The 452486-nt window shown below is 68.2% G+C and carries 423 protein-coding genes, 9 tRNA genes and 6 pseudogenes (2 of these 438 running past the window's edge); 188 read left to right on the plus strand and 250 right to left on the minus strand.

Going from position 1 to position 452486, the window contains the following annotated elements:
- From R0232_RS25305 to R0232_RS25330, 6 genes are all read right to left on the minus strand, one after another.
- On the minus strand, positions 1-1202 hold the beginning of the coding sequence (locus R0232_RS25305) for an SDR family NAD(P)-dependent oxidoreductase (protein ID WP_431509841.1). It extends 5875 nt beyond the left edge of the window; the window shows 1202 of its 7077 coding nt (coding positions 1-1202); it begins with the start codon at positions 1200-1202; its stop codon lies beyond the left edge, outside the window.
- Positions 1202-6484: an amino acid adenylation domain-containing protein gene (locus R0232_RS25310; protein ID WP_431509842.1), complete on the minus strand. Its 5283-nt coding sequence runs from the start codon at positions 6482-6484 to the stop codon at positions 1202-1204. The genes R0232_RS25305 and R0232_RS25310 overlap by 1 nt, the downstream gene beginning before the upstream one ends.
- Positions 6485-6538: 54 nt before the next feature.
- Positions 6539-7279, minus strand: a complete 741-nt coding sequence (locus tag R0232_RS25315; RefSeq protein WP_431509843.1) for a thioesterase II family protein — start codon at positions 7277-7279, stop codon at positions 6539-6541.
- Positions 7280-7283: 4 nt separating this feature from the next.
- Complete coding sequence (locus R0232_RS25320; RefSeq protein ID WP_431509844.1) at positions 7284-7523, minus strand: MbtH family protein; 240 nt, start codon at positions 7521-7523, stop codon at positions 7284-7286.
- Positions 7524-7711: 188 nt separating this feature from the next.
- Positions 7712-7945: a FecR/PupR family sigma factor regulator gene (locus tag R0232_RS25325; RefSeq protein WP_093340198.1), complete on the minus strand. Its 234-nt coding sequence runs from the start codon at positions 7943-7945 to the stop codon at positions 7712-7714.
- Positions 7946-7979: 34 nt separating this feature from the next.
- Positions 7980-8504, minus strand: coding sequence for a sigma-70 family RNA polymerase sigma factor (locus tag R0232_RS25330; RefSeq protein WP_093340199.1), 525 nt, complete (start codon positions 8502-8504; stop codon positions 7980-7982).
- A gap of 218 nt (positions 8505-8722) precedes the next feature.
- Between R0232_RS25330 and R0232_RS25335 the strand changes: the two genes are divergently transcribed.
- Complete coding sequence (locus tag R0232_RS25335; RefSeq protein ID WP_431509845.1) at positions 8723-9559, plus strand: plasmid replication/partition related protein; 837 nt, start codon at positions 8723-8725, stop codon at positions 9557-9559.
- Between the two features lie 21 nt (positions 9560-9580).
- Here the strand turns inward: R0232_RS25335 and R0232_RS25340 are convergent, their stop codons facing one another.
- Both R0232_RS25340 and R0232_RS25345 read right to left on the minus strand, forming a co-directional pair.
- Positions 9581-10165, minus strand: coding sequence for a BPSL1445 family SYLF domain-containing lipoprotein (locus tag R0232_RS25340; RefSeq protein WP_208507959.1), 585 nt, complete (start codon positions 10163-10165; stop codon positions 9581-9583).
- A 115-nt stretch (positions 10166-10280) separates the two neighbouring features.
- Positions 10281-11042 carry an SDR family oxidoreductase gene (locus R0232_RS25345; protein ID WP_431509846.1) on the minus strand — a complete coding sequence of 254 codons (762 nt, stop codon included), beginning with the start codon at positions 11040-11042 and terminating at the stop codon, positions 10281-10283.
- A 99-nt stretch (positions 11043-11141) separates the two neighbouring features.
- On the opposite strand from R0232_RS25345, the gene R0232_RS25350 reads away from it, so the two are divergent.
- The gene (locus tag R0232_RS25350; protein ID WP_431509847.1) at positions 11142-12038 is read left to right on the plus strand and encodes an AraC family transcriptional regulator; all 897 of its coding nucleotides are present in this window, start codon (positions 11142-11144) and stop codon (positions 12036-12038) included.
- A gap of 1029 nt (positions 12039-13067) precedes the next feature.
- Here R0232_RS25350 and R0232_RS25355 read toward each other — a convergent pair.
- A complete protein-coding gene (locus R0232_RS25355; RefSeq protein ID WP_431509848.1) occupies positions 13068-13799 on the minus strand; it encodes a hypothetical protein in 732 nt (243 codons plus the stop codon).
- A 173-nt stretch (positions 13800-13972) separates the two neighbouring features.
- Here R0232_RS25355 and R0232_RS25360 point away from each other — a divergent pair, with 173 nt between their 5' ends.
- On the plus strand, positions 13973-14734 hold the full coding sequence (locus tag R0232_RS25360; protein ID WP_431509849.1) for a hypothetical protein: 762 nt from the start codon (positions 13973-13975) through the stop codon (positions 14732-14734).
- Entirely contained in the window at positions 14727-14936 is a 210-nt protein-coding gene (locus R0232_RS25365; protein WP_431509850.1) for a hypothetical protein, read from the plus strand. Before R0232_RS25360 ends, R0232_RS25365 begins: the two co-directional genes overlap by 8 nt.
- Before the next feature lie 919 nt (positions 14937-15855).
- Here R0232_RS25365 and R0232_RS25370 read toward each other — a convergent pair.
- The 4 genes from R0232_RS25370 to R0232_RS25385 are packed head-to-tail and all read right to left on the minus strand — an operon-like array spanning position 15856 to position 18065.
- On the minus strand, positions 15856-16272 hold the full coding sequence (locus R0232_RS25370) for a 3TM-type holin (RefSeq protein WP_431509851.1): 417 nt from the start codon (positions 16270-16272) through the stop codon (positions 15856-15858).
- Between the two features lies 1 nt (position 16273).
- Positions 16274-16789 carry a hypothetical protein gene (locus R0232_RS25375; RefSeq protein ID WP_431509852.1) on the minus strand — a complete coding sequence of 172 codons (516 nt, stop codon included), beginning with the start codon at positions 16787-16789 and terminating at the stop codon, positions 16274-16276.
- Positions 16786-17106 carry a hypothetical protein gene (locus R0232_RS25380; RefSeq protein WP_431509853.1) on the minus strand — a complete coding sequence of 107 codons (321 nt, stop codon included), beginning with the start codon at positions 17104-17106 and terminating at the stop codon, positions 16786-16788. Before R0232_RS25380 ends, R0232_RS25375 begins: the two co-directional genes overlap by 4 nt.
- A complete protein-coding gene (locus R0232_RS25385) occupies positions 17103-18065 on the minus strand; it encodes a tail fiber domain-containing protein (protein ID WP_431509854.1) in 963 nt (320 codons plus the stop codon). Before R0232_RS25385 ends, R0232_RS25380 begins: the two co-directional genes overlap by 4 nt.
- 98 nt (positions 18066-18163) lie before the next feature.
- On the opposite strand from R0232_RS25385, the gene R0232_RS25390 reads away from it, so the two are divergent.
- Entirely contained in the window at positions 18164-18286 is a 123-nt protein-coding gene (locus R0232_RS25390) for a hypothetical protein (RefSeq protein WP_431509855.1), read from the plus strand.
- Here the strand turns inward: R0232_RS25390 and R0232_RS25395 are convergent.
- The 18 genes from R0232_RS25395 to R0232_RS25480 all read right to left on the minus strand — a co-directional run bounded on the left by R0232_RS25395 (position 18269) and on the right by R0232_RS25480 (position 34804).
- Positions 18269-20221 (minus strand): hypothetical protein, encoded by a 1953-nt coding sequence (locus tag R0232_RS25395; protein WP_431509856.1) that lies wholly within the window; start codon positions 20219-20221, stop codon positions 18269-18271. The genes R0232_RS25390 and R0232_RS25395 overlap by 18 nt on opposite strands.
- 1 nt (position 20222) lies before the next feature.
- The gene (locus R0232_RS25400; RefSeq protein ID WP_431509857.1) at positions 20223-21908 is read right to left on the minus strand and encodes a hypothetical protein; all 1686 of its coding nucleotides are present in this window, start codon (positions 21906-21908) and stop codon (positions 20223-20225) included.
- 9 nt (positions 21909-21917) lie between these two features.
- Complete coding sequence (locus tag R0232_RS25405; RefSeq protein ID WP_431509858.1) at positions 21918-22424, minus strand: hypothetical protein; 507 nt, start codon at positions 22422-22424, stop codon at positions 21918-21920.
- Between the two features lies 1 nt (position 22425).
- Complete coding sequence (locus tag R0232_RS25410; protein ID WP_431509859.1) at positions 22426-22914, minus strand: hypothetical protein; 489 nt, start codon at positions 22912-22914, stop codon at positions 22426-22428.
- Complete coding sequence (locus R0232_RS25415; RefSeq protein ID WP_431509860.1) at positions 22911-23630, minus strand: hypothetical protein; 720 nt, start codon at positions 23628-23630, stop codon at positions 22911-22913. Before R0232_RS25415 ends, R0232_RS25410 begins: the two co-directional genes overlap by 4 nt.
- Positions 23631-23645: 15 nt before the next feature.
- Positions 23646-23840, minus strand: coding sequence for a hypothetical protein (locus R0232_RS25420; protein WP_431509861.1), 195 nt, complete (start codon positions 23838-23840; stop codon positions 23646-23648).
- A complete protein-coding gene (locus R0232_RS25425) occupies positions 23837-25285 on the minus strand; it encodes a hypothetical protein (protein WP_431509862.1) in 1449 nt (482 codons plus the stop codon). Before R0232_RS25425 ends, R0232_RS25420 begins: the two co-directional genes overlap by 4 nt.
- Positions 25282-25905, minus strand: a complete 624-nt coding sequence (locus tag R0232_RS25430) for a phage adaptor protein (RefSeq protein WP_431509863.1) — start codon at positions 25903-25905, stop codon at positions 25282-25284. Before R0232_RS25430 ends, R0232_RS25425 begins: the two co-directional genes overlap by 4 nt.
- 9 nt (positions 25906-25914) lie before the next feature.
- Positions 25915-27309 (minus strand): hypothetical protein, encoded by a 1395-nt coding sequence (locus R0232_RS25435; protein WP_431509864.1) that lies wholly within the window; start codon positions 27307-27309, stop codon positions 25915-25917.
- Entirely contained in the window at positions 27309-27572 is a 264-nt protein-coding gene (locus R0232_RS25440; RefSeq protein WP_431509865.1) for a hypothetical protein, read from the minus strand. Before R0232_RS25440 ends, R0232_RS25435 begins: the two co-directional genes overlap by 1 nt.
- A gap of 109 nt (positions 27573-27681) precedes the next feature.
- On the minus strand, positions 27682-28608 hold the full coding sequence (locus R0232_RS25445; RefSeq protein WP_431509866.1) for a DUF5309 domain-containing protein: 927 nt from the start codon (positions 28606-28608) through the stop codon (positions 27682-27684).
- Between the two features lie 11 nt (positions 28609-28619).
- On the minus strand, positions 28620-29612 hold the full coding sequence (locus tag R0232_RS25450) for a hypothetical protein (protein ID WP_431509867.1): 993 nt from the start codon (positions 29610-29612) through the stop codon (positions 28620-28622).
- Positions 29613-29707: 95 nt separating this feature from the next.
- Entirely contained in the window at positions 29708-29956 is a 249-nt protein-coding gene (locus R0232_RS25455; RefSeq protein ID WP_431509868.1) for a hypothetical protein, read from the minus strand.
- Positions 29944-30504, minus strand: a complete 561-nt coding sequence (locus R0232_RS25460) for a hypothetical protein (protein WP_431509869.1) — start codon at positions 30502-30504, stop codon at positions 29944-29946. The genes R0232_RS25455 and R0232_RS25460 overlap by 13 nt, the downstream gene beginning before the upstream one ends.
- The gene (locus R0232_RS25465) at positions 30501-32864 is read right to left on the minus strand and encodes a portal protein (RefSeq protein ID WP_431509870.1); all 2364 of its coding nucleotides are present in this window, start codon (positions 32862-32864) and stop codon (positions 30501-30503) included. The genes R0232_RS25460 and R0232_RS25465 overlap by 4 nt, the downstream gene beginning before the upstream one ends.
- Before the next feature lie 28 nt (positions 32865-32892).
- The gene (locus R0232_RS25470; protein ID WP_208507933.1) at positions 32893-33042 is read right to left on the minus strand and encodes a hypothetical protein; all 150 of its coding nucleotides are present in this window, start codon (positions 33040-33042) and stop codon (positions 32893-32895) included.
- A gap of 11 nt (positions 33043-33053) precedes the next feature.
- A complete protein-coding gene (locus R0232_RS25475; RefSeq protein WP_208507932.1) occupies positions 33054-34358 on the minus strand; it encodes a phage terminase large subunit in 1305 nt (434 codons plus the stop codon).
- Positions 34355-34804, minus strand: coding sequence for a terminase (locus R0232_RS25480; protein ID WP_431509871.1), 450 nt, complete (start codon positions 34802-34804; stop codon positions 34355-34357). The genes R0232_RS25475 and R0232_RS25480 overlap by 4 nt, the downstream gene beginning before the upstream one ends.
- A gap of 180 nt (positions 34805-34984) precedes the next feature.
- On the opposite strand from R0232_RS25480, the gene R0232_RS25485 reads away from it, so the two are divergent.
- Positions 34985-35227, plus strand: coding sequence for a hypothetical protein (locus tag R0232_RS25485; protein ID WP_431509872.1), 243 nt, complete (start codon positions 34985-34987; stop codon positions 35225-35227).
- Between the two features lie 1009 nt (positions 35228-36236).
- Here R0232_RS25485 and R0232_RS25490 read toward each other — a convergent pair.
- The 7 genes from R0232_RS25490 to R0232_RS25520 all read right to left on the minus strand — a co-directional run bounded on the left by R0232_RS25490 (position 36237) and on the right by R0232_RS25520 (position 41133).
- On the minus strand, positions 36237-36794 hold the full coding sequence (locus R0232_RS25490; protein ID WP_431509873.1) for a hypothetical protein: 558 nt from the start codon (positions 36792-36794) through the stop codon (positions 36237-36239).
- Complete coding sequence (locus R0232_RS25495; RefSeq protein WP_431509874.1) at positions 36791-37048, minus strand: hypothetical protein; 258 nt, start codon at positions 37046-37048, stop codon at positions 36791-36793. The genes R0232_RS25490 and R0232_RS25495 overlap by 4 nt, the downstream gene beginning before the upstream one ends.
- Positions 37049-37087: 39 nt before the next feature.
- Complete coding sequence (locus R0232_RS25500) at positions 37088-37327, minus strand: hypothetical protein (protein WP_431509875.1); 240 nt, start codon at positions 37325-37327, stop codon at positions 37088-37090.
- Positions 37328-37354: 27 nt separating this feature from the next.
- A complete protein-coding gene (locus tag R0232_RS25505; protein ID WP_431509876.1) occupies positions 37355-39190 on the minus strand; it encodes a toprim domain-containing protein in 1836 nt (611 codons plus the stop codon).
- On the minus strand, positions 39187-39597 hold the full coding sequence (locus R0232_RS25510; protein ID WP_431509877.1) for a hypothetical protein: 411 nt from the start codon (positions 39595-39597) through the stop codon (positions 39187-39189). Before R0232_RS25510 ends, R0232_RS25505 begins: the two co-directional genes overlap by 4 nt.
- A gap of 724 nt (positions 39598-40321) precedes the next feature.
- Positions 40322-40582, minus strand: a complete 261-nt coding sequence (locus R0232_RS25515) for a hypothetical protein (RefSeq protein WP_431509878.1) — start codon at positions 40580-40582, stop codon at positions 40322-40324.
- A 299-nt stretch (positions 40583-40881) separates the two neighbouring features.
- Positions 40882-41133, minus strand: coding sequence for a hypothetical protein (locus R0232_RS25520; protein WP_431509879.1), 252 nt, complete (start codon positions 41131-41133; stop codon positions 40882-40884).
- Positions 41134-41211: 78 nt separating this feature from the next.
- Between R0232_RS25520 and R0232_RS25525 the strand changes: the two genes are divergently transcribed.
- On the plus strand, positions 41212-41589 hold the full coding sequence (locus tag R0232_RS25525; RefSeq protein ID WP_431509880.1) for a helix-turn-helix domain-containing protein: 378 nt from the start codon (positions 41212-41214) through the stop codon (positions 41587-41589).
- 101 nt (positions 41590-41690) lie between these two features.
- On the plus strand, positions 41691-42095 hold the full coding sequence (locus tag R0232_RS25530; RefSeq protein WP_431509881.1) for a helix-turn-helix domain-containing protein: 405 nt from the start codon (positions 41691-41693) through the stop codon (positions 42093-42095).
- A 16-nt stretch (positions 42096-42111) separates the two neighbouring features.
- Here R0232_RS25530 and R0232_RS25535 read toward each other — a convergent pair whose 3' ends face one another.
- Positions 42112-42465, minus strand: a complete 354-nt coding sequence (locus tag R0232_RS25535; RefSeq protein WP_431509882.1) for a hypothetical protein — start codon at positions 42463-42465, stop codon at positions 42112-42114.
- A gap of 44 nt (positions 42466-42509) precedes the next feature.
- Complete coding sequence (locus tag R0232_RS25540) at positions 42510-43289, minus strand: hypothetical protein (protein ID WP_431509883.1); 780 nt, start codon at positions 43287-43289, stop codon at positions 42510-42512.
- A gap of 182 nt (positions 43290-43471) precedes the next feature.
- Here R0232_RS25540 and R0232_RS25545 point away from each other — a divergent pair, with 182 nt between their 5' ends.
- From R0232_RS25545 to R0232_RS25560, 4 genes are all read left to right on the plus strand, one after another.
- Positions 43472-45181, plus strand: coding sequence for an AAA family ATPase (locus R0232_RS25545; protein ID WP_431509884.1), 1710 nt, complete (start codon positions 43472-43474; stop codon positions 45179-45181).
- A gap of 41 nt (positions 45182-45222) precedes the next feature.
- A complete protein-coding gene (locus R0232_RS25550) occupies positions 45223-46098 on the plus strand; it encodes a DNA adenine methylase (RefSeq protein ID WP_431509885.1) in 876 nt (291 codons plus the stop codon).
- Between the two features lie 159 nt (positions 46099-46257).
- A complete protein-coding gene (locus tag R0232_RS25555; RefSeq protein ID WP_431509886.1) occupies positions 46258-46545 on the plus strand; it encodes a hypothetical protein in 288 nt (95 codons plus the stop codon).
- Between the two features lie 231 nt (positions 46546-46776).
- On the plus strand, positions 46777-47334 hold the full coding sequence (locus R0232_RS25560; RefSeq protein WP_431509887.1) for a hypothetical protein: 558 nt from the start codon (positions 46777-46779) through the stop codon (positions 47332-47334).
- Between the two features lie 127 nt (positions 47335-47461).
- Here R0232_RS25560 and R0232_RS25565 read toward each other — a convergent pair whose 3' ends face one another.
- A complete protein-coding gene (locus R0232_RS25565) occupies positions 47462-47968 on the minus strand; it encodes an Arc family DNA-binding protein (RefSeq protein WP_431509888.1) in 507 nt (168 codons plus the stop codon).
- 116 nt (positions 47969-48084) lie between these two features.
- On the opposite strand from R0232_RS25565, the gene R0232_RS25570 reads away from it, so the two are divergent.
- The 7 genes from R0232_RS25570 (at position 48085) to R0232_RS25600 (ending at position 51768) form a co-directional block, all read left to right on the plus strand.
- Positions 48085-48234: an Arc family DNA-binding protein gene (locus R0232_RS25570; protein ID WP_431509889.1), complete on the plus strand. Its 150-nt coding sequence runs from the start codon at positions 48085-48087 to the stop codon at positions 48232-48234.
- A gap of 119 nt (positions 48235-48353) precedes the next feature.
- Positions 48354-49124 carry a hypothetical protein gene (locus tag R0232_RS25575; protein WP_431509890.1) on the plus strand — a complete coding sequence of 257 codons (771 nt, stop codon included), beginning with the start codon at positions 48354-48356 and terminating at the stop codon, positions 49122-49124.
- Positions 49121-49465, plus strand: a complete 345-nt coding sequence (locus R0232_RS25580; protein ID WP_431509891.1) for a hypothetical protein — start codon at positions 49121-49123, stop codon at positions 49463-49465. The genes R0232_RS25575 and R0232_RS25580 overlap by 4 nt, the downstream gene beginning before the upstream one ends.
- Entirely contained in the window at positions 49462-50244 is a 783-nt protein-coding gene (locus R0232_RS25585) for a hypothetical protein (protein ID WP_431509892.1), read from the plus strand. Before R0232_RS25580 ends, R0232_RS25585 begins: the two co-directional genes overlap by 4 nt.
- The gene (locus tag R0232_RS25590) at positions 50241-50447 is read left to right on the plus strand and encodes a hypothetical protein (RefSeq protein WP_431509893.1); all 207 of its coding nucleotides are present in this window, start codon (positions 50241-50243) and stop codon (positions 50445-50447) included. Before R0232_RS25585 ends, R0232_RS25590 begins: the two co-directional genes overlap by 4 nt.
- On the plus strand, positions 50444-50674 hold the full coding sequence (locus R0232_RS25595) for a DUF4224 domain-containing protein (protein WP_431509894.1): 231 nt from the start codon (positions 50444-50446) through the stop codon (positions 50672-50674). Before R0232_RS25590 ends, R0232_RS25595 begins: the two co-directional genes overlap by 4 nt.
- The gene (locus R0232_RS25600) at positions 50671-51768 is read left to right on the plus strand and encodes a hypothetical protein (protein ID WP_431509895.1); all 1098 of its coding nucleotides are present in this window, start codon (positions 50671-50673) and stop codon (positions 51766-51768) included. The genes R0232_RS25595 and R0232_RS25600 overlap by 4 nt, the downstream gene beginning before the upstream one ends.
- A 348-nt stretch (positions 51769-52116) precedes the next feature.
- Here the strand turns inward: R0232_RS25600 and R0232_RS25605 are convergent.
- The 9 genes from R0232_RS25605 to folC all read right to left on the minus strand — a co-directional run bounded on the left by R0232_RS25605 (position 52117) and on the right by folC (position 59521).
- Positions 52117-52193: transfer RNA gene (locus R0232_RS25605), tRNA-Asp, on the minus strand.
- Between the two features lie 69 nt (positions 52194-52262).
- A tRNA-Glu gene (locus tag R0232_RS25610) sits at positions 52263-52338 on the minus strand.
- Between the two features lie 55 nt (positions 52339-52393).
- Positions 52394-52469 (minus strand) — tRNA-Ala (locus tag R0232_RS25615).
- A gap of 72 nt (positions 52470-52541) precedes the next feature.
- Positions 52542-53933 carry a glutamate--tRNA ligase gene (gltX, locus tag R0232_RS25620; protein WP_431509896.1) on the minus strand — a complete coding sequence of 464 codons (1392 nt, stop codon included), beginning with the start codon at positions 53931-53933 and terminating at the stop codon, positions 52542-52544.
- Positions 53934-53944: 11 nt separating this feature from the next.
- Positions 53945-55162, minus strand: coding sequence for an O-succinylhomoserine sulfhydrylase (locus R0232_RS25625; RefSeq protein ID WP_431509897.1), 1218 nt, complete (start codon positions 55160-55162; stop codon positions 53945-53947).
- A gap of 44 nt (positions 55163-55206) precedes the next feature.
- Positions 55207-56706 (minus strand): amidophosphoribosyltransferase, encoded by a 1500-nt coding sequence (gene purF / locus R0232_RS25630; RefSeq protein ID WP_208507909.1) that lies wholly within the window; start codon positions 56704-56706, stop codon positions 55207-55209.
- 12 nt (positions 56707-56718) lie between these two features.
- A complete protein-coding gene (locus R0232_RS25635; protein WP_431509898.1) occupies positions 56719-57204 on the minus strand; it encodes a CvpA family protein in 486 nt (161 codons plus the stop codon).
- A gap of 22 nt (positions 57205-57226) precedes the next feature.
- Positions 57227-58129: an SPOR domain-containing protein gene (locus tag R0232_RS25640; RefSeq protein ID WP_208507908.1), complete on the minus strand. Its 903-nt coding sequence runs from the start codon at positions 58127-58129 to the stop codon at positions 57227-57229.
- Between the two features lie 93 nt (positions 58130-58222).
- On the minus strand, positions 58223-59521 hold the full coding sequence (folC, locus tag R0232_RS25645) for a bifunctional tetrahydrofolate synthase/dihydrofolate synthase (protein WP_431512928.1): 1299 nt from the start codon (positions 59519-59521) through the stop codon (positions 58223-58225).
- Between the two features lie 380 nt (positions 59522-59901).
- On the opposite strand from folC, the gene R0232_RS25650 reads away from it, so the two are divergent.
- Complete coding sequence (locus tag R0232_RS25650; RefSeq protein WP_431509899.1) at positions 59902-60924, plus strand: hypothetical protein; 1023 nt, start codon at positions 59902-59904, stop codon at positions 60922-60924.
- A gap of 129 nt (positions 60925-61053) precedes the next feature.
- Here the strand turns inward: R0232_RS25650 and R0232_RS25655 are convergent, their stop codons facing one another.
- The 5 genes and pseudogenes from R0232_RS25655 to R0232_RS25675 all read right to left on the minus strand — a co-directional run bounded on the left by R0232_RS25655 (position 61054) and on the right by R0232_RS25675 (position 65135).
- Entirely contained in the window at positions 61054-61680 is a 627-nt protein-coding gene (locus tag R0232_RS25655) for a hypothetical protein (RefSeq protein WP_431509900.1), read from the minus strand.
- Between the two features lie 7 nt (positions 61681-61687).
- Entirely contained in the window at positions 61688-62434 is a 747-nt protein-coding gene (locus R0232_RS25660; protein WP_431509901.1) for a superoxide dismutase, read from the minus strand.
- A gap of 48 nt (positions 62435-62482) precedes the next feature.
- A pseudogene (locus tag R0232_RS25665) lies at positions 62483-62919 on the minus strand (chromate resistance protein ChrB domain-containing protein).
- Positions 62920-62946: 27 nt separating this feature from the next.
- A complete protein-coding gene (locus R0232_RS25670) occupies positions 62947-64134 on the minus strand; it encodes a chromate transporter (RefSeq protein WP_431509902.1) in 1188 nt (395 codons plus the stop codon).
- 14 nt (positions 64135-64148) lie between these two features.
- Positions 64149-65135, minus strand: coding sequence for a chromate resistance protein ChrB domain-containing protein (locus R0232_RS25675; protein WP_431509903.1), 987 nt, complete (start codon positions 65133-65135; stop codon positions 64149-64151).
- Positions 65136-65241: 106 nt separating this feature from the next.
- Between R0232_RS25675 and R0232_RS25680 the strand changes: the two genes are divergently transcribed.
- The 4 genes from R0232_RS25680 (at position 65242) to R0232_RS25695 (ending at position 70172) form a co-directional block, all read left to right on the plus strand.
- Positions 65242-67068: an ABC transporter ATP-binding protein gene (locus tag R0232_RS25680; protein ID WP_431509904.1), complete on the plus strand. Its 1827-nt coding sequence runs from the start codon at positions 65242-65244 to the stop codon at positions 67066-67068.
- 56 nt (positions 67069-67124) lie between these two features.
- The gene (locus R0232_RS25685; protein ID WP_431509905.1) at positions 67125-68867 is read left to right on the plus strand and encodes an ABC transporter ATP-binding protein; all 1743 of its coding nucleotides are present in this window, start codon (positions 67125-67127) and stop codon (positions 68865-68867) included.
- 15 nt (positions 68868-68882) lie between these two features.
- Positions 68883-69812 (plus strand): phosphotransferase family protein, encoded by a 930-nt coding sequence (locus R0232_RS25690; RefSeq protein ID WP_431509906.1) that lies wholly within the window; start codon positions 68883-68885, stop codon positions 69810-69812.
- A 195-nt stretch (positions 69813-70007) separates the two neighbouring features.
- Positions 70008-70172 carry a hypothetical protein gene (locus tag R0232_RS25695; RefSeq protein ID WP_431509907.1) on the plus strand — a complete coding sequence of 55 codons (165 nt, stop codon included), beginning with the start codon at positions 70008-70010 and terminating at the stop codon, positions 70170-70172.
- Between the two features lie 99 nt (positions 70173-70271).
- Here the strand turns inward: R0232_RS25695 and R0232_RS25700 are convergent, their stop codons facing one another.
- From R0232_RS25700 to R0232_RS25775, 16 genes are all read right to left on the minus strand, one after another.
- On the minus strand, positions 70272-71234 hold the full coding sequence (locus R0232_RS25700) for an alpha/beta fold hydrolase (RefSeq protein ID WP_431512929.1): 963 nt from the start codon (positions 71232-71234) through the stop codon (positions 70272-70274).
- A gap of 283 nt (positions 71235-71517) precedes the next feature.
- A complete protein-coding gene (locus tag R0232_RS25705) occupies positions 71518-72840 on the minus strand; it encodes an MFS transporter (protein WP_431509908.1) in 1323 nt (440 codons plus the stop codon).
- Between the two features lie 51 nt (positions 72841-72891).
- Positions 72892-73260, minus strand: a complete 369-nt coding sequence (locus R0232_RS25710) for a hypothetical protein (RefSeq protein ID WP_431509909.1) — start codon at positions 73258-73260, stop codon at positions 72892-72894.
- Between the two features lie 58 nt (positions 73261-73318).
- Positions 73319-73669, minus strand: coding sequence for a DUF6488 family protein (locus R0232_RS25715; protein ID WP_431509910.1), 351 nt, complete (start codon positions 73667-73669; stop codon positions 73319-73321).
- A 24-nt stretch (positions 73670-73693) separates the two neighbouring features.
- The gene (locus R0232_RS25720; protein WP_431509911.1) at positions 73694-74470 is read right to left on the minus strand and encodes a HupE/UreJ family protein; all 777 of its coding nucleotides are present in this window, start codon (positions 74468-74470) and stop codon (positions 73694-73696) included.
- 78 nt (positions 74471-74548) lie between these two features.
- A complete protein-coding gene (locus tag R0232_RS25725) occupies positions 74549-75787 on the minus strand; it encodes a TolC family protein (protein WP_431509912.1) in 1239 nt (412 codons plus the stop codon).
- A complete protein-coding gene (locus R0232_RS25730; RefSeq protein WP_431509913.1) occupies positions 75784-76086 on the minus strand; it encodes a DUF3240 family protein in 303 nt (100 codons plus the stop codon). The genes R0232_RS25725 and R0232_RS25730 overlap by 4 nt, the downstream gene beginning before the upstream one ends.
- Positions 76079-79183 carry an efflux RND transporter permease subunit gene (locus tag R0232_RS25735; RefSeq protein WP_431509914.1) on the minus strand — a complete coding sequence of 1035 codons (3105 nt, stop codon included), beginning with the start codon at positions 79181-79183 and terminating at the stop codon, positions 76079-76081. The genes R0232_RS25730 and R0232_RS25735 overlap by 8 nt, the downstream gene beginning before the upstream one ends.
- A 1-nt stretch (position 79184) precedes the next feature.
- On the minus strand, positions 79185-80312 hold the full coding sequence (locus R0232_RS25740) for an efflux RND transporter periplasmic adaptor subunit (RefSeq protein WP_431509915.1): 1128 nt from the start codon (positions 80310-80312) through the stop codon (positions 79185-79187).
- A gap of 80 nt (positions 80313-80392) precedes the next feature.
- Positions 80393-80881, minus strand: a complete 489-nt coding sequence (locus R0232_RS25745; protein ID WP_431509916.1) for a hypothetical protein — start codon at positions 80879-80881, stop codon at positions 80393-80395.
- The gene (locus tag R0232_RS25750) at positions 80878-81153 is read right to left on the minus strand and encodes a metal-sensing transcriptional repressor (protein WP_431509917.1); all 276 of its coding nucleotides are present in this window, start codon (positions 81151-81153) and stop codon (positions 80878-80880) included. The genes R0232_RS25745 and R0232_RS25750 overlap by 4 nt, the downstream gene beginning before the upstream one ends.
- A gap of 138 nt (positions 81154-81291) precedes the next feature.
- On the minus strand, positions 81292-81417 hold the full coding sequence (locus tag R0232_RS25755) for a YHYH domain-containing protein (RefSeq protein ID WP_159273336.1): 126 nt from the start codon (positions 81415-81417) through the stop codon (positions 81292-81294).
- Positions 81418-81594: 177 nt separating this feature from the next.
- Positions 81595-83325: a UvrD-helicase domain-containing protein gene (locus tag R0232_RS25760; RefSeq protein ID WP_431509918.1), complete on the minus strand. Its 1731-nt coding sequence runs from the start codon at positions 83323-83325 to the stop codon at positions 81595-81597.
- Positions 83322-85223 (minus strand): ATP-dependent nuclease, encoded by a 1902-nt coding sequence (locus R0232_RS25765; protein ID WP_431509919.1) that lies wholly within the window; start codon positions 85221-85223, stop codon positions 83322-83324. The genes R0232_RS25760 and R0232_RS25765 overlap by 4 nt, the downstream gene beginning before the upstream one ends.
- A 168-nt stretch (positions 85224-85391) precedes the next feature.
- Complete coding sequence (locus R0232_RS25770; RefSeq protein WP_431509920.1) at positions 85392-86294, minus strand: OST-HTH/LOTUS domain-containing protein; 903 nt, start codon at positions 86292-86294, stop codon at positions 85392-85394.
- 23 nt (positions 86295-86317) lie between these two features.
- Positions 86318-87055, minus strand: coding sequence for a hypothetical protein (locus R0232_RS25775; RefSeq protein WP_431509921.1), 738 nt, complete (start codon positions 87053-87055; stop codon positions 86318-86320).
- Between the two features lie 549 nt (positions 87056-87604).
- On the opposite strand from R0232_RS25775, the gene R0232_RS25780 reads away from it, so the two are divergent.
- The gene (locus tag R0232_RS25780; protein ID WP_431509922.1) at positions 87605-88357 is read left to right on the plus strand and encodes a hypothetical protein; all 753 of its coding nucleotides are present in this window, start codon (positions 87605-87607) and stop codon (positions 88355-88357) included.
- A gap of 383 nt (positions 88358-88740) precedes the next feature.
- On the opposite strand, the gene R0232_RS25785 is transcribed toward R0232_RS25780, so the two are convergent.
- The 3 genes from R0232_RS25785 to R0232_RS25795 all read right to left on the minus strand — a co-directional run bounded on the left by R0232_RS25785 (position 88741) and on the right by R0232_RS25795 (position 92316).
- Entirely contained in the window at positions 88741-89430 is a 690-nt protein-coding gene (locus R0232_RS25785) for a hypothetical protein (RefSeq protein ID WP_431509923.1), read from the minus strand.
- 92 nt (positions 89431-89522) lie between these two features.
- The gene (locus R0232_RS25790; protein WP_431509924.1) at positions 89523-91682 is read right to left on the minus strand and encodes a KAP family P-loop NTPase fold protein; all 2160 of its coding nucleotides are present in this window, start codon (positions 91680-91682) and stop codon (positions 89523-89525) included.
- 196 nt (positions 91683-91878) lie between these two features.
- Positions 91879-92316 (minus strand): helix-turn-helix domain-containing protein, encoded by a 438-nt coding sequence (locus R0232_RS25795; RefSeq protein WP_431509925.1) that lies wholly within the window; start codon positions 92314-92316, stop codon positions 91879-91881.
- Between the two features lie 485 nt (positions 92317-92801).
- Here R0232_RS25795 and R0232_RS25800 point away from each other — a divergent pair, with 485 nt between their 5' ends.
- Both R0232_RS25800 and R0232_RS25805 read left to right on the plus strand, forming a co-directional pair.
- Positions 92802-96776, plus strand: coding sequence for a reverse transcriptase domain-containing protein (locus tag R0232_RS25800; protein WP_431509926.1), 3975 nt, complete (start codon positions 92802-92804; stop codon positions 96774-96776).
- Positions 96777-96821: 45 nt separating this feature from the next.
- Positions 96822-96950 (plus strand): annotated as a pseudogene (locus R0232_RS25805) (IS66 family transposase); the annotation flags it as partial.
- Between the two features lie 10 nt (positions 96951-96960).
- Here the strand turns inward: R0232_RS25805 and R0232_RS25810 are convergent.
- From R0232_RS25810 to R0232_RS25845, 8 genes are read right to left on the minus strand one after another with little or no spacing between them, the layout of a single operon-like run.
- Entirely contained in the window at positions 96961-97815 is an 855-nt protein-coding gene (locus R0232_RS25810; protein ID WP_431509927.1) for a metallophosphoesterase, read from the minus strand.
- Positions 97812-98264, minus strand: coding sequence for an HAD domain-containing protein (locus tag R0232_RS25815; protein ID WP_431509928.1), 453 nt, complete (start codon positions 98262-98264; stop codon positions 97812-97814). The genes R0232_RS25810 and R0232_RS25815 overlap by 4 nt, the downstream gene beginning before the upstream one ends.
- A gap of 31 nt (positions 98265-98295) precedes the next feature.
- The gene (locus R0232_RS25820; RefSeq protein WP_431509929.1) at positions 98296-99231 is read right to left on the minus strand and encodes a metallophosphoesterase; all 936 of its coding nucleotides are present in this window, start codon (positions 99229-99231) and stop codon (positions 98296-98298) included.
- 19 nt (positions 99232-99250) lie between these two features.
- A complete protein-coding gene (locus tag R0232_RS25825; protein ID WP_431509930.1) occupies positions 99251-99742 on the minus strand; it encodes an HAD domain-containing protein in 492 nt (163 codons plus the stop codon).
- Positions 99743-99783: 41 nt separating this feature from the next.
- Positions 99784-99999 carry an antitoxin Xre/MbcA/ParS toxin-binding domain-containing protein gene (locus R0232_RS25830; protein ID WP_431509931.1) on the minus strand — a complete coding sequence of 72 codons (216 nt, stop codon included), beginning with the start codon at positions 99997-99999 and terminating at the stop codon, positions 99784-99786.
- Positions 99996-100829, minus strand: a complete 834-nt coding sequence (locus R0232_RS25835; RefSeq protein WP_431509932.1) for a metallophosphoesterase — start codon at positions 100827-100829, stop codon at positions 99996-99998. Before R0232_RS25835 ends, R0232_RS25830 begins: the two co-directional genes overlap by 4 nt.
- A 30-nt stretch (positions 100830-100859) precedes the next feature.
- Positions 100860-101300 (minus strand): hypothetical protein, encoded by a 441-nt coding sequence (locus tag R0232_RS25840; protein ID WP_431509933.1) that lies wholly within the window; start codon positions 101298-101300, stop codon positions 100860-100862.
- Positions 101301-101302: 2 nt separating this feature from the next.
- Positions 101303-101683 carry a hypothetical protein gene (locus R0232_RS25845; protein WP_431509934.1) on the minus strand — a complete coding sequence of 127 codons (381 nt, stop codon included), beginning with the start codon at positions 101681-101683 and terminating at the stop codon, positions 101303-101305.
- Positions 101684-101836: 153 nt separating this feature from the next.
- Between R0232_RS25845 and R0232_RS25850 the strand changes: the two genes are divergently transcribed.
- Together R0232_RS25850 and R0232_RS25855 are read left to right on the plus strand one after the other, a co-directional pair.
- Positions 101837-102091 carry a helix-turn-helix domain-containing protein gene (locus tag R0232_RS25850; RefSeq protein ID WP_431509935.1) on the plus strand — a complete coding sequence of 85 codons (255 nt, stop codon included), beginning with the start codon at positions 101837-101839 and terminating at the stop codon, positions 102089-102091.
- 149 nt (positions 102092-102240) lie between these two features.
- A pseudogene (locus tag R0232_RS25855) lies at positions 102241-102366 on the plus strand (IS3 family transposase); the annotation flags it as partial.
- A gap of 133 nt (positions 102367-102499) precedes the next feature.
- Here the strand turns inward: R0232_RS25855 and R0232_RS25860 are convergent.
- The 4 genes from R0232_RS25860 to R0232_RS25875 are packed head-to-tail and all read right to left on the minus strand — an operon-like array spanning position 102500 to position 108529.
- Complete coding sequence (locus R0232_RS25860) at positions 102500-103057, minus strand: hypothetical protein (RefSeq protein ID WP_431512959.1); 558 nt, start codon at positions 103055-103057, stop codon at positions 102500-102502.
- Positions 103041-105503: a hypothetical protein gene (locus tag R0232_RS25865; RefSeq protein WP_431509936.1), complete on the minus strand. Its 2463-nt coding sequence runs from the start codon at positions 105501-105503 to the stop codon at positions 103041-103043. Before R0232_RS25865 ends, R0232_RS25860 begins: the two co-directional genes overlap by 17 nt.
- Complete coding sequence (locus R0232_RS25870) at positions 105500-107098, minus strand: hypothetical protein (RefSeq protein ID WP_431509937.1); 1599 nt, start codon at positions 107096-107098, stop codon at positions 105500-105502. The genes R0232_RS25865 and R0232_RS25870 overlap by 4 nt, the downstream gene beginning before the upstream one ends.
- Before the next feature lie 3 nt (positions 107099-107101).
- The gene (locus tag R0232_RS25875) at positions 107102-108529 is read right to left on the minus strand and encodes a hypothetical protein (protein WP_431509938.1); all 1428 of its coding nucleotides are present in this window, start codon (positions 108527-108529) and stop codon (positions 107102-107104) included.
- Between the two features lie 16 nt (positions 108530-108545).
- Between R0232_RS25875 and R0232_RS25880 the strand changes: the two genes are divergently transcribed.
- The 4 genes from R0232_RS25880 (at position 108546) to argG (ending at position 111528) form a co-directional block, all read left to right on the plus strand.
- Positions 108546-108926 carry an arsenate reductase gene (locus R0232_RS25880; protein WP_431509939.1) on the plus strand — a complete coding sequence of 127 codons (381 nt, stop codon included), beginning with the start codon at positions 108546-108548 and terminating at the stop codon, positions 108924-108926.
- Between the two features lie 134 nt (positions 108927-109060).
- On the plus strand, positions 109061-109708 hold the full coding sequence (locus R0232_RS25885; protein ID WP_431509940.1) for a hypothetical protein: 648 nt from the start codon (positions 109061-109063) through the stop codon (positions 109706-109708).
- A gap of 129 nt (positions 109709-109837) precedes the next feature.
- Positions 109838-110161 (plus strand): pyrimidine/purine nucleoside phosphorylase, encoded by a 324-nt coding sequence (locus tag R0232_RS25890; RefSeq protein WP_093340218.1) that lies wholly within the window; start codon positions 109838-109840, stop codon positions 110159-110161.
- A 20-nt stretch (positions 110162-110181) separates the two neighbouring features.
- A complete protein-coding gene (gene argG, locus R0232_RS25895) occupies positions 110182-111528 on the plus strand; it encodes an argininosuccinate synthase (protein WP_093340219.1) in 1347 nt (448 codons plus the stop codon).
- A gap of 74 nt (positions 111529-111602) precedes the next feature.
- Here the strand turns inward: argG and R0232_RS25900 are convergent, their stop codons facing one another.
- The gene (locus R0232_RS25900; RefSeq protein WP_431509941.1) at positions 111603-112436 is read right to left on the minus strand and encodes a glycine-rich domain-containing protein; all 834 of its coding nucleotides are present in this window, start codon (positions 112434-112436) and stop codon (positions 111603-111605) included.
- Positions 112437-112461: 25 nt separating this feature from the next.
- Positions 112462-113520, minus strand: a complete 1059-nt coding sequence (gene murB / locus R0232_RS25905; protein ID WP_208507904.1) for a UDP-N-acetylmuramate dehydrogenase — start codon at positions 113518-113520, stop codon at positions 112462-112464.
- Positions 113521-113565: 45 nt separating this feature from the next.
- Here murB and R0232_RS25910 point away from each other — a divergent pair, with 45 nt between their 5' ends.
- Both R0232_RS25910 and R0232_RS25915 read left to right on the plus strand, forming a co-directional pair.
- The gene (locus tag R0232_RS25910) at positions 113566-114051 is read left to right on the plus strand and encodes a YajQ family cyclic di-GMP-binding protein (protein ID WP_093340224.1); all 486 of its coding nucleotides are present in this window, start codon (positions 113566-113568) and stop codon (positions 114049-114051) included.
- 10 nt (positions 114052-114061) lie between these two features.
- Positions 114062-114712, plus strand: a complete 651-nt coding sequence (locus R0232_RS25915) for a retropepsin-like aspartic protease family protein (protein WP_208507903.1) — start codon at positions 114062-114064, stop codon at positions 114710-114712.
- Positions 114713-114725: 13 nt separating this feature from the next.
- Here R0232_RS25915 and R0232_RS25920 read toward each other — a convergent pair whose 3' ends face one another.
- The 3 genes from R0232_RS25920 to R0232_RS25930 form a co-directional block, all read right to left on the minus strand.
- Positions 114726-115079 carry a RidA family protein gene (locus R0232_RS25920; RefSeq protein ID WP_093340227.1) on the minus strand — a complete coding sequence of 118 codons (354 nt, stop codon included), beginning with the start codon at positions 115077-115079 and terminating at the stop codon, positions 114726-114728.
- Positions 115080-115088: 9 nt separating this feature from the next.
- A complete protein-coding gene (gene plsY / locus R0232_RS25925) occupies positions 115089-115727 on the minus strand; it encodes a glycerol-3-phosphate 1-O-acyltransferase PlsY (RefSeq protein ID WP_093340229.1) in 639 nt (212 codons plus the stop codon).
- A 103-nt stretch (positions 115728-115830) separates the two neighbouring features.
- Positions 115831-116325, minus strand: coding sequence for an aminoacyl-tRNA deacylase (locus R0232_RS25930; RefSeq protein ID WP_398500789.1), 495 nt, complete (start codon positions 116323-116325; stop codon positions 115831-115833).
- A 99-nt stretch (positions 116326-116424) separates the two neighbouring features.
- Between R0232_RS25930 and R0232_RS25935 the strand changes: the two genes are divergently transcribed.
- The 3 genes from R0232_RS25935 to R0232_RS25945 are packed head-to-tail and all read left to right on the plus strand — an operon-like array spanning position 116425 to position 117767.
- A complete protein-coding gene (locus R0232_RS25935) occupies positions 116425-116979 on the plus strand; it encodes a DUF2975 domain-containing protein (protein WP_431509942.1) in 555 nt (184 codons plus the stop codon).
- Between the two features lie 3 nt (positions 116980-116982).
- Complete coding sequence (locus R0232_RS25940) at positions 116983-117198, plus strand: helix-turn-helix domain-containing protein (RefSeq protein ID WP_431509943.1); 216 nt, start codon at positions 116983-116985, stop codon at positions 117196-117198.
- Entirely contained in the window at positions 117174-117767 is a 594-nt protein-coding gene (locus R0232_RS25945; RefSeq protein WP_431509944.1) for a hypothetical protein, read from the plus strand. The genes R0232_RS25940 and R0232_RS25945 overlap by 25 nt, the downstream gene beginning before the upstream one ends.
- Before the next feature lie 9 nt (positions 117768-117776).
- On the opposite strand, the gene R0232_RS25950 is transcribed toward R0232_RS25945, so the two are convergent.
- Entirely contained in the window at positions 117777-118838 is a 1062-nt protein-coding gene (locus R0232_RS25950) for an aldo/keto reductase (protein WP_431509945.1), read from the minus strand.
- Between the two features lie 126 nt (positions 118839-118964).
- Here R0232_RS25950 and R0232_RS25955 point away from each other — a divergent pair, with 126 nt between their 5' ends.
- A complete protein-coding gene (locus R0232_RS25955; protein ID WP_431509946.1) occupies positions 118965-119894 on the plus strand; it encodes an alpha/beta fold hydrolase in 930 nt (309 codons plus the stop codon).
- A 76-nt stretch (positions 119895-119970) separates the two neighbouring features.
- Here the strand turns inward: R0232_RS25955 and R0232_RS25960 are convergent, their stop codons facing one another.
- On the minus strand, positions 119971-120672 hold the full coding sequence (locus R0232_RS25960) for an aspartate/glutamate racemase family protein (protein ID WP_431509947.1): 702 nt from the start codon (positions 120670-120672) through the stop codon (positions 119971-119973).
- 108 nt (positions 120673-120780) lie between these two features.
- On the opposite strand from R0232_RS25960, the gene R0232_RS25965 reads away from it, so the two are divergent.
- Together R0232_RS25965 and R0232_RS25970 are read left to right on the plus strand one after the other, a co-directional pair.
- Positions 120781-121599, plus strand: a complete 819-nt coding sequence (locus R0232_RS25965; protein ID WP_431509948.1) for a MetQ/NlpA family ABC transporter substrate-binding protein — start codon at positions 120781-120783, stop codon at positions 121597-121599.
- 7 nt (positions 121600-121606) lie between these two features.
- Positions 121607-122965 carry an LLM class flavin-dependent oxidoreductase gene (locus tag R0232_RS25970; RefSeq protein ID WP_431509949.1) on the plus strand — a complete coding sequence of 453 codons (1359 nt, stop codon included), beginning with the start codon at positions 121607-121609 and terminating at the stop codon, positions 122963-122965.
- A gap of 44 nt (positions 122966-123009) precedes the next feature.
- Here the strand turns inward: R0232_RS25970 and R0232_RS25975 are convergent, their stop codons facing one another.
- From R0232_RS25975 to R0232_RS25990, 4 genes are read right to left on the minus strand one after another with little or no spacing between them, the layout of a single operon-like run.
- The gene (locus R0232_RS25975; RefSeq protein ID WP_057594907.1) at positions 123010-123381 is read right to left on the minus strand and encodes a hypothetical protein; all 372 of its coding nucleotides are present in this window, start codon (positions 123379-123381) and stop codon (positions 123010-123012) included.
- A gap of 30 nt (positions 123382-123411) precedes the next feature.
- Complete coding sequence (locus R0232_RS25980) at positions 123412-124236, minus strand: MetQ/NlpA family ABC transporter substrate-binding protein (RefSeq protein ID WP_431509950.1); 825 nt, start codon at positions 124234-124236, stop codon at positions 123412-123414.
- A gap of 53 nt (positions 124237-124289) precedes the next feature.
- Positions 124290-124952 (minus strand): methionine ABC transporter permease, encoded by a 663-nt coding sequence (locus R0232_RS25985; protein ID WP_093340247.1) that lies wholly within the window; start codon positions 124950-124952, stop codon positions 124290-124292.
- On the minus strand, positions 124945-125838 hold the full coding sequence (locus tag R0232_RS25990; RefSeq protein ID WP_093340249.1) for a methionine ABC transporter ATP-binding protein: 894 nt from the start codon (positions 125836-125838) through the stop codon (positions 124945-124947). Before R0232_RS25990 ends, R0232_RS25985 begins: the two co-directional genes overlap by 8 nt.
- 285 nt (positions 125839-126123) lie before the next feature.
- Between R0232_RS25990 and R0232_RS25995 the strand changes: the two genes are divergently transcribed.
- The 7 genes from R0232_RS25995 to R0232_RS26025 all read left to right on the plus strand — a co-directional run bounded on the left by R0232_RS25995 (position 126124) and on the right by R0232_RS26025 (position 133631).
- A complete protein-coding gene (locus R0232_RS25995) occupies positions 126124-126945 on the plus strand; it encodes a MetQ/NlpA family ABC transporter substrate-binding protein (protein WP_208508280.1) in 822 nt (273 codons plus the stop codon).
- A gap of 127 nt (positions 126946-127072) precedes the next feature.
- A complete protein-coding gene (locus tag R0232_RS26000; RefSeq protein ID WP_431509951.1) occupies positions 127073-127831 on the plus strand; it encodes an SIMPL domain-containing protein in 759 nt (252 codons plus the stop codon).
- Positions 127832-127931: 100 nt separating this feature from the next.
- Positions 127932-129036, plus strand: a protein-coding gene (gene prfB, locus R0232_RS26005; RefSeq protein ID WP_143129059.1) for a peptide chain release factor 2 whose coding sequence is annotated in 2 segments (ribosomal slippage) — positions 127932-128012 and positions 128014-129036 — 1104 coding nt in all. Because the reading frame shifts where the segments join, the coding sequence is not laid out codon by codon here.
- A 49-nt stretch (positions 129037-129085) separates the two neighbouring features.
- Positions 129086-129772, plus strand: a complete 687-nt coding sequence (locus R0232_RS26010; RefSeq protein WP_093340252.1) for an HAD family hydrolase — start codon at positions 129086-129088, stop codon at positions 129770-129772.
- On the plus strand, positions 129756-132473 hold the full coding sequence (gene pepN, locus R0232_RS26015; protein ID WP_296777733.1) for an aminopeptidase N: 2718 nt from the start codon (positions 129756-129758) through the stop codon (positions 132471-132473). The genes R0232_RS26010 and pepN overlap by 17 nt, the downstream gene beginning before the upstream one ends.
- A 43-nt stretch (positions 132474-132516) precedes the next feature.
- Complete coding sequence (locus tag R0232_RS26020; protein WP_093340257.1) at positions 132517-133530, plus strand: class 1 fructose-bisphosphatase; 1014 nt, start codon at positions 132517-132519, stop codon at positions 133528-133530.
- Between the two features lie 25 nt (positions 133531-133555).
- A tRNA-Thr gene (locus R0232_RS26025) sits at positions 133556-133631 on the plus strand.
- A 473-nt stretch (positions 133632-134104) separates the two neighbouring features.
- Here R0232_RS26025 and R0232_RS26030 read toward each other — a convergent pair.
- The 5 genes from R0232_RS26030 to R0232_RS26050 all read right to left on the minus strand — a co-directional run bounded on the left by R0232_RS26030 (position 134105) and on the right by R0232_RS26050 (position 140407).
- The gene (locus R0232_RS26030) at positions 134105-134596 is read right to left on the minus strand and encodes a hypothetical protein (protein ID WP_398497958.1); all 492 of its coding nucleotides are present in this window, start codon (positions 134594-134596) and stop codon (positions 134105-134107) included.
- Positions 134597-134600: 4 nt separating this feature from the next.
- Positions 134601-139241, minus strand: coding sequence for an RHS repeat-associated core domain-containing protein (locus tag R0232_RS26035; RefSeq protein ID WP_431509952.1), 4641 nt, complete (start codon positions 139239-139241; stop codon positions 134601-134603).
- 215 nt (positions 139242-139456) lie between these two features.
- Positions 139457-139618, minus strand: a complete 162-nt coding sequence (locus R0232_RS26040) for a hypothetical protein (RefSeq protein ID WP_398497956.1) — start codon at positions 139616-139618, stop codon at positions 139457-139459.
- Entirely contained in the window at positions 139605-139925 is a 321-nt protein-coding gene (locus tag R0232_RS26045; protein ID WP_398497955.1) for a hypothetical protein, read from the minus strand. Before R0232_RS26045 ends, R0232_RS26040 begins: the two co-directional genes overlap by 14 nt.
- Positions 139922-140407, minus strand: coding sequence for a hypothetical protein (locus tag R0232_RS26050; protein ID WP_398497954.1), 486 nt, complete (start codon positions 140405-140407; stop codon positions 139922-139924). The genes R0232_RS26045 and R0232_RS26050 overlap by 4 nt, the downstream gene beginning before the upstream one ends.
- 224 nt (positions 140408-140631) lie before the next feature.
- Here R0232_RS26050 and R0232_RS26055 point away from each other — a divergent pair, with 224 nt between their 5' ends.
- From R0232_RS26055 to R0232_RS26070, 4 genes are all read left to right on the plus strand, one after another.
- Positions 140632-141222: a hypothetical protein gene (locus R0232_RS26055; RefSeq protein WP_431509953.1), complete on the plus strand. Its 591-nt coding sequence runs from the start codon at positions 140632-140634 to the stop codon at positions 141220-141222.
- A 5-nt stretch (positions 141223-141227) separates the two neighbouring features.
- Positions 141228-141668, plus strand: coding sequence for a DNA/RNA helicase domain-containing protein (locus tag R0232_RS26060; protein WP_431509954.1), 441 nt, complete (start codon positions 141228-141230; stop codon positions 141666-141668).
- Positions 141656-141781, plus strand: a complete 126-nt coding sequence (locus R0232_RS26065) for a DNA/RNA helicase domain-containing protein (protein WP_431509955.1) — start codon at positions 141656-141658, stop codon at positions 141779-141781. Before R0232_RS26060 ends, R0232_RS26065 begins: the two co-directional genes overlap by 13 nt.
- 119 nt (positions 141782-141900) lie before the next feature.
- Entirely contained in the window at positions 141901-142233 is a 333-nt protein-coding gene (locus R0232_RS26070) for a hypothetical protein (protein ID WP_431509956.1), read from the plus strand.
- Here the strand turns inward: R0232_RS26070 and R0232_RS26075 are convergent.
- The 9 genes from R0232_RS26075 to R0232_RS26115 form a co-directional block, all read right to left on the minus strand.
- The gene (locus tag R0232_RS26075; RefSeq protein ID WP_431509957.1) at positions 142211-142498 is read right to left on the minus strand and encodes a hypothetical protein; all 288 of its coding nucleotides are present in this window, start codon (positions 142496-142498) and stop codon (positions 142211-142213) included. The genes R0232_RS26070 and R0232_RS26075 overlap by 23 nt on opposite strands.
- Before the next feature lie 228 nt (positions 142499-142726).
- Positions 142727-143095, minus strand: coding sequence for a hypothetical protein (locus R0232_RS26080; protein ID WP_431509958.1), 369 nt, complete (start codon positions 143093-143095; stop codon positions 142727-142729).
- Positions 143096-143123: 28 nt separating this feature from the next.
- On the minus strand, positions 143124-143618 hold the full coding sequence (locus R0232_RS26085) for a hypothetical protein (RefSeq protein WP_431509959.1): 495 nt from the start codon (positions 143616-143618) through the stop codon (positions 143124-143126).
- A gap of 26 nt (positions 143619-143644) precedes the next feature.
- Positions 143645-148183, minus strand: coding sequence for an RHS repeat-associated core domain-containing protein (locus R0232_RS26090; RefSeq protein WP_431509960.1), 4539 nt, complete (start codon positions 148181-148183; stop codon positions 143645-143647).
- Positions 148184-148217: 34 nt separating this feature from the next.
- Complete coding sequence (locus R0232_RS26095; RefSeq protein ID WP_398497947.1) at positions 148218-148652, minus strand: DcrB-related protein; 435 nt, start codon at positions 148650-148652, stop codon at positions 148218-148220.
- 37 nt (positions 148653-148689) lie between these two features.
- On the minus strand, positions 148690-149127 hold the full coding sequence (locus R0232_RS26100; protein ID WP_431509961.1) for a hypothetical protein: 438 nt from the start codon (positions 149125-149127) through the stop codon (positions 148690-148692).
- 42 nt (positions 149128-149169) lie between these two features.
- On the minus strand, positions 149170-152325 hold the full coding sequence (locus R0232_RS26105; protein WP_431509962.1) for a type VI secretion system Vgr family protein: 3156 nt from the start codon (positions 152323-152325) through the stop codon (positions 149170-149172).
- Positions 152326-152416: 91 nt separating this feature from the next.
- Positions 152417-152899: an Hcp family type VI secretion system effector gene (locus R0232_RS26110; protein WP_057597029.1), complete on the minus strand. Its 483-nt coding sequence runs from the start codon at positions 152897-152899 to the stop codon at positions 152417-152419.
- Between the two features lie 208 nt (positions 152900-153107).
- Complete coding sequence (locus tag R0232_RS26115; RefSeq protein WP_431509963.1) at positions 153108-153824, minus strand: SIR2 family NAD-dependent protein deacylase; 717 nt, start codon at positions 153822-153824, stop codon at positions 153108-153110.
- A 165-nt stretch (positions 153825-153989) separates the two neighbouring features.
- Between R0232_RS26115 and R0232_RS26120 the strand changes: the two genes are divergently transcribed.
- Positions 153990-154832 carry a hypothetical protein gene (locus tag R0232_RS26120; protein WP_431509964.1) on the plus strand — a complete coding sequence of 281 codons (843 nt, stop codon included), beginning with the start codon at positions 153990-153992 and terminating at the stop codon, positions 154830-154832.
- 7 nt (positions 154833-154839) lie between these two features.
- Here R0232_RS26120 and R0232_RS26125 read toward each other — a convergent pair whose 3' ends face one another.
- Positions 154840-155553 carry an autoinducer binding domain-containing protein gene (locus R0232_RS26125; protein WP_431509965.1) on the minus strand — a complete coding sequence of 238 codons (714 nt, stop codon included), beginning with the start codon at positions 155551-155553 and terminating at the stop codon, positions 154840-154842.
- Between the two features lie 504 nt (positions 155554-156057).
- Between R0232_RS26125 and R0232_RS26130 the strand changes: the two genes are divergently transcribed.
- The 4 genes and pseudogenes from R0232_RS26130 to R0232_RS26145 all read left to right on the plus strand — a co-directional run.
- Positions 156058-156747 carry an acyl-homoserine-lactone synthase gene (locus R0232_RS26130; protein WP_431509966.1) on the plus strand — a complete coding sequence of 230 codons (690 nt, stop codon included), beginning with the start codon at positions 156058-156060 and terminating at the stop codon, positions 156745-156747.
- Positions 156744-156827: pseudogene (locus R0232_RS26135) on the plus strand (ESPR domain-containing protein); the annotation flags it as partial. The gene R0232_RS26130 and the pseudogene R0232_RS26135, both read left to right, overlap by 4 nt.
- A 231-nt stretch (positions 156828-157058) precedes the next feature.
- A pseudogene (locus tag R0232_RS26140) lies at positions 157059-161468 on the plus strand (ESPR-type extended signal peptide-containing protein); the annotation flags it as partial.
- 189 nt (positions 161469-161657) lie between these two features.
- Positions 161658-162143 (plus strand): annotated as a pseudogene (locus R0232_RS26145) (YadA-like family protein); the annotation flags it as partial.
- Positions 162144-162161: 18 nt separating this feature from the next.
- Here R0232_RS26145 and R0232_RS26150 read toward each other — a convergent pair.
- The 5 genes from R0232_RS26150 to R0232_RS26170 form a co-directional block, all read right to left on the minus strand.
- Positions 162162-162238: transfer RNA gene (locus tag R0232_RS26150), tRNA-Asn, on the minus strand.
- Positions 162239-162247: 9 nt separating this feature from the next.
- Positions 162248-162324 (minus strand) — tRNA-Arg (locus R0232_RS26155).
- A 7-nt stretch (positions 162325-162331) separates the two neighbouring features.
- Positions 162332-162407, minus strand: a tRNA-Glu gene (locus R0232_RS26160).
- 16 nt (positions 162408-162423) lie between these two features.
- Positions 162424-162499, minus strand: a tRNA-Trp gene (locus R0232_RS26165).
- A 365-nt stretch (positions 162500-162864) separates the two neighbouring features.
- Positions 162865-162941, minus strand: a tRNA-Leu gene (locus R0232_RS26170).
- A gap of 493 nt (positions 162942-163434) precedes the next feature.
- Here R0232_RS26170 and R0232_RS26175 point away from each other — a divergent pair.
- The 5 genes from R0232_RS26175 to R0232_RS26195 all read left to right on the plus strand — a co-directional run bounded on the left by R0232_RS26175 (position 163435) and on the right by R0232_RS26195 (position 167903).
- Entirely contained in the window at positions 163435-164391 is a 957-nt protein-coding gene (locus R0232_RS26175; RefSeq protein ID WP_431509967.1) for a phosphate acetyltransferase, read from the plus strand.
- 9 nt (positions 164392-164400) lie between these two features.
- Positions 164401-164856 (plus strand): GNAT family N-acetyltransferase, encoded by a 456-nt coding sequence (locus tag R0232_RS26180; RefSeq protein WP_431509968.1) that lies wholly within the window; start codon positions 164401-164403, stop codon positions 164854-164856.
- A gap of 26 nt (positions 164857-164882) precedes the next feature.
- Positions 164883-165242 carry a hypothetical protein gene (locus R0232_RS26185; protein ID WP_431509969.1) on the plus strand — a complete coding sequence of 120 codons (360 nt, stop codon included), beginning with the start codon at positions 164883-164885 and terminating at the stop codon, positions 165240-165242.
- A gap of 37 nt (positions 165243-165279) precedes the next feature.
- A complete protein-coding gene (locus R0232_RS26190) occupies positions 165280-166209 on the plus strand; it encodes an SMP-30/gluconolactonase/LRE family protein (RefSeq protein WP_431509970.1) in 930 nt (309 codons plus the stop codon).
- Positions 166210-166406: 197 nt separating this feature from the next.
- Positions 166407-167903, plus strand: a complete 1497-nt coding sequence (locus tag R0232_RS26195; RefSeq protein ID WP_431509971.1) for a carboxylesterase/lipase family protein — start codon at positions 166407-166409, stop codon at positions 167901-167903.
- Positions 167904-167971: 68 nt separating this feature from the next.
- On the opposite strand, the gene R0232_RS26200 is transcribed toward R0232_RS26195, so the two are convergent.
- The 4 genes from R0232_RS26200 to R0232_RS26215 all read right to left on the minus strand — a co-directional run bounded on the left by R0232_RS26200 (position 167972) and on the right by R0232_RS26215 (position 173580).
- Positions 167972-168727, minus strand: coding sequence for a helix-turn-helix domain-containing protein (locus tag R0232_RS26200; protein WP_431509972.1), 756 nt, complete (start codon positions 168725-168727; stop codon positions 167972-167974).
- Between the two features lie 106 nt (positions 168728-168833).
- On the minus strand, positions 168834-169766 hold the full coding sequence (locus tag R0232_RS26205; protein ID WP_431509973.1) for a dimethyl sulfoxide reductase anchor subunit family protein: 933 nt from the start codon (positions 169764-169766) through the stop codon (positions 168834-168836).
- A 5-nt stretch (positions 169767-169771) separates the two neighbouring features.
- Entirely contained in the window at positions 169772-170491 is a 720-nt protein-coding gene (locus R0232_RS26210; RefSeq protein ID WP_431509974.1) for a 4Fe-4S dicluster domain-containing protein, read from the minus strand.
- Positions 170492-170640: 149 nt separating this feature from the next.
- Entirely contained in the window at positions 170641-173580 is a 2940-nt protein-coding gene (locus R0232_RS26215; RefSeq protein WP_431509975.1) for a molybdopterin-dependent oxidoreductase, read from the minus strand.
- Between the two features lie 81 nt (positions 173581-173661).
- Here R0232_RS26215 and R0232_RS26220 point away from each other — a divergent pair, with 81 nt between their 5' ends.
- The gene (locus tag R0232_RS26220) at positions 173662-174603 is read left to right on the plus strand and encodes a LysR family transcriptional regulator (protein WP_093340290.1); all 942 of its coding nucleotides are present in this window, start codon (positions 173662-173664) and stop codon (positions 174601-174603) included.
- Here the strand turns inward: R0232_RS26220 and R0232_RS26225 are convergent.
- Positions 174600-175790 carry an acetate/propionate family kinase gene (locus R0232_RS26225; protein ID WP_431509976.1) on the minus strand — a complete coding sequence of 397 codons (1191 nt, stop codon included), beginning with the start codon at positions 175788-175790 and terminating at the stop codon, positions 174600-174602. The two genes, R0232_RS26220 and R0232_RS26225, sit on opposite strands and share 4 nt — an antisense overlap.
- A 16-nt stretch (positions 175791-175806) precedes the next feature.
- Positions 175807-177618: a sulfoacetaldehyde acetyltransferase gene (gene xsc, locus R0232_RS26230; RefSeq protein WP_057597042.1), complete on the minus strand. Its 1812-nt coding sequence runs from the start codon at positions 177616-177618 to the stop codon at positions 175807-175809.
- A 184-nt stretch (positions 177619-177802) separates the two neighbouring features.
- Between xsc and R0232_RS26235 the strand changes: the two genes are divergently transcribed.
- The 8 genes from R0232_RS26235 to R0232_RS26270 all read left to right on the plus strand — a co-directional run bounded on the left by R0232_RS26235 (position 177803) and on the right by R0232_RS26270 (position 187092).
- A complete protein-coding gene (locus tag R0232_RS26235) occupies positions 177803-178624 on the plus strand; it encodes an IclR family transcriptional regulator (protein ID WP_431509977.1) in 822 nt (273 codons plus the stop codon).
- A gap of 22 nt (positions 178625-178646) precedes the next feature.
- The gene (locus R0232_RS26240; RefSeq protein WP_431509978.1) at positions 178647-179621 is read left to right on the plus strand and encodes an AAA family ATPase; all 975 of its coding nucleotides are present in this window, start codon (positions 178647-178649) and stop codon (positions 179619-179621) included.
- A gap of 12 nt (positions 179622-179633) precedes the next feature.
- Positions 179634-181361, plus strand: coding sequence for a cobaltochelatase CobT-related protein (locus R0232_RS26245; RefSeq protein ID WP_431509979.1), 1728 nt, complete (start codon positions 179634-179636; stop codon positions 181359-181361).
- 140 nt (positions 181362-181501) lie between these two features.
- Positions 181502-182293: an IclR family transcriptional regulator gene (locus R0232_RS26250; protein WP_431509980.1), complete on the plus strand. Its 792-nt coding sequence runs from the start codon at positions 181502-181504 to the stop codon at positions 182291-182293.
- Complete coding sequence (locus R0232_RS26255) at positions 182290-183282, plus strand: tripartite tricarboxylate transporter substrate binding protein (protein WP_431509981.1); 993 nt, start codon at positions 182290-182292, stop codon at positions 183280-183282. Before R0232_RS26250 ends, R0232_RS26255 begins: the two co-directional genes overlap by 4 nt.
- A gap of 50 nt (positions 183283-183332) precedes the next feature.
- Positions 183333-184781: an acylating sulfoacetaldehyde dehydrogenase gene (gene sauS / locus R0232_RS26260; protein WP_431509982.1), complete on the plus strand. Its 1449-nt coding sequence runs from the start codon at positions 183333-183335 to the stop codon at positions 184779-184781.
- 2 nt (positions 184782-184783) lie between these two features.
- Complete coding sequence (locus R0232_RS26265) at positions 184784-186301, plus strand: AMP-binding protein (protein WP_431509983.1); 1518 nt, start codon at positions 184784-184786, stop codon at positions 186299-186301.
- Positions 186298-187092: a sulfite exporter TauE/SafE family protein gene (locus R0232_RS26270; protein WP_431509984.1), complete on the plus strand. Its 795-nt coding sequence runs from the start codon at positions 186298-186300 to the stop codon at positions 187090-187092. The genes R0232_RS26265 and R0232_RS26270 overlap by 4 nt, the downstream gene beginning before the upstream one ends.
- On the opposite strand, the gene R0232_RS26275 is transcribed toward R0232_RS26270, so the two are convergent.
- Together R0232_RS26275 and R0232_RS26280 are read right to left on the minus strand one after the other, a co-directional pair.
- The gene (locus tag R0232_RS26275) at positions 187055-188293 is read right to left on the minus strand and encodes a DUF2252 domain-containing protein (protein ID WP_431509985.1); all 1239 of its coding nucleotides are present in this window, start codon (positions 188291-188293) and stop codon (positions 187055-187057) included. The two genes, R0232_RS26270 and R0232_RS26275, sit on opposite strands and share 38 nt — an antisense overlap.
- Before the next feature lie 72 nt (positions 188294-188365).
- Positions 188366-189622, minus strand: coding sequence for an acyl-CoA dehydrogenase family protein (locus R0232_RS26280; RefSeq protein WP_431509986.1), 1257 nt, complete (start codon positions 189620-189622; stop codon positions 188366-188368).
- 174 nt (positions 189623-189796) lie between these two features.
- Between R0232_RS26280 and R0232_RS26285 the strand changes: the two genes are divergently transcribed.
- On the plus strand, positions 189797-190798 hold the full coding sequence (locus tag R0232_RS26285; protein ID WP_431509987.1) for a helix-turn-helix domain-containing protein: 1002 nt from the start codon (positions 189797-189799) through the stop codon (positions 190796-190798).
- On the opposite strand, the gene R0232_RS26290 is transcribed toward R0232_RS26285, so the two are convergent.
- From R0232_RS26290 to R0232_RS26320, 7 genes are all read right to left on the minus strand, one after another.
- Positions 190785-191174 carry a VOC family protein gene (locus R0232_RS26290; protein ID WP_093340311.1) on the minus strand — a complete coding sequence of 130 codons (390 nt, stop codon included), beginning with the start codon at positions 191172-191174 and terminating at the stop codon, positions 190785-190787. The two genes, R0232_RS26285 and R0232_RS26290, sit on opposite strands and share 14 nt — an antisense overlap.
- 21 nt (positions 191175-191195) lie before the next feature.
- On the minus strand, positions 191196-191786 hold the full coding sequence (locus tag R0232_RS26295; RefSeq protein ID WP_431509988.1) for an NADPH-dependent FMN reductase: 591 nt from the start codon (positions 191784-191786) through the stop codon (positions 191196-191198).
- Between the two features lie 85 nt (positions 191787-191871).
- A complete protein-coding gene (locus R0232_RS26300; RefSeq protein ID WP_431509989.1) occupies positions 191872-192966 on the minus strand; it encodes a helix-turn-helix transcriptional regulator in 1095 nt (364 codons plus the stop codon).
- 140 nt (positions 192967-193106) lie between these two features.
- Positions 193107-193505, minus strand: a complete 399-nt coding sequence (locus R0232_RS26305; protein WP_431509990.1) for a hypothetical protein — start codon at positions 193503-193505, stop codon at positions 193107-193109.
- Between the two features lie 11 nt (positions 193506-193516).
- A complete protein-coding gene (locus tag R0232_RS26310) occupies positions 193517-195181 on the minus strand; it encodes a hypothetical protein (protein ID WP_431509991.1) in 1665 nt (554 codons plus the stop codon).
- 115 nt (positions 195182-195296) lie between these two features.
- Positions 195297-196460 carry a helix-turn-helix transcriptional regulator gene (locus R0232_RS26315; RefSeq protein WP_431509992.1) on the minus strand — a complete coding sequence of 388 codons (1164 nt, stop codon included), beginning with the start codon at positions 196458-196460 and terminating at the stop codon, positions 195297-195299.
- Positions 196451-197614 (minus strand): helix-turn-helix transcriptional regulator, encoded by a 1164-nt coding sequence (locus R0232_RS26320; RefSeq protein WP_431509993.1) that lies wholly within the window; start codon positions 197612-197614, stop codon positions 196451-196453. Before R0232_RS26320 ends, R0232_RS26315 begins: the two co-directional genes overlap by 10 nt.
- 118 nt (positions 197615-197732) lie before the next feature.
- On the opposite strand from R0232_RS26320, the gene R0232_RS26325 reads away from it, so the two are divergent.
- Positions 197733-198749 carry a DUF2272 domain-containing protein gene (locus tag R0232_RS26325; RefSeq protein ID WP_431509994.1) on the plus strand — a complete coding sequence of 339 codons (1017 nt, stop codon included), beginning with the start codon at positions 197733-197735 and terminating at the stop codon, positions 198747-198749.
- A gap of 10 nt (positions 198750-198759) precedes the next feature.
- Here R0232_RS26325 and R0232_RS26330 read toward each other — a convergent pair whose 3' ends face one another.
- Positions 198760-199248, minus strand: a complete 489-nt coding sequence (locus R0232_RS26330) for a DUF4124 domain-containing protein (RefSeq protein ID WP_431509995.1) — start codon at positions 199246-199248, stop codon at positions 198760-198762.
- A 94-nt stretch (positions 199249-199342) separates the two neighbouring features.
- Complete coding sequence (locus tag R0232_RS26335; protein WP_431509996.1) at positions 199343-200155, minus strand: IclR family transcriptional regulator; 813 nt, start codon at positions 200153-200155, stop codon at positions 199343-199345.
- 95 nt (positions 200156-200250) lie between these two features.
- On the opposite strand from R0232_RS26335, the gene R0232_RS26340 reads away from it, so the two are divergent.
- From R0232_RS26340 to R0232_RS26350, 3 genes are all read left to right on the plus strand, one after another.
- On the plus strand, positions 200251-201900 hold the full coding sequence (locus R0232_RS26340) for a GMC family oxidoreductase (protein ID WP_431509997.1): 1650 nt from the start codon (positions 200251-200253) through the stop codon (positions 201898-201900).
- A gap of 76 nt (positions 201901-201976) precedes the next feature.
- Positions 201977-203296, plus strand: coding sequence for an MFS transporter (locus R0232_RS26345; protein ID WP_296775644.1), 1320 nt, complete (start codon positions 201977-201979; stop codon positions 203294-203296).
- A gap of 90 nt (positions 203297-203386) precedes the next feature.
- Positions 203387-204505 (plus strand): class II histone deacetylase, encoded by a 1119-nt coding sequence (locus tag R0232_RS26350; protein WP_431509998.1) that lies wholly within the window; start codon positions 203387-203389, stop codon positions 204503-204505.
- A gap of 37 nt (positions 204506-204542) precedes the next feature.
- Here R0232_RS26350 and R0232_RS26355 read toward each other — a convergent pair whose 3' ends face one another.
- Positions 204543-205223, minus strand: a complete 681-nt coding sequence (locus R0232_RS26355) for a DJ-1/PfpI family protein (RefSeq protein WP_431509999.1) — start codon at positions 205221-205223, stop codon at positions 204543-204545.
- Positions 205220-205573 (minus strand): DUF6616 family protein, encoded by a 354-nt coding sequence (locus R0232_RS26360; RefSeq protein ID WP_143129066.1) that lies wholly within the window; start codon positions 205571-205573, stop codon positions 205220-205222. Before R0232_RS26360 ends, R0232_RS26355 begins: the two co-directional genes overlap by 4 nt.
- 163 nt (positions 205574-205736) lie before the next feature.
- On the opposite strand from R0232_RS26360, the gene R0232_RS26365 reads away from it, so the two are divergent.
- A complete protein-coding gene (locus R0232_RS26365; RefSeq protein WP_431510000.1) occupies positions 205737-206717 on the plus strand; it encodes a helix-turn-helix domain-containing protein in 981 nt (326 codons plus the stop codon).
- Here the strand turns inward: R0232_RS26365 and R0232_RS26370 are convergent.
- Both R0232_RS26370 and R0232_RS26375 read right to left on the minus strand, forming a co-directional pair.
- Positions 206696-207598 (minus strand): transporter substrate-binding domain-containing protein, encoded by a 903-nt coding sequence (locus tag R0232_RS26370; RefSeq protein ID WP_431510001.1) that lies wholly within the window; start codon positions 207596-207598, stop codon positions 206696-206698. The genes R0232_RS26365 and R0232_RS26370 overlap by 22 nt on opposite strands.
- 16 nt (positions 207599-207614) lie before the next feature.
- The gene (locus R0232_RS26375) at positions 207615-208949 is read right to left on the minus strand and encodes an aspartate aminotransferase family protein (protein WP_093340332.1); all 1335 of its coding nucleotides are present in this window, start codon (positions 208947-208949) and stop codon (positions 207615-207617) included.
- A gap of 175 nt (positions 208950-209124) precedes the next feature.
- Here R0232_RS26375 and R0232_RS26380 point away from each other — a divergent pair, with 175 nt between their 5' ends.
- Positions 209125-210024 (plus strand): LysR family transcriptional regulator, encoded by a 900-nt coding sequence (locus tag R0232_RS26380; protein WP_431510002.1) that lies wholly within the window; start codon positions 209125-209127, stop codon positions 210022-210024.
- On the opposite strand, the gene R0232_RS26385 is transcribed toward R0232_RS26380, so the two are convergent.
- Positions 210021-210920, minus strand: coding sequence for a LysR family transcriptional regulator (locus tag R0232_RS26385; protein WP_431510003.1), 900 nt, complete (start codon positions 210918-210920; stop codon positions 210021-210023). The genes R0232_RS26380 and R0232_RS26385 overlap by 4 nt on opposite strands.
- A 124-nt stretch (positions 210921-211044) precedes the next feature.
- On the opposite strand from R0232_RS26385, the gene R0232_RS26390 reads away from it, so the two are divergent.
- Entirely contained in the window at positions 211045-212391 is a 1347-nt protein-coding gene (locus R0232_RS26390) for an amidohydrolase (RefSeq protein ID WP_431510004.1), read from the plus strand.
- Here R0232_RS26390 and R0232_RS26395 read toward each other — a convergent pair.
- The 3 genes from R0232_RS26395 to R0232_RS26405 are packed head-to-tail and all read right to left on the minus strand — an operon-like array spanning position 212372 to position 214891.
- The gene (locus R0232_RS26395; protein WP_431510005.1) at positions 212372-213034 is read right to left on the minus strand and encodes a DUF6134 family protein; all 663 of its coding nucleotides are present in this window, start codon (positions 213032-213034) and stop codon (positions 212372-212374) included. The genes R0232_RS26390 and R0232_RS26395 overlap by 20 nt on opposite strands.
- Entirely contained in the window at positions 213031-213837 is an 807-nt protein-coding gene (locus R0232_RS26400) for a DUF1295 domain-containing protein (RefSeq protein WP_431510006.1), read from the minus strand. Before R0232_RS26400 ends, R0232_RS26395 begins: the two co-directional genes overlap by 4 nt.
- Before the next feature lie 10 nt (positions 213838-213847).
- Entirely contained in the window at positions 213848-214891 is a 1044-nt protein-coding gene (locus tag R0232_RS26405) for an SAM-dependent methyltransferase (RefSeq protein ID WP_431510007.1), read from the minus strand.
- Positions 214892-215073: 182 nt separating this feature from the next.
- On the opposite strand from R0232_RS26405, the gene R0232_RS26410 reads away from it, so the two are divergent.
- Positions 215074-216099 carry a LysR family transcriptional regulator gene (locus tag R0232_RS26410; RefSeq protein WP_431510008.1) on the plus strand — a complete coding sequence of 342 codons (1026 nt, stop codon included), beginning with the start codon at positions 215074-215076 and terminating at the stop codon, positions 216097-216099.
- Here R0232_RS26410 and R0232_RS26415 read toward each other — a convergent pair.
- The 7 genes from R0232_RS26415 to R0232_RS26445 all read right to left on the minus strand — a co-directional run bounded on the left by R0232_RS26415 (position 216017) and on the right by R0232_RS26445 (position 224037).
- On the minus strand, positions 216017-216898 hold the full coding sequence (locus R0232_RS26415) for an ABC transporter permease subunit (RefSeq protein ID WP_431510009.1): 882 nt from the start codon (positions 216896-216898) through the stop codon (positions 216017-216019). The two genes, R0232_RS26410 and R0232_RS26415, sit on opposite strands and share 83 nt — an antisense overlap.
- The gene (locus tag R0232_RS26420) at positions 216891-217679 is read right to left on the minus strand and encodes a taurine ABC transporter ATP-binding protein (protein ID WP_057595008.1); all 789 of its coding nucleotides are present in this window, start codon (positions 217677-217679) and stop codon (positions 216891-216893) included. The genes R0232_RS26415 and R0232_RS26420 overlap by 8 nt, the downstream gene beginning before the upstream one ends.
- 26 nt (positions 217680-217705) lie before the next feature.
- On the minus strand, positions 217706-218722 hold the full coding sequence (tauA, locus tag R0232_RS26425; RefSeq protein ID WP_093340345.1) for a taurine ABC transporter substrate-binding protein: 1017 nt from the start codon (positions 218720-218722) through the stop codon (positions 217706-217708).
- A gap of 827 nt (positions 218723-219549) precedes the next feature.
- Complete coding sequence (locus R0232_RS26430) at positions 219550-221199, minus strand: rhodanese-related sulfurtransferase (protein ID WP_431510010.1); 1650 nt, start codon at positions 221197-221199, stop codon at positions 219550-219552.
- Positions 221196-221828: a cysteine dioxygenase gene (locus R0232_RS26435; RefSeq protein ID WP_431510011.1), complete on the minus strand. Its 633-nt coding sequence runs from the start codon at positions 221826-221828 to the stop codon at positions 221196-221198. The genes R0232_RS26430 and R0232_RS26435 overlap by 4 nt, the downstream gene beginning before the upstream one ends.
- On the minus strand, positions 221825-222805 hold the full coding sequence (locus R0232_RS26440; protein ID WP_431510012.1) for an ABC transporter substrate-binding protein: 981 nt from the start codon (positions 222803-222805) through the stop codon (positions 221825-221827). Before R0232_RS26440 ends, R0232_RS26435 begins: the two co-directional genes overlap by 4 nt.
- Positions 222802-224037 carry an acyl-CoA dehydrogenase family protein gene (locus R0232_RS26445; protein ID WP_431510013.1) on the minus strand — a complete coding sequence of 412 codons (1236 nt, stop codon included), beginning with the start codon at positions 224035-224037 and terminating at the stop codon, positions 222802-222804. The genes R0232_RS26440 and R0232_RS26445 overlap by 4 nt, the downstream gene beginning before the upstream one ends.
- Before the next feature lie 133 nt (positions 224038-224170).
- On the opposite strand from R0232_RS26445, the gene R0232_RS26450 reads away from it, so the two are divergent.
- Genes R0232_RS26450 through R0232_RS26470 form a run of 5 tightly spaced genes read left to right on the plus strand, consistent with a single transcriptional unit; the run spans position 224171 to position 229221 of the window.
- A complete protein-coding gene (locus tag R0232_RS26450) occupies positions 224171-225184 on the plus strand; it encodes an ABC transporter substrate-binding protein (protein WP_431510014.1) in 1014 nt (337 codons plus the stop codon).
- Between the two features lie 47 nt (positions 225185-225231).
- A complete protein-coding gene (locus R0232_RS26455; RefSeq protein WP_296783329.1) occupies positions 225232-226356 on the plus strand; it encodes an LLM class flavin-dependent oxidoreductase in 1125 nt (374 codons plus the stop codon).
- 25 nt (positions 226357-226381) lie between these two features.
- Complete coding sequence (locus R0232_RS26460) at positions 226382-227203, plus strand: class II aldolase/adducin family protein (RefSeq protein ID WP_093340357.1); 822 nt, start codon at positions 226382-226384, stop codon at positions 227201-227203.
- Positions 227204-227228: 25 nt separating this feature from the next.
- Complete coding sequence (locus R0232_RS26465; RefSeq protein WP_431510015.1) at positions 227229-228230, plus strand: ABC transporter substrate-binding protein; 1002 nt, start codon at positions 227229-227231, stop codon at positions 228228-228230.
- Between the two features lie 13 nt (positions 228231-228243).
- Positions 228244-229221, plus strand: coding sequence for an ABC transporter substrate-binding protein (locus R0232_RS26470; RefSeq protein ID WP_431510016.1), 978 nt, complete (start codon positions 228244-228246; stop codon positions 229219-229221).
- Positions 229222-229231: 10 nt separating this feature from the next.
- On the opposite strand, the gene R0232_RS26475 is transcribed toward R0232_RS26470, so the two are convergent.
- The gene (locus tag R0232_RS26475) at positions 229232-230959 is read right to left on the minus strand and encodes a carboxylesterase/lipase family protein (protein WP_431510017.1); all 1728 of its coding nucleotides are present in this window, start codon (positions 230957-230959) and stop codon (positions 229232-229234) included.
- Positions 230960-231096: 137 nt separating this feature from the next.
- Positions 231097-232590 (minus strand): PLP-dependent aminotransferase family protein, encoded by a 1494-nt coding sequence (locus R0232_RS26480; RefSeq protein ID WP_431510018.1) that lies wholly within the window; start codon positions 232588-232590, stop codon positions 231097-231099.
- A gap of 103 nt (positions 232591-232693) precedes the next feature.
- Here R0232_RS26480 and R0232_RS26485 point away from each other — a divergent pair, with 103 nt between their 5' ends.
- The gene (locus R0232_RS26485; RefSeq protein WP_431510019.1) at positions 232694-233431 is read left to right on the plus strand and encodes a GNAT family N-acetyltransferase; all 738 of its coding nucleotides are present in this window, start codon (positions 232694-232696) and stop codon (positions 233429-233431) included.
- A 6-nt stretch (positions 233432-233437) separates the two neighbouring features.
- On the opposite strand, the gene R0232_RS26490 is transcribed toward R0232_RS26485, so the two are convergent.
- Entirely contained in the window at positions 233438-234355 is a 918-nt protein-coding gene (locus R0232_RS26490) for a LysR substrate-binding domain-containing protein (RefSeq protein ID WP_431510020.1), read from the minus strand.
- Positions 234356-234496: 141 nt separating this feature from the next.
- On the opposite strand from R0232_RS26490, the gene R0232_RS26495 reads away from it, so the two are divergent.
- Positions 234497-236059 (plus strand): M20/M25/M40 family metallo-hydrolase, encoded by a 1563-nt coding sequence (locus R0232_RS26495; protein ID WP_431510021.1) that lies wholly within the window; start codon positions 234497-234499, stop codon positions 236057-236059.
- Between the two features lie 15 nt (positions 236060-236074).
- On the opposite strand, the gene R0232_RS26500 is transcribed toward R0232_RS26495, so the two are convergent.
- Positions 236075-236938: a symmetrical bis(5'-nucleosyl)-tetraphosphatase gene (locus R0232_RS26500; protein ID WP_431510022.1), complete on the minus strand. Its 864-nt coding sequence runs from the start codon at positions 236936-236938 to the stop codon at positions 236075-236077.
- Between the two features lie 23 nt (positions 236939-236961).
- Here R0232_RS26500 and R0232_RS26505 point away from each other — a divergent pair, with 23 nt between their 5' ends.
- The 11 genes from R0232_RS26505 (at position 236962) to R0232_RS26555 (ending at position 247127) form a co-directional block, all read left to right on the plus strand.
- Positions 236962-238278 carry a hemolysin family protein gene (locus R0232_RS26505; protein ID WP_431510023.1) on the plus strand — a complete coding sequence of 439 codons (1317 nt, stop codon included), beginning with the start codon at positions 236962-236964 and terminating at the stop codon, positions 238276-238278.
- An 18-nt stretch (positions 238279-238296) separates the two neighbouring features.
- A complete protein-coding gene (locus tag R0232_RS26510) occupies positions 238297-239280 on the plus strand; it encodes a protein kinase family protein (protein WP_431510024.1) in 984 nt (327 codons plus the stop codon).
- A gap of 39 nt (positions 239281-239319) precedes the next feature.
- Complete coding sequence (locus R0232_RS26515) at positions 239320-240297, plus strand: VWA domain-containing protein (protein ID WP_296783291.1); 978 nt, start codon at positions 239320-239322, stop codon at positions 240295-240297.
- Between the two features lie 16 nt (positions 240298-240313).
- Positions 240314-241639: an adenylosuccinate synthetase gene (locus tag R0232_RS26520; RefSeq protein WP_431510025.1), complete on the plus strand. Its 1326-nt coding sequence runs from the start codon at positions 240314-240316 to the stop codon at positions 241637-241639.
- Complete coding sequence (locus R0232_RS26525; protein ID WP_431510026.1) at positions 241636-242283, plus strand: class I SAM-dependent methyltransferase; 648 nt, start codon at positions 241636-241638, stop codon at positions 242281-242283. The genes R0232_RS26520 and R0232_RS26525 overlap by 4 nt, the downstream gene beginning before the upstream one ends.
- A gap of 123 nt (positions 242284-242406) precedes the next feature.
- Positions 242407-243408, plus strand: a complete 1002-nt coding sequence (dctP, locus tag R0232_RS26530) for a TRAP transporter substrate-binding protein DctP (protein WP_208510985.1) — start codon at positions 242407-242409, stop codon at positions 243406-243408.
- 127 nt (positions 243409-243535) lie between these two features.
- The gene (locus R0232_RS26535; RefSeq protein ID WP_209544237.1) at positions 243536-244276 is read left to right on the plus strand and encodes a TerC family protein; all 741 of its coding nucleotides are present in this window, start codon (positions 243536-243538) and stop codon (positions 244274-244276) included.
- 76 nt (positions 244277-244352) lie between these two features.
- On the plus strand, positions 244353-244913 hold the full coding sequence (locus R0232_RS26540; RefSeq protein WP_431510027.1) for a carbonate dehydratase: 561 nt from the start codon (positions 244353-244355) through the stop codon (positions 244911-244913).
- A gap of 161 nt (positions 244914-245074) precedes the next feature.
- Positions 245075-245491, plus strand: coding sequence for a sel1 repeat family protein (locus R0232_RS26545; protein WP_431510028.1), 417 nt, complete (start codon positions 245075-245077; stop codon positions 245489-245491).
- A complete protein-coding gene (locus R0232_RS26550) occupies positions 245475-245681 on the plus strand; it encodes a hypothetical protein (RefSeq protein WP_057591944.1) in 207 nt (68 codons plus the stop codon). The genes R0232_RS26545 and R0232_RS26550 overlap by 17 nt, the downstream gene beginning before the upstream one ends.
- A gap of 57 nt (positions 245682-245738) precedes the next feature.
- Positions 245739-247127: a hypothetical protein gene (locus R0232_RS26555; protein WP_431510029.1), complete on the plus strand. Its 1389-nt coding sequence runs from the start codon at positions 245739-245741 to the stop codon at positions 247125-247127.
- A gap of 4 nt (positions 247128-247131) precedes the next feature.
- Here R0232_RS26555 and R0232_RS26560 read toward each other — a convergent pair whose 3' ends face one another.
- From R0232_RS26560 to R0232_RS26605, 10 genes are all read right to left on the minus strand, one after another.
- A complete protein-coding gene (locus R0232_RS26560; protein ID WP_296783273.1) occupies positions 247132-247593 on the minus strand; it encodes a GNAT family N-acetyltransferase in 462 nt (153 codons plus the stop codon).
- Between the two features lie 70 nt (positions 247594-247663).
- The gene (locus R0232_RS26565; RefSeq protein WP_431510030.1) at positions 247664-248644 is read right to left on the minus strand and encodes a CobW family GTP-binding protein; all 981 of its coding nucleotides are present in this window, start codon (positions 248642-248644) and stop codon (positions 247664-247666) included.
- Positions 248641-250302, minus strand: a complete 1662-nt coding sequence (locus tag R0232_RS26570) for an amidohydrolase (protein ID WP_431510031.1) — start codon at positions 250300-250302, stop codon at positions 248641-248643. The genes R0232_RS26565 and R0232_RS26570 overlap by 4 nt, the downstream gene beginning before the upstream one ends.
- Before the next feature lie 49 nt (positions 250303-250351).
- Positions 250352-251386: an ABC transporter ATP-binding protein gene (locus tag R0232_RS26575; protein ID WP_296783267.1), complete on the minus strand. Its 1035-nt coding sequence runs from the start codon at positions 251384-251386 to the stop codon at positions 250352-250354.
- A complete protein-coding gene (locus R0232_RS26580; protein ID WP_431510032.1) occupies positions 251383-252414 on the minus strand; it encodes an ABC transporter ATP-binding protein in 1032 nt (343 codons plus the stop codon). Before R0232_RS26580 ends, R0232_RS26575 begins: the two co-directional genes overlap by 4 nt.
- 1 nt (position 252415) lies before the next feature.
- Complete coding sequence (locus tag R0232_RS26585) at positions 252416-253336, minus strand: ABC transporter permease (RefSeq protein WP_431510033.1); 921 nt, start codon at positions 253334-253336, stop codon at positions 252416-252418.
- Positions 253337-253365: 29 nt separating this feature from the next.
- Entirely contained in the window at positions 253366-254340 is a 975-nt protein-coding gene (locus R0232_RS26590) for an ABC transporter permease (protein WP_431510034.1), read from the minus strand.
- A 12-nt stretch (positions 254341-254352) separates the two neighbouring features.
- Positions 254353-255954: an ABC transporter substrate-binding protein gene (locus R0232_RS26595; protein ID WP_431510035.1), complete on the minus strand. Its 1602-nt coding sequence runs from the start codon at positions 255952-255954 to the stop codon at positions 254353-254355.
- Between the two features lie 211 nt (positions 255955-256165).
- Positions 256166-257617: an NAD(P)/FAD-dependent oxidoreductase gene (locus tag R0232_RS26600; protein ID WP_431510036.1), complete on the minus strand. Its 1452-nt coding sequence runs from the start codon at positions 257615-257617 to the stop codon at positions 256166-256168.
- 28 nt (positions 257618-257645) lie between these two features.
- Positions 257646-258047: a nuclear transport factor 2 family protein gene (locus R0232_RS26605; protein ID WP_057591954.1), complete on the minus strand. Its 402-nt coding sequence runs from the start codon at positions 258045-258047 to the stop codon at positions 257646-257648.
- Positions 258048-258196: 149 nt separating this feature from the next.
- Here R0232_RS26605 and R0232_RS26610 point away from each other — a divergent pair, with 149 nt between their 5' ends.
- A complete protein-coding gene (locus R0232_RS26610) occupies positions 258197-259735 on the plus strand; it encodes a PLP-dependent aminotransferase family protein (protein WP_296783256.1) in 1539 nt (512 codons plus the stop codon).
- A 72-nt stretch (positions 259736-259807) separates the two neighbouring features.
- Here the strand turns inward: R0232_RS26610 and R0232_RS26615 are convergent, their stop codons facing one another.
- From R0232_RS26615 to R0232_RS26645, 7 genes are all read right to left on the minus strand, one after another.
- A complete protein-coding gene (locus R0232_RS26615) occupies positions 259808-261271 on the minus strand; it encodes a DEAD/DEAH box helicase (protein ID WP_093340402.1) in 1464 nt (487 codons plus the stop codon).
- 153 nt (positions 261272-261424) lie between these two features.
- Positions 261425-262312 (minus strand): KPN_02809 family neutral zinc metallopeptidase, encoded by an 888-nt coding sequence (gene ypfJ / locus R0232_RS26620; protein WP_093340404.1) that lies wholly within the window; start codon positions 262310-262312, stop codon positions 261425-261427.
- 135 nt (positions 262313-262447) lie between these two features.
- Positions 262448-263014, minus strand: coding sequence for a dCTP deaminase (gene dcd, locus R0232_RS26625; RefSeq protein WP_057591958.1), 567 nt, complete (start codon positions 263012-263014; stop codon positions 262448-262450).
- Between the two features lie 72 nt (positions 263015-263086).
- On the minus strand, positions 263087-264373 hold the full coding sequence (gene guaD / locus R0232_RS26630) for a guanine deaminase (RefSeq protein WP_431510037.1): 1287 nt from the start codon (positions 264371-264373) through the stop codon (positions 263087-263089).
- Between the two features lie 165 nt (positions 264374-264538).
- Positions 264539-265075: an Rrf2 family transcriptional regulator gene (locus tag R0232_RS26635; RefSeq protein ID WP_208509684.1), complete on the minus strand. Its 537-nt coding sequence runs from the start codon at positions 265073-265075 to the stop codon at positions 264539-264541.
- 264 nt (positions 265076-265339) lie between these two features.
- The gene (locus R0232_RS26640) at positions 265340-266449 is read right to left on the minus strand and encodes a BMP family ABC transporter substrate-binding protein (protein ID WP_431510038.1); all 1110 of its coding nucleotides are present in this window, start codon (positions 266447-266449) and stop codon (positions 265340-265342) included.
- Positions 266450-266523: 74 nt separating this feature from the next.
- Positions 266524-266916 (minus strand): carboxymuconolactone decarboxylase family protein, encoded by a 393-nt coding sequence (locus R0232_RS26645; RefSeq protein WP_057591963.1) that lies wholly within the window; start codon positions 266914-266916, stop codon positions 266524-266526.
- Positions 266917-267063: 147 nt separating this feature from the next.
- Between R0232_RS26645 and R0232_RS26650 the strand changes: the two genes are divergently transcribed.
- Entirely contained in the window at positions 267064-268290 is a 1227-nt protein-coding gene (locus R0232_RS26650; RefSeq protein ID WP_431510039.1) for an MFS transporter, read from the plus strand.
- A gap of 150 nt (positions 268291-268440) precedes the next feature.
- On the opposite strand, the gene R0232_RS26655 is transcribed toward R0232_RS26650, so the two are convergent.
- The 3 genes from R0232_RS26655 to R0232_RS26665 all read right to left on the minus strand — a co-directional run bounded on the left by R0232_RS26655 (position 268441) and on the right by R0232_RS26665 (position 273003).
- Positions 268441-270987 (minus strand): penicillin acylase family protein, encoded by a 2547-nt coding sequence (locus R0232_RS26655; protein ID WP_431510040.1) that lies wholly within the window; start codon positions 270985-270987, stop codon positions 268441-268443.
- 130 nt (positions 270988-271117) lie between these two features.
- A complete protein-coding gene (locus tag R0232_RS26660) occupies positions 271118-271933 on the minus strand; it encodes a helix-turn-helix domain-containing protein (protein ID WP_093340412.1) in 816 nt (271 codons plus the stop codon).
- A 119-nt stretch (positions 271934-272052) separates the two neighbouring features.
- On the minus strand, positions 272053-273003 hold the full coding sequence (locus R0232_RS26665; protein WP_431510041.1) for a LysR substrate-binding domain-containing protein: 951 nt from the start codon (positions 273001-273003) through the stop codon (positions 272053-272055).
- Between the two features lie 83 nt (positions 273004-273086).
- Between R0232_RS26665 and R0232_RS26670 the strand changes: the two genes are divergently transcribed.
- On the plus strand, positions 273087-274406 hold the full coding sequence (locus R0232_RS26670; protein ID WP_431510042.1) for an MFS transporter: 1320 nt from the start codon (positions 273087-273089) through the stop codon (positions 274404-274406).
- Here the strand turns inward: R0232_RS26670 and R0232_RS26675 are convergent.
- A complete protein-coding gene (locus R0232_RS26675) occupies positions 274361-275431 on the minus strand; it encodes an adenosine deaminase (protein WP_431510043.1) in 1071 nt (356 codons plus the stop codon). The two genes, R0232_RS26670 and R0232_RS26675, sit on opposite strands and share 46 nt — an antisense overlap.
- A 95-nt stretch (positions 275432-275526) precedes the next feature.
- Complete coding sequence (locus R0232_RS26680) at positions 275527-276351, minus strand: IclR family transcriptional regulator (RefSeq protein WP_093340419.1); 825 nt, start codon at positions 276349-276351, stop codon at positions 275527-275529.
- Positions 276352-276523: 172 nt separating this feature from the next.
- On the opposite strand from R0232_RS26680, the gene R0232_RS26685 reads away from it, so the two are divergent.
- From R0232_RS26685 to R0232_RS26710, 6 genes are all read left to right on the plus strand, one after another.
- Positions 276524-277303, plus strand: a complete 780-nt coding sequence (locus tag R0232_RS26685) for an ABC transporter substrate-binding protein (protein WP_203202304.1) — start codon at positions 276524-276526, stop codon at positions 277301-277303.
- 14 nt (positions 277304-277317) lie between these two features.
- Complete coding sequence (ehuD, locus tag R0232_RS26690; protein ID WP_057591978.1) at positions 277318-277986, plus strand: ectoine/hydroxyectoine ABC transporter permease subunit EhuD; 669 nt, start codon at positions 277318-277320, stop codon at positions 277984-277986.
- On the plus strand, positions 277983-278729 hold the full coding sequence (locus R0232_RS26695) for an amino acid ABC transporter ATP-binding protein (RefSeq protein ID WP_093340422.1): 747 nt from the start codon (positions 277983-277985) through the stop codon (positions 278727-278729). Before ehuD ends, R0232_RS26695 begins: the two co-directional genes overlap by 4 nt.
- Positions 278726-280012, plus strand: coding sequence for an NAD(P)/FAD-dependent oxidoreductase (locus R0232_RS26700; RefSeq protein WP_431510044.1), 1287 nt, complete (start codon positions 278726-278728; stop codon positions 280010-280012). The genes R0232_RS26695 and R0232_RS26700 overlap by 4 nt, the downstream gene beginning before the upstream one ends.
- 30 nt (positions 280013-280042) lie before the next feature.
- On the plus strand, positions 280043-280381 hold the full coding sequence (locus R0232_RS26705) for a hypothetical protein (protein WP_431510045.1): 339 nt from the start codon (positions 280043-280045) through the stop codon (positions 280379-280381).
- Between the two features lie 65 nt (positions 280382-280446).
- Positions 280447-280851, plus strand: coding sequence for a nuclear transport factor 2 family protein (locus tag R0232_RS26710; RefSeq protein WP_093340427.1), 405 nt, complete (start codon positions 280447-280449; stop codon positions 280849-280851).
- Positions 280852-280855: 4 nt separating this feature from the next.
- On the opposite strand, the gene R0232_RS26715 is transcribed toward R0232_RS26710, so the two are convergent.
- From R0232_RS26715 to R0232_RS26805, 19 genes are all read right to left on the minus strand, one after another.
- Positions 280856-281773 (minus strand): protein NO VEIN domain-containing protein, encoded by a 918-nt coding sequence (locus R0232_RS26715; protein ID WP_431510046.1) that lies wholly within the window; start codon positions 281771-281773, stop codon positions 280856-280858.
- An 88-nt stretch (positions 281774-281861) separates the two neighbouring features.
- Complete coding sequence (locus R0232_RS26720; protein WP_431510047.1) at positions 281862-283052, minus strand: glycoside hydrolase 100 family protein; 1191 nt, start codon at positions 283050-283052, stop codon at positions 281862-281864.
- Positions 283053-283089: 37 nt separating this feature from the next.
- On the minus strand, positions 283090-283611 hold the full coding sequence (locus R0232_RS26725; RefSeq protein WP_431510048.1) for an SMI1/KNR4 family protein: 522 nt from the start codon (positions 283609-283611) through the stop codon (positions 283090-283092).
- Between the two features lie 47 nt (positions 283612-283658).
- The gene (locus R0232_RS26730) at positions 283659-284411 is read right to left on the minus strand and encodes a hypothetical protein (RefSeq protein ID WP_431510049.1); all 753 of its coding nucleotides are present in this window, start codon (positions 284409-284411) and stop codon (positions 283659-283661) included.
- Between the two features lie 114 nt (positions 284412-284525).
- Entirely contained in the window at positions 284526-285269 is a 744-nt protein-coding gene (locus R0232_RS26735; RefSeq protein WP_431510050.1) for a 2-phosphosulfolactate phosphatase, read from the minus strand.
- Positions 285260-285652, minus strand: a complete 393-nt coding sequence (locus tag R0232_RS26740; protein WP_431510051.1) for a hypothetical protein — start codon at positions 285650-285652, stop codon at positions 285260-285262. Before R0232_RS26740 ends, R0232_RS26735 begins: the two co-directional genes overlap by 10 nt.
- Positions 285653-285727: 75 nt before the next feature.
- Positions 285728-286900: a BMP family ABC transporter substrate-binding protein gene (locus R0232_RS26745; RefSeq protein ID WP_057591996.1), complete on the minus strand. Its 1173-nt coding sequence runs from the start codon at positions 286898-286900 to the stop codon at positions 285728-285730.
- A gap of 50 nt (positions 286901-286950) precedes the next feature.
- Positions 286951-287871, minus strand: a complete 921-nt coding sequence (locus tag R0232_RS26750) for an ABC transporter permease (RefSeq protein ID WP_093340438.1) — start codon at positions 287869-287871, stop codon at positions 286951-286953.
- Positions 287872-288202: 331 nt separating this feature from the next.
- Positions 288203-289348, minus strand: a complete 1146-nt coding sequence (locus tag R0232_RS26755; RefSeq protein ID WP_057591999.1) for an ABC transporter permease — start codon at positions 289346-289348, stop codon at positions 288203-288205.
- Positions 289341-290882 carry an ABC transporter ATP-binding protein gene (locus R0232_RS26760; RefSeq protein ID WP_431510052.1) on the minus strand — a complete coding sequence of 514 codons (1542 nt, stop codon included), beginning with the start codon at positions 290880-290882 and terminating at the stop codon, positions 289341-289343. The genes R0232_RS26755 and R0232_RS26760 overlap by 8 nt, the downstream gene beginning before the upstream one ends.
- Before the next feature lie 148 nt (positions 290883-291030).
- A complete protein-coding gene (locus R0232_RS26765; RefSeq protein ID WP_093340442.1) occupies positions 291031-292332 on the minus strand; it encodes an NCS2 family permease in 1302 nt (433 codons plus the stop codon).
- Between the two features lie 141 nt (positions 292333-292473).
- A complete protein-coding gene (locus R0232_RS26770) occupies positions 292474-293451 on the minus strand; it encodes a LysR family transcriptional regulator (protein ID WP_057592004.1) in 978 nt (325 codons plus the stop codon).
- Between the two features lie 193 nt (positions 293452-293644).
- Complete coding sequence (gene xdhB, locus R0232_RS26775; protein ID WP_431510053.1) at positions 293645-296095, minus strand: xanthine dehydrogenase molybdopterin binding subunit; 2451 nt, start codon at positions 296093-296095, stop codon at positions 293645-293647.
- 4 nt (positions 296096-296099) lie between these two features.
- On the minus strand, positions 296100-297752 hold the full coding sequence (gene xdhA, locus R0232_RS26780) for a xanthine dehydrogenase small subunit (protein ID WP_431510054.1): 1653 nt from the start codon (positions 297750-297752) through the stop codon (positions 296100-296102).
- A gap of 201 nt (positions 297753-297953) precedes the next feature.
- Entirely contained in the window at positions 297954-299252 is a 1299-nt protein-coding gene (locus R0232_RS26785; RefSeq protein ID WP_431510055.1) for a four-carbon acid sugar kinase family protein, read from the minus strand.
- On the minus strand, positions 299249-300538 hold the full coding sequence (locus R0232_RS26790; protein ID WP_431510056.1) for a ribulose-bisphosphate carboxylase large subunit family protein: 1290 nt from the start codon (positions 300536-300538) through the stop codon (positions 299249-299251). The genes R0232_RS26785 and R0232_RS26790 overlap by 4 nt, the downstream gene beginning before the upstream one ends.
- A 5-nt stretch (positions 300539-300543) precedes the next feature.
- Positions 300544-301083: a VOC family protein gene (locus R0232_RS26795; protein WP_057592011.1), complete on the minus strand. Its 540-nt coding sequence runs from the start codon at positions 301081-301083 to the stop codon at positions 300544-300546.
- A 31-nt stretch (positions 301084-301114) separates the two neighbouring features.
- Positions 301115-303016 carry a TRAP transporter large permease subunit gene (locus tag R0232_RS26800; RefSeq protein WP_431510057.1) on the minus strand — a complete coding sequence of 634 codons (1902 nt, stop codon included), beginning with the start codon at positions 303014-303016 and terminating at the stop codon, positions 301115-301117.
- 9 nt (positions 303017-303025) lie between these two features.
- On the minus strand, positions 303026-304063 hold the full coding sequence (locus R0232_RS26805; RefSeq protein WP_431510058.1) for a TRAP transporter substrate-binding protein: 1038 nt from the start codon (positions 304061-304063) through the stop codon (positions 303026-303028).
- A 112-nt stretch (positions 304064-304175) separates the two neighbouring features.
- Between R0232_RS26805 and R0232_RS26810 the strand changes: the two genes are divergently transcribed.
- Both R0232_RS26810 and R0232_RS26815 read left to right on the plus strand, forming a co-directional pair.
- Positions 304176-305249, plus strand: a complete 1074-nt coding sequence (locus tag R0232_RS26810; protein WP_296725196.1) for a LacI family DNA-binding transcriptional regulator — start codon at positions 304176-304178, stop codon at positions 305247-305249.
- Between the two features lie 38 nt (positions 305250-305287).
- Positions 305288-305725, plus strand: coding sequence for a hypothetical protein (locus R0232_RS26815; protein ID WP_431510059.1), 438 nt, complete (start codon positions 305288-305290; stop codon positions 305723-305725).
- A gap of 13 nt (positions 305726-305738) precedes the next feature.
- Here the strand turns inward: R0232_RS26815 and R0232_RS26820 are convergent, their stop codons facing one another.
- Complete coding sequence (locus R0232_RS26820) at positions 305739-306668, minus strand: LysR family transcriptional regulator (protein ID WP_093340459.1); 930 nt, start codon at positions 306666-306668, stop codon at positions 305739-305741.
- 114 nt (positions 306669-306782) lie between these two features.
- Between R0232_RS26820 and R0232_RS26825 the strand changes: the two genes are divergently transcribed.
- The 10 genes from R0232_RS26825 (at position 306783) to R0232_RS26870 (ending at position 319004) form a co-directional block, all read left to right on the plus strand.
- A complete protein-coding gene (locus R0232_RS26825; protein WP_172705586.1) occupies positions 306783-308000 on the plus strand; it encodes a PQQ-dependent sugar dehydrogenase in 1218 nt (405 codons plus the stop codon).
- A gap of 10 nt (positions 308001-308010) precedes the next feature.
- Positions 308011-308676 (plus strand): c-type cytochrome, encoded by a 666-nt coding sequence (locus R0232_RS26830; protein ID WP_431510060.1) that lies wholly within the window; start codon positions 308011-308013, stop codon positions 308674-308676.
- 105 nt (positions 308677-308781) lie between these two features.
- Positions 308782-310950, plus strand: coding sequence for a thiamine pyrophosphate-dependent enzyme (locus tag R0232_RS26835; protein ID WP_431510061.1), 2169 nt, complete (start codon positions 308782-308784; stop codon positions 310948-310950).
- A gap of 13 nt (positions 310951-310963) precedes the next feature.
- Entirely contained in the window at positions 310964-312607 is a 1644-nt protein-coding gene (locus R0232_RS26840; RefSeq protein ID WP_431510062.1) for an indolepyruvate oxidoreductase subunit beta family protein, read from the plus strand.
- Positions 312608-312645: 38 nt separating this feature from the next.
- The gene (locus R0232_RS26845; protein WP_431510063.1) at positions 312646-313638 is read left to right on the plus strand and encodes a Bug family tripartite tricarboxylate transporter substrate binding protein; all 993 of its coding nucleotides are present in this window, start codon (positions 312646-312648) and stop codon (positions 313636-313638) included.
- An 88-nt stretch (positions 313639-313726) separates the two neighbouring features.
- Positions 313727-314764, plus strand: coding sequence for a TRAP transporter substrate-binding protein (locus R0232_RS26850; protein ID WP_431510064.1), 1038 nt, complete (start codon positions 313727-313729; stop codon positions 314762-314764).
- 5 nt (positions 314765-314769) lie between these two features.
- Positions 314770-315294 carry a TRAP transporter small permease gene (locus tag R0232_RS26855; RefSeq protein WP_431510065.1) on the plus strand — a complete coding sequence of 175 codons (525 nt, stop codon included), beginning with the start codon at positions 314770-314772 and terminating at the stop codon, positions 315292-315294.
- The gene (locus tag R0232_RS26860) at positions 315291-316592 is read left to right on the plus strand and encodes a TRAP transporter large permease (protein WP_057592022.1); all 1302 of its coding nucleotides are present in this window, start codon (positions 315291-315293) and stop codon (positions 316590-316592) included. The genes R0232_RS26855 and R0232_RS26860 overlap by 4 nt, the downstream gene beginning before the upstream one ends.
- A 23-nt stretch (positions 316593-316615) precedes the next feature.
- Positions 316616-317032, plus strand: coding sequence for an acyl-CoA thioesterase (locus R0232_RS26865; RefSeq protein WP_203202331.1), 417 nt, complete (start codon positions 316616-316618; stop codon positions 317030-317032).
- Between the two features lie 112 nt (positions 317033-317144).
- Positions 317145-319004 (plus strand): alkaline phosphatase D family protein, encoded by a 1860-nt coding sequence (locus R0232_RS26870; protein WP_431510066.1) that lies wholly within the window; start codon positions 317145-317147, stop codon positions 319002-319004.
- A gap of 154 nt (positions 319005-319158) precedes the next feature.
- On the opposite strand, the gene R0232_RS26875 is transcribed toward R0232_RS26870, so the two are convergent.
- The gene (locus R0232_RS26875) at positions 319159-319629 is read right to left on the minus strand and encodes a low molecular weight protein-tyrosine-phosphatase (RefSeq protein ID WP_431510067.1); all 471 of its coding nucleotides are present in this window, start codon (positions 319627-319629) and stop codon (positions 319159-319161) included.
- Between the two features lie 437 nt (positions 319630-320066).
- On the opposite strand from R0232_RS26875, the gene R0232_RS26880 reads away from it, so the two are divergent.
- The 6 genes from R0232_RS26880 to R0232_RS26905 all read left to right on the plus strand — a co-directional run bounded on the left by R0232_RS26880 (position 320067) and on the right by R0232_RS26905 (position 325685).
- Positions 320067-320285, plus strand: a complete 219-nt coding sequence (locus R0232_RS26880; RefSeq protein WP_208512677.1) for a hypothetical protein — start codon at positions 320067-320069, stop codon at positions 320283-320285.
- 84 nt (positions 320286-320369) lie between these two features.
- On the plus strand, positions 320370-320498 hold the full coding sequence (locus R0232_RS26885; protein WP_431510068.1) for a hypothetical protein: 129 nt from the start codon (positions 320370-320372) through the stop codon (positions 320496-320498).
- A gap of 57 nt (positions 320499-320555) precedes the next feature.
- Positions 320556-321332 carry a hypothetical protein gene (locus R0232_RS26890; protein ID WP_431510069.1) on the plus strand — a complete coding sequence of 259 codons (777 nt, stop codon included), beginning with the start codon at positions 320556-320558 and terminating at the stop codon, positions 321330-321332.
- Between the two features lie 90 nt (positions 321333-321422).
- Positions 321423-324155, plus strand: a complete 2733-nt coding sequence (gene mgtA, locus R0232_RS26895) for a magnesium-translocating P-type ATPase (RefSeq protein WP_208512675.1) — start codon at positions 321423-321425, stop codon at positions 324153-324155.
- Between the two features lie 90 nt (positions 324156-324245).
- Positions 324246-324962 carry an MgtC/SapB family protein gene (locus tag R0232_RS26900; protein ID WP_093340486.1) on the plus strand — a complete coding sequence of 239 codons (717 nt, stop codon included), beginning with the start codon at positions 324246-324248 and terminating at the stop codon, positions 324960-324962.
- 72 nt (positions 324963-325034) lie between these two features.
- Positions 325035-325685, plus strand: a complete 651-nt coding sequence (locus R0232_RS26905; RefSeq protein ID WP_431510070.1) for an NIF family HAD-type phosphatase — start codon at positions 325035-325037, stop codon at positions 325683-325685.
- Positions 325686-325845: 160 nt separating this feature from the next.
- On the opposite strand, the gene R0232_RS26910 is transcribed toward R0232_RS26905, so the two are convergent.
- The 4 genes from R0232_RS26910 to xdhC form a co-directional block, all read right to left on the minus strand.
- Positions 325846-327291, minus strand: coding sequence for an NAD-dependent succinate-semialdehyde dehydrogenase (locus R0232_RS26910; protein WP_057596537.1), 1446 nt, complete (start codon positions 327289-327291; stop codon positions 325846-325848).
- Between the two features lie 190 nt (positions 327292-327481).
- On the minus strand, positions 327482-328837 hold the full coding sequence (locus R0232_RS26915) for a glycerate kinase type-2 family protein (protein WP_431510071.1): 1356 nt from the start codon (positions 328835-328837) through the stop codon (positions 327482-327484).
- 64 nt (positions 328838-328901) lie between these two features.
- Positions 328902-330110, minus strand: a complete 1209-nt coding sequence (locus tag R0232_RS26920; RefSeq protein ID WP_431510072.1) for a urate hydroxylase PuuD — start codon at positions 330108-330110, stop codon at positions 328902-328904.
- A gap of 238 nt (positions 330111-330348) precedes the next feature.
- On the minus strand, positions 330349-331155 hold the full coding sequence (gene xdhC, locus R0232_RS26925; protein WP_431510073.1) for a xanthine dehydrogenase accessory protein XdhC: 807 nt from the start codon (positions 331153-331155) through the stop codon (positions 330349-330351).
- 53 nt (positions 331156-331208) lie between these two features.
- On the opposite strand from xdhC, the gene R0232_RS26930 reads away from it, so the two are divergent.
- Positions 331209-331706, plus strand: coding sequence for a hypothetical protein (locus R0232_RS26930; protein ID WP_431510074.1), 498 nt, complete (start codon positions 331209-331211; stop codon positions 331704-331706).
- Positions 331707-331843: 137 nt separating this feature from the next.
- Here R0232_RS26930 and uraH read toward each other — a convergent pair whose 3' ends face one another.
- The gene (gene uraH, locus R0232_RS26935) at positions 331844-332194 is read right to left on the minus strand and encodes a hydroxyisourate hydrolase (RefSeq protein ID WP_093340498.1); all 351 of its coding nucleotides are present in this window, start codon (positions 332192-332194) and stop codon (positions 331844-331846) included.
- Between the two features lie 84 nt (positions 332195-332278).
- Between uraH and R0232_RS26940 the strand changes: the two genes are divergently transcribed.
- From R0232_RS26940 to R0232_RS26955, 4 genes are read left to right on the plus strand one after another with little or no spacing between them, the layout of a single operon-like run.
- Entirely contained in the window at positions 332279-332953 is a 675-nt protein-coding gene (locus R0232_RS26940) for a GntR family transcriptional regulator (RefSeq protein WP_057596531.1), read from the plus strand.
- A gap of 11 nt (positions 332954-332964) precedes the next feature.
- Complete coding sequence (puuE, locus tag R0232_RS26945) at positions 332965-333924, plus strand: allantoinase PuuE (protein WP_208512669.1); 960 nt, start codon at positions 332965-332967, stop codon at positions 333922-333924.
- Positions 333925-333947: 23 nt separating this feature from the next.
- Positions 333948-335729, plus strand: a complete 1782-nt coding sequence (gene uraD, locus R0232_RS26950; RefSeq protein WP_431510075.1) for a 2-oxo-4-hydroxy-4-carboxy-5-ureidoimidazoline decarboxylase — start codon at positions 333948-333950, stop codon at positions 335727-335729.
- A gap of 5 nt (positions 335730-335734) precedes the next feature.
- On the plus strand, positions 335735-336970 hold the full coding sequence (locus R0232_RS26955; protein WP_057596528.1) for a M20 family metallopeptidase: 1236 nt from the start codon (positions 335735-335737) through the stop codon (positions 336968-336970).
- A 3-nt stretch (positions 336971-336973) separates the two neighbouring features.
- Here R0232_RS26955 and R0232_RS26960 read toward each other — a convergent pair whose 3' ends face one another.
- The 4 genes from R0232_RS26960 to R0232_RS26975 form a co-directional block, all read right to left on the minus strand.
- Positions 336974-337777, minus strand: coding sequence for an AraC family transcriptional regulator (locus tag R0232_RS26960; protein WP_431510076.1), 804 nt, complete (start codon positions 337775-337777; stop codon positions 336974-336976).
- 58 nt (positions 337778-337835) lie between these two features.
- Positions 337836-338612, minus strand: a complete 777-nt coding sequence (locus R0232_RS26965; protein ID WP_431510077.1) for an acetoacetate decarboxylase family protein — start codon at positions 338610-338612, stop codon at positions 337836-337838.
- Positions 338613-338709: 97 nt separating this feature from the next.
- On the minus strand, positions 338710-339960 hold the full coding sequence (locus R0232_RS26970) for an aminotransferase class V-fold PLP-dependent enzyme (RefSeq protein WP_296792309.1): 1251 nt from the start codon (positions 339958-339960) through the stop codon (positions 338710-338712).
- A gap of 77 nt (positions 339961-340037) precedes the next feature.
- Positions 340038-340940 (minus strand): amino acid ABC transporter substrate-binding protein, encoded by a 903-nt coding sequence (locus R0232_RS26975; protein ID WP_431510078.1) that lies wholly within the window; start codon positions 340938-340940, stop codon positions 340038-340040.
- Between the two features lie 156 nt (positions 340941-341096).
- On the opposite strand from R0232_RS26975, the gene R0232_RS26980 reads away from it, so the two are divergent.
- The 8 genes from R0232_RS26980 (at position 341097) to R0232_RS27015 (ending at position 350535) form a co-directional block, all read left to right on the plus strand.
- Positions 341097-342017 carry a LysR family transcriptional regulator gene (locus R0232_RS26980; RefSeq protein WP_431512930.1) on the plus strand — a complete coding sequence of 307 codons (921 nt, stop codon included), beginning with the start codon at positions 341097-341099 and terminating at the stop codon, positions 342015-342017.
- Positions 342018-342206: 189 nt separating this feature from the next.
- Positions 342207-343892: an S-layer protein gene (locus R0232_RS26985; protein ID WP_431510079.1), complete on the plus strand. Its 1686-nt coding sequence runs from the start codon at positions 342207-342209 to the stop codon at positions 343890-343892.
- A 255-nt stretch (positions 343893-344147) separates the two neighbouring features.
- Positions 344148-345641, plus strand: a complete 1494-nt coding sequence (locus R0232_RS26990; RefSeq protein WP_431510080.1) for an NCS1 family nucleobase:cation symporter-1 — start codon at positions 344148-344150, stop codon at positions 345639-345641.
- A gap of 28 nt (positions 345642-345669) precedes the next feature.
- Complete coding sequence (locus R0232_RS26995) at positions 345670-346410, plus strand: aspartate/glutamate racemase family protein (RefSeq protein ID WP_057591522.1); 741 nt, start codon at positions 345670-345672, stop codon at positions 346408-346410.
- A 46-nt stretch (positions 346411-346456) separates the two neighbouring features.
- On the plus strand, positions 346457-347224 hold the full coding sequence (locus R0232_RS27000; RefSeq protein ID WP_057591523.1) for a GntR family transcriptional regulator: 768 nt from the start codon (positions 346457-346459) through the stop codon (positions 347222-347224).
- Positions 347225-347235: 11 nt separating this feature from the next.
- Entirely contained in the window at positions 347236-347778 is a 543-nt protein-coding gene (locus R0232_RS27005) for a helix-turn-helix domain-containing protein (protein WP_431510081.1), read from the plus strand.
- A gap of 103 nt (positions 347779-347881) precedes the next feature.
- A complete protein-coding gene (locus R0232_RS27010; RefSeq protein ID WP_431510082.1) occupies positions 347882-348874 on the plus strand; it encodes an NAD-dependent epimerase/dehydratase family protein in 993 nt (330 codons plus the stop codon).
- Between the two features lie 173 nt (positions 348875-349047).
- A complete protein-coding gene (locus tag R0232_RS27015) occupies positions 349048-350535 on the plus strand; it encodes a nucleobase:cation symporter-2 family protein (protein WP_431510083.1) in 1488 nt (495 codons plus the stop codon).
- Between the two features lie 68 nt (positions 350536-350603).
- Here the strand turns inward: R0232_RS27015 and R0232_RS27020 are convergent, their stop codons facing one another.
- The 5 genes from R0232_RS27020 to R0232_RS27040 are packed head-to-tail and all read right to left on the minus strand — an operon-like array spanning position 350604 to position 357010.
- Positions 350604-351392, minus strand: coding sequence for an ABC transporter permease (locus tag R0232_RS27020; protein WP_203202354.1), 789 nt, complete (start codon positions 351390-351392; stop codon positions 350604-350606).
- A 2-nt stretch (positions 351393-351394) separates the two neighbouring features.
- Positions 351395-352162, minus strand: a complete 768-nt coding sequence (locus R0232_RS27025; RefSeq protein WP_261210784.1) for an ABC transporter ATP-binding protein — start codon at positions 352160-352162, stop codon at positions 351395-351397.
- 25 nt (positions 352163-352187) lie between these two features.
- Positions 352188-353189: an ABC transporter substrate-binding protein gene (locus R0232_RS27030; RefSeq protein ID WP_431510084.1), complete on the minus strand. Its 1002-nt coding sequence runs from the start codon at positions 353187-353189 to the stop codon at positions 352188-352190.
- Between the two features lie 60 nt (positions 353190-353249).
- The gene (locus tag R0232_RS27035; RefSeq protein WP_431510085.1) at positions 353250-354974 is read right to left on the minus strand and encodes a hydantoinase B/oxoprolinase family protein; all 1725 of its coding nucleotides are present in this window, start codon (positions 354972-354974) and stop codon (positions 353250-353252) included.
- Positions 354971-357010 (minus strand): hydantoinase/oxoprolinase family protein, encoded by a 2040-nt coding sequence (locus R0232_RS27040; protein ID WP_256222380.1) that lies wholly within the window; start codon positions 357008-357010, stop codon positions 354971-354973. Before R0232_RS27040 ends, R0232_RS27035 begins: the two co-directional genes overlap by 4 nt.
- 270 nt (positions 357011-357280) lie before the next feature.
- On the opposite strand from R0232_RS27040, the gene R0232_RS27045 reads away from it, so the two are divergent.
- The gene (locus tag R0232_RS27045; RefSeq protein WP_093340533.1) at positions 357281-357943 is read left to right on the plus strand and encodes a TetR/AcrR family transcriptional regulator; all 663 of its coding nucleotides are present in this window, start codon (positions 357281-357283) and stop codon (positions 357941-357943) included.
- A gap of 7 nt (positions 357944-357950) precedes the next feature.
- Here the strand turns inward: R0232_RS27045 and R0232_RS27050 are convergent, their stop codons facing one another.
- The 10 genes from R0232_RS27050 to R0232_RS27095 form a co-directional block, all read right to left on the minus strand.
- On the minus strand, positions 357951-358820 hold the full coding sequence (locus R0232_RS27050; RefSeq protein WP_431510086.1) for an aldo/keto reductase: 870 nt from the start codon (positions 358818-358820) through the stop codon (positions 357951-357953).
- 37 nt (positions 358821-358857) lie between these two features.
- Positions 358858-360228: a sigma-54-dependent transcriptional regulator gene (locus R0232_RS27055; RefSeq protein ID WP_431510087.1), complete on the minus strand. Its 1371-nt coding sequence runs from the start codon at positions 360226-360228 to the stop codon at positions 358858-358860.
- Complete coding sequence (locus R0232_RS27060) at positions 360225-362000, minus strand: sensor histidine kinase (RefSeq protein ID WP_431510088.1); 1776 nt, start codon at positions 361998-362000, stop codon at positions 360225-360227. The genes R0232_RS27055 and R0232_RS27060 overlap by 4 nt, the downstream gene beginning before the upstream one ends.
- 139 nt (positions 362001-362139) lie before the next feature.
- Entirely contained in the window at positions 362140-363489 is a 1350-nt protein-coding gene (locus R0232_RS27065) for a dicarboxylate/amino acid:cation symporter (RefSeq protein ID WP_057591534.1), read from the minus strand.
- Between the two features lie 390 nt (positions 363490-363879).
- Entirely contained in the window at positions 363880-364839 is a 960-nt protein-coding gene (locus R0232_RS27070) for an NAD(P)H-dependent flavin oxidoreductase (protein WP_431510089.1), read from the minus strand.
- Positions 364836-365846, minus strand: a complete 1011-nt coding sequence (locus tag R0232_RS27075) for an NAD(P)H-dependent flavin oxidoreductase (RefSeq protein WP_431510090.1) — start codon at positions 365844-365846, stop codon at positions 364836-364838. Before R0232_RS27075 ends, R0232_RS27070 begins: the two co-directional genes overlap by 4 nt.
- 6 nt (positions 365847-365852) lie before the next feature.
- Complete coding sequence (locus R0232_RS27080) at positions 365853-366959, minus strand: CaiB/BaiF CoA transferase family protein (RefSeq protein WP_431510091.1); 1107 nt, start codon at positions 366957-366959, stop codon at positions 365853-365855.
- On the minus strand, positions 366956-369091 hold the full coding sequence (locus tag R0232_RS27085) for an acetate--CoA ligase family protein (protein WP_431510092.1): 2136 nt from the start codon (positions 369089-369091) through the stop codon (positions 366956-366958). Before R0232_RS27085 ends, R0232_RS27080 begins: the two co-directional genes overlap by 4 nt.
- 13 nt (positions 369092-369104) lie before the next feature.
- A complete protein-coding gene (locus R0232_RS27090) occupies positions 369105-370256 on the minus strand; it encodes an acyl-CoA dehydrogenase family protein (protein WP_431510093.1) in 1152 nt (383 codons plus the stop codon).
- 60 nt (positions 370257-370316) lie between these two features.
- On the minus strand, positions 370317-371081 hold the full coding sequence (locus tag R0232_RS27095; protein WP_093340550.1) for an IclR family transcriptional regulator: 765 nt from the start codon (positions 371079-371081) through the stop codon (positions 370317-370319).
- A 196-nt stretch (positions 371082-371277) separates the two neighbouring features.
- On the opposite strand from R0232_RS27095, the gene R0232_RS27100 reads away from it, so the two are divergent.
- The 6 genes from R0232_RS27100 (at position 371278) to R0232_RS27125 (ending at position 376879) form a co-directional block, all read left to right on the plus strand.
- A complete protein-coding gene (locus R0232_RS27100; protein ID WP_431510094.1) occupies positions 371278-372264 on the plus strand; it encodes a Bug family tripartite tricarboxylate transporter substrate binding protein in 987 nt (328 codons plus the stop codon).
- A gap of 38 nt (positions 372265-372302) precedes the next feature.
- Complete coding sequence (locus tag R0232_RS27105) at positions 372303-372737, plus strand: zinc ribbon domain-containing protein (protein ID WP_431510095.1); 435 nt, start codon at positions 372303-372305, stop codon at positions 372735-372737.
- On the plus strand, positions 372734-373897 hold the full coding sequence (locus R0232_RS27110; protein WP_431510096.1) for a thiolase family protein: 1164 nt from the start codon (positions 372734-372736) through the stop codon (positions 373895-373897). The genes R0232_RS27105 and R0232_RS27110 overlap by 4 nt, the downstream gene beginning before the upstream one ends.
- Positions 373898-373926: 29 nt before the next feature.
- Entirely contained in the window at positions 373927-374733 is an 807-nt protein-coding gene (locus R0232_RS27115; RefSeq protein ID WP_208509228.1) for an enoyl-CoA hydratase/isomerase family protein, read from the plus strand.
- A gap of 51 nt (positions 374734-374784) precedes the next feature.
- The gene (locus R0232_RS27120) at positions 374785-375600 is read left to right on the plus strand and encodes an SDR family NAD(P)-dependent oxidoreductase (RefSeq protein WP_431510097.1); all 816 of its coding nucleotides are present in this window, start codon (positions 374785-374787) and stop codon (positions 375598-375600) included.
- 91 nt (positions 375601-375691) lie between these two features.
- On the plus strand, positions 375692-376879 hold the full coding sequence (locus R0232_RS27125) for a GGDEF domain-containing protein (RefSeq protein ID WP_431510098.1): 1188 nt from the start codon (positions 375692-375694) through the stop codon (positions 376877-376879).
- Here the strand turns inward: R0232_RS27125 and R0232_RS27130 are convergent.
- The 10 genes from R0232_RS27130 to R0232_RS27175 form a co-directional block, all read right to left on the minus strand.
- The gene (locus R0232_RS27130) at positions 376866-379610 is read right to left on the minus strand and encodes an ATP-binding protein (RefSeq protein ID WP_431510099.1); all 2745 of its coding nucleotides are present in this window, start codon (positions 379608-379610) and stop codon (positions 376866-376868) included. The two genes, R0232_RS27125 and R0232_RS27130, sit on opposite strands and share 14 nt — an antisense overlap.
- A 37-nt stretch (positions 379611-379647) precedes the next feature.
- Positions 379648-380229, minus strand: coding sequence for a LuxR C-terminal-related transcriptional regulator (locus R0232_RS27135; RefSeq protein WP_431510100.1), 582 nt, complete (start codon positions 380227-380229; stop codon positions 379648-379650).
- Positions 380230-380258: 29 nt separating this feature from the next.
- Entirely contained in the window at positions 380259-380924 is a 666-nt protein-coding gene (locus R0232_RS27140; protein ID WP_431510101.1) for a LuxR C-terminal-related transcriptional regulator, read from the minus strand.
- A gap of 70 nt (positions 380925-380994) precedes the next feature.
- Positions 380995-381507 carry an Ohr family peroxiredoxin gene (locus tag R0232_RS27145; protein ID WP_431510102.1) on the minus strand — a complete coding sequence of 171 codons (513 nt, stop codon included), beginning with the start codon at positions 381505-381507 and terminating at the stop codon, positions 380995-380997.
- A gap of 154 nt (positions 381508-381661) precedes the next feature.
- Positions 381662-382417 carry an SDR family oxidoreductase gene (locus R0232_RS27150; protein WP_431510103.1) on the minus strand — a complete coding sequence of 252 codons (756 nt, stop codon included), beginning with the start codon at positions 382415-382417 and terminating at the stop codon, positions 381662-381664.
- A 29-nt stretch (positions 382418-382446) separates the two neighbouring features.
- Positions 382447-382926, minus strand: coding sequence for a carboxymuconolactone decarboxylase family protein (locus R0232_RS27155; RefSeq protein WP_208511077.1), 480 nt, complete (start codon positions 382924-382926; stop codon positions 382447-382449).
- Positions 382927-383156: 230 nt separating this feature from the next.
- Entirely contained in the window at positions 383157-383963 is an 807-nt protein-coding gene (locus R0232_RS27160; RefSeq protein ID WP_431510104.1) for an alpha/beta fold hydrolase, read from the minus strand.
- The gene (locus tag R0232_RS27165; protein ID WP_431510105.1) at positions 383960-384313 is read right to left on the minus strand and encodes a hypothetical protein; all 354 of its coding nucleotides are present in this window, start codon (positions 384311-384313) and stop codon (positions 383960-383962) included. Before R0232_RS27165 ends, R0232_RS27160 begins: the two co-directional genes overlap by 4 nt.
- A gap of 487 nt (positions 384314-384800) precedes the next feature.
- Entirely contained in the window at positions 384801-385403 is a 603-nt protein-coding gene (gene wrbA, locus R0232_RS27170; RefSeq protein ID WP_431510106.1) for an NAD(P)H:quinone oxidoreductase, read from the minus strand.
- A gap of 138 nt (positions 385404-385541) precedes the next feature.
- Positions 385542-386327: a sensor histidine kinase gene (locus tag R0232_RS27175; RefSeq protein WP_431510107.1), complete on the minus strand. Its 786-nt coding sequence runs from the start codon at positions 386325-386327 to the stop codon at positions 385542-385544.
- Between the two features lie 461 nt (positions 386328-386788).
- Here R0232_RS27175 and R0232_RS27180 point away from each other — a divergent pair, with 461 nt between their 5' ends.
- From R0232_RS27180 to R0232_RS27200, 5 genes are all read left to right on the plus strand, one after another.
- Positions 386789-389638, plus strand: a complete 2850-nt coding sequence (locus R0232_RS27180; protein WP_431510108.1) for an ATP-binding protein — start codon at positions 386789-386791, stop codon at positions 389636-389638.
- A 194-nt stretch (positions 389639-389832) separates the two neighbouring features.
- Positions 389833-390711 carry an RNA polymerase sigma-70 factor gene (locus R0232_RS27185; protein ID WP_408908375.1) on the plus strand — a complete coding sequence of 293 codons (879 nt, stop codon included), beginning with the start codon at positions 389833-389835 and terminating at the stop codon, positions 390709-390711.
- 200 nt (positions 390712-390911) lie between these two features.
- Positions 390912-391916: a LysR substrate-binding domain-containing protein gene (locus R0232_RS27190; protein ID WP_431510109.1), complete on the plus strand. Its 1005-nt coding sequence runs from the start codon at positions 390912-390914 to the stop codon at positions 391914-391916.
- Between the two features lie 302 nt (positions 391917-392218).
- Entirely contained in the window at positions 392219-393046 is an 828-nt protein-coding gene (locus tag R0232_RS27195) for an alpha/beta fold hydrolase (protein WP_431512931.1), read from the plus strand.
- A gap of 34 nt (positions 393047-393080) precedes the next feature.
- Positions 393081-393944, plus strand: coding sequence for a hypothetical protein (locus R0232_RS27200; protein WP_431510110.1), 864 nt, complete (start codon positions 393081-393083; stop codon positions 393942-393944).
- A gap of 64 nt (positions 393945-394008) precedes the next feature.
- On the opposite strand, the gene R0232_RS27205 is transcribed toward R0232_RS27200, so the two are convergent.
- Positions 394009-394470 (minus strand): carboxymuconolactone decarboxylase family protein, encoded by a 462-nt coding sequence (locus R0232_RS27205; RefSeq protein WP_431510111.1) that lies wholly within the window; start codon positions 394468-394470, stop codon positions 394009-394011.
- Positions 394471-394682: 212 nt separating this feature from the next.
- On the opposite strand from R0232_RS27205, the gene R0232_RS27210 reads away from it, so the two are divergent.
- From R0232_RS27210 to R0232_RS27260, 11 genes are all read left to right on the plus strand, one after another.
- Positions 394683-395306, plus strand: coding sequence for a glutathione S-transferase family protein (locus R0232_RS27210; RefSeq protein WP_431510112.1), 624 nt, complete (start codon positions 394683-394685; stop codon positions 395304-395306).
- Between the two features lie 173 nt (positions 395307-395479).
- On the plus strand, positions 395480-396529 hold the full coding sequence (locus tag R0232_RS27215) for a glutathione S-transferase family protein (protein WP_431510113.1): 1050 nt from the start codon (positions 395480-395482) through the stop codon (positions 396527-396529).
- Between the two features lie 143 nt (positions 396530-396672).
- Entirely contained in the window at positions 396673-398088 is a 1416-nt protein-coding gene (locus tag R0232_RS27220; RefSeq protein ID WP_431510114.1) for an amidase, read from the plus strand.
- Entirely contained in the window at positions 398085-398963 is an 879-nt protein-coding gene (locus R0232_RS27225) for a tryptophan 2,3-dioxygenase (protein ID WP_208511090.1), read from the plus strand. Before R0232_RS27220 ends, R0232_RS27225 begins: the two co-directional genes overlap by 4 nt.
- A gap of 61 nt (positions 398964-399024) precedes the next feature.
- Entirely contained in the window at positions 399025-399741 is a 717-nt protein-coding gene (locus R0232_RS27230; RefSeq protein ID WP_208511091.1) for a nitroreductase, read from the plus strand.
- A 46-nt stretch (positions 399742-399787) separates the two neighbouring features.
- Positions 399788-400738: a ring-cleaving dioxygenase gene (locus R0232_RS27235; RefSeq protein WP_208511092.1), complete on the plus strand. Its 951-nt coding sequence runs from the start codon at positions 399788-399790 to the stop codon at positions 400736-400738.
- A gap of 41 nt (positions 400739-400779) precedes the next feature.
- Positions 400780-401409 (plus strand): NAD(P)H:quinone oxidoreductase, encoded by a 630-nt coding sequence (gene wrbA, locus R0232_RS27240; RefSeq protein WP_208511093.1) that lies wholly within the window; start codon positions 400780-400782, stop codon positions 401407-401409.
- Positions 401410-401502: 93 nt separating this feature from the next.
- Positions 401503-402426, plus strand: coding sequence for a LysR substrate-binding domain-containing protein (locus tag R0232_RS27245; protein WP_431510115.1), 924 nt, complete (start codon positions 401503-401505; stop codon positions 402424-402426).
- Positions 402427-402539: 113 nt separating this feature from the next.
- Positions 402540-403652, plus strand: a complete 1113-nt coding sequence (locus tag R0232_RS27250) for an iron-containing alcohol dehydrogenase (RefSeq protein WP_208511095.1) — start codon at positions 402540-402542, stop codon at positions 403650-403652.
- Between the two features lie 140 nt (positions 403653-403792).
- Complete coding sequence (locus tag R0232_RS27255) at positions 403793-404389, plus strand: acyloxyacyl hydrolase (RefSeq protein WP_431510116.1); 597 nt, start codon at positions 403793-403795, stop codon at positions 404387-404389.
- Positions 404390-404538: 149 nt separating this feature from the next.
- Complete coding sequence (locus R0232_RS27260) at positions 404539-404955, plus strand: cupin domain-containing protein (protein ID WP_431510117.1); 417 nt, start codon at positions 404539-404541, stop codon at positions 404953-404955.
- On the opposite strand, the gene R0232_RS27265 is transcribed toward R0232_RS27260, so the two are convergent.
- Positions 404939-405745 (minus strand): AraC family transcriptional regulator, encoded by an 807-nt coding sequence (locus R0232_RS27265; protein ID WP_208511098.1) that lies wholly within the window; start codon positions 405743-405745, stop codon positions 404939-404941. The two genes, R0232_RS27260 and R0232_RS27265, sit on opposite strands and share 17 nt — an antisense overlap.
- A 105-nt stretch (positions 405746-405850) precedes the next feature.
- Between R0232_RS27265 and R0232_RS27270 the strand changes: the two genes are divergently transcribed.
- From R0232_RS27270 to R0232_RS27280, 3 genes are all read left to right on the plus strand, one after another.
- Positions 405851-407056: an MFS transporter gene (locus R0232_RS27270; protein ID WP_431510118.1), complete on the plus strand. Its 1206-nt coding sequence runs from the start codon at positions 405851-405853 to the stop codon at positions 407054-407056.
- Positions 407057-407235: 179 nt separating this feature from the next.
- Entirely contained in the window at positions 407236-408162 is a 927-nt protein-coding gene (locus R0232_RS27275) for a Ku protein (RefSeq protein ID WP_431510119.1), read from the plus strand.
- A gap of 64 nt (positions 408163-408226) precedes the next feature.
- Positions 408227-408886, plus strand: coding sequence for a hypothetical protein (locus R0232_RS27280; RefSeq protein WP_208511101.1), 660 nt, complete (start codon positions 408227-408229; stop codon positions 408884-408886).
- Positions 408887-408898: 12 nt separating this feature from the next.
- On the opposite strand, the gene R0232_RS27285 is transcribed toward R0232_RS27280, so the two are convergent.
- Complete coding sequence (locus R0232_RS27285; protein ID WP_208511102.1) at positions 408899-409297, minus strand: hypothetical protein; 399 nt, start codon at positions 409295-409297, stop codon at positions 408899-408901.
- 132 nt (positions 409298-409429) lie between these two features.
- On the opposite strand from R0232_RS27285, the gene R0232_RS27290 reads away from it, so the two are divergent.
- The 8 genes from R0232_RS27290 to R0232_RS27325 all read left to right on the plus strand — a co-directional run bounded on the left by R0232_RS27290 (position 409430) and on the right by R0232_RS27325 (position 420357).
- Entirely contained in the window at positions 409430-410056 is a 627-nt protein-coding gene (locus R0232_RS27290; protein WP_208511103.1) for a response regulator transcription factor, read from the plus strand.
- An 18-nt stretch (positions 410057-410074) separates the two neighbouring features.
- Positions 410075-411874, plus strand: coding sequence for an ATP-binding protein (locus R0232_RS27295; protein WP_431510120.1), 1800 nt, complete (start codon positions 410075-410077; stop codon positions 411872-411874).
- 169 nt (positions 411875-412043) lie between these two features.
- Entirely contained in the window at positions 412044-414752 is a 2709-nt protein-coding gene (locus R0232_RS27300; RefSeq protein WP_431510121.1) for a CehA/McbA family metallohydrolase, read from the plus strand.
- 182 nt (positions 414753-414934) lie between these two features.
- Positions 414935-416263: a C4-dicarboxylate transporter DctA gene (locus tag R0232_RS27305; protein WP_398497403.1), complete on the plus strand. Its 1329-nt coding sequence runs from the start codon at positions 414935-414937 to the stop codon at positions 416261-416263.
- Positions 416264-416290: 27 nt separating this feature from the next.
- A complete protein-coding gene (locus tag R0232_RS27310; protein ID WP_093340571.1) occupies positions 416291-416998 on the plus strand; it encodes a GntR family transcriptional regulator in 708 nt (235 codons plus the stop codon).
- A gap of 101 nt (positions 416999-417099) precedes the next feature.
- Positions 417100-418239 carry an AI-2E family transporter gene (locus R0232_RS27315; RefSeq protein WP_431510122.1) on the plus strand — a complete coding sequence of 380 codons (1140 nt, stop codon included), beginning with the start codon at positions 417100-417102 and terminating at the stop codon, positions 418237-418239.
- Positions 418240-418379: 140 nt separating this feature from the next.
- Positions 418380-418841, plus strand: coding sequence for a DUF2141 domain-containing protein (locus R0232_RS27320; protein ID WP_296799442.1), 462 nt, complete (start codon positions 418380-418382; stop codon positions 418839-418841).
- Between the two features lie 10 nt (positions 418842-418851).
- Positions 418852-420357: a carotenoid oxygenase family protein gene (locus R0232_RS27325; protein ID WP_431510123.1), complete on the plus strand. Its 1506-nt coding sequence runs from the start codon at positions 418852-418854 to the stop codon at positions 420355-420357.
- A 114-nt stretch (positions 420358-420471) separates the two neighbouring features.
- Here R0232_RS27325 and R0232_RS27330 read toward each other — a convergent pair whose 3' ends face one another.
- A complete protein-coding gene (locus R0232_RS27330) occupies positions 420472-421374 on the minus strand; it encodes a LysR substrate-binding domain-containing protein (protein WP_431510124.1) in 903 nt (300 codons plus the stop codon).
- Between the two features lie 130 nt (positions 421375-421504).
- Here R0232_RS27330 and gcl point away from each other — a divergent pair, with 130 nt between their 5' ends.
- The 3 genes from gcl to R0232_RS27345 are packed head-to-tail and all read left to right on the plus strand — an operon-like array spanning position 421505 to position 425066.
- Positions 421505-423298 (plus strand): glyoxylate carboligase, encoded by a 1794-nt coding sequence (gene gcl, locus R0232_RS27335; protein ID WP_057591558.1) that lies wholly within the window; start codon positions 421505-421507, stop codon positions 423296-423298.
- Between the two features lie 38 nt (positions 423299-423336).
- A complete protein-coding gene (hyi, locus tag R0232_RS27340; protein WP_431510125.1) occupies positions 423337-424122 on the plus strand; it encodes a hydroxypyruvate isomerase in 786 nt (261 codons plus the stop codon).
- Positions 424123-424157: 35 nt separating this feature from the next.
- Positions 424158-425066 (plus strand): 2-hydroxy-3-oxopropionate reductase, encoded by a 909-nt coding sequence (locus R0232_RS27345; protein ID WP_203202392.1) that lies wholly within the window; start codon positions 424158-424160, stop codon positions 425064-425066.
- Positions 425067-425075: 9 nt separating this feature from the next.
- Here R0232_RS27345 and R0232_RS27350 read toward each other — a convergent pair whose 3' ends face one another.
- Positions 425076-426416: an NAD(P)/FAD-dependent oxidoreductase gene (locus R0232_RS27350; RefSeq protein WP_431510126.1), complete on the minus strand. Its 1341-nt coding sequence runs from the start codon at positions 426414-426416 to the stop codon at positions 425076-425078.
- Positions 426417-426671: 255 nt separating this feature from the next.
- Between R0232_RS27350 and R0232_RS27355 the strand changes: the two genes are divergently transcribed.
- A complete protein-coding gene (locus R0232_RS27355; protein ID WP_093340591.1) occupies positions 426672-428972 on the plus strand; it encodes an NADP-dependent malic enzyme in 2301 nt (766 codons plus the stop codon).
- 24 nt (positions 428973-428996) lie between these two features.
- Here the strand turns inward: R0232_RS27355 and R0232_RS27360 are convergent, their stop codons facing one another.
- A complete protein-coding gene (locus R0232_RS27360) occupies positions 428997-430061 on the minus strand; it encodes a DUF917 family protein (protein WP_431510127.1) in 1065 nt (354 codons plus the stop codon).
- Between the two features lie 43 nt (positions 430062-430104).
- A complete protein-coding gene (locus R0232_RS27365) occupies positions 430105-431721 on the minus strand; it encodes an OPT/YSL family transporter (protein ID WP_431510128.1) in 1617 nt (538 codons plus the stop codon).
- Between the two features lie 151 nt (positions 431722-431872).
- On the opposite strand from R0232_RS27365, the gene R0232_RS27370 reads away from it, so the two are divergent.
- The 4 genes from R0232_RS27370 to R0232_RS27385 all read left to right on the plus strand — a co-directional run bounded on the left by R0232_RS27370 (position 431873) and on the right by R0232_RS27385 (position 435454).
- Positions 431873-432646, plus strand: a complete 774-nt coding sequence (locus R0232_RS27370; protein ID WP_093340596.1) for an IclR family transcriptional regulator — start codon at positions 431873-431875, stop codon at positions 432644-432646.
- Positions 432647-432789: 143 nt separating this feature from the next.
- Positions 432790-433824: an ABC transporter substrate-binding protein gene (locus R0232_RS27375; protein ID WP_431510129.1), complete on the plus strand. Its 1035-nt coding sequence runs from the start codon at positions 432790-432792 to the stop codon at positions 433822-433824.
- Entirely contained in the window at positions 433824-434675 is an 852-nt protein-coding gene (locus R0232_RS27380; RefSeq protein ID WP_431510130.1) for an ABC transporter ATP-binding protein, read from the plus strand. Before R0232_RS27375 ends, R0232_RS27380 begins: the two co-directional genes overlap by 1 nt.
- 8 nt (positions 434676-434683) lie before the next feature.
- The gene (locus tag R0232_RS27385) at positions 434684-435454 is read left to right on the plus strand and encodes an ABC transporter permease (protein ID WP_057591565.1); all 771 of its coding nucleotides are present in this window, start codon (positions 434684-434686) and stop codon (positions 435452-435454) included.
- Positions 435455-435460: 6 nt separating this feature from the next.
- On the opposite strand, the gene R0232_RS27390 is transcribed toward R0232_RS27385, so the two are convergent.
- Positions 435461-435961 (minus strand): DUF2938 domain-containing protein, encoded by a 501-nt coding sequence (locus tag R0232_RS27390; protein WP_431510131.1) that lies wholly within the window; start codon positions 435959-435961, stop codon positions 435461-435463.
- Positions 435954-436823, minus strand: coding sequence for a class I SAM-dependent methyltransferase (locus tag R0232_RS27395; protein ID WP_431510132.1), 870 nt, complete (start codon positions 436821-436823; stop codon positions 435954-435956). Before R0232_RS27395 ends, R0232_RS27390 begins: the two co-directional genes overlap by 8 nt.
- Positions 436824-436900: 77 nt before the next feature.
- Here R0232_RS27395 and R0232_RS27400 point away from each other — a divergent pair, with 77 nt between their 5' ends.
- The gene (locus R0232_RS27400) at positions 436901-437371 is read left to right on the plus strand and encodes a helix-turn-helix domain-containing protein (RefSeq protein WP_208510974.1); all 471 of its coding nucleotides are present in this window, start codon (positions 436901-436903) and stop codon (positions 437369-437371) included.
- Here the strand turns inward: R0232_RS27400 and R0232_RS27405 are convergent.
- A complete protein-coding gene (locus tag R0232_RS27405) occupies positions 437335-437571 on the minus strand; it encodes an oxidoreductase-like domain-containing protein (RefSeq protein ID WP_431510133.1) in 237 nt (78 codons plus the stop codon). The two genes, R0232_RS27400 and R0232_RS27405, sit on opposite strands and share 37 nt — an antisense overlap.
- Positions 437572-437656: 85 nt before the next feature.
- On the opposite strand from R0232_RS27405, the gene R0232_RS27410 reads away from it, so the two are divergent.
- Positions 437657-438778: an acyltransferase family protein gene (locus tag R0232_RS27410; protein ID WP_431510134.1), complete on the plus strand. Its 1122-nt coding sequence runs from the start codon at positions 437657-437659 to the stop codon at positions 438776-438778.
- Here the strand turns inward: R0232_RS27410 and R0232_RS27415 are convergent, their stop codons facing one another.
- Positions 438779-440125 (minus strand): sensor histidine kinase, encoded by a 1347-nt coding sequence (locus R0232_RS27415; RefSeq protein ID WP_431510135.1) that lies wholly within the window; start codon positions 440123-440125, stop codon positions 438779-438781.
- Positions 440122-440805 (minus strand): response regulator, encoded by a 684-nt coding sequence (locus tag R0232_RS27420; RefSeq protein WP_093340609.1) that lies wholly within the window; start codon positions 440803-440805, stop codon positions 440122-440124. Before R0232_RS27420 ends, R0232_RS27415 begins: the two co-directional genes overlap by 4 nt.
- Positions 440806-441169: 364 nt before the next feature.
- On the opposite strand from R0232_RS27420, the gene R0232_RS27425 reads away from it, so the two are divergent.
- Positions 441170-441853, plus strand: coding sequence for a phosphatase PAP2 family protein (locus R0232_RS27425; RefSeq protein WP_431510136.1), 684 nt, complete (start codon positions 441170-441172; stop codon positions 441851-441853).
- An 18-nt stretch (positions 441854-441871) separates the two neighbouring features.
- On the opposite strand, the gene lpxO is transcribed toward R0232_RS27425, so the two are convergent.
- The 3 genes from lpxO to R0232_RS27440 form a co-directional block, all read right to left on the minus strand.
- The gene (gene lpxO, locus R0232_RS27430; RefSeq protein WP_093340613.1) at positions 441872-442768 is read right to left on the minus strand and encodes a lipid A hydroxylase LpxO; all 897 of its coding nucleotides are present in this window, start codon (positions 442766-442768) and stop codon (positions 441872-441874) included.
- 107 nt (positions 442769-442875) lie between these two features.
- On the minus strand, positions 442876-444312 hold the full coding sequence (locus tag R0232_RS27435) for an ATP-binding protein (protein ID WP_431510137.1): 1437 nt from the start codon (positions 444310-444312) through the stop codon (positions 442876-442878).
- A complete protein-coding gene (locus tag R0232_RS27440) occupies positions 444309-444998 on the minus strand; it encodes a response regulator (protein ID WP_057591573.1) in 690 nt (229 codons plus the stop codon). The genes R0232_RS27435 and R0232_RS27440 overlap by 4 nt, the downstream gene beginning before the upstream one ends.
- A gap of 132 nt (positions 444999-445130) precedes the next feature.
- Between R0232_RS27440 and R0232_RS27445 the strand changes: the two genes are divergently transcribed.
- Entirely contained in the window at positions 445131-446258 is a 1128-nt protein-coding gene (locus tag R0232_RS27445; RefSeq protein WP_431510138.1) for an alpha/beta fold hydrolase, read from the plus strand.
- Between the two features lie 16 nt (positions 446259-446274).
- Here the strand turns inward: R0232_RS27445 and R0232_RS27450 are convergent, their stop codons facing one another.
- Positions 446275-447156 carry an NAD(P)-dependent oxidoreductase gene (locus R0232_RS27450; RefSeq protein ID WP_431510139.1) on the minus strand — a complete coding sequence of 294 codons (882 nt, stop codon included), beginning with the start codon at positions 447154-447156 and terminating at the stop codon, positions 446275-446277.
- 114 nt (positions 447157-447270) lie between these two features.
- Between R0232_RS27450 and R0232_RS27455 the strand changes: the two genes are divergently transcribed.
- The 3 genes from R0232_RS27455 to R0232_RS27465 are packed head-to-tail and all read left to right on the plus strand — an operon-like array spanning position 447271 to position 448839.
- Entirely contained in the window at positions 447271-447630 is a 360-nt protein-coding gene (locus tag R0232_RS27455) for a winged helix-turn-helix transcriptional regulator (RefSeq protein ID WP_296784523.1), read from the plus strand.
- A gap of 10 nt (positions 447631-447640) precedes the next feature.
- Positions 447641-448024 (plus strand): hypothetical protein, encoded by a 384-nt coding sequence (locus tag R0232_RS27460; protein WP_431510140.1) that lies wholly within the window; start codon positions 447641-447643, stop codon positions 448022-448024.
- A complete protein-coding gene (locus tag R0232_RS27465; protein ID WP_431510141.1) occupies positions 447976-448839 on the plus strand; it encodes a serine hydrolase domain-containing protein in 864 nt (287 codons plus the stop codon). Before R0232_RS27460 ends, R0232_RS27465 begins: the two co-directional genes overlap by 49 nt.
- A gap of 12 nt (positions 448840-448851) precedes the next feature.
- Here the strand turns inward: R0232_RS27465 and R0232_RS27470 are convergent, their stop codons facing one another.
- Genes R0232_RS27470 through R0232_RS27480 form a run of 3 tightly spaced genes read right to left on the minus strand, consistent with a single transcriptional unit; the run spans position 448852 to position 450254 of the window.
- Complete coding sequence (locus tag R0232_RS27470) at positions 448852-449253, minus strand: OsmC family protein (RefSeq protein WP_431510142.1); 402 nt, start codon at positions 449251-449253, stop codon at positions 448852-448854.
- Positions 449250-449762: an N-acetyltransferase family protein gene (locus R0232_RS27475; protein WP_431510143.1), complete on the minus strand. Its 513-nt coding sequence runs from the start codon at positions 449760-449762 to the stop codon at positions 449250-449252. The genes R0232_RS27470 and R0232_RS27475 overlap by 4 nt, the downstream gene beginning before the upstream one ends.
- A gap of 24 nt (positions 449763-449786) precedes the next feature.
- Complete coding sequence (locus tag R0232_RS27480; protein ID WP_203202414.1) at positions 449787-450254, minus strand: winged helix-turn-helix transcriptional regulator; 468 nt, start codon at positions 450252-450254, stop codon at positions 449787-449789.
- A gap of 129 nt (positions 450255-450383) precedes the next feature.
- On the opposite strand from R0232_RS27480, the gene R0232_RS27485 reads away from it, so the two are divergent.
- Positions 450384-451685 carry a D-amino acid dehydrogenase gene (locus R0232_RS27485; RefSeq protein WP_431510144.1) on the plus strand — a complete coding sequence of 434 codons (1302 nt, stop codon included), beginning with the start codon at positions 450384-450386 and terminating at the stop codon, positions 451683-451685.
- A gap of 1 nt (position 451686) precedes the next feature.
- Here R0232_RS27485 and R0232_RS27490 read toward each other — a convergent pair whose 3' ends face one another.
- Positions 451687-452486: the 3' portion of a Rieske 2Fe-2S domain-containing protein gene (locus R0232_RS27490; protein ID WP_431510145.1), read on the minus strand. It continues 280 nt past the right edge of the window; only the last 800 of its 1080 coding nucleotides appear in the window; its start codon lies beyond the right edge, outside the window — the gene reads right to left on this strand; the stop codon is at positions 451687-451689.

Here is a 452486-nt window from a genome sequence, read left to right on the forward strand (position 1 = left end):
TCGATCTGCGGATTGGGCTGCTCGAAATGCAGGCTCGGCGGCAGCGTCGCATGCCGCAGCGCGAGCGCCGCCTTGATCAAACCGGCCACGCCGGCGGCCGCGTCGAGGTGGCCGATGTTGGTCTTGACCGAGCCGATCGCGCAACTTTGCGGCGTGGTCGCGCCGCCGCTCGCGAAGGCCTGCGTCAGCGCGGCCATCTCGATCGGGTCGCCGAGCGTGGTGCCGGTGCCGTGCGCCTCGACGTAGCCGATGCTGGCCGCGGGAACGTCCGCCACCATCTGCGCCGCGCGGATCGCGCTGGCCTGGCCCTGCACGCTGGGCGCGGTGAAGCCGATCTTGTCCGCCCCATCGTTGTTGGCGGCCGTGCCCTTGATGACGGCATGGATGGTGTCGCCGTCGCGCAGTGCCTCGGCCAGCCGCTTGAGCACGACGATGCCCGCGCCGCTGCCGATGACCGTGCCCGCGGCCTTCGCATCGAAGGCGCGGCAGTGGCCGTCGGGCGAGAGGATGGCGCCGTTCTGGAAGCGGTAGCCGCCCTCCTGCAGCAGGTTGAGCCAGACACCGCCGGCCAGCGCCATGTCGCAGTCGTGGCTCAGCAGCGCCTGGCAGGCCATGTGCACCGCCACCAGCGAGGTCGAGCATTCGGTCTGCACGCTGACGGCCGGGCCGCGCAGGTCGAGCTTGTAGGCCACGCGCGTGCACAGCGATCCCGCGGAGTTGCCGCTCATCAGGCCCAGCATGTCGGCGATGCCGGTGCCCGCGTCGACGCCGAAGGCCGGCAGCAGGTGCCGCATCAGGTAGAGGTTGGGACCGTCGCCGGCATAGACGCCGACCGAGGCACCGCCCCTGCCGGCCTGCCAGCCGGCGTGCTCGAGCGCCTCCCAGGCGCATTCGAGGAAGATGCGCTGCTGCGGATCGAGGTGCTCGGCCTCGCGCGGCGAGTAGCCGAAGAAGCCGGCATCGAATTGGTCGAAGCCTTCGAACAGCACGCCGGCCTTCACGTAGTCGGGGTCGGCCAGGGTGCGCTCGGGCACGCCGCGCGCGCGCAGTTCCTCGTCGCTGAAGACGGTGACCGACTCGACGCCATCGCGGATGTTGCGCCAGAAGGCGTCCACGTCCGGCGCGCCCGGAAAGCGACCGGCCATGCCGACGATGGCGATCTCGAGGCCCGTGAGTTCGGGCGGCGACACGGAGTCTTGCATCAGAAGCTTCTTTCGGTGGGACGGCGGCGTTGCAGCAGGGCCGTGCGCTGGCGCTGCGCGCGCGCCTGTTCGCTGTCGTCGCTGCCGCCGGCATCGGATGGGGTCGTGCCGCCGCCCTGTTCGATGCGGCGCGCGAGCGCGCCGACGGTCGGGTACTTGAAGAGGTCGACCACCTTCAGGCCCGGGTTCAGCCGGTCTTCCATCAGCCGGTGCATGCGGATCACCAGCAGCGAATTGCCGCCGAGATCGAAGAAGTTGTCGTTCATGCCGACCTTCTCGACCTTGAGCAGCGCGGCCCAGATCGAGGCCAGGGTCTGGGCCACGTCGCCCTGCGGCGCCTCGTAGCCCTGCGAGGCAGCGGCGACGGTCGGGGCGGGCAGCGCGCGGCGGTCGACCTTGCCGCCGCCGGTGAGCGGGAAGCTGTCGAGCGCCACGATGGCGGGCGGCACCATGTAGTCGGGCAGCGCGCGGCCCAGGTGTTCGCGCAGCGCGGCGGCATCGATGCGCGCGGACGGTGCAGGCGAGACGTAGGCGGCCAGCGACGGGCCGGCCGCGCCGTCGTGCACGAGCACCAGCGCCTCGCGCACCGCCGGGTGCTCGCGCAGCCGCGCCTCGATCTCGCCGAGCTCGATGCGGAAGCCGCGGATCTTCACCTGGTGGTCGAGCCGGCCGAGGTATTCGAGCTGGCCATCGAGCCCCCAGCGCACCAGGTCGCCGGTGCGGTAGAGCCGGCCGCCCTCGGCATCGAAGGGATCGGCGACGAAGCGTTCGGCCGTGAGCGCTGCGCGGCCGAGGTAGCCGCGCGCGAGCCCCGCGCCGCCGAGGTACAGCTCGCCGGCCACGCCCTGGGGAACGGGCTGCAGGTCGGCATCGAGCACATGGGCCGTGCGATGGCCCACGGGACGGCCGATGGGTGCGTAGCCCTGCACGGGATCGTGCGCCGTGCCGCTCCATGCGGTGGGCGTGATGACGGCTTCGGTCGGGCCGTAGGCATTGACGATGCGCGCGGGACGCAGCACGCGGCGGATCAACGCCAGGTCCTCGCCGGTCCAGGCCTCGCCGCCGAACAGCGCGAGGCGCACGGCATGCGCGAACGGCGGCTGGCCCTGCATCAGCTGGCGCGCATAGGCCGGCGGCAGGTCCACCACGCTGACGCGGTGGCGCTGCAGCAGGGCGTCGAGTTCGCTCGCGAGCGAGCACCACTGCGGCTGCACCACGAGGGCCGCGCCCGACACCAGCGGCAGCAGGCATTGCTCGAGCGCCGCGTCGACGTGCGGCAATGCGAACTGCAGCGAGCGGTCCTCGGCGCGCATGTCGCAGGTCCGCGCCATCGCCTGCAGGTGCATCGAGAGGGCGGCGTGCGGCACGGCCACGCCCTTGGGAACGCCGGTGGTGCCGGAGGTGTAGACGAGGTAGGCGAGATGGCCGTCGTGCAGGTCGATGGCGGGGTCGGTGGCGGCTTCGGCCTGGAGCTGCACGGGGTCGAGTGGGACCCTGGCGATGCCCGGCGGCAAGGTCGACGCCTGCGCGCCGTCAGCGAGCAGCACGCTGGCACCGCTGTCCTCGAGCAGTTGCGCGATCCGCTGCGCGGGATGCGATGGATCGAGCGGCAGATAGGTGCCGCCGGCCTTCAGCACGCCGAGCAGGCCCGCCACGCGCTCGCCCGCGGCCTCGATGGCCACGGCGACGACGCTGCCGGGCCGCACGCCCTCGCGCAGGAGCCGGTGTGCCACGCGGTTGGCGCGCTCGTTCAAGGCGGCATAGCTCGAGGGCATGTCGCCATCGATCAGCGCGACGGCCTCCGGGTTCGCGCGCACCCGCGCCTCGAACAGGCGGTGCACGGGCTGCGTCTGCAGCACCTGCCGCTCGCCGACCGACCAGGCGCGCAGTCGCTGTCGTTCTTCCGCGTCGAGCAGGAGGACATCGCCCAGCGGCTGCGCGGGGTCGGTCGCCAGCGCCTCCAGCAGCGCCCGGTAGTGCGCGGCCATGCGCTCGATGGTGGCGGGCTCGAACAGTTCGGCCGCATAGGTGAACACCGCGCCGGTGCTGCCATCCGCGCGCTCGCGGATATCGAGCGCGAGTTCGAACTGCGCGGCGCCCTCGGCCATGCGCTGTTCGCGCGCCTCGAGGCCCGGCAGCAGCCGCAGCGCATCCACGTCTTCGCGCAGATGGTTGAGCATCACCTGGAACAGCGGGCTGTGGCTCAGGCTGCGCTGCAGTTGCAGCGCCTCGACCAGTTGCTCGAACGGCAGGTCCTGGTGGGCCTGCGCGCCGAGCGCGGCCTCGCGCACCTGCGCCAGCAATTGCGCGAGGCTCGTGCGGCCCTGCAGCGTGGCGCGCAGCACCTGGGTGTTGACGAAGAAGCCGATCAGGCCCGCGGTCTCGGGGCGGTGGCGGTTGGCCACCGGAACGCCGACGCGCACGTCCTGCTGGCCGGTGTAGCGGTGCAGCAGCGCCTGGAAGCCGGCCAGCAGCGCCATGAAGAAGGTCGCGCCATGCGACTGCGCGGTGGCACGCAACCGCGCGACGAGCGCGCCGTCGAATTCGAAGGCATGGCTGGCGGCCCGGTAGCTCGCCACTGCCTGCCGCGCATGGTCCGCGGGCAGCGCGAGCACGGGATGCTCGTCGCCGAGCTGTACGCGCCAGTAGGCGAGCTGGCGCTCGGCCTCGCCGGCGGCGAGCCAGTTGCGTTGCCACCGCGCGTAGTCGGCGTACTGGATCGGCAATGCCGCGAACTGCGGTGCCTTGCCGGTCGCATGCGCCGCATGGGCGGCACCGAGTTCGCCGACCAGCAACTGCAGCGACGCACCATCGGACACGATGTGGTGCGTGACCACGACGAGCAGGTGCCGCGCGTCGTCGACCTGGATCAACGCCGCGCGCAGCAGCGGGCCTTCGCCGAGGTCGAACAGCTCCTCCTGGCACTGCCGTGCGTGCGCGGTCGCGGCGGCGTCGCGCGCCGACGCGGGCAGCTCGCGCAGATCGATCTGCCGCAATGCGAAGCGCGAAGCGGGCAGGATCCATTGGCCGACCGCCCCATCCGCGGCCGCACGGAACACGGTACGCAGGCTCTCGTGGCGAGCGACCAGTCCGTCGAAGGCCGCGTTCAAGGCAGCGGCATCGAGCGGGCCCGAGAGGTCCAGCGCGATGCCGACGTGATAGGCGGTGCTCTGCGGATCGAGCTGCCACAGGAACCACTGGCGCTCCTGGGCATGCGACAGCGCGAGCGCTCCGCTCCTGCGCTCGGCCGGCAGCACGGCGATCGGGTTGCGCGGCCTGCGCAGGCCGGTGGCGCGCACGCGGCGCACTTCCGCGGTGAGATCCTGCAGCCGCGGCTGTTCGAACAGCAGGCGCACGGGGAACTCGATGTCCCACGCGTCGGCCACCCGGGCCGCCACCTGCGTGGCGGCGAGCGAGTTGCCGCCGCTGAGAAAGAAATGGGCATCGCGTGCCAGCGCGGGCTGCGGCGCGCCGCGGCGCAGCACCTCGCTCCAGATCGCGGCCATGGCCTGCTCGAGCTCGTCCATCGGCAGCGCTGCCGTGGGCGCCTTCGCGGCGGTGCCGCCGAGCACGAAGGCGCCATGCGCATGCATCGCATAGGCATCGGCCGTGCGATCGATCCAGCCCTGGCGGCAGGCGCCGCGCTGCAGCTTGCCGCTGGTGGTCTTGGGCATGCCGCCCGGATTGAGCAGCATGACGACGGAGAGCGGCTCGCCGAACTGCTCGCTCACGGCGGCGCTGAGCGTCTCGACCAGCGCCTCGGGACCGACCAGCTTCTGCACGCTGCGCGACACCTCGGCGGCCAGGCCGATGCCCTCGCCAGCGGGGCCATCGACGGCGAACGCCGCCACGCGGCCCTTGCGCACCACGTCGACCTCGAGCTCGATCATCCGTTCGATGTCCTGCGGGTACAGGTTGTGGCCGCGGACGATGATCATGTCCTTGATACGGCCTGCCACGTAGAGCTGGCCGTCGTGCACGAAGCCGAGGTCGCCGGTGCGCAGCCAGGTGGCGCCGTCGCGATCGACGAAGGTCTGCCGCGAGACCTCGGGCTTGTTCCAGTAGCCGCTTCCGATGCTCGGGCCGGTGGCCCAGATCTCGCCGACGCGGCCGGCATCGCACACCGACAGCGAGGCCGGGTCGACGATGCGCACGGCATGGCCGGTGACGGTGCGGCCGCAGCCGACCAGGACCGCGCCGTCGGCCTGCGCCAGGACCTCGCCGCGCGCCAGGCCCTGGCTCGAGAAACCTTGGGCGACCATGCCGGCACCGCGCCAGCCGCCCGTCACGAACAGCGTGGATTCGGCCAGGCCATAGCAGGGGTAGACCGCGCCGGCGGCGAATCCCGCGGGCGCGAACTGGCGCTTGAATTCATGCAGCGTGTCGGCGCGCACCGGCTCGGCGCCGGAGAACGCGAGCGCCCAGCTCGACAGGTCGAGCTTCTGCAACTGCGCCTCGGACACCCGTTCGAGGCACAGGCGATAGGCGAAGTCGGGGCCGCCGCTGATCGTCGCGCGGTGGCGCGAGATGGCTTCGAGCCAGCGCACCGGCCGCTCGAGGAAGTAGCGCGGCGACATCAGCACGACCGGGATGCCGCGGTGCAGCGGCTGCAGCAGGCCGCCGATCAGGCCCATGTCGTGGTTGAGCGGCAGCCAGGTCGCGAAGATGTCGTCCGGACCGATCGACAGGCCCTCCTCGATCGCGCGCATGTTCGCCATGAGGTTGGCGTGCGTGACCATGACGCCCTTGGGCGCCGAGGTCGAGCCGGAGGTGTACTGCAGGAAGGCGATGTCGGCGGCCGAGGGCTGGTGCGGCGCCCAGCGGTCAGCGTCGTCGGTACCGATCGTGTCCACCGCGATCAACGGCACGTCGGCAAAAGCATCGGCCGCGGCGATCGAGGCCTTGATGTCGGCATGGGTCAGCACGCAGCAGGCGCCGGCATCGGCCGCGATGCCCTCGAGCTTGCCGAGGTGCCGCTTGCGCGTGGACTCGGGCGGGAACACGGGCACGGCGACCAGGCCCGCGTACAGGCAGGCGAAGAAGCTCACGACGTAGTCGTCGCCGTTGTCCAGCATGATCAGCGCGCGTTCGCCGCGGCCGAAGGATTGCTGCAGGCGCGCCGCCAGGCCGCGCACGCGCGCATCGAGCTGGCGATAGCAGAGGGGCGTGTCGAGCGCCGCGCCGTCGCGGTCGGTCACGCCGACCAGCGCGGTGTCTTCGGGCCGGCGCGCGGCCAGGTCGCGCAGGTGGCTCACGAAGTCCACGGGGTGCGTCGGGGTCACATCGATTCCTTGAATGGCGAAGCCGGCTCGGCCACGAGACCCGGCGATGACGGCTCAGGCGACGGCGGGCAGCACATCGGCCTCCCCCGCCACGGATTGGGGCAGGCGCCGCACCAGGGCGGCGAGCACCTGGGCCTCGTGCTGCCGGATGAAGAAGTGGCCGCCCTCGAACCAGTCGAGCGAGAAGCCGGCATCCAGGGTCTCCGCGGACCAGGCCTCCACGCGCCAGGGCTGGATGTCGTCCTCGCGGCCCGCGAACACATGCAGCGGAACGGGCAGCGGCGCGGCGCCGCGATGCGCGAAGCCCTCGCAGACGCGGTAGTCGGCCGCCAGCGTGTCGAGCGTCATGCGCAGCAGTTCGGGACTGGCGAACAGCTCCTCGGGCGTTCCGCCCTGCTTGCGCATGTCGGCGATCAGCGCCTCGTCGTCATCCATGTCGACGAAGCGATCGGGATCGCGCTGCGAAGGCGCGGCGCTGCCCGAGACGAGCAGGGCCCGCGGCAGGGGCCGACCCGTCGCGCGAAGACGCTGCGCGATGCCCCACGCCAACAAGGCGCCCATGCTGTGGCCGAAGAGCGCGAAGTTGCCGCGCAGCGCGGCTTCGTGCTCGCCGCACAGCAGCGAGACCAGTGCATCGAAGTCCTCGACGAAGCCCTCGCCCAGGCGGCTGCCTCGGCCCGGCAATTCCAGCGGCACGACCTCGATCCAGCGCGGCAGCAAGCGCCGCCAGCGCAGGTACATGGTGGCACTGGCACCCGCGCAGGGCAGGCACAGCAGGGAGAGAGGCGCCGGCATGCGTTCAGGCGGAGGCCGGGGTGCCTTCCTGCTGCGCCATCCAGTCGCGCAGCGACTTGGGACGCATGTCGGTCCAGGTCTTCTCGACGTACGCAAGCACCGTCTTCTTGTCGCCCTGGACGCCGTCGACGGCCTTCCAGCCGCCGGGCACGGCCTTCCATTGGGGCCAGATCGAGAATTGCTCTTCGTGGTTGACGAGCACGATGAAGGTTTCGTCCTCACGGTCGAAGCAGCTGGTAGACATGTGCGGTCCTCTCGGGATGGTGGAGTTCGACGAACGGCAGGCGTCAGGCGCCCGTCCTTGCGATACATGACGGCGCGGGCGGGCGGCTGTTTAGTCGCCGAGGCATGGGCGATCGGCGGGAGGCGGGCATGGCTGCGCCGCCGCGCAACGCGGCTCGGATCGGGAGATGCGGGGGTCAGTGGCCGCGGCTAGCGGCCTGCGATGTCGCCCGGCGACGGGACATCGTTGGCGGGCGGAACGAGGCCCACGAGCAGCCAGAGGCGGGCCGCTTCGCCATGGGTCTTGCGATGCACGGGATCCGCGGCCAGCCAGCGCGCGAATTCGTCGCGCGCCGCATCGTCGAGGCCGCCGCGCTCATGCTGGCGGCGCACCCAGGTCCAGGCCGCCTGCCAGACCGGGTCGTGCTCCTTGTCCTTTGCCATCGGCCGATCGTAATCGCCGACGCGCCAGCCGGCATCAGTTGCCCTGCACCAGGTAGCGGCAGCTTTCGAGGGCGGCGTCGGCGTCCTTGATCATGAAATTGACCAGCGTGGCGGAACAGCCGAGCCTGGCGGCGATCTCGCGCTGGGTCATGCCGCTCAGGCGGTTGAGCTCGAACGCCAGCCGCGTTCGCGCGGGCAGCGCACCGAGCACGCGGTCGATCACCGCGAGCGCCTGGCGCCCGTCGAGCACGCGTTCGGGCGCATCGTTGCTCGGCGGGCTGACGAGCTCGACGTCCTCGCAGTAGGTGCGATAGCTGGCCTCGACCGACTGGTGGCGGTGATAGTCGAAAGCCACGTTGCGTACCACCTGGCAGCAATAGCCCAGCGGCTTGCGCACATCGCGCACGGCGGCGCCGTCGGCGAGCTTGAGATAAGCGTCCTGCAACACTTCGTCGGCAAGATCCGCGGTGCGCACGATCTTCTGTGCGACGCGCTGGAGCTGGGCACGGTTTGCGATGAAAACCTCCCCCAGCGTGGGTTCGGATGAGTGCATCAACATGTCCACGGAGACTCCTGGTGTACGGATGTATTCATTTCAACTGAATGCAAATGAGAACTATTACTACTTTTAGATAAGGGAAAGCCGCCCGCGCGGTCGATCCTTTCCTGTTTCTTACCCCTTAGACGTTTGAACGGCCAAAACCGAGACAGGCCGGCGCCATCCAGGACGAGCCGGCCGCGCCACTAGAATTTCGCCCCTGCCCTCACCCCGTCTCCATGAACATCGTCGTCAACGAAGAACTCAAAGCCTATATCGATCCCCTCACGCCCGAGGAGCACGAAGCCCTCGAGCGCAGCATCCTGACCGAAGGCTGCCGCGATGCGCTGGTGCTGTGGGGCGACGTTCTCGTCGACGGCCACAACCGCTATGCGATCTGCCAGAAGCACGGCCTGCCGTTCCAGACCGTGCAGAACACGCGCTTCCAGTCGATCGAGGACGTGCACCTGTGGATGATCGACCAGCACCTGGGCCGGCGCAGCATCTCGGACTTCGTGCGCGGCGTGCTCGCGCTGCGCAAGAAGGACATCGTGACGGAGCGTCGCGCGCGCACGGCGAGCGCATCGTCCGCCACCGCGGATGCCGATGCGTCCACGAGCTCGGCCGCGAGCAGCGACGATACGAGCGTGCCGCCGCCCGCGCCGCTCAACAGCCGCGAGGCCATCGCCAAGGCCGCGCGCATCAGCAGCACCCAGGTGCAGATGATCGAGAAGATCCAGAAGCAGGCTACGCCCGAAGTGGTGGCCGCGGTGAAGTCGGGCACCATCTCGATCAACGCCGCCGCTGCCGTGGCGAGCCTGCCCGCCGAGGAGCAGGTGGCTGCCGCGAATGCGGGCAAGGACGAACTGAAGCTCGCGGCCAAGCGTGCGCGCGAAGCGAAGCGCAAGCCGCGCGAGGACGAAGCCGAAGCCTCGTCCGACAATGAATCGCCTTTCGAGGCGCCCGATTCCGAGCAGGTTCAGGCGCTGAAGCAGCGCGTGGCGGCGCTCGAAACCGAGAACAAGGCGCTGCGCGAGCAGATCGCCACGCTGCAGCTGCAATTGGCCGCCGCCTGAGCCGCGGCGGCCGGCTTCGCGTCAGAGCGCGATCTCGGTCACCTTCGCGCCCTGCACCGAGACGCCGGCCTCGAGCCCCACGTTCGTCAGCACGAAGCCCACCACGGGCTGGCGGATCGTGTTGGTGTCGATGCTGCCGTTGGCACCGATGGTCGCGACCGCCACGGTGGCATCGGCACCGGCCGTCCATCCCTTGCTGCTGCGGAACTTGTCGAGCGCGGCCTGCGTGGTGAACAGGTAGATCACCGCCTTCGACTGCGCGCCCGCCTGGAAGCCGATCGACCCCGAGGTGGTGCTGTAGTAGGACTGCGTGCGGCCGTTCACGCGCAATGCGCCGCGGCCGTATTCGGCGCCCACGCCCATGCTCGCGCCAACCACCGCCGGGAACACCAGCACGCCGCTCGATTTGGCGACGAGCTCGCGCGAACCGCGCACCGAGTCATAGAGCTTGGACAGCGAGGCATCGACCTGCGCGTCGATCGATGCACGCGAGGACGCGCTGCTGGCCTGGTTGTCGGGACGCGTGGTCGTGCAGCCGACGAAGGCGATGCTGCTCGCAGCCACCGCACAGACGACGGCCACCGTACGAAGCGAAGAGATGGGCATGGCGAACTCCTTTGCTGAAACATGACGCAAACCGCGCCCGCGACGATGCGGGCCTGGCCATGCTACGGCGCGCGCATCGCCCCATCGCACGCTGTGGAAGACCGCCTACGCCAACTCAAGCCGATGCAGAAGGCGCGCTCGAACGGGCCAGCGCCACCGCGTCGGCGCCCGCCGGAAAGCGCAGTTGCTCCGACTCGTCGTGCGCGGCGCGCCACACGGTCTCGGCCACGTCGGATGCCGTGGTCACTTCCGAGATGCCCGCGAAGGACGCAAAGACCTGCTGCGCATAGGCCCCGTAGGCCGGCGGAATCAAGCCCTCCATGCGCGACTGGCCATTGCTCGTGAAGTTCGTGCTCGGCGCATAGCCGGGCTGCACCAGCTTCACGCGCACGTCGAAGGCCGCGAGCTCGTGCGCCAGCGACCCGGTGAATCCCTCGATCGCCGTCTTGCTGGCCGTGTAGACCGCGACCAGCGGCATCGGCGCCAGCGTGGCGCTCGAAGTCACGTTCACCACCACGCCGGCGCGGCGCGCGCGGAACTGCGGCAGCACCGCCTGCGTCATCGCCATCACGCCGAAGGTATTGGTCTCGAAGACTTCGCGCGTGGTGGTCATGGGCGTCGCCTCGAAGGCACCGAGCAGTCCGATGCCTGCGTTGTTGACGAGCACGTCGATGGGTCCGCTCGCCTCGAGCGCGGCGGCGATGCTCTGCGGGTTCGTGACGTCGAGGGCCACGATGCGCAGCCGCTCGTCGCGCGGCAACAGGTCTTCGCGCGGCGTACGCATGGTGGCGATCACGCGCCAGCCCTGCGACAGGAAATGGCGCGCGGTCTCGAGGCCGTAGCCGGACGAACAGCCGGTGACGAGGACGGTTTTCATGGGTGCTTGCTGAGTGGTTGACATGGAAGCGAACGATATCCAGAGAAAATCGGACCATCTACAATGAAAAGTCCACGATTCATTTGCGAGCGTCCAGTCATGAACGATCCGCTCTCAGAGGTCATCGCGTTGCTCAATCCGCGCGCCGTGTTCTCGAAGGGCATCAGCGGCGCTGGCCGCTGGGCCGTGCGCTATTCCGATTTCGGTCAGCCCAGCTTCTGCGCGGTGATCAGCGGAAGTTGCCGCCTCGCGGTCGAGGGCGAGGAAGCCATCGCTCTCGAAGCGGGCGACTTCGTGCTCATGCCGGCGACGCCGGGCTTCGCGCTGTCGAGCTTCGAAACGGCCGCGCCCGTTCACATCGATCCCAAGCTCGCGCCCGCACCCGAAGGCGAGGTTCGCCACGGCAGGCGCGATGGTCCGCCCGACGTGCGACTGCTCGGCGGCTATTTCGTTTTCGATTCGCCCGATGCGGCCTTGCTGGTCTCGCTGCTGCCGACGCTGGTGCACGTGCGCGGCGTCGATCGGCTCTCGGTGCTGGTGCGGCTGGTCGGCGAGGAGTCGAGCGAGGAGCGATCCGGGCGCGAGCTCGTGCTCACGCGCCTGGTGGAAGTGTTGCTCGTCGAGGCGCTGCGTTCGTCGTCCGGCGAGGATGCGCCCCCCGGCCTGCTGCGTGGACTGGCCGACGCGCGGCTCGCGCTCGCGATGCGCCAACTGCACGCGGATCCCGCGCGGCCGTGGACCGTGACCCAGCTCGCGCAGAAGGCCGCACTGTCGCGCTCGGCCTTCTTCGATCGCTTCACGCGCGCGGTCGGCCTGCCGCCGATGGAATATCTGCTGGCCTGGCGTATGGCGCTCGCGAAGAACCTGCTCAGGCATCAAGACGTCGCGATCGCCGAGGTCGCCGAACGCGTGGGCTACAGCTCGGCGAGCACCTTCAGCACCGCATTCAGCCGGCATGTGGGACAGCCGCCGGGGTGCTACGCACGACGTGCGTGATCCCTCGCACGGGGCACGCATGCGCGTGCCTGCTACAATGCGCCTTCGCTCGGACCACCTGAGCGTTGCCTGGCCAGGCAAGCTGAATCTCACACCAGCGCGTCGAAGTCACTACGACGAGAAAAACAACAATGACTTCCGCAAAGGAATCTTTGCCGTAGCGTGGACCGCGTAAGAGTTCACGACCATATTTTCAAAGCCCGCCTTGTGCGGGCTTTGTTCGTTTGTGGGCGTCGCGCAGTTGTTTGTGGCGAGAGCAACTGAGCCCTGGACGTTCCGAGGACGTGGCGCCGCTGCTGCAGCCCCGAGCAACGGAGCCGGCCAATTGGCCCGCGTTCCTGGAGCCCCCACGAACCTTGAGCTAGCTGTGGGTCACCTCACAACTCCCCACGGAAAACGGTGAAATTTGTCACGATTACAAGCAAATAATGAGTGCAACTTTCGCACTAATTTTTTGGCTATGTCTGTTTTTCAGGCCTGTGATTGCACCGTCGACCATCTCTACCGCGTCGAACGCCGACCATGGATGCGACTTCTCCCTTGGCTGCGGTTGTACCAATGCGCAAACTGCAAGAAGCTGCAGCTGCACGCAGAGGACGACGTCACTCGAGCCAAAGTCGAGTTCGCGTCACGATCGCTCAAGAACTCCCACCGCCGCCCCAAGCCCGGGTGAGGACTAGTCGCGATCGAAGACAGCGGCTACCGCACCGTCAGCGCGTCACCAGCTCGCTCGCAGGTGGTGCCGGCAATGTGGGCGGCGTCAGCGACGTGCCCCAGCTCGACAAGAGCCGCTCCACTCCCACTGGTGCCAGGTCGACGATGCCAACCAAATCCATGAAGGGTTCGGCTCGGATCTCCAAAAAGACAAACGGGCTACGCGATTGCTCGCGTAGCCCGTTGCTTTATGTGGCGGAGTGGACGGGACTCGAACCCGCGACCCCCGGCGTGACAGGCCGGACGAGAAACTGAGCACTGGCGCGGGATTGGCAGCGGTCGGATATTCCAAACGCCGACCGAGAGGGCACGTGTTTATGCGGCTTTCCGGGCCCCTATTCCAAAATTTGACACGTTGTCAGCCTCCTCAAAGTGGCGATCACCGGGGATCCATTCGAGAGGGTCGAGCCGCGGAAGACGGCGCTGCGGATCTGCCACCATGTAAGGCGTGCCAGGAACCTTGGCAAACCCGAGCTTCGCGTAGTGCCGCTGCAGTTTCCGAAGCGCAACGTCGAACCGCCGCTCGTACCCGCCCAGCTCCAAGCGCTTGAAATCCCTGTCGTCCTCGTCGGCCCCTCGTTCTTCCGGGGTCCCGCCCTCGAACTGGAGCGGAAAAGGCTTCAAGACCACCACGCCGCAGCCCATGCGAAATTGGTGCTCCATCCAGCGGAGGATCTGCAGACCGGCACCGCGGCCTCGGCGCGAAGGGATCAATTCGAGACGATCAAGGATCAGCACGCCGGAATCGAACGTCATGTCGGTCTTCATTGCCCGCAGGACCTTCCTCTTGAGATCCTCGTCGCGGCCGTACAGCTCCTGGTAGCAGCTGAAGAGCGAGGAACTCATGTCGAACACGTCGAACAAGGACTCACCTTCATTGAGAGCCGCCGCTCCGTCGACGATGTAGACCGAAAACCTCCCGATCGGCTCCTCGTTTCCGTCGTCGTCTACGTACTCCCGCACCTCTCCTTGGATGTGCTTTACGTAGCGAGAGGGTTCCCGATCATCAACGAACGACCCATGTTCGTAGTGCAGCGAGTAGTACATCCAGCCTCCTTCAGGCCGCACATAATGCCGCAAGAGCCAGTGGCACGGGCCTACCCGAAATAAGAGGTGACGCTAGGCCGGAGGCCCCATTCGAACTGGTCGTCGCCCCTCCACGAGAGCCCGATACCTAGAGGGTGAAAGTCTGCAGGGAGAAAAATTTTCGAGGAGGAGATATGAGTAATAAGAATCCCATTCATGGATTCAAAAAAGCTCGGTGGTGGCAGAAAAAATGGTTTGCTGAAACGCTGTCTGCGGTGCCGGCCGCAGCAGCAGCTTTTGTGGCCGCCTATAAAGCCAAATTGGACTCCGGCGATGAAGTTTTCTGGATACTAGTTTTTGGAGGCTGCTGGTTGACACTTAGTTTGATATTCAAGGTGATACACGCCAAATATCAAGACGACAAGGAAAAAGAAGCGAATAGCCACGATGGGTTGACGGCCGCGCTGTGGGTACTTCATGAATCTGTGGCTCGAGTCGCGGGATTACCCGAGGCGGATTTCAAAAAACTAAGAGTAACGTTCCATCGAGTAGTACCTCCTTTGAACGACACTGACAAGATTGAGCAGGTGGTCAATTACGTTGGAGGCGAGCGCAACGGAGCCGGTCGATTTTTCCCCATCAGATCGGGAATCACTGGAAGTGCGATTCGGACCAACGAGGTACTCTTCATGGATCGGGAAAGTGAAAACTTTAATGACTACCAGAGGGAGCTCATTAAAGAATGGCATTACACCGAAAAAGATGCCCGAGAAGCTACGAGCGATAGGTTTTCAGCCATGGCCATCCCGGTGAAATCCAGGGATGGACAAAAGGTTCTTGGCGTGGTGTACTTGGACTGCGATCAAAAAAAGTTTTTCGCGAACCCCCAGGTCGCAGAAGCGGTGATGAATGGTTGCGGCGGAATAACTCGTTACATAGGAGAACGATATGTCTGATTCTGCAGTAAGAAATTCACCACGTAGTTTGGTGGCCTCGCAGGAAGTGATTACTGCGGCGGGCGCTGCAATTAAGGTAACGAAGCTGATTTTGACGCCTGAAGGTAAAGCAACCTTGCAGTCGAAAAGTGCTGGCATTACCTCAGCCAGCGATCGGCCATCTAAGCCTGCCGCGCCGCACAAGTACCCGGCGACGAAGTAGTCTTGACTAAGCCCGCTCCGGCGGGCTTTTTTACGCCTGCTCGTCGCCCTTCACCTGGCGCTCCAGGATCGCGCGCAGCACCGCCTCGAGGGTTGGCCAACTGCCGAACACCAGCGCCTTGTCGCGCGCGTCCCAGCGCCCTGCACCGCCGGCCGGCTGTGACCGAGCGAGATCGGCGGCACCTCGTGCGCGTGAATACTTAAAACGTGCGCACGCAGCGCGCCACGGACTCTCGGAGCGAGGCTCTCTGACCCCACACTGACGCTCGTCAAGTAACACCGATTTCTTAAAAATACGTCGCACAACCCCAACAACCGCAACTTAAGTCACAAATGGACAGAATAATTTGATGAGCTAACAGACTCCTCAGAAGTAAACATGTCCGTGTTCACCCCGTGCAAATGTCCCGCGCACTATCTCAAGCGGGTGGAACGGACTCCATGGATGCGCCTTCTGCCCTGGCTCAAGGCATATCAGTGCGCGCACTGCGGAAAGCTGCAGCTTCGGTCAGAAAGTGAAGTGGTTCGCATCCGCCTGCAACAAGCATCACGGCCCTCTTCGACTGGCAAGCGCGACAGGTAGAGGCACGGCGTCCCAAGTCATCTGACGAAGGGCGAAGCACGTGAACTCAACGTCGCTCTACGACTGCCGAACGTTGAATTCGATCAGCGCATGGTCAGACTGTGATCGCCAAATGGAGGTGGAAGGTAGGCTGGGAGGCCACTGGAGCCCATCGATGCGAGTGTTCGAACTGGACATTGCAATTTTTCTTGTTGGTGCACTGTTCGGCATCTTGGTCGCAGCGATGCTGGCCTTGTACCGATCAGATCAGGCTGCCGTCGCCCCTAACAAAAGCAAGCGGCGAGCACAGTAGTGCCCTCAGGTGCAGCAAACGTGCCAAACCCGCCGAACGGGCCCCTTAGGCCGCACCCTTGACCTTTTCGTATGAGCGCATGCCACCCAGGCCCAACATGCCCAGCAGCAGCGGCCACAGTTCCTCGGTTTCGATCTTGGGAAGGTCCACGGGGTGCCCCAGGGCCTGCGCCACCATGAACAGCAGCGGGCCGCCGATGAACTTGAACGCCACGGCCAGGCCGCAGATCCAACCGACGAAGGGTCGCCAGCCGGCTACGAACAGGCGCGTACTGGCCGCCTCCACCTTGTTGATCTCGGTCTGAGCCGTGGCGAGCGTGGTGTCTGCCTGAAGCTTGGCAAGCTCGCCCTGCTGGGCCAGTTCGACCAGCTTGACCTTCGCTGCGTCCGCTGCGGTCTTGTCCGGCAGGATCTTGTCCAGAAGCTCGCCGAGAAATGGAAGTGCTGCGATCAGTGCGCCCATGTCAAACTCCTAGCGCGGAACGCGCCTCGTTGTAGTACCCAGCCCAGGTTTCGGGGTGCGGCTTGCCGGGGCGCCACGTCACGTCGGCGTACAACTTCCACGCACCGGCCTGGTCGCCGATCTCTGGAAGCGCGCCAGGCGCCCACCACAGGTTCAGACGCGCGAAGGCGCACGCAAGCAGGTCATCCTGCTCGAGCGCGGCCCAGACAGTGGAACGCTCCCACGGCACGCCGCGCTCGGCACAGACGCGGAAGGCATGACCAGACGTCGCCGGGTGGGTCATCACGCCCTTCACGCTGCCACCTGATTCGAATTGCCAGAAGCCTCGGGCCGGCCCCCTGCCGCCGCCGCTAAGCACCTGGGCGCGATCTTTGAACTTCGATTCCTGGCGCCCAATGGTCAGTAGCAGAAGACGTGCACGCGGCGTGTCCATCGCCAAGGGAAGCATCGCAAGGCCCGGATTGAGGATCTTGGAGATCACCTCGGCCAGCGGCATCGGAGAAGGAAGGCCGCTCATCGCGCGTTCCTTGGGACGACAGGTGCAGCGGCCGTCGGAGGCGTGGAGATCCCAGCCTTCAACGCCCGGATCTCCCCTTCGATGTTCTCTATCCGAAAACGCAGTAGGGCCTGCTCCCCCGCCAAGGTCGTGACCTGCGTGTTTCCTGCCTTCACCGTGATCTGCAGCTCGGTCACGTCCTTCGCCATCTGGTTCATGGTGAAGTACATGCTGATGATGAAGTACGCACCGCCTCCAAGGGCGGTCAGCAGGCCCCATAGGGGAATGCGGACATCAACGATGCGCGAGACGCGCTCGGGTGGGGTGTCTTGGCTCATGCGCGACCTTCCAGTGCGACGATGCGCGCCCGCAGTTGCTGGATGGCATGGAGCGCCGCATAGAGCAGCGTTTGTTGGTCAGGGGCCCTCCAGGTGCCTGCGTCGTTCACCCAGGCCGGATCAAGCGTCTCGAGTTCCTGCGCGATCACGCCCAAGCGGTGCAAACGGCCGTCGTCGATCGGCTCCTGTGTCGCATCGGAGCGGAAGCGGAACTGCCGGAAGTTGATCTGCGAGATCTTGTAGAGCGAATCCTCGCGCGTCGGCTCCACATCCTTCTTCAGCCGCCCGTCCGAGGGCGTTACCCCCCAGGCCACGAAGCCGAAGCCGTTGATGTTGGCGCGCAGGGCACCGCTGCCGACGTTGCCAAGTTGCGTGACAGAGTCGATGCGCTGCACCGCGTAGCCGGTGAGGTCGCTCGAGGTCTGGTAGCCCGGCCCGTTCGAGAACTGGTTGAGGTTCGTAGGCCGATCCGGAATGGCCGCCCACACCGAATAGGCCGGCCGCCCGACGCCGTCGACAACCAGGACGGCCCGTCCGTTGGGAGCGTCCCATTGCACCTTGAAATCATTGACGCTGGCCCGCTTGACGTACTCCGCAGGAACCACGCCACCGAGTTGGTTAGCGTTCGTTGCCGTCGTAGCCGTGTCAGCCGACGCCGCGGTGTCAGCCTTGCCCGAGATGTCGATCGGCCACTTCGTGTAAGCCGTGGAGCCGTCGGCGATGACGAACTTCGACAGCGACGTGCGGTAGCCGATGGTCACGCCCGTAGCGGAGTTCTCGGACGTGCGAACCGGCATGCCCACGCCCACGGTGAAGCCCGTGCCGGCCGCGATCTGCGCGATGAAGGCGTAGGCCGCGCGCTGATGGTCGTCGAGCGTCGAGGGCGCGTCCGTTGCGCCGTTCGGCGGGTTCAGCGCCGGATTGGTGGACAGCTGCGAAATGCTGGAAGGAATTGCCATGAAAGGGCCTCCAAGAACGAGAAAACCCGCCGAAGCGGGTTTGCAGGGGGTTGCAGGGGGCGCGGCCTAGAATCGACCGACCTCAGGAGAAGTGCCAAATGGAAGAGAAACCGGATCAGTGGAGTCGCAATGGCTTCAGCGCGCTTTGGCTTGTCGGCCTAGTTGTTGGCGGCGTGGCCGCCGTCGTGATGTTTTTCTACGGCCTAGTTGCCAGCTTCTGAAAGCAAGCCGAGAAGGCCGCCGCCGTAGAGGCTCATGCCTTGCAAGGCCTGCATCCGTGGCGGGATGCCGTTTCGCGAGACCATGAAGTCCACCGTCCTTGGGGATGTCAGGTAGCGAGCCGCTCCATTCGAAACCACGAGCCCGCCAGCTATGCCGGCTGGCACCCAAGGATTCAAAACCCCACCCAGTGCCGCTGCAGCGGTTGCCGGCACCGAAGCCAACATTCCCCGCGCAGTCGTCGCGGCGGCAGTTCCCGACGGGTTGGCCCAGATTCGCGAGTTGTCTCGCATCATGCTCGTAGCCCGCGCAACGCTCTCGACGGCCTCCCTCGCCTCCTTGGCATTCTTGAAGCCCGAGAACAATTCTGCTCGTGCGCTAGGAGACATTGCGTTCCAGTTCGTCAAGAACGTCTCCGGGCTCCACGCAGTGCCTTCGTCGTTTTGCATTCCATTGCGCGCCTTGCCCAGTCGCTCGATCAACGTCCCCGCCACGGTGCCACGCGCACTTTCAGGCAAAGACTTCTTTACTGCCTGAAGCGTCGAGGTGTTCTCCCGCGTGGTGCGAGTCAACGCGGCAAAAGCTTGCTCGGGTGCTGGAGTGTCTGCAAAGGGGGCGATCCGATCCAGTCTGGCCAAGCCAGCTCTGGTGTAGTCGGTCGCGCGATCAAAAGCTCTGTTCGCCGGCAGACCGGCCGCATTGGCTGCGGCTTGCATGTCATCAGAGAGCGCGCCGTAGAGCGGGTTCCACTTGCTGCGCGGTACATCGCTCACCAGCGAGTTGTCGGCGATCTCATTGCCCACTAGCGTTCGCGTCTTCTTCACCGCTTCGAAAGGTAGTTGATTCGCCGACCCTGTGCCCATGAGCCCACTCCGTCCGGCAGCGGTGTCAGCGGCAATGGCGTCCTCGATGCTCTGGATCCGAGCGTTGCGGAACTGCTTCGACAGGGCGGGTGCGCCAGGGATGTCCGCATTCAGGTTGGAAAGCGTCCCCCGCGTGCGCGACACGTCAACCGGCGTCTGAGGTGGAATGACCGCATCCAGCCTGTCATACAAGCCTGCCTGGCGGTCCTTGAAGGCATCTTTAAACCCGCGAACCCCGGATCTGATCGCCTGCCCTGCTTCGAGCGCGCCGCGATTGGGCGATGCCAACTCAGCAGCTTGCTGCGCCCTCGCCTGTAGTGCATCGATTGCAGACTCACGAGCGCGACTCATCACTCCCATGGCACCCGGAGTGCTCTGTAGAAGGTTCTCCAAGCCACCGATCAGCTTGTTGCCGCTCGCAAGTCCGACGGTCGGTTTGTCTATCCCGGCGTTGCGCAACTCTTGCACACGCTGCTCCATCTCCTTTCGCCCCTGCTCACCACCGCGCACCGCACGCTGTACCGCACTGGTCGTGAGTTGTTGCAAACCCGTTGGTGCAAGTCCTGCGGCGATAGCCAATGCAGGGTCGCCCGTGGCGTCGTAGACCGCCTTGCCGCCTAGCGCTCCCATTAGAGACAGCCCGGCTTGATTCGCAGCCTGTGGCAGGCTCTGCGGCGAGATGATGCCCGTGAGAGCCCCGCCGGCCGCCTGGGTATAGCCTCCCTCATAGTCACGATTCACCGGGTCGACCATGGCACGACCGGCCTTCGTGCTTCGTGCCTTGTCGAGCAGGTAGTCACTCGAGCCCACTAGGGTCCGTCGATCAGGCGGAATCAGCCAATCCGGAGTCCGCCCAGTAACTGCTGTGACTGGAGCGCCAATGGCAGCACGGCCCAAGTCCAGCACGTTGGCCACCGTATCGACCGGCAGGCCTGCCAAGCGCACGGCTCCACGCCAAAATCCGGTGCCCGCGGCGTTGCCAGCATCAACCGCGGCATTGCCGGTTCCGGTGGTCTCTGCCGGGAGCACCTCGTATCGCCCTGCGGGCTCGTCTTCCAGCACTTCATAGGCCATTTCACTGCTCCTTCCACTGCATACCGTTGGAAATCAAGATCTTTCCGGTCGTGGTGTCGCGGATGCGCTGCCCCTTATTCGAGGCGTTGGCTACCGGTAGCGACTGCAAAAGTTTTGTAGCCGACTGTGCTGGCGCGGCCGGTTGTGCCACTGTCATTACGTCGGAGGGCGACGCCCCACTTTTGACGCGATCCATGAGGCCCGCATGAGACTGCAGCCGGTACTGAGCGGAGCGCTCGAGGATCCCGATAAGGGCCTGGAGTTCAGACGAAGAGAGCTCGCTGATGTCTCCCGACTCAGCCTTTCGCAGGATCGCCCGCTCGCTCTCGGTGATCTGGCCCTGCCCCTTCATCTGACCCGCAGCAGACAGTTCCTGCTTGGCCAAGCCCTGCATGAGCATTCGGGTGTTGGTCAATTGCTCGGCCGCGTCGCGTCCACCCACCCCAAGTGCTTGGCCAATGCGCGAAAGCGAAACTCGCACGTTGGCGCCAGGACCGAGGATGGCATTGCCGAGCCCTCGTCGCATGAGTTCGACATTCTGAAGCGTGCCGACGGCGCTCTGGGCTCCTGCCTGGCTGGCGCTCACAGCATCTGCAGCAGCGCCACCGATGCCCTCTCGCATCTTTCGATTACCAGCTTGGTCCGCTTGCTCATCAGCCGACGGGCCGGTGGAATAGGCCCCGCCAGAACGGCCCGAGGTCATCTGCCGCGAATACGCGTCGTAGGCATTGGATCGCTCCTGCGGATCGCGCATGTCTGCGATCAGCGGAAGGACGCGCTCGGGCGGCCCTTCGAAGCTGCTCGTCATGCCCGGCTGCGCGGGTGGCAGATTGCTCAAGGCCCCGCGGTAGTCGAGGGCCTGCTGCGGCGCGGCGCCACCGGGGCTGTCCGCGCGCAGCACCGAGGAACGGCGACGGTACTCCTCCTGCTTCGTCACGGGGTTGTAGACCTTGACCAGCTCGTTTTCCGAGCCGATGCCTGCGTCGATGTTCTTGAACGCGCGGTAGGTGTCGAGCGCCCCATCCGGCGCGCCCATGACGACTGCCCCATCCGGGTTGCGGCGCCACATCGTGGCGCGGCCATCGTTGCTTACTGCGATCCCGTCCTGGATGCCGCCAGCGAAGCCGGGCGCGTTGGTGTTGACCAGCGAGCCGTTCACGTTCGTCCAGTTCGGCTTCGATCGCGCCTCGATCATTTCCGCGATCTTCTTGCCGCCGTTGAAGCGGTAGTCCGCGACGATCGCACTCGTGGGGATGCCGTAGCGCTCCGACAGCGCCTGCACGGTCGTGGCGGCCGCCGGCGAGGCTGCGGTGGGCACGCTCGCGGCACCGCCGCCTTCGACCGCACCCAGCAGCCCGCCAGTAGCGGCGCCGCTGCTGGTGCTGGTCGTACCGGCCGAGCCGGGGGCGCCCAACAGCCCGCCAAGGAACTGCTGATCGAAAGTCGCGTCGCGCGCCAGCTTGTCCACCTGGGCTGCACGGTAGGCATTCTGCGAGGCGTTCTCGCCGATCTGCGAGTTCAGTAGCTTGCGCCGCAGGTCGTTGTCGCGCTGCGAACCGACGCTCTGCACCGCGCCGGCGATGCGCTGGCCGATGTTGGTCGGCTGAGCCGTCCGGCCCGAGGCGGCCAGCAGCGCGAGGCCGAGCCGCCCATCCTCGGAGTCGAGCAGGTCGAAAAGTCCGGGCATGGAGGCTCCTTATGCCTTGGTCGAGGGCGTGATGTCGCCGTAGCGCATGCCATTCGGGAAGAACCGCGTGCTGTCGCGCCGGCCGGCGATCAGGTCCTCGCTCTCGCGCTGGTCCTGCGCGTCGATCGCGGCCTGGCGCCCCTGCGCGTCGCGCAGGCTGGTCTGGCCCAGCGCATCGCCGCCGGCGTTGAATGCCCAGGCCTGCGGCCGCGCGGTAGGGTTGTTGCGGTCGAAACCCACCGGCTGACCTTGGATCTGTCCAAGCAGCGTGGGCACCAGGTCGCGCAGGTAGTCGTTCAGCGCGAACTTGTTGTCGTAGGCCGCCAGCTGCTGCTGGTTGAAAGGCATGGCCGTGTACTGGTTCTGCAGCGCGTCAGCCATGAAAGCCTGCTTCGCCAACAGCGGGCCGGCACCGGCCCAAGGCTCGCTGCTGGTGGTCGTGCTGCCACCGCCCCCATCGCTACTCGCGGCCGCGAGACCGCCCACCACCGCGCCACCAACGTTGTACCAAGCCATGTCAACCTCCAATGCGTAGTTGCTCCACCGCAAACAGCCGGAATTCCTCCGGCGTCTGGGCAATGAATTTCTCTTCGATCGCGTCGACGTCACGCAGATCTGTCCCGTGAATCGTGGTCCACACCGTATCCTCGAGCGCGAACGCGGCGCGCCGCGTGCCGGGAGGCGAAACCACGGTGTACGGCGCGCACACCTGCTCGACCGAGCCGTCCTCGCGCAGGATCAGCAGCGCGCCCTGGCTCAGGATGTTCAGGTTCTCAAACTTGTGCACCTTCCCCGTCAGGCAGGTTCCCTTGGGAATGTGCAGCTCGCGCGCATAGACCCCGTGCGAGAAGTGGTCGACGACCCGCATGTCGACCGCAGGGAGATCGCGCCGGATGGCCGCCTCGAGCGCGTCGATGCGTTCGTGGTGCGTCGCCTCTGCGCGCGCCGCCAGCAGCCCGGCATCGCGGTAGAGGTCGGCCGACGCCATGGATTTCGTCGCGCTCATTGGCCGTTCGGGAAGCCGAGGGCATCCCGCCCGCTGGGCAGGTACTGCGTGCCGATGTTGCCGTTGCCCGACCACGAGTTTCCGCCGCCCCAGGCATTGCCGAGGGTGCGCCCCAGCTGCATGCCGCCGAGGGCACCGGTGATTGGGCTCCCGCTGCCGCCCGGCTGCGTGGTCGTCTGCGTCTGCCCGCCGCGGCCCAGCGTGCTCGCGAGGTTCGAGAACTGGGTGAAGTAGTTCAGCGGCGTGTCGCGCAGCGTGGTGCCGGCCGCGAGGTCGCTGTCGTTGGCCCCGGACAGCAGCCCCAGCAGGCCCAGACCCGTCTGCAGGTTCTGCTGGTTTTGGCCGAAGGCGTCGTTGTAGGTCGCGCGATCGAACCCCAGGTCGAACTGGCGGGCGTTCTCGTCCAAGCCTTTCTGCCACTGGTACATGCCCTGCTGCTGGGTGTAGTCGTTGAAGCGCAGCTTCGAGGACAGGTCGCCCAGGTTCTGCTGCAGGCCGCTCGCCGCACGCGCGTTGGCCGCATCGATGCCGCTATTGCCGAACGACCCGCTGCGCACCATGGCCGCGTTGAAAGCGGGCTGCGTGGTGGCGTTGAAGTTGTTCACCAGGTCGCGCGACGATAGGTCGATGACGTCCTGCAGGTAGGGGTTCGTCTGCCCCGGCTTGGACAGAAAGGGATTGCCTCCCATCCCGAGGTTGGAGGTGTCGATTGCCATGTGTGCTCCTTCGGATCAGGGGGTTTCGAGCGTGCTCACGCGCGCGTCCAGTGCGGCATTCGCCGCCTCGAGATCGGTCACTCGCTTCTTCAGCGCCGCCAAGTCGTCGTCATGACCGTTGATCGCACGCGCGAACTTGCGCAGGATGTCCAGTAGCGCCGAAAGAAAGCTCGGGCCCGCGGTCAGCCGTGGTTCGTTGTTGACCTTCATCGCCAGCCCACCACCGTGTTCTTGCTGTCGAAGGCCGTTTCGCGGTGGTCGCCCGTCATGTCAACGCGCACGCGATGGAAGCGGCCGGACTGCCGAAGATCGAACTTCCCATCGTTGATCTCGCTGACGGCGCCCACGGCCAGCGCCTCGCCCTCGTTCATTTTCACGAGGCCGGTCGCCGTGGCCGTCGCAGGCGCCTTAGTGAACCGGACGCGGAAGCGATCGATCATGGTCACCGCGTCGTCGTCGCCGAGATCGCCCGTCGTGAAGCTCGAGGCGCCCGTCTCGCCGCTCAGGGACACCAGCTGGTTCGCACTGTTGAAAAAGGCAGGCGACTGCCCGCCGCCCATCCAGTACTGCGAATCGAGGGGCACGTTCGGCAGCGCATCGATCGTTGCCGCGATGGTGTTCAGGCCGTCGATGGTCAGGCCGGGCGTGATGTAGGTTAGCGGTGCCTGCACTACTTGATCGGCCAGACCCCACTGCTTGCGCTTCGTGTGATACACGAGGCACCGGTCGACGACGCCGCCCGAGCTGCGCGACGGGAAGGACACGCGCACCAGCGAGTTCTGCTTGTCGTAGGTCGCCTTCGTGAGGAAGCGATATGTCGGATCGGCATTGGTGCGGAACCACTCCCGCACGGGCTCACCGATCGACTGTGGCCGCGTGCCGTCGAATAGCCAGAAGTCGCCGTCGCCCACCATGAAGTGCGCGCCACCGATGTCGCAGACGGCCTCTTGTCCGACCGCGCCCGCCTCGCCACCAGGAACCGGTGTCCAGTCCCACATGGCCGGCGCGCCCGCGAACGTTCCGACGTAGATTGCGCGTTCCTTGTAGGCGATCACGTAGTCGCCCAGCGGCAGCCCGGCCTTGATGGCGCCCTCGACCGACACCAGGCGCCCTGTAGTCGGTCCGCCTTCTGCCGGCGTCCAGTTCGTTTGGTCGCTCTGCGCGCAGCTCCACCAGCGGTCGGGGGAGGCCCCAAAGGTCCCGTCATCGGTGTTGAAGGCGACGACGAAGTTGTTCGACGCGCTGACCACGATCAGGGCCCGCGGAGCCGTCGGCACATCGACAAAGGCGCCGGCGTTCGACTGCTGCATCGGATCCACCAGGTTCGTCGCGATCGTCGTGTCGCCGAACTGGCAGAAGCACCACCGCGACTCCACGCTACCGGTGTAGCCGCCACTCTTGCTGCGATCCGTCCACACCGCGCCGGCGAGCTCGTACAGTGCGGTCTGAGTGCCGGCAAAGATTCGGCGCGTGCCGGCGAGCTGTGTCGCGACGACTGCCCCGCGGCACGCTGACGCCAGAGCCGCCACACCCACGGCGACGGACGACGGCGCCCCCTTGAACCCCGCATCGAAGGGAATGAGATTCACGCAGTCGGTCAGCACGCCGATCGTGGTCGGATCGACATCCGGACCGAAACCGAGGATCGGACTCATCCTGCGCGCACCCGCAAGGTGCTCCCGCTGTGCGTCGCCTGCGCATCCTCGTTCTTCAGCGCCTCAACGATGCCGCTGTAGAGGCCTCCCCAGTAGTTGGCATCGTCCGGCTTCTTGACGAACAGCGACGCCTCGGCCATCGCGGCATACAGGTACAGGTTTGGCTTCGCGGTTAGCAGCCAGTTGGAGCCGCTGCTGGTCAGAGGCTCGAGCTGCTTGTAGTAGCTCACGTCCACCGAATAGGCGCCGTCAGGCGAAGGTCCGAAGAAGACCTGCTCGCCTTCAATCGAGTAGCAGGCGGGCAGGCCACTGCAATCACGGAATCGCCCCGTGAGCTGACGCATGGGCATGAAGTCGAGGTCGTCTCCGTTGAGCGAGATCGTCTTGAACTCGAGCCAGCCCTCGGGCAGCGGCGCGGGATTCCCCAGAGTCACGGACAAAGCCGTGCGCACGATCATGCGGCGCAGACGCAGATCCGTCGCGATACGCGCTTCCGCATTGACGATAAAGTCGGGGATGAAGGCGGTCAGGTCACTTCGGTTCATCCACTTCGAGATCTTGGAAACAAGCTCCGCGAAGTTCGCTGCGGCGGTGCCGCCGGTGCCAATGACGATAGCCATTTTCTGCCCCTATGCCAGCACGATCGTGTCGTCGGAATAGCGACGCCAACCGGCTTGGTAGTACACAGGAACACCCGTTCCCGCCCCCGCCCCTTCACTGACCTTCCGGCCATTCGAACAGTAGGCAATGTCGCCATCAGTTGCCGCAGGCAACCCAACTACTGTGAAGCTGCCGAGTGACACCTTGCCCGAAAAGCTTCCGGTCCCAGTCACCGTCACTCCGGTGTTAGCGACTCGCACAACGCGCCCGTTCTTCCCGTCGTAGATATCGACAGTGCCGAACTGCGTCTGGCCGCCAGTGCCGAAGCCGATGTTGATGGTCTTACCGACGACGTCGACGCCGTAGTTCAAGCCGAACGATGTGGTGGTCGAGCGAAGAACACCGGCGAGCTCTGCGCCGTTCTCGTTGATCCGCAGAACCAGGCCGTTCTTGCCGTCGTAGAAGTCATGACGGCCAAAGTTCGTCTGTCCGCCTGTCCCGAAGCCGTAGGCGATGCTCTTGTTGAGCACGTCAACTCCGAAACCGATTCCAAGAGCCGACGTGTTTGACAGGATTTTCTGGATGCGTAGGCGGTCAGTGCAGTACCAATCTCCGCCCGCCGAATAGATCGCATACTTCGTGCTGCCTCGTGCGATGGCATCGATGTAGATGCCGTAGTTGGCAGTAATGGTTCCCGTGCCTCCAACATCGCGCAGATGAATGCCGGCCGCAAAGGCGATGGTTCCGGTTCCGTTGTGAACCATCGCCGTGTCATAGCCGTGAAAGTAGGCGGTGAGATTGGCCGAGCCGTTGTAGACGTTGCGCGACTGATAGCCTACAAAGTGGTTTTGCTGAAGCGAGTTGTTCATCGTCGCTTTCGCGTCGAACCCGCAGTAACCAAGATTGGTGTCGGTGGTGTTCAAGATCGACCAGTCCTCGAAAGCATGGCGGTCGATGGTGGTCCGGGTGAAGTTGACTGCGACCGCAGCATAGTTCGGGTCGGATCCGATCAGCACTGCATTGGGCTTGAGTCGGACGCCGCCACCGAAAGTCGCAGCGAAGCTGTCAAGGAAGTTAAACCGCTGCTGCGCGGTCTGGCCCCCGCTGGTGCCGATGAGCATCGCGCCAGTACTCGCCGCCAGCTCCGTCTTCTTGGCCGCGGTCAATCCAAGTTCCACGCCATCTGCAATCACGACGTCGGTGTAGCCGTCACTACCCGTGATCGCGATGTCATAGCGTCCGTCGGCAGCATAGAACGCAAAGTACCCAACAGAGTCGGTCGTTAGAGGGTTGGGAGCTACCGTTCCGCTGTTGTCGCTGTAGATGCTCGCTACGGTGCCGTCTACCGAATTGCGAATCGTGACGGCCAGACCTACGACGGCGTCGCCAGCCAGGTCCGTGACATTGTTCTGATACTTTTGCATCAGATCTTCCCCGGCCAAATGCGGAAGTGCGCGAGCGCAGGGTCTTCTAGCATGCGGCGGATATGCGATTCGTCGCAGCACCATTCGCGGTACGTGATGCCCTGCTCGAGACAGTACTTCTCGATCATGATGTTCGGGATCGACGCGGCGAGCTTGACCTCGCTCGAGCCGTGCATGCCCGCGCGATGCATCTCCTTCGCGCGCTCGGCAATGGGCGTGCAGTCCTGCGTGCGCTGAACGAACAGCTGCTCGCCGACGAACACGGGGCGGGTGGCAATTTCTTGCATAAAGGCCTCCGGCGTCTCGCGACGTTGGGAGAAAAAGAAAAGGCCCGAGGCAATGAGCTCCGGGCCTGGCCCTGCGGCGTCGGTATCAGGTCAGGTCGAGGATGCCGCCGTGCGCCGTGGGCGCGCGGTTCTCGAGCGCGTACTCGGCCAGGATCATCACCGCTTCCGAGTCGCCGGTCTTCGCCAGCGGAGCCTTCCGCATCGGGCGCAGGTAGGCAACGGCCACCTTGTCGTTCTCGATGACGAACGCATCGCGCGGGCGCTGGATGCGGTTCGGCACAGCCTTCAGCGCACCGAAGTCGGTCACGTAGATGTCCGTGGCCGCCACCACCTTCTTGTCTTCGCCCTCGTCGAAGCGGGTGCTGTTGCCGAGGAAGGTCGAGAAGGTCTGCTTCTGCGTCGGGCCGAGCATCAGGGTGTTCGGGTTGCCGCCGGAGGTGAAGATCTTCTGCGCCACGTCCTTCAGCTGGGCTTCGGTGAAGGCGCGCGGCGTGCCGTCGGTCTGCGCAACGTTGTTGATGTAGTCGGGCGCCACGTAGCCGGTGCCGGCGTTGACGTTGGCCGCGTCCATCCAGCCGACCATGCCGCGGGTCTTGCGCGGCGACGTGGCCGCGACGTTGTTGCGCGTGAGGGCGTACTCCATGTCGCGCTTGAGCTCGAGGCTCTTCAGCGAGACCTGATAGGCCAGTTCCTTCTTCCGACCGGCCGTGTTGATCTCGTCCTGCGTGCCTGACACGCGCGCGGTCTTGCGCGAGATCTGAGTGCGATTGCTCAGGCGAACGGTCGGCACGGCAGCGTCGGCCGTCGCGTCGTCGCCTTCGGCCTGGGCGTTGTCGCCCGGGGCCGCCAGCGCCTGCGTTTGCCACTCGTGCAGCGTGTTCTCGGCCTTGACGCGCTCGGCCAGGCTGAGCAGGGGCGTCTCGGTGGGCGAGATGCGGTAGATGACATCCGCGAGGTCTTCACGGTTGCCCACGGCGGCCGTGGACGTGAACGTATTGGTTGGTGCAGCCATGCTGCCTCCTATCAGAGAAGAGTTTCGAACACAGCGGCAGCGTCACGAACGCTGCCGGACTGCTTGAGGCGCTTGTAGGGCGCCACACGTTGGTCGACCGCGCCGGTCTCGGCGTTGCCAGGGGTCGCGACCCGCTTCGGGGTGTTGGCCATCTTCTTGGCGGCCTTCGCAGCGTCCGCCATCAGGCGGTCGTAGAGCATGGCCTTACGCACGTTGAGAATGGCTCGGTGGTCAGCGACGTTCTCGATCTCGGCGGACGTGTAGCCGTTGGTCTTGAGGTAGTCGCGGATCTGAGCAGTCTCGGCCTTCGCCACAGCTGCGTCCTTCCACTCGGGGATCTTGGCAAGGAGGTGTTCCTGCTGACCCTTGAGGTGTTCGACGAACTGTTGCTTCTGGTCGGCTTGGTCGAGCGCCTGAATCTGCTCCTGCGCCTGGCGGGCCTGCGCGAGCGCTGCTTGCCTCTGGTTCCAGAGGTGCTGCTGACGCATGGCTTCCTGCGGGTTGGAGTCGATCAGCGCCTGGAAGTCGATCTGTTGTTGCTCCTGCAGCAGGCCTTCGAGCTGGTGCTGGATGCGCACCAGGTTCTGGGAATGCTGCTGGCGTTCGCTGCGCGCCTGGGCGATTTCGTTCTCCGCGGCCTTTCGGGTCTCGGCGGCCTGCATCGTCTTGCGCGTTGCGTCCTGCTGGCGCTGGTAGCCTGCGATGGCCTCGGACAGCGGCACCTCGATTTCCTTGCCGTCGATCTTGACGGTGACCATCTGAGGATGCGCGTCGGGGTCTCCGTTGGCGTCGCCGTCGGGCTGGTCGCCGTCATCGTCGCCGGCGTCTTCGCCCGCATCGGTGTCAGCTGCAGCGCCGGCCGCAGGCTCCTTCTTGGGGTCGACGCCCGAATCGCCGTTGTCGGCGGTGTCCGGATCGTCCAGAAGCGAGGAAAAGGCTTCCGTTGCCTGACTCACGCTCAGGCCTTCGCTGGGTCCCGCGTCGGGGGTGTCCAATTCGTCCATGTTCTCTCCATGCCGGCTACCCGGCGCAGCGTCTCTCGACGGATGCAGGCGGTTGAAGGGGAATCCCCGTCAGGCGGGCCGCCTCCCGCCAGATCTCACAGCTCGACGAAGTCGCCCGAGCTCAGTTGATACCGGGCATCGCCCACCATCGCGCGCACGTTGCCCTGGCCGGTCGCGATGAATTCGCCTGCGGCGTCCGGATGCCAGACGGTCACGATCTGATGGTCGGGCGCGTTCAGCAGCTCGATGTGCGCGCGCAGATCCTTCCAGGACCTGGGCGCCTTCTTCGACGGCGGGGGCGCCGGCGGCGGGCTGGTGGGCGCGGCGGCGTTCAATCCAGCCACGCTTTCTGCTGCTGCGCCACCTTCTCCCGGTGCCGCAGTTCCAGCGCTGCCAGCTTGCCCGTCTCCAGCCGCTGCATCAGGTGCCCCTGCACCCGATCCAGCATCTGCAGCGCCAGCCACAGGCGTTCCCGTTCCGGCGCGTTGGCCGCGAGTGTTGCTTGCCATGATTCGTAGATCTCCGATTTGGTAGTTTCGAAAGCCCAGGCGAAGGCCTCGTTCTGAAGCACTTCGCGGGCGCGGTCGCCGCGGTACACCCGGCCTTCGGGCGAATGCGCGGACTCTTCGGGCGCGCGCGGATCCAGCGTGCGGGCGATGCGGGCGGCGTCGACGACAGGCGCCGCGGTCGGTGCGAGCCCGCGAAGCGCCTGCAGCTGCAGTGCAGCCATGTGCAGGGTGGCCCAGCGCTCGAGCACGCGCGTGCGGCCGAACTGCTGCCGGTGCACGGCGAACACGCTGCCCGCGGCGGCCGAACCTTCCTCGCGGATGCTCCATGCGGGAAGCAGCCACGCACGCGCCGCGCGGGCCAGGGTCAAGAGGCGGTCTTTCACTGGGTCACCTCCGTTGCGATCTCATTCGTCGCCGCGACCGTCGCGGGGTTGTCCAGCTTGGCCTTGCTGCCGATGTTCGCCACTTCGATACGGGTCGCTGACTCGAGCTGGTCTTTCCAGCGGCGGTAGCCATCGTCCAGCACGCGGGCGCGCTCTTCCATCTCCATGCGGATGGCATCCAGCCGTGCCTTGTTCTCGGCCTCCATGCGCGCCTTGTCGGCCTCGGCCTGCTGGCGCACCAGGTCGGTCTGCTGCTGCATCTGAGCGCGCAGCTGGTCGACCTGCGCCTGCTGCTGCGCCTTCATGGCCTCGATGCGCTCGTGCGACTGCATCTTTTCGCGCTCGATCAGCAGCATGGCCTCGGCCTTCATCTGCTCGACCTGCATCTGCGCCTGCAGGGGGTTGGGCTGCTGGGGCGGAGGGTTCTTCTTCGGGTCGTTGAAGAAGCGCGCGCCCGACTGAAAGCCCATCGTCTTCGCAATCTCGACGTCAAGCTCGTAGATGTTCTCCGGCGTCGCCGTTCCGTTCTGAAGACCTTCCATCGCCAGCGCGCGCAGGTTCAGCAGGTGCGCAACCTGTTGGTCCTTGTCGCCGACGCCCAGGCCAACTGCCGGCGAAATGTCGAACTGGTTCGACCACTCGCGCGGGTCCATGTCTACCCACTTGCCGGCGACCTGGATCTGCTCGGCCTTGTCCTGGTTCTGGCACACCAGCTTCAGCATCAGCCGGAACAGGTCGACAAAGCCCTGCGCCATCATGCGCGTGACCAAGTCGGTGCGCATGTCGGCCTTGTTCGTGATCAGTTTCACGCCGCCGAACGTCTCATTCAGACCCTTGCCGTCGTTGCCCTGGCTGTAGCGGGTCCAACCGGTGGAGTTCTCGAGCGCAGCCTCCTCCTGCTCGAACATCGCGGCCGCGCCGGCCATATCGCCCATGCCCTGATCCAACCGACCGGCCATGCCCGCCTGAGTCATGCGAACCACGCCGCCAGGTCGACTGTCGAGCAGGTCGTCGAGTTCGACCTTCCCAGTCACAGCGAAATAGCGGCCATTGACCTGCAAATACATGTTGTCCAGCTGCCCGCGGCGGATGCTGGTCTTGGTCTTCTGGCCCTCCATCGCGAGGTCCGCGATCGACATCCCGAAGAACTTGTGCGGGATCGGCACCGGGCACCAGGTCACGAACGGCGCTTCGTCGACGACCTCGTTATCGAGTATCTCGCTGCCGCAGCGCGTGATCTTGCGCAGTTCGGCAATGCCGTCGCCGTCGTAGTCGACACGCATGTAGAGCTCGCGCACCGTCACGCGCGTCTGAGAGCTATCGCTCGTGGTGTCGTCTTCCTCCGGCCCGCCGCTGCTGTCGTCGAAGCTGTCGCGCTCGATCTTCTCGACGTTCGAGTCGCCGTCCGTGTCGTTGCCGTCGGCCAGGCGGTCGACGTTCTTGTAGCCCATCGAGCGCAGTTCGGACAGCGTGCGCTTGAACTTGTGGCCCACCAGGCGCGCGGTGCCGATAGTCTTCGCCTCGCGCGAGATGATGAACTCGTCGCTGGGCACCGGCTCGATAGACAGCTTTCCGCCCTTGCGCGAGCGCTTGAAGGCGACGTCGTAGACCACGGCCGGCGGCATCTGCGAGATGGCGTCGATCTGCTGCTGCAGCTGCTGGACCGCGGCAAGCGCCGGATTGCCCTGGGGCGGACGGGGCGGCTGGCCTGCCTGCATGGCACCCTCGGGCTCAGCCGGCGGCTGGCCAGGACCGCCGCCCTGTTGCGCCGCCGCCCAGGCTTGCTGCAGCTGCTGCGTCAGCTGCTCGAGCATCTCCGCACGGCGCTGCGCCTCCGCCTCGTCGGGCCGCTCGGACTGCTCGATGGGCTCGATCTCGGGATCGCGCATCAGCAGCGCCAGCTGCACGGGGGTCTGGCCCTTGTACTCTTCGCGCGTCTCCTCGGTGCGCGTGTCCCACCAGACCTTCAGGACGCCGCGCTTCTGCAGCATGCCGTCCTTCGCCCACGTCGTCGTGAGCATGGTTGCGTCGTGCTTCTTCAGAAAAATGTGGTTCAGGTATTTCGTCGCCGCGTCGGCCTTGCTCTCGTCGCCCGGCTTCGTCGGGTCGAACTGCACCACCTTGTCGCCGCCGATGAACTTCACCACGATCTGCGGCAGCATCGACTCGATGGTGTTGCGCACGTCCGGCGAGACCACCTTCGAGCGGCCTTCGATCTCGGGCGGTGCGAGGTCGCCTTCGGGCTCCGCGTAGTAGTACGCCATGGCCTTGCGGCGCTGCTCGGACAGCTTGCTGCTCTCCGCGCCCAGGGCGCGGCGCAGCTCGGAGTCGACGAGCGCCTTCAGGTCGGCGTCGCTCATGCGCTTGGGTGCGTTCGGTGCTGCCATGTCAGGGTGCAGGCGCAGGAGCGGGAGGAGCCGGCGGCTCGGGCTGCCGACCCTTCACATAGGTGCCGCTCTTCTCCGCGATGTAAACCTTGCGGGCGAGCTTCTGCGGCCCTGCGCGCCAGCCTTTGGGCAGGTAGAGAGGTTTGCTCATGGAATCCTTCCTCAAGCGTTGTTCAGCTTGCGGTACTTCATTGGTTTCGCTTCGACGGGCTCCTCGTAGGCCACACACATCAGCCCGAAAGCATCTGCGCCATGGCTCGCCCAGTCGTGCTCAGGTCCGAGGCCGATGTTGCGGGCCTCGTCCTTCTTCTCGTGATACCAACCCAGCGCGGCCACGCCGGCCTCAGTGGTGGTTTCGTTGAACCACATCAGCGAGAACAAGCGGCGAGCAGCCTCGATGCGGGCGGCCGCAGCGCCCTTGCCCTGGTTCGGCACCACCGTCACCGTGTAGCCGGCGGCCTGCAGCGCGCTCTCATAGGAGACGTCGTGCACCTTGTCCTGCGTGGCGCCGTCGTGCGGCAGCCAGATCTGCGCCTTCTCCGGCGTGTAGCCGCGAGAGCGCAGCCATGCGAGGTGCACCGCGAGCGGCTGACCCACGGCCTCGTAGTAGTCGAGGACTCGGATTTCCTTGCCGACGAACTGCGCTACCCACATCGTGAAGGCGTCAGCTCGCGCGCCAGTTCCGCCGATGTCGACGAACACCCGGTGGGTCAGCAGCGGGTCGGCGCCGACACGGCCGAAGCGGTTCTGCAGCCGCGCGTCGGCTATGTTCTTCGCGTAGTAGGCCCCGGCCATCACCGTGACGTAGCCGCCCTCCCAGATGTGGTTGTACTGCTCGGGTTGCATCCGCAGGCAGTCCAGCCGCTCCTGCTCGAGCTCGGCCGTGAACCACGGGTTGTCGCGCCAGTTCGCCTTCACGACCACCGAACCCGTCGGGATCTCGGCGCCGCGCAGCATCACGTCGACCGCGTCGGTGCGCCGGCGCGCGTTCCAGCTGAACCAGAGCTCCGAGCCAGGCGCACGAATCGTCGGGCGCAGCAGGTTCAGCGAGTGATCGGTCGCGGTCTGCGCCTCCTCCCACCAGGCGCGCTTGAAGTTCTCCAGGGACTTCACGCTCTCGGCGGTGTAGTCCTGCATGCCCTTGAAGATCATCAGCCCGTCGCCGGGCGTCTCGATGCAGTCTCGGAACACCTTGAACCCGTCGGCCTCGCCGATCCGGTGCGCCTTCAGCTTCGCCTCGATCAGCGCCTTGGACGACTGCGCCAGATCCTTCTGAACCTCACGGATGCACACTGCCCGCATGCCCTCCCCGCCGGAATCGCCCGGCTCGGCCATGCAGTCCTCGATCAGCTTCTCGCCGAAGAAGTGCGACTTCCCTGAGCCCCGACCGCCCCACGCGCCCTTGTAGCGCGCAGGCTCGCACAGCGGCACGAACACGCGCGCCGTTGGCAGGTTGAGGGTTCTCACTTCGCCGCGGCTGGATCAACGATGGTGCGCTGGACCTTCTGCACCTGCACCGGGCCGCCATTCGCGCCCGTGAGCTCCACCGCCTTCGTCTCGCGCCACTCACCCGGGCGTCGGTTCTTCAACCAGAAGATCGCGGCCGTCGTGTCCGGCGGATAGACCTTCCGGATCGGCGTCTTCACGATCTTGTTGTTCACCACTCGGATGTCGACCTCGTCGTGTTCGTAGCCATTGGCGCGGGCGAACAGGCTACGCTCCACACGGTTGTCAGCCTCATCCTTCCCCGCTTTTAAGGCCTGACAAAACTCGGGCTGCTCGCCCTTCCAGCGGTACAGAGTGCGCACGTCCACGCCGAAGAAGTCGGCCACCTCGACATCGGTTGCGCCGAGCTTGCACAGCCGCTGCGCTTGATCGATGAATTCCTCTTTGAACTTGCTGGGTCTTGCCATAGGGCTCTCCATCGGGTGTCTCTCGACTTGTCCGAGTCCGGGGCATGAAAAAGCCCGCTCAGGCGAACCTGGCGGGCCAAAGTGGCAGCTGCATGCCATGAAGAAAATTGTCAGGCCAAAGCCAGCCCCACAAAGCTGTCGCGGCTTCCTACAATCAAAGCACCTTCTCTAGGAGAACAGATGGCCTACACCGGATGGATCCCTGTGACTATTTCCAAAGACACCGAAGTTCTGGATATCCCAACGATGAGCGCCCTGGACATCGAGTCTTACAAGGCCTACGTAAGGGAGCATCTCATGTGGGTGGACCACCACGAGGTCCTCAGATCAAGCTTGGCAGAATTTCCCTACGCGACGTCACCAGCTCAAGTTGATGCTCTGATTTCGGTACTCCAGGAATTTCGCGCGCGGATGGTCTCCTGAGCTGGTCTAAGTGGCGTATTGCAGGAGACTTCTCCGTCAGTGACCAAATAGATGGCGCCACCACTCAAACCTGGACATGAATGCAGCGAACATGAACAGGATCCAGAGATAGCGCAATGCAATGTTGTGCCAAACCGCTCCGAGAATCAGTGCGCCAACGACCAAACCGATGATTGCGGTTGCTACCCCCGTCATAGTCCCTCCTAGTTCGATGGAGGGATTTTCCCATACACCAGTGGGGCCACTAGAAACCAACGTCGCGTTAGCCGCTTGATCAAGACGCTAAGCGGGCAACAAAAAAAGCCGCCCGAAGTACTTCGGGCGGCTTTTTTATCTCATATTTTTAAACTGTTCGGGTGATCAAAACAGCATCGTACCTATTCGGCCCATCACTATCCTCGTGCGGATTGGAGGCGCGGAATCTCTCGCGAGGCACATGCAGAATGGAGTCGACAAACTCGTCGAAAGAGTTGCCGTCCATCCCCATCTTGCTGGCGGTTAGCGTAAACGACTCACCCACTTTCACGGCGCTTAAAAGATCGTCAAAGCGATTCATCAATCTGTCACTCGCTTCTCAGCTTGCTTAATCCCATTCGTCCGCGATGCAATCTCTACCTTTTGACCTTGGACGCAGCCCCTAGTGATTGCGTTGCTCGAACCCTCTCGCCCGAGACGGAAGTCATAGGTAGCCCTAGTTCCAAGCGGCGGGTGGACAGCTAACACCGGCAGGAAACCGTCGGTGGAGCCATTCCACAATCGATCACCGATTTCTACATCCTCAGGAAAAATCCAAGGCATACCATCCCCACGAACGAGTAAAACACCACTTGCAAGTCAGGACACTGTGACTGGGTTCAACCTAGTGCGAACCCTTATTCGCAGCCTATCCGAAAAAATTGAGGACGCAGTTCTCCAAACAGCTTTCGACCTGCTCTTGTTATTCTCGGCTCTCCCGAGATTTGTACAGGTCTCACGATTTTAGGCTCTTGCGTGGGCAGAGTAAAGACTTTTAACCTTGCTCCGCTGCGGCGCAATCGAGCTTGAGTTCGAGGTATCCCACCATCTGCTTCATCGCCTCAGGCCCAGCCATCGCCTGGTGCTTTTCCATGTGGGCCACGAGCCAGTCGGCCAGCGGTGCCAAGTCCTTGAACAGCTTCGCCAGCGAGGTGCGCCCCACCCCCCGGCACGAAGTACAGACCACGCCGAGCGTCTTCGTCCCCGGGATCACCGAGGCGCCGTGTCCGTGGCAGGCTTCACAGGTCGGGTTCCTGTGCCAGGCTACGCACGCCCGCGCGAGATCGTAGGCCTGCACCCGGTTGAGCTTGATCCGCATCCCCCTGGCCTTCTTCCAGACGTCGTCGGCCAGGATCTCCACGATCTCCTTGGCGGCCGTGTTGTCGCCCAGGAAGAGGCGCTGCAGGGCCACCGCCAGCGGAAAGTGCCGCGCAGCCAGCCCCATGGCGCCCAGCACGTCCGAATCGGAGCGCTTCGTCCTAGGGTCAATCTTGAGGTTGCTCGAGCGGATGGCGGCCGAGTACCGGTCTTCGATGGTTAAGGGATCAGTCACTCCGGGCGGCCCTTCAGAGCGTCCTCAATCCGCGCCACGAGGAGCCGGCGGCTACTGTCGATGGACGGCCCGCTCCGGCCGTTGTTGAGCGCCTTCAGCAGCGCCTTGATCTGGTCGTTCGATACCGCCCGGTTGTCGCGCAGCAAGTTCGCGAAGCTGGCGATGATCTCGGCCGTGGCTACCCGGTGGGTGTTCATCACGTCGGCGAAGAAGTCCGACGCCTTCAGGTACTGCTCGAACTCGCGCATGCTCATTGGCGGACCTCCTGAGCACCGTAGCCGGTACAGACGATTTCAGATCGGGTCTTCGTGCGGCCCGTAGAGAGCCCGCACAACTGCCCGTTCATCGCAGACCCGGCGCAGCTCGTCTGCTTTGGAACTGCACTCGTCTGAACTTCCGGTGAACAGCAGCAGGTAGTCGTTCTCGATGTTTCCCTGGAAGAAGCGCATGCCACTTTCGCAAGCACGCGCGAGTGGCTCGATGTGAAAGCCGTTGGATTTGCGGCTCCATAGAAGGGCGAAGGGTTCTGACATGTGGTGCTCCTTTGGTCGTTGGCCTGTCTATCGATCATTCTCATGAGGAACCTCCTGATCTTGGATGGAAAAATCCACGAACCGCAGCGGGTAGCGCCTTGGCGTGGTCCTGTACTGCATTGACGGCTTGTCGAACCACAGCGCGAGCGTGTAGTCCTGTACGGCGCCTTCGCGCTGCTTCTTCAGGATCAACTTTGCGTCGATGTCGCTCTGCTGCTGTTCCCAGGCCGCGACCGCATCCGGATCGTTCGGGTTGGCCGGCGCCTCGTCCTTCTGGGCGCGCCAGATCGAGAACAGGTTGTCCGCGCCGTTGACGATGCCGCCGGCGCCGGCCACGTCCATCTTTCCGACGGGGATCGTTTCATCCCGCTGTTTGCGTGGATGTGCAACGACGTGCACATGGCAATTGAACTTGCGCTTGAACGCGACGATCTTCTGCACCGCCTCGTTCTGCTTGGTAATCGCACCGGGCCCGTCCTGCGGGACGTCGATCATCATCAGGCTGTCGATGACGAAGTGGCCGACGTTGTACCGGCGCGCGGCATAGGCGAACACCTCGAGCAGCCGGTCGAGCCTCGCCACGCCGAACAGGTCGAACAGCCACAGCCGCTCCCGTAGCCACGCGCCCACGGCACGGATGTACTCGCGCGTCGGCCGATCGAGCCCCGTGGCCTGCTTCATGATCCGCTTCAGGTGCCGCGGCGAGGTGAGCTCACCCGAGAACACGGTCACGCGCTGGCCCTGCCGCATCAGGCCCAACAGCACCTGGTCGAGCATCAGGCTCTTGCCATGGCCGTTGATGCCGGTCCAGCAGGTGTACTCGCCGGCGCGGAACTGGAACCAGTCGAGCGGCTTGTCGAGGTATAGGAACGGATCCGCATCGATGCCGACGGGCGGATAGAACAGCGCTTCGACCGCGGGCGTGAAGTCGTCGGCGCTACGCAACTCCTCTGGGTCCAGGCCGCGCGCCTCGTCGATCGCCTGCTGGAAGTCGACGGCCTCCGCCCCGTCTTGCAGCCACTGGTTCGCATCCTTCGCGCCGAGACGCACGCGCCGGCACCGCTCGATGCCAAGGCGCTGGATGATCTCGAACGCGCCCTTGTCGCCCGCGGCGTCGTGGTCGAAGCAGATCGTGATGTCGCTGAACCGCTCGAGCTTTTCCCAGTCGTGCTCGAGCCACTGGTGATTGCCCGCGCCCTGGTTCACCGACAGCGCCGGAATGCGCATCTGGTGCAGCGTCATGGCGTCGATCTCGCCCTCGGTGATCGTCACCGCACGCGCCTTCGGGTCGATCAGGTGCCAGCCGAACAAGCACGGCGTAGCCTCCTTCTCCTGCCGCATGTCGCGCTTGTCGTCAGGGTTGCGGTACTTCACGTTCAGCAGTACGCCCGCCTCATCGATGAACGGGAACACCGCGTAGGCCTTGCCCTGCTGCAGCTGCTCGCCGATCTTGAACGCTGCGAGCGTGTCGACCGTCAGGCCGCGCCCGGTCAGCCACTCGTGCACCCGTTGCTTCGGTCGTTGGCAGGTCGGCTTCTCGGGCCTGCGGTAGGTCTTTTCCGGCGGCTTCGGGAAGTCGTCGCGGATGCCCATGAACGCCTTGATGTCCTTCATCGCCTCGGGCATGGTCTGCCCGCGACACGCCATCCACAGGTCGATCAGGTCTCCACCCTCGCCGCTCGCGAAGTCCTTCCAGGTTCCCGCCTTCGCGCCGGTGATGCACACCGACAGGCTGCCGCCGGGCTCGCCGCTGGTGTTCCCCGCCTTCCACTCCTTGCCCGCGCGCTTGCCCTGCGGCAGCAGGTACTCGGCGATGCGAGGGGCCTCGCCGGACATGCGCTGGCTGATCTCGGCGGCGTTCAAACGGTGGCCTCCGACTCGATTCGCTTGCCGTCTTGGAACTGACGAAAGTTGCCGACGTGGCAGCGCGCGTTCTGCGCTTCGGCGACGTGGCCGAAGCCCGCCGCTTGCCACCACTGCAGACCGCTCGAATCGACCGGCTTGGGCTTTCCGCCAGGGATCTCGTCCTCCCATTGGCCCTTGTTGAGCCATGTGGCGGCATGCGGAATGAACCGCCCGTTCTCGCTCCGGTCGAGGTGCGGCCGTTGTGCCGCCAACGCGCCGAGGATCACCGTCTGCAGGGCTTTGTCCGGCGCGAGCTTGACCCACGCCTGGAGCGCAGCCTGCTTCCCGACCTTGCGCGGATAGGCGGCGTAGAACGCCGGGAAGCCCGCCAGGCTCGCGCTGATCTCGCCCGGAGTCCTTCGCATTCGCTTACCCCCATCGGGATTCGAGGGAGAACTCTGAGACGGAGACGGAGACGGAGACGGAGACGGAGACGGAGACGGAGACGGAGACGGAGACGGAGACGGAGACGGAGACGGAGACGGAGCATTGCTGCTCGCCAATGGTTGCATGCTGGTTTGCGCCGCAGCATTGCTATCTGCATTGCTAGTAGCAGAACTGCGTGCATTGCTACCAGCATTCCTAGCAGCAGCGTATTCGGGTACTAGGGTGTTGGCAGCAGCTTCCCCATGATGACGCTTAGCAGCGTTCCAGCGGGCCTTCGCAGAACGCATCTCAGCGCCAGCAGCCCATGGGTTGTGCTCCTCCCAATCGTGCAGCGTGTAGCTCCCGGCATCACCGTCGAGAAACCGAACGCTCACGAGGGCCGCGACAAACGCGCCCTCCTCGCCGTCCCACTCGGCAGCCAGCTCAATATCCTCGTCTGACATGCCAGTCAGATCGCCGTCGCTGCGATTTGCGACGGTCCACAGGATCAGGCACACGAGGTTCCAGCCAGCCGCCTGGCCAAACCGACGGATCAGCTTCTTGGTCTTCGGATGTCCAGGAAGTCCAACCGAGATGCGTGCGTCGCTGGTCATCGCCAAGCTCCCATTTCGTGTTCGGTGGCCCAGAGGGCGCGACCAAAGTTGCCGCGGTGCACGCGCAGCCAGTACAAGAAGTGCACGAACCAGAGGATTGCGCGGCGCATCAGTCCGCCTCCTCGAAGATCAGCTTGGCGGCCGACGTCTGACTCATCGCCTTCTCCCAGAGGATCTGGAAGGCGGCGAACGTGCGCTCATCGACGCACTGGAACTCGGCTGGCACGGTCTTGAAGCCCAGGTGCGCGAGGAAGGTCAGCACCTCCTCAAGGCGCTCGTTCTTGATCCGGCTGATCGTGGCCTCGGAGAGGCCCATTGCGGCAGCCACGCCCGCGGCCCTTCCAGGCTCTGCAAGGGCTCGCATCGTCATGTGCAAACCCTTTCTGGCCCTTTCAGCCGGCGTTGGCGAGACTGCAGACATGCATTACGCCCCAACCCCAAGACGCTCTCCAGCGCACGATCCGGACCTCATCCACTGCAGTACCAGGAGCTGCGTCACGACGAACGCCAGCGCCCTGCCCGGCACTCGGCCGCGCATGACGTTGCGCACCACCAGACTTTTAATCCGTTGGTTGGATGGGGAGGTGGATGTGTCCTTCGCGGCGCAGGATGTCGACGTGAGCGAACGCAATGGCCTGCGATAAAGCAGACCGCCTGAGCAAAGTGCCATCACGCGCTCTGCTGCAGAGTCTTCGGCAAAGGCGCCGGCAGGTTTCGATCCCCTCTGTCCACCGCAGCGAAAAGCTTCAACAGGGGCTGGACTGTTTCAACTCGAGGGTTCTCGCGAGAGCCGTAAACGAACTTCCGAATGAAGCTGACCGCCACGCCGGTTTCCTGCGCGATGGCCTCGTACCGAGCGGGGCCCGCTTCACGCAGCTTGCTCTTCAGGTGATCCCGGATGGATTCGATTGGTGCGGGCATGAGCGTATTCCTTTCGTACCGATTTCAGTTTATTCTGCCACACCGATTTCGGTTTGGAAAGAGAACACACTTCGAGCCATGGCCTCCCACGACCAAATTCCCTCCGATGGCATCGACGCAACACTCGCGGCCAACTTCGCCGAACTCATGGGCTCACGGAGCATCGCGACACTTCGACAAGAAATGGCGGAACGCGGCATAGCGATTGGATCGGCTGCCATCCAGGCAGCAAAGCAGGGGTCGCGCGGCATCCGACTCGAGACGCTCCAGAAGTTCGCTGACTTTTTCGGCTGCCAAGTGCACCAGCTCTTGCAGTCAGGCGATCTCGCAAGCGAGGGGACATGGCCGTTTAAAAAGCTGACCGAAGCGGAATTTCGGCGCGCCAGTTCAGAGATGAAGGAGGAGGCTGAAGCCATGCTGATTCGCTCGGCCCGAAGGGCCTCAGCCCCGCGCTGAAGGCTTCAGCTGAAACCGCACTCAGTTCAACGGCAATCAACGCCTGCGGATACTGTTTTCGGTTTTATTCTTTCAAACCAATATCGGTTTAGGACGCCCATATGAGCATCGGCAGCCGCATCAGGGTAGCCAGGACCGAACTCGGCTGGAGCCAGTTGCGCTTGGCCGACGAGGCCGGCGTGACACAGAGCGCGATCGGGAATCTGGAAGCGGGCTGGCGGCAGCGGCCGAGGGAACTGCTGGCAATCGCTCAGGCGCTGAGGGTGCGGCCTGGCTGGCTGGAGACCGGCCAGGGAATTCGTTCACCGGGGGACGTCAAGGATGCACGGCCGGCGCGAACGCTGGTAGAGCAGCTTGTGGCCTTCGCCGCGCCACTGCGCCCTACCCTGCGGAAGAACCTCGCAAACCTGCTGGTAGAGGTAGTTGAACACCCCGAGGACTCCGCGCTACTCGAGTTGACCATCACGGACATCGAACGGTTTGCTATCAATCCAGCACAGAGATAGCAGCCCGCCAACAGGCTCAGGCCGAAGTCGCCAGCATCTTCGACAGTGCTAGAGCTTCGGCAGTGGCGCTGGGGCGCCAATCATCGATCTCTGGGTTTCCGATCTCTTTCCGTTCAATTCGGACAGCGAGCTCTGCGTAGACCCTGCTCCAGAATCCGAACTCATCTTTCCCCGAGAACAGTTCTTCAAGGTCAAGATCGATTCCCCGATAGAAGTCCTCGGCTTCAGCTTTCAGCCTTTGCACAAACGAACGGTCCTGCTCTGACGAGGCAACCGCATCCGCCACTTCGAGCCCAAACTCGATCAGCGTCGAGAAGCGTTGATTGGAGACGAATATTTCTCGGTCTCCGAGAAAGATCATGCTGCTCATGAAAGGATCTTGGAAAGGCTCATCGTAGTTGATGCTCTGCATCACTACCACCGGCCATCGCAGATCACCTCCGTGATCTCGATCCGCTCGGACGCATGGAGCAAGTCGAACTGCATCGCGACGTAGGTAGCGCACTTCTCAAGGAAACGCTCCCCGCTGGTGCTGTAGAGATCGGCAGACACCACAATCCGCAGCTTCGCAACGTAGCCCTTCGGCCAGCGGGCTGAAGAGTCGAGCTGCTCGACGGATTGGCGGACTGTGTCAGCGATGGCTCCGGCGGCCAGATCTCCCCAGCCCCGGCCGCGGTACTCGGCAACGATCCAAGCCTGGTCAAGTTTCACCTCGAGCTCTGCCACCTCTTCGCATCCGAGCAATGCATCAAGCACCCATTCCAGACTGAAGGAGACGAAGCCCACGGCGTTCCCCCTCGCCCGGTCAAGCACCACCGTCAGAAGCGTCCACTGCCAATTCAAGTGATGGCCACTTCTATTCTGGACCTCCCGAAGAAAATCCTCGCCGTAGATCCGAACGGTCACCTCACCCACCTTGACTAGATTCCGAGGCGCGACGGGCGCGGCGCTCAGCCAGGAGAAATCCGGATTAGTCTCGGCGCTCGTGTCGGCCGAGTGGAGCTTCCGGATCTGGCGGGCCCACCTGATCAGCTCGGGGCACGGCCGGCAAACGAGGTAGACGACACCCTCGGTCAGGAGAAAGGGGAAGTCTTCGTTCCAGGCAACAGGCGTGGCCGCTGCCGTGTAGATCGGCTCTATGGGCTTCGTTAGCCGACGGAAGAGGGGGTGACGGCGTCCGCGAGGTTCAGGCATCGGCGCGTTCTAACTGCACCTCCTCCAAAAGGATGAACACGGGGTTTTCGCCCGTGTTCATCCTAGGAAGAAATCGCCCTTAGTTGGCTATGCTTCAAGAGCAACTAGCCGCTCACCCAAATCAAGCGCCAATTTGGTAGATGAGTGATTGAACTGTCCGTTACAGCAGCACGTGAGGAAAAATGCCTAGCATCCGCGTTGAATCCCTTGAATTTGGTACACACAAATTCAGAAAGCTTACGAACATCAAGATACCAATCTCCCCTCGCCTGACTGTCGTAGCGGGCCACAACGGCATAGGGAAGTCAACTATTTTGGCGTTGCTGGCACATCCATCCGGGCTAACGACCTCAGCTCAAATCTCATACTTCGACAAAACATACCAAGCCAATTTCAATGAGATTATTCATATTGATTATCATGGAGACTACGCAAGCAAGCTTGGGCCGCCGAAAATTCTGAGCGAGCCGGCAGTTTCTTACCTGATAAATAACAATGAAGCTCTTGTCAAAGCCTGTCGCCTTGGGCCAAGGGGAAAGAATCAACAGGCTCGCGTTGTTGCGAGAACAATAAAGCCTTCTACAAGCAAATTTCAGAGCGCTGACGGCAGTGTGACGGTTGGCGCGGCAGGAAAGGTTCCGTTGCCGACAATATACCTAGGGATGACACGAGTCTTGCCAGTAGGAGAGGCTACCCCCGGGAATGCGAGCAGCTCTGCACAAGCTATGCACGCAGACGACGCGGAACTCATTTCGCAATTCATGAATGCAGTAATTTCTGGCAGCAATACCTCACCCGCTGCCATAACGACACAAAAAATAAAATATACCGGCAAAATGTCGAGTCAGCCGCAGCATGCATTCGATCCTCGATGCGTTTCTTTAGGACAAGATAGCTTAGGCAGCATCGCACTTGCTCTGGCATCGTTTCAAAAACTAAAAAGAGAGTGGCCCGAATACCCAGGCGGGCTATTGATAGTAGATGAAATTGATGCAGGACTACATCCCCATGCGATCGGGGCACTAACTAAAAGCCTCAAATCATTTGCAAGATCTCTTCGCCTCCAGATCATTGCAACCACTCACTCCCCAAAATTGATAGAGGCAGTCCACCCAGAATCCGAACCGAACAACCCGAACCCAATAGACTCAATTGTTTATATTAGGGACACGGCAAACCCCAAAAAGATGGAAGCACCTTCATTGAAGCAAATCTTCAATGACATGTCTTTGACCCCCCCTCTTCCAGAAACGAAAAAATCTTTGCCAAAACTAAAGATTTATTTTGAGGACGACGAAGCTGCTGCAGTATTTAGAGCACTCATCCCGCCCAAACGACTTCAAGCGATTGGGAAATCTCACAGCGTAAAACTTGAACCTCTCCCACTAGGTGTTGGCTGCGAGAATCTTGCCCGCCTCGCCGATCACGACCCTTATTTTAAAGAAGTCCTAATCATCCTAGACGCAGACGCCACCGTAAACAAGAACAACGGAAAAAACAAGCACATAGTAAAATTGCCCGGAGACATGTACAGCGCCGCGTTAATTGGGAACGAGAATCAAGATATAGTTGGAAGACCCCTTGCACCAGAGAGAACGTTGCTCCAATACATATTGAACATCGTAAATTCACCAGAGTTGCATGGGGCAACGTTAGAGCGGTTAGATAAAAAAGATGTCACTACGGATCAGTTACGGGTAAACATGTTGGATGGAGCAACCACTGTTCTTTCTCGAAGAGAGCAAACCAAATCTTGGTGGAAAGAGAAGTTCCCTCTCATCGAAGGTTGGCAACTCTTAGAAGAGTGGGCGACCGATAGGCCGGCTGAAATCGCACAGTTCTTGGCAGAGTTTGATGCAGCGGTTGCGGCTGTGGCGCCACTTGCCAAGTAGGCTGGCCAAGCTAAGGACAAGTCGATACCATCACCCGCACGATGTATTCGAACAAGCTCTACACGCCCCTACGCTATCCTGGTGGAAAGGCGCGCTTTGCTCCTTTTATCGCAAGTGTTATGCGAGAGAACGGCCTAACGACCGGCCACTACCTCGAGCCTTACGCCGGCGGCGCGGGTGTAGCGCTGGAACTTCTCTTCCACGGTGAAGCCTCTCACATCCACATTAACGACTTTGACCCTGCCGTTTACGACTTCTGGAGCGCTGTCACCCGAGAGCCTGAGGAACTGCTTCGCCTTCTTGCGGACACCCCTGTCACAATGGAGCAGTGGCTACACTGGCGCTCGGTTTTGCGGGGTCAAATCGAGGTCGGCTTGGCCGCCCGGGGATTTGCCACTCTTTTCATGAATCGGACCAACCGGTCCGGCGTCCTGAAAGGCGGAGTGATCGGAGGCCTTGGCCAATCGGGAGACTACAAACTCGATGCGCGATTGAAGAAAGATGTCTTGTCCAAGCGCATCGAGATGATTGCGCTGCACTCTTCCAGCATCTCGGTCTACAACGAGGATGCGCACGCGCTCTTGGCGCGTTGCCAAACTTTTTTGCCTCCGAAGGCGCTCGTGTACTTGGACCCTCCTTACTACGTCAAAGGCCAAGGTCTCTACCGTAATTTCTACGAACATGGCGACCACATGCAGATTGCCGACCTCCTGCAATCGGCTCGCTTTAAAACACCATGGGTCGTGTCCTATGACAACGTTGCGGAAATTCGGCAGATGTACCGAATGTCTCAGTCGCTTGCCTATGGCCTGAACTACACCGCTCAAGTGCGCTACGTTGGCTCCGAAGTCATGTTTTTTCGTCCAAACTTAAATATTCCGACGGAAGAGATCCCGCAAGCAAGGATTGCCGCCTAGCACCTTGGACTGAGTCCCCTGCTAGGGAGGACTTTTCGTATCCCGTGTCAGAGTTGCCTATCGGCAACCCTTCTGTGCACGAAAGGACTTGCCCAGTGCGTCGAGTCGCACGCTGCGACGAGTGACAGCGACCCCGCGCCCTCTTGGCAAAATGCACAAGTGCGAAACGTAGAAGACCTGCCTGATAGCGAGCTCGAAGAACTGGCCCGGCTCTGGCGCAGGCGCGCGCTGGAAGGCGATCTCCACGCCAGAGGCACCGCGCACCTCTTCGAGACAGAGGCCAGGCGCCGCGGAGGGATGACCATCTTCGACCCTGCGTCTCTGGACCTTCGCCCGTTGACCAACCAGTTCTATAAGACCAGCCGGTCGGTGGGCGGCCGCTTGGTCAAAGCTGGCGCGGTTGCAGTTGGCGTGGCGATGGTGGCGCTGCTGCTCGCGTATCGCTGACCTCGTGCAGGGCCAGCGCCCCGCACGCATCAACCATAGTCCACATTCGGTCGTGTTGGTGGCAGTATCACGGGTGTGATGAAGCCAGAGAATGCAGGCGCACCGAGCCCGCCCATCGCCGAACCTAGCGGGACACAATGGCCCGGGCTCGCGCTGGACGCTGCCGAAAACGAGGCTGTCGCCTGGCACTTTGCCTTTCTTGCATTTAATGCCGGCCATCGGAATCGAAAGTTGCTGCCACGCTACTTCGCTAGGCAGTGCGGCAGCACGAGTATCCCGCTGAGACAGTGGAAGGCCGAACTAGAGTCGGCAGGCCTAGACGTGGAGGCGCTATGGAAGCAGGCCGAGGCGAACGTAAAAATTCAAGCAGAGAGATACGACGCTGAGCGCGCACGCAGGCCAGCCGCGATACAGCGTGCTCGGGCATTCTTAACGTTCCTCAAGACCGTCCCTACGCTAACCCAAGAGGAGTTGCAGAACAACTTCGCAAGGTTGATGGATCCCGATTCCATGTTCGAGTTGCTATGGCTGGTCGAGGAAGATGGAATCGTCAGGCAGGCCCAGCGACTGGCCACGCGAAAAAACGCCGAAAACCGTCAAATGAAGGAGCAGGTTTTCGAATGGTGCGACGACAACCTCGACAAGTTTTCCAGCATGGACGACGCAGCGATAGCAGTCGCAGGCAAGGTTGTACCAGTTAAGTTCCGAGCAGTGAGGCAGTGGATGACTGAATGGCGCAAGAGAGAACGCGTTGCTCACGCCCTGCTCCCGCCTGCGGGCACAACGTAGTTGCTACGGGCACGCGAGGCGCTGTGCCTGCCCAAAGGCTTCAATAGCGCCCTCTACCAGTCGATAGTTCTCCCATACCGCAGCACATCGGATGCAGGCGGGTCAGAGCGTGGAGATGGTCGTGTTTTCAGTTCTTCGCAGAGCGCCGACGTGGCGCTATCTTTCCTTCACCCTCAAGAGTGAGGTTCTGCGGGACTCCGATCGAACTTTCGTCGGCATAGGTGCGCTCAGCATTAAGGTTCGGTGTCGCTGCGATGAACGCTTCAAGTTCTCGACGCGCATCCACAACATACGCTCGTGCCCCGTGATACGCCCATTCAACCTTCTGCATCTCGTCTTTTGGGAGCCTAGCGCCATAGGCTTTCGCCATCGCCTCTTGGGCAGCACGTTCATCATCGCGTGCGAGTCGATACCGAGATTCGAGACGGTTCAAGGCGAGCAGTTGCTGAATGCGCTGCAATTCTTGGATAAGGCCAGGAGAAAGCGGTGCCCCGTCGGCTCCAAAGGACGCTTCGAGCCTGCCGACGATTTCGGCGTTGAGACTTTTGGAAGTCTTGTCCGCGACCTCGTCCAAGCGCGCATGCAAGTCCCTTGGCAGGCGCAATGTGATTCGGGTATAGCGGTCTTCTTCCATGTGAAGAATTTACACCAAAACAGTGTCACACCTACTTGACACTGATTCCGTGTCACTCACACAATACAGTCACTGACACCATTTTTATGTCACAACATAAGCCCAGCCCCATCCGAATGCAGCTCCGCCTTCCGGTTGACGTGCATACCGCGCTTGTCGCTGCGAGCGAGGAAATGGACCGCAGCCTGAACGGCGAGATCGTGAGCCGTTTACGCGCCACTCTGAAGGACAAGCGAAAAGCGCCCAGGGAGACACCGACCGAATGACCGCCGCGCCTCAGGGCGAGAGCGGGATGCCCGCTTAAATCTGAAGCACAAAGACGAACGCCCAGGGGTCCAGCCCTGGGCGTTCTGTGACCCGAAACCCTCTGACAAGGAAACGAATCATGCAGGAGAGTAGCACGTTGGGCGCGCCTTTACAAAAGGCTCCGCGCGTCCACAGCATCCAGCAGCCCGCCGAGAAGTCTTTTCTCTTAGGGCGCGACCTCGCAATATCGATGCTGCGCGAGGCCGACAAGATCCAAGCAACTCAACCGGACAGCGCCTACTGCAGGCGAGCCTACCGCGATGGGAAAGCACAGCATCGGTTCGTCTCGTCCTCTATCGAAAAACTTCTGTCGAATCCGGCGCTGCTCGACGGATTCAGCGCGGTTCTGTCCGCCAAGCTCGCCGATCAGTGCGCGAGTCCAGCCGCCCACTATGCGCAGCCGATGGCCGAGTACCAGGGCGGGGCCGTGGGAGCCGATGGCACTTGCCCTCTGGACGACGAGGTATCAAACGAGGCACCTTCGCAAGCGTTGGACGCGCAGAGTCTCTTTGCCAAGCTGAGCGACCAAGCCACTGGCATATGGCTCTCAGCTACCGATCTTCTGCGTATGCACACCGATGTCCATGGGAATGACATCGTGCACGCCGCGGACTCTCTGGCTGACCTGAGCGCCGACCTGCTCGACAGCGCAATCGAAACCTACGACCCGCAGAAGCTCGACGAAGCCCATGGGGAGATGCGGCGAACGGCCGCATTGCTCAGCTATCGGATTACCGATCCGCGTGCCGAAGAAGTGGAGGTGCGCATGCTCGAGGGCATCCACTTCCTGATGGAGTCCAGCATGGAGCTGGTCATGGAAGCCCTCAAGCATCGGGGAGACGGAGCATGAGCGCCGTTCTCGAAAACCCGCGCGATGTGGCGGTGGCTACGAAAAAGCTGACGCGATCCTCCGTGCCCACGACGAAGGTGGACGCATCTGTCGATGATGCCAAGCGACACGAGCTCGCCTTCTGCGCCAACCTCCAGATTCAGCAGTTGGCGATGGCAGTGATCGCTCGACTGGAAGACTCCACTGAAGAAGTCACCGCCGAGGTCGGCATGCTTGCGCGCATCTGCCAACTTTCCGACATCGTCCATTTCTCCGCTCGACTCTATTACGGGTCGGACGAGTCCAACGACTCGCCGACCTTGGCAAGCCTGGATCGCATGTTCAAGGGATTCATCCGATGAACGCCGTCCTCGAAAAGCCCCGCCTCGCCAAGCGGACGAAGGCTGCACCGCAGGCGCCCGCCGATCCGTTGGCCGCGATCAACGCGTCTATCGGCGAAGCGATGAAGAAGCTGGAGATGGTTCACCACGCGCTGGTGGCCACGGACCTCGGCGAGCCGGCAGAACTGCTGGTTCGCGCCCTCATCGATAACTGGCTCCCGAGCGCCTTCGCACCGCTCGCGTACAAGCCACTGACGAAACCGGATCTCGAGCAGTGCTACGAGGCGATGTTCGTCCCGCTGGCCGCGCTCGAGGGTGCCATCGCCCTCACCAAAGGCACATTGCCCGAAACGACCCTGCAGGAAGCGCTGTCCCTTCTGGACCGGGCCAACACTGAAATGACCGAGCCCGCGCTGTTGGAGCAATTCCCGGAAGGCGAGGAATCCCAAGAGCCGCAAGCAGAGCAGCAGGAAGAAAAGCCTCGGCTGATCGCGCCGCGCATCCAAGAAATCACCGACACCCTCGGCACGATCACCGAAGCGATGTGGACCGCCGCGATGGCCTCGGCAACCGAACGCACCTGGGGCGCGGTGTACGTTGCAGAGATGGCCCGCGATAACCTGGTAGCAGCCCTCGAACAGGGCGATGAAGACGCCTTCCTTCCGGAAGTGGCGCGGATTGGTGTCTCCATCACCGTCATCGAGGCCGCGCTCGAGGTCGAGGACGACTCGGTGCTGCGTGTGTGTTCGATGGGCCTGCAGCGACTCAAGGACCGACTGGCTGCGGAGGTCGACCGGTGAGCAGCGTTCAGAAGCACCGCCCCAAGCTGCAACTGATCCCGCCGTCCCAGTCCATCGCAGACGCTGACTGGATCGCCTCGCGAGTCATGGAGCAGTTCGACAAGGCCATGCCGGAACTCTTCGCAGGCCGACCGTTGGGTGCACGCGCGAGCGCTCGAAACATCATCGTCCGGGCCCTCCTCGCGGAGGCATCGAAACGATGACCATCGTCTTGACCGAAGAGGAACTCGAGGCCATCACCGGCTACAAGGTGTCGACCATGCAGCTTGCCGTGCTGCACCGGCGCGGCTTCTACCGCGCGTTCATCGGCCGCAAGGGCGTGGTGCTCGAGCGCAGCCACTACGAGGCCGTGACCCGCGGTGAGTCCACTTCCACGACCGGCGGCGCCAAGAAGTCGATCAACCTCTCGCACCTGAAACTCGCACAATGATTCGCGCAAGAGCTACCCCGGACGGTCTCCCCTTCCGGGTCTACGAGAGGTACGGCAAGAAGGTCTACAGCATCGGCTACAAGATGAAGTCCGGCCGCTGGGCGTTCAAGCTGCGATGCCAAGTCGACGATGCCAACCAGGTGCGCAAGCTCCGTCGGCAAGCCATCGAGGACTCGGCGCGCATCATGGACGATGTGCCCGAAGGAGGCTTCAGCGGTTTGGTGACGGCCTGGTTCGCGTGGCAGGAGGGACTGCCCGACACGTCTGCGGAAAAGCGCGCCGAATCGACGCGCACCGAGAACCGCCGCGAAGCCGACATGCTGCTCAAGTCCTTCGGGCACCTCGAGGTCGGCGAGATCACCCGATCGATGGGCTACCAGTACCTCGAGGCCCATCAAGAAGCCGGCCGGCCCGAGAAGTCGAACAAGGAAATCGCGCTCGCTCGCCTCATCCTCGAGTACGCCATCCGCAAAGGGATGATCGAGACGAACCCGTTCGACAAGCTCACCAAGAACAAGCGGGTCAAGGAAGCGAAGCGCTACGTCACGCACGACGAGCTCGAGATCGTCGTGGCCACCGGCCGCGAGCTCGGCGGCCCGTATCACATCATCGCCCTCGCGCTGAAGACCGCATGGCTCTGCGTGCGCCGGTCCTTCGAGGTCCGCAAGGTCACCATCGACGCGATCACGGACGCCGGCATCCTCTGGACCGACTCCAAAGATCCGACGAAGCCGAAGATCCTGATCGAGTGGTCCCCCGAGCTGAAGGAAACCGTCGAGGAAGCCCGCGCTATCAAGCGCAACAAGCTGGCTGGCTCGTTCCTGCTGTTCGGCAACCTGCAGGGGCAGCGCTACACGAAGTCGGGATGGGGGAAGCTGCTGGGCACGCTGATGGCAACCGCGGAGGAGCACGCGCGTGCTCTAGATCTAGAGTTCGAGCACTTCTCGCTGCAGGACTGCCGGCCCAAGGGCGTGAGCGACAAGCTCGAGGCGGGTCACACGGACACCCAGGAAGCCACGCTGCACACGGACGGGAAGATGATCGCCCGGGTCTACGACCGCCGGCAGCTGAAAAAGGCCTCGCCCGCCGCTTGAGGAGACTACCGCTCTGCGCCAGGGTCGAACTCGTACATCTCGCGCACGATTCGCTCGGCATCAGCGTAGGCTTGCTTCGAACCGTAGGGGGTCGACGTTGTGTAACCCCAGATGCCGACGCCCGTTGAACCAGGCGGACTTGCTGCGAACGCCATCCCCGAGTCGAAGTCGGGTTGCTCAGCCAAGACCTCGTTTAGGAGCTCGAGGTGCTTCTGGGCCGTTACCGAAACCTTGGACATCACGCATCTCCATGAGGACGATGAGCTCAGCATATTCCAAAGTGCCCCGAAACGAATTCCAAAAAGACAAACGGGCTACGTGATTTCTCACGTAACCCGTTGTTTTATATGGCGGAGTGGACGGGACTCGAACCCGCGACCCCCGGCGTGACAGGCCGGTATTCTAACCAACTGAACTACCACTCCTGGTAGACAACGTTCACTCCTTGCGGAGTCGAGTGTTGACGACTCGTGCCTGCTTCACTTGCATGAAACTGGCGACCCTACGGGGATTCGAACCCCGGTAGCCACCGTGAAAGGGTGGTGTCCTAGGCCTCTAGACGATAGGGTCAAAACCTTAGGAACCGTGCTGCGATCAGCACTTCTTCTCTTCTCGACACTTTTGATGGTGGAGGTAAACGGGATCGAACCGATGACCTCTTGCATGCCATGCAAGCGCTCTCCCAGCTGAGCTATACCCCCTCTTTGACATTCCAGTGCTTCTTTTCAGAATCACCTTGTGTCGGTGTCGAGCCTCAAATTATAGACCGGTTTTTAGGCCACTTTCAAACGTTCGATGATTTTTTCTTTAGAAAAAATCGCGAGGACCGCATCGAGCGATGGCGTCTGTGGGGTTCCCATCACGAGAACACGCACCGGCATCGCCAGAGCAGGCATCTTGAGCGAATGCGCAGCCAGGGTTTCCTTGATGGCCGCGGCGATCGTCGCCTTGTCCCACGTCGGAAGGGTGGAGAGTTTATCCGCAAGCGTGGCCACCGCAGGCTTCACGGCATCGGTGATGTGTTGCGCACGATCAGCTTCGCTCGCGTGGACGTCTGCATAGAAGGCCGCGGCCCAATCGGCCAGCGCGACCGTGGTCTCGCAGCGGTCCTTGAACAGTGCGCAGATGGCGGCGAGCCGATCGTCGGCTTCGATGCCGCGCTTCTTCAGTTGTGCGGCCACCAGCGGCGCGAGCGCGTCATCGGGCTTGGCCTTGATGTACTGCGCGTTGACCCACGCGAGCTTGGCCGCGTCCCATTGCGCGGGGCTCTTCGACAGGTGCGACCCGTCGAACCAGCTCACCATCTGCTCGCGCGTGAACAGCTCGTCGTCGCCGTGGCTCCAGCCGAGGCGCGCAAGGTAGTTGAGCATCGCCTCGGGCAGGTAGCCGTTGTCTTCGTAAGCGGTCACGCTCACGGCGCCGCGGCGCTTCGAGAGCTTCTGGCCGTCGTCGCCGAGGATCACGGGCACATGGCCGAACTGCGGCAGCGGCGCGCCGAGCGCGTGGAAGATGTTGATCTGCCACGGCGTGTTGTTGATGTGCTCGTCACCGCGGAACACGTGCGTGATGTTCATGTCCCAGTCGTCGACCACCACGGCGAAGTTGTAGGTGGGCACACCGTCGGGCCGCAGGATGATCAGGTCGTCGATCTCGCGGTTGTTGATGGTGATCTCGCCCTTGACGAGGTCGCTCCAGGTCACGTCGCCCTCGGGCGGGTTGCAGAAGCGCACCACCGGCGGCACGCCCTCGGGCACGGGCGGCAACACCTTGCCGGGCTCGGGGCGCCAGCGGCGGTCGTACAGGGTCTTCTCGCCGCGCGCCTTCTGGGCCTCGCGCATCTCGTCGAGCTCGGCGGGCGTGGCGTAGCAGTGGTAGGCCGTGCCGGCTTCGAGCATCTGCGCGATCACGGCGCGGTAGCGCTCGAGACGCTGCATCTGGTAGACCGGGCCTTCGTCGTAGTCGAGGCCGAGCCAGTGCATCGACGCGAGGATCTGGTCGGTCGAATCCTGCGTGGAGCGCGCGACGTCGGTGTCCTCGATGCGCAGCACGAACTCGCCGCCGTGGTGGCGCGCATAGGCCCACGAATAGAGCGCGGTGCGCGCGGTGCCCAGGTGCAGGAAGCCGGTGGGAGACGGAGCGATGCGGGTGCGGACTTTGCCGGTCATGGAGGCGGGATTCAGAAATTCAGGGTGGAAAGGCCGCGCGACAGGTCGGCCTTGATGTCGTCGACGTGCTCGAGACCGACCGCGAGGCGGATCAGGCCCTGGCCGATGCCGGCTGCCTGGCGCTGGTCCTCGGACAAGCGTCCGTGCGAAGTGGTGGCCGGGTGCGAGATGATGGTCTTCACGTCGCCGAGGTTGGTGGCGATGCTCACGACCTCGGTGCTGTTGATGACGTGGAAGGCGTTGGCGCGCGCGGTCTCGGGATCGCCGCCCTTCACGATGAAGGACACGACCGCCCCGCCCTGCCCGGCCTGCTGGCGCATCGCCAGTTCATGCTGCGGATGCGAGGCGAGCCCCGGGTAGTACACGCGCTCGATGCCCGGCTGGGCCTCGAGCCATTGCGCAACGGCCAGCGCGTTCGCGCAGTGCGCCTGCATGCGCACGTTGAGCGTCTCGAGCCCCTTGAGCACGACCCAGGCATTGAACGGCGACAACACCATGCCCGCGGTGCGCACCACCGGGCCGAACACGTCGACGATCAGCTTCGAGGGACCGCAGATCGCGCCCGCCATCACGCGGCCCTGGCCGTCGAGATGCTTGGTGCCCGAATGGATGATCAGGTCGGCGCCGAGCTCGGCGGGCCGTTGCAGCGCGGGCGAGCAGAAGCAGTTGTCGACCGCGAGCAGCGCACCCGCCTCGTGCGCCACGTCGGCCAGCGCGCGGATGTCGCAGACCTCGGTCAGCGGATTGGTCGGCGTCTCGGCGAACAGCAGCTTGGTGGTGGGCCGCACCGCGGCGCGCCACTCGGCCACGTCGGTCTGCGAGACGAAGGTGGTCTCGACGCCGAACTTGCCGAACTCGCGCCCGATCAGGTTGATGGTAGAGCCGAACATCGAGCGCGAGCACACGACATGGTCGCCGGCCTTGAGCAGGCCCATGCACATCATGAGGATCGCACCCATGCCGCTGGAAGCGGCGATCGCGGCCTCGGTGCCTTCCATCGCGGCGAGCCGGCGCTCGAAGCTGCTGACGGTGGGGTTCGAGGTGCGCGCGTAGGTGAAGCCTTCCTCGGTGCCGGCGAAGCGGCGGGCCGAGGTCTCGGCGTCGGGCTGCACGAAGCCGCTGGTGAGGTAGAGCGCTTCGGAGTGCTCGCCATGCACGCTGCGTTCGAGCGCGGTGCGCAGGGCCAGCGTGTCACGGTGCAGGCCGGGAGGCAGGGGTCGATCGGTCACGGAAACTTTCGGGCGCGAGGCCAACGAGGAATGTCGGAAGGAGATCAGCTCAGGTTGGGCAGCGCGAGGCGCGAGGAATCCTCTTCGGTCTCCTCGATGCGCGGACGGTTGCCGTTCATGCGCGAGATGGCTTCGGTGTCGATGTCGCCAGTGACGTAGACGCCGTCGAAGCACGAGGCATCGAAGCCGTCGAGCTTGCCGTTGAGCGAGCCGATGGCGCGCTTCATCGCGTCGACGTCCTGGTAGATCAGCGCGTCGCAGCCGATCAGCTCGCGGATCTCTTCCACGGTGCGGTCGTGCGCCACCAGTTCGTCCTTGGTCGGCATGTCGATGCCATAGACGTTGGGGTAGCGCACCGGCGGCGCGGCGCTCGCGAGGTAGACCTTGCGCGCGCCGGCGTCGCGCGCCATCTGCACGATCTCGCGGCTGGTGGTGCCGCGCACGATCGAGTCGTCGACCAGCAGCACGTTGCGGCCCTTGAACTCGCTCGCGATCACGTTGAGCTTCTGGCGCACCGACTTCTTGCGCACGCCCTGGCCCGGCATGATGAAGGTGCGGCCCACGTAGCGGTTCTTGACGAAGCCCTCGCGGTACGGAATGCCCAGCAGGTGCGCGAGTTGCGTCGCGCTCGGGCGGCTCGATTCGGGGATCGGGATGATCACGTCGATCTGGTTCGGCGGCACGGTCGAGACCACGCGCTTGGCCAGCGTCTCGCCGAGGTTCAGGCGCGCCTGGTAGACCGAGATGCCGTCGAGCACCGAGTCGGGACGTGCCAGATACACGAACTCGAAGATGCAGGGATTGAGCGTGGGCGCCTCGGCGCACTGCATCGAATGGAGCTGGCCCTGCATGTCGACGAACACCGCCTCGCCCGGCAGCACGTTGCGTTCGAAGGTGTGGCCCGAGCCCTCGAGCGCCACCGATTCGCTGGCCACCATCACGGTGCCGTCGGCACTGCGGCCGATGCACAGCGGGCGGATGCCGTAGGGATCGCGGAAGGCCAGCAGGCCGTGGCCCGCGATCAGCGACACCACGGCGTACGAGCCGCGCAGGCGCTTGTGCATGCTGCGCACCGCGGCGAAGACCTCGGCCGGGTTCAGCGGCACGCCGTGCGAGGACTGCTCGAGCTCGTTGGCGAGCACGTTGAGCAGCACCTCGGAGTCGCTGTCGGTGTTGGTGTGGCGGTGGTCGGTCGAGAACAGCTCGGCGCGCAGCGCATGGGCGTTCGTCAGGTTGCCGTTGTGCACCAGCACGATGCCGAAGGGCGCGTTGACGTAGAAGGGCTGCGCCTCTTCCTCGCTGTAGGCGTTGCCGGCGGTCGGGTAGCGCACCTGGCCCAGGCCCACGCTGCCGGGCAGCGCGCGCATGTTGCGGGTGCGGAACACGTCGCGCACCATGCCCTTGGCCTTGTGCATGAAGAACTTGCGTTCCTGCAGCGTGACGATGCCGGCGGCATCCTGGCCGCGGTGCTGCAGCAGCAGCAGCGCGTCATAGAGCAGCTGGTTGACGGGTGCGTTGCTGACAACGCCGACGATTCCACACATGAAGCGATCCTCTCAGGGCAGGTAGCTTGCCAATTTTTCGGGCAATGCAGGCTTCAGGCTCTGCAATGCCGCGTCGAGAACAACGGCGCTGCGCGATTCGTGCCACCAGGCACTGTCGCTCAACGCCAGCAAATGAACAACCACTGCCAACACCAGCAGCGCCAGCGCGCCCCGGGCCGCGCCGAAGGCACCGCCCAGGATCCGGTCGACCGGACGCAATCCCACGGCGGCGATCAGCTTGCGCGTCAACGAGGCCATCAGGCCCACGCCGAACGCGACCGCCACGAACAGCAGCACGAAGGCCAGCGGATAGCGCCAGGACGCCTGCGGATCGCCGGCCGGCAACCAGGCCGCCACATCGGACGCGAACCACTGCGCCACCACGAACGCCACCACCCAGCCGATCAGCGAAATCACTTCGAACACCAGCCCGCGCACGAGGCCGAACAGCATCGACACCACGATGAGTGCGACGGCGATCCAGTCGAGCAAGGCCACGGCGACTACAGGCGGTGGCGAATTACAAGGTGAGGATCGCGGCCGACAAAGACAAGGCCTTCACCCGCTCGGCGGCCTTGTCGGCCTCGGCGCGCGAGCCGAAGGGACCGACACGCACACGCGTGCGTTCGCCGTCGGCCGTCTTCGCCACGTTCACATAGGTCTTGAGGCCGGCCTTCTCGAGCTTCTGCCGCACCTCGCGGGCCTTGTCGGCATCGGCGAAGGCACCAACCTGCACCACGAAGCGGCCGTTGTCGTCGGACGCGGCGGCGGGCTTGGGCGTGGCCGGCGCGGCGGCGATGGGCTTGCCTTCGAGCAGCGCGCGGGCACGCGCGCCGTCGTCGACCGCGGCGGGCTTGGGCGCGGGCTTCGGTTCCGGCTTGGCCTCGGGCTTGGGTTCGGGCTTCGGCTTGGGCTCGGGCTTGGCTTCGGGCTTGTGTTCCGGCTTGGGCTCCGGTTTCGGCTCGGGCTTGGGTTCGGCCGGCTTGGCCGGCGCGGGGGCCGGCGCCTGTGCGCTGTTGACCGGCCGGCCCGAGGCATCGATCTCGGTGCCGTCGGCGGTCTCGGTGATGATGCCGCCGCTCGATGCGGCCGGGGGACGCGACGGCGTCGCGGCGGCCACGCGGGTGTCGCCGTTGTCGCTGCCGCTGGTGGCGGCCGGCGCGGGTACCTGCGGCACCGGCAGCGGCTTGACCTTGTTGCGGTCTGGAATCTCGATCGGGATGTCGACCGACACCGGGCGCGGCTGGGTGTCGAACAGCAGCGGGAAACCGATCACGCCCAGCAGCACCAGCACCGCGGCGCCCAGCAGGCGGTGGCGGGCGCGACGACGCATGGATTCGACACTTTCCGCCGGCACCGCAGCCGGTGCACTGCGTCCTTCGTTGCCTTGTGGGCCGCGCGCGCGGAACTTGAAAAACGCCATGAAGTTCGGTCCCTGAAGGAGTGCTGCGAGTGATGCGGGAAGCTGCGGAATCCGGCGCGATCGACCTGCGAATCAGCCGCCGGGCGACAAGGTTTAGGACAGGTGTTTGGCTTGCAGCCGGGGGGTGCCATGCTCGAGCACGCCGCCCACGGTGAAGAACGATCCGAAGACCACGATTCTATCAGCGGGGTCCGCGCGCTCGATGGCCGCCTGGAGCGCCTGCATGGGGTCGACGAAGACCTCGCCGGCGGCGTCCTTGCGCGTGTTCTGCGCCTGCCATGTCGCCAGCAGGTCGGCCGCCTTGGCGGCGCGCGCGGTCGGCAGGTCGGTGAAGTACCAGCGGTCGATCAGCGGCCCGATGCGCGCGAGGATCGGCGCCAGGTCCTTGTCCGCCATCACGCCGAACACGGCATGGGTGGTCGGGTAGAAGCCCATCGCGTCGAGGTTCTCGGCCAGCGCGGCCACGGCATGCGCGTTGTGCGCCACGTCGAGCACCAGCACCGGCTGGCCCGGCACGATCTGGAAGCGCCCCGGCAGCTCGACCATCGCGAGGCCGCTGCGGATCGCCTGCGCCGTCACCGGCAGCTGCTGGCGCAGCGACTCGAGCGCCGCCAGCACGCCGGCCGCGTTGACCAGCTGGTTGGCGCCGCGCAGCGCCGGATAGGCCAGCCCGCTGTAGCGTCGGCCGCGGCCGCTCCAGCCCCATTGCTGCTTGTCGCCCGAGACGTTGAAGTCGCGCCCGAAGCGCCAGAGGTCGGCGCCGATGGCCTCGGCATGGTCGATCACGCTCTGCGGCGGCATCGGGTCGCTGACGATGGCCGGCTTGCCGGCGCGCAGGATGCCGGCCTTCTCGAAGCCGATGCTCTCGCGGTCGGGGCCGAGGAATTCCATGTGGTCGAGGTCGATGCTGGTGATCACCGAGCAGTCGGCGTCGATGATGTTGACCGCGTCGAGCCGGCCGCCGAGGCCGACCTCGAGGATCGCCACGTCGGGCCTCTCCTCGATCATGCAGCGCAGGATGCCGAGCGTCGTGAACTCGAAATAGGTCAGCGGCATGTCGCCCCGGGCCTTTTCCACGGCTTCGAAGTTTGCTATCAGTTTGGAAGCATCGACGGGTTGGCCCGACAGGCGCAGCCGCTCCTCGAAGTGCACCAGGTGGGGCGAGGTGAAGACCGCCGTGCGATAGCCGGCGTGCATCAGGATCGACTCCAGCATGGCGCAGGTCGAGCCCTTGCCGTTGGTGCCGGCCACCGTGATCACGGGGCAGCCGAAGCGCAGCGCCATGCGCTGGGCCATCTCGCGCGCGCGCTCGAGTCCGAGCTCGATGTTCTTGGGATGCAGGCGCTCGGCGCGCTCGAGCCAGTCGTTCAGGGTTTCCATGGAGGCCGGGATTGTCGCCCACCCGCCGCTCGCGCATCATCGGCGCCATGACAACCCCTTCGACCACTCTGTACGGCCGACTGGTACGGTTGATAAAAATCAAACAAAATAAGCTGCCACACCGCAAGCCATTGATTTTAAAGGAAAAATCTCTCTGCATCCTAATTTTTGCGACAATCTCTCACGAAAACGCACTTTAATTGCATCGTTTCGGCGCCGGATCGCGATTTAAAGTGCAACCGTCCATGTTCAGAAATGTGTTCACGGCTTAATGCGCGATCTTGTGGCACCTCCAAAAGCGGCATTAGGTGGCTATAAACACGCGGCGATTCATTCTTCCGCGCAACAATCACGCTAGCAGCTCCTACCGCCCTGCGGCTGGCCACGTCGGCATGGCTTTCCCGCTGCCCTTCGTTCAGGCACGATCCGCGTTCGCCAAGATCGCCAAAATGAAGCTGCCACCGAAGCATTCCCCTCCCCGTCGACAAATCATTCGGAGGAGTGCCCCTTTTGACCTATATGCGCTGCGCGGGGAGACACCCAGCTTCGCGCACGTCCTAGCGAATGCAATCGAGCAGCTCACGGAGCTTCCAGATTTTTCGGAAGCCAAGAGCGTCGCTGTGATGACGGACTTTGGTGGCGAGCATCCTGGCGCGCGGTTCAACACTTATTCGTTTCTCTTCCTTGCGTCCGACCGAAACGGTCCTTTCGCGGAAGCAATGAGCGACCTCCGAGAAAGACACGGCATCCTCGAGCCATACAGCGAATTCAGGTACAAGCGGCTCGCGTCCGGAGGACGCAGTCGAGCGCTTCCTGAGTTTCTTCAAGCGGTCGACGGCTTGATCCATGGGGCCGTCATCACGGTGGCCGTTGAGAAACAGATCGACTCTTTGTTCGGCGGCGCGGCTCGAATCGAAGAAACGCTTTCCGAGATGGGCTTCGGCCGATGGAAAAAGGGCGCCGGAGAGAAAGTCCTTCGCGTAGGCCACACGTTCGCGATTTTCGCCTCTCTGCTCGTAAGGCCCGATCAACCGATCATCTGGTACTGCGACAAGGACGCGATCAACGAAGACGGGCGGGAGCGCACGTTTGAAAACACTCAACGGTTGTTCGCGAGCGCGCTTCGGATGTACTCGAAGGAAAGGTCGGCGCAGCTGATGTCTGGGAAGTCGCTCGATAAGAAGTCGTTTCTTGACGACCTCTTGAGCGTGCCGGATTTCGCAGCCGGAGTAGTTCAAGACCTCTTGGCCGGACACGAAACAGGAAAAAACGTCGCTGGCGGCGATGAAAAAATCCAGGTCATGAAGTGGATGGCGGCAGAGAGCAAATTCCTCTCCAAGAAAACTATTCAGATCCTTCAGCGCGGCGACGAAATCTTCAGTACAAAGGTGGATTTCTCGCCGGTGGCGCAATAGCGTAGGCCTGTGTGACTGCGCAACGGGCGAGCGATACCAGCCGTCTTGTTGTCTGCCAAGGCCCATCAACCGGCCCCTTGTATCGACTGGCCGATGAGCCGCAAGAATGCATTTTTCGATGTCGGACCATCAGGGCTTCGTGGTCATCCCAAAACTGAAGTCATCGAAGGCAGTGATGCTGTCAGCCTTGGTCCATACACCCACCGCACCAGGACCTGCGATGTGGTTGTCCTCGATGTCAATGGCCGTTTTGCCATCGAGCAGCACCAGGATGCGGGTGCCCTTGAACTCCACACGCAACGTATGCCACGCGTAGGCGGACACCGGCGCGTCGACATACTTCAGCGTTTTCCGCGCGCCGCCCTCGGTCCAGTACAGCGAGACATTGTTTTCCAGCGCATTGGCCCGCGCCACGTAGTAGCGGTCGCCATCCTTCCAGCGCCAGACCACTCCCCCGGCCTGATCTTCGCGCCCCTTCATCGGCTTGAACTTCACCTCGACGAAGCCATCGGTGATGACCGCATCGGAGCGAACGCACCAGGGAAAGGTCCCGGAGCCCGACTGAATGAGCACATTGGGAGGGCTTGGTGCGCTGGCGTCCGCCTCGACGGTCCAGCGTGGGCTTCCGCGCCCTGTGACACCGCATGTCCAGCCGACAGGAGGCCTGCCGGTGGCATCGGTATCGAAGCGCAGAGTCTGCGCGAGAGGCGCCCCCGCTGCGAAGAGGGTCGCAGCGAGCAAGAAGCTTCGCTTCACGATGGCCTCACGCCTTGGCGGCGCCGCTGACCGCAAGCCGTTCTGCGACTTTCTCCCACTGGACGTTCTGGAAGAAGGCATCGATGTACTTCGCGGCTGCGGCACCAAAGTCCATCTGGTAGGCGTGCTCGTACATGTCCATCACCAGGATCGGCGTGGTGGCTGCTGGCCCGTGCGCGTGGTCCGCCATCCAGTAGTTCTCGAGCTGCCGCGTGTGCTGGTTGAAGCCCAGCACCACCCAGCCTGATCCGCCACCCAGGCCTGCGGCGATGCGGCGGAACTCCGTCTCCCAGACATCGAAGCTGCCGAACGATTTTGCAATCACCTGACGCTCGCTCGCGCCAGCCTGGCCGCTGCCCCCGAGGTTGTCGAAGTACTGCTCATGCAGCACGACCGAGCCGGTACGCAGCAGATGCTCGCGCTTGAGATCGTTGTAGACGTAGGGCTGGAGTTCCTTGTCAGCCAGCGCTTCGCCCAGGCGCTTCTTCACCACGGCCAGGGCTTTCACCGAGCCGCCGTAGTTGTTCTCCCAGTGCGAGCGGATCAGCCGCTCCGAGATGTTGCTGAGCTTGGCGGGGTCGAATGGCAAGGGCTTGAGGGTGCCGCTGCTCTGGAAGGCTGGTGCATTGGTCATGGGGGTCTCTTTCGAAGGATCGGTTGCAGCCATGGCGGTGGCGGACAGCGCAAGCGATCCAGCGCCTACCGCCGCAGTGGTGACGAAGTCTCTGCGCGTGGGTTTCGATTCGTGGTTCATCAGGTCCTCGGTTCGAGCGCGTGCTCGAGGGTGGTTGGTAGCCGTCGGTCACGTTTTCGCCTGGGCCTGGCGCGACTGGCACCAGGCATACAGAGCGTCGTACATCACGAGACCGTGCCGAAGCATCTCGTGATCGTTCGCAAAGTTCGGGACAGTCCTTGCGAAATGGCGTAGAGCCCGGCCGACTCGGGCGTCAGGTCCAGGCGCGAGGTGTCGGCACCCCGCACGATGACGGCCAGGTTCTGCAATGCCGGGTCATCGAGCTGGTGCTTCTTGAGGAAGGCGTCGAAGCTGCAGAGCTCGCCCACATGGGTCATCTCGACGCCGGGAACGTCGTAGGGCACGGCACCAGTCTGGTCCGCGACCTTGCGTACCTGGTCGTTGGGCACGTAGAGGAACTCGGGCTCGTCATCGATGAACCGCGCGATCAGCCACGGGCAGGCGATGCGATCGATCTTCGGATGTTCACGGGTGACCCATTTCATGCGAGACCTCCTGCAGGAGTGGCCGAATCAGTGGTGACCGAGCAAGGGATACAGAACGAGTCCGGCCAGCGCAGCGATCAGCACGATGACCGGCTCGGGAAACTTCTTGAAGCGCCACAGCACCGCGATGGTGATGACCGCCAGCGCGGCGGAGACCCAGTCGGTGATCGAGCGTTGTCCGATGACGATCACCGCCCCCGTGATCGCGCCGATGGCTGCGGCCGTCACGCCGTCGACAAACGCGACGATGCCGCGGCGCTTGCCGTACTTCTTGAAGTACGGCGCCGGCAGGATGGTGAACAGGTAGCAGGGAACGAAGGTCGCGATGGCCGCGACCACCGCACCCCAGAAGCCGCCGACCAGGTACCCGATGAAGCCCGTGGTGATGACCACCGGGCCGGGCGTGATCATCGCCACCGCGACGGCATCGACGAACTGGCGATCGGTCAGCCAGGCGTACTCCTTCACCACCCCGCCGTAGAGGAACGGCACGATTGCCAGACCGCTGCCGAAGACGAAGGTGCCGGCATAGGCGAAGTACGCGCCGATCTGGCCCAGCTTGTGCCAGTCGATCGTGTCGAGTGCGAACCAGGCCGCGATAGGCGCTGCGAAGCTGTGGAGGTTGCGGCCGAACTTCGGCGGCGCGCGCCACAGCCACACCAGCACACCAGCGCCGAGAAACACCCAGACGACCTCGGACTTCGTGATCACCGTGACCGCTGCACTGACCAGGAAGATGGCCCACAGCAGCTTGTCCTTGCCGATGTTCTTGGTCGTGAGCTTGTAGGCGCTCATTGCGATGATGCCGATCACTGCTGCGCCGACGCCATAGAACACGGCTTGCATCCAGCCGATGCCGCCGTAGGCGACGTACGCGGCGCCCAAGGCCACCACCATGAAGAACGAAGGCAGCACGAAGGCCAGGCCGGCGACCGTCGCGCCGATCACGCGGTGATGGACGTAGCCCAGGTAAATGGCGAGCTGCGCCGCCAACGGGCCCGGCATCAGCTGCGCGAGCGCCAGCCCTTCCTTGTAGTCGCTCTCCGAGATCCACCCGCGCCGCTCGACCAGGTCCCGGTACATGTAGCCCGCGAGTGCCACGGGACCGCCGAACCCCCAGGTGCCCAGGGCCAGCATGTAGCGCACGAGCTGCCAGAGGGTGTAGCGCGTCGAGGCGGGTGCGCTGGTCATGTCGTTCGAGGTGGTGTCGTTCATGTCGATGTTCCGCTTCAGGCCTTGGCGCGCGTGCCTTCGCGCCCGAAGTGTGCGTACAGCGAATCGAGCACGCCGCCGATCTGGGTGAGCAAGGCATCGTCGTCGGGCAGGCGCTCGCGCGCGCCGGCGAGCACCGCCTCGAACCCGGCGCCTTCGGCGACGGGGTTGGCGCCCATGTCCAGCGAACGGACCATCGCGCCCATGCGCATGAGGGCCGCGTCTTCTTCAAGCCCGAAGCTCGCCATCAGGGTTTCGAAGGTCACTCGCTCCCCGACGTGGGTGAAGGCGGCGCCATCGAAGTCGAAGCCCAGCGCCTTGCGCGGGCAGTCGCTCGTCCTGGCAAGCCAGACGAACTGCGCGCCCGGATCGATGAAGCGGCGAATCAACCAGGCGCTGGCCACCCGGTCGACCCACAGGCGTCGACGTGTCGCCCACAGGCGGCCCTGGTAGTCGGCGATGTCCAGGCGCGGGATCTTCCCTTCCGTCTCGTGCGGCTCGTCCGGCGAGAGCACGCGATCGACCCGTTGGTTGAAATCGGTCCAGGCCGCTTCGGCCTCGAGGCTCGCTTCGCCAGGGAAAAAGTCGGTCGCGAGGAGCGCTTCGTAGTCGCGGCGCAGCTTCTTCTGCAGGCGCGTGAGCTCGGCGATGCCCAGCGAAGACAGGGTTGCCGCGGTTTCTTTCCAGGTCTTGGTCAATGCCGCGTAGTCCGCGCTGCGGTCGAAGAGCTGTGGGTAGGCACCAGCATCGGCCGGATTCGCCGGCGCGATCGCCATGAGCCAGGCGCTGCCGCCTTCACGCGTGCATTCATCGGCCAGCTCCTGCAGCGCGTCCCGGTGCATCGAGGTGCCCGGCAGCAGATAAGCGCCGTCGCGCAAGGCCGCGCACCCCATGGCCTTGAGAGCTCTCCAGATGCGCATGCGCGCCGTGGCGCCCTGGGTGGGCAACGAAACGACCAGCAATAACCATTCGCGGGTGTCGGCGGGAGCATCAGGCGGAGTCATGTAGCGAATAATACATTCATGTCTTTATCTCTACAAAATAAATATGAGAAAGCCCAGTCCGTGATCGCCCATCTGCGATCGCATCGCTTGCACGCAGGCGACTGACATGGCGCACTACCTCTGGAAACTGCGTCCCTACTACCGGCAGACCGCTGGGCAGCTTGTCCTCGGCTCCCTGGCAGGCGTCGTCATGAACACGGCCGTGGTCCTGCCCGCCGTGTGCCTCGGGCGCGCGATCGACGCCGCGACGCACTTCGCGCAGGGCCAGGCGACGCGCGCGACGCTGCTGCAGGCCGTCGCGTTGTTCGCCGCGGCAACCCTGGCCACGGAACTGCCGCGACTGGGCAAGCGCTGGTGGTTGATGACGGCCAACGCGCGCATCCGCGCCAATCTGCGCGCGGATGCGCTGCGCGGGGTGCTCGCCTGGCCGATGGCAAAGCTGACTGCCACGCCTGTTGGCGACACCATGGCGCGCGTCGTCGGTGACGTCGAGGTGCTGGGGGTCGGCATCCGCGAGGTGATCGTCGAGACCTGGGACACGCTCCTGTTCTTGATGTCGTTCTTCGTCGCCATGCTGGTGCTGGACTGGTCGTTGACCCTGCAGGCGCTGATCCCCGTGCCCTTCGCGATGGTGCTGGCCTGGGCCGCCGGACGCTTTATCCACCAACGCACGACGGCGGCTCGACAAGCAAACGGCGCGTTGACCGCGGGACTGCAGGAGCAACTGTCCGGCATCCGCGTCGCGAGGCTGCTGGGGATGAAGCAGGCCGCACAGGCGCGGATCGAGCGGCTCGCAGATGCACAGGCGCACACCAATCTCGCGGCGGCGCGACCCCGCGCCGGCCTGCCCGCGGTCTACACCACGCTGATGGCGGCCGGCATCGTGCTGGTACTGTGGCAAGGCGGCGAAAAAGTCATCGCAGGCGCGTGGACGCTGGGGGCGTTCGTGACCTATCTGGACCTTTTTCTGCGCTTCACCGGGCGCGGATTCCGGGTGCCGCAGTTGGTGAACTCGGTGCAAGCAGGCGGCGCAGCCTACGCGCGGTTCGCCCCCTTGCTCGCTGCGGCGCTGCCTGCTCGCGGCGAGCGTCGGTTCGCTTCGTTTCGCGCCGGCCACCTGGCCGGAACGACTCCGTGCTCGACCCTCACCGAGCCGGCGTCACGAGTCGAGCGAGGGCTCGCCGTATCCCTGCACAACGTGAGCTTCTCTCACGGCAACGCCGACGCCGCCGTCACTGCACTGAACCAGGTCTCGCTCGAGATTCCGGCAGGCGCGTTCGTGGCGGTGACCGGGCCGGTCGGCTCGGGCAAGAGTGCGCTGGCGAAGGCTCTGCTGGGCCTGTACCCGCTCGCCGGCGGTACCGTCTCCCTGGACGGCGACGCGCCCGCACAACATCGCGGTGACATCGGCTATCTGCCGCAGGAGCCCTTCCTGTTCTCGGGTACGGTGCGCGAGAACATCACCATGGGGCGTGAGCAGGCCGACCTCGCCACGATGAGCGCCCTGGAAATCGCCGCGCTTGCGCAGGACGTGGCGGGCTTCGAGCACGGCGTCGATGCCGAGATCGGCGAGCGCGGCATCCGCATTTCCGGCGGGCAGCGCCAGCGCGTCGCGCTGGCACGCGCGGCGGCGGCGGGACCCCGGCTGCTGGTGCTGGACGATCCGTTCTCGGCGGTCGACGTCGCCACGGAGGCACAGATCATTGCCAGCCTGCGCTCGGAGTTCGGCCGCGGAGCGCCGGCCGCGCGACAGGCCACCATCGTCCTGTGCTCGCACCGGTTGGCGGCCTTCCCGCAGGCGGATCTCGTCATCGTGCTGGATGGAGGACGCATCGTCGAGCGAGGCTCGCATGAGCAGCTGATGCTGGCGGGCGGCCTGTATGCGCGGATCTACGCGGCGCAGGCCGCGATGGCACAGCCGGAGGACGCATGACGGCAACACAACCATCGCGGGCACCGGCAACACGCCGAGGACTCACGACCGCCCAGGTGGGCTCGCTGCTGGCGCCGCAGAGACGCCTGCTCGTGGCCATCGCAGCCTGCGTGCTCGCCGGTGCGGCGCTGGAAGTGCTGCCGCCGCTCCTCGTGCGGCAAGCCGTGGACGCCCACTTGGCCGTGGGCAGTGGCGACGGCCTGGTGCGGCTGGGCGTGCTCTACCTGCTGGTCGTGGCCGCGCAGCAGGCGTTGGGCTTCGCGTCTGCATACGGCACCGCGATCGCAGCCCAACGGGCGTTGCGCGACCTGCGCGCGCGCCTGTTTGGCCATCTGCAACGGCTGCCTGCGCGCTACTTCGACACGACCCCGCTGGGTGACACCGTCAGTCGCTGCACCGCCGACATCGACACCATCGATCGCCTGTTCTCGTCGGGCATCGCGAGCCTTGTTGCCGACCTCGTGCGACTGGTCACGATCACGGTGACGATGCTCGTGCTCAGTCCCGCGCTGACACTGCTCTGCGGACTGGCCGTGCCGCCCCTGCTGTGGTTCACGCGCTGGTTCCAGCTGCGGGTATTGGCCGCAGAACGAGCCAGCCGGGAGGCCGTGGGAAGCGTCAACACGGCACTCGTGGAGACCCTCGGTGGCGCGGAGGTCATTCGCGCTTTCGGACAAACGGGATTCTTCGAGCACCGCTTTCGTGGCGCTCTGCAGGCCACGCAACACGCCTATCTCGCGGCCACACGCTATTCGACGGTCTACACGCCGCTGATGGCCATCCTGGCGTCGCTGATCGTCTGCGGCCTGCTGTGGGCAGGCGCCGAGGGCGCGCTGGCGGGCTGGGGTGTCTCCATCGGTACGCTCACGGCCTTCGTGCTGCTGTTCCGCCGCTTCTTCGCGCCGATAACGACGCTGGGCGAGGAATGGCAGACCGTGCAGAGCGCGCTGTCCGGGGCCGAGCGCGTGTTCCACGTCTTGGCGCTGCCGGTCGAGGAAACACCGGCCGTCCATTCCGTGCAACGGGCAAGGAGCGAACCGGAGCCGCTGATCCAGTTGAAGGATGTGATCTTCGGCTACGTCGCCGATCGCCTCGTGCTGAAAGGCGTCTCCTTGAGCGTTCGCGCAGGTGAGCACGTCGCGCTGGTCGGGCGCACCGGCGCCGGCAAGAGCAGCCTGATGCACCTCGCCGGCGGCTTGTATGCGCCCTGGTCCGGTGAAATTCGCGTGGCGGGCGCGGATCCACGCGCCATGACGGACGAGGAACGCCGTCAGCGCCTGGGCGTCGTGCCGCAGACGCTGCAACTGTTCAGCGGCAGCGTGCTCGACAACCTCACGATGGGCGACGTCCTCGTGACCCGGGTTGCTTGCGAGGCCGCGGCCAAGGCAACGGGCGCGCATGCGTTCATCCAGGCACTGCCGCAGGGCTACGACACGCCCCTGGACGCGGGTGAGGCCGGCGCCGCGTTGTCCGCGGGCCAACGGCAATTGCTCGCGCTCACGCGCGCGCTGGTGCGCCAGCCTCGCGTGCTGCTGCTCGACGAAGCGACAGCCGCGATCGACCACGCCAGCGACGCTGCGTTCCGCGCCGCGCTGCGCCGCGATGCGCACGACTCGAGCCGTGCCGTTCTGATCGTGGCGCATCGGCTGTCAACGGCGCGGGAGGCCGATCGCGTCATCGTGATCGAGGACGGCCGCATCCTCGAACAAGGGGCGCCGGACGCGCTGATTCGATGCCAGGGGCGCTTCGCCGCGCTGTTGGCCATGGAGACGGCAGGCTGGGATTGGCATCAACGTTGACGTTGGAGGACAGACATGAGCAAGGACTTCTACATACAACCCGACGCGGCCGATCCGGTGCTCGATCCCGACGTGGTACTCGCGATCGTGCGCCTGCATGCGGCGGACGCGAAGGCCGTCAGGGCCGTCGACGAGAGCGGCGGCGAGGCGCGCACCTATGCGATCGACGACGGCCTGATCCTGAAGGTTCAGAGACCACAACAGCTGCGCGCGCGAACGAGCCTGGCCAAGGAGCGTTTCCTGTTGGAGCAGTTGGCAGGCCTGGAGGGCGTAAGCGTTCCACGAGTCCTCGGTGGGGGCGTCGCCGAACCCGGGATCGGGTACACCTTGATGACGCGCATGCCCGGCGTGCCGATGCACTCGGCAAGGCTCGACGGTGACCTCCGCCGGCGTGCGCTGGTTGACCTGGGGCGCATGCTGCGTCGCATTCACGCACTCCCTCAGCAACCCTTGTTCGAGGCGCGCCTGATCCCCGGCGATCACACGGCGGCCGACGTTCGCACACGGTTCGGCAGCCTCTTCGACGACGCCGTCGCAGCCGTGGCGCGGTCAGCCCAGCCCTGGCCGTTCGCGCTCGACCCGTTGCCCTTGGCGCGCCTAGCGACGCGCGCCTTGCCGGACGCAGACGCCTGGGTGGCCTTGCACAGCAACCCCGGCCCCGAGCACGTCTTCGTCGATCCGCAGACCGGGCAGTTGACTGGCATCATCGATTTCGGCGACGCGTATTTCAGCCACCCGGCGCTCGACCTGCGCCGATGGCCTCGGCCCATCGATCGGGCTGCAGTTCACGCCGGGTACTGCAGCGAGGCGAAGATGAACGAGAGCTTCAATCAGACTTGGCGCGTGGCCTGCGTGCTCGCCGACATGCTCGCCATCGCGCAGGATCCGGAATGCCGCGCCGCAGGGCTCGTCGAGTTGGAAGAGCTTGTCGAGCAGTTGCATTGACCTTCGGACAGCACTGTGCGGCGTAGCGCCCGACGTGATTCTTCTTCCGATGCTGGCGCTGATCCTCCTGATTTCCGTCGTCAAAGTCTGGCGGCCAAGGACGCAGGAGGGGATCTTTCTCCCCGTGAGGCACACAGAAACATCTAGTTCAACGTGGCTTTTACATCGGGCGCAGAACGATCAACAATCGCTCGTATGAAGCGCCTGTCGGATGATCTTTCAGGCGGCCGTTCGAAGATGCGGACTGCATTTCGCCGAATCGAGCGGGCTGTCGCATCGGTGCTGCTGGTCATCGGCGCCGCGGCATTGATCGGCTGGGTGGTTGTCGAGCTCTACGTCAAAGTGGTCACTGCGGACTGACTGTCGTTCCGGCTCTAGACCACACCGGCAGCATGCAACGACTGAATACCGTGATGGCCGACATAGAGCCCGATCAGGATGATCAGGGCGCTATCTACTTCACCAGAAGAACGGATCGCAGCGATTGCTGCGAGCTGCCTCCACGACTGAGCGCACAGCCTCAACCACCACTTGCGGATCGCTGACCTGGATGTCATGGCCAACGCGATCGAGCAATTGATGCTTGCTCCAGGACGACCAACTCGCCATTTCTTCCTGTAGTGCTCGCCAGATAGCTTGAACCTGTTCTCCCTGCTGCGGAGTGATCTTCATGACTGCGAGCTCATCGGCCGAATAGGGTTTCATTGCAGTGAGCACCTGCAGTGGCCTGCAGCCGAGTTGGCGGAAGGTTCCCGCTTCTGCAAGGGTTGCGTCGAATTCATCATTTTCGGCCATCAAAGCAGACAAGGAGTGAGGCGCATACGCTCTGATGGCCTCGGTATCCCGAAGATGACGGCCAGGCACGTGTGGGACAAGCGAAGGGCTCAACGGCCTCAGCAATCCAGTCCAGGCAAGCGGCGCTGCCAGCTGGAGCAGTTTCGGTTCTGGTTCGGTCATGACGGGTTTCATCCTGCGGACCTGGTCCGGGTGCGTCGCATCGACCAGCACGAGACCAGCCACCTGTTCCCCGAAGTACTTGGTGTACGTCATGCCGTACGGCCCGCCCAATGAATGGCCGACCATGACGAAAGGTCCTTTTTCGCCTGCATTCGAAAGCATCGCATTGAGGTCTTCCGCCGCGTGCATCGCGCTGTGTCGACGACTGGAACGGTCGCTCCACATCAGTCCAGCTCGGCTATAGGTGCAAGCGCGGGTGAATCCAGCAACGGATTCGTGGACCAACGCCCAGGTGAGCGCCCCGTCCATGGACAAACCAGCCTCGAATACCACGGTCGGAGAACCGGTGCCGATGCACTCCAGTTGCATTCGGCGCCCGCCAATGTCGACCATCTTTCCCGGAGGCGGAAAATTCGCGATGGCACGTTTCTGCGCCGCGAGTTCATACGCAGCGCCGAGTCCCACGGCGATCAAGGTGGCTCCAGTGATGACTGCGCTGGCTCGAAGGAGCCATGGTCTGAAGAAGGTCATTCGTCTGTGCCCCGGACAAGGAAGCCGCTATTCGGCGGTGTTCGTAGGAGGGAGGCGGTGAATGCATGACGGTTAGATGACGCAGATGTCATCGATCCGACCGCGAGCTGTGCGGTTCGAATCCTAGAGTGTGATCCCACGCCGGGGATGCTCAAGCCCGGCGGAACAACCCAAGCAGCCATCATGTCCGCTCGCCCCCTTTTGCAAGATTTCGCGGCTACGACGGCCAGCGCGGATGATCGTCGTCGATGACGTAGACGTGGGCATGCCGTGCACTGCCGTCGCCGGTTGAATGTGCCTGTTGCAGATGCGGATGGTCGCGAGGCAGATCGTCATGACTGTGCGGGATTTCTGCCGTGTCCTGTTCGCGCCAAAGGTAGGCCGCAAGCAATACCGCAGCGCCCGCCAGCAGGCCAAGCGCGACAAAGCTCATCGCCACGCCGGCCGTGGCGCCGAGCCACCCTGCCAGCGGATAGGTGATCAGCCAGCACGCATGCGACAAGGCGAACTGCGCGGCAAAGAGCGCCGGCCGGTCTTCTTCGTGCGAAGAGCGCCGCAGCAGGCGCCCGGACGGCGTCTGCGCCAGCGAGTAGCCCAAGCCGAGCACGAACCACAGTGGCAGCAATGCCGCATACCGGGTGGCGGCCACAAAACCCGCGAGAAGGCCGACGGCGATCAACCCAGCGCCGCTCAGCATGACTCGCCGCTCCGGCAGCCGTTCGAGCAACTTGGGCAGCGCCAATGCCACGAGCATCGAGCCCGCGCCGAAGAGAGCAAGTGCCATTGCGGTAGAAGTCTGCGTCAGGCCAAAGCCCGATTTAACGATCACCACGGTGTTGACGATCACCATCGCACTGCCGGAGGCAATCGCGAGGTTCAGCGCGAGCAGGCCCTGCAGGCGCGGCGTGGCCAAGTAGATCCGCAGTCCGCGCGTGGTGCGTTCGTAGATGCCGCGCTTTGGTGGCACCTTGGCCTTCGGCAGTACCGCAGAGACAACCAGCGCGGCCGAGGCCAGGAAGCCCACGACAGTGCCACCGAACAGGCTGTGATAGCTCACGACGGTCAGCAGCAGCGCTGCCAACGCAGGGCTCGCGAGGCTTTCCAGGTCGTAGGCGAGGCGGGACAGCGACAGCGCCCGCGTGTAGTCCTCCTCCTTGGGCAACACATCGGGGATGGTCGCCTGGAAGGTGGGCGTGAACGCGGCCGAGGCCGACTGCAGCACGAAGATCAGGATGTAGATCTGCCAGATCTGGGTGACAAACGGCAGCGAGAGCGCCACGACGGCACGCACGAGGTCGAGCGCGACGAGCACAGCGCGGCGTGGCAACCGTTCGGCAAAAGCCGAGGCGATGGGTGCAACGCCGATGTACGCGACCATCTTGATCGCCAATGCAGTGCCCAACACGGCGCCGGCATTGGCGCCGGCCAGATCGAAGGCCAGCAGGCTCAACGCGACGGTCGCGAGACCGGTGCCGACCAGCGCGATCACCTGCGCGAAGAACAAGTGTCGGTAGGTTCTGTTTCGTAGTACGTCCAGCATGTAGCGCCTTTTCTTGATTCCTTGGAGTTTTCTCGGCGATTCAGGCAACGATCAGGAAGTTGCGGCGATCTGTGGCGCCACGTCTCCCGCGCAACTTCGCAGCTTGACATAGACAGGCGCACCTTTTTCGAAGCGCGCCTCAGGCGGCAACGCAACGATGCGTGTCCTGCGGTGGTTGAAGTCCACATAGGACAGCAATGCGTACGTCCGCGTGGCCAATTGTTCGGCCGTCGCACTGCTGCGACAGTCGTTCAGAGAGGACTGACTCAGCGCCGAGGCGGCGCCAATTTCCTCGACCCGCGCCTTGCGCCAGCCATCGCTGAAGGAATACCTTCCCTCGTAGACGGTGGCGCAGCCCGCGAGCGCAACGCCGATGAGGCCGACAGCCGCACCCATGGCGCGGCGACGTTGAATATTCATGGTCGATCTCCGATGGCCTGCGGGCCGGCATGTGCCACGCTCACAGGCCATGCAGACTTCACTTTCCTGAGAAGTTCGAGGCGATGTAGTTGCCCGGCAGGCTGAGGAAGACGTAGAGCGTGCTCTTGTCGGCTTCCGTGACGGCCGCGTTCTTGAAGCTCACCTTCCACTCCTTGCCCTTCTTGCCGTCGATCTGTTCGACCTTCTCCACCTTCACGGCTTCCCAGCTCTTGTCGAGCTTGCCGCCGCTGACCAGCGAGGCCTTGCGCTGGGAGGCGCAATCGACCGCGACCTTTTCCGATGCGGGCGTGTTGCCATGGAAGTGGCAACTGCCGCCCTCCGAAGCCATGGCGGAACCAGCGCCGGCGAGGGCTGCAAACGAGGCCAGGGCCATCGCGATTTTCTTCATTGAGTCATCCTTTCTTGATGATGGTTAGTCGAGGGAATCCCTGCCAGGATCGGCAGTCTTTCCAATCTCCATGTCCTCGTGCGCATGGTTGTGCTCTTGGTCAGGGAAACGGAAACCGTTGGGATCTGAGTCGTGCTGGTAGCCATGCAGTTGCATGAGCAGCAGCAACACGCCGGCGTAGACCAGCGCAAGATTGGCGGCGAAGCTGAAGCGCCGGAATGACGGGCGATGACGCCAGAGCGCCAGCAGTGCGACCATCACGGCCAACGCGGCGATCTGGCCGATCTCGACACCGAGGTTGAAGCTCAGGATGCGGATCAGCATCGAGGTGCTGTCGTCGCCCAGCGGCAACTGCTGCAGCCGCGTGGACAACCCGAAGCCGTGCAGCAGTCCAAAGCCGAACACTGCGACGAGCAGGTTGGGCGACTTCATGTCGAAGTACTTCTGGAAGCCGCCGTTGTTGTCGAAGCCCTTGTAGATGACGCTGATCGCGATGATGGCGTCGATCAGGTAGTAGTTCCACGTGATCTTGAAGTAGGTCGCGAACACCAGGGTGATGCAGTGGCCCAGCGTGAAGACCGTGACGAACTTGGCCACGTCCTTGAAGTTTGTGAGAAAGAACACCACGCCGAACAAGAACAACAGGTGGTCGTAGCCGGTGAGCATGTGCGTGGCGCCAAGACCGACGTACTGCAGGTAGCCACCGCTGAGCATGCGCTGGCGGTCGGCTTCGGAGATGCCGTGGGCGAGCACGTCAAACGGCAGACCGATCAGCAGCGCCAGCACAGCGAGCGCCAGCAACGCGAGTTTCCGGTGAGGGATCAACATCAAATCTCTTTCAATGGATACAGGTTTGAAAAAAGTACGGGCAAGGCGCGCTCACTCGAGCGCCAGGTCCCAGATCAGGTGCGCGTCGATGAGGAGCCGATAGGTCGCACGCAGCGCGTCGGCACGAGCCTCGAGCGCTGCGCGGGAGGCCTCGAGGAACTGGCGTCGGGCCAGCAGCAGCGATTGCAGGTCCGCCTCTCCCAGCGAGTACGCGCGCTGCGTGAGTCGCGCGCTCTCGCCGGTGGCCGTTGCGCCGCGTTCGGAGAGTTGCCAGCGTGCGAGATGGCCGGTGGCGTCTGCATAGGTCTCGGCCACTGCCGTTTCCAGCTCGCGCTTCTGCCGATCGACGGCTGCGCGCGCCACCTCGACCTCCTGCAGCGCTTGCTTCATGCGCTCGTCGCGGTAGGTGCCACTCAACGGAATGCTGACGCTGACGCCCACGATGCGTTCCCTGCGGAAAGCCTCGGACGCCGCGAAGACACCGACGGTCGGATCGGGGACGCGATCGGCCGAGGCACGTGAGGCGGCCAGTTCGGCCTTGCGCAACTGTCCTTCGGCGATGCGCAATGGATCGGCGGCTTCCAGCACGCGCTCCAGCCACCGGGCCTCTGCCTCCGCCGGCGGGCGTGGATCGGCCATCGGCTGCGCGGGCAGTTGGGCGCCTGGGAACCGAACGCGCAGCTTGGCCCGCGCCTTGGCGAGGTTGGAGGCCGCCAGGCTGGCCTGGCGCTCCACGTCCGCGAAGTCGGCCGTGGCCACGCTGACATCCAGCGCCGAGGCATCGCCAGCTTTCTTGCGGCTCTCCACGGCCTTCAGGTTGGCCTGCGCAAAGGACTGCTGCTCCTGGAAGAGTTTCTGGGTCTGCGCCGCAGAGAGCCCGTCGATCCAGAGGTCTAGCAGGGAGCGCGCGGCCTCGTGGACGGCCTCTCCGACCTTGGCCTGTGCGATGACCTGCTCCGTTTCGCCGAGCTGTCGGTCGAGGTCCGCCTTGCCGTTGATGCGAATGGGGCGCTCGAGTTGCGCGTGCCACTCCTTGGAGGCGGGGCCGCCATCGTCGAAGCTGCGCCGCTGCGCGGTGAGCCGGGTGGTCCATTCATTCGGCGATGCGGCAATCATGGCTGCCGAATGGCCCGCGGCCGCCTGGGCGCTGCGGGCCTCGCGGACGGTCGGATCCTGCTCGATCCACTGCCGCGCCGAAACGGTGGGAGGCAGGTCAGGCGGTGTCGCCTGGTTCTCAGCGAACACGGGCAAGGCCCAGGCGATCATTGCGATCCCGGTCCACAACTTCATTTGATTTCTCCCTCGAAGGCCACGGGCGTGGCCCAGTAACGGATGCCAGTGCCGGCAAAGTCGCGTTGAAGACGCTCGAGCAGCTGGGTCAGGGCTCCGCCGCTCAGCAGGACTTGGATCTGCGTAGCGCGACTGCGGCCCATGACCTGCTCCTGCGCACTCAACCGTCCATGAGGCGCGCCGTGGCTGTGAATCTGGACGCTGGTGAAAACCTCGCTGTCTTCGCTCTCCAGCAAGGCGTCGAGCAACTTTTCCTCAACGGCTGGCGGGCAGATCAGGTTCAGGCAGTACTCATGCATGACGCACCTCCAGCGTTGGGTCGTCGCGCTGATCGCGCGCATAGGCGAACCGCAGGTACAGCAGCGGCAGAAGAATCAGCGTCAGGGCAGTGGCGGTGATCAAGCCGCCGATCACCACGATCGCCAGCGGGCGCTGGATCTCGGAGCCCGGCCCGCTGGTGAAGAGCAACGGCACCAGGCTGAAGGCGGTGATCGCCGCCGTCATCAGCACCGGCCGCAGCCGCCGTCGGGCACCTTGCGTGACGCAGGTGACCAGGTCATGCCCTTCGGCGCGCAACTGGTTGAAATAGCTCACCAGCACCACGCCGTTGAGCACCGCGATGCCCAGCAGTGCGATGAAGCCGACCGAGGCCGGCACCGACAGGTACTCCCCGGTCACCCAGAGTCCGACGATGCCGCCCACGAGCGCGAACGGGATGTTGCTGAGCACCAGCAAGGCTTGGCGTACCGATCCGAAGGTGGTGAACAGGATCAGGAAGATGAAGCCGATCGCCAGTGGCACCACGAGGGAGAGCCGTGCCGCGGCGCGCTGCTGGTTCTCGAACTGGCCGCCCCAGCTGATGCGGTAGCCGGTGGGCAGCTTCACCTCGGCCGCCACCTTGGCCTTGGCCTCGTCGACGAAGCCGACCAGGTCGCGTCCGGTGACATTGGCGATCACCACGCTGTAGCGGCTGCCCATCTCGCGGTCGATCTTCACCGGGCCGCTCTCACGCGTCAGGGTGGCCAAGGTTTCGAGCGGAACGCTCTGGCCATCGGATGTCGTGATGCGCAGGGCTGCAAACTCGGCCGGCGAGATCTTCACGCTGTCGGGCCCGCGAATCACGATCGGAATGCGCCGGTTGCCGTCGATCACCGTGCCGGCGCGCTGGCCCTCGATCTGGACCCGCAAGGCATCCTGCACGTCTTCCACCGACAGGCCGTAGCGCCCCGCACTCAGGCGGTCGACGACCACCCGCAGGTACTGCACGCCGTCGTTCTCGACGGTGTACACGTCCTGGTTGCCTTGCACCGTCTTCATCAGCGTCTCGACCTGGCCTGCCAGCTCGTTGAGCTTGTCGAGCTCGGGGCCGAAGATCTTGATGGCGAGGTCGCCGCGCACGCCAATGATCATTTCGGACACGCGCATGTCGATCGGCTGGGTGAAGCTGTAGCTGATGCCCGGCATCTGATCGAGCACCTCGCGGATCCTGGCGATCAGCGCGTCCTTGTTGGCCATCTTCCATTCGGCGCGCGGCTTGAGCACGAGGAAGGTGTCGGTCTGGTTCAGGCCCATCGGATCGAGCCCGATCTCGTCGGAGCCAGCCCGCGCCACCACGCCGGTGATCTCCGGGATCTGGCTCATGAGGGCCTGATGGATCTTCAGGTCCAACGCGGCGGTTTCTTCCAGGCTCACCGAAGGCAGCTTCTCGATGCCCACGATGATGTCGCCTTCGTCCATCGCCGGCAGGAAGGTCTTGCCGACCTGGGTATAGACGCCCGCTGCCGCGGCGAGCATGACGCCGGCCACGATGAACACGACCTTCTGGTGACCCAGCGCCCAGCCGAGCACCGGTTCGTAGAGCTTGAGCAGCTTTCTCGGCAGCCACGGATCTTCGTGCGCGACCTTCTTCAGCAGGAACGACGACAGCACCGGAATGACCGTGAGCGACAGCACGAGCGAGCTGAACAGCGCGAACACGATGGTCATCGCCACGGGTACGAAGTACTTGCCTTCCAGGTCCTGCAGCGTCAGCAGCGGCAGGAACACGGTCACGATGATCAGGATGCCGGCAGAGACCGGCACCGACACCTCGCGCACCGAGCGCAGCACCACATGCAGCCGCGGCAGCTTGCTGTCTTCCTTCTCGCGGCTGATGTGCTGCACGATGTTCTCGACCACCACGACCGCGGCATCCACCAGCATGCCCAGCGCGATGGCCAGGCCGCCCAGGCTCATGAGGTTGGCCGACATGCCTACGGCGCGCATCAGGATGAAAGTGCTCAACGCGGACAGCGGCAGGATCACGGCAACCGCGACGGCCGCGCGCACGTTGCCGAGGAAGGCGCCCAGCAGCACCAGCACGATGATCGTCGCCTCGATGAGTGCGGTCGACACCGTGCCGACGGCCTTCTTCACGAGCTCGGCGCGGTTGTAGAAGACCTTGATCTCCACGCCCTTGGGCAGGGTGGGCTTGAGTTCCGCGAGCTTCGTCGTCACGCCTTCGACCACTTTCTGGGCATTGGCGCCTGCCAGTCCGAGCACCAGGCCCTCGACCGCTTCAGCCTTGCCGTCCTTGGTCACGACACCGTAGCGCGTGACGCTGCCGTCGCGCACCTGCGCCACGTCGCCCAGCCGCGCGAGGTTGCCGTCCTTGCGGCTGACCACGATCGCGCGCAGGTCGTCCGCGGTCTTGATGTTCCCTTCGCTGCGCACCAGCAGCACTTCGCCGCCTTCGCCGAGCCGGCCTGCGCCGTCGTTGCGGTTGTTGGCTTCGATGGCGCTCTTGAGCTGCGCAGTCGATACGCCGAGTGCCGAGAGCTTGACGGGGTCCGGCACCACCTCGAAGCTGCGCACCTTGCCGCCCAGCGCGTTCACGTCGGCGACGCCCGGCACCGCGCGCAGGGCCGGACGAATCACCCAGTCGAGCAGGCTGCGCCGGTCCTCCAGCGACATCCCATCGGCCTCGACGGTGAACATGAACATTTCGCCGAGCGGTGTTGTGACGGGCGCCATGCCGCCGCTGATGCCGGCGGGCAGATCGGCCGAGATGTTGGCCAGGCGCTCGGACACCTGCTGGCGGGCCCAGTAGATGTCGGTGCCGTCCTGGAAGTCCACCGTCACGTCCACCAGGCCGTACTTGGACACCGAGCGCAGCATGCGCTGCTGCGGGATGCCGAGCATCTCGACCTCGATCGGGCCGGCGATGCGGCTCTCGATTTCTTCCGGCGTCATGCCGGGCGCCTTCATGATGACCTTCACCTGCGTGCTGGACACGTCGGGGAAGGCATCGATCGGCAGATTGCGGAAGGCGTACCAGCCGAAGCCTGCAAGCAGAGCGGTTGCGAGCAGCACGAACAGGCGCTGTGACAGCGCGAACTGAACAAGGCGGTTGAGCATGTCAATTGCTTCCGCTCTTGCCGAGCCATGCCGCCTTCAGTGCGATCACGGAGCCGGTCGCCACCTGCTGGCCGGCACGCAGATTGCCGGTGACCTGGACCGATTGACCCGCGCTGGAGATGACATTGACCGGCTGCGCGACGAAGCCCTTTTCGGTTCGAACGAACACATAGGCCTTGTCGTCCTGACGGGCAATCGCTGGAAGGGGCAGCGCCCAGCCGGCGGTGTTCTCCGCGAACGGAACCTTGACCTGCACGACTTCGCCCGGACGCAGCAGCTCGCCGCCGCCCACCACCCGGGCGCGCAGCGTGACCGTCTGGTTGTCGCTCACGGTGGCACCGACCGACATCGGCGTTGCGCTGGCTTCGCGCCCGACCACCGTGATCGAGCCGGCGGTCTTGCTCGAGAGCGCCTGCTGTTGGCGATCGGACGGGATCTGGATGTCGAGCCAGAGCTGCGCCGTGTTGACCAGGCGCAGCAGGGAGTCCGAACCTTGCACGCGCTGCCCGGCTTTCACATCGAGACCGACGACCGTTCCGGCGCTTCTGGCCCGCACGACGAGGCCGTCCTGCAGGTTGCCAGCGTCGCCCATCTTGCGAATGGCTGCAGGATCGACCCCGGCGAGGCGCAAAGAGGCTTCGGCAAACCGCAGACGGGCCGCGGCTTCCTGGTTGGCGGCATTGGCTTCCTGGACACGCCGCTCCGGAATGATCCCCTCGGAGAAGAGCTGTCGCTCGCGCGCGGCAGTCTGACCGGTCAGCCTGGCCTTGCTGGCCGCCTCCAGCAATTTGAGCTGCAGGTCACCGTACTCTGGACTGCTCAGGCGCAGCAGCGGTTGGCCGGACTTGACGGACTGCTGCTCGTCGACGAGGAGTTCTTCGACCCGTCCACCGAACGGGGCGCTGATGACCTGGTTGCCGCTGGGGGGCACCACCACGCGGGCGGGATAGGCCATCCCGTTGATCGCCGATGGCTTTTCCAGTGGCGCAAGCGTGATGCCGAGGGCCTGCATCTGTGCGGCGGACACCGGGAATTCGGCGTTCGATGGCGTCGCCGCAACGGCGCTGGCCACCATGAGAAAACTGGACGCGCAGCCGAGCGCGACACGGCGGGCGAGCAAATAGGACATAGAAACTCCACGAGAAAGCGATCCCGCCGCGCAGTCAGGCGACGAGGAGAAGGCAGCGCCGCAATGGCGCCACCAGGGCTTCAGACGTGGAGTTGGGGCGGCGCGCGGCCGTCAGGGGGAACGGTTCGGAACAGCGGGATGGGCTCCCGCTCTCGATCAGGACGCCAGCGCACCAGCGCTTCGGCCACGGGCTGCGTGATGAGCCCGAATAAAACGAACAGCGGCACAAGTGCCAGAAGCTTTGGCGCGGAGTCCGGACTGACGGGCTGGATTGGAGTGCCTTGCAGCGCCGACATCGAATGCCCGCCACCGTGATCCGTGTTGTCCGAATCGACATGCAGCGAATGGTCGTCGTCTTGAGCCACTTGCTCGAAGGACGAGTGGCCCGCATCCAGCTGGCCGGCGTGGCTCGAGTAGCCTTCCGGGCCGCTTTCGTGGTGGTGCGCGTGGAACGGCGAACTGATCAAGTCCACGGCGATGACCAGCACCAGCAACCAACGCACGAGCAGCATCACCCCGGCCTTGGTGGGGGCGATCGACCTCGACAGTTGGGCGGTGTTCGCGCTCACAGGTACTTCGTGATGTCTTTGAAGTTGGCGATGGCCTTACCGAAGTCGCGGGGCGACGCTGCGACTTCCTCGAGGCAGTGATCCAGGTGATCGTGGATCAGCAGTTTCTTGGCTGCGCTGATTGCTTTTTCGACCGCGTGCAGTTGCTGTGCGATGTCCGCGCAGTCGCGCCCGCTCACCATCATCTCGATGACGTTTTGCAGGTGCCCGTCTGCGCGCTTCAAGCGCTTGACGAGATCCGGGTGACTTTGGTGGAGGTGTTCGCCGTGCACGACCGTATCCTATCAGGGGGGATACGGGAAAGGCAAAAGAGGCAGGCGCGGCGAAGGGGGATTCATCGTGGTGCAGGCTCCTCACCGACACGGCGAGCCTGACTCCTTCTAGCCTCTTCCCCGCCCGGAACCGACGACTCAGTGGCAGTGCCTCGTGCCGGTTGCCTTTTCCTGATGGCAGCCGTTCTTGTCTGTACCGCCGGAATGGGCCCAGGCCCCGACGCTCAGCACCAGAGCGATCAATGCGAATGCGATCTTCTTCATTTCGTTCTCCTCACCCAAAAGTGGGTGAGGTCAGTCTCAACGAATGTGAGCAAATGTTATTAGGGGTTTGCCCGCGACGGACAAGTGGACGGCGGGAGGTCCGCCCACCACCGGATTGCATAAGTCATCCAAGGTTGAGCACCGCGATTGAATCCATTGCGATCCCTGCATCCTGACTCAGAGCGCCAATTTGACTATCTCGGCAGGCCTGCCGCTCGATCCAAGCAGAGCCGTCAGGCGATCCGCGCGCGACTTCGGGATCGCGATAGCCAATAGCCTTTGTGCCCGTGATGCGCCCACATAGGTCTTGCGTGCCTCTTCCGCTGATTCTGGGGACTGTCCGCTCTCCAAGTAGTCCAGGATTTCCCCGGCCTTGGCTACGGACAGGACGACGCAGACAGCAGGAAACTCGGCCCCCTTGACGCTGTGAATGGTACGCGCCGACAGGCCGTGTGTCGGTGCGACCGAAAGCGCAGCGTCCAGGTTGGCGCGGTTCTGAAGGATCTGATTGATCGTGCGCAGTCCCGGAGGGAGACGTGGAGCCAGCACCGCTCGGGCCTGCTGAAGCCAGGCGTCTCGGGAAGGATAGAGGGTGGGGTCATAGCGAAGCTTTCGGGCCAAGGACAAAATGTCCGGCCGCCACTTCGAATGATCACTTCCGATCTCCTGCATGTGCTGGCGATAGGTCTTCGTGGAGAGATGTCCCTCGATCCTTAAAACGATCTTGTGGATGCCCTCCAGGGCATCTTGGCGTCCACCGAGTTCAAAGGACGAATGGAATTCGCACACCGCCGCCGCCAGCCGGTAGGATGCGTCGCTGGTATCGTCATCGGCCGCAACGCCTAGCGCGCGTGATCCGCTGAGTTTGGTCGCCGCGACAACGGGGCAGTTTTCCGGTTTCAGGCCCAGGTTCATGATGAGGCCTCGAAAATGATTGCCCACCGTCGAAGGCACGCTCTTGCCTGGATAGGCCAGCACATAAACCGGTGTCGGCTCGTCCTTGTGCTCCCCCAACGCTTCGTCGACAGTCATCCCACTGCTGTTGTTCCTCAGCGTCGCCACCGCCCGTACGATGTGCTGGCTGGAGCGGAAATTCCCCGTCAGTGAGAATCGCTCTTTGTCGGGGAACGTCGCGGCGAAAGTGAACAGCTCGTCCGTGACACCTCCACGAAAGCCGTAGATGGATTGATGGGGATCGCAGATCACCTTCACGGGCATTCCCATATCCCGAAACCACTGGATGATTTCCAGATCGGCCGGATTGCAATCCTGCGCTTCATCGACGATCAACTCACGAAACCTCGCACGCAGCGCATGTGCCAAAGGGGAATCAGGGCCGTGGCTTCGCAGCCTCTCCAACGCGACACTGCGCGCGTCGGCGTAGTCAAGCTCACCGCGTGCAAGGAATCGCGCCCGCATCTGTTTGGCGGCCGTCTCATGAGCAGTCGTAGAGGCAGTGAAGTTCTGCCTCTTCAGTTCGTCTGCGACAGGCTTACCCGTGAGTCGATCAAAGCACTTGAGCGTTAGGGGCCTGGCATTCGGATACGGCGTAACCTCTCGCGAGTCAATATCGGGAATCAACCGGGGCCGCGCAGGGGATCCCGGGATACCGAACGGAGCGACCAGGAAACGCCACAAAAAACTATCGAAGGTACCGATGAAGCTGGGTAGCACCGGCGGAAGGAGCAACCCTTCCTTACGCAATCGACCCTCCAGTTCCGAGACGGCGGCTTCGGTGAAGGACAGGAACGCGATCCCTTGCGGCGAGGTCTTCGTCTGGAGTAGCCGGCGCGCTCGCTCGACCAGTACACGGGTCTTCCCCGCTCCAGGACAGGCCGCCACAAATGCAGAGCCATCCCACGCAATGATCTGGGATTGCTCTGGCGTCGAAGTGAATGGGGCGCTCAATGCACCAGCGCCTCGATCGCCGTCTTCAGATACTGGGGCACATGGAATTCCTCGGCGGTGCAGATGGCGTCGGCGAGAAGCTGCGCGAAATCCCCTTTGGGTGTGTCATCGAACAGGTCCTGAATCGCACGGGCCTGCGGTTCACCAGCGCCGGCCGCGATTGCCGCGTCCCATTTCGCTTCAGATTTCTTGTGAAGGGCAAGGTACACGCTCTTCATCAGAGCTTCGTTCCCCGCACGGACCAACTCGGACTCCAGCGAGAAATCGTTCACTGAAACCGTCAGCAGCGCTGACGCATTTTGCTTCTTGGCGAACGCTTCGAGCTTTGCCTTCCGGTCTGCGCCAGCGCTCGTTTCGCCCAGCCCAAGTGCCCATCCATCTCCGTCGGTGATGACCACAAGTCGGTCGGCCAGGCAAGCACCTTCATGGTGGGTCAGAAGCAACTTGGCATACGGGTCGAAGTCCACACCGTCGATCGGAACGAAGACCGCCGAGCGGAAGAGTCGGTGCTTCTCTGGCTTGTCCTTGAGGACGCTTTTCTTGGCGATAACAGGTAGAAGAAGTGCCTCTGCGATGCCTTCGACAAGAAGAACACGACCACCGAACAGAAAGGCCGATTTGGTGACGTCCAGGTACCGGTCGATTTTTCGACGTTCAGAGGGATCCAGTGCAAGCTGCGCAAGTGGGATGCACCGTGTCACCCGCCGCTTGACCGGTGGTGCGGATGGAGCGCCTGTGGCGAGGACCTGGTGCGCGGCTTTCGCCAGCGCTGTCTCAGCCGCCGCAGGAACTGGTACGGCCGCCACTATCGGAGCGACGCTCGCATTGTGGGAGACCTCTATCGCTTCAGGAGCCGGAATGTCGGCCGCAACCGCGGAGCGAAAGAAAACAATTTTCTTGCTGTCTACCCAAGCGGACAAGTTCGGGGAATGGGTCGCGACGACAACCTGCACGCGGCCGGCAGGCCCATGCGGTGTCTCGGCTCTGGTTTTCGACTTCTCTGCTTGCTCTTCCAAGAAGCCCAACACGGCAGCTTGAAGCTGGGGATGCAGATGAGCCTCCGGTTCTTCCACCAGGAAGAGCGTCAGATCGACGTCGTTCGCTCTTTCCAACTCGATCGCAATCGTCGCCATGAAGAGCAAGTTGGCGTATCCGTGTCCTGAATAGCGCAGGTCCTCAGGCTCAATACCATGATCGGCCAGCTTGAAGCGCAGATCGCGCGCGATATCGATCAGCTTCTCATCGTTGGCAAAACTCAACGAAGTGTGTTGCTTGCGAACCCCGGCAGTCAGGGCGCCAAGGTTCCCTCCGACTGCCACTCCTACTTCTTTCAGGATCTCAGACGAGTTTGTTCGTCTCAGTTCTTTGGCGACATCCTCAGCATCGCGTGAGCCGAGAAAGTGGTTCAAGAGTGCGTAGATTCTTGTCGGATTGCCCGAGGCCAGAGCTCTTTTGGCGTCACGCAACGGCGGCAGGTAGACGTGGCGAATCATGTCGTGGCTGCCCAGTTCGGGCATGTCCTTATGCACGCCACCCCACAGTCGCGGCCGAACAGGAAGGCGCGCTCCCTCCTCGTTGTAGTTCAGACCGAAGACGCATGTCGATAGCGATGCGTCGGTGACAGCAGACAGCATGCGACCACCCTCGGCAGGACTGAGTTCTGCGAAGTGCGCTTCGAGTTCGAATTCTGGGGTTGCGCTGCCGAAACGAATGTCCGTCGTCTCGCAGTAGAGTTCTCGCCGCCCGCTGAGCGGTAACGTCAGCAACCTCACCGCGTCGATGGCATTGCTCTTGCCCGCGTTGTTTTCTCCGACGAACACTGTCAGATCGCTGCACAAGGGAATATCGATTTTGTCGAATGATCGGAAATTTCGACTTGAGAGTTTTTTCAGATACATAGGCTTCTTCTTTTCATCGTCTCCTCATCCTGACGCCGGAGGAAATCCCGACGCGGGATGAGGCCTGGATCGAACAAACTGATCTGATCGATTGCTTCTACGGCATCTGCGTCTCGCTTCCCGACGAAGAGCTGCGGACATAGATAAGCGATCGCAGACATTCACTTTTCAGGGCTCCGGAAGACTCTGAAACTCCGTGCGGCCCAGTTGCTGCGCAGAGCCAGGCTCGCGGCGGACCTTGAACTGCTTGGACTCGTGCAGTACTTGGCGCCATGATGTGCAGCCGTAGCGCTCGAGCGTCTGCTCAGGGTGATCGAGGTTCATCCTCGCGATGACTCGGTCGAGGTTGGCCCAGCCATCGACAGCCACCTCAGCGGCTGCCGCGCGCAGGCAACGCACAATGCCGCACTTGGGCCAGTCAACGGAGCCATCCGGGTAGATACCGTCGAACAGAAGGTCAGTGCTGGCAGGGCTCGCAAGGAAGGCGCCCATTCGCCGGCGCGCTTCATCCATCGACAGCGCCCAATGGCGCAGTCGGTCGTAGTGGCCATCGACCTTGACCATGCTGGCGTCCAGGTACGCATCGGCGTCTTGACACCCGGTGACCGACCAGACGTCAAAGCGTTCAATGAAGTGGTGCACGAGTTCATTGCGAAGCGCGACCAACTCTTTCAGGCCACTGACGACCTGATCGTAGTCTGCCTGGCCCAGCGTCATGCGGGTCTGCATCCGAAACCAAATGCGGCTGGAGTCGTCCGGATCCCACTCGGACTGCGCCGCCCCAGGCTGTTGCGGCTGCAGGTAGGTACCGGTGAGCTCGTTGACCAACTGCCCGAGCGTCAGTTTTGACACGGCTTCGCCGCGCTTGCGCCGGATGTCCTCGAGTTCATCGGAAGGCCCGGCGATCTCGAAGTCGACCGCCAACGCCTTGACCAGGCGCTCGTACTGCTGCAGCCGAAGCATGCAGCGCCCCAGCTTGCGCTGGACCTCGCGCTGCAAGCTCGCGACTGGCTCGCCTGGCACGGATTCTGGCGCGAAGCCGGCTTCCTGAGTCTGGAGTTCGCTGCTCATGTTCCGCCCGCGCTGATACGAGCTCACTTCGCCATGTCGTTGACGAACTTTCGCCCGGCGTCTTCCTTTGCTTTCTCCGCGGCACGTCTGTTTGCCAGTTCTTTCAGGGTCCCGTCGCGAATCTCGGCACTGACCGGAGTGATCTGAGCGGCGTTATCGCGCAGATCGATCGACACACCCTCCTGAGGGTGCATGTACCGGTAGCCGCGGCGGCTGTTGACCAACTGCCAGGAGCCACGCTCCAGTACATCCCGCAGGCCCGGCATCGAGTTGCGATTGAGAAGGCATCCGACCGGCCGATCCCAACTGGCCGACGGGTTCGTGCGGGTGGCCTTGTCAACGCACCGCTGATCGTAGTTCGGCGCCGCGAACGCGACGGTGATTTCGTCGTAGCTGATCACCTCCGGAGGCATCGAGCGAACGTCGCCCTCGAGGTTCTTGGCCTTGCCAGGGTCCGCTGTGAATTTGTCCCGGCCATTCAGCGTGACTGAGGCCGCTTTTGCCTCAATCCCAAGGGCAATGAACTTGCCCGAGAACTGGCACGTGTAGCCGTAGTACGAAGCTTCGCAGTCCTTGAAGCCTGCGGCCCGCGCATCCGCGGCGCGCCCCGGTAGCGCCACCCCGGCGAAACGCTGCACCTGCACCTGCTTGGGCGCCGAAGAGGGCTCAGCCGGCCCACAGCCGTAGAGCGCACTGGCCAGTGCAGCGAGCAGCAATGGTTTTGCGAAAGCCGTGCGGCCGCGCTTATTCTTCCAGTCCACTTTGAGCTCCTCGCCTCATTGGGCCTCTTGCGGCCGCAGTGTAGACCACCACGCCATGGGACGAACGCTAGTCTCGAAGGGATCACCAGCGATCAGCCGCCAGGGCGTGTCGCAAACCGCCCTTCGCGAGGAATGGCGGTTCGCTTCAATGCCGGCTGTGCTGCGGCGAGCCTGTCTACCCGTGTCGACCATCGCTGTCACGCAGTTCGGCAGCGTCGTGTTCAGCTGACCTTCGCAGTACTCGTGGTTGCCTAGTACCTAGATCACGGTGTAAGCAACGCCGCCAAACGCGAATCAGCTAGGGTGCCACAGGTTTTGCAGTCGGGTCCCGTACGCTGCTCCCGAGCACTCTTCTCGCTGGCCCAGAGGACAACTTTGGGCGCAGTCTATTTTTGCACCACGGTCAAATCTGTCGTAAGATTTCTGCCAAGGCGTCTGGGCCGAACCTGTTCCCGGGTTAAAGCAGACATCAACATGTGCCACCGAACGGACTTCAATCCGGGTCGATGCGTAATCGGGAAACATCGACCAAATCGATTGGAGTGCCGTATGGCAGCTACACCCCTGTGCGCGTCCCCTCTTGCCGCGCTTAAGAAGACGCTCCGCGACGAATTTCCTGACGTCAAGTCTTCGCACCTGAGCGAAGCACTGGCCTGCAGCCTAGGATTTCGAACGCATGCCGCGATGCAAGCAGCGATGGTTGGCAGCGAGCAGGATCGTCCCTTCGTTTTGCTGAGATCGTCTCAGTTCGTGGATCGCCTTGTTCAACTCGGCTATGACGATGATCCAGAGTTCGACTTCGAGATGACCATTGGAGGTGGGGAGCCACTGCTTGGCGTGGTCTCAACGGTTCCGGTCTCGGCTTACGAGATCGAATACAAGACGCTTCGCCAACGGGCTTGGCGCAACCTTCTCGTCTGCGCCATCAATGCGGCTCTCGAACAGAGACTGTTCAGTCTTCGCCCAGGTGACAACCGTTTCCCGGACAACATGCGCCGTGGCGAGTTGTTCGAATTCGTTCTGCCGAACGGCATGCCTGCGCGCGGGTCGGTGGCGGACGCCGGCTTCCACGAGCTGTCTGTACATGCCGCCGTAAATCCAAATGGAGATACTGTCCGAGCATTCAACGCCGGTTTCCATGCAGGCGACGCGTTTGGCACAACCTGGATCGAGCGTGAGCGTGGCGCATGGATGCAGTCGTCGGATGACTCGTTTCACTGCCGCAAGTGGCTACTCGCTGAACTCGCTGAACTGCAGGTAGCACCCCTCGGCTATGGCGACCGAGGCAGAGTCATCATGTAGTGACTGTGCTTAGGATTCGATGCTCGCCACGAGCCTCCTCTGCTACGAAACTGCACCCCAAAAAGACTTTCGTCATCCTTTCGCTCCTCGGTCAGAGCATGAGTGCGCTGTCGCCCGAGGAGATCGCCTTATATGAGGCGCTTCTGATCAACGAATGGGAGGGATGGAAATAGAGGCGTGGGGTTCGGCTGGAGCAGGAGCGCCTGGAGTGGTCTCACGTCGAAACGGAAGTGCGCGGGTTCATTGGATAGGAAATTTCGTCCTCATTTCCGACGTGCAGTCCGGTGCCTACCAACAACGTCGATGATCGCGAATAGGTTCAGGCACTGGTTCTTGGGACGGTCAGGCACCCCGCGCCGAACCGCCGCTGGGTCGAGAGATTGTCAGATCGGAAGATAGATCGAGCGAGCGAGCTCGTACGTGGCATCGATTCCAAGCTTCTCGAAAAAGTCATCCGCAAAAGCAACAGCTGATCTCACCGACCATTCAGCACAACCCGCCCCAAGAAGCTTGTCGGGATAGAAAGGGTTGCCCGCTCCAGTGAGCGGGTTCTCCTCGAACTTTCCCCTCAGGCGCTTTTCGAATTTGTGGACGTGCGGTGGCTGTGTTCCTCCACTGACAGCGATCATCTCGGGCTCGAAATGAATCAGAGCATTCCGAAGCTCGATCAGAAGCTTGACGTCCTGGTAGGGCCAAGCACCGCGGTCCATGGACGGACTTGCGTTGAGTTCCAGAGCGATCTCATACTTTTCTAGTATCGAATAGGCAGCGGTGCGTGGCACCTCCCTCATCCACATGCGTCCGAGCAGCCCCTTCGAAGCAATCGCATGCACCCGCGGCCTGGGGGGATCTTCGGCGCAGTCCGCGAAGAGTTCGTTGACCGTCGCCTCAAGGAATGCAGTTGACATGATGACTGCTGATACTGCAAACGCGTTGTGCTGACGGCGCCCGGGACTGTCAAATGGAGTCGTCCCAGCGGTCGCTTCCAGAGCGCGGCATTGGCTCGCGAAGAGTGCTGCTGCAGAAAGATGCGCTATTGAAAGATAGTGGCGAAACTCGATAGAAATGGACATCCGGTGGCTCCGTAGCTCTCGGCCTTGGTTCATCTCACTGAGGAAGGCTCCCTGCAAGGACTTGGATACAGCGTACCGAATCGAATCTCGCATTACCCTTCTGCCAACGATCCATCTTTGCCGTAAATGCGCTTTCCTTCAACCAATGCTCGCCAGGCGGCCTTTGCCGGCAAAGTCAAGGTTGCATCGGCAAGTCGACTTTCTCCATGGCGCTTCAATTCTGCAAGCGACACATATGCTTCAATTCGCATTTCTTCGGCCCCCAACGCGAAAATCTGTCCCTTGTAGGAGTCGAAGCTGTCGCGCAAAGCGCAGAGCACAAAGCTGTCTAGCGATGAATCGAAGTCCCTCAGTGTCTTGAATATCGGCTGACAATGGCCTTTCGCGAAGTTTGGAAGATGCCACAGGATGATGTAGCTCGCGCACGCCTCAAGTAGCCTTCCATTCTGCGCAGCTTTCAGACAGTTCTCCGCGAATACGTGCTGAAGTGCCTTCCCCTTTGACGACGGATACTGGAGCGAGCTCTTGCTCGTTCCACCGAGAGAGCTCATGGCAATGACATGCATCGCGATGCTAAGGCATGCATCGTCCTTGACAAGGGCTTCGGCGATCAAGGCTTCCTGCCCGGCGCCGGCCGTCTCGACCAACGAGCTGATAGCGCGTACAGCCGCGGTGTCTGCCCTGAAGTGACCTCGTGCCGTTGCAATGTCGCCTCTTGCATCTATCAGTCTTGCGATCGAGAGACAAAGATCGAGGAGGTCGGCAACTCCTTTGCCCTCAAGGGAGGCCGCGACATCGCCCAAACTCTCTAGGAACGCAAGTCCATTCTCAGAAGTCAACGCGGATTCAATCTCTCCTCGTTTGCTCGGGTGATGAAGATATTGACGCGCTGCGACGAAGCTGACATCTGCAGCACCTGTGCTGAGCTGGAGTGCGACCAACAGCCTTGCCGGGTCGGCGATATGCCCCTTCACTCCGGAGATCTGGCCGGAAACAAAAGCCTCTTCGGCATTGGCGGTCAAAGGAAATAGCCGGTGGACCAACCGCTTGACAGCTGCGGATGAACTGCACTTCTCATACGCTTCTTCGCGCTTTTTTCGGCCATTCTTGATGATATCTTTGCCGCTGCTGTGCACGCCGAGATCGGACGGAAGGCGTCCGACAAAAAGGCTCGGCTGCTTGCTGAGCAGCTCGAAAACTGGTGAGGCCTTCACCATCAAAGTTGCTAGACCCACGATGTCCGAAAGGACCACTTCGCCGCGCAGCTCCGGCTCAATTACGCGCACTGTATTGAAGACGCGGGTCACATCCCTAGGTTGCTCGAGAAGTTCTCTGAGCCCAGAGAAGTAGAGCATGGCGATACGGTCCTCGGAATCCGAAAAATGGCTTGCGGACGCATCCGGATGCAACGTTCCAAGTGCCTCGTTAACGAGATCTCTGCGCGAAGAGAGTGACATCCCCGGCAGTGGCATCCTGAGTTGCACGACTTTGTCCAGATAGTTGTCGGCTTGCGGCACGGATGCACTTTGCAGCGCCCGCCCCACATAGGCTGGGTCAAGGGCTATGACGTAGCCAACGTTCGGTAGGCCGCCAACTGCCTTGATGATGCGAATCATCTCGAAGACTTCCAGAGGGTACAACCTGTCGATGTCGTCCACAAAGATGACAATTGGCTGAGTCAGCTTTTCTAGTGCCTCTTCTACTCTCGTCTTCTGTACTTCAATGTCTGGCGTTTTGTACTCGGCGATCTCCTCCGTTGTCTCTCCCACAGCAAGGACTACAGACTTGATCATGGAGGCCCACGGCTCCGCGCCAGGTATGAGCTTCATGACATCAAATGCCTTGGCGTACGTCTTCAGCTCCTTGGCAGCTTTCTTGCCATTCTTGGCGTGGTCGGTGAGCTTTGCTGCTGTCGCGAGCTTGGACAGAAAGTGCCGAAGCAACGCGTCACGATCACCGATCAGCCATGGATTGAAGTGCACGATGACGGGCTTGTCTGCCTTGCTGCCTTGTCCCAGCAACTCCTCGATCATTGCAAGGGCCGAAGTCTTTCCGCTTCCCCACGCTCCCTCAATGGAAAGCACAAAGCCGGAATTGGACGTAATGCGACGGAGCGCCTCCGCCGCTGACTTTGCGAATCCGACTCGGCCGAACTTGTCAAGTCGAAGTGCGCTACCAGCTTGCAGAGGCAGGTCCAAACCGATGCTGATGCCGTTCGAATCTTCGATTTTCGAGATTTTTGTAGATGACAAAGTGGTTGGCCCGGATCGTGAAAATTATCGAAGAGTACAGCGCCGGCTTTTCGCACCAAAGCGGGCAGCTGGCCACTCTCAGGAAAATGGTGCCACGTACCTTTTCATGCTCCTGCTGGCTTCTTCAGTCTCTGGTCCAACGCGGTACAGTGGATCTCCAGAGGAGAATGAGCTTGCCGCTCATGCGTAGATCTCACTACGTGGACAGGCGCAGCGCAACCTCTCGTGCTCCGAAGCCTCGCACCCTTGCAAGGCTCTCGAGTTGCGCCGCCCGCGGACGTGCCTTGCCTTGTTCCCAGTGGTAGATCGTCTGCCCGGAGACGCCGACCAGTTGCCCATAGTGTGTAGCGGAGAGTCCGAGCTTTGAGCGCTGTGCCGCCAACCTGGTCGCGCTGAATCGGCGCTTTGTGCCTTCTGCAGGCTCATTGGCTGAATCAGGCAAGGTGGCGGGACGCGTCGCGGCCTTCGAAAAACGGCGCAGTTCTGTCTCGAGCGCATTCACTTGGCGACGCAGCTCGGCAATCGACGCACGATGGGCGACGGATGCCTTCTTGAGCGTTTCGATCTCGGCGCGCACCTCTTTGCGAGCAACGCGGGAAATCTCTGCTTTGAGAATCGAGGCGATATTTGGCATGGACGCATTGTGCCGTGCGGCGGCAGCGTTGACCTAAGAGGCTTAGGTCGACTGGCACGGGGCAAATCGATGTGTGCTCCGGTCCCCTGACGCCTCCTTCAGACTGGGTGCAGATGGTGGACCTTCTACTCTTGAACATCTGCAGTCGCCGAACGCCAATGCGCGTGCGAGATTCAGGACGAACGTCCAATCGCTTCTCTATGATCGCCCGCACCACCCCGTGCGGCACTTCACTATTTAGGTAAGCCGTCGCTGGTAACGGCAGGTTTTCCTACCCGCGGTTGGCTTGCGGCCGTCGCGGGGGTGATTCCCATGAAATCCTGGCCCGGCTAGCATCCGTCGGCGCATTGACATCGACATTGACGGTCTCCATGACACTAGACACCTCTAGCAGCGACAGTTTCTGTCGATGATGTAGCGAACAACTGCGCTGGAGTGAGCCTCATTCGCCCAGCCAAGCACAATAAAATTTTGGAGGGAAAGTCATGACGGTGGTAAAGGAACAGTACAGCTCTTTGGCTCTGCAAGGGGAGAGCTTGGCCGATGTGGTGGTCCTGGCACAGGCTTGGAAGAAGTCGCATGCGTTCATCCGCCGCCACAATTGGTATGCCGACGTCTTGGAACTGGACGCTTCGACCATCGACCTTGAGGACCGCCTTGTTCGGTGGGGAGAAGCGATCCGAAGCGACGACTTCCGGCCTCACGACATGCTACTGGTACCTGCCCCCAAGAATGCCAAATGGGATTTCAGGGCGGCTCCTAATATCCAAATCGATGATCTGCTGAGCTTGGATCTCGACAGCCTGGGCTCAGACCCGACATTTGATGATTGGAGCCCCAGGGCCGAGGCCCGGGCCGAGCAAGACACGGCCGACATCTTGACCGAAACGACTCAGAAGCTTCGCCCGCTGGCGCATCTGACCATTCGCGACCAGACATTGGCCACGGCGGTGATGATGTGCCTCGCCGAGGCGGTGGAATCGGCCCAGGGCAACACGACCGACACGGATGGGCTAAGTGCTCGCGCGGCAGGTGTGGTGAGCTACGGAAACCGACTGCATTGCAGTTGGGAGCGCTCGTCAACACAGCGACCGCGAGCGAAGTTCTCATGGGGAAACAGCCGAACCTACCGGCAGTATTTCCAGGACTATCGTGCGTTCCTGGCGCGTCCACGTCGTGTCTGCGACGAACTGATGCCACAGCTTGCTCCTCGCCGCGAGCTGTTCGTTGTCTCTCTCGACATCAAGTCGTTCTTCGACCGGGTGGATCGGGCTGCGCTGCTGACCGAACTGCAGCAGATCGAGGCAGAGTTTTGGACAACACACGGATTGCCCGATCGGCAACGTGCCGATGACACGTTCTGGCAGCGCACGGCTAGGGTCTTCGATTGGCGCTGGAGAGATGAAGAGCATCGGCATGCAGGGCTGATTGCCGGCCCCGGGAAAACCGAACTGGAGCTCGGCCTGCCGCAAGGCTTGGTGGCCTCTGGCTTTCTGGCCAACGCGTATTTGGTTCGCTTCGACCAAAGCCTTCAAGAAGTGGCAGCTAAGGCCAAAGACATTGGCGACGAGGTCAAGCTGCTGGACTACTGCCGGTATGTGGACGATATGCGACTTGTCGTGGAGGCCCCAAGTGGCCCGGGCGGTTTGGGGCAGAGCGCCGTGCTGGAGCGGGTCAAGGCGTACGTAACCCGCGCGCTTGAAGCTCACTGCCATCGCATTGCCGCTCGACAAGTTTTGGAGCTCTCGCCGGACAAGTGCACCATCACCGCATACCGCGCCATCTCTGCGCAAAGCCACATGTCGGCGCAGATGGAGATGCTCAACGCTGAGCTAAGCGGCACATTCGACCTTGAGTCACTGGAACAGGCGGCCGGCGGACTAGACGGTTTGCTCTGGATGTCGGACCAGATCGACGACGTTGCGGAGCCCAAGCCGTCACGCCTGTCGCTCGCGACTGTGGCCGTTCCGAACACGGATGTGCGCGACGACACGGTCAAGCGATTCGTGGCCACTCGCCTTGCACAGCTGATGCGGCATCGCCTAGCAATGACCGATACGGAAGCGCGCATCGACTCGGCCGATCCGCAAACCGAGTACGTGACAAACGGCCGAGTGCTTTCGCACGAGTTCGAGTCGACGGCACGGAAGTTCATCAAGTGCTGGGCCGATAACCCAGCGCTTGCACTACTGTTGCGCTGCGGACTGGACTTATTTCCCCATCCGCGGCTGTTGGCACCTGTGGCTGAAGCTCTTGGAGTGAAACTCTTCGATGTTCCGCAGGACCTGAGTGCCGGGAAACAGCGGGAGGTGCTAGTTGCCGAGTACGTATTGGCGGACCTGATGCGTGCAGGCGCCGTGGAAACAGGGTTCCGTGATGCGGACGAGTACCCGGAAGGGGTGGATGTAGCTGGCTACCGCGAAGAGTTGGGCGCACTGGCTCGACGAATTCTCACCGACCGGCCGGAGTCGCCCTGGTACCTTCGCCAACAGGTGCGCCTGTATCTTGTATCGATAGGCGATATGTCGATCGCTACCACTACTGGCACAGATACCGCCGAGTTGCAGCCATATGCCGCTCTGCAGCGAGCGGCACTGTATGAGCCGGCACATGGAACGGAGTTGAAGGCGGCTCTTCCGCTCGCTATTGTTGCGCAGCAACTCCACCCCAACCCGCGACGCTTTGGCACCTGGCTGGCTGATGGCCTGCGGCGCACGACAGACGAGACGTTGCAGGCCGACGTGCTTCGATCGCTTTCGCTCAACCGGCCGGACTTGGTGATGGCAACACTGAACGGTCGCAAGTCCCCGTTGTGGCGGAAATTTGTTCCACGATCCATAACAGAGACCAACAGGCGTGCACTCTCGGTTCGCCGGGCAGGCGCGGGTCCGAAGGATGTCGCGCTGCTTCTCCACCTGATGTTGGAGCCGGACAACGTATTCGGTCAGGAGAACAGCATTCTCCTGCTGGCCGCTGCGCTCTTGCGCCATCCAGGGATCGAAGACCGTTTGGCCGCAGGGCTGTCCGCAACTGACATCATTTTACGCTGCGAGGACTGGGAGCGAATTCCAGCGCTTCCAGCGTCGAACGCCTTTCTATCGATTGAGGCGCTTGAGCCCAACGAGCCGGACAGCCCGCTCTATAACAACCCGCCGTGGGTCGCCGAAGAATGCGCTTGGCTCTACGGATTGGGACGCGTTCTTCGAGCCGCGCTGACCGGGGAATTCGACTTCACCAGTCGCCGCTTTCTGGTAACGGAAGACGTAGGTCGGTACACCGGACTCAGCAGCACTTGGTTTAAACGGCGCTTCGGTCTGCTCAACTCTGGGCGCGGCCTACTGGACGAGCCGGGTCCAGTATCCCCCTGGTTGTCCGGACTGCTGTCAACACTGCTGCAATGGCCCGGCGTCGAGTTTCGGTCCAATGATGCCGCTGCCGCAGGTCAGGCACGCACAGCGGCGGAACTGCTGATGCTGGTGGAGTCGCGCATCGACATACAGCGTGCCTTGTTTGGCAGCCGAAGCCAGACTCCCATTTACGTGGTGCCGGTCGATGACCATGCGCCGCTAGAGAACAGACCACTGCGCGTGGCCATCGTTCAACCCATGCTGCCGCGTCGGGATGAGTTCGACGTCAAGGACCCATTGCATTGGTCACCAAGCGTGCTAGCGGAGCATCGAAGACACTTAGCTGAGGTTTGCAAGTTGACCTATCAGAAGCTCAAGACATGGGCTTCTGCAGTGGCTACCGCGCGTGGAAAGGGCGAGGAAACCGGCCCAGTCGTTGACTTAGTTCTGTTCCCCGAGTTGGCCGTTCATCCTGAACACGTCCAACTGTTGCGCCGGCTGTCCGACAAACTGCGAGCCAACATCTTCACTGGCCTGACCTTTCTGCATTCAAACAAGGCTGGCGGCGTCGTGAATCAGGGCCTCTGGCTCATTCGGACGGAATCCCCAGCCCATGGGCGCAGTTTCCAGTACGTCTGGCAGGGCAAGCTGTATCCCATGAAGTTGGAGGCAAAGATGGGCGTGAAAGGCTACCGACCTCACGTAACTCTCATTGAACTGCCTATCGGCGCGAAGACAAGAACCCGAGTTGCCGCTGCGATTTGCTATGACGCAACCGACCTCGATCTAGTGGCAGATCTTCGTGATCGGTCAGATATGTTCCTGGTAGCAGCCTTGAATCAAGACATTCAGACCTTCGACAACATGATTGCTGCCTTGCACTTCCACATGTACCAGCCTGTGGTGTTGGCAAATTCCGGTGAGTTTGGAGGCTCTACCGCGCAAGTTCCACTGCCGAAACACGAGCGCTTGGTAGCCCATGTTCACGGCAGTCACCAGGTAGCTGTCAGTGTGTTTGAGGTAGATCCTTCATTGTTTAAGTCGACATCGGCTGCAAAGGTGGCGAAAGAGCCAAAGTCGCCTCCCGCAGGGTACAAGGGCAGGCCATTGTGACGAGGCCATGGGAGGTTGATCGCGCACCGCCTTCGCGCGACCGATGGCACAGCGCTGGCCCGGGCGCTGGATTACAGCCTAAAGCAATGGATCGCGCTCACGCGCTACATCGACGATGGGCAATTGCCGATCGACAACAACTGGGTGAAGAACCAGATCCGCCCGATCGCACTCCATCAGCGCTTCAGCAGCACATCCTCAGCGGAGCCATGCTGGGAGACCCCAGATTGATGACCAGACCAGGCTCGAACGCCTTGTTCTCGATCCTGCCACTCCAGTTGACGTATCCGCGCGGGTTGGACACGACTCGACAAGAACGGACTCGATAGTCGAACTGCTGATGCGTGTGACCATGCACCCAGAGCATGGGTACATCGAAGAAAGCTTCCGGAAGCTCGGTGACGAATGCGCCCGAGGCCCAGTCATCGGCGTAGCGCTGCGCCAGCGAACCGCGATGAGGTGCATGGTGCGTCACAACCACGGTCGGGCCAGGGAACGGTTCCAAGAGCCTCGTCTGCAGCCAGGCGCGCTGTGCCTGATGAATCCGCAGTGTGTCGGCCGCTTGAAGCTTTCTTCCCTGCTTGTCCCGCCAGGTATCGGGCTCTGCCGACTCGTCGACCGTGCGGATCAGCGCGTAGTCGTTCAGCAGATTGGTCGCCATCTTCATGGCACGCCCGACATCGCTGACCGGACCTTCAGGCGTCTCGATGGCAAGCGCGAAGTCAGTCCACAGCGTCGCGCCGAGGAAGCGCACGCCATCGACCACCAACTCGTCACCGTCGAGAAGATGGACATTGGTTCCTTCGGCCTCCCGGCGTGCATCGGTCAGGGTCGTGTCCAACCGTCCGTCGAAGTACTCGTGATTGCCGGCGACATAGACCACGGGCTTGCCACGAAAGCGATCCGCCGCCCACTGGACGGCGCGCTTGGCGGGCGAATGAATGTCGCCGGCCAGGATGACAGCATCAAACTCGAGATCAGGCACCGGCTCGAAAGGTGCGAACTCGAGGTGAAGGTCGGAAAGAATCAGAACTTTCATTGAATCGCCCCTTCAAAGCGCGCACGAAGCTCGGCACTCGCCTTGTCGTCGAAGCCGGTGAACGAGCCGCACACCACCAGATGGTCCTTGCAGTGATCGAACTGCCAGTCGGCATCGTCGAGTGCAACCCATGGCTCATTGATCGCATCGTGGATCTGGAGCCAGGCAAGGATTTCTCCTTCACGCTTCCTGTACGGCGGTGGAAGGCCAAAACCCGAATGAGGCGTGGCTCCGAGGATGCGGGCTCTGATGTCGCTGGAGAAAGGCTTCAGCAAGGTCTTGTAGAGAAGCTGCTCGCGCCAGGATGAACTGATCACGATGTTCACGTGCGGGAATTCGCGCAGCAACGCCTCTAGTCGCGATAGGAAGCAGAAATCGGCGCCGCCGTTGAGGATGTGTTCTTCCCCTTCCGGATGCAGAACGCCGTCGAAGTCGAGGAACAGGATCACCCTGAATCTCCTAGCCCATATCCACCAGCCTTCATACGACACCGCCGTGTTGAATCGCGATGAGGATCGATCGCACTCTGCCAGCGCCGCCCCCGACAGCGAACGCCGTCGGCGTTTGACCATCGAGCAGCTCGTGCGGCTTGTCCAGCCAGGCTTGGGCCGCTGCGCCGAACACCTGAGTAGCGAGGTCGAGTATGTCTTGTAGAGACTCTCCCGGCCCAGGCTCGTCGCGCGGCCATGCCAGGTGCAAGCCCATGTCGACCCCGAAGGCGCGAAACGGCGCCGCGGTGGTCATCAAGCCCTCGCCGACATAGTCGATGGACCGGTGGTGGTGGCCGTGAACCACCAGCTGGACGCCGAGTTTCTCAGCGAGCTCGTCGATCACCCGCCAGCCGTGCGGATGCGCCGAAGGCGCCTCGTGCGTCGCCAGGATGTCGGCGCGCTGGCTCCGGAGCAACTGCAGGTAGTCGTTCGGGAAGATGGAGGACCGGTGCCTGCGGGAGATGCCGTCGCGCCACCGTTCCTCGCGCTTCATGGTGCGGCGCATGGCGTCGCTCGACTGGAACGCCGCCTCCTCGATCGGCCGCCGCGGATCCCAGATCTTGCTGCGGAAGATGCCGCCCAGGCCTGCGACCTTGTACCCTGCGATCTCGACGATGCGTCCGTGCAGGTTGCGGGTGGCGAGCTCTGATCCCCACAGGTTGTCGTGGTCGGCGTCGGAGTCCGTGTCGTGGTTCCCGTGGATGAACCAGATCTCGGTGAGATCCAGGATCGGCCTTAGCTCGTCGTGCAGAGGTCGGCGCGCCTGGATGTCGCCCAGCAGCACGATCGCCTCAGGCTGAAAGCGCTCGACCGCGGCGATCACCGGATCGAGATCGCCGTGTGGGTCGCCGAAGAACATGAGCTTGGGCTTCGACTGGTTGTGCTCGGACCGCGCACGGAGGTTCGATGAGATGAGCGGTTTCATTTCAAATGCCGATGGCGGTTCATCGTCCAGCCGCAAACCGCAGGAAGTGCGAGCGTAGTTCCTGGAAGCTGTCTTGATCGAATGCACGCTTGGGATCGGTGAGGACGAGCCGCGCGAAGCCCGCTTCGAAGTTCTCGGGCCAGTCGTCAAGTGCGACCCATTCCGCGTCGCTGCGGCCGTTCCCATCGAGCCACGCCTGGATCTCCAACTGACGCCGGTGGTGGACGGCCACACCGGGGTCAATCTGCGGCGTCGCGCCGATGATCCGACGCCGGATCTCGGTGCTGAAATACCGCTGCAGCTGCTCGATGCTCTCGGCCAGCCGCCAATCCGACGAGATGATGACGTCGACAGACTCGAACTCTCGAAGAAGCGCCTCGAGCCGCGGCAAATGGCTGAAGAACCTGCTGCTGAACGAGTAGTCCACGCCGACAGGATGAAGAACACCATCGATATCCAGGAACAGCAAATCGCTGGAATCACTCGTGCGACCAACGGCATCGTGGGTCAACGTCGCTTCTGCCACGGGTAGACGGCAAGTACAGGGCTTCATCATCCAGCAAACCCGGCCTGGAAAGACTCAAGGAGATTGAGCACGTCGGCAGCTCGCCCTTCGGCTACCAGCGACTCGGCGGTCCTGTTTTCAAACAGCGCGAGTGGCTCGTTCCTGTACCAGAGGATGGCAGCTTCGAGGTCCCCACCCGCGACCGCAGTCGCGGCAGCCAGCACTTGCTGGATCGTGCGGGTAGATAACTGGCTGTCACTCATAGCTCGACCACGAGTTCGGGGTTGAACTGCTTGTTCTCCAGGCCGCGGTCATGCCGCAAGTACCCACGGGGATTGCACACCACCCGGCAGTTGCCGACTTGATAGTCAAAGCTCTCGTGGATGTGGCCATGCACCCAGAGTGACGGCACTTCGAAGAAGGAACTTGGGAGCTCGCTCACAAAGGCTGCGGACAGCCAGTCGGACTGATAGCGCGGAGCGAGAGAGTTTCGATGCGGGGCGTGGTGGGTCACAACCACCGTTGGCCCGTCGAAGGGCTCGGCCAGCTTCTGGGCCAGCCAGGCGCGGTCACGCTGGTGGAGCGCCAGTGTGTCCTCGGGTACCAGGCGGCGCTTTCTTGACTTGGCTGCTACCACGGGTGCGTCGGAGGATTCCTGCGCCTCGGCCCACCGGATCGATGAGTAGTCGTTGAGACGGACTTTCGCCGCCTTCATGGCCCGCTCGGTGTCGGTCAGAGTTCCCGTCTTGGTCTGGATCGGCAGTTCGAAGTCTGTCCACAGCGTGCAGCCCAGAAAGCGGACGCCGGCGATCATGGCCTCGCCGGGTGCCAGGAGATGCACGTTGCACGAACTCGCGGTGAGCGCCATTTCCTTGAGCGTGGTCTGCAAAACGCCTTGAAAGAACTCGTGGTTGCCAGGCACCAAGACGATGGGGACCGTCTCCCCAAAGTTCCCCGCCCGCCGGGCCCAGCGCATGGCCTTGGAACCGGGGACGAAGATGTCCCCAGCAAGGATCACTGCGTCGTAGTCGACCTTCGGGACGAGAAAGGTCCCGAACTCGAGGTGAAGGTCCGAAAGGATGAGCAGTTTCACGTCGGTAGGACCATTTCTTCAGCAGCGCATTCAGGGCATCAGGATCGAGAGCTTGGCGTTCCAAGCCTCGCCGTCGGACCTGGAGGGCACGGCGACCCGGATCGTTGGGCGATCGAAGTCACTGGTCTCGAAGAGGAAGTGCACGTGCTGAAAGCGAAACACCGGGTTTCCGGGATATTCGGTCCACTTGAGTTGCCAAGTGTTGAAGTACTCGAAATCGACCGTCCGGGCGTTCTTTCCACGAACGACGATGCAAGCCTTACGTGCATCCGGATCGAACAAGATGCAGGTTCCATCCCAATCGCCCAGCATGCGACGGGGATCGACCGGGAAGAAGGTCGCGCCAGATGCTTGACCCTGCGCCCGCAGCAACTGCTCGCGTCCGGTCTGAATCGAACGAGGCAATGCGATCCAGGCCCAGTAGAAGAGTACCAAGACGACGGCGAGGGCCAGCAGGAGCGGGATTTCCATGTTCAGTTGACCGGCCAGATCTGATGCCGAATGCTGAACGAAGAGCGCATGCTGTAGTGTGTGAACTGCGCTCCGTTCTCATCTTCGAGGACCAGATGTTCGACCTGATCGGCATCGACGCTGGTTGCCGACCAGATCTTTCGGATATCTCGAATTTGCCAGCGATCACGATCGCTCTCCATCGGCGCCAGATACTGAAGGTGTCGCAGTGATTGCGGCCCCACGCTCTCGAAGAGATCGAGGAAATCGCTCTCATAGATCAGCAGAGCTCGCTCCGGGACCTCGAGGTCGTCTTCCTGTACCACCCAAGTCGGGAAGAAGAAGGGGATCGACAAGTTCAACTTGACCGCTCTCCAGCATCTCACACCGGGACCGGCCAGCATGGAAGAGATCCTCACCTCATGCGAATCCATCGTCACAAACATAAAAATGAACCCTATAGGTTGTAGCCCTATGGGATTCTAAATGACGCAATAGAGGGGATGAAATCTGCGGCTCATCGCCCCCTCCAATCCGACTTCGGCCGTGCGCTGCGCATGGCCCGCAAGGCCAAGGGATTGCCGCAAGAATCGTTCGACCAGGTGTCGAGCAGGACCTACATTTCTTCGTTGGAGCGAGGACTGAAACAGCCTACCGTTGCCAAGGTGGACGAATTGGCTGCAGTTCTGGGCGTCCACCCGTTGACGCTCTTGGCGCTTTCCTATCTGCGCCACCCTACGCCTGCGTCCGTGCAAAAGCTCGCAGCTCATCTGATCAAAGAGATCGATGAGCTGAATCTCGCAGTGCGATGAGGCGGTCGGGCCACGGCGTTGCAAATCGGTGAAACACTTCGCCGACAACCGGTTTGGTATTCCAATGCTCATCGATCTGCGTAGTCGATCAGAGCCGGCTTCACAAATCTGAACATGTCGCAGAGTGGATAGGCTGCTCCCACGGGTGGATGCATCGCACCGACGAGTTGCACCTGCGGTACCCGTTCGCCGGTGGCGGCATGCTGCGCGATCTGCTGTGGCTGCAAGGCGCGGAAGGTCGGGCGGCGACACGTAGCACGCTGATGCGGTGCATGGCCACCTGGAAGAGCAATCTTGATCGAGGCTTTATCACCAAGCTGGCCTGGCGAGCATTGCTTCCTTCAAGCCATCATGGGTTGCTCAAACACCATCACCGGACTCTGGTGCTGGATGCATCACTCTGCTTGCTTACGGATTCTTGCTTGGCGTCCGGGTGGCCTTCGCATCTGCGAGCGATACAACGGTGTCCCCGGTTTGCTCCAGCCCTTCGGTCTTGTCGAGATCTGGCTTGTGAGCATGCCTGGATGCCACCACTTGATGCAATGGCGTTCGGAGATCCAGCAAAGAATAGAGCTCGTCGTATTGCTGCGCTCGGACCTTGTTCAATTGTTCGCGTAAGGCCAAGTTCTCAGCTTGAAGCTTGGCAATGATCTCCCTCAGCCGCGAGCGCGGATTGTCTGCATACTTTGGCGCCGTCTCCTTAAGGAGACGCCGCTGGACGTCTTTGGCTTCGTTATATGCTTCAGCGATGATCTTGCGACCATCCCACGTTTTTTGGGATAGCGGATTTCGGTGAAACTCATGTCCAAATCGCCGTTTTACCTGCGCAATCACATTTTCCCAGGTGACTGCGATGTGGGCGTCAGGAAACTGTTCGATCATCAGCGCGATCCTCCGCGCGAGGTCCTCTGTTAGCAACTCCTTGCGACCCCGCATGCCCTTGGTCTTCTCAGGCGGCTTGCTCATAGACATCCTCATCGCCATCCTTGCTATCTGCCAGCAGATGGCCCTCATCCCTCAAGCCCAGCTGCGCGGGAGCGAATTCACTATGCTCTTTATAGAAAGTTTCGCTTTGGCGGTCCATCGCTTCACGAGTGCCGAAATGGCTTTCAATGGCGCGCTCATGCCCAGGAGCGGAATGCTGGCTAGCGTTGTGGTATTTGATTAACGCGCCACTGGTGACCTCGGGATCATCTAGCCGCGCAACTACGTTTTTTGCAACGAATGCTCGTTCCAGTGAACGCTTGAAGTTTGGATCGCGAATCCGATCCTTGACCTCATGGAATTTCTGAATGAGGTCACTGGTCATAGCTTGAGGATCCAGCCCCTTCCCGATCAAGGTCAGCAGATGGGCGTCCAGAGCTTCCAGGTCGTCAGCGATGCCTCGGTTGCGTGCAGTGAGGAGGTTTTGCAACTGGTTGACGATACTGCGATTCGTCAACTCAGCTTCCTTTCGCCATTCTTCATTCGTAGGCATATGTCCCTTGACCGCAACCTGGTTGTCGCATCCAGGACAACTGTATGAACGACAAGGCGTCTCATGGTGCTGGTGCAAACACATGCCGAATCGAGTGGGGTACAGGATGATGAGTTGACCGCCCGTTCGAGCAACAGGCCGGTCATCGGTAGCTTGGCAAATTTCCTCAAGGCTCGTCACGGCGATACCTTCACCATGGGCAACCACGACCTGTGCCGATAATCCGTACTGTGACTCCAGCCCCTCCAATGCTTGCAACCCTTTGCTGAGTTCAACAAGTTCCCTTGGCGCTGGCATGGCAGCTTGGTCGGCCTTTTGCTCGTCAGTCCGGAAATCGTAGTGGTCGAGTTGACCGACGCATAGGCGATTCGCCCATTTGTTGATCAGTACATCGCTCAACCGCTCGCTAGCCAACAGTGCTTGCGAGGTCAGCCACCGCCGCGTGTCGTGTGGCTCCAAATAGCAGTTGACCTCTTTGTTGCCCTGCGTCATCCGAAGACCAAGCTTGATGAAAACGCAAGGGTCGGCCTGGCGTTTCCCACCCCGTTGCTTGAGACGGTCTCGAATGGCCCTGTCGTCCCATGCCTGCGGCAGGTAGGGTGTCTGATCCCTATCCACGAGCATCAGCATCTCGCTGAGTACCCCCTCATACCGGGTGAGCGGCGTCACTTTGCGCAATCGAGCCAGGCGGCTTTTCACCTGCTTCAGGAGAAGAGTTTCAACAGCCTGCCACGGCAGGGCTTGCAATTTTGTGATTCCATTCTTGTATCCGTCGTTTCGAGTGCTCCGAGGATTGTCAATCTCAACGAATTCGACCGGCACAGTGCCGTCTTTTGGCTTGTTGAGCGGTCGCAAGATGGACTGATAGGTAGATGTCAGATCGGTGTGGGTAGGCTCTTCCGCTGTCACGTTGACAATCTGCCAGATTTCTCTTGCCGAGAGAGGTCTGCCTCGGAGGTGATCGAGCACCGCCGGCAGGTAAAGCTGGTCAGGATGCAGTTCGTACCATGCGACGATTGCACGCGAGCGTTTTCCGTGGTCGAGCAAAATCTGCCAGCACTGCTCGGTCAAGTCGATCATGAAATTAAGGATGGGCTTAGCCGAAGCCTGAGCCCCTTTGCTACCCTTCATGAACAGCAATTGATGAGCTCGGTATAGATCGTCGCTACTAGCTTGATCCGAGACACGTTCCACGAAATTCTCAAGGGTATATCGGTCACTGATCTTCAAAGTCAACGGTTCGTTGATCCGCGATGGCGCGCACATGAGGATGTTGGCCACGGCGATCGCAGATCGATCCGCTGTGCTGAGCCGGCGGTCCCCTCGCAACATTGCCGCCGTAGCCTCTGACAAGGCTTCAATCTGTCGGTCGAGGACCCCGCCCTTGGCATTTTGGAAGGCCTTCCGTTGCTGCTGCGTTAGCTTACGAAGCGCACCCTTGGCTTCAATACTCGGGTTCCACATGAGACGATCGACTACACCTTCTCGGGCCAGTTCATCGAGCTGGCGGCTCAGAAGACCCAATCTTTGTGAACATGCCGATGCTGATTCCGGAGTCGCTTTCTCGATTTCATCCGCTTCAAGCCTATGCAGGTGCTGACGATGCAGGGCCGACATCGACACTGGAGAAGTCGCGAGCAACCGCCATGCTTCGAAACCGCGTTGCCATGATTTGCTCTTGCCTTCGAGCGCAGCCGAGGCAATCAGACACCGGAGGGCCAGCACATAGCTGTCATCCTTGCCGGCAAAGTTGGCGATCGTGGGGCCGAACCGCACATCAAGCAGCCTGGTGTCGTAAAGAGTCTTGATCGGCCAGATTTCAGCATCGAAGTCGACCTCAGGCCAGCGCCGCTTCATGTCCTGTCGGCGCTTTTCTGCCAGGGCCTGCAATGCATCCGCGCGTCGGATGATCGCTAGATCCGTCATCCGGTTCATGGCTGCTCTTTCGCTTGGCTCTGTTCGGCAGCGATGGCCGCTTGCTTCAGTTCGCACACGTTGATCACAATGCGGATGCGATTCGCGATGTGCGAATAGCGCTTTATATCGGTCTGACGCTGGAGTCCTCCGGACCGAGCTGCATTGATCTCCTCATGAACCACATCCAAGTTTATAGTGTGGTCCACGTCGTAGCAGGGTTTGAATTTGGGGCATTCGTAGCAGACGATGGGCGCGTACTGACAGATCCGATCGCGTCCGCACTCACCTGTAGTCTTCCACGATGTCCGATCCAATGACTCTGATTGAACTCGCTTGGCGGGTTCGGCGATATCCCGCTCCGATACAAAGTCTTTGAACACTGGGAAGTGCTCGAGAAACGCGTCCTCCATCGAGTCGCTGAGTTCATCGATGGCTCCCTCAAAAATCAAATCCACGTAGACCTTGGCTGTTTCGTTGGTGGCATGAAGTAAGACTGCTGCGATCGTGGTTGACGAACATCCAGCAATGGCCATCTGGGTACCCAAGGTATGGCGCATCGCGGTGCATGTGAGCACCTTGCCGGTCATTTTCCTGAGCGGCATGACATAGTTGCCGTTGAACGAATTCGTGCTGGCCAACATTCCGAGGCGGGCATTGGTCGCCTCGTCCATTTGCTTTGCGTGGGTCGGGAAGAGTGGTAGATCGCCAATGGTGTAGCGAGATGCATCGCGCTGTTCATCGCTGAGCAAGGCATTTCTAACCTCAACAAGATATCGAAGCCGCGTCGCTACGGCCTCGCGTTGTTTCTCAAGCAACTGACCAACCTCTCGATGGATGGAAACCGTGGCCCGTGGTCGCGTTGCCATTCTCGTTTTCGGGATCGTGAGATCAAGAAAGTAAGACTTGACTCCACTGCTCGTGTCCACTCGCAGGTCCTTGCACCGGAGCACCCGATAGGTTTCCGGGCGGGCAGCCCGACTTAGAAGGAGGCGACTGAAGGCGTAGCGTCCGAGACTCAGTTCACCTGCGGCAAAGGCAGCCTCGGTGATGTTGAGGATTTGTACAAGCGCCGAACGACTCATCGCGCTGACCAACACGTTCTTTCTGAGTTGGCCCCATTCACCCGAGTTGTTCTCTCCGGTTGGAAAATCGCCGAGTTGAAGATCTGATGAGAAAAGCGCGCCGTTTTGGCGGTTAGCCACAAACAGGGATCGAAGCCCTTTCAGGTAAGCGGCCGGAATTTTGCTTTTGACCGCTGCCAAGCCCAGCAGGAAGTCCGAGCTAACACGGTCAAATTGAACTGCTGCGAGCGCCTGCTGCTTGCAAACATCTGCAAAGTGGTCGTGACAGATTTCAAACAGGCGGCGAATTCGACCTTGCTCAATCTCAACAGTCCGTAAAGAGACCCGCAGCCGCCTATCCACAATGACGTCTTTTAGAGCAAGTAGGAACGCTTGGCTATAGCCCGCCAGGAGCGCCGTAAAGTCGACAATGAACTCTTCCTCGACGGCGTGTTTGCCCTGCCCCTTGGTTTCTCGCATGGCCCAGCGCAGCGGCTCGTCCTCTCTCCACTCTGCGAGCGTGTTGCCAATAGCTTTACGCATGGTGTTCATAGCCTAGCTTCCACCATCGCTCGTCCTTCGCCTCTCTCGCGACGCTGCCATCAGGGAGTCGACGAAATCGTCTACCGTCAAACTTGCTGCATCGCTCAAGGCCCGCTGGGCATATAGCCTAGGCATGCCGCTCTCTCTCGCCCAGCCAAATCTCATTTTCATCAGATCCTCTACAACCTCGCCTTTCATCTCGCGGGTCTTGCTGGAATAGAACAAAGAAGCTGACGAGTGCCGCAGCAAATATGCAGAGAAGTTGTACTGCTCACCCTCAAGGTAAGGGTCCTTCGGATCCTTGGCCAGTAAACCAAGCCGCTGAAGTCCTGACCCCGCGCGCCTGAACACCGTGCCGATCGTTCCGCGGTCGGTGATCGGCCCCCCATGCTCGGCCAAGAATAGGAACCCTCTAGACCTGTTGGTTAGAGTGCGCCTCGCAACGGCCTCCCTTTCGACCGCGATGTATTCTTGAATGGCTTGGGCAGTCGTAGGCCAGATCGACATTGTCATTTCGGAGTTGTAGTTCTGCCGGCTGCCCGTTCCTTTCTGCTTCGGTGTGGCAGTTGTCACTTCGTTAATCCGCCTGGCAGTGTTGTCCTTGATTACGATGTATCCACGCTCACTGCCGCTTGGCCATTTGAAGTCTGCAAGTGCAATGTTCCCGATCGCGCCAGGCCTCATCCCTTCTGCGGCCAAAAGAATCATGGCTCGGTCGCGTTTCAGGTTGCCGCCTTCCCTCCCTCCTTTTGTCCTGAACAGATCAGTTGCCCTTAGAAAGGCTATCGAATAGATCTCCAAGAAGAGCTGAGATGGAACCGAACGAATCTTGTGGGGATGAGCCGACTTGGTACTCGCCACGGCTCTCGCAAGCTCTTGCGCGCACAACTCAAACTGCCGTCTGAGCGCCTCTGTAATGTCTGACGACAGTGGCATGCGGGGTTCGAGGACTTTCCTGTGGTACCAAGCCAAGAAGTCCGCGATTTGAACCAGTTGCTTGGCAGCTGTATTCGGTGCCACTGCATTCTTGATCTTAGAAACATCAACCCTGGCTTGAGCCAGGGCAATGGTTCGGACCTTCTTATCGGTCATCGTCTCGATGCTCTCGATCGAGTAATGGGCAAGTTGGACCAGCGCCTTTTTCTCGCCTTCTAAAAGGCACAGCCCGTCCAGAGCCCGTGCAGCTAGGTTGATACCGAACGCATCGACCACGCGCAAAAGGACCCTCAACGCTCGTGAGGCAGCCGCCTTTGAATTGGGGTTGTCATATCGCTCGTTGACGTAGAGGGTGAACGGCCCGTGCACGGCCCCTTGCCCTGTAGACACAATGACGAGTGAGCCAGCGGTCTCAAGCTTCATTAAAGTGCAAAAAATAAGTAGCTTCTCATATATTTTATGCCGGTGATTTAAAGTTGCAAATGAAGTCAGCACTGAGTTCATGAAGTCACTGTAGAAAATGATAAAAAGTGCAAATACGGGGGTCTTTTCTCCGCACATTCCGAACTGCGACACCGTCAAGCGCGCCCGCGCCTGGCTCGATGACCACGACATCGCCTACGGCTTCCACGATTTCAAGAAACAGGGCGTGCCCGAGGCCGAGCTCGACCGCTGGCTGGCCGCGCTGGGCTGGGAAACGCTGGTCAACCGCCGCGGCACCACCTGGCGCAAGCTCGACGACGCCACGCGCGAATCGGTGGTCGACGCCGCCTCGGCGCGCGCCGTGCTGCTCGCCAATCCCAGCCTGATCAAGCGGCCGGTGGTGGACTGGCACCAAAAGGCGCGCCAGGCCGACATCACGGCCGGTTTCGACGCCGAACAATGGGCCAGGACGCTGTAAGCGACTGTGAAAACCGTGCTGTGAACGCCGTGTAAATGCCGGAACCCGCCTGGCGGGCCGGCGTCGAACCCGGACCGGGGCGCAGCCGGGCTCCCCTCGCAGCGCACCGCGTCCGATCCGCAGGAGTCTCCAACATGAATACCCAGACCATCCGTACCGTCCTCGGCCTCTCGCTGGCCGGCGTCCTCGCCGCCAGCGCGGGCCTGGTCCATGCCCAGTCGGGCCAGACCGTGCAGGCGCGCGTGCTCTCGGCCACGCCGGTGCGCGACGGCGCCGGCACCAGCTACAACGTCACCTACGAGTACAACGGCCGCCGCTACACCACGCGCACCGACTACCAGCCGGGCGCCACCATCCCCGTCGAGGCCAACGCCTACGGCGTGACCACCGCGCCGGTGACGCCGCAGAACCAGCTCACGCCCTACCCGGTCGAAACCGACAACCGCGGCTATGCGCAGCAACCGCCGCCGCAGCAGCAAGGCCAACAGTACGCCACGGGCTCGCCCTGGGACGACGTCGTGCCCGAGCCGGGCGTGGTCGTGTCGGGCACGCAGCCGGCCCCGGTCTATGCCCAGCCCGCCTACCCGGCCGCGGTCTATCCGGCGCCGGTCTACGTGCAGCCGGCCTATGCCTATCCGCAGCCCTACGTCTACCCGCCGGTCGGCATCTCGCTGAACCTCGGCTACTCGCGTGGCTGGGGCGGCGGCTACCGGGGCTACGGCGGTTACCGCGGCGGCTACGGCGGCTGGCGCGGCGGCGGCTACCACGGCTGGCACCGCTGAGGGGGCCGGCCGGCCAGGCGCCGCCGGCCAAGCCCCTAAAATCGAGGACTTCTCCAACCCCTGAGGGGTGCGCCGCCTGCGCGGTGCCGTCCTCGACCAGCCGAACGCCCCCGGCGCCGGCGCCATTCCATGACGATTACCGACACCCTGAACAGCGCCGCTGTGGCCACCAAGGCCAATGTCTACTTCGACGGCAAGTGCGTGAGCCACAGCCTCACGCTGGCCGACGGCACGAAGAAATCGGTCGGCGTGATCCTGCCGTCCACCCTGACCTTCAACACCGGCGCCCCCGAGATCATGGAAGGCACCGCCGGCAGCTGCGAATACCAGCTCGCGGGCACCACCGAGTGGATCGCTTCCGGCCCCGGCCAGAAGTTCGACGTTCCGGGCAACTCCAGCTTCCAGATCCGCGTGAGCGGCGAGCCCTACAGCTACATCTGCCACTTCGGCTGAACCGCACGGAGCCTCCCAGCATGTCGACCATCCTCCAAAACGTTCCCGCCGGCCAGAAGGTCGGCATCGCCTTCTCGGGCGGCCTCGATACCAGCGCGGCGCTGCACTGGATGCGCAACAAGGGCGCGATCCCCTACGCCTACACCGCCAACCTCGGCCAGCCCGACGAGCCCGACTACGACGAGATCCCGCGCAAGGCGATGCTCTACGGCGCCGAGAACGCGCGCCTGATCGACTGCCGCGCGCAGCTCGCCAACGAAGGCCTGGCCGCGCTGCAGGCCGGCGCCTTCCACGTCACGACGGCCGGCGTCACCTACTTCAACACCACGCCGCTGGGCCGCGCCGTCACCGGCACGATGCTGGTGTCGGCCATGAAGGAAGACGACGTCCACATCTGGGGCGACGGCAGCACCTACAAGGGCAACGACATCGAGCGCTTCTACCGCTACGGCCTGCTGACCAATCCGAGCCTGAAGATCTACAAGCCCTGGCTCGACCAGGTCTTCATCGACGAGCTCGGCGGCCGCGCCGAAATGTCGGCCTTCATGCAGCAGGCCGGTTTCGCCTACAAGATGTCGGCCGAGAAGGCCTACTCGACCGACTCCAACATGCTCGGCGCCACGCACGAAGCCAAGGACCTCGAGCACTTGAACAGCGGCATCCAGATCGTGCAGCCGATCATGGGCGTGGCCTTCTGGAAGGACGAGGTCGAGGTCAAGCGCGAAACCGTCTCGGTGCGTTTCGAGGAAGGCGTGCCGGTCGCGCTCAACGGCGTGAGCTACCCCAACCTGGTCGAGCTGATCCTCGAGGCCAACCGCATCGGCGGGCGCCACGGCCTGGGCATGAGCGACCAGATCGAGAACCGCATCATCGAGGCCAAGAGCCGCGGCATCTACGAGGCCCCCGGCCTCGCGCTGCTGTTCATCGCCTACGAGCGCCTGGTGACCGGCATCCACAACGAGGACACCATCGAGCAGTACCGCGACCACGGCCGCCGCCTGGGCCGCCTGCTCTACCAGGGCCGCTGGTTCGACCCGCAGGCCATCATGCTGCGCGAAACCGCCCAGCGCTGGGTGGCGCGCGCGATCACCGGCGAGGTCACGGTCGAGCTGCGCCGCGGCAACGACTACTCGATCCTCAACACCGAGTCGCCGAACCTCACCTACAAGCCCGAGCGCCTGAGCATGGAAAAGGTCGAGGGCGCGTTCACGCCGCTGGACCGCATCGGCCAGCTGACGATGCGCAATCTCGATATCGTCGACACGCGCGAGAAGCTCGGCATCTACACCAAGACCGGCCTGCTGGCCTCGAGCCAGGGCGCGGCGCTGCCGAAGCTCACGAACGACGACAGCGGCAAGGGCGAGTAAGCCTTTCCAAGCCCCAACAAGAAAAGCAGGCCTCGCGCCTGCTTTTTTCTTGGGTGCATCCAGCGCGAGGCCGATCAGTCCCCGCCGCCTCCGCCCCCGCAACCCCCACCGCAGCCGCCGCCGTCGCCACCGCCCGAATCCCCGCCGCCGCCATCGCCGCTGCTCGATTCGCTGCCGCCGAAGCCGCCCGCATCGCCGCCACAGCCACCGCTCGACGAGCCGCCTTCGCCGAAGCTCGTGCCGCAATGGGCATCGGAGCCGGCCTGCCGGTCGATGTCGCGGCAGTCGGGTACGTAGTTGAAGCCACCCTCGATGCCGAACTTGACGTCGAGCGCGAACAACAGCGGCAGTCGCGCCGGCTTGCGCGGATCGATGCTCTCCTCCTTGCAGGCCCAGTACCAGCTGCGGCGCAGTCCGTCGTTGCGCTTGGGGTCGCGCCCCAGCACCTCGGCCGGCGTGTGGTGCAAGAGGCCGCCGAAGGCCGCCTGGCACCAGTGCTGGTAGCCCTGGGTATGGAGGATGAACTCGTGCCAGGCGGTGTCGGCCACCTTCGAGGGCATGCCGACGAACTTGCGCCCGCTGCGCAGGTGCGCCATGAAGAACTGCCGCAGGCCGCGCAGCACCAGCTCGGCGTCGCGCCGGCTCAGCTGCGGATGGGCCGCGATCAGCTTGTGGACCAGGAAGGGCGGCAACCGCGCCTCGCGGATGAACTGGCGGCGCAGGCTGGTCTCGAACCAGCCCATCACGGCCACCAGCAGCCCGGTGCCGATGAATCCCAGCGCCACGCTCCACCAGCGCCCGCGCGAGAACACCAGCGCGGCGATCGCCGCCACGATCACGAGCCGCCGCAGCCACACCAGCGCAGCGATGCGCCGGCGGTAGTTCAGGTGCAGGAAGTCGAGATCCATGCGGCCAGGCCGGGACGATGCCGGGTCAGACCACCACAGGCTCGGGCTCCAGCCGGATGCCGAAGCGCTCGTACACGCTGGTCTGGATCGCCTTGGCCAGCGTCATCACCTCGCCGCCGGTCACCGGGTTCTCGTTGCCGCCGCGGTTGACCAGCACCAGCGCCTGCTTCTCGTAAACGCCGGCATTGCCCACCGACTTGCCCTTCCAGCCGCAGGCGTCGATCAGCCAGCCGGCCGCGAGCTTGATGCTGCCGTCGTCCATCGGGTAGTGCACGATCTTCGGCTCGCGCGCGATGATGTCGGCGCACTGCTCGGGCGTGACGGTCGGGTTCTTGAAGAAGCTGCCCGCGTTGCCCAGCACCCGCCAGTCGGGCAGCTTGGCGCGGCGGATGGCGCAGATCCAGTCGAAGATGTCGTTCGCATCGGGCGTGAAGTTGCCGGTTTCCTCCATCCTGCGTTCCAGGTCGAGGTAGCCCGCCACCGCCTTCCAGGGCTTGGGCAGCCGGAAGCGCACGCGCGTGATCAGCGCGCGGCCCGCCAGGCCGAAATCGTTGGCGCCGCCGGCGCCGCGCACGTGCTTGAACACCGAATCGCGGTAGCCGAAGGCGCATTGCGCCGCATCGAGCGTGAAGCTGCGGCCGGTTTCCAGATCGAAGGCATCGAGCGAATCGAAGCGGTCCTGCAGCTCGACGCCATAGGCGCCGATGTTCTGCACCGGCGAGCCGCCCACCGTGCCCGGGATCATCGCGAGGTTCTCGAGCCCCGGGTAGCCCTGCGCCAGGGTCCACTGCACGGTGTCGTGCCAGACCTCGCCGGCGCCGGCCTCCACGATCCAGGCGCGCGAGGTCTCCTCGACCAGCCGGCGGCCCTGGATCTCCACCTTCAGGACCAGCGGCTTCACGTCACCGGTCAACACGATATTGCTGCCGCCGCCCAGCACGAAACGCGGCGCATCGCGCCATTCGGTGTCGGCATGCAGCGCGGCCAGGTCGGCCTCGCTCGCGATGCGCACCAAGTGCTGCGCGCGCGCGACGATGCCGAAGCTGTTGTACGGCTGCAGCGGGACGTTGTGCTCCACGATCATGGGAGAATTGTCGCATCCAGCTACCGTGACATCTGAGGAGAGCCCATGCCGTCTTTCGACACCGTCTGCGAACCCAATCTGCCCGAGGTCAAGAACGCCGTCGAGAACACCGCCAAGGAAATCGCCACCCGTTTCGACTTCAAGGGCACCGCGGCTGCCGTCGAGCTCAAGGACAAGGAAATCACCATGACCGGCGATGCCGAGTTCCAGCTCGTGCAGGTCGAGGACATCCTGCGCAGCAAGCTCACCAAGCGCAGCGTCGACGTGCGTTTCCTCGACAAGGGCGACGTGCAGAAGATCGGCGGCGACAAGGTCAAGCAGGTCATCAAGATCAAGAACGGCATCGAGGGCGACATCGCCAAGAAGATCCAGCGCCTGATCAAGGACAGCAAGATCAAGGTGCAGGCCGCGATCCAGGGCGACGCGGTGCGCGTCACCGGCGCCAAGCGCGACGACCTGCAGGCCGCCATGGCGCTGATCAAGAAGGACGTGCCCGATACGCCGCTGTCCTTCAACAACTTCCGCGACTGAGCCCCGGCCCATGAAGGCATTCGCCGTCGCCGCGTTCGTTCTGGCCGCGGTGGCGGCGCCGTCGGCCCAGGCGGCCGACTCGGTCATGCTGACCGGCACCATCGGCAGCCGCGCGATCCTGATCGTCAACGGCAGCGCGCCCAAGACGGTGGCGGTGGGCGAAACCTTCCAGGGCGTGAAGCTGGTCTCGCTGCAGTCCGAGCAGGCGGTGGTCGAGTCCGAGGGCAAGCGCGTCACCCTACGCATGGACACGCCCGTGAGCATCGGCGGCGGCGGTCCCTCGGGCGGCAGCGGCAACCGCATCGTGCTGCCGGCCGACAGCCGCGGCCATTTCATGACCCAGGGCCTGATCAACGATCGCCCGGTCACCTTCATGCTCGATACCGGCGCGACCACGGTCGCCATGTCGGTGGCCGACGCGCAGCGCATCGGCCTCGACTACAGCAAGGGCCGGCCGGTGCAGGTCAACACCGCCAACGGCGTGGCGCCCGGCTATCTGCTGCGGCTGCGCTCGGTGCGCGTGGGCGACGTCGAGGTCTACGACCTCGAGGCCATCGTCTCGCCGCAGTCCATGCCCTTCGTGCTGCTGGGCAACAGCTTCATCAACCGCTTCTCGATGCGGCGCGACGCCGACCAGATGGTGCTCGAGAAGCGCTATTGAAAGCGCGGCCCGATCAGGCCTGCGCCGCGGTCACCACGATCTCGATCTTGTAGCCGGCGTTGGCCATCTTGGCCTGCACCGTCGCGCGCGGCGGCGTGTTGCCGGCCGGGATCCAGGCGTCCCAGACCTCGTTCATCGCCGTGATGTCGGCGATGTCGGCCAGGAAGATCTGCGTCATGAGGATGCGCGACTTGTCGCTGCCGGCCTCGGCCAGCAGCCGGTCGACCATGGCCAGCACCTGCTGGGTCTGGCCGCGGATGTCCTGCGTGGTGTCGTCGGGCACCTGGCCCGCGAGGTAGATGGTGCCGTTGTGCACCGCGGTCTCGGAAAGACGCGGTCCGACGTGGAAGCGGGTGATGGTGCCCATGGTGATCCTTCAGTCCTTTTTCTTTTTGGAGCCCAGTTTGGACTCGGTGCCGGCGGCGAGCCGGCGGATGTTCTCGCGATGCCTCCAGATCAGCAGCAGGCTCATGACGATGATGGCGACCAGCGCCGTGCGGCTCAGCGGCCACGCGATGCCGCCGCCGATCAGGTAGTAGGCCGGCGCGAAGAAGGCGGCGACCAGCGAGGAGAGCGAGGAGTAGCGGAAGAACACCGCGATGATCAGCCAGGTGGCGCCGGTCGCGAGCCCGAGCCAGGGCGCGATGCCGACCAGCACGCCGGCCGCCGTCGCCACGCCCTTGCCGCCCTGGAAGCCGAAGAACACCGGGTACAGGTGGCCGAGGAAGGCGGCCACGCCGGCCACCGCGGCCACGCCGTCGTCCAGGCCCCATTGCGCGCCCCAGTGGCGGATCACGAACACCGGCACCCAGCCCTTGATCGCGTCGAGCAGCAGCGTGGCCAGCGCCGCGCCCTTGTTGCCCGAGCGCAGCACGTTGGTCGCGCCGGGGTTCTTGCTGCCGTAGCTGCGCGGATCGGCCATGCCGAGCGCCCTGCTCACGATGACGGCGAAGGACAGCGAGCCGAGCAGGTACGACGCCACGATGGCGATCAGGGTAGGCAGGTGAAAGGTCAAGGCGGGTCTCCGCGGATCGGTGTTGTTCTTCGGGGGACGCATCGCCGCGCCGATGCGCCCCGGGCGGGACGCGCAGCGCCGACGATCGAATCGCAGGAGCCGGCTATTCTGCCAGCGCGCACTCCACCGGCGTCGCGCCCAGCAGTTGCACGCACACCTGCGGGTCGATGCCGATCAGGTAGCCGCGCCGCCCGCCGTTGAGCACGATGCGCGGCAGCGCGAGCACCGTCGCCTCCACGTACACCGGCATCTCGCGCTTGGTGCCGAAGGGCGAGGTGCCGCCCACCATGTAGCCGCTGTGGCGCTGCGCCACCTCGGGCTTGCAGGGCTCGACCGACTTGGCGCCGATCTGGCGCGCGAGGTTCTTGGTCGACACCGTGCGGTTGCCATGCATCAGCACCACCAGCGGCTTGGCGTCCTGGTCCTGCATCACCAGCGTCTTGATCACCATGAACGGATCGAGCCCCAGCATCTCGGCGCCGCGCTGGGCGCCGCCGTGCTCCATGTATTCGTAGGGGTGCTCGGTGAACGCGACCTTGTGGGCGCGCAAGAGCTGGGTGGCGGGCGTCTCGGAGACGTGGGCGTTCTTCTTGGCCATGGCAAACGGTAAGGACGGCACCCCTTCAGGAGCGCTTCAGCAAAAAACTTATTGTTTTACGATAAACTTTTATCGATTCACAACCAACATGGGTGCGCCATGCAGCATACGCCAGCCTCGCCCTCGCTTCATCTCGCGCGGCATGCCCGCGTCGTCCAGGCGCTGGCTCTCGCGGGCGCGGCGCTGCTCGTCGTGCAGCCCATGCTCCTGCTGCTGGCCCACCGCTGGGAATGGACCGGCTTCCTCGGCGCCGCGAGCTTCCTCGGCCTGCCCGGCCCGCCGCCCGACGAAGCCGCGCGCTGGCGCACCGCGCTGGTCAGCCTGCTGCCCGTGGGCGGCGGCCTGTACGCGCTGCGGCAGATCTGGCGGCTGTTCGGCGAGTACCGCCACGGCCGCGTGTTCGGCGCCGCCGCGCAAGACGCGCTGATGCGCTTCGCCTGGGCCGTGCTGCTGCTGTCGCTGCTGCTGCCGCTCGCGCGCGGCCTCATGACCGTGGCGCAGAGCCTGGGCAATCCGCCGGGCCAGCGCTTCCTGGCGCTGAGCTTCTCGTGGTTCGACGGCCTGCACATCCTGTTCGGCGCGGTGCTGGTGACGATCGCGCGCGTCATGGTCGAGGCGCGGCGCCTGGCCGACGACAACGCGGGCTTCGTCTGAACGATGCCCATCGTCGTCAACCTCGACGTGATGCTGGCGCGGCGCAAGATGCGCTCGCGCGAACTGGCCGAGCACGTGGGCATCACCGAGCAGAACCTCTCGCTGCTCAAGAGCGGCAAGGTGCGCGGCGTGCGCTTCGACACGCTGGAACGCATCTGCGAGGCGCTGCGGTGCCAGCCGGGCGACCTGCTCGAATGGCGGAGCGACGCGGGCGACTGATGCGGCGGCTGTTCCTGCCGGCGCTCGTGCTGGCCGTGGTCGCCGCGCACGTGGCGGTGCTGTGGCTGCTGCTCGTGGCGACGCGGCCGCACGCGCGGCCGGTCTTTCCGGTGCAGCGGGTCGTCGAGATCGCATGGGTCGATGTGCCGAAGCCGCGCGCTGCGCCGGTGCGGGTCGAGCCCAGGGCATCGGCCCCGGCAGCGGCACGCGTGCGGGCCACGCCCACACGCAGCGCGACAAGGCCCGAGCCGACACCGAGCGATGCCATCGCCGCCCCGGCCGAAGCGCCCGCTGCAGTGGCAGCACCGCCCGCCCCGCTGATCCTGAATTCCGAAGCCACCCGCCGCGCCCTGCGCGACAGCGATCGCACGCCCTCGTTCGCCGAGCGCGCCAACCAGGACTTGAACCCGGCCGGCACGCGCGCCGCGCTCGACAGCCGCCTGAGCGCGGGCCTGTCGGGCGCCGCGCACGGCGACTGCATGAAGGGCCAGTTCAAGGGCGGCGACATGGGCCTGCTGAGCCTGCCCGCGCTCGCGCTGGCGGCCGCGCGCGGCGAATGCGCGCGCTGAACGAGAAGATCAGGCCGCAGGGTCGCGGATCTCCCAGCGGATCGCGTCGATCTGCGCCAGCAGCTCGGGCGACAGCGTCGTGCCCCAGGCATCGATGTCCTCGTCGAGCTGCTCGACCGTGCGCACGCCGATGATGGTGCTCGCCACCTGCCACTTGGTGTAGCAGAAGGCCAGCGCGAGCTTCACCGGCGTGAGGCCGTTGTCGCGCGCGAGCTGGTTGTAGAGGCGCGCGGCCTTGAGCGCGTCGGGCCGGCCCCAGCGCAGCTTGCGCACCGACTCGTAGCGCGTGATGCGCGCTTCCTGCGGCGCGTCCGGGCCGGTGATGCCGCTCTGGTCGTACTTGCCGGTCAGCAGGCCATAGGCCAGCGGCGAATAGGCCAGCAGCGACACGCCGAGCCGGTGCATGGTTTCGTCGAGGCCGTTCTCGGCGCCGCGGCTCGCGAGGTTGTAGACGTTCTGCACCGTCGCCACGCGCGGCAGCCCGTGCTCCTCGGCCAGCCGCACGAACTCGTGCACGCCATAGGGCGTCTCGTTCGACAGGCCGATGGCGCGGATCTTCCCGGCCTTCACCAGCCCGGCCAGCGCCTCGAGCTGTTCGCGGATCGGGGTCTGCGAGACCTCCTTGGCCGGGTCGTAGTAGATGTTGCCGAAGGCCGGCACATGGCGCTCGGGCCAGTGGATCTGGTAGAGGTCGATCACGTCCGTCCGCAGCCGCTTGAGGCTCGCCTCGCACGAGGCCACGATGTCCGCGCCCGTCATGCCCACGCCTTCGCGCACCCAGGGCGTGTTGCGCAGCGGGCCCGCGACCTTGCTCGCCAGCGTCAGCTTCCGGCGCGCGCCGGGGTTGGCCGCGAACCAGTTGCCGATGATGGTCTCGGTCGCGCCGTAGGTCTCCTGGCGCGTGGGCACCGAGTACATCTCGGCCGTGTCGATGAAGTCGACGCCGCGCTCGAGCGAGCGCGCCAGGATGGCATGGGCCGTGGGCTCGTCGACCTGCTCGCCGAAGGTCATGGTGCCGAGGCAGATGGGCGTGACGTGAAGGTCGCTCTGACCGAGTCTGATTTTTTGCATGCGCGGAAATGTACCGCCGGGCTCCGCAGCGCGCTGGCGGTGGCGCCAAACCCGAGCGGCGCGGCCGTCACGCCACTGTCGTCTGGCGGACTGTGCGCTTCGACCCGGCTCCTTATCATCGGAGCCATGTACCACGCCCTCCGTCCCTCGCGCAGCGAATTCGTGCCCGTGCGCAACCTCCGCTACCACGTGCGCCTCTGGGGCCAGCCCTCGGCCGAGCGGCCGCCGCTGGTGTTGGTGCACGGCTGGATGGACGTGGCCGCCTCCTGGCAGTTCGTGGTCGACGCGCTGGCCGAGGAGCGCTTCATCGTCGCGCCCGACTGGCGCGGCTTCGGCCTCACCGATGGCGGCGGGGTCGACAACTACTGGCTGCCCGACTACCTGGCCGACCTCGAATGGCTGCTCGACCACTACGCGGGCGAAGGCGAAGCCGCGCGCCCGGTCGACCTCGTGGGCCACAGCATGGGCGGCAACGTCGTCATGCACTACGCGGGCGTGCGGCCCGAGCGCATCCGCCGGCTGGTTAACCTCGAGGGCTTCGGCATGCCCGCGCGCCAGCCCGAGGAAGCGCCCGCACGCTACGGCCAGTGGATCGACGAGCTCAAGCGGCTGCACCGCGGCGAACTCGAACTCGCCGGCTACTCGGCTGTCGACGGCGTGGCGCGCCGGCTCATGAAGACCAACCCGCGGCTGTCGCAGGACAAGGCCGACTGGCTTGCGAGCCACTGGTCGGCCAGCCGCGCGCAGCCCGACGGCAGCGCGCGCTGGCAGATCCTCGGCGAGGCCGCGCACAAGGTCATCAACGCCAACATCTTCCGCGTCGACGAGGTGCGCGCGCTCTATGCGCGCATTGCCGCGCCCACGCTGATGATCGAAGCGGCCGACGACAGCCTCCAGGGCTGGTGGAAGAACCGCTACACGCTCGAGGAATTCCACCAGCGGCTGGCCTCGGTGCCCTCGGTGCGCATCGAGCAGCTGGCCGATGCCGGCCACATGCTGCACCACGACCAACCGCAGCGCGTGGCGAAGCTGATCGAGGATTTCCTCGCGGATTGAACGAATCCGTTCAGGCTGAGCCTGTCGAAGCCCGCGCCCCGCCTTCGACAAGCTCAGGCCGAACGGTAGTGGGCAATCAGCCCTCGCGATTCACCGCCCGCCGCAGCGCCGCGCGCGCCAGCAGCCGCGTCGAATCGAGCGTCGGCAGCGCAGAGTTCGCATCGCCGATGATCAGCGGGATCTCGGTGCAGCCCAGCACCACCGCGTCGCAGCCCTCCTCTACCTTCATGCGCTCGATCACGCGCTGGAAGCTCGCCACGCCCTCGGGGCTGAAGATGCCGTTGACCAGCTCGTCCATGATCACGCGCCCGGTCTCGTCGCGCTCCTGCGCGTTCGGCCGGCGGTACTCGAGGCCGCGCGCCGCGAGCCTGGACGGATAGACCTCGCTGTCGACCAGCCAGCGCGTGCCCGTGATGCCGATGCGCCGGAAGCCGCGCCGCACGGCCTCGTCGGCCGCCACCTCGGCGATGTGCAGCCAGGGCAGCGGCGAACGCGGCGCCACGTACTCGAAGGCCTGGTGGATCGTGTTGTCGGGGCAGATCAGGAAGTCGGCACCCGCGGCCTGCAGCTTGCGCGCCGAAGCGAGCATCAGCTCGCCCACGCCGGCCACGTCGCCCGCATCGAGGCAGCGCACGTAGTCCGCGAGCGAGGGCGTGTGCATCGACACCTCCGGGTGCGCATGGGGCCCGAGCAGCGCGGCGCCCTCCACGCAGATGGTCTTGTAGCAAAGGGCCGCGCCTTCGGCGGAGCAGCCCACGATTCCGATGTGTTGGGTCATGCCACTCATCCTATGGCCGTTGCCCGCATATGCAAGCTTACGAATATTCGTTCGCGCGCGCGGCAGCGACTCCTAGAGTGCCCGGTTCAGTTCTGGAGCCCCTCTCTCATGCGCCCTCTCGCCCTTTCCCGCCGCCTGGCCCTGGCCGGCGGCCTCGCCCTTGCGCTAGGCCTCGCCAGCGCGGCCCAGGCCGCCGACCTGCGCGTCGGCTTCATGCCGGGCCCGTACCGCGACGCCTTCACCAAGGGCATCGAGCCCCAGCTCGCCAAGCTCGGCTACACCGTCAAGTACGTCGAGTTCAGCCAGGGCGTACAGCCCAACGACGCGGTCGAGCGCGGCCAGATCGACGCCAACATCTTCCAGCACACGCTCTACCTCAACGCCACCAACCAGCAGCAGAACTTCGACCTGGTGCCGATCGTCCACGTGCCGACGCCGCCGATGGGCCTCTATTCGCAGCGCCACAAGTCGCTCGCCAGCGTGCCCGACGGCGCCACCGTCACGCTGCCGGCCGACCCGGTGAACGCGGCGCGCGCGCTCAACATCCTCGCGGCCATCGGCTGGGTGCAGCTCAAGACCGGCGTGAACCCGCTGAGCGTGTCCGAGCGCGACATCGCGAGCAATCCCAAGCGCCTGAAGCTGGTGCCGCTCGATGCCGCCCAGGCACCGCGCTCGCTGGCCGATGCCGACCTGGCGGCCGTGCAGGGCAACTTCGCCGTCGCCTCGGGCCTCAAGCTCACCGAAGCGCTCAAGCTCGAGGACATGACCCTGCCCTACGTCAACGTGGTGGCGGTCAAGCGCGGCAACGAGAACGCGAAGTTCGCGAAGGACATCGCCACCGCCTACCAGTCGCCCGAGTTCCAGCGCGTCTTCCTCGCCAATCCCGTGTGGGCCGGCTACCGGCTGCCCGACTACTTCTCGAAGTGATCGCCCGATGAGCGGCTCCGCCACCCGCAGCGCGCCTCCCCGGCGGCTGCACCTGAACGTCAACATCCTGCACTCGGGCTTCGTGCCCTCGGCCTGGCGCCTGCCCGAGGCCGACCCCTGGGCCTTCGCCGACATCCGGCACTACATCCGCACCGCGCAGATCGCGGAAGCGGGCAAGCTCGATGCGATTTTCCTGGCCGACAACGCGGCCATCGTCGACCAGATCCACTTCCGCCCGATCACCGCGCTCGAGCCCACCATCCTGCTGGCCTGCGTGGCCGCGGCCACCACCCACATCGGGCTGATCGCGACCGCCTCGACCAGCTACAACGAGCCCTACAACATCGCGCGCCGCTTCTCCACGCTCGACCACGTGAGCAACGGCCGCGCGGGCTGGAACATGGTGACCACGGCCGACCTGCCCTCGGCGCGCAACTTCGGCCTCGAGGCCACGCCCGACCATGCGAAGCGCTACGCGCGCGCCTCGGAGTTCGCCGACATCGTGAAGGCGTTGTGGGACAGCTGGGAAGACGGCGCCTTCGTCGGCGACAAGGCCACGGGCAGCTTCGTCGACGCCACCAAGGTGCACGCCATCGCGCACCGCGGCGAGCACTTCGCGGTGCAGGGCCCGCTGAACCTGCCGCGCGCGCCGCAGGGCCATCCGGTGCTGGTGCAGGCCGGCGCCTCGGCCGACGGGCGCGAGCTGGCCTCGCGCCATGCCGAGGCCGTGTTCTCGGCCTCGCAGTCCTTCGAGGAATCGCTGGCCTATGCGCGCGCCCTCAAGACCCGCGCGGCCGAACTGGGCCGCGGCCCCGACGCGGTGAAGGTGCTCGCGGGCCTCACCACCATCGTCGGCGGCACCGAGGCCGAGGCGCTGCGCCGCCGCGACGAGCTGGTCGACCTGATCCCGTGGGACTACAGCCTCACGCGCATCGCGGGCACGCTGGGCATCACGCCCGATCGCCTGAAGCTCGACGAGCGCCTGCCCGAGAACCTGCCGCTGCCCGGCAATGGCAACGGCAACCACACCTTCTTCAATGCGGTGGTGGCGGCCGGCCGCACCCATGGCTACACGGTGCGCCAGCTGATCCGCGAACTCGCGGGCGGCGGCGGCCACCGCGTGATCGTGGGCACGCCCGAGCAGATCGCCGACGACATCGAGCACTGGTTCAAGGGCGGCGCGGCCGACGGCTTCAACCTCATGCCCGATGCGCTGCCGCACGGGCTCGAGCATTTCGTCGACGGGGTGGTGCCGATCCTGCAGAAGCGCGGCCTGTTCCGTACCGAGTACGAGGGGCGCACCCTGCGCGATCACCTCGGGCTGGCGCGGCCCGAAGGACGGACGGCGCAGCGCCTGGCGGCTTAGAAAGAAGAAGGAAAACGCCACCGGAGAAGTGGCGGCGGCGAACCTCAGCCCTCGTCGGCGTCGTTCCCCGTCAGCGACAGCACCTCTTCGACGAAGGCCTCGAAGCCCGGCAGCGCCGCATGCGGCAGTGCATCGTCCGCGCCCTCGCCGTCGTCGAAGAACACCCGGGCGCGCCCCACCGGCAGCGCGACCCATTCGCCGGCCTCGAGCAGCAGGCCCAGATAGCCCTCGCCCTCGGGCACGTAGAACAAGCCGGCCTGCCCGAGCACGCGAACCTCCTCGCCCGCGAGCGGCGCGGGGGCGTCCTCGCGCCCCCATCGCACGCCCTGCGCGGCCAGCCGGTCGGTGATCCAGCCGTCGCACACATGGGTGTCGCTCCAGCTCGCTTGCGCATCGAACACGGCCAGCACGGGCATGGGAAGGTCCCTCTCAGGAAAGTAGTTGGTTTATTGCAGGAAGCTGGGCTTCGCGTAGCCCTGGAACTTCGTGTCGACCACCGTCTTGAACTCCTTCGAGTGGTAGGCCTCCACGAGGTCCTTGGCCCAGGCGGTGTTCTTGTCCGCGGTCTTCACGGCCACGACATTCAGGTAGTAGTCGGGCGTCTTCTCGAGCACCACCGCTTCGGTGAGCTTCAGGCCCGAGGAGATCGCGAAGTTGCCGTTGATGATCGCGTACTCGGTGTCGCCGAGCGAGCGCGGCAATTGTGCGGCCTCGAGCGGAATGAACTTCAGCTTCTTGGGGTTGTCGGCCACGTCCTTCTCGGAAGCGCGCAGCGGATCGACGCCCTGCTTGATCGTGATCAGCTTGTTCTGCTCCAGCAGCACCAGCGCGCGCGCCAGGTTGCTCGGGTCGTTCGGCAAGGTCACGCGGTCGCCTTCCTTGAGCTCAGCCAGCGTCTTGCGCTTGGTCGAGTACACGCCCAGCGGCGCGATCGGGCCCTGCACCAGTTCGGCCAGGTCCAGCTTCTGGTCGGCCGCGAATTTCTTCAGGTAGACCTGGTGCTGGAAGAAGTTGGCGTCGAGCGAACCCTGGGCCAGCGCCAGGTTGGGCTGCACGTAGTCGTTGAATTCGACCAGCTTCACCTTGTAGCCCTTCTTCTCGAGGATCGGCACGATGCCTTGCTTGAGCTGGTCGATGTTCGAGCCGGCGGTGCCGCCGATCGTGAGGTTCTTCTTGGCGTCCTGCGCCTGCGCCGGCAGCGAGAGGCCGCCGAGCGACAGCGCGGCGAGGGACAGGGCGAGGACGGAACGGCGCAGCAGTGCGGTGGTCATGACGGAAGGCTTTGCAGGAAAGAAAGAGAAAAGGGAACGGGAGAAGAAACGAATCAACGCTTGTCGAGCCTGCGCGCCGCGGTGTTGCCGACGAATTGCAGGATCTGTACCAGCACCACGAGCAGCGCCACGGTGAGCACCATCACGTCGGTCTGGAAGCGGTAGTAGCCGTAGCGGATGGCCAGGTCGCCGATGCCGCCGCCGCCCACCACGCCGGCGATCGCCGAGTAGGAGAGGAAGCTGACCGCGAGCACCGTGAGCGCCAGCACCAGGCCCGAGCGGGCCTCGACCACCAGCACGCGCCAGACGATCTGCAGTTCCGAGGCGCCCATCGCATGGGCCGCCTCGATCACGCCGCGCGGCACCTCGCGCAGGCACTGGTCGACCAGCCGCGCGAAATAGGGAATGGCCGCGAAGGACAGCGGCACCGCCGCGGCCAGCGGCCCGATCGAGGTGCCCGCGATGATGCGCGTGAACGGCACCAGCGCCACCAGCAGGATGATGAAGGGGAAGGAGCGCACCGTGTTCACGAGCCAGTTCAGGATCAGGAACGCGGGCCGGTTGGCGAGCGACTGGCCCGGGCCGAGCAGGAACAGCAGGATGCCCAGCGGCCCGCCGATCAGCACCGCGGCCGACAGGCCGATGGCCAGCATCATGAAGGTCTGGCCGGTCGCGACCCAGAGCTCGGGAAGGATGGGAGCGATGTTCTCAAACATAGGCCACCTCCAGCGCGCTGCGTTGCGTGGCAACCGGGGCGCTGGCCGAGGCGGCTTCGCCAGCCTCGCGCGCTTCGCGTGCATCGCGCTCGCGGCGCCGCACCAGCTCGTCGATCTCGCGGCCCAGCGCGGTCTTGCGCGCCTCGCTCGGCGCGGCGTCGACCTCGAACTGCTCGACCAGCCGGCCCTTCTCGAGGATCGCCACGTTGCGGCACAGCACCTCGACCACCGACAGCTCGTGCGTCACGATCACGATGGTCACGCCGATCTTCTGGTTGATGTCGCGCAGGGTCTCGAGCAGCGAGCGCGTGGTCTCGCTGTCGAGCGCCGAGGTAGGTTCGTCGCACAACAGCACCTGCGGGCGCGGCGCCAGCGCGCGGGCGATCGCCACGCGCTGCTTCTGGCCGCCCGAGAGCTGGGCCGGGTAGGTGTCGATCTTTTCCGACAGGCCCACCAGTTCCAGGCATTCGCGCACGCGGGCATCGATCTCGGCGCGCGAATGGCGGCCGTGGATCTTCAGCGGGAAGGCCACGTTGTCGAACACCGTGGCGTTCTGCAGCAGGTTGAACTGCTGGAAGATCATGCCGATGTTCTGGCGCGTGTCGCGCAGCTCGCGGCGCGACAGCGTCGTGAGGTCGCGCCCGCCGACCAGCACGCGGCCCGCGTCGGGCCTCTCGAGCAGGTTGATCAGGCGCAGAAGGGTCGACTTGCCGGCGCCGCTCTTGCCGATCAGGCCGAACACGTCGCCCTGCTGGATGTCGAGCGACAGCGATTGCACGGCGTCGAAGACCTCGCCGCTGGGCAGCGCGAAGGACTTCTGCACCGACTGGAGGCGGATGACCGGTTCCGCGCTGCCGCGGGCCGGGTCGGACGATGGGTTGCTCATGTCTGGGGGAACCAAGGAACGGATGCGTGCGGCCGCCAGGAAAAACCATCGGCCACGGATTCGCAAAAAGGTGCCGAGTATGAAAAGAAAGGCTTCGAAAGGGAACGAACAAATCGGGCGATGCTTATTCCTGAAATCACATAAAGAAGCGCCGGCGTTCAACCACATACACCATAAAGCGAGCAGGGGCTCCCATATGGATATGCGCATTGGTTCGTTCCCATCGCGCCCGCCTGCTGCCACATTCGCGCCTTTCTTTTTCGAGCGCGCAGCGCCACCCCAACCATGCACAGCATCCTTCGCCGCCGCGGCCTCCTTGCCGCCACCCTGGCGGCTTCCCTCCTCGGCGGCATCGCCGGCGGCGCCCAGGCCCAGGACAACAAGAACACCGTCAAGGTCGGCATCTCGGTGGGCAACGCCGAGCAGATCTTCGAGGTGGTGAAGAAGGTCGCCGCCAAGGACGGCCTCACGGTCCAGGTCGTGGTCTTCAACGACTACCAGCTGCCCAATGCGGCGCTCGCGGCCGGCGACCTCGACGCCAATGCCTTCCAGCACCAGCCCTTCCTCGACAACCAGATCAAGGCGCGCGGCTTCGACCTCGTGCCCGTGGGCCTGACCATCACCGCGCCGCTGGGCTTCTATTCGAAGAAGCTCAAGAGCATCGACCAGCTGCCCGAGGGCGCCGCGGTCGGCATCCAGAACGACCCGTCGAACGGCAACCGCGCGCTGTTGCTGCTGCAGCAGGCCGGCCTGATCACGCTCAAGCCCGAGGCCGTGAAGAACAACACCGCCACCCCGCTCGACGTGGTGACCAACCCCAAGAAGCTCAAGCTGGTGCCGCTGGACGCCGCGCAACTGCCGCGCTCGCTCGACGACCTCACGATCGCCTCGATCAACAACGACTACGCCGAGAAAGCCGGCCTCTCGTTCAACAAGGACGCCGTCATCAAGGAATCGCCCAAGGGCCCCTACGCCAACCTGATCGCCGTGCGCCGCGCCGACAAGGACAAGCCCTGGGCCAAGCGCCTGGTGGCGGCCTACCAGTCGCCCGAGGTCAAGAGCTTCATCGAGACCCAGTTCAAGGGCGCGCTGGTGCCGGCCTTCTGATCCGCCCGCTTCTTCTTGCCCCCAGGCCCCCTGCGCGCCCGCGCCCAGGGGGCTTTTTCGTGGCGGGCGGCCCGTGGCGGGCGGGTATCTTCCAGGCCTCGACAACAATTCCTGGAGGATCCGCACCATGCTCTCTCGACACGGCCTTGCCGCCGGCCTGGCGGCGCTCGCGCTGCTCGGCGCCGCGACCACGACTTCGGCGGACACCGGCGCCACGCCCGGCCAGATCAGCGTGACCGGCACCGCCGCCGTGCGCGTGGCGCCCGACGAGGTGTTCCTGACCCTCGGCGTCGAAAGCCGCGACAAGACCCTGCAGGCCACCACGCGCGACAACAGCGAGCGCATCGCGAAGGCCCTCGCGGTGATCAAGCGCCACGGCGTGCCCGAGAAGAGCGTGCAGCTCAACTACATCCAGGTCGAGCCCGATTTCGACACCGACGTCAGCCGCATCACGCCCGTGGCCTACCGCGCCCGCAAGAGCATCGGCATCAAGATCACCAGGCTCGAGAGCTTCGAACCGCTGCTGACCGACCTGTTCGCCGTCGGCGTCAACCAGGTCGAGAACATCGAGTTCCGCAATTCCGACCTGCGCAAGCACCGCGACCGGGCCCGCGAGCTGGCCGTGACCGCCGCGCGCGAGAAGGCCGACGCGCTGACCGCCCAGCTCGGCGTGAAGCGCGGCCGGGCCGTGCGCATCAGCGAGGACAGCGGCTGGCGCTGGGGCGGCTGGAGCGGCAGCTACCGCGGCGGCCAGAACCTGATGCAGCAGAACGTGGTGCAGTCGGCCCCGAACACGGGCGGCCAGGGCGACGGCGGGGAGGGCGAGCTGTCGGTGGGCCAGATCAGCGTCACTGCCACGATCAACGTCGACTTCCTGCTGGAATGACACTCCCCATGGGGTCATCCGCCACCCGTGAGAAAATGGCGGGTTCCCTGGAGGGCACGCCCCTCCTCCCCTCGCCAACCCACACAGTCAGGACCACCCCATGGACGCAGAACAAATCAACCAGATCGGCGCAACGCTTGCGGACCTGAGCGTGCGGACGGTGGATCTCCGGAGGTATCTTTGACTACGATGCCAAAGCCGAACGTCTGAGGACGGTCAACGCATCGCTCGAAGATCCCAACGTCTGGAACGACCCCAAGAAGGCCCAGGAACTGGGCAAGGAAAAGAAGTCGCTCGACGACGTCGTCGTCACGCTCGACCGCCTCACCAGCGGCCTGTCGGACAACACCGAGCTCTACGAGATGTCGAAGGAAGAAGGCGACGTCGACGGCCTGCAGGCCATCGCCGATGACGCCGCGACGCTCGAAGCCGACATCAAGCAGCTCGAGTTCCGCCGGATGTTCAACAACCCGGCCGACCCGCTGAACGCCTTCGTCGACATTCAGGCCGGCGCCGGCGGCACCGAGGCCTGCGACTGGGCCAGCATGCTGCTGCGCCAGTACACCAAGTACGCCGAGCGCAAGGGCTTCAAGATCCAGCTCGAGGACGAGACCCCGGGCGACACCGCCGGCATCAAGAGCGCGACCATCAAGGTCGAGGGCGACTACGCCTTCGGCCTGCTGCGCACCGAGACCGGCGTGCACCGCCTCGTGCGCAAGTCGCCGTTCGACTCCTCGGGCGGGCGCCACACCAGCTTCGCGAGCATCTTCGTCTACCCCGAGATCGACGACTCCATCGAGATCGAGATCAACCCGGCGGACGTGCGCACCGACACCTTCCGTGCCAGCGGCGCGGGCGGCCAGCACATCAACAAGACCGACTCGGCCGTGCGCCTCACGCACATCCCGACCGGCATCGTGGTGCAGTGCCAGGACGGCCGCAGCCAGCACAGCAACCGCGACGTGGCGTGGAAGCGCCTGCGTTCGCGCCTGTACGACCACGAGATGCGCAAGCGCCAGGAAGAGCAGCAGAAGCTCGAGGACAGCAAGACCGACGTGGGCTGGGGCCACCAGATCCGCAGCTACGTGCTGGACAACAGTCGCATCAAGGACCTGCGCACCAACGTCGAGATCTCGGCCACCCAGAAGGTGCTCGACGGCGACCTCGACGTGTTCATCGAAGCCTCGCTCAAGCAGGGCGTCTGATCCTGCCTCTTCCTTTTCGTCACCACCGCAACCACCCGCGCAGCCCCGCATGAACCTCAACGGCAAGGTCGAAGCCCTGATCTTCGACATGGACGGCACCATGATCGACTCCATGCCCTGGCATGCGCGCTCGTGGGTCGAGTTCGTGGCGCGCCACGGCCTGGTGCTCGACGTGAGCGACATCCTCGCGCGCACCACGGGCCGCACCGGCGCCGAGTGCATGCGCGAGCTGTTCGAGCGCGAGCTGTCCGACGCCGAGTGCCTGGCGCTGGTGCACGAGAAGGAAGAGATCTACCGCGCCCTGTTCACCGACAACTTCACTGAAGTCGCCGGCTTCACCGCCTTCGCCAGGGCCGCCGTCGCGCGCGGCCTGAAGGTGGCCGTGGGCACCGCGGGCGACCGCCACAACATCGAGTTCGCCATGTCGCGCCTGAAGATGGACCCGCTGCCGCTGGCCATCGTCGGCGGCGACGAAGGCTTCAGCGGCAAGCCCACGCCCGCCATCTTTCTCGAGGCCGCGCGCCGCATCGGCGTGGCGCCCGAACGCTGCATCGTGTTCGAGGACGCTCCCTTCGGCATCGAGGCCGCGCGCCGTGGCGGCATGCGCGCCGTGGCCGTGTGCAGCACCCACAGCGCCACCGAACTCGCCGGCCCCCACGTGATCGCCGCCGTGCGCGACTACAACGAACTCGCCCATTCGAATTTTCTGGAGACCCTCGATGCCGTTGCTGCCTGATTTCAGCGGTGCCCAAGCCGCACCGAACGCCATCCGCCGCGAAGACTACGCACCGCCGGCCTTCTGGATCGACACCGTCGACCTCACCTTCGACCTCGACCCGGCCAAGACCCGCGTGCTCAACCGCATGCGCCTGCGCCGCAACCCCGACGTGCCGGCGCAGCCGCTGCGCCTGGACGGCGACGAGCTCAACCTCGCGCGCGTGCTGGTCAACGGCCAGGGCGCCTCGTTCCGCATGGAAGGCGACCAGCTCGTGCTCGACGGCCTGCCCGCGGCGGAAGAAGGCTCGTTCGAGCTCGAGCTCTTCACCACCTGCTGCCCCATCAAGAACACCAAGCTGATGGGCCTGTTCGTGAGCGAGGACACCTTCTTCACGCAGTGCGAGGCCGAGGGCTTCCGCCGCATCACCTACTTCCTCGACCGGCCCGACGTGATGGCGATGTACACCGTCACCCTGCGCGCCGCCAAGGCCGCCTACCCGGTGCTGCTGTCGAACGGCAACCTGGTCGAGCACGGCGACCTGCCCGAGGGCCGCCACTTCGCCAAGTGGGTCGACCCCTTCAAGAAGCCCAGCTACCTGTTCGCGCTGGTCGCGGGCAAGCTGGTGGCGCGCGAGCAGCGCATCAAGGCGCGCAGCGGCAAGGAACACCTGCTGCAGGTGTACGTGCGCGCCGGCGACCTCGACAAGACCGAGCATGCGATGAACTCGCTGATCAACTCGGTGCTGTGGGACGAGGCCCGCTTCGGCCTGCCGCTGGACCTCGACCGCTTCATGATCGTGGCCACCAGCGACTTCAACATGGGCGCCATGGAGAACAAGGGCCTGAACATCTTCAACACGAAGTACGTTCTGGCCAACCAGGCCACCGCCACCGACGCCGACTACAGCAACATCGAGAGCGTGGTCGGCCACGAGTACTTCCACAACTGGTCGGGCGACCGCGTGACCTGCCGCGACTGGTTCCAGCTCTCGCTGAAGGAAGGCCTCACCGTCTTCCGCGACCAGGAGTTCAGCCAGGACCTGTGCGCCGACGCCTCCGCGCGCGCCGTCAAGCGCATCGAGGACGTGCGCGTGCTGCGCACCGCCCAGTTCCCCGAAGACGCCGGCCCCATGGCCCACCCGGTGCGGCCCGACAGCTACATCGAGATCAGCAACTTCTACACCGTCACCATCTACGAGAAGGGTGCCGAGGTCGTGCGCATGATGCAGACCCTGGTGGGCCGCAAGGGCTTCGAGAAGGGCATCACCCTCTACTTCGAGCGCCACGACGGCCAGGCCGTGACCTGCGACGACTTCGCCCAGGCCATCGCCGATGCCAACCCCGACTCCGAACTCGCGCGCCTGCTGCCCCAGTTCAAGCGCTGGTACAGCCAGGCCGGCACCCCGCGCCTGAAGGCCAGCGGCGTGTACGACAGCGCCAACCGCAGCTACACCCTGAGCGTGCTGCAGAGCTGCCCCCCCACCCCGGGCCAGCCCAGCAAAGACCCGTTCGTCATTCCGCTCAACCTCGGCCTGCTCGACGCCAGCGGCCGCGAGCTGCCCGTGCAGCTCGAGGGCGAGGCCGAAGGCAGCGCCGGCACCCGTACCCTGGTGCTGTCGCGCGCCGGCGAGCAGTTCACCTTCACCAACCTCGACGCCGAGCCCGTGCCCTCGATCCTGCGCGGCTTCAGCGCGCCGGTGATCCTCGACTTCGAGTACAGCGACGCCCAGCTGCTGACCCTGCTGGCCAACGACCCCGATCCCTTCAACCGCTGGGAAGCCGGCCAGCGCCTGGGCCTGCGCGCCGCGCTGCAGGGCATCGCCGCCCTGGCCACCGACACCACCCCGGTGCTCGGCGAGGCCTACCTCGAGGCCATGCGCAGCGTGCTGCGCCATCCGCAGCTCGACCCGGCCTTCAAGGAGCTGGTGCTCACCCTGCCGTCGGAAACCTACATCGCCGAGCAGCTCGACGTGGTCGATCCGCAGCGCGTGCACCTCGTGCGCGAAGCCATGCGCGCCCAGCTCGCCACCGCCCTCTTCAGCGACTGGCAACAGGCCTACGAAGCGCATCACGACACCGGCGCCTACAGCCCCGATCCGCTGAGCTCGGGCCGCCGCGCCCTGGCCGGCATGGCGCTCAACTTCCTGTGCCTGGCCGCGCGCTCCTCGGGCGACACCGTCTGGCCCGGCAAGACCCTGCAGCGCTTCAAGGACGCGGGCAACATGACCGACCGCTTCAACGCGCTCAACGCCCTCGTCTCCTCGGGCCACACCCTGGCCGCGCAGGCGCTCGCGCGCTTCCATGCCCTGTTCAAGAACGAGGCCCTGGTCATCGACAAGTGGTTCTCGCTGCAGGCCGGCGCCAGCGACCGCGGCGGCGACATCCTGCCGCTGGTGAAGCAGCTCATGAAGCACCCCGACTTCTCGCTGAAGAACCCCAACCGCGCGCGCAGCGTCATCTTCAGCTACTGCAGCGCCAACCCCGGTGCCTTCCACCGCCCCGACGCCGCCGGCTACGTGTTCTGGAGCGAGCGCGTCATCGAGCTCGACGCCCTCAACCCCCAGGTGGCCGCCCGCCTCGCGCGCGCCCTCGACCGCTGGAGCAAGCTCGCCGAGCCCTACCGCAGCGCCGCGCGCGAAGCCATCGCGCGCGTGGCCGCCAAGCCCGACCTGAGCAAGGACACCCACGAGGTCGTGACCCGCGCCCTGGCCGGCAGCTGACCCGCACACAAGCAACGCATCGAAGAGAAACCGAAGAACCCTCATGGCTCAACAGAAGATTTCCCTCACCCGCTACCTCGTCGAACAGCAGCGCGCCGACGGCCTCATCCCCGGCCAGCTGCGGCTGCTGCTCGAAGTGGTTGCCCGTGCCTGCAAGAGCATCAGCCAGGCCGTCAACAAGGGCGCCCTGGGCGGCGTGCTCGGCACCGCCGAGAGCGAGAACGTGCAGGGCGAGATCCAGAAGAAGCTGGACATCATCGCCAACGAGGTGCTGATCGAGGCCAACGAATGGGGCGGCCACCTCGCCGCCATGGCCAGCGAGGAGATGGACAGCATCTACGTCGTGCCCAACCGCTACCCGCAGGGCGAGTACCTGCTCATGTTCGACCCGCTCGACGGCAGCAGCAACATCGACGTCAACGTCAGCATCGGCACCATCTTCAGCGTGCTCAAGAAGCCCGACGAGCACCCCGGCGTGCAGGAGGGCGACTTCCTCCAGGCCGGCACCCAGCAGGTGGCCGCCGGCTACTGCATCTACGGCCCGCAGACCACCCTCGTGCTGACCGTGGGCAACGGCGTCGCCATGTTCACCCTCGACCGCGAGCAGGGCAGCTTCGTGCTGACGCAGGAAGACATCCAGATTCCGCCCGACACCAAGGAATTCGCGATCAACATGAGCAACATGCGCCACTGGGACGAGCCCGTGAAGCGCTACATCGACGAATGCCTGGCCGGCAAGGAAGGCCCGCGCGGCAAGGACTTCAACATGCGCTGGATCGCCAGCATGGTGGCCGACGTGCACCGCATCCTGATGCGCGGCGGCGTGTTCCTGTACCCCTGGGACAAGCGCGAGCCCGAGAAGGCCGGCAAGCTGCGCCTGATGTACGAGGCCAACCCCATGAGCTGGCTGGTGGAACAGGCCGGCGGCGCCGCCACCAACGGCAAGCAGCGCATCCTGGACCTGCAGCCCACCAAGCTGCACGAGCGCGTCAGCGTGATGTTGGGTTCGCGAAACGAAGTCGAGCGCCTGACGCAGTACCACGCTCAAAAGCCCTGAAAACCTGGCTATAATCGCAGGCTTCGCCGGTGTAGCTCAGTCGGTAGAGCAGCTCATTCGTAATGAGAAGGTCGGGTGTTCGATTCATCTCTCCGGCACCAATCGCAGTATGGAAAGCCCGCTATCAATTCGATAGCGGGCTTTTTTCTTTTAGGCGTCATGTAGCCACCATGTAGCCAATCGGGCACTCGTTTCCAGCTGGAAGACAGACCTCACGGGCAGAATGGCTTCATGCCTCACCCCGAGCCCTGCCTGTTGATTCGCATCGCCAATCTGGGCTCTCGGCCGGGTCCCAGGCATCTCGCAAAGAAGGCCCGCCCCAGCCGCTTCGAAGCCGCCGAAGACCTGCTGGACCGCTTGAACACTCGCCCGCTCGAGCTACGGCTGCGCTGGCGGCCGTGGCGGAGGTTCTGGCTATTCTTTGGAGTCGGCAATATCGGCGCAGGGCCGGCTACTCATGCGCGAACAAGACGACCAATCCTCATTCGCGGATCGTCGGCTCGAGCAACCTGTCGGCGTCGTTGATTTGGTGAACGATCGACCGTTACCTCCAGCCGGCAACTTCAACTAAGTCCTAATGCGCCTTTAAGTCCTCACCGTACCCGGACAGGATTTTCTCATCCAGGAATTCAAGCCGAACCTTAAGGCGAGCCGCATTCTCCGGTGTCGGATCCACATTCACCGGGATCAAGTGATCTGTGGCCGTCCCACGTTCCGCAGCCTCGACCCACTCCTGCATGGCCCCTATGTAGCCATCAAGCGCCGTTGCAGGGTTGGGACTGTCTTCGCACGTAATGTAAGCAGGCGGAAGGTCTCCGACTATGACCCACACCCATTCATCCACCCCCTCTCTACTTGGAATGAATCTGAATAGAAAGACGCCAACGATTCCTGGGTATATGAATCCCACGTATTCTTCAGTAATTCTTTTGCACCATTCGTAGTATTCGAGGAAAGCTCGCGCTTCATGGTGCAGCCTCTCGATGGATTCCACATCAGGGTCACGCGCTCCCGCATTGGTGAAATATTTGTTCCACTCGAAGGTTTTCGACAAGTCTATATTCATCTGATTAGTTCCTGCGTTTTGCCCATCGACTGTAGTCCCCAGCAGCACGATGTCGATCTTGATGATTATCGTCAGGGCGAGGTGCCACATTTTCCCAATGGTCAGGCCCTCCATCGGCGAGCGGAATTTCGTGTGATACGTCGTCGTTTCGACCATCCGCATTCTTTGGCCAAGCCGAACCGTTACCCTTCGCCCAGTCATCTCTTAACTGGCCATTGTTTGTCCAGCGTCCTTTGTGCCACCAGCTAAATGGGCCGTCAGGAGCATCAGTTTCCCCTCCATTAAACATTCGATCACCGATACCTCTGCACAGGTCAACGATCAATCCGGGGATCGTGAAGTCCAGCGGTGACGGCCGCATACCTGGAGGTGTTGTTGGCGACCCAATCGGCGCAACCGGATAGCCAGGTGCGCCTCCATCAAGACCCCTCGCTGGGCTCGGCATCATTGGAGGAAACGGGGCGACAGGCGGAGGCAGCGGAAACGCTTGCAATCCTGTTGAGTCGCTAAACCCGAGGGGATTCGCGCCCACGTAGCCGAAGCGATTCCACCCGCCATCAAGCCCGATGGGATCGCTCTGCGTATAACGTCCGACTGCCGGGATGTAGGTTCTGAACCCGTTGTAAAAAAGCCCCGACTCCGCATCCGCATACTGCCCCGGATAGCGCAGGCTGAAGGCAACGGGTGTCGCTGACGTCGCGCCCGTGCTCGGCGCCGTCTCCGCGCCTGTGAATCGCCTGGCCGCCGTCGTCGGCTCCTCCTCCCCGAACGCGCTATAGCGCCATTGCCAGACCGTTTGTCTCGCCTCGTTGCTCAGCCTTCTTGGCGTATTGAGGTGATCGCTGTGCACCGCGTAGGTATTGCCGTTGATGACGGCCGCCACCGGCATCGGCCCGTTGGCCGTCGGCAGGTAGATGTAGCTGGCCTGGCCCGCGCTGTTCGAGCCCCCGCTACCGATCTCTGCCACCAGCGTGCCCTGCTCGTCGTAGACGTAGGCGTAGCCCAGTTGCTCCGCTTCACTCGTGCTCGGAGACCAAAGCTTAGTGAAGAACGCCACCAGACTGCCCCAGAACCCCGGATCACTCTCATCCCCCTGGCTCGGCGGATACAACGGCTCCGTCTTGAACACCCGCTGCCCCAGCGCGTTGTGCGCATAGCGCGTCGTCGGGCTGCTGTCCGTCGCGCCCGTGGTCGCCGTGCTCAGCCGCCCCTCGGCGTCGTAGCCGTAGCTGCGCAGGCCATCGCCCGTGAGGTCGCCGTTGGCGTTGTAGGCGTAGACCACGCTGGCGGTCGTGCTGCCCGTGGTCTGGTTGAAGCCGGTGAGGCGGTTGCTGTTGGCCCCCACGGTGTAGGTGCGGCTCGTGCTCAGCCCGTTGACAACCCGCTCGCTGCTCAAGCGATTGCCGTTCGCGTCGTAGCCGAAGCCCGCGGTGTCGCTGCTGCTGCCCGCTACGTTGAAGCTCGTGATGCGCCCGACGCTGTCGTAGCCCACGTTCCAGGTGGTGCTGGCGTTCGCGATGGTGTCGTGCGTGGGGTCGGTGTCCGCCGGGCCGTACAGGTTCTGCGTCAGGCTCGTGATGCGGCCCGCGGCGTCGTAGACGTAGCTGCCAAACTCGGTCGCGGTCATGCGCCCTGCCGTGTCGTAGCTGCGCATGGCCTTGAGCTTCAGGTCGGTACTCGTGAAGGCCCAGGTCCAACTGGTGGGTTGGCCCAGCGGGTTCCAGGTGATGTTGCTCACCAGCGGCGTGCTGTTCCAGTTCAGCCCGGTGAGGCGGCCTGTCGCGTCGTAGACGTGGCTCAGCGTGGCGCCCGTGGGGTACGCGATGCTTCCCAACGTGCCGTTGAGGTTGTAGGCGTAGCCGATCTGCTGGATGCTGCCATTGGCCAATGTTTGCTTTTTGAGCACCACGCGCCCGAAGGCATCGCGCGTGTACTCGGTCTTACCGCTGCGGCCCACGATCTCCGACAGGTAGCCCTTGCTGGTGGCCGTGAGGTCGTAGCGCAGGGTGGTGGTCTTGCCGTCGGCGAAGACGAGGCTCGTGGTCCGGCCCAAGGCATCCCTGTTGATGGTGGTGACCTGGCCCAGCGCGTCGACGATCTGGCTGGGTAGGCCTAGATTGTCGTATTGGGCTTGCCAGGCGCCGACATCAGTATTCGTTTCAGAGAGTGCGCCCCCAAAGTTATCGCGACGGTAGGTAGTAGCAACTCCGTTGAAATCCTTGGCAAGGGAGACAACATCCAGGAAACCGTCTTTGTACTGAAGGGTAGCGGTCGCATTCGCCGCATCCGTGATTATTTCGACCCGACGCAAAGGGTCCAACCCGTAGCGCGTGGTTTGACTCAACCCATTGGTCTGGGATATCAAGTCTCCGTTTTCATCAAAGGCGAGAGCACGGCTTTGATCCGAGCCTTCAGTGCTTGAGGAAACACGATTGAGGTTGTTGATCACTCGAACGATCCGCCAGGCAATGGCCCCGGTGCTGTCCTTGATCTGCTCGTCGGTGCGGTTGCCCATGCCGTCGAGCGTGAAGCTGCCGCTCTCGCCGCGGTTGTTGCTCCAGCCGGTGAGGCGGTGGGCGGGGTCGTAGCTGTAGGTCAGCACCAGGCCCGTGGGCAGCGTGATGGTCTCGACGCTGCCGTAGGGCTTGTAGGTCAGCGTGGTGGTCTGCTGGCCACCGACGGTCTGGGTCAGCAGGCGATCGCGCGCGTCGTAGGTGTAGGTTGTGACGAGGCCGTTGGGCTCGATCTGGCTGGTGACGCGGTTGGCGAGGTCGTAGGCGTAGCTGGTGACGTGGCCCAGGGTGTTGGTGCTGGTGAGGACGTTGCCTCGGAGGTCGTAGGTGTAGGTGGTGGTGGCGCCGTTGGGCTCCGTGGCCGTCTCGACCAACTGAGAAGCGTTGTAGGTCCACTGCCAGGTCTGGGCCTTGTTGGTGGCGGTGTCGGTGACGGTGCGGGTCAGGACGTTGCCGAAACTGTCATAGGCAAAGGTTTGAGAGCGTCCTGGCTGCACAATGCGAGTCGGCCGACTGAGTTGGGCATGCCATTCAAATGACGTCCTTCTATTAACGCGCGTATCAAATGCCTCCGTTATGTTGGCAGGCAACCCACGATCGCCGTACCAGTTGTAGAGGGTGCTATTGCCCTTGAAATCGGTCTTCCTCGTGATATAGCCATATGAGTCTTGCACGCGACTCGCTGCATCCATCGCCCCTTCGCCTGAGGGCAAAGATGCGCTTTCAACCGCGAGTCGCCCAGCATTCGAGGCATAACTGTAGTTTCGACTTGTTCCCAGCGGATCAACTACCGTGGCCTGGTTTCCGCTGAGATAACTGACCCCATACCTGCTTACGCCTCCAGCCAATTGAGTCAGAATTGCCCGGCCTTGGCTATCGTATTCAAAACTCCCCCAACGTATGCCGCCTTCGTCGGAAATTCCTGTCAGGGCAAATGGATAGGTTGAATTTTCGTAGTAGAACTGGCGTGACTTGCCATCGGGGTATAGCACGCGAGTCAATCGCTTTTGCGCATCATATTCATACGAATATAAGCGTGCATCTGGCGTGGTGACGCCGATCAAAAGATTGTTGGCATCGTAGCCAAATTTCAGTTGCCTACCGAATTGATTCGTTACGCTGCTCAGACGCGCAAAGGCATCATATTGATAAGTGATGGTCCATCCATTTGGCGCTGTAATCGACTCCACTTTCGAATCGACTCGACGGAAGCTGTAAATTAAGTCTTCGTCACTGTTTCGCCAAACCCAGGACGTCGCGTCCTCGGAAAGAGTATCAAATCCATTCAAGGGACGCCAGGCACCGCCGCTTGGCCCCTTCATGAATTGTTTTTCGTACCCAGCAGGAGAACTGATTGTGACGAGCAACCCGGACTGCTGGAGTCTCCAATCATGGCTATGAGACCACACTTTCCCCAAATTCGTTTCTGATCGACTGGCAGCTAATCCCCAACTGCTTCGATAGATTCTGGAAAACGATAAAGGCGCAGGACCTGAGTCTGTCCAATCATTTTCATCTCGATACTTCTCAGCCGTCGACGGCAAAATCGGTTGCCCAACGATAGCTCCGTCAGCCTTACAAGACTGCGGGTCCATGTCTTTTTCTGTTGGACGAATGGTATCGTCGATGCAGTAGGAGTATCGAACATCCGGCAGGTCAACCCGCTTTTCCTCTAGAACCCCCGAGTCACAATAAGTTTTCAAGTAAACATTAATAAACGGATCTCTTTGCGCGGATTCAACTTCGGGCTTAATGTATAAGTATGTGGTTTTCTTTTGATTGAAGAATGTTATGACATTGGCGTTTCCATTTCGCCAAATCACTTTGTACAGCGGGTCGGATGGGAGGGGGGCGCTTAGATTACTTAACTCACAGGCTCCGTCATAGGACAGAGTTTTTCTTTCCAGACATTCTTGGTAGTTTTTCTTGCTCCATTCATTGAACGTGCTCATGAAGGAATCGATGGATGCATAGTCCCTTGCAATCTCCATCGCATAAGGAACACCATTGATGCGCCCCCCGCGCCATTCCCAAGCAAATCTCGGCGGATGGGTTGCGGCCACCGCCCATTGCGTCGTTAGCGCCAACAACGCAACGATGACCAAGAAAGTCTTCCACGCACGCATCTTCATCCTCCCGCATGCTGTTATATGCGGCACGCATTTGTCGACCAAAGTAACCGAATGACGCAGTTTGGGCAACCCTCCGGGCGGCCGATGGATTGTTCCGTGAATAAATGCCACACGCGCAAAGGATGGGCTGCAAATAAAAGTATGCAGTTCTCTCTTGCAGAAAATTCGTGAGGCCATTCCAGCCACAGGCGACTGGAAATCAGGATTGGGCGGGATCAGGCCGGATAGCCATTGCGCGCCTCCTGGCGAGAGTCCATGAGCGAGCGATGCGTCACGCGGATGTCCCCGGCAAGGTCGGCGGCGATCCACAGCAAAACGTCGCGGCTGACTTGCTCGCTCGACCAGTACTCGGGCTTGACCGTCCTAATCCGGGCCATAGACGCCCTCCTCAATGGGAAAGTGGTCAAGGTGGAATCGCTCGCGCAATCCGAGCACAACGCGATACAGGTTGGTCCCGCACGTACCGCCTCCCTGCTGCACCTTCAGTTCACCGCTGCTCTTCAGGACAGCGAGGGTGTAATTCGCTGCGCGCAGCTGCACGCGGCATTTCTCCGCCAGCATCGCAACACTCGGGGATGCAAAGCCTTGGTCATCGGCGAAGTCGGCGATCGCGAGCATCATCAGCAAGTGGGCCCCGCTGTGCTGAGATTGCTCCCAGACGCGGGACATGACCGCAATGCTCATGGGGCCGCCCCCGGTTCGCCCAAGCGCTCGGCGACGAAGATCATTGCCGCGGCGAGGTGCTGCACCAGTTCGGAGTCATGCCGCTCGCTGGCTGCCGAGATCCCCGACGAGAAGGCCTCCAGCCTGGCACGCAGGCTGCGCTGCTCTCGAGCCAACTCGTCGTGCCAGAGCGTGGCCCCCGTGTCGGCCCAGGCTAGGGCGATGCCCCTGCGATGGCAGCCGAAGGCCCCCATCAACCGGACCTCGTGCCGCAGGACGTACCAGCCGTCGGCCTGGGTTCCTTCTCCGTCCGGGCTGAACAGGTGCAAGCGGCCAGCGACCTTCGTAGCGATAAACGTCAACTCGCATTGGTTAACGCTCAACGCCTCGCGGATGAGCTCGAAGCATTCGCCATCGCGCAGGAATGGATCCAGTTCCATTCGCCCAAGAACCTTGTTATGACCTTGACCAGAAAGGTCGGCGAACTCAACGAGATCTTTCAATGAATGTCCGAAGAGGCATTCATCAACGCCGGCTGCGACCCGCAGACGGCATGGGCGGTTCGCCCAGCATGACTAGCTCTGACAGGAAGAGAGCCTTTGTACTCAGCCAGCCCACCATGAAAGCTTCCTAACCTATTCCCCGGAGCACAACGTTCTGTGCTTGCGAGAGTTGGTGTTCGAGTCTTATCGTTAGATACCCAATACCGGGTCTAAGGAGATGAAGAATGTCGATCTTGAGCTACCTAAATGGGATCACTACAAACAGTTTCTGGATGTATGTCAGTGCCGCGCTCGCACTGATGCTGGTTGGTGGGAAGCTTGTCGCAGCAATAGCAAAGACGCTGAAAATCAGCATCGATTTTCTTCGTAGCGAGCAACTTGCTTGGATGGTTGAGAAAGGTCGAAAATTGACTGCCTCCATCTCGCGCGATTTCACGAAAACAGTAAGCTATGCACGACCAAAGGCAGGCCGAAAGATCAAACTCAACGGTGCAATCGGCAACTCGATCCTGTACTACCTCTTCTCTGGGCTACTTTTTCTTGCATGGCTGGGACTGCTGGCCAGCGCAGCGATCAATTTGAATCATTTGAAAGGATGGATTTTGATCGTTCTTGCGGCAGCTACCGTAACCATTGTTCCCGCCGCACTCTACTTCGCCGGTCTCGCCATCAAAGAGCAAGCGACGGCCAAACGCATCTGGCAACAATGTCGCGCGGAGGGACTGCGTGCCTACATGGCACTGGTTGCGACGCCAACTACGCTTATCGGCCTGGCCTTGATCATCACCGCCCTGCAGCAGTGGGGCGGAACCTGACCTCCGTGAAAACAAGACTCTCGCGAATACGAGAGTCGATTTCCGATTCTTCGATACTCGGCGCGCTCCACGCCGCCATCGAGCAAAAGAACTCGACGAATGCCGCCCGCGTGGTTGCCGGCTACTGCTGGCCTTGGACCAGCAAGAAGAGCCCGCAATCCTTCGACATCGTGATCGGCTCGGACTACCGCAGGCGCTGGAACCTGGATGTCGATGGCAGCTTGTGGATCGTCGCGCCCAACTCGATCAACGAAGTCGGCTGCATCCATACCTGCCAAGGCCTCGAAGTCGAGTACATCGGCGTGATCATCGGCCCCGATCTCATCGTGCGAGATGGCGAAGTCGTCACCGTGCCTGAAGCGCGGGACCGTCACGACAAGACGTTGCGCGGCTACAAGACACAGGTGAAGGCCACGCCCGAAAAGCCAAGGCCTTGGCTGCTCTGATCATCAAGAACACCTACCGTACGCTCATGACGCGCGGCATGAAGGGCTGCTACATCTACTGCAGCGACGCCGAGACAACTGAATACTTTAGATCTCGAATTTCCGGACACTGAAGGCGTTTGCTTGACCCGTATGGAAGCGGGCAACAAATGTCAATCACCCGGAGTGACGTTCACCTCCCCGCCTCACCCTCCTACGATCCTCCCCAAGCAAAGGGGCCAAGAGGATCGAAATGCCACAGTACTGCGTCAACAAGACCGCACAACTCAATGGCGACCATGAGGTACACGCACAGGGGTGCATTTTTTGGCCGCATCCGGTGAACACGCTGTCGCTCGACTGGCACGAGGACTGCCGTTCGGCGATGCAGACGGCGCGGGCGTTCTATCGGCAGGTCAATGGCTGCCGCTACTGCTCGCCGGCATGCAACACGGGGCCGCGCGCGTCGAACGACGACATCGGGCCGATCAGCTATCGCGGCGCATCCAAGGAAGATGCGGGGCCGGAATTTCTCTCGGCCCACTCGCTGCGCTTGCGCGAGATCAAGCTGCGCCTGGGCTGCTGAACGCGTCCGGGCCGCGCAGGACCTGAGGCGCCACCTCCTGCAGCAGGTCTTCGGCGTCACGCGTGAGGTCCGAAGCGATCCACATCATCATGTCGCGCCGCCTCGGGCCTATCTCCTCGAACCAGTCGCTGCCCATGCCGTAGCAACTGCTCAGCAGCGCATGCAGCTGGGACAACTTGTTCTCGAGTAGATCGAATGCATCCGGCGTGGTGGGCGGGATGAACGCGGAGGGCGCGGAGGCGCCGGCCATAATCTCTTCAGCCATTTGGTGTGCTCCTTCCAAGGTGTATGCACGTCACTTGGTTAGACGGCCGGGGTGTTAGCGCACCTCGGCCGTCGCCTTTTGTGCCTCGCCTTCGCGCTTGCCAAGGGATGCTTGCGCGGGGCGTGACCCCTTGGAATGTAGGGAGAGAACGAGGGATCGGCTAGGCCCTTGGGGTGAACAATTGTGGACCCGGCGATTTGGTTGGCGCGGTCGTGACAAGCGCTCAGCTCAGCGCGACATCAACGCCCGAAACCGCTCGAAGTAGTCCCCACTCCACCTTCCATAAATCTCCGCATCGAGGTTCTCGATCTTGTAGAGATCGTTCGCATCGAAGTGCGAGAACAGGCAGCGCAGCGTGCCCAGCATCACCCAGTGCGCGAGCCTGCGGTCCTCCACGCTCACCTCGTCCTGACCCAGCACGCATTCGATGTCTGCGATGAGCGGCACGAGCAGCGCCTCGTCGAACACGCGGTCCTCGAACAGCGTGTGGCAGAAGGTGCCTTCGATCTCGTCGTTCTTGTTGTTGCGCAGGTTCTCGCGCGCGGCCTCGACGGTTTGGCCCGATCCACTCGGCGGCTTGCCTGCCTCGAAGCTCACTTCGCTTCAGCCAGGGTACGCGCGGCGGTCATTCGGCCGCCTGCCATTCGACGATCCACGGATGCGCGCGCAGCTCGGGCGCCAGCCGCGCCAAGGCCTGCAGGAAGGCGTCGCGCACGCCGAGCAGCATGGTCTCGATGGCCTGCCCGTCGAACGCCTCGACCTCGGGCATGGGCTGCCAGTCGGTGCGGCTGACGCAGCGCACGGCATAGCCCGCGCCCTGCGGCTGCAGCTCGAGCGTTCGCTCGATGCCTTGTTCGTAGAGGTCGATCTCGGCCTCCTCGCCGCTTCGCACGGCCCTCAACGCATCGGGCAACTGTTCGAGAAACACGGCCAGATCGGTGCGCACATCCACGGGCCAGCGATCCTGGCCGAAGCCGGCGATCAGAAACTCCGCATGGCCTTCGAGCGCCTCGCAGGCATCCGCGAGGATCGAGCGCACGTCGTCGTCGTTCGGGTCGTAGGTGCGAGATGCCAGCGCGCCGGCCGGCAGGTCGGGCTCCACTCTGAGTTCGATATGCATCGGGCGAATCTCTTTGCTTCCAGCGTTCATTCGACGGGAAAGGCGGTGCGTATCGCATCGCCCCGGGGCACGACCATAGCCCATTGGGCCGGCACGACGGAACCGTCGGACCGGATCACCTGCCCCATGCCTTCGGGGATGGCGATGCGCGTGGGTTCGGTGGCCTTCACGCCGGACAGCAGCTCGGCAGCCGCGGCGTTGTCGCGCCACTGGCCCTGCGACTGCCCGGTGCCGCGCGCGCGGTCGGTGAGCTGCTTGGCGATCTTCGCGCCGGCACCGTGGCGCGAGAAGGCATGGCCGAACTGCTTGACGCTCTTCCAGTTGATCTTCTGGTCGCCGCAGCTCCACCCCCACGGATCGATCCACGACACCGGATTCGGCGCATACAGATGCAGGTTCGCCCCACCCGCCAGCCCGATCGGATCGGGGCTGATGAAGCGGCCGATGTCGGGATCGTAGAAGCGGAAGGTGTTGTAGTGCAGGCCGGTGTCGCGGTCGAGGTACTGGCCCTGAAAGCGCAGGTTCTGCTCGGCCAGCGATGCGTGTCCCTCGTCGCCATGCGCCGCCGCCCGCAGCACGGGGCGGCCGTCGAGCGTGCTGGCCTCCCAATGCTCCGACACGGTGGCGCCCCAGGTGCGGTAGCTGGCGCGCCAGCGCAAGGTGCCGTCGGGGCCGCTCAGCTCCTCGGGCAGGCCGGCCTGGTTGGTGTGGAAGTGGCAGATCTCGCAGCGGCTCGCGCGGTCCGCATCGCCGCCCTCCCCGTTCGATGCAGGTGCGCGCTCCTCGATCCGGGCCATGGGCGCGTGGCTGCCGGGCTCGTAGACGTAGCTCAGCACCTGGGCGCCGCGCCGCTCCTCGATGAGCTGCATGCCGTCCCAGATGAAGCGGGTGCTGCCGAAGGCGTCGTGGCGCGCGACGCGGCGGCCCAGGGCGTCGTAGTCGAAGCGGGTGGTCTGGGTGGTGGCGTGCTCGGTGCCGGGGCGGCGCGTGGTGCGCACGGCGACGAGGCGACTCTCGTCGTCCCACTCGAAGTGCTGCTCGGTGTGGCGGCCCGCGCGCTTGCGCACGAGCCGGCCATGACCGTCGTAGCTGTAGCGCTTGTCCTCGAACACGCGCACGAGGTTGTCGTGCACCCGGCCGCCGACGGCGCCCTGGGCGGCCTCGTTCGCGAGCGAGGCATCGAGCAGGTTGCCGGCGGGGTCGTAGGCAAAGCGCTCGTGGCTGGCGGCACCGCGCGGCGCCTGCGCGCTCGTGCCCAGGGGCACGCGCACGCTCTCCTCGATGCGGCTGGTGGTGTCGTAGCGATGGGCGAAGGCGCCCTGCAGCGAATGGCGGCCGCGGCGCAGCTCGCCGACGGGGTCGTAGCCGTAGTCCTTCGCAAGGCCGTCGAGCGCGCCGGCCTCGGGCGTGCCGGCGCGCTCGAGGGTCTGGCGCCAGGCCGGGTCGTTGGGCGTGAAGGCGGCCGCCAGCGACGAGGGGCGGCACCATGCGGCCGCGCGGCGCCCGAGCGGATCGAGCGCGAAGCGGGTCGACAGCGCACCCTGGCTGCGCGCGATCTCGCGGTGCAGGTCGTCGCGCTCGATGTCGCTCACGAGCTGGTGCAGCGCCGGCGCATCGCCGCGCTGGCGCGAGACGTTGACCTGGTGCAGGTGGCCCGAGCCGTAGTGCAGGTAGTTCAAGGCGCGCACGGTGTCGCGGTCGCCCGCGAGCGCGGGCAGCTCAGTGCGCGTGCGGTTGCCGAGCGCGTCGTGCTCGTGCCGCAGCGTGTGTTGCTCGCCGGTGCGCTCGTCGATGGCGGTTTCGCTCGTCAGCTGGCCGAGCAGGTCGTAGGCGAAGCGCGTGCGGTGCAGCGGCTGCAACGCGATGGCGTCGCCGGTGCCCGTCACCTCGAGCTTCAGCGCCTCGACGAGGCGGTCGCGCAGGTCGTAGCGATAGCGGTAGTGGTGGCTCGCGGTGCGCTTCTCGATCAGCCGGCCGACGGCATCGCGAACGAGCTCGGTGCGCAGCGGCTGCGCGCCCTGCGGCGAGGCCTCGCCCTGTGCACCGGCATCGCGCGGCTTCAGGTCGTCGTCGCCGATGCCCGGAAAGTGCGTGATGGCCACGGGCCGGCCATTGGCGTCGTAGGCGATGCGCACGCGCGTGCCGCCCACGCGGCGCTCTTCCACGATGCGGTCGGCCCGGTCGCGCACGAACTCGAAGCGCAGGCCGTTCTCGTTGACCAGCGCCTGCAGCCGCCCCGCGCTGTCGCGCTGCCAGGCGAAGCGCCGGCCCTCGGCGTCCTGGCGCCACAGCGGCTCGCCGCGCGCATCGAGCGCGAAGCGGGTGGCGCGGCTCAGCGCATCGGTGGTGCCGACCAGGCGGCCGGCGGCGTCGCGCTCGAAGCCCTGGTGGCTGCCGTCGGGCAGCGACACCGCGAGCAACCGGCCCATGGCGTCGTGCGTGAGCCGGGTCTGCTGGCCGGCGGCATCGGTCACGGTCTTCAGGTGGCCCCAGCCGTCGTAGTCGTAGCGCGTGGTCTTGCCCGAGCAGTCGGTGAAGGCGACGAGCAGCGCGCGCTCGTTCCAGCGCAGGCGGTTGTGGCCGCCGTGCGCATCGGTCACGAGGATGGGCAGGCCGCGCCGGTCGTGGCTGTAGCTGCGGGTCCGGCCCAGCGGATCGGTCTCGCGCACGAGGTTGCCCTCGTCGCTGTAGGCGTAGACGTGGGCGCTGCCGTCGGCCTCGGTTTCGCGCCAGGGCAGGCCGAAGTCGGTCCAGCCGGTGCCGCGGGTGCGGCCCAGCGCGTCGGTGCGGCTGCTGGGAAATCCCTGCGCGTCGTAGTCGCAGCGCGTGGTGGCGCCGTCGGGCTCGGTGATGGCGACGAGCTGGCGCAGCGCGTCGTAGCGGGCGCGCCAGTACTGGCCCTCGGCATTGGTGTAGCCGAGGATCTGGTGCTCGTCGTTCCACTGCCAGGTGAAGCCGCGGCCGAACTGGTCGACCACATGGGTCTCGCCGACGGCCACGCCGGGGTCGTCGAGCGGCGGCGCATCGTCGGGCCGCAGCCGCAGGTAGCGGACCTCGTGGCGCTCGCCGTCGCTGGTCCAGTGGCGCGCCACGCGGGCCTCGGCGCCCGTGCCGGTCCATTCGTAGCGGCACTCGCGGCCGGCGGCGTCGGCATGCAGGCACATGAGGCCTTGCGCGTCGTATGCGAAGCGCCGCGCCACCACGCCGTTGCGGTCGGTCACCTCGGCCAGGCGGCCGTGGTCGTCGTGGCGGTAGCGCACCAGCAGGCCCGGCGATTCGCCCGGCGCGCCGACGGCGATGCGCACCGCATCGAGCCGCGGGCTCTCGCCCGTGTAGTCGAGCGCGAGCAGGCGGCCGGTGCCATCGGTCATCGCGACGAGGCGGCCCAGCGCATCGTGGCGCAGGTCGATGAAGTTGCCGTTGCGGTCTTCCACGCGCGCGAGCTTCAGCAACTGGCCGTTGCGCGCTGCGTCGGCGGGCGCCTCGAACAGGTAGAAGAGCCCGCCCGGCACGTGGACGAAGTAGTGGCCGCCCTCGCTGCGGCAGAGGTCCAGCCCCTCGCGCAGGCACAGCTGGCGAGATCCCGCCTCGAGATCGGGCAGCTCGACCTCGCGCCCCTGCGTGTCGATCAGCACCACCACGGGCTCGCCAGTGGCGCTCCTATCGAGCCGCAGTTGCGAGCCATAGGGCAGGTTCCAGCCCTGCCCCAGCGCGCCGTCGCGCCGCAGGTCGTGGCTGCTGTAGAAGCGCTGCCATTCGATGGGCAACGCACCCGGCAGGCGGAAGTCGAGCTCGGCCTCGCCGCCGAGGAACTTGCCGCCCGTGGCCGCATGCACCGGGTTGCCGAACGAGCTCACCAGGCCGTGGATGCCCATGCCCACGCCGATGGCGCCCTCGATCAGGCAGGGCAACGCCTTGCGGCCCTGGCGCGCGAGCTTCGGCAGGCAGCGCAGGCCCTTGTAGATCATCACGAGGTTGAACACGGTCACGGCAATGCGCGAGATCAGCGGCACCTCGTCGGCCACCTCGCGCACGCGCGCGGTCGGCCCGCCGATGAAGACATTGGGCGAGCCTTCGCTGACCTTGGCGCCGCACTCGGTGTGGTCGTCCTTGCGCGAGGCCACGCCGCGGTTGATGAACACGGTCTCGGCGCCCTCGGCCAGCAAAATCTGCGGCGAGTCGCGCGAGCAGCTCACGGTGTCCATCGGAATGTCGGGCGAGGCACGCGCCGCGCCCACGGCCTTGCCGTTGACGAACACGTCCGACGAGGCGCTGGTGATGGCACCTGTCACGGTGAGCGTCTCGGGCACCAGCGCATCGGCGATCGATTCGCCGAGGCTCGCACCCACGTAGCCGCCGGCCATGCGCGCGCCGACCACCACCGCGCCCGCCACCAGTGGCCCCGCGAGCCCACCGGTGCCGACCACGGCCGCCACGGCCACGCCGGCCGCGAAGCCCACGGCGATGCCGCCGATCAGCCCGCCGGCGAACCTGGCCCAGAAGCGCGCATGCGCGTTGGTGTGGGCAATGGGGTCGTGCAGGCGCGCTGCGGGTTGGCCGGGCATGGTCGATGGCGAGGCACGCAGGCGCGGTGCCGCGTCAGTCCCTGGGCTGGAAGCTCGCGAGCGTGCGCTGCCACAGCGCGAGCTCGCTCTCGCCGAAGGGCTCGGGGCTGCTCGCGGTGAGGATCAGCACCGCGCGGCCGTCGGGCAGTTGGAACGCGGCCTGCCGCTGGTGCAGCGCCTGGCCGTTCTGCTTGAAGCGGGTGGCGATCTCGATCGCGGCCAGGCTGCGCATCGCGGGGCCCACGCCGATGGGGTTGCGCGAGGTCTCCTGCAGCTGGCTCACCTGGCGCTTGAGGTCGTTCATCTGGCGTTCGACGAAGGCGGCCAGGGTTTCCTGCGCGCGCAGTGCGTCGCGGCTCACGATGAAGGTGACGCCGCTGCCGTCGGGCATGGCGAGCACGTTCATCGAGCGGTCGATGCGGCCGTCGTCGGGGAGGTCGAAGTGGCCTTCTTGGATGTGATAACGCATGAGTGTGTGCGACAGGGTCGAGTGGCCTCGGTTGGGGTCAGGCGGGATCGAAGGCGACATAGCCCAGGCACTCCGGATTGCGCTCCAGGAAGCCGAACGACAGCGCCCCCCAGCCGAGCACCGCCGAATAGCTGGTGGCCTCGTCGAGCGAATGGCCGCCGGGCGTGCCGGTGATGCGCAGGTCGGCGTAGTGCTGGCGCACTTCGTCGAGCGGCACGCAGCGCCCTTGCAGGTCGAGCACCAGGAAGCCTGGATGCGTGCCCTCTCGCCGCAGGCGCAGGTCGATCCGCGAAAACTCGACGCCATCGGCGAGCCGAACCGGCGTGCCGCCGAGGAAGCGCGAACTCCTGCCGGTCGAGGCCTCGGTCTCCACGAGCCGCGTGGGCACGATGCGCTCGATCTTCGCCGCCGAGAACGGAACCTGCGCGGCCAACATCTCGATCGTCTGCCACAAGCTCGTCGAGGCCTGGTTCATGGTCTTCTTTTCATGATGGGTGGTGAAGGCGATCCCCGGTGCCTAGTGGACGGGCGGAGCGATCTTCTTGTCGTACCAGCCGCCGTAGTACGTCGTGTAGAGCTCCTTGGTGTTCGAGGTCTTCTGCGTGCCGATCCACTTGCCGATGGTGCGGCTGCCTTGCTGCCAGTCGCCGGTATCGCGCACCTTCTCGAACGCCGTGTTGTAGATCTTCACCTTCTGCGCGGAATCGACAGCCATGGTGTCCTTGCCGGTGCTCGCCATGACTTCGCGCCGCACCCAGATCTGGTTCAGGGCCGCGTCGCCCTCGCCGTCGAGCTTGCCGGTGATGTAGGCCTGCCTGGAGGAGAAGTCCTGCGGGACCTTGTAGGACGCATGGCCCAGCTCGTGCGCAATGACCGAGGTGGTGTGGTAGGGGTCCGGCTTGTTGTCGCCATCGATCACGATGCGCTTGTTCTTGTGGTCGGTGTACGAGCCGCCACCGGACTTTCCATATTCGATCGACCAATCGTCCTTCTCGAGCGGCGCCCACATGGATTGAAATCGTGGCGAGCGGGCGGCAACGCCATCGACATCGGGGCCCAGGCCGGTCGGCGTCCAGAACCCCTTGGGCACCAATTGCGACTGGGCCGGCGCAACGGCGGCCGTGGCCGGCGCGGGCATGACGCCCTCTTCCTCCTCGACGCTCGTCGGGCTCTCGCCACCCACCGGCGCCTCGCAGTTCAAAAAAATCTTCCCGCCCCGCTGATCCAGATCCTCCGTGAAGTTCACCAGCCCCTTCACGCCACTGATCCGGATCGTTCCGTCCTCCAGCAGCACGATCGACGACTTGCCGCAGATCAGCGAGATGCTGGTCTTGCCCATCACGAACACGTCCTGGTCCACCGCCTGCACCAGCACCGACTTGCGGCCCACGAGGTTGGCGTTGCTCTCGGTGGAGGTCACAGAGGCATCGGTCTTGGCGACGAGGTTGATCGCGCCCTCGCTCGCGTGCGAGACGATGTCGCCGCCCGAGACCACGTTGACCTGCCCGCCCTTGGCCACCTGCGTCAGCATGCCGCCCGCCACCAGCTGCGTGAGCTGCGCGCCGGTGGTGAGCGTCAGGGCCGACTGCGAGCGCATCGACACGCTCTGGCCCGAGCTCACGACGATGGGCTTGGGGCTGATCATGGTCTGGCCCTCGGGGCTCACGATCGAGACCACGGGCTTGTCGATCCTGCGCGAGAGGTCGAGCATGCGCTGCGCATCGGCCATGGCGGGGTCGGCATCGCCCGAGACGCCGGCCTCGTCGGAGGCATCGCCACCGGCCAGCGCGCTCACCGCCTGCACCGCGCCGGCCAGCGACTGCACGCCCTGCGCCAGCCCCATGAGCTGCTGGCCCTTGCCCTTGGCCATGGCGCCGACCAGCGCCTTGGTGGCGGCGATGGCCTGGCCGGCCGACTGCATCAGCGCGCCGCTCTGCGCGAGCGCGGCGCCCATGTGCTCGTGGCCGTCGGGGTTGTCGCGCGACACGCGCTGCGTGAAGTCCTGCGTGTAGGTGGTCAACAGCAGGCCCTTGTCGGCGCGGATCGAGCCCCACTCGTTGGTGCGCAGCTCGAAGCCATAGCTACGCTGCACCTCCGAGCCCTGGTTCATCAGGTAGCCCATGTGCAGGTGGGTGGCGCCATGGTCGGTCGAGAGCTCGATGTGCTCGCTGCCGCGCTTGTCCTCGAAGCGCAGCATGTGCTTGCCGCCACCGCCCTTGCTCCAGTGGGTCTGGATGCCCGACTGCGTCTTGTGGCGCGGCAGCTCCCAGGCCGGCATCTGCGCGGCGTTGTAGACGCAGCCCGTGACGATCGGATGGTCGGGGTCGCCGTTGAGGAAGTCGACGATCACCTCCTGCCCGATGCGCGGGATCTGCATGCTGCCGTAGCCGCCGCCGGCCCAGGTCTGCGAAACGCGGATCCAGCACGAGGCGTTCTCGTCGCGCTGGCCATAACGGTCCCAGTGGAACTGCACCTTGATGCGGCCGTACTCGTCGGTGTGGATCTCCTCGCCCGCCGGGCCCACCACCACGGCGGTCTGCGGGCCGGTGGTGCGCGGGCGCGGCGTGAGGCGCGGCACGCGATACGGGGCGCTGTCGGGCACCACCGCGAAGGCCTGGCGATAGCTGGTGCTGCTGGTGGATTCGCCGTAGGCGGCACCGGCGGCTGCCACGCGCAGCGCGTTCTCCTGGAAGTCGTGGCTCGCGGCCTCGATCAGGTAGCGGCGGTTGTCTTCGGCGTTCGGATGGCGCGCGAGATCGAACAGGTAGCCCGGCGCGATGTGGCGCAGGTTGCCTTCGGCCTCGATCGATTCGCGCCGGCCGGTCTGCTGCTCGAGCCGCAGCCGCGCGTAGTTCTCGCCGTCGCCGAGTTCGGTGTAGCCGCCGGGCCAGTCGTAGATCTCGTAGCTGTCTCGGCTGTGGCCCGCGGGCTGGCGGCGCAGCGTGTCGATCTCGGCGTGGGGCTTCTTGAAGTCGTAGTCGTCGGTCGCGAAATGGCCCGAGGCAATGTCCTCGGCGTGGTGCCAGCTGTCGATGAAGTCCTGCTCGAGGATCTGCGCCGCGAGCACGCCCGCGTGGTACGGCACCTTGACCGGGCCCGCGGGCAGCGGCGCATGCGAGCCCGGGCCATCGCACAGCACGAGCTGGTGGCTGCCCCTGGCATGCGCGAAGAAGTAGTAGATGCCCTCGGACTCCATGAGCCGGCTCACGAAATCGAAGTCGGTCTCGCCGTACTGCACGCAGTAGTCCCAGCTGCGGTAGCTGCCGCTCAAGCGCGCATCGATGCCGAAGCCGTAAGGCGCGAGCACCTCCTGCACGATGTCGGGCACGGTCTTGAACTGGAAGATCTTGAAGTCCGAGCGCCGCGTGGCGTACCAGAGCCAGGGGCGCAGCTGGGCTTCGTAGACATGCATGTCGCCGTCGTCCTTGCCCACGCGCGCGAAGCGCGTGACCTGCCCGCTGATGAAGCGCTGCCCCGCGCCGCCGAGCTCGGTGGCGAGGTTGACCTCGATCGTCATGTCCTCGCCGAGCATCTGCCTGGCCGAGATGCCGGGCAGCTCGCTGACCAGCCGCACGCGCGATTCGAACAGCGTGGAGATGCGCTCCTGCCCCGTCATCGAACGGAACTTGAGGCGCTCGCCCAGCGCGCTGTGGGCGATGAAGCTGCGGGTCATGGGGCCGGGGACTCAGCGACGACGAAGCGGATGCAACGCACGGGCGCGCACGGGCCGGCGCGCATCGCACGCCGGCCTGCACGCGCGGTGCTCAGGCTTCCCTGTTTTCCTTGATGTTCCAGCCGAGCTGGGTTTCGGCGCCCTTGCCGCCCTTGTCGGTCTGTTCCCAGTACTGCTGCTTGACCTTGGCGGCCTGGAACGCGTACTGCACGAACACCGCGTCGCTGCCCTGCTCGGCCGTGTACTGCACCGAGGTGACCAGCACCTCCTCGAGCGTCACGCGCGTGTATTCGATCTGCGAGCCACCGGCCTTGCACACCGACACTTCGATCTTGCCCAGGTGCTTGCCGCTGGCGCAGTTCTTCAGCACCGCCGGTGCCGCCTTGTCGATGCGCGCGAGCACCTGCAGGTCGTTGAAGCTGGCCTTGCCCACGCCACCGCCGCCACCGCTGACCATGTTGCCGGGCTGGGTCGCGCCCCATGCGAAGGACTTGATGTCCGTCCAGTCCTTGTGGTTCGCGTCCTTCGATTCGCCATTCGCGCCTTCGACGCGCATGAACATGTCTACCGCCATGAGCTGCTCCCGTGTTGCGTTGAAACCGCCTGGAAGGTAGGTGAAGCGCGATGGGCTCGCCAGTGCAGAAGGTCACGGCGAAAAAAGCACTACGCGCCCGGAACCTTAGGAACAATCGGTTCTTTCAGGGGCTTTGTGCGCGAAGGCCGAAACAAGGCGACACAAAAAAGCCCGTCATCTCACGATGACGGGCCTGCGTTGGCGAACGCTACGCGCCGGCTCGCTCCGCTTCCGCAAGCCATCGCGCGACGAGCGCCGACACCTGCTCGGTCGCCCTGCCGCGCATGAAGACGAAGCCGCGCGGCACCTCCTCCATCTCGAGCGACACCAGCACCTTCTCGGCACTCGCGTGCGCGTACCGCGCGAGCGAGGCGGCCGGCTGCACCGCGAGCGAGGTGCCCACCACCAGCACGCGCGCCGCGGTGGTGACATGCATCAGCGCCTCGTCGAAGTGCTGCACCGATTCGCCGAACCACACGATGTCGGGCCGCAGCTGCGTGCCGTCTTCGCAGAGCTGGCCCATCTCGATCGCCGCACCGTCGATGCGGTAGCGATGACGCCGCTCCGAGGTGCCGCGCGCATAGGCGAGCTCGCCGTGGATGTGCAGCACCTGCGTGGAGCCGGCGCGCTCGTGCAGCGCGTCGACGTTCTGCGTGACGATGACCACCTCGTAGGCCGGCTCGAGCGAGGCGAGGGCCGCATGCGCCGCATTGGGCTGGACCGCCCAGGCCTTCTGGCGGCGCTCGTTGTAGAAGGCCTGCACGGTCTGGGGATGGCGCTGCCAGCCCTCGGGGCTCGCGAGCTCCTGCCACGGATGGTTGTTCCACAGGCCGTTGGCATCGCGGAAGGTGGGCAGGCCGCTTTCGGCGCTCACGCCCGAGCCCGAGAGCACGACGATCTTGCGGGGTTGAACGGTGGTTGTCATGAAGAGGACTCCGAAGGGAACAAGAAACCCGGGGCGGCGTCGAACGCACACCCCGACCGACCCCGCCATGCGGGATTCTTTCGAGCGGCGACCGAGCGCCGCGAGAATGCCAGAAGCCCGCCGCGGCCTTTCACGCGACCGCGCGCACGCACCCGACCACGAACCATGAACAGCACCACCACCTCCAACCGACCGCTGCAGCGCTTCTACCTTCTCGCCGTCGCCCTCGTGGTGTTCCTCGGTTGCTGGGTGGCGCCGATCGACACGCCCGCGCGCGCGCAGGTCGAGGACGGACTCAAGCGCGCCCTGACCACCTTCGCCGCGGCACGCGCGCTCGGCGCGGTGGTCTCGGTGGCGCAGGGCACGCAGGTCGACGCCACGCCCGGCGGCATCGGCGTGAGCCTCGCACCGGGCCAGGCGCTCAAGCCGCTCAACGAACTGATCGAACAGTTCGCGGCCATCATGCTGGGGGCCAGCGTGTCCTTCGGCATCCAGCTCGTGCTGCTGAAGATCGGCGCGCATGCTTACATGTCGGTGCTGGTCTGCGCGGTGGCGCTCGCATGGATCGCCTGGCGCTGGCACAGCGGCCGTTCGCCGCGCTGGCTGCAGTCGCTCATGATCGGGCTGCTGCTGGTGCGCTTCGCGGTGCCGCTGTCGGCCATGGCCAACGAGGGGCTGTACCGCGTCTTCATGGCCGACGAGTACCAGTCGGCGCTCGCGCTGATCGAGAAGTCGCCGGCCGCCGTGGTCGACACCACGCAGGAGGCGCAGCCGAATGCGCAGGAGGGCTGGAAGGAACGCATCGAGCGCTGGCTGCCGAAGCTGCCGAACCTCAAGGCCACCTACGATCAGATCATCCGCTCGGCCTCGGACTGGGCCGAGCGCATCGTGAAGCTGATCGCGCTGTTCGCGCTGCAGACCGTGGTGCTGCCGATCGCGCTGCTGTGGATGGCGTGGCGGGTGGCGCGGGCGCTGGTGCGCGAGCCGGTCTATCGCGTGGCGGGTTGACCGCCCGCTAGTCCACGAGGCCCATCAAGACCGCACGGACCACCGCGGCGGTCTTGTTGGGCGTGCCGAACTTCGCGATGACGTTCTTCACGTGGAAGTTCACGGTGTCGAAGGCGATGTGGAGGATGTCCGAGATCTCCCTGGAGGACTTGCCGTCCGCCAGCCACTTGAGGATCTCGATCTCGCGCTTGGTCAAAAAGATTTCGGGCGCTCGTTCGCTGCTCGATGACAGCGTGCGCGACAGCATGTGGTGAGCGACGCAGGCCAGGTAGCGCATCCGAAGCTCCTTGGCCTCCAGTTCGCGTGCGGTGATCGCTTCGCCCGAACGTGCCAGGCTGAACATGCCCATCACGCCATTGGCATCGAAGCTGGATTGCGACCACCCGACGCTCAGGCCGAACGAATGCGCGCCGTCCCACAGCTCCGGCGTATCGGCAAACACCGCATCGCTCCAGACCAGCGGATTCTGCGTTCGGCGCCCATGCGCCACGGTGGGGTCGGTCGCCAGGTAGCCCGCCGCCGCATACCGCTCCCGCCATGGGACGGGATAGTTGTTGATCAAGAGAAACCTGGGGCTGGCAATCGGCAGCGGCAGGCGCACGCCATAGGCGCAATGGTCGAATCCCACGTCGCGGGCGGCTTCGAGAATTTGCGCAAAAACGGCCTCCTTGTCGTGCGCCTGCTGCAATTTCGTCGATAGATCCTCGATCCATGCATCCATAGCGATCGCCCTCCGCTTTCCTCGCGCCAGTGAGCGCGGGCATTCAAATCCTTTTTCTGGATTGGATCGATGCTAGTTCCTGCTCAAAATCATTTGACACTTATTCAAGGAATGAAAACCAGAGATGTGATTTATTTCTCAAATCAAAGAAATGCCGGAGGCGCGCTTTGGCGCTGGCTTTTCAAGTCCCAGTTGCGAACTTTTTGATACGAGGACAAGGCACCCAACATGGGCGCCACGGAAGGCTTTTCGTAGCAGTGATTTATTTACCATTAAATATTTCACGAGCAATTCCACATCTATCTTTCAGCTTCCCTCCTTTTCGCGTCGGCCACTCGGTCGATAAAGAACCTTCCTCGAACGCGCCGCGTTTTATCCCAGTAGTTTTTGTCTCAGCAGCTGGCAGAGGCATAAGCAATTGCATCCACGGCAACTATTTCTCGGCCGCCGCCCGCCAAACTACTAATTTTGGTAGTTACGACCTTCCCCCTCCCTCGGTTTGAATTGATCGACATATTCAAAGGGAGTGCGATTGCCGTGGAAATCTTGATCGGAAAGCAACGCGATATTGCAGCGGACGTGATGAGGGCCATTGGAAGATATCGCCATCAGGTTTTCATCGAAAAGCTGGGCTGGGATCTGGCGAGCCGGGACGGCCTGGAATTCGACCAGTTCGACCATGCCGAGACCCTCTACGTCGCGGCGCGCGATGCGACCGGGGAGATCGTGGGAACGGCACGCCTTCTTCCCACCGACAGGCCCTATCTTCTTGGCGAGGTGTTTCCTCAGCTGATGGGCGAAGGCGAGCCCCCTCGCGATCCACGCGTGTGGGAGCTGTCCCGGTTCGCGGCAACCGACGTCTTCGCGAGCAGCGGCGACCCGCTTTCGCAGTTCTCCTCCGAGATCGGCGTCGAATTGCTAGAAGCCGTGCTGGCGGTTGCCGCGCGTCATGGCGTGCGGCAACTGATCACGGTGTCACCCCTTGGCATCGAGCGCCTGCTTCGGCGCCATGGCTTCGAGGCGCGGCGTGCCGCGTCGCCGCAGATCGTCGGCGGCAAGCCCGTCTTCGCCTGCTGGATCGAGGTGGGCGACAGACTCGAGAACTCATCACCGGAAGCGGATTCGCGCCAGCGGGTGGCGCTCCTCGACACGCTGCGAGAGAGCATGGCGCAGGAAGCGGGGATGGCGGCATGAACAAGTCGTATCGCACGCTTTGGAGCGAGGCGCTGGGTGCATGGGTGGCGGTATCGGAGATTTCGTCGGCACGTGGAAAGCCCTCGAAGAGCCGCAAGACGGTGGGCAAGGAAGGAGCGACCGCTGGACTTGCAACGCTTCCTTCGATCACAGGACCACCCCGCGGGCCGTCGATTGCCCTGTATGCCGTTGCGCTGGCCTCGATGGTCGTGGCCGACTTCGCGGGCGTGACGCCGGCTCGTGCGCAGTACTCCAACCCCAATGCCGGCAACAAGGCGACGTCGGACGCGACAGGCCAGCGTTTCGACGACGCATTCGCGAAGGGCACCAGCAAGGTATTCCCGTCGGACGGCAAAACAACGGAATCGAAACCGCTGGGCGTGGCTCTCGGCAACAACAACACGGCCAACTTCGGCTCTGTCGTCGTCGGCAGCAACAATGTTGCAGGCAATACCAAAGCCGAGTCAGATTGGAAACAGAACGCCTTTGCATTTGGCAACTACAACGCTGCCTTGGGCGCCAACTCCTTGGCCTTGGGTCTTGGCAACAACGCCTATGGGAACTTCTCCATCGCACTGGGCGCCACCAATCTCGCGACGGGTGCCGCCTCGATTGCCCTTGGATTTCAGTCGAGCGCGTTGGCCGATCTCGCCATCGCATTCGGCAATGCTTCGCGCGCCACGAAGTACGGGGCCATCGCGCTGGGCAACTCCACGAGGGCAAGCGGCATGGGCGCCATCGCCATCGGCGGCGGTGGCGACCCTGCTTCCGACGGTTACTTCGACCCCACGGGCGCCCGGGCGACCGGCGATCAATCCATTGCCCTGGGGGTCAACGCCAACGCGTCCGCCACCGGCACCGTGGCCACCGGCAATTCGTCGAATGCCAGCGGTACCTATGCGGTGGCGATCGGAACCAACGCGAACGCGACCGGCGCGAGCGCCGCAGCGCTCGGACCAGGCGCCACGGCAACCGCGACCGGATCGACCGCACTGGGCGACCACGCCAGTGCCCGCGCGGACGGCGCCAGTGCCATCGGAAAGAACGCACAGGCGACCAAGGCCAACAGCGTGGCGCTGGGCGCGGATTCGGCGACCCATACGGGCGCATTGAGCAACTACGGCGCCTTCGCCCTGTCGAGCAAGCAGTCCTCGTCCGGCGAGGTGAACGTAGGCAACCGCCAGATCACGGGCGTTGCGGCGGGCAGCGCGGACCAGGACGCCGTCAATGTCCTGCAAGTCAAGACCGTCACCGCCTCGCTGTCGAGCAGCATCGATACCACGAACGACAGCATCGGTAGCTTGTCGACCTCGGTATCGTCCGGGCTGAGCACGGCGACGAGCAATATCAACAGCCTGTCGACTTCGACGTCGACGGGGTTGAGCACGGCGACGAGTTCCATCGGCAGCCTGTCGACGTCGACCTCCACGGGGCTGAGCACGGCCACCAGCAACATCGACAGTCTCTCTGCATCCACCTCGAGTGGCCTGAGCACCGCAACCAGTTCGATTGGCAGCTTGTCGACCTCGACCTCGACAGGTCTGAGCACCGCGAACAGCAACATCGATAGCCTGTCGACTTCGACGTCGACTGGCTTGAGCACGGCAACGAGTTCTATCGGCAGCCTGTCGACGTCGACCTCCACGGGGCTGAGCACTGCCACGAGCAGCATCGACAGCCTTTCGACCTCGACGTCGACTGGTCTGAGCACGGCGACGAGTTCTATCGGCAGCCTGTCCACTTCGACCTCCACGGGCCTCAGCACAGCAACCAGCAGCATCGACAGTCTGTCGACGTCCGCGTCGACTGGCCTGAGTACGGCGACCAGTTCCATCGACAGCTTGTCCACATCGACCTCCACGGGTCTGAGCACAGCGAACAGCGGCATCGACAGTCTGTCGACGTCCACATCGACCGGTTTGAGCACCACGACCAGCGCCATCGACAGCCTCTCGACTTCGACGTCAACGGGTTTGAGCACTGCGACGAGTTCGATCGGCAGCTTGTCCACTTCGACCTCCTCGGGCCTCAGCACTGCAACGAGCAGCATCGAGAGCCTGTCGACGTCCACGTCGAGCGGACTGAGTACCGCGACGAGCTCGATCGACAGCTTGTCGACCTCGACCTCCACGGGTCTGAGCACGGCGACCAGCGGCATCGATAGCTTGTCGACTTCTACGTCGAGCGGACTGAGTACCGCGACAAGTTCGATCGACAGCTTGTCGACCTCGACCTCCACAGGTCTGAGCACGGCGACCAGCGGCATCGATAGCTTGTCGACTTCTACGTCGACTGGCTTGAGCACGGCGACGAGTTCCATAGGCAGCCTGTCCACTTCGACCTCCACGGGCCTCAGCACTGCAACCAGCAGCATCGATAGCCTGTCGACGTCCACGTCTAGCGGACTAAGTACCGCGACCAGTTCGATCGACAGCTTGTCGACCTCGACCTCCACGGGCCTGAGCACGGCGACCAGCAGCATCGACAGTCTCTCTACATCCACCTCGAGCGGTTTGAGCACGGCGACGAGCTCCATCGAGAGTCTGTCCACGTCGGCCTCTACGGGCCTGAGCACTGCGACGAGCAGCATCGACAGCCTTTCGACTTCAACGTCGACTGGCTTGAGCACGGCGACGAGTTCCATAGGCAGTCTGTCCACTTCGACTTCCACGGGCCTCAGCACTGCAACCAGCAGCATCGAGAGCCTGTCGACGTCCACGTCGAGCGGACTGAGTACCGCGACCAGTTCGATCGACAGCTTGTCGACCTCGACCTCCACGGGTCTGAGCACAGCGACCAGCGGCATCGATAGCTTGTCGACTTCCACGTCGACCGGCTTGAGCACCGCGAGCAGTTCCATCGGCAGTTTGTCCACATCGACCTCTACGGGTCTGAGCACCGCGACGAGCTCGATCGGCAGTCTGTCCACCTCGACCTCGACGGGTCTGAGCACAGCGATCAGCGGTATCGACAGCCTGTCGACGTCGACCTCCACGGGTCTGAGCACGGCAACGAGCTTTATCGGTAGCTTGTCCACGTCGACTTCGACAGGTCTGAGCACCGCTACGAGCAGCATCGACAGCCTCTCGACTTCGACATCGAGCGGACTGAGTACCGCGACGAGTTCGATCGACAGCTTGTCGACCTCGACCTCCACGGGTCTGAGCACAGCGACCAGCAGCATCGATAGCTTGTCGACTTCTACGTCGACCGGCTTGAGCACCGCGGCAAGCAGCCTCGACAGCCTGTCGACGTCTACCTCGACTGGCCTGAGCACGGCAACGAGCTTTATCGGAAGCTTGTCCACGTCGACTTCAACAGGCCTGAGCACTGCAACCAGCAGCATCGACAGCCTTTCCACATCGACCTCCACGGGTCTGAGCACCGCCACCAGCAGTATCGATAGCCTGTCGACTTCGACATCGACTGGCCTGAGCACGGCGACGAGTTCCATCGACAGTCTGTCCACCTCGACCTCTACCGGCCTGAGCACGGCAACCAGCAGCATCGACAGCCTTTCGACCTCGACGTCGACCGGCTTGAGCACCGCGACGAGCTCGATCGGCAGCCTTTCCACTTCGACCTCCACGGGTCTGAGTACAGCAACCAGCAGCATCGACAGTCTCTCTACATCCACCTCGAGTGGCCTGAGCACCGCAACGAGTTCGATCGGCAGCTTGTCGACATCGACCTCCACGGGCCTCAGCACTGCAACGAGCAGCATCGACAGCCTGTCGACCTCGACGTCAACCGGTCTCAGCACGGCAACCAGCGCCATCGGCAGCCTTTCCACCTCGACTTCGACAGGCCTGAGCACCGCCACCAGCAGCATCGACAGCCTGTCCACATCGACCTCCACGGGCCTGAGCACGACGACCAGCTCGATCGGCAGTCTTTCGATCGGCCTGAGCACCGTCACCAGCGGCATCGGCAGCCTGTCGATCGGCCTGAGCACGACCAACAGCGTCATCGGCAGCCTGTCGACGTCCACCTCGAGCGGATTGAGCACCACCGCGAGCCGTATCGACAGCCTCTCGACCTCCACCTCGAGCAGCCTGAGCACGACCACGAGCCGCATCGACAGCCTGTCGACCTCCACCTCGAGCGGCCTGAGCACGGCGACGAGCAGCATCGCCAGCCTGTCGACCTCCACCTCGACCGGCCTGAGCACGGCCACCAGCAGCATCGACAGCCTCTCGACCGGCCTCAGCACCACGAACAGCCATCTGGGCAGCCTGTCGACGGGACTGAGCACGACCAACAGCCATGTCGCGAGCCTGTCGACCTCGACCTCCACCGGCCTGAGTACCGCCACCAGCGGCATCCAAAGCCTCTCGAGCGGGCTGAGCACGACGAACAGCAACCTCCACAGCCTGTCAACGAGCATCAGCGGCTCGGTCAGCGGCATCGGCAGCCTGTCGACGGGACTGAGCACCGCCAACAGCCGCGTGACCGACATCTACGACAACGGCACGAAGTACTTCCACGCCAACTCGAAGGCCGCCGACTCGCAGGCCATCGGCCAGGAGTCGGTGGCGATCGGGCCGCAGTCGGTGGCCAGGGGCGACAACGCCCTCGCAGCCGGCAACGGCGCGAAGGCGATCGGCAACGGCTCCGTGGCCATGGGCTTCGGCGCGCAGGCCATGGGAGACGGCGCCATCGCGGTCGGTACCGGGGCGCAGTCGAGCGCATCGCAAGGCACCGCCATCGGCTTCGGCGCGGTGGCCATGCAGGCCGGTGGCGTGGCACTCGGCGCGGGCTCGGTCGCATCGACGGGCGCGGGCATCGCCGGCTACGTGCCGCCGAGCGCCACCTCGGAGCAGGCAGCGGCCATCCGGGCCACGACGAGCACGCAGGCCGCGGTGTCGGTGGGCGACGCGGCCAAGGGCCGGTTCCGGCAGATCACCGGGGTGGCCGCGGGCACGGCCGACAGCGACGCCACCAACGTGGCGCAACTCAAGGCCACGGCCAACACGGTCAAGGCCGGCAGCGTTCAGTACGCAACCAACCCCGACGGCTCGGTCAACTACAACGAGATCACGCTCGGCGGCGGCCAGGCACCGGGCGGCACGCGCATCGGCAACGTGGCGCCGGGCGTGTTGCCGGGCGATGCAGTGAACCTGCAGCAACTCTCGCAGGTACAGAACCAGGTGAGCGAGACCGCGGGAATCGCCTACAGCGGCGTGGCCATCGCGAGCGCGATGAGCAGCCTGCCCCAGGCCATGACGCCGGGGAAGAATCTGATGTCGCTGGGCGTGGGCTCCTACTCTGGCTACGGCGCGCTGGCCTTCGGCTACTCGTACCGCACCAAGGACGGCAACTGGGTCTACAAGGTCAATGGCGGCTTCAGCGGCAAGAAGACGAGCCTGGGCGTGGGCGTGGGGTACGAGTGGTGATGCGCGCCCGCCGCAAGATGGCTCCCCGGACACGGTTCGAACGTGTGACCTGCGCATTAACAGTGCGCCGCATCTACCCGCTGAGCTACCGGGGAAAAAGAGAATGGCCCCACGTGCACGACTCGAACGTGCAACCCCCTGCTTCGTAGGCAGGTGCTCTGATCCATTGAGCTAACGCGGGATGAGGATGGCGTCTCGTGCGGGATTCGAACCCGCGATTTCCGGAGTGAAAGTCCGGCGTCCTCACCGCTAGACGAACGAGACGCAAAAGAAAAGGAGGTGGCGCGCGCGGAAGGAATCGAACCTTCAACCGCTGGTTTTGGAGACCAGTGCTCTGCCAATTGAGCTACACACGCACGATGAGAACGAAGATGGTCTGGGTGGCAGGACTCGAACCTGCAGCCTCCTGCTTCCAGGGCAGGCCGTCTACCTGATTGACATAGGGTCTGTCATCAATCAAACGCCCTCGCGAAGCCCTGTTGCGCGGGGCAGTGCAAGGCGCCCTGAGCGCTGCGTAGCGCGCTACGTAAGCGAAGGGCAACGCCGCAATGCACCGCGCAACAGGGCTTCCCTCCGGGCTGGCCCCGCCATACGGCGGCTACTTTGTCGGCCGGCTTGCCCATGGGTGACCATGGGCTGCGCCGTCCTTCGCGCATCCACCGCATGGCGGGGCCAGCGCGAGGGCGTTTGATTGATGACAGACCCTAAACCCAGGGAAATTTGGTGCCTCGGGGGAGACTCGAACTCCCAGAATTCCGCTTCTAAGGCGGACACGTCTACCAATTGCGTCACCGAGGCTGAATGTGTTTTCTCTTGCTTGCCGAGGCGAGGGGCCGCGCCATCGCGGCCCCGCCTCGTCGTTTCGAATTTTTAAGGAGCGTGCATGAGGCTTATGGCTTCATGCGCTGCAGCACGATCGCTGCATGGGTCAAGGGTTCGGTGATGAGGCGCCAACGCAAAAAGGCCCGGAACCTTTCGGTGTCCGGGCCTCTTGGTGAAGAGCGCTTTGGAGGTCGTCGCCTAAGCGCGCCCTCCACCCGGATGCAGCCTGTGGTTCTCGTTCAGCCATGCAGCGACCGTGACGGCCAGCAGAGCGCGCACGAGCGGCCGGACCGGCATGGGTCGGAGGCTGTCGATGGAAATGCGGGCTGCGGTGGTCACGATGGGTCCTGCGGTGTTGTGCGTGGAATCGAAAATGCGCAGTCTGCTGCGCGAAGGAGTCGGACTGTAAATAGTCTTTACGCCGTCGTCAACACACCGACTGAAAAATTTTTGAAGTAAGGTTGCCCGCATGGCCGCACCCCACCCCACCACCTCCCATCCGCACTACGACCGCCTGATCGCCACCGCGCGTGGCCTGCCGCCGCTGCGCGTGGCGGTGGTGCATCCGGCCAATGCCGTGTCGCTCGAGGCCGCGCTCGCCTCGGCCGCGCTGGGCCTGATCGCGCCCACGCTGGTGGGCCCGCGCGCGAAGATCGAAGCGGCAGTGCACGAGATCGGCATCGACCTCTCGGGCATCGCCATCGTCGATGCGCCGCACAGCCATGCCGCGGCCGACGCGGCCGTGGCGATGGCCCTGCGCGGCGAGGTCGATGCATTGATGAAAGGCAGCCTGCACACCGACGAGCTGATGGGCGCGGTGGTGCGCCGCGAAGGCGGCCTGCGCACCTCGCGCCGCATCAGCCATTGCTTCGTGATGGACGTGCCCGGTCATGCGCAGCCGCTGGTGATTTCCGATGCGGCGATCAACATCGCGCCCACGCTCGAGGAGAAGGTCGACATCGTGCAGAACGCGATCGACCTCGCGCATGCGCTGCTGATGCCGGCCGTGCGCGTGGCCATCCTCTCGGCCACCGAAACGGTCAACGCCAAGGTGCCCTCCACGCTCGACGCGGCCGTGCTCTGCAAGATGGCCGACCGCGGCCAGATCACGGGCGCGCAGCTCGACGGCCCGCTCGCGATGGACAACGCGATCGATGCCGAGGCCGCGCGCATCAAGGGCATCGTCTCGCCCGTGGCGGGCCGCGCCAACGTGCTGATCGTGCCCGACCTCGATGCCGGCAACATGCTCGCGAAGAGCCTCACCTTCCTCGGCGGCGCCTACGCGGCCGGCATCGTGCTCGGCACCAAGGTGCCGGTGATCCTCACGAGCCGCGCCGATTCGGAAGCGGCACGGCTCGCCTCCTGCGCCGTCGCGTCGATGCTCGCGAAGGCGGGGCGCGACCGGCTCATCAAGGCCGTGGGATAGCCTTCGTCCATGACCATTTCGCCCGAGTCGCCCGACCAGCCCGAGGTGATCGCCCTGATCGCCGAACTCGACGCCTATCAAGACACGCTCTACCCACCCGAAAGCCGGCACGCGCTCGACCTCGCGTCGTTGAAGCAGGCCAACGTGCTGTTCTTCGTCGCGCGCGACGACACGGGGCGGGCCATGGGTTGCGGCGCGGTGGTGCTCGACACCACGCAGGGCGAGATCAAGCGCATGTACGTCGCGCCCGGCTTCCGGGGGCGGGGCATTGCACGCCGGCTGCTTCAGGCGCTGGAGTCCGCATCCATCGACGCGGGCTGCAAGGTGCTGCTGCTGGAGACGGGGCCGTTCCAGCCCGAAGCCCTCGCCCTCTATGCCTCGCTCGGCTATGAACGGCGCGGCCCCTTCGGCAGCTACACCGACGATCCGCTCAGCGTGTTCATGCAGAAGACGCTGGCAGGCTGACGGCCGGATCGCGGCAGAATCGCCGGATGCTGTCGATACTGCTCCGGATCGTTCTGCCCTTCCTGCTCAGCCTTCTCTGCACCTACCTCCTGGGATTGCCGCTGTACGCCGTGGCCGTGCATCTCGAGTGGTTCACGGCCATCCCTTTCTGGCTGCTGGGCCTGGCCATCGGTTTCGGTTGCGGCCTCCTGTCGGCGCGAAGCTGCGTCCGGGCCATCCGATGGGGCGGCGCGATCGGTGCCTTCGGGCTGGGGATTCCGCTCATCGCCGCCAGCCTGGGTTCCGCCCTGTACTTCGTCGTTCCCTGCCTCGCCATCTATGTCTTCGTTCAGGGCATCGCGGCGCGGTCCGGGTCCCGCTACAGAACACGGCTCGCGCGCGGATGAAGCGCGGCTTGCATCCACGCCCTCGAGGAGACACTCCATGAAGGTCCGAGAACTCGCCAGCGGCCTGCAGTTTCCCGAAGGACCGATCGCCCTGCGCGACGGCTCGGTGCTGCTGGTGGAGATCGCGCGCGGCACGCTCACGCGCGTGCGGCCCGATGGCCTGGTGCAGGTGGTGGCCGATCTCGGCGGCGGCCCGAACGGTGCCGCGATCGGCCCCGACGGCGCGGTCTACGTCTGCAACAACGGTGGCTTCAAGTGGCACACCGAGGCCGACGGCAGCGTGCGGCCCGTGGGCCAGGCCGACGATTACTCGGGCGGGCGTATCGAACGCGTGAACCTCGCGACCGGCCGCGCGGAGCGGCTCTACGACACGGTCGAAGGCGGCGCGCTGTGCGGGCCCAACGACATCGTGTTCGATGCACATGGCGGCTTCTACTTCACCGACCTCGGCAAGGTGCGCGAGCGCGACATGGACCGCGGCGGCCTGTTCTACGGCCATGCCGACGGCGCCGCCGCGCATGCCATTGCGCGGCCCGTGATGACGCCCAACGGCATCGCGCTGTCGCCCGATGGCCAGACGCTCTACTACGCCGAGACCGAGGGCGCGCGCGTCTGGGCCTTCGACATCGTGGCGCCGGGCCGCGTGCGCAAGGACGGCTGGCCCTCGCCGCATGGCGGGCGCATGCTCTGCGCCTCGCCGGGCGGGCACTACCAGCGCTTCGATTCGATGGCGGTCGATGCGCTCGGCAATCTCTGCGTGGCGACGCTGCTGCATGGCGGCATCAGCATCGTGGCGCCCGACGGCGGCCAGGTCGAGCACCTGCCGCTGCCCGACCGCTACACCACCAACATCTGCTTCGGCGGCCCCGGCCTGCGCACCGCCTTCGTCACGCTGTCGGGCAGCGGGCGGCTGATCGCGATCGACGACTGGCCCACGCCCGGACTGGCGTTGAACCACGAGGCCTGAAGTCCGCGCGCGGCGCGCGCCGCGCAAGCACATTCCCACCGCTCGCGCTTGTACCGAGTTGCTGTTGTCGCGCCCGCGTCAGCACAGCATCTCGGTACAAGCGTGCGCGCACCTGCGTTCCTACGATGCCAGCTCACTCAACAACCAGGTGTGGAGACATGAAACGTCAGGACAGAGGTACGGGGATGAAGTGGCTCATGGCCCTCGCATTGAGCGCGGGGCTGGTGGCATGTGGCGGCGGTGGTGGCGGCGGCAGCGGATTCATTCCGCTGCCCCCCGCATCGGGCGGCAATGGCGGCGACCCGCCGCCCGCGGCGGATGCGAACGCCTATGCCGATCCGATCCAGACCGCATCGGGCAAGGTGTCGGGCAGCACGGTCGGCGAAGGCGACACGCAGGTGCACCAGTACAAGGGCATCCCCTACGGCGCGCCGCCGGTCGGCAACCTGCGCTGGAAGCCGCCGCAACCGCCAGCCGCGTGGGACGGTGTCTATGCCGCCACCAGCTACAGCAAGATGGCGCCGCAGCCCTTCCCCGCATCGCCCGTCTACGACGCCGTGCCCGAGTCAGGCATGGGCGAGGACGTGCTGCGCCTCAACATCACCACGCCCGCGAAGAAGAAGGGCGAGAAGCTGCCGGTGATGGTGCTGTTCCATGGCGGCGGCCTCACCACCGGCTCGGTGAACCGCGCGAGCGACAACCTGCCGAACCTGCCCAACCACGGCGTGGTGTCGGTCACGGTGCAGCACCGCATCGGCGCGCTCGGCTACATGGCGCATCCGGCGCTCACGGCCGAGTCCGCCAACAAGTCCTCGGGCAACTACGGCCAGCTCGACCTGGTCGCGGCGCTCGAGTGGGTGCAGGCGAACATCGAGGGCTTCGGCGGCGATCCGGGCAACGTCACCATCTGGGGCCACTCGGGCGGCGGCATGAAGACCAACTGGCTCGTGGCCTCGCCGCTGGCCAAGGGGCTGTTCCACCGCGCCATTGCCGAAGCCGGCTGGACCACCGCCGGCACGCCGCTCGCGCAGACCGAGCAGTACGGCGTGAAGCTGATGGCCAAGGTGGGCGCGGCCGACATCGACGCGCTGCGCAAGAAGCCGTGGCAGGACATCGTCGCGGCCTCGTTCGCGAGCGGCAGCGGCTACACCACGGCCTTCACGGTCGACGACTGGTCGCTGCCCGACACCATCGGCAACCTGATCCTCGACAACAAGCACAGCGACGTGCCCTTCATGGTGGGCAACGGCGGCGCCGAGATCACGGCGGCCAACCCGCTGCGCGGCAACTTCCTCAAGCAGATGGTGAAGGTGCAGAAGTCGCCGATCTACACCTACATCTTCACGCACGTGCCGGTGAACTGGGCCAACGCGGGCGTGGCGGCCTACCACGGGCTCGAGGTGTCCTACCAGTACGGCTCGCTCGCCACGGTCGGGCGCATCTACGGCACCTCGCTGCTGCCCGCGAGCCCCGACATCCCGCCCGATCCCGGCGTGAGCGATCGCGACTACAAGCTCAGCGACGAGGTGATGAGCATGTGGACCCGCTTCGCGACCACGGGCGATCCCAACGTCGCCAAGGTCGGCGTGACCTGGCCGAAGTACGACGACGCCGACCAGTACCTCGACATCGGCATTCCCTCCATCGTGAAGACCGGCTTCTCGACCGTGACGACGAAGCAGATGCCGCGCTGAACGCGCCGCCATGAAGAAGAAAGCCGCCGCGGGTTTCGCCCCGCGGCGGCTTTTTTTGGTGGGCGCGTTCAGGAGAAGAACTTCACCGACTCGCGATCGCGCGAGTACGACGGGCTCTGCCCGTACCAGTGCCGGTAGAAGTGCGAGAGATGCGCCGAGTCGCTCAGGCCCGCCTCGTGCGCGATGTCGGTGAGCGAGCGGCCCGAGTACAGCAGCTTGCACACGCGCACCTGCTTGCGCCAGGCCTGGTAGGCACGGAACGACAGCCCGAGCGAATCGGAGATCAGGTGCGACATGCGGTGCGGCGAGAGTTCGAAGGCGCGCGCGAGTTCGACCAGCGTGGCCTCGGGTTCCTCGTCGAGGTAGCGCAGCACCTGCAGCACGCGCGTGTCGATGCGCTGCGCGCGCGGCAGTTGCTCGACCGCCATCGTGACCAGGTCGCGGAAGATCTCCTCGGCCTGCGCGGGCTTGCGCGCGCCCTCGTGCATGCCGGCGAGAAAGCCGTCGAAGGGCTTGAAGGCCTTGCGCTCGAGCACGTGCGCGCCCGGCGGCACGATGCTGCTGAAGGCGCTGAAGAAGGGGGACGAAGGCGGCAGGTTGATGCTCACCAGGCCCGCGTTCGACATGCTCAGCGTGCGCACCGTCTGCGGCGCCACCGCGATCGCGCCGCCCACGAACTGGCGCCGCGGCGTGCGCAAGGTGAGCGGCGTGCCGTCGACGGAGAACAGCAGCACCGCATGAGGCCTGGAGGTGGCGGGGAAGTCGTCCTTGCGCGAGGCGTAGACGTAGGAATTCGCACTGAAGAAATACAGGTGGTCGGTCATCGGAGGGGGCAACCTGTCGTTCGGAAGGCAACGCGTGTTTTTGCATCACCACCCGGCATCCGGCCAGCGTGCTAACCCCTAGCGTCCTCGACGACGGGCATCGGTCCTACGACACCACCTGGTAGTACAGGTTCTGCGGATGCTGCGCCTGCGCGAAGAAGAACCAGCGCTCGGCCAGCAGCCCCGGCGCCTGCACCAGCACCGCGAGCAGCCACGGCAGCGCGGCCGCGCTCGCGAGGCCCCAGGCCAGCAGCAGCGCGGGCAGCGCGAAGGCCAGCAGCAGGAAGCCCAGCTTGACCTGGCGCAGCGCGAGCTGCGAGGCGCCATGGAAGAACTCGCGCGTGTTGAACGAGCCCGCCGACATGCCCATCGACTTCTGCACCAGCTTGTGCGTGCGGATTCCGGTGGCCGATTGCAGGGTGGAGCGCGGGCGCAGCCGCGCATTGCGGCGCAGCGTGACCGCGCGCACGGCCCAGGCCACGAGCGTGAAGGCCAACGCCCACGGGCCGAAGGCCTGCACGAAGCGCGCCTCGCCGGACCCCGCGGCCAGCGCGCAGGCCAGCACCAGGCCCGACGACAGCCCGATCAGCATGAAGTTGGCGATGGTCAGCGGATGCGCCCACTCCTGGATGAAGCGCAGGCAGGCGTAGATCATCGCGGTGCAGTACCACAGCGCGACGGCGCCCCCCAGCACCAGCACGGGCAGCAGCACCGACCAGGGCGCCGCGACCTCGAGCCGCAGCGCGAGCCACCACAGCGCGACCAGCGCGATGAAGGCCGGCAGCACGATCACCTCGCGCGACATCCACGAGGTGCGCCACATCAGCACCGCGCGCCAGGCGCGCGTCTTGCGGCCCAGGTGCATGAACGAGGCCGCGAGGCCCGCGACCAGCAGCAGCTCGGCCAGCGCCAGCGCGCTGCCGAGGAAGCCCGGCGACAGCCCGAGGCCGAACAGCACGGCCAGCGCGAGCGCGGCCACCAGGCCCTGCGCGGCACCGGCCAGCGTGGTGAAGAAGAGGATCGAGAAGGCGGGATGCATGCGCGCTACTCCGGCGTGCCCTGCGCGGGCGCGGCCATGTTGCGGCGCGGCAGGTAGCGGTTGGCGGGGTTGGTCTCCCACTCGGGCATCAGCGGATAGCCGCCGCGCTCGCGGATCGCGCGCGAGACCTCGGAGTCGGGGTCCTTCACGTCGCCGAACAGGCGCGCGCCGGTGGGGCAGGCCTTCACGCAGGCGGGCTTGCGGTCTTCCTTGGGCAGCTGCTCGTCGTAGATGCGGTCGACGCACAGCGTGCACTTGGTCATGACCTGGCGTTCCTCGTCGAGCTCGCGCGCGCCATAGGGGCAGGCCCAGGCGCAGTACTTGCAGCCGATGCACTTGTCGTAGTCGACCAGCACGATGCCGTCTTCCTTGCGCTTGTAGCTCGCGCCGGTCGGACAGACCGGCACGCAGGGCGGGTCCTCGCAGTGCAGGCAGCTCTTGGGGAAGTGCACGGTGTCGGTGTTCGGGAACGAACCGGCCTCGTAGGTCTGCACGCGGTTGAAGAAGGTGCCCGTGGGGTTGGCGCCGTAGGGCTCGAAGTCAGCGAGCGGGCCCGCGCTGCCCGAGGTGTTCCACTGCTTGCACGAGGTCACGCAGGCATGGCAGCCGACGCAGACGTTGAGGTCGATCACGAGGGCGAGCTGCTTGGCGAGGGTCTCGCCGGGCTCGGCGCGCTGGCTCGCCGGACTCCCTCCCCCTCTGGGGGAGGGTCGGGGTGGGGGCACGACAGCCTTCGCAGAAGCAATGCGCCCGATGGCATCGCCGCTGCCCCCACCCCCGCCCTCCCCCAGAGGGGGAGGGAGAAAGGCGCCAGCGGCTTCCGCCACGGGCTGGGGCTGGGCGGCGCTCGCCAGCAAGTCCTTCAACCACTGCATCATTTGCGCCCCCTCCCCGCAAAGTACGTCAACACCTGCGCCGCCTTGCCCAGCACGCCGGGCGCGCTCGGCATGCTCGCGAACTGCGGATAGCTCTCCTCGGGCTCGTCGGGCTCGGCCGGCCGGATGCGCACGCGCACGTCGTACCAGCCGGCCTGCCCCGTGATCGGATCCGAATTGCTGATGCGCCCGCTGGCCGTGCCCGCGCACGGCAGCTCCTCGCTGATCAGGTGGTTGAGCAGGAAGCCCTTGCGCGCCTCGTCGGCGCCCGGCGCGAGCTGCCATGCACCGTCGGCCTTGCCGATCGCATTCCAGGTCCACACGGTGCCGGGCTCCACCGCCTCGCTGTAGCGCAGCATGCAGCGCACCTTGCCCCACTGGCTCTCGACCCAGCACCAGCCGCCGTCGGCAATGCCCGCGGCTTCGGCCGTCACCGGATTCACATGCAGGTAGTTGTGGCTGTGGATCTGCCGCAGCCACGCGTTCTGCGAATCCCACGAGTGGTACATCGCCATCGGCCGCTGCGTGAGCGCGTTGAGCGGATAGGCCGCGGTGTCGGTCGCGGCCTCCTCGAGCGGCGCATACCAGAAGGGCAGCGGATCGAAGTAGGTGGCGATGCGCTCGCGCAGGCCCTCGGGCGGCTGGCGGCCCGCGCTCTTGCCCTGCGCGGCGAGCCGGAAGCTCTGCAGCGTGTCGGAATAGAGCGCGAGCTGCACCGGGTCGTTGCGCTGGCGCCAGCCCTTGTCCTTCGCGAAGTCGAGGTACTCGCGGTTCCAGTTGCGCATGTAGTGCATGGTCTCGGGCATGTGGTACTGGAACACGCAGTTGTTCTGCGCATAGGCCTCCCACTGCTTGGGATTGGGCTCGCCGCGCAGGTGCTCGGTGCCGTCCTTGCCGCGCCAGCCCATCAGAAAGCCGATGCCCGGCTGCGGCTGGAAGTTGACGACGAAGTCGGGATAGTCGGCGTACTTGCGGCCCCCCTCGGCCGTGGTGAAGGCCGGAAACTTGAGCCGCGAGGCCAGCTCGATCAGCACCTCCTGGAAGGGCTTGCACTGCCCCGTGGGCGGCACCACCGGGATGCGCACCGAATCCACCGGGCCGTCGAACTCCGAGATCGGCCGGTCGAGCATGCTCATCGCGTCGTGGCGCTCGAGGTAGGTGGTGTCGGGCAGCACCAGGTCGGCGAAGGCCACGGTCTCGCTCTGGAAGGCGTCGCACACCACCAGGAACGGGATCATGTACTCGCCCTGGTCGTCCTTGCGGTTGAGCATCTCGCGCACGGCCATCGTGTTCATGCTCGAGTTCCAGGCCATGTTGGCCATGAAGATCAGCAAGGTGTCGATGCGGTAGGGATCGCCCTTCACCGCATTGGTGATGACGTTGTGCATCAGCCCGTGGGCCGACAGCGGATGCTCCCACGAGAAGGCATGGTCGATGCGGATCGGCGAGCCGTCGGGGTTGATCGCGAGCTCGTCGGGGCTGGCCGGGAAGCCCAGCGGCGCCGCATTGAGCGGCGTGTTGGGCTGGATCATCCCGGGGTCGTTGAAGGCCCGGTAGTTGGGCACGATGTGGCGCGGGTACGGCGCCTTGTGGCGAAAGCCGCCGGGCGCGTCGATGGTGCCGAGCACGCTCATGAGGATCGCGAGCGCGCGCACGGTCTGGAAGCCGTTCGAATGCGCGGCCAGCCCGCGCATCGCATGGAAGGCCACGGGCCGCGCCTGCGTGGTGGCGTGCCGCTTGCCCCAGGCATCGGTCCAGGCGATCGGCAGCTCGAAGGCCTGGCGCAGCGCGGTCTCGCCCATCTCGCGCGCCAGCTTGCGGATGCGCGCGGCATCGATGCCGGTGATGGCCTGCGCCCATTCGGGCGTGCAGCTCGCCACGCGCTCGCGCAGCAGCTGGAACGAGGGCGCGACGCGCGTGCCGTCGGCCAGCGTGTAGTGGCCCTCGAGCGCGGGATCGCAACCCTCGGCGATGCCCTCGGGATAGGCGGGCTTCACGGTGCCGCTGGCCTTGTCCCACACCAGCTTGTTGTGCGGGTGGCGGCCGTCACCGGGCGGGCCGCGCTCGGGGTCGAAGGCGAACAGGCCCTCGCGCTCGCAGTCGTCGAGCACCACCAGCTGCGGCGCGTTGGTGAAGCGCTGGAGGAAGGCATGGTCGATCAGCTCGCTCGCGATCAGCTCGTGCAGCAGCGCCATCAGCAGCGCGCCGTCGGTGCCGGGCTTGATCGGGATCCATTCGTCGGCGATGGCCGAGTAGCCGGTGCGCACCGGGTTGATCGAGATGAAGCGCCCGCCATCGCGCTTGAACTTGCTGATGGCGATCTTCATCGGGTTGCTGTGGTGGTCCTCGGCGGTGCCGATCATCACGAACAGCTTGGCGCGCTCGAGGTCGGGGCCGCCGAATTCCCAGAAGCTGCCGCCGATGGTGTAGATCATGCCCGCGGCCATGTTGACCGAGCAGAAGCCGCCATGCGCCGCGTAGTTGGGCGTGCCGAACTGGCGCGCGAACAGGCCGGTGAGCGCCTGCATCTGGTCGCGGCCGGTGAACAGCGCGAACTTCTTCGGATCGGTGGCGCGGATCTTCGCGAGCCGCTCGGTCAGGATCTCGAAGGCACGGTCCCAGCCGATCGGCTCGAACTCGCCGGCGCCGCGTTCGCTGCCGGGCTTGCGCAGCAGCGGCTGCGTGAGCCGCGCGGGCGACACCTGCTTCATGATCCCCGAGGAGCCCTTGGCGCAGATCACGCCCTTGTTGAGCGGGTGGTCGGGGTTGCCGTCGATGTAGCGCACCTCGGGCCCGTGCTCGCCCTCGCGCAGGTGCACGCGGATGCCGCAGCGGCAGGCGCACATGTAGCAGGTGGTGGTCTTGACCTCGGTCCGGTCGGTCGGCGTGGGCGCCGCCAGCGGATCGTGCACGGGCTCGCGGGACAGGAAACTGAACACTGGCGGTCCTTTGTTTTCAAGCGTGGCCGGCCGATGGTAGGCAGCATCGATCGAACGGAAAAGCGCAGAATATTGCTCACGATGACCGGAAAATCAGATCAGCAGAATTCGACCCGCCTGCGCCTCAACCTGCGCCAGCTCGAGGTCTTCGTGGCCACCGCGCGCGGCGGCAGCACGCGGGCCGCGGCCGACCGCATCGCGCGTTCGCAATCGGCCGCCAGCAGCGCGCTGGCCGACCTCGAGGGCTCGGTCGGCGCCCTGCTGTTCGACCGCATCGGCCGCCGGCTGGTGCTCAACGAGAACGGCCGCGCGCTGCTGCCCAAGGCCCAGGCGCTGCTCGACCAGGCCGCGGAGGTGCAGGCCCTGTTCAGCGGCGAGCATGCGGCGCCGCTGCGCGTGGCGGCCAGCTTCACCATCGGCGAATACCTGCTGCCCGAGCGCGTGTCGGCCTGGACCGCGCTGCATCCGCAGAGCCAGGTGCACCTGCACATCGCCAACACGCGCGACGTGATCGACGCGGTGGCGGGCTTCGACGTCGACGTCGGCTTCATCGAGGGGCCGCAGACCCATCCCGACCTGGTGGTGCGCGCCTGGCGCACCGACGAACTCGTGATCGTGGCCGCGCCCGGCCATGCGCTGGCCGACCGGGTCGCCACGCACCGGCAGCTGTCGCAGGCCACCTGGGTGCTGCGCGAGCATGGCTCGGGCACGCGCCAGGTCACCGACGCCTGGCTGATCCAGAACCTCGAGCAGGTGCAGGTGGGTTTCGAGCTCGGCAGCACCGAGGCCATCAAGCGCGTGGTGGCCTCGGGCACGGGCCTGGCCTGCCTCTCGCGCTACACGGTGGCGCAGGCGCTGGAGGACGGGCACCTGGTCGAGCTGCGCACGAAACTGCCCGCGGGCACGCGGCGGCTCGCGACCGTGATGCACCGCGACAAGCTGCTGGGCCGCGCGACCGCGGACTTCCTGCGCCATTGCGGCGCGAGCGTGCCGCGCGGGGCGGTGGCGCCGCTGCCGGGTTAGGCGAGCACGCGTGCCGTGTGGCGCGCGATCACGGCTTCCTCGTCGGTGCGCAGTACCCACGCACTGATGCGACTGCTACCGGTCGAGATCCGCGCCTGCCCACCGCCATTGGCAGCAGCATCGAGCTCCACGCCCATCCAGGCGCAGTCTTCGAGCACCCGCGCGCGTAGCGCGGTGCCGTTCTCGCCGATGCCGCCCGTGAACACGATCGCATCGACGCCGCGCAGGGCCGCCGCGAGGCTGCCCATGTGCTGCACCACCTGCTCGACGAAATGGTCGATGGCCTCGGCGGCCGCGGGTTCGTCCGATGCTTCCAGCGCGCGCATGTCGCTCGACACGCCCGAGAGCCCGAGCAGGCCCGATTCCCGGAACAGCAGCTTCTCGACCGCATCGGCCGACATGCCGCGCGAGCGCATCAGGTAGAGCACCACGGCGGCATCGAGCCGGCCGCAGCGCGTGCCCATCGTGAGGCCGTCGAGCGGCGAGAAGCTCATGGTGGTGGCGACCGAGCGCCCCTGCGCGATGGCGCACATGGAGGCGCCGTTGCCCAGGTGCGCGACGATCACACGGCCGTGCGCGACCTCGGGCGCCTGCCGCGCGAGCTGATGCGCGATCGATTCGTACGAGAGCCCGTGGAAGCCGTAGCGCCGCACGCCCGCGTCGTGCAGCTCGCGCGGCAGCGCGAAGCGGCGGTTGAGTTCGGGCTGCACCGCGTGGAAGGCGGTGTCGAAGCAGGCCACCTGCGGCACGCCGGCGAAAGCCTGCATCGCGGCGCGCACGCCCGCGAGGTTGTGCGGCTGGTGCAGCGGCGCGAGCGGTTCGAGCGCGGCCAGGTCCTCGAGCACGGCGTCGTCGATGCGCACCGGCGCCACGAAGTCCATGCCGCCATGCACGATGCGATGGCCCACGCCCGCGATGCGGCCGGCGCCGCCCTGCTGCGCATGCCAGTCGAGCAGCGCGGCCAGCGCGCCGCGGTGCGAGCGCGCATCGCCCTCGAGCTTCGCGTCGTGCAGGGTGCGGCCCTGCGCATCGCGGATGCGCAGCCGCGCATCGAGGCCCGCGCCCAGGCCATCGGCCTGGCCCGACCAGTGCGCGGCGGGCAGGCCGCCGTCGGCACCGGCCGCGTCGAACAGCGCGACCTTGATCGACGACGAGCCCGCGTTGAGCGTGAGCAGCTGGTCGGTCATGCGCGGCGCCGTCCGATCAGACGTAGTCCTTGTACTTGTCGAGGAAGCGCACGGGCTTCGACAGCGCATCGCGGCGGAACGGATCGCCGAGCTCGCGCGTGCACATGATCTCGATCACGCAGGTCTTGCGCTGGTTCATCTGCAGGTCGATGGCCTTCTTGAGCGCCGGACCCACGTCCTCGAGCCGGTCGACCACGATGCCCTCGGCACCCATGGCCTTGGCGATGCCCGCGAAGCTCTCGCTCTCGAGCTCGCCGGCGACGAAGCGGCGGTTGTAGAAGTCGACCTGGTTCTTCTTCTCGGCGCCCCACTGGCGGTTGTGGAACACGACCGCGGTCACGGGAATGTCGTGCCGCACGGCGGTCATGATCTCGACCATGCTCATGCCCCAGGCGCCGTCGCCCGCATAGGCCACGGCCGGGCGGTCGGGCGCGGCGCACTTGGCGCCGATCATGGTGGGCAGCGAGTAGCCGCAGTTGCCGAAGCTCATCGGCGCGAAGAAGGAGCGCGGCTCCTCGAAGCGCAGGTAGCTGTTCGACACCGCATTGATGTTGCCGATGTCGGTCGAGACCATCACGCGCGGCGGCATCGCCTTCTCGAGTTCGCGCAGCACCTGGCGCGGATGCAGGTAGGTGCCGCCGGTGGGCGTCTTCTCGCCCTTGGCTTCCTCGATCACGTCGAGGCTGAACTGGTCGCGCTCGTGGGTCCAGGCGTCGAGCTCCTTCTCCCAGGCCTCCTTCTCGGCCTTGATCTTCGCGGCGCGCTCGGCCTTGGTGGCGTCGCAGGCCAGGGTCTTGGCCGCGAGGCGCTCGAGCAGGGCCTTGGCCGTGGCCTTGGCATCGCCGTGGATGCCGACGGTGATCTTCTTCACCAGGCCCAGGTTGGTGTGGTCGGCCTCGACCTGGATGATCTTCGCCTCCTTGGGCCAGTAGTCCATGCCGTGCTGCGGCAGGGTGCCGAAGGGGCCCATGCGCGAACCGAGCGCGAGCACCACGTCGGCCTGCGCGATCAGCTTCATCGCGGCCTTGCTGCCCTGGTAGCCCAGCGGGCCGGCCCACAGCGGATGGCTCGCGGGGAAGGAGTCGTTGCGCAGGTAGCCGTTGGCCACCGGCGCGCCCAGGCGCTCGGCGAGCGCCTTGCACTCTTCCACGGCGTCGCCCATGACCACGCCGCCGCCCGAGAGGATGACCGGGAATTTCGCGGTGGCCAGCAGCTCGACCGCGGCATTGAGGCTGTTCTCGCCGCCGGCGCCGCGCTCCACGCGCATCGGCTTCGGGATCTCGGTCGTGATCTCGCCGTAGAAGTAGTCGCGCGGGATGTTGAGCTGGGTCGGGCCCATCTCGGAGATGGCGCGGTCGAAGCAGCGCGCGGTGTACTCGGCCATGCGCTTGGGGTTGTTCACGTGGCCCTGGTACTTGGTGAACTCCTGGAACATCGGCAGCTGGTTGGCCTCCTGGAAGCCGCCCAGGCCCATGCCCATGGTGCCGGTCTCGGGCGTGATCATCACCACCGGGCTGTGCGCCCAGTAGGCGGCCGCGATGGCGGTCACGCAGTTGCTGATGCCGGGGCCGTTCTGGCCGATCACCACGCCGTGGCGGCCCGACACGCGGGCATAGCCGTCGGCCATGTGGGCCGCGCCCTGCTCGTGCACCACGGGCACGAGGCGGATGCCGGCGGGCGCGAAGATGTCCATCGCGTCCATGAAGGCCGAGCCCATGATGCCGAAGATGTCGGTCACGCCGTTGGCGACCATGGTCTCGACGAAGGCCTCGGAGGGCGTCATCTTCTGCACGCCGGTGACGGCTTCGCGGGTGGGTTGCTTGCTCATGGGTCGGTGTCTCCTGCGGATGAAGGGCTGGACGGCGGACTGCAAAAAGCCGGAACGGGAAGTTCCGTATTTCGGGGTTGGCGAATCGGGCGGACTATAGGACGGGTGCCGGGCGGCGTCAAACAAATTCCAAAAAACGGTACGTAATGTTCTATTTTTTGCAAAAGGACTATGATCCGCCGCCATGAAGATCGTCAAGTCGCTCCCGCCTTCCGCCGAGGCCCCGGGCGCCGACACTCCGGCGATGCGGCTGTTCGCGCTGCTCGAGGTGATCGCCGCCAAGGACCAGCGCTATTCGCTGCAGGGCCTGGTGGAGGAGACCGGCCTGCCCAAGCCCACGCTGCACCGCATGCTGCAGCAGATGGAGGGCGCGGGCCTGCTGCAGCGCGAGGGCGACGGGCGCCACTACGGCATGGGCACGCGGCTGCGCCGGCTGGCCGAGAACCTGCTGTTCAACGACAGCCTGCACGGCGCGCGCCACACGGTGCTGCGCCAGCTGGTCGAGGAGATCGGCGAGAGCTGCAACCTCACGGCGCTGTCGGGCAGCGAGGTGGTCTACCTCGACCGCGTGGAGACCGCGGCGCCGCTGCGCTTCTACCTGCACCCGGGCTCGCGCGTGCCGGTGCACTGCTCGGCCAGCGGCAAGATGTTCCTCGCGCAGATGGGCCAGGCGCAGCGCCGCCGGCTGCTGGCGAATGCCTCGCTCGAGGCCTACACGGCGAGCACGCTGACCGATGCCGCGGCGCTCGAGGCCGAGATCCAGCGCGTGCGCAAGAACGGCTTCGCGATCGACAACGAGGAGTTCCTGCCCGGCCTGCTGTGCATCGCCGCGCTGGTGCCGGCCACGGGCGACAGCCCGTCGAACCTCTGCATCGCGGTGCAGGCGCCGGTGATGCGGCTCGACATCGCGAAGGCGAAGACGCTGCTGCCCGCGCTGCAGCGCGCGGCGCTCGCGCTGAGCCGCATCGATGCCGATGCGACGCCCGCGCGCCGCGTCCAGGCCTGACACCTCCACACCCACCCGCCCCATGAACGACATCGCCGCCCTCCACCCCACGCGCCTCGTCGGCGTGCGCGAGACCTTCGGCATCGACGCCGACCTGCAGGTGCCCGCCTTCGCCGAGCGCGACGCGCACGTGCCCGAGATCGACGCGGTCTACCGCTTCAACCCCGACGTGACGCTCGCGATCCTCGCGGGCTTCATGCGCGACCGGCGCGTGATGGTGCAGGGGCTGCACGGCACCGGCAAGTCGACCCACATCGAACAGGTGGCGGCGCGGCTGAACTGGCCCTGCGTGCGGCTCAACCTCGACGGCCACATCAGCCGGCTCGACCTGGTCGGCAAGGACGCGGTGGTGCTGCGCGACGGCAAGCAGGTCACCGAGTTCCAGGAAGGCATGGTGCCCTGGGCGCTGCAGCGGCCGGTGGCGCTGATCTTCGACGAGTACGACGCGGGCCGGCCCGACGTGATGTTCGTGATCCAGCGCATCCTCGAGCGCGACGGCCAGTTCACGCTGCTCGACCAGAACAAGGTGCTGCGCCCGCATCCCTTCTTCCGGCTGTTCGCCACCGCCAACACGGTCGGCCTGGGCAACCTCAACGGCCTGTACCACGGCGCGCAGCGGCTCAACCATGCGCAGATCGACCGCTGGAACATCGTCGCCTCGCTCGACTACCTGCCCACGGCCGAGGAGATCGCGATCGTGCAGGCGCGCGTGCCTTCGCTGGCCGACGCGGCGGGCCGCGCCACGGTCGCGGCGATGGTGGCGGTGGCCGACCTCACGCGCAAGGGCTTCGCGGCCGGCGACCTGTCGACGCTGATGTCGCCGCGCACCGTGATCACCTGGGCCGAGAACCTCGAGATCTTCAAGGACGTGGCGCTGGCCTTCCGCCTCTCGTTCGTCAACAAGTGCGACGAGGCCGAGCGGCCGCTGGTGGCCGAGTACTTCCAGCGCTGCTTCGACCGCGAGCTCGCGGAATCGCACCGGCTCGCGGACGGCTGAGCGCGGCGCGCCATGACGCAGCAGGACATCCGCAAGGTTCGGCAGGAGGAGCGCGTCGCCGAACTCTGCGCGGGCGTGGTGCGCGCCTTCAGCGGCGAGCGCGACCTGCACTTCCGCGGCCGGCGCCTGCACCGCGGCCGCGTGCCGCTGCCGTGGTTCGCGCCGCACCTGCATCCCTCGCCCGAGACCGACGACTTCGAATCGTTCCGCGGCGTGGCCGACGGCCTCGCGCTGCGCATCGCCGGCTCCGATGCCGCGCTGCACCGCACGCTGCAGCCCGAGGAGCCGGTGGAGCGCATGCTGTTCGAGATGCTCGAGCAGTTCCGCGCCGAGGCGCTGGTGCCCGAGGCCATGGCCGGCATGCGGCGCAACCTGCGCCATCGCCACGCGCAGTGGTCGCTGGCCTTCCACCATTCGGGCCTGACCGAGACCGCGCGCGGCCTGCTGCTGTACGCGGTGGCGCAGATCTGCCGCGCGCGCGTGAGCGGCGAGCAGGTGGTCGAAGAGACCGAGGACATGCTCGAGGCCACGCGCTTCGCGCTGGCGCCGCGCATCGGCCATGCGCTCGGCGGGCTGCGGCGCGATCGCTTCGACCAGGCCGCGTATGCGGTGCATGCGCTGGCGATCGCGCGCACGGTCGCCGCGATGCTGCACGAGGCCGGCGGCGATGACGAAGCACCCGACACGCGCCAGAACGACACCGACGACAAGCGCAGCGTGTTCAGCCTGGTCGCCGAGATGGACCGCGAGATCGTCGAGCAGCACGTCAGCGCGCAATCCGGGCGCAGCCGGCTGCTCGAGGAGGCCGGCGCCGCCTACCGCGTGTTCACCACCGAGCACGACCGCGAGCACGAGGCCGCCACGCTGGTGCGCCGCGAGCTGCTGGCCGAGCTGCGCGAGCGGCTCGACCGCCGCATCGCGGCGCAGGGCGTGAACCTGGCGCGGCTCGCGCGCGAACTGCGCGCGCTGCTGGCCGTGCCCGAGCGCGACGGCTGGGACGGCGGCCAGGAGGAAGGCCGCATCGACGGCCGCCGGCTCGCCCGGCTCGTGGCCTCGCCGGCCGAGCGGCGGCTGTTCCGCATCGAGCGCGAGGAGCCGCTGGCCGATTGCGTGGTCAGCTTCCTCATCGATTGCTCGGGCTCGATGAAGGAGCATGCCGAATCGGTCGCGATGCTGGTCGACGTGCTCGCGCGCGCCCTCGAGCAGGCCGGCGTGACGAGCGAGGTGCTGGGCTTCACCACCGGCGCCTGGAACGGCGGCCGCGCGCAGCGCGACTGGCTGCGCGCGGGCCGGCCCGCGCACCCGGGCCGGCTCAACGAGCGCTGCCACCTGGTGTTCAAGGCCGCGGGCACGCCCTGGCGCCGCGCGCGCGCGCCGATGGCCGCGCTGCTGCGGCCCGAGCTGTTCCGCGAGGGCATCGACGGCGAGGCCGTGGACTGGGCCTGCACGCGGCTGCGCGCGCGCAGCGAGGAGCGCAAGCTGCTGCTCGTGATCTCCGACGGCTCGCCGATGGACAGCGCGACCCATCTCGCCAACGATCCGCACTACCTCGACCACCACCTGCGCGAGGTGCTGGCGCGCCAGGAGCAGCAGCGCGACATCGCGATCGCGGGCATCGGCGTGGGGCTGGACCTGAGCCCCTACTACAGCCACAGCCACGTGCTGGACCTCGCGGCCTCGACGGGCAATGCGATCTTCCGCGAGGTGATCGGGTTGATGGCGGGGCGGCACCGGCACTGAGTTCCGCATGGCCCGCGCGCCATGTCAGCCGAAAGTGTCGCGTTGACAAGCGCCATCGGCGTTTGTACATTGAGTTTCAATTATCCGAACGCTGTTCCAATATTTGGAATTCATCGAAAGCGTCGGGACAACGGAGACGCATGGATTCCACGCTCGCCAAAGGCCTCGCCGTCATGGAATGGATGGCGCGCCAGGCACGCGCCTGCCGCGTGACCGACGTCGCCCATGCCTTCGGCATGGCGCGCAGCAATGCCCATCGCACGCTGCAGACGCTGGTGGAATGCGGCTGGGCGGTGCAGGACGCCGACACCAGCGCCTACCGCCCGAGCCTGCGCCTCTTCGAGCTCGGCGCCATGGTCTCCGAGGCGGCCGACATCGGCGCGCTGCTGCGCCCGCACCTCGCGGCGCTGGCGCAGGCCAGCGGCGAGACCATCCATCTCGCGGTGCTCGACGGTGCCGAGATCGTCTACCTCGACAAGTTCGACAGCCCGCTGCCCGTGGCCGCCTATTCGCGCATCGGCGGCCGCGCGCCGGCCTGCTGCGTGGCCTCGGGCAAGGCGATGCTGGCGGCCGCGCGGCTCGATGCCGCCGCGCTGCGGGCGCTGTTCGGCACGCTGCAACCCCACACGCCGCACAGCATCGTCGACTTCGATGCGCTGCAGGCCGAGCTCGAGCGCAGCCGCGCGCGCGGCTATGCCGAGAACCGCGAGGAATGGCGCCTGGGCGTCTGCGGCCTCGGCGTGCCGGTGTTCGATGCGCGCGGCACGGCCGTGGCCGCCGTCGGCATGAGCGTGCCCTCCATCCGCTTCGCGCGCACCCAGGCGCGCGAACTCTCCGATCGCATCATGGCCTGCGCACGCGACGCCAGCGCCACGCTGGGCTACCGCCCCGCCACCGCCCCCGCCACCCCAACGAGAAGGAGACCCGTATGAGACTGTCCTTGTCCGCCCCCTGGTTGCGCGCGGGGCTGCTGGCCGCCGCGGCGCTGGCATCGCCGCTGGCCGCGGTCGCGCAGAACGGGAGCGACTACCCCAGCAAGCCGATCAAGCTGATCGTGCCCTACCCGCCCGGCGGCGGCACCGACGTGATCGCGCGCATCGTGCAGGAGCGCTTCCAGACGCTGCTGGGCCAGCCGGTCGTGATCGAAAACCGCGGCGGCGCGGCCGGCTCGATCGGCACCGAGCTGGTCGCCAAGTCACCGGCCGACGGCTACACGGTGCTGTTCACGCTGTCCTCGCACACCATCAACCCCGCGATCTACAGCAAGCTCTCGTTCGACACCGCGAAGGACTTCGCGCCCGTGGGCCTGGTGGCCTCGCTGCCGCAGATCCTGGTGGCGAACCCGCAGTTCCCGGCCAGCACCGTGGCCGAGCTGGTCGCGATGGCCAAGGCCAGGCCCGACAGCATCTCCTTCGCCTCGGTGGGCAACGGCTCGCCCGGCCACCTCGCGGGCGAGCTGCTGAAGCTGCGCACCGGCACGCAGATGACGCACGTGCCCTACCGCGGCGGCGGCCCGGCGGTCACCGACGTGATGGGCGGCCAGGTGCCGCTCTTGTGGGTATCGATTCCCGCCGCGGCGCAGTTCGTGAAGGCCGGCAAGCTCAAGGCGCTGGCCGTGTCGACCACCAAGCGCAGCGCCGCCTTCCCCGACGTGCCGACGATGCAGGAGGCCGGCATCCCCGACTTCGACGTCGACTCCTGGTACGCGGTGTTCGTGCCCGCGAAGACGCCGCAACCCGCGATCGACCGGCTCAACCGCGTGATCAACACGGTGGTGAAGGAACCCGACATCCGCGACAAGCTGCTGGCCCAGGGCAGCGAAGGCGTGGGCGGCACGCCCGAGCAGCTCGGCAAGGTGGTCGCCACCGAACTCGTGCGCTGGAGCAAGCTCGCCAAGGAAGCGAACATCCGCGTCGACTAGTTTTTCCTTCTCTTCTTGATGAACGGCGCCACGGGCGCCGAGCGATTTCCATGAACACCTCCGCATCCTCCTCAGAAGCCTCGGGCCCCATCGCCGAACTGGTGGCACGCGCCCGCGCGGCGCAACGCATCTACGAGACCTGGTCGCAGGCCCAGGTCGACATGGCGGTGACGGCCGCCGGCTGGGCCCTCATCGAACCCGCGCGCAACCGAGAACTGGCCGAGCTGGCGGTGGCCGACACGGGCGTGGGCAACGTCGAGGACAAGGTGCGCAAGAACCACCGCAAGACCTTCGGCCTGCTGCGCGACCTGCAGGGCGCGCGCTCGGTCGGCGTGATCGCCGAGGACCCGGCGCGCGGCATCGTCGAGATCGCGCGCCCGGTCGGCGTGGTGTGCGCGATCACGCCCTCGACCAACCCGGGCGCGACGCCGGCCAACAAGATCATCAATGCGCTCAAGGGCCGCAACGCGGTGATCGTCGCGCCCTCGCCCAAGGGCTGGTCGACCGCGGCGCGGCTGATCGAATTCATCCACCAGCAGTTCGACCGCATCGGCGCGCCGCGCGACCTGGTACAGCTGCTGCCCGCACCCGTCAACAAGCAGTCGACGGCCGAACTGATGCGGCTGTGCGACCTGGTGGTGGCCACCGGCTCGCAGGCCAACGTGCGTGCCGCCTATGCGAGCGGCACGCCGGCCTTCGGCGTGGGCGCCGGCAATGTCGCGGGCATCGTCGACGAGACGGCCGATACCGAGGCCGCGGCCGATCGCATCGTGCGCTCGAAGACCTTCGACAACGCGACCAGCTGCTCGTCGGAGAACAGCCTGGTGGTCGTCGACGCGGTGCGCGCGCGCCTGCTCGCTGCGCTCAAGGACCGCGGCGCCGTGATGCTCGGCGAGGCGCAGAAGGCCACGCTGCAAAAACTGATGTGGCCCGAGGGCAAGCTCTCGGCCGCGGTCATCGGCCAGTCGGCGCGCGCCATCGCCGAGCGCGCCGCCGAGGTCGACGGCGCCAACCGCGCGGCCTGGCAGGCGATCGCCGAGGCCGATCCGCGCATCCTGATGGTGGCCGAGGACGGCGTGGGCCACGACCATCCGTTCTCGGGCGAGAAGCTCAGCCCGGTGCTCGCGGTCTATGCGGCGCGCGACTTCGCGCATGCGGCCTCGATCGTCGAGCGCATCTACGGCTACGAGGGCGCGGGCCATTCGGTGGGCCTGCATTCGGCCGTGCTCGAGCGCGCGCTCGAGCTCGGCCTGTCGCTGCCGGTGTCGCGCGTGATCGTCGACCAGGCGCACTGCATCGCCACCGGCGGCAGCTTCGACAACGGCCTGCCGTTCTCGCTCTCGATGGGCTGCGGCACCTGGGGCCGCAACAACTTCTCCGACAACATGAACTACCGGCACTACCTCAACATCACGCGCGTGTCGCGGCCGATCGCCGAGCAGGTGCCGAGCGAGGAACAGATCTTCGGCGCCTTCTTCGCGCAGCACGGAGCGCACTGAGCATGGCGGCGGGCGACAGCGACACCGTCCATGGCCTGATCGAGCAGGTCGCCGCGCGCCAGCCGGGCGCGGTGTATGCGCTGTCCACCGAAAGCGAGGCGCGCATCGACTGCGCCGCGCTCGCGCTCGGTTGCAGCCGCGTGGCCGGCGCGCTGCAGGCGGCCGGCGCGCGGCCCGGCGACACGGTCTCGGTCGTGATGCCCAACGGCCTGCAGACGCTGCGGCTGCTGCTCGGCGCGATGCATGCGGGCATGGTCGTGAACCCGGTCAACCTGCTGTCGCAGCCCGAGCAGATGCGCTACGTGCTCGCGCACTCCGACTGCCGCGTGGTCTGCGTGGCGCCCGAGTGGGAAGAACGCGTGCGCGCGATGCTCGCGGACATCGGCCGGCCGGTGTCGGTGCTGGTGGCCGATCCCGACGGGCTCGCGCTGCCGGGGGAAGGCGAAGCGGCGTCGCTTCCCGTGCCCTCGCCCGACGCGGTCGCGCTGCTGATGTACACCTCGGGCACCACGGGCCAGCCCAAGGGCGTGATGCTCACGCAGCGCAACCTCGCGGCCAACGCGCAGGCGATCAGCGCCGAGCACGAACTGGGAAGCGCCGACCGCGTGCTCGCGGTGCTGCCGCTCTATCACATCAACGCCTTCTGCGTGACCATGCTGGCGCCGCTCGCGCACGGCGGCAGCCTCGCGATGCCGCCGAAGTTCTCGGCCGGCCGCTTCTGGGAGCAGGCCGCGCAGGCCGGCTGCAGCTGGATCAACGTGGTGCCGACCATGATCTCGTACCTGCTCGAGGGCGAGGCACCGGCGCGCGAACGCACGGCGGCCATCCGCTTCTGCCGCTCGGCCTCGGCCGCGCTGCCGCCCGAGCACCACCGCGCCTTCGAGCGCCTGTTCGGCATCGGCATCGTCGAGACCATGGGCCTCACCGAGACCGCCGCGCCCTCGTTCTCGAACCCGCTCGACCCGGCGCGGCGCAAGCTGGGCTCGGTCGGCCGCGCCTCGGGCTGCGAGGCGCGCGTGATCGACGCGGCACTGGCCGAAGTGCCCGACGGCAGCACCGGCGAGCTCGCGATCCGCGGGCCCAACGTGATGCGCGGCTACTACAAGAACGAGGAGGCCACGCGCGCCAGCTTCACGCCCGACGGCTGGCTGCGCACCGGCGACCTCGGCCACCGTGATGCCGACGGCTTCTTCTTCGTCACCGGCCGCATCAAGGAACTGATCATCAAGGGCGGCGAGAACATCGCGCCGCGCGAGATCGACGAGGCCCTGCTGCGGCATCCCGCCGTGCTCGAGGCCGCCGCCGTCGGCGTGCCCGACCGCCACTACGGCCAGGAGGTCGGCGTGTGCATCGTGCTGCGCGAGGGCTGCGCCTGCGGCGAGGACGAGCTGCGCGCCTTCAGCGCCGAGGCGCTCGGGCGCTACAAGGCGCCGGGCCACTACCGCTTCGTGACCGACCTGCCGCGCGGGCCCTCGGGCAAGGTGCAGCGGCTCAAGCTGCTGCCGCTGTTCGCGGCATGAACCCGGCCGACCTGCTGACGCCGCCGCTGGCGCCGCTGCTGCTCGCCTACAGCCTGTGCGTGGTGTTCGCGGCCGGCGTGGTGCGCGGCTTCGCGGGCTTCGGTTTCTCGGCCATCACGGTGGCCGGCATGTCGCTCGTGGTCTCGCCCGCGCTGGTGGTGCCCGCGATCTTCATGCTCGAGATCCTCGCGAGCCTGAGCCAGTTGCGCGGGATCGCGCGCGACGTCGACATGCCCTGGCTGGGCTGGCTGATGCTCGGCAACCTGCTGTTCATCCCGCTCGGCGTGGCGCTGCTGGCCTGGCTGCCCGAGACGCCGCTGCGGCTTCTGATCGGCGCGCTGCTGATGGCCGCCGCGCTGCTGCTGCGCAGCGGCGCGCGCGCCACGCTGGTGCCCACGCGCGCGGTGCGCTTCGGCGCCGGTCTGGCCTCGGGCTTCATCAACGGCGTGGCGGCCATCGGCGGCATCGCCATCGCGGTGCTGCTGAGCACCACCGCGATGGCACCGGCCGCGCTGCGCGCCACGCTGATCGCACTGCTGCTGTTCAGCGACGTGGTCTCGCTCGCGAGCGCCGCGCTGATGCCGGCCGCGCATGCCACCGGCAAGCTGCTCGGGCCCGACACCTTCAAGTGGGCGCTGTGGCTCGCGCCCGCAATGCTGGCCGGCATCTGGTGGGGGCAGCGCTCGTTCAAGGGGGTGTCGCCCGAGCAGTTCAGGCGGCATGTGCTGAACCTGCTGATCGTGCTGGCGACGGTCAGCGTGGTGCGCTCGGTGGTCGGGCTGGTCGGATGACCATCGCGCCCGCGTCGTAGGCCTCGCAGTACACCGTCCAGTCCGTCGCCACCTGCGCGGCGCACTGCTGCGCGGCGTCGAGCAGGTCCCCACGCCACGACTTCACCGAGGCGCCGAAGTCGACCAGGGCGTCCGCGATGGCCGAGCCCTGCCGGCCCGCGCTGCGCAGTTGCGCCCAGGCCATGAGCTGCCCCATGTCGTCGAGCACGGCGCGGATGTCGGCGGACCGCGTGCGGTGCACGTCGAGGCTCACGCGGTCCTCGCTGGGCTGCAGGCCGCGCAGCACGTACGAGCTCTTGCGCGTGACGATCGGATGCAGGAAGGCCATCGACACGGCCTGCATGCGGCGCTGCAGCGCGACCACGCGGTGCGCCTCCGATTCCCAGGCGGGCTGCGCCGTCTTCTTCAGGTGCGGCGCGAGCGAGGACGGCAGCGCCTGCTTGAGGTCGAGCAGGTAGTTGGCATCGGGCGAGCCCTTGCCCTCGACCAGCACGATGTAGCGCTCCACGCCCAGGCTGCCGGTGCCGGCGATGCGGCGCGCCACGTCGAGCACCTCGAAGAAGCCCGAGTTGGGCTGCGAGGCCGCGAAGCGATCGACCAGCTTGACGACGCGCTCGCGCTGCGCTTCGGTGACCGGCAGCGCATGCTTGCCATCGCAGCGGATCAGGCGCCGGCGGCCCTTGCGCTCGGTGCGCCGGTCGAGGAAGGCGGGGCGGGTGCGCGCCTTGAGGGTGTCGAGCAGTTCGCGCACGAGGCCGGTCGCGGTGTCGCGCTCGACCCAGCGGGCCTTGCCGAGCGCGAGCGCGCCCGCATAGGCGTCGAGGAAGACCCTGCACAGCGCGGCGGACTCGGCGGCGCTGCGGCTGAGGCCATCGCCGGCCACGAGAATGCTCGTGAGGAAGCGCACCAGTTCCCAGGTCACGGGCGCCAGCGCGGCCTCGTCGAAATCGTTGAGGTCGAAATAGACCAGCCGGTTGTCGCCCTTGTAGCTGCCGAAGTTCTCGAGGTGGGCGTCGCCGCACAGCCAGGCCAGCGGCGCCTTGGCGAACAACGCGCCCGAAGGCAGGCGGTCGTAGAACAGGTGGCAGGTGCCGCGCAGGAAGACGAAGGGGCTCGCGCGCAGGTTGGCGTATTTCATCGCCAGGCGTTCGGGGTCGCGGTCGGCGTTGAAGGCGCGGATGGTCTTGACGGCATTGGGCATGGTGCTTTGCTTCCCGCTTTCTTGGTGACGGGATTCTGCGGCTCGGCACCCAGCCGAAGCTGACCAGCGTGCTCAGGCGATGCCAGCGGCCGTGAGGGGGTCGTAGTCCGTTGCGCGCAGCAGCGCATGCAATTGCCGCCGGCGCACGCCCATGTTGCCGCCGTCGAACAGCGGCAGCGCGATCGCGTCCTGCAGCAGGCCCGCGAGCGGCAGCTCGTGGTCGTAGCTGTCGATGCCCACCACCCGCATCAGGTCGGTGATGACGCGCACGGCGGCTTCGGAGCCGAAGATCTTCGACTGCAGCGCGAGCTCGAGCGCACCGGGCAGCTGGCGGTCGATCGCATCGCAGGCCTTCCAGCCCAGGTAGCGCGCGGCCTCGATGGTGGTCTTGGCATCGGCCAGCGCATAGCCCACGGCCTGGTGCTCGACGATCGGCAACGCGCCGCCGCGGCATTCGGTCTTCGCGAAGCGCAGCGCCACGTCGAAGGCCGCTCGCATCAGGCCCACGCCCATGATGCCGACCAGCGCCGCAGTGCCCGAGAAGCTGGCCTCGACGATGTCGCGCGCGCCGCCCACCGGGCCGACCACGTCGGCGTCGGGCACGGCCACGCCGTCGAGCCGGAAGCGCGGCACGAGGTGCGCGCGGTGGCCCATGGCATCGATGTCGTGCAGCGGCACCAGGCCCGGCGCGCCGCGCCGCACCACGAGGATCGAGAGCGCGGCCTCGGGCGGCGCCTCGGGGTCGGTGCGGCAGACCACGCTGAGCAGGTCGGCGCCCTCGCCGTCCCAGCCGGTGGCGGCCGACACCCACTGCTTGGTGCCGTGGATGCGCCAGCCGCCTTCGCCACCTTGGTCTCGCACAGCCGTGGTGCGCACGCCCTCGCCAGGGCGCGGCGCGGCGAAGTTCGCGCTGCCACCCGGCTCGCTGTTGGCCAGCGCGGCCAGCGGCGCGCCCTCGCAGGCGAGGAAGGGCGCGAGCAGGCGCCGGTGCTGCTCGGGCGTGCCGGCGATGAACAGCGGCGCCAGGCCCAGCAGGTTGGCGAACAGCGTCAGCGAGACATTGCAGTCGACCGCATGGAACTCCTCGGCCACGATCGCGAGGTCGACCATGCCCGTGCCCTCGCCGCCGAAGGGCTGCGGCATGAGCCGGCGCAGGAAGCCGCGGCGGATGATCTCCTCGTACATCGGCCGCGTGGCGCGGAAGCGCTCGCCGGGCGTGTGCAGCGCGTGCGTGGCGGCGCGCACCTGCGAGAGCACCTCGCTGGCGGCACGCCGCGCATCGAGCTGGAGCGCGCGGCGCGCGGGGTCGAGGGTGAAGTCGATGGTCATGGGAAATCCGGTCGAGTGATGGGTGGGGCCGCAGTCTGGCCGCGCCACCCCCGGTCGGCCTTGTCGTTTCGTGCACGGCGCCTTGCCGGAACGCGCAGCACGGGCGCGCGGCTTGCAAGGCCCGCGTGCCGTCGCGATGATGGGTGTCCCAACCGCCCGCCCACAGGTGCGCACATGAAGTCCTGGTCCACCGAAGCCGTCGCCGCGCCCGAGCAGTTCGCCTACTGGCGCGAGGTGGTGTGCGAGGCCTTCGCGGCGCTCGATCCGCGCTCGGCCGAGCGCGGCGCGGGCTTCGCGAGCCGGGTCGACATGGAAGGCATCGGCGCCATCAACGTGGCGCGCATCCGCGCCGAGGCCCACACCGTGGTGCGCGACTTCTCGCAGATCCGGTGCGATCCGCAGGACCGGCTGTTCGTCAACCTGCAGGTCGCGGGCCAGGGCATCGTGCGCCAGGGCCACCGCGAGACGCGCGTGACGCCCGGCGCCTTCAGCATCGTCGACACCGCCCGGCCCTACACGCTGCATTTCGACGAGCGCTTCGAAGTGCTGTCGCTGCGCGTGCCGCGCGAACTGCTGCTGCCGCGCGTCAGCGAGCCGCGCGCCCTGTTCGCGCGCGCGCTCGGCGGGCCGGCCGGCATCGGGCGCGCGACCTCGGGCTTCATGCAGTCGCTGATGGAGGGCGGCGGGCTGCCCGCGGGGCCCGCGGCCGAGCGGCTGGCGGTGCTGCTGTGCGAACTGGTGGCCGAGTCGGCGCGCGCGGCGGATGCCGGCGTGGCCGCCGCGCCGCCCATGCGCGATGCGCACCGTCAGCTGCTGGTGCGCCGGGTCAAGACCCATGTGCTCGAGGCGCTCGATTCACCCGAGCTCGACGTGCCCTCGATCGCGCGGCGCTTCGGCGTCTCGGTGCGCTACCTGCACCTGGCCTTCGCGCACGAAGGCAGCACACCGGCCGCGTGGATCCGCGCGCAGCGCATGGCACGCTGCGCGCAGGACCTCGCGAACCCCGCGGACCGGCGGCCGGTCTCGGCCATCGCGCTGCGCTGGGGCTTCCAGGACATTCCGCATTTCACGCGCGCGTTCGGCGCGGCCTTCGGCTGCACGCCCTCGGCCTATCGCCAGCGGCACGGGGGCCACGGCCGCGGCGAGGACAGCAACCCGCGCCTCAGGGCAGGTTGAGCTGCCATGAGACGCCGAAGCGGTCCTGCACCCAGCCGTAGAGGCGGCTGAACGGATAGGCATCGACCGGCATCAGCACCTGGCCGCCGTCGGCCAGCCCGTCGAACAGCCGCCGCAGCTGCGCCTCGTCGTCGCAGTCGATGAACAGCGAGATCGAGGGCGTGAAGCCGAAGGCATGCACGGGCGGGCTGTCGATGCACAGCAGGCTGTGGCCGCCGAGCTCGAAGCGCGCCTTGAGCACCGTGCCCTCGGCGCCCGGGCCCGCGGGGCCGTAGCGCTCGATCTCGGTGATGCGTGCCTCGGGAAACAGCGAGAGGTAGAAGTCCATCGCGGCCTGGGCCTGGCCGGTGAACATCAGGAAGGGCGTGAGCCGCATGGCGGGTCTCCTCGAAGAAGATCAATAGGGCGGCGCCTTGCGCGCGCGCTGTTCGCGCGCCGCTTCGGTCCACCACGCGAGGTCGTCGGCGAAGCGGCCGAAGGCCCGGTCGAGCGAGGCGCCGGGCGCGCCGGTGGACTGGCCCTGCGCGTCGAGCGTCTGCGAGATCGGGCCGACCGACAGCGTGCTCGACACCACGATCATGCCCATCTCGGAGAGGATCGAATGCCACACCGTGCCCGAGCGCACGCCCGAGAAGCGGCCGGCCGAGTAGCTCGCGATCGCCGCGGGCCGCCAGAACCACTCCTCGAGGAAGTGGTCGGTGAGGTTCTTGAGGCCGGGCTGCGGGCCCCAGTTGTATTCGCCGGTCACGAAGACGAAGGCATCGGCCGCGCGGATCTTGCGCGCCAGCGTCTCCATCGCCTCGGGCGCCGTGCCCGCCGGGTACTCCTTGTACATGCGGTCGAGCATCGGCAGGTCGACGGCCTTGGCATCGATCAGCTCCACCTCGGCGCCGCGCGCGGCCAGCCGCTCGACCAGATAGTCCGCGAGCCGCACGCCCATGCGGTCGGCGCGGTAGGAACCGTAGAACACCAGGATCTTGTCTGCCATCGTCGCTCCGTTTCGCAGGGCCGCCGGGGTGCGGCCCTTGCGCGAAGGGTAACGCTTCAAGGTGGCATTGGCGAAACGGCTCGGCTCACACGCGGGTCCAGGCCTTGCCGATCAGGTCGGTCTGGCGGGTGCACGCCATCTTCTCCATCAGCGAGGCGATCTGCGCGCGCACGGTGTGGTACGACACGGCGTTGTCGATGGCGTACTGCTTCGGCGCCGCGCCGCGCATCAAGGCCTCGAGAACGCGGGCCTCCGAGGGCGTGATGCCGAAGGCGATCTCGAGTGCCTCCGCGTTCAGGGCGGCTTCGCGGCGGTCGCGGCAGACACGCACCACGACCAGGATCTCGCCGCTGATGCTGAGCTGGAGATCGGCGCGCGCCAGGTCGAGCCGGTGCGTGCGCCCGACCGGCCCCGCCAGCACCAGGCGTCGCGCGGGCCCGCCGCCGGCCGCCTCGCGCAGCCTGCGAACCAGCAGGCCCTGCGATCTCTGGTCGGCATGCCACAGCCGGCCCTGGCGGAGCTGCAGCGCGCCCCGCTCGCCGAGCCACGCCCTCGCCAGTTCGGACACGTGCAGCACGGCGCCGGCCGGCGTGACCAGGAAGACGGCTTCGTTGAATGTCTCGAAGGTGGCGTCGACGAACGAGAGCGACAGCGCCGCATCGCGCTGGCGCTGCTGCATGGCGTTCTGCAAGGCGGTGGTGAAGGTGCGCATCGGTTCCGAATCGACGCGCCGGCCGATGTCGTCGGACGGATGGTTGCGCTGCACCGAGAGGCCGGCGCGTCGGCTCGAGGTTTCGACCGCCATGAAGGTCACGATCTGCCGCATGCGATGCACGCACATGAAATCGGCATAGAAGGCCTGCCGGTCGAGTTCGGTCTGGGTGAAGCGTTGCGCGGTGTCGAGCCAGGTGCCCGCGGGCAGGCCATGTCCAAGCGGTGCCACGATGTCCGAGGCATGGAAATGCTCGACGTACTCGCGCTCGGCGCGGGCATCCACGCACTGCTGCTCGAAGCGCAGCAGGCCGCCGCTGCCGTCGAACATGATGAAGGTCGCGGTATCGCCGCCCACCAGCTGGCGCGCGCCTTCCAGCACATCGAGCCAGGGCTGCGACTGCGGTTCGTCGAGGTGATGGATGGCATCCAGCGCGCGGCGCAGCGGAATCTTCTCGCGCATCTGCATGAGCGTCTTCTCCTGGTGGCCTGGAGGCGCGGGGCAGACCGGCGCGTGCCGCGGGCCTGCGCTCCTCCTGCACCAGTGTGGCGATAGCGAGCGCTCCGCGTCAAGGGGCCGCGGCGGCAGGCCCCCTCGCCCTGGGCGCCCTAGCGTCGTGTCAGCGTGATGTCGAACCCGTTGCGCGAGCGCCCCTGGTAGGTCCTGGCATCGACCGGCTTGAAGCTGATCGTGCTGTCGCCGCAACCGACCAGCGCCTGGGAAGGATGCAGGCTCAGCTCGAAGCCCTGGCCCTCGGCCGGTGTCCAGCGCGCGGGGGTCGGCAGGCCGACGCAGGGATCGGCGGTGCTGCGGATCGCGAGCTGCCAGATGCCGGCGCCACGCTCCAGGTTCAGGTCGGCGCGGTATTCGCGGCCGTTCGGCGCCTTGAGCAGCGCGTTCCAGGCTCCGTCGATGGCGGGTACCGCCGCCGGGTCGGTGGTCTGCGCGCTGGCGGCCAGCGGTGCGAGCGCCAGGATGGCGCCGGCCATGCATCGGGTGATCGACATGGTGCGGCTCCTCACAGTCCGATCTGCCGCTTCAGCGCTTGCCAGGCCGGGCCGTTCAGGCGCTGCAGGGTGCTGTCGTTGTGCTGGAACTGCGGCTTGACCTGGCGCACCATGTACACCGCCCCGCCGTACTCGCCGAAGCTGCGCCGGTTGTCGACGTAGGTCGACGGATAGCTGGCGGCATCCAGTTCGATCAGCCGCGCGCCGTTGACCGTGGCGATGCGAAAACCGCCCGTGCCGCCCGCGATGCAGTTGCTCATGGTCGAGCTGGCCTGGGCCCAGTCGCAGATGTAGTAGCGCACGGTGCTCGCATCGACGAAGGCCACGCGCAGGATATGGCGGTCGTCCTGCGCCAGGCCGAGACTCGCGGTGCCACCGCCGTTGGCGAGGTTGACGCCGCCGACCGGGCGGCCCGCGATCAGCGCTTCGAGCGTGGCGAAGCCCACCGCGTCCGTGGTGACGTCGTTGATCAGGGGGAACTGCTTCACGTCGATGCCGAAGCGGGTGCGGATCAGCGAACCGGCGGGAAAGGTGGCACCGGGATCGGCGAGCCCGACGGCCGGGTCGAGGCCGACGATGGTGTTGCTGTCGTCGGTGGCGGCCTGCATCTGCGCCACGACCTCCGACATCTTGCGGCCCGCGATGTCCTGCGACAGCGTGTAGGCCAGGCTCGGAACGCTGCCCCCGCAGAACTCGGTGCGGTTCGGCAGGCCCTGCGTGTTGAAGAAGTCGGTGGTCTCGTCGCAGCGCAGCCAACCGGTCGGGCTCAGGCGGACCTGGCGATAGAGCTGGCCATGCGCGATGGCGACGCCGGCCGTCTTGCCCTCGCGCCGGTCGACGACCTGCGTGCGTCCCTGGCCGCTCACGACGCCGTCGGTCGAATAGGTCTGCAGGTAGTAGGTGCTCGGGTTCGTGAACTCGAGCCGCGCCAGGGTTTCGCCGGGCGCGGGAGCCGTCGCGACCGCCGGATCGACCACGGCGAGCGTGGCACCGGCATGGAGTGCGAGGTTGGTCAGGCCGGCCGCGGTCCGGGCATCGTCTGCGAAGCCTTCGCCCACCGCCAGGCCCTGGTAGTCGGCGATGTCGGCGGCCGGGATTCCGAGCTGTGCCGCCACCAGCGCCCGCGCGCGATCGGCCGCAATGCCGGCGGCGATGGCGGCCTGCACGAGAGTGGTGAGCGGATTGATCTGCGCACGCAAGCTGGCCGGCGCGCCGAGATGGTAGGCGCGCATGCCCAGCGGCACGGGCGTGCCGCTGCCATCGCTTTCGTAGGAGCCGCCCGCGGCCACCGCGCCCGGCACGATCTTCGCCAGCAGTGGCGCGGCCGCCAGCTTCGCCGCGTCGGCGGCATCGGTGGGCGTGTAGCTGAAGCGGTACTGCCCGTCGGCCGCGGTCTTGCCCGATGCGGGCTCGCCGGCATCGCAGGCGCCGTTCGCATTGCGGTCCACGCACACCACGGCGTTGCCGATGGGGCCGAGCACGACCACCTTGCCGCTCACGCTGACCGGCCCTGGTGGTGCGGGCGGTGGCGGCGCGGCGGGGGGCGGTGGTGGTGGCAGCAGCCCCAGCGGCAGGCCTCCACCGCCGCCGCCTCCTCCGCCGCAGGCGCTCAGCGCGAGCAGGGCCAGGCAGGCCCAGTACGTTGCCGTGCGCGAAGACCGGATCTTGGGTGTCATCGAATGCTCCTTCGTTCGTGATGAAACGAAGCGTCCCTCCTGGATGCCTCTGCGAAGAAGTGTTGACGGTGGGGATCGCCCGGGCATCGCTCAAATGAACGATGCAGGAAGCGCGTCAATCGGGCACCCGCAGGCCGCCGCTCGCCAGCCGCACCAGTTCGGACTGGCGCCGGCACCCGGTCTTGTCGAACAGGTGGCGCAAATGTGCGCGAACGGTGTGGATCGACACGCCCAGGCGCGTTGCGATCTCCGACGGCCTGGCCCCTTGCGCCAGTTCCGCCAGCACGCGGATCTCGGCCGGCGTCAGACCATGGCGCCGGGCCAGCATCAACAACTGCCGGCCAGACTGGTCGGCATCGGGCCGATCGACCAGCAGCAGCACCCGCGCGTGCGGCCAGGCCAGCCCGACGGCGTTGTGCGGTGCCACGGGCATCCAGCGCAGCACGATGCTCGCGGCCTGTGCACCGGGCCAGACCGCGTGGGTCTGAAGCAATCCCGCGGCCGCGCGGCGCAGCAATTCGGCGACCTCCTCCGGCCCGAGTCGCCCCAGGCGCACCAGGCGTCCCGCATGGGTGCCGATCCATCGTTCGCTCGCCAGCAGCGCTTCCCCCAGCGGATTGGCATGCAGCACGCGACCGGCTGGGTCCAGCACGAACAAGGGCTTGGGCACCATCGACAGCGCGTCCGCAGCGACCCTCCCATGACGGCGTGCATCCGCCAGTGCGCGATGCGCCTGCAGGGCCAGGCGCAACGGCAAGTGCATCTGCTGCAGTTGCCGCCGGTCGGCGTGGCTGAACTCCTCGAGACCCGGCTGGCGATAGAGGCTCAGGAACGCCGCCGTCCCGTCGGGCGCCGGGTATCGGCCGTCGACCACCATCGCAAGCATGGAGCGCAGCGCGTGCGGGACGCAGAAGCCGTGGTAATAGTCGGTGCGCTCGAGCATGGGCCAGTCACAGACCTCGCGCCCGATCAAGATCTCGCCGCTGCCTGCGGGGCGCCGGTGCAAGCCCGCCACCCAGGGATCCTGCGCATGCCAGCCGTCGGCGTAGTTCGTCCAGATGTCGGGCGGCAGCTGAAAGCCTGCCACGAGGCCGCGCTCCTCGATCTCGTTGCCCACGGTATGCAGTGCCACGGCCGTGGCACCGAAGCGGTGGGCCAACAGGCCCAGCACCTGGTTCCAGCGACCGGTTTCGGAGACGGCGGCGGATGCGGCAAGCACAGCCTCGAGCAGCGGGTTCGAGCCGCTCCTTTTCATCGCCTTTCCCGCGCTCACTGCCATGGCCGGGCGACCTCGGTGCCCGCCAGGAACAAGCGCACCAGGTCGCTCTGCCGGCGCGCGCCCGTCTTGTCGAACAGGTGCCGCAGGTGGGCGCGCACGGTGTGCAGCGATACCTCGAGCTGCGCCGAGATCTCGGCCGGACTGGCACCATCGGCCAGCAGGGCGAGCAGCCGGGCCTCGGCAGGGGTCAATCGATAGCGCTCGGCGATGGCCGACAGGTGCCGCTGCTGGCGGTCGGCGTCCGCCACGTCGATCATCAGCAGCACACGCGCATGCGGCCATGCCAGCCGGCAGGCGTTGTCCTCGCCCAGCGGCACCAGGCGCGCGACGGCGATACAGGCCGGTGCCTCGGCGCACGCCGGCATCCACACCGGCAGCACCTGCACCTCTCCGGCCGCGGCGCAGCGCACGGCCGCGAAGAAGGCCTGCGGCCCCGAACCGCCGAGCCTCACGGCCCGATCGCCGCGGGTCTCGATCCACCCGTGCCGCGACAGCAGCGCCGCGCCCTGCGGATTGGCATGCAGCACGCGCGCGTCGGCCGCGAGCACGTAGAGCGGCTTGGGCGTGGCCGCGAGCGCATCGACGGCCATGAGCCGGTCCCTGCGCGTGCGATCGAAGGCCCAGTGCGCATGCAGTGCGAGCTGCAGCGGCGCATGCACCGAGCGCAGCGTGTCGCGGTCCGCGAAGCTGAATTCGTCCAGGCCGGGTGCGCGGTAGAGGCTGAGGATCGCGAGCGGCGACGCGCCGGGCCGCACGCCATCATCGAGCACCAACGAAGTCAGGCCACGCACGCCGGCCGGCTCGGCGAACTCGTTGTAGAAGGGCAGCCGGTCCAGTTCGGCCCAGTCGCACAGCTCGCGACCCACGAAGCAGAGGCCGGTTCGCTCGGTGATATGCCGGGCATCGGCACTCGCGAACCACGGGTCGTGCGAAGCCCAATGCGCGGCGTAGGTGGCGAGGCTGTCGTTCGACAGCCCCACCTCGGCGAACAGCGAGCGCTCGGGCGAACTGGCGCCGGGCGTGTGCAGGGCGGCGGCCGTGGCACCGAAGCGCCGGGCGAGCACGACCAGCACATCGCGCCAGCGCGTCGAATCGGACGCGGCAGCGGACGCCGTCACGACCACCTCGCGCAGTCCCTCGTCCCATCCCGCCATGCGATTCCCCTGCCGTTTCGCGCGCATGGTAGCGCTGGCGATGCGGCGCTCCAATGGGGTCCGGCCTCGCCGAGGGTCTTGCGCGGTCTGGCCGGCTGCTGGCTATGCTCGAAGCCGCATGCAGTTCCTCTCCCCGTTCTCCCGTGCGCGGCCGTGGCTTTTGGCGACGGCGCTGTTGCTCGCATCGGCCACCGCCTGCGCGGCCTCCGCGTGCCTCGATACCGCCGCGACCACGCCACCGCCGCCACGCGCCCTCGCGATGGCCGCCGCCGCGCAACGCGAGCATGAGGCCTTCGGCGCGCAGACCCTCGATGCCGAAGGCCGCATGGTCGACGCGGGCAGTTCCGAGGCCGAGGACGGACGCGTCTCGCGCTTCGCGCCCGCGCCGTGGCAGCGCGTGCTCGGCTACTGGGACGCGGTGGACCAGCCGCGCGTGAAGCTGCCCTCGCTGGTGCGCTTCGGTGCCTTGCGGCCGGCCGATCGCACGCTGCTGCTGGAGGCGCTGAACCAGGCCAGTGCTCCGCGCCTGATGGGGCTGGGCGTCGGGCCCGACCAGGGCCTCGATGCGGCCGAGCTGCATGCGATGGCGACGGCCGTGAACCGGGTCGCGGTGATCGACACGCCGTGGTCGGCCGCCTTCATCAGCTGGCTCGCGCGGCAGGCGAGACTGGGCGCGGACGAGTTCGTGTTCTCCGAGGCGCACGTGGACTACGCGGGCGCGGCCTGGAAGGCCGGCACCGACGAAGCGGCGGGCCGTGCCACGCGCTTCGCGCTGCGGGCCTGCGATCTCGCACGCACGCCGCCGCGCGTGGGCGACCTGGTGTGCCAGACGCGCGGCGCGCGTTCGGCGCTCGACAGCTTCGCCAAGATCGGCACGGTGCTCGCGACGCGGCCCACGGGCGGCGCGGCGCTGCCGATGCATTGCGACGTGGTGACGGCCGTCGACGCACGCGGCTTCGACGCGGTCGGCGGCAATGTGCTGCAGTCGGTCACCTTGCGCCGGCTGGACTTCGCGCCGGGCACGCGGACGCTCGATCCGAGCTACCTGCCCGAAGGCTGCGCGGCGGACGCGGCGGGATGCATCGATCGGCACATGAGCCGGCAGCCCTGGTCGCTGCTGCTGCAGTGGCGCTGAAGCGGGCGCCTCAGCAGTTGTTGCGGCGCAGCCCCGCCATGTGCGCGCAGGGCCGGCGGCCCGGACCGGGGTCGTGCACATGCGGCGGCGGAGGCTGCACGCGACGCCGTGGCGGCGGGTAGGGATAGGGATCGGGGCCCCAGAGATAGACCGGCTCGGGATCGGCCTGCGCCGCGCGCCCTTCGTCGGGATAGCGCGGAATGATCGACAGCCCCGGGTTCGAGGGTGGCGCCGGCGCGGCGGCGCTCGGCGGCGGCGCGTAATCGGGCGCGCGCGCGGGCGGTGCCGGCTGCAGGGCCGAAGGCGGCGGCGGCTCGGCGATCTGCACGGGGCGCGACGAACGCGTGCCGCTCGGGCAGGCTCCGTCGGTGTAGACGGTGGCGCCGTTGGCATCGAGGCAGCGCACCACCTCGGCCGAGCTCGCCGATGCGCCCAGCACGAAGACCGCCGAGACGATCAGCGTGCGCAACGACGTGGCGGCGAGCAGAGGGGTTCGCATGAAGATGAGAAGGAGGCCGTGCCGGGACGACGCACGGGCAGGTTCATTCTGTGCGCTTTGTCGCGGCCCGCCAAGCGCCCCAGGCCCCCGTCGCTCACAGCAAGCCGCCCATGCGCAGCGCCGCGGCCTTCAGCGCATCGATGCGCCGCTCGGCATCGGCCATCGACATGCGCGCGGTCGGCGCATGCACCGCGAGCGCGGCACGCACCTCGCCGGCCGCGTCGCGCACCGGCACGGCCACGGCCACCAGGCCGGCCATGAACTCCTCGCGGTCGCGCGAGAAGCCGTCCTGCGCGATCGCGTCGCACTCGGCACGCAATGCGGCGGGGTCGGTGAGGGTGCTGGCCGTCATGCGCGGCAGCGGCAGGCCGTCGATCATCGCGTCGCGCGCCTCCTTCGGCATCTGCGCGAGAAAGAGCTTGCCGCTCGCGGTGCAGTGCAGCGGCACGTGCGAGCCCACGTCGAGCGTGAGCCGCAGCGGCCACTGGGCCTCGACGCGGTCGAGGTAGAGCACGCGCGCGCCGTCGAGCGTGGTGAGGTTGCAGGTCTCGCCGACGTCCTGCACCAGCGCGGCCAGCACCTCGTGGCGCAGGCCGCGCACGCTGCCGTGGTTCAGCGTGTCGAAGGCCAGCTGGCGCAGCGCGGGGCCGACGACGAAGGAGCGCTCGTCGAGGTCGCGCGCGAGAAAGCCGGTGGCCAGCAGCTGCGTGCAGATGCGGTGCGCGGTGCCCTTGGGCAGGCCCAGCTGCGCCGCGAGATCGGCCAGCGACAGCGCGCGGCCCTCGTGGGCCAGCAGTGCGAGCAGGCGCAGGCTGCGCTCGGCCGAGGAACCGGAAACGGGCTCCTCGACAGGGGCAACCACGGGCACGGCAACGGGGGCGGCAGCGGAACGCGCGGGACGGGGCATGCGGGTAAACCTCTAAAGTGGAACATTGCGTTCCGAAAATCAATAACCTAGGATGCGACGGACCGAGGCCATTGTTCCATCGCCGGACCGCACGCATGCCTGACTCTCGCAGTGAAGAAGCCTTCGACTACATCGTGGTGGGCGCCGGCTCGGCCGGCTGCGTGCTGGCGGCGCGCCTGAGCGAGGACCCGGCCACGCGCGTGCTGCTGCTCGAGGCCGGGCCGCGCGACAGCTCGCCGTGGATCCACCTGCCGATCGGCTACGGCAAGACCATGTGGAGCCCGGTCTACAACTGGCGCTTCGAGACCGATCCCGATCCCAACATGAACGGTCGCCGCATCTACTGGCCGCGCGGCAAGACGCTGGGCGGCTCGAGCTCGATCAACGGCCTGATCTACATCCGCGGCCAGCGCGAGGACTACGACCACTGGGCCGCGCTCGGCAACCCGGGCTGGGGCTACGACGAGGTGCTGCCCTACTTCGTGCGCTCCGAGGGCAACCAGCGCGGCGCGAGCCAGTTCCACGGCGGCGACGGGCCGCTCAAGGTGTCGGACATCGGCGCGCGGCACGAGCTGATCGAGGCCTTCATCGAAGGCGCCCGGCAGACCGGTGTGCCGCGCACCGAGGACTTCAACGGCGCGGTGCAGGAAGGCGCGGGCTACTACCAGCTCACCACGCACCGCGGCCTGCGCTGCAGCACCGCCAAGGCCTACCTCGCGCCGGCGCGACATCGCCCCAACCTGCGCATCGAGACCGAGGCGCTGGCCACCGGCCTGGTGTTCGAGGGTCGGCGCGCGGCCGGCGTGCGCTATCGGCAAGGTGGCGTGGAGAAGACCGCGCGCTGCCGCGCCGAAGTCCTGCTTTCCGCGGGTTCCATCCAGTCGCCGCAGTTGCTGCAGCTCTCGGGCGTGGGCCCGCGCGCGCTGCTCGATCGCTTCGGCATCGCACCGGTGCACGAACTGCCGGGCGTGGGCGAGAACCTGCAGGACCACCTGCAGATCCGCCTCGGCTACGAGTGCACGAAACCGATCACCACCAACGACCAGCTCAACTCCTGGGCCGGCCAGCTCGGCCTGGGCCTCGAATGGCTGCTGCATCGCAGCGGCGCGCTCGCGATCGGCATCAACCAGGGCGGCTGCTTCATGCGCGCGCTCAAGGACGAAGCGGGCCGCCCCGTGGCCGCCACGCCCGACATCCAGTTCCACGTGGCCACGCTGTCGGCCGACATGGCCGGCGGCAAGGTGCATCCCTACTCGGGCTTCACCTTCTCGGTGTGCCAGCTGCGGCCCGAGTCGCGCGGCCACATCCGCATCCGCTCGACCGACGCGGCCGAGCCGCCCGAGATGCAGCCCAACTACCTCGCGACCGAGCTCGACCGCGCCACCGCGGTGGCCGGCGTGAAGGCCGCGCGCGCCATCGCCGAGGCGCCCGCGATGCGGCCCTACGTCAAGCGCGAGGTGAAGCCCGGCGCGCAGGCCGCGAGCGATGCCGAGTTGCTCGAGTTCTGCCGCAACAACGGCGCCACCATCTTCCATCCCACCGGCACCTGCCGCATGGGACACGACCCGCTCGCGGTGGTCGATGCGCGGCTGCGCGTGCACGGCATCGGCGGCCTGCGCGTGGTCGACTGCTCGGCCATGCCCACGCTGGTGTCGGGCAACACCAACGCCCCCGCGGTGATGATGGCCGAGAAGGCCGTCGACATGATCAGAGAGGACCACAGGGCGGCTTCGGCCGCGCACTAGCAGCAACGCATCCCGCACGGCCCGCCGAGACCGAAGACCAAGAGGCCGCCACGACAACACTCATCGGAGACAACACATGAGCAGTGCACGCGACGACGAGAAAACGATTCGCAGGGTGGTGATTTCGGCGCTGGTGGGCGCCACCATCGAGTGGTACGACTTCTTCCTCTACGGGGTGGTGGCCGGCATCGTGTTCAACAAGCTCTACTTCCCGGGCAGCGACCCGGTGGTGGCGACCTTGCTGGCCTACACCACCTTCGCCGTGGGCTTCGTCACCCGGCCGCTGGGCGGCGTGATCTTCGGCCACTTCGGCGACAAGATCGGACGCAAGAGCATGCTGATCATCACGCTGATGATCATGGGCGTGGCCACCTTCCTGATCGGCCTGGTGCCCACCTACGCGCAGATCGGCATCGCGGCACCGCTGCTGCTGCTGGTGCTGCGCGTGGCGCAGGGCATCGGCCTGGGCGGCGAATGGGGCGGCGCGGTGCTCATGGCCTACGAGTACGCGCCCAAGGAGAAGCGCGGCTTCTATGCCTCGCTGCCGCAGATCGGGCTGGCCATCGGCCTGTGCCTGGCCTCGGGCGTGGTGGCGCTGCTGTCGTGGCTGCTGACCGACGAGCAGTTCATGGCCTGGGGCTGGCGCATCGCCTTCCTGATCTCGGGGCTGATGGTCGGGGTGGGCATGTACATCCGGCTGCACGTGAAGGAGACGCCCGAGTTCGCCGCGGTCAAGGCGCGCAACGCCGAGCTGCGCATCCCGTTCATGGACATGCTGCGCCGCTATCCGGGCAATGTGCTCAAGGGCATGGGCGCGCGCTACATCGACGGCGTGTTCTTCAACATCTTCGGCGTGTTCTCCATCGCCTACCTCACGGGCACGCTCAAGCTCAGCCGCACCGATGCGCTGCTGGGCGTGATGGCCGCGGCCATCGTGATGTGCTTCGCCATCCCCTTCTTCGGCCGGCTGTCGGACCGGCTCGGCCGGCCCCGGGTCTACATGTGGGGCTCGCTGATCACCGCGGTGTCGGCCTTCCCGGGCTTCTGGCTGATGACGCACAGCGGCGGCAGCGTGCTGCTGGTGTGGCTGTCGATCGTGATCCCGTTCGGCATCCTCTATGCCTCGGTCTACGGCCCCGAGGCCGCGCTGTTCTGCGACCTGTTCGACGCCAAGGTGCGCTACACCGGCATCTCCTTCGTCTACCAGTTCTCGGGCATCTTCGCCTCGGGCATCACGCCGATCATCGCCACCGCGCTGCTCAAGTCGGGCGGCGGCGAGCCGTGGCAGATCTGCCTGTACGTGCTGTTCGCGGGCGTGGTGTCGGCGTTGTGTGCCTGGCTGATCGGGCGCAGTCCCTCGCCGGCCGACGCGCCGGTAGTGGCACCCGCGCGCTGACGCGCTCGGGCAAGCCGCCGTGCACGTTGGATCAGACACCGGCGCGCGGCGGCCGCTACCTTCGTGGCTTTCACCCTGGAGCCACGACGCATGAAGCGCACCGCCTTTTTCCACGACGAGAGAACGCTCTGGCACATCGCCGGGGCACCCCATGCCCTGATGCTGCCCGTGGGCCGCTGGGTGCAGCCGATGGCGGGTGTCGGCATCGCCGAGGCGCCCGACACCAAGCGAAGGCTGAAGTCGCTGATGGACGTCTCGGGGCTCAGCGACAGGCTCGAGGTGCGGTCGGCGCCGCCGGCCTCGCAGGACGAGCTGCTGCGCGTGCACACGCGCGACTACCTCGCGCGCTTCAAGGCCGGCAGCGATGCCGCGGGCGGCGACATGGGCGATCTCGCGCCCTACGGACCGGGCAGCTACGAGATCGCCGCGCTGTCGGCGGGCCTCGCGATCGCGGCCATGGACGGCGTGGTCGCGGGCAGGCATCCGAACGCCTATGCCTTCTGCCGCCCGCCGGGCCACCATGCCGGCGCCGACCGCGGCATGGGCTTCTGCATCCTCAACAACATCGCGATCGCGATCGAGGCCGTCAAGGCGCGCCACGGCATCGAGCGCATCGCCGTGATCGACTGGGACGTGCACTGCGGCAACGGCACGCAGCAGCTGTTCTACGGCCGCAGCGACGTGCTGACCATCTCGCTGCACCAGGAGCACTGCTTTCCGCCGGGCTACAGCGGCGCGCACGACCGCGGCGAGGGCGCGGGGCTGGGCTTCAACATCAACATCCCGCTGCAGCCGGGTGGCGGCCACGACGCCTACATGCAGGCCTTCGAGCGCATCGTGATTCCCGCGGTGGACCGCTTCGCGCCGCAACTGGTCGTGGTGGCGAGCGGCCTCGATGCCAGCGGCGTCGATCCGCTCGCGCGCATGCTGCTGCATCCCGAGTCGTTCCGCCTCATGACACGGCACGCGATGGCGCTCGCCGAACGGCATGCGGGCGGCCGGCTGGTGATGGTGCACGAGGGCGGCTACTCGGAAGTCGCGGTGCCCTTTTGCGGCCTCGCCATCCTCGAGGAACTGTCGGGCCACCGCACCGAGGTCGAGGATCCGCTCACGCCCTTCTTCGGCCTGATGCAGCCCTCGGAGCGCTTCGATGCCTTCCAGCTCGGGCTGATCGAGGAGCTGGCGGCGCTGCACGGGCTGCAGCGCTGAGCCACGAACGAAGCCTGGGAGGCTTCGTTCGCTCCGGCTACCTGCGCGCCGCCGCGACCCGCTCGATGGTGCCCAGCGGCATGAGTTCGCGCAGCGCCTCGCGCGCACCGGCCACCAGGGCCTCGTCGCACAGCTCGGGCCGCCCCGTGCCATAGGGCGGCTGCGGCGCGTATTCCATCAGCAGCTCCACCATGCGACCCGTGGCCTCGCCGGCGATCTCGCCGACCACGCGCACGCCGAAGTCGATGCCCGCGGTCATGCCGCCGCCGGTCATGCGGTTGCGGTCGATCACGATGCGGCCCGGGCTCGGGATCGCGCCCAGCAGCGCGAGCCGGTCGCGCGCATACCAGTAGCAGCCCGCGCGGTAGCCGTCGAGCAGCCCGGCCGCGGCCAGCAGCAGCGAGCCGTTGCACACGCTGGTGATCCAGGTCGAACGCGCGCCGACACGGGCGAGGAAGGCCTTGGTCTGCTCGTCCTCGAGCAGCGCGAACAACGCCTTGGTGTTGCCCGGCACGAACAGCAGGTCGGGCGCCTCCCAGCAGTCGTCGAAGCCGTGCGTGGCGACCACGCTGACACCGGCATCCGAGGGCAGCGCGCCGGTGTGCTTCCAGGCGAGCTGCGACTCGAAGCCGGGGATGAAGGACAGCGCCTGCAGCGGACCCGCGAGGTCGATCAGGGTCAAGCCCGGAAAGACCAGCGACAGCACCTTGAAGCTCATGACGGAAGCCCCGCCAGCAGTTCGAGCACCTGGGCCGGGGTCTGCGCCACGCCGGTGGTGTTGTGCTGCTCGAAGAGGGTGTACCAGCCCGAGGCTTCGACGCCCTGGCGGAAGCCCGCGACCGCCTCGGCGCTGTCCATCTCCCACACGGCCCAGAACGCGGCGGCGGGATCGGCATGGTCGACGCCGCGGTCGGCCGCGCCCCAGCCCAGCGTGCGGATGCCGCCGGCCTTCATGGCCTCGATGGCGCCGAGCACGGCGTCGGCGAAGGCCCGGCGCTCGGCCGGCGTGCGGGCGATCCAGGCCGGCCTGGGTGTCCATTGTTCGATGAAGAGATGCTTGCTGCTCATGGGATTCCTCGGGTTGGATGAAGGGGCCGGCCGACGATAGCCAGCGCAGCGCCGGCGGCACGACTGCCGGTGCACCGTGTCTTGCACCAGCGTGCACGGCGTGCGGCCGCGCGGCCCCGCCTTGCTTGTGGCGCGCCGCCAGACCGGCTGTAATGCCCGGACCATGCACGCCCAGTCCTGTTCCACGCTCGACGTTCCCGCCGCCCAGCGGATGCGCTACTGGGAAAGCGCGATCGCGCCCTACTTCGGCCGGCTGCGCGGCGACGACGACGCGGGCGGCCTGGACTTCGAGGCCCGCTGCGACATCTACGACGTCGGCGGCCTGGGCGCGGTGCGCATGCAGGTGCCGCTCTCGCGCGTGACGCGCGAGGCCCGCGACGCGCTCGACAGCGGCGGCGGCTATTTCAAGCTCTCGATGCAGATCGCCGGCGCCGCCGACGTGCACGCGGCCAACCGCACGGTGCACCTGGGCCCGGGCGACTGGATCATGCTCGACCAGCGCCTGCCCTACACCTGGGAATCGGCCGCGCCGGCCTCGCTGTTCGGACTGCAGATCCCGCGCGAGCGCCTCGCGGCACTGGGCCTGCCGTCGCTGGTGTGTTCCAGCGACGAGGCGCTGGCCGACAGCGGCATGGCGCCGATCCTCGGCGGCCACCTGCGCACGCTGAACACGCAGCTCGCGCACGTCACCGAGGATGCCGCCCACCTGCTGGCCGAGGCCTCGATCGGCCTGCTCGCGACCACCCTGTCGAGCGGCCGGCCGCCTGCGCGCGCGCCGGTCGACGCGCTGGCCGCCGTGCGCCTGCGCGCGGTGCAGTACGTGCGGCTGCATGCGAGCGAGGCCACGCTCTCGGTCGATGCCATCGCCCATGCGCTGCGCTGCTCGCGGCGCTACCTCTACAAGGCCTTCGACGGCAGCGACGCGAGCCCCGAGCGGCTGATCTGGCAGACCCGGCTCGAGCGCTGCCACGAGGCGCTGCGCGATGCGCGCAACCACGCGCGCTCGGTCTCGTCGATCGCCTTCGAGAACGGCTTCAACAGCGATGCCCACTTCGCGCGCATGTTCCGCGCGCGCTACGGCCAGTCGCCCGCGCGGCTGCGACGCAGCCTGCGGGCGCAGGCTCAGGGCAGCCGCTCCTCGTAGGCCTCGGCCGGCCGGTCGTTGGGCGACTGGAAGGCCGCCTTCAGCGAATCGCTCAGCGGAATGTTGATGACCGCGTTGCGCGGCGGGATCGGCGCCATGAACCAGCGCGCATAGAGCTTCTCGAGGGCGCCCGAGGCCATCGCGTTCGCGAGGTAGCCGTCGACCGCGCGCTTGAAGGCCGGGTCGTCCTTGCGGATCATGATCGCGATCGGCTCGATGCCCAGCGGCTTGCCGACGATGCGGAAGTCCCCCGGGTTGCGCGCGTTCGAGATGTTGCCCGCGAGCGTGTTGTCGTCCATCGCGAAGGCATCGGCGCGGCCGCTCTCGAGCAGCAGGAAGCTCTCCGCATGGTCCTTGGCCAGCACGATGTTCAGCGCCATGCCCTTGTTGTCCTGCTCGAGCTTGCGCAGCCGCTGCACGAGCGTGGTGCCCACGGTCGTGACCACCGTCTTGCCCTTGAGCTGCTCCGCCGACTCGATGCCGCTGGCCGCGCGCACCGCGAAGCGCGCCTCGGTGATGTAGGTGGTGCTGCCGAAGACCACCTGCTGCTGGCGCGCGGCATTGTTGGTGGTCGAGCCGCACTCGATGTCGACGGTGCCGTTCTGCAGCAGCGGCACGCGGTTCTGCGAGGTCACGACCATCGGCCGCACCGCCACGCCGGGCAGCAGCTTGGCGAGCATCTGCTCGCAGAGCTCGACGTGGTAGCCGACGTAGCCGCCGCCCACCGCGTACGACAGCGGTGGCGAGGCCTCGCGCACGCCCATCACGAGGGTGCCGGCGGCCTTCGCCTTGGCGAGCGTGCCGCCGGGTTCCTGCGCGAACGCGGCCAGCGCGGCGGCCGCGAGCACGGCGCCCGCGAGCATCCGATTCGGGGTCTTCATGGCGTCCTCCGGCGCGTCAGGCCGCGAGCGCCACCGGCGCGGGATGGGCGATCTCGTCCAGGCTCTCGCGCAGCGCGCGGTCGAGGATCTCGATGGCGCGGTCGATCTGCTCGTGCGCCACGTTGAGCGGCGGCGCGATGCGCCACACCGAGCCGCGCTCGGGCCGGCGCCGGATGTTCATGCTCAGGCCGAGCTCGAAGCACTTCTTCGTGGTGCGCGCGCCGAGCTCGTGATGGGGCAGCCGCGAGTCGCGGTCCTGCACCAGCTCCACGCCCAGCAGCAGGCCCTCGCCGCGCACGTCGCCGATCGCCTCGTAGCGCCGCTGCAGCTCGAGCAGTTGCCCGCGCAGGTAGGCGCCGGTGGTGCGCGCGCGCTCGATCAGGCCTTCGCTGCGGATGGTGTCGAGCACCGCCAGGCCGACGGTGGCGGGCAGCGGGTCGGAGACATGGCTGGTGTAGAAGGTGAAGCCCTTCTCGTGCACGTCCTGCTCGATGCGCGGGCTGGTCGCCACGGCGGCCAGCGGCAGGCCGCCGCCCATGGTCTTCGACACCGACATGATGTCGGGCACCACGCCGTAGAAGTCGGAGGCCGTGCGATGGCCGATGCGGCCGAACGCGGTCTGGGCCTCGTCGAAGATCAGCAGCATGCCGCGCTCGTCGGCGGCGCGGCGCAGCGCCTGCATGTACGACCGGGGCGGCACCAGCACGCCGCCCGCGCTGATGATCGGCTCGATGATGATCGCGGCGCGCCGGCCGGTCGAGGCCATGTCGTACATCTTGAGGCCGAGCTCGAGGCAGGCCAGCGCCGATTCCTCGCCCGACATGCCGCGGATGTAGGGCCGGTAGGCGTTGGGCTCGGGCATCAGGTAGACGCCGGGCACGTGCACGCCGTAGCCCTTGCGGTCGCTCGCGAACGACACCGCGCTGGTGCCGCCGGTCACGCCATGCCAGGAGCCGCCCACGGCCAGGATCTCGAAGCCGCCGGTGTACATCTTCGCCATGCGCAGCGCGACCTCGTTGCTCTCGGAACCGGTGTTCACGAACAGCGACTTGCTCAGCGGCGCGGGCATCCAGTCGGTGGCCATCTTCTGCGCCAGCTCGGCCACCACCTCGGGGATCATGCCGCTGAACAGGTGGAAGGCCTTCTCGCCGGCCTCGTGCACCGCGCGCACGATCGCCGGATGGTTGTGGCCGATGGTGGCGCACATCTGGCCCGAGGTGAAGTCGAGGATCTCGCGGCCCGTGTCGTCGACCACCACCGCGCCGCGGGCGCTGCGGAACAGGTTGGGGAAGGTGTCGCCGCCGTAGCGCACCATGTATTCCTTGGCGGCCGCGCGCAGTTGTTCGCTCATGTCCGAATCCTTTGCTGAAGTGGTGAGTGGATTCGCCAATGGTCGCGAGGCCCGCGCACGCGGTCCAATGTCGAGTTTGCATCCGGGCGCGATGCGCGGCGCGCATCGCCCATGCACGCAACCGATGGGCACGCGGCTTGCAGAATGCGCCGCACGCAAAGGAACAGAGGTCGCGATGGACACACGCTGGTTTCAGGATTTCGTCACCTTGGCCGAGGTGCAGAACTTCACGCGCGCGGCCGAGATGCGCAACGTCTCGCAGGCCGCGTTCAGCCGCCGCATCCAGGCGCTCGAGCAATGGCTGGGCGCCAAGCTGATCGACCGCGCGGCCTATCCCACGCGGCTCACGCCCGCGGGCGAGCGCTTCCGCAAGGTGGCCGCGGGCCTGCTCGACCAGATCGCCGACGCGCGCGCCGAGATCGGCGACGCGCCCGCGCGCAACCACGTGCGCATCGCCTCGACCTATGCGCTGGCCAGCACGCGGCTGCCGGCCTGGTGGGCGCGCTGGTCGGGCGCGGGCGACCTCAGCTGCAGCCTCGAGGTCGGCAACGTGCACGACACGCTGACGGCCTTCAGCGCGGGCTCGGCCGACGTGCTGATCGGCTTCCACCACGCCGCGCATCCGCTGCAGCTCGATGCCGCGCGCTTCGAGCGCCGCGAGCTCGGCCTCGAGCGCGTGCGGCCCTACGTGTCGCGCGCGCTCGCCGCCTCGGAACGCTTCGCGCTGCCGGGCAGCGCGGCCAGCCCGGTGCCGTTGCTGATGTACTCGCCCAGCGGCTACTTCGCGCGCGTGGTCGCGACCGCGATCGAGCAGTCGGCGCAACCGCTGGCCGGCTACCGGGCCTTCGAATCCGAGATGACCGACGTGCTCGGCGACCTCGCGCAGCAGGGCATGGGCATGGCCTGGCTGCCCGACAGCTCCTTCGTCGCGGGCCGGCTCGGCGAGCTGGTGCCGGTCGGCGATGGGGCCTGGGACGTGGAGGTCGCGATCGTGGCCTGGCGCGCGCGGCTCAATGCGCGGCCGGCGGTCGCGCGGCTGTGGGAGCGCATCGGCGCCGACGCACTGCCCGCCTAGGGCTCGGCGGGCATGCGCTCGGCGATCACCTCGCGCAGCAACGACAGCGCCGGTGCCTCGCTGCGGCCGGCCAGGGTCACGAGGCCGAAGCGCGCGCGGCCCAGCGGCGGGTGCACCGGCAGCGCCACCAGATCGGGCGCCACCGCGCGCACCGCGAGCAGGATCGCGTCGCTGTCGCGCGCGAGCTCGACCAGGTTCGACAGCTCCGAGCAGCGCAGGGTCACGCACTGGTCGGGATGCGCCTCGGGGCCGTAGGCATCGACCATCGCGCGCACCACGTCGCGCCCGAGACCGGTGGACGCGAGCGGGTAGTCCTTCAAGCTCTGGAACGTCATCGGCCCGCGCTTGCGCGCAAGCGGATGGCCGCGCCGGCACATGAAGGCGCCGCCCATCTCCACCAGCGGCTCGACGCGCAGGTCGATGCTCGGCGTGACGGTGCGGAACTCGACCACCGCGGCATCGAGCGTGCGCTGGCGCAGCGCCTGCACCAGCCGGTCGGTATCGCCGCGCAGGATGTCGATGCGCACCGGCGCGCCACGGTAGGCCATGCGCTGCAAGAGCGGCGTGGCCAGCAATGCGCCGGGCCCGGCGCCGAGCCCCACGCGCAGGTGGGCCCCGCCGCCGCCGCGCGCGCTGGCCACCAGTTCCTGCGCATCGCCGACCAGGTGGCGCGCGCGCTCGAGCATCTCGCGCCCGAAATGCGAGAGCTCGCTGCGCCGGCCCACGCGGTCGAACAGCGCGCGGCCGAGCACCTCCTCGAGCGCATGGATGCTGCGGCTCAGCGCCGGCTGCGTGATCGACAGCGCCTTGGCCGAGCGCGTGAAGGAGCCCGTCTCGGCCACCGAGAGGAAGTGGCGCAGCTGCACGAAGGTCATGGCATGGAGGGGCCTGTTCATGCATTGGAATTATGGCTGTGGATAGAACAATGCATTGGACGCCTGGCAAGCCATTGCCTAGATTCGCGGCCGGTCCCTTTCAAGAACAAGCAAAGACACATCACCCCAGGAGACAGGTCCCTTCATGCATTCACTTCGCCAGCTTTCCCTCGCCGCCTGCCTCGCCTGCACCGCCGTGCCCGCCGCCATGGCGCAAGGCGCCGCCCCCAACGCCCAGCGCATCGAGTCGCTCGCGCGCGAGGCCTATCCGCAGCTCGACACGCTCTACAAGGACATCCACGCCCATCCCGAACTCGGTTTCCAGGAGGTGCGCACGGCCGCCAGGCTGGCCGAGCAGATGCGCGCCCTCGGCTTCGAGGTGACCGAGCACGTGGGCCGCACCGGCGTGGTCGCGGTCCTGCGCAATGGCGCCGGTCCCACGGTGCTGGTGCGCACCGAGCTCGACGCGCTGCCGATGCAGGAGAAGACCGGCCTGCCCTACGCGAGCCAGGCCAAGGCCACCTGGCAGGGCCGCGAGACCTTCGTCGCCCACAGCTGCGGCCACGACGTGCACATGGCGAGCTGGGTCGGCACCGCGCGCACGCTGCTCGCGCTCAAGGACCAGTGGCAGGGCACGCTGGTGTTCGTCGCGCAGCCGGCCGAGGAGGCCAGCGGCGGCGCCAAGGGCATGCTGGCCGACGGGCTCTACAAGCGCTTCCCCAAGCCCGATGCGGCCTTCGCGCTGCACACCTCGGCCTCGCCCTACGGCTATGTCGGCTACCGCGCGGGGCCGATCACCTCGGCCTCCGACGGCTTCGAGATCGACTTCAAGGGCCGTGGCGGCCACGGCTCGGCGCCGCACCGCGCGATCGACCCGATCGTGCAGGCGGCCCATTTCGTGACCGACGTGCAGACCGTGGTGAGCCGCGAGAAGGACCCGGCCGAGTTCGGCGTGGTGACGGTGGGCGCGATCCAGGCCGGCACCGCCGGCAACATCATTCCCGACTCGGCGCTGCTGCGCGGCACCATCCGCAGCTACAAGCCGCAGGTGCGCAAGCAGCTGATCGACGGCGTGCGCCGCACCGCGCTGGCCTCGGCCGCGATGGCGGGCGCGCCCGAACCCGCCATCGGCCTCGACCCGGCGCGCGGCAACGGCGCGGTGATCAACGACCAGGCGCTGGCGCAGCGCACCGTGGCCGCGCTCAAGGCGCAGCTCGGCGACGCGAAGGTGGTGCAGGTGCCGCCGATCACCGCCAGCGAGGACTTCTCGGAGTTCGCGGTGGAGGGCGTACCCACCTTCTTCTTCTTCATCGGCGTGAACGATCCGAAGGAGGTCGCCGACTCGCAAAAGGAAGGCGGCAAGCCCCTGCCCTTCAACCACTCGCCCTTCTTCGCGCCGGTGCCCGAACCCTCGATCACGACGGGCGTGCAGGCGATGACGGCCGCGGTGCTGAGCGCGCTGGCCGCGAAGCCTACTTCAGCCGGTAGCTGAGCTTCTTGCCGCCGCGCACCTGGGCATCGAGGCCCAGCCATTCGCCGTCGGCCACGGCATACCAGAGGTCGATCGGCTGCTCGGGCCCGCTGACGCGCCAGCGCCGGGCCGCCACGCCGCGGCCGCGCACCTCGACGCGGCCCTCGTCGAGCGCGGCGATGCGCACCGGCTCGAGCTTGCCGGTCTGCGCATTGAGCAGCTGCTGCTGCGCGCGCATCGCGGGGTTCCAGTAGGCGAAGCTCATCACGCAGCCCGGCAGCGCGCTGCGACCGCGTTGCGTGACGACCACCAGCGCGGGGCCGTCGCCTTCCGACTCGCGCTCGGCGCGCACCTCGGAGCGGTCGCCGCCGTCGTTGGTGTCGGCATCGAGCCGGCGCAGGCAGTCGCCGCGCCAGTGCTCGACCGCCGAATGCCGGTAGCGGTAGACCGTGACGCCCAGCAGCTTGACCGCGAACGCGGCCTCGCTGCTCAGCCGGCGCTCGTCGCCCGCGGCCGTGAGCACGAAGCGGTGCTCGCCGATCGGCGCGTCGTCGAGCAGCACGCGGAAATTCCATTCGCCCGTGGCGGGCGAGGCCACCGGCTGCGCGCCCGCCGCGAGGGCCAGCGCGCACGCCAGCGCCGTGCCGGCATGGCGCACGCTCATTTCGGCGGCCGGCGCACCGGCCCCGGCACGAAGGCGTTGGTGCGCGCGATGTAGTCGCGGTAGGCGGGCCGCCGGTGGCCGATGTCGGCCTCGAGCAGGCGCACGCCCGACACGCGCAGCAGCAGCCAGGTCATGAGCAGCGGCGAGACCACGCTCCAGGCGCCGCCGAGGCCGGCCGCGCCCAGCGCCATCAGCCACAGCCCCCACCAGACGCAGGCCTCGCCGAAGTAGTTGGGATGGCGGCTGTAGCGCCACAGGCCGCGGTCCATCACCTGGCCGCGCTGCGAGGGATCGGCCTTGAAGCGCGACATCTGGGCATCGGCAATGGCCTCGAAGCCGATGCCGAAGGCCACCAGCGCGCCGCCCGCGATGTCGAGCCAGCCCAGCGGCCGCGCGCCCGCCATGCCGACGAACAGCGGCGCCGAGACGATCCAGGCCAGCACCGCCTGCAGCCCGAACACCAGGTACAGACTCTTGAGGCCGAAGCCCGGCTGGTTGCGCGCGCGGATCGCCTGGTAGCGCCGGTCCTCGCCGTGGCCCCAGTTGCGCGCGGCCACATAGAGCGCCAGCCGCAGCCCCCACAGCAACGCAAGCACGGCCATGGCCAGGCCGCGCGGGTCGTGCAGCGGCGCATTCGGCAGCAGCACCAGGTAGACCAGGCCCGCGCCCGCGATCAGCAGCGGCCAGAAGCGGTCGATCAGGCTCGCGTCGCGCCGCGCCAGGCTCTCGAGCCAGACCACCAGCGCGACCGCGGCCGTGAAGGCGAGGCCGGCGAAGGCGGCTTCGAGCGGGCTGAAGTTCATCGGGCCGGCTTCAGGCGCGCCGCTCGAACAGGTAGTGGCTGACCCACCAGCGCTGCCCGTGCTCGTAGCCGAACAGCTCGGCCACCGACATGAAGAACAGGCGCCAGCGCGTCCACCAGACATGGGCCTGGTCGCCGTAGGTGGCCTTGAACAGCGGGCGCAGCGCCTCGCGCCGCTGGTCCATGTTGCGCAGCCAGGCTTCGGCGGTGCGCTGGTAGTGGCGGCCTTCCCAGCGCCAGCGGCGCAGCAGCCGCAGGTCGTCCTGGCAATGCAGCGCGAGGTCGTCGCTGGGCATCATGCCGCCCGAGAAGAAGTGCTCGCTCATCCAGTCGCTGGCGTCGCGCACCTCGAAGGGATAGGGCGCCTCGCGGTGCACGAACACGTGCATGAAGAAGCGCCCGCCGGGCCGCAGCCAGCGCGCCACGTTGGCGAAGGCCTGCGGCCAGTTGCGCAGGTGCTCGAACATCTCGACCGAGACCACGCGGTCGAAGCGCTCCTCGGTGTCGAACACGTTGATGTCGCGCGTGAGCACCCGCACGTTGGCCAGCCCGCGCCGCGCGGCCTCGGCCTCGATGTATTCGCGCTGCGAGGCGGAGTTCGATAGCGCCGTGATCCGGCTGCCCGGGTAGTGGGCGGCCATCCACAGCGTGAGCGAGCCCCAGCCGCAGCCCAGTTCGAGGATGTCCTGGCCGTTGTCCAGCCCGGCGCGCTCGCAGGTGCTGGCCAGCGCGGCCGATTCGGCCTCCTCGAGCGTGCGCGTGCCCTCGGGCCAGTAGCAGCTGCTGTACTTGCGGTGGTTGCCGAGCACCTGGCCGAAGAAGGCGGCCGGCACCTCGTAGTGCTGGGCGTTGGCCTTCTCGGGCAGCGGCGCCAGGCTGGCCGAGCGCATGCGCCCGACGAACTCCTGCGTCAGCTCGGCCACGGCCGGGGTGTTGCCGGCATACAACTCCGACAGCCGGTCCTTGAGCAGGCGCCGGATGCCGCGGCGCACCACGGTATCGGGCACCAGGCCCTTCTCGACCCAGCGGATGGCGAACGCGATGTCCTGCGGCATGGCTTCTTCTTCCTTCTCGTGCATGTTGGCGGGCCCCGCCGTCCGGGACCGATCACCCCCTGTACGCAGCCGGCGGCGATCCGGATGCAACCGGATGCGTCCGGTGGGCGCAAACCAAAGTTGCGCCATGCCCCTGCGCCGGCGCGGGCCTCTGGCCGAACTGGAACAATGCGCCCACTCTCATGGACGGACTCGATCTCATCAAGACATTTCGCGAAGTCGCGTTCCGGCGCAGCTTCTCGCGCGCCGCCCTGTCGCTGGGCATGTCGAAGGCCACCGTCAGCCGCTACGTGGCCGAGCTCGAGGAGCGCAGCGGCGTGCGGCTGCTCAACCGCTCCACCCGCTCGCTGAGCCTGACCGACGCCGGCGAGGTGCTGCTCGAGCGCAGCACCCAGCTGGTCGACATGGCCGAGAACACCCTCAACGACCTGCAGGCCCACGGCGCCCACCCGCGCGGCCGGCTGCGCATGAGCGCGCCGCACGGGCTGATCGCCGGCTGGCTCTCGGACGTGATCGCCGAGTTCATCAAGCGCTATCCCGACGTCTACGTGAGCCTGGTCTTCACCAACAGCGCGGTCGACCTGATCGGCGAGGGCATCGACATCCACCTGACCGGCGGGCGCATCGACGACATGAACCTGATCGTGCGGCGACTGGTGCAGTTCGACATGGTGGTCTGCGCCACCCCGGCCTACTGGGCGCTGCGCGGCATGCCGCGCGTGCCGGCCGACCTGAGCCGGCACGACGTGCTCAGCTATTCGGCCGCCTCGACCACCCACCTGCCCTTCGAGACCGAAGGCGAGGCCTACGAGGTGCCGGTACACAGCCGCATGGAGGCCAACGATGCGGTCGCGCTGATCGAGCTGGCCCTGCGCAGCGTCGGCGTGGCCTACGTGCCCGAGCCGCTGGCCCAGTCGCACCTGGAGCGCGGCGCGCTGGTGCCGGTGCTGCGCGAGCACATGCCGCACGACCACTGGCTCTATGCCGCCTACTCGCAGCGGCGCCACAACAGCGCGGCGATGCGCGCGATGCTCGATTTCCTCGAGCAGTCGATGGGGCCGGGCGGCGCCCTGCCCTCGCCGATGCCGCCGGCGGTGCCGGTCTCGCCGCCCGCCGCGCCTTCCGCTACATGCGCCCTTTCCAGGGAACCAGGCGCCGCTCGAGCCAGCGCATCAGCAGGTCGAACAGATACGCCACCACCCCGATGACCACGATCCCCATGATCACGATGTCGGTGCGCAGGAAGTTCGACGCGTTGAGCACCATCTGACCCAGCCCCATGTTGGCCGCCACCATCTCGGCGGCCACCAGCGTGGTCCAGCCGAAGCCGATCGCGATGCGCATGCCGACCAGGATGTCGGGCAGCGCCGAGGGCAGGATCACGTGGCGGATCACCTGCAGGTAGCTCGCGCCCATCGAGTAGGCCGCGTTGATCTGCTCCTGCGAGGCGCTGCGCATGCCCGAGCGCGCGGCCAGCGCCAGCGGCGCGAAGCAGCTCAGGAAGATCAGCAGCACCTTGGGCAGCTCGTCGATGCCGAACCAGATGATGATCAGCGGCAGGTAGGCCAGCGGCGGCAGCGGCCGGTAGAACTCCAGCGGCGGATCGAAGATGCCGCGCCAGAAGCGGCTCATGCCCATCGCGATGCCCACGGGGATGGCCGTGACGCAGGCCAGCAGGAAGGCCGAGAACACGCGGAACATGCTCGCGAGGAAGTGCTGCCACAGCGGCTTGTCGTTGGCCTGGCCGGTCAGGTATTCGTAGAACTGCTGGAACACCGCCTGCGGCGTCGGCAGGAACAGCGGCTTGACCCAGCCCATGTTGGTGACCAGGAACCACAGCGCGAGCAGCGTCAGCACCGTGACCACGCTGATCGTGAAGCTCGAGCCCTCGCCCGGCACCTTGAAGGCGCTGGTCTTGAGCTTGGTGCCGGGCGCGGGCGGCGGGACGACTGCTGGCTTGGTGGGAGGCGTCATGGCGACCGGCGATGCGATGCTGGCCTCAGGCATGGGCCGCCTCGCGGTGGTGGATGATGGAGAGCACTTCCTCGCGCATGCGGATGAATTCGGGCTCGGACTTCACCTTGCGCGAATCGCCGTGCGAGAGGTACTGGCGCGAGAACGGCACCTCGTCGTAGACGTGCGAGATGCGCCCCGGGCTCGGGCTCATCACGATCAGCCGGGTGGCGAGGAACAGCGCTTCCTCCACCGAGTGGGTGATGAAGAACACCATCTTGTTCGAGGTCGACCAGGCCTGCAGCAGGATCTCCTGCACCTGCTCGCGCGTGAAGGCGTCGAGCGCGCCCATCGGCTCGTCCATCAGCAGCACGGCCGGATCGCTGGCCAGCGCGCGCGCGATGCCCACGCGCTGCTGCATGCCGCCCGAGAGCTCGTACACCGCGCGGTCGGCGTACTTCTGCAGCCCGACCAGCGCGAGTTTCTCTTCCGCCACGCGGTCGCGCGTGGCGCGGTCGACGCCCGCGAGCCGCAAGCCCAGCGCCACGTTGTCTCGCACGTTGAGCCAGGGCATGAGCGCATGCTTCTGGAACACCACGCCGCGGTCGGCACCGGGGCCGGCCACGGGTTGGCCGTCGAGCAGGATCTCGCCGGTGGACGGCGGCAGGAAGCCCGCGATGCAGTTCAAGAGCGTGGTCTTGCCGCAGCCCGAGGCGCCGAGCGCGACCACGAAGTCGCCGTCGTGCATGCGCAGGTTGACCGGCGCCAGCGCCTGCAGGGTGCCGCCCTTGACGGCGTAGTTGACCGTGAGGTCGCGGATGTCGAGCGTGGGCATGGGCTTTTTTGTTTACCGCGCCGCGCTCACTTGGCCGCCAGGGCCTTCTCGACGTACGTGGTGGTCACGTAGGCCGAGTAATCGGGCTTGACCTCCTGCACCCGGCCCTGTTCCTTGAGGAAGGCCGCCGTGTTCGCCATCGCCTTGGCCGCGCCGCCGCCGAGCCAGGTCGGCGAGAGCTGCTCGGACAGGGTCGGGAAGCTGTAGAGCGCCATCGCAGCGCCCACGTCCTTCGGATCGGCCTTGGTCCACTTGGCCATCGCCTTGGTCTGCGGCGAGTCGGGCGTCCAGCTCTTGCCCGAGGCCTTGTACTCGTCGTTGGCGCGGTTGAGCGCCTTCACGAACGCCACCATGAAGGCCTCGTTCTCGGCCGCCCACTTGGCGTTGACCACGATGCCCTCGAAGGTCGGCGCGCCGCGCTTGCCGATGCTGCCCGAGGTCGCGATCACCTTGCCGCTGGAGCGGATCTTGGAGAGCACCGGGTCCCAGATGAAGGTGGCGTCGATGTCGCCGCGCTCCCAGGCCGCCGCGATCTCGGGCGGCCGCATGTTCATCACGTTGACCTTCTTCGCGTCCACGCCTTCCATCTTCATCGCGGCCATGAGCTGGTAGTGGGCGGTGGAGACGAAGGGCGTGGCGACCTTCTTGCCCGCGAGGTCCTTGAGGCTCGCGATGCCCGAGGCATTGCGCGCCACCAGCGCCTCGGCGTCGGCGATGTCGGCCGAGATCCAGAACAGCTTGATGTCCTGCCCCTGGCTGGCCGCGGCCGTCAGCGGGCTCGAACCGGTCTCGCCCATCTGCACGTCGCCCGAGGCCATGGCGCGGATCACGTCGCCGCCGCCCGAGAACATGCGCCAGTTGATCTTGTAGCCGGTGGCCTTCTCGACCTCGCCCGACTCCATGACCAGTCGCAGGGGGACGAGCATGTCCTGGTGGGCGAAGGTGAGTTCCTTGGCCTTCTGGGCGAAGGCGGTGCCGGTGGTGGCCAGCACGAGCAGCGCTGTGGCTGCGATTGCACGGTGCAGGGATCGACGCGTGTTCATCCGGGTTCTCCTTGTCTGTTGCGGGCGGCGCTGGCCGAGGCTTCGGTGCGAGGGGTACTGTGCATGGTTGGGGGTGGGGTGCAAAGTGCCAGGGGTGGGAGGGGGGAGGTGCCAGTGGACTGGGACTTACCCTTGTTTGGTGCTTGGGGGCACGGGGGAGGTGCGTTTTTTGTTTTGTGGTTTGTTTGGGAGGTTGGTTTGTTTGGTGAGGTCGTAGGCCGGGTCTCGCCCCGGCGGGCGACTTACTTTTCTTGTCTCGCCAAGAAAAGTAAGCAAAAGAAGGCGACCCCGCTGTCTGTGTCCCTCCGCTTCGCTACGGGCAACCTGCGGTGCTCGGAGAAAGCGGGGGGCCGCAGAACTCGCTGCACTTCGTTCCGCTCAGACAGCTGCGGCCCTTATCCCGCTTTCCCCTGCGCTCCTCGGCACAGCCAGAGGGGACTAGGGTCAACGCGCCGTGGCGCGTCCTTGTGTGGTGAGTGCGCATGCGTAGGCCCTGGACCTTTCACTGAGGCCGAGCGAAGCGAAGGCCCGTTGGGCTTGCCTGGCCGAGCGCAGCGATGGCCCGACCCACTCCCCTCTGGCTGCGCCGAGGAGCGCAGCGTTTCGCGGATAAGGGCTCGCAGCTGTCTGAGCGCAGCGCAGCGGAGCGAGTTCTGCGAGACCCCGCGAAACGCGAGCACCGCAGGTTGCCCGTAGCGAAGCGGAGGGACACAGACAGTGGGGTCGCCTTTTCTTTGCCTACTTTCTTTTGGCGAAGCAAAAGAAAGTAGGTCCGCCGCCGGGCGGAATTCCCGGCCGACAGCCTTTGCAAAAAAACAAACCCAAATTCAGGCCACGACAAACCGATGCGTCCCATCCCGCCCCAACTGCGCAACGAGTCCAAACTCCCAATCCAGATACCCCTGCATAGCCTCCACAGAAGCCGAGGTCCCTTCATAAGGCCTCCGATACCGATCCGTCCTCTCGGTAGCCAACCGGGCTTCACCAGACTCAGAAGGAAGCCCAGCAGAGAACCAGGCAGCATTCCCTCCAAGCAGCACGAGCACCTCCACATCCAGCTCCCCACGCGAATCAAGCCACTCCCGCAGATCCGAAGCCGCATACCGAGCCAACAAACTGCTCCCACAAGTCAACACATAGCGCCGAGCCGAAGGAATGACTCCAGCAACCGCCTCCAAGAGCTGCGCCCGAATCGCAAACCACGCCCCCGGCACATGCCGCTTCACGTAATTCGCACTGGCCGTCACATCGATCACCGCAGTCGACGAAGCATCGCCATCGAGCAACCGAGCCAAGTCCAGCGCCTCGATCTCTCCAACGGCCCGAGCCACCTCCGGATACACAGCGGCCAGAGCACCCCGTTCGCTCAACGCATCGGCAGCAGGCACAGGCTCCACCACATGAACCTCCCACCCCATCTGCGCCAGCCAGGAGCCGGACATCGAAGCCCGCACCCCATCGTCATCCGCCAGCACGATCCGCGCATGCCGCACCGGCACCTGGTGATCCGTCTCCTGCACCAATTGCCCACCGGGCGCTCCGGCAAAGCCGGGAAGATGACCCGCCGCGTATTCCTCGGGCGTGCGCACATCGAAGCGATAGACCGTCCGCCCCGCCTCCTCGAGCGAATCCACGGCATCGGCCGCCACCCACCGAACCCCCGCCTTCTGCGCCACACGCCGCGCATCGGCACGCGCCTGCGAACGATGCGCGTCGCTCACCGCCTCGGGCGCACGCCGCACCGCCCCATGGTCGAGCACCTGCCCCGCGAGCTTCCAACCGATGGTGCCGTTGCGCAGCGCCGCCACGGGATTGGGAATGCCGGCATTCACCAGCGACTGCGTACCGATGATGCTGCGCGTGCGCCCCGCGCAATTGACGATCACGCGCGTGGCCGGATCGGGCGCGAGCTCGCGCACGCGCAACACGAGTTCGGCGCCCGGCACGCTGGTGGCGCCCGGGATGCTCATGGTCTGGTATTCGTCGAAGCGGCGCGCATCGAGCACGACCACGTTGGCGCGCTCGTCGATCAGCGCCTTCACCTCGGGAGCCGAGAGCGAGGGCGTGTGGCGCTCGTGCTCGACCAGTTCGCCGAACGACTTGCTCGGCACGTTGACGTCGCGGAACAGCTCGCCGCCGGCCGCGCGCCAGCCCTCGAGGCCGCCTTCGAGCAGGTGCACGCGGGTGTAGCCGAGGCCCGCGAGCCGCCGAGCGGCCAGCGGCGCGAGGTCGGTGCCGCGGTGCTCGCCGTACAGAACGATCAAGGTGTCGCGGCGCGGGATGCGGCGCCAGGCCTCGATCTCGATGCGCGACAGCGGCAGGTTCGCGGCCCACAGCGGATGGGCCTGGGCGAAGGGATCCTCCTCGCGCACGTCGAGCAGCGCGATCTCGGCGCCGGGCGTGAGCAGGCGTTCGCGCACGGCGGCGAACGAGAGGACGGGGAAGGCGGAGGTGGCTTGGAGCGTGGCGTCGGTCATGGCGTGGTGGCAGGCGGGACCGCCCGGAGTTCGGCGGACCGGTCCCAGAGATTGGGCAGCAGCGTGTTGGTGTAGCCCGAGACGAAGGGCTTGCGCCCGCCCTCGGCCGGGTAAGTATGCCGCCGCACCGCGCCGATGTTGGCGCCATAGACATGGATGCTGATCGACACGCGGTCCGCATGCGCGTTGTGCACGCGGTGCAGGTCGCCGACGGTGGGCGACACGGCCTCGACGTCGCCTTCATCGAGCCGCACCGCTTCACCCACCGGCCGCGCCTGGCCGTCGTCGCCGAAGGCATGGGCCTGGCTGTACTCGGCGCCGCGCAGCATGCCGATCAGGCCCCACACGGTGTGGTCGTGCACCGGCGTGGCCTGGCCCGGTCCCCAGACGAAGCTCACGACCGAGAAGCGCTCGGTGCTGTCGGCATGCAGCAGGAACTGCTGGTAGCGCGCGGGGTCGGGCTGCGCGAAGGCCTCGGGCAGCCAGTCGTCGCGCGCCACCAGCCGGCGCAGCAGCGCGCCGCCCTCGGCGAGGATGGCGCGCTCGTCGGGCCGGCCGTCGAGCAGGCGGCCGAAATCGACCACGAACTCGCGCAGCGGCGCGATCGATGCGGGAACGGCGGCGCTCACGCCGCGCGCTTCCAGAGCTGGGTGTCGGAGATCGCGCGCACGTCGACGCGCACCGGCAGGATGCCATCGCGCGCGGAGCGGTCGGCCACGGCCTGCAACGCCACGATGTCGGCCTCGCTCACCGGCCGCGCGGCCACCGAGGCGCGCGCGGTGATGAGCCTTGCCGACTCGATCGGCAGCCGCGTGAGCTGGCTGTAGGCCTGCGCATAGGCCTCGGGATTGGCCAACGCCCAGTCGCCCGCGCGGCCCAGCCGGTCGAGGAACTGCACGATGGCGGCGCGCTTGGCGGGATCGGCCAGCGAAGGTTCGCTGGCGGTGATGAAGCCCAGCGCGGTGTTGATGCCGCGGCCATCGCGCAGGATGCGTCCGCCCTGCTGCAGCGCGATCGTGTAGTAGGGATCGAAGATGGCCCAGGCGTCGATCTGGCGCGAGGCGAAGGCAGCGGCCGCGTCGGTCGGCAGCACGAACTTCACCGTGACCTCGTCGCGCCGCACGCCGGCCTCCTCGAGCGCGCCGTAGAGCTGGTACTGCGAGATGCTGCCGCGCGCCGACGAGACGACCACGGTCTGGCCGCGCAAGTCGGCCACGCTGCGCAGTTTCGAATCGGGCTGCACCACGATGCCGAGCGAGTCGGCCTTGCCGACGCGCGTGGCGACGATCTTCAGCGGCGTCCTGCCGACGGCCGCGGCGAGCACCGGCAGGTCGCCGGCCATCGCGGTGTCGACCGCCGCGCTGCGCTGCGCCTCGAACAGCGGCGCGGCGCCCTGGAAGTTGGCCCAGCGGTAGGCGAAGGGCGCACCCTCGAGTGCCTTCGAGGCCTCGAACAGCGAGCGCAGTCCACCGGCCTGGTCGCCGAGCACCAGCGAGGTCTGCGGCTGCGCCCAGCCGCGCAACGAGGCCGTGGCCGCGATGGAGAGCACCGCGCCCTGCTGGAGCCAGCGGCGGCGCGATGCCTTGGAAAACAGCAGGTCGGTCATGCGGCGGCTCCCGTCGACAGCAGCGCGCGCTTGCCCGCGCCGACCAGGATCGCGTCGTTCTGCGGCGTGTGGATGCGGCTGCAGAGCACGTCGCGGTAATGGCGCTCGAGCGGGTTCTGGCGCGCGAGGCCATGGTTGCCCGTGAGCTGCAGCGCGAGCTCGACGGCGCGCACCGCGTTGCCGGTGACGCTGTGCTTGAGCAGCCCGCTGTCGACCGCCGACGGCGTGCGGCCGCTGTCGACGGCCTCGCTGGCCGCGTCGAGCAGCACGCGGTTGGTGCGCAGCAGCGCCTCGATCTCGCCCACGGTCTCCTGCACGCGCGGCAGGCTCGCGAGCGGCGCGCCCAGGCTGCCGGGCGCGCGCTGGTTGAGGAAGCCCACGAGCCAGTCGCGTGCCGAGCGCGCGACCGCGTCGTAGAGGCTGCCCAGCAGCACCACCATCCAGGCCTGCTGCGAGGCCTGGGCGTCGATGTCGGTCTGGCTGCCCGCATCGGGCGCCCAGTCGGCCGGCGCGCGCAGGTCCACCGCATGGTCGAGCGGGATCGCGACGTTCTCGAACACCACCTCGTGGCTGCCCGAGGCGCGCAGGCCCAGGTGGTCCCAGCTCGCGATCACGCGCACGCCCCCGGCATGGCGCGGCACCAGGAACACGCCGGTGCGCGGCGCGGGTTCGTCGGTGCGGGCCCACACGGCGAGCCAGCCCAGGCCCTCGATGCCGGTGGTGTAGAGCTTGTGGCCGTCGATGCGCCAGCCCTCGCCGTCGCGGCGCGCCACGGTGGCGGGCAGGCCGCCGCGCGCGGGCGAACCGAGCGCGGGCTCGACGCGCAGCGCATTGATCAGCGCGCCGTGCTCGACCGCGTCGCGCAGCACGCGCTCGCGCAGGTGCGGCGGCCAGCGGCTGTCGCCGCGCGCCAGCCCATGGTGCTGCAGGTAGGTCATGGTGAGGATCAGCGCCGTGGCGGGCTCGCCGCGCGCCACCGCGGCGATCACCTGCCGCGCCGTATCCAGCGTGGCGCCCCCGCCACCGAAGGCGCTCGGTGCGACCAGCCCGATCAGCCCATGCGATTGCAGCGCCTCGAAGTTCTGCGCGGGAAAGGCGCCGCTGCGGTCGTGGTCGGCGGCGGTGCTCGCGAAGCGTGCCGTGAGGCTGGCCAGCAGCGCGGCGTCGGGCAGGCCGGAGGAATCGCGGGAATTCGGGCCGGCCGCGGGCCGGCGCAGGGGGATGGCGCTCATGGTCCCGGCACGTTAGCGAGCCGCCGTGCGCGCGAAAACGACGCATCGCGCATATCCAAACTCGTTTTTCTGCGTTCGCATCGGCGGCGCGGCTGGTTACGTTCGCCGTTTCCCCCGCCCCGCCGACGACCGCATGAGCCCCTTCTTCTCCATGGACCGCCGCCAGGTGCTGCACGCCCTGGCCGCGCTCGGCGCGACGGCCGCCGCCGGCGGCATCGCGCGGGCGGCACCGAGCGCCCCGGCGCGCGACCTCGCGGGCGTGACCCTGCGCGTGGGCACCTACAAGGGCCTGTGGCGGCCGCTGATCCAGGCCTCGGGCCAGGGCAACACGCCCTACCGCATCGACTGGCGCGAGCTCAACAACGGCGTGCTGCACATCGAGGCGATCAACGGCGACGCGCTCGACCTGGGCTCGGGCAGCGAGATCCCGCCGGTGTTCGCGGCGCGGCAGAAGTCGAGCGTGAAGCTGGTGGCGGTGACGCACGAGGACCTCAACAACCAGGCCACGCTGGCGCGCAAGGACGCACCGATCCGCAGCATCGCCGACTTCAAGGGCAAGCGCGTGGGCTACGTGCGCGCCACCACCTCGCACTACTACCTCGCCAAGCAGCTGGCCGAGGCCGGCCTGGGCTTCAACGACATCCAGGCCGTGAGCCTGACGCCGGCCGACGGGCTGTCGGCCTTCGCGCGCGGCGACCTCGATGCCTGGGCCATCTACGGCTACAACGGCCAGCTCGCGCGCATCCAGTACGGCGCGCGCACCATCAAGACCGGCGTCGGCTACCTGTCGGGCAACTTCCCGATCTACGCCAACCCGCGCACGCTCGACGACCCGCTGCGCCGCGCCGCGATCGCCGACCTGCTGCAGCGGCTGCAGCGCGCCTTCGCCTGGATCAACGGCAACTTCCTCGCCTATGCGCGCGCCCAGTCGGCCGAGACCCGGGTGCCGGTGGGCGACATCGTCGAGCTGTTCAACGGCCGCAGCGGCGACTACAGCCTGGGCCCGGTCAGCGACGCGGTGGTGCGCAGCCACCAGGACGTGGCCGACACCTTCCTGCGCATCGGCGTGCTCGACGGCCCGGCCGACGTGCGGCCGCTGTGGGACCGCGGCTTCGACGGCGTGCTGCGCCAGCCGTCCGCGGCCTGATCCCTTCTTCATCCGTTTCCGACAGACACCCACCGAGAGGACACACCATGAGCCAGAACAGCAACGACAACAGCGGCGTCGAATTCATCGGCATGATCCAGGGCCAGAAGGTCTCGGAGATCCATGCCGCCCAGGGCCCGGCGATCGACCGCGACTACGTGCGCGCCTTCGCCCAGGCGCACGAGCAGGCCGGCTTCGACCGCGTGCTGGTGCCGCATCACTCGACCGGCCCCGACGCCACGCTGACCGTGGCCTACGCGGCCTCGGTCACCGAGCGCATCCACTTCATGCTCGCGCACCGCCCGGGCTTCGTGGCGCCCACGCTGGCGGCGCGCCAGTTCGCCTCGCTCGACCAGTTCAGCGGCGGACGGCTCGCGGTGCACTACATCTCGGGCGGCTCCGACGACGAGCAGAAGCGCGACGGCGACTGGCTCGACCACGACCAGCGCTATGCGCGCACCGACGAATACCTCGAGCTGCTGCACAAGGTCTGGCAGGCCGACAAGCCCTTCGACCACGAGGGCGCGCACTACCGCGCGCTCAACGCCTTCTCGGAGGTCAAGCCGCTGCAGACGCGCAACGGCCGCCCGCACGTGCCGGTGTATTTCGGCGGCGCCTCGGAAGCCGCGATCCCCGTGGCCGGCAAGTACGCCGACGTCTACGCGCTGTGGGGCGAGTCGCTCGAGCAGGCGCGCGAGCTCACGACCCGCGTGCGCGCCGAGGCCGCCAAGCACGGCCGCAGCGTGCGCTTCTCGGTCTCGTTCCGCCCGATCCTGGCCGAGACGGAAGAGCAGGCCTGGGCCCGCGCCGACCACATCCTGGCCGAGACGAAGCGGCTGCGTGTGGTGCAGGGCTACAACCGCGGCGGCCCGCAGCAGAGCGAGGGCGCCAAGCGCCTGCTGGCCGCGGCCGGGCAGGGCACGCGGCTCGACAAGCGGCTGTGGACCGCGGTCGCGCAGGAGATCGGCGGGCGCTCCAACAGCACCGCGCTGGTCGGCACGCCCGAGCAGGTCGCCGATGCGCTGCTCGACTACTACGACCTCGGCGTCACCACCTTCCTGATCCGCGGCTTCGATCCGCTGGAGGACGCGGCCGACTACGGGCGTGAACTGATCCCGCGCACGCGCGAACTGGTGGCGCAGCGCGCGGCCTCGATCCGCAAGGCGGCCTGAACCGCATCACGACGAGGACATCCCCATGAGCGCCGTTCTTTCCATCGACCGCAACGCCTCGGCCCTGAAGCTCAACCCGGTGCCGACGCAGAAGTACTGGTTCGACCCGATCCCGCCGCGCACCAGCGTGCAGGCCGAGCGCCGCCACCGCCAGGAGCGCCTGGCCGGCGCCTTCCGCCTGTTCGCGCGCTTCGGCTTCGCACAGGGCCTGGCCGGCCACATCACCGCGCGCGATCCCGAGCTGACCGACCACTTCTGGGTCAACCCGCTGGGTATCCACTTCTCGCGCATCAAGGTCTCCGACCTGCTGCTGGTCAATGCCAGGGGCGAGACCGTGATCGGCGACCGCCCGCTCAACAAGGCGGCCTTCGCGATCCACGCGGCGATCCACGAGCACAACCCCAGGATCGTCGCGGCCGCCCACACCCACTCGACCTACGGCAAGGCCTGGTCGACCTTGGGCCGCAAGCTCGACACGCTGACGCAGGACAGTTGCGTGTTCCACGACGACGTGGCGCTGTTCGACGACTTCACCGGCATGGTGGTCGACACCAGCGAGGGCGAGCGCATCGCGCAGGCGCTGGGCGACAGGAAGGGCGCGATCCTCAAGAACCACGGCATCCTGACCGCCGGCCCGACGGTGGAGGCCGCGGCCTGGTGGTACATCGCGCTCGACAACGCCTGCCACACGCAGCTGCTGGCCGAGGCCGCCGGCACGCCGCAACCGATCGACGAAGCCACGGCGCGCCACACGCACGGCCAGATCGGCGGGCCCGAGGGCGCGATCCATTCCTTCGACAGCCTCTACCAGGGGCTGGTCGAGGCCGAGCCCGAGCTGCTGGACTGACTCCTTCTTTCTCCTGGAACCGCCGATGAACGCATCCCTCTCCCGCCGCCGCCTCCTGCGTGCCGGCGGCGCCGCCGCCGTGGTCGCCTCGGGCGGCCTGATCGCCTCGCAGGCCTTCTCGCAGTCGACGCGCAAGCTGACCTTCGCCTGGAACGCCGCGGCCTTCTGCCTCTCGCCGGTGGTGGTGGCGCAGGAGCGCGGCTACTTCGAGCGCAACGGCCTGCAGGTCGAGCTCATCAACTACACCGGCTCGACCGACCAGCTGCTCGAATCGCTGGCCACGGCCAAGGCCGACGCGGCGGTGGGCATGATCCACCGCTGGCTCAAGCCGCTGGAGTCGGGCTTCGACGTGAAGATCGTCGGCAGCTCGCACGGCGGCTGCGTGCGCCTGGTGGGCGCCAAGGCCGCGGGCGCCACCAGCCTCGCGAGCCTCAAGGGCAAGATCATCGGCGTGTCGGACATCACGAGCCCGGGCAAGAACTTCTTCTCGATCCTGCTCGCCAAGAACGGCATCGACGCCGAGCGCGACGTGACCTGGCGCCAGTACCCGGCCGACCTGCTCGACCTCGCGGTGCAGAAGGGCGAGATCCACGCCATCGCCGACGGCGATCCGAACGTCTACCTGATCGAGAAGCGCAACAAGGGTGCGTTCGTCGAGATCGCGAGCAACCTCACGGGCGAGTACAAGGACAAGGTCTGCTGCATCGTCGGCGCGCGCGGCGAGCTGGTGCGCAAGGACAAGGCCACCGTGGCCGGGCTGGTGCGCGCCATCGCGCAGGCCTCGGACTACGTGGCCGAGAACCCGAACGAATCGGCCAGGCTGTTCGCCAAGTACTCGCCCAAGGTGCCGGTGGAGGACCTGCGCGCGCTGCTGGGCACGCTCACGCATGCGCACCATCCGCTGGGCCGCAGCCTGCGCGACGAGGTCGCGTTCTACGCGGCCGACTTCCGCAACGTGGGCGTGCTCAAGAAGAGCACCGACCCGGCGCGCTTCGCGGACCACGTGTCGTACGACCCGCTGGCCTGAGCACGGTCACGCCATGACGAACCGCATGCCATCCGCCAGCCGCCGCCGCTTCATCGCCCAGGGCGGCGCCGCCGCGACCATCGCCGCCCTGCCCACCTTCGCGCTGCAGGCCCGTGCCCAGGCGCGCCCGCTGCTCAAGGCCGGCGACCAGAAGGGCGGCCTGCGCGCGCTGCTCGAGGCCGCGGGCGGGCTCGAGGGCCTCTCGTACGACATTCAGTGGTCGGAATTCCCGGCCGCCGCGCCGCTGGCCGAGGCCTTGAACGCGGGCGCCGTCGATTCGGGCCCGATCGGCGATGCGCCGCTGATCTTCGCGCTCGCGGCCGGCACGCGCGTGAAGGCGATCGGCGCCAACCGCTCCGACTCCTACGGCACGGCCGTGCTGGTGCGGCCCGACTCGCCGCTCAAGAGCGCGGCCGAGCTCAAGGGGAAAAGCGTGGCCACCAACCGCGGCTCCATCGGCCACTACGTGACGCTCAAGGCCATCGTCGCGGCGGGGCTGAAGCCCGAGGACATCAACCTGCGCTTCCTCGCGCCGGCCGACGCCAAGCTCGCGCTCACGCAGGGCTCGGTCGATGCCTGGGCCACCTGGGAGCCCTACACCGCGCTGGCCGAAACCAGCGGCCATGCGCGCGTGCTCGCGAGCGGCCGCGGCCTGCTGCCGGGCCTGAGCTACCTCGCGGCCACCGACGCGGCGATCGCGGCCAAGCGGCCGGTGCTGCAGGACTTCCTGCAGCGCGTGGTGCGCGCGCAGCAATGGTCCTATCGCAACGTCGATGCATTCTCGGCCACGCTCGCGCGCATCATCGGCATCCCGCCCGAGGCCGCGAAGCTGCAGTTCGAGCGGCGGCAGCAGAAGTGGGTGCCGATCGATGCGCAGGTGGTCGCCGACCAGCAGGGGACGGCGGACTTCTATCGGCAGGTGGGGCTGATCAAGCAGGCGCTCGACGTGAAGACCACCTTCGACACCGGCTTCGGCATCGCGGTCGGCTGAAGTCCTTCGCTCACTCCAGCACGATCCGCTTCTCGCCCGCCGTCGCGTCGAACAGCAGGCGCCGCGGCGTGCCCGCGGGCGTCCAGCGCACCCACTCCACGCCCAGGCCGGCGTGGTTGGGATTGCCGGTCTTCATGAACGCGCCCACGCTGCCCATCATCGCGGCCGACAGCGCCTCGCGGCCCGGCCGGTTGGCATCGGTGTAGTTCATCGAGAACATGCCCTTGCCGAAGTTGCCGAACATGAACGGGATGTCGGTGGAATGGCCCGCGCCGTACAGCGTGTTCCACGGCTCGGGGCCCTGCGACCAGTCGAAGCGGTAGGCATAGACCTCGGGCTGGTGCGCCTGGAACAGGGTGAGCGCCGAGGTGATGCTGGCCGCGAAGCTCGCGGCCGTGACCGCCTTGCCGGCCGCGTTGTAGGCATCGACCGTGACACCGGGCTTGAGCACGCTCGCGAGCGTGGCCGAACCCGGCGCGGTGGGCCGGTTCGGATCGAAGTCGTACATCATCAGGAAGCGCGTGGCGTCGTCGACCTGGTAGTAGGACTGCAGGAACATCTTGCCCTCGTCGCGCGTGGTGCCCGCGAGCAGCGGCACCTTGCGGTACTCGCCCGCCTCGACCGCGGTGCGCGCGACGGCGGGCAGCACGGTGCCGTCGCCGATGTTGTCGGCCTGGCCCGAGGACAGCAGCGCGAGCTGCGAGGCCGGTGCATTGCGCAGCAGGCTCGCGACCTGCGCCTCGCTCATGCCCGCGATGGTGGCGTCCACGGTGGCCTCGGTGGCCGCGCCGGTCATCACGAGCAGCTTGCGCACCACGCCCTTGGCATAGGTGTCGGCCTGCGCGGTGCTCGAGATCTTCACGCCCATGCTCATCGGCACGGCCTTCTGGAACCAGTCCTTGCCCTTGCTCAGCGGCGTCAGGATCATCGCGTAGGTGTTCCAGGCGCCGGCCGACTGGCCCATCAGCGTGACGTTGCGCGGATCGCCGCCGAAGGCCGCGACATTGGCATGCACGAACTCGAGGGCCTTGGCCAGGTCGAGCGTGCCGTAGTTGCCCGAGTCGGTGAGCGCATCGCCGCTCCTGAGCGCCGGATGGCGGAACCAGCCGAACACGCCGAGCCGGTAGTTGACGGTGACGACGACGGCGTTGTTGCTGCGCGCGAAGTTGACGCCGTCGTAGGTCGGGTTGTGGGTGTAGCCCACGGTGTTGGCGCCGCCGTGCACCCACACCACCACGGGCAGGTTCTTCTCCTGCGTGGCGGGCCGCCAGACGTTGAGCGTGAGGCAGTCCTCGGCGCCGACGAGCTGGCCGAACGAGGTGCCGATCTCGCGCGTGAAGCCGTCGTCGGCCAGCGGCGGCGCATAGAAGCTGCCGGCCTGCGCGCACGAGCGGCCGAAGTCCTTGGCGCTGCGCACGCCGCTCCAGGCGTTCGGCGAGACCGGCGGCTTCCAGCGCCGCTCGCCGACCGGCGGCTGCGCGTAGGGAATGCCGAGCCAGGCGTAGGCCGCGCCATCCGCCTGCGCGGCGCCCTCGACCTCGCCGTAGGTGGTGGCGACCTGGAGCGGGTGGGCCGCGGGCGGCGGCGCGGCGGGCGGCGGTGGCGGCGGTGCCACCGACACCGGCGGGAAGGCGACGACCGCGCCGCCGTCCCCGCCACCGCAGGCAGCGAGGGCGGCCACCGCCGCCACCGCGCCCGCGATCCCGAACCGCCGCAGCGGGAATGTCTTCTTCTTCATGCTCATGCGCTCTGTCTCCGTCGTCGTTGCAGGTGCGGCGAGGCTATCGAGGCAGGGCGGGCGCGCCTTGTACCGAGTTGCTATCGCCGCGGGCGCGAAGGCACCACCTTGACGCCTGCGCGACAGGCGCGATGACTTCAGCGGCCGACCGCGCGCGCCAGCTGCGCCAGCCGCTTCGCCATCGGCTCGAACAGCTCGGCCGAGGTGTTGCCGTAGCCCAGCACCAGCCCGTTGCAGTCCGGCCCGGGCCGGATCGCGGCCGCCGACAGCGGCATCGGCGCCATGCGGTGGCGCCGCGCCTCGGCGGCGATGCGGCGGTCGTCGAAACGCGCGGGCAGGCGCAGGGTGAGGTGCATGCCGCAGTGGCCGCCGTCGATGGTGTGCGGCAGCCTGAAGTGGCGCTCGAGCGCGGCGCGCAGGGCCTGCTGGCGCTCGCGGTACAGGCGCCGCATGCGGCCCAGGTGGCGACTGAACTGTCCGCTCTCGATGAAGTCGGCCAGCGCGAGCTGCTCGTGGCGATGGCCGCCGCGCAGCATCTCCTCGAGCGGCGCGCGCACGGTGGCCAGCAGGTCCTCGGGCAGCACCAGGAAGCCCAGCCGCAGCGAAGGGAACATGGTCTTGCTGAAGGTGCCCACGTAGAGCACCGGCGCCTGCGGCACCAGCCCCTGCATGGCGGCGATGGGGTCGCCGGTGTGGCGGAACTCGCTGTCGTAGTCGTCCTCGATGATCCAGGCGCCGTGGGCGCGCGCCTGCGCGATCAGCGCGAGCCGCCGCGCGATGCCGAGCACCACGCCCGAGGGGTACTGGTGCGAGGGCGTGGCATAGACCAGCCGCGGCGTTTGCAGCCGCCAGTCCTCCTCGCTCGCGCGCAGGCCGCCCGCATCGACCGGCATCGGCACGATGCGCAGGTCGCCCGCGTGCATCGCGGACTTGGCGCCGCGGTAGCCGGGGTCCTCGACCCAGCCGGTGTCCCCCGGGTCGGTGAGCAGGCGCACGCACAGCGCGATGGCTTCCTGCGCGCCCTCGGCGATCACCACCTGCTCGGCCGTGCAGCGCACGCCGCGCGCCAGGCCCAGGTGCTGCGCGATGGCGGCGCGCAGCGCGGGCTCGCCGAAGGGGTTGCCATAGCCGAGCGCGGCATGGCCGGCACCGCGCAGCGCGCGGTCGAGCGCGCCGCGCCAGGCCGCGATCGGGAAGTGCGACAGCGCGGGCACGCCGGGGCGCAGCGCGAGTTCGGGCTCGGCGCGGCTTCCCATGGGATGGATGCGCGCGAGCCGTCCCGCGGTGGCGGGCACGGCCGGCGTGCGCGGGCCGCGCCGCGGCGGCGCGGGCGCGGCCAGCTCCATCACGCGCGTGCCCTGGCGGTCGGGCCGCAGGTAGCCCTCGGCCGCGAGATGCTCGTAGGTGGCCGTGACGGTGTTGCGCGACACCGCGAGCGCCTCGGCCAGCGCGCGCGAACCGGGCAGCCGCGTGCCGGGCGCGAGGCGGCCGTCGAGGATGGCGCGCTTCAGGCGCTCGTGGAGCTGGCGCTGCATCGAGCCGGCCTCGCGCTCGCGCGCCAGCGGTGCCTCGAGCAGCGCGCGGCGCACGGGGTCGGACAGGGTGGCGGAGGGGTCGGCGGCATCGGTCATCGGGCGTTTCTCGTGGCACCATGAAATTCGCATGGCGTGGCGCTTTTCGTGGCGCCACGACGGGCGTACTGTAGCGCCTGTCGTCATCGAAAGAGAGTCCCCCATGCCCGCCTCCCACCCCCCGCTCACGCCGCGCACCAACCAGTTCGGCCAGACCATCGGCGCCGCCCTGCCCGGCTGGTCGCCGCGCCCGAAGCCGCCGCGCACGCCGATCGAAGGCCGCCTGTGCCGGCTCGAACCCTTGTCGGCCGAGCGCCACGCGGCCGACCTGCATGCCGCCCATGCGCTGGCGCCCGACGGCCGCGACTGGACCTACCTCGCGGTGGAGCGCGCGCCCGACGCCGCGAGCGCGCGCGCCTACGTGGAGCTGATCGCGCAGAGCCTGGACCCGATGCACTTCGCGGTGATCGACAAGGCCACGGGCCGCGCCGTGGGCAGCCTCGCGCTGATGCGCATCGAGCCCAACCATGGCGTGATGGAGGTCGGCCACGTGACCTTCTCGCCGCTGCTCAAGCGCACGCCGCTGTCGACCGAGGCCCAGTACCTGCTGATGCAGCTGGCCTTCGACGAGCTCGGCTACCGGCGCTACGAATGGAAGTGCGACAACTTCAACGCGCCCTCGAAGAAGGCGGCGCAGCGCCTGGGCTTCCAGTTCGAGGGCGTGTTCCGCCAGCCGCTGGTCTACAAGGGCCGCACGCGCGACACGGCCTGGTTCTCGGTCATCGACAGCGAATGGCCGGCGCTGCGCGCGGGCTTCGAGCAGTGGCTCTCGCCCGCCAACTTCGATGCCGACGGCAAGCAGCGGCAGTCGCTGGAACAGCTGCGCGCGGCCGCGGCCTGAAGCGCGTCAGGCGGCGGCGGGCGCGGGCAGCTGCTCGCCGAGGAAGGCCAGGAAGGTCTTCACCACCTCGGGCAGGGTGCGGCCCGCCAGGGTCTGCAGTTCGACCGCGCGGCCGCGCATGCCGCGCTCGCGGATCTCCGCCGCGTGCAGCTCGCCGCGCCGCACGCGGTCGCGCACCGTGATCTCGCCCGCGATCGTGAGACCGCCGCCGTGCAGCACGAAGCTGGCCAGCGACTCGAAGCGGTTGCTGGTCAGCATCGGCTCGAACACCAGCCCGCGCTGGCTGCAGCCCACGTCGAACAGCTGGCGCACCGTGTTGTCGGCGCCCGAGAGCGCGATCGGGTACGGATGCATCTGCGCCAGGGTCACGGTGCGCAGCTTCGCGAGCGGATGGTCGGGCCGCATCACGGCGAACACCGAGGCCGGCTGGCGCCGCTCGACGCGGATGCCATCGACCGCGGCGCGGCTGTAGGTCAGGCCGATGTCGGCCTCGCCGAGCAGCACCGCCTCGGTCACCTCGGCCGGCCGCGCGGCGCGCAGCTGGAACTGGATGCCCGGGTGTTCGGCGCGAAAGTCCGCGATGGCGCGCGGCAGGAACTCGTTGGCGAAACCCGAGGAACAGGCCAGGCGCACCCGCCCGCGCTTCAAGCCCTGCAGCCCGCGGATGTCGGACACCACGCGCTCGGCCTCGAGCGCGCCATGCAGCGCATGCGCGGCCAGCAGCTCGCCCGCGGGACTCGCGACCATGCCGCGCGGATGGCGCTCGAACAGCGGCACGCCGAGCAGGTCCTCGAGCATCGCCACCTGGCGGCTGATGGCCGAGGGGCTGACGCTGAGCCGCTCGGCCGCCACCGTGAGCGAGCCGCTGCGGGCCACCTCGAGGAAGTAGCGCAGGGCGGTGTCCTGCAGGCGGTGGGCGGTCATGGCTGGCTTTCGCTTTGAGGAAAACGCAAAGATATCGCCAAAAAACGGCAATTGTTCAAAAGCGGGCGGCTGCCTAAGCTGCACGGTGGCCGACCCGGCCAGCCCCTTCCTCCTTCCCTCCCCCCACCGAACGATCCGCGCATGCACCTCCCGCTCCTCCACCCCCCCGCGCCCCGCCCACGGACCCTGCTCGCCCTGCTGGCCGCCGCCCTGATCGCCGGCACCGGCTTGGCCCAGGCGGCCGACCTGCCGCAGGCCGAGGCCGAACGCCACGCGCAGGCCAGCTACCGCGAGTACTTCGAGCTGCTCTCGCTGCCCAACGACGCGATCGTTCCCGAGGACATCCGCAAGAACGTGGACTGGCTCGCCAAGGCCTTCGAGAAGCGCGGCTTCGCGACGCGGCAGCTCGACAACGACGGCAAGCCGATGCTCTACGCCGAGCTGCCGGGGCGCGACGCGGCGCGCAAGACCGTGCTGTTCTACATGCACCTCGACGGCCAGCCGGTGATTCCCGCGCAGTGGGCGCAGAAGAGCCCGTGGACGCCGGTGCTCAAGCGCCGCGCGGCCGACGGCGGCTGGGAGGAGATCGATGCCGCGCCGCTGTTCGACGGCCCGGTCGATCCCGAGTGGCGCGTGTTCGGCCGCGCCTCGGCCGACGACAAGGGCCCGATCATGATGATGCTGGCCGCGATCGACGCGCTGAAGGCGGTCGGCGGCACGCCCGCGGTCAACGTCAAGGTGATCCTCGACAGCGAGGAGGAGAAGGGCTCGCCCTCGATCGCCAAGGTGATGCAGGCGCACCGCGAACTGCTGGCCTGCGACGCCATCGTGATCCACGACGGCCCGATGCACGCCACCAACCGGCCCACGCTGGTGTTCGGCAACCGCGGCGCGGCCGAGGCCCGGCTCACGGTCTACGGCGCCAAGGTGCCGCTGCACAGCGGCCACTACGGCAACTACGCGCCCAACCCGGCGCAACGGCTCGCGAGCCTCTTGGCTTCGATGAAGAACGAGCAGGGCCGCGTGACGGTGGCCGGCTACTACGACCGGGTGCGCATCAGCGCGGCCGACCGCCAGGTCATGGCGGCGGTGCCCGACGACGAGACCGCGCTGCGCCGCCGTCTGGGCATCGCGCGCACCGACAAGGTGGGCGCCAACTACCAGGAGGCGATGCAGTACCCCTCGCTCAACGTGCGCGGCATGGCCTCGGCGGCGGTCGGCGACAAGGTCGCGAACATCGTGCCCGACCGCGCGGTGGCCGAGCTCGACCTGCGCACCACGCCCGATTCCGACGCCGCCTACCTGGGCGCGCTGATCGAGAAGCACATCCTCAGGCAGGGCTACCACCTGGTGAAGGGCGCGCCCAGCGACGAGGACCGCGCGCGCTACGACAAGCTCGCGACCTTCAGCTACCAGAGCGAGGGCGCCGACGCGGCCGGCGCGCCGATCGATTCGGCGATCGGGCGCTGGGCCTACAAGTCGCTGACCGACAGCTTCGGCGCCACGCCGGCGCCGGTGCGCATCCGCATGATGGGCGGCACGGTGCCGACCGCGGAGATCGTCAAGGTGCTGCAGGTGCCGTTCGCGATCATCCCGCTGGTGAATGCCGACAACAACCAGCATGCGGCCAACGAGAACCTGCGGCTGGGCAACTACGTGAGCGGCGTGCGCACCATCTACAGCCTGATGACGCACCCGCTCTGAACGAACGGGGGGCTCTCAGCCTCCCTTGCCGGGCTTCTGCGCCTGCTCGCACTTCACCTGGATGCGCTCGCGCTCGTCGAGCGTGGCGCCGATGCGCACCGCGCTGAGGCAGCCGCCCCAGACGCAGCCGGTGTCGGTCGACAGCAGGTCGGGCCGCGACACCCAGCCCAGCGTGGACCAGTGGCCGAAGGCGACCGTGGCTTCGGCCGTGCGCCGGCCCGGCACGTCGAACCAGGGCATGTAGCCCGCGGGCGCGTCGGCCGCGCCGTCGGTGGTCTCGAACTCCATCGTGCCGTCGGCGGTGCACAGCCGCAGCCGCGTGAGCGCGTTGACGATCACGCGCAGCCGGTCGCTGCCCTCGAGCGTGTCGCTCCAGCGATCGGGCTGGTTGCCGTACATGGTGGCGAGGAAGGCGCCGAGGTTCGGGCCGCGCAGCACCGCCTCGAGCTCGCCCGCGTGGGCGCGCACGTCGGCCACGCTCCATTGCGGCAGCACGCCCGCGTGCACCATCAGCAGGTCGCGCGCGGCCGCGCCCGAGCCGATGCGCCGGTGCAGCGCCATGTGCTGGTGGCGCAGCCAGTCGAGCATCGCCTCGCGGTCGGGCGCGGCCAGCAGCTCGGCCACCGTGTCCTTGCGGCCGGACTTGCGCACGCCGTGCGCCACGCCCAGCAGATGCAGGTCGTGGTTGCCCAGCACGCTGAGCGCCGCGCCGCCCAGGCGCTGCGCGCGCCGCAGCACCTGGGCCGATTCGGGACCGCGGTTGACCAGGTCGCCGAGCAGCACCACGGTGTCGCGGCTGGGGGAAAAAGCGAGCTCGTCGAGGAGCCGGCCGAGAGCGCTGTCGCAGCCCTGGATGTCGCCAATCAAGTAAAGTGCCATCTCCTCATTCTCTCCCCCCGTACATGGATGTCTTCCTGCTGGCCTTGCTGACCACGCTCAACGCGTTGTTCGCAATGTCCGAAATGGCCCTTTCCACCAGCCGCCGCGCGCGCCTCGCGGCATTGGTCGAAACCGGGGATACGGGCGCCGCCGCGGCGCTCAAGCTGATGGAGTCGCCGACCCAGTTCCTCTCGACGGTGCAGATCGGCATCACCTCGATCGGCATGCTGAGCGGCATCGTGGGCGAGGCCGCCTTCGCGGCGCCGCTGGCGGTATGGATGGAACAGGTCGGCATGGGCGCGGGCACCGCCAGCGTGGTGTCGACCGCGGTGGTCGTCACCTGCATCACCTTCTTCACGATCATCTTCGGCGAGCTGGTGCCCAAGCGCATCGGCCAGCTCTACCCCGAGCCGGTGGCGCGCTGGGTCTCGCGCCCGATGCACGGCCTGGCCAAGGCCGCCAAGCCCTTCGTCTGGCTGCTCGCGGGCGCCACCGCCACCATGCTGAAGCTGCTTCGCATCGATGCCAACGCGGCCCGCTCGGTGACCGAGGAAGAAATCTCGGCCAGCCTCGAGGAAGGCGTGGACGCCGGCGTGATCGAGCAGCACGAGCACCAGATGGTGCGCAACGTGTTCCACCTCGACGACCGGCGCCTGTCCTCGCTGATGATCCCGCGCGCCGACATCGAATGGCTCGAGGCCTCGTTCAGCGTGGCCGAGGCGCTGCAGAAGGTGGCGGCCGCGGGCGCGCTCAATCTGGTGCATTCCTGGTACCCGGTGTGCCGCAACTCGCTCGACGACGTGGTCGGCGTGATCAGCGTGGCGCACCTGCTGCGCCTGGGCCCGGCCCACGTGGGCTCGCTGGGCCAGGAGGCCACGGCCGCGGTGTTCGTGCCCGAGACGCTGACCGGCATGGAGCTGCTCGAGCAGTTCCGCGCGCGCGCCGGCCGGCTGGTGTTCGTGGTCGACGAGTACGGCGTGGTGCAGGGCCTGATGACCCCGCGCGACCTGCTCGAGGCCATCACCGGCGAACTGCAGCCCGGCATGCAGACCGACGCCTGGGCCCACGAGCAGCCCGACGGCACCTGGGAACTCGACGGCCTGATGCCGGTGTCGGAACTGCGCGCCCGCCTGGGCATCCGCGAGCTGCCCGACGAGGAACGCGGCCGCTACAACACGGTGGCCGGCCTGCTGATGTCGGTGTCGGGCCACCTGCCGTCGGTGGGCGAGCATATCGATTGCGCCGGCTGGTGCTTCGAGGTGACCGCGCTCGAGGGCCGCCGCATCGACCGCGTGCGCGCCTCGCGCGATCCCTCGCTGCCGAGCGGCAGCGACGACTGAGGCCGCGAGGGCGCGCCGATGCTGTCGCTGCTCGCGCTCAGTTGCCCCCAGTGCTCGGCGCCGCTGCCGCGCGCGGCGCGCTGGCGCACCGTCACCTGCAGCTACTGCGGCGCGACCATCTCGCGTGGCGAGGAAACGGTCGAGCGCGCGAGCTTCCGCGCCGCGTTGCAACGCGCGAATGCACAAGGCGCCGATGGCGCGCGCGTGCTGCGCTGGCGCGGCGCGCGCTACTGCGTGCTGGCGCCACTGGCCACCGGCGAGCACAGCGAGGTGCTGCTGGCCGAACGGCTCGGCGCCCTGCCCGAGCGCGTGACCTTCAAGCTCGCGCGCGACAAGGACGGCGCCGAGGCGCTGGCACGCGAGCATGCCGCGCTGCAGGCCCTGCAGTCGCTCTCCATGCCGGGCGCCGCCTATTTCACGCGCCGGCTGCCGCAGCCCGTGGGCCTGGGCGCGACCGGCGCCGAGGATGGATCGGAAGGCGGATCGGAAGGCGGCCGCCAGGCGCTGGTGCTGCGCCATCCGACCGGCTACTGGGGCAGCCTGCTCGACGTGCAGCGCGCCAACCCGCAGGGCATCGATGCGCGCCACGCGGTCTGGCTCTGGCGCCGCATGCTCGAGGTGCTGGCCTTCGTGCACGACGCGGGCTGGACGCATGGCGACCTCTCGCCCGCCCATGCGCTGGTGCATCCGCGCGACCATGGCGTGCTGCTGATCGGCTGGTCACGCGCGCGGCACGACCTGGCACGGGCCGCGGACGACCTCGCGCAGAGCGCCTGGGCGGTGCGTGCCGTGCTGCATGGCCACGAGGGACTCGGCGAACCGGGCACCGGCGCCGCCACGCCCCCGCCGCTGGCCGCGCTGCTGCGCCGCTGCAGCGAGGACCCCGGCGAATGCCGCCGCCTCGGCGCGCGCGGCATCGAGCAGGCGCTGTCGGCGGCCTCGCGCGAGGCCTTCGGCGCGCCCCGGTTCATTGCTTTCGATCCCGCACCGCACGGCGGCTGACGGCTTTTTCTTCTTCTCTCTTCACGACGAGGAACATCCATGGGTTACGGAAACTATTCGCACGCCGCCCACGCGGCCCTGGTCGCGGACCGCGCCGCCAAGTCGGGCGCCGAGGTCTTCACCCAGACCGCCACCCATCCGCTGATGGACCCGCGCGGCCTCAAGGTGCGCGAGGCGCGCGACAACGCCGACCATCCGAACTCGCTGGGCATCGTGTTCGCGCTCGACGTCACGGGCTCGATGGGCGACATCCCGCAGACGCTGGCGCGCCGCGAGCTGCCGACCTTCATGAAGCTGCTGACCGACTGCGGCGTGGCCGATCCGCAGCTGATGTTCATGGCGATCGGCGATGCCACCTCCGACCGCGCGCCGCTGCAGGTGGGCCAGTTCGAATCGACCGCCAACCTGATGGACCAGTGGCTCACCTGGAGCTACCTCGAGGGCGGCGGCGGCGGCACCGGCGAGGAGAGCTACGAGCTGGCCTTCTACGTGATCGCCCAGCACACCGACATGGACTGCTGGGTCAAGCGCAAGAAGCGCGGCTACCTGTTCGTGACCGGCGACGAGCTGCCCTACCCGGCCGTCTCGCGCCACCAGATCGAGGGCCTGGTCGGCGAGAAGCTCGACGAGGACATCCCGATCGAGGAGGCCATCGCGGCCGCGGCCGAGACCTGCCACCTGTTCTTCCTGATCCCCGACGCGCAGCGCCGCCGCCGCTGCGAGCCGCGCTGGCGCGAGCTGCTCGGCGACCACGTGATCTGCATGGACTCGCCCGACGACGCGTGCGCGGTGGCCGCGGGCATCGTCGCGCTGACCGAGAAGGCCGTGCCCAGCCTCGACGAGCTCGGCCGCGTGATGGCCGCGACCGGCAGCGTCGACAAGGCGCGCATCAACGGCGTGCTGCATGCGCTCGACGGCTATGCCGCGCTGCTCGATCCGAACAAGCCGCGCCACGCGCCGCCGAGCGCCGCCGCGTCGGCGCCGCGCTCGTCGTGGTGGAAGCGCCTGTTCGGCTGACCCCACCGCGCGTGCCGTGAGCACCGGCGCCACGCGCTATCTCTCGCTGCTGGGCCTGGGCTTCGGCGACTGCGGCAAGGGCCTCTACACCGATCACTTCTGCGCCGCGCTGCGCGCCCACACCGTGGTGCGCTTCAACGGCGGCGCGCAGGCCGGCCACAACGTGGTGCGGGCCGACGGGCGCCATCACACCTTCTCGCAGTTCGGCGCCGGCAGCTTCGAGCCCGGCGTCGCCACGCTGCTCGCGAGCGCGGTGGTGGTGCATCCCACGGCACTGCTCGTCGAGGCCGCCGTGCTGCGCGACAAGGGCGTGCCCGACGCGCTCGCGCGCCTGCGCATCGATGCGCGCTGCCGCGTGACCACGCCCTTCCACCAGGCCGCGGGCCGGCTGCGCGAATGGGCGCGCGGCGACGCGGCCCATGGCAGCTGCGGCGTGGGCGTGGGCGAGACCGTGCGCCAGGCACTGGCCGCGCCCGGCCTCGCGCTGCGCTATGGCGACCTGCTGCGGCCGGCGCTCGCGTTCGAGAAGCTCGAGGCGCTGCGCCTCGCATTGCTGCGCGAATTCACGCCGCGACCCGATCCCGATTGGCAGCGCGAACAGGCGCTGCTGGCCGATGCCAGCCTGTCGCAGCGCTGGCTCGCGGCCATCGAACCCTGTTTGCGCGCCGCGCCGCCCACGGGCATCGAAGCCATCGCCGAGCAACTGGCGCGGCCCGGCGCCGTGGTGTTCGAGGGCGCGCAGGGCGTGCTGCTCGACGAATGGCGCGGCTTCCATCCGCACACGAGCTGGAGCACGGTCTCGACCGCCGCGGTCGAGGCCGTGCTGCGCGACGCCGGCCTGGGCGCGCCGCCCATGCGGCACCTGGGCGTGCTGCGCAGCTACCTCACGCGCCATGGCGCCGGGCCGCTGCCCACGCACGATCCCGCGCTGGCCGCGCGGCTGCCCGAGCCGCACAACGCCGACGCCGGTTGGCAGGGCGCCTTCCGCCGCGGGCATCCCGATGCCGTGCTGCTGCGCTATGCGATCGCCGCGGCCGGACCGCTCGACGGCCTGGTCGCAAGCCATCTCGATGCGATCGGGCATGCGGGCCTGCGCTGGTGCGAGGGCTACCGCGATGCGGATGGGGAAACCATCGCGCAGCTGGCCCTGGGGCCCAAAGCGGACCTCGACCATCAGCAGCGCCTGACGCGCCTGCTCGAACGCGTGCGGCCGATCTACTCGGAGGCCGGCGTCGCGAACACGCGCGACTGGCTCGAACGCGTGGAGGCCGCCAGCGGCCTGCGCGTGCAATGGGGCTCCCACGGGCCCACGCGCGACACCCTCGAGGCGCTGCGACCATGAGCACGGCCGACGACACCCGCTTCTGGGACCGCGGCGCACGCAAGTACGCGCGCGGCGCGGTCGCGGACCCGGCCGGCTACGAGCGCACGCTGGACCGCACGCGCGGCCTGCTGCGGCCGGACCACGGCGTGCTCGAACTGGGCTGCGGCACCGGCAGCACCGCGCTGCGGCTCGCCGGTGGCGTGCGGCGCTATCTCGCGACCGACATCTCCACCGAGATGATCGCGATCGCGCAGGAGAAGCTGGCCGCCCAACCCGTTGCGGCCCTCGCGCTGCGCACCGCGACCGTGGACGACCTCGCGGCCGGCGCCGAGCGCTTCGACGCGGTGCTGGGCTTCAACTACCTGCACCTGGTGCGCGACCTGCCCGGCACGCTGCGCGGCATCCACGCGCTGCTGGCAAGCGATGGCCTGTTCGTGTCCAAGACGCCCTGCCTCGGCGACATGCCGGTGCTGCTGCGCCTGCTCCTGCTGCCCGCGATCCGCGCGGCCCGCGCACTCGGCAAGGCACCGCATGTGTCCGTCTTCGACACGGCGCAGCTGAGCCGGCGGATCGAGGCGGCGGGCTTCGAGCTCCTCGCCACCGAGCGCCATGGATCGAAGCGCGGCGACCCGCGCGCCTTCATCGTGGCGCGCAGGCGCTAGGGCCGCCAACGCCCATCGGCCGAAACGGCGGCCGCACGAGGCCGGACAAATCCCTATCGCGCCCGCGCGCGCGATGCCTACCATGCGGCACCGGGCCGATGCCCCGCACCGCTGGGAGACACCATGACGATTTCGACGCCGCGGCAGCGCGCCCGTGGCTGGCTGTTGGCACTCGCTTGCGCCGCGCTCGGCACGGGCGTGGCGCCCGCCCATGCGCAGGTGCTGCAGCTCAAGTGGGGCCATGTCTACGAGGCCTCGAGCATCTTCCACCAGCAGGCCGAACTCGCGGCGCGCAAGATCGCCGAGCAGTCCGAGGGAAAGATCAGGATCGAGGTGGTGCCCGCCTCGAAGCTCGGGCAGGAGGGCGACTACCCGTTGATGCTGGCCAACGACTCGGTGCAGATCGCCTATGTCACGGCCGCCACGCTGGCCGAGGGCTATGCGCCGCTGCGCCTGGGCAGCTATCCCTTCGCCTTCAAGGACCTCGACCACGTGCGCAAGTACCTCGCGAGCCCGCTGCTGGGCCAGCTCATGAAGGGTTACGACGAGCGCAGCGGCAACCACCTGGTCGCTTCGGTCTACTACGGCGCGCGCCAGGTCACCTCGAACCGGCCGCTCGCGCGGCCCGAGGACTTCCGCGACCTGCGGCTGCACGTGCCCGATGCCTCGGCCTACCAGCTGTTCGCCACCGCGCTCGATGCCAAGCCGGTGACCCTGCCCTACGTCGGCCTCTATGACGCGCTGAAGAAGAACGAGGTCGAGGCGCAGGAATATCCGCTGAGCACGGTGAAGGCCAAGAAGCTCTACGAGGTGCAGAAGTACGTGCAGCTCACGGCCCATGTCTACGACACGCTGGGCATCGTGATCGGCAAGGCCGCCTGGGCCAAGCTCTCGGCGCCGCAGCAGGCGATGGTCGAGAAGGTGCTGGTCGACGGCGCGAAGTGGACCAATGTGGGCGTGATCGCCGGCGAACTGGAAGACGAGCAGTTCCTGCGCGGCAAGGGCATGACGGTGTCGCAGGTCAACCGGCAGCCCTTCCTCGAGCGCATCGCGCGGCGTTCCACGCCCGAGCAGCTCGGCGCGCGGCCCGGCGACTGGGCGAAGCTGCAGGCGCTCGCGAACTGATCGTTCGTTTCCTGTTGGCGAACCGGCCGCGCTGCTGCACACTGGCGAGCGGCATGCGCCCTGATCGCATTGCCGGGAGCACACCGTGGAATTCCTCCTGGACCCGAATGTCTGGATCGCCTTCGCGATGCTGACCGCCCTCGAGATCGTCCTGGGCATCGACAACATCATCTTCATCTCGATCCTGGTCGGCCGGCTGCCGCCCGAGCAGCGCGACAAGGCGCGACGCCTCGGTCTCGGCTTCGCCATGATCTCGCGGCTGCTGCTGCTGCTCTCGCTGAGCTGGGTGATGGGCCTCACGGCCGACCTGTTCCACGTCTTCGGCCAGGGCATCAGCGGGCGCGACATCGTGCTGCTGCTGGGCGGCCTGTTCCTGCTCTACAAGGCCTCGCACGAGATCTTCCTCGAGGTCGAGGCCGGCGAGGAGCACGGCCCCGATGCCGACGAGGACGGCGGCGCGCGCAAGGCCGCGTTCTGGAGCGTGATCGGCCAGATCGGCATCATCGACATCGTGTTCTCGCTCGACTCGGTCATCACCGCCGTCGGCATGGTCGACCAGATCGCCGTGATGATGGCCGCGGTGATCGCCTCGGTCGGCGTGATGCTGGTGGCCGCCAAGCCGATCGGCGACTTCGTCGACAAGCACCCCTCGGTCAAGGTGCTGGCGCTGGCCTTCCTCGTGATGGTGGGCATGGTGCTCACGGCCGAAGCCTTCGACAAACACGTGCCCAAGGGCTACATCTACGCGGCGATGGCCTTCTCGCTCGCGGTCGAGGCGCTGAACATCCGCGCGCGCGGCAAGCGCACCGCGGCGCGGGCGCTGAAGGCGCAGGCCAGGGCGAACGCGAAGGCGGGCGAGGCGCCCTGAGCGTCGGCCGTCACTAACGCATCACTGTGGCATTATTGGATCGACCCCAGTTCATCGACCAGCGACGAGACTCCCCATGATCCGCAAGAACCCGCGCGGCGACCTGCCGCAGATCCACCCGAGCGCCTTCGTCGACCCGACCGCGATCCTCTGCGGCCTGGTCGTGGTGGAGGAGAACGTGTTCATCGGTCCCTATGCCGTGATCCGCGCCGACGAGACCGACGCGAACGGCCACATCGATCCGATCGTCATCGGCGCGCACTCGAACATCCAGGACGGCGTGGTGATCCATTCCAAGTCGGGCGCGCCGGTCACGATCGGCGAGCGCACCTCGATCGCGCACCGCGCCATCGTCCACGGGCCGTGCCGGGTGGGCCGCGGCGTGTTCATCGGCTTCAACAGCGTGCTGTTCAACTGCGTCGTCGGCGACGGCAGCGTGGTGCGCTACAACGCGGTGGTCGACGGCTGCGAGCTGCCGCCGAACTTCTACGTGCGCTCCACCGAGCGCATCGGGCCCGAGACCGCCCTGGACGGACGACCGACCGTCTCGGTCGATGCGAGCGAGTTCTCGGAGGACGTGGTGCGCACCAACAACGCGCTGGTGCAGGGCTACAAGAACATCCAGAACGAGTTCTAGGCTAGGGCCTGTTCACACTATCCAAGGGGTCCCCTTGCATAGTGTGAACAGGCCCTGGTGCCCTCAGCCTGCGCCATAGGCCGGCTGCGGAAATTCCAGTTCGACGCGCCGGCACGCGCGCGGGAAGATCGTGGCCACCGAACGCCACGAAGGAGCCCGCGATGCACCTCTCCCCGCCATTCCCCCACCGCGCCCTGCGCGCGATGCTCCTCGCGGCCGCGTTCGCCGCGGCCGGCGGCGCCTCGGCGCGCGACACGGCCGTGGCGGTCACGCCCGAGCAGCGCTTCCAGCTCGCGCTCGAGGCCCAGTCCGCACGCGATTACCGTTCGATGATGTCGCTGCTGCGCGAGGCCGGCGCGTCGGGCCATCGCGAGGCGCAGGAGATGCTCGGCGTGGTGCTGCTGGCCGGGCCGCTGCTGTACGGCAACGGCGTGCCCGCCGACCGCTGCGAGGCCCGCCACTGGGCGCGCGAGGCGGCGCGCCAGGGCAGCGAGGTCGGCCAGCACCAGCTGCACCTGCTCAACCGCGCGCGCAACGCGCCCATGGGCAAGGAGGCCTGCGATGCGCAGCGTTCCTGAGTTCGCGCGCGGGCTGCTCGCGCGGCACGGCGCGCTGGGCCTGCTGCAGGCCTGGCGCATGCTGCTCGCGGCGGTCGCGGTGGCGGCCTTCGCGGCATCGGTCGATGCGGGCAGCGACGAGGCACCGGCCGCGACCTGCACGACCGGCGATTGCGTCCGGGCCGCGGCCTGCGAGCATCCGTCGCGCTAGCGATCCGCGTCGAGGCACGGGGACGACAATGGGGCACGCCCCACTCGCCGCCCCCGCATGCCCTCCCCCACCACGATCCTCTCCGTCTTCGCCCACCGGCCGATCGACGGCCTGCTCGAGAACCACGCGGCCTATGCGGCGCGCTGGGGCTATGCGCACGAGGCCAGGGACAGCCTGCACGTGTTCGGCGACCGGCAGGCCGAGCTCTACAAGTACCACGCGATCTACGGCGCCTTGCTCGCGCTGGCCGACGGCGGGCTGCTGCTGGTGCTCGACGAGTTCTCGGTGGTCTACGGCCGGCAGAAGCTCGAGGACGTGGCACAGGGCCATGACTTCGTGGTCGTGTCGCAGGAGCCCGGCGCCAGCCTGCCCACATCGAGCGGGATGATCCTGCGCAACACCGCCGAGGTCCGCGAGCGGCTGCGGCTGCTGGTGTTCCATGTGTCGGTGAGCGTGGCGGGCGACCCGGACACGCTGGGCAAGTCCGCCGGCGAACACCTGGGCGAGGCCTTTGCCGTGCATCCGCTCGAGAACCGCCTGGCCAACGGCTACTACAGCAGCATCCAGGCCGTCTGGGACGGCGGCGGCCGCGTCGCCATCGACCAGTTGCCGAAGGTGGTGCCGCTGGTCGCGCATGCGGCGCCGCGCTGGGAACGCCAGCATGGCGTGTGGCTGCCGACCTATGGCTACGACTTCCGCTACGTCAGCGTGCTGCTCGAGCAGGCGCGCGCCTTCGAGGAGGAACGGCCGCTCGACCTGCCGGCGCAATGGGAGCAGGCCGCGCAGGAGGCACGGGGAGGCGAGCTGCACCTGAACCCGCAGGCGAAGATCGCCTTCGTCTCGTTCTACGACGCCAAGGTGGCGGGCTACGGCCGCATCCACGAAGACAACCTCGCACGCTACTGCCAGCGCCACGGCTATGGCCATCACCTCTACCGCGAGCTGCCGGCCTTCGTGCCGGCCGGCGTGCAGGCCAACTGGGCCAAGATGCACCTGGTGCGCGAGCATCTGGCGCAGCACGAGCAGCTGTTCTGGATCGATGCCGACATCCTCGCGATCAACCAGCGCCTGGGCGTGGAAGAGGTGCTCGGCGCGCGCGACTTCGTGATCGGCATGGACCACAGTGCCTGGCCCGCGAACTCGGGGCTGATGGGCTTCAGGCCCGGGCCGCGCATGCGGCAGTTCGTCGACCATGTCTGCGCGGCGATCGAGGCCGTGCTCGACAAGTCGAACGTCTACGCGGGCGGTGGCGACCAGGCCAGCGTGCTCGCGGGCATGCGCCGGTTCGGGTTGGAGAACGCCGAGCACGTGGTCGACGCGATCTCGCTCGCGCCGGCGCCGATCTACGCGACCCGCGACAGCCGCTTCGTGCACTTTCCGTCGCAGATCAATGCCTACCGGGCCGAGGCGATGCGGGCCTGGGACCGGTGGAGCCACGAACAGTGAAACGTCAGACGTTCTTCGCGAAGATGATGAAGCCCGTGCGGTCCGCGACCTTGTCGTAGAGCCGCTGCCCCGCGAGGTTGGTCTCGTGGGTCTGCCAGTAGACGCGCTTCACGCCGGCCTGCGCGGCGCGTTCGTACACGCCCTCGATCAGCCGCCGGCCCACGCCCTGGCCGCGCAGCGAGGGCAGCGTGAACAGGTCCTGCAGATAGCAGGTCGGCTCGATGCGCGTGGTGCTGCGGTGGAACAGGTAGTGCGTGAGGCCGACCAGCCGGCCCTCGTGCTCGGCCACGAGCGCATGCACGGGCTCGTAGGCATCGAAGAAGCGCTGCCAGGTGGCCTGCGTGATCGCGTCGGGCAAGGCCGTCGGGCCCTCGCGCTCGTAGAAGGCGTTGTAGCCGTCCCACAGCGGCTTCCAGTCGGCGTAGTCGTCGCGCGTGGGCGGGCGGATCACGAGGGTCGGGTTCATGGCGTGTGCAATGGCGCGGGTGCGCGTCGGGCGAAAAGCCCGCATTGCAACACGAACCGACGCGACGCGGCTAAGGATTCGCTGAAGCTGCCGTGGCCCCGAAGAAGGCCTCGAGCGCCCGCGTCGGCAACTGGCCGCGCAGACCGATCGCGACCACCGCGGCACCTTCGGCATCGAGCGGCGCGGTGGCCCGCCGCAGCATGCCGTGGCGGCCTGCGTACTGGACTTCGGACCAGGCCTCGCCGCCGCCCTCGGCCTCGATCTTCAGCAGGCCCTTGAGCCGCAGCACGCCGGGCGGCATCGCACGCATCCAGGCGCGCAAGGCCTCGGGCGCGAACACGGCCGCGGGCCGCGCGCTCCAGGTCGCGAACTGCGCGCCATGGTCGGCGTGGTGCGCGTGCTCGTGATCGTGGCCGCAGCCCGGCACATCGCAATGCGCATGCGGCCTGGCCTGGCCCTGCAGCCCCGAGGCCAGCGCGAGCGGCAGGTCCGACTGCGTGGTCGCGATTCGCGGCGTGCCCGGCACGGTCGCGTCGAGCCAGGCCGTGGCGGCCGCCAGCGCGGCATCGCCCGCGATGTCGGTCTTGTTGAGCACCACGAGGTCGGCCGACTTCACCTGCCGCGCGAGCGTGTCGGCCAGCAGCGGGTCGCGCGACTGCGCGGCGACCGCGCTCGCATCGACCAGCACCAGCACGGCCTGCAGGCTCAGCTCGGGTGCAGCCATGCCGATCTGCGCGATGCGCCAGGGGTCGGAGACACCGCTGGCCTCGATCACCACGGCGTCGAACGGCGGCTGGGCGTCGATCGTGCCCTGCAGCGCGCGCCCGAGGTCGTCGCCGATCTGGCAGCAGACGCAGCCGTTGGTGAGCGCGACGGTGTCGCCATGGCGCGCGGCGATCAGGCCGGCATCGATGTTGAGCGCGCCGAAGTCGTTGACCAGCACCGCCATGCGCAGGCCCTCGGCCTCGGCCAGCCAGCGGTTGAGCAGCGTGGTCTTGCCGGCGCCGAGGAAGCCGCCGACGACCGTGAGCGGCAGCCGCGCGGCGCTCATGCCTCGAACACGCGGCCCGACAGCACCGTGCCCCAGACGCGCAGGTCCTTGAGCCGCATCGGGTCGATGGCCAGCGGGTCTTCCTCGAGCACGCAGAAGTCGGCGCGCTTGCCGCATTCGATGCTGCCGATCTCGCCATCGAGCTTGAGGGTCCAGGCCGCGCCCAGCGTGATGGCGCGCAGTGCCTGCTCGACCGTGATGCGCTCGGCCGCGCCGAGCACGCGGCCCTTGGGCGTGACGCGGTTGACCGCGCACCAGGCGGTGAACAGCGGGCCCAGCGGCGTGACCGGCGCGTCGGAATGGATCGCCAGCGGCACGCCGGCGGCGAGCGCGCTGCCGCAGGCATCGAGCCGGTTGGCGCGGTCGGGGCCCATGGTCATCTCGTAGTGCTGGTCGCCCCAGTACCAGATGTGGTTGGCGAACAGGTTGGCGCACAGGCCCAGCGCGGCCATGCGGCGGAACAGCGGCGCGTCGATCATCTGGCCGTGCTGCAGCGTGTGGCGGTGGTCGGGGCGCGGCGCGCGCGCGAGCACGCGGCCGATGGCGTCGATCGCGACCTCGCTGGCCTCGTCGCCGTTGGTGTGGGTGTGGATGGTGAGGCCGGCGCGGTGGTAGGTCTCGAAATCGGTCTCGTACTGCGCGGGCGCGGTCACCCAGATGCCGTTGGGCGCGCCGTTGAAATGGCCGGGCCAGCGCAGCCGCGCCGAGAAGCCCTGGATCGAGCCGTCGAGCATCATCTTCACGAGGCCATAGCGCAGCCGGTCGGTGTTGCGTGGCATCAGCGCCTGTACATGCTCCGCGCCCTGCGCCGCGCCATGCGTGCCGTGGAAGGCCTGGAACGCGGGCAGGATGCGCACCGCGAAATCCTCGGCGCCGGTGGCGCGCTCGAGCACGCCGCAGTCTTCCTCGGTGAGCTTGTTGACCAGGTCGGTGGCGGTGGTCACGCCCTGCATGCAGGCCAGCCGCGCGAAGGAGCGCACGCCCGCCTCGGTCATCGGCGCCAGCAGGCCGGCATTGCCGATCCTGCGCAGCACCAGGAACATCGCGGCCGGTTCCTGCAGCTCGCCCGTGGGCTCGCCCGCGGCCGGCCCGGCGGCGAACTTGACCACGCCCTCGACCTCGTTGTCGCGCGTGATGTCGGCGATGCGCAGCATCGCGCTGTTGACGTTCATCAGGTGGCCGTTGGCATGGCCGATGACGATCGGCCGCGTGGCGCTCGCGCGGTCGACGTGTTCCACCGTCATGCGCTCGCCGCCGAAGTAGATCGGATCGAAGCCCCAGGCCACCAGCGGCTCGGACTCGGGCCGGCCCTCGGCCTGCATGCGCGCGGCGATCTCGGCCAGCCGCGCGACCACGGCCTCCATCGAGCGCAGGCCGCTCCAGACCTTGCCCTGCGGATCGCGCCGGTCGAACCAGCCGAGGTACGCCCAGTCCCACATGCTGCCTTCCTTGAGGTGGCAGTGGCCCTCGACCAGCCCCGGCATCAGCACCTTGGACGCGAAGCGCTCGTCGAGCGCGAAGTCGCCCCAGGCGCGCACGTCGTCGAGCGAGCCGACCGCGAGCACGCGCCCGTCGCGCACCGCGACATGAGTGGCCTCGGGCTGCATCGGGTTCATCGTGAGGATCTTGCGGGCGCTGTAGACGGTGGTGGCGGTCATGGATTCGGGAAGGAGGATGGACGGGGCGCGACGCGATGTTCGCGCGGATTCAATCGGCCTGCAGGCGCAGGGGCGGCAGCGGCAGGCCGTCGGCCAACCCGACGCGGCGGCAGCGCACCCAGTGGCCGGGCACCACCTCGCGCAGCGGCGGCGGCTCGGCCGCGCAGGCCGGCTCGGCCACCGGGCAGCGGCCGGCGAAGCGGCAGCCGTGCGGCGGATCGATCGGGCTCGGCGGATCGCCCGTGAGCTTGATGCGGCCGGCGGCGCGGCGCCGGCCGCCGCCCACGGTGGGCACGGCCGACATCAGCGCCACGCTGTAGGGATGCAGCGGCTGCGCGAAGAAGGCGCGCCGCGGCGCGCGCTCCACGATCTGGCCCAGGTACATCACGGCGATGTCGTCGCAGATGTGCTCGACCACCGCCATGTCGTGCGAGATGAACAGGTAGGTCAGGCCCAGTTCGCGCTGCAGCCGCGCGAGCAGGTTGAGGATCTGCGCGCGGATCGCGATGTCGAGCGCCGACACCGGCTCGTCGCAGACCACGAGCTCGGGATTGGTGGCGAGCGCGCGCGCGATATTGATGCGCTGTCGCTGGCCACCCGAGAACTGGTGCGGAAACAGCTGCTGCTGCTCGGGCCGCAAGCCCACGGCCTCGAACAGCTCGGCCACGCGGCGCGTGCGCTGCTCGGGCGTGCCCACCTGCATCAGGTCGAGCGGCGCGCGCACCGCGGCACCGGCGCGCTCGCGCGGGTTGAGCGAGGAGAACGGATCCTGGAAGATGATCTGCATGCGCGTGCGCGAACGGCGCAGCGCCTCGCCCTCGAGCGCGCCGAGGTCGGTGTCGCCGAGCCGGATGCGCCCGCCCGTCAGCGGCGACAGCCGCATAACGGCGAGCGCGGTGGTGGTCTTGCCCGAGCCCGATTCGCCGACCACCGCGAGCGTGCGGCCGCGGCGGATCTCAAAGGACACGCCGTCCACCGCCTTCACCACCTCGGGCTTGCGGCCCCAGCCGGCCCTGGCGCGCGGGAAGTGCACCTGCAGGTCGTCGACCGCGAGCAGCGTGTCCGCCGGTTCGATCAGGCTCATGCGACCTCCTCCGCCAGCGCCTCGGCATGCAGCCAGCAGGCCGCGCCATGCGACGCGCCGCCATCGCCATCGCCGGCCAGCGCGAACATCGGCGGCACCTCGTGCGCGCAGCGCGGCATGGCATGCCGGCAGCGCTCGCGGAAGGCGCAGCCGCTGCCCAGTTCCCAGATCGAAGGCACGACGCCGGGGATCTCGGCCAGGTCCTCGCGCGTGTCGTCGTCGAAGGCCGCGCTGCTGCCGAGCTCGGGCAGGCAGTCGATGAGGCCGCGCGTGTAGGGATGGCCGGGCGCGGACAGCACCTGGTCGGCGCTGCCCTGCTCGATCACGCGGCCCGCGTACATCACCATCACGCGGTCGGCCATCTCGGCCACCGCGCCCATGTCGTGCGTGATCAGCAGGATCGCCGTGCCCTTCTCGCGCTGCAACTCGCGCAGCAGGTCGAAGATCTGCGCCTGCACCGTCACGTCGAGCGCGGTGGTGGGTTCGTCGGCGATCAGGATGTCGGGCCGGCACGCCAGCGCCATCGCGATCATCACGCGCTGGCGCATGCCGCCCGAGAGCTGGTGCGGATACTCGTCCACGCGCCGCTCGGGCGCCGGGATGCCGACCTGGCGCAGCATCTCGATGGCGCGTTCGCGCGCGGCCCGCGCATCGAGGCCCGCATGCAGCCGCAGCGATTCGCCGATCTGGTCGCCCACGCTGAACACCGGGTTCAGCGAGGTCATCGGTTCCTGGAAGATCATCGAGATGCGGTTGCCGCGCACCTCGCGCATGCGGGCGTCGGTGGCGCGCACCAGGTCCTCGCCCTGGAACAGCACGCGTCCGTCGCGGATGCGCCCCGGCGGCGAGGGAATGAGCCGCAGCAGCGCGAGCGCGGTCATGCTCTTGCCGCAGCCCGACTCGCCGACCACGCACAGCGTCTCGCCGGCGCGCAGCTCGAAGTCCACGCCGTTGAGCACCAGCGCCTGGCCGCGGCGGGTCCGGAATTCGACGTGCAGGTCCTGCACGCGCAGCAGTGGCTCGCTCATCTCAGCGCTCCCTCAGCTTGGGGTTGAGGGCATCGTTGAGCCCGTCGCCGATCAGGCTGACCGCGAGCACGGTGACGAAGATCGCGGCGCCCGGGAAGGCCACGGCCCACCAGCACGACAGCACGTACTGGCGGCTCGAGCCGATCATCAGGCCCCAGCTCATCTGGTTGGGATCGCCCAGGCCGAGGAAGGACAGGCCGGCCTCGAACAGGATCGCGGCGCCGATCGCCAGCGTGGCCGACACCACCAGCGGCGGCAGCGCATTGGGCAGGATCACCTTCCAGATGATGCGGGCGTCGCGCGCGCCGATGGCGCGCTCGGCGCGCACGAACTCCAGCCCGCGGTACTTGAGGAACTCGGCGCGCGTGAGCCGCGCGGTGCCGGTCCAGCTCACGACACCGATGGCCAGCGTGACCGTGACCAGCGTGGGCGAGAACAGCGTCACCACCACCATCGCGAACAGCAGCGCGGGCAGCACCTGGAAGAACTCGGTGATCTTCATCAGCACCGCGTCGACCTTGCCGCCGTAGTAGCCGGCGAAGGCGCCGAGCGTGATGCCGATCAGCACCGACAGCAGCGCCGCCACCGCGCCCACCAGCAGGGTGGCGCGGCCGCCGTAGATCAGCGCGGTGAGCACGTCGCGCCCGAGGTAGTCGCTGCCGAGCCAGGCCTCCTCGCTGAACGGCGGCGTGAGCGGCGCGGCCTTGATCTCGAAGGGATCGGCCGGATAGAGCCAGGGCCCGGCGATCGCGACCGCGAGCACGATCAGCAGCAGCACCATGCCGGCGATGGCCGCGGGGTTGCGCAGGAACATGCGCGCGGCCTCGATGCCGGGGTGTTCGGCGCGCGGGCCGGCGGCGGCGCTCGTGCGCGCGGGGGCAGCCGGCTTCGCGGCGGGCGCCGGGTCTGGGTCGAGGGTCATCGTGGAGGTCGCATTCATCGGGGGAGGCGTCACGCGGTCTTGATGCGCGGATCGATCAGGCGGTAGCAGAGGTCCGTGAGCTGGTTCATCACCACCACCACGATGGAGGAGAACAGCAGCACGCCGAGGATGGTCGGGTAGTCGCGCCGCAGCACCGAGTCGAAGGCCAGGCGGCCGAGCCCCGGCCAGTTGAAGACGGTCTCGACCAGGATCGCGCCCGCGAGCACGTTGCCGAACTGCAGCCCGAGCACCGTCACCACCGGCAGCAACGCGTTGCGCAGCGCATGCTTGTAGAGCACCACGCGCTCGGCCAGGCCCTTGGCGCGCGCGGTGCGGATGAAGTCGGAGCCGAGCACGTCGAGCATCGACGAACGCGCGAGCCGGCTGTACTGCGCGAGGTAGACCAGGCTCAGCGTGATCGTGGGCAGCACCAGGTGGTGCGCGACGTCGAGCACGTCGGCCAGGCCGCCGCCGGTGGAATCGATGGAGCGCATGCCGGCCACCGGCAGGATCGGGAACACCGAGGCCAGCAGGATCACCAGCATGATGCCGATCCAGAACACCGGCGCCGCGAAGCCCACCAGCGACAGCACGGTGATGAACTGCGACAGCAGCCCGTTGGGCCGGCGCGAGGACAGCACGCCGAGCGCCGTGCCGACCACGAAGGCCAGCAGCACCGAACTCAGCACCAGCAGCAAGGTGGCGGGCACGCGCTCGGCGATCATCTGCGTGACCGGCAGGTTGAAGAAGTACGAATAGCCGAGGTCGCCGCGCAGCACCTTGCCGAGGTAGACGCCGAGCTGCACCGGCAGCGGCCGGTCGAGGCCGTACTGCGTGCGCAGCTCGGCCATGAGCTCGGCCGACATGCCGCCGCTGGCGCCCGCGATGGTCTCGACCGGATCGCCCGGTGCCGCGTGCACCAGCACGAAGTTCAGCACCACCACCGCGAGCACCAGGGCGAGGCCCTGCAGCAGGCGCGAGGCGGCGTAGCGAAGCATGCCCATGTGCGCCCTGCCTTACTTGATGTAGACCTCGTCGAGCGGCGACAGCGGCCCCCAGATGGTGGTGGGCACGTTGCCGACCTTCTTGCTGGTGATCGTGTGGTAGGGCACCTGGTTGATGAACTCGATCGGCAGCTCGTCGGTCACGATCTTCTGGAAGGTGGCGTAGTAGGCCTTGCGCTGCGTCGGGTCGGTCAAGCCGCCGGCGGTGTTGAGCAGCTCGTCGACCTTCGGATTGGCATAGGACTGGGTGTTGGTCCAGACGATGGGCTTGATGTTGGTCGACAGGTAGGTGCGGTGCACGCCGATGATCGGATCGCCCCAGTTGAAGACCGCGTCCATCGACATGTCGAAGTCGTGCGTGGCCAGGCGCTTGGCCCAGGCCGGGAAGTCGGCCGAGGCGCGCACCTCCACCGTGATGCCCACCTTCTTGAGCTGGCCGCGCACGTACTCGGCCACATTCTTCTGCTGGTCGTCGCCGCCGGGCAGGTAGTCGATGGTGAGCTTGAAGCGCTCGCCGTTGGCGCCGGCCTTGTAGCCCGCGGCATCGAGCATCTCGCCGGCCTTCTTGAGGTCGAGCGGATAGCGCACCAGGTCGTTGACCGCGAACGGGCTGCTGGCCACCAGCGGGCCGTCGGACACGGTGGCGAAGCCGCCCATCAGCGCCTTGGTGATGAAGTTCTTGTCGATCGAGTGCGCGATGGCCTTGCGCACCTGCAGGTCGGACAGCGGCTTCTTCGCGGTGTTGAAGGCCAGCCAGTTGAGCGGGCCGATGCCGTCGTAGCCCTTGGGCGTGAGCGACACACGCGGATCGTTGGCGAAGCGCTTGAGGTCGGTGGGCAGGGTCGCGAAGGGCAGCATCTGGATATCGCCGCGCTCCACGCCGAGCACCAGGCTCGCCATGTCGGGCGTGATGCTCACGATGACCTTGTCGAGATAGGGCTTGTTGGGCAGGAAGAACTTGTCGAAGCGCTCCATCACGATGCGCTGCGAGGGCTTGAACTCGGTGACGCGGAACGGGCCCGAGCCGACCACGTCGGTGCTGTTGCGCGGATGGTTCTTGAGGTCGGTGCCGTCGCCGTAGATGTGCTTGGGCAGGATCGGGCACAGCGCGGGCGACATCGCGAGCACGATCGCCGGATGCGGCGCGCTCATGCGGATGATGGCGGTGTAGGGATCGGGCGTGTCGACCTTCTCGACCGGGCCCAGCATGGTGGTGAAGGGATGGTTGGCCTTGATGGCCATGATCGAGAACGCGACGTCGGCCGAGGTGATGGGCTTGCCGTCGTGGAACACCGCGTTCTTGCGCAGGTTGAGCGTGAGCGACTTCGCGTCGTCGGCGAGCTTCCACGATTCGGCCAGGTAGGGCTGCGGGTTCCACTTGTCGTCGAAGCGCAGCGGGCTCGCGAAGATCTGTGCCGAGGGCAATGCGGTGGCGATGCCCGACTGCACGGCGCCGTTGAGGTGGCGCGGCGTCTGCGTGCTGCCGATCACCAGCGTGCCGCCACGCTTGGGTTCTTGCGCGGTGGCCGGCAGGGAGCACAGCGCGAGCGCGGCCAGCGAGGCCGCCGACAACAGGGTGACACGGCGCGTGAAGCGGGAAAGCGGAAACGGCATGCGGGACCTCTGGATGGCTACTCGAAGAAGAAGCGGCGCGCGGTGCGGCGCCGACGAGATCGACGATAGGCCCGCGAGCAGGTGCCACGAAGAGCCACGTGGCACCGATCCACAGGGCCAGACGCTGCGGGTTTGCCCCGTTGTGCGGCGTGCGATGCGCCGTTTGCGGGAAGGCGCACCGGATGCGGGAGCGCGATGGTGCCGGCGCGCGCTACTTCTCGTCCTTGAGCCAGTACCACTTGTAGAGCATGCGCTGGCCCATGCGGCGGAACGGCGCGAAGGCCTGCGACTCGACCAGGCCCATCACGTTGGGGAAGGGCAGCGGCGAGTCGTAGATCGGCAGCTCGAACACCTCGCGGCCCGCGTCGCGGCCCGCGATGCGCTCGGCCAGGCGCTTGCCGGCCCAGGTCGAGAACGAGACGCCATTGCCGCCATAGCCCACCGCGTACCAGATCTTCTTCGACGCATCGGGCTGCGTGATGCGCGGCATCATGTCGTGGCTCATGTCGACCCAGCCCCACCACGAGTGGTCGATGCGGATGTTGGCGAGCGGCGGGAACTTGCGCGCGATCGCGTCGGTGAGCAGCTTCAGGTGCACCGGTGCCTCGGCATCGGCGCCGCTGACCGAGCTGCGGCTGCCGATCTGCAGCCGGTTGCCCTCGAGCAGCCGGTAGTAGAAGCGCAGCGTGCGCGTGTCGGTGAGGAAGGTCCTGGAGCGGAAGTTGGTGGCCTTCAACTCGGCCTCGGTGAGCTCGCGCGTGACCACCGAGTTCGAGAGGATCGGCATCACGCGGTTCTTCAACAGCGGGCTCAGTGCCTGGCCCGTGTAGCCGCCGGTGCACACCGCCACGCGGCGCGCGCGCACCGTGCCGCCGGGCGTGCGCAGGTGGTGCACGCCGTCGATGGTCTGCCAGCCCTGCACCGGGCTCGAGGTGTGGACCTTCACACCGAGCGCGCGTGCGCGCCGCAACAGGCCGAAGGTGAACTTCAGCGGATGGATGCCCACGCCCTCGGCCTCGAACATCGCGCCCACGGTCTCGCGCTCGTCGCAGTAGTCGCTGCGCACTTCCTCGGCGCTCATCATGCGCGTGGCATAGCCGAAGGTGTCGCGCATCAGCGCGGCCTCGGCGGCGAGCATCGGCAGCTTCTCGCGGCGGTGCGCGAGGTAGAGGTGGCCGCCGTCGAAGGCATCGCAGTCGATCTGCTGCGTGAGCGCCTTGAAGTTCTCGAAGCCCGCGCGGATCTCGGCGTCGAGCTTCTTCGCGGTATCGAGGCCCCAGCGCGCGATCCACTGCGAGCGCTTGAGGCGGCCGCTGGCGTTCTGGCCCTGGCCGCCGCTGCGGCTCGAGCAGCCCCAGGCGGCCTGGTTGGCCTCGAGCACGGTGGCGCGGATGCCGTGCTCCTGCGCGAGATAGAGCGCGGTCGACATGCCGGTGGCGCCCGAGCCCACGATCGCCACGTCGACGTCGATGTCCTGCACCAGCGGGCCGTCGTCCTCGGGCGGCGTGCCCGCGCTCGCGACCCACCAGGTGGGCGCATAGGCGCGGCCGGCGCCGGGGTCGGGCGCGAGCAGCGGGTCGTAGCGCGGGTCGTAGGGCCGCGAGGGCGTGGCGGGCACGGCCTCGGGGGCGGTGAAGGATGTGGCGGTGCCGGTCATCGTCATGGGCGCTCCGAAGAAGGCGTGGCGCGGACTACTTCGCCGCGGGCAGGTTCGGGCGTGCCTTGCGGAACACGTTCTTGAGCTGGATCTTCCCGTCCTTGAAGGTGAAGACGTCGATGCCGTCGGTCTCGATGCGGCTGCCGTCGGCGGCGGTGCCGGTGAAGGTCCACTGCGAGGTGCCGAAGTCGCCGTGCACGAAGTGCACGCCGTCGATCCACTGCGCGTCGGGCACGGCCTGCCAGGCGGCCGCGAAGGCCTTGCGCACGGCCTCGGTGCCCGTGTGGCGGGTGCCGCAGGCATCGGGGCCGGCGGCGGTCTGGAACACGCAGTCGTCGCTCATGAAGCTCATCAGCGCATCGATGTCGTGGCGGTTCCAGGCCGCGCTGAAGGCGGCAAGGGTGTCGGTGGTGACGGGCGGGAAGGAAGAGGACATGGCGCTCGGATGAAAGTCTTTGGGGAATGAATGGAGCCGAGGGTAGGCAGCGGGCGGGGTGCGCGATAGGGCCAGATGCGGGGATTCGACCGAGCCAGAGCGCACGGACATGCGCGCCGGCGAAGGGCCTGCCCTAAACTGCGGCGACCATGGCGAGCCATCCCCGAGCCACCCAGTGGGCACAGCTCTTCGCGCTGCCCGACCAGCCCGCGCTGCCGCTGCAGGCGCGGCTGCGCGCCGCGGTGGTGCAGGCCATCCTCGAGGACCACCTGAGCGCGGGCGCCTCGCTGCCCTCCTCGCGCGAGCTCGCGGTGCTGCTGGGGCTGAGCCGCAACACCGTGACCTCGGCCTACCTGCAGCTGATCGACGAAGGCTTTCTCGAGGCGCGTCCGCGCAGCGGCGTGTTCGTGGCGCGCAATGCGCGCCCGCCCGCGGCGGCACCGGCCGAACCGCTGGTGGGACGCAGCGGGCAGTCGGGCCAGCCGCCCGACTGGTCGGCGCGCGTGCTGCGCTCGCTGGTGGACCAGCCCACGCTGTCCAAGCCCGAGCGCTGGCGCGACTATCCCTATCCCTTCGTCTACGGCCAGCACGACCCGCTGCTGTTTCCGACCGAGGACTTTCGCGAGTGCTGCGCGCGCAGCCTGGCGCGCTCGCAGCTACAGCACTGGACGCCCGACTTCGAGACCGACGACGTGCCCGACCTGATCGAGCAGATCCGCACGCGCCTGCTGCCCAAGCGCGGCGTGTTCGCGCTCAAGGAGGAGATCATCGTCACGCTCGGCGCGCAGCATGCCTACTACCTGCTGGCCGACACGCTGTTCGACACCCACACGCGCGTGGGCCTCGAGGAGCCCGGCCATCCGCATGCGCGCAACAGCTTCTCGCTGCGCCAGCCCAAGTGGGTGGAGGTGGCGGTGGATGAAGACGGACTGGTGGTCGATGCGCTGCCTGCGGCCGACTACCTGTTCGTCACGCCCTCGCACCAGAGCCCGACCACCGCCACGCTGAGCCTGGAGCGCCGCCAGTGGCTGCTGCGCAAGGCCGAGCTGCAGGACTTCGTGATCATCGAGGACGACTACGAGGCCGAGAACCTCTACGAGGGCACGCCGATGCCGGCGCTCAAGAGCCTGGACAAGACCGGGCGCGTGATCTACGTGGGCTCGGTGTCGAAGAGCCTGTCGCCCGCGCTGCGGCTGGGCTTCATCGTGGCGCCGCGCGCGCTGATCAAGGAGCTGCGCGCCATCCGCCATGCGATGGTGCGGCATCCGAGCGCGTTCCTGCAGCATGCCTATGCGCTGTTCCTCTCGCTGGGCCATCACGAGTCGCATGCGCGGCGTGTGAATCACGCGATGCAGGAACGGCTCGCGCTGGCGGCGCAGGCGCTGCGCGACCACCTGCCCGATTTCGAGTTCAGGCTGCCGCAGGGCGGCGCGTCGCTGTGGGTGCGCGCGCCGGCCTGGGTCGACGCGGGCGAGCTGTCGCTGATGGCGCGCAGCCACGGCGTGCTGATCGAGGCCGGCGACGTGTTCTTCGCGAAGCCGCCCTACCCATGCCCCTTCTTCAGGCTGCGGCTGTCGTCGATACCGGCGGCGCAGATCTCGGCCGGCATTCGCGCGCTGGGGCTGGCGGTGGAAGAGCTCGCGGCCGCGCGCGGCGAGCGGCGCCCGGCGGGCGGGCGCACGCACTGAAGAAGCTGAAAAAGCGCCCATGAAAAAGGCCGCGACATGCGCGGCCTCGTTGCTGGGCGATCAAAGAACCGATCAGCTCGGCTCGGGCGTCTTGAACAGCGCCGCGATCTTGCGCTTGCTCTTGATGTTGCTCGACACGCCGGTGCGCGCGGGCGCCTTGGCCGCGGCTTCCCAGGCCGGTGCGGCCTCGCTGTTGCCGGCCTCGTAGGGCTGGTCGAAGAAGGGATCGCGCGGCGCCGAGGGCGCGCGGTGCGGGCGTCCGCCGCCGCGCCGCGCATCGCTGCCGTAGCCGCGTTCGCGCGGCTGGTCGAGCACGTCGCGCGCGTCGCCGGCCTCGCCCTCTTCGCGCCAGTGGCGGCGGCCGTCGTTGATGCGGCCGCGCGGGCGGTCTTCCTCGAACTCGACCGGCTCGAGCTCGATCTTCTTCTTGATCAGCTTCTCGATGTCGGCCACCAGGCGCGCGTCGTTGCCGCCGCTCGCGAAGCTCACGGCCAGGCCCGAGGCGCCGGCACGGCCCGTGCGGCCGATGCGGTGCACGTAGTCCTCGGCGTTGAACGGGATGTCGAAGTTGAAGACCGCGGGCACGTCCTTGATGTCGAGGCCGCGGGCCGCGACGTCGGTGCACACCAGCAGGTCGACCTCGCCGGCCTTGAACGCGGCGAGCGCCTTCAGGCGTTCGTCCTGGCTCTTGTCGCCATGCAGCGCCGAGGTGCGCAGGCCGTCGCGCTCGAGCGTGCGCGCGAGCCGCGCGCAGCCCAGCTTGCTGTTGACGAACACGAAGGCCTGGGTGATGCCGCGCTGGCGCACGATCTGCTTGAGCGCGCGGCGCTTGTCGTCGTCGGACACGCTGTAGAAGTGCTGCTCGACGGTGGAGGCGGTCTCGTTGGGACGCGCCACCTCGATGGTCACCGGGTTCTGCAGGTAGCTGCCGGCCAGGCGCTTGATCTCGGGCGAGAAGGTGGCCGAGAACAGCAGCGTGGTGCGCTGCTTGGGCAGGTAGCTGAGGATGCGCTGCAGGTCGGGCAGGAAGCCGATGTCGAGCATGCGGTCGGCCTCGTCGAGCACCACGTACTCGACCTGGTTGAGCACCGCGTTCTTGGCCTCGATGTGATCGAGCAGCCGGCCCGGCGTGGCCACCAGCACCTCGACGCCCTTCTTCAACTCCAGCGTCTGCGGCTTCATGTCGATGCCGCCGAACACCACCGTGCTGCGCAGGTTGGTGTACTTGGCATAGAGCTTGATCTGCTGCGCCACCTGGTCGGCGAGTTCGCGCGTGGGCAGCAGCACGAGGGCCCGCACCGGATGCCGCGCGGGCGAGGTGGAGGCGTTCTCGTGCTTGAGCATGCGCTGCAGCAGGGGCAGCGAGAACGCCGCGGTCTTGCCGGTGCCGGTCTGCGCTGCGCCCATCACGTCCTGGCCCGAAAGCACGACCGGAATGGCCTGCTCCTGGATCGGCGTCATGGTCTCGTAGCCCATTTCGGCCACGGCACGCGCCAGCGGAGCCGCCAGCGATAAGTTGGAGAAGGAACTTGTCATTGAGCCCGCTATTGTCGCACTGCCGCAAAAAACGGCAGTGACCGCGCGATGACAACGCCCGCTTTCGCGGCATTGCTATTTATTCAATAGCAAACAATGGAGCACTGGCGCGCGGTCCAAGACGCCACACTGTCAGGCAATCGTGTGCAAACGTCAGAGGTTGCGCGCGTTGAAGGTGTCGCAGGCCTGCACGCTGCCCGTTTGGTAGCCGGTTCCGAACCAGCGCTGGCGCTGCGCGCTGGTGCCGTGAGTGAAGCTGTCGGGCACCACCGCGCGCCCCGCGGAGCGCTGCAAGGCGTCGTCGCCGATCTTCTGCGCGGCATTCATCGCGGCCTCGATGTCGCCCGGGTCGAGCCACTTCTTCGACTCCTGCGAGTGGTGCGCCCAGATGCCCGCGAAGCAGTCGGCCTGCAGCTCCACGCGCACGCTCATCGCGTTGTTCTGGCTCTGGCTCAGGCGGCGGCGCATGCCGTCGACCTTGGCCGTGATGCCGAGCTCGTCCTGCACGTGGTGGCCGACCTCGTGCGCGATCACGTAGGCCTGCGCGAACTCGCCCGGCGCGCCGAGCTGGTTCTTGAGCGTGTCGTAGAAGCCGAGGTCGATGTAGACCTTCTTGTCGCCCGGGCAGTAGAACGGTCCCATGGCCGATTCGCCGGTGCCGCAGGCCGTGGGCGTGGCGCCTCGGAACAGCACGAGGCGCGGCGCATGGTAGGTGCCGCCGTTCTTCTGGAAGATGTCGCTCCAGACCACCTCGGTATTGCGCAGCACGGTGCTGACGAAGGCGGCCTCGCGGTCGTTGGCCGGCGGCTTGGGCGCCGGGCCCTGTTGCTGCTGCTGCACCGGTGCCGGGCCGCCGCCACCGCTGAGCAGGCTCAGCACGGTGAGCGGATTGATGCCGAAGACCCAGCCCGCGATCAGCGCGACGGCGATGGTGCCGATGCCGATCCCGCGGCCGCCGATGAAGCCGCCGCCACCACCACCGCCACCCTCGCCGCGGCGGTCTTCCACGTTGTCGGATTGCTCGTTGCCTTCCCATCTCATCGCATGCTCCTTGCCGGCCTCTTGCTGGGGTTTTGGCCGGTGATCGCCGGATGGTAGCGGCCCCGGGAGGCGCCGGGGTAACCGGGCGTCAGCGCAGGCCGCGCGCGCTCGAGGGAGACGCGCTCGACAACGCGATCAGGTCTTGGGCAGCGTCACGCCGCGCTGGCCCTGGTACTTGCCGCCGCGGTCCTTGTAGCTGGTCTCGCAGACCTCGTCGCTCTCGAAGAACAGCACCTGGGCGCAGCCCTCGCCCGCGTAGATCTTGGCCGGCAGCGGCGTGGTGTTGCTGAATTCCAGCGTCACGTAGCCTTCCCATTCGGGCTCGAAGGGCGTGACGTTGACGATGATGCCGCAGCGCGCATAGGTGCTCTTGCCCAGGCAGATGGTCAGCACGTTGCGCGGGATGCGGAAGTACTCGACGGTGCGCGCCAGCGCGAAGCTGTTGGGCGGAATGATGCAGTAGTCGCCGTGCATGTCGACGAAGCTCTTCTCATCGAAGTTCTTCGGGTCGACCACCGTGCTGTGGATGTTGGTGAAGACCTTGAATTCGGGCGCGCAGCGGATGTCGTAGCCGTAGCTCGAGGTGCCGTAGCTGATGATCTTGTGGCCGTCGGACTCGCGCACCTGGCCGGGCTCGAAGGGCTCGATCATGCCGTGCTGCTCGGCCATGCGCCGGATCCATTTGTCGCTCTTGATGCTCATATGCGGTCGCTGCTGCGGGGGGAACGGGCGCGAATTGTGGCATGGCGGCCGCGCCGCCCCGCCCTGCCCCGCCTACGCGGCCTGCGAGATCACCGTGCGCTCGACCAGCCGGTCGTCGCCCAGCACGATCAGCGCGAACAGCAGCTCCTCGAGGCCGTTCGCCCGCGCGGTCTTGCGCTCCAGCAGCGGCGTGGCCTTGGGGTTCAGCACCAGGAAGTCGGCCTCGCAGCCCGGCTGCAGGTTGCCGACCACGCCGTCGAGCCCCAGCGCGCGCGCCGCGCCGCCGGTGTGGCGCCACCAGAGCTCCGAAGGCGCGATGCTCAGGCCGGCCTTGGTCTGGCCCTCGCGGCCCACGTAGTAGGCGGCCATCATGGTGTGGAAGGGGCTGAAGCTGGTGCCGCCGCCGACGTCGCTGGCCAGGCCGTAGGGGTGGCCCACCTGGTCGGCCTTGCCGAAGTCGAAGAAGCCGCTGCCCAGGAACAGGTTGCTGGTCGGGCTCACGGCCGCGGCCGTCTTCGTCTCGCGCAGCAGCGCGCGGTCGGTGTCGTCGAGGTAGATGCAGTGCGCGTAGACGGCGCGCTCGCGCATCAGGCCGAAGCCGGCATAGACGTCGAGGTAGGAACGCGCCTGCGGATACAGCTCGCGCACCCAGGCCACCTCGTCGCGGTTCTCGGCCACGTGCGACTGGATCCAGGTGTCGGCGTACTTCGCGGCCAGCTCGCCGGCGCCGCGCATCTGCGCATCGGTGCTCGCGGGCGCGAAGCGCGGCGTGATCGCGTAGCCGAGCCGGTCGACGCCGTGCCACTTGCGGATCAGCGCCTCGGAATCGATCAGGCTCTGCTCGGTCCGGTCGCGCACGCCGTCGGGCGAGTTGCGGTCCTGCAGCACCTTGCCGGTGATCATGCGCAGGCCGCGACGTTGGGCGTCCTCGAAGAAGGCATCGACCGAGGCCACGTGCGAGGTCGCGAAGGTCAGCGAGGTGGTGACGCCGTTGCGCAGCAGCTCGTCGAGGAAGAAGCCGGCCACTTCCTTCGAATGGGCCGGGTCGGCGAAGCGGCTCTCGGCCGGGAAGGTGTAGTTCTCGAGCCAGGGCAGCAGGCCCGGCGAAGGCGAACCGATGATGTCGGTCTGCGGGAAATGGATGTGCATGTCCACGAAGCCCGGCGCGAGGATGCGCCCCGGCAGGTGCGTGGTGTGGACCTCGGGATGGCGCGGCGCCACGGCGGCGTGGCTGCCCGCATCGAGCACGCGCTGGCGGCCGGCGGCATCGGGGCCGACGACCAGCAGGCCGTCTTCGTCGAACTGGGGGAGACCGGCGGCGTCGAAGCGCAGCAGGGAGGCGCGGTAGGCTTTTTTCATCGTGGAGGCCGAGCGTAATGCAGCCTCGCGCCGCCGCAATTTCCATGCGCGTATGAGCGCTATATGGCGCGCGGCCTGCGGGTTATCCCGAAGACAGGGCCGGAAACGGCAACGCCGGGCCGTCGCGGCCCGGCGGGAAATTCAGACGCTCGAGACCTCGGAAGCTCAGGACTTCGCGAGCATCTTGCCCAGCGCGAACACCGAGTTCGGCACGTTCGTCGGACGGGCCACGCTGGGCGCGGCCTGGCGCGAAGTCGCGTGGCGGACCACCGCGGGCGCCTTGGCCTGCGTCGCGTTGCGCGCGAGCTGCTCGTCCATCAGGTGCTGCAGCGTGACCGAATCGAGGAACTCCACCATGCGGCTGTTGAGCGATGCCCAGAGTTCGTGCGCGGTGCAGCGCACGCCTTCTTCCTCGCTCGCGGAGGCCGAGGACGGCGCCGCTTCGGCGGCATCGACCGCGAACACGATGTCGGCCACCGTGATGCGGGCAGCCTTGCGGCCCAGCGAGTAGCCGCCGCCCGGGCCGCGCGTGGAGGCGACCAGTTCGTGCCGGCGCAGCTTGCTGAACATCTGCTCCAGATAGGACATCGAAATCTTCTGCCGCAGGCTGATGGCAGCCAGCGTGACCGGACCGGTGGTCTGGTGCAGGGCCAGGTCGATCATGGCGGTGACCGCAAAGCGGCCCTTGGTGGTGAGACGCATCTCATCTCTCCTTCGTGCTTCTTGTAGACGTGAGGCCATTGCGGCCCCGTGGCGAAGCTTCCTTTGTTGTTATACGTTCTTCCAGAAACTCGACGCCGGAGTATCGGGCCTCGCGGACCGACTACCGGCAGATCCCGCCATTGTCAGCGAAAGATCTGCCTTTTTGGCACCGGAAAAGCACTGAAGCCTTCCCGAAAACCGGCATAGAGCGATTCGACACGAAAAACCGCATTCGGTTCCCGAACCCGTCGACGGGCGTTCCGCTCAGCGCGCGATCCGCCCCTGCACGCCCTCGGCCAGCCAGTTCATCCGCAGGATCTGCTCGTCGGACAGCTGGCTGCCCTTGGCGATCACCGTGCGGCCCTCGTTGTCGCGCACCTCGGCCGCCACGGCACGGAACGGCTGCAGCCGGCCGGCCGCGATGTCCTGCTGGCGCGCCAGCACCTCCTGCTGCACGGCCTGGGGCACCTTGGTGCCGAAATCGCCGACCCGGATCATTCCCTCCTTCACGCCGCCCCAGAGGTTGGCGCTCTTCCAGCTGCCGTCGAGCACCGCGCGGGCGCGCTGCGTGTAGTAGCCGCCCCACTGGTGCGTGACCGCGACCACCTGGGCGTCGGGCGCGATCTTGCGCATGTCGGAGTGGTAGGCGATCGCCAGCTTGCCGCGCTCCTGCGCCGCCGCCATCACCGCGGTCGAGCCGGTGTGGAAGGCGATCACGTCCACCGACTGGTTGAACAGGGTCATGGCCGCGTCGCGCTCCTTCGGCGGATCGAACCACTCGTCGAGCCAGACCACGCGCACGGTGGCCTTCGGATTCACCGAGCGCATGCCCAGCGTGAAGGCGTTGATGCCCTGCAGCACCTCGGGGATCGGGAAGCCGGCCACGTAGCCCGCGACGTTGCTCTTCGTCATGCGCCCGGCCGCCACGCCGGCCAGGTAGCGGCCCTCGTAGTAGCGCGCGTTGGCGGTCGCCACGTTGGGCGCGGTCTTGTAGCCGGTGATCGACTCGAACTTCACCTCGGGGAAGTCGCGCGCCACCTTGAGCGTGGGCTCCATGTAGCCGAAGCTCGGCGTGAAGATCAGTTGGTGGCCCTGCTGCGCGAGGTCGCGGATCACGCGCTCGGCATCGGCGCCCTCGGCGACGTTCTCGACATAGGTGGTCTTGACGCGGGCGCCGAGCGCCGCTTCCACCGCCTTGCGGCCCTCGTCGTGCTGGCGCACCCAGCCGGCCTCGGTCAGCGGCGTGACGTAGACGAAGCCGATCTTCAGCGGCGGCGCGGGTTGGGGTTGGGAGTGGGCCCGGGAGTGGGCGGACAACAGAAAACAGGCGGTCAGCCACGCCACCAAGGCGCGGCCCGCGAGGTTTTTGTACATGGTGTTCCTCTACATGGCCCCGGTAAAAAGAAATCCCTGCACCGGCCGGGACGCCCGGTGCAGGGGCGGGCATTTTACTTGTCGAAGGCCGGGTCGACCGGCACCCGGTAGCCGTTGACCAGCCGGTTGGTCTCGTTGGCCATGCCGACCACGGCCATCAGCTCGGCGAACATCGCCGGCGTCATGCCGGCCTTCTCGGCACCCGCGTGGTGGCTCGCGATGCAGTAGTTGCAGCCGTTGCTGACGCTCACGGCCAGGTAGACCATCTCCTTGACCACCGGGTCGAGCGCGCCGGGCGCCATCACCTCCTTGAGGCTGGACCAGGTGCGCCGCAAGGTGGCGGGGTCGTTCGCGAGGTACTTCCAGAAGTTGTTGACGTCGGGCACGTTGCGCGTGGCCTTGATGTCGTCGAACACGGCGCGGACCTCGTCCGGGGCGTTCGCGTACTCGATGGGCTGGGGTTTCATGCGGTGTTCTCCTGGGTGTCTGTGGCCGGACGCCCATTAGAGCGAAAGCCGCGCGGCCGCGCCGCCACCCGTGCACAGCCGCGATGGCTGCCGCCGCCAATCGGCAGGCGCCAGGGCGCGCGGGCGGCGGGACAATTCCGCCACCCCATGACGACCGACGCACAGCCCTCCTCCACCGCCGCGTTCACGCACTCCACCCACTGGCGACGCAACCTGGTCGTCTGCATGTTCGGCTCCTTCACCACCATCGTGGCGATGACGCTGCTGCTGCCCTTCCTGCCGCTGTACGTGGAGCAGCTCGGCGTGAAGGACCATGCGGCGATCGTGCAGTGGTCGGGCGCGGCCTATGGCGCGACCTTCCTCAGTGCGGCGCTGGTGGCGCCGCTGTGGGGCTGGCTGGCCGACCGCTACGGGCGCAAGCCGATGCTGATCCGCGCCAGCCTCGGCATGGCGGTGGCGATGGCGCTGATCGGCGTGGCCGGCAACGTCTGGCAATTGGTCGGGCTGCGGCTGCTCGCGGGCCTGCTCGGCGGCTATGCCTCGGGCTCGATGGTGCTGGTCGCCACGCAGACGCCCAAGGACCGCACCGGCTGGGCACTGGGCACGATGTCCTCGGCGATCATGGCCGGCAACCTCGTGGGGCCGCTGGTCGGCGGCGCGCTGCCGCCGCTGATCGGCATCCGCGCCACCTTCTTCGCGGCCGGCGCGATCATCTTCGTGGCCTTCCTCGCCACGGCCTTCCTGATCCGCGAGGAGAAGAAGCCGCGCGCCGCCACGGCCAAGGGCGGCGATGCCGGCGCCGGCTGGGCCGCCGTGCCCGACAAGGGGCCGCTGGTCGCGATGCTGTTCACCGGCATGCTGCTGATGCTCGCCAACATGTCGATCGAGCCGATCATCACGGTCTACGTGGCGACGCTGGTCGAGGACCCGGCGCGCGTGACCATGATGGCCGGCTTCGTGATGTCGGCCGCCGCGCTCGGCAGCATCCTGTCGGCCTCGCGGCTGGGCAAGCTGGCCGACCGGGTGGGCCACTGGAACGTGATCGTGGGCTGCCTCGCGGTGTCGGCGCTGCTGCTGATCCCGCAGGCCTTCGTGACCTCGGGCTGGCAGCTCGTCGTGCTGCGCTTCCTGATGGGGCTGTCGCTCGGCGGCCTCCTGCCATGCATCGCGAGCGTGATCCGCCACAACGTGCCCGAGCGCGTGGCCGGCAACATGCTCGGCTATTCGACCTCGGCCCAGTACACCGGCCAGGTCGCCGGGCCGCTGCTCGGCGGCTTCGTGGGCGGCCACATCGGCATGCGCGCGGTGTTCCTCGGCACCTGCGTGCTGATGGCGGCGGGCGCGGCGTGGAACTGGGCCGCCAAACGGCGCTGAGCGGGTGGAGATCGGGCGCCCATAAAAAAACCGAGGCGGGGCTTTGGGGCCCGCACCTCGGCAACGCAGTGAAGGATGGGAGCGGGCCCGTGCGCCGAAGTTCAACCTTTCGTGGCTGTTCCGACGAACGGTGTTCCGCGCCTCATTCGCTCATTCGCTGATCGAACTGGTCTTCAGCGCCGCATCGCCCTGGATCTCGGCTTCGGAGAACGGCACCTTGAGCCACTGCCCGGCGCTGTAGGCGCGGGTGTAGTCGGCGTTGTGCGCCGAGGCCGGGTCGTCCGACAGCGAGAAGGTCAGGAAGGTATGGGCCTCCACGCCGCCGGCCGGGAAACGCACGATCTGCATGTAGCTGTTGCCGTTCGGGTCGTTGTCCATGGTGTAGCCGCCCTTGTCGAGCCGGTTGTCCGAGCAGGCAATGGTGAAGTAACCCGGGCCGCCGCAGCCGCCGTACAGCGGGATCTTCTGGCCGCCGCGGGTGGCGAACAGCACGTCGCCGCGCTTGGCATCGGCTGCGAAGCCGCTGGCCTGCACCCGCACCGCCGCGGCACCGAGGGCTTCGCGCAGCGCGACGGCTGCGCTGCTCTTCAGATCGCGCGGCGTGTGGATCGGATCTGCCGGATCGAAGGGCACGTTGTAGAGCGTGGCGGCCGGCAGCAGCGAGGCACGGTTCCAGAACTCGTCCCAGACGTGCGCTCCGCGCGAGGCCACGGTGCCGGTGTTGTCCCAGGCACGCAGCGCGGCGCAGGCGGCACTGACGTCCACCGTCGGTCCGATCGCGTCGCCGGTCGCCGGGTCCTTCGACACCGACACCGTCGGTCCGGTGCACACCATCGCCAGCGCCTGGTCCTTGAACAGCTCGGCCGTCAGCGCGCGACTGTTGAGCACCATGCGCTTGACCGTGTCGGCGGTCGCGCCCTTGGCGCCGTAGGCGTCGCTGCCGTCGATGCGCCCCTGCGCGAGCAGGTTGCCCATGCGCGTGCGGAAGCTCACGGGGCTGGTGCCGGCCGGGCCCATGATCGGCGGATAGCCGGTCATCGGTGCCTTCGGATTGGCGAGCCAGTAGCTGTCGTTCATGTTGGCCACGTAGTCGTCGCGCTGCAGGTTCGGCAGGCGCGAGGCACCGATCACGCCCTTCTGCGGCGAGTCGGCGTCGGTCTGCCAGTCGCAGGCGCTGCGCGAGCCGTCGAACACCGGCACGCGCGCGAGCGAGGCCACGCCGGCATTGAGCATCTGGCCGGTGGGCGTGGTGCAGTCGGTCATCTGCGCGGGCGACACGTTCGGGATCGCGCCGATGTCGGCATACCAGGCCTTGGCCGCGCCACGGCCCACGGCCACGGTGTTGACCCAGGGGATCGCGACTTCCTCCTTCTGGATCGCGATGAACTCGTCGAGCGACTTGGCCGTGTTCCAGCGGTGCCAGTTGCGGAACAGCCGGAAGTTGTCGGCGTTGATGTCGCGGATCGCGTAGGCCGTGGTCTGGTTCCAGGCCAGCGCCGGGTTGAGCGCGCCGAGGTTGATCAGCGGGCCGTACTCCGACTTGTAGAGCGTGCGCGAGACCGGCACCACGCCGCCGCCGTCCTGCTTCACCTGCACGGTGATGTTCGCGGCCTTCATCTTCACCGCGGCGCCGTCGCGCATGTAGCTGGTCGGGTCGCCCGCGGCGAGCTTGAGTTCGAAGAAGCCGAAGCGGGTGGCGGTCGAGACCGTGTGGCTCCAGGCGACGTCGTTGTTGAAGCCGATCAGGATCACCGGGATGCCGAGGAAGGAGGTACCGCTGATGTTGGCCTGACCCGGAATCGTGATCTGCGCCTGGTAGAAGCGGTCGGGGCCGCGCCAGTACCAGTGCGGGTTGCCGAACAGCAGCGGGCTGTCGCCGCCGGTGGCGCCGGTGCCGAAGCCGATCATGTTGCTGCCCACGCCCTCGTGGCCGCCGACCTGGAGCTCGGGCATGCGCACCGCGGCGAGACGGGTGGCCGGCTCGCTCTTCGCGGCCTCGCGCCGGGCCATGGTCACCGACGCGGCGGGCGCGGTGGCGCCCGCGATGTTCGGCAGGAAGTTGCTGAGCCCCGCCGCGAAGTTGGCCGCGTACATGCGCCGGAAGATGTCCTCGCGCGTGACCTGCTGCACCCAGGCCTCGCCGCGGCAGGCCGCGTTCGCACCCGCGCTGCCACCGCCCTTGATCTCGCGCACATAGCGGTTGTAGCCCGCGGCGAAACCCTCGACCAGCTTCAGCAGCGTGTCCGGCTGCTGCTTGAGCATCGCCGCCACCACGTCGTCCGAGATCACGTGCTTGTGGAAGAAGTCGGAGTCGATGTTCTTCGGCCGGCCGATGGTGCTGCTGAACGGGATCTGCGCGTCGGCGCCGAAGTAGCGCGAGCGCTCGCCGCGGTAGGTGAGGAAGGAGTTGGCCATGGTGCACAGGTCGTCCTGCGCCTGCGCATAGCCGTAGCCGTAGCCCGCGCCGGCCCAGTTGTCGGCCTTGATGTGCGGCACGCCCATCGCGGTGCGGCGGATCTCGGCCTTGTAGGTGGCGTTCTCGGCCGGCGGCGGGTTGATCGGTCCGATCGGGAAGAAGCCGCCTCCTCCTCCACCGCCGCCGCAGGCGACCAGCAGCGTGGCCGCCGCGGCCAGCGAGGTGGCTGTGAATGCGAGGGCGAGCGGCCGCCTCCGGCCGCGCGGATTGTCTTGTCTCATGTCGGATGTCTCCTGTGAATGCTCGGTCATGCTCTCTTGATGGAGCCTCGCCAGCTTAGGCAGCGCGCGGGGGGCTGGCTTGAACGAAGCCGCTGTATTGCGGCCGCGCGCGCGCCGCTTCAGCAGGCGCTCAGGAATGCATCGGGGCCGCGCCGTGGCCCCAGGCCTGCGAGGCCTGCTCGTCGGCCCTGACCTCGACCTTGCCCGCGAGGAACGAGGGCGCGAGGCCGAAGTAGCTCTTGAAGGTGCGGCTCATGTGGGCCGCGTCGGTGAAGCCGCTGGTCAGCGCGACGTCGGTCAGCGGGCGCTGGCCGGTGAACTGCTGGACCGTGCGCCGCACCTTGGTCCACAGCGCATAGCGCTTGATCGACACGCCCACCTGCTGCGCGAACAGGTGGGTGAGCCGGTCGGGCGAGAGGCAGGCCACGGCCGACAGCTCGCGCAGCGACACCGCGCCCGCGCGATGGCGGATCGCGTCGAGCACGCGCTCGATGCGCGGATCGTTGGGCATGCGGCGCTCGGGGCTGCCGGTGATGGTCTCCACCAGGCCGCGGCTCAGTGCCTGCAGCGCGGCATCGTCGAGCGCGCCGGCCTGCGCCGGCTCGAAGCCCTCGCGCAGGCGGCCGAAGCGGCGCGCATCGAGCACCTGGATGCCGTGCCCGCCGAGCTGGCGCGAGAGCATGCGGTAGGCGACCGAGGCCGGATCGATGTTGAGCGACAGCAGCCCGCAGCCCTCGACCGCGAGCCGGCGCGCCACGTGCGGCGCCACCACGGCGGCGGTGCAGTACGTGCGCGTGCCGTCGGCCGCCTCGAGCATGAACGGATGCCCGCTCACCGAGGCCAGCACCGTGGCCGAGGAGCGCGCGGTCAGGCCCGACTGGATCGCCGGCGTGATGTAGAGGAACCTGTCGTCCCACAGGTGCAGGAAGTTCTTCGGGGTGGCCATGGACCGGCTTGTCTCGTCTTGTCTCTTGTCTTCTGCGCCCCATTCTGGGGCGATCCACGAGCAGGCGGTATGAGGCATTGCCCTCACTGCGCCGAAGAACGGTCGGCCCGGCCCCGGGCTCAGTGCAGCACGCTCCCCTCGCCCTGCACATGCTCGCGCACCGCCTCCAGCAGCAAGGTGCCCAGCCGCGCGGCCGGCGCTTCCGCCTGCGCCTGCGCGCGGTAGAGCGACAGCGACATCTGCGGCAGCGCGGGCAGGCCGAGCAGCGTGCGGTCGATGGCCCGCACCTGGCGCGGCAGGCCGAAGGGCGTGCGCACCGAGAGGCCGAGGCCGGCCGAGCTCGCGGCCCACAGCGCGGCCAGGCTGCTGCTGGCGAAGGCATGGCGCCAGGGCACGCCCGCGCGGTCGAGGGCGTCGGTGACGATGGCGCGCAGCGGACAGGGCGCGTCGAGCAGCACCAGCGGCAGCGGCTCCTGCGTCTTGCGCGCGCCCGCCGCGCCGCGCTCGCGCTCCTTCCACCAGGGGGCGTCGCACATCGCCGGATCGACCGGGCCGATCCACTGCAGCGGCAGCCGCGCCACGCGCTGCGCATGGGCGGAGATCGGCTGCTCGCCCGCGTCCCAGGCCAGCGCGAGGTCGAGCTTGCCGAGCTCGAGCCGCTCGCGCAGGTCGCCGCTGCGCGCCACGCAGGCCTCGATGCGCACCTTGGGATGGGCGCGCGCGAAGCGACCCAGCACCGCGGGCAGCAGCGTCTCGCCGAAGTCCTCCTGCAGCCCGAGCCGCACCCAGCCCTCGAGGTCGACGCCGCGCATCGCGGCGCCCGCCTCCTCGTTGAGCGCCAGGAGGCGGTGCGCGTAGGCCAGCAGGGTCTCGCCCGCATCGGTCAGCTCCAGCCCGCGGCCGGCCTTGCGGAACAGCACCGTGCCGGCCTGCGACTCGAGCTTCTTGAGCTGGGCGCTGACCGCCGAGGTCGAGCGGCCGAGCCGGTCGGCCGCGCGCGCATAGCTGCCGAGCGCCACGCCGGTCGAGAAGCTGCGCAGCACGTCGAGATCGAACATCACCTGGGACATGGCAACCATCCTGTTTTTTCGAACGATGCGACGATTATTTTCTGATTTTCAAAACCTTCGCAAGCGCGGAGACTGCGTCGCCTATGACCCATCCCGCCCCTTCCCCCACCCCGCTCCCGCCGCGCCACCGCTGGAAAGTGCTGAGCGCGGGTGTCGCGGCCAACGCCGCCTTCTCGGTCGCCTTCAGCGGCATCCCGATGACCGCCGTGCTGATGCGCTCGGGCTACCAGCTCGACAACGCCACGCTCGGCCTGGTGCTCGGCCTCATGGGCCTGGGCATCGCGGTCAGCGAGCTGCCCTGGGGCCTGCTGACCGACCGCTGGGGCGACCGCCCGGTGCTCTTGCTGGGCCTGGGCGCCACCGCGCTCGCGCTGGCGGCGATGGCGCTGTGGGCCGCGCCCGTGGCCGGCCACGTCCCGGGCCTGGGCCTGCTCGGCGGCGGGCTGCTGCTGGTCGGGCTGCTCGGCGGCAGCGTCAACGGCGCCAGCGGCCGCGCGGTGATGACCTGGTTCGCCGCCGGCGAGCGCGGCCTCGCGATGAGCATCCGCCAGACCGCCGTGCCGCTGGGCGGCGCCGTCGGCGCGCTGGTGCTGCCGTGGCTGGCGCTGCACCTCGGCTTCGCGGCGCTCTACGGCGTGCTCGCGCTGCTGTGCGCGCTCAGCGCCTGGATGGCCTGGGCCTGGGTGCACGAGCCGCCGCCCGAGCGCGCCGCACGGCCCTCGGCCGCGCCGGCCGCTTCGGGCACCGGCCCGCTGCGAGATGCGCGCGTGTGGCGCATCGTCGCGGGCATCGGCATCCTCTGCGCGCCGCAGTTCGCGGTGCTGTCCTTCGGCACGGTGTTCCTGCACGACTTCGGCCATGCGGGCCTGGCGACCATCACCGCCGCCATGGTCACGCTGCAGGCCGGCGCGATGGCGATGCGCGTGTGGAGCGGGCGCTGGACCGACCGGCGCGGCAACCGGCCGGCCTACCTGCGCGCCTGCGCCAGCCTCAGCGTGGCGCTGTTCGCGCTGCTCGCGCTGCTGGTGTTCTGCACCGGCGCGCAGGTGGCGGCCGAATCGCAGGCGCTGCGCATCGCGCTGGTGGTGCTGCTGGGCGTGAGCGGCATCTGCGTCTCGGCCTGGCACGGCGTGGCCTATACCGAGCTCGCCACGCTGGCCGGCGCCGCGCGCGCCGGCACGGCGCTGGGCATGGCGAACACCAGCGTGTTCCTGGTCTGCTTCGTCACGCCGTTCTCGATCCCGCACCTGATGGCGGCGCAGGGCTGGCCGCTGGTGTGGCTGGCGGCGGCGGGCTGCGCGCTGGTCGCGGTGCCGCTGCTGGCACCGCGCGTGCCTTCGACCTCCGCCGGTGCCTGTCAGGCGCCGAAGTCGGCGAAGACGGCGTTGAGCCGCTCCACGTAGGCGCGCTTGGCGGCCTCGTCGATGAAGCTGCCCTCGAAGCTGTTGGCCGCGAGCTGCCAGGCGTGGCGCGCGCCCAGGCCGGTGGCCTCGAAGGTCTGCGTGAAGTTCTGGTTCATGTAGCCGCCGAAGTAGGCCGGGTCGTCGGAGTTCACCGTGGCGACCAGGCCTGCGTCGAGCAGGGTGCCGAGGTTGTGCTGCGCGAGGTCGGGGAACACGCACAGCTTGAGGTTCGACAGCGGGCACACGGTCAGCGGGATGCGGTCCTGCGCCAGCCGCTGCATCAGCGCCGGGTCCTTCGCGCTCTGCACGCCGTGGTCGACGCGCTCCACCTTGAGCACGTCGAGCGCGCTCCACACGTATTCGGGCGGGCCCTCCTCGCCCGCATGGGCCACGAGGTGCAGGCCCAGCTCGCGGCAGCGCGCGAACACGCGCGCGAACTTCTCGGGCGGATGGCCGACCTCGCTCGAGTCGAGCCCCACGCCGATGAACTTGTCGCGATGGGGCAGCGCCTGCTCCAGGGTCTCGAAGGCCTCCTCCTCGCTCAGGTGGCGCAGGAAGCACAGGATCAGCGAGGCGCTCACGCCCAGCTTCGATTTCGCCTCGACGCAGGCGCGGTGCAGGCCGTCGACCACGGTCTGCATCGCCACGCCGCGCGCGGTGTGGGTCTGCGGGTCGAAGAACATCTCGGTGTGGACCACGTGGTCGGCCGCGGCGCGCTCGAGGTAGGCCCAGGCCATGTCGTAGAAGTCCTGCTCCTTGAGCAGCACGCTCGCGCCCGCGTAGTAGATGTCGAGGAAGCTCTGCAGGTTGGTGAAGGCGTAGGCCTGGCGCAGCTCCTCGACGCTGGCGTAGGGAATGGCCACACCGTTGCGCTGCGCGAGCGCGAAGATCAGCTCGGGCTCGAGCGAGCCCTCGATGTGCATGTGCAGCTCGGCCTTGGGCATGGCGCGCAGCAGCTCGGGCAGGCGCCCGGCGGGAATGGCATCGAAGCGCAGGTGGTCGGCGGCGGGGCGGAAATCGGTCATGGTGGGGTCTGGCGCATGGGGGGCGCCGTGGGGCGTTGCGTTCGCGCGAGCATAAAGGCTGCCCGCGGCCGCGCAATGCGCGAAACCGTATGGCCTCAATCGAGGCTGCGCGCCGAGCTCGTGAGCGAGCGCGCGCACAAGAGCAAGGTGGGCGCCAGCTTGCGCACCGCCTCCTCCAGGGTCCAGCGGCTGGTGGGCGCGACCACGTGCACCGAGGCCACGGGCCGGCCCTGGCTGCCGAGCACCGGCGCGGCGATGGTCATGTCGCCGAGGAACAGCTCCTCGGCATTGGTCGCGAAGCCCTGCAGCCGCGCCTGGCGCAAGGTGGCCAGGATCGCCTCGACCTCGGTCAGCGTGTGGGTGGTGTGGGCCACGCGGTCCGAGGCCTCGATCAGCGCGCGCGCCTCGTCCTCGGGCAGCGCGCTCAGGAAGGCGCGGCCCGAGGCGGTGCAGTACATCGGGATGCGGCTGCCGATCGGCATGTGCACCGGCACGAACTGCGCGCTCACGAAGCGCGCCACGTAGACCATGTCCAGCCCGTCGGGCTCGGTGAGGCAGGAGGTCTCGGTCGTCACCTTGGTGAGTTCCGACAGGTAGGGATTCGCCACGTCGATCAGCGCATTGGCCGCGAGGTAGTTGAAGCCGATCTCCATCACGCGCGGCGTGAGCTGGTAGCGCCGCGTCTTCGGATGCTTGCGCAGGTAGCCGAGCTTCTCGAGCGTGAAGACCATGCGCTGGGCCGAGCTCTTGGTGATGTCGGTGGCCGCGGCCACGTCGGCCAGCGTCATGGTGCGCCGCCGCGCGCTGAAGGCGCGCAGCACCGCCAGGCCCTTCTCGAGCGACTGGTTGAAGAGAAGGCTCTGGCTGTCCTCGGGCGCCGCGTCGTCGGCGGTCCCGGTGGGGGCGGTCGTGGGGTCCATGGCGCCGAAGTATAGCTAGCGTCCGAAGAAATATCGAATATCGATACGATCAATTCGACTAGTGGTTTTCATTTATTGATTAAAGAGTCAATCGAATCGATTATTGGCATGCATGTTGCGTCGACCCCGCTTCCTTCTTTTCTCTGTCTCTCTTGTCCTGAGGAGTGCTTCCATGAATCGCATCGTTCGCCACCTCCGCCCGCTGCGCCGCCTCGCGCTCGGCCTCTGCATCGCCGGCGCGGCCTCGCTCGCGGCGGCCCAGGGCGCGGCCCCGGCCAGCTTCAACGTGGGCGCCACCGCCACCGGCGTGCCCTTCACCTTCCTCGACGTGAAGAGCAACAGCATCCAGGGAATGATGGTCGACACCGTCACCGCGGTCGGCAAGGCGGGCGGCTTCACGGTCAACGTGCAGCAGACCGTGTTCTCGGCGCTGATCCCCTCGCTCACGGCGCGCAAGATCGACATCGTCTCGGCCGCCATGCTCAAGACGCCCGCGCGCCAGGAGGTGGTCGACTTCAGCGACCCGGTCTATTCGTACGGTGAGGGCCTGATCGTCAAGGCCGACGACACCCGTGCCTACGCCACGCTCGACGAGCTCAAGGGCGAGGTGGTGGGCGCGCAGGTCGGCACCGTGTTCCTCGACATGCTCACCAAGAAGGGCATCTTCAAGGAGGTGCGCAGCTACGACTCGGTGGCCGACATGACGCGCGACCTCTCGCTCGGCCGCATCAAGGCCGGCCTCGGCGACCAGCCCATCATGGCCTACCAGATCCGGCAGAACACCTTCCCGGGCGTGAAGCTGGTCGACAGCTACAAGCCGGTGAACGTGGGCGACGTCTGCCTGGTGGTGCGCAAAGGCGACACCGAGACGCTGGCGCGGCTGAACAAGGCCATCGCCGCGATCAAGGCCGACGGCACGCTGGCGAAGATCGTCCAGAAATGGGGCATCTGAGCGCGCGCTGAGCCATGGCCTCCTCGTTCCTCCAACACGCGCAGGACTTCCTGCCGATCCTGCTGCAGGGCGCGGTGGTCACGGTGCAGGTCACCGTGCTGTCGTTCCTGCTGAGCAGCGTGCTCGGCCTCGCGCTGGCGCTGATGAAGCTGTCGCCGGTGCGCGCCGTCTCGTGGACCGGCGCGGTGATCGTCAACGTGATCCGCGGGCTGCCGATCATCGTGCAGCTGTTCTACATCTACTTCGTGCTGCCCGAGTTCGGCGTGCAGCTCACGGCCTTCCAGGCCGGCGTGATCGGGCTGGGCATCGCCTACTCGGCCTACCAGGCCGAGAACTTCCGCGCCGGCATCGAGGCGGTCGACCCGGGCCAGCGCGAGGCCGCGCAGGCCATGGGCATGCGCTCGGCGCTGATCATGCGGCGCGTGATCCTGCCGCAGGCCTTTCGCATCGCGCTGCCGCCCTACGGCAACACGCTGGTGATGATGCTCAAGGACTCCTCGCTGGTCTCGACCATCACGGTGGCCGAGATGACGCGCGCCGGCCAGCTGATCGCCTCCTCCACCTTCCAGAACATGACGGTCTACACGCTGGTCGCGCTGCTCTACCTGCTGATGAGCCTGCCGCTGGTCTGGGGCCTGCGCCGGCTCGAGGCGCGCTTCGGCGCCGGAAGGAGGAAGCCATGATCCACGTCGAAGGCCTCGAGAAGCGCTTCGGCGCGCACCGCGTGCTGCAGGGCGTGAGCCTGCGCGTGGACAAGGGCGAGGTGGTGTGCCTGATCGGCCCCTCGGGCTCGGGCAAGTCGACGGTGCTGCGCTGCATCAACGGCCTCGAGTCGTACGAGGGCGGCGAGGTGCGCGCCTTCGGCGAGCGCGTGGACCGCAACGCGCCCGCCATCCACCGGCTGCGCAGCCGCATGGGCATGGTGTTCCAGCGCTTCAACCTGTTCCCGCACCGCACCGTGATCGAGAACGTGATGGAGGGCCCGGTGCACGTGCTGCGCCAGAACCCGGCGCAGGCGCGCGAGGAGGCGCTCGCGCTGCTCGCCAAGGTCGGGCTGGCCGAGAAGGCGCAGGCCTGGCCGGCGCAGCTCTCGGGCGGCCAGCAGCAGCGCGTGGCGATCGCGCGCGCGCTCGCGATGAAGCCCGAGGCCATGCTGTTCGACGAACCCACCTCGGCGCTCGACCCCGAGCTCGTGGGCGACGTGCTCGGCGTGATGCGCGCGCTGGCCGACGAGGGCATGACCATGATCGTGGTCACGCACGAGATGGGCTTCGCGCGCGAGGTGGCCGACCGCGTGTGCTTCCTGCACAGCGGCAGCATCGTCGAGGAGGGCCCGGCCGCGCAGGTGCTGGGCGCGCCGCGCCAGGCGCGCACGCAGGACTTCCTGCGGCGCGTGCTGCATCCGTCGGCGGAGGTGCGCGCGTGAGAATCGCGACATCCACACTGCCTCCTTCGCTGTGGGCCGCCACCGCGCCAGCGGCACCGCCGACGCCGCCACTGGCGGGTTCGCAGCGCGCCGACGTGCTGATCGTGGGCGCCGGCTTCACGGGCCTGTCGGCCGCGCTGCACCTGGCCGAAGCCGGCACCAAGGTCTGCGTGCTCGAGGCGCACGAGCCGGGCTGGGGCGCCTCGGGGCGCAACGGCGGCCAGGTCAATCCCACGCTCAAGCACGATCCCGACGAGCTGGTGCGGCTCTACGGCGCCGCGCGCGCCGAACCGCTGATCGACGCGGTCTCGCGCTCGGCCGACCTGGTGTTCGAGCTGATCGAGCGCCACGGCATCGACTGCCAGCCGGTGCGCAAGGGCTGGCTGCAGGTGGCCTATTCGCCCAGGCACATCGCCGCCATGCATGCGCGCGCCGAGCAGTGGGCGCGGCGCGGCGTCGCCACGCAGATGCTCGACCGCGCCGACGTGGCGGCGCGCCTGGGCACCGAGGCCTTCGCGGGCGGCTGGCTCGACGGCCGCGCGGGCGGCATCCAGCCGCTGGCCTACACGCGCGGCCTGGTGCGCGCGGCGCAGGCCGCGGGCGCATCGGTGCATGGCGGCAGCGCGGTCACGGCGCTCGAGCGGCGCGGGTCGCAGTGGCATGCGGGCACATCGAGCGGCGCGAGCGTGGTCGCCGACCAGGTGCTGATCGCCACCAACGGCTACACCGGCGGCCTGTGGCCCGGCCTCTCGCGCACCGTGCTCGCGGCCAACAGCTTCATCGTGGCCACCGCGCCGCTGCAGGGCGCGGCCGCGCACGCCATCCTGCCGGGCGGCGAGACCGCTTCGACCTCGCAGCGCCTGTTGCTGTACTTCCGCAAGGACGCGCAGGGCCGGCTGCTGATGGGCGGGCGCGGCCACTTCGCCGATCCGGCCGGGCCGGCCGATTTCGCGCACCTCGAGCGCTCGCTCGAACTGCTGTTTCCGCAGCTCGGGCCGCTCGAATACGAGTACCGCTGGGCCGGCCGCATCGCCGTCACGCGCGACTTCATGCCGCATGTGCACACGCCCGCGCCGGGCCTCACGATCGCGCTGGGCTACAACGGGCGCGGCATCGCGCTGGCCACCAGCATGGGCCGGCACGTGGCGGCGCGGCTGCTGCAGCCGGGGGCGGATTTCCCGTACCCGGTGACGCCGCTCCAGCCGATCCCGCTGCATGGACTGCAGCGCTTCTACATCGCGGCCGGCGTGGCCTGGTACAGCCTGCTCGATCGCTTCTCCTGAGCCGGCGCCCCGCTTGATAAGCTGGGCCGCATGCACACCCTGATCGGCATCGCGGCATATCTCCTGATCGGCATCGCCGTGGCGCCGTTGCTGCTGCTCGGGCTCTATGTGCTGGCCGACCGGCTCGGACTGAAGGTGGCCGATCGCATGCTGTCGCTGACGGCGCGGCTGCTCCAGTGGCAGTGGCTCAGCGGCGGCGTGGTCAACATCGTCGGCGGCCTGTTCATCGCCGCGCTCGGGGTCTGGGCCGCGCTGTCCCTGGAGCCGTCGTGGCATCGGCTGGCCGGCCTGTTGCTGGTGCCCTTCGGGCTCTGGCGGGCCTTCAGGGGCGTGGCCGTGCTCAAGGCGCTTACGCGCATCGACGAATAGCACGCCCAGGGCCGCCAGCCGATACCATGGCGTGCTCCATCCACCCACAGCATCGGACACACCCCATGTCGATCGACACCCTTTCCACCTGGCACCAGCTCGTGAAGACGCGCGACGCGGCGGGGCTCGACGTGCTGCTCGACGAGAGCGCCGTCTTCCATTCGCCGGTGGTGCACAAGCCGCAGGTCGGCAAGGAAATCACGCGCCGCTACCTGGCCGCGGCCTTCGAGGTCTTCTTCAACCCGAGCTTTCGCTACGTGCGCGAAGTGAAGGCCGAGCACGACGCGGTGCTCGAGTTCGAGGTGGAGCTCGACGGCATCGTGGTCAACGGCGTCGACATGATCCGCTGGAACGACGCGGGCAAGATCACCGAGTTCAAGGTGATGCTGCGCCCGCTCAAGGCCGTGAACCTGATCCACCAGAAGATGGCGGCGCAGCTGCAGGCCGCGCAGCAGCAGCCTCAGGCCTGACGGATCAGAACGGCTCGAAGCCCGGCGCCTGCGTCATCTCGGTGGGCTTGTAGATCTTGTGCGCGGCCGTGGGGGTCGCCACGTCGGACACCACCAGCAGGCGCCACAGCGGCTCGCCGACCGAGCTCAGCTGCTCCTCGCGCGTGAGGCGGAAGGTCGGGAAGCCCGAGGCCGTGCCCTTGACCGTGACCTTGAGCAGGGTCGCGCCCTTCGAGTTCGACACCACGATGTCGTAGCCGGTCTTCTGGCTGCGCACGTCCTCGGCGTTGTAGCCGTAGCCCTTGAAGTGGCGCATCACGTAGTCCATGGCGGCCTCCTGCACGGCCTCGGCCGAGCCCAGCTTCGAGGCGCCATCGGCACCGGCCACGGCCTCGTCGGGCACGTTGCCCTTGGCGCGGGCGGCCTGGATCGCGGCCTCGTCGGGGGCCCAGTCGCGCGGGCCGCGCACCAGCACCGCGAACTTGCGCTCGGGTTCCCAGCTCGCGACATGCCATTCGGCGTCGTCGCGCACGCGCGTCGAGACCTTGGCGCTGCGGTTGGTCTCGATCTCGCCGATGGCGATGCGGTTGGTCTGCACCACGGCGCGGAAATTCTGGCCGGCGTCGAAGGTGCGCTTGAGCAGCGCGAGGCGGTCGGCGGCACGCTGCGACTGGAACGCGGAGCGCGGGCCGCCGCCGGGGCGGAACTGCACGTCGAGCGACTCGAGGCAGAACCAGCGCCCGCCCTCGCCGAGGTTCACGTACTCGCCCCAGATGGTGGCGATCACGTTGTCGCCGGTGGCGAGCCAGGCGTGGTCCGAGGCCTTCTCGCGCGCGTCGAACACCCCCATCTTGGCGACGATGTCGACCGGCGTGAGCCGGGGGCCGGAGAGGCGCATCTCATCGATGACGGCGAGTACTTTGGGGTCGACTTCCTTGTCCATGCGGGGGTCTTGTGCGAGAGGCAGATTGGAGATTGCGGGGGGTGGCGAGTATGCCGCAACCGGGAACCGGCCGCCCTCGAGCGCCCCCTCACCAGGCCGTGGCGTCGCCCTCGAGCGCGCGCCGCGCCAGCAGGAAGGTGGCGGCGTTCCAGCTCTGGCCCGCCATGCCCATCGGCGCCAGCGTGCGGCCATGGAACCACTCGGTGAAGCGCCAGCCGTCGAGCTCGTTGGCCCGCGCCAGCTTCGCGAGCTCGGCCCAGCCCTCGGCCGCGAGCCCCAGCTTCGCCAGCGCCATGGCCCAGAAGCCGCCCACGAAGGGCCAGATGCCGCCGTTGTGGTACTGGTGCACCAGGTTCTGCCGGTGCCGGCCCATGTAGGCACGCCACAGCTCGTGCTGCGGCGACAGCGGATGCAGCACCACGCGCACCGGGTAGGGATCGCTCGCGCGCGCGCCCTCGATGGTGTTGACGATGCGGTGCGCCATCGCCTCGTCGGCCAGCCCGGCCTGGATCGCCAGCACGTTGCCGAACACGTCGCCCTCGTCGCCCACCACCGCGAGGTTGACGAAGCTCAGGTACAGCCCCGGGTCGCGCCGGCCGCGCCGCGCGTAGTGCTGCAGCAGCCGCGCGCGGTGGTATTCGGGCAGGTCGCGCTGGAACGGGTTGAACAGGTGGTTGAAGTGGTGCCGGGTCTCGTCGGCCTGCGCGATCCCGAAGCGGCGCTTGACGTCGAACCACAGCGCGTTGGTGTAGAGCACGTAGCCCGAGCGCGGCATGATGTCGGCCCAGTCGCTGGCCTCGTTCTGCTGCAACAGCCGGAAGTGCTGGTGCTCCTGCGCCAGCAACCAGCCGATCGCGCGCTGCACGCCATCGGCCCAATGCGTGGCGCCCACCTTGCCGTGGCGGCGCACGTGGTCCACCGCGATCAGCCACCACAACGTGGCGTCGATGCAGCCCAGGTACCAGAAGTCGGCGTCCTGGCCCTCGGGGTCGACGTACTTCGGGATCTGCCCGTTGGCCGCCTGCTGCGCCGCGAGCGCGTCGAGGCTCGCGACCGCGCCCTGCTCGAGCGCCGGCACGCCGCTGCCGCACATCGCCATCACGCAGATCGCGGCGTCGCGCCCGAAGATGCGCGTGTAGCGCCGTGCCACCGCGGCCTCGGTGCGGCTCGCGGCCAGGATGCCGTGCGGCGTGAGGTTGGCTTCGAGCAGCGCGAGCGAGGCCTGGCTGCAGGCATCGACGAGCGCGAGCGAAGGGGCGTCGAGGGAATCGTGGGTCATGGGGGTCGGCGCGGTGCGCGAGTCGATGGATCCTCGCTCATTCCTCGTCTTCGTCGGCGAATTCCTCGTAGCGCAGGAAGGCTTCCATGAACTCGCCGAACGAGCGCGCAAGCACGCGCACCGAGGCCGGCGACGCGGCATGCGCGTAGTAGACGACCGGGTACTCGCCATCGACCAGCCCCCGGCTCACGTCGAACAGCACCTGGTCGCCGTCGGCCTCCATGAAGAACTCCGCGAAGCACAGCATGCCGTTCGACGGCGGCGGCCAGCTGCCGCCGCGGCGCTTGACCACCGCGCGCTGCGCCTCGCCGAGCCGATCGAGCGCTTCGAACTCGTGGAAGAACGGATGCTGGTCGCCGAACTGCACGACACCGCCCATCAGCATGAAGCCGCGGCTGCAGCGCAGCAGTTGCTTGTAGGACTCCGGCAGCGGCACGCCCAACGATTGCTCGAGCGCCGCGATCTCGGCCTCGGAGGCCGGCGGCTGCACGTCCTCGAGATCGAAGTCGGGTGCGAGGCGGGAGAACTGGGGGAAGTGGGCTGCGCTGCGTTCGAGCATGGGAATGACTGTGGACGTGGGAGGTGTCTGTTCGCTGGTGATGCGCTTCAGGGCTCGGTCTCGCGCGGCAGGCCGAGCGATGCGGGCAGCGCTTCGGCCTCGGACGCGCCATGGTGCAGGCCCACGCCGGCACCGAGGCCCGCGCCCATGCCGGCGCCCATGCCACCGCCGCCCATGCCGCCGCCTCCGCCCTTGCCACCACCACCACCACCGGCATTGCCGCCGCCACCGCCCGCGCGTTCGCCGCGCGTGGCCGTGCCCTTGAGCCGCAGCGGCCCCTGCTTCGGGATGCCGAGCGTCGGCGGCACCGGATCGAGGTCGAGCACCGCGCGGATGAAGGTGCGCAGCGAGACTACGAGCTCGGCCGTCTCCACGCTGCGGCCCGCGACCATGTCGGCCGCGGCCTTCGCGGCCAGCCGCACCTGCTCCTCGGTGCCGAGCAGGATCACGTCGGACAGCGCGGTCTCGACCGCATCGCGGATGCGGCGGCGGCGGTCCGAGGCGGGCAGGCCGGCATCGGCGCCGCCTTCGGCCTCGGCCTGCAGGCCGCGCGTGCGCAGCTCGCGCAGATGGCTGGGGTCGACCGCGAGCTCGCCGGTGAACGAGCCGCCGAGCACCTTGTAGGCGGCGATCAGGGTCTTGAGCCGCTCGTTGATCTGCCGGTTCTGCCGCTCGCGCCGCTGCTGCACGCTGAGCATCACGACGATGCGGATGCCGACCGCGACCAGCGACACCAGCACCAGGCCGAGCAGGGTCGAGAGCAGGCCTTGCCAGGATGTGAAGTCGATCGAGTTGCGCATCGGTGAACCCAGGGAGGCGACAGGGAACGGCCAGCGCTCGCGACGCCGGCCGTGTGCCGAGTATCCCCGGGAGGCCGGGACGCGGCTGTAGGCCCAGGACGCAGGCGCGGCCGCTCAGCCCTGCGGCTCGGCGACGAAGCGATCGCCGTCGAGCCGGCAGGCGATGCGGCTCGCGTCCTCCTGCAGGCACAGCGCGACGTCGTCGGCGAAGCCGCGTTCGCGCAGCTCCATGGCCGAGCCGCATTCGGCCAGCACCCGCGCCCGCTGCGCGCCGAGACCCTCGTAGGCCAGCGCGGCGGCGCGCGCCTCGGGGGAGGCGTCCGCGCGCCCGAGCGCCGAGACGATGCCGCCGGCCGCGACGTGGTCCTCGAGGCCGGGGCGCAAGCCCGCGTCGCCGGGCCAGCGTTCGCCGCAGGGCACCACGAGCACGCGCGCATGCGGCGCGCAGGCGGCCGCGGTCGCGCGCAGGTTGCGCAAGCCGGCGCAGTAGACGGCCTTGCCCAGTGCCTTCGCACGGTAGGCGCAGGCGGACCCGTTGGGCGACGGCAGCACGAGGCGCAGGCCCTGGGGCGCCGCCAGCATCGACTGCGGCGACAGCGACCAGCCCTGCGCGAAGCGCTGCCTGCCGCTGGCCACCTCGGCGCCGCGCGCCTCGGCGTAGCGCTGTGCGCTCTCGTCCTTCCAGGGATAGGGATGGACGATGGCGCCCCGGTCCACGGCGATGCTGACGCAGGTGGAGAAGGACATGACGTCGACGACGACGATGCAGTCCGCGTCGGGCCCGAGCCGCTCGATGGCCGCCAGGCCCCATTCGAGGCGCACCGAGAAGCCGTGCTGCGCGAACGGGCTCAGGGACACACCAGCTCCGTCTTCGCCACCGCGCACAGCCGCGCCTTCTCGGCCTCGGTCAGCGCCGGCCCCTTGACCATCCCGTCGAGCATCAGCACAGCGGGATAGAGCCGCCGGTCGCGCGGGTTCTTGCGGTAGGCCTGCATCACGCGCTGCTGGCTCTCGTCCTTGCAGACCTTGGCCATCTCCCGCTTCACCTCGCGGTCGCGCGCCGAGCCGTCGCCACCGAATTCGCCGGCGAAGTGGAAGCACATCGCGGCATCCTCGACGGCCTGGCGCAGCGGCTGCTCGTCCTTCGAGAAACGCGGCGGCGCCTCGCCGGCCGCGGCGGCGGGCAGCGAGACCAGCGCCGCGAGGACGGCGGCAACGAAGGGGCGAAGACTGCGCAGCATCGAACGGATCCTCCATGAAAAAGGCCGCCCCGAAGGCGGCCTTGCCTGCATCGCGACGCGAAGCAGCCTGCTTGTTTACTTCTTGTCGCCGCCCGGCACCTTGCCTTCGACGCCCTTGACGTAGAAGTTGATGCCGGTCAGGAACTTGTCGTCGGCGACCGCGTCCTTGGCGACCACTTCCTTGCCGTCCTGGCCGAGGATCGGGCCCTTCCAGATCGAGAAGCTGCCGTCCTTCAGGCCCTTCTTGACCTCGTCGACCTTGGCCTTGGCTTCGGCCGGCACGTCCTCGGCGATCGACACGAGGTCGATGGCGCCTTCCTTGACGCCCCACCAGGCCTGGCCGGTGGCCCACTTGCCGTCGAGCGCGTCCTGCGTGGCCTTGATGTAGTACGGCGCCCAGTTGATGGTGGCCGAGCCCAGGTGGGCCTTGGGACCGTAGGCGGTCATGTCGGAGTCCCAGCCGAAGGCGCGCTTGCCCTTTTCCTGCGCGGTCTTGAGCACGGCCGGCGAGTCGGTGTTCTGGAACAGGATGTCGGCGCCGCCGTTGATGAGCGCGGTGGCGGCCTCGGTTTCCTTCGGCGGGCTGAACCACTCGTTGACCCACACGACCTTGGTCGTGATCTTCGGGTTGACCGACTGGGCGCCGAGCGTGAAGCTGTTGATGTTGCGCAGCACCTCGGGGATCGGCACCGAGCCGACGACGCCGAGCGTGTTCGACTTGGTCATGGCGCCCGCGATGATGCCGGCCATGTACGCGCCTTCGTAAGTGCGGCTGTCGTAGGTGCGCATGTTCTCGGCGGTCTTGTAGCCGGTGGCATGCTCGAACTTGACGTCCTTGCTGTCGTTGGCCACCTTGAGCATGGGTTCCATGTAGCCGAAGGTGGTGCCGAAGATCAGCTTGTTGCCCTGGCCGACCATGTCGCGGAACACGCGCTCGGCGTCGGCGCCCTCGGGCACGCTTTCCACGAAGGTGGTCTTGATCTTGTCGCCGAATTCCTTCTCGAGCGCCTTGCGGCCGTTGTCGTGCGCGAAGGTCCAGCCGCCGTCGCCCACGGGTCCGATGTATGCGAATGCGATGTTGAGCGGCGCTGCCGGGGCCGGCGCGGCGGCGGCGGGTGCCGGAGCCGGTGCGGGCGCGGCGGCCGGTGCTGCCGCTTCTTCTTTCTTGCCGCAGCCGATCAAGGCTGCCGAAGCGACCGCCGTGAGGGCGGCGAGCTTGAGCAGGGAGCGCTTGTTCAGATCATTCATTGTCGGAAATCCTCAAAAAGGACGGGTTGGCGGAAAAACGAAAACCGCGATTATGAGCCGGGGTAGAACGGTTTCCCGATCGAAGCCGGCATGTTGACGCGAATGAATGCGGGGTTGCGCGAGATCAGGGCCAGCACCACGATGGGCGCGATGTACTGCAGCATGCTGAGGAACTGCGAGGGCACGTCGACGCCGCTGCTCTGCAGGTGGAAGCCCAGCATCGAGACGCCGCCGAACAGGTAGGCGCCGAGCAGCACGCGCATCGGCCGCCAGGTGGCGAAGGTGGTGAGCGCCAGCGCGATCCAGCCGCGGCCCGCGACCATGCCCTCGACCCACAGCGGGGTGTAGACGGTCGAGAGATAGGCGCCCGAGAGGCCGCACAGCGCCCCGCCCGCGATCACGGCCAGCAGGCGGATGCGCCGCACCGGATAGCCCAGCGCATGCGCCGATTCGGGCGACTCGCCGACCGAGCGCAGCACGAGGCCGGCGCGCGTGCGGTAGAGAAACCAGATCAGGCCGACGGTCAGCAGCACGGCGACGTAGACCATCGGATGGTGGCGGAACAGCGCGGGGCCGAGCAGCGGAATGTCGGCCAGCACGGGGATCGCATAGCTGGCGCTCTCGGGCAGCTTGGCCTGCACGAAGTTGATGCCCGCGAAGGCCGAGAAGCCGACGCCGAACAGGCTCAGCGCGAGGCCGGTGGCGTACTGGTTGGTGTTGAGCCAGATGACGAGCACGCCGAAGAAGGCGGCCAGCAAGGCACCGGCAGCCATGCCGGCGAGCAGGCCGAGCCAGGGGTTGTGGGTGGTCACCACGGTCGCGAAACCGGCGATGGCGGCGCACAGCATCATGCCCTCGGCGCCGAGGTTGACGATGCCGGCTTTCTCGTTGATGAGAAGGCCTAGCGCGGCGATGGCGAGGACGGTGCCGGCGCTCAGGGTGGAGCCCAGGAGGAGTGCGTAGCTGTCCATTTTTAGTAGCTCTCGGTGCTTGTGTGGTTATCTGCAAGGATGCGTTCGGGGCGCGTGCACAGGACAGCGGGTACTTCCCTCCGCGAATGTCCCCCGCCCTTCGGGCTCCTCCTTGATTTCGCTGCGGGAAGCACCCACTGCCCTGTGCACGTGGGCGCAGTCGTTGTGCAGCCGGTTCTACGGCCGCGTCCAGGCTCACGCCGATGGGGTACTCCCCGCAGCGAAATAAAGGAGGAGGCCGCAGGCCGGGGGACATTCGCGGAGGGGAGTACCCCGTCGGCGTGAGCCCACCCCGATCGGTCGATCTGCACGAACAATGAACAGGAGGTCATCACAGCGCCCCCTCGGTCGTACGCGCAACAGGCGCCGTCAACGGCGTACTCGCCTGCAGAGAACTCGTCGTGAGCACGGCAGCCTTCGCAGCCGCCTTGCGACGAACCCGATAGGCAATCAAGGTATCGCAAGCCAGCAGCGTGAACAGCAGCAGCCCCTGGAACACCCCTGTCAGCGACTTCGGCAGCCCGAGCCGCGACTGCGCGAGCTCGCCGCCGATGTAGAACATGCTCATCAGGATGGCCGAGAACACCATCCCCACCGGATGCAGGCGGCCGACGAAGGCCACGATGATGGCCGCGAAGCCGTAGCCGGCCGGCACGTAGGGCGTGAGCTGGCCGAGCGGACCGGCCACTTCGAGCGCACCGGCCAGGCCGGCCGCGCCACCCGAGGTCAGCAGCGCGATCCACACCGCGCGGCGCGCCGAGAAGCCCGCGTAGCGCGCCGCCGCGGGCGCGAGGCCGCCGACCTGCTGCGCGAAGCCCGCGCGCGTGCGGAACAGGAACACCCACAGCGCACCCACCCCCACCAGCGCGATGATCACCCCGATCGTCACGCGCGAGCCCTTGAACAGGCGCGGGATCTGCGTCACCGCCTCGAAGGTCTTCGACTGCGGGAAGTTGTAGCCGTTGGGATCCTTCCAGGGGCCGAACACCATGTAGCTCAGCAGCAGCGTCGCCACGTACACCAGCATCAGGCTCACCAGGATCTCGTTCGCGTTGAAGCGGTCGCGCAGCCAGGCCACGATGCCGGCCCAGACCATGCCGCCCAGCGTGCCCGCCACCAGGATCGCCAGCACGATCCAGCCGCCCGTGGTCTTGTCGGCCATCAGCGCCACGCCGCCCGCGGCGATCGCGCCGAACACGAACTGGCCCTCGGCGCCGATGTTCCACACGTTGGAGCGGAAGCACACCGCCAGGCCCAGCGCGATGATCAACAGCGGCGTGGCCTTCACCGTCAGCTCGCCCAGCGCATAGCCGTTCTTGATCGGCTCGTAGAAGAACACCAGCAGGCCCTTGACCGGGTCCTTGCCGAGCGCGGCGAACAGCGCCACGCCGATCAGCACCGTGATCAGCAGCGCCAGGATCGGCGAGGCGAAGGTCCAGAAGCGCGAGAGCTCCGGACGGGGTTCGAGCTTAAGCATGGGCGGCCTCCTGGTTCTTGTTGCTCTTGCCGGATTGGCCCGGCCACAGCCCGCTCATCCATTCGCCGATCTGCGCCAGCGTGGCGGCCGCGCGGTCGATCGAGGGCGACAGCCGCCCCTTGGCGATCACGTGCAGCCGGTCGCTGATGCTGAAGAGCTCGTCGAGCTCCTCGCTGATCACCAGCACCGCGCAGCCCGCGTCGCGCAGCGCGAGGATCTCGGCATGGATCAGCGCGGCCGCGCCCACGTCCACGCCCCAGGTCGGCTGCGAGACGATGAACAGCTTCGGGTTGGCGTCGATCTCGCGGCCGACGATGAACTTCTGCAGGTTGCCGCCCGACAGCGAGCGCGCCGCCGCCTTCGGGCCGCCGGCCTTGACCTTGAAGCGCTCGATGATGGATCTGGCCTGGCGCTCGAGCGCGCCGGTGCGGATCCAGCCGCCGCGGCCCACCGCGTCGCCGCGCGTCAGCAGCAGGTTGTGCGCGAGCCCCAGCGTGGGTACCGCGCCGCGGCCCAGCCGTTCCTCGGGCACGAAGTGCAGGCCCAGCGCACGGCGCGCGCGCGGGCGCAGCCGGCCGGCCGGCTGGTCGAACACCCGCACCATCGCCGCCTCGGCACGAACGTCCTCACCCGACAGCGTGTAGAGCAGTTCCTTCTGGCCATTGCCCGACACGCCCGCAATGCCCACCACCTCGCCCGCGCGCACCTCGAAGGACACGCCCTCGAGGTCCACGCCGAACTGGTCCTCGCGCGCCAGCGTGAGGCCCTGCACGCGCAGCGCCACCGCGCCCGCATGCACCGGCCGGTGCTCGAGCGGCGGCGGCTCGCTGCCGATCATCAGGCGCGACAGCGACTCGTTGCTCTCGTTCTTCGGGTTGCACACCCCCGTGACCTTGCCGCCGCGCAGCACCGTGCAGGCGGTGCACAGCTCGCGGATCTCGTGCAGCTTGTGGCTGATGTAGAGGATGCTGCAGCCCTCGGAGGCCAGCTTGTTGAGCACCCCGAACAGCTTGACCACCGCCTGCGGCGTGAGCACCGAGGTCGGCTCGTCGAGGATCAGCAGCTTGGGGTCGGTCAGCAGCGCGCGGATGATCTCCACCCGCTGCATCTCGCCCACCGACAGCGTGTGGACCGGCCGCGCGGGATCGATGTCGAGGCCGTACTCGCTCGCCTTGGCCGTGATGCTGCGCGCCACGTCGGCCAGCGCCAGCGACTTGTCGAGGCCGAGCCAGACGTTCTCGGCCACCGTGAGGGTGTCGAACAGGCTGAAGTGCTGGAACACCATGCTGATGCCCAGCGCGCGCGCCTGCTGCGGGTTGCGCAGGTTCACCGGCTGGCCGTCGAAGGCGACGCTGCCCTCGTCGGGCTTGACCGAGCCGTAGATGATCTTCATCAGCGTCGACTTGCCGGCGCCGTTCTCGCCGAGCACGGCGTGGATCTCGCCCGGTTGCACCGCCAGCGAGATGTCGCTGTTGGCGACCACCGCCGGGTAGCGCTTGGTGATGTGCGCGAGCTGGAGTCTGGGTGTTGTCATGCCGGTTCCGTGGGTTGTCTCGTTCGGTACAGGAATGGGCCTCGTCTCGCGGGTTCCGATGTACGTCGATAGCTATAAGTTTAATAGCGTGCCCACGGAATCCGGGCGATGGAAGACCCCGACTCCGGGGCTTCGGCTGATTTCGGGTTCAGTGGCCCGTCACATAGACGAACTTGAACAGGAAGATGGCGGCGATGACCCACACCATGGCATGCACTTCCCGTGCCCGGCCGGTGAACAGCTTGAGCACGGCGTAGGTGATGAAGCCGAAGGCCAGGCCGTTGGCGATCGAGTAGGTGAAGGGCATGGCCAGCGCGGTCACGGCCGCGGGGATGACCTCGGTGGTGTCCTCCCAGTCGAGCTCGACCAGGTCGCGCAGCATCAGGCAGCCCACGAACAGCAGCGCCGGCGCGGTGGCATAGGCCGGCACCGAGCCCGCGAGCGGCGAGATCATCAGGCAGGCCAGGAACAGCACCGCCACCACCACGGCCGTGAGGCCGGTGCGCCCGCCGGCCTGCACGCCGGCCGCGCTCTCCACGTAGGCCGTGGTGCTCGAGGTGCCGAGCAGCGAGCCCGCGAAGATCGCGCCGCTGTCGGCCAGGAGCGCCTTGTTCATGCGCTCCATCTTGCCGGGCACCAGCAGGCCGGCGCGCTTGGCCACGCCCATCAGGGTGCCGGTGGCGTCGAACATCTCGACCAGGAAGAACACCAGCACCACGTTGAGGATGCCGCCCTTGAGCGCGCTCAGGATGTCGAGCTGCATGAAGGTGGGCGCGATCGACGGCGGCGGCGCGAACACGCCGTGGAACTTGTTGCCGCCGAAGAAGAAGGACAGCACCGTGACCGTGACGATGCCGATCAGGATCGCGCCGCGCACCTTGAGCTTGTCGAGCACCACGATGATCAAAAAGCCCAGCGTGGCCAGCACCACCGGCGCCGAGTGCAGGTCGCCCAGCGTCACGAAGGTGGCCGGCGAGGCCGCGACCACGCCCGCGCTCTTGAGCGCGATCAGCGCGAGGAACATGCCGATGCCCACCGTGATCGCCGTTCGCAGCGACTGCGGTATGCCCTGGATGAACAGCTCGCGCAGCCCGGTGACCGTGACGATCAGGAACAGGCAGCCCGAGATGAAGACCGCGCCCAGCGCGGTCTGCCACGTGTAGCCCATGCCGAGCACCACCACGTAGGCGAAGTAGGCGTTCAGGCCCATGCCCGGCGCCATCGCGATCGGGTAGTTGGCGTACAGGCCCATGATCAGCGTGCCCAGCGCCGCGATCAGGCAGGTGGCGACGAAGACCGCGCCCTTGGGCATGCCCGCGTCGCCGAGGATCGAGGGGTTGACGAAGATGATGTAGGCCATCGTCAGGAAGGTGGTGAGCCCCGCGATGACCTCGGTGCGCACGGTGGTGTTGTGTTCGTTGAGCTTGAACACCTTGTCGATCCAGTTCATGGGTTTCTTGTCTCCGGGATGTGTTGTCTCGTGTCGCGTCGTGCGGCGTTGTTCTGAAGAAAAAGCGGGCCGAGCCCGTCCCTGGCGCGAGCTCGGTCGCGCCTCGAGGTCCTTGGGGTTCTGGTGAGGGGGCCGGCGCCGTCAGGCGCCCAGGGGCGGCGGATCGCGCGCATCGCGCGCGGGCGGGGTGGGCGGGCGCAGCGAGGCCGCCACGTCCTTGATGCATTCGCGCAGCCAGCGCGCCGAGCTCGACGAGTGGGTGCGCTCGTGCCAGAGCTGGTAGTACATGAGCCGCGGCAGCGCCACCGGGCAGTCGAGGATCTTCAGCGGCAGCCGCGCGGCGAAGCGCTCGCAGTACTGGCGGCCGGTGGTCAGCACCAGCAGGCTCGAGGCCACCATGTCGGGGATCAGCCCGAAGTGCGCGCAGCGCGCCGTGATGTTGCGCTGGCGCCCGAGCTCGTCGAGCATCTGGTCGATGATGCCGCGCCCGCCCGGGTGCATGGGCGTGGGCGCGATGTGCTCGGCCTGCAGCCAGGTCTCCAGGTCCCAGCCGCGGCGCACCGCCGGATGGTCCTGGTTCACCAGCGACACCACCTCGTCACCGAACAGGCGTGCCATGTGCAGGTCCTCGGGTGGCTTGAGCCAGTTGCCGATCACCACGTCGACCTGCCCCAGCGACAGGTGGCCGTGGTAGTCGGAGTCGGGCGACAGCGGATGGATCTCGATGTGGCACAGCGGCGCCTCGCGCTTGACCTGCGCCACCAGCATGGGCAGGAAGATCGGGTCCATGTAGTCGCTGGCCGCGATGCGGAAGGTGGTGCTGGCCGATTGCGGGTCGAAGCCGCGTGCATCGGAGAACAGCATCTCGGCCGCGCGCAGGATGCTCGCGGCCGGCTCGATCATGCGCAGCCCGGCATCGGTGGGCACCATGCCCGAGCCCGAGCGCACCAGCAGCGGATCGCCCGAGAGCTCGCGCAGCCGCTTGAGCGCGGCCGACACCGCCGGCTGGTACATCCCGAGCCGGATCGCGGCGCGCGAGACGCTGCGATCGGTCAGCACGGTGTGCAGCACCCGGATCAGGTGAAGGTCGATCTTGTCGAAAAGCGCCTGGTCTCTCATGGCCGCTCGCAAGGAAGTGGTCGATGCGAGGCGTTATACAGCCGAGGCACGGCGTCGGACAGCCGAACGCGGAGGGCGCGAAGCTTTCGCGAAAGTCGCAAAAGGAAGACATGGCGGTGTTCCTCGCTCTCATTTCTGCGGCTTGCGCGTGTTCTTCGCGTCTTCTGCGTTCGGCTGTCCGCTGGTGCGGCGCTCATTCCACCTGCACGGCCGTCACGGCGCGCAGGATCGATTCGCTCGTGGCGGGCGCGCGCAGCGGCGGGTCGACGCGGTGGCCGCCCGCGGCCGACACGGCATCGCGGATCGCGAAGAAGACCGAGAACGGCAGCAGCAGCGGCGGCTCGCCCACGGCCTTGCTGCGGTGGATCGAGTCCTCGAAGTTCTGGCCCTCGAACAGCCGCACGTTGAACACCGGCGGGCAGTCGTTGGCGGTCGGGATCTTGTAGGTGCTGGGCGCGTGGGTCGTGAGCTTGCCGCTCTGCGGATGCCACACCAGCTCCTCGGTCGTGAGCCAGCCCATGCCCTGGATGAAGGCGCCCTCGACCTGGCCGATGTCGACCGCCGGGTTCAGCGACTTGCCCGCGTCGTGCAGGATGTCGGCGCGCAGCAGCTTCCATTCGCCGGTCAGCGTGTCGACGATCACCTCGCTGACCGCCGCGCCGTAGGCGTAGTAGTAGAACGGGCGGCCCTGCATCTTGTCCTTGTCCCAGCTCAGGCCGGGCGTGGCGTAGAAGCCGTCGGACCACAGCTGCTTGCGGTCGAGGTAGGCCTCGCCCACCACGGTGCTGAAGGCCAGCGTGCGGCCGTTGACCTCGACCTTGTCGTTGGCGAAGCGCACCGCGCCGGGCTCGCCGCCATGGCGCTCGGCCGCGCTCTGCGCCAGCCGCTCGCGGATCTGGCGCGCGGCGTCCTGCGCGGCCTTGCCGTTGAGGTCGGCGCCGGTCGAGGCCGCCGTGGCCGAGGTGTTCGCGACCTTGGTCGTGTCGGTGGCCGTGACGCGCACGCGCTCGAAGCTCACGCCGAGCTCGTGCGCCACCACCTGCGCCACCTTGGTGTTCAGGCCCTGGCCCATCTCGGTGCCGCCGTGGTTCACCAGGATCGAGCCGTCGGTGTAGACATGCACCAGCGCGCCGGCCTGGTTGAAGTGCTTGACGTTGAACGAGATGCCGAACTTCAGCGGCGCCAGCGCCAGCCCGCGCTTGAGAACCGGGCTCGCGGCATTGAAGCCGGCGATCTCCTCGCGCCGCGCGCGGTAGTCGCTCGTGGCCTCGAGCTCGGCCACCAGCTCGTGCACGATGTTGTCGGTCACGGTCTGGCGGTAGGGCGTCACGTTGTTCTCGCCCTTGCCGTAGAAGTTGACGCGCCGCACGTCGAGCGGATCGCGGCCCAGCTCGCGCGCCACCGAGTCCATGATGTTCTCGATCGCGATCGCGCCCTGCGGGCCGCCGAAGCCGCGGAACGCGGTGTTGCTCTGCGTGTTGGTCTTGCCCGAGTAGCCGTGCATGCTGACATTGGGCAGCCAGTAGGCGTTGTCGAAGTGGCACAGCGCGCGCGTCATCACCGGGCCCGAGAGGTCGGCCGAGTGGCCGGCGCGCGAGACCATGGTGATCTCGGCGCCGAGGATGCGGCCCTCGGCGTCGTAGCCCACCTCGTACTCGTACCAGAAGCAGTGGCGCCGGCCCGTGACCATGAAGTCGTCGTCGCGGTCCAGCCGCAGCTTGACCGGGCGGCGCAGCTTGCTCGCGGCCACCGCGGCCACGCAGGCGAACAGCGCCGACTGCGATTCCTTGCCGCCGAAGCCGCCGCCCATGCGCCGGCACTCCACGTGCACCTCGTTCGACTGCAGGTGCATCGCATGCGCGACCAGGTGCTGCATCTCGCTCGGATGCTGGGTCGAGCAGTGGATGTGCAACGCGCCGCCCTCCTTCGGGATCGCGTAGCTGATCTGGCCCTCGAGGTAGAACTGCTCCTGCCCGCCGACGTCGAGCGTGGCCTTGTGGCGGTGCGGCGCGGCCGCGATGGCGGCGCGCACAGTGGCCTCGTCGCCGCCGTTGGCGGCACCGCCGCTGCGCACGATGTGCATCGGCGGCACCACGTACTGGCCGCGCGCATGCGCGTCCTGCGGCGTCAGCACCGGCGGCTGCGCCTCGATGGTCAGCGCGTCCTTGGCGCGCGCGGCGGCGCGGCGCGCGGCGTCGCGGGTGCGCGCGATCACGGCGAACACCGGCTGGCCCAGGTAGCGGATCTCGCCGCCGTCCTTCACGGACAGCAGGATCGGGTCGTCGTGGATGATCGAGCCGCAGTCGTTGGTGCCCGGGATGTCGTCGGCCGTGAGCACCGACACCACGCCCGGCATGGCGCGGATGGCGTCGAGCGACAGCGCCGTGACGCGCCCGTTGGCCGCGGGCGACAGGCCCAGCGCGCAGTGCAGGGTACCGGCGATCTCGGGGATGTCGTCGATGTAGGTGGCCTCGCCGGCCACGTGCAGGTGCGCCGATTCGTGCGGGCGGCTGATGCCCACGCGCACGCCCTGGTCGTGGGCGAGCGCCTCGGCACCCTGGTCGATGCGGGCGGCGGTGTTCTTGAGGTAGTCGGCAAAGGCCTCTGCGGGTTGCAGCAGGCGGGCATCGAGGGGCTTGTTCATGGTCTCAGACTCCTTGCGCGGCCGGCTTGGCGGTGGCGGCGTGCGGCATCACGCTCCAGACGCTGGTGGCGCTGCCGGGCAGCGCATCCTCGGCCCGGGTCTCGAGCCACAGGCGCTGGATCAGGTTCTGCGCCACCTGCATCCGGTAGTCGGCCGAGGCACGCATGTCGGACAGCGGCTTGAAGTCCTGCGCCAGCGCCAGCTTGGCCGCGTTCACGCTGGACTGGGTCCAGGGCTTGCCGACCAGCGCGGCCTCGGCCTGCGCCGCGCGCTTCACGGTGGCGGCCATGCCGCCGAAGGCCAGGCGCACGGCCTTGACCTTGTTGCCGCCGGGCTCGAGCTCGAGCGCGAAGCCCGCGCACAGCGCCGAGATGTCGCAGTCGAAGCGCTTGCTGATCTTGTAGGCGCGCACCTGGCGGCGCATCGCGGCCAGCGGCAGCCACAGGCCCTGCACGAATTCGCCGCTCTGCAGCTGGTTCTTCATGTAGTCGACGTAGAAGTCGGGCAGCGGCATGCGGCGCACGTCGGCGCCGCGGCGCAGCTCGATCTCGGCGTCGAGCGACATCAGCACCGGCGGCGAGTCGCCGATCGGCGAGCCGTTGGCGACGTTGCCGCCCATGGTGCCCGCATGGCGGATCGGCGGCGAGGCGAAGCGCAGCCAGACGTCGGCCAGGCTGGGCACGCGCTCGACCAGCGCCGCGAAGGCCGATTCGAGCGATGCGCCGGCGCCGATGTAGAGGTGCTCGCCGCGGACCTCGATGGTCTTGAGCTCGGGCACGTCGCCCAGGTAGATGATGTCGCCGAGGTCGCGGAACTGCTTGTTGACCCACAGGCCCACGTCGGTCGAGCCCGACAGCAATTGCGCGCGCGGCTTCTGCTCGCGCAGCGCGGCCAGCTGCTCGAGCGAGCGCGGCGCGTGGAAACGATCGATGCGCGCGCCCAGCGGGGCCGCGTACTCGAAGCCCGGGGCGTCGGAGGGCGGGTTCAGCGCGGTGAGCGCGGCCACCACCGCGCGGCTGTCCAGCCGCACCGGCGGCAGGTCGAACATGCGCTGGCCCGCGTCGAGGATCGGGCGGTAGCCGGTGCAGCGGCACAGGTTGCCCGAGAGGTCGTCGGCCAGCTGCTGGCGCGAGGGCTGGGTGCCGCGCGCCTGGTGGTGTTCGTAGGCCGACCACAGCGACATCACGAAGCCCGGCGTGCAGAAGCCGCATTGCGAGCCGTGGCAGTCGACCAGCGCCTGCTGCACCGGATGCAGGCAGTGCACGGGGTGCGGGCGCTTGTCGCCCTCCTGCAGCGCGGGGGCCGGGGCCGCCTGCGCAGCCTGGGACGACTGGCACTGGTCCTTGAGATCCTCGACCGTGAACAGCGCCTTGCCGTTGAGCGTGGGCAGGAACTGGATGCAGGCATTGACCGTCTGCAGCCGCAGGCCGCCGACCGCGTCGGGCGCGCCGGCCTCGGCCAGCTCGCCGATCACCACGGTGCACGCACCGCAGTCGCCCTCGTTGCAACCCTCCTTGGTGCCGGTGCAGCGCGCGTCCTCGCGCAGCCAGTCGAGCACCGAGCGGGTCGGGTGGACGCCGCTGACGTCGACGACCTGTCCGCGATGGAAGAATCGGATGGGCTGGCTGGGGCTGTGGCTGCTGCTCTCGGTACTCATGCTGTCGTGCTCGTGGGGTGGCGCGTGATGGCCAGGCCTGGACGTTAGCGGCTTGCGCCGCCGCACGCATACCGTGGTGCCCATATTGCGTATGCAGGGCCCGGTATGCGACGTACGGGGAAACCCTGGATTCGGGGCAATTCTCGTGCCATGGCGGCGCGGGCGCCATGGCCGCGCCGAAAAAACGGGCCTGGCGCCCGCTCAGCCGCCGGTGCCGTGCACCAGCCGTTCGAACACGTCCTGCGACCCCATCTGCCCGCCCTTGAGCATGATCTCGACCCCGTCGAGCCCCAGCGCCTCGCTGTGCAGCCGGCACAGCGCGGTGCCGGGCGCGAGCTGCGCGAGATAGGACAGCCCCCAGGCGTCGAGCGCGCCCACGGCGAGGCTGGAGGTGTCGCCGCCGGCCACGCCCACGCGCGACAGCGGCACGGCCGCGAGCACGCGCGCCAGCAGTTCGCCACCGGCCTCGGCCAGCGCGCGCGCGGGCACGCGGGTGTGGCCGGCGCGCGCGGCCTCGGTGGCGGTGCAGGCCAGCACGTGGACGCCGGTCGAGAGCCGGTCGGCCAGTTCGCGCGCGGCCTGCGCCAGGTGATCGGAATGGGGGTCGACCAGCCGCGCCGCGTCGAGCCAGACGACCTCGAAGGACCGCGCGGCCGCCACCTGCCGCGCCGTGACCGGCGAAAGGCTGCCGGCCAGCACGAACACCGGGCCGCGCGCGGGCGCCACGGCGACCGGCGCCGCGGGCGCCTGTGCCAGCCGCGGCGCGAAGGCCTGCACCACGCTGCTCGGGCCGACGGCCAGCAGCGGCGCCTCGGCGGTGGCGAGCGGCCACAGCGCCGCGCCGATGGCCTCGAGGTCCTCGGGCCGCGCGACATCGAACAGCACGGCCTCGGGCCGCTGGTCCAGCAAGGCGGCCAGCGCCTCGCCCGTGGCCGCATGCCGTGGGTACGGCAGGAGCGCGGTCTCGCCGAGGCCCTGCGCCTGCAGATGCAGCCGCAGGTCCGATTCGCGCATCGGCGTGACCGGATGGCGGCTCATGGTCGGATGGCGGTCGATGCGGTGCACCGTGCCGCCGCTGCCGGCCGCGGCGAACAGGTGGCCGAACAGGCAGTAGCGCTCGAGGTTCGGCTGGCCCCCGACGATCGCGGTCCAGGGCCGGCCGGCGGCGGGGCGCAGCGCCTCGATGGCGACGGCGATGTTGCCGACGCCAGGCGCGCTGTCGAAGGTGGAGCAGGTCTTGTAGTGCAGCACGCGCGCACCGAGCCCGGCCATCAGCCGCGCGATCGGCGCGAGTTCCGCGCGCATCTCGTCCGGCGCCATCGAGCGCGCCGCGCCCGCGATGCCCAGGCAGTCGAGCGTGCCGGCGCGCGCGAGCAGCGCCTCGTCGGGCACGCGCAAGAACAGCAAGGTGCGCAGCCCGGCACGCGCCGCGGTGGCGAGCGTGTCGGTGGCGCCGGTGAAGTCGTCGCCGTAGTAGGCGAGCGGCACCGGCGTGCTCATTTGGCGCCGAAGAAGGCCAGCGCCTGCGCCAGCTCGGGCGCCTCGCGCGCGGCCTCGGCCACCGGCACGCCCGCGCGCGCCGCGGCCCAGGCCTGGCGGATGCTCGCCACGCCCGCGGCCGCGCCGCCCGGATGGGCCAGGATGCCGCCGCCCGACATGAACAGCAGGTCGTCGCTGCCGACCGCGGCCCAGGTCGGCGCCACGGTGCCGGCCCACTGGCCCGAGGAGAAGGCGGGCATCACGCGGTCGTCGAAGGCGCCCTCGCCCTCGCCCGCCGCCAGCGGCGCCAGGCAGTCGCGCGCCGACTCGATCACCTCCTCGTCGGGCTGCGAGAACTTGCCCTGCAGCCCGTGCACGTGCATGTGGTCGACGCCGGCCAGCCGCCACAGCGCCTGGTAGGCCTGGAACGAGATGCCCAGCAGCGGGTGGCGCGACAGCGCGCCGTAGCCGTTGCGGTGGCCGTGCAGCGCCAGCGGCGTGTGGCGGCGCAGGGTCTGGATGCCCGAATGGCCGCACCAGTTGAGGCTGGCCATCACGCAGCTGCCGCCCTCGCGCTCGACCAGGTCGGCATGGCGCTTCATGGCGTCGGTCTCGTCAGTGATGTTGAAGGCCACCATCACCTGCTTGCCGGTGCGCTGCGCATGGTCGCGCACCACCGCCATCACGGCCGGCACGCGCTCGGCCAGCGGCGCGTGCAGCGGATCGGCCGAGACCTCGTCGTCCTTGATGAAGTCCACGCCGGCGGCGCACAGCCGCGCCACCAGCTCGGCGGTCTGCGCGGCCGAGAAGCCGACGTTGGGCTTGATGATGGTGCCCACCAGCGCGCCCGTTTCCACGCCGGTGGCGCGGCGGGTGCCGGCCACGCCGTGGCTCGGCCGCTCGAACTGCGCGCGGTAGGCCGCGGGCAGCTGCAGCGATTCGAGCCGCAGCCCCGTGACCTCGCCGAGGTCGTAGAGGTTGCCCGCGACCGTGGCCGCCAGCGTCGGCAGGTTGGCGCCGATGTTGGCGACGGGAAAGGAGATGTCGACCAGCGCGCGCCGCCACGGCCCGCGCCGGCCCTGGCGCTCGAGCAGCGCATTGGGCAGGCTGGGCGCCGCGGCCGGCTCGAGCTCGGCGATGGCCTCGACGGTGGCGCGCGCCCGCGCGCGCAGGTCGTCGGTCTCGCCCTCGACGCGCGTGAAGGTGCCGCACGACTGCTCGCCCGCCATCACCTCGGCCACCGCGGCCGGCTCGAGCGGCGTCTCGATGCGGTAGCGCGCGCGGATGCGCTGTTCTGCCTGCGCCATCGTCATCAGAGCTTCGACAGGTCGGGGAAGGGCCGCACCGGCTCGCTGCCGTCCCAGCCTTCGGAGGCCGCGCGGATCAGGTCGAACATCTTGCCCTTCGGTCCGGCCACTTCCGACAGCTCGATCACGGTGCCCGGGTGGTATTCGGTGTCGAAGTAGATGAAGCGGCCGCGTTCGCCCACCTCGCCGCTCATCACCGGCTTGAAGCCCTGCGCCGTGAGGCGCGCGAGGTCGGCGTCGTAGTCGGCGGTCCAGTAGGCCACGTGCTGCAGGCCGGTGCGGCCCGCACGCAGGAAGTCGCGGTACATCGAGGGCACGTCGTTGCGGGTCTGGATCAGCTCGACCTGCACATAGCCCGAGTTGGCCAGCGCCACCGAGTTGTGCGGCTCGTGCGCCTCGCCGTTGTAGCGGTAGTTGCGGATCGGCACCTTGGGGTTGTAGAACCAGGGACCGACGCCGAGCTCGCGGCTCCAGTAGTCCATGGCGGCCTCGATGTCGGGCACCACATAGCCCAGTTGGCGGATCTCGCCGAGGAATCGACTCATTTTCTTGCGCGCTCCGTTGTGCGTGTTGTTGTCAGACTTTGAGAAAACCGGTGGAGAACCACGGGATCGCGGCGACCAGCACCAGCCCCGCGAGCAGCGCGGCCATGTAGCCCCAGATGTGGCGGATGCCCTCGTCCGGATCGACCTTGCTGACGGCGCAGGCGCCGTAGTAGCCGACGCCGAAGGGCGGCGCGAACAGGCCGATGCCCATCGCGAAAATCACGACCATGGCGTAGTGCACCTCGTGCACGCCGGCCGCCTTGGCGATCGGGAACAGCAGCGGCCCGAACAGCACGATGGCCGGGATGCCCTCGAGCACGCTGCCCAGCACGATGAAGGCCACGATCGAAACCGCGAGGAAGCCGTAGGCGCCGCCCGGGATGCCGGCCATGAGCTTCGCGAGGTCCTGCGAGAAGCCCGACTGCGTGAGCCCCCAGGCCATGGCGGTGGCGCAGCCGACGATGAAGATGATGGCGCCCGAGAGCGAGGCGGTCTCGACCAGCATCGGGCGCAGCCGGCGCCAGTCGAACTGGCGGTAGATCAAGAGGCCGACCAGCGCCGAATAGACGATGCCGATGGTCGAGACCTCGGTGGCCGTGGCCACGCCCTCGACCACCGCGGCGCGGATCACGAAGGGCAGCAGCACCGCGGGCAGCGCCACCCCCAGCAGCTTGCCGATCTCGCGCGCGCCGTGGCGCTTCACCCGGCTCAGGTCCTCGCGGCGGTAGCGCCACCAGACCACCACGCAGAGCATGGCGCCGAGCACCACCGCGGGCATCAGGCCGCCGGTGAACAGCGCCGCGATCGAGATGCCGGTGACCGAGCCGATGGTGATCAGCACGATCGAGGGCGGGATGGTCTCGGTCTGCGCGCCGGTGGCCGACAGCAGCGCCACCAGGTCGCCGGGCTTGGCGCCGCGCTTCGTCATCTCGGGGAACAGCACCGGCGCGATGGCCGCCATGTCGGCGATCTTCGAGCCCGAGATGCCCGAGATCAGGTACATGGCGCCGATCAGCACGTACGACAGGCCGCCGCGCACATGGCCCAGCAGGCTGGCGAGGAACTGGATCATGGCGCGCGCCATGCCGGTCATCTCGATCAGCGCGCCGAGGAAGATGAACAGCGGCACCGCCAGCAGGATCAGGTGCGACATGCCCTCGTCGAGCCGCCCCACCATCACCAGCATCGGCGTGCGCGTGGTCAGCGCCAGGTAGCCGAAGGTGGCGAGCGCGAACGAGAAGGCGATCGGCACGCCGGCGAACACGGTGAAGGCCACCACGCCGACGAAGAAGATCAGCAGGTTGAGCTTGCCCAGCGGCGCCAGCACCGGCCCTGCGAGCCAGAAGGCGGCCACCAGCGCCACGGTGCCGAGCGCGGCCACGGCGATCTGCCGCAGGGTGCACACGCGCAGCAGCCGCAGCAGCGCCACCACCCCCATCAGCGCGATGCCCGCGGGGATGGCCGAGGCGCGCCAGGCATTGCTGATCTCGAGCGCGGGCGTGACGACGAAGGACTCCTCGTGCGCGTAGTCGATGGCAGGCCAGGCCACCAGCGCGAGGAAGGCCACCGAGGCCGTGATGGCGAAGGTGTCGAACAGCGCGCGCGTATCAGGGCGCAGCCGCGCCACGAAGGCGGTCATGCGCATGTGCTCGCCGCGGCGCAGCGCCACCACGGCGCCGAGCATCGACAGCCACAGGAACAGGATCGAGGCCAGCTCGTCGGACCACACCAGCGGCGCATGGAAGGCATAGCGCGCCGTGACGCCCGCGAACAGCACCACGATCTCGGCCAGCACCAGCAGCGCGGCCAGCGATTCCACCGTGCCGCCGAGCCAGCGGTCGAGGCGGCCGGCCAGCGGCGCCAGCGCGTTCGGATGGGACGCGGCGGCGCCACCGGGGGCGAGCGCGTCGGCGGGAAGCACGTGCGAGGACATGGGTGACGCTCAGGCCAGCTTGCCCACGGCCTCTTCGAGCAGCGCCCAGGCCTCGGGGCCGAAGCGGCCCTTCCACTCGCCGTAGAAGCCCGAGTCGCGCAGCTTGGCGCGGAAGCTGTCGGCCGCCGGGCGGTTGATGGTCAGGCCCTTGGCCTGCAGGTCGCCGACCACCGACTCGTTGAGCTTGCGGATGTCCTCGCGCTGCTGCAGGCCGGCCTCGTTGATGGCGCGCGCGACGACGGTCCTGAGGTCGGCCGGCAGCGCGTCCCAGGCGCGGCCGTTGGCGATGAACCAGTAGCCGTCCCAGATATGGTTGGTGAGCGAGCAGAACTTCTGCACCTCGAACAGCTTGGCGACCTGGATGATCGGCAGCGGGTTCTCCTGCGCGTCGACGATCTTCGTCTGCAGCGCCGAGTAGACCTCGCTGAACTGCAGGCTCGCGGGCGCGGCGCCCAGGCCCTTGAACATCGAGATCGACAGCGGGCTCACGGGCACGCGGATCTTCAGGCCGTCCATGTCCTTGGCGGTGGCGACCGCGGCCTTGCTGCTGGTGGTCTGGCGGAAGCCGTTGTCCCACATCTTCTCGAAGGCGTAGAGGCGCGACTTGGCGATCGCGCCGCGCACATGGGCGCCGAGCTTGCCGTCCATTGCGGCCCAGACCTGCTTGTAGTCGGCGAAGGCGAAGCCCACCGCGTTGATCGCGGCCACCGGCACCAGCGTGGCGATCACCAGCGCCGAGGGCGTGAAGAACTCGATGCCGCCCGAGCGCACCTGGGCCAGCATGTCGGTGTCGCCGCCGAGCTGGTTGTTCGGGAAGATCTTGATCTCGACCCGGCCGTTGGTCTCCTTGGCGATGCGGTCGGCCGCTTCCTGCGCGCGGATGTTCAGCGGATGGCCGAGCGGCAGGTTGTTGCCGTACTTGTACGAGAACTCCGCCGCGCGGGCCGTGCGCGGCAGGGCCGAGAACACGCCCGCGGCCGGAACGGCCGCGATGGCGGGAAGGGCGGACAGGGTGCGAATCGCGCTGCGGCGGGTGACCGGTGCCATGCTGTGTCTCCGTTGTGTGGATGATGCGAATTGATGCATCATTGATTGAATTTCCTCGAAGATATAGGCCTCACCCTGTACCGTCAAACTACGGTTTGATGGTTTTTGATGTATGCGGGTTAACCCTTCAAACCAATCCTCCGAGCCGGCCGACGGCACCGCGGCACGCGCCACCGTGGCCGACATCGCGCGCACCGCGCAGGTCTCGACCGCCACCGTCGACCGCGTGCTCAACAAGCGCCCCGGCGTGCGCGACGCCACCGTGCAGCGCGTGCTCAAGGCCGCCGCCGAGCTCGGCTACCTGCCCGAGCGCGACCTCTACGCGGCGCTGGCGCCGCGGCCGCTGCGGCTGGTGTTCCTGCTGCCCAGCGGCACCAACCGCTTCATCCGCATGCTCGGCGACATGGTCGGCTACGCGCAGGAGCACTGGGCGCCGTTCAACGTGGTGTGCCGCACCGAACTCACCGAGAGCTTCAACCCCGAGGCGCTGGCCGCCGCGCTGCTGCGCCTGGGCGGGCGCTGCGACGGCATCGCGATGATGGCGCTCGAGCATCCGGCCGTGCGCGAGGCCGTGGCCGCGCTGGCCGCGCGCGGCGTGCCGGTGGTGACGCTGATCTCGGACCTCGCGAACTCGCAGCGCGCGGCCTACATCGGGCTGGACAACCGCGCCGCCGGCCGCACCGCGGGCTACCTCATCGGCCGCTTCATCGGAGCGCGCACCGCCAAGGTCGCGCTGATCGCGGGCAGCCTGCGCTACAGCGCGCATCAGGAGCGCGAGGCCGGCTTCCTGCAGGTGATCGACGAGATGTTCGAGCCGCTGCAGGTGGTGGGCCTGCGCGAGGGCCAGGACGATGCCGACAAGAACTACCGCCAGACCCGCGCGCTGCTCGAGCAGCATCCCGAGCTCGCGGGCATCTACAACATCGGCGGCGCCTCCGACGGCGTGGCGCGCGCGCTCAAGGAAGCGCAGCGCGACCAGAAGGTGGCCTTCATCGGCCACGGCCTCACGCCCGACACGCGCGCGCTGCTGATCGACGGCAGCATGGACGCGGTGATCACGCAGAGCCCGCATGCGACCCTGATGAGCTGCGTGCGCATCTTCACCAACCTGCGCGAAGGGCGCGACGTGCTCAGCGGGGTGGAGACGACGCGCAGCGTGGTGATCTTCAGGGAGAACCTGCCTTGAGGCGCGGGGGTATTCGCGGCTGATGGAAACTAGCATCGATGCCGCAAACCCCGACCCCACGCCCCTGCTACGCGATCAAGACCGAGGTCGCCGACCCGCGCGCCACGCGCTTCGAATTCGCGGCCCAGAAGACCATGTACGGCGGCAAGCAGATCGCGCCCGGCGACACGGTGTTCGTGTTCGCGAGCGAGAACGCGGGCGGCGCCGGCCTGGTCGCGATGGGCATCGTGACCGCGGCCGAGGCGCTGCCGCTGGTGCCCGACCTCGAGCGGCAGACGCCGCGCGTGAGCATCGCGGTGCGGCGCACCGCGCTCGCCAAGGCCCCGCTCGGGCGGCGCGAGCTCAAGCCCCATGCCGACTGGAACGACGGCCGGCCCGAGACCGAGCTCAACTTCAAGTTCTACCGCCAGGCCACCGACAAGATCGTCGGCATCTCCGACGCCGCGGCGGACTACCTGCGCGCGTTCTTTCGCTGAGCCGGCTCAGCGCTCAGCGCTCGGCGCGGCCCGCGCGTTCGGCGAACAGCTCCGCGATCACCTGCCGCAGCCAGCGGTTCGCGGGGTCGGCCTCGAAGCGCTTGCTCCAGTGCAGCGACACCGTGAAGTCGCGCAGCGGAAAGGCCGGCTCGACGATCGCGTAGCCGCCCTCCTGCGCGAAGCCGCGCGCGATGTTGCGCGGCATCACCACCGCGAGGTCGGTGGCGCGCACGATCGCCGGCAGCACCATGAAGTGCTCGGTGGTCAGGCGCACGCGGTCCTCGAGGTTCAGCAGCTGCAGGATGCGCAGGGTCTCGGCATGGGTGCGCACCGCCACGTACTCGAGCGTCTGCAGCGCCTCGATCAGCGCCTGGCTGGTGCGCCGGCCGCGCGCGAACGGATGGCCCTTGCGCAGCAGCACGATGTAGCGGTCCTTCAGCAGGTGCAGGCGCTGCGTGTCGCGCACCTTGGGCAGGAAGCCGAAGGCGAAGTCGACGCGGCCGCTGTCGAGCGCGGGCGCGATCTCGCCGGGCGCGAGCGGCAGCGTCTCCATGCGCACGCCGGGCGCGAGCTCGCCGAGCCGCGCCATCAGCGCGGGCAGGAAGCGGCCCTCGCCGATGTCGCTCATGTGAATACGAAAGACCTTGCGCGAGGCCTGCGGCTCGAAACGCGCGGGCTCGTGCAGCGCCTCCTCGAGCAGCGCGAGCGCGGCCTGCACGGCGGCCGCGAGGCGCTCGGCGCGCGGCGTGGGCGCCACGCCGCCGGGGGCGCGCGTGAACAGCGCGTCCTTCAGCAGCAGCCGCAGCCGGCCCAGGCCGTGGCTGGCCGCGGGCTGGGTCAGGCCCAGCGACTCGGCGGCACGGCTCACGCTGCGCGCGCGGTAGACGGCATCGAAGAGACGCAGCAGGTTGAGGTCTATGGTTTCAATATGCATGCCGTTCATATCGCTTAGCTCGCTTATTTTATTGAAGCCGGGCCGCAAGCTCCGCACACTGGCGCCCGGCGTGAATTCGCCGCCCCCGACGAAAGCGCCACCACAACGAGAAGGAGACACGACATGGCCAGACTGCGCCCGCATTCGATGTCAGCGGTGCTCGCGACCCTTGCAACCTCCCTGCTCCTCGCGGCCGGCGCCGCCTGGGCCCAGCAGCCGCCCACCGAGGAACCCGGCTGGGCCAAGGGCCGGCCCAAGAACGACGCGGCCACGCGGCTGGCGCCCGTGCCTTCGTTTCCGATCCCGACCGCGGCCGACCAGTTGCCCACCGCCAAGTTCAAGCTGCCGCCGGGCTTCAAGGTCGAGACCTGGGCCTCGGGCGTGCTCGATGCGCGCTCGCTGCGCCAGGGCGCCAAGGGCACGGTGTTCGTGAGCACGCTGTTCGTCGGCAACAAGGTCTATGCGATCGCCGAGAAGGGCGACCGCAAGCCGAAGACCATCGTCGACAAGACCGAGTTCGCCACCGGCATCGAATTCCACAAGGGCGCGCTCTACCTCGCCACGCACAAGCAGATCCAGCGCTACGACGGCATCGAGGACAAGCTCGACAACCCCGGCCAGCCGGTGGTGCTCTACGACAAGCTGCCCGGCGGCCAGGACCACAGCTGGCGCTACCTGCGCATCCGCGACGAGAAGCTCTACTACGCGGTCGGCGCGCCCTGCAACCTCTGCGAGCCCGACGACGCGCATGCGCGCATCTTCCGCATGAACCTCGACGGCAGCGGCATCGAGACCATCGCGCGCGGCGTGCGCAACACGGTGGGCTTCGACTTCGATCCGAAGACCGGCAACCTCTGGTTCACCGACAACGGGCGCGACTGGCTCTCCGAGGACCTGCCCAACGACGAGCTCAACGTGGTGACCAAGGCCGACCAGCACTTCGGCTACCCGTACTGCCACCAGGGCAACATCCTCGATTCGGAATTCGGCTGGGGCAAGAGCTGCGCCGACTACGCCAAGCCCGCCGCGCTGCTGGGCCCGCACGCCGCGGCGCTGGGCATGACCTTCTATCAAGGAAAGATGTTCCCGGCCAAATACCGCGGCGCGATGTTCATCGCGCGCCACGGCCCCTGGAACCGCACAACCAAGTACGCCGACATCGCCGTGGCCTGGCCCGACGGCAAGGGCGGCGCGAAGGTCGAGCCCTTCATGACCGGCTTCGTCGAGAACAACACCTACCTGGGCCGGCCGGTGGACTTCCTGGTGCTCAAGGACGGCTCGATGCTGGTGAGCGACGACCACGCGGGTGCGATCTATCGCATCAGCTACGGCGGCAAGTGAGGCGCGCCGGATGACGAGGCACACGGCGATGGTGACGATGGCGATGCTGTGGGCACTGGCCCTGCCCGCGTTCGCGCAGGCGACCAAGGGCGCGCAGCCCAAGGCCGCGCCGGCGGCGGCATCGGGCGCCAAGGTCTATGCCGAGCGCTACGCCGCGCTGTGCGCCGCCTGCCACGGTGCCGACGGCCGCAGCGAGATGCAGGGCGTGCCCTCGCTCGCGGGCCAGCATTCGTTCTACGCGATCACGCAGCTGTTCCTGTTCCGCGAAGGCCGGCGCGCCAACGAGGCCATGACCGCGGTCGCCAAGACGATGAAGGACGAGGACCTGCGCGGCTTCTCCGACTTCATCGCGACGCTGCCCGCGCTGGCACCGGCCGCCGCCGCCGCGCCGCCCGACGCGGCGCGCATGGCGCGCGGCCAGGCGCTCGCGCAGGAGAACCGCTGCGTGATCTGCCACGGCGCCGACCTGAGCGGCGGCCAGCAGGTGCCGCGCATCGCGCACCAGCGCGAGGAATACCTCGCGCTCACGCTGCAGGAGTTCCGCAGCGGCAAGCGCCCGGGCTACACGCAGGCGATGGGCGAGGCCGTGGGCCGCATGGCGCCAGAAGACCTCGACACCCTCGCCTACTACGTGGCGCGATTGCCCACCGCACCACCCAAGCCCGGCGGCAAGTAGCGCCCCCTCCAGCAACGACCAACGCCGGCCCGCACCCGGCGCGGGGACGCCTGCGTCCGCGCATTCCTTCATCACCCACGCATCAACTTATCGGAGCCGATTCTTTTGGAAGTCTCATTCAGCAAGGAAGTCGAGGCGCTGCGCCTCGGCGAGGGCGACACCTTTCACGGCGAGGGCATCCTCGCGATCACCAAGGGCCTGCTGCAGTCGGGCGTGGCCTATGTCGGCGGCTACCAGGGCGCGCCGGTGTCGCACCTGCTCGACGTGATGGTGCAGGCCAAGGGCTACATGGACGAGCTCGGCGTGCACGTGGAGGCCTGCTCGAACGAGGCCTCGGCCGCGGCCATGCTCGGCGCCTCGATCCACTATCCGCTGCGCGGCGCGGTGACCTGGAAGTCCATCGTCGGCACCAACGTGGCGGCCGATGCGCTGTCGAACCTGTCCTCGCCCGGCGTGACCGGCGGCGTGCTGATCGTGGTCGGCGAGGACTACGGCGAAGGCGCCAGCGTGATCCAGGAGCGCACCCATGCCTATGCGCTCAAGTCGAGCATGTGCCTGCTCGATCCGCGGCCCGACCTGGCCGTGATGGTGCGCATGGTCGAGCAGGGCTTCCAGCTCTCGGAGACCTCGAACATGCCCTGCCTGATGGAGCTGCGCATCCGCACCTGCCACGTGCGCGGCAGCTTCGCGTGCAAGGACAACCGCGCGCCCGCCGTGTCGACACGCGCGCTCATGACCGACCCCGCGGGCTTCGACTACATGCGGCTCGCCCATCCGCCCGTGACCTTCCGCCACGAGAAGCTCAAGGGCGACGAGCGCATTCCGGCCGCGCGCCGCCACATCGTGGCCCAGGAGCTCAACGAGCTGATGCCGGGCGGGCGCCATGCCGAGCTCGGCATCGTGGTGCAGGGCGGCCTGTACAACGCGCTGATCCGCGGCCTGCAGCAGCAGGGGCTGGCCGATGCCTTCGGCGAGAGCGAGATCCCGATCCTGGTGCTCAACGTCACCTATCCGCTGGTGCCCGAGCAGCTGGCCGACTTCTGCCTCGGCAAACGCGCGGTGCTGGTGGTGGAGGAAGGCCAGCCCGAGTACATCGAGCAGGACATCGCCACGCTGCTGCGCCGCCGCGACATCCAGACGCCACTGCACGGCAAGGACCTGCTGCCCTCGGCCGGCGAGTACGGCGTGGAAGTGCTCTCGGGCGGGCTCGCCGCCTTCGTCGCGAAGTACGTCGGCGAGGGCGAGACTGCCGCATCGGCGCTGTCGGCCCAGGCCTGGCTGGCCGGCAACCGCGAGCGCCGCGAGGCGGTGGCGCGCCGCCTCGACGTGCCGCTGCCGAACCGGCCGCCGAGCTTCTGCGTAGGCTGTCCCGAGCGGCCGGTGTTCTCGGCCCTCAAGCTCGCGCAGCAGACCACGGGGCCGGTGCACATCGCGGCCGACATCGGCTGCCATGCCTTCGGCACTTTCGAACCGTTCTCGATGGGCCACTCGATCCTCGGCTACGGCATGAGCCTCGCGAGCCGCGCGGGCGTGTCGCCGATGATGAACCGGCGCACGCTGTCGATCATGGGCGACGGCGGCTTCTGGCACAACGGCCTCTTGACCGGCGTGCAGAGCGCGCTGTTCAACGGCGACGACGCGGTGCTGCTGATCTTCAAGAACGGCTACACCTCGGCCACCGGCACGCAGGACATCATCTCCACGCCCGACGACGAGGTGAAGGAGCGCGCCGTCGACAAGCAGCAGAGCCTGGTCGACAAGAACCAGACCATCGAATCGACCTTGAAGGGCCTGGGCGTGCAATGGATGCGCACCGTGACCACCTACGACGTGGAGCGCATGCGCCGCACCCTGACCGAGGCGCTGACCAGCGACTTCGATGGCCTCAAGGTGGTGATCGCCGAGGGCGAATGCCAGCTCGAGCGGCAGCGCCGCATCAAGCCCTGGATCGCGGGCCTGCTGCAACGCGGCGAGCGCGTGGTGCGCGTGAAGTACGGCGTGGACGAGGACGTGTGCAACGGCGACCATGCCTGCATCAGGCTCTCGGGCTGCCCCACGCTCACGCTGAAGGACAACCCCGACCCGCTCAAGCTCGACCCGGTGGCGACCGTGATCGACGGCTGCGTGGGCTGCGGCCTGTGCGGCGCCAACGCGCACGCGGCCACGCTGTGCCCAAGCTTCTACCGCGCCGAGGTGGTGCAGAACCCGAAGTGGCACGAGCGGCTGCTGCATGGCCTGCGCGGCGCGGTGGTGCGCGCGCTGCGCCCGGCTTGAGGAGACACGAGCCATGGAACGACATTCCTCCCCGGCGTCCACGCAGCGCCCGATCACCCTGCTCGTCTGCGCCCTCGGCGGCGAAGGCGGCGGCGTGCTCACCGAATGGCTGGTGGAGACGGCGCGCCACGCGGGCTTCGCGGCTCAGAGCACCTCGATCCCCGGCGTGGCGCAGCGCACCGGCGCCACCACCTACTACATCGAGGTGTTCCCGGTACCGCTCGAGCAACTCGGCGGGCGCCGGCCCGTCTTCAGCCTGAGCCCGGTGCCGGGCGCGCTCGACGCGATCGTGTCGTCGGAGCTGCTCGAGACCACGCGCCAGATCGGCAACGGCATGAGCGCGCCGCCGCGCACGCTGGTCATCAGCTCGTCGGCGCGCGTGCTCACCACCGCCGAGCGCATGGTGCCCGGCGACGGCCGCGCCGACGCGCAGCGCCTGATCGACGTGGTCAAGGCCTTCAGCCGCGAGCACCACGTGCTCGACATGGGCGCGATGGCGCGCGAGGCCGGCACCGTGGTCAGCGCCGTGATGCTCGGCGCGATCGCGGGCAGCGGGCTGTTCCCGTTCGAGCGCGCGGCCTACGAACATGCGGTGCGCGGCGGCGTCGCGCACGACAAGGTCGGCAAGGCGGCCGCGGCCAGCCTGCGCGGCTTCGCGGCCGCCTTCGAGGCCGTGAGCGCGCCGCGTGCGCAGGCCGCCTTCGTGCGTGGCGTGCTGGCCGAGGAAGGCCGCGATGCGCCGCCGCCCGCGCGCGCGCTGCCCGCCGAGCTGGCGCAGCGCTTTCCGCCGGCCGTGCACGACCTGCTGGCGCTCGGCCATGCGCGCGTGCTCGACTACCAGGACGAGGCCTATGCCGCGCTCTATGCGCAGCGGCTGGCGCGCGTGCTCGATGCCGAGCGCGCGGCCGACCCGGCCGGCGCGCGCGGCTTCGCCATCGTGCGCGAGACCGCGCGCTGGCTCGCGCTGTGGATGGCCTTCGACGACATCGTGCGCGTGGCCGCGCTCAAGGGCCGCGCCAGCCGCGCGCAGCGCGTGCGCCGCGAAGTGCGCGCGGGCGAGGCCGACATCGTGAAGGTCTACGACCACTTCAAGCCCGGCGCGGCCGAGTTCGCGGCGCTGCTGCCACCCGCGCTCGCGCGCCGCGTGACGGCCTGGGACCGCGCGCGCCAGGCGCGCGGCCGCGAGCCCTGGGCGCTGCCGCTGCAGGTGGGCAGCCATGCCGTCTGGGGCATGGCCTCGCTGCGCCTGCTGGCCTCGCTGCGCTGGCTGCGCCGCCGCGGCAGCCGCTTCGCGGAGGAACAGGCGCTGATCGAGCGCTGGCTCGCGGCCATCGAGGCCGGCGCGCGCGAGAACTGGGTGCTGGGCCGCGAGCTCGCGCAGTGCGGCCGGCTCATCAAGGGCTATGGCAGCACCAACGAGCGCGGCAAGCACACGCTGCTGCACCTGGTCGGCGAACTCGCGGGTCGCACGGCGATGCCCGCGCCGGCACGCGCCGAGGCCATCGCCGCCGCGCGCGAGGCCGCGCTGGCCGACGAAGGCGGCAAGGCGCTCGATGCCGCGCTCGCGCAGCACGGCGCGGCGCCGCGGCCGGTGCAGGCGCAGCCCATCCGCTGGATGAAGCGGCCGCCGGCCGCCACGCCCTCGCGCCCCGCCTGAGCCTCATCGCATCCCCAAAAAGAAACCGGAGACACACCATGACCCTCGACGCTTTCCCCTGGCGACGCCGGCTGCTGCTGGCGGCCGCCCTCGCCTCTCTTGCTTGTGCCTCGGCGCAGGCCAACACCGCCACCGCCTGGCCCGCCAAGCCGGTCAAGGTGATCGTCAACTTCCCGCCCGGCGGCGCGGCCGACCAGATCGCGCGCGCCGTCGCGCAGCCGCTGCAGGAGGCGCTCAAGCAGCCGGTGGTGATCGAGAACCGCGGCGGCGCCAACGGCAACCTCGGCGGCGAGGCCGTGGCGCGCGCGCCGGCCGACGGCTATACGCTGCTCATGAGCTCGGGCGGCATGGTGTCGGTGAACCCGCACCTCTATGCGCGCATGAGCTTCGACCCGGCCAAGGACCTGGTGCCGGTGGCGGCCGCGGCGCGGGTGCTGGTGTTCCTGGTCGCCAAGCCCTCGCTGCCGCCGGCCAACGTGCGCGACTTCATCGCCTATGCCAAGGCCAACCCCGGCAAGCTCTCGTATGCCTCGCCGGGCAGCGGCAGTTCGCCGCACCTCGCGGGCGAGATGTTCAAGAGCCAGGCCGGCCTGTTCGCGCTGCACGTGCCCTACCGCGGCGCCGCGCCCGCGCTGCAGGACCTGCTGGCGGGCCAGGTCGACTACGCCTTCGATCCCGGCATCGGCCTGCAGCAGGTGCGCGCGGGCAAGCTGCGCCTGCTGGCCGTGGGCAGCCCGCAGCGCTCGCCGCTGTTCCCCGACGTGCCCACGCTCGACGAGGCCGGCCTGCGCGGTTTCGATGCCGACACCGTGTTCGGTTTCTATGCGCCGGCCGGCACGCCGCCCGAGGTGGTGGCGCAGCTCAATGCGCAGATCAACCGCGCGCTCGCGCTGCCCGCCGTGAAGGAACGCATCGCCTCGCTGGGCGGCGAGGCCGTGCCCGGCACGCCGGCCGAGTTCCAGCAGCGCGCCGCGGCCGATTCGCAGCGCTTCGGCGCGCTGATCCGCGAACGCCGCATCGCGGCGGATTGAACCCAGGAGCGCGCACCCGGACCTCCAGACCTTGCCCGATCCCTTGCTCACTGAATCCACAACACGCAGAACGAAAGAGAGACAAGCCATGCAGACTTCCTTTCATCGCCGCCCCGGCGCCCTCGCGCTCACGCTGGCACTCGCCGCCTCGGCCGTGGTCCCCGCGCTCGCGCAGGACAAGCCGGTGCAGATCAAGCTGTCGAGCTGGGTGCCCGCGCAGCATCCGCTGAACCCGGCCCTGCAGGCCTGGGCCGACGACATCAAGAAGGCCTCGAACGGCTCGATCACCGCGATCCTCTTTCCCTCGGAGCAGCTGGGCAAGGCCTTCGACCACTACGACATGGCCCGCGACGGCATCGCCGACTTCTCGTACGTGAACCCCGGCTACCAGCCGGGCCGCTTCCCGGTGATGGCCGGTGCCTCGCTGCCCTTCCTGTTCGCCAACGGCAAGGAGGGCTCGGCCGCCATCGACGACTGGTACCGCGCCTACGCCGCCAAGGAGATGAAGGACGTGAAGTACTGCTTCGCCTTCGTGCACGACCCCGGCACCTTCCATTCGCGCAAGAAGATCGTGCTGCCCGCCGACGTGAAGGGCATGAAGGTGCGGCCCGCGACCAGCACCGTGGGCCAGCTCATCACCTCGCTGGGCGGCACCAACGTGCAGGCCTCGGCGCCGGAGTCGCGCGACATGCTCGAGCGCGGCGTGGCCGATGCCATCACCTTCCCCTGGGGATCGATCGGCCTGTTCGGCATCGACAAGGTGGTCAAGTACCACATGGACGTGCCACTGTACGTCACGCCCTTCGTCTGGGTCATGAACAAGGGCAAGTACGACGCGATGTCGGCGGGCCAGAAGAAGGTGATCGACGACCATTGCACCAGCGAATGGGCGCAGAAGGTGGCCGCGCCCTGGGCCGACTTCGAGTTCGCGGGCCGCGCCAAGATCGCGGGCCAGTCGGGCCACGAGGTCTACAAGCTCACGGCCGAGCAGCTCGACGCCTGGCGCAAGGCGGCCGCGCCGTCGGAGGCGCAGTGGTCCGACAGCGTGAAGAAGACGGGCGAGGATCCGAAGGCCGTGATGGACGCGCTGAAGGCGAGCCTGGCGAAGCACAAGTCGGCGCTGTGACCGCCATGAGCACGCGTCCGGCCAATGCCATGGACCGCGTGATCAACACGATCGAATGGCTGGCCGCCATCTTCGTGGGGATCGTCGCGCTCAACATCTTCGTGGCCGTGGTGCTGCGCAAGTTCTTCGACACCTCGATCCCCGACGCCTACGACTTCGGCCGCATGCTGCTCGGGATCCTGATCTTCTGGGGCATCGCGGCCACCAGCTACCGCGGCGGCCACATCACGGTCGACCTGGTCTGGACCGCGGCCGGAGCGCGCATGCGCCGCGCGATCGACATCTTCGCCACGCTGGTGCTGCTGCTGGTGGTGGCGGTGCAGACCGCGATGCTGTTCGACAAGGTGCGGCTCACCTACACCGACAACGTGCTGACCTACGACATGAACATCCCGACCTGGCCGTTCTATGCCGTGGCCTGGGCCGGCGATGTGTCGGCCGTGATCCTGATCGCGGTGCGCACCTGGCGGCTGATCTTCCATCCCGAGCTGCTGCACGACGAGCACGTCGAAGAGAAGGTGAGCGAATGAGCACCGATGCCGTCGCCCTGCTGGGCTTCGTCGCCCTGTTCGTGCTGATGCTGCTGCGCGTGCCCGTGGGCATGGCGATGGGGCTGGTCGGCGTCACCGGCTACAGCTACCTCGTGGGCCCCGGCCCCGCGCTCAAGCTGGTGGGCCAGACCTCGATGCGCACCGTGACCGACTACACCTTCGGCGTGATCCCCATGTTCATGCTGATGGGCGCGCTGGTCTCGGTGTCGGGCGTGAGCCGCGAGCTGTTCCGCGCCGCCAACTCGATGATCGGCCACCTGCGCGGCGGCCTCGGCGTGGCCACGGTGGTGGCCTGCGGCGGCTTCGCGGCGATCTGCGGCTCCTCGGTGGCCACGGCCGCCACCTTCTCGTCGGTGGCTTATCCCGAGATGCGGCGCTTCGGCTACCCGCAGTCCTTCGCCACCGGCGTGATCGCCGCGGGCGGCACGCTGGGCGCGATGCTGCCGCCGTCGACCGTGCTCGCGGTCTACGCCATCCTCACGCAGCAGGACATCGGCAAGCTGTTCATGGCCGGCATCGTGCCGGGGCTGCTCGCTATGCTGATGTACGTGCTGACCATCGTGGTCATCGTGCGCGTGAAGCCCGGCTGGCTGCCGCGCGGCGAGGCGCGGGCCTGGAGCGAGCGCGCGGCCGAGCTCAAGAACGTGTGGGCACCGATCGTGCTGTTCCTGTTCGTGATCGGCGGGCTGTACGGCGGCTTCTTCACGCCCACCGAGGCCGGCGGCGTGGGCGCGAGCGGTGCTTTCATCCTCGGCGTGCTGCGCGGCCGGCTCGACCGGGCGAAGATCCGCGAGGCCCTGCTGTCGGCCACGCGCACGGCGGCGGCGGTGTTCACCGTGCTGATCGGCGCGCTCTTGTTCGGCTACTTCCTCACCATCACGCAGAGCCCGCAGAAGCTCACCGAGTTTCTCACCGGCCTGGGCGTGGGCCGCTACGGCGTGCTCGCGCTGATCATGGTGATGTACCTGGTGCTCGGCTGCCTGATGGACGCGATGGCGATGATCATCCTCACGGTGCCGATCATCTACCCGGTGATCGTGCACCTGGGCTTCGACCCGATCTGGTTCGGCATCATCATCGTGATGACGGTGGAGCTCGGGCTGATCCATCCGCCCGTGGGCATGAACGTGTTCGTCATCAAGAGCGTGGTGAAGGACGTGAGCTTCACCACCATCTTCAAGGGCGTGCTGCCCTTCGTGGCGACCGACATCCTGCGGCTGGTGATCCTGATCGCGTTCCCCGCGATCGCGCTGTGGCTGCCCGGGCGCATGGGATGAAGGCAGCAAGCAGAATCGAGCACATGAGCACCAAGGAAATCGTCTACACCGTCCGCGTCGAATTCGGCGACTGCGACCCCGCCGGCATCGTCTGGTTCCCGAACTTCTTCCGCTGGATCGACGCGGCCTCGCGCCATTTCTTCCACCAGTGCGGCGTGCCGCGCTGGGAGGAGACCACGAAGACGCTCGGCGTGATCGGCACGCCGCTGGTCGACACGCACACGCGCTTCGTCAAGACCGCGAGCTACGGCGACACGCTCGAGATCGCGACGCGCATCGCCGAGTGGCGCGAGAAGAGCTTCGTGCAGGCCTACCGCGTGACGCGCGGCGCGGACCCGATCCTCGAATGCGAGGAGGTGCGCATCTTCGGCGGCAAGCGCGAGGACGGCAGCCTGCGCGCGCTGCCGGTGCCGCCGTCGATCCGCGCGCTCTGCGAATAGCGCGGCGCCGGGGCCGCAGGGGGCGGCGGGCGGCTTTCATCGCTGTGTCATGGCGCTCGCGCAGATTCGTGCGCGCCCCGCCATCGACCCCTCACGCGAAAAGAAATCCCCCATGGAAAGACGTTCCTTCCTGCGCCGCGGCCTGTTCTACACGGTCGCCGCCGCCACCCCTCCCGTGCTGAGCGCCTGCGGTGGCGGAGGCAGCGACGGGATCGTGTTCCCGATCGTGCCGCCGCCCGCTCCCGCGCCGGCGCCGCCGCCACCCGCGCCCGAACCCGCGGGCCGCTATGCCTTCGGCCAGGGCGTGGCCTCGGGCGACCCGAAGGACACCAGCATCGTCTTCTGGACCCGCTGCGTGCGCACCGGCACCGCCGCCAACAGCGCGGCCATCGCGCTGCGGCTCGAGGTGTCGGACACCTCGGGCTTCGGCAACCTGGTGGCGAAAGTCGCGCTCGAGGCCTCGGACCGTTTCGACCGCACCGTGCGCGCCAAGGTCACGGGCCTTTCGCCCGATACGCGCTACTTCTTCCGCTTCGTCGCGGGCAGCGACGTCAGCGCCACCGGCCGCACGCGCACCGCGCCGGCCGCCGACAGCCAGCGCCAGCAACTGCGCTTCGCCTGGTTCACCTGCCAGGACTGGCTGATCAACCACTGGGGCGCGCTCGACCTGCTGGCGGCCGAGGACGACCTCGACTTCACGGTGCACGTGGGCGACTACGTCTACGAGACCGTGGGCGCGAAGTTCCAGGCCGGCGTGGCCGAGCCCGCGCACCAGGCGATCCAGCTGCCCAACGGCGTGGCGCTGGCCGACGGCAGCGTCTATGCCAACACGGTCGACGACTACCGCACGCTCTACCGCACCTACCGCGGCGATGCGCGACTGCAGGCGGTGCATGCGAAGTTCCCGCTGATCGCGATCTGGGACGACCACGAGTTCTCGGACGACTGCTGGCAGGACCACCAGACCTACACCAACGCCAACACCCAGCAGACCGCGCGCCGCCGCGGCGCGAGCCAGGCCTGGGCCGAGTACATGCCGGTGGACTTCGGCGATGTCTCCTTCGACATGGGGAACCCGGCCTACGACAACATCAAGATCTACCGCGACTTCCACTTCGGCCCGCTGCTGCACCTGGTGATGACCGACGAGCGGCTGTACCGCGACGACCACGTGATCTCCGAGGCGCTGGTCGCGCAGCAGACGGGCGGCGATCCGGTCGACGGCAACAGCTCGATCGGCTCGCGCTACTTCGCGCCGCAGACGACGCTGCTGGCGCTCGAGGCGATGCGCACGCAGCAGCTCGGCCGGGCGCCGAGCATCCTCGGCCCGACGCAGACCGACTGGTGGAAGAACACGCTGAAGAACTCGACCGCCACCTGGAAGGTCTGGGGCAACGAGGTCTCGCTGAGCCGCATGTGGGTGGACCTGACGCAGGTGGTGCCGCAGCCGCCCGCGCCCTTCAACCAGCGCTACGTCGTCAACTGCGACGCCTGGGACGGCTACCCGAGCCACAAGGCCGACCTGATGGGCTACCTGAAGGCGCAGAACATCCGCAACGTGGTGGCGATCACGGGCGACCTGCATGCCTTCCAGTGCGGCCTGATCCGCGACCTGCCCGATCCCGCGGCCGGCACGCCGGTGCTGGTCGACTTCGTCTGCGCGGGCGTCAGCAGCTCCTCGTTCTACAGCTACATCAAGGCCGGCTCGCAGGGCACGCCGCTCACCGCGCTGACCGCCACGCCCGCCGCTTTCGAGCAAGTCATGCGCGGCAACAACCCCGACCTGCTGTTCTCCGACCACGACGCACAGGGCTATGCGAGCGCGACGGTCACGGCGCAGGCCTTCACCGTGGTCTTCAACAAGGTCAAGCCGCTCGACGCGGGCAAGGCACCCGCGAGCCCGCTGCTCAAGCGCACGCGGATCCGCGTGAATGCGGGCAGCACGACGCCGGTGATCGAGGACAACGTCTGAGACGGACGGGCCGCGAATACGGACAGCCGAACGCAGAAGGAAGACAAAAGCGCGCGGAAGTCGCAGAAGGGACGACCAATCTCTGGATGTCCTTCCGCGACTTTTGCGAGACCTTCGCGCCCTCTGCGTTCGGCTGCCCGCCTTTCTCGCAGCCTCAGGCCCTCGTGACCGCCAGCTTCGCGAGCAGGCCGTCGACGCCGCGCTCGATCAGGTCGAAGGCTTCGACGAAGGCCTGCCGGTCGCCGTACCAGGGGTCGGGCACGTCGCCCGAGAGCCCGTCGGCGAAGTCGGTCAGCAGATGGATCTTGTGCGCCGTGCCCGCGGGCGCGAGGCGACGCAAGGCCGCGCAGTGCTGGCCGGTCATGCCGACGATGGTGTCGAAGCGCTCGAAGTCCGAGGCCCGAACCTGCCGCGCGCGATGCGCGTGCATCTCGATGCCGCGCCGCCGCGCCTCGGCCACCGAACGCGGATCGGGCGGATTGCCGCGCTCCTCGTCGGAGATCGCGGCGCTGTCGACCTCGAGCGCGAGCTGCGCGGCGCGGGCCTTGTGGGCGAGCAGGGCGTGGGCGGTGGGGGAGCGGCAGATGTTGCCGGTGCAGATGAAGAGGACGCTGGCCTGGGTCATGGCCGCATTGTCCTGCCCGGACATGATCGCGCCGCGCAACTTAACGCAGCCTGACCACCGCGCGGGCCCGCGCCGCATCGAGGCGCCATCGCAACACTGTGGCCTTAAAACCCTGCATCGAACGCTGAAACGCGCATTTCGGGTTGCCCCCGCGATGACGCAGTGCAACAATCCCGCATCTTCACTTCGGAGCCTCGTGCGTGGACAGTGCCAGTTGGATCAGTGACCAGACGCGTGCCGTGGCATGCGCGGCACACCCGGCTCCGTAGCGCAGGCTTCTTGCGCGCCGCGGCCGACGTGCCCGCGGCGTGATGCCTGCCCTTCCCGGCAGGCTCTCCCTCCCCCGACATCCGTTTCGTCACTGGCGTCTCTTTGCCAGCCAGCGTGGTCCATGCCACGAGGTCCTCTCGCCCGTCACGGGTCGAAGGAGCCTTGTCATGCGTCAACTCGTTCTACATCGCCAGCCCCTGCATCGTGGCCACGCCGCCACGCATGACGCCGACCCGCGCGCCGCGTCGGCGCGCCAGCCCGCGGCCGACATGCTGCAGCCCGAGGCCGACCAGGAACTCGACAAGTCCGCTTCGTTCTGGAGCACGCGGCGCATCCGCTGCTTCCTGCTGCTGGTGCCGGGCCAACGCAAGCCGGAGCGTTCGTAGCGCCTGTCCACCGACGCGTCGCCCCGACCGTTGCATTCGAACGAAGCACCGCGCCTTCATCCACCCATCGCCAAGGAGGCCACCATGGACCCAGACCCTCGCTGGCGCCGCTGCGCGCCTCCCCTGCCTGACCGCGCCGCGCGCCGGTCGGCCTTCATCACCATGAACCATCCGCGGCACACCGAGCCGCGAAGGACCGTCACCTCCGGCTGACCCGCGGGAGGTTCTCCTTCGCGCGCCCCGTTGCGCGCCTCGCCAGGAGAACCTCGAATGAACCGCCAACGCCTGCGGCCCGCCACCCGGACCGCCCTTCTCGTCCGCCGCGCCCCGCGCCGCACACGCCCCTCGCTGCGCCAGCGCGCCGCACGCCTCCGCGCCTGGACGGCGGCATACCTCTGCGGCCTCGCGGTCACGCAGACGCATGCCGCCGGCGGGCACCACGCAGTCGACGATGCCGCGATCCTCGATCCGGGCCAATGCCAGATCGAGACCTGGGCCGATCGCCGCGATGGCGAACGCAGCGGGTACGCGCCGGTGCACCTCGGACCCGCCTGCCGCGTCGGCCCGGTCGAGCTGGGCCTGAACCTCGAGCGCGAACGCGGCAGCGAGGGCCGCACGGTGCGCGCGGCGCCGCAGCTCAAGTGGGCCCACGCACTGAGCGACGACCTCGGCGTGGGCCTGCTGGTGGCCGCGGCCTGGGAACGTTCGCCCGAGCGCGGCGCGCTGCGCTACACGGGCGCCAGCGTGGTGGTCCCGCTGACCTGGCAGATCGCCGAGGACTGGCGCGCCCACTTCAACCTGGGCCGCGACCTGCATCGCGCACAGCCCAGTCGCAGCCACTCGGGCCTGGCGCTCGAATGGACGGCCTCGCAGCAACTGGGCTTCGTGGCCGAGCGCTTCCGCGAAGGCGGCGCCAGCGCCTGGCGCGCGGGCCTGCGCTGGACGCCGACCGACACGCTGAGCATCGACCTGAGCCGCGCCCACGGGCTGCGCGCCGACCGGCCCGGCTGGTGGACCCTGGGCATGACCTGGGCCTTCCGGCGCTGAACGGCACGCCACGCTCCCGCAACACCAGAAAAACCCAACGGCCTTCGAAGGCCACGCGCCGCGCCCGTCACGCGGCGAAGGAGAACAACAATGAAGAACGTCCTCAAGTCCTTTTTCGAAAGCTTCCTGCGCAGCCGCCGCATGCTGCATCACTTCGAGCGCTGGCAGACGCTGCTGGGCTCGAAGCCCGTGGGCATCGCCTCCGCCGCGATGCCGCCCGAGATCGCGAACGCGCTGAGCGCCGCCTCGCTGGCCGATGCCGGCGACATGCTGGCGCAGCTCGACAGCTCGCCGCAGGGCCTGAGCGAGGAACACGCCACCGCGCTGCGCAAGCGCCTGGGCGGCAACGAGGTGAACCACGAGAAGCCGCTGCCGTGGTGGACCCACCTGTGGCAGTGCTACCGCAATCCCTTCAACCTGCTGCTGACCGTGCTCGCGCTGGTCTCCTACGTCACCGAGGACATGAAGGCCGCGGTGGTGATCGGCAGCATGGTGGTGCTGTCGACGGTGCTGCGCTTCCTGCAGGAGTCGCGCTCGAACAAGGCGGCCGACAAGCTCAAGGCGATGGTCAGCAACACCTCGACCGTGCTGCGGCCCGTGGAGGGCTCGGACGGCGCGCTGCGCATCGAGGTCCCGATGCGCGACCTGGTGCCCGGCGACCTGATCGCGCTGTCGGCCGGCGACATGATCCCGGCCGACTGCCGGCTGCTCTCGGCCAAGGACCTGTTCATCAGCCAGTCGGCGCTGACCGGCGAGGCGATGCCGGTCGAGAAGTTCGCCAGCGTGCCCGCAGCCGGCAGCACGAGCGGCGTGCTCGAGCGCGACAACCTGCTGTTCATGGGCACCAACGTGATCAGCGGCACCGCGACCGCGCTGATCGTGCACACCGGCGCGCGCACCTTCTTCGGCGCGCTGGCGCAGCGCGTGAGCGCGACCGACCGCGGCACCACGGCCTTCCAGGCCGGCATCAACCGCGTGAGCTGGGTGCTGATCCGCTTCATGCTGGTGATGGCGCCGCTGGTGCTGGTGATCAACGGCGTGACCAAGGGCGACTGGTGGGAGGCGGCGCTGTTCGCGCTGTCGATCGCGGTCGGCCTCACGCCCGAGATGCTGCCGATGATCGTGACGGCCACGCTCGCCAAGGGCGCGGTCGTGATGTCGCGCCAGAAGGTGATCGTCAAGCGCCTCGAGGCGATCCACAACTTCGGCGCCATGGACGTGCTGTGCACCGACAAGACCGGCACGCTGACGCAGGACCGCATCGTGCTCGAGCGCCACACCAACGCCTGGGGCGAGGGCTCCGACCACGTGCTGCAGCTGGCCTACCTCAACAGCTTCCACCAGACCGGCCTGAAGAACCTGCTCGACAAGGCGGTGCTGAGCCATGCCCAGATGCAGCTCGACACCCGGCTGCAGACCGACTGGCGCAAGGTCGACGAGGTGCCCTTCGACTTCTCGCGCCGCCGCATGTCGGTGGTGGTCGCCGGCAGCGACGCGGCCGAGGAACACCTGCTGATCTGCAAGGGCGCGCTCGAGGAAGTGCTGGCCGTGTGCAGCGCGGTCGAGCGCGGTGCCGAGGTGCTCGCGCTCGACGCGGAGGTGCTCGCGCGCATCCACGCCGTGGCCTCGGAGCTCAATGCCCAGGGCCTGCGCGTGGTGGCGGTGGCCAGCCGCGTGCTGCGCGGCGATGCGCGCCGCGCCGCCTATGGCGTGGCCGACGAGACCGAGCTCACGCTGCTCGGCTACGTGGCCTTCCTCGATCCGCCGAAGGAATCGACCGCGCCCGCGCTGCGCGCGCTGGCCGAGCACGGGGTGGCCGTGAAGGTGCTGACCGGCGACAACGAGCTGGTGACGCGCAAGGTCTGCGGCGACGTCGGCATCGAGGCCGGCCGCATGGTGCTGGGCCACGAGGTCGAGCGCATGAACGAGGCCGAGCTGCGCCGGATCGTCGAGCAGCGCCAGGTCTTCGCCAAACTCACGCCCGCGCACAAGGAACGCATCGTGCAGGCGCTGCATGCCAACGGCCACGTGGTGGGCTTCATGGGCGACGGCATCAACGACGCGCCCGCGCTGCGCGCGGCCGACATCGGCATCTCGGTCGACGGCGCGGTGGACGTGGCCAAGGAATCGGCCGACATCATCCTGCTCGAGAAGAGCCTGATGGTGCTCGAGCAGGGCGTGGTGGAGGGCCGCCGCACCTTCGCGAACATGCTCAAGTACATCAAGCTCACCGCGAGCTCGAACTTCGGCAACGTGTTCTCGGTGCTGGTGGCGAGCGCCTTCCTGCCCTTCCTGCCGATGCTGCCGCTGCACCTGCTGGTGCAGAACCTGCTGTACGACGTGTCGCAGATCGCGATCCCGTTCGACAACGTCGACGAGGAGTTCCTGCGCAAGCCGCAGAGCTGGAACCCGGGCGACCTGGGCCGCTTCATGGTGTTCTTCGGGCCGCTGAGCTCGGTGTTCGACATCCTGACCTATGTCGTGATGTGGTACGTGTTCGCCGCCAACTCGCCCGAGCACCAGACCCTGTTCCAGTCGGGCTGGTTCGTCGAGGGCCTGCTGTCGCAGACGCTGATCGTGCACCTGATCCGCACGCGCCGCATCCCGTTCCTGCAAAGCCGCGCGGCCTGGCCGCTGCTGATCATGGGCGCGGCGATCGCGGCCGTGGGCATCTGGCTGCCGATGGGCCCGGTGGCGCACTACTTCAAGCTCGAGGCGCTGCCGATCACCTACTTCCCGTGGCTGCTGCTGATGCTCGGCGGCTACGCGGCGCTGGTGCAGGCGGTCAAGGGCTGGTATGCGCGGCGCTACGGCTGGCAATGAGCCGGTGACGACAACGGTGACGACAAGAGGGAGCGGCGGCTGTCACATGCCGCCGCTACCCTGGTTCACGACCGACAAGGAGGAGATCGCATGGAAGCGGTACAGAACTTCAACCTGCCCTCGCTGCTCGACACCCTGCTGAGCGTGTTCACGGCCTTCGTGCTGGGCTCGCTGATCGGCTTCGAGCGCCAGGTGCGCCAGCGCACCGCCGGGCTGCGCACCAACACGCTGGTGGCCGTGGGCGCGGCCGTGTTCGTCGACATGGCCAACCGCCTGCACGGCCACGACGGCGCGGTGCACGTGGCGGCCTACGTGGTCTCGGGCATCGGCTTTCTCGGCGCGGGCGCGATCATGAAGGAAGGCGCCAACATCACGGGCCTCAACACCGCGGCCACGCTGTGGGGATCGGCCGCCGTGGGCGCCTGCGCGGGCGCCGACCTGATCGGCGAGGCCGTGATCGCCGCGCTGTTCGTGCTCGCGAGCAACACCCTGCTGCGGCCCGTGGTCAACCGCATCAACCGGCAGCCGGTGAAGGAGGAGTCGGGCGAGGCCAGCTACACGGTGCGCGTGATCTGCACGCGCGCCTCCCGGCCCGAGGTGATGGACCAGGTGCTGCTGCTGCTCGAAGCCGCCAACTACCCGGTGCGCGACGTCGACCAGCATGCCTTCGGCGCCACCGACACCGAGATCGAGGCCACGCTCTATGCGACCGCGGTCGAGGCCGAGGAACTCGACCGGGTGGTCGCGGAGCTCGAGGCGCTGGAGGGCGTGCAGCAGGCGTTCTGGAACGCGAGCGCGGAGGATTGAGCGAGCCCTCGGTCGCCTGAAAGCGCAGCGAACGCACTATCCTGTGCGCTCACGCCGCTCCCCAGGACCGCCATGGACAGCCCGCCGCTCCCCGATGCCGCCTCGACCGACCGCCACGCGGCCGCGGTGCGCGCGGGCTCGACGCCCGGCGCATCGAAGCTGCTGGTGCTGGACCTCGACGAGACCTTGATCCACGCGCGGGAGACGCCGCTCGACCACCCGGAAGACTTCCGGGCGGTGGGCTACCACGTCTACCTGCGGCCGCATCTCGCGGACTTCCTGGCCCGGATGCTCGAGCGCTTCGAGGTCGGCGTGTGGACCGCCTCGGGCGAGATCTACGCCGCCCAGGTCGTGGAGCGGATCTTCCCGCCCGGCAAGCTGGCCTTCCTCTGGTCGAGCAAGCGCTGCACCACCACGCGCGACTGGATCACGGGCGGCTACCAGACCGTGAAGAACCTGCAGAAGCTCAAGTCGCGCGGCTATCCGCTCGAATCGATCATCGCCGTGGACGACACGCCCGCGAAGTACGCGCGCAGCTACGGCAACCTGGTCACGGTGCGCGAGTTCCTCGGCGAGCGCGACGATGCCGAGCTGCCGCTGCTGGCGCAGTACCTGGTGCAGCTGGCCGATGTGCCGAACGTGCGCGCGGTCGAGAAACGCAACTGGCGCGGGCGCGTCGGGTTCGATGCGACTTCGCGTGCGTCGCTGGATGGCCATGGCTGATTCATCGAAGGCACCGAGGTGACGCGCGGCACCAAGTACGCGCTGCGCTCCGACGTGATGTTTCTCTGACGATCTCCCAATGCGCGGCGCGCCATGAAAAAAGCGGCACCGCCTTCCAGCGATGCCGCCCTCTTCGAGACAGCGGATCGAAGCGTCGCGCTCAGACGCCGAGGATCGACACTGCCTTGGTGTTGAGGTAGGCCTCGAGCGCCTCCGGGCCGCCTTCCGAGCCGTAGCCCGAGTCCTTCACGCCGCCGAACGGCATCTCGGGCGATGGGGTCGCGGGCTGGTTGACCCACAGCATGCCGAGCTCGAGCTTCTGACTCAGCAGGTGCGCGTTCTTGATCGACTTGGTGAACGCGTAGCCTGCCAGGCCGAAGGGCAGGCGGTTCGATTCGGCGATGGCCTCGTCCAGCGTGTCGAAGCCGCGGATGGCGGCGATCGGGCCGAAGGGCTCGTTGTTGAAGACGTCGGCGTCCAGCGGCACGTCGGTCAGCACGGTCGGGGCAAAGAAGTTGCCGGCATCGCCGACGCGCTCGCCGCCGGTGGCGATGGTCGCGCCCTTCTTGCGGGCGTCGTCGAGCACATGCGCCATGGCCGTGAGGCGGCGCGCATTCGCCAGCGGGCCCAGGGTGGTGCCGTCGGCCAGGCCGTCGCCGAGCTTCAGGCCTTCGGCGTGCTTGACCATGGCCTTGGCAAATTCCTCGCGGATGCTGTTGTGCACCAGGAAGCGGGTCGGCGAGATGCAGACCTGGCCCGCGTTGCGGAACTTGGCGGCACCGGCGGCCTTGGCGGCCAGCGCGACGTCGGCGTCCTCGGCCACGATCACCGGGGCGTGGCCGCCCAGTTCCATGGTCACGCGCTTCATGTGCTGGCCGGCCAGGCCGGCGAGCTGCTTGCCGACGGGGGTCGAGCCCGTGAAGGTGACCTTGCGGATGATCGGGTGCGGGATCAGGTAGGCCGAGATCTCGGCCGGGTTGCCGAACACCAGGCCGACGGTGCCGGCGGGGATGCCGGCGTCGACGAAGGCCTGCAGCAGGGCGGCGGGCGACGCGGGGGTTTCCTCGGGCGCCTTCACGAGGAAGGAGCAGCCGGTGGCCAGCGCGGCGCCGAGCTTGCGCACGACCTGGTTGATCGGGAAGTTCCAGGGCGTGAAGGCGGCCACGGGGCCCACGGGCTCCTTGATGACCAGCTGCTGCGCCGCGAGGTTGCGCGAGGGCACGATGCGGCCGTAGACGCGGCGGCCTTCGTCGGCGAACCATTCGATGATGTCGGCGGCGGCCAGGGTCTCGCCCTTGGCTTCGGCCAGCGGCTTGCCCTGTTCCTGCGTCAGCAGCTTGGCGATGTCGCCGGCGCGTTCGCGGATCAGGCCGGCGGCGCGGCGCATGACGGCGGCGCGCTCATGGGCCGGGGTGTTGCGCCAGGCGTCGAAGCCGCGCTGGGCAGCCGCCAGGGCACGGTCGAGGTCGGGGATGCCGGCATGCGCCACCTTGCCGATGACCTGGCCCGTGGCCGGGTTCACCACGTCGAGGGTCTTGCGGCTGGCGGCGTCCACCCATTCGTTGTCGATCAGCAGGCGGGTGTCGGTATAGGAGGAGGCGGTCATGGCGAGCTTTTCCTTCGGCAGGGGATGGGAGTGGAAACGGGGAGTTCGGATGGCGGCACGGCGCCCAAAAAAGGCGCGTGCGGCTGGGCGGCAGCGGGCTGCCGGGGCGCATAGGTTAACCCGAGTCGGGGATGCGCGCAGGCGGCCGCCCGCCTCCCCCGCCGGGGAAGGGCGTTTGGCGCGCCGGTGCTCAGAGCACCAGCAGCGCCCGGAAGTCGTTGACGTTGGTGTGCGTCGGCCCGGTCACGAACAGGTCGCCGATGGCGTCGAAGTAGCCGTAAGCATCGTTGCGGTCGAGGTGGTCCGAGAGCTTGCGGCCCGCGTTGGCGGCGCGCGCCAGGGTGTCGGGCGTGACGTAGGCGCCGGCGTTGTCCTCCACGCCGTCGATGCCGTCGGTGTCGGCCGCCAGCGCCCACACATCGGCCTGGCCCAGCAGCGCCCCCGCGAGCCCCATGCAGAACTCGCCGGCGCGTCCGCCCCGGCCCTTGGCCTGGCCGGGTTGGCGCGGCCGGATGGTGACGGTGGTCTCGCCGCCCGAGAGGATCACGCAGGGCCTGGCGAACGGCGCGCCGCGCTGGGCCACGGCGCGCGCGAGCGCGGCATGCACCTTGCCGACCTCGCGCGATTCGCCTTCCATCTCGTCGCTGAGGATGTGGGCCTCGATGCCGGCCGCGCGCGCGGCCGCGGCGGCCGCTTCGAGCGACTGCTGCGGCGCCGCGATCATGTGGGTCTGGTAGCCCTGGAACACGGCGTCGCCGGGCTTGGGCGTCTCGAGCGCGCCGCTCTCGAGCTGCGCGCGCACCGGCGCCGGCACCTCGATGCGGTAGCGGTCGAGGATGGCCAGCGCGTCGGCGCAGGTGGTGGCGTCGGGCACGGTGGGGCCGCTCGCGATCACGGCCGGGTCGTCGCCGGGCACGTCGCTGATGGTGAGCGTGACCACGCGCGCCGGCGCACAGGCCGCCGCGAGCCGGCCGCCCTTGATGCGCGAGAGGTGCTTGCGCACGCAGTTCATCTCGCCGATGTGGGCGCCGCTGTCGAGCAGCTGCTTGTTGATGCGCTGCTTGTCGGCCAGCGTCAGGCCCTCGGCCGGCAGCACCAGCAGCGAGGAGCCGCCGCCCGAGATCAGGCACAGCACGAGGTCGTCGGCGGTCAGGCCTTCGGTCAGCGCGAGGATGCGCTCGGCGGCCTGCTGGCCGGCCGCGTCGGGCACGGGATGCGCGGCCTCGACGATCTCGATGCGGCTGGGCAGCCCCTCGGGCCGCGGCGGGATGTGGTCGTAGCGCGTGACCACCAGGCCCGACAGCGGCGCGTCGGCCGGCCACAGTGCCTCGAGCGCCTGCACCATCGAACCGCCGGCCTTGCCGGCACCGAGCACCAGCGTGCGGCCCTTGGGCGGCTTGGGCAGGTGCGCGCCCAGGGTCGACAGCGGCAGCGCGCGGTCGACCGCGACGCGGTAGAGGTGTTCGAGGAAGGCGCGCGGCGCCTGGCGGGGATCGGGAGCGGTCGCGTCTTGCAGCGAGGGGGGCGTCGAGGTCTTGGCGGTCATGGGTGGCGTTGTCTCCGGGGCCTGCATTTTGCGGCGAACCCGAGTCCGCCCTCTTGACCGCGGTCTAGTTCGTCTTGGCTCCGCCCTGGAACCAGCGGCCGATCAGGGCGCGCTCCTCGTCGGTGATCGAGGTGGCGTTGTTCATCGGCATGATCTTCGTGACCACCACCTGCTGGTAGATGGCCTGGGCGTGGGCACTCACCTGCTCGGGCGAGTCGACGCGCACGTTCTTCATCTGCACGCTCGCGCCGTGGCACATGTAGCAGCGCTGCTCGAGCACCTTCTGCACGTCCTGGTAGGCCACGGCCGGCGCGCTCGGCGCGGCGGCGGCCACGGGGGCGGCGGGTTCGGGCTTCATCCAGACGATGGTCAGGCCCAGCACGGCCACGCCGACCATCGCATAGGGCAGCGGGTTGCGCGCGTTGCCGAGCTTGAAGCGGTGGCGCACCACGAAGAACTGCCGGATCGCCGCGCCGCCGAGCATGATCAGCAGCAGCACGATCCAGTTGTGCTTGTGGGTGTAGGTGAAGCTGTAGTGGTTGCTCAGCATCGCGAACAGCACCGGCAGCGTGAAGTAGGTGTTGTGCACGCTGCGCTGCTTGCCGCGCTGGCCGTGCACCGGGTCGACCGGGCGGCCTTCGCGCAGCGCCTGCACGTTCTTGCGCTGGCCCGGGATGATCCAGAAGAACACGTTGCCGCTCATGGTCGTGGCCATCATGGCGCCGACCAGCAGGAAGGCCGCGCGGCCCGCGAACCACTGGCAGGCCAGCCAGGCCGCGAAGGCCACGAAGATCGCCACCAGCACGCCGACGATGGTGTCGCCGTTCTTGCGCCGGCCGAACAGCTGGCAGATGCTGTCGTAGACCATCCAGAACACGACCAGGAAGGCCAGCGCCACGGCGATCGCCGCGCCCGGCTGCCAGTCCATCTTCGACTTGTCGATCAGGTAGGTGCTGGCGTTCCAGAGGTACGACATGGTGAAGAGCGCGAAGCCCGTGAGCCATGTGGAGTAGCTCTCCCAGTACGACCAGTGCAGGTGGTCGGGCAGCTTCTTGGGCGCCAGCAGGTACTTCTGCATGTTGTAGAAGCCGCCGCCGTGCACGGCCCACTGCTCGCCGCCCACGCCCTTGTCGAGCGATTCGGGGTCCTGCGGCTTCTCGAGGCTGTTGTCCAGCATCACGAAGTAGAAGGAGGCGCCGATCCAGGCGATGGCGGTGATGACGTGGACCCAGCGCAGCAGCAGGTTGGCCCAGTCGAGGTAGTAGCTTTCCATGAGGTGCTCTCTCAATCCGCTCGGCGCGGGGGAACGCCGGGCGCGGATGTCTTCGTCCTGCTCACCACTGCGGGCGCTGTAAGCAGAGAAAGTGCCGCGAACGCAGGCTCCGGGTGGGCCTCGCTCCGCTGCGGCAGATACTTGTGGACTGAAAGTGTATACAGTTTTGGCGAGGGGCGGCGTGGTTTTTTGCGGCGCCGGTGCCGGGAAAACCCTGTTCGTGCACCGAAGCGCCGGCTCAGCCCAGCGATTGCAACAACTGTGCCGCCACCGCGACCGCGATCACCTCGGGCTCCTTGCCCGTGATGCCCGGCACGCCGATCGGGCAGGTGATGCGCGCCAGCTCGGCCGCCGTGAAGCCGCGCGCCTCGAGCCGGTGGCTGAAGGTGGCCCATTTGGTCTTGCTGCCGATCAGGCCGATGTAGGGCAGGTCGTCGTGCTCGCGCAGGCGGCGCAGGCAGGCGATCACGATGTCGAGGTCCTCGGCATGGCTGAAGCTCATGATCAGCACGCGGCTGCCGGGCGCGAGCGAGGCCACCGCGTCCTGCACCGGCTCGGAATGCTCGGTCTCGACCTGGGCCGGCAGTTCTTCGGGGAACACGCCGTCGCGGCTGTCGATCCAGCGCACCGAGAACGGCAGGCCCGCGAGCAGCCGCGCGAGCGCCGCACCCACGTGGCCGCCGCCGAACAGCGCCACCGGCCTCAGGTGCTCGACCAGCGCGCGCCGCAGCTCGGGGATGTCGCTGGCCGAGACGCGCCGGAACGACAGGAACACCACGCCGCCACAGCACTGGCCCAGGCTCGGGCCCAGCGGATAGCGCTGGATGCCGTCGATGGCGCGAGCACCGGCCAGCAGCTCGCGCGCTTCCTGCGTGGCCTGGAACTCGAGCTGGCCGCCGCCGATGGTGGCCGTGAGGCCCTCGGCCCAGACCGCCATCCAGGTGCCGGCCTCGCGCGGCGCCGAGCCCTGCGTGGATTCGACGCGCACCAGCACCGCGTCTTCGTCGCGAAGACGGGCCAGCAGTTGGTCGACCGCGCCGTTCATGAGGGATACCTTCGGTTGCGGGCGAGTGAGGGACTCACGGTATAAACCCGGCGATGAATTTTCAGCCCACGACGCGCCGCCTCGCCCTGGCGGTGTCTTTTCTTGCCGCGCTCTGGCTCGCCGGGTGCGGCACCACCGGTTCGGTGCCCGGTCAACTGAGCAAGGCCACCGCCGAACCCGGCGCCAGCGGCCGGCCGGCGCCGCGCGCCTCGAATGCCACCAGCGCGCGCGACTACCGGCGCGACGCCGCGCGCCATGTCTACGACCTCAACAACCGCCGCATCTACGGCGGGCAGTTGCCGCCGGTGCTCTATGCGGTCGGCACGCTGCAGGTCAGCCTCGACGGCAGCGGCCGCGTGGTCTCGCTGCACTGGCTGCGTGCGCCCCAGCATGCGCCCGAGGTCATCGCCGAGATCGAGCGCACCGTGCTGCAGGCCGCGCCCTTCCCGGCCGCGTCGCGGCTCGGGCCGGTCGTGTGGACCGACACCTGGCTCTGGGACAAGAGCGGGCGCTTCCAGCTCGACACGCTGACCGAAGGGCAGCAGCAGTAGCGCCGGCTCCCTCCCCCGCTGGGGGAGGGCTGGGGTGGGGGCACGCAGCGCCTCCATGGGGCGCGGGGGCAGCCCCCATCCCGACCTTCCCCCAGAGGGGGAAGGAGGAAGACGTTCGACAGTCACGCTGTCGGCGTTCACGACCCCCGGTAGGTCGAATAGCTCCACGGGCTCACCAGCAGCGGCACGTGGTAGTGCTGGTCGGCATGCGCCACGCCGAAGTCCAGCGACACCTTGTTGAGGAAGTTCGGCTCGGGCAGCGCCACGCCGCGCGCCTTGAAGTACCCCGCCACGTCGAACACCAGCCGGTAGGTGCCGGTCTTCAGCGTGCTGTTGTCGTAGAGCGGGCCGTCGCTGCGGCCGTCCGCATTCAGCGTGAAGCGCCGCACCAGCGTGGCGGCGTCGCCCTCGGTGGTGAAGAGCGCGACCTCCATGCCGGCCGCGGGGCCGCCATGCATCGTGTCCAGTACGTGGGTGCTCAGGCCCATGGGAGTTTCCTTCGGTCGGTCAGGTGAGAGTGCGGGATATTCCGGTGGACAAAAGTGTATACAGTTGTCGGCTTTCGGTCTATCATGAAAAACATGGAGTCCTCCACCACCCGTTCGATCGTCGATGCGCTCACCCGCGCCATCGTCGACCACCGGCTTCAGCCCGGCACCAAGCTGGCCGAGCAGAAGCTGGCGGACCATTTCGGCGTGTCGCGCACGCTGGTGCGCCAGGCGCTGTTCCAGCTCGCGCAGAACAAGCTGATCCGGCTCGAGCCCGCGCGCGGCGCCTTCGTGGCGGCGCCCGCGGTCGACGAGGCCAAGCAGGTGTTCGCGGTGCGCCGCATGCTCGAGGCCGAGATGACGCGCGAGTTCGTGCGCACCGTCACGCCGGCCAAGATCAAGGCGCTCAAGGAACACGTGGCGCTCGAGAAATCGGCCGTGTCGGGCGAGGACGTCTCGGGCCGCACCGAGCTGCTCGGCGACTTCCACGTGCGCATGGCCGAGCTCATGGGCAACCAGGTGCTGGCGCAGATCCTCGGCGAGCTGATCTCGCGCTGCGCCCTCATCACGCTCATGTACCAGAGCACCAGCGCCGCCGAGCATTCGAACGACGAGCACGCCGACATCGTCAAGGCGCTGGCCGCGCGCGACGAGGAGCGCGCCGTGCGCCTGATGACCGAGCACCTGCAGCACGTCGAGGCCAACCTGGTGTTCGACCGCAAGGTGCCCACCAGCGACATCTCCCTCGCATTGTCCTGATCCCTTCCACCATGACCGTCTACGACACCACCCTGCCCTACCCGCGCGACCTCGTCGGCTACGGCCGCAACCCGCCCCATGCGCAGTGGCCCGGCAACGCGCGCATCGCGGTGCAGTTCGTCCTCAACTACGAGGAAGGCGGCGAGAACGCCACGCTGCACGGCGACGCCGGCTCGGAACAGTTCCTCTCGGAGATGTTCAATCCCGCGAGCTACCCCGACCGCCACATCAGCATGGAAGGCATCTACGAGTACGGCTCGCGCGTGGGCGTATGGCGCCTCTTGCGCGAGTTCGAGAAGCGCGGCCTGCCGCTCACGGTGTTCGGCGTCGGCATGGCGCTCGAGCGCCATCCCGAGCTCACGGCCGCCTTCAAGGAACTGGGCCACGAGATCGCCTGCCACGGCTGGCGCTGGATCCACTACCAGAACATCGACGAGGCCACCGAGCGCGAGCACATGCGCCTGGGCATGGAGGCCATCGAGAAGCTCACGGGCGAGCGAGCCCTGGGCTGGTACACCGGCCGCGACAGCCCGCGCACGCGCCGCCTGGTGGCCGACTACGGCGGCTTCGAGTACGACAGCGACTACTACGGCGACGACCTGCCGTTCTGGATGAAGGTGCGCAAGACCGACGGCGCCACCGTGCCGCAGCTCATCGTGCCCTACACGCTCGACTGCAACGACATGCGCTTCGCGCTGCCGCAGGGCTACTCGCACGCCGACCCCTTCTTCCAGTACATGAAGGACAGTTTCGACGCGCTCTACGCCGAGGGCGACGAGGCGCCGAAGATGATGAGCATCGGCATGCACTGCCGCCTGCTCGGGCGCCCGGGCCGCATCGTGGCGCTGCAGCGCTTTCTCGATCACATCGCCAGCCACGAGCGGGTGTGGGTCTGCCGCCGCGTCGACATCGCGCGGCACTGGAAGAAGACCCATCCGTTCGAAGCCTCTTCCCAAGCCTCGCAAGCTTGATTCATACGGAGGACACACACGCCATGAGCCTGACCATCGAACAACTGAACGCCGCGGGCGCCGACGAAGCCGTCGCGCTGCTCGACGGCACCTACGAGCACTCGCCGTGGATCGCGCGCCGGGCGCTGGCCGCGCGCCCGTTCCGTTCGCTGCAGCACCTGAAGTACGCGCTCGCGCAGGCCGTGAACACGGCCACCAAGGAGGAGCGCCTGGCCCTGATCCGCGCCCACCCCGAGCTCGCGGGCAAGGCGATGGTCAGCAAGACGCTGACCGCCGAATCGACCAACGAGCAGGGCAAGGCCGGCCTCACCGACTGCACGCCCGAGGAGTTCGCGAAGATCCAGCGGCTCAACGCCGACTACAACGCGAAGTTCGGCTTCCCCTTCATCCTCGCGGTGCGCGGCCCGCGCGGCACGGGCCTGTCCAAGCGCGAGATCATCGACACCTTCGAGCGCCGCGCCTACAACCATCCCGACTTCGAGCTCGCCGAGGCGCTGCGCAACATCCACCGCATCGCCGAGATCCGCCTGAACGACAAGTTCGGCACCGAGCCGGCGCTCGGCAACCACGTGTGGGACTGGCAGGAGGCGCTCGCGGTGCACAGCGACCCGGGCTTCGCCGAGAAGGGCCAGCTCACCGTGACCTACCTGACCGATGCGCACCGCGCCTGCGCCGCGCAGATCGCGCGCGAGATGCGCGAGGCCGGCTTCGACTCGGTGGAGATCGACGCGGTCGGCAACGTGGTGGGCCGCTACGAGGGCGCGACGCCCGATGCGAAGACGCTGCTCACGGGCTCGCACTACGACACCGTGCGCAACGGCGGCAAGTACGACGGCCGGCTCGGCATCTTCGTGCCCATGGCCTGCGTGCGCGAGCTCAAGCGCCAGAACCGCCGCCTGCCCTTCGCCTTCGAGGTGGTGGGCTTCGCCGAGGAGGAAGGCCAGCGCTACAAGGCCACCTTCCTCGGTTCGGGCGCGCTGATCGGCCACTTCAACCCGGCCTGGCTCGACCAGAAGGACGCCGACGGCATCACCATGCGCGAGGCGCGCGCCCATGCGGGCCTGCGCGAGGAGGACATCGCCAAGGCGCAGCGCGATCCCTCGAAGTACCTGGGCTTCGTCGAGGTGCACATCGAGCAGGGCCCGGTGCTCAACGAGCTCGACATCCCGCTGGGCATCGTGACCTCGATCAACGGCAGCGTGCGCTACGTGGGCGAGGTGATCGGCATGGCCAGCCATGCGGGCACCACGCCGATGGACCGCCGCCGCGACGCCGCCGCGGCCGTGGCCGAGCTGATCCTCTACACCGAGCAGCGCGCCGCCAAGGATGGCGACTCGGTCGGCACCGTCGGCATGCTCGAGGTGCCGAGCGGCTCGATCAACGTGGTGCCCGGGCGCTGCAAGTTCAGCCTCGACCTGCGCGCGCCCAACGATGCGCAGCGCGATGCGCTCGCCGACGACGTGGTGAAGGCGCTGCAGGACATCTGCGAGCGCCGCGGCGTGCGCCACACGCTCGAGGAAACCATGCGAGCCTCGGCCGCGCCGAGCGCGCCCGAATGGCAGCAGCGCTGGGAACGCGCGGTCGATTCGCTCGGCGTGCCGCTGTTCCGCATGCCCAGCGGCGCCGGCCACGACGCGATGAAGCTGCACGAGGTGATGCCGCAGGCCATGCTGTTCGTGCGCGGCATCAACTCCGGCATCAGCCACAACCCGCTCGAATCGAGCACCAACGACGACATGGAGCTGGCGGTGCAAGCCTTCCAGCATCTGCTCGACAACCTGAACGGCGCACCGAGCGCCGCCTGAACCCCATGACCGACTACGCAAAGCTCGACGCCTGGATCGACGCCCACTTCGACGAGGAAGTGAAGTTCCTGCAGCAACTGGTGCAGGTGCCCACCGACACCCCGCCCGGCAACAACGCGCCGCATGCCGAGCGCACTGCCGAACTGCTCGAGGGCTTCGGCCTCGTGGCCGAGAAGCACGCCGTGCCCGCGCAGGACGTGAAGGACTACGGCCTCGAATCGATCACCAACCTGATCGTGCGCCGCAAATACGGCAAGGACGGCGACGGCGGCCGCACCGTGGCGCTCAACGCGCACGGCGACGTGGTGCCGCCCGGCGAGGGCTGGACCCACGATCCCTACGGCGGCGAGATCGCCGACGGCTCGCTCTACGGCCGCGCGGCCGCCGTGAGCAAGAGCGACTTCGCGAGCTTCACCTTCGCGCTGCGCGCGCTCGAAGCGGTCGCGAAGCCGACCAGGGGCGGCGTCGAACTGCACTTCACCTACGACGAGGAATTCGGCGGCATCCTCGGCCCGGGCTGGCTGCTGAAGAACGGCCTCACCAAGCCCGACCTGATGATCGCCGCGGGCTTCAGCTACGAGGTGGTCACGGCCCACAACGGCTGCCTGCAGATGGAAGTGACGGTGCACGGCAAGATGGCGCATGCCGCCATTCCCTCCACCGGCATCGACGCGCTGCAGGGCGCGGTGAAGATCCTCGAGGCGCTCTATGCGCAGAACACGCTCTACCAGCAGGTCAGCTCGCAGGTCGAGGGCATCACGCACCCCTACCTCAACGTCGGCCGCATCGAGGGCGGCACCAACACCAACGTGGTGCCCGGCAAGGTGGTGTTCAAGCTCGACCGCCGCATGATCCCCGAGGAGAACCCGGTCGAGGTCGAGGCCTCGATCCGCCAGGTCATCGCCGACGCGGCGGCCTCGTTCCCCGGCATCACGGTCGAGATCAAGCGCCTGCTGCTGGCCAATTCGATGAAGCCGCTGGCGGGCAACAAGCCGCTGGTCGAGGCGATCCAGAAGCATGGCGGCGAGCTGTTCGGCGAGCCGATCAAGGCCATGGGCACGCCGCTGTACACCGACGTTCGCCTCTATGGCGAGGCCGGCATTCCGGGCGTGATCTACGGCGCCGGCCCGCGCACCGTGCTCGAGTCGCATGCCAAGCGCAGCGACGAGCGCGTGGTGCTCGAGGACCTGCGGCGCGCGACCAAGGTGATCGCGCGCACGCTGAGCGACCTGCTGGCCTGAGCCTCAGGCGGCCACGCGATACCGCCCCGGCGCCACCCCGAAGCAGCGCCGGAACCAGCGCGAGAAATGCGCCTGGTCGGCGAAGCCGCATTCGGCCGCCACGTCCTTCGGCGCCACGCCCTCGCGCAGCAGCGCCTTGGCGCGGCCGATGCGCGCATGCCGCGCGTAGTGCGCGGGCGTCATGCCCACGGCCTCGCGGAAGGCACGCTGGAAGTGCTCGCGCGACACGCCCATGCGGCGCGCGAGCGCGGCCGGGTCGATGCGGCAGGCATCCTCCTCGGCGAGCAGCGCGCAGATCTCCGCCACGCGCGCATCGGGCGCTGGCGGCTGCAGCGGCATGAGTTCGGGACCGGTCTGAGCACGCAGGATGCGCTCGACCAGGTGGGCGATGCCCGCGCCGTCCGCCGCCGTCGCGGCGGCAGCCAGGGCCTCGGCAAGCTCCGCATCGGGCAGCACCTTGCGCTGCAAGGCACCGCGCGAATCCGTCGGCCAACCCAACCGCGCCGCGACCCAGCCATGCGGCACATAGAGCATCACCATGCGAAAGCTGCGCCGGCTCACGCCCGCGGTGTGCAGCATGTAGGGCGCCATCAGCACCAGCTCGCCCGCATGGGCCACGAGCGCCTCGCCGTCGCAGGTGAACTCGCAGTGGCCCTCGAGGATGGCACCCACGCTCCATTCGGGATGCCAGTGCGGCGCGAAGCGGGCGCGCGGCTCGGCCGCGAACAGCGCCTCCACGCGCAGGCCCTCGCCCGAGGGCAGCACGACCAGGCGGGAGGACGGCGGCGGCGCGGCAACGGCGGTCATCGCGCGAGGGTAGCGCAGCAGCGCCCTCGACACGATCGCCGCGGGCATCGCGCGCAGCCTAGGCAGCGAAGGCACCGCGCACCGTGAGCCCCATCCAGCCGGCCGTGGCCTGCGTGGCGCGCACCTCGCCGAGCAGCGCAAGCTCCTCCACCGGATGGTCGTGGAAGCGCAGGGTGGCGCTGCCCGCGCTCCAGCCCGACTCCACGCGATCGACGATGTCGGCGCGCAGATGGCGCGGCACCGGCACCTCCCGCGGCCGCGTCAGGTCGGGCCAGCCGATCGCGCCGATGGTCGGCGCGCGCAGGAAGCCCAGCCGTTCGCCGGGCTCGCCGTTCAGGGTGACGCTGGCATCGACCAGCCGGCGCTCCTTCACGCTGAGGCTGGCGCCGAGCCGGCTGCCTTGGCCCAGCGAGGCGGCCGCCGGATGGGCGATCGGCAGGCTGCGCGTGACCCAGGTCTGGCCGATCTTCTTGGGCCAGCCCTGCAGCCAGCCGCGCAGCAGCGAGATGTCCTGGTCGACGTAGATGAAGGGGCAGCAGAAGCGCTGTTCGCCCGGAGGGCCTTCGATCTCGAGCACCACGATGGTCTCGCGGTACTGCGCATAGACGGGGTCGAGCAGCTCCGCGCCATCGGCGCCGCAGAACTGCCAGTCGGCGAAATGCACGCAGCCCTGGCCGGTGGCCCGGCCGAGCCCGGCGGGCAGCAGCGCGGCGGCGCGTTCGGCCTCGAAGGCGAAGGCCACGTTGACCAGCCAGCCGGCGTAGTGCCAGGGCGGCGCCTGCACGAGCGCGCTGCGGCCGGAGGCGGTGAAGGGGGGCGAGAACGGGGTGGGCATCGGGAGGCGGTTCACGAAAGTGGAAGACCGCCCCACGATAGGACGCCCGCGCGCGGGCGTCTTGTACGCCAGTGATCCCGCCGCGGTGCCCCTTGCCTCAGTCCGCCGTCGCGAACGCGCGCGCGATCTCCTGCGTCACCTGGAGGAAGCGCGCCATTTCCGCCATCGAGTTGCAGTGCAGCGGCGACACGCGCACCGTGCCTTCGAGCCCGAAGGAATCGAGCATGCGCTTCGAGTAGATGCTCGCGGCCGTGCGCTCGTAGACCGTGACGCCGCGCAGCCCGTACTCGTGCACGGCGCGCGTGCAGTCCAGGCCGTCGAAGCCGATGCCCAGGATCAGGTCGCGCCGGCTCAGGTCGGGGTGGTCGAGGAACACGCGCACGCCCGGCATGGCGCGCAGGCCCGGCTGGCCGTCCACGCCCTCGAGCAGCGCCGCGAGCAGCGCGCGTTCGTGCAGCTCGATGTGCGCGATGCCGGCCGCGAACAGTTCGCGCCGCCCGGTGGCCTCGCTGAAGTGGCCGCCGAGCCAGCAGACGTAGTCGACGATCTCGCTGACCACCGCGAACTGCCAGGGCGCCACGCTGCCGAGGTCCCAGTGGCCGGCCTTCTTGCCCGCGAGCTTGTGGTGCGGCAGGGCCGCGGCGCGCTCCGACATCCAGGCGATGCCCGAGCCGCGGCAGCCGAAGAACTTGTAGGGCGCGAGGTTGATGCCGTCCACCGGCGTCTTCTGCAGATCGATCAGTCCGTGCGGCGCATGCTGCACCGCATCCACCACGATGTAGAGATCGGGCTTGACCTCGCGCGCACGCCGCACGATGGCCTCGATGTCGAGCTTCGCACCCGAGATGTTCGAGGCGTAGATCACGTTGAGCAGGCAGGTGTTGGCATCGACCAGCCGCACGATCTCGTCGACGTCGATGCCGCCGGTCTCGGGGTTGCTGCGCGCCACGCGCAATTCGCGGCCGGTGCGCTCGGCATAGAGCGCCATCGCGTCGTAGGCCGAGGGATGCTCGAGCACGGTGGTCACCATGTTCGTGCCGCCCACGTTCTCGGCCACCGCGCGCACCATGTCGAACATGGCGCCCGAGGCGGTGAGCGCCGCGAAGATGCTGCCGCCCTCGGCATTGAGGATGGTGCGCACGTCGTCCCAGCCGCGCGCCTGCACGGCCTGCAGTTCGAGCGCGGTCTCGTGGATGCGCTCGGTGTTGTCGGGCACCGCGTCGATGGCCGCGAAGCGCTCGATGGCGGCCTTGAGCCGGAACGAGCCGCCCGCGTTGTCGAAGTACAGGCGCTCGCGCCCGTGGTGGTCGCGCTCCACGAGCAGGAAGCGCTCGCGCACCTCGCGCATCAGCGCGTCGGAGAAGGCCAGGCCGCGCGGATGCTGCGCGCCGGTCGGGGAAGAAAAGGAGGAAGAAGCGCTCACGCTCACACGCCCTTGTTGTTCGGGTTCTTGTAGGTCTCGCGCACCGCGTCCGACATCGGAAAGTCGAGGCTCACGTTGCGCGGCGGGATCGGTTGCGTGAACCAACGCGCGTAGAGCTTGTCGATCTCGCCCGACTTCATGAGGCCGGCCACGGTCTGGTCGACGATCGCCTTGAACTTGGGGTCGTCCTTGCGCAGCATGATCCCGTAGGGCTCCTGGCGCAGCGATTCCTTCAGCAGCTTGTAGTCGCCCGCGTTGGGCTGGTTGGCGATCAGGCCGGCGAGCTGCACGTCGTCGAGCACGTAGGCCGCGGCGCGGTCGCTCGCGAGCAGCAGGAAGGCATCGGCCGTGTCCTTGCCCGCGATCTCCTGCACGTCGATGCCGTTCTTGCGCGCGCCGCGCAGCAACTGGATCGAGGTGCTGCCGGCCACGGTGGCCACGGTCTTGCCCTGCAGGTCGGCGAAGCTGTTGATGCCCGAACTCTTCTTGACCGCCGCCGTGATGTTGGTGACGAAATGGCTGGGCGCGAAGTCCACCTGCTGCTGGCGCTGCGTGGTGTTGGTGGTGGTCGCGCAGTCGAGGTCCACGGTGCCGTTCTGCAGCAGCGGGATGCGGTTGGTGGAGTTCAGCAGCGTGTAGCGCACGTCGAGCTTGGGCAGGTTGAGCCTGGCCTTCACCGCCTCGACGATCTTCAGGCAGATCTCGTTGGTGAAGCCGATCGGCGCCGCGTCGGCGCTGGTCTTGTACGAGAACGGGATCTGGGTGTCGCGGCTGCCGATCTGGATCGTGCCGCTGTCCTTGATCTTGCGCAGCGTGCCGCTGTCCTGGGCGGCAGCGACGCCGCAGGCCACTACGAGGGCGATGCCGAGCGCGGCGGGGCGTGCGAAGGCGCGTGGGAAATGCATGGTGAAGTCCTTGGCCGTGTGGGTTGAATACGAAAGTGGTGGGCGCAACCGGTTCGGAGCGCATCTTCGGCGCGGCTTCAAGTTTCCAAAAGCGATTTTTATTCATCGAAAAAGATCGCTTAAAGTGTTCTGTCGCCCAAGGAACGCAGCGCCATGATGACCTTCAAGCAGCTCGAGGCCCTCTACTGGATCGCCCGCCTGGGCGGCTTCGCGCAGGCCGCGAACCAGCTCCACACCTCGCAGTCGGCGGTGTCGAAGCGGGTGCACGAGCTCGAGGCGCTGTTCGACACCGAGCTGTTCGACCGCAGCCAGCGCAGCGCGCGGCTCACCGAGAAGGGCGAGGAGATGTACGTGCTCGCGCAGAAGCTGCTGGCGCAGCGCGACGCGGCGGTCGAGCAGTTCGGCAAGCCCGGCGTGGTGGAGCGCCGGCTGCGCATCGGCGTGACCGAGCTCACGGCCATGACCTGGCTGCCGCGGCTGGTGCGGCTGATCCAGCAGCACTACCCGAAGGTGATCCTCGAGCCCGACGTCGACGACAGCCTGCAGCTGCGCGACAAGCTGCTGGCCGACGAGCTCGACCTGGTGTTTCTGCCCGACAGCTTCGCCGACGCGCGCATGGCGAGCAAGGCGATCGGCGAGGTGAAGAGCGCCTGGATGTGCAAGCCCGGCGTGGTGCCCGCCGACGCGCCGCTGCGGCTGCACGAGCTGGCGCGCCAGCGCATGCTGGTGCAGGGCGGCAACTCGGGCACCGGCCGCGCCTACGACGCCTGGATGAAGGAACAGGGCGTGCAGCCGGCCGACACCATCGTGGTCAGCAACCTGATCGCGCTGGTCGGCCTCACGGTGTCGGGCCTGGGCGTGAGCTACCTGCCGCGCGAATGCCTGCGGCCGATGGTGGCGGCCGGCATGCTGGCCGAGATCGAGGTGGCACCGGCCCTGCCGGTGGTGCGCTACGTGGCGATGCACAAGGGCGAGCACCGCAGCGCGCTGACCTCGTCGATCGTGATGCTCGCGCAGTCCTGCTGCGACTTCACGCGCATGTTCCAGGCGCAGGCCGACGACGCGACGACGCGATGACAGGCTGATGTCGCGGGCCGCGCGCCGCTCGTGACAGCGGCGTGACTTTCATTCTGCTTTCACGCACGCGTCACGACGGGCACCGAGACTCCAGCGCGTTCCTGGCGCACCTGCGCCTCGTTCGTCCCCGAGCGCCGCGGCCTTGCAGCGGCGGCCTCGTGTCCCTTCCGCGTTCCTGTTCCCGTCTTCATGAAATCCCTGTCTTCCCTCCCCGGCCTGCCGCTGTCGCGCCTCGCCTTCTCGCTCGTGCTCGGCACGGCCCTGCTCGCCGGCTGCGGCGGCGGCTCCGACAGCGCCGTGGTGTTCGGCGGCCTGCCCGCCGCGCCCGCCCCGGCACCCGCGCCCCCGGCCCCGCCGCCCGCGCCGGCCGCCGAAGCCGGCCGCTGGACCGTCGGCGACCTGCACGTCCACACCTGGCAGTCCGACGACACGCAGCAGATCTCCACGCTCGACCAGGTGCTGGCCAAGGCCTTCGACCGCTTCGGCCTCGACTGGGTCGCGATCTCGGACCACCTGCGCCTCTCGTCCTACGACAACGACGGCCGCACCCTGCCCGCGCAGATCCCGTTCTCCGAAGGCATGGCCAAGTACCAGGTGCCGCGCATCAAGGCGCTGCAGGCCAGCGGCAAGTACGCCGACAAGACCATCTTCGCCTCGGCCGAATGGGACATGCCCGCGCACGACCACGGCAACGTCGGCATCCTGACCGACAGCCCGATGTCGGATGCCGCGCTCAAGGCCGTGAGCCAGTTCGAGTACCTGTTCACCAACCGCGACGCCGCGCTGTTCCCGGCCGCCGACGTGGCCGCCTGGGGACCGAAGGCCGGCACCGGCTACAACACCCACGCCGAGACGATGCAGGCCGTGGCCTGGCTCAAGAAGAACTATCCGACCACCAGCTACCTGCAGATCAACCATCCCTCGCGCAACCCCGGCAAGTACACGATCGCGCAGCTGCGCGAGATGAACGACCTCGCGCCCGACATCGTGTTCTCGCTCGAGGGCATGGTCGGCAACCAGATGGAGCCCGACCGCGGCGGCTACAACAGCGCCTACATCGACGCCAACCTGCCCTCGCGCACCTACGGCGGCGTCGACCACCTCGTGGCCAAGCTCGGCGGCACCTGGGACGCGTTGCTGTCGGAAGGCCGCCGGATCTGGAACGTGGCCGATTCCGACTACCACTTCACCACCTCGCGCGGCCTCTACAGCAGCGGATACGCGCCCGGCGAGTACGCCAAGAACCACCTGTTCGGCGACATCAAGGACCCGAAGTCGCTGCTCGCGGCGATGCGCGCGGGCCGGCTGTTCGCGGTCAACGGCGACCTGATCGACGCCCTCGACTTCCAGGTCAAGAGCAGCAAGGGCGCCGGCCGCATGGGCACCGAGCTCGCGGCCGCCGCAGGCGAGGAGCTGCAGATCACCGTGCGCTTCAGGAGCCCCGAGCGCAACAACTTCGAGTACCAGCTCGGCAGCGGCCTCTATGCCAACGTGAAGCCCGTGGTCGACCACATCGACCTGATCGCGGGCGACGTGACCGGCCGCGAGCAGCCCGGCACGCCCGGCTACGACCGCGCGACCAGCCCGTCGACGCGCGTCGTCAAGCGCTTCACGCGCGCCGACTGGAAGCTCGACGCCGAGGGCTACTACGCCGCCAGCTTCACCGTGAAGGCCGGCGCCAACCAGTACTTCCGGCTGCGCGGCACCAACCTGGGCACCGACGTGCCCGGCGAGACCGCCAACGGCGAGCCGCTGCCCGACGCGCGCACCGAGGGCAACGACAACGTGGCGCGCTTCAACGCGATCAACGCGCGCAACTACGCCGACCTCTGGTTCTATTCGAACCCGGTGTTCGTGAAGGTGGCGGCGAAGTAGGCCCGGCCCGTCTTCCCCCTCCCTTTCCGCGCGAGAGCGCCGTGGCCCCTGGGCCCGGCGCTCTTTTCTTGCAGCAGCGGTCCGCGCCCGCCCGCCCGCCCGCGTCTCAGGGAATCTACGGATATATGAATATCTGGATGATCTTGATTGTGCTCAGTTTTTGTATACAAATAACGAACTCAAAAACGGGCGCACAAATTGCGTCGCAAGCCGGTCCTCCAACGCAACCCAAATCGAAGAGACGAGGTACAGACCATGAGCACAGCCGTCAGCCAGACGCCCGCCGGGGCCAGCGCAGCCAGCGCCCCGGCGCATGCCGAATCGAATGCCCTCATCAAGCCCGGCTACGACCCGCGCCTGACCAACGAGGACCTCGCGCCGCTCAAGAAGCAGACCTGGGGGCAGTACAACATCTTCGCGTTCTGGATGTCCGACGTGCACAGCGTGGGCGGCTACATCACGGCCGGCAGCCTGTTCGCGCTCGGCCTGTCGAGCTGGCAGGTGCTGGTGTCGCTGCTGGTGGGCATCGTGATCGTGCAGATCTTCTGCAACCTGGTCGCCAAGCCCAGCCAGGTGACCGGCACGCCCTACCCCGTGATGTGCCGCGCCTCCTTCGGGGTGCTCGGCGCCAACATCCCGGCCATCATCCGCGGCCTGATCGCGGTGGCCTGGTACGGCGTGCAGACCTACCTCGCCTCGGCCGCCTTCATGGTGCTGGCGCTGCACATGTTCCCCAACCTCGCGCCCTACGCCGACCTGGCGCAGCACGGCTTCGTCGGCCTGTCGACGCTGGGCTGGGTCGCCTTCATGGTGATGTGGGTGCTGCAGGCCTTCGTGTTCTGGCACGGCATGGACGCGATCCGCAAGTTCATCGACTGGGCCGGTCCGGCGGTCTACGTGGTGATGGCCATCCTGTGCGGCTGGCTGGTGTGGAAGGCCGGCTGGAAGAACATCGACCTGAACCTCGGCGGCATCAAGTTCCAGGGCTGGGACGCGCTGCCGGTGATGCTGTCGGCCATCGCGCTGGTGGTCAGCTACTTCAGCGGCCCGATGCTCAACTTCGGCGACTTCTCGCGCTACGGCAAGAGCTTCGACGCGGTGAAGAAGGGCAACTTCTGGGGCCTGCCGATCAACTTCGTATTCTTCTCGCTGCTGACCGTGATCACCACCGCCGCCACGCTGCCGGTGTTCGGCGAACTCATCACCGACCCGGTGCACACCGTGGGCAAGATCGACAGCACCACCGCCGTGGTGCTGGGCGCGCTGACCTTCATGATCGCCACCATCGGCATCAACATCGTCGCCAACTTCGTCTCGCCGGCCTTCGACTTCTCGAACGTCGCGCCGCAGCACATCAGCTGGCGCACCGGCGGCATGATCGCCGCCGTGGGCTCGGTGTTCCTCACGCCGTGGAACCTCTACAACAGTCCCGAGGTCATCCACTACACGCTCGACGTGCTGGGTTCGTTCATCGGCCCGCTGTTCGGCATCCTGATCGCCGACTACTACCTGGTGCGCAAGCAGCAGATCGACGTGGATGCGCTCTACAGCATGAGCACGCAGGGCAAGTACTGGTACAGCGGCGGCTACAACCCGAAGGCGATCCAGGCGCTGATCCCCTCGGCGATCGTGCCGATCCTGTGCGTGATGGTGCCGACCCTGCGCGGCGCGGCCAACTACGCCTGGTTCATCGGCATGGCGCTGGGCTTCGTGATCTACGCGCTGCTGAACCGCAACACCAAGACCTGAACACACTGCAAGAGAAAGGGAGCGCACCGTGCGCATCAAGATCATCAACCCCAACACCACCTGGAGCATGACCGAGAAGATCGGTGCCTGCGCCCGCGCGGTGGCGCACGCCGGCACCGAGATCGTGGCCGTGAGCCCGGCCATGGGCCCGGTGTCCATCGAGAGCCACTACGACGAGGCGCTGGCCGTGCCCGGCCTGCTGCAGGAGATCGCGGCCGGCGAGCGCGACGGCATCGACGGCTACGTGATCGCCTGCTTCGGCGACCCGGGCCTGAAGGCCGCGCGCGAACTCGCGCGCGGGCCGGTGGTGGGCATCGCCGAGGCCGCGATGCACCTGGCCAGCATGGTCGGCAGCCGCTTCAGCGTGGTCACCACCTTGGGGCGCACCATCGGCCAGGCCTGGCACCTGGCGGAGATCTACGGCATGGAGCGCTTCTGCGCCAACGTGCGCGCCTGCGAGCTGCCGGTGCTCGAGCTCGAGGAGCCGGGCTCGCGCGCGCGCGAACGCATCGTCGAGGAATGCCGGCGCGCGCTCGAGGAGGACGGCTCCGACTGCATCGTGCTCGGCTGCGCCGGCATGACCGACCTGTGCGAGCACATCGGCGAGCTGCTCGGCGTGCCGGTGATCGACGGCGTCGCCGCGGGCACGCAGCTGATCGAATCGCTGGTGCGGCTCAAGCTGCGCACCAGCAAGCGCGGCGAGCTCGCGCGGCCGCTGCCCAAGACCATGGTCGGCGCGCTCGAAGGCTTCACCCTCGCGAGGCCATAGCGGCATGTGCGCCCGGCACCGGCTTTCGCCAAGCGACAATCCACGGATGCCCCGCGCACGTTCCACCCCCGCTCCTTCCCCCGCCGCGCCGGTTGCGTCCGGCGACGGCCCGGCCGCCGCCAGCGAGAAGGCGGACAAGGCCAGCTCCATCGAGAGCATCGCCCAGGACATCGCCACCGCCATCGTCGAGAAGCGCCTGCCGCCCGGCACCTGGCTGCGCGAGGAGGCGCTGGGCCGCGTCTATTCGGTGAGCCGCACCAAGGTGCGCGCGGCGCTGCTGATGCTGTCGAAGGACAAGCTGATCGAGATCATTCCCGACAAGGGCGCCTTCGTCTGCCAGCCCACGGTGGAGGAAGCGCGCGAGGTGTTCGCGGTGCGCCGCATCCTCGAGCGCGAGGTGGTGCGGCTGTTCATCGCCAACGCGCGGCCGCGCGACTACCAGGCGCTCGACCAGCACATCCGCTTCGAGCGCAACGCGCTGCGCCAGACCACCACCATGGGCACGGTGCGCGAGAAGCTGCTGGGCGACTTCCACGTCGCGCTGGCCGAGGCCACCGGCAACCACACGCTGGCCGAGCTGGTACGCGAACTGGTCGCGCGCAGCTCGCTGATCGCGATGCTCTACCACTCGTCGAACGATCCGCACTGCTCGTCCGACGAACATGCCGACTTCCTGCGCATCTGCCGCACCGGCGACGTGGAAGCCGCCGTGAACTGCATGATCGAACACCTCGACCGCATCGAGGCCAGCCTCGAGCTCGGCACCGGCAAGCCCGACCGCCAGCTCGACCTGGTGAAGGCGCTGCTGGCCTGAGGAACGCGCGCATGGCGGCCCACGACACCGGTCTCGCGCTCAGGCGCCTGCGGCTGCTGCGCGGCTTCAAGCAGAGCCATTTCGCGCAGCTCATGGGCGTGCACCAGGCCACCGTGTCGCGCTGGGAGCGCGGCGACCTGCCGCTGTCGAAGGCGCAGCAGGCGACCGCGCACCGGCTGCTGGCCGCGGCGCGCGATCCGCGCCAGGACGCGGCCCTCAAGCGGCTGGTGGAATCGTCCTCGCGCAAGGTGCACCTGATCTGCGACCGCACGCACCGGCTGCTCGCGGCCTCGCCCGCGCGCCAGTCCGAATGGCGCGCCGACCCGGCCGAGTTCATCGGCCGCTCGCTGATCGGCTACGCCTCGCAGGAGATCCTCGCGGCCGAGGCCACGCTCGCGGACCGCGGCTGGCACGAGGGCGAACTGGCCACGCTCGAGATCGCGACCGCCGGCACGCTCGACCCCGTGATCCCGATCCTGCCGGGCCGCGTGCTGTGGGAGCGCATCGCGCTGGCCGACGGCAGCGCGGGACGGCTGGTCACCACCATCGCCTGAGGGGCGGACCGCCCCACGCATAACTTATGCGTGGACGGGGCGCGCGGCCTCGCGCTAGTCTCGCGGTTTCGAGAATCCCCATCGCAGGAAGGAAACCGTTCCCATGACCACCCTGGTCACCGGCAGCGCCGGCCATCTCGGCGAAGCATTGATGCGCCATCTGCGCGCGCACCCCGACACCGGGGGCGAAGCCCGCGGCATCGACCTGCTCGCCTCGCCCTTCACCGACCGCACCGGCTCCATCGCCGACCGCGGCTTCGTGCGCGAGTGCATGCGCGGCGTGCGCACGGTGCTGCACGCCGCCACCCTGCACAAGCCGCACGTGGCCACGCATGCGAAGCAGGACTTCGTCGAGACCAACATCGCGGGCACGCTCGCGCTGCTCGAGGAGGCGGTGGCGGCCGGCGTGCAGGCCTTCGTGTTCACGAGCACCACCAGCAGCTTCGGCTCGGCGCTCACGCCGGCCCCGGGCGAGCCCGCCGCCTGGATCACGGAAGAGGTGACGCCGATCCCGAAGAACATCTACGGTGTGACCAAGACCGCGGCCGAGGACCTGTGCCAGCTGTTCCACCGCGAGCACGGCCTCCACGCGATCGTGCTGCGCACCTCGCGCTTCTTCCCCGAGGACGACGACGATCCGCGCGCGCGCGAACGCCACTCGCTCGAGAACGCGCAGGCCAACGAGCTGCTGCACCGCCGCGCCGACATCGCGGACATCGTCGAGGCGCACCTGTGCGCGGCACGGCGCGCACCGGCACTGGGCTTCGGCCGCTACATCGTCTCGGCCACCACGCCCTTCGCGCGCGACGAGCTCGCGCTGCTGCGCAGCGATGCACCGGCCGTGCTGCGCCGGCATTTCCCCGACTGCGAGGCGCTCTACGAACGGCGCGGCTGGACCCTGCCCGCGCAGCTCGACCGCGTGTACGTGAACGCGCGCGCGCGGCGCGACCTGGGCTGGGTGCCAAAGCACGACTTCGCGCAGGTGCTGCAAAGCCTGCGCGAGGGCCGCGATTTTCGCAGCGACCTGGCGCATGCCGTGGGCAGCAAGGGCTACCACGCGCAACGCTTCGAAAACGGTCCCTACCCCGTGGCCTGAACGAGCCTCCGGCACGGCATCGGGCCCATCCGGGCCCTCCGGGTTTTCCTCAGTCCGGATTGCCGCATAAATTGTATACAGTTTCGCGTACACCAGATGCGGTGGACGCGCCCGACGACTGCGCGCCGCACCTCTCCCTGTCTTTCTCTCATTGCCGCAGCAGGAGATTCACGATGACGGCCGACTCCCTTTCCCCAGTCCATCCGGTGGACCAGCGCCTGCCCACCGGCAAGCTCACCGCCCTGGGCCTGCAGCACGTGCTGGTCATGTATGCGGGCGCGGTCGCGGTCCCGCTGATCGTGGGCCGCGCGCTCAAGCTCTCGCCCGACGAGGTCGCGCTGCTGATCTCGGCCGACCTGTTCTGCTGCGGGATCGCCACGCTGATCCAGGCGCTCGGCGCCACGCAGTGGTTCGGCATCAAGCTGCCCGTGATGATGGGCGTGACCTTCGCATCGGTGGCACCCATGGTCGCGATCGCCAACGCCAACCCGGGCCAGAACGGCGCGCAGCTGCTGTTCGGCGCCATCATCGGCGCGGGCGTCATCTCGATACTGATCGCGCCCTTCGTGAGCCGCATGCTGCACTTCTTCCCGCCGGTGGTCACCGGCACCATCATCGCGGTGATCGGCATCAGCCTGATGCGCGTGGGCATCAACTGGATCTTCGGCAATCCCGTGGGCCCGACGGCGCCCGCACTGGTCGACCCGGTCTACGCCAAGTGGCTGGCCGAGGTCACCTCGCCCGGCAGCTCCATCCCCGCGGTACCCAAGGGCTTCGCGATCATGCCCACGGTGCCCAACCCCAAGTACGCCGACCTCTCGGGCCTGGGCGTGGCCGCGCTGGTGCTGGTGTCGATCCTGCTGATCGTGAAGTACGCCAAGGGCTTCGTCGCCAACATCTCGGTGCTGCTGGGCATCGTCATCGGCGCGGTCGTGGCCTCGCTCACCGGCCTCATGACCTACGAGAAGGTCGGCAAGGCCGCGTGGTTCGACATCGTGCTGCCCTTCCATTTCGGCATGCCGCAGTTCGACCCGATCCTGATCCTCACGATGACGCTGATCATGGTGGTGGTGATGATCGAATCGACCGGCATGTTCCTCGCGCTCGGCGAGATGACCGAGCGCAGGATCTCGCAGCAGGACCTCGCCAAGGGCCTGCGCACCGACGGCCTGGGCACGCTGATCGGCGGCATCTTCAACACCTTCCCCTACACCAGCTTCTCGCAGAACGTGGGCCTGGTCGCCGTCACCGGCATCAAGAGCCGCTATGTCTGCGTGGCCGGCGGCGTGATCCTGATCGTGCTGGGCCTGCTGCCGAAGATGGCGGCGCTGGTGGAGTCGCTGCCCACCGTGGTGCTCGGCGGCGCGGGCCTGGTGATGTTCGGCATGGTGGCCGCCACCGGCATCCGCATCCTCTCGGGCGTGGACTTCAAGCACAACCGCCACAACGCGATGATCGTCGCGGTCTCGATCGGCGTCGGCATGATTCCGCTGATCGCGCCCAACTTCAAGCAGTGGATGCCGCATGCGATCCACTCGCTGATCGAGTCGGGCATCCTGCTGGCGTCGATCGCGGCGGTGCTGCTGAACCTGTTCCTCAACGGCGCGAAGCACGACGAGCAGGCGGTGATCGCGGCGGCCAAGCATGCGGATGCGCACTGAGCCGCTGCACGCCACAACGAACGAAGGGGCCGACGGCCCCTTTTTTCATGCAGCGCGCACGGCCGCTGCTAGACCGCGTGCGCCGGCACGCCGCGCTGCGAGGCATGCCAGCCGAGAAGCCGCTCCTCGGCCAGCTCGATCCCCTTGAACAGCACCACGCCGAGCACGCACAGCAGCGCGAGCGCGACGAACACGGTGGAGGTGTCGAAGCTGCCCTGCGCCACCAGGATCACGTGGCCCAGCCCCGATTCGCCGGCCACGAACTCGCCGACGATGGTGCCCACCAGCGCGAAGGACACGCCGACCTTCATGCCCGCGAACAGGCTGGGCAGCGCATTGGGAAAGCGGATCTTCCAGAGGATGCGCCCGCGCGTGGCCTTGTTGACCCGCGCCATGTCGAGCATGTCGGGGTCGGTGGAACGCAGCCCCAGCACGCAGTCGATCAGGATCGGGAAGATCGCGATCAGCATCGCGATCGCCACCTTGGGCAGCGCGCCGGTGCCCATCCAGATCACGAACAGCGGCGCGAGCGCGACCTTGGGCACGGCATTGAGCGCCACCAGCAGCGAGTAGAGCGTGCGGTCGAGGAAGCGCGAGTAGACGATGCCGATGGCCGCGGCCACGCCGAGCACCACGGCCAGCACGAAGCCGTACATGGTGGTGAGCAGCGTGTCGAGCGTCTCGCGCAGCAGGTAGCCGGGCTGCGCGAGGAACTGCCCGATGATCTTCGAGGGCGCGGGCAGCAGGAAATCGCGGATGCCGAGCAGGCGCACGCACGCCTCCCAGGCCACGAGCAGCACGGCGAGCGTGAGCAGGGCCTGGCGGCTGCGCTCGGTGTGGTTCCAGAGTGTCTTCATGGTCAGTAGGCGCCCAGTTCGCGGAAGGTTTCCTTGATGCGCGACACGTAGGCCGCGAACTCGCGCGTCTCGCGCACGTCGAGGCCGCGCGGCCGCTCGAGCTCGATCGGCAGGATGTCGGCGATGCGACCCGGGCCGCGCGCCATCATCACCACGCGCCCGCCGAGGTAGACGGCCTCGGTGATCGAATGGGTGATGAAGATCACCGTCTTGCCGGTCGCCATCCAGGTGCGCTGCAGCTCGGCGTTGAGCGCGTCGCGCGTGAAGGGGTCGAGCGCGCCGAAGGGCTCGTCCATCAGCAGCAGCTGCGGATCGAGCAGCAGCGCGCGGCAGATCGACACGCGCTGGCGCATGCCGCCCGAGAGCTCGCGCGGATAGCGGTCCATGAAGTCGGCGAGGCCGAACAGGGCCAGCAGTTCGCGCGCGCGCGGCGCATGCCGCGCACGCTCGAGGCCATGGAACTCGGCGGCCGCCAGCACGTTGTCGAGGATGCTGCGCCATTCCAGCAGCAGGTCGCGCTGGAACACCACGCCCATGTTGTCGGGCGGCTCGGTGATCGGCACGCCATCGAGCGCGAGCCGGCCGCTGGTGATCGGCTCGAGCCCGGCGATGCAGCGCATCAGCGTGCTCTTGCCGCAGCCGCTCGGGCCCACGATCGAGACGAACTCGCCGCGCGCGACGCCGAGGCGCACGTCCTGCAGCGCGGTGATCGGCTTGCGGCCGGACTGGTAGACCTTGTGAAGGCCGTCGATCGACAGGAAGTCGGCCACGTGGTGGGCTCCGCGCGCGGGCGCTTCAGACGGAAAGGAGCGCATTGGTGTAGTAGTCGGAGGGTTTGCGGCCCGGCTTGATCTGGCCGGTCTGTTCCATCGAGCGGATCGCCGCGGCCCAGTCGGCGTCGGACTGCTGGCCGATCGGCAGGTTCTTGTCGCCCGGGCTCTGGAAGAAGGGGCGGTAGGCCACGAGCTGTCCCTTGAGCACCTCGGGGTCGAGCCGCGCATTGGGCCGCTGCGCCACGATCGCGGCCACCGCCTCGTCGATGTGGTTGTCGTGGATGTACTGCCAGGCGCGCAGCTGCACGCGCGTGAACTTCGCGATCGCGGCCTGCTTCGATTCGATCGCCTTCGGCGTCGTGGCCAGCCCGTAGCTCGGGAAGCTGATGCCGCTGTCGGCCAGCAGCAGCGCGCTGGCCTTGCGGGTCTTCAGCACCATCGGCTGGCCGAACGGGGCCTGCGACATGAAGCCGTCGCTGTTGCCCGAGGCATAGGTCGAGATCATCGCGCTGGGCGTGACCATCACCAGCTCGATGCTGCTCTTGCTCATGCCGTTGGCCTTGAGGAAGGGCTCGATGAACGGCGCCCACGGGCTGGTCGTGAAGCACACGATCTTCTTGCCCGCGAGCTCCTTCGGCGACTTCACGCCCTGCGCCGCGTCGGTCATGACGGCGAGGTCGCCGGTGCGCGCGAAGCCGGCGATCGAGACCAGCTCGAGCCCGTTCTCCTTCGCCACCGCCATGGTGCCGAGCGCCACCTGGCCCACGTCGACCTGCCCTGCCGCGAGCAGCTGCAGCGTCGAGATGGTGCCGGTGCCGTCCTGCACCTCGACCTCCAGGCCCTCGTCCTTGAACCAGCCCTTCTGCTGGGCCAGGTGCACCGCGCCGTGCATGCCCCAGGGCGAGAAGTCCATGCGCACGCGCAGCTTGGTGACCCCCTGCGCCTGCGCCGTTCGCAGGCCGAGGGACAGCGCCGGGAGCGCGGCCATCGCCGCGAGGCCTTGGGTCAACGTACGTCTTTTCATCGCTTACCTCTGCTTCTTCGTCATGGGGTGGTGGGGGAATCGCGGGCGTGGCGCGGTGCTTCAGTCCGCCGTGCCGGCGCGCAGTGCCTGGGTTTGCGCGGCATCGATGCGGCCGCTGGCCGGATCGACCACCGCGCGGTAGTGCTGGCGCACGAAGTCGGCCGAGAGCTTGTGGTCCCAGACGTCGCGCTCGATCTCTTGCGCGGGGCGCAGCAGCGGATCGCCGAAGCCACCGCCACCGGGTTGCGTGTGCGTCACCACGCTGCCTCTTGCAATGCGCATGCCAACCTTGCTCGCGAGCTCGGTGGTTTCACCGCCGTGCTGCAGCCGGTTCGAGGCCGACTTCGCGGGCAGGCCGCCCTGCAGGCCGTAGGGCTGGAACTTCATGCGGTCGGCGCGCAGCTGCAGCAGCACGTCGTCGGCCAGCACGCGGTAGCTGCGCCGGATGCCGAGGCCGCCGCGGTAGCGGCCGGCGCCGCAGGAATCGGGCTCGAGCTCGTAGGCCTCGACGCGCACCGGATGCTGCGCCTCCAGCGTTTCCACCGGCGTGTTCGAGAGGTTCTGCGAAGCATTGGTGATCGCCTCGATGCCGTCGGAGCCGGGGCGGCCGCCCCAGGCGCCGCAGATCATGTCGACGATGATGTAGCTGCTGCCGTCGTCCTTCTTGCCCGAGAGGCAGACCACGGTGTTGCCGCCCTCGCCCGCGGCGGGAATGCGGTCGGGCACCACCTGCGCCAGCGCGCCGAGCATCGCGTCGAACACGCGGTAGCCGGTGAGCGCGCGCGCCGCGACCGCGGCCGGCTCGATCGGGTTGAGCACGGTGCCCTCGGGCACGTGCACCTCGATGCAGCGGAACACGCCGGCGTTGTTCGGCACGTCGCCCTTCAATGCGCAGCGCACGCTGAGGTAGGTGCAGGACTTGGTGTACGACAGCGTCGAGTTGATGGCCGCGCGCACCTGCGGCGAGGAGCCGGTGTAGTCCACGCTGACGCGGTCCTCGTGCACCGTGAGCGCGACGCGGATCGGGATCGGTTCGGGCGAGAGGCCGTCGTCGTCGATGAAGTCCTCGAAATGGAAGGTGCCCTTGGGCCAGCGGCGGATCTCCTCGCGCGTGAGCCGCTCGGCATAGTCGAGCAGTTCGGCGAAGTAGCGCCGCGCGTCGTCGCGGCCATAGCGGTCGAACAGCGCCGTGAGCTCGCGCACGCCCACCTGCGAGGCCGCGTACTGCGCGCGCAGGTCGCCCAGCACGCGGTCGGGCACGCGCACGTTCTGCGCGATCACGCGTTCCATGATGTCGTTGACCACGCCGCGTTCGTAGAGCTTGACCACCGGGATGCGCAGGCCTTCCTGGTAGACCTCGGTCGAGTCGCTGGCGTTCGAGCCGGGCACGCGGCCGCCCACGTCGGTGTGGTGGCAGATGACGACGCAGAAGCCCTCGAGCTCCTCGCGGTAGAAGAAGGGCACGAACATGAAGATGTCCGGCAGGTGCATGCCGCCCTGGTAGGGGTCGTTGACGATCACCGCGTCGCCCGGCGCGAGCGCGTCGCCGTAGCGCTTGCGCACCTCGGCCATGGCTTCGGGGATGGCGCCCAGGTGCAGCGCGATGGTCTTGGCCTGCGCGATCATCTGGCCGTGGCGGTCGCAGATCGCGGCCGAGTAGTCCATCACGTCCTTGACGATCTCCGAGCGCGCGGTGCGCAGCACGGTGTAGGCCACTTCGTCGACGATGGAATCCATCGCGTTCTTGACCACCGCGAAGGTGATCGGGTCGATGGCGCGGTTCATGCCGGGATCTCCTGGAGGTCGATGACGATGTTGCCGATGGCATCGGCGCGCGCGCTGCAGTGCGGCGGCACGACGATGGTGGTGTCGTAGGACTCGACGATCAGCGGCCCCTGCACCGGCGCGGCACCGAGGCTGGCGCGCGGGACCACGGGCGTCGAAGCGGGCGCCTCGCCGGGCGCGAAGCTCACGAGGCGTTCGCCCTGCGTGCCCTGCAGCGCGGTCGCGTCGACGCGGCACTTGGCGAAGTCGAGGCGGAAGTCGCTGCGGCCATGGGCGCTGACGCGCAGGTTGACCAGCTCGAGCGGCTCATCGCTGCTGTAGCCGAAGGTCTGCTGGTAGAGCGCATGGAAGTCGCGCGCCAGTTGCTCGAGCACGGCCGTGTCGAGCGTGCCCGCGGGCAGCGCCACCGTGAGTTCAGAACTCTGGCCGAGGTAGCGCAGGTCGGCGAAGCGTTCCACGCGCACCGCGTCGGCCGCGTAGCCCTCGGAGGCCAGCACCGTGAAGCCCTGGTCGGCGAGCACCGCGGTGGCGCGTGCGAGCGCGGCCGGCTCGCAATCGGCCAGCGGGCGCAGCACCGCCTTCACGAAGTTGTGCTCGGCGTCGGCCGAGAGCATGCCGGCCGAACAGAAGACGCCGGCCATGATCGGCGCGATCACGCGGCGGATGCCGAGCAGCCGCGCCACCGCCACCGCATGCAGCGGGCCGCCGCCACCGAAGGCGATCATCGACATGTCGCGCGGATCGCGGCCGCGCTCCACCGTCACCGCGCGGATCGCGCGTGCCATGTTCACGTTGGCGACCTGGCGGATGCCGTGCGCCGCGGCGAGGCGGTCGAGCTTCAGCGGCCCGGCCACGTGGGCATCGATCGCCCGCGCCGACAGCTCGGGCGAGACCGGCAGGCTGCCGCCCGCGAGCGCTTGCGGATTGAGGTAGCCGAGCACCATGTTGGCGTCGGTCACGGTCGGGCGCTCGTTGCCGTTGCCATAGCAGGCCGGGCCCGGCGAAGCGCCGGCCGATTCGGGCCCGACGCACAGCAGGCCGCCGCCGTCGATCCAGGCGATCGAGCCGCCGCCCGCGCCCACCTCGGCGATGTCGATCGCGGGCACCTTGAGCACGTAGCCGCCGCCCTTGACGAAGCGGCTCGGCGCGCTGATGCCGTCGCGGAACTCGTACTCGTTGGTCAGCGAGGGCTGGCCGCCGACGATGACCGAGGCCTTGGCGGTGGTGCCGCCCATGTCGAAGACGATCAGGTCGTCGTCGCCGCCCATCGCGCCGATGCGCGCGGCGCCGGCCACGCCGCCCGCCGGGCCCGAGGCCACGGCGAACACCGGCTTCTCGGTCGCGGAGGCGATGCCCATCATGCCGCCGTTGGAGGCCATCACCTGCAGCGAGGCATCGACGCCCATGTCGCGCAGGTCCTTCTTGAGGCGCGCGAGGTAGGTCTTCATCGCGGGCAGGATGTAGGCATTGACCACCGTCGTGCTGGTGCGCTCGTACTCCTTGATCTCGGGCAGCACCTCGCACGACACGCTCAGCAGCAGCTCGGGAAAGCGCGCCTGCAGCGCGGCCTTGGCCTGGAGCTCGTGCGCCGGGTTGATGTAGCTGTTGAGGAAGCACAGCGCGACCGCGTTCACGCCGTCGGCCACCAGCTCGCCGGCCTGCTCGAGCAGGTGCTCGACGTCGAGCGGCACGACCACCTCGCCGCGCGAGCCCATGCGCTCGCGCACGCCGCGGCGCCAGCGGCGCGTGGCCAGCGGCTGCGGCTTCTGCCAGCCGAGATCGAACATGGTGGGCGTGCGGATGCGGCCGATCTCCAGCACGTCGCGGAAGCCCTCGGTGGTGAGCACGCCGGTGTTCGCGCCGACCTTCTGCAGGATGGTGTTCGACGCGGTGGTGGTGCCGTGCACGATCTCGGCGATATCGCCCGGCGCGATGCCGGCCTGGTCGATCAATGCGCGCAAGCCGTTGACGATGGCCTTGCCGAGGTCCTCCGGCGTGGTGGACGTCTTGTTCACGAAGAGCCGGCCGTCGGGCATCGCGAGCACGATATCGGTGAAGGTTCCTCCGATATCGCATCCGACGCGCACGCCTTTGCTTCGCTGTGGTGCAGAACCCATTGTGATGCTCCGTTCTAGCGGGGTTGGACGATAATGGGACCGGCCTTAACTAACTAACTGGCTAGTACCATTGAGGGCGAAATATAGGAGCCGTGACCGCACGATGTCAACCTTTGTTTTGCATCTTTTTCGCGCCCGCGCCGGAAGTAGACTCGCGGCCTCGGTGGTGCCTCGCCGACATCAGGACCCATGACACACGACACAAAGACGCCCAAGCCGCGGCAGCGCAATGCCGTGGCAACGCGAGACCGGATCTTGAAGATCGCGAGCAAGGAGTTCGCCGCGCACGGCTACGACGGCGCGCGCATCGACGCGATCGTGGCCCGCTGCAAGATCAGCAAGAACCTCGTCTATCACTACTTCGACAGCAAGGAGGCGCTGTTCATCGAGGTGATGGAACGCGCCTACGGCGCGATGCGCGAGCGCCAGAACGAACTCGCGCTCACGGGCGAGGACCCGGTGCGCGACATGCGCGAGCTGGTCGAGAAGACGGTGCAGCACTTCATCGACCAGCCCGAGTTCCACCAGCTGCTGTCGACCGAGAACCTGCACAAGGCGGTGCACATCCGCAAGTCGAAGGTGATCTCGGAGATGTTCAACCCGCTGCGCACCGCGCTGTCGACCATCCTCGAATCGGGCAAGCAGAAAGGCGTGTTCCGCCGCGATGCCGACTGGGTCGACCTCTACGTCTCGATCTCGGGCCTGGGCTCGTACTTCATCACCAACCGCTACACGCTCTCGTACGTGCTCGACGTCGACCTCGGCGCCTCGGACCGCCAGCAGTCGCGGCTCAGGCACGCCTCGGACATGGTGATCAGCTACCTCTGCGACCGCAGCGGCGACGCGGCCTAGCCGCCGATCAGATCATCGCGAGCGCCGTCTTGCGCTTCGGCGGCGGATGCAGCCGGTCGAGCTTCGCGAGCACGTCGGCATCGAGCGTCAACGAGGCCGCCGCGAAGTTCTCCTTCAGATGCGCGCTGTCCACCGCCTTCGGAATCGCCGCCACGCCCGGCCGCGCGATGACCGCGGCCAGCGCGAGCTGGGCCGCGCTCACGCCCAGGTCCGCCGCGAGTTCGCCGAGCCCCTCGTCGTCGGCCAGCGCGCCCTGGTCGATCGGGCTGTAGGCCATCAGCGGGATGCCGCGCTCGCGCTGCCAGGGCAGCAGGCTGAACTCGGGACCGCGCTCGCCGAGCGACAGGTAGACCTGGTTCGCCGCGCACGAGGGACCGCCCTGCCCCAGCGGCGCCAGTTCCTCCATGTCGTCGGTGTCGAAGTTGCTCACGCCCCAGCGCGCGATGCGCCCGCGCGCCACCAGCGCCTGCAGGGCGTCGACGGTCTCGGCCAGCGGATGGCTGCCGCGCCAGTGCAGCAGGTAGAGGTCGATGGCATCGAGGCCCAGGCGCTTCAGGCTGCGCTCGCAGGCCTCGGGCGTGCCGCGCCGGCTCGCGTTGTGCGGATAGACCTTGCTGACGATGAAGAGCTCGTCGCGCCGCACCTCGCTGGCGCGCAGCGCCTCGGCCACGGCCTGGCCCACCACGGTCTCGGCGCCGCCCTCGCCGTACATCTCGGCGGTGTCGATCAGCCGGTAGCCGAGCGCGATGGCCTCGCGCACCGCGGCCACCTCGGCCTGGCGGCGGCCGGCGGCCTCGCCCATGCGCCAGGTGCCCAGCCCGAGCACGGGCATCTCGTTGCCGTTGCCGGCGCCTTGGGGAAAGGAGAGTGTTCGCATCGGGCCATGCTAGCGCCGCCCGAATGCCACACGTGGATTACTTGAATTCCTCGGCCGCGATGCCGAGCTTGCGCAGCTTGTCGAACAGGGTCTGGCGCGCGATGCCCAGCGCGCCCGCGGTGGCCGGCTGGTCGCCCTGGTGCTGGCGCAGCGCCTCGACGATGACGGCGCGCTCGAAGGCCTCCACCTGCTGCGGCAGGGCCTGCGGCAGCACCTCCTCGTCGCTCGCGCGCAGCAGCGTAAGCCGCTCGCCGAGCAGGCCCAGCACGAAGCGGTCGGCCACGTTGCGCAGCTCGCGCACGTTGCCGGGCCAGGCATAGGCCATCAGGTCGGCGAGCTGCGCATGGCTGGGCACCGGCGCGGGCCGGTCGTACTTCTTCGCGGCCTGCAGCGTGAAGTGCTCGAACAAGAGCGGGATGTCCTCGCGCCGCTCGCGCAGCGGCGGCAGCTCGATGAACGCCACGCCGATGCGGTAGTAGAGGTCGGCGCGGAACTTCTGCCGGTCGCTCAGCGCCTTCAGGTCCTCCTTGCTCGCGGCCACCACGCGGCAGTCGAAGGGGATCGGCTTGTTCGAGCCGATGCGCTCGATGCTGCGCTCCTGCAGCGCGCGCAGCAGCTTGATCTGCACCGCCAGCGGCATGCTCTCGATCTCGTCGAGGAACAGGGTGCCGCCGCTCGCGTATTCGAACTTGCCCACGCGCGTGCGGTTGGCGCTGGTGAAGGCGCCGGCCTCGTGGCCGAACAGCTCGCTCTCGGCCAGCGCCTCGGGCAGGCCGCCGCAGTTCAGCGGCACGAAGTGCTCGCGCCGCCGCTCGCTGTGGTCGTGCAGGCAGCGCGCCACCATCTCCTTGCCGGTGCCGGTCTCGCCGTAGATCAGCACGTCGGCCGAGGTGCCGGCCAGGGTCATCACGTTGCGCCGCACCCGCTGCATCTGGGCCGAGCGGCCGATCAGCACCGACTGGATGCCGTTCCAGTTGTCGAGCGCCTCGCGCAGGCTGCGCACCTGCAGCGCCAGCTGCCGCCGCTCGATCGCATGCCGCACGATGGCCACCAGCCGCTCGGTGGTGAAGGGCTTCTCGATGAAGTCGTAGGCGCCGTCGCGCATCGCCGCCACCGCCATCGCGATGTGGCCATGGCCCGTGACCAGGATCACCGGCAGCTCGGGATCGATGCCGCGCACCTCCACCAGCCACTCGGTGCCGCTCATGCGCGGCAGCCGCACGTCGCACACCACCACCGCGGGCACGCCGAAGGCGATGTGCGGCCGCACCCGCTCCACGCTCGCGAAGGCCTCGACCTCGAAGCCCGCCAGGCCCAGCATCTGCGCGGTGCTCAGGCGCACGTCGTCGTCGTCTTCGACGAGCAGCACGCGGATGGCGGAGGCTTCGTTGGCGGGCGGTGGTGTCATGGGTGGGCGTGGGGGCTGGCGGCCGGCAGGTCGACGACGAAGTATGCCCCGCCGCCCTCCCGGTTGTCCGCCCGCAGGCCGCCGTTCATGGCGCGCACGAGTTGCGCGCACAGCACGAGGCCGAGCCCCAGCCCCGAACCCGCGGGCTTGGTGGTGACGAAGGGCTCGAACAGCTTCGGCACCACGTCGTCGCGGATGCCGGGGCCGGTGTCGCTCACCGTCAGCACCGCGCGGCCGTCCTCGCTGAGCCGCCCCTGCAGGCGCAGCACGCGCTGCGGCATGTGCTCCATGGCCTCGATCGCGTTGCGCATCAGGTTCACCAGCACGCTGCCGAGCGCGGCCTCGTCGGCCATCACGGCGAGCTGCGGCGGCTCGATGTCGACCTCGACCTGCACGCCGTGCTTCTGCTCGGCGCCGGCGACGATCACGCGCGCATCGTCGATCGCGGCGGCCAGTGCCACGGGCGAGGGGCCGAGCTGGTTCTTGTGCGAGAAGGTCTTGAGCTGCGCGGTCAGCCGCGCCAGGCGGTCGACCATGTCGCGGATGCGCTTGAGGTTGCCGCGCACCTCGTCGTGGCGTTCGTGGTCGAGCAGGATGGCCGCGCTCTCCGACAGCGTGCGCATCGCGGTCAGCGGCTGGTTGAGCTCGTGCGCGAGGCCGGCCGACATCTGGCCCAGCGCGGCCATCTTGCCGGCCTGCACCAGCTCGTCCTGCGCGGCGCGCAGCTGCGCGGTGCGTGCCGCCACCATCGACTCGAGGCCGTCGTGCGCGGCCTGCAGCGCGGCCTGGTTGGCGAGCTTCTGGCGCTCGGCGCGGCGGCGCTGCCACAGGGTCACGCCCAGCAGCAGCAGCGCGACCATGCCGAGCCCGGCGGTCACCGCGGCATTGCGCGCGGCCACGCGCAGCGGCGCCATGTCGTCGAGCGTGAGCAGCTGCCACGGCGCGTTGCGCAGGGTGCGGCTGGCGACGAGCCGGTCGGTGCCCTCCACGCGGATCAGCTGCACGCCCGGCGCCAGCGCCTCCAGCCGCTGCCAGCGCAGCGGCGCGAGCGCGGCCTCGCCATAGGGCCGCGAGCGCAGCACCTCGGCGCGCTGCAGCGCATCGAGCGGCAACAGCGGCCGGAACTTGAGGTCGTCGCGCGTGGCGAGGATCACCACGCCGCGCTGGTCGACCACCACCACGTCGCCCGGCAGCTTGCGCCAGGCGGCCTCGTTGTCCTCGAGGTTGATCTTCACCGTGACCACGCCGGGCACGGCCGGCTCGCGGCGCAGCGCGTACGAGAGGTAGTAGCCGGGCCGTCGGCTCGTGATGCCCACGCCGTAGAAGCGGCCGCGCCCCTGGGCCAGCGCGTCGATCATGTAGGGCCGGAACTCGTAGTGCTGGCCCAGCGTGGTGCCGGGCCGGTCCCAGTCCGAGGCCGCGAGCGAGGTGCCGCCGGCATCGAGCACGTAGAGCATCTCGGCGCGCGCGGTGGCGTTCACGCCCGCGAGGTAGCGGTTGGCGGCGTCGCGCAGCGAGGCGTCGGCCGGCGCGTTCAGCAGCGCGGGCACCACCGGCGTCATCTCGAGCAGCGCGGGCAGGTAGTCGAAGCGCGTGAGCTCGGCGTCGAGCCCGGTGGCGACCATGTCGAGCCGGTGCTCGGCGGCCTCGCTCAAGCGCGCCAGGCCGGCCTGGGTGGAAAGGTGGTGGCCGACCAGGGCGGACAGCGCCACCAGCACGAGCGCGGCGCACCAGCGCACCACCGCGCGCCGGGTGCGGGGACGGAAGGTCACGGTGGAAGTCTCCATGGAAGGGCGCGCCGCTCGGGTTCGGTTCTCGGGGCGCAGGTTAATGCAGATTGCGAAGCCGCAAGGCAGGACGCCCGCGCGAGGCGGGCGTCCGAAGAAAGACCGGCGCGAACGCCGGCCCCGATCAGCGCCCGCTGCCCGCGGGCATGTGCGCTTCCTTGGCGTCGAGCACCAGCTCGGGCTCGTCGGCCTCGGCGCCGCTGCCCTGGTTCAGTTGGCTGGTCAGGCGCTCGGTGTCGAGGTCGCCGGTCCACTTCGCGACCACCATGGTGGCCACGCCGTTGCCGATCAGGTTGGTCAGCGCGCGCGCTTCCGACATGAAGCGGTCGATGCCCAGGATCAGCGCCAGGCCCGCCACCGGCACGTGGCCCACGGCCGACAGGGTGGCCGCCAGCACGATGAAGCCGCTGCCGGTCACGCCGGCCGCGCCCTTGGAGGTCAGCAGCAGCACCAGCAGCAGCGTGATCTGCTGGGTGATCGACATCGGCGTGTTGGTGGCCTGGGCGATGAACACCGCGGCCATGGTCAGGTAGATCGAGGTGCCGTCGAGGTTGAACGAGTAGCCGGTGGGGATCACCAGGCCGACCACCGACTTCTTGGCGCCGAGGTTCTCCATCTTGGCCATCATGCGCGGCAGCGCGGCCTCGCTCGAGGAGGTGCCCAGCACGATCAGCAGCTCTTCCTTGATGTACTTGATGAACTTCCAGATGCTGAAGCCGTGCGCGCGCGCGATCGCGCCGAGCACCACGAAGATGAAGAACAGGCAGGTGGCGTAGAAGGTCGCCATCAGCGCGCCGAGCTGCACCAGCGAGCCCACGCCGTACTTGCCGATGGTGAAGGCCATCGCGCCGAAGGCACCGATCGGGGCCACCTTCATGATGTAGCCGACGATGGTGAACAGCACGTGCGAGAACTTCTCGATGAAGTCGAACACCAGCGTGCCGCGGCCGCCGAAGCGGTGCAGCGCGAAGCCGAACATCACGGCGAACAGCAGCACCTGCAGGATCTCGCCCTTGGCGAAGGCATCGACCACGGTGGTCGGGATCACGTTGAGCAGGAACTCGGTGGTCGAGGCCATCTTGCCGGGGCCGGTGTAGGCCGCGATGGACTTGGCGTCGAGCTGGCTCGGGTCCACGTTCATGCCGTGGCCGGGCTGCACGATGTTGATGATGACCAGGCCGACGATCAGCGCGATGGTGCTGACGATCTCGAAGTACAGCAGCGCGAGGCCGCCGGTCTTGCCGACCTTCTTCATGTCCTCCATGCCGGCGATGCCGACCACCACCGTGCAGAAGATGATCGGCGCGATGATCATCTTGATCAGCTTGATGAAGCCGTCGCCCAGCGGCTTCATCGCGGCGCCGGTGTCGGGATAGAAGTGGCCGAGCAGCACGCCGATGACGATGGCGGTGATGACCTGGAAGTACAGCGATCTGTAGAAGGGCTTGGGGGCGGATGCGGATACGTGGTCCACGGGAAATCTCCTTGAGGCCGGGGGCCGGCCGGGGCTGAACACTGGGATGGAAAAAGGGGTGCGCCCGACGGGCGCGGTCGGACGGGGTCAGCGCGCCGGCGCGCCGCCGCGCGGGGCGGGGCGTGCTGGCGAAGGGGGTCGCAAGGCCGGTCGGCTGAGGGTCATGGTTGTCTCCTGGGCTCGTTGTCGCCGGCTGCGCCTTCGGAAAAGGCGGCGCCGGCAGTGGAGAACACAGAGCAACGCACATGCCAATGAAAATGGCACGAGAACCCGACTCAAGTCGTTGATTTCATTGAAGAAAATCAGGGGTCAACGAGACCCCGCGCCGCGCATCCGGACGCGGCCCGCGCGGGCCGTCCGGCGTTTCGGACGCGCCTTTCAGGGAAAACCCTAGGCCAATGCGGAGGCGTCGAATTCCGCGCGCAGCCCGCGCACCACCTGCTCGACCGTGGCCAGCCCGGCCACGCCGCCGACCGAATGCCCGGCGCTCCACAGGTCGGCCCAGCGCTGGATCACGGCGCCCTCGGAGCCGCCGCCGAAGCGCTGGCGCGCCTCCTGCACCGACACCGTCTCGTCGAGCGCCGCCGGATCGAGCCCCGCGTTCACCACCGAGGGCCGCAGGAAGTTGGCCGGCAGGCCGGTGAAGGCGCGCGTGGTCATCACGTCGTCGAGCGAGCTCGCGGCCAGCATCTTCTTGTAGGGCGCCGAGGCCAGGCTCTGCTCGGTGGCGATGAAGCGCGTGCCCATCGAGCCCAGGTCGCAGCCCAGCACGGTGGCCGCGCGCAGCGCCACGCCGTCGGGCAGGCCGCCGGCCAGCACCAGCGGGCCGTCGAAGAAGGCGCGCACCGCGCGCACGAAGGCGAAGGGATTGGCCCAGCCGGTGTGGCCGCCCGCGCCCGCGGTCAGCAGCACCAGGCCGTCGGCGCCGGCCTCGATGGCGCGCTCGGCATGGTGCACCGAGGCCACGTCGGCCAGCACCAGGCAGCCGCCGTCGTGCAGCGCGGGGATCACCGCCGCGGGCGAGCCCACGCTGGTGATCACGAGTTCGGCGCGGTGCCGCACGATCAGCTCGACCTCGGCGCGCACGCGTGCCGGGTCGCGCCGCATGATCAGGTTGGGGCACCAGGGCGCATGCGCGGTGCCGGCATCGCGCGCCGCGGCCGCCTCGTCGTTGAGCCGCGCCATCCAGCCCGCGAAGGCCTCGAGCGATTCCGCATTGGCGGTCGGAAAGGCACCGACCACGCCGGCGCGGCAGGCGGCCGACACCAGCTCGATGCCCGACACGCGCAGCATGGGCGCGGCGATCGCGGGCACCGCCAGGCGGTCGAGGAAGGGCAGGCGCTGCGTCATGCGGGCTCCGATGCGGGGGACACGAGGGAAGGCAGGCGCGCGAGCGAGGCCCGTGCCTGCGCCAGCAGTTCGGCCACGATGGTCGCCAGCGGCTCGATGCGCCGCGCGAAGGCGATCGATGGCCCGAGCGACACCATGCCGCGCTGCCAGTCGCCCTGCGCATAGCAGTGGTCGCGCGTCGCGCGGCCGTCGATCAGCGTGCCGAAGGCCGCATGGTCGGCCGCGCCGGCGCGCTCGATCGCCTCGACCTCGCGCGCGGTCTCATTGCGCAGCACGCGCCAGGTGTTGCCCAGCGTGTGCAGCAGCCGCACGGTGGACTGCTCGTCGCAGTCGAGCAGGTGCCGCTTGTAGGCCGGATGGGTGGCGATCTCCTCGGCCACCAGGAAGCGGCTGCCGATCAGCACGCCGTCGAGCCCCTGCGCGAGCACGGCCGCGAGCTGGCGCCCATGGCCGATGCCGCCGGCCAGCACCACGGGCACGCGCAACTGCTCGGCGGCGAGCGCGCCCAGCAGCATCGTCGGCAGCTCGTTGGCGCCCGGATGGCCGCCCTCCTCCATGCCGACCAGCGCCACCGCGTCGGCGCCCGCGCGCTCGGCCGCGAGCGCATGGCGCAGGCCCGGCGCCTTGTGGAGCACCACCGCGCCGGCCGCGTGCAGCGTGCCGATCAGCTCGCCGGGCGCATAGCCCGCGGTCTCGAAGTGGCGCACGCCGTGCGCGAGCGCGATCTCCATCCAGCGCCGCACCGCCGTGTTGGCCTCGGGCCGCTTCGAGAGCGTGAGGTTCACGCCGAAGGGCCGCCCGCGCGTGAGCTCGCGGCACTGCACGAGCGCGGCCGCGAAGGCCGTGTCGTCGGCGAAGGAGCGCGGCGTGACGAAGCCCATGCAGCCGGCATTGACCAGCGCGGCCACGTAGCGCGCATCCGACAGCCACATCAGCCCGCCGCCGAGGATCGGATGGTCGATGCCGAACAGCTCGGTGATGCGGGTGCAAAAGAGCGGTGCCGTCATGGCCGTTCAGCCGCGCGCGCTGTCGAGCCGCGGCGCGCCGCCGAGCCCGCCAGGCGTCACGCCCGTCATCGGCACCGGATAGCGCGCAAGCGCGAGCGCTGCATCGCTCTCGAACTTGCCGCGCTGCGCGAACTGCGGCAGCGCCGCGAGCGCGGCCGGTTCCACCACCGGCGCCACCGGCACGTCGTGCCGCTGCAGCAGCGCGAAGGCGTCGTCGGCATCGAGCGCGGCCAGCGCCTCGGCCAGCCGCGCATTGATCGCCGGCGCCACCTTCTTGCGCGCGCCATGCGAGCGGAAGGCCGCGTCGCCATAGGGCGAGAGATCGAGCGCTTCGCACAGCCGGGCCCAGAAGTGGTCCTCGAGCGCGGCCACCGACAGGTGCCTGCCGTCGCGGCAGAGGAAGGCGCCGTAGGCCGCCTTCACCAGCGTGGCCTCGCGCTGCGCCTCCAGGTCGGCATCGCCCGACGAGCGCCAGGCGCCGAGGCGCGGATTCATCCAGTGCAGCGCGCAGTCGGCCAGCGCCACGTCGAGGTGCTGGCCCTGGCCCGTGTGCTGGCGCTGCAGCAGCGCGGCCAGGGTGGACGACAGCGCATACATCGCGCCGCAGAGGTCGGCCACCGGCAGGCCGAAGCTCTGCGCCGGACCGCCGCCGGGCACGCCCGAGACCGCGAGCACGCCGGCCGCGCCGAGGTAGTTGATGTCGTGTCCCGGCAGGTCGGCCCACGGCCCCTGCTGGCCATAGCCGCTGAGCGACACGTAGACCAGCCGCGGGAATTCCGCGCGCAGGCTGTCGGCATCGAGCCCCAGCCGCGCCATCACGCCGGGCCGGTACGACTCCACCACCACGTCGGCAGTGGCGATCAGCGCGCGCACCTCGGCGCGCTGGGTCTCGTCCTTCAGATCGACCAGCAGGCTCTGCTTGCCGCGGTTCACGGCCTCGAACACGCCCGGGCCCATGCGCCGCACGTTGTCGCCATGCGGCGGGCGCTCGATCTTGATCACGCGCGCGCCGAGCTCGGCGAGGTTCTGCGTGAAGAAGGGGCCGGGCAGCAGTTCGCTGAAGTCGACCACCACGATGCCGGCCAGCGGCGGCGTTGCGACGGGATGCGTCATGCCGGCACGCGCTCGATGATCACGGCGTCGAGCGGCAGCGCGCCCTCGCCCACCGCGCCCACCCAGACCGGATTGAGGTCCATCTCCTCGATGCGGTCGGCATTCGCCACCACGAACTCCGACACGCGCAGCAGCAGCGCCTCGAGCGCCGCGAGGTCGGCCTTGGGCCGGCCGCGCGCGCCGTCGAGCAGCGCGAAGCTGCGGATCTCGCGCACCATCGCCGCCGCGTCGCGCGGACCGATCGGCAGCATGCGCCGCGTCACGTCGCGCAGCACCTCGACGTAGATGCCGCCGAGGCCGAAGGTCATGACATGGCCGAACACCGGGTCGCGCGTGACGCCCACCATGAGTTCGGTGCCGCCGCGCGGCGCCATCCTCTCGACCAGCAGGCCATCGACCGTGGCCTCGGGATGGTGCTTCGCGGCCGCGGCCATGATCTCGCGCCAGGCCTCGGCGACCTGGGCCGCGTCCTGCAGGCCCACCTTCACGCCGCCGATGTCGGACTTGTGGACGATCTGCGCGCTCGCGATCTTCGCGACCACCGGGTAGCCCATGCCTTCCGCCAGCGCGCGCGCCTGCTCGGCCGAGCTTGCGAGCCCTTGCGGCAGCAGCGCGATGCCCGCCTGCTTCAACTGCGCCTTGGCCTGCGATTCCGACAGGCTGCGCGTGGCGAACTCGCCCTCGGGCGCGCGCGTCGGCAACACTGGTTGCGCCTCGGGGTTCGACGGGTTCGCGCGCTTCCAGCGCCCGTACTCGACCCAGCGCGCGATCGCCGCGATCGCCTTGTTGACCGAGCGCGGCGGCGCGAAGCCGGCCGCCACCAGCTTGCGGTAGCCCTCGCCGAGCCGGTCGCTCATCCAGATCGGCACGATCGGCGAGGCGCTGTCCTTCTGCGCATTGATGATGTTGTCGGCCATGCGCGTGGTGGTCTCGCCGTAGTCGAGCGCGATCGGCACGATGGTCAGGCCCGTGTGCGGATCGTTCGCCACGCAGCCCAGCGTGGTCTCGACCACGGTCTTGTCGCTGAGCACCATGGCCGTGGTGTCGACCGGGTTGCCGATGGCCGCGTAGTCGGGCAGCTTGGCGCGCAGCACCGCGGTGGTCTCGGGCGCGAAAGTGGCCAGCGTGAGGCCGGCGGCGCCCACCGCGTCGGCGGTCAGCGCGGCCGTGCCGCCCGAGGAGCAGTAGATGCCCAGCGCCTCCTGCGCCCCCGGCATGGCGCGCGCGAACAGCCAGGCAGTGTCGACCAGCTCGTCGATGTCATCGACCTCGATCACGCCGAACTGGCGGAACACCGCGCTGTTGACCTCGGCCGAACCCGTGAGCGAGGCGGTGTGCGACTGCGCGGCCTTGCGCCCGTATTCGGAGCGGCCCACCTTGAGCCCGATCACGGGCTTGCCGTTGGCCGCGCAGCGCTGCACCGCGGCCGCGAACTTCGCGCCGTCCTTGATGCCTTCGAGCAAGGTGACCACCACCTGGATGTCGGGCGCGTCGGCCATGTAGTGGATGAAGTCGGCCACCTGCAGGTCGACCTCGTTGCCGGTCGAGGCCCACAGGCCGATGCCGATGCCGCGCTCCATCGCCTGCATCACGTTGCGGCCCAGGCCGCCGCCCTGCGTGGCCAGGCCGATCGGGCCCTTGGTGAGGTCGTGCGGGAACGAGGGCGAGAAGGTCAGGCCCAGCCGATGGTTGACGTTGGTCAGCCCCGGGCAGTTGGGGCCGTACAGCCGCAGGCCGCCGCGCGCGGCGATCTCCTTCATGCGCTGCTGCTCGCGCTCGCCTTCCTCGCCGGCCTCGCCGAAGCCCGAGCTGAGGATCACGGCGAAGCCCACGCCGCGAGCGGTGCATTCCTCGATCACGGCCAGCACGCCGCTCGCGGGCACCGCGACCACGGCCACGTCGGGCGTCGCGGGCAGCGCGGCCACGCTGGGCCAGCACTTCCGGCCGCGCAGCTCGGCCTTGGTGGGATTGACGAGGTAGACCTCGCCGTCGAATTCGGAGTGTTCGATCAGGTTGGTCAGCGTGCGCTCGCCGATGCTGCCTTCGCGCTCGGAGGCGCCGACCAGCGCGATGGAGCGCGGGCGGATCAGCCGCGCGATGTCGACCGGGCGCGTGTCCTGGGTGCCTTGCATGGCCGTGCTCCCCTCAGGCGATCGCCGACATGCCGAGGATCTCGCGCCCGACGATCAGCGTCTGGACCTCGGTCGTGCCCTCGGGAATGGTGCCGCCGCGGGTGTCGCGGAAGATGCGCTCGATCGGGTAGTCGGTGGAATAGCCGAGCCCGCCATGCACCTGCAGCGCCATGCTCGCGACCTCGTGCGCGGCCTCGGTGGCATAGAGCTTGGCGATCGAGCAGGCCATGCGCGCGTCCTCGGCATTGGCGTCGAGTGCCGCCGCCGCGCGCAGCGCCAGCGCGCGCGCCGCCTCCACGCGCACCGTCATGTCGACGATCAGCTTCTGCACCAGCTGGAAGCTGCCGATCGGCTTGCCGAACTGGGTGCGCGTGCGCGCATAGTCGATCGACAGCTCGAGCGCCGCGCGCGCGGCGCCGACCGCGCCCATCGCGATGTTCACGCGCGCGCCATCCAGCCCCACCAGCATGCGCTTGAGCGCGCTGCCCTCCTCGCCCAGCAGGTTCTCGCGCGGCACCTTCACGTTGTCGAAGCTCAGCTCGGCGGTGCCGGTGCTGCGCAGCACCATGGTGTCGACGCGGCGCGCCTCGAAGGGCGAGACCTCGCGCTCGACCAGGAAGGTCGACAGCTGGCCCTGGCAGTCGGGGCTGAAGGTGCGCGCCACCACGATGCCGAAGTCGGCGAAGGCGCCGTTGGTGATCCACAGCTTGCGGCCGTTGAGCACGTAGTGGTCGCCCTGCAGGTCGGCACGGGTCTGGATCTGCGCGATGTTCGAGCCGGTGCCGGGCTCGCTGATGGCGGTGAAGACGCGGCGCTCGCTCGCCAGCAGCGGTTCGAGGAATCGCTTCTTCTGCGCCGCCGTGCCCTCGCTCGCGATCTTGTGGATCGGCCCGTTCGTGATGTTGAGCATGGTGCGCAACGACAGCCAGGTGTGGCCCGCCTCTTCCATCAGCATGGCCCAGGTCATCTGGTCCAGGCCCATGCCGCCCTCCGATTCGGGCAGGCGGCCGCCGATGTAGCCGAACTGCGCGAGCTGCTTCAGGATCTCGAACGGGAAGGTCTTCTCCACGTCGTGCTTCGCCACCAGGGGCGCCACCTCGCTCTTCATGAAGCGCCGGATGCTGTCGCGCAGCAGTTCCTGGTCGGCGTCGGGGGTGAAATTCATCGAGATGTCTCCTGTGGCGTTGGATGGAAAGGGACGCACGCCGGGCGCCCGGCCCTCGGTCTACGAGGCGCCGGGCTCCCGGGCGTTGCGGGGACGGAAGACCAGCGCCTGCACTTCCTGCAGGGCGGCCAGGAAAGGTTCGCGCTGCTGGCGCAAGCGGTCGGTGGGGCCGGCGACCGAGAGCGCGATCGGCTCGCCGCCCACGTAGCCGGCGACGGCCAGGGCCGAGAGCCCGTCGCCGCCTTCGTTCTCGACCCAGATCCAGCCCTGCTCGCGCGCGCGCGCCACCTGCGCCTCGAGCGCGGCGAGGTCGGTGATGGTTCCCTCGGCGAGCTGGCGCAGCGGCTTCAAGCGCAACTGGCGCGCCGCCTCCTCGGGCGTGCCGAGCGCCAGCGCCGCCTTGCCGAGCGCCGAGACGTGCAGGCTCAGCTTGTCGCCGGGGTTCTGCATGTAGCGCAGCGGATGGCGGCCCTCGAAGAAGGCCAGCACCTTGACCACGCCGCCCTCGACGCGGCCGACCAGCCCGGTCTCGCCGGTCTTGTCGCGCAGCAGCTCGGCGGCTTCGGACGCCACGGCATAGAGCGGGTCGCTGGCCGAGATCTCCTTGGCCACGGCCAGCAGCCGGGCGGTTGGATAGAAGCGCCGGCTGCGCGCGGTGCGCAGCAGGTAGCCGAGCTCGTGCAGCGTGTGCAGCAGGTCCGAGCAGCTGCTCTCGGGCAGGTCCATGAGCCGCGCCAGGTCGGAATTGGAGAGCTCGCGCTTTTCGCGCGCGAACAGCTCGAGCAACGCCATGGTGCGGGCGGCGGCGGGGACGAGTGTGGGCATATTTCCTCCGATATTTCGTAGAGACCCACGAATATTAACGAAGGGACGGTCTAGAACTTCCATTGGTGACGGGCAGTTTCTTCCGATACGGGTTTTCCGGCATCGGCGGATTTCCTCTTGTTTTTCTACGAATGGTCGAAGTATATTGCGATTACTCGTAGACAAAAGAGACCCAAAACAAACCCGGAGACAAGGCATGCAGAAGTTCTGGAAGACAGCATTCGTGGGGCTGGCGGCCGTGTCCGCCCTGCTCGGCGGCACCGCCCGGGCGGCCGGCGAGGCCTGGCCCACCAAGCCCATCACCTTCGTGGTGCCGTTCACGCCGGGCGGCATCACCGACAACACCTCGCGCGTGCTCGCGAAGATCGTGGGCGACAAGCTGGGGCAGCCGGTGGTGGTCGACAACCGGCCCGGCGCGGGCGGCTCGATCGGCGTGGAGGCGGCCTCGCGCCAGGCGCCCGACGGCTACACCCTGATCTACGGCACCCAGGGCACGCAGGCCGCCAACCTCGCGCTCTACAAGAACATCCGCTACGACCCGGTGAAGGACTTCGTGCCGGTGCACGCCATGTCCGAGACGCCGCTGATCCTGGTGATCAACCCGAACCGGCCGTTCAAGACCGTGCCCGAGCTGATCGCCTACGCCAAGGCCAACCCCGGCAAACTCAACTTCGGCTCGGCCGGCCCGGGCACCGGCACCCACCTGACGGCCGAGCTGTTCCAGGTCGCCACCGGCATCAAGATGACCCACGTGCCCTACAAGGGCAGCAGCCCGGCGCTGACCGACCTGATGGCCGGCAACCTCGACCTGATGTTCGACTACCCGGTGGTGGTCATGCCCTTCGTGCAGGCCGGCAAGCTCAAGCCGCTCGCGATGACCGGCCGCGCGCGGCTGTCGGTGATGCCCGAGGTGCCCACCGTGGGCGAGCTCGGCTTCCCGCGCGCCGAGTCCTCGGCCTGGAGCGCGGTCTTCGTGCCCGCGAAGACGCCGCCCGAGGTCGTGAAGAAGCTCGGCGATGCGATCGCGCTGGCCATCGTCGACCCCGAGATGCTGCAGGTCACCGAGAAGTTCGGCAGCGTGCCGCTCAAGGACCTGCGCGACGCGAAGCTCGGCGAGTTCGTCAAGACCGAGATGGTGCGCTGGCGCGAGGTGGTGCAGCAATCGGGCGCCCGCATCGACTGACCCCGCGCCTCTTCCTTCCCTCCGCGACTCTTTCCTCCATGACTCCAGACCTGACCACGCTCCAGCCGCTGCGGCCCACGCTCTACCGGCTCGCGGCCGACGGCCGCTCGCTCGACTTCCTGTTCGCCCAGTGCCCGCAATGCCGGCAACTGAGCTTTCCGGCCAACGCACCGGGCTGCATGCATTGCGGCCACGCCATCGATGCCTCGGCGCAGGTGGCGCGGCCCGGCGGCGGCACCCTGCTCGAGTACGTGACCCTGCACGTGGCGATGGTGCCGGGCCTGCCCGCACCCAGCATCGCGGGCGACATCCGCATCGCCGAGCAGGTGGTGGAGGAAGGCGTGATCGGCGTGGCCGACGAGAGCCTGCTCGCGCCGGGCATGACGCTGCGCGCGGTGGCGGTGCCGCTGCCCTCGGGCGAACACTACGGCTGCCACTTCGTGCCGGCGGATGCGCGAGGAGCCACGACATGAGCAGCAGCAACTGGCTGGCCGGCCAAGGCGGCGTCTACGTGGTCGGCATCGGCCTGCACCCTTACCAGTTCCCCAGCGACACGCCCTACACCCACCTGGGCCTCACGGCCGTGCGCGCCGCGCTGGCCGATGCCGGCCTGGCCTGGAAGCAGGTGCAGGCCGCCTACGTGGGCACCACCTCGATCGGCATGGCCGCGGGCCGCGTGATGCTGCGCCACCTGGGCTCGACCGGGCTCGCGGTGACGCAGGTCGAGAACGCCTCGGCCTCGGGCTCCTTCGCCTTCCGCCAGGCCTGCATGGAAGTGGCGCACGGCCTCAGCGACGTGGTGCTCGCGATGGGCGTGGACAAGCATGGCGACGGCCGCCGCGCGGCCAACAAGGATGGGCTCGAACGCCTCAGCGACACCGCCACCATCCCGGCCGTGAAGTTCGCGCTGATGGCGCGCAGCTACCTGCGCGAGCACGGCGGCGGCATGGAATCGATGGCGAAAGTGGCCGTCAAGAACCACGGCAACGCCGCGCTCAACCCCTATGCGCAGTTCCGCAAGCCGCGCACGCTCGAGCAGGTGCTGGCCTCGCCCAGGGTGGCGGGCGACCTCACGGTGCAGCAGTGCTGCCCGCGCGGCGAAGGCGCCGCCGCGGTGCTGCTGGTGTCGGGCGATGCGCTGGCACGGCTCGGGCTCGACCCGAGGCGCTGCGTGCGCGTGCACGCCTCGGCCGCCAGCAGCGAGCGCGACGAAACGCGCTACGGCGAGGGCCCGATCGATCTGGTGCGCGACAGCGCGCGTGCCGCGCTCGAGCAGGCCGGCATCGGCGCCACCGAGCTCGACCTGCTCGAGCTGCACGACGCCTTCTCGGTCGAGGAGCTGCTCTACAGCGAGGCCGTGGGCGTGTGCCAGCCGGGCGAAGGCGCGGCCTACCTCGAGCGCGGCGACTCGCGCATCGGCGGGCGCTGCGCCATCAATGCCTCGGGCGGGCTGATCGGCATGGGCCATCCGCTCGGGCCCACGGGCATCGGCCAGGTCGCCGAGATCGTGCGCCAGATCCGCGGCGAGGCCGAGGGCCGCCAGCACCCGGCCGCGCGCTGGGGCATGGCCCACATGATCGGCCTCGGGTCGGTGGCGATCGCGCACGTGCTCGGCGGCACGGCGCGCGGCTGAAGAACAGACGACACAGGAAGAAGCTCCCCATGAACCCGAACACCCCTGCCCTCGAAACCCTGCTGTACGAAGTGCGCGGCAACGTCGCCGTGGTCACGCTGAACCGGCCCGATCGCATGAACACGCTCGGCGGCTCGATGAAGCCCGACCTCGCGCGCGCCTTCTTCGACTACGCGCGCGCCGACGAGCGCGTGCGCGCCGTGCTGGTCACCGGCAGCGGCGAGCGCGCCTTCTGCGCCGGCGCCGACATCAAGGAACGCGCCGGCAACGCCACCCTCGGCACCGACTACTTCGTGGCGCAGAAGGCCACGCACGACCTGTTCCGCAATATCGAGGAGTTCGAGAAGCCGGTGATCGCCGCCATCAACGGCGTGGCGCTCGGCGGCGGGCTCGAGATCGCGCTGTGCGCCGACATCCGCCTGGCCTCGCAGGCCGCGCGCTTCGGCCTGCCCGAGATCAAGCTCGGCGTGATCCCCGCGGCCGGCGGCACGCAGCGGCTGCCGCGGCTGATCGGCGAGGCGCGCGCCAAGGAGCTGATCCTCACGGCCGACCTGGTCGACGCCGACACCGCGCTGCGCTACGGCATCGTGAGCCGCGTGCTGCCGCAGGCCGAGCTGATGCCCGCCGCGCTCGCGCTGGCCCAGCGCATCGCGGAGCATCCGCCGCTGGCGGTGCGCTTCGCCAAGCGCGCCATCAACCGCGGCATGCAGACCGACCTCGACTCGGGCCTCGAGTACGAGCGCTACGCGGCCGCCATGATCATCGACAGCGAGGACCGCAAGGAAGGCATGCGCGCCTTCGTCGAGAAGCGCAAGCCGGTGTTCACCGGCCGCTGAGCCCTTCCCTCCATTTCTTCCCCATCCCCTACAAGAAAAGGAACGCATCCCATGAAACTCGGATTGGAAGGCCAGGTCGCGCTGGTCACCGGCGGCGGCCAGGGCGTCGGCCGCCAGATCTGCATCGAGCTCGCGGCCGAGGGCGCGCGCGTCATCGTCAACGACCTGTTCGCCGAGCGCGCCGAAGCGGTGGCGGCCGAGATCGCGGCCGCCGGCGGCCAGGCCCTCGCGGCGCCGGCCGACATCACGCGCGCCGACCAGGTCGAGGCCATGGTGGCCAGGGGTACGGCGCACTTCGACGCGCCGGTCAGCGTGCTGGTCAACAACGCCGGCATCATTCCCGAGCGGCGCGAGAAGGGCGGGCGCACGCCGCCCTTCCTCGACATGCCCATCGAGGACTGGGCCAAGATCGTCAACCTCAACGTCTACGGCACCATGCACTGCTGCCGCACCGTGCTGCCGGGCATGGTGGCGCGCAAGGGCGGGCGCATCGTCAACATCATCTCGGAGGCCGGGCGCATCGGCGAGGCCAACATGGCGGTGTACTCGGGCGCCAAGGCCGCGATCGCCGGCTTCGGCAAGGCGCTGGCGCGCGAGCACGGCCGGCACGCGATCACCGTCAACTCGGTCGCGCTGGGCGCGGTCTCGCACGCCGGCATCAAGGACGGCCCGCTGCGCGTGGACGCCACGGTCGAGAACGACGAACGGCTGCCCAAGATGCTCAACGTCTACCCGATCGCCAAGGGCGTGGGCCGGCTCTCGCGGCCCGAGGACGTCTCGGGCGTGGTGGCCTTCCTGGCCTCGGACCGGGCGCTGTTCGTCACCGGCCAGACGCTGGGCGCCTCGGGCGGTTTCGCGATGTTGTGAGCGCGCGTTCCTGAAGATCGGGCCGCGCCCAGGGTTCTCCCGCAGCCCCGCGCCGGCACGGGCCACGCGCGGCAATGCAGAATCCGGTCCCATGGCTGCGCTGCCTTCCGTCCTCGACCCCCGCTCCGTCATCATGCTGGCGGGGCTGATGGGCGTCGTGATGTCGGTGGTGGTGTTCTTCATGCGCCGCAGCTACCCGGCCACCATCCAGGGCCTGCGCGAGTGGGCCTGGGCGCCGCTGGTGGCCTTCGTCAGCACCCTGCTGTTCGCCGCGCGCGACGTGCTGCCCGACTTCCTCACCATCGTGGTCGCGAACGTGGTGCTGTTCGAGGCCTGCCTCCTCTACTACGCCGGCAGCCAGCGCTTCCTGCACGGCCGCAGCGACACCGCCGGCTGGCACGGCCTGACCGTGCTGATGGCCTGCGCGCTGTTCTGGTTCAGCGCGTTCAAGCCCGACTACGAGATCCGGCTGGTGATCGTCACGGCGCTGGTCGCCGCCCTGTTCTTCAACCACGCACTGCTCTACATCCGCAACCGCGGCCGCGTGCTCGGCATGCGGCTGATGATCGTGCTGCTGCTGCTGCAGGCGCTGGTGGCCCTGGCGCGGCTGGTCTCGGCGCTGCTGGGCATGGCCGGCGTCGGCCTGATGGACGCGACCCTGCTGCAGTCGATCTACATCTCGATGTACTCCTTCACCGTGCTGCTGCTGTCGATCGCCGCCATCCTGATGGCGACCGACCGCATGCATTCGGAGTTCGAGTTCCTCGCCACCCACGATCCGCTGACCGGCGTGCTCAACCGGCGCGCGCTGCTCGACGCCTGCCAGGCCCAGCTGGCCGCGGCCGGGCGCGACGGCGGCTCGAAGACGCGGCGCATGGCGCTGCTGATGATCGACGTCGACCACTTCAAGTCGATCAACGACCGCTTCGGCCACCAGACCGGCGACGCCGTGCTGCGCGAGGCCGTCGGCCGCATGCAGCGCGCCATCGGCGGCCACGGCCTGCTCGGGCGCTACGGCGGCGAGGAGTTCGTCGTGATGCTGCCCGAGGCCTCGCCCGCCGAGGCCACCGAACTGGCGGCGCGCGTCAAGGCCAGCGCCGGCGAGGCCTTCCCGGCCGACTCGCCGCTGGCCGCCGTGGGCGCCTTCACCGTGAGCATCGGCGTGGCGCCGCAGCAGCCGGGCGCCGACATCGACGACATGCTCGGCCAGGCCGACGAGGCGCTGTACCGCGCCAAGTCGCTGGGGCGCGACCGCGTGGTGCTGGCTACGGCCGCCTGAGCGCTTCCAGCGAGCGCGCCGCGCGCCGCTCCCAGGCCAGCGCCCCCTGCGCGCGCGCCAGTTCCAGCGCCTGCCGGTAGCAGGCCTCGGCCCGCGCCGCATCGCCCTGCCGCTCGTGGCGCCAGCCGGCGGCCCGGAAGATCTCGGCCCGGCACCACGGCCCGTCGCCCTGCCCGGCGCGCTCGAGCAGCCGGTCGTCGATCCACTCGGCGCAGAACGTGACCAGCATCTCGGCGCGCGGCGCATCGATGCCCGGCATGCGCTCGGCCACCGCGGCGAGCCAGGCCGGCCGGTCGGCCGACGCCTCGAGCGCGAGCGCGTCGTCGTAGGCCTCGGCCCAGGCGTGCCAGTAGCCGAAGCCGCGCGCCTGCGTCTCCTGCCGCATGGCGTCGACCCAGCGGCGCGCGAGTGCGTGCTCGCCGGCCCAGATCGCCACCGGGCAGATCCAGAACAGCGCCACGCACGAGGACATCGCATGGCCCAGCGCCGCCGCCTCCTGCTCGCAGGCGCGCGCCGCCGCCAGCGCGCCGGCCGTGTCGCCCTGCAGCCAGAGGGTGCGCGCGAGGATCGCCATGGCCGTGATGCGCGCATCGGGCTGGAAGGTGTTGCCGCTGCTGCGCCGGGTGGCGCCGTCGACCGCCATCGCCGCCTCGGCATGGGCGCGGGCCTCGGCGAAGGCGCCGCAGAAATGGCTGGCGAGCGCCTGCATGCGCAGCGACAGGTTGCGCGTGGCCTCGCTGTCGGACTGCGCGGCGAAGGCGCCCAGCACCTGGGCGTGGCGCAGCGCCGCGCGGTAGTCGCCGCGCGTGATGTTGAGCGCGCACAGGCCCCAGCGGGCCTGGAACTCCAGCGTGCCGACCCCGAACTCGAGCGCGCTGGCGAGCGCCGCCTCGCAGGCCGCGCTCATCTCGGCCACCGTGCCGCCGGTGTGCCACAGCGCGTTGTAGAGCGCGAGCTGCAGCCAGCCGGCGGCCAGCCGGTCGGGCGTGCGCAGCGCCTGCACGTAGGCCAGCGCGGCGCGCACGCGGTCGCGGTACTCGCCCACCTCCGACAGCCGGAACCACAGCGTCGCCGAGGCGATGGTCAGCGCGCCCGCGAGCGCCGTGTCCTCCTGCTGCGCCAGGCTGGCATCGAGCGCGGCGCGCACGTCGTCGAGCAGGAAGCCGTAGCGCCGGGTCCAGGCCGCGGCGTCGAGCACGGCCAGCTCGGTGCCCGCGTTGCACATGCGCTCGAGCATCAGCTGCGCATGCCGGCGCGCGGCCGTCTCCTGCTCGTTCGCGCGCGCCAGCAGCACGCGCGCGTAGCTGCGCGTGGTGTCGAGCAGTCGGTAGGGCGAATGCGACTCGCGCTCGGCGTCGTAGACCACGAGCGACTTGCGCGCCAGCGACACCAGCACGTCGGAGGCGCGGTCGGGATCGAGCGCGTCGACCGCCACGCCGAGCGCGGCCTCCATGTCGAAATGCGCGCGGAACACCGACAGGCGCCGGAACAGCAGCAGCTCGGCCTCGTCGAGCAGGCCGATGCTCCAGTCCAGCGTGGCCGCCAGCGTGCGCTGCCGCGCCAGCGTGACGCGCTCCACCGTCGAATGCAGCCGCATGTGGTCGTCCAGGCCGAAGGCCAGGTCGTTCGCCGCCTGCACGCCGAGCCGCGCCGCCACCAGCTCGATCGCCAGCGGAATGCCGTCGACCTGGCGGCAGATCCGCAGCAGCGCGCCGCCGCTGGCATCGTCGAAGGCCGCGGCGCCGGCCGCCCCGGCGCGATCGACCAGCAGTTGCACCGCGGGCGAATGCAGCGCCTGGGCCAGCGAGGCCCCGGGATCGCGGTGCACCGGCAGCGGCAGCAGCCGCAGCACGTGCTCGCCCTCGACGCGCAGCACGTCGCGGCTGGTCGCGAGCACGCGCAGCGCCGGCAGCGCGGCCAGGAAGCGGTGCAGCAGCGGCGCCAGCGTCTCGATCACGTGCTCGCAGTTGTCGACCAGCAGCAGCGCGGGCTCGCGCGCGAGCCGCTCGATCACGGCCTGCGCCACGTCGGCCTCGCCGCCGCGCACGCCGACCGCGCGCGCGATGGTGGTCAGCACGTGGTCCTGCGAGGTCAGCGGCGCGAGGTCGACGAAGCGGACCGCGCCGCCCTCGGGCAGCGCACGCGCGCGGCGGATCTCGGCCACGCGCACCGCGAGCCGGGTCTTGCCCACGCCGCCCGCGCCCACCACCGTCACCAGCCGGCTGGCCTCGAGCATCGCGAGCAGCCGCTCGAGCTCGGCGCCGCGCCCGAACAGCGTCGAGGTCCGCAGCGGCAGCTCGCCCAGCGCCTGCGCCTCGGGCATGTCGGCCGCGCGCGCGAAGGCCGCGTCGCGCGCGAACTCGCGGCGCACCCGGCCCAGGAAGCAGTAGCCGCGCAGCGGGATGTTCGAGATCCATTCGAGGCAGCCGTCGTCCGGGCCGGGCGTGCCCAGCGCCTTGCGCAGCAGCGACATGTGCACGCGCACGCTGGCCTCGTCGACCACCACGTCGGGCCACACGGCCGCGAGCAGTTCCTCCTTGCCGACCACCTCGCCCGCGCGCTTCACCAGCGCGAGCAGCAGGCCGGCCGCGCGCGAGCCCAGCGCCACCGGCCGCCCCTCGCGCTCGAGCCGGCGCAGGTCCTCACGCAGCACGAAGGCACCGAAGCACCACAGCCGCGTGCCGGCCTCGGCCTGCGGCTGCGTGGCCGGCTGTGTTCTGGAAGGCAGCATCGCGATCGGTGGCGCGCGGCGTCATGCGTGCCGGCCCTCAGGCGCGGACCAGCCCGCGCTGCGTGGCCTTGACCGCGACCTGCGCGCGCGAGCTCACGTGCAGCTTCTCGCAGATGCGCGACACGTGCGCCTTGACCGTGTTGGCCGAGATGTCGAGCTTGCGCGCGATGCCCTTGTTGCAGTCGCCCTTCACGAGGAAGCGCAGCACGTCCTCCTCGCGCGCCGTGAGGCCGGTGCGCGGCGGGCCGCTCTCGAGCAGGCCGGCCGTGCGCCGGCACAGGTAGCGCGAGCCGCCGCGCGCCACGTGGCGGATGCAGTCCATCAGTTCCTGCGGGCTCGCGTCCTGCAGCAGGTAGCCGTGCGCGCCGGCGCGGATCGCCGCCATCACCTCGCCCTCCTTGTCGCGCCGCGTCATCACCACCACGCGCGGGCCTCGCGCGCCCCCGGCCGCGGCCAGCAGCGCCAGCGCACACGCATGGTCGGCGACGATCACGTCGGCGGCGGTGCCGTCCGGCCGCACCTCGAAGTCGAGTTGCTGGCCGATCAGCGACACCAGCCCGGCCAGGACCAGCGGGTCCTCGTGGCGGACCTGGATGAAGAGGCGGGAAGCGTGGGTCATGGCGATCGATGGTCCGGTGGTGGGCGCGCTCAGGCGCACGAGAAGGCCGGCGCGGACGCGGCCGGCAACGGCGGGGCCGGCAGCGCCGGCGCCTCGTCGGGCAGCAGCCCGCGGCGCAGCGCCTCGGCGATCGCGCCGATGCGGGTCGACTCGCCGAGCTTGGCGAGGATCGCCTTCACGTGCGTCTTGACGGTGCCCTCGCCGATGCCGAGCAGGCGGCCGATGTCCTTGTTGCTGAGCCCGCGCGCGATGAGCTGCAGCACGTCGAGCTCGCGCGCCGTGGGCACGGCCTGCACCAGGCTGTCGAGCAGCAGGTCGGCGACCGCGCACGACAGGTAGCGGCGGCCCGCCGCGATGCTGCGCACGGCCTCCGACAGCTCCTCGGCCGTGGTGTCCTGCAGCAGGTAGCCGCGCACGCCCGCGTCGACGGCGCGGCGGATCTGCCAGCTCGTGCGCTGGTCGCTGACGACCAGCACCGCCACCGGCCGGGCGCCGCGGCGGCGTGGCAGGGCCGGCTGCAGGCCGCGCGCATGGTCGGCCACCAGCACGTCGGCCGAGCCGGCCTCGGGCGAATCGCCCGCCAGCACGGCGAAGTCGGCGCGCGAACGCAGCAGCGCCGCGATGCCGGTCGCGACGTAGGGATCGTGGTGCGAGATCGCCACCTGGATCCGGGTGGCGCGGGCCGGTTCGTTCATGGCGCAGGTCCTTGCAGAAGTCATGGGGAAAGTCTCTTCCATCGCCGCGGCGATCGCCAGTTAAGGCGTGTCAAACCTTGTTATCGGCCGCGGGGGCCAGCGCCACCACGCTCGCGATGCCGTTGCGGGCCATCTTGGCGTAGGGGCAGAAGCGCTCGGTGTTGCGCACCAGCTCCTCGGCCACCGGCCGCGGCACGCCGGGCAGGTCGATGGCGACCTCGGCCGTGAGCATGAACAGCCCGTCGACCGGGTCGCGCCCGAAGCCCACCGTCACCCGCACGCTCGCCTCGCGCACCTCGACCTTGTTGCGCGTGGCCAGCAGGTTCAGCGCGCCATGGAAGCAGGCCGCATAGGCCGCGGCGAACAGCTGCTCGGGATTGGTGCGGCCGCCGTCGCCGCCGAGCTCGGTCGGCAGCCGCAGCGCGAGGTCGAGCTTGCCGTCGTCCGAGCGCACGATGCCCGAGGCGCGCGCATGCCTGGCCTCGCCGCCGCTGGCCGTGACGGTGGTGGTGTAGATCGGTTCGAAGGCCGCCCCCCGGTACTTGTCGAGGAGGCTCACGGGTGGGGGATGCAGTGCGGGCATGGTGGAGGGCGGGGAGCCAGGGGCGGCGCCGGCGGCCTCCGCCGCCGCGACCGCGGCGACGCAACACCGCGCGGCAGGGGACGCCTGTTCGCGCGCTGCCGTCTTCACGGCTGCGGCGGCGGAGGTGCCGGCAAGGGGTGGCGGCGGCCGCGCCTCAGCGCGGCGCCTTCGGCAGTGCGAACCAGGCGTCGAAGTTCAGCGCGCCCAGGCGCGGGTTCGGGCCCGGCACCAGCGTGTCGTCCTGCAGCAGCGCGCCGAAGTAGCGCGTCTTCACGTCGGGCACCACGGTGCGCGGATCGTTCGAGGCCTTGAGGTAGCGCTGCACCAGGTCCGACAGCCGCACGCGTTCCGGGCCCGCGATCTCGACCACGCCCTGGCGCGGCGCGCCCAGCGTGTAGTCGGCCACCGCCGCCGCCACGTCGTCCGAGGCGATCGGCTGCACGAAGGCCGGCGACAGGTGCACCGTGTTGCCGTCGGCGCCCGACTGCGCGATCGAGCCGAGGAACTCGAAGAACTGCGTCGAGTGGACGATGGTGTAGGGGATGTTCGCCGCGCGGATCAGCGCTTCCTGCGCGATCTTGCCGCGGAAGTAGCCGCTCTCGCTGAGGCGGTCGGTGCCCACCACCGACAGCGCGACGTGGTGCCGGACGCCGGCCTTCGCCTCGGCGGCCAGCAGGTTGCGCCCCGAGGTCTGGAAGAACTCGAGCACGGCCTGGTCCTCGAACGAGGGCGAGTTCGCCACGTCGAGCACCACCTGTGCGCCGGCCAGCGCGGCATCGAGCCCCTCGCCGGTGAGGGTGTTCACGCCCGAGGCGGGCGAGGCCGCGACGACCTCATGCCCGGCCTCGCGCAGCCTGTCGACGACCTTCGAGCCGATCAGGCCCGAGCCACCGATGACGACGATCTTCATGATGCGTTCTCCTGGATGGGGTTGCGGGTTCAGGCCAGCTTGGCCTTGTCGAGGCCGAAGACCTTGTCGGACGAGCCGGGCACGGTCTTGAACGCGATGTTCAGGCGGCTCCATGCGTTGGTCGACATCACGAGGAAGGTCAGGTCCGAGATCTCCTTCTCCGACAGCTGCGTGCGCACGCGCTCGTAGATGTCGTCGGGCACGCCCTGCTCGGGCAGTTTGGTGAGCACCTCGGTCCAGGCCAGCGCGGCGCGTTCGCGCGGCACGAACAGCGTGGAGTCGCGCCAAGCCGCCAGGTGCAGCAGGCGCAGTTCGCGCTCGCCCTGGATCCTGGCCTGCTTGACGTGCATGTCGAGGCAGAAGGTGCAGCCGTTGAGCTGCGAGGTACGGATCGACACCAGGTTGCGCACCGGCTCCTCGATCGAGCTCTCCTTGATGGCATTGAGGAACTCGACGAACTTCTTGAAGATCTCGGGCGATTGCTCGGTGTACTTGACGCGTTGGGTCATGGCTTTTTTCCTTGAGGGCGTGAGAGGCGGCCGCCTCGGCTCAGAGCGGCTGAGTCATCCGTTTGCGAGGATCGCGAAGAGGAGACTCGATGCTAGGTTTGGCATTCGTGCGCCGGTAGGCCTGCCGGCGGGCGCACGGTGTTGAGCGTTGCGCACCAATCGCCGCGCAAAAAAAAGCGGACCCCGCGGGGTCCGCCCTTCGCGCGCCGCCGCGATCGCGGCGACCCGGCTCAGTCCCGCGGCGCCTTCGCATCCGCGGCCTCGGCGATCAGCCGCGCCACCGGGCCCGGCTTCGACACCATCACCACGTGCGAGGCGCCCTTGACCACCACCGTGCGGACCGCCTTCGCGCGCTCGGCCATGAACGACAGCGCGGCCGGCGGAATGTTCCTGTCGGCATCGCCATAGACGAACCACGACGGCAGGTGCTTCCAGGCCGCGGCGGGCGCGGGCTCGCCGAGCGCGGCCTCGGTCACGGGACGCTGCGCCACCGCCATCGGCCCCGACACGCGCGGCGCCACGTCGGCGGCGAACTGGCGTCCGAACAGCGGCTGCTGGATGTAGAGGTCCTTGCCGCCATCGGGGAGCGCCACCGGCGGCGCGAGCGTGGGGCCCAGCGTGCTGCCGGGGAACTTGCCCGAGAGGTCCACGGCCGACTCGCCGACCTCGGGCGCGAAGGCGGCCACGTAGACCAGCGCCTTGACGTTGGGCCGGCCCTCGGCCGCGGCCGAGATCACCGAGCCGCCGTACGAATGGCCGACCAGCACCACCGGCCCGGGGACCGAGGCCACCACCGCGCCCACGTAGGCCGCGTCGGACTTCACGCCGCGCAGCGGATTGGCCACCGCGATGACCGGGAAGCTGCGCGCGCGCAGGTCGCGCGCCACGTCGTTCCAGCTTGCCGATTCGGCGAAGGCGCCGTGCACCAGCACGATGGTGGGGCGGTCCGGCGGCGTGGCGCGCGCGGGTGCCGCGAGCTGCAGGCCGAGGATGCCGATGGCGCAGAAGGCGCGTGCGAATTGCGAGAGTTTCTTCATGAGATTTCCTGGAAGTGAATGGCCTGGCTGGGTGTCCTCGCAGCGGGTGCGAGGGGCATCTCGAGCGACAGGTGCAGGCACGCCGCCTTCGCTCCTTTCGAGATTCGGTGGGTCGCGGCGCCGGACCCGGCGGGCGCCGCGCGCGGTGCTTCCATCGCGACCGCGGCGAAGCGCAGGCCCGCATGGCCGGCCTCGCCGAGCGCGATCGCGCCGGCCGCGCCGATGGCCAGCAGGCACACGGCCATGTAGGCCCAGCGGCAGGCCAGCTCGATCTCGTCCGGCGCCGACGCGACCGGCTGCACGGTGCGCGCCGCGCGCGGGATCGCCGAAGAATGGATGCGCTGGGTCATGGTGCTTCCTCGCGGGGCGGGGCCCCGGCCCCGGGGTCGTCCGGGGCACCGGTGCGCGGAGATCGCGGCACGGTGGGAATGCTATTTTTCGCCACACGGTTGCGGTAGTCCCGTGACGGTGATCGCCGTGTTGTGCGCGTGGCATCAATGCGATGCGCGCCGGGCGGGATGCAAAGGCGCCCTCCACCCGCCGCGTTGCCGTGTTGCTGATCGGATTTGCGCGGAAGCATCCGCGCCGACGTGAGTTCGTCCCGTGCACGAACGGATGGAAAGTGCACGCCTCATTACAGCCGCCTCGGCAATCTGGCACCCGTCATCTTCGTTGCGGCGGGCGGAAGGCAAAAAGGAATCGGCGGCCTTCGCGGCCCCGGCCGGGCGCGCCGGGGTGCGTCGGGCCGCCGACGTGGTTCAGGCCGCGATCAATGTCGCGACGCGCTCGGGAACGTCGAAGGAACGCGTGGACAGGTGGCCGCGCGCGGCACCGGTCTCAGCGTGCGAGCTGGCTGGCCAGCCGCGCCACGTGCTCGCCCTGGAAGCGTGCGATCGAGAGCTCGTTGGCCGAGGGCTGGCGCTTGCCGTCGGTGCCCGCGAAGGTGCCGGCGCCATAGGGCGAGCCGCCGGTGATCTCGTCCATGCGGGTCAGGCCGGCGCAGGTGTAGGGCACGCCCGCGATCAGCATGCCGTGGTGCAGCAGCGTGGTGTGGAAGGAGGTGATGGTGGTCTCGTGGCCGCCATGCTGCGTGCTGGTCGAGGTGAACACGCCGCCGATCTTTCCGACCAGCGCGCCGCTCGCCCACAGGCCGCCGGTCTGGTCGAGGAAGGTGCGCATCTGGCCGGCCATGTTGCCGAAGCGCGTGGGCGTGCCGAACAGGATCGCGTCGTAGCCGGGCAGCTCCGCGATGCTCGCGACCTCGGCCGCCTGGTCGGCCTTGCCGCCGGCCTGGCGCAGCGCGTCGGGCGCCATGGTCTCGGGCACGCGGCGCAGCGTGACTTCGCTGCCGGCGACCGAGCGCGCGCCGTCGGCGACGGCCTGGGCCATCTGCTCGAGGTGGCCGTACATGCTGTAGTAGAGAACGAGGATCTTGCGCATGGGATGTCCGATGAAGAAAGAGAGGGTGGAGGGAAAGGAACGGGTGCGGGGCCATCGTAGGAAGCGACGGACCGCGGCGGTAGGCCGCCGCGCGGCCGCACCGTGTTGCCCGCCTCGCACCAATCGATGGCGGCGAACTCAGGCCGCGTGCATGGCGGCGCCGGACCGCTGCAGCGGCAGCCAGACGCTGAATTCCGCGCCGCGCCCGACGCCCGCCGACACCGCCTTCACGAAGCCGCCATGGGCCACCGTGAAGCCGTGGACCAGCGCGAGGCCGATGCCCAGGCCGCCATGGGCGCCCTCGGCGCCGGCCTGGCTGAACAGCCCGAACACATGCGGCAGGAACTCGGGCGCGATGCCGCAGCCGCTGTCGACGACCGAGCAGCGCGCGAAGCCGTCCTCGCACGACAGCCGCAGCACCACCTCGGCGCCCGCGGGCGAGAACTTCATCGCGTTGTCGAGCAGGTTGCCCACGATCTGCTGCAGCCGCACCGGGTCGGCATGGCAGCGCAATGGCTCGGCCGCCAGCATCTCGACCCGGATGCTGCCCGCGCTCCAGCCCGCGCGCAGCGTGGCCACGAGCTCGAGCGCGAGTTCGCCGAAGTCGAGCGGCCGGCAATGCAGCGCGAGCTTGCCGGTGCGGGCACGCGAGAAGTCGAGCAGGTCGTTGATGAGCCGCGTCTGGTTCTCGATCGCGCGCTGTATCGCCTCGGCGATGCCGCGCACGCGCGCCGAGGCGCCGGCCGCGGGCAGCCGCTGCAGCAGCTCGGCATTCATGCGGATCACGTTGAGCGGCTGCTTGAGCTCGTGGCTCACGACCGCCAGCACCCGGTCGCGCGCGGCATTGCGCAGCCGCAGGGCCGGGCCCGGGCAGGCGGAGGGTTCGACGATCGAGCGCTGGCCCGGCAGGGGATGGAGATTCATGGAGGGTCCGTGCGGCGGTGGCGGGGGGATGGGTCGGAAACGAGGCGATCCTAGGCAGCGCCCACGCGCGGCGGAAGGCATGCGCCGCGGCGTACCGTGTTGTCGGACGAGCACCAATCGCGACGCAGCGGAAGGAGCGTGCGGGCATCGTTCGCCGTTCCTGGACGCATCGTCCGGCCGCGGGCGATTGACGCACCGCGTGCCGTGCCTAGGATGAAGGCACGCCATGCGCCGCGCGCCGGCGTCCGCGACCCGGGCCCGGGCCGCGCGGGCCCGGGCCGGAAGATTCCTGTCACGAAACGCCCCGCCCATCCGTCTTGCTTTCGTGGCGCCAGCCGCGTCGATGCCGGCGCCGCGCACCGCCGCGCCCTCCTTCGTCTTTTTCCCCAGGATCCTTCCATGACGCACACCGTCGCCCCGCAGCCCCCGAAGCGCCTTGCGTCCCGGCGCCGAAGGCCCGCTTGCCGGCCCCGCCGCGCCGCGAGCCCGTGATGCAGGCAGCGCCCGACATGTCGGCCGACATCCGCTGGCGCTTCGGCGCGTTCGTGGTCTGGGAGACGCAGCGCCGCCTCGAGCGCTTCGGCCAGGCCATCCGGCTGGGCTCGCGCGCCTTCGAACTGCTGCTGCAGCTGATCGCGCGCGCCGGCGAGGTCGTGAGCAGCGAGGAGCTGCTCGCCGCGGTCTGGTCCGGCGTGGTGGTGGAGGAAGCCAGCGTGCGGGTGCAGATGTCGGCGCTGCGCAAGGCGCTCGGCGAACCCGAGCCCTCCGACCCCTGCGAGGAATGGATCTCCAACATCCCGCTGCGCGGCTACCGCTTCAATGCCAGGGCCCTGCGCGAGGAGGTCGGCGCCGCCTCCGGCGGCGATGCGGACGAGCCCGCGTTCGCGAAGCCGCCGGTGCCGCTCACGCGCCTCATCGGCCGCGAGGCCGACGTGGAACGCATGCTGGCGGCGCTCGACACGCACCGCATCGTGACCGTGGCCGGCACCGGCGGCATCGGCAAGACGCGCGCCGCCCTCCATGCCGCGCAATGCCTGCAGCAGCGCCGCGCCGTGGCCACGGCCTTCGTCGACCTGGCACCGCTGGTGTCGCAGGAGCACGTGCTCGGCACCATGGCGCGCGCGCTCGGCGCGCCGGCCGATGCGCCCGACACCCTGCAGGCCATCGAGCAGCGGCTGGCCGGCCGCGAGCTGCTGCTGCTGGTCGACAACTGCGAGCACGTGCTCGATGCGCTGGTGCCGCTGCTCGCGGGCCTGCTGGCCGCGCTGCCGCGGCTGCGCGTGCTCGCCACCAGCCGCGAGGCGCTGCGCGCCGAGGGCGAGTGCGTGCTGCGGCTGCCGACCCTCGCGGTGCCCGACACCGAGCAGCTGAACCTGGCGCAGGCGCTGCAGTCGCCCGCGGTCGAGCTGCTGGTGGAACGCGCGCTGGCCGCCGGCGCGCGCGCGCCGCTCGAGGCGGACGGCGCGCTGCTGGCGCGGATCGCGCGCCAGATCGACGGCATTCCGCTGGCCATCGAGCTGGTGGCGGCGCGGCTCGGCGTGCAGCCCATCGGCGACCTCGCGCGCCGGCTCAACGACCACATGCGGCTGTATTCGGCCGGCAACGGCAGCGTGCTGCCGCGCCACCGCACGCTCGCGGCCGCGCTGGACTGGAGCATCGCGCTGCTCGACAACGCGGAGCTGCAGCTGTTCCGCCGGCTCTCGGTGTTCCGCGGCCGCTTCGATGTCGAGTCGGCGCTCGGCATGGCCGCGGCCGACATGGAGGCCGACCTGGCCTTCGACGCGCTGATCTCGCTGGCCAACAAGTCGCTGGTGGCCTTCGACAACAACGAGCCCTTCGCGCCCTACCGGCTGCTCGACACCACGCGCAGCTACGCGGCCGGCCAGCTGGCGGACGCCGACGAGGCCGCGAGCCTGCGGCGTTGCCATGCGCTGTTCATGCGCGACCTGATGCGCGCCGCCACCGCCGAGCTGCGCGAACTCACCGTGCGCGAATGGAGCGAGCGCTATGCGCACCGCCTGGACGACGTACGCAGCGCGCTCGACGCCTGCCTGGCGCCGCTGGGCGACGCGCAGATCGCCGCCACGCTGGCGATCGAGTCGGCGCCGCTGTGGTTCCATGCCTCGCAGATCGAGGAGTACCGCGACCGCGTGCGCGCCACCCTCGAGGCCGTGGAGCGCATGCCCGGCGCCGACCCCGAGACCGCCACCTGGCTGCACGTCGCGCTCGGCAATGCGCTGTTCCACACGCTGGGGCCGACCGCGGACATGGGCGCGGCCTGCGAACGCGCGCTGGCCGACGCGCTGGCCGCGCGCTCCTGCGTGCTCGAGCTGCAGGCGCGCTGGGGCCTGTGCATGTGGCACGTGGGCCGCGGCGATTACGCGCCGGCGCTGCGGCATGCGGCACGGGTCGGCGAGATCGCGCAGGCCTCGCGCGACCCGGTGGCGCTCAACCTGTCGCACCGCATCGCCGCGCTGGCCCATCACTTCCACGGCGACTTCGCGCTGGCCCGCGAGAACGTCGAGGCCGCGATGCGCGTCGGCAGCGCGGGCCTGGCGCGCAATGCGCGCGACAACGTGTTCCAGATCGATGCGCCGGTCGCGACCAATGCCATGCTCGCGCGCACGCTGTGGATCCAGGGCGACGCGGCGCGCGCGCTGCGCACGGCCGCCAGCGCGGTGGCCCATGCGGGCGCCAGCGGCAATGCGCTGTCGCTGTGCTTCGCGCTGTTCGGCGCCTGCCCGGTGGCGCTGTGGGCCGGCCGCTTCGGGCTGGCGCGCAAGTGGATCCGCATGATGCTCGAGGAGACGCAGCGCCGCGGGCTCGTGTTCTGGCACCGCTGGGCGCAGTGCTACAGCCTGGGCCTGGAGGCCGCCACCGCGGACGACCGCGAAGCGCGCGTGCGCGACGTGGCCGCGCGGCTCGCGGACTTCGATCCCATGCGCAGGGAGATGCTCGTGAGCCTGTGTCCCGAGTGGCTCGACGAGGACACGCTCGAGCGGGCCCGCCGCGGCGGCTCGTGGAGCGCCGCCGAGGCCTGGCGCGCGGCCGCCTGGCGCAGCGAGCGGCAGGGCCGGCACGAGGAGGCGCAGGCCTTCTGCCGCACGGCCATCGAGACCGCGCGCGCGCAGGGCGCGCTGGCCTGGGAGCTGCGCGCGACCCTGCAGCTCGCGCGGCTGCGCGATCGGCTGGGCCGCACGGCGCCGGCCCTGGTGCTGCTCGAGGACATCTGCGAGCGCGCGTCCGGCAGCCACGGCAACCCCTGCCTGGCGCGCGCCCGCGCGCTGCGCGACCGGCTCGTCGCGCGCTGAGAGGCGCGCGGGGCTCCCCCCCGAAAGTGACAGGACCTCGTCTCCCCAGCGCCGGCTGCCCGCGCCGCGCTTCGTTCCTACCCTCGGGGCTTCCCGCGCCGATTCCGGTTTTTTTCGCCGCGCGTCACAAAAGCGTGCGCCCGGCCGTCTGTCAGGGAAGCAGAACCCGGCACCGGACGGACCGCATGAACCACATCGACGACCTCGACCAGACCTTTCACCACCTCCAGCCGCGGCTGCACGGCATCGCCTACCGCATGCTCGGCTCGAACGAGGAGGCGGAGGACGTGGTGCAGGACACCTGGATGCGCTGGCGCGCGGCGCAGCGCGAGCGCATCGAGAACGCGCAAGCCTGGCTGGTGTCGGTCGCCACGCACCTGTCGATCGACCGGCTGCGCGCGGCGAAGGTCGAACGCGAGCACTACATCGGCATGTGGCTGCCCGAGCCGGTACTGTCCGACGCCTCGCCCTCGCCCGAGCAGATGCTCGAGCAGGTGGAGAACGTGTCGATCGCCTTCCTGACCCTGCTCGAGCGGCTGGCGCCCGAGGCGCGCGCGGCCTTCCTGATGCGCGAGGTGTTCGGCGCCAGCTACAAGGACATCGCCCTCACGCTCGACAAGAGCGAGGCCGCCTGCCGCCAGCTCGTGCACCGCGCCAGGACCCAGCTCCTCGAGAAGCGCCGGCGCTACCGCGTCTCGCCCGAGACGCACCTGCGGCTGCTCAGGCAGTTCTCCGAGGCCGCCGAGCGCGGCGACTTCGCGGCCCTGCGCTCGCTGCTGGCCGAGGACGCCGAGTTCGTCGGCGACGGCGGCGGCAAGGTGCCGAGCTTCGAGGCGCCGCTGCGCGGGGCCGAGCGCATCGCGCAGCTCTACTACGCCGCGAGCCGGCGCTTCGGCCCGCGCATGCGCATGCGGATCGCGCCGATCAACGGCGAATGGGGCTGGATGCGTTTCCTCGACGGCGCGCTCGAGTCGGTGCACGCCTTCGAGACCGACGGCACGAGGATCCTGCGCATCCAGGCGCAGCGCAATCCCGAGAAGCTGGCCGCGCTGGCGGCCTTGCTGCAACGCTAGGAACCGCTTCCGATGCGTCCGCGCCGCCGGCCTCCGGTGCCGGCGGCGCGCCCGCGCGCGTCGCAGGTTCGCGGCCGGCGCGGCCCATAACAAAGCTTGACAGGCATTAACTGGCCCTCGCGCCGCGCCGCGCGCAGAGTGGCCGCTTCGCCTTGCGAAGGAACCGGACCCCCGTCCCCTTCAAACCGAGAAGCCGTCCCATGCCTACACCCGTCCTGTCCCCTGCCTCGCCCACGCCGCTGTCGCCGCGCGCGGATCCGCTCGCCTCGAGCTTCGCCACCAGCTATGCGGGCGTGGTCGCCTTCATCGCGGTGGTGACCGAGGGCAGCTTCGCGCGCGCCGCCGACCGCCTGGGCATCGGCCGCTCGGCCGTCAGCCGAAGCGTGCAGAAGCTCGAGGACCAGCTCAACGTGCGGCTGTTCGTGCGGACCACGCGCAGCACCAGCCTGACGCGCGAGGGCGACCTGTTCTACGCCAACTGCCACACCGGCGTCGACCGCATCGTGCAGGCGGTCGAGGAGATGCGCGACCTGCGCGAGGGCCCGCCGCGCGGCCACCTGCGCATCAGCTCGTCGGTGGGCTTCGGGCGCCGCGTGGTGGCGCCGCTGCTGGCCGATTTCCGTGCCGCCTATCCCGAGGTCTCGCTCGACCTGCTGCTCGACGACAAACCCAGCGACTTCACCTCGGACCGCGTGGACATCGCGTTCCGCAACGGCCGCATGGAGGACGCGCAGATCATCGCCAAGCAGATCATCCCGATGCAGATGCTGGTCTGCGCCTCGCCCGGCTACCGCGCCGCGCGCGGCCTGCCGGCCACGGTCGACGAGCTGGCGCAGCACCAGTGCATCAACTTCCGCTTCGCCTCGGGCCGCATCTTCGAGTGGGAGTTCAAGGTCGACGGCCAGGTCCGCAAGTACACGCCGCCGGCCCGGCTCACCTACAACGACGCCGACCTCGTGCTGCAGGCCGTGCTCGACGGCCAGGGCATCGCGCAGATGGCCGGCTACCTGATCTGCGATGCGCTGCGCTCGGGCGCGCTGGTGCCCTGCCTGGCGCAGCACGCGCCCGACGACCGCGGCCACTACATCTGCTACCTGAGCCGCCAGCACCTGCCCTCGCGCATGCGCGTGTTCATCGACTTCATGACGAACCGCATCCGCGCGGCCGACCTGCAGTGCCTCACGGACCTCGGTGCGGGCGGCTGAAGACGCGCATTGGTTCCCCGTCTTCAACAGCGTGAGTCCCTCGGCGAATCTACCGCCGCGCCGAGGCCCGACCTACGATGGATTTCAGGTCGCGGCCCCTCGTCGATACCGCGTGCGGGCCGCGCGACCTTCCACCCCTTGCCCTTCACGGAGACCTCATGAAGCTCACGCAGAACCCCTCGCGCCGCGACCTGATCGCGGCCGGCGCGGGCGTCGCCACCGGCGCGCTCGCCCTCGGCCTTCACGACAGCGCCGGCGCCGCCACGCGCCAACCCCACCCTTCCACCCAACGGAGCACTCGCATGAACAGCAACACCATCACCACCCAGGACGGCACGCAGATCTTCTACAAGGACTGGGGCGACGGCCCGGTCGTGACCTTCTCGCACGGTTGGCCGCTCAACGCCGATGCCTGGGACGGCCAGATGCACTTCCTCGCGCGCAACGGCTTTCGCGTGATCGCGCACGACCGCCGCGGCCACGGCCGCTCGAGCCAGTCCTCGTCGAACAACGACATGAACGGCTATGCCGACGACCTGGCGCAGCTGTTCGAGGCGCTCGACCTGCGGAAGGCGACCATGGTCGGCCACTCGACCGGCGGCGGCGAAGTGGCGCGCTACATCGCGCGCCACGGCAGCAAGCGCGTGGCCAGGGCGGTGCTGATCGGCGCGGTGCCGCCGGTGATGCTGAAGTCCGCGGCCAATCCCGAGGGCCTGCCGATCGAGGTGTTCGACGGCCTGCGCGCCGGCGTCGCGAGCGACCGCTCGCAGTTCTACAAGGACTTCGCGATCCCGTTCTTCGGCGCCAACCGCCCGGGCGCGAAGGTGTCGCAGGGCGTGCTCGACCAGTTCTGGCTCTGGGCCATGCAATGCGGCCAGAAGAACGCCTACGAGTGCATCAAGGCCTTCTCCGAGACCGACTTCACCGAGGACCTCAAGAAGATCGACGTGCCCACGCTGCTGATGCACGGCGAGGACGACCAGATCGTGCCGATCCACGACTCGGCGAAGAAATCGGCCAGGCTCATCGCGAACGTGAAGACGCTCTACTACCCGGGCGCGCCGCACGGCCTGACCGCCACGCTGCAGGACAAGGTCAATGCCGACCTGCTGGCCTTCCTGCGCGCATGAACGCCGCGCCACACGGTCAACCCCCGCGCCGCGCATGCTGAACCTGCTGCTGCAAACCACGATCGATGGCGATCCGGACGACTGGAACATCGATCGTTTCAGCCGCCTGGGCGCCTTTCTCGCGGGGCTCCAGGACAAGGAAGGCCGGCTGGCCTTCCGCGTCACGGCGCGCAACCGCACGCACCCCGGCGCGCCCGACCCGGTGCTCTCGACGCTCGATGCCTCCGACTACGACCAGCTCTGGCTGTTCGGCGTCGACGGCGGCGACGGCCTGACGCCCGAGGACTGCGCGGGCATCGGACGCTTCCGGCGCCGCGGCGGCGCGCTGCTGGTCACGCGCGACCACATGGACGTGGGCAGCTCGATCTGCAGCCTCGGCGGCATCGGCGCGGCGCACCATTTCCACAGCCGCAACTGCGAGCCCGACCGCACGCGCCACTGCATCGACGACACGCACGCGGCCCACATCCTCTGGCCCAACTACCACTCGGGCGCCAACGGCGACTTCCAGCGCATCCGCTCGGTCGGCAGCATCCACCCCGTGATGCGCGACCGGCAGTCGGCCACCGGCGTGATCCAGTACCTGCCCGCGCATCCGCACGAGGGCGTGGTCGGCGCGCCGCCCGAGGACTCGAGCGGGCGCGTGATCGTCGAGGGCCAGAGCCTGGTGTCGGGCCGGCGCTTCAACATCGCGGTCGCCTTCGAGCGTTCCGAGCATGGCGGCCGCGCGATCGCGCAGTCGACCTTCCACCACTTCGCCGACTACAACTGGGCGCCGTCGAGCGGCTGCCCGAGCTTCGTGGGCGAGGCGCCCGGCGACGGCATCGCGCGCTTTCCCGAGGCGCTGCGCTCGACCCGGCAATACGTGCGCAACGTCGCGTTCTGGCTCTGCGCCTGACACCGTCCGCGCCCATAAAAAAAGCAGCCGGGGTCGCGCGACACCGGCTGCTTTTTTTCGGGGCTCACTCGATCGGCTGGTCGGACGGCGGCGTGCGCATGCCGATCGACATGCGGTTCCAGGCATTGATCGCGGCGATGGTCCAGCTGAGCTCGACGATCTCCTGGTCGCTGAAGTGCGGTCGCAGCTGCTCGAAGGCCGCGTCCTGGTCGCCATGCACGTCGGCCACGCGCGTGAGCACCTCGGCCCAGTTCAGCGCCGCGCGCTCGCGCTCGTCGTAGAGGCCGGTCTCGCGCCAGGTCGACAGGCTGTTGATGCGCTGCCAGCGCTCGCCATGGCGGCGCAGGTCGCGCGCGTGCATGTCGAGGCAGAAGGCGCAGCCGTTGATCTGCGAGACGCGCGTCTGCACCAGCTCCATCAGCGTGGTGCCCACGCCGGACCTGGCGATCGAGCCGCTGACGCCAGCCATCGCCTGGTAGGACTTCGGTGCGATCTCGGTCCAGGGCAATCGGGGTTGCGTGTTCATGGTGTGTTCTTTCCTTGGGTGGAGGGTGGAGGGTGGCTGGCGCCCGCGTGCCGCAGGCAGCGGAGCGCCGAAGCCACCATAGGCGGCACCGTCGGCGCGCACAGCGGCCATCGGGGCAGCGGGGCGCTGCCTCTTTCGTGGGGTGGGGGGCACCTTGCCGAGCGAGAATCCGCGCGAAGCCCCGCCTCGCGCGCCCACCGATGGAGTCACCCATGCTGCGTCTCTACGACAGTCGCCTGTCCGGCAACTCGTGGAAAGTCCGGATCCTGCTGAGCCAGCTCGGACGCCCCTACGAGCGCATCACGCTGGACCTCGCCAAGGGCGAGACGCGCACCGAGGCCTTCGGCGCGATCGGCCGCTTCCAGCGCGTGCCCGTGCTGGTGCTCGAGGACGGCCGCCCGATCGCGGAGTCGGGCGCGATCCTGCTGCACCTGGCCGAGGGCACGCCGCTGCTGCCGGCCGATCCCTACCTGCGCGCGCAGCTCATGGGCTGGCTCTTCTTCGAGCAGGCCGACCTGCAGAAGCCGCTCGCGATCGCGCGCGTGCTGCACCTGCACGGCCAGGCGCAGGCGCGCCGCGAAGACATCGCGCGCCTGCAGGCCGAGGGCTATCCGGCGCTCGAGAAGCTCGAGCGCTGGCTGGCGCGGCACGGCTGGCTGGTGGACGATCGCTACACGCTCGCCGACCTCGCCGTCTCGGCCTATGTCTCGGTCGCCCACCAGGGCGGCTACGAGATGGCACGCTTCGGCGCCATCCGCGACTGGCTCGCGCGCGTGCATGGCCAGCCCGGCTGGGTGAAGCTGTTGCCCGACGAGGCCGCGACGCCCGGCGCCTGACGCGGCCCGCGCGGGGGCCGCGGTCCGCCCCCGATCGTTCGGATTTCCGGGACCGTGCGTGCAAGCTTTGGCGCCTTCTCACCCATCGCCAAGCTCCCTACGATCCCGCTGCATGCAGGCATCGCGTTCCATCGAATGCGATGCCGCCGATGCAGCCCGACACGAGGACCGCGATGACCAATCCTGATTCCCTGATGGCAATGACCGTGGCCGCCCGCGCCACGGTCCTCGACCCCGAACGCATCGCGCTCGTGGGCGGCGGCGCGAATCCGCGCTTCGAGCTGTTCCATGCGGCCAGCTCGCTGTGTTCGCAGAAGGTACGCGCGGTGCTGCACGAGAAGGCGCTGCCCTACCGCTCGAACGACATGCGGATCCTCGGCACCCTGGGCGAGCACGGCCTGGTGCCGGCCGAGCACTACGCGCCGGCCTATGTCCGCCTGCGGCTGGTGGCCGCGCGCGAACTGGGCATCGGCTACGTGAGCGGCTACAGCGGCCGCACCTCGGTCCGCACCGAGGGCTTCGATCCCTGCGTGGTGCCGCTGCTGGTGGACCACGAGGCCGGGCGCGTGATCGCCGACTCGCGGCGCATCTGCGTCTACCTCGATGCGGTGTCGCGCGGCCCGGTGCAGCTCGTGCCCGACGAGCCCGAGCGACGCGCCGAGGCGATGCGCCAGGTCGACATCGTCGACCGCCTTCCCAACGGCGCGCTGCTCTACGGCTTCCATCCCGATGCCGACCTGCGGCCCGAGCCGCTCAAGGCCGCGATGCGGACCGTCTACGACCACAAGATCATGGCGCTCGAGGCGCTGATCGCGGCCCACCCCGCCGAGCCCGAACTGGTCGCGGCCTGGCGCTCCAAGATCGCGAAGGAGAGCGGCGGCCGCCGCCTGTGCCGCGATCCCGGCTTCCAGCGCGCCGCGCGCGATCGCACCGCCCAGTTGCTCGCGGCGCTCGAGGACGACCTCGCCGCCGGCACCTTCGGCTGCACCCGGGGCCATGCCTTCTCGCTGGCCGACCTGCTGTGGGGCGTGAACCTCGTGCGCCTGTCCTACCTCGGCCTGGCCTCGATGTGGCAGGCACTGCCCGAGGTGAGGGCCTACGCCGAGGCGCTCTCGCGGCGTCCGTCGCTGTGCCGCGAGGCGATCGAGGCCTCGGCGGCCTCGATGCCGCACTCGCGCTTCCTGGACGCCCTCGCGGGTTGTCGCGCCGAGGCCCTGGCCTGACGCCCACGACGGCGCGGCACGCGCGCCGTCCCGACCTTCTTCCACCTTGACCGCCCGTCGCCCGTCGACGGCGCGCGAACGCACACGCCCATCGAACCGAGGAGACCGACCTTGAATGCCGAACCCGAGTCCAGGAGCCCGCGATGAATGCACGCGACTACACGGGCGCCGTGCCGCGCGCGCCGGGACTGCGCCGGGCGCTCGAGGCGCTCGCGGCGGGCCGCACCACAGTGTCGGTGCTGGTCGAGCAGGCACTCGATGCGGCGGAGTCGGCGCAGCGCAGGTTCAACGCCTTCGCCACCATCGACGGCGAAGGCGCGCTGAAGGCGGCGCGCGAGAGCGAACGCCGCTACGCCGAGGGCCGGCCGCGCGCGCTCGAGGGCCTGGCGATCGGCATCAAGGACCTGATCGATACCCGCGGCATCGAGACCCGCTACGGCTCGGCCGCCTTCCTGGGCCATGTGCCGGATGCCGACGCCGAGATCGTGGCCGCGCTGGTCGCGCTGGGCGCGATACCGATCGGCAAGACCAGCACGCACGAATTCGCCTGGGGCGTGACCACCGCGAGCCGCAGCTTCGGCGCTGCGCTGAATCCGCTCGACCCCGGCCGCATCCCGGGCGGCTCCAGCGGCGGCGCGGCCGCGGCCATCGCCCATGGCGCGGTGGCCGCGGGCCTGGGCACCGACACCGGCGGCTCGGTGCGGATCCCGGCCGCGCTGTGCGGCGTGGTCGGCTTCAAGCCGAGCTTCGGCGCGCTGTCGACGCGCGGCATCTTCCCGCTCGCGCCCACGCTCGACCATGCGGGCCTGCTGGGCGAGACGGTCGACGACGTGGCCCTGCTCGCGCAGGCGCTGCGGCTCGGCACGCCGCCCGGCGAGGCGCGCGCGGCCGTGCGCCTCGGCGTGGTCCGCGAGATCGCGCCGGTGGCGCCGAGCGCTGCGGTCGCGTCGATCTTCGACGCCGCCGTGGCCCGGCTGGCCGACGGCTTCGACTGCGAGGCGGTCGCCGCGCCGCGGCTGTTCGACGCGACCTTCGAGGCCTTCGCGCAGATCGTGCTCGCCGAGGGCGGCATCGAGCACTTCCGGCGCAGCAGCGCCGAACGCATCGCCAGCCACTACGGCCGCGAGACCATCGAGCGGCTCGAGCGCGCCAAGGCCCTGACCCTGGGCGACTACGCGCACGCGCAGCAGGTCCGGCGCGAATTCACGGCCCGGCTGCGGCAGGCGATGGCGCGCTTCGACGTCCTCGTGCTGCCCACCTGCCCGTGCACCGCGCCGCGCGTGGGCGAGGACGAGGTCGCGATCGGCCCCTGGCGCGGCAGCGTGCGCGAGGCGCTGATGCGCTACACGGCGCCCTTCAACCTGGCGGGCTTTCCCGCGCTCTCGATCCCGCTGGCCGCACCCGACGGCGGCCTGCCCGCGGCCCTGCAGATCGTGGCCCGGCCCGGCCACGACGGCGCGCTGCTGCGGATCGCCCGACGCATCGAGGCGCTGCTGCGCACCGAGCGGCCTTGCACCCCCGCCCCACGAATCGACCACGACACCAGGAGCACGCCATGAACGACACCCTTTCGCCCGCCGGCACCGCCACGGGCCAGACGCCCTACAGCGCCTGGATGCAGACCGACCTGCTGCATTCGCTGCAGCGCCCGGTCAGCGACCATCCCGGCGAGCCCGCGTGGATCGTCCACGTGCAGGTGTCCGAGCTCTACTGGGCGCTGATCGTCAAGGAGATCCAGACCGCGCAGGCCTGCCTGCGCGCCGACGACCTGGCGCAGGCCCAGCGCGCGCTGCAGCGCGTGGTGGCGCACCACGACCCGCTCGACGCCATCTGGCGCTCGATCGCCTGGATGACGCCGAACGACCTGCTGGCGATCCTCTCGCGCGTGGGCCTCGTGCACGGCAAGGACACGGCGCTGCAGGGCTGGGCCTACCGCCACATGGTCTACCTGTTCGGCATCAAGCAGGCCGAGCACCTGCAGCACTTCGCGCCGCAGCCGCAGCGCCTCGCGCAGCTGCAGCGCGCCTTGGCCGAGCCCAGCCTCTACGACGACGTGCTGGCCTTCCTGCGGCGCCAGGGACTGGCGGTGCCGCCGGCATTGCTCGAACGCGACCCGGCCGCGCCCTACCTGCCGAGCCCGGAGGTCGAGCAGGTCTGGCGCGTCATCTACGCGGACGCCGGATCGAAGCCCGAGCTGCAACGGCTCGGCGAGACGCTGGCCGACATCGGCGAAGGCTTCGTGCACTGGAAGTTCCGCCACCTGATGGCCACGCGGCGAACCTTCGGCGCGCGCCCCGCCTACTTCGGCACCGAGGGCCTGGCCTGGCTCGCGCCGACGATGGACGAGATCCCGTTCCCCGAGCTCTGGTCGGCGCGCAGCTTCATCGGCGACCCGCCGCCGGTCTGCCCGCACGCCGCGCGGCAGGGCCGCTGAACGCGCGCCCGCGATCTCCCCGCCCGCCTTCCCCGATCCCTCCTCCTCCAGAAAGATGGCCATGTCAGCGAATCCCTCGATCGAATTCCCTCCTTCGAATGCCGCCGCCTTCATCGACGACCTGATCCGCGAGCGGCGCAGCAAGCGCGGCTTCCTCGGCCGGCCGGTGCCGCTCGAGATGGTGCGGGACATCCTCTCGGTGGCGAAGTACGCGCCGAGCTCGAGCAACACGCAGCCCTGGCGCTGCTACGTGCTCACGGGCGCGGCGCGCGAGCGCGTCACGCGGGCCGCGGTGGCCGAGTACCGCGCCCACCACGACACGCTGGCGCCCGAGTACCCCTTCTTCCCGCAGCCGCTGCACGAGCCCTACGCGGAGCGCTTCACCAGCTTTCGCGGCCAGCTCGGCGATGCGCAGGGCGTGCACCGCAGCGACAAGGTCGGGCGCCGGCGCGACGTGGAGCGCCAGTTCCTGTTCTTCGATGCGCCCGTGGGCTTCATCTTCACCATGGACCGCCGGCTCGAATGGGCCAGCTTCCTCTGCTATGGCTGCTTCCTGCAGAACCTGATGCTGGCGGCCAAGGCGCGCGGCCTCGACACCTGCCCGCAGCAGATCTGGTCGCTGCAGCACCACGTGCTGCGCGCCGAGCTCGGCATTCCCCCGGACGAGATGGTGATCGCCGGCATGTCGATGGGCTGGGCCGACAACGGCCTGCCCGAGAACGCCATGGCGCTGCCCAAGCTCGCGCTCGAGCACTTCGCCTCCTTCATCCACCAGTGAGCAACGCTCCCATCCGCGATCCCTCGCACCCACCCAAGGAACCCCCATGTCCCTCATCAAAGGCTTCCATCACCTGACCGCCTGCGTCAGCGGCGCCCAGGAAGACGTCGACTTCTACGTCAAGCTGCTCGGCCAGAGCCTGGTCAAGAAGACCGTGCTGCTCGACGGCGACGAACCGGTCTACCACCTCTACTACGGCAATGCGCAGGGCGACGCCGGCACGCTCGTGACCTCGTTCCCGTTCCGCCAGAAGGGCGTGAAGGGCCGCCGCGGCTCGGGCCAGATCCGCGTCATCAACTACTCGGTGCCGCGCGGCGCGCTGGACTTCTGGCGCCGCCGCTTCGCCGAGCGCGGCGTGAGCTTCGACGCGGCCATCGTCGAGCGCTTCGGCGAGCAGCGCCAGCGCTTCCAGCATCCGTGTGGCATCGAGTTCGACCTGGTGGCCAGCGACCGCGACGCGCGCGTGCCCTGCAGCGCACCGGACATTCCCGCCGAGTACGCGATCCGCGGCGTGCACAGCATCACGCTGTCGCTGCGCGAGGTCGCCGAGTCCGTGATCTTCATGCAGGAGGCGCTGGACTTCCGCTACGCGGGCGAGTCGGGCCCGCACCACCGCTTCGAGACCGCCGACGGCGCGCCCGGCACCATCGTCGAGTTCCTGCACGAGCCCGACCGGCTGCAGGGCTCGTCGATCTACGGCGAGGGCACGATCCACCACGTGGCCTTCGCGGTCGACGGCGTCGAGCAGCAGATGCGGATCAAGGAGAAGCTGATGTCGATGGGCCACATCGACACCTCCGAGTCGGTGAACCGCAACTACTTCCGCTCGATGTATTTCAAGATGCCCGGCGGCGTGATGTTCGAGGCCGCCACCACCGACATCGGGTTCGCGATCGACGAGGCGCCCGGCCACTTCGGCGAGGAGTTCCAGCTGCCGCCCTGGCTGCGCGAGCGCAAGGACGAGCTGCTGGGCCGCCTCGAGCCGATCGCCGTCTGACGACGCTCCTCCCCTTCCCTTTCCGTCACGCAGGTTCTTCCATGTCCCCATCCAAGGTTCTGATCGTCTTCTATTCCCGCAACAGCTCGACCGAGCGGCTCGCCCAGGCCATCGCGCAGGGCGCCGCCGCCGAGGGCGCCGAGGTCCGGCTGCGCCGCGTGCGCGAGTTCGTCGGCCCCGAGGTGATGCGCCAGGTGCCCGACTGGGCCGAGCGCGCGCGCGAGATGAACGCGCGCTACGAGGCCCCGACCGAGGCCGATGCCGAGTGGGCCGACGCGATCGTCTTCGGCACGCCCACACGCTTCGGTTCCATCGCGGCCGAGCTCAAGGCCTACATCGATTCGCTCGGCGGCCTCTGGTTCCAGGGCCGGCTCAACGGCAAGGTCGGCTCGGTGTTCGGCGCCACCTCCTCGCTGCACGGCGGCAACGAATCGACGCTGCTGTCGATGTACGCGCCGATGGCCCACCTGGGCCTGGTCATCGTGCCGCTGGGCTATGCCGATGCCTCGATGTTCGAGGCCGGCACGCCCTATGGCGCGACCCATGTCTCGAAGCGCGATTCGGTCATGCCCGGCGCCCCCGAACTGGCCGTGGCCACCTACCAGGGCCGGCGCGTCGCGCGCACCGCGCGCGCGCTGCGCCAGTCCGAGGCGGTCGCCGAGCTTGCCTGAGGCACGCCGCCCGGCTTGCGCGGGGCCCGGCAGTCGCTATGCTTGCGCGACCTTGCCCGCCCCGCGCCCTTCCACCGAACGACAGACCTTCCGATGCTCGACCTGAAGGATGTCTTCTACTTCGTGCAGGTCGTCGACCGCGGCGGCTTCACGGCCGCCGGCGGCGCGCTGCGGCTGCCCAAATCGACGCTGAGCCACCGCGTGCAGGAGCTCGAGAGCTACCTCGGCGTGCGGCTGCTCAACCGCACCTCGCGCCAGTTCGGCATGACCGACGTGGGCAAGGAGTTCTACGAGTACGCGGTCGCGATGCTGCACAGCTCCACCGTGGCCGAGGAAGCGGTGCGCCAGCGCGCCACCGAGCCCAGCGGCGTGATCCGCTTGACCACAGCGGTGGAGATCGCGCAGTTCGCGCTGCGCGAGCTGCTGCCGGTGTTCCTCAACCAGCACCCGAAGGTGCGCGTGATCGAGATCGCGACCGACCGCTACGTCGACATCGTGGGCGAGGGCTTCGACCTCGCGCTGCGCGGCCACACGGCCGAGCTGCAGAGCTCCTCGCTGGTGCAGCGCGCCATCGCCAACGTGCCCTGGTACCTGTTCGCGAGCCCGAGCTACCTGAAGCAGCGCGGCATGCCCGAGAGCCCGGCCGACCTCGCGCGCCACGAGAGCATCGCGATGGTGCGCAACGGCCCGCAGCAGTGGCAGCTGCGCGGCCCGCAGGGGCAGGAGGTCGTGGTGCCGATCGACCCGCGTTTCCAGAGCAACAACATGGTCGCGCTCAAGGAGGCCGCCTGCTCGAACCTCGGCATCGCCGCGCTGCCGGGCTACATCTGCCGCACCGAGTTGCGCGCGGGCAGCCTGCAGCAGTTGCTGCCCGACTGGTCGGCGGCCGATGCGCGCATCTCGGCGCTGATTCCCTTTCGCACCGGGCTGCTGCCCGCCGTGCGCGCGCTGGTCGACTTCCTCGCGGTCGAGATCCCGGTGATCACGGCCTTCGACCACCCGCGGCGCTTCGACTGACGAACAGCGGTCCATCGTCCACGGCCATGGACGATGCGTCCCGCAAAGAGCGGCTTGTGGGCCACTCGCGGCGGTTCTATCTTGGGGACCTTCCAACACCCGAGCCGACCGAGATGAACCACCTGAACTGCCTGCCGCAAGAAGCCGTCTTCTGGGGCCCGCACATCCTGCAGAGCACCGTCGCGCGCCTGGCCGAGCACGGCATCCAGCGGCCGATCACCTTCACGGTGGCACCGCTCGCGCAGCTGCACCGCGATTGCGTGCAGCCCAACCTGCAGCACGACGCGGGCACGTTCACGAACCTGCCCGCGCACGTGCCCGACGTGGCGGTGCAGGAAGGGCTCGAGGCCTGCCTGAGCGCGCAGGCCGGATCGATCGTCGCGCTGGGCGGCGGCTCGGTGCTCGACGCGGCCAAGGCGGTGTCGCACCTGCATCACGAGAAGACCGGGCGCTACCTGCCGATCGCGGCGCTGCCGACCACGCTGTCGGGCTCCGAGTTCTCGCACTACTTCGGCATCACCGAGACCGACGGCCCCGAGAAGTTCAAGCGCAGCTACGCGGTGCGCGAGACCGTGCCGCGCGTGGTGGTGATCGACCCGGTGCTGGTGAGCGGCACGCCGCGCGCGCTGCTGCTGTCCTCGGCCATCAAGGGCATGGACCACGCGGTCGAGGGCATGCGCAAGGTCGGCAGGGAACATCCGCACGCGGTGATGGCGGCCAGCGGCCTCGCGCGCTTCCTGCGCGTGCTCGAGAAGTGGCCGCCGGCGCTGGAGACCCGCGCGGCGCTCGCGCAGGGCCTGGTCGATGCCGACGACCTGCTGCAGCTGCAGCTCGCCGCCTGGCAGTGCTACTTCTCGCCGGCCTCGGTGATCTACGGTCTGAGCCACCGCATCGGCCACATCCTCGGCGGCACCTTCGGGCTGCCGCATAGCGCGACCTCGTGCATCACGCTCGCGCCGGTGATCCGCGCCTGCGCCGACTTCTATGGCGACAAGCTCGAGGTCTTCGGCACGGGCGGCGGCGCCGCGGCCGGCGCGCTGGCCGACCGCATCGCGGCCACGGTGCGCTCGCTCGGCCTGCCCGAGCGCATCGGCCACTTCGACCTCGACCGGGCCCGGCTGCCCGAGGTGGCGCGGCTGCTCAAGAAGAACTATCCGCACGAGGTGGCCGACCTCGGCAACAACGCGAGCGTGAAGCTCGACGCGCTGCTCGACAGCCTGTGGTGAGAACGGGCGCCGGCGCGATGGAGAGGAGCGCCGGTCTCTCTTCCGGCGCATGCGCGCGGCCGGCCCGCTGCCTACGCTCGATGCATCCAGACGAACGATGGCGCGCGCGGCCTTGGCGATGCGCGCGCCGGCCCTTGAAGATGATCGACACCCTCTCCCCGCCGAAGCGCGCCGCGCGCGTCCGGCCCCTCGCGCACTGCGCGCTGCTTGCCACCCTCGCCGGCCTGCTGCCGGCGCACGGCGCGAAAGCCGGCGATGCCTTCGAGCCCTCTTCCGTCTTCGTGCAGGCCGGCTCGGCCGGCGAGACCACCGCGCTCGGCGCCGGCCTGAGCTGGGACCTGCCCTACCGCTGGACGCTGGGCCCGGGCGAGATCGGCAGCTACCTCGAGCTCTCGTACGCCCGCTGGCAGATCCGCGCCGGCGATCGCGCCGACCTCGCGCGGCTGTCGCAGTTCGCGCTGGTGCCGGTGCTGCGCTACCGCGGCGATGGCGGCGCATCGCCCTGGTTCGTGGAAGCGGGCCTGGGCCTCACGGCCACCTCGTCGCTGTACCGGACCGCCGACAGGCGCTTCTCGACGCGCTTCAATTTCGGCACCCACCTCGGCGTCGGCCGCAGCTTCGGCGAACGGCGCCAGCACGAGCTCTCGCTGCGCCTCGAGCATTTCTCGAACGCGGGCATCCGGCATCCGAACCCGGGCGAGAACTTCGTTCAGCTGCGCTACGCGTACCGCTTCTGAACGGCGACTTCGCCCCGCCATGAGAGAGAGGCGCGCCTGCGCCGGGCGGCCCGTCGCAGGCGGCCGATGGCGCGGCACAGTGGTCGCTCGACCCGGGCGAACCGCCCGCAACCCGCCCCGCGTGCCGGGGCTCCTCGAAGGAAAAGACCATGACCATCCGCCAGAACATCGCCAGGACCGCCCGACCGCTGCTGCTCGCCTGCGGCATCGCACTGGCGCAGCACGCCGCCGCGGCGCCCGATGCCGTGGTGCGCTCGCTGCTCACGCAGGACCTGCCCGACCTCCCCGGCAAGGAGGTGCTGATGATCACCGTCGACTACCCGCCCGGCGCGGTCGACCCGGTGCACCGCCACGACGCGCACTCCTTCGTCTACGTGCTCGAGGGCTCGATCGTGATGGGCGTGAAGGGCGGCAAGGAGGTCACGCTGACGCCGGGCCAGACCTTCTACGAAGGCCCCAACGACATCCACACCGTGGGGCGCAACGCGAGCAGCACCAAGCCCGCCAGGTTCGTCGTCACGCTGATCAAGAAGAAGGGTGCCGACTTCTTCATTCCGGTGAAGTGAGGCGTCGCCGCTGCGCGAGATAGCGCGCGGGCGGCACGCCCATCGCCTTCCTGAACATCGCGATGAAGGCACTGACCGAGTCGTAGCCGAGGTCGCCCGCCACCTGCTGCACCGTGGCGCCCGCGGACAGCCACTGCAGCGCGACGATCAGGTGCAGCCGCTGGCGCCAGCGGCCGAAGGACATGCCGGTCTCCGCCTGCACCAGCCGCGCGAGCGTGCGCTCACTGGTCGCGAGGCGCGAGGCCCATTGCGCGACCGTCGTGCGGTCCGAGGGATCGTTCATCAGCGCCTCGACCAGGCGGCGCAGCCGCGGCTCGCCAGACACCGGCAGGTGCATCGTCTCGGCGGGCATGCGCACGAGCTGGTCGAGCACCACGGCGCACAGGCGCCCGGTCTCGGGCGCGTCGCCCTGCCCGCCACGCGGCAGCGCGGCCAGGTGCAGCACCAGTTCGCGCAGCAGCGGCGCGACGCCCATCGCGGCGCAGCCCGCGGGCATGGCCGCGGCACCCGGCGCCACGAACAGGAAGCAGACGTCGGCGTCGGCCGTGACCCGGTTCGCATGCGGCATGCCGCCCGGGATCCAGAGGCCGCCATGGATCGGCGCCATCCACAAGGCACCGGGCACTTCGCAGCTCATCGCGCCGCGCAGCACCAGCACGAGCTGGCCCTGCGGATGATGGTGCGTCGCGAGTTCCTCGGCCTGCGCGCCGGTGCGGATGCGCACCGCGGCGAGCGGCGTCGCCATGCGTTCGAACTCGAAGCTCCAGGGGTTCGGACGCGGCGCGCTCATGCGATTCATTTTGACCGGATTTGCCGATCGTCTGTCCGTCCACGGGCATGGCGTTCGCGCTCGCGCCCCTAGATTCGAAGCACGTACCGCCACGCCTTCGACACCATGCCTTCGACCACCGCCGCCGCGCATCACGCGCACCGTTCCACGCGACACCCCGCCCTCCTCGTCGCCGGCATCCTGCTGATCGCCGCCAGCCTGCGCGCGCCGATCACCGCGCTCGGGCCGCTGCTCGAACCCGTGCGCCAGAGCTTCGCGCTCAATGCCTCGCAGGCCGGCCTGCTGACCACGCTGCCGCTGCTGGCCTTCGCGCTGGTGTCGCCGGCGGCCGCATCGGTCGCGCACCGGCACGGGCTCGAGCGCACGCTGTTCGTGTCGCTGCTGCTGCTGGTCGCGGGCATCGCCTTGCGCTCGGCCGGCAGCGCCTGGGCCCTCTACGCGGGCACCTGCGTGATCGGCGGCGCGATCGCGATCGCCAACGTGCTGCTGCCGAGCCTGCTGAAGCGCGACTTCCCGCGCCAGGTGGCGAAGCTCACGGCCGGCTACGCGCTCTCGATGATCGCCGCCGCGGGCCTGGTCTCGGCCGTGGCCGTGCCGATCGATCGCGCGCTCGGCGCCGGCTGGCCGGCCTCGCTGGCCACCGTCGCGCTGCTGCCGCTGGCCGCGGCGCTGCTCTGGCTGCCGCAGCTGCGCTCGCGCACCGTCAGCACGCCCGGCCTCGCCGACGGACTGGCGCATGCCTCGGTCTGGAGGGCCCCGCTGGCCTGGCAGGTCGCGGCCTACCTGGGGCTGACCTGCTTCATCTACTTCGCCGCGATCGCCTGGCTGCCCGCGATCCTGCAGCAGGCCGGCGATTCGAGCGCGCGTGCCGGCGCGCTGCACGGCTGGATGCAACTGGCCGGCGCCGTGCCCGCGCTGCTGATGATGCCGCTGCTGCAGCGCCTGCCCGACCAGCGCCTGCTCGCCTTCGCCGCGCCCGCGCTCGGTGCCGTCGGCCTGGCCGGCCTGATCGCGCTGCCCGCGCTCGCGCCGGTGTGGGTCTTCGCCTTCGGCATGGGCATGGGCGCCGCGCTGATCCTGAGCCTGGCTTTCGTGGGCCTGCGCGCCGGCCACCAGCGCACCGCCGCCTCGCTGTCGGGCATGTCGCAGTGCATCGGCTACCTGTTCGCGGCCCTGGGACCGATCCTCGTCGGCGACCTGCACGAGCGGCTGGGCAGCTGGAACCTGCCGCTCGCGGCCTGCCTGTTGCTGTGCCTCGCGATGTGCGCGCTCGGACTGTCGGTGGGACGCGCCAGGCACATCGGCCCGTGACCGCCAGGCGGCGCGGCCGTGGAATGCCTCCCCCCGTTCCGACGCGATCAACCGCCGGCTTCCTACGGCCGGCCGGCGCGCGCGGAGGCATCGTGGCGCGAAGCGTCGGTTCCCGCGCCCATCGACCACGGACCGGGCCGAGGCGCGCGAACCTCCATCCACCCGCACAAGGATCGACCATGGCCACCGGCACCCGAACCCTCTGGAAAGGCGCGATCAGCTTCGGCCTGGTCCACATCCCCGTCGGCCTGCACACCGCGAGCAGCGAGCAGGGCGTGGACTTCGACTGGCTCGACAAGCGCAGCATGGACCCCGTGGGCTACAAGCGCATCAACAAGCGCACCGGCCGCGAGATCGACCGCGACAACATCGTCAAGGGCGTGGAGTACGAGGACGGCAAGTACGTGATCGTCTCGCCGGCCGAGATCGAGGCCGCCTTTCCGCGCACCACGCAGACCATCGAGATCGAGCGCTTCATCGACGCCGGCGAGATCCCCTTCGTCTACCTCGAGCGGCCCTACTACGTGGCGCCGATCAACAAGGGCCAGAAGGTCTATGCGCTCTTGCGCGAGGTGCTCGTGAAGACCGGCAAGGTCGGGCTCGCGAAGGTGGTGATCTCCACCAAGCAGCACCTCGCCGTGCTCGTGCCCTCGGGCAAGGTGCTGGTGCTGAACCTGCTGCGCTGGGGCGACGAGGTGAAGACGATCGAGGGGCTGGACCTGCCGGCCGAGGGCACGAAGAGCGCGAAGATCACGCCGGCCGAGATGAAGATGGCCGAGCAGCTGGTCAAGGACATGTCGGGCGCCTGGAAGCCCGAGGACTTCAAGGACGAGTTCAAGCATGCGGTGATGAAGATCGTCGAGAAGAAGGTCAAGGCCGGCGACACCGAGACGGTGATCGAGCCCGAGGAAGAGGCACCGGGCCCGGGCGCGAAGGTGATCGACCTGACCGAGCTGCTGACGCGCAGCCTCAAGGGCGCGAAGACGGGGGCCGCCGCGAAGAAGGGTGCGCGCGCGGCGCCCAAGGCGGGCAAGACGGCCGCGAAGAAGACGGCGCGTGCGAAGGCGGCGCCGGCCAGGAAGTCCGAGGAGCGCAAGGCGGCGTAGCGCGCCAAGTCGACGAGGGGACGACGAGGGGACAATCGAGCCCTCGTCCGAAAAGCCCGCTCCCATGCCGCCCACCCAGTACCTGTTCCTGTCCCTCGCGGACCACCCCTCGGCATCGCCTGCCGCCGAACGGCAAGACAGCCATGCGCGCTGCCTCAACGCCGCGGGCCGGTGGGCGGTGCATGGCACGGCCGACTCGCCGCTGCTCGCATGGCCTGCGGCACGGGCGGACGAAGCGCGCGCCGCCGCCGAGCGAGCAGCCCAGGCCCAGGGCCGGCCGGTCGAGGTGCTGTCGCGCGGCGATGCCGGATGGGAAGAAGGCCGCGAGATCCGGCTGTTCACCGAAGCCTCTGCACCGGCGCTTCTGGGGCCCACCGCACCGAGCGAAGCGAAGGCCCGCCGCCTGCGCACCGAAACCGACAAGCTCGAAGCCTTCTGCCTGGTGGTGCGCCAGGCATCGGCGGCCACGAACCACGAGGAGTTCGTGCGGATCAGTCACGCCGCGGGCAAGGCGCTGAAGGTCCGCTTCGGTGGCGGATCGATCTCGTCGGCGGCCGCCTGGCTGACCGGCGCCAAGGGCCAGGAGGCACTGCAGAGCGTGCTGGCCGGCGAGGCCGAATTGACCGGGCGGCTCGCGCTGCGCGAGATCGTCGAGATCGTCGCGCTGGCGCAGGAGGCCGAACACCTGCGGCAGGAAGCGGAGAACCCCGCCACCCGCCACTGAGGACCCGGGCGCTCAACGCGCCGGGACCGCCGACGAGGACAGCCGCCGGATCTGCGCCTGCGCGATGGCCCGCCGCGAGAGCGAGCGCGAATTGCCGAGGAACCATTCGTAGGTCGCGATCGCGGCCTGGGTCTCGCCGCGTTCCTCGAGTTCGAGCGCCTCCGCCATGCAGCGCGCGAACAGAAGGATCGCATCGCGCTCGCGTGCCGGCGCCGCCAGCGAACGCGGCCTGAGCTCGGGGTGCGCGATGTGGATCTGCCGTTGCACGTCGAGCACCTCGATCAGCGCGCGGCCTATTCTTTCGATGTTGGCGGACAGGGGGTGCAGCTGGGTCCTGTGGGCATCGGCCGCCGCCTGGTCCAGCAGGTGCGAGGTCACACGCAGCAGTTGATGAAGGCGCTTGAGCGTCATGCCCCGACCATAGTTTTTAGCCCCCCGGAAAACATCCCCTCTTGCGAGGGGGCCGTGCCCGATCGGGCCCTGCGATGGTGTAAAAACGCGGCCGCAGAGCCAGCACCGGCCCGGCGCAGGGAGAGGTACAAGATGAAGATTCTTGTCGTGGACGACCACGCACTGTTCCGTGCAGGTCTGCGTCTGCTGCTCGCCAGCATGGAGAGCGGCGCGGCGGTCTACGAGGCCGCCACCTTGCGCGAGGCGACGGCCGCCGTCGCCGCACACCCCGATCTCGCCGTCTGCCTGCTCGACCTCACGCTCGCGCGCGAGCGCGGCCATGAGGCACTCACCGCCTTCAAGGCCGCCGCGCCCGACGTCGCGGTGGTGATCGTGTCGGCCACCAGCGACCTGGCCACCGTGCGGGCCTGCATCGATGCCGGCGCCATGAGCTTCGTGCCCAAGAGCATGCCGCCCGAGACCCTGACGCAGGCGCTGCGGCGGGTGCTGGCCGGCCAGATCTATTTGCCGCAAGAGGTGCTGAACACCATCGCGGTGGCGCACGAGCTTCCCGCGCTGAGCCCGCGCCAGGTCGACGTGCTGCGCGGCCTGGCCCGGGCCCTGCCGACCAAGGCGATCGCGCGCGAGCTGCGGCTTTCCGAATACACCGTCAAGGAATACATACGCGGGCTGTTCGAGGCGCTCGACGTCCACAACCGCACCGAGGCCGTGATCACCGCGAGCCGGCTCGGCCTGCTGGACCTGCCGCGTCCCTGCTGACCCGGCCCCGGGGACAGCGTGTCAGCCACCCACGACCCCGCGGCCGAAGCCTCGTTCCAGCGCGAGCTGCTGCGGGAGTTCGTCGAGCTGCATGCACGCGTCACCCTGCGCATTCCGCTGGTGCAGGCCCTGCTGGTCGGTGGCTCGGCCTTCGTGCTGCTGCCGCAGGTGCCGCTCATCGAGTTCGCGCTCTGGGCCGTCGCGGTGCTGTGCATGGAGGGCGCGCGCGCCGCCCATGCCTGGCATCTGCTGCGGCGGCTCTCGCGCCTCGACCTGCGCAAGGCCCTGCGCCAGCAGGTCGCGCTGGCCTTCCTGGCCGGTGCCGAGGCCGGCGTGATGCTGCCGCTGTTCAAGCCCGACTTGAGCGCGCTGAACCAGACCTTCCTGACTTTCATCCTGGTCGCGCTGCCGGCCATCGGGGTCGCGGTCTCGATCTCCTCGCGCCTGCTCGCCGGCGTCTACGCAGCCGCCATCCTCGTGCCCACCTCCACCGCCTGGGTGCCGCTGCATCCCGAGCACCTGCAGGCCACCATCGCCATGACCGTGGCCTACATGCTCGCGCTGCTGTTCGCGGCCAACGAGAACGAGAAGCTGCTCACGCGCTCGGTGGCGATCCGGCGCGAGCGCGACGAGATGGTGCGCCACCTCGAGCGCAGCAACGCGGAGGTCAACGCGGCGGTCACGCGCGCGGAGGCCGCGGCGCTGGCGCGCACGCGCGTGCTCGCGGCGGCGAGCCACGACCTGCGCCAGCCGCTGCACGCGCTGTCGGTCTACAGCGCGATCCTGGCCACGAGCCCCACGCCGGCCACGCTGGACGAGGTCGCCACGCACATCGACCAGCTCGTGCGTTCGCTCGGTGCGCTGCTGCACGGGCTGCTCGACCTGTCGCAGCTGTCCTCGGGCCACTACGTGCCGGCGCGGCAGCGCTTCGCGCTCGATGCGGTGATCGCGAGCGCCTGCGCCGAATTCGAGGCGGCCGCGGCGAAGAAGGGGCTGTACTTCGAGCGCGAGCTGCGGCCCGTCACGCTCGAGAGCGATCCCACCGCGGTGCTGCGCATCGCGCGCAACCTGATCGACAACGCCATCAAGTACACCGAGCGCGGCGGGCTGCGCGTGCGGCTGCGGCACGACGGCCTGAGCGCCACCCTCGTGGTCGAGGACAGCGGCAAGGGCATCGCCGCCTCGGAGCACGCGCACATCTTCGAGGAGTTCTACCAGCTCAGCAACGCGGGGCGCGACCGCAGCCAGGGGGTGGGACTGGGGCTGGCGATCGTCGAGCGGCTGGTGACACTGATCGGCGCGCGGATCTCGGTGCGCTCGCGGCTCGGTGCCGGCAGCCGCTTCGAGGTGCGCATGCCGGGCGTGCACGATGCGCCGCCGCCCGTTGTCGCGGCCGCGCCGGCGCCGGTGGCCGCCGCGCTCGAGGCCGTGGCCGGCAGCCGGCCGAGGATCTACCTGGTCGACGACGAGCCCGACATCGTGCGCGGCATGACGACCTTGCTGCAGGCCTGGAAGCTCGAGGTGCGCACGGCCCTCGATGTCGCGGGCACGGCGGCGCTGTTCGACGAAGAAGGCTGCCCCGACCTGCTGATCGCGGACCTGCGGCTGCGCGGCAACGAGCACGGGCCGGCGCTGGTCGCGCGCATGCGCGAGATGCATGGCGAGTTTCCGGTGGTCTTCATCACCGGCGAGACCTCGTCCGAGGCCCTGCGCGAGGCGCGCGCCACGCGCTGGCCGCTGCTGCACAAGCCCGTGGACGCGCAGACGCTGCGCGCGACGATCCAGTCGCTGCTGGCGGCGCCCGCGGCCGGGCGATGACCCGCCATCGCGTGGTTTGAGTTTTATTTATCTTATTTGAAAATTAGACTGAATATTTTTCACGGCCATGTAACGAACGAACATCATCCTTTGGTTTTCATTTCGACGGAACTCTTCCAGCGGCGCAGCCCTGCATTGCGGAACCCGTCTTCTTTTCCAGAGGTTCATGGTGTTGACGACGCCCCAGTCTTTTTCCAAACGCTTCCTCGCGGTGGCCTGCGCAGTCTTTCTCGCCTCGTGCGGGGGCGGCTCGGGCAACGGCGGCGTGGCCTTCTTTCCCCCGCCCACCGGCCAAGGCTCCGGCGACGCCGGCACGCCCGACACGTCGAACGCGCGCCACGCCGCGGCCGTGAGCCTGCAGGGCGACGGCCACGGCGACGTGGAGTCGCTCGACACCGCGCTCGCCTGCGACACCCAGTGCAGCGCCGACTACGCCGAGGGCACGAGCGTCAAGCTCATCGCCACCGCCGCGCGCGGCTCGGTCTTCGATGGCTGGCAAGGCGCCTGCGAAGGCACCGAGGTCTGCGAACTGAAGATGGACGAGGCCCGCAACGTGGTGGCGAAGTTCTCGCTGGCCGCGAACGCCGCGCCCAGCGGCACCTGGTTCAAGGGCGACACCCACGTGCACGACGACCACTCCGACGACGGCAGCGCGCCGCGCCAGCTCAACAAGGACAAGGCCAAGGGCAACCTCTCGCTGGCCGACCAGATCGGCCAGGCCGGCCGCACCGGCCTGGACTTCGTGCCCTTCACCGACCACCGCACCTACGACCAGCACTACGACCCGCTGTGGGAGTCGTCGTCGCTGCTGCTGATCCGCGGCGAGGAAGCCAACGGCAAGCCGCACGCCATCGCGCTTGGCGGCGTGGACTCGGTCGAGCAGGGGGCCATGCATCCGGACCGCGCGCAGTTCGCGCTGGTCCAGCAGTCGATCTGGGATGCGCATTCCCAGGGCGCCATCTGGTCGGTCGCGCATGCCGACGACGGCGAGACGAATTCCGACGGCACGCCCAACGTGAACGCCAACGTGCAGGGCGTCAACCTGGTCGAGGTCTGGAACCGCTCGAAGAGCCCCGACAAGCAGATGGACTACGCCGAGAACCGCTGGAACGCGGGCTTCCGCTTCGGCGTGGCCGGTGCCAGCGACAACCACTTCCGCGAGTACTGGGGCGCGCCCTATCTCAACAGCCCCGGCATGCCGGTGACCAAGGTGCTGGCCAAGGGCTACAACGAGCGCGGCATCCTCGAGGCACTGCGCGCGGGCTACACCAGCCTGTCGATCAACCCGACCGGCCCCGGCGTCTCGATGACCACGGACCTCAAGGGCGGCGGCTACACCGCCATGAGCGGCGACGAGGTCTTCGTGCCCGCGGGCACCACCGGCCACCTGCGCATCGGCGTGCAGCGTGCCGCCGGCATGGACGTGCTGCTGTTCCGCATGCCCGGCAAGAGCGCCGGCCCGATGAAGACCTTCAAGCCGACCCGCGACGACGAGACCTACACGGTCGACATCACCGCCGGTTCGCAGCCCGACTGGTACCGCGTCGAGGTGCGCGGCATCAACGTGCCCATTCCGCCGGCCGCGGCCGCGATGGAGCTCAAGGCCGCCGTGTCGCCGATCTTCGTCTCGCCGGCCCCGGTCGAGGCCAAGGCCGAGATCGCCGTGCCGAAGGAAGACAGCGTGGCCGACGGCGCGCTGCGCGTCGCCGGTGCGCGCGGCGACTTCGCCGGCTTCCCCGACCTCGTGACCGCCGACGGCGTGACGCACGTGGTCACCGAGATGCATGGCGATGCCACCAGCACCGTGGTCTACCGCCGCCGCGATGCCAAGGGCGTCTGGAGCGATGCCGGCCGCACGTTGAGCGGCAAGGGCCAGGCGCGCTTCCCGCGCGTGGCCGTGCGCGGCAACGACGTCTGGGTGGCGTGGGAGGAAGACGCGGTGCAGGTGCCGCACCGCCCGGTCATCAACCTGCGCCATTCGGCCGACGGCGGCGCGACCTGGGCCTCGACCGACACCGTGCGCTCGCTCGAGGGCCGTGCCGAGCATCCGGACGTCGCCGTGGCCGCGAGCGGCAAGCCGGTGCTGGCCTGGCAGGAGATCCGGGCCGACCAGCCCTTCGACATCATGGTGCAGGAGGTCGGCACCGACGCGCAGCCGCGCAACCTCTCGCGCGCCGGCAAGTCGGTCGATGCCGGCGTGCTCGACGACACGCGCTCGCCGCACTACCCGGCTTCCGTGCTGCCGAACCTGACGGTCGCGGCCGACGGCCGTGTCGCCGTGGCCTGGCAGGACAACCGCAACGACCAGGATCCGCTGTGGACCGGTGCCGCCGCCTACGGCGACGGCTCGAACCCCGACGACTGGCAGGTGCAGGTCGCGGTGCGCGACGCCGCCGGCGCCTGGAAGACGCCGGTGAGCCTCGGCGCCACCGACCGCGCCGATCGCCACCCCGACGTGATCTTCGGCGGCAACGGCGACCTGGTCGTGGCCTGGGAAAGCAAGGAGCAGGAGCCGGCCGGCAAGAACATCGCGGTGCTCGCGGCGGTGTCGGGCGACGGCGGCGCGACCTTCTCGGCCCCCACGGTGCTGGCCGCGGAGCCGACCACCATGAGCCAGCGCCCGCGCCTGGGCGTGGACAAGGACGGCTCGGTGCGCGTGGTCTGGTTCGACTCGCGCTCGGCCGACTGGCGCTGGCGCGTGATGACCGCGGTCTACAAGAAGCCCGCGGGCTGGGACACCGGCACGCTGCTCAGGGGCACCGGCATCAACACCTGGCCCGTGACCTCGGGCGGTGTGATCGCCTTCGCGAGCACGCGCAACGCCACGCGGCTGCAGCGTGACCAGACGCAGCAAGTGTTCCTGTTGTCCGCGAAGTAGGCGGACCTCGCTTTCGAACCCGATGCCCCGCCGATGCGGGGCATTTTTCATGGGGCCGATGCCTGAAGAAAGGGCTCCCACAGGCCCGGGAATACCCTCTGCCAACCCAGGCCCTTTCTTGCCTACATTGCTTGTATGCAAGATTTCCGACGACTTGCATGCAAATAACACAGGAGATTTCCATGCGTCGTTTCACCCGCTCCCTGTTCGGCCAGGTCGTGCTCGCCCTGCTGATCGGCGTGGTGCTGGGCCTCTTGGCCCCGCAGTTCGCCGTCAAGCTCAAGCCGCTGGGCGACGGCTTCATCAAGCTGATCAAGATGATCATTCCCGTGCTGGTCTTCTGCGTGGTGGTGCATGGCATCGCCGGCGCGGGCGACCTGAAGCGCGTGGGCCGCGTCGGCGTGAAGGCGCTGATCTACTTCGAGCTGCTCACCACCATCGCGCTGGCGATGGGGCTGGTGCTGGCTTTCGTGTTCCAGCCCGGCGTGGGCATGAACGTCGATCCGGGCAAGCTCGATCCGGCCGCGATGAGCGCCTATGCCTCCAATGCCGACAAGCTCACCAGCGGCGGCACGGTCGAGTTCCTGATGAAGCTGATCCCCACCACGGTGGTGAACGCCTTCGCAACCGGCGACGTGCTGCAGGTGCTGCTGTTCGCGGTGCTGTTCGGCTGCGCGCTGTCGCTGCTCGGCGAGCGCGGCAAGCCGGTGGCGGTGGTGGTGGACGCGCTCTCGCTGGTGCTGTTCAAGATCATGGGCATCCTCATCAAGCTGGCGCCGCTGGGCGTGCTCGGCGCGATCGCCTTCACGGTCGGCCAGTACGGCGTGGGCTCGCTCAAGCAGCTCGGCATGCTGATCGCGCTGTTCTACCTCGCGGTGCTGGTGTTCGTGTTCGTGGTGCTGGGCTTCGTGATGCGCATGTCGGGCTTCAGCCTCTGGAAGCTCCTGCGCTACCTGCGCGAGGAACTGGCGATCGTGTTCGCCACCACCTCGTCGGACAGCGTGCTGCCGCAGATCATGGCCAAGCTGCGCCGCATGGGCATCCGCGACTCGACGGTGGGCCTGGTGATCCCCACCGGCTACTCGTTCAACCTCGACGCCTTCTCGATCTACATCACGCTGGCGGCGGTGTTCATCGCGCAGGCCACCAACACGCCGATCACCATGACTGACCTGCTGACGATCCTCGCGATCTCGCTGGTCACCTCCAAGGGCGCGCACGGCGTGCCGGGCTCGGCGATCGTGGTGCTGGCCGCCACCCTGCATGCGATTCCGGCCATTCCCGCGATCGGGCTGGTGCTGGTGCTGTCGGTCGACTGGTTCATGGGCATCGCGCGCGCGCTCGGCAACCTGATCGGCAACTGCGTGGCGACGGTGGCGATCGCCGCCTGGGAAGGCGACATCGACCGTGAGCGCGCCCATGCGGTGCTCGACGGCCGCGCGGCACCCGATGAACCGGCGCTGGCAGAATCCGGCGCGCCGCCCGTCGGCGCCGCCCTCGAACGCCACTGAAGCAAGCCACCCGCCGCCCCGCCACCGATGAGCACCACCGAAGTCAGCCCCACCGTCATCGCCGAGCGCGTGGTCGAGGCGATCCTCGCGCAGAAGCTCGCCCCCGGCGAGCGGCTCGGCGAGCAGGCGCTGGCCGAGAACTTCGCGGTCAGCCGCACCATGGTGCGCGAGGCGCTGATGCAGCTGCAGGCGCGCGGCTTCGTCGAGGTGCAGTCGCGCCGCGGCTGGTACGTGGTCGAGCCCTCGGCCGAGGAGGCGCGCGACGCCTTCCGCGCGCGCCGCATCATCGAGTCGGGCATCCTCTCGGAGCCCGAGGGCCGGCCGCTGGCGAAGGTGATCCGCAAGCTGCGCGACCACATCGCCGACGAGCAGCGCGCGGTGGAAGGCGCCGACGCCGCCACCCGCGCCTTCCTGCTGGCCGACTTCCACGTCTGCCTGGCCGAGCAGCTCGGCCACCAGCTGCTGGTCGACGTGCTGCGCGACCTGACGGCGCGCACCACGCTCGCGGCCACGCTCTACCAGTCGAAGCACGAGGCCGGCCAGTCCTGCGCCGAGCACGAGGCGATCGTGGCCGCGCTCGAGCGCGGCGACAGCGCGCGCGCACGCAGCCTGATGCTGGCCCACATCGGCAACGTCGAGCGCGCGCTCGAGGTCGAGGCCAGCGCCGAACCCGATGCCTCGGCGCGGCTGCGCGCCACGCTGGCGCCGGTGGCCTTGCCGCGCGCCAAGCGCTGAGAAACGTGCATTAGGTCCGCGCCGGCCGCCGGCGGCGGCGCACGAAGGGGCCCGCGACTACAGAGGCGGCCCGGCGGGCTCGGCTACAGTCCGGGTCAACCATGAACTCTCCCCAACTCCAGCGCGGCGTGTTCCTCGCCCTGCTCGCCATCGTCACCGTCGCATTCCTGTGGGTGCTGATGCCGTTCTTCGGCGCGGTGCTCTGGGGCGTGTCGCTCGCGATCCTGTTCACGCCGCTCTACAAGTGGCTGCTCCGGAAGATGCGCGGCAAGCCCAACGCGGCGGCGCTGTCCACGCTCGCGATCTGCCTGGTGATCGTGATCCTGCCGCTGGCGATGATCGGCGTGTCGCTGGTGCAGGAAGTGGCGCTGGTCACGCAGAGCATCCGCTCGGGGCAGATCAATTTCGCGGCCTACTTCCAGCAGATCCTGGCCGCCACGCCGCAGTGGCTGCTGAACCTGGTCGAGCGCTTCAACCTCGGCGACGCGGCGGCCTGGCAGGCGCGCATCTCGACCATCGCCGGCCAGGGCAGCCAGCTGATCGCGAGCCAGGCGCTGGCCATCGGGCAGAACACCTTCGACTTCGTGGTCAGCTTCTTCGTGATGCTGTACCTGCTCTATTTCCTGGTGCGCGACGGCGCCTCGCTGTCGAAGACCATGCGCGACGCGCTGCCGCTGGCCAAGCCGCACACGCACTACCTGCTCAACAAGTTCACCACCGTGATCCGCGCCACCATCAAGGGCAACGTGGCGGTGGCGGTGGCGCAGGGCGCGCTGGGCGGGCTGGCCTTCTGGTTCCTCGGCGTGCAGGGCGCGCTGCTGTGGGCGGTGCTGATGGCCTTCCTCTCGCTGCTGCCCGCCGTGGGCGCGGCGCTGATCTGGGGCCCGGTGGCGATCTACTTCCTCGCCACCGGCCATTTCTGGCAGGGCGGCATCCTGATCTTCGTCGGCGTGTTCGTGATCGGCCTGGTCGACAACATCCTGCGCCCGGTGCTGGTGGGCAAGGACACGCAGATGTCCGACTACATCGTGCTGATGTCCACCATCGGCGGCATGGCGATCTTCGGCATCAACGGCTTCGTGATCGGGCCGGTGGTGGCGGCGCTGTTCATGGCGGCATGGAGCCTGTTCGCCGATTCGGGCCACGTGGGCACGGGCCACGAAAAGCCGGCCGACGAGGCCGAGGACGGCCGCCACCACGGCCAGCACGGCGGCCAACACAAGGGCCAGCACAAGGGCTGAAGCCGGTTCCGGGGGCCGGCCGTTCGCGCCGGCCTGCGCGCATTTCGCGCGTGCATTCGCGCATTCCGTCGCATGGCGCTGGGCAGCGGCCGCCGCCTTTGGGATCGTCGGGTCTTTCATCCACCACGACGAGGACCGCCATGCACCTTCCCGCTTTCCTGCCCCGCCCGGCCGCGCGCACCCTGTACGCCGCGACCGCCGTCGCCGCCCTCGCGGCCGCCACGCTCGTCCCGCTGAGCGCGCGGGCCGCCGACCTCAGCCTGAACGTGGCCGAGGGCCCGGCCACCGAGGCCACGCTCTACATCGCGCTGTACGCCGATGCCGCCAGCTTCGGCGCCAGCAAGCCGCTGGCCTCGCAGAGCCTGCCGCTGCGCGAGGGCAAGGCGCGCGTGGTGTTCGCGGGCCTGCCGCCGGGCCGCTATGCGGTGCGCGCCTATGCCGACGAGAACGGCAACGGCAAGCTCGACACCAACCTCGTGGGCCTGCCGACCGAGCGCTACGGCTTCTCGAACGATGCCAAGGGCAAGCTCGGCGCGCCCGACTTCGAGGCCGCGGCGATCGGCGTCGACGCCGACCTGCAGAGCGCCATCCACCTGCGCTGAGGAGGCCGCCATGCAACGACGCGAACTGCTGCGCCTGTTGGCCGGCACCGGCGCCCTGCCCCTGCTCGCGCCCTGGGCCCGAGCGGCGGGCGCGGCCGGCGAGGAGGACTGGCAGGCCCAGTTCGAGGCCGCCGACGCCCCCTGGAAGATCGGCTTCGCCACGCCGCCCGGCGACCTGCCGCCGACCCGCGCCACGGTGCGCGGGCGCTTCCCCGACGCGGTGGCCGGCACGCTGTTCCGCGTCGGCCCCACCGGCCACGACCTGGGCGGAGAGCGCTACCACCACTGGTTCGACGGCGACGGCATGGTGCACCGCTTCGCGATCGCGGGCGGCGAGGTGCTGCACCAGGGCCGCTACGTGGCCACGCCCAAGCGCGTGGCCGAGCTGCGCGCCGGGCGCCGGCTGGTCGAGGCCTTCGGCACCGTGCCGCCGGGCGTGGAGCCGCCGACCTCGCCCGATGCCATCAACGTCGCCAACACCAGCGTGCTGCCGCTGCAGGGCGAGGTGCTGGCGCTGTGGGAAGGCGGCTCGGCCACGCGCCTCGATGCGCGCACGCTCGACACGCTGGGGCTGAAGACCTGGCGCGCCGACCTCGCGGGCATGCCGTTCTCGGCCCACCCGAAGGTGGACCCCGACGGCACGGTGTGGAACTTCGGCGTGAGCTCGGGCGCGAGCCTGCTCGCGCTCTACGAGATCGCGCCCGAGGGCACGCTGCGCCGCGCCGCCGCGGTGCCGGTGCCCGACCTGCCGATGGTCCACGACTTCGCCGTGACCGAGCGGCACCTGGTGTTCCTGATGCCGCCGCTGGTGTACGACGGCAAGCGCAAGGAGGCCGGCGCCAGCTTCCTCGATGCCCATGTCTGGCGGCCCGAGCTCGGCATGCGCGCGCTGGTGGTCGACAAGCGCGACTGGGAGCGGCGCCAGCTGCTGACCCTGCCGGCCGGCTTCCTGTTCCATGTCGGCAATGCCTGGGAGGAAGACACGCCGCGCGGCCCGCGCATCCACATCGACTACGTGCGCACCGAGGACGCCGAGTCGGTGTTCACGACCAACCGCGAGCTGATGCGCGCACGCCGCGTGCGCCAGAACGAACCGCGCCTGACCGTCGCCACGCTCGACCTGGCCGATGGCCGGGCCACGCAGAAGGTGCTGCCGCAGGAGGCCGAGTTCCCGCGCATCGATCCGCGCCGCGTCGGCCTGCGCCATCGCCAGGTGATCCATGCCACGCTGACGCGGCCCGACGTGCCGGGCTTCCAGGCGGTGGCGCGCACCGACGTCGAGAGCGGCCGCAGCGAGCGCTTCGTGCATGGCGCGCAGTCGATCGTCGAGGAGCATGTGTTCGTGCCCGACGGCAGGAAGCCGGGCTGGGTGCTGGGCACCTCGCTCGACTTCGGCCGCAAGTGCACGGTGCTGTCGTGCTTCGCGGCGGACCACCTCGCAGCGGGGCCGGTGGCGCAGGCCACGCTGCCCTATGCGCTGCCGCTGGGGCTGCACGGGGCCTTCGTGAAGGCCTGAAAGCCACCCGTTCACGCTGAGCTTGTCGAAGCGCCGCGCAAGGCTTCGCCCTTCGACCTGCTCAGGACAGGCCAGGCTCAGCCCGAACGGATGTCGGCGGATCGCAACTCGTCGTCAGGCGTCCCACCAGCCTTCGTCGAAACGCCCCTGCAGGAAGGCCACGAAGCTCGACACCTTGCCCGGCACCAGCTTGGGCGAGGGAAAGACCGCGTGGATCTCCTGCTCGGGCAGCGCATGGTCGGCCAGCACCGCGCGCACCTTGCCCGCGGCCAGCGATTCGCTGGCCACGTAGCGCGGCATCAGCGCGATGCCCAGGCCGTCGCGCGCGGCCGCCAGCACGGCCGAGAGGTTGTTGGAACGGAAGCGGCCCGACACCGGCACCGTCACCGGCTCGCCCTTGGGCGTGTGCATGCGCCAGAACTCGTCGCCCACCACGCTGCTGTAGATCAGCGCCACGTGCGCGCTCAGGTCCTGCGCGCGCTTGGGCGTGCCGTGCTTCTTGAGGTAGGCCGGCGAGGCGACCATGGCCCAGGGGTTGGCGCCCAGGTAGCGCGCGCCCAGCGAGGAATCGGCCAGCTTGCCCATGCGCACCGCCACGTCGATGCCCTGCGCGATCAGGTCCACGTAGCGGTCCTCGAAGCTCAGGTCGATCTGCACCTGCGGATACCGGCGCATGTACTCGAGCGCGAGCGGCACCACCACGCGGCGGCCGAAGGCCACCGAGGTGCCGACGCGCAGCAGGCCCTGGGCCTGGTTCTGGCGCAGTTGCACCACGCTGTCGGCCTCCTCGGCGTCGCGCACGATCGACTTGCACTTCTCGTAGTAGAGCGCCCCGGGCTCGGTGAGGCTCACGCCGCGCGTGTTGCGGTTGAGCAGCCGCACCTTCAGGCGCGCCTCGGTGGCGGCGATCTGCTTGGTCACCGTGGGCTGGGTGGTGTGGAACTCGACCGCGGCCTTCGAGAAGCTGCCGGTCTCCACCACGCGCACGAACATTTCCATTGCCAACAGCCGGTCCATCGCCACTCCTTCGGATCGCCGCCATCCTAATCACTTATTCCGCAATGGAATAGGTTTTATGGCCCGGCGCCGTCTTCTTGGAATCCGCCCCGCTTCCTACAGTGGACCCAAGCTTTTAAGGAGACTTTCAATGGCAAAGATGACCGCGGTCCAGGCCGCCGTGCTGGTGATGGAGAAGGAGGGCGTGACGCAGGCCTTCGGCGTGCCCGGTGCCGCCATCAATCCGATGTACTCGGCGCTGCGGCAACGCGGCAGCATCGCGCACATCCTCGCGCGCCACGTCGAGGGCGCCTCGCACATGGCCGAGGGCTACACCCGCGCCGTCGCCGGCAACATCGGCGTGTGCATCGGCACCTCGGGCCCCGCGGGCACCGACATGATCACGGGCCTGTACTCGGCCTGGGCCGATTCGATCCCGATCCTGTGCATCACCGGCCAGGCACCGCGCGCGCGCCTCTACAAGGAAGACTTCCAGGCGGTCGACATCGAGTCGATCTCCAAGCCGGTCACCAAGTGGTCGGTGACGGTGCGCGAACCCGGCCAGGTGCCGCAGGTGTTCCAGCAGGCCTTCCACCTGATGCGCTCGGGCCGCCCGGGCCCGGTGCTGATCGACCTGCCCTTCGACGTGCAGATGGCGCAGATCGAGTTCGACATCGACAGCTACGAACCGCTCAAGCCCTACAAGCCGGCCGCGAGCCGCGCGCAGATCGAGCGCGCGATCGAGATGCTGAACGCGGCCGAGCGCCCGCTGATCGTGGCCGGCGGCGGCGTCATCAACGCCGACGCGAGCGAGCTGCTGGTGCGCTTCGCCGAAGCCACCGGCGTGCCCGTGATCCCCACGCTGATGGGCTGGGGCTCTATCCCCGACGACCATCCGCTGATGGCCGGCATGTGCGGTCTGCAGACCAGCCACCGCTACGGCAACGCCACCATGCTGGCCTCCGACTTCGTGCTGGGCATCGGCAACCGCTGGGCCAACCGCCACACCGGCTCGGTCGACGTCTACACCAAGGGCCGCAAGTTCGTGCACGTGGACATCGAGCCCACGCAGATCGGCCGCGTGTTCACGCCCGACTTCGGCATCGTCTCCGATGCCAAGGCCGCGCTCGAGCTGTTCGTGCAGGTGGCCGAGGAGATGAAGGCCGCGGGCCGGCTGCCGAGCCGCCGCGAGTGGGCCAACGCGTGCATCGAGCGCAAGAGGACCATGCTGCGCAAGACCAACTTCGACGAAGTGCCGATGAAGCCGCAGCGCGTGTACCAGTGCATGAACAACAACTTCGACAACGACACCTGCTACGTCAGCACCATCGGGCTGTCGCAGATCGCCGCGGCGCAGTTCCTGCACGTCTACAACCCGCGCCACTGGATCAACTGCGGCCAGGCCGGCCCGCTGGGCTGGACCATCCCCGCCGCGCTCGGCGTGCGCGCGGCCGACCCCACGCGCAAGATCGTCGCGCTCTCGGGCGACTACGACTTCCAGTTCATGATCGAGGAGCTCGCGGTGGGCGCGCAGTTCAAGCTGCCCTACATCCACATCGTGGTCAACAACTCCTACCTCGGCCTGATCCGCCAGGCGCAGCGCGGCTTCGAGATGGACTACTGCGTGCAGCTGGCCTTCGACAACATCAACGCGGGCCCCGACGCCGGCATCGAGAGCAGCTACGGCGTGGACCACATGAAGGTGGTCGAGGGCCTGGGCTGCAAGGCGATCCGCGTCAACCGCCAGGAAGAGATCGCCCCCGCGATCCGCCGCGCCGAGGCGCTGATGGCCGAGCACGGCGTGCCGGTGGTGATCGAGGTGATGCTCGAGCGCGTGACCAACATCGCGATGGGCACCGAGATCGACAACATCACCGAGTTCGAGCCGCTCGCGGAAACGCCGGCCGATGCACCCACCGCCGTGGCGGCGGTGCTGCTGGACTGAGCACGGGCCATCACCGAATCGATTCGAAGGACCACACCATGCCCAAGTTCGCAGCCAATCTCACCATGCTCTTCACCGAGCTGCCGTTCCTGCAGCGCTTCGAGGCCGCCGCCAAGGCGGGCTTCGAGGCGGTGGAGTACCTGTTCCCCTACCCCTTCGAGAAGAAGGATCTCACCGCCGCGCTGCGCGCCAACGGCCTCGCGCAGGTCCTGCACAACCTGCCGGCCGGCGACTGGGACAAGGGCGAGCGCGGCATCGCCTGCCACCCGGACCGCACCGGCGAGTTCCGCGAAGGCATCGCGATGGCGATCGACTACGCCACCGCGCTCGGCTGCCCGCAGGTCAACTGCCTGGTCGGCAAGGTGCCGGCCGGCGTGAGCCACGACATCGCCCACCGCACGGTGGTCGAGAACCTGCGCCTCGCCGCTTCCGAGCTCGAGGCGGCGGGCATCCGCCTGCTGGTCGAGCCGATCAACCCCTTCGACATTCCCGGCTTCTTCCTCAACCGCACCGAGCAGGCGATCGCGCTGATCGACGAGGTGGGCTCGACCAACCTGCGCGTGCAGCACGACATCTACCACGCGCAGCGCACCGAGGGCGAGCTGGGGAACACGCTCACGAAGCACTTCGCGCGCATCGGCCACATTCAGCTGGCCGACAACCCGGGCCGCGGCGAGCCGGGCACGGGCGAGATCAACTACCCGTGGCTGTTCCAGCACATCGACGCGCTCGGCTACGACGGCTTCATCGGCTGCGAATACAAGCCGCGCGCCGGCACCGTCGAAGGCCTGGGCTGGCGCGAGGCGCTGACCCGCGTGCAGTGAACGACGACACGACCAGATTCAAGGAAACCTCAGACATGACGCAACAAGCATCGCAACGCATCGGATTCATCGGCCTGGGCATCATGGGCGCGCCCATGGCGGGCCACCTGCTCGAGGCCGGCCACCAGCTGTTCGTGAACACGCACGGCAACACGCCCGAGCCCTTCATCTCGCGCGCCACCATCTGCGCCTCGCCGGTCGAGGTCGCGCGCCAGGCCGACATCGTGTTCGTGATGGTGCCCGACACGCCCGACGTGGAGAAGGTGCTGTTCGGCGAACCGGGCCGCGAGGGCGTGGCCGCGGGCCTGAGCAAGGGCAAGATCGTGGTGGACTGCAGCTCGATCGACCCGATCGCCACCAAGGGCTTCGCGCAGCGCATCGAGGCGCTGGGCTGCGGCTACATCGACGCGCCGGTCTCGGGCGGCGAAGTGGGCGCCAAGGCCGCGAGCCTCACGATCATGTGCGGCGGCGACGAAGGCATCTTCGGCCGCGTGCGCCCGCTGCTCGAGAAGATGGGCAAGAACGTGACGCTGGTGGGCGGCGTGGGCGACGGCCAGGTCTGCAAGGTGGCCAACCAGATCATCGTGGCGCTGAACATCGCGGCCGTGGGCGAGGCGCTGCTGTTCGCGAGCAAGGCCGGCGCCGATCCGGCCAAGGTGCGCCAGGCGCTGATGGGCGGCTTCGCGAGCTCGCGCATCCTCGAGGTGCATGGCGAACGCATGATCAAGCGCACCTTCGCGCCGGGCTTCCGCATCTCGCTGCACCAGAAGGACCTGAACCTCGCGCTGCAGAGCGCGCGTTCGCTGGGCGTGGCGCTGCCGCAGACGGCCGGCGCGGCGCAACTGATGAACGCCTGCGCGGCACTGGGCCACGGGCAGCAGGACCACTCGGCGCTGGTGCGTGCGCTGGAGGCGCTGGCGCAGCACACGGTGGCGCCGGACTGAGCCTGCGGCTCAGGTCTTCGTAGCCTCGAGGGATTCCTTGAGGTTGCGCCGCCGCCAGGCCCAGGTCTTGATCGCCTGCGGCAGGATGCCGAGGCAGGAGGCGTAGTAGGTCACCTTGAAGCCCCAGAAGCGCGGGCCGATGGGGGTGTCGCGGAACAGGTCGCCGGCCAGGATCGACAGCAGCGCCTCCTGCATGCGCCAGACGTTGCGCGGCGCCATGAACAGGCGCCGGATCGCCGGCGAGGTGATGCGGTAGATGAACCACGAGAACATCTTCGGCCCGCGCTTCATGACCTTCTCGTAGTGGCGGAACGCGCGCTCGGCCTCCCTGGCCTCGCCGCGCAGCCACAGGTCGGCGGCCGTCGCGGCCTCGAAGCCGCTGTTCATCGCGAGGTAGACGCCCGAGGAGAACATCGGGTCGACGAAGGCATAGGCGTCGCCCACCATCATGAAGCGGTCGCCGCGGCAGAACTTGGAGTCGTAGGCGTAGTTGCCGGTGGCGGTGGCGCCCTCCATCAGCGTGGCGTTCTTCAATCGCGCGGCCAGCTTGGGCGCGAGCGCGATGGTCTCCATCAGGAAGTCCTCGAGCGAGGCGCCCTGGCGGCGCTTGAAGTAGGCCGGCGAGGCCACCGCGCCGACGCTCACGGTGCCGTCCTTGAGCGGGATGTACCAGAACCAGCCGTGGTCGAACCAGAACAGCGAAATATTGCCCTCGAAGCGGCCCGGCCGGCGCTCGGCATTGGCGAAGTGGCCGTAGAGCGCGGCGCTCGCATGCTTGCGGTTGCGCTGCTTGGCATCGAACTGGTTCGACAGCAGGGTGTCGCGCCCGCTGGCGTCGATCACGAAGCGCGGGCGCCAGGCGGTCTCGGTGCCGTCGTCGGCCTTGATCTTCACCAGCGGGCGGTTGTCGGGGGTGCCCTTGCCGGCGTCCATGTCGACGCCCGTGACGCGCCGGCCCTCGAAGGTCCGCGCGCCGCGCTTGCCGGCATGGCGGAACAGCAGCTCGTCGAACTCCGAGCGGCGCACGTGCACCGCATACGGGAAGCTCTTGTCCATCGCCTCGCCGAAGTCGAAATGGCTGCTGTGGTCGTGCCAGGGCGAGACGAACTCGGCGCCGTGCTTGCGGATGCCGATGGCCTCGACCTCGGTGCGCACGCCGAGCCGGTCGAACAGCGGCATGTTCATCGGCAGCAGCGATTCGCCGATGTGAAAGCGCGGATGCTGCGCCTTCTCGAACAGCACCACGTCGTGGCCCTTGTCCGCGAGCAGCGCGGCCACGGTGGAGCCCGAGGGGCCGCCGCCGATGACCACGACGTCGGGTTCGGTGCTGGTGAAAGGTCCGGAAGTCATTCGCTGCAAGCCTCTTGTTGTCGTTCTGTCATGTGGAGGATGAAGCCGCCCTCGCGGCAGGGCCGCAACCGGCCGAAGCGCAGTTTAGCCAACCCTCGGGCCGCGTCGAACCCGTTTCGGCCCCCCGTTCCGGGCCCGGCGCACCCGCTCTCTCCCACGCCCGCTATGGGTTCAGGCTTTTTCGGCATCGCCCTGGCAAGAAGAGGTAGCGCTTTTGCGGTAGCCTCGTCGCCCGTAGAAACAAGGAGACTTTCCATGGCCGCCCCCCTGTCACCGGCAGAAGAAGCACTGCGCGAAGCTGCCCGTGAGTACCACCGTTCGCCCGTCAAGGGCAAGATCTCGATCACCCCGACCAAGCCCCTGCTGAACCAGCGCGACCTGTCGCTGGCCTATTCGCCGGGCGTGGCCTATCCCTGCCTCGACATCGCGGCCGATCCGTCCACCGCCGCCGAATACACCGCGCGCGGCAACCTCGTGGGCGTGGTCACCAACGGCACGGCCGTGCTGGGCCTGGGCAACATCGGCCCGCTGGCCGCCAAGCCCGTGATGGAAGGCAAGGGCTGCCTGTTCAAGAAATTCGCCGGCATCGACGTGTTCGACATCGAGCTGGCCGAGAACGACCCCGACAAGCTGGTCGACATCATCGCGGCGCTCGAGCCCACGCTGGGCGGCATCAACCTCGAGGACATCAAGGCGCCCGAGTGCTTCTACATCGAGAAGAAGCTGCGCGAGCGCATGAACATCCCGGTGTTCCACGACGACCAGCACGGCACGGCCATCATCTCGGCCGCCGCGCTGATCAACGGCCTGGAACTCGTCGACAAGAAGATCGAGGACGTGAAGATCGCCGTCTCGGGCGCGGGCGCCGCCGCCATCGCCTGCCTCGACGTGATGGTGGGCCTGGGCGTGAAGCCCGCCAACATCCACGCCTGCGACTCCAAGGGCCTGATCTACACCGGCCGCGCGGGCGGCTTCGACGAATCGAAGGCACGCTACGCGCAGCCCGACACCGGCGCGCGCACACTGGCCGACGTGGTGAAGGACGCCGACGTGTTCCTCGGCTGCTCGGCCCCGGGCGTGATGACGGCCGACATGGTCAAGACCATGGCGCGCCAGCCGATCATCCTGGCGCTGGCCAATCCCGAGCCCGAGATCCGCCCCGAACTCGCCAAGGCCGTGCGGCCCGACTGCATCATCGCCACCGGCCGCTCGGACTATCCGAACCAGGTCAACAACGTGCTGTGCTTCCCGTACATCTTCCGCGGCGCGCTCGACTGCGGCGCGAGCAAGATCACGGAAGAGATGAAGCTGGCCTGCGTGCGCGAGATCGCCGACCTGACCAAGGCCGACATCAGCGAGGAAGTGGCCACCGCCTACGCGGGTCAGGAACTGGCCTTCGGCCCCGACTACATCATTCCCAAGCCCTTCGATTCGCGCCTGATCCTGCGCATCGCGCCGGCCGTCGCCAAGGCCGCGCAGGCCTCGGGCGTGGCCACGCGCCCGATCGAGGACATGGATGCCTACCGCCAGCACCTCACGCGCTTCGTCTACCAGACCGGCATGTTCATGCGCCCGGTGTTCACCGCCGCCAAACTGGCCACCGCCAAGCGCGTGGCCTATGCCGAGGGCGAGGACGAGCGCGTGCTGCGCGCGGCCCAGTACGCGGTCGACGAAGGCCTGGCACGGCCGATCCTGGTGGGACGCCCCGCCGTGATCGAGACGCGCATCAAGAAGGCCGGCCTGCACATCCGCCTGGGCACCGACTTCGAGGTGGTCGACCCCGAGGACGATCCGCGCTTCCGCATCTACTGGGAGAGCTACCACAAGCTCATGGGCCGCCGCGGCATGACGCCCGAGGCCGCCAAGGCCGCGGTGCGCCGCTCGAACACCGTGATCGCCGCGCTGATGATCCACCTCGGCGACGCCGACGCGATGATCTGCGGCATGGTCGGGCGCTTCGACGCCCACCTCGAGCACATCCGCGACCTGATCGGCCTGAAGCGCGGCGCGCCCGGCTTCGCGACCTTGAACGCGCTCACGCTCGACAAGCGCACCATCTTCATCACCGACACCAACGTGAACGAGGACCCGAGCGCCGAGATGCTCGCCAGCATCGCGCTGATGGCGGCCGAGGAGATCCACCGCTTCGGCCTGCCGCCGAAGGTGGCCTTCCTCTCGCACTCGAACTACGGCAGCTCCTCGCGCGGCTCGGGCCGCAAGATGCGGCTGGCGCGCGACCTGTTCGCGCAGATGGCGCCCGACATCGAATGCGATGGCGAGATGCACGGCGACGCGGCACTCTCGGAAGAGATCCGCCGCACCGCGCTGCCCGACAGCACGCTCTCGGGCGAGGCCAACCTGCTGGTGTGCCCGAACCTCGATTCGGCCCACATCCTCTACAACGTGCTGAAGATGACCGGCGCCAACGGCATCACGGTGGGCCCGGTGCTGCTGGGCGCCGCGAGCTCGGCGCACGTGCTCACGCCCTCGTCGACGGTGCGCCGCATCATCAACATGACGGCGCTGGCGGTGGCGAAGGTCACGGTCGACAAGTAAGCGGGTCGCTTCCTCGGAAGCTTCTCACGCAATGGCGTCCTCGGCGGGTGCGAAAGCCTCGCCGAGCGACTGCTCGAGCGGCCGGTAGAGCTCGGGCATGAACATGGTGCGCGACAGCAGCAGCCGCGCGCGCGGCGCGACCAGCACGCGCAGGCGCGCGCCCTCGCGCACATGGGCCGACACCACCGGCCGGCCTTCGTCCGAGAAGGTCATCACGAGGTCGGGGAAGCGCGCGACGCGCCGGCCCTGCTGCTCGAGCAGCATGTATTCGTTGATGAAGCGCAGTACGGTGCGCGCTGCATCGTCGAGCTCGACCACGCCCACGTCCAGCCCCTCCTGCTGCTCGCAGCGGTAGCCGCGCACCGTGCCCTCGGCCACGATGCGGCCCTCGAGCGAGCGCGCCACGGCATCGACGCCACCATCGAGCCAGGTCTGGCCGAGCGCGATCGCATGGCTGATCGCGCCGGGCGCGCCGTGCCGCTGCGCATAGCCCACCTCGACCGGATTGCGCGCCACCGCCACCAGGCCGCCCGCCTCCACCGAAGCGCGCCGCACCACGGCCGAGGTGCGCTCGAGCCGACCCGACACCACGCCCTCGACGTAGCGCTGCGGCTCGCCACCCGCATAGGCCTGCACCGAGAGGTAGTCGGGCTCGGTGTGCAGGCCCAGCGCGCCCATCACGCTCGACGGATGGGCGCGGCCGTTGCAAGCCAGGTCGATCACCGGCAGGCCGCTCATCGCGGCATGGAACCAGCCGTTGACCGTGGTCTCGGCGCCGTTCTCGTTGGCATGCAGGCCGACCAGCTCGCGGCCCGGCGGCAGTTCGCGGCGCAGCAACTCGAGCGTGCGCAGCAGGTGCGCGGGCTGCACGTGCGGATCGGGCGCGGCCGGCGCGCCGACCAGCGCCATGGTGGCGGTGAGCGCCGAGGGCTCGAACTCGTCGACGCTCCACAGCTGCGGCGTGCCGACCTGCAGCGCGAGCGTGGCAACGCGCTCGCCAGCCGCGATCAGCCCGCCGCCCCCACCGCCGAGGATGGCGCCGCCCCAGATGGCCGCGCGGACGTCGTCGGGGGTCAGATTGCGTTTCATGGGTGCATGGCTCCTGTGTGTGACGAATGAGAAGAAGGGATGGCTACTTGCGCAGGCTCTTCACCGCGCCCGAGAAGAAGCTGTAGAGCGCGTCGCCCGCGATCACGCCGCCCGCGAACACCTCGAGCCGCTCGCGCGCGGCGCTGCCGAGCACGCGCTGCACGAGCAGCCGGCAGGCGATGCCGGCCGCAACCATCCAGCCGGCCAGCGGGCTCGCGATCAGCAGGCCGGTGGCGAACAGCACGCCGAGCTGCTGGCGCGCGCCGCCCGCGAGCTGCAGCAGCGCGCCGGGCACGGCCCACAGCGCGAGGTTGCGCGCGGTGTCGCCCGAGATGCCGGCCTTGATGGCCGCGACGTAGGCCGCGTTGATCGGCGCCGTCTGGTGGTTGGCGAAGAACAGCCGCCAGCTGCAGGCCACGACCACGATCGCCACCGCGAAGCCCACCATGCCGGCGATCATCTGTTCGCGCCGGCCCGCGGTCTCGAAGGCCGTGCCCGAGGTCTCGCCGCGCAGCAGGTGGCCGGCCTTGAGGTCGTAGCCCATGTCGGCGAAGGCCGGCCCGGTGGCGGCCGAGAAGCCCGCGAGCACCACCAGCGCCTCGGGCGGAAAGCCGATCAGGATGCCGATCAGGAGCGAGATCAGCGCCACCGCGAAGGCCGGGAACCAGCCCGAATGCATGGCCGCGATGCCCACGATCAGCTCGTGCACGAAGGCCGCGAGGGTGCCGTAGAGCACGAAGCCCACGAGCATGCCCGGCGACATGCCGTGGTAGACGCCCGTGCCCACGGCCAGCAGCACCATGATCGCGAGGTAGCCGATGCCGCCCAGGCGCAGCGAGCGGCCCAGCGCGCGGGCGCCGCGCGCATCGGGCGCGCCTGCAGTGACGCCGTGCTTCTTCAGCACCACGCGGCCCACCTGCGCCAGCGCCACGATGCCGGCGCCGATCATCATCCCGTGCGGCAGGTAGAGCGCGCCGATGTCGATGCCCGTCAGCGGCAAGGCGTAGCCGCGCACCAGCAGTCCGATGCCGAATGCCGTCATCGCGCCCAGGCCGCCGATCAGCGCCACGCCGAAGGCCGACATCGGCAGCTTGAACACCGCGCCCAGTGCGCCCGTGGCCAGCCCGCCCAGCAGCAGCCAGGCCTGCTTGCCGCCGCCGTCGCCGGCCTTGATCGCCTCGGCCGCCGCGATGCCCAGCGGCCACGGGTTCTTCGCGGGGAAGGCCGGCGTGTCGAACATGCGGTAGAGCAGCCAGGCATCGAGCAGCATCGCGAGGCTCACGCCGACCAGCATCGGCACCACCATCTCGGGCAGGCCGAACAGGAACGGGATGCCGATCGGCAGGAACAGGCTGTTGGCCGCGCCGAAGGTGGCCGACGAGATGCTGGTCTGCGCGAGGTTCTGCGCATGCACCGAGCGGAAGCCGCGGAACATGGCCAGCGGCACGCGCGCCAGCGTCATGGCCGCAAGCGCGCCGATCAGCGAGGTGCTCGGGGTGATGCCCAGGCTCGCGAGCATCTGGATGCCGACGATGGCGCCGAACACGCTGAGCACCAGCGTGAGGACCAGGTTGGCCGGTGCCAGGGCCTTGGGGTGCAGCGCGGGCGGGATGTCGTCGTGCAGCGGCGCGAGCGCCGTGGCCTCGGTATCGATGCTCATCTTTTCAGTAGTTCCATTTTTTGGAACTTAATGCAATAATATTGAACCGCATCATAGGATCGGTCCGGGCGCTGTCAAGCGCGGTTCACCCGAGCCCGCGTCGCCGTCGCGCGCCGAACCTATGATTCCCCTCGATCCACCGACCCCAGATATGAGCACCCTCGCCAACGCCATGGACGTCCTGAAACTGATCGCGCGCCTGCGCCGCGACATCACGGTGACGGACGTGGTGAACGAGCTGGGCCTGCCCAAGAGCTCGGCCTCGCGCACGCTGAGCATGATGGCCGGCTACGGCTTCCTCGACCGCGATGCCGCCACGCGCGCCTACCGCCCGGGCGGCGTGATCATGGAAGCCTCCTACCACTTCCGCGCCTCGCGCAACGCCGCCTCGCTGGTGGAGGAGGCGCTCGCCGCGCTGGTCGACCAGACCCGCTTCACGGGCTACATCAACGTGCTCGACGGCGCCGACACGCTGGTGATCCAGATGCGCGCCGGCGCCGGCGCGCTGCAGATCTACACGCCGCCGGGCAGCCGCGCACCGGCCTACTCGAGCGCGATGGGCCGCGCGCTGCTCGCGCGCCTGAGCGATGCGGAAGTGACGGCGCTGCTCGGCGGCCGGCTCGACCAGGGCCGCGGCGACGCGCCGCGCACGCGCAAGGACCTGATGGCGCGGCTGGCCGTGATCCGCGAGACCGGCTGGGCCCTCTCGCGCGGCGAGTACGTGACCAACGTGGCGGGCATCTCGTCGGCGGTGTTCGACGCGGCCACGCGCCAGACCTATGCCTTCGGCGTCGCGCTGCCCGCCGAGCTGCTGTCGGAGCCGCTGGTCGAGCGCTACGGCGCCGTGGTGCGCGATGCCGCGGCGAACGTGGGCAAGCGCATCGGCGACCCGTATTGGCTCGCCTTCGGTGCCAACGTCCCCTGAATCTCGAAGGTTTTTCCCGTGCGCGGTGCAGTTTTCGCTGGGAGCGCACCGCCTTGAATCGCGGGAAGGGTTCGCACCAATCACGTGCGGGCACCGTTTTTGCTTGAATCCGGAAGCATTCACCTTCACGGAACCAAGCCCGCATGAACAAGCGCCATCTGCTCCAGTCCTTCCTCGCCGCCTCGGCCCTGAGCTTCGGCCTGCCCTCGGCCTTCGCCCAGACCACGACGCCGATCAAGTTCCAGCTCGACTGGCGCTTCGAGGGACCGGCCGCGCTGTTCCTGCATCCGGCCGCCAAGGGCTACTTCAAGGCGGCCGGCCTCGACGTGACCATCGACGCGGGCAACGGCTCGGGCGGCACGGTCACGCGCGTGGCCTCGGGCGCCTACGACATGGGCTTCGCCGACCTCGCGGCGCTGATGGAATTCCACGCCAACAACCCCGACAGCCCGAACAAGCCGGTCGCGGTGATGATGGTCTACAACAACACGCCGGCCTCGGTCATGACGCTCAAGAAGAGCGGCATCACCAAGCCGGCCGACCTCACGGGCAAGAAGCTCGGCGCGCCGGTGTTCGACGCGGGCCGCCGCGCGTTCCCGATCTTCGCCAAGGCCAACAACATCGGCACGGTCAACTGGACCGCGATGGACCCGACCCTGCGCGAGACCATGCTGATGCGCGGCGACATCGACGCCATCACCGGCTTCACCTTCACCTCGCTGCTCAACCTCGAGGCGCGCGGCGCCAAGACGGCCGACGTGGTGATCCTGCCCTACCCCGACTACGGCGTGAAGCTCTACGGCAACGTCATCATCGCCTCGCCCAAGCTGATCAAGGAGAACCCCGAGGCGGTGAAGAAATTCCTCTCGGCCTTCGCCAAGGGCGCCAAGGAAGTGATCGCCAATCCCGTTCAGGGCATCGAGTCGGTGAAGGCGCGCGACGGCATCGTCGACAGCAAGCTCGAGACGCGCCGCCTGCAGCTCGCGATCGACACCGTGATCAACAGCGCCGACGCACGCGCCGACGGCTTCGGCGCGGTGAATGCCGGCCGCCTGTCGCTGATGGCCTCACAGGTGTCGGACGCCTTCAACACCAAGACCCGCGTGAGCCCCGAGGCCGTGTGGACCGCCGCGCTGCTGCCGCCGGCCGCCGAACTCAGCGGAATCCTGCGCAAGTGATGGCGGACGCCGCGAACGAGGCCGCCCCCTTCGTCGACTTCCAGGACGTCTGGCTCGCCTACAACGAGGAGCTGCTGCGCGCCAACCACTTCGCGGTCGAGGCCATCGACCTGAAGGTCAGGCGCGGCGAGTTCATCGCCATCGTCGGCCCCTCGGGCTGCGGCAAGTCGACCTTCATGAAGCTCACGACCGGGCTCAAGATGCCGTCGATGGGCCGCATCCGCATCGATGGCGCGCCAGTGACCGGGCCGCTCAAGATCTCGGGCATGGCCTTCCAGGCGCCCTCGCTGCTGCCCTGGCGCACCACGGTCGACAACGTGCTGCTGCCGCTGGAGATCGTCGAGCCCTACCGCTCGAGCTTCAAGGCCAGGCGCAAGGCGTACGAGGAACGCGCGCGCCGCCTGCTGCAGAAGGTGGGCCTGGGCGGCTACGAGGACAAGTTCCCGTGGCAGCTCTCGGGCGGCATGCAGCAGCGCGCGAGCATCTGCCGCGCGCTGATCCACGAGCCCAAGATGCTGCTGCTCGACGAGCCCTTCGGCGCGCTCGACGCCTTCACGCGCGAGGAGCTCTGGTGCATCCTGCGCGACCTCTGGACCGAGCAGCGCTTCAACGTGATCCTGGTCACGCACGACCTGCGCGAATCGGTGTTCCTGGCCGACACGGTCTACGTGATGAGCAAGAGCCCGGGCCGCTTCGTGGTCAAGCGCGAGATCGAGCTGCCGCGCCCGCGCGAGCTCGAGCTCACCTACACCAAGGAGTTCACCGACATCGTGCTCGAGCTGCGCAGCCACATCGGCGCGATCCGCGGCAATGCCGCCGGCGCGACCGGTGCCGCCGCGGTGGCCCACTGAGGAGCGCCATGAAGAACAACAAGCAACTCGAACGCTGGTCGCCCTGGCTGCTGCTCGTGGCGGTGATCCTGCTGTGGCAGGTGATCTGCGCGGGCTTCGGCGTCTCGGACTTCATCTTCCCGAGCCCGCTGCGCATCTGGAACCAGTTCTGGGAGTTCAAGGAGATCATCGCGGGCCATGCCTGGCGCACCTTCTGGGTCACGATGGCGGGCTTCGGCCTCGCGATCGTGGTGGGCGTGCTGCTCGGCTTCGTGATCGGCAGCTCGCGCCTGGCCTATGCGGCCATCTATCCGCTGATGACGGCCTTCAACGCGCTGCCCAAGGCGGCCTTCGTACCGATCCTGGTCGTGTGGTTCGGCATCGGCATCGGGCCCGCGATCCTCACGGCCTTCCTGATCAGCTTCTTCCCGATCATGGTCAACATCGCGACCGGCCTCGCCACGCTCGAGCCCGAGCTCGAGGACGTGCTGCGCGTGCTCGGCGCCAAGCGCTGGGACGTGCTCGTGAAGATCGGCCTGCCGCGCTCCATGCCCTACTTCTTCGGCTCGCTCAAGGTCGCGATCACGCTGGCCTTCGTGGGCACCACGGTCAGCGAGATGACCGCCGCCAACGAAGGCATCGGCTACCTGCTGATCTCGGCCGGCTCGTCGATGCAGATGGGCCTGGCCTTCGCGGGGCTGATGGTGGTGGGCGCGATGGCGATGCTGATGTACGAGCTCTTCAGCGTGGTCGAGAAGCACACCACGGGCTGGGCGCACCGCGGGTCGCAGAACCAGTGAGGCGCTTCAGGGGCTGAGCACCGACAGCCCGCAGGCCGCGAGGTAGAGCCCCAGGCCGAACACCGCGTGCGTGACGAGGCCGTGCCAGCGCGCCACCCACGGGCGCGGCGTGCGGCGCGCGGCGAGGCCCGCGCCCATGCCGGGCTGCATCAGCAGCCAGGGCGCCGCCACCGTGCCGATGCCCACCAGCAGCGCGAGGCCCGGCGTCGGCCGCCGCGCCCAGTCGAGGCCACCGATTCCCAGCAGCACGAGCGCGAACGCGATGCCGGTCGCGTAGTGGAGCGCCCAGCCCAGCAGGCGCTCGCCGGGCACGGGCGCGGTGGCCGCGATCGGGCGATGGACGAAGCGCCCGCGCGGCAGGTGCGCGGCCCAGCGGCCGACCAGCGCATAGTCGAGCGAAGGCAGGCCGAACACGCGCCGGCGCACGACGGCCCAGAGGTCCATCACGACCGTGGCACCGATGCCGATCGGCACGGCGCGCGACAGCAGTTCGGCGAGCTCAGCCATGGAACACCTCGTGCGGCGCGGTCGCCTCGGCGCTGGCCAGCCAACAGGCCGCGGTGAAGCGCACTTCGTCGCCCTGCATGAAGGGTTCGAAGGCGGCACGCACGGTCTCGATGACGCGCTCGCGCGTCGCCGCATCGACCTGCTCGAGCGCGAGGCCAACCGGCCCGAGGCGGCTCAGGTAGGGCACGAGCTCCTGCGCGGGCAGGCTGCAGGGCAGATCGACGGGACGGATCGCGATGGCGCCCCAGCCGGCCTGCGCGAGGATGGCCTCGACCCGCTCGCGGTCCGCGAAGCCGAACTGTCCCGGCGCGCCGGGCCGGCGCGCGGGCAGTCGAGGCAACAGCGGTGCCGCCGCGCGTTCGGCCGTGGTCATGAACGGGTTCTCGGCGGCTGCGCGCCACGCGAGGAAGCGCAGCGCGGCACCGTCGCGCGCGGCGCGCCGCAGGTTCGCGAAGGCCGCGACCGGGTCGTCGAAGAACATCACGCCGAGGCGCGAGACGATGGTGTCGAACCCGGCCGGCGCGAAGGCATGCGTCTGCGCATCGGCGCACACGAAGCGCGCCTGCGAACCCTCGCGCTCGGCGCGTGCGCGGGCGGCCTCGATCATCGGCGCCGAGATGTCGATGCCGACGCATTCGCCGGCATCGCCCGACGGCCTCGCGAGCGCGAGCGTGACGGCGCCGGTGCCGCAGCCCACGTCGAGCACGCGGCCGAGGGGACGCCCGGCCACGGCCTCGGTCAGCAGCGTGCCGAGCGGTGCGAACAGCCGGTCGAGCAGCGGCTGCCGGTCGACCCAGGCGCGGCCCGCCGGGCCGTTCCACAGCCGCGCCTGCTCGTTCCCTGACTCTTGCATGTCGTGCATCTTTCTTTCCTTTCTGGCTTGCCTTCGGAAGGCGGAGAACGCACTATGCAAGTTCAAGTCGACTTGAGGTCAAGAGGATGGCACCACTGGATATCGCGCAGGTGGCGAGGCAATCGGGCGTGCCCGCTTCCACGCTGCGCTTCTACGACGAGAAGGGGCTGATCGCCTCGACGGGCCGGCAGGGGCTGCGCCGGCTGTTCGATCCCGGCGTGCTCGAGAAGCTCGCGCTGATCTCGCTGGGCCGCGCCGCCGGCTTCTCGCTCGACGAGATCGCGCGGATGTTCGCGCCCGATGGCCAGCCGCGCATCGACCGCCGCATGCTCGAGAGCAAGGCCGACGAGCTCGACCGCACCATCCGCCAGCTCGCCGCGATGCGCGACGGCCTGCGGCATGCGGCCGTGTGCCGCGCGCCGAGCCACATGGAATGCCCGACCTTCCGGCGCATCCTGCGCGCCGCGGGCACGGGCGCCATCGCCGCGCCCGATCGCAAGGCGCCGCGCAAGCGCGCCGCTCAGTCGAGCAGCAAGGAGGCCTCGTCGCGCCAGTAGGCGACCGCCGCGAGCCAGCCTTCCCAGACGCAGCCGTTGCAGCCGCGCCCGCAGCAGGTGGTGGGTTCGGGCGGCGGCGCGCGCATCGCGAGGCCGCGCGCCGACAGCAGCGGCGCGATGCGCGCGATCAGGGCCTGGGCACTGGCGAGGTCGGTCGGCGTGGCGAGAAGGGCCGGGTCGGCGAAAGGCGAATCGGGCATGCGGTGCGTAGGCGGTCGAGGCGCGATTGTCGGTGCTTCAGCAGCCCTTCAGGCCGCGCGGGCGTTCGTCCGCAGAATCGCCGCGATGGTCCGCTCCGATGCCCTGCCCCGCCTGCCGCACGTCGACCTGCTGCGCGGCCTGCTGGTGGTCTTCGTGATCCTGCTGCATGCGAACCTGCGCCTGCCCTTCGGTCCGCCCGAGCTCGCGCAGGCGCTCGGGCCGCGCCTGCAGGGCATCCTGTTCAGGAGCGGCTACTACGCGGTGATCGCGTTCTTCGTGGTGTCGGGCTACCTGATCACGAGCGCCTCGCTGCGCCGCTGGGGCCAGCTGTCGCGCGTGCCGCCCGGTGCCTTCTACCGCCTGCGCGCGGCGCGCATCCTGCCGAGCCTCGTGCTGCTGCTCGCGGTACTGAGCGTGCTGCATCTCGCGGGCAGCGCCTGGTTCGCGCTCGACACAGCGAAGGTCTCGCTGCCGCGCGCGCTGCTCGCGGCGCTGGGCCTGCACCTCAACTGGCTCGAGGCGCAGGTCGGCTACCTGCCCGGCCCCTGGGGCGTGCTGTGGTCGCTCTCGGTCGAGGAGGCCTTCTACCTGGGCTTTCCATGGCTGTGCCTGCTCGCGCGCGGCGAGCGCCGCTTCGCGCTGCTGATGCTGGTGCCGATCGCGCTCGGGCCGCTGGCGCGCAGCGTGTGGAGCGACAACGAGCTGTGGCAGGACCACGCCTACCTCTCGGGCATGGACGGCATCGCCTTCGGCTGCCTCGCGGCGCTGCTCGCGCACCGCGTGCCGCGCGCGCCCTCGGTCATCGTGCGCCGGCTGCTGCTGGCCGCGGGCGCGCTGCTGGTGGCGGGCGTGTTCTGCTTCCGGCGCGAGGTGTTCCAGCTCGGCCTCACGCGCTTCGGCCTGCAGGTCACGCTGCTCGAACTGGGCCTCGCGCTGCTGCTGGTGGCGACGCACTGGCAGCCCTGGCGCTGGTGCGCGGGCGCGGCCGCGGCGCCGCTGCGCTGGTTCGGGCGCCACAGCTACGAGGTCTACCTGAGCCACATGTTCGTGGTGATTCCCGGTGCCTGGTGGTTCCAGCAATCGGGCCTGTCGGCGACGTGGATTCCGCTCGGGTATCTCGTGCTGCTGGCGGTGTCGGGGCTGCTGGGCCAGGTGGTGGCACGAGGCTTCTCCGAGCCCTGCAACCGCTGGCTGCGCAAGACCTGATCAGGTCCCGAGGTTCAGCTCCAGCCGCATCCGCGCGCCGCCCGTGTCGTTGCTGCCGATGGTGAGCCGCCCGCGGTGCAGGTGCGCCACCTCGGCCACGAGGTGCAGCCCGAGCCCGGCGCCGCGCCCGCGCGGCACCAGCCGGTGGAAGGGCTCGACCACGCGCTCGCGTTCCGACTCGGGAATGCCGGGCCCCGAGTCGAGCACCTCGATGCACAAGGGCTCGCACAGCCGCACCTGGATGTCGCAGCCCTGCCCGCCGTGCTCGATCGCGTTCTGGATCAGGTTGGTCAGCGCGCGCTCGAGCGAGGGTGCATCGCCGCCGACCACGATCGCCAGCGGCGCATCGACCGACAGGCTGCAGCGGTTCATGATCGCGAGCGGCGCGAGGTCGGCCGCCACGCGCTCGCACAGCGCCTTCAGGTCCACCTGCTGCGCCTGCACCACCACGCCGTCGAGCCGCTGCAGGTCGAGCAGCTGCTCGGCCAGCGTCGCCAGGCGCGCCGAGGCCTGCATCAGCTTGACCTTGAGCGGATCGTTGGGCAGCCCCTCGAGGCGGATCTGCAGGATGGTGATCGGCGTGCGCAGTTCGTGCGCCGCGTCGGCCAGGAAGCGCTCCTGCCGGTCGTAGCCCTCGTTGAGCCGGTCGAAGGCGCGGTTCACGGCATTGACCAGCGGCCGGATCTCGCCGGCCACGCCGTCGAGCGGCAGCCGCGTGGTGCGCTCGTGCACGTCGATGCTCTCGGCATGCGCGGCGGTGGCGATCAGCCCCTTGAGCCCGCGCTTCACCACGAAGGGCGTCGCGAGGATCACGCCGAGGCAGGTGACCAGCGCCATCGGCGCCACCAGGAACAGGAAGGCCACGCCGGTGCCGCGCAGCGTGCTCTTCATCGACAGCGGGCTGCCGGTCTGGACCATCATCGCGACCGGTCCGGCGCGCGTCTCGACGCGCTCGAAGCGCGCCTTCGGCTGGCCGTTGCTGGTGGCGAGATCGATCCACACGCGGTCGATGCCGTCGAAGCGTCCGGCCAGGCCGAGGTAGCGCTCGGGCACCTCGCCCTGCACGAGCTGGTGGCCCTGCGCATCGCGCACGATGAACCACAGGCCCGCGCCGGCGTTGCCGCGCAGCTGTTCGAACTCGGGCGTGGGCGCGAGCACGAGTGCGCCGTCGCCCGCGCGCACGACCGCATCGCGGATCACGCGTACCGTCTCCTCGCCGGTCTCGTCGACCACCCGGCCCAGCACCCAGGCCAGGCCGATGAAGCCGCCCATCACCAGCAGCCCCACCACCACCTGCAGCAGGATCAGGCTCCAGATCAGCTGCCAGCGCAGCGACAGCAGCTTCATGCGGCGCCCGGCGCCGCGCACAGCAGGTAGCCCACGCCGCGGATGGCGTGGATCTCGACCTGGGCGCCGGCCTTGTCGAGCTTGGAACGCAGGCGCGAGACATGGGTGTCGAGCGCGTTCGAATGGATGTCGCCCTCCTGCCCGTAGACGCGGTCGTGCAGCGATTCGCGCAGCACGGTGCGCCCGCGCTGCTCGAGCAGGGCCTCGAGCACCAGCAGCTCGCGCCGCGTGAGCAGCAGGCTCTGCGCATCGACATGCGCCTGCCGCTGCAGGTGATCGAACTGCAGCCGCGCCAGCGCGGTGACCGGGTTGGCGCGCAGCGCGGGACGCCGCGCGAGCGCGCGCACGCGCGCCATCAGCTCGTCCATCGAGAAGGGCTTGGCGAGGTAGTCGTCGGCGCCGCCGTCGAGGCTCAGCACGCGTTCGGAGATGTCGGCCATCGCGGTGAGCACCAGCACCGCGGCCGCGATCCCGTTGGCGCGCAGGAACTCGATCAGGCTGAGACCGTCGCCATCGGGCAGGCCGCGATCGAGCACGATCACCTCGTGCTGGCCCGCGAGCACCGCGTCCTGTGCCTCGCGCAGCGAACCCGCCACGTCGACCACCGCCTGGTTCTGGCGCAGTGCCGCCGCCAGCGCCTGCGCGAGTTCGGCTTCGTCTTCGACCAGCAGGATTCTCATATCGGGCGGGAATTCTAGGGTCTGTTCACGCTATGCAAGGGGCCGCGAAGCTCGCCAGAGCCCGCCCATCAAGGCGCGCGACGCCGCGTGTGCGTCCGCACACGCTAGGAGCGCAACGCCGAGGGGCGGGCTCTGGCGAGCTTCCCTCCGGGTTGCCCCGCAAAGGGGCCGTCTGCGGCGTTGCCCGCGCTTGCAAGGCATCAGCCTTGCTGCGCGCGGGCGCCTTGCATCCAGCCCCTTTGCGGGGCAACGCGACCCCTTGCATAGCGTGAACAGACCCTAGAGGCCGGCCCCTGGCGTGCCCCGTAATGTTCACGCAATGCCAGCGCCTACCCTGGCCGGTTCATCCATCCAGGGAGCCCAGGTGACACCCCTCTCGTCCCGCCCCGTCAGGACCCCATGGCACGCGGCGCTGGCGCGGCGCATCGCCACGCTCTGGGTCACCAAGATGCTCGGCACCACGCTCGGCATCTCGGGCTTCTTCGTGCTGTATTTCTGGGTCATGCACCACCCGCTCGGCCTGCCGCTCACGATGCCGCTCACGGCCGTCGACCACTGGGTGCCGCTGAGCGAGGACGCGCTGCCGCTCTACGCCTCGCTGTGGCTCTACGTGGGCCTCGCGCCTGCCCTGGCCAAGGACCGTGCCGAGCTGCTGCTGCACGCGCAGGCCGCGGCGCTGATGGCCGCCATCGGGCTCGCGGTGTTCTGGCTCTTTCCGACCGTGGTGCCGGTGTTCGCGGTCGACTGGACGCAGTACCCCTCGCTGCAGTTCCTCAAGAGCACCGACGCGGGCGGCAATGCCTTCCCCTCGCTGCACGTGTCCTTCGCGGTGTTCACGGCCGTGCTGATGACGCGCCAGCTGCGCAGCGTGGACGCGCCCGGCTGGGTGCTGGCGCTCAACTGGCTGTGGGCGGCGGGGATCGTCTATTCGACGCTGGCCACGCGCCAGCACGTGCTGCTCGACGTGCTCGGCGGCACGGCGCTGGCGGGGTTCATGAGCTGGATCACCGGACCGGCGCGGCGACGGCTGATCCTGGTGGGCGCCTGAGGCCGCGCCCGGCCTTCATCACCAGAAGATCCAGAGCGCGAGGCCGCCGAAGATCGCCCACTTCACGAGGTAGTACACGCGCTTGTCCCAGGCCTTGAGGCGCTTGCCGATCACGCGGATCTGGTAGATGTACTTGAAGGCGCGGTTGATGCCGCCGGTCTTGTCGCCGGCATCGTTGGGCGAGCTGGCCGCGGCCAGCAGGTTCTTCGCGAACCAGCGGTTGACGGCGCTGGCCCAGCGGTACTTGAGCGGACGCTCGATGTCGCAGAACAGGATCACGCGGTCGTGGTCGGTGGTGTTCTCGGCATAGTGGATGTAGGTCTCGTCGAACACCACCGATTCGCCGTCGCGCCAGTGGTAGCGCTGGCCGTCGACGTCGATGTAGCAGCCCTCCACGCCCGGCGTCCACAGGCCCAGGTGGTAGCGCAACGAACCCGCGAAGGGATCGCGATGGCGCACCAGCCGGCTGCCGGGCGGCAGCTCGGCGAACATCGCGGCCTTGATGGTGCCGATGCCGCGCAGCAGTTCGGTCGTGCGCGGGCACAGCACCGCGGCCGAGGGATGGGCCTCGTCGTACCACTTGAGGTAGAAGCGCTTCCAGCCGCTCTTGAAGAAGGAGTTGAAGCCCACGTCGTTGAACTGGCTCGAGGCCTTGATGCTGCCGCCGTTGCGCATCGCGAGCGCCTCCTCGCGGATGACCTCCCAGTTCTCCTCGAGCACGCGCATCTCGGGGAATTCCTTGGGCGACAGGTACGGCGTGCTCGGCACCTTCGAGAAAAGGTACATGAACACGTTGAGCGGCGCGAGGAAGGTCGAGTGGTCCGACAGCTGGCGGAAGAAACGATGGCGCACCTGGCCGCGGAAATGCACGTAGAGCGCACTGAGCGCGAAGATGGCGAGAATGACCCACTTCATGTGAGAGTGTCCTGTTCGGGGGGAGCGCTGGAGAGCACCCGCTAGTTTAATTCTTCACACTTCGACGAGCCTGACGCGGGTTTTGGCCCCCAAAACGGCTCCGCGCCTCAAGTGCGGCCCTCGAGCATCGGCTGCTCCTGCCCCTCGACCGCCAGCGGCAGCCGCACCACCGCCAGCAGCCCGCGCCCGCCGGCGCCGGTCTCGAGCGCCACGGTGCCGCCATGCTTGTCGACCACCGACTTGACGATCGCCAGCCCGAGCCCGCTGCCGCTCTGGGTCTGGCCCGGGCTGCGGAAGAAGCGGTCGAACACCCGCTCGCGCAGGCCGGGCGGGATGCCGGGCCCCTGGTCGGCCACGCGCAGCACCGCATGGCCCTGCTCGCGCGCCACCTGCACCTTCACCACGCTGCGGCGGGGGCTGTACTTGATGGCGTTGTCCACCAGGTTGTCGACCATCGACACCAGGCTCTCGCGCTCGCCGAGCACCGGCACCTCGCCCGCGCAGGCCAGTTCGAGCTCGACGCCGCGCGCATGCGCCACGCCCTCGATCATCGCGAGCCGGTCCTGCACCAGCGCATCGAGCGACAGCGCCACCGGCAGCGCGGCATCGGACACGGCGTCGCTGCGCATGAGCTGCAGCAGCTGGCCCACCAGCCGGGTCGCGCGGTCGTTGCTGCGCAGCAGGTTGCCCATCAGCTCGCGCTGCCCGGAATCGATGCTCTGCGCCTTCAGCGCCTCCACGTTCACGCGCATCGCGGCCAGCGGCGTGCGCAGCTCGTGGGCCGCGTCGGCGATCAGGCTGCGCTCGCGCGTGGTGCTGTCGCGCACCCGCTGCAGCAGGGTGTTGATGCTCTGCACCAGCGGCTGCAGCTCACGGTGCGGCGGCCGGTACGACAGCGGCGTGAGGTCGGCCGGCCCGCGCTCGGAGGTCTCGCGGCTCACGCGGCGCCAGGGCCGCAGCGCGAGCCGCACCGTGAGCCAGGCCGGCACCACCAGGAAGGGCAGACTCACAAGCAGCGGCAGCAGGTAGTAGCCGCGGTAGGTGATGTTGACCACCAGCCGCCAGATGCCGGGCTCGGCGATCATCACGCGGGTGTCGAACTGCGGCGCATGCAGCGTGCGCGCGCGCCATTCGCGCCCGCCCACGTGCACCGTCTCGATCAGGTCGGGCACGCTGTTGACGATCTCGGGCACCGCATCGGTGGTGCGGTAGATCAGCTTGCCGCGCTGCCACACCTGCAGCATCGGCGAGGTGTCGGATTCGGCGTTGCCGTCGCTCGCGGTCTCGAGCAGCGCGAGGTCGAAGGCATGCAGGGTGTCGTACTGGCGCTTCGGGTCGTCGGCCAGGTTGATGGCGATCGCCGCCACGCTCTCGTAGATCTTGCTGAAGCGCAGCAGCTCCGGGTCCTTGTAGGAGTCGTAGAACAGCAGCCCGACGATCAGCGTCCACAGCGCGGCCACCACCGCCATCTGCGCCAGCACCAGCCTGCGCATCAGCGAGGGCTGGATCACCCGCCCGATGAAGCGCAGCGCGGTTCGGATCATGCGCGCGGGCTGCCGGCGCGCGCCAGCGACTGGGCGTCGACCACGTAGCCGATGCCGCGCACGGTGCGGATGTAGCCCTGGCCGATCTTGCGGCGCAGGTTCGAGATGTGGACCTCGAGCGAATTGCTGCCGATGCCCGGGCCGCCCGGCAGCACCTGTTCCTCCATCACGCGGCGCGTGACCACGCGGCCGGTGCGCTTGAGCAGCAGCGCGAGCAGGTCGAACTCGCAGCGCGAGAGCTCCACCTGCTGGCCGTCGACCAGCACGCCGCGCGTGGGCTCGTGCAGCGCCAGGCCGCGCATGCGGATGGTCTCGTCGTCGAAGCCGTAGCTGCGGCGCGCGAGCGCGCGCACGCGCGACAGCAGCTCGGCCAGCGCGAAGGGCTTGACCAGGTAGTCGTCGGCGCCGTCGTCGAGGCTGCGCAGCCGGTCGTTGAGCGCGTCGCGCGCGCTCAGCACGAGCACCGGCAGGATCTGGCGCTCGCGGCGCAGGCGCAGCAGCAACTCGATGCCGTCGCCGTCGGGCAGGCCGAGGTCGAGCAGCACCATGTCGAAGGCACCGCTGTCGAGGGTGCGGATGGCGTCGTCGAGACGGCGCACCCAGACCACGTCCATGCCCTGGTTGGCGAGCGCGATGCGCACGCCGTTGCCGAGTTCGAGGTCGTCCTCCACGAGCAAAAGATTCATGACAGTCTCCGTGCGGTGCGCCGCCCGGCACCTGGGGAGCGGGAAGTATCTGCCAAGCGGCGTTCGACGACTTCAGGATTCCTTCATGAAGGCCACAGGCTGGCTTCAGGTCGCGTGCCCACACTGCCCGCCATGCCCCGGTTCCATCCCCTCTTCTTCCCGCCGCGGCGCGCCTTCCTGCGCGCCGCGCTGGCCTGGCCCTCGGCCGTCTCGCTCTCGGGCCTCGGCTGCCTCGTCACCCTCGGCGGCTGCGGCGGCAGCAGCCATCCGGGCAGCCCGTCGATCGTTCCGCCCGCCGGCCCGACCGTGGTGTCGGTGACCGACCGCCGCGTGAAGGTGGCGCACGATGTCTCGCTGCACGTGCGCGACTGGCAATGCGACAACTGCCGCGGCCCGACCATCGTGCTGCTGCCGGGGCTGGGCGCCAATGCCTACGTCTTCGACGGCCTGGCCCATGCGCTCGCGCCGCGTTCGCGCGTGATCGCGGTGAGCCGGCGCGGCTACGGCCAGTCGGACAAGCCGCTGCCGGTGCGCACCGCCACCCAGCACTACGAGGTCGACACGCTGGTGGCCGACCTGCATGCGCTGCTCGACGGGCTCGGCCTCGACCGCGTGGTGCTCGCGGGCCATTCGATCGCGGGCAACGAGCTCACGCGCTTCGCGGGCCGGCATCCGCAGCGCGTGCGCGGGCTGGTCTACATCGATGCCACCTTCGACCACACGCGCGACCCCGCCACCGGCGGCCTGCCCGTGCCCGAGAACCGGCTGTTCCGCGAACCGGTGCCGCGCGAGGAGGACGGCGCCTCGATGGAGGCGGCGCTCGCCTACGCGCGGCGCACCGTGCGCCACTGGTCGGCGCCGCTGGAGGCCAACCTGCGCGACCAGCTCGACCTGCAGCCCGACGGCAGCGTGCGCCTCAACACGCCCGCCGCGGTGGCCGCCGCGATGGAGACCGCGAGCCATGCCTTCTCGCCCGACTACGCGCCGGTGCGAGCGCCCGCTCTCGTCGTGACCGCGATGCCGGGCGACATCCGCGACATCTTCCCCGCGCTGCCCGAGACGCTGGACGCGGCCACGCTGAAGGATGCGGCGGCCTACCTGCGCGTGATTCGCTACGTGCGCGTCGACGACGCGGCCCGCCTCATGGCGGCACTGAAGACCCAGCACCAGATCGTGTTCGAGGACGCCTGCCACGGCGACTTCTTCATCGAGCGCGAGGCCGAGCTGGTGCGCGCCATCGAGGCGATGCGCTGGGCCTGAGGGCCGGCCGGTGGCGTCAAATCGGCGCGCGCAGCAGCTTGATCAGCGCGGCCAGTTCCTCGCCGCCGAGCCCCGCGGCATCGGCGCGCTGGAACAGGCCGGCCGCGAAGGCCGGGAACTCGCTGTTGATGCCGCTCTCGCGCGCCGTCTGCAGGATGCGCTGCGTGGCCTCGACCGAGATCCGCATCGGGCTCTGCGAGATCTTGAAGTCGCCCGACTGGATGACCGCGCCCTCGTGCTGCAGGAAGCCCGCGAAGGTCGGCATGATGCCCGCGATGATGCGCCCGAACTCGGCCACGTCGAAGCCCTCCGACTCGGCCACGCGCGCGCCGTGCAGGAAGCCCAGCATCGTGCCGTAGATGGTCGAGAGCGTTGCGAGGTCCATGGCCGCGGCATTGCTGATCTTCTCGCCCAGGTAGACGATGCCGCCGCCGAGCACCGCGAGCAGCGGCTCGACGGCACGGAACACCGGCTCGTCGCCCGACATCAGGATCGGCGTGTCGCCCTGGCCCATCTGCTCGGGCGCGGCCTGGATCGCGCCCTCGAGGAAGGTGGCGCCGTGGCGCTGCGCCCAGGCCTGCGCATCGCGCGCATCCCGCGGGCTGCCGGTCGTGAGCTGCACCAGCAGCCGGCCGTCCATCGCGGCGGCCACGCCCTCGGCGCCGAGGATCGCATCGGCCGCGCGGTAGTCGTAGACGCACATCAGCACCACGCGGCTCGCGCGCACCGCGGCGGCGGCGCTGTCGGCCAGCACCGCGCCCTGGACGACCAGCGGCGCGGCCTTGTCGGCGCTGCGGTTCCAGACCGTGACTTCGTGGCCCTGTTCGAGGTAGAGGCGCGCGATGGTGGCGCCCATCGAACCGAGGCCGATGACGGTGATCTTCTGCTTGCTGCTCATGGGGTGTTCCGAAAAGGATTGACGATGGCTGCATGGTAGAAATCGCACCTCCCGATGGTCAAGTACCTACGATAAAGTGCGGTACTTACCAAAATGTCAGTATTGGAGAACGGCATGGCAGCGAAGAAGCCCTACGTCTGCGGCATCGGCCCCGCGTTCGAAGTCATCGGCGGCAAATGGAAGGCGCTGATTCTCTGGGAACTGCACCTGCAGCCGCGCCGCTTCGGCGAGCTGCGGCGCATGCTGCCGGGCATCAGCGAGAAGATGCTGATCCAGCAGCTGCGCGAGCTCGAGACCGACGGCATCGTCGCGCGCGAGGTGTTCCACGAGGTGCCGCCGCGCGTCGAGTATTCGGAGACCAAGCTGGGCGCCACGCTCAACGCGGCGCTCGGCCCGCTCGCCGATTGGGGCGACCGCTACGCCAAGCGCGTGGAGGCCGCGCGCAAGCAGTCGGAAGCGGCCAAGCAGGGCTGAGGGAGATCGGATGAGGACGACGCTGAACGACCCGGCGCGCCGCAACGCACTGGCCACGATGATCGCGATGGCCCTGCCCTGGGGCAGCGCGCGGGCCGACGCGGGCTGCGCGGCCGGCGCCCCTTATGCAGGCCCGCCGCGGCGTTCCGCGCCCGATGCCATCTGGCAGCGCGACTTCGGCCGCGCGATCGACGGCGAGCTGCCCGCCGACTTGCAGCAGAGCCTCGGCGATGCGCTCGACAGGATGCTGCAGCATGTGCCGGCCGCGAGCGTGGCGGTCGCGATGCCGGCGAAGGCAGCTGGCGGGCGACCCGCGGCCTGGCGCGCACCGAGCCGCGCGAGCCGGTGCGGCCCGACCAGGGCTTCCAGGTCGCGAGCACGGCCAAGACGCTGACCGCCGCGATCGTGCTGCAGCTCGTGGAGGAACGCCGGCTCGCGCTCGACGACAGCATCGCGCGCTGGTTCCCCGAGGCGCCCAACGCCGGGCTCGTCACCATCGAGCACCTGCTGCGCCACACCAGCGGCCTCGTGAGCTTCAATGCGCTGCCCGACTTCGGCACGAAGTACCGGCCGCCCGCGGAGATCATCGCGCTGGGCCTCGCGCAGAAGCCGCAGTTCTGCCCCGGCACGAACTGGAGCTACAGCAACACCGGCTACGCGATGCTCGGCACCATCGTCGAGCGACTCGAGGGCGCGTCCTTCGAGCAGGTGCTGGCGAAGCGGCTGATCGGCCCGCTCGCGCTGACTCACACCACGATGCGCCGGCCCGGCGTCGAATTGCCGGTGGTCAGCGGCCACGCGGCCGGCCGCCCGGTCGATGCGCCCGACCAGTACGCCACGCCCTATGCAGCGGGCGCGCTGGCCTCGACCGCGGGCGACCTCGTGCGCTTCTGGCATGCGCTGCTCGGCGGCCGCGTACTGCCGGTGGCCACGGTGCGGCGCATGTTCGGCGACATGCCCGCGATGCTCGGCCCCTACAGCGGCGGCAATGCCTCGTACGGCATGGGCGTGCAGCTCTACGACGTGCCCGACGGGCCGGGCCTGATGCTGGGCCACAGCGGCGGCATCGAGGGCTTCACGAGCGTGGTCGCCTACGTGCCGGCCGACGACCTCTACATCGCCGTGTCCTTCAACGAGAAGAAGGTGCCGGCCGAGGCCGGCCTGTGGTCGCTGCTGCGCGCGGTGCGGGCCTGGCGCGTGCTGCGCTGACCGCCCCGGGAGTCAAGCCGCCCAGTTCGTCTGGATCTCGGTCTTCACCTCGGTCATGAGCTTGTGCACCGGGCACTTGCCCGCCACGCGCAGCAGCTCGTCGCGCTGCGCGTCGCTGAGGTTGCCGCTCACGCGCAGCGTCGAGTCGAGCCGGTAGATGCCCTTGCGCTCCTCGCTGTCGTCGCGGTCGACCACGACCTCGATGTCCTCGACCGGGATGCCCTTGCGGCGCGCGTAGATCAGCACGGTGAGCGCCTTGCAGGCGGCCAGCGAGGCGTCGTAGAGGTCGTGCGGCTCGGGGCCCTCGTCGTTGCCGCCGCCGGCCGGCGAGGCATCGACCGCGATCTCGTGGTTGCGGATCTTGAGGATGTGGCGCGTGCCGGTGGTGCCGTCGCGGCGGATCGAGATGCTCATGGCGGTGTCCTTGGGTGGGAAGGGATTCGGGGAGCCAGCGGCTTCACGTAGAGGATGGTCGTGAAGCCGCTGTGCCATTCGAGGTCGGGATAGCGGTCGGCCTCGCGGTAACCGAGCGCGAGGTAGAAGCCCTGGCTCGCGGTGTTGAAGGTGTCGGTCTCGAGCCGCGCGAGTTCGACGCCGTCGGCGCGCATGCCGGCTTCGGCGAAGGCCATGAGCGCGCGCGCGATGCCCTTGCGCTGCTGCGCCGCGGGCACGTGCAGCGCCTGCACGAAGTCGCGCTGCCAGTGGACCATGCCGACCACCTCGCCGCCGATCTCGGCGACGAAGAACTCGGGCCCCATCTCGTCGATGTAGCCCACGGGCTCGCCGCTCTCGCGGTAGCCGCGCGCGGCCTCGGGCGTGAGCTGCGGCAGCCAGGTGCTCGCGAAGGTGTCGTCGAGGATGGCCTTGACGGCGTCGAAGTCGTCGAGACGCCAGGGGCGGATGGTGATCGGGTCTTGGGACATGGGCCGGCGATGGTAGCCGTGCCTTCAGCGGTCGGTGGCCAGCATCAGGGTTTCCTTGATCTCTTCCATCACGACGTAGCTGTGCGACTCGGCCGCCACCGGCAGCTTCTTGAGGATGTCGCCGAGCAGGTGGCGGTATTCGCTCATGCCGCTCAGGCGCGCCTTCACGAGGTAGTCGAAACTGCCCGACACCAGGTGGCATTCGAGCACCTCGGGCATGTGCAGCAGCTCCTGTTTGACCTTGTCGAACACGTCGCCCGACTTGGCCGAGAGCTTGATCTCGACGAACACCAGCAGCGTCTTGCCCAGCGCCTCGGGCGATACGCGCGCGTGGTAGCCGCTGATGACGCCGTCGCGCTCCATGCGCTTGACGCGCTCGGCGCAGGGCGAGGCCGACAGGCCGATGCGCTCGGCCAGTTCGGTCATGGAAATGCGGCCCTGGCGCTGCAGCAGGTCGAGGATCTTGCGGTCGATTCGGTCGAGCTCGGGCACTTTCACTCCGCGCGGCGCATAGGAAGGTTCTACACAGGGGATTCCGCTGCCGAACGCTTGAAAACAGTGGAATCCACTTCATTCTGACGCATAAATTCTCATCATTCCATTCGAATCAGCGGATACACCATGAAAGTCATCGTTCTGGGCGGCGGCGTGATCGGCACCACCACGGCCTACTACCTCGCGCGCTCGGGCGCCGACGTCACCCTGCTCGACCGGCAGGCCGGTCCGGCCGAGGAAACCAGCTTCGGCAACGCGGGCCAGGTGTCGCCCGGCTATTCCACGCCCTGGGCCGCGCCCGGCATTCCGCTGAAGGCGATCAAGTGGATGTTCCAGAAGCATGCGCCGCTGTCGATCCGCCCCGACGGCACGCTGTTCCAGCTGCGCTGGATGGCGCAGATGCTGCGCAACTGCTCGCCCGAGCGCTATGCGATCAACAAGGAACGCATGATGCGCGTGGCCGAGTACAGCCGCGGCTGCCTGCAGGCGCTGCGCGCCGAGACCGGCTTGCAGTACGAGCACCGCACCGGCGGCACCCTGCAGCTGTTTCGCACCCAGGCGCAGCTCGATGCGGTGCAGCGCGACATCGCGGTGCTCGAGGAATGCGGCGTGCCCTACGAACTGCTCGACCGCGATGCGCTGGCACGCGTCGAACCCGCGCTGGCCGGCGCGCGCGACCGCCTCACGGGCGGCCTGCGGCTGCCGAACGACGAGACCGGCGACTGCCACCTGTTCACGCGCGGCCTGGCCGAGATCGCACGCGGCCTGGGCGTGGACTTCCGCTTCGGCCAGGGCGTGGAGGCGCTCGAGACCGAGGGCGGCCGCATCAGCGGCGTGCGCACCACGGCCGGCAAGGTGCTCACGGCCGACCGCTACGTGATGGCCTTCGGCAGCTATTCGCGCGCGGCCATCGCCTCGCTGGGCCTCGACATTCCCGTCTACCCGGTCAAGGGCTACTCGCTCACGGTGCCGCTGGTCGACGAATCGCTGGCGCCGCAATCGACCGTGCTCGACGAGACCTACAAGGTGGCCGTCACGCGCTTCGACAACCGCATCCGCGTGGGCGGCATGGCCGAGCTCTCGGGCTTCGACCTGCGCCTGAACCCGCAGCGCCGCGCCACGCTCGAGAAGGTGGTGAGCGACCTGTTCCCGGGCGGCGACCTGCCGCGCGCGAGCTTCTGGACCGGCCTGCGCCCGATGACGCCCGACAGCACCCCGATCGTCGGCGCCACGCGCTACCCGAATCTGTTTCTCAACACCGGCCACGGCACCCTGGGCTGGACCATGGCCTGCGGCTCGGGCAAGCTGATCTCCGACATCGTGACCGGCCAGCGGCCCGAGATCCGGACCGACGGTCTCGCGATGGACCGTTACGAAGAGGGCCGTTCGCGCACCGCGCGGCCGAGCACCTCGCCGGCCACGGCCTGAATCAGGCCGCCTTCGCGACCGGCACCGCGGCCTCCATGCCGCGGTACACCTCGGCCTCGCCATGTCGCGCGAGCAGCTGCATCAGGTGCTTGCGGATCAGCATGCCGGGGCGGTCCGACTCCATCGAGTACTCGACGCCGCGCCGGCGCGTGTCGACCAGCGCATCGGGGTCGGTCGACTCGAGGATGTCCTTGTCCTCGCGCGTGATCTCGTCGTCGAAGGCGATCAGCATCGCGGCCGGGCAGTCGGCCTCGGTGTCGTTGCGGAACAGCCATTGGCACAGCTGCATGCGGTGGTCGTCGATCGGCGTGAAGCAGTTGATGATGATGTGGCGGATACCGCTCGGGTACTCGATGTCGAGGCGGCGCGAGAACGGCAGGAAATAGGCGTTGCGCATGTGGCGCGTGGTGATGGGATCGCTCACGCCGCTGATCGCATGGAATTTCGCGGGATTGTTCGCCTCGATGACGGTCTCCGCGTGGAAGCCCGCCTCGTTCTCCACCAGCTCGTACCTGCTCGGCTTCGGGCTCGCGGCCACGCCGAAGGTGGCGCGGTGCACGAAGCTGAAGTGCGAGTTGTCGAAGGAGTTCTCGAGCGCGCGCAGCGGGCTGGTCTGCCATTCCTCGTGGAACTGGAAGATGGTGCGGTAGCCCGGATCGTCGAACTCGGGAATCGCGGGGATGTCGGCGATCGGCTCCTCGAGCGCCACCCAGGCATAGCCATGGCGCGCCGTGCAGCGGTAGGCCGTGGTGCGGTAGTCGGGCGGGATCGGCCGCTCGGCCTCGTACTGCGGGATGCGGA

Source organism: Variovorax sp. DAIF25 (assembly GCF_050711835.1).
GTDB lineage: Bacteria > Pseudomonadota > Gammaproteobacteria > Burkholderiales > Burkholderiaceae_C > Variovorax.

Coding starts and splice junctions, on each gene's coding strand:
- R0232_RS25315 (WP_431509843.1), bottom strand. CDS start 7,279: ATGCCGGCGCCTCTCTCCCTGCTGTGCCTGCCCTGCGCGGGTGCCAGT.
- R0232_RS25320 (WP_431509844.1), bottom strand. CDS start 7,523: ATGTCTACCAGCTGCTTCGACCGTGAGGACGAAACCTTCATCGTGCTC.
- R0232_RS25325 (WP_093340198.1), bottom strand. CDS start 7,945: ATGGCAAAGGACAAGGAGCACGACCCGGTCTGGCAGGCGGCCTGGACC.
- R0232_RS25330 (WP_093340199.1), bottom strand. CDS start 8,504: ATGTTGATGCACTCATCCGAACCCACGCTGGGGGAGGTTTTCATCGCA.
- R0232_RS25335 (WP_431509845.1), top strand. CDS start 8,723: ATGAACATCGTCGTCAACGAAGAACTCAAAGCCTATATCGATCCCCTC.
- R0232_RS25340 (WP_208507959.1), bottom strand. CDS start 10,165: ATGCCCATCTCTTCGCTTCGTACGGTGGCCGTCGTCTGTGCGGTGGCT.
- R0232_RS25345 (WP_431509846.1), bottom strand. CDS start 11,042: ATGAAAACCGTCCTCGTCACCGGCTGTTCGTCCGGCTACGGCCTCGAG.
- R0232_RS25350 (WP_431509847.1), top strand. CDS start 11,142: ATGAACGATCCGCTCTCAGAGGTCATCGCGTTGCTCAATCCGCGCGCC.
- R0232_RS25355 (WP_431509848.1), bottom strand. CDS start 13,799: ATGTACTACTCGCTGCACTACGAACATGGGTCGTTCGTTGATGATCGG.
- R0232_RS25360 (WP_431509849.1), top strand. CDS start 13,973: ATGAGTAATAAGAATCCCATTCATGGATTCAAAAAAGCTCGGTGGTGG.
- R0232_RS25365 (WP_431509850.1), top strand. CDS start 14,727: ATGTCTGATTCTGCAGTAAGAAATTCACCACGTAGTTTGGTGGCCTCG.
- R0232_RS25370 (WP_431509851.1), bottom strand. CDS start 16,272: ATGGGCGCACTGATCGCAGCACTTCCATTTCTCGGCGAGCTTCTGGAC.
- R0232_RS25375 (WP_431509852.1), bottom strand. CDS start 16,789: ATGAGCGGCCTTCCTTCTCCGATGCCGCTGGCCGAGGTGATCTCCAAG.
- R0232_RS25380 (WP_431509853.1), bottom strand. CDS start 17,106: ATGAGCCAAGACACCCCACCCGAGCGCGTCTCGCGCATCGTTGATGTC.
- R0232_RS25385 (WP_431509854.1), bottom strand. CDS start 18,065: ATGGCAATTCCTTCCAGCATTTCGCAGCTGTCCACCAATCCGGCGCTG.
- R0232_RS25390 (WP_431509855.1), top strand. CDS start 18,164: ATGGAAGAGAAACCGGATCAGTGGAGTCGCAATGGCTTCAGCGCGCTT.
- R0232_RS25395 (WP_431509856.1), bottom strand. CDS start 20,221: ATGGCCTATGAAGTGCTGGAAGACGAGCCCGCAGGGCGATACGAGGTG.
- R0232_RS25400 (WP_431509857.1), bottom strand. CDS start 21,908: ATGCCCGGACTTTTCGACCTGCTCGACTCCGAGGATGGGCGGCTCGGC.
- R0232_RS25405 (WP_431509858.1), bottom strand. CDS start 22,424: ATGGCTTGGTACAACGTTGGTGGCGCGGTGGTGGGCGGTCTCGCGGCC.
- R0232_RS25410 (WP_431509859.1), bottom strand. CDS start 22,914: ATGAGCGCGACGAAATCCATGGCGTCGGCCGACCTCTACCGCGATGCC.
- R0232_RS25415 (WP_431509860.1), bottom strand. CDS start 23,630: ATGGCAATCGACACCTCCAACCTCGGGATGGGAGGCAATCCCTTTCTG.
- R0232_RS25420 (WP_431509861.1), bottom strand. CDS start 23,840: ATGAAGGTCAACAACGAACCACGGCTGACCGCGGGCCCGAGCTTTCTT.
- R0232_RS25425 (WP_431509862.1), bottom strand. CDS start 25,285: ATGAGTCCGATCCTCGGTTTCGGTCCGGATGTCGATCCGACCACGATC.
- R0232_RS25430 (WP_431509863.1), bottom strand. CDS start 25,905: ATGGCTATCGTCATTGGCACCGGCGGCACCGCCGCAGCGAACTTCGCG.
- R0232_RS25435 (WP_431509864.1), bottom strand. CDS start 27,309: ATGCAAAAGTATCAGAACAATGTCACGGACCTGGCTGGCGACGCCGTC.
- R0232_RS25445 (WP_431509866.1), bottom strand. CDS start 28,608: ATGGCTGCACCAACCAATACGTTCACGTCCACGGCCGCCGTGGGCAAC.
- R0232_RS25450 (WP_431509867.1), bottom strand. CDS start 29,612: ATGGACGAATTGGACACCCCCGACGCGGGACCCAGCGAAGGCCTGAGC.
- R0232_RS25465 (WP_431509870.1), bottom strand. CDS start 32,864: ATGAGCGACGCCGACCTGAAGGCGCTCGTCGACTCCGAGCTGCGCCGC.
- R0232_RS25470 (WP_208507933.1), bottom strand. CDS start 33,042: ATGAGCAAACCTCTCTACCTGCCCAAAGGCTGGCGCGCAGGGCCGCAG.
- R0232_RS25480 (WP_431509871.1), bottom strand. CDS start 34,804: ATGGCAAGACCCAGCAAGTTCAAAGAGGAATTCATCGATCAAGCGCAG.
- R0232_RS25485 (WP_431509872.1), top strand. CDS start 34,985: ATGGCCTACACCGGATGGATCCCTGTGACTATTTCCAAAGACACCGAA.
- R0232_RS25495 (WP_431509874.1), bottom strand. CDS start 37,048: ATGAGCATGCGCGAGTTCGAGCAGTACCTGAAGGCGTCGGACTTCTTC.
- R0232_RS25500 (WP_431509875.1), bottom strand. CDS start 37,327: ATGTCAGAACCCTTCGCCCTTCTATGGAGCCGCAAATCCAACGGCTTT.
- R0232_RS25510 (WP_431509877.1), bottom strand. CDS start 39,597: ATGCGAAGGACTCCGGGCGAGATCAGCGCGAGCCTGGCGGGCTTCCCG.
- R0232_RS25515 (WP_431509878.1), bottom strand. CDS start 40,582: ATGACGATGCGAGCCCTTGCAGAGCCTGGAAGGGCCGCGGGCGTGGCT.
- R0232_RS25520 (WP_431509879.1), bottom strand. CDS start 41,133: ATGCCCGCACCAATCGAATCCATCCGGGATCACCTGAAGAGCAAGCTG.
- R0232_RS25525 (WP_431509880.1), top strand. CDS start 41,212: ATGGCCTCCCACGACCAAATTCCCTCCGATGGCATCGACGCAACACTC.
- R0232_RS25530 (WP_431509881.1), top strand. CDS start 41,691: ATGAGCATCGGCAGCCGCATCAGGGTAGCCAGGACCGAACTCGGCTGG.
- R0232_RS25535 (WP_431509882.1), bottom strand. CDS start 42,465: ATGAGCAGCATGATCTTTCTCGGAGACCGAGAAATATTCGTCTCCAAT.
- R0232_RS25540 (WP_431509883.1), bottom strand. CDS start 43,289: ATGCCTGAACCTCGCGGACGCCGTCACCCCCTCTTCCGTCGGCTAACG.
- R0232_RS25545 (WP_431509884.1), top strand. CDS start 43,472: ATGCCTAGCATCCGCGTTGAATCCCTTGAATTTGGTACACACAAATTC.
- R0232_RS25550 (WP_431509885.1), top strand. CDS start 45,223: ATGTATTCGAACAAGCTCTACACGCCCCTACGCTATCCTGGTGGAAAG.
- R0232_RS25565 (WP_431509888.1), bottom strand. CDS start 47,968: ATGGAAGAAGACCGCTATACCCGAATCACATTGCGCCTGCCAAGGGAC.
- R0232_RS25570 (WP_431509889.1), top strand. CDS start 48,085: ATGCAGCTCCGCCTTCCGGTTGACGTGCATACCGCGCTTGTCGCTGCG.
- R0232_RS25575 (WP_431509890.1), top strand. CDS start 48,354: ATGCAGGAGAGTAGCACGTTGGGCGCGCCTTTACAAAAGGCTCCGCGC.
- R0232_RS25580 (WP_431509891.1), top strand. CDS start 49,121: ATGAGCGCCGTTCTCGAAAACCCGCGCGATGTGGCGGTGGCTACGAAA.
- R0232_RS25585 (WP_431509892.1), top strand. CDS start 49,462: ATGAACGCCGTCCTCGAAAAGCCCCGCCTCGCCAAGCGGACGAAGGCT.
- R0232_RS25595 (WP_431509894.1), top strand. CDS start 50,444: ATGACCATCGTCTTGACCGAAGAGGAACTCGAGGCCATCACCGGCTAC.
- R0232_RS25600 (WP_431509895.1), top strand. CDS start 50,671: ATGATTCGCGCAAGAGCTACCCCGGACGGTCTCCCCTTCCGGGTCTAC.
- gltX (WP_431509896.1), bottom strand. CDS start 53,933: ATGACCGGCAAAGTCCGCACCCGCATCGCTCCGTCTCCCACCGGCTTC.
- purF (WP_208507909.1), bottom strand. CDS start 56,706: ATGTGTGGAATCGTCGGCGTTGTCAGCAACGCACCCGTCAACCAGCTG.
- R0232_RS25640 (WP_208507908.1), bottom strand. CDS start 58,129: ATGGCGTTTTTCAAGTTCCGCGCGCGCGGCCCACAAGGCAACGAAGGA.
- R0232_RS25650 (WP_431509899.1), top strand. CDS start 59,902: ATGGCTTTCCCGCTGCCCTTCGTTCAGGCACGATCCGCGTTCGCCAAG.
- R0232_RS25660 (WP_431509901.1), bottom strand. CDS start 62,434: ATGAACCACGAATCGAAACCCACGCGCAGAGACTTCGTCACCACTGCG.
- R0232_RS25670 (WP_431509902.1), bottom strand. CDS start 64,134: ATGAACGACACCACCTCGAACGACATGACCAGCGCACCCGCCTCGACG.
- R0232_RS25675 (WP_431509903.1), bottom strand. CDS start 65,135: ATGACTCCGCCTGATGCTCCCGCCGACACCCGCGAATGGTTATTGCTG.
- R0232_RS25680 (WP_431509904.1), top strand. CDS start 65,242: ATGGCGCACTACCTCTGGAAACTGCGTCCCTACTACCGGCAGACCGCT.
- R0232_RS25690 (WP_431509906.1), top strand. CDS start 68,883: ATGAGCAAGGACTTCTACATACAACCCGACGCGGCCGATCCGGTGCTC.
- R0232_RS25695 (WP_431509907.1), top strand. CDS start 70,008: ATGAAGCGCCTGTCGGATGATCTTTCAGGCGGCCGTTCGAAGATGCGG.
- R0232_RS25705 (WP_431509908.1), bottom strand. CDS start 72,840: ATGCTGGACGTACTACGAAACAGAACCTACCGACACTTGTTCTTCGCG.
- R0232_RS25710 (WP_431509909.1), bottom strand. CDS start 73,260: ATGAATATTCAACGTCGCCGCGCCATGGGTGCGGCTGTCGGCCTCATC.
- R0232_RS25715 (WP_431509910.1), bottom strand. CDS start 73,669: ATGAAGAAAATCGCGATGGCCCTGGCCTCGTTTGCAGCCCTCGCCGGC.
- R0232_RS25725 (WP_431509912.1), bottom strand. CDS start 75,787: ATGAAGTTGTGGACCGGGATCGCAATGATCGCCTGGGCCTTGCCCGTG.
- R0232_RS25730 (WP_431509913.1), bottom strand. CDS start 76,086: ATGCATGAGTACTGCCTGAACCTGATCTGCCCGCCAGCCGTTGAGGAA.
- R0232_RS25735 (WP_431509914.1), bottom strand. CDS start 79,183: ATGCTCAACCGCCTTGTTCAGTTCGCGCTGTCACAGCGCCTGTTCGTG.
- R0232_RS25740 (WP_431509915.1), bottom strand. CDS start 80,312: ATGTCCTATTTGCTCGCCCGCCGTGTCGCGCTCGGCTGCGCGTCCAGT.
- R0232_RS25755 (WP_159273336.1), bottom strand. CDS start 81,417: ATGAAGAAGATCGCATTCGCATTGATCGCTCTGGTGCTGAGCGTCGGG.
- R0232_RS25765 (WP_431509919.1), bottom strand. CDS start 85,223: ATGTATCTGAAAAAACTCTCAAGTCGAAATTTCCGATCATTCGACAAA.
- R0232_RS25770 (WP_431509920.1), bottom strand. CDS start 86,294: ATGAGCAGCGAACTCCAGACTCAGGAAGCCGGCTTCGCGCCAGAATCC.
- R0232_RS25780 (WP_431509922.1), top strand. CDS start 87,605: ATGGCAGCTACACCCCTGTGCGCGTCCCCTCTTGCCGCGCTTAAGAAG.
- R0232_RS25785 (WP_431509923.1), bottom strand. CDS start 89,430: ATGTCCATTTCTATCGAGTTTCGCCACTATCTTTCAATAGCGCATCTT.
- R0232_RS25795 (WP_431509925.1), bottom strand. CDS start 92,316: ATGCCAAATATCGCCTCGATTCTCAAAGCAGAGATTTCCCGCGTTGCT.
- R0232_RS25800 (WP_431509926.1), top strand. CDS start 92,802: ATGACGGTGGTAAAGGAACAGTACAGCTCTTTGGCTCTGCAAGGGGAG.
- R0232_RS25810 (WP_431509927.1), bottom strand. CDS start 97,815: ATGAAAGTTCTGATTCTTTCCGACCTTCACCTCGAGTTCGCACCTTTC.
- R0232_RS25820 (WP_431509929.1), bottom strand. CDS start 99,231: ATGAAACCGCTCATCTCATCGAACCTCCGTGCGCGGTCCGAGCACAAC.
- R0232_RS25830 (WP_431509931.1), bottom strand. CDS start 99,999: ATGAGTGACAGCCAGTTATCTACCCGCACGATCCAGCAAGTGCTGGCT.
- R0232_RS25840 (WP_431509933.1), bottom strand. CDS start 101,300: ATGGAAATCCCGCTCCTGCTGGCCCTCGCCGTCGTCTTGGTACTCTTC.
- R0232_RS25845 (WP_431509934.1), bottom strand. CDS start 101,683: ATGCTGGCCGGTCCCGGTGTGAGATGCTGGAGAGCGGTCAAGTTGAAC.
- R0232_RS25850 (WP_431509935.1), top strand. CDS start 101,837: ATGGCCCGCAAGGCCAAGGGATTGCCGCAAGAATCGTTCGACCAGGTG.
- R0232_RS25860 (WP_431512959.1), bottom strand. CDS start 103,057: ATGAGCAAGCCGCCTGAGAAGACCAAGGGCATGCGGGGTCGCAAGGAG.
- R0232_RS25865 (WP_431509936.1), bottom strand. CDS start 105,503: ATGAACCGGATGACGGATCTAGCGATCATCCGACGCGCGGATGCATTG.
- R0232_RS25870 (WP_431509937.1), bottom strand. CDS start 107,098: ATGAACACCATGCGTAAAGCTATTGGCAACACGCTCGCAGAGTGGAGA.
- R0232_RS25875 (WP_431509938.1), bottom strand. CDS start 108,529: ATGAACTCAGTGCTGACTTCATTTGCAACTTTAAATCACCGGCATAAA.
- R0232_RS25880 (WP_431509939.1), top strand. CDS start 108,546: ATGATAAAAAGTGCAAATACGGGGGTCTTTTCTCCGCACATTCCGAAC.
- R0232_RS25885 (WP_431509940.1), top strand. CDS start 109,061: ATGAATACCCAGACCATCCGTACCGTCCTCGGCCTCTCGCTGGCCGGC.
- R0232_RS25890 (WP_093340218.1), top strand. CDS start 109,838: ATGACGATTACCGACACCCTGAACAGCGCCGCTGTGGCCACCAAGGCC.
- argG (WP_093340219.1), top strand. CDS start 110,182: ATGTCGACCATCCTCCAAAACGTTCCCGCCGGCCAGAAGGTCGGCATC.
- R0232_RS25900 (WP_431509941.1), bottom strand. CDS start 112,436: ATGGATCTCGACTTCCTGCACCTGAACTACCGCCGGCGCATCGCTGCG.
- murB (WP_208507904.1), bottom strand. CDS start 113,520: ATGATCGTGGAGCACAACGTCCCGCTGCAGCCGTACAACAGCTTCGGC.
- R0232_RS25910 (WP_093340224.1), top strand. CDS start 113,566: ATGCCGTCTTTCGACACCGTCTGCGAACCCAATCTGCCCGAGGTCAAG.
- R0232_RS25915 (WP_208507903.1), top strand. CDS start 114,062: ATGAAGGCATTCGCCGTCGCCGCGTTCGTTCTGGCCGCGGTGGCGGCG.
- R0232_RS25920 (WP_093340227.1), bottom strand. CDS start 115,079: ATGGGCACCATCACCCGCTTCCACGTCGGACCGCGTCTTTCCGAGACC.
- R0232_RS25930 (WP_398500789.1), bottom strand. CDS start 116,325: ATGGCCAAGAAGAACGCCCACGTCTCCGAGACGCCCGCCACCCAGCTC.
- R0232_RS25935 (WP_431509942.1), top strand. CDS start 116,425: ATGCAGCATACGCCAGCCTCGCCCTCGCTTCATCTCGCGCGGCATGCC.
- R0232_RS25940 (WP_431509943.1), top strand. CDS start 116,983: ATGCCCATCGTCGTCAACCTCGACGTGATGCTGGCGCGGCGCAAGATG.
- R0232_RS25945 (WP_431509944.1), top strand. CDS start 117,174: ATGGCGGAGCGACGCGGGCGACTGATGCGGCGGCTGTTCCTGCCGGCG.
- R0232_RS25950 (WP_431509945.1), bottom strand. CDS start 118,838: ATGCAAAAAATCAGACTCGGTCAGAGCGACCTTCACGTCACGCCCATC.
- R0232_RS25955 (WP_431509946.1), top strand. CDS start 118,965: ATGTACCACGCCCTCCGTCCCTCGCGCAGCGAATTCGTGCCCGTGCGC.
- R0232_RS25960 (WP_431509947.1), bottom strand. CDS start 120,672: ATGACCCAACACATCGGAATCGTGGGCTGCTCCGCCGAAGGCGCGGCC.
- R0232_RS25965 (WP_431509948.1), top strand. CDS start 120,781: ATGCGCCCTCTCGCCCTTTCCCGCCGCCTGGCCCTGGCCGGCGGCCTC.
- R0232_RS25970 (WP_431509949.1), top strand. CDS start 121,607: ATGAGCGGCTCCGCCACCCGCAGCGCGCCTCCCCGGCGGCTGCACCTG.
- R0232_RS25975 (WP_057594907.1), bottom strand. CDS start 123,381: ATGCCCGTGCTGGCCGTGTTCGATGCGCAAGCGAGCTGGAGCGACACC.
- R0232_RS25980 (WP_431509950.1), bottom strand. CDS start 124,236: ATGACCACCGCACTGCTGCGCCGTTCCGTCCTCGCCCTGTCCCTCGCC.
- R0232_RS25985 (WP_093340247.1), bottom strand. CDS start 124,952: ATGTTTGAGAACATCGCTCCCATCCTTCCCGAGCTCTGGGTCGCGACC.
- R0232_RS25990 (WP_093340249.1), bottom strand. CDS start 125,838: ATGAGCAACCCATCGTCCGACCCGGCCCGCGGCAGCGCGGAACCGGTC.
- R0232_RS25995 (WP_208508280.1), top strand. CDS start 126,124: ATGCACAGCATCCTTCGCCGCCGCGGCCTCCTTGCCGCCACCCTGGCG.
- R0232_RS26000 (WP_431509951.1), top strand. CDS start 127,073: ATGCTCTCTCGACACGGCCTTGCCGCCGGCCTGGCGGCGCTCGCGCTG.
- R0232_RS26010 (WP_093340252.1), top strand. CDS start 129,086: ATGAACCTCAACGGCAAGGTCGAAGCCCTGATCTTCGACATGGACGGC.
- pepN (WP_296777733.1), top strand. CDS start 129,756: ATGCCGTTGCTGCCTGATTTCAGCGGTGCCCAAGCCGCACCGAACGCC.
- R0232_RS26020 (WP_093340257.1), top strand. CDS start 132,517: ATGGCTCAACAGAAGATTTCCCTCACCCGCTACCTCGTCGAACAGCAG.
- R0232_RS26030 (WP_398497958.1), bottom strand. CDS start 134,596: ATGAATATAGACTTGTCGAAAACCTTCGAGTGGAACAAATATTTCACC.
- R0232_RS26035 (WP_431509952.1), bottom strand. CDS start 139,241: ATGAAGATGCGTGCGTGGAAGACTTTCTTGGTCATCGTTGCGTTGTTG.
- R0232_RS26040 (WP_398497956.1), bottom strand. CDS start 139,618: ATGGCCCGGATTAGGACGGTCAAGCCCGAGTACTGGTCGAGCGAGCAA.
- R0232_RS26045 (WP_398497955.1), bottom strand. CDS start 139,925: ATGAGCATTGCGGTCATGTCCCGCGTCTGGGAGCAATCTCAGCACAGC.
- R0232_RS26055 (WP_431509953.1), top strand. CDS start 140,632: ATGTCGATCTTGAGCTACCTAAATGGGATCACTACAAACAGTTTCTGG.
- R0232_RS26070 (WP_431509956.1), top strand. CDS start 141,901: ATGCCACAGTACTGCGTCAACAAGACCGCACAACTCAATGGCGACCAT.
- R0232_RS26075 (WP_431509957.1), bottom strand. CDS start 142,498: ATGGCTGAAGAGATTATGGCCGGCGCCTCCGCGCCCTCCGCGTTCATC.
- R0232_RS26085 (WP_431509959.1), bottom strand. CDS start 143,618: ATGCATATCGAACTCAGAGTGGAGCCCGACCTGCCGGCCGGCGCGCTG.
- R0232_RS26090 (WP_431509960.1), bottom strand. CDS start 148,183: ATGCCCGGCCAACCCGCAGCGCGCCTGCACGACCCCATTGCCCACACC.
- R0232_RS26095 (WP_398497947.1), bottom strand. CDS start 148,652: ATGCGTTATCACATCCAAGAAGGCCACTTCGACCTCCCCGACGACGGC.
- R0232_RS26100 (WP_431509961.1), bottom strand. CDS start 149,127: ATGAACCAGGCCTCGACGAGCTTGTGGCAGACGATCGAGATGTTGGCC.
- R0232_RS26105 (WP_431509962.1), bottom strand. CDS start 152,325: ATGACCCGCAGCTTCATCGCCCACAGCGCGCTGGGCGAGCGCCTCAAG.
- R0232_RS26110 (WP_057597029.1), bottom strand. CDS start 152,899: ATGGCGGTAGACATGTTCATGCGCGTCGAAGGCGCGAATGGCGAATCG.
- R0232_RS26115 (WP_431509963.1), bottom strand. CDS start 153,824: ATGACAACCACCGTTCAACCCCGCAAGATCGTCGTGCTCTCGGGCTCG.
- R0232_RS26120 (WP_431509964.1), top strand. CDS start 153,990: ATGAACAGCACCACCACCTCCAACCGACCGCTGCAGCGCTTCTACCTT.
- R0232_RS26125 (WP_431509965.1), bottom strand. CDS start 155,553: ATGGATGCATGGATCGAGGATCTATCGACGAAATTGCAGCAGGCGCAC.
- R0232_RS26175 (WP_431509967.1), top strand. CDS start 163,435: ATGGCCGCACCCCACCCCACCACCTCCCATCCGCACTACGACCGCCTG.
- R0232_RS26180 (WP_431509968.1), top strand. CDS start 164,401: ATGACCATTTCGCCCGAGTCGCCCGACCAGCCCGAGGTGATCGCCCTG.
- R0232_RS26185 (WP_431509969.1), top strand. CDS start 164,883: ATGCTGTCGATACTGCTCCGGATCGTTCTGCCCTTCCTGCTCAGCCTT.
- R0232_RS26190 (WP_431509970.1), top strand. CDS start 165,280: ATGAAGGTCCGAGAACTCGCCAGCGGCCTGCAGTTTCCCGAAGGACCG.
- R0232_RS26195 (WP_431509971.1), top strand. CDS start 166,407: ATGGCCCTCGCATTGAGCGCGGGGCTGGTGGCATGTGGCGGCGGTGGT.
- R0232_RS26200 (WP_431509972.1), bottom strand. CDS start 168,727: ATGACCGACCACCTGTATTTCTTCAGTGCGAATTCCTACGTCTACGCC.
- R0232_RS26205 (WP_431509973.1), bottom strand. CDS start 169,766: ATGCATCCCGCCTTCTCGATCCTCTTCTTCACCACGCTGGCCGGTGCC.
- R0232_RS26220 (WP_093340290.1), top strand. CDS start 173,662: ATGACCGGAAAATCAGATCAGCAGAATTCGACCCGCCTGCGCCTCAAC.
- R0232_RS26225 (WP_431509976.1), bottom strand. CDS start 175,790: ATGACCGACCAGCTGCTCACGCTCAACGCGGGCTCGTCGTCGATCAAG.
- xsc (WP_057597042.1), bottom strand. CDS start 177,618: ATGAGCAAGCAACCCACCCGCGAAGCCGTCACCGGCGTGCAGAAGATG.
- R0232_RS26235 (WP_431509977.1), top strand. CDS start 177,803: ATGAAGATCGTCAAGTCGCTCCCGCCTTCCGCCGAGGCCCCGGGCGCC.
- R0232_RS26240 (WP_431509978.1), top strand. CDS start 178,647: ATGAACGACATCGCCGCCCTCCACCCCACGCGCCTCGTCGGCGTGCGC.
- R0232_RS26245 (WP_431509979.1), top strand. CDS start 179,634: ATGACGCAGCAGGACATCCGCAAGGTTCGGCAGGAGGAGCGCGTCGCC.
- R0232_RS26250 (WP_431509980.1), top strand. CDS start 181,502: ATGGATTCCACGCTCGCCAAAGGCCTCGCCGTCATGGAATGGATGGCG.
- R0232_RS26255 (WP_431509981.1), top strand. CDS start 182,290: ATGAGACTGTCCTTGTCCGCCCCCTGGTTGCGCGCGGGGCTGCTGGCC.
- sauS (WP_431509982.1), top strand. CDS start 183,333: ATGAACACCTCCGCATCCTCCTCAGAAGCCTCGGGCCCCATCGCCGAA.
- R0232_RS26265 (WP_431509983.1), top strand. CDS start 184,784: ATGGCGGCGGGCGACAGCGACACCGTCCATGGCCTGATCGAGCAGGTC.
- R0232_RS26270 (WP_431509984.1), top strand. CDS start 186,298: ATGAACCCGGCCGACCTGCTGACGCCGCCGCTGGCGCCGCTGCTGCTC.
- R0232_RS26275 (WP_431509985.1), bottom strand. CDS start 188,293: ATGCCCAATGCCGTCAAGACCATCCGCGCCTTCAACGCCGACCGCGAC.
- R0232_RS26280 (WP_431509986.1), bottom strand. CDS start 189,622: ATGACCATCGACTTCACCCTCGACCCCGCGCGCCGCGCGCTCCAGCTC.
- R0232_RS26285 (WP_431509987.1), top strand. CDS start 189,797: ATGAAGTCCTGGTCCACCGAAGCCGTCGCCGCGCCCGAGCAGTTCGCC.
- R0232_RS26290 (WP_093340311.1), bottom strand. CDS start 191,174: ATGCGGCTCACGCCCTTCCTGATGTTCACCGGCCAGGCCCAGGCCGCG.
- R0232_RS26295 (WP_431509988.1), bottom strand. CDS start 191,786: ATGGCAGACAAGATCCTGGTGTTCTACGGTTCCTACCGCGCCGACCGC.
- R0232_RS26300 (WP_431509989.1), bottom strand. CDS start 192,966: ATGCAGATGCGCGAGAAGATTCCGCTGCGCCGCGCGCTGGATGCCATC.
- R0232_RS26305 (WP_431509990.1), bottom strand. CDS start 193,505: ATGTCGATCACCCGATGCATGGCCGGCGCCATCCTGGCGCTCGCACCG.
- R0232_RS26310 (WP_431509991.1), bottom strand. CDS start 195,181: ATGACACCCAAGATCCGGTCTTCGCGCACGGCAACGTACTGGGCCTGC.
- R0232_RS26315 (WP_431509992.1), bottom strand. CDS start 196,460: ATGGCAGTGAGCGCGGGAAAGGCGATGAAAAGGAGCGGCTCGAACCCG.
- R0232_RS26320 (WP_431509993.1), bottom strand. CDS start 197,614: ATGGCGGGATGGGACGAGGGACTGCGCGAGGTGGTCGTGACGGCGTCC.
- R0232_RS26325 (WP_431509994.1), top strand. CDS start 197,733: ATGCAGTTCCTCTCCCCGTTCTCCCGTGCGCGGCCGTGGCTTTTGGCG.
- R0232_RS26330 (WP_431509995.1), bottom strand. CDS start 199,248: ATGCGAACCCCTCTGCTCGCCGCCACGTCGTTGCGCACGCTGATCGTC.
- R0232_RS26335 (WP_431509996.1), bottom strand. CDS start 200,155: ATGCCCCGTCCCGCGCGTTCCGCTGCCGCCCCCGTTGCCGTGCCCGTG.
- R0232_RS26340 (WP_431509997.1), top strand. CDS start 200,251: ATGCCTGACTCTCGCAGTGAAGAAGCCTTCGACTACATCGTGGTGGGC.
- R0232_RS26345 (WP_296775644.1), top strand. CDS start 201,977: ATGAGCAGTGCACGCGACGACGAGAAAACGATTCGCAGGGTGGTGATT.
- R0232_RS26350 (WP_431509998.1), top strand. CDS start 203,387: ATGAAGCGCACCGCCTTTTTCCACGACGAGAGAACGCTCTGGCACATC.
- R0232_RS26355 (WP_431509999.1), bottom strand. CDS start 205,223: ATGAGCTTCAAGGTGCTGTCGCTGGTCTTTCCGGGCTTGACCCTGATC.
- R0232_RS26360 (WP_143129066.1), bottom strand. CDS start 205,573: ATGAGCAGCAAGCATCTCTTCATCGAACAATGGACACCCAGGCCGGCC.
- R0232_RS26365 (WP_431510000.1), top strand. CDS start 205,737: ATGCACGCCCAGTCCTGTTCCACGCTCGACGTTCCCGCCGCCCAGCGG.
- R0232_RS26370 (WP_431510001.1), bottom strand. CDS start 207,598: ATGAAGACCCCGAATCGGATGCTCGCGGGCGCCGTGCTCGCGGCCGCC.
- R0232_RS26375 (WP_093340332.1), bottom strand. CDS start 208,949: ATGAGCGAACAACTGCGCGCGGCCGCCAAGGAATACATGGTGCGCTAC.
- R0232_RS26380 (WP_431510002.1), top strand. CDS start 209,125: ATGGACACACGCTGGTTTCAGGATTTCGTCACCTTGGCCGAGGTGCAG.
- R0232_RS26385 (WP_431510003.1), bottom strand. CDS start 210,920: ATGAACAGGCCCCTCCATGCCATGACCTTCGTGCAGCTGCGCCACTTC.
- R0232_RS26390 (WP_431510004.1), top strand. CDS start 211,045: ATGCATTCACTTCGCCAGCTTTCCCTCGCCGCCTGCCTCGCCTGCACC.
- R0232_RS26395 (WP_431510005.1), bottom strand. CDS start 213,034: ATGAGCGTGCGCCATGCCGGCACGGCGCTGGCGTGCGCGCTGGCCCTC.
- R0232_RS26400 (WP_431510006.1), bottom strand. CDS start 213,837: ATGAACTTCAGCCCGCTCGAAGCCGCCTTCGCCGGCCTCGCCTTCACG.
- R0232_RS26405 (WP_431510007.1), bottom strand. CDS start 214,891: ATGCCGCAGGACATCGCGTTCGCCATCCGCTGGGTCGAGAAGGGCCTG.
- R0232_RS26410 (WP_431510008.1), top strand. CDS start 215,074: ATGGACGGACTCGATCTCATCAAGACATTTCGCGAAGTCGCGTTCCGG.
- R0232_RS26415 (WP_431510009.1), bottom strand. CDS start 216,898: ATGCCTGAGGCCAGCATCGCATCGCCGGTCGCCATGACGCCTCCCACC.
- R0232_RS26420 (WP_057595008.1), bottom strand. CDS start 217,679: ATGCCCACGCTCGACATCCGCGACCTCACGGTCAACTACGCCGTCAAG.
- tauA (WP_093340345.1), bottom strand. CDS start 218,722: ATGAACACGCGTCGATCCCTGCACCGTGCAATCGCAGCCACAGCGCTG.
- R0232_RS26430 (WP_431510010.1), bottom strand. CDS start 221,199: ATGACCGACGCCACGCTCCAAGCCACCTCCGCCTTCCCCGTCCTCTCG.
- R0232_RS26440 (WP_431510012.1), bottom strand. CDS start 222,805: ATGACCGACCTGCTGTTTTCCAAGGCATCGCGCCGCCGCTGGCTCCAG.
- R0232_RS26445 (WP_431510013.1), bottom strand. CDS start 224,037: ATGAGCGCCATCCCCCTGCGCCGGCCCGCGGCCGGCCCGAATTCCCGC.
- R0232_RS26450 (WP_431510014.1), top strand. CDS start 224,171: ATGAGCCCCTTCTTCTCCATGGACCGCCGCCAGGTGCTGCACGCCCTG.
- R0232_RS26455 (WP_296783329.1), top strand. CDS start 225,232: ATGAGCCAGAACAGCAACGACAACAGCGGCGTCGAATTCATCGGCATG.
- R0232_RS26460 (WP_093340357.1), top strand. CDS start 226,382: ATGAGCGCCGTTCTTTCCATCGACCGCAACGCCTCGGCCCTGAAGCTC.
- R0232_RS26465 (WP_431510015.1), top strand. CDS start 227,229: ATGAACGCATCCCTCTCCCGCCGCCGCCTCCTGCGTGCCGGCGGCGCC.
- R0232_RS26470 (WP_431510016.1), top strand. CDS start 228,244: ATGACGAACCGCATGCCATCCGCCAGCCGCCGCCGCTTCATCGCCCAG.
- R0232_RS26475 (WP_431510017.1), bottom strand. CDS start 230,959: ATGAAGAAGAAGACATTCCCGCTGCGGCGGTTCGGGATCGCGGGCGCG.
- R0232_RS26480 (WP_431510018.1), bottom strand. CDS start 232,590: ATGACCGATGCCGCCGACCCCTCCGCCACCCTGTCCGACCCCGTGCGC.
- R0232_RS26485 (WP_431510019.1), top strand. CDS start 232,694: ATGCCCGCCTCCCACCCCCCGCTCACGCCGCGCACCAACCAGTTCGGC.
- R0232_RS26490 (WP_431510020.1), bottom strand. CDS start 234,355: ATGACCGCCCACCGCCTGCAGGACACCGCCCTGCGCTACTTCCTCGAG.
- R0232_RS26495 (WP_431510021.1), top strand. CDS start 234,497: ATGCACCTCCCGCTCCTCCACCCCCCCGCGCCCCGCCCACGGACCCTG.
- R0232_RS26500 (WP_431510022.1), bottom strand. CDS start 236,938: ATGGCACTTTACTTGATTGGCGACATCCAGGGCTGCGACAGCGCTCTC.
- R0232_RS26505 (WP_431510023.1), top strand. CDS start 236,962: ATGGATGTCTTCCTGCTGGCCTTGCTGACCACGCTCAACGCGTTGTTC.
- R0232_RS26510 (WP_431510024.1), top strand. CDS start 238,297: ATGCTGTCGCTGCTCGCGCTCAGTTGCCCCCAGTGCTCGGCGCCGCTG.
- R0232_RS26515 (WP_296783291.1), top strand. CDS start 239,320: ATGGGTTACGGAAACTATTCGCACGCCGCCCACGCGGCCCTGGTCGCG.
- R0232_RS26525 (WP_431510026.1), top strand. CDS start 241,636: ATGAGCACGGCCGACGACACCCGCTTCTGGGACCGCGGCGCACGCAAG.
- dctP (WP_208510985.1), top strand. CDS start 242,407: ATGACGATTTCGACGCCGCGGCAGCGCGCCCGTGGCTGGCTGTTGGCA.
- R0232_RS26535 (WP_209544237.1), top strand. CDS start 243,536: ATGCTGACCGCCCTCGAGATCGTCCTGGGCATCGACAACATCATCTTC.
- R0232_RS26540 (WP_431510027.1), top strand. CDS start 244,353: ATGATCCGCAAGAACCCGCGCGGCGACCTGCCGCAGATCCACCCGAGC.
- R0232_RS26545 (WP_431510028.1), top strand. CDS start 245,075: ATGCACCTCTCCCCGCCATTCCCCCACCGCGCCCTGCGCGCGATGCTC.
- R0232_RS26550 (WP_057591944.1), top strand. CDS start 245,475: ATGCGCAGCGTTCCTGAGTTCGCGCGCGGGCTGCTCGCGCGGCACGGC.
- R0232_RS26555 (WP_431510029.1), top strand. CDS start 245,739: ATGCCCTCCCCCACCACGATCCTCTCCGTCTTCGCCCACCGGCCGATC.
- R0232_RS26560 (WP_296783273.1), bottom strand. CDS start 247,593: ATGAACCCGACCCTCGTGATCCGCCCGCCCACGCGCGACGACTACGCC.
- R0232_RS26565 (WP_431510030.1), bottom strand. CDS start 248,644: ATGAGCGCCGCGCGGCTGCCGCTCACGGTCGTCGGCGGCTTCCTCGGC.
- R0232_RS26570 (WP_431510031.1), bottom strand. CDS start 250,302: ATGACCGCCACCACCGTCTACAGCGCCCGCAAGATCCTCACGATGAAC.
- R0232_RS26575 (WP_296783267.1), bottom strand. CDS start 251,386: ATGAGCCTGATCGAACCGGCGGACACGCTGCTCGCGGTCGACGACCTG.
- R0232_RS26580 (WP_431510032.1), bottom strand. CDS start 252,414: ATGAGCGAGCCACTGCTGCGCGTGCAGGACCTGCACGTCGAATTCCGG.
- R0232_RS26585 (WP_431510033.1), bottom strand. CDS start 253,336: ATGACCCTCGACCCAGACCCGGCGCCCGCCGCGAAGCCGGCTGCCCCC.
- R0232_RS26590 (WP_431510034.1), bottom strand. CDS start 254,340: ATGGGCATGCTTCGCTACGCCGCCTCGCGCCTGCTGCAGGGCCTCGCC.
- R0232_RS26595 (WP_431510035.1), bottom strand. CDS start 255,954: ATGCCGTTTCCGCTTTCCCGCTTCACGCGCCGTGTCACCCTGTTGTCG.
- R0232_RS26600 (WP_431510036.1), bottom strand. CDS start 257,617: ATGACGATGACCGGCACCGCCACATCCTTCACCGCCCCCGAGGCCGTG.
- R0232_RS26605 (WP_057591954.1), bottom strand. CDS start 258,047: ATGTCCTCTTCCTTCCCGCCCGTCACCACCGACACCCTTGCCGCCTTC.
- R0232_RS26610 (WP_296783256.1), top strand. CDS start 258,197: ATGGCGAGCCATCCCCGAGCCACCCAGTGGGCACAGCTCTTCGCGCTG.
- R0232_RS26615 (WP_093340402.1), bottom strand. CDS start 261,271: ATGACAAGTTCCTTCTCCAACTTATCGCTGGCGGCTCCGCTGGCGCGT.
- ypfJ (WP_093340404.1), bottom strand. CDS start 262,312: ATGAGATGGGAAGGCAACGAGCAATCCGACAACGTGGAAGACCGCCGC.
- dcd (WP_057591958.1), bottom strand. CDS start 263,014: ATGAGCATCAAGAGCGACAAATGGATCCGGCGCATGGCCGAGCAGCAC.
- guaD (WP_431510037.1), bottom strand. CDS start 264,373: ATGAAAAAAGCCTACCGCGCCTCCCTGCTGCGCTTCGACGCCGCCGGT.
- R0232_RS26635 (WP_208509684.1), bottom strand. CDS start 265,075: ATGCGTCTCACCACCAAGGGCCGCTTTGCGGTCACCGCCATGATCGAC.
- R0232_RS26640 (WP_431510038.1), bottom strand. CDS start 266,449: ATGTACAAAAACCTCGCGGGCCGCGCCTTGGTGGCGTGGCTGACCGCC.
- R0232_RS26645 (WP_057591963.1), bottom strand. CDS start 266,916: ATGAAACCCCAGCCCATCGAGTACGCGAACGCCCCGGACGAGGTCCGC.
- R0232_RS26650 (WP_431510039.1), top strand. CDS start 267,064: ATGACGACCGACGCACAGCCCTCCTCCACCGCCGCGTTCACGCACTCC.
- R0232_RS26655 (WP_431510040.1), bottom strand. CDS start 270,987: ATGAGACAAGACAATCCGCGCGGCCGGAGGCGGCCGCTCGCCCTCGCA.
- R0232_RS26660 (WP_093340412.1), bottom strand. CDS start 271,933: ATGGCCACCCCGAAGAACTTCCTGCACCTGTGGGACGACAGGTTCCTC.
- R0232_RS26665 (WP_431510041.1), bottom strand. CDS start 273,003: ATGTCCCAGGTGATGTTCGATCTCGACGTGCTGCGCAGCTTCTCGACC.
- R0232_RS26670 (WP_431510042.1), top strand. CDS start 273,087: ATGACCCATCCCGCCCCTTCCCCCACCCCGCTCCCGCCGCGCCACCGC.
- R0232_RS26675 (WP_431510043.1), bottom strand. CDS start 275,431: ATGACCGATTTCCGCCCCGCCGCCGACCACCTGCGCTTCGATGCCATT.
- R0232_RS26680 (WP_093340419.1), bottom strand. CDS start 276,351: ATGGACCCCACGACCGCCCCCACCGGGACCGCCGACGACGCGGCGCCC.
- R0232_RS26685 (WP_203202304.1), top strand. CDS start 276,524: ATGAATCGCATCGTTCGCCACCTCCGCCCGCTGCGCCGCCTCGCGCTC.
- ehuD (WP_057591978.1), top strand. CDS start 277,318: ATGGCCTCCTCGTTCCTCCAACACGCGCAGGACTTCCTGCCGATCCTG.
- R0232_RS26695 (WP_093340422.1), top strand. CDS start 277,983: ATGATCCACGTCGAAGGCCTCGAGAAGCGCTTCGGCGCGCACCGCGTG.
- R0232_RS26705 (WP_431510045.1), top strand. CDS start 280,043: ATGCACACCCTGATCGGCATCGCGGCATATCTCCTGATCGGCATCGCC.
- R0232_RS26710 (WP_093340427.1), top strand. CDS start 280,447: ATGTCGATCGACACCCTTTCCACCTGGCACCAGCTCGTGAAGACGCGC.
- R0232_RS26715 (WP_431510046.1), bottom strand. CDS start 281,773: ATGGACAAGGAAGTCGACCCCAAAGTACTCGCCGTCATCGATGAGATG.
- R0232_RS26720 (WP_431510047.1), bottom strand. CDS start 283,052: ATGACCCACGATTCCCTCGACGCCCCTTCGCTCGCGCTCGTCGATGCC.
- R0232_RS26725 (WP_431510048.1), bottom strand. CDS start 283,611: ATGCTCGAACGCAGCGCAGCCCACTTCCCCCAGTTCTCCCGCCTCGCA.
- R0232_RS26730 (WP_431510049.1), bottom strand. CDS start 284,411: ATGCGCAACTCGATCGACTTCACATCCTGGCAAGGCCTGCTCTCGACC.
- R0232_RS26740 (WP_431510051.1), bottom strand. CDS start 285,652: ATGCTGCGCAGTCTTCGCCCCTTCGTTGCCGCCGTCCTCGCGGCGCTG.
- R0232_RS26745 (WP_057591996.1), bottom strand. CDS start 286,900: ATGAATGATCTGAACAAGCGCTCCCTGCTCAAGCTCGCCGCCCTCACG.
- R0232_RS26750 (WP_093340438.1), bottom strand. CDS start 287,871: ATGGACAGCTACGCACTCCTCCTGGGCTCCACCCTGAGCGCCGGCACC.
- R0232_RS26755 (WP_057591999.1), bottom strand. CDS start 289,348: ATGCTTAAGCTCGAACCCCGTCCGGAGCTCTCGCGCTTCTGGACCTTC.
- R0232_RS26760 (WP_431510052.1), bottom strand. CDS start 290,882: ATGACAACACCCAGACTCCAGCTCGCGCACATCACCAAGCGCTACCCG.
- R0232_RS26765 (WP_093340442.1), bottom strand. CDS start 292,332: ATGAACTGGATCGACAAGGTGTTCAAGCTCAACGAACACAACACCACC.
- R0232_RS26770 (WP_057592004.1), bottom strand. CDS start 293,451: ATGAGAGACCAGGCGCTTTTCGACAAGATCGACCTTCACCTGATCCGG.
- xdhB (WP_431510053.1), bottom strand. CDS start 296,095: ATGAACAAGCCCCTCGATGCCCGCCTGCTGCAACCCGCAGAGGCCTTT.
- xdhA (WP_431510054.1), bottom strand. CDS start 297,752: ATGAGTACCGAGAGCAGCAGCCACAGCCCCAGCCAGCCCATCCGATTC.
- R0232_RS26785 (WP_431510055.1), bottom strand. CDS start 299,252: ATGAGCACGCCGGTGCCGCTCGCCTACTACGGCGACGACTTCACCGGC.
- R0232_RS26790 (WP_431510056.1), bottom strand. CDS start 300,538: ATGGCGCAGGCAGAACAGCGCATCCGCGCGCGCTACCGCATCGAGACG.
- R0232_RS26795 (WP_057592011.1), bottom strand. CDS start 301,083: ATGAGTCGATTCCTCGGCGAGATCCGCCAACTGGGCTATGTGGTGCCC.
- R0232_RS26800 (WP_431510057.1), bottom strand. CDS start 303,016: ATGTCCTCGCACGTGCTTCCCGCCGACGCGCTCGCCCCCGGTGGCGCC.
- R0232_RS26805 (WP_431510058.1), bottom strand. CDS start 304,063: ATGGCACCGGTCACCCGCCGCAGCGCGATTCGCACCCTGTCCGCCCTT.
- R0232_RS26810 (WP_296725196.1), top strand. CDS start 304,176: ATGCGGGTTAACCCTTCAAACCAATCCTCCGAGCCGGCCGACGGCACC.
- R0232_RS26815 (WP_431510059.1), top strand. CDS start 305,288: ATGCCGCAAACCCCGACCCCACGCCCCTGCTACGCGATCAAGACCGAG.
- R0232_RS26820 (WP_093340459.1), bottom strand. CDS start 306,668: ATGAACGGCATGCATATTGAAACCATAGACCTCAACCTGCTGCGTCTC.
- R0232_RS26825 (WP_172705586.1), top strand. CDS start 306,783: ATGGCCAGACTGCGCCCGCATTCGATGTCAGCGGTGCTCGCGACCCTT.
- R0232_RS26830 (WP_431510060.1), top strand. CDS start 308,011: ATGACGAGGCACACGGCGATGGTGACGATGGCGATGCTGTGGGCACTG.
- R0232_RS26840 (WP_431510062.1), top strand. CDS start 310,964: ATGGAACGACATTCCTCCCCGGCGTCCACGCAGCGCCCGATCACCCTG.
- R0232_RS26845 (WP_431510063.1), top strand. CDS start 312,646: ATGACCCTCGACGCTTTCCCCTGGCGACGCCGGCTGCTGCTGGCGGCC.
- R0232_RS26850 (WP_431510064.1), top strand. CDS start 313,727: ATGCAGACTTCCTTTCATCGCCGCCCCGGCGCCCTCGCGCTCACGCTG.
- R0232_RS26855 (WP_431510065.1), top strand. CDS start 314,770: ATGAGCACGCGTCCGGCCAATGCCATGGACCGCGTGATCAACACGATC.
- R0232_RS26860 (WP_057592022.1), top strand. CDS start 315,291: ATGAGCACCGATGCCGTCGCCCTGCTGGGCTTCGTCGCCCTGTTCGTG.
- R0232_RS26865 (WP_203202331.1), top strand. CDS start 316,616: ATGAGCACCAAGGAAATCGTCTACACCGTCCGCGTCGAATTCGGCGAC.
- R0232_RS26870 (WP_431510066.1), top strand. CDS start 317,145: ATGGAAAGACGTTCCTTCCTGCGCCGCGGCCTGTTCTACACGGTCGCC.
- R0232_RS26875 (WP_431510067.1), bottom strand. CDS start 319,629: ATGACCCAGGCCAGCGTCCTCTTCATCTGCACCGGCAACATCTGCCGC.
- R0232_RS26880 (WP_208512677.1), top strand. CDS start 320,067: ATGCGTCAACTCGTTCTACATCGCCAGCCCCTGCATCGTGGCCACGCC.
- R0232_RS26885 (WP_431510068.1), top strand. CDS start 320,370: ATGGACCCAGACCCTCGCTGGCGCCGCTGCGCGCCTCCCCTGCCTGAC.
- R0232_RS26890 (WP_431510069.1), top strand. CDS start 320,556: ATGAACCGCCAACGCCTGCGGCCCGCCACCCGGACCGCCCTTCTCGTC.
- mgtA (WP_208512675.1), top strand. CDS start 321,423: ATGAAGAACGTCCTCAAGTCCTTTTTCGAAAGCTTCCTGCGCAGCCGC.
- R0232_RS26900 (WP_093340486.1), top strand. CDS start 324,246: ATGGAAGCGGTACAGAACTTCAACCTGCCCTCGCTGCTCGACACCCTG.
- R0232_RS26905 (WP_431510070.1), top strand. CDS start 325,035: ATGGACAGCCCGCCGCTCCCCGATGCCGCCTCGACCGACCGCCACGCG.
- R0232_RS26910 (WP_057596537.1), bottom strand. CDS start 327,291: ATGACCGCCTCCTCCTATACCGACACCCGCCTGCTGATCGACAACGAA.
- R0232_RS26915 (WP_431510071.1), bottom strand. CDS start 328,837: ATGACCGCCAAGACCTCGACGCCCCCCTCGCTGCAAGACGCGACCGCT.
- R0232_RS26920 (WP_431510072.1), bottom strand. CDS start 330,110: ATGGAAAGCTACTACCTCGACTGGGCCAACCTGCTGCTGCGCTGGGTC.
- xdhC (WP_431510073.1), bottom strand. CDS start 331,155: ATGAACGGCGCGGTCGACCAACTGCTGGCCCGTCTTCGCGACGAAGAC.
- R0232_RS26930 (WP_431510074.1), top strand. CDS start 331,209: ATGAATTTTCAGCCCACGACGCGCCGCCTCGCCCTGGCGGTGTCTTTT.
- uraH (WP_093340498.1), bottom strand. CDS start 332,194: ATGGGCCTGAGCACCCACGTACTGGACACGATGCATGGCGGCCCCGCG.
- R0232_RS26940 (WP_057596531.1), top strand. CDS start 332,279: ATGAAAAACATGGAGTCCTCCACCACCCGTTCGATCGTCGATGCGCTC.
- puuE (WP_208512669.1), top strand. CDS start 332,965: ATGACCGTCTACGACACCACCCTGCCCTACCCGCGCGACCTCGTCGGC.
- uraD (WP_431510075.1), top strand. CDS start 333,948: ATGAGCCTGACCATCGAACAACTGAACGCCGCGGGCGCCGACGAAGCC.
- R0232_RS26955 (WP_057596528.1), top strand. CDS start 335,735: ATGACCGACTACGCAAAGCTCGACGCCTGGATCGACGCCCACTTCGAC.
- R0232_RS26960 (WP_431510076.1), bottom strand. CDS start 337,777: ATGACCGCCGTTGCCGCGCCGCCGCCGTCCTCCCGCCTGGTCGTGCTG.
- R0232_RS26965 (WP_431510077.1), bottom strand. CDS start 338,612: ATGCCCACCCCGTTCTCGCCCCCCTTCACCGCCTCCGGCCGCAGCGCG.
- R0232_RS26970 (WP_296792309.1), bottom strand. CDS start 339,960: ATGCGCGAGGTGCGCGAGCGCTTCCTGCTCGTGGAGCGCGACCACCAC.
- R0232_RS26975 (WP_431510078.1), bottom strand. CDS start 340,940: ATGCATTTCCCACGCGCCTTCGCACGCCCCGCCGCGCTCGGCATCGCC.
- R0232_RS26980 (WP_431512930.1), top strand. CDS start 341,097: ATGACCTTCAAGCAGCTCGAGGCCCTCTACTGGATCGCCCGCCTGGGC.
- R0232_RS26985 (WP_431510079.1), top strand. CDS start 342,207: ATGAAATCCCTGTCTTCCCTCCCCGGCCTGCCGCTGTCGCGCCTCGCC.
- R0232_RS26990 (WP_431510080.1), top strand. CDS start 344,148: ATGAGCACAGCCGTCAGCCAGACGCCCGCCGGGGCCAGCGCAGCCAGC.
- R0232_RS27000 (WP_057591523.1), top strand. CDS start 346,457: ATGCCCCGCGCACGTTCCACCCCCGCTCCTTCCCCCGCCGCGCCGGTT.
- R0232_RS27005 (WP_431510081.1), top strand. CDS start 347,236: ATGGCGGCCCACGACACCGGTCTCGCGCTCAGGCGCCTGCGGCTGCTG.
- R0232_RS27010 (WP_431510082.1), top strand. CDS start 347,882: ATGACCACCCTGGTCACCGGCAGCGCCGGCCATCTCGGCGAAGCATTG.
- R0232_RS27015 (WP_431510083.1), top strand. CDS start 349,048: ATGACGGCCGACTCCCTTTCCCCAGTCCATCCGGTGGACCAGCGCCTG.
- R0232_RS27020 (WP_203202354.1), bottom strand. CDS start 351,392: ATGAAGACACTCTGGAACCACACCGAGCGCAGCCGCCAGGCCCTGCTC.
- R0232_RS27030 (WP_431510084.1), bottom strand. CDS start 353,189: ATGAAAAGACGTACGTTGACCCAAGGCCTCGCGGCGATGGCCGCGCTC.
- R0232_RS27035 (WP_431510085.1), bottom strand. CDS start 354,974: ATGAACCGCGCCATCGACCCGATCACCTTCGCGGTGGTCAAGAACGCG.
- R0232_RS27040 (WP_256222380.1), bottom strand. CDS start 357,010: ATGCCCGACGGCCGGCTCTTCGTGAACAAGACGTCCACCACGCCGGAG.
- R0232_RS27045 (WP_093340533.1), top strand. CDS start 357,281: ATGACACACGACACAAAGACGCCCAAGCCGCGGCAGCGCAATGCCGTG.
- R0232_RS27050 (WP_431510086.1), bottom strand. CDS start 358,820: ATGCGAACACTCTCCTTTCCCCAAGGCGCCGGCAACGGCAACGAGATG.
- R0232_RS27055 (WP_431510087.1), bottom strand. CDS start 360,228: ATGACACCACCGCCCGCCAACGAAGCCTCCGCCATCCGCGTGCTGCTC.
- R0232_RS27070 (WP_431510089.1), bottom strand. CDS start 364,839: ATGACGCAGCGCCTGCCCTTCCTCGACCGCCTGGCGGTGCCCGCGATC.
- R0232_RS27075 (WP_431510090.1), bottom strand. CDS start 365,846: ATGACGGCACCGCTCTTTTGCACCCGCATCACCGAGCTGTTCGGCATC.
- R0232_RS27080 (WP_431510091.1), bottom strand. CDS start 366,959: ATGACGCATCCCGTCGCAACGCCGCCGCTGGCCGGCATCGTGGTGGTC.
- R0232_RS27085 (WP_431510092.1), bottom strand. CDS start 369,091: ATGCAAGGCACCCAGGACACGCGCCCGGTCGACATCGCGCGGCTGATC.
- R0232_RS27090 (WP_431510093.1), bottom strand. CDS start 370,256: ATGAATTTCACCCCCGACGCCGACCAGGAACTGCTGCGCGACAGCATC.
- R0232_RS27095 (WP_093340550.1), bottom strand. CDS start 371,081: ATGCCCACACTCGTCCCCGCCGCCGCCCGCACCATGGCGTTGCTCGAG.
- R0232_RS27100 (WP_431510094.1), top strand. CDS start 371,278: ATGCAGAAGTTCTGGAAGACAGCATTCGTGGGGCTGGCGGCCGTGTCC.
- R0232_RS27105 (WP_431510095.1), top strand. CDS start 372,303: ATGACTCCAGACCTGACCACGCTCCAGCCGCTGCGGCCCACGCTCTAC.
- R0232_RS27110 (WP_431510096.1), top strand. CDS start 372,734: ATGAGCAGCAGCAACTGGCTGGCCGGCCAAGGCGGCGTCTACGTGGTC.
- R0232_RS27115 (WP_208509228.1), top strand. CDS start 373,927: ATGAACCCGAACACCCCTGCCCTCGAAACCCTGCTGTACGAAGTGCGC.
- R0232_RS27120 (WP_431510097.1), top strand. CDS start 374,785: ATGAAACTCGGATTGGAAGGCCAGGTCGCGCTGGTCACCGGCGGCGGC.
- R0232_RS27125 (WP_431510098.1), top strand. CDS start 375,692: ATGGCTGCGCTGCCTTCCGTCCTCGACCCCCGCTCCGTCATCATGCTG.
- R0232_RS27130 (WP_431510099.1), bottom strand. CDS start 379,610: ATGCTGCCTTCCAGAACACAGCCGGCCACGCAGCCGCAGGCCGAGGCC.
- R0232_RS27135 (WP_431510100.1), bottom strand. CDS start 380,229: ATGACCCACGCTTCCCGCCTCTTCATCCAGGTCCGCCACGAGGACCCG.
- R0232_RS27140 (WP_431510101.1), bottom strand. CDS start 380,924: ATGAACGAACCGGCCCGCGCCACCCGGATCCAGGTGGCGATCTCGCAC.
- R0232_RS27145 (WP_431510102.1), bottom strand. CDS start 381,507: ATGCCCGCACTGCATCCCCCACCCGTGAGCCTCCTCGACAAGTACCGG.
- R0232_RS27150 (WP_431510103.1), bottom strand. CDS start 382,417: ATGAAGATCGTCGTCATCGGTGGCTCGGGCCTGATCGGCTCGAAGGTC.
- R0232_RS27155 (WP_208511077.1), bottom strand. CDS start 382,926: ATGACCCAACGCGTCAAGTACACCGAGCAATCGCCCGAGATCTTCAAG.
- R0232_RS27160 (WP_431510104.1), bottom strand. CDS start 383,963: ATGAAGAAACTCTCGCAATTCGCACGCGCCTTCTGCGCCATCGGCATC.
- R0232_RS27165 (WP_431510105.1), bottom strand. CDS start 384,313: ATGACCCAGCGCATCCATTCTTCGGCGATCCCGCGCGCGGCGCGCACC.
- wrbA (WP_431510106.1), bottom strand. CDS start 385,403: ATGCGCAAGATCCTCGTTCTCTACTACAGCATGTACGGCCACCTCGAG.
- R0232_RS27175 (WP_431510107.1), bottom strand. CDS start 386,327: ATGAATCTCCATCCCCTGCCGGGCCAGCGCTCGATCGTCGAACCCTCC.
- R0232_RS27190 (WP_431510109.1), top strand. CDS start 390,912: ATGCCTACACCCGTCCTGTCCCCTGCCTCGCCCACGCCGCTGTCGCCG.
- R0232_RS27195 (WP_431512931.1), top strand. CDS start 392,219: ATGAACAGCAACACCATCACCACCCAGGACGGCACGCAGATCTTCTAC.
- R0232_RS27200 (WP_431510110.1), top strand. CDS start 393,081: ATGCTGAACCTGCTGCTGCAAACCACGATCGATGGCGATCCGGACGAC.
- R0232_RS27205 (WP_431510111.1), bottom strand. CDS start 394,470: ATGAACACGCAACCCCGATTGCCCTGGACCGAGATCGCACCGAAGTCC.
- R0232_RS27210 (WP_431510112.1), top strand. CDS start 394,683: ATGCTGCGTCTCTACGACAGTCGCCTGTCCGGCAACTCGTGGAAAGTC.
- R0232_RS27215 (WP_431510113.1), top strand. CDS start 395,480: ATGACCAATCCTGATTCCCTGATGGCAATGACCGTGGCCGCCCGCGCC.
- R0232_RS27220 (WP_431510114.1), top strand. CDS start 396,673: ATGAATGCACGCGACTACACGGGCGCCGTGCCGCGCGCGCCGGGACTG.
- R0232_RS27225 (WP_208511090.1), top strand. CDS start 398,085: ATGAACGACACCCTTTCGCCCGCCGGCACCGCCACGGGCCAGACGCCC.
- R0232_RS27230 (WP_208511091.1), top strand. CDS start 399,025: ATGTCAGCGAATCCCTCGATCGAATTCCCTCCTTCGAATGCCGCCGCC.
- R0232_RS27235 (WP_208511092.1), top strand. CDS start 399,788: ATGTCCCTCATCAAAGGCTTCCATCACCTGACCGCCTGCGTCAGCGGC.
- wrbA (WP_208511093.1), top strand. CDS start 400,780: ATGTCCCCATCCAAGGTTCTGATCGTCTTCTATTCCCGCAACAGCTCG.
- R0232_RS27245 (WP_431510115.1), top strand. CDS start 401,503: ATGCTCGACCTGAAGGATGTCTTCTACTTCGTGCAGGTCGTCGACCGC.
- R0232_RS27250 (WP_208511095.1), top strand. CDS start 402,540: ATGAACCACCTGAACTGCCTGCCGCAAGAAGCCGTCTTCTGGGGCCCG.
- R0232_RS27255 (WP_431510116.1), top strand. CDS start 403,793: ATGATCGACACCCTCTCCCCGCCGAAGCGCGCCGCGCGCGTCCGGCCC.
- R0232_RS27260 (WP_431510117.1), top strand. CDS start 404,539: ATGACCATCCGCCAGAACATCGCCAGGACCGCCCGACCGCTGCTGCTC.
- R0232_RS27265 (WP_208511098.1), bottom strand. CDS start 405,745: ATGAGCGCGCCGCGTCCGAACCCCTGGAGCTTCGAGTTCGAACGCATG.
- R0232_RS27270 (WP_431510118.1), top strand. CDS start 405,851: ATGCCTTCGACCACCGCCGCCGCGCATCACGCGCACCGTTCCACGCGA.
- R0232_RS27275 (WP_431510119.1), top strand. CDS start 407,236: ATGGCCACCGGCACCCGAACCCTCTGGAAAGGCGCGATCAGCTTCGGC.
- R0232_RS27280 (WP_208511101.1), top strand. CDS start 408,227: ATGCCGCCCACCCAGTACCTGTTCCTGTCCCTCGCGGACCACCCCTCG.
- R0232_RS27285 (WP_208511102.1), bottom strand. CDS start 409,297: ATGACGCTCAAGCGCCTTCATCAACTGCTGCGTGTGACCTCGCACCTG.
- R0232_RS27290 (WP_208511103.1), top strand. CDS start 409,430: ATGAAGATTCTTGTCGTGGACGACCACGCACTGTTCCGTGCAGGTCTG.
- R0232_RS27305 (WP_398497403.1), top strand. CDS start 414,935: ATGCGTCGTTTCACCCGCTCCCTGTTCGGCCAGGTCGTGCTCGCCCTG.
- R0232_RS27310 (WP_093340571.1), top strand. CDS start 416,291: ATGAGCACCACCGAAGTCAGCCCCACCGTCATCGCCGAGCGCGTGGTC.
- R0232_RS27315 (WP_431510122.1), top strand. CDS start 417,100: ATGAACTCTCCCCAACTCCAGCGCGGCGTGTTCCTCGCCCTGCTCGCC.
- R0232_RS27320 (WP_296799442.1), top strand. CDS start 418,380: ATGCACCTTCCCGCTTTCCTGCCCCGCCCGGCCGCGCGCACCCTGTAC.
- R0232_RS27325 (WP_431510123.1), top strand. CDS start 418,852: ATGCAACGACGCGAACTGCTGCGCCTGTTGGCCGGCACCGGCGCCCTG.
- R0232_RS27330 (WP_431510124.1), bottom strand. CDS start 421,374: ATGGACCGGCTGTTGGCAATGGAAATGTTCGTGCGCGTGGTGGAGACC.
- gcl (WP_057591558.1), top strand. CDS start 421,505: ATGGCAAAGATGACCGCGGTCCAGGCCGCCGTGCTGGTGATGGAGAAG.
- hyi (WP_431510125.1), top strand. CDS start 423,337: ATGCCCAAGTTCGCAGCCAATCTCACCATGCTCTTCACCGAGCTGCCG.
- R0232_RS27345 (WP_203202392.1), top strand. CDS start 424,158: ATGACGCAACAAGCATCGCAACGCATCGGATTCATCGGCCTGGGCATC.
- R0232_RS27350 (WP_431510126.1), bottom strand. CDS start 426,416: ATGACTTCCGGACCTTTCACCAGCACCGAACCCGACGTCGTGGTCATC.
- R0232_RS27355 (WP_093340591.1), top strand. CDS start 426,672: ATGGCCGCCCCCCTGTCACCGGCAGAAGAAGCACTGCGCGAAGCTGCC.
- R0232_RS27360 (WP_431510127.1), bottom strand. CDS start 430,061: ATGAAACGCAATCTGACCCCCGACGACGTCCGCGCGGCCATCTGGGGC.
- R0232_RS27365 (WP_431510128.1), bottom strand. CDS start 431,721: ATGAGCATCGATACCGAGGCCACGGCGCTCGCGCCGCTGCACGACGAC.
- R0232_RS27370 (WP_093340596.1), top strand. CDS start 431,873: ATGAGCACCCTCGCCAACGCCATGGACGTCCTGAAACTGATCGCGCGC.
- R0232_RS27375 (WP_431510129.1), top strand. CDS start 432,790: ATGAACAAGCGCCATCTGCTCCAGTCCTTCCTCGCCGCCTCGGCCCTG.
- R0232_RS27380 (WP_431510130.1), top strand. CDS start 433,824: ATGGCGGACGCCGCGAACGAGGCCGCCCCCTTCGTCGACTTCCAGGAC.
- R0232_RS27385 (WP_057591565.1), top strand. CDS start 434,684: ATGAAGAACAACAAGCAACTCGAACGCTGGTCGCCCTGGCTGCTGCTC.
- R0232_RS27390 (WP_431510131.1), bottom strand. CDS start 435,961: ATGGCTGAGCTCGCCGAACTGCTGTCGCGCGCCGTGCCGATCGGCATC.
- R0232_RS27395 (WP_431510132.1), bottom strand. CDS start 436,823: ATGCACGACATGCAAGAGTCAGGGAACGAGCAGGCGCGGCTGTGGAAC.
- R0232_RS27400 (WP_208510974.1), top strand. CDS start 436,901: ATGGCACCACTGGATATCGCGCAGGTGGCGAGGCAATCGGGCGTGCCC.
- R0232_RS27405 (WP_431510133.1), bottom strand. CDS start 437,571: ATGCCCGATTCGCCTTTCGCCGACCCGGCCCTTCTCGCCACGCCGACC.
- R0232_RS27410 (WP_431510134.1), top strand. CDS start 437,657: ATGGTCCGCTCCGATGCCCTGCCCCGCCTGCCGCACGTCGACCTGCTG.
- R0232_RS27415 (WP_431510135.1), bottom strand. CDS start 440,125: ATGAAGCTGCTGTCGCTGCGCTGGCAGCTGATCTGGAGCCTGATCCTG.
- R0232_RS27420 (WP_093340609.1), bottom strand. CDS start 440,805: ATGAGAATCCTGCTGGTCGAAGACGAAGCCGAACTCGCGCAGGCGCTG.
- lpxO (WP_093340613.1), bottom strand. CDS start 442,768: ATGAAGTGGGTCATTCTCGCCATCTTCGCGCTCAGTGCGCTCTACGTG.
- R0232_RS27435 (WP_431510137.1), bottom strand. CDS start 444,312: ATGATCCGAACCGCGCTGCGCTTCATCGGGCGGGTGATCCAGCCCTCG.
- R0232_RS27440 (WP_057591573.1), bottom strand. CDS start 444,998: ATGAATCTTTTGCTCGTGGAGGACGACCTCGAACTCGGCAACGGCGTG.
- R0232_RS27445 (WP_431510138.1), top strand. CDS start 445,131: ATGCCCCGGTTCCATCCCCTCTTCTTCCCGCCGCGGCGCGCCTTCCTG.
- R0232_RS27450 (WP_431510139.1), bottom strand. CDS start 447,156: ATGAGCAGCAAGCAGAAGATCACCGTCATCGGCCTCGGTTCGATGGGC.
- R0232_RS27455 (WP_296784523.1), top strand. CDS start 447,271: ATGGCAGCGAAGAAGCCCTACGTCTGCGGCATCGGCCCCGCGTTCGAA.
- R0232_RS27460 (WP_431510140.1), top strand. CDS start 447,641: ATGAGGACGACGCTGAACGACCCGGCGCGCCGCAACGCACTGGCCACG.
- R0232_RS27470 (WP_431510142.1), bottom strand. CDS start 449,253: ATGAGCATCTCGATCCGCCGCGACGGCACCACCGGCACGCGCCACATC.
- R0232_RS27475 (WP_431510143.1), bottom strand. CDS start 449,762: ATGTCCCAAGACCCGATCACCATCCGCCCCTGGCGTCTCGACGACTTC.
- R0232_RS27485 (WP_431510144.1), top strand. CDS start 450,384: ATGAAAGTCATCGTTCTGGGCGGCGGCGTGATCGGCACCACCACGGCC.